General features: G+C 45.3%; 379 protein-coding genes, 2 tRNA genes, 8 pseudogenes and 1 riboswitch (2 of these 390 cut by a window edge). Of the genes and pseudogenes, 198 read left to right on the forward strand and 191 right to left on the reverse strand.

What is annotated here, in order from left to right; all coding sequences use genetic code 11:
- The 3 genes from D0A37_RS25715 to D0A37_RS25725 form a co-directional block, all read left to right on the forward strand.
- On the forward strand, positions 1 to 1,448 hold the 3' portion of the coding sequence (locus D0A37_RS25715) for an ABC transporter ATP-binding protein (RefSeq protein WP_242718744.1). Its footprint begins 586 nt before the window's first position; only the last 1,448 of its 2,034 coding nucleotides appear in the window; the start codon falls outside the window, past its left edge; it ends in the stop codon at positions 1,446 to 1,448.
- Between the two features lie 835 nt (positions 1,449 to 2,283).
- Complete coding sequence (locus tag D0A37_RS25720; RefSeq protein ID WP_242718745.1) at positions 2,284 to 5,694, forward strand: PAS domain S-box protein; 3,411 nt, start codon at positions 2,284 to 2,286, stop codon at positions 5,692 to 5,694.
- A gap of 206 nt (positions 5,695 to 5,900) precedes the next feature.
- Positions 5,901 to 7,202: a cytochrome P450 gene (locus tag D0A37_RS25725; protein ID WP_242718746.1), complete on the forward strand. Its 1,302-nt coding sequence runs from the start codon at positions 5,901 to 5,903 to the stop codon at positions 7,200 to 7,202.
- Between the two features lie 158 nt (positions 7,203 to 7,360).
- Here the strand turns inward: D0A37_RS25725 and D0A37_RS25730 are convergent, their stop codons facing one another.
- A complete protein-coding gene (locus D0A37_RS25730) occupies positions 7,361 to 7,966 on the reverse strand; it encodes a chorismate lyase (RefSeq protein WP_242718747.1) in 606 nt (201 codons plus the stop codon).
- A 234-nt stretch (positions 7,967 to 8,200) separates the two neighbouring features.
- Between D0A37_RS25730 and D0A37_RS25735 the strand changes: the two genes are divergently transcribed.
- Positions 8,201 to 9,820, forward strand: a complete 1,620-nt coding sequence (locus D0A37_RS25735; protein ID WP_242718748.1) for an NAD(P)/FAD-dependent oxidoreductase — start codon at positions 8,201 to 8,203, stop codon at positions 9,818 to 9,820.
- A gap of 76 nt (positions 9,821 to 9,896) precedes the next feature.
- On the opposite strand, the gene D0A37_RS25740 is transcribed toward D0A37_RS25735, so the two are convergent.
- Positions 9,897 to 10,448 (reverse strand): 1,2-dihydroxy-3-keto-5-methylthiopentene dioxygenase, encoded by a 552-nt coding sequence (locus tag D0A37_RS25740; RefSeq protein WP_242725763.1) that lies wholly within the window; start codon positions 10,446 to 10,448, stop codon positions 9,897 to 9,899.
- Between the two features lie 231 nt (positions 10,449 to 10,679).
- Here D0A37_RS25740 and D0A37_RS25745 point away from each other — a divergent pair, with 231 nt between their 5' ends.
- The 5 genes from D0A37_RS25745 (at position 10,680) to D0A37_RS25765 (ending at position 15,601) form a co-directional block, all read left to right on the forward strand.
- Positions 10,680 to 11,645: a M48 family metallopeptidase gene (locus D0A37_RS25745; RefSeq protein ID WP_242718749.1), complete on the forward strand. Its 966-nt coding sequence runs from the start codon at positions 10,680 to 10,682 to the stop codon at positions 11,643 to 11,645.
- Between the two features lie 224 nt (positions 11,646 to 11,869).
- Complete coding sequence (locus D0A37_RS25750) at positions 11,870 to 12,295, forward strand: DUF4359 domain-containing protein (RefSeq protein ID WP_242718750.1); 426 nt, start codon at positions 11,870 to 11,872, stop codon at positions 12,293 to 12,295.
- Between the two features lie 233 nt (positions 12,296 to 12,528).
- Positions 12,529 to 13,089: a TerD family protein gene (locus D0A37_RS25755; protein WP_242718751.1), complete on the forward strand. Its 561-nt coding sequence runs from the start codon at positions 12,529 to 12,531 to the stop codon at positions 13,087 to 13,089.
- A 229-nt stretch (positions 13,090 to 13,318) separates the two neighbouring features.
- Positions 13,319 to 13,471 (forward strand): hypothetical protein, encoded by a 153-nt coding sequence (locus D0A37_RS25760; protein WP_242718752.1) that lies wholly within the window; start codon positions 13,319 to 13,321, stop codon positions 13,469 to 13,471.
- A gap of 150 nt (positions 13,472 to 13,621) precedes the next feature.
- On the forward strand, positions 13,622 to 15,601 hold the full coding sequence (locus D0A37_RS25765) for a TerD family protein (protein WP_242718754.1): 1,980 nt from the start codon (positions 13,622 to 13,624) through the stop codon (positions 15,599 to 15,601).
- A gap of 73 nt (positions 15,602 to 15,674) precedes the next feature.
- Here D0A37_RS25765 and D0A37_RS25770 read toward each other — a convergent pair whose 3' ends face one another.
- The 9 genes from D0A37_RS25770 to hisH all read right to left on the reverse strand — a co-directional run bounded on the left by D0A37_RS25770 (position 15,675) and on the right by hisH (position 24,768).
- Entirely contained in the window at positions 15,675 to 17,003 is a 1,329-nt protein-coding gene (locus D0A37_RS25770; RefSeq protein ID WP_242718756.1) for a glycosyltransferase, read from the reverse strand.
- 47 nt (positions 17,004 to 17,050) lie between these two features.
- The gene (locus tag D0A37_RS25775; RefSeq protein WP_242718758.1) at positions 17,051 to 17,230 is read right to left on the reverse strand and encodes a hypothetical protein; all 180 of its coding nucleotides are present in this window, start codon (positions 17,228 to 17,230) and stop codon (positions 17,051 to 17,053) included.
- Complete coding sequence (locus D0A37_RS25780) at positions 17,227 to 17,574, reverse strand: hypothetical protein (RefSeq protein ID WP_242718760.1); 348 nt, start codon at positions 17,572 to 17,574, stop codon at positions 17,227 to 17,229. Before D0A37_RS25780 ends, D0A37_RS25775 begins: the two co-directional genes overlap by 4 nt.
- Before the next feature lie 44 nt (positions 17,575 to 17,618).
- Complete coding sequence (gene hpsO / locus D0A37_RS25785; protein ID WP_242718762.1) at positions 17,619 to 18,788, reverse strand: hormogonium polysaccharide biosynthesis glycosyltransferase HpsO; 1,170 nt, start codon at positions 18,786 to 18,788, stop codon at positions 17,619 to 17,621.
- 30 nt (positions 18,789 to 18,818) lie between these two features.
- Complete coding sequence (gene hpsN, locus D0A37_RS25790; protein ID WP_242718764.1) at positions 18,819 to 19,793, reverse strand: hormogonium polysaccharide biosynthesis glycosyltransferase HpsN; 975 nt, start codon at positions 19,791 to 19,793, stop codon at positions 18,819 to 18,821.
- An 18-nt stretch (positions 19,794 to 19,811) separates the two neighbouring features.
- Positions 19,812 to 21,458, reverse strand: a complete 1,647-nt coding sequence (locus D0A37_RS25795; protein WP_242718766.1) for a glycosyltransferase family 39 protein — start codon at positions 21,456 to 21,458, stop codon at positions 19,812 to 19,814.
- Positions 21,459 to 21,656: 198 nt separating this feature from the next.
- A complete protein-coding gene (gene glmM, locus D0A37_RS25800) occupies positions 21,657 to 23,117 on the reverse strand; it encodes a phosphoglucosamine mutase (RefSeq protein WP_242725766.1) in 1,461 nt (486 codons plus the stop codon).
- A 256-nt stretch (positions 23,118 to 23,373) separates the two neighbouring features.
- Complete coding sequence (gene rsmD, locus D0A37_RS25805) at positions 23,374 to 23,916, reverse strand: 16S rRNA (guanine(966)-N(2))-methyltransferase RsmD (RefSeq protein WP_242718768.1); 543 nt, start codon at positions 23,914 to 23,916, stop codon at positions 23,374 to 23,376.
- Positions 23,917 to 24,132: 216 nt separating this feature from the next.
- Positions 24,133 to 24,768 (reverse strand): imidazole glycerol phosphate synthase subunit HisH, encoded by a 636-nt coding sequence (gene hisH, locus D0A37_RS25810; RefSeq protein ID WP_242718770.1) that lies wholly within the window; start codon positions 24,766 to 24,768, stop codon positions 24,133 to 24,135.
- Positions 24,769 to 24,814: 46 nt separating this feature from the next.
- On the opposite strand from hisH, the gene D0A37_RS25815 reads away from it, so the two are divergent.
- Entirely contained in the window at positions 24,815 to 25,336 is a 522-nt protein-coding gene (locus tag D0A37_RS25815; RefSeq protein ID WP_242718772.1) for a pyroglutamyl-peptidase I family protein, read from the forward strand.
- Between the two features lie 113 nt (positions 25,337 to 25,449).
- Here D0A37_RS25815 and D0A37_RS25820 read toward each other — a convergent pair whose 3' ends face one another.
- From D0A37_RS25820 to lgt, 4 genes are all read right to left on the reverse strand, one after another.
- Positions 25,450 to 25,932 carry a flavin reductase family protein gene (locus tag D0A37_RS25820; RefSeq protein WP_242718774.1) on the reverse strand — a complete coding sequence of 161 codons (483 nt, stop codon included), beginning with the start codon at positions 25,930 to 25,932 and terminating at the stop codon, positions 25,450 to 25,452.
- A 152-nt stretch (positions 25,933 to 26,084) separates the two neighbouring features.
- The gene (locus tag D0A37_RS25825) at positions 26,085 to 26,963 is read right to left on the reverse strand and encodes a dienelactone hydrolase family protein (RefSeq protein WP_445242450.1); all 879 of its coding nucleotides are present in this window, start codon (positions 26,961 to 26,963) and stop codon (positions 26,085 to 26,087) included.
- A 107-nt stretch (positions 26,964 to 27,070) separates the two neighbouring features.
- Positions 27,071 to 27,850: a precorrin-4 C(11)-methyltransferase gene (gene cobM / locus D0A37_RS25830; RefSeq protein ID WP_242718776.1), complete on the reverse strand. Its 780-nt coding sequence runs from the start codon at positions 27,848 to 27,850 to the stop codon at positions 27,071 to 27,073.
- 120 nt (positions 27,851 to 27,970) lie between these two features.
- The gene (gene lgt / locus D0A37_RS25835; RefSeq protein WP_242718778.1) at positions 27,971 to 28,864 is read right to left on the reverse strand and encodes a prolipoprotein diacylglyceryl transferase; all 894 of its coding nucleotides are present in this window, start codon (positions 28,862 to 28,864) and stop codon (positions 27,971 to 27,973) included.
- A 339-nt stretch (positions 28,865 to 29,203) separates the two neighbouring features.
- Here lgt and rlmN point away from each other — a divergent pair, with 339 nt between their 5' ends.
- Positions 29,204 to 30,313, forward strand: coding sequence for a dual-specificity RNA methyltransferase RlmN (gene rlmN / locus D0A37_RS25840; protein WP_242718780.1), 1,110 nt, complete (start codon positions 29,204 to 29,206; stop codon positions 30,311 to 30,313).
- A gap of 330 nt (positions 30,314 to 30,643) precedes the next feature.
- Here rlmN and D0A37_RS25845 read toward each other — a convergent pair whose 3' ends face one another.
- The 3 genes from D0A37_RS25845 to D0A37_RS25855 all read right to left on the reverse strand — a co-directional run bounded on the left by D0A37_RS25845 (position 30,644) and on the right by D0A37_RS25855 (position 33,121).
- A complete protein-coding gene (locus tag D0A37_RS25845) occupies positions 30,644 to 31,753 on the reverse strand; it encodes a class I SAM-dependent methyltransferase (RefSeq protein WP_242718782.1) in 1,110 nt (369 codons plus the stop codon).
- On the reverse strand, positions 31,746 to 32,417 hold the full coding sequence (gene purN, locus D0A37_RS25850) for a phosphoribosylglycinamide formyltransferase (RefSeq protein WP_242718784.1): 672 nt from the start codon (positions 32,415 to 32,417) through the stop codon (positions 31,746 to 31,748). The genes D0A37_RS25845 and purN overlap by 8 nt, the downstream gene beginning before the upstream one ends.
- A 128-nt stretch (positions 32,418 to 32,545) precedes the next feature.
- Entirely contained in the window at positions 32,546 to 33,121 is a 576-nt protein-coding gene (locus tag D0A37_RS25855; protein WP_242718786.1) for a GNAT family N-acetyltransferase, read from the reverse strand.
- 59 nt (positions 33,122 to 33,180) lie between these two features.
- Between D0A37_RS25855 and D0A37_RS25860 the strand changes: the two genes are divergently transcribed.
- A complete protein-coding gene (locus tag D0A37_RS25860) occupies positions 33,181 to 34,071 on the forward strand; it encodes a carbohydrate ABC transporter permease (RefSeq protein WP_242718788.1) in 891 nt (296 codons plus the stop codon).
- A gap of 143 nt (positions 34,072 to 34,214) precedes the next feature.
- Here D0A37_RS25860 and D0A37_RS25865 read toward each other — a convergent pair whose 3' ends face one another.
- Positions 34,215 to 34,805: a DJ-1/PfpI family protein gene (locus tag D0A37_RS25865; protein ID WP_242718790.1), complete on the reverse strand. Its 591-nt coding sequence runs from the start codon at positions 34,803 to 34,805 to the stop codon at positions 34,215 to 34,217.
- A 77-nt stretch (positions 34,806 to 34,882) separates the two neighbouring features.
- On the opposite strand from D0A37_RS25865, the gene D0A37_RS25870 reads away from it, so the two are divergent.
- Positions 34,883 to 35,248 carry a hypothetical protein gene (locus D0A37_RS25870; RefSeq protein ID WP_242718792.1) on the forward strand — a complete coding sequence of 122 codons (366 nt, stop codon included), beginning with the start codon at positions 34,883 to 34,885 and terminating at the stop codon, positions 35,246 to 35,248.
- Positions 35,249 to 35,520: 272 nt separating this feature from the next.
- Here the strand turns inward: D0A37_RS25870 and D0A37_RS25875 are convergent, their stop codons facing one another.
- Both D0A37_RS25875 and lipA read right to left on the reverse strand, forming a co-directional pair.
- Positions 35,521 to 35,667: a photosystem I protein PsaX gene (locus D0A37_RS25875; RefSeq protein ID WP_242718794.1), complete on the reverse strand. Its 147-nt coding sequence runs from the start codon at positions 35,665 to 35,667 to the stop codon at positions 35,521 to 35,523.
- 126 nt (positions 35,668 to 35,793) lie between these two features.
- On the reverse strand, positions 35,794 to 36,750 hold the full coding sequence (lipA, locus tag D0A37_RS25880; protein ID WP_242718796.1) for a lipoyl synthase: 957 nt from the start codon (positions 36,748 to 36,750) through the stop codon (positions 35,794 to 35,796).
- Between the two features lie 198 nt (positions 36,751 to 36,948).
- Here lipA and D0A37_RS25885 point away from each other — a divergent pair, with 198 nt between their 5' ends.
- Complete coding sequence (locus D0A37_RS25885) at positions 36,949 to 37,500, forward strand: response regulator (RefSeq protein ID WP_242718798.1); 552 nt, start codon at positions 36,949 to 36,951, stop codon at positions 37,498 to 37,500.
- A gap of 286 nt (positions 37,501 to 37,786) precedes the next feature.
- Positions 37,787 to 38,878 carry a bifunctional heptose 7-phosphate kinase/heptose 1-phosphate adenyltransferase gene (locus tag D0A37_RS25890; protein WP_242718800.1) on the forward strand — a complete coding sequence of 364 codons (1,092 nt, stop codon included), beginning with the start codon at positions 37,787 to 37,789 and terminating at the stop codon, positions 38,876 to 38,878.
- A 167-nt stretch (positions 38,879 to 39,045) separates the two neighbouring features.
- Here D0A37_RS25890 and D0A37_RS25895 read toward each other — a convergent pair whose 3' ends face one another.
- Positions 39,046 to 40,803, reverse strand: a complete 1,758-nt coding sequence (locus D0A37_RS25895) for a CapA family protein (RefSeq protein WP_242718802.1) — start codon at positions 40,801 to 40,803, stop codon at positions 39,046 to 39,048.
- 1,015 nt (positions 40,804 to 41,818) lie between these two features.
- Between D0A37_RS25895 and D0A37_RS25900 the strand changes: the two genes are divergently transcribed.
- The 5 genes from D0A37_RS25900 to D0A37_RS25920 all read left to right on the forward strand — a co-directional run bounded on the left by D0A37_RS25900 (position 41,819) and on the right by D0A37_RS25920 (position 47,292).
- Positions 41,819 to 43,012, forward strand: a complete 1,194-nt coding sequence (locus D0A37_RS25900) for a HEAT repeat domain-containing protein (protein WP_242718804.1) — start codon at positions 41,819 to 41,821, stop codon at positions 43,010 to 43,012.
- A gap of 107 nt (positions 43,013 to 43,119) precedes the next feature.
- Positions 43,120 to 44,205 carry a glycosyltransferase family 4 protein gene (locus D0A37_RS25905; protein ID WP_242718806.1) on the forward strand — a complete coding sequence of 362 codons (1,086 nt, stop codon included), beginning with the start codon at positions 43,120 to 43,122 and terminating at the stop codon, positions 44,203 to 44,205.
- Between the two features lie 135 nt (positions 44,206 to 44,340).
- Positions 44,341 to 45,102, forward strand: coding sequence for a type I methionyl aminopeptidase (gene map / locus D0A37_RS25910; RefSeq protein WP_006635181.1), 762 nt, complete (start codon positions 44,341 to 44,343; stop codon positions 45,100 to 45,102).
- 312 nt (positions 45,103 to 45,414) lie between these two features.
- Positions 45,415 to 46,344, forward strand: coding sequence for a S66 peptidase family protein (locus D0A37_RS25915; RefSeq protein ID WP_242718808.1), 930 nt, complete (start codon positions 45,415 to 45,417; stop codon positions 46,342 to 46,344).
- Positions 46,345 to 46,509: 165 nt separating this feature from the next.
- A complete protein-coding gene (locus D0A37_RS25920) occupies positions 46,510 to 47,292 on the forward strand; it encodes a hypothetical protein (protein WP_242718810.1) in 783 nt (260 codons plus the stop codon).
- Positions 47,293 to 47,368: 76 nt separating this feature from the next.
- Here D0A37_RS25920 and D0A37_RS29220 read toward each other — a convergent pair whose 3' ends face one another.
- Positions 47,369 to 47,503, reverse strand: coding sequence for a hypothetical protein (locus D0A37_RS29220; protein WP_278187116.1), 135 nt, complete (start codon positions 47,501 to 47,503; stop codon positions 47,369 to 47,371).
- Positions 47,504 to 47,532: 29 nt separating this feature from the next.
- On the opposite strand from D0A37_RS29220, the gene hemE reads away from it, so the two are divergent.
- From hemE to D0A37_RS25945, 5 genes are all read left to right on the forward strand, one after another.
- Positions 47,533 to 48,597, forward strand: a complete 1,065-nt coding sequence (hemE, locus tag D0A37_RS25925; RefSeq protein WP_242718812.1) for a uroporphyrinogen decarboxylase — start codon at positions 47,533 to 47,535, stop codon at positions 48,595 to 48,597.
- A gap of 285 nt (positions 48,598 to 48,882) precedes the next feature.
- Positions 48,883 to 49,848 carry an NAD-dependent epimerase/dehydratase family protein gene (locus D0A37_RS25930; RefSeq protein WP_242718814.1) on the forward strand — a complete coding sequence of 322 codons (966 nt, stop codon included), beginning with the start codon at positions 48,883 to 48,885 and terminating at the stop codon, positions 49,846 to 49,848.
- Between the two features lie 408 nt (positions 49,849 to 50,256).
- The gene (locus D0A37_RS25935; RefSeq protein WP_242718816.1) at positions 50,257 to 51,849 is read left to right on the forward strand and encodes a B12-binding domain-containing radical SAM protein; all 1,593 of its coding nucleotides are present in this window, start codon (positions 50,257 to 50,259) and stop codon (positions 51,847 to 51,849) included.
- Between the two features lie 106 nt (positions 51,850 to 51,955).
- Positions 51,956 to 52,201, forward strand: a complete 246-nt coding sequence (locus D0A37_RS25940; RefSeq protein ID WP_242718818.1) for a type II toxin-antitoxin system Phd/YefM family antitoxin — start codon at positions 51,956 to 51,958, stop codon at positions 52,199 to 52,201.
- Positions 52,198 to 52,599, forward strand: a complete 402-nt coding sequence (locus D0A37_RS25945; protein WP_242718820.1) for a type II toxin-antitoxin system VapC family toxin — start codon at positions 52,198 to 52,200, stop codon at positions 52,597 to 52,599. The genes D0A37_RS25940 and D0A37_RS25945 overlap by 4 nt, the downstream gene beginning before the upstream one ends.
- Before the next feature lie 57 nt (positions 52,600 to 52,656).
- Here the strand turns inward: D0A37_RS25945 and D0A37_RS25950 are convergent, their stop codons facing one another.
- Positions 52,657 to 52,845 carry a hypothetical protein gene (locus tag D0A37_RS25950; protein WP_242718822.1) on the reverse strand — a complete coding sequence of 63 codons (189 nt, stop codon included), beginning with the start codon at positions 52,843 to 52,845 and terminating at the stop codon, positions 52,657 to 52,659.
- Here D0A37_RS25950 and D0A37_RS25955 point away from each other — a divergent pair.
- The 3 genes from D0A37_RS25955 to D0A37_RS25965 all read left to right on the forward strand — a co-directional run bounded on the left by D0A37_RS25955 (position 52,833) and on the right by D0A37_RS25965 (position 54,821).
- A complete protein-coding gene (locus D0A37_RS25955) occupies positions 52,833 to 53,729 on the forward strand; it encodes a M48 family metalloprotease (protein WP_242718824.1) in 897 nt (298 codons plus the stop codon). The two genes, D0A37_RS25950 and D0A37_RS25955, sit on opposite strands and share 13 nt — an antisense overlap.
- 130 nt (positions 53,730 to 53,859) lie before the next feature.
- Positions 53,860 to 54,306 carry a DUF6932 family protein gene (locus D0A37_RS25960; RefSeq protein ID WP_242718826.1) on the forward strand — a complete coding sequence of 149 codons (447 nt, stop codon included), beginning with the start codon at positions 53,860 to 53,862 and terminating at the stop codon, positions 54,304 to 54,306.
- Positions 54,303 to 54,821 (forward strand): helix-turn-helix domain-containing protein, encoded by a 519-nt coding sequence (locus D0A37_RS25965; protein WP_242718828.1) that lies wholly within the window; start codon positions 54,303 to 54,305, stop codon positions 54,819 to 54,821. Before D0A37_RS25960 ends, D0A37_RS25965 begins: the two co-directional genes overlap by 4 nt.
- Before the next feature lie 94 nt (positions 54,822 to 54,915).
- Here D0A37_RS25965 and D0A37_RS25970 read toward each other — a convergent pair whose 3' ends face one another.
- From D0A37_RS25970 to D0A37_RS25995, 6 genes are all read right to left on the reverse strand, one after another.
- Positions 54,916 to 55,440 carry a hypothetical protein gene (locus D0A37_RS25970; RefSeq protein WP_242718830.1) on the reverse strand — a complete coding sequence of 175 codons (525 nt, stop codon included), beginning with the start codon at positions 55,438 to 55,440 and terminating at the stop codon, positions 54,916 to 54,918.
- 162 nt (positions 55,441 to 55,602) lie between these two features.
- Entirely contained in the window at positions 55,603 to 56,910 is a 1,308-nt protein-coding gene (locus tag D0A37_RS25975; protein WP_242716831.1) for an NF041680 family putative transposase, read from the reverse strand.
- 200 nt (positions 56,911 to 57,110) lie between these two features.
- Positions 57,111 to 57,377 (reverse strand): hypothetical protein, encoded by a 267-nt coding sequence (locus tag D0A37_RS25980; protein WP_242718832.1) that lies wholly within the window; start codon positions 57,375 to 57,377, stop codon positions 57,111 to 57,113.
- A 37-nt stretch (positions 57,378 to 57,414) separates the two neighbouring features.
- Positions 57,415 to 59,283, reverse strand: coding sequence for an ATP-dependent zinc metalloprotease FtsH4 (gene ftsH4 / locus D0A37_RS25985; protein ID WP_242718834.1), 1,869 nt, complete (start codon positions 59,281 to 59,283; stop codon positions 57,415 to 57,417).
- Positions 59,284 to 59,509: 226 nt separating this feature from the next.
- On the reverse strand, positions 59,510 to 59,983 hold the full coding sequence (locus tag D0A37_RS25990) for a TspO/MBR family protein (protein ID WP_242718836.1): 474 nt from the start codon (positions 59,981 to 59,983) through the stop codon (positions 59,510 to 59,512).
- A 112-nt stretch (positions 59,984 to 60,095) separates the two neighbouring features.
- Entirely contained in the window at positions 60,096 to 60,941 is an 846-nt protein-coding gene (locus tag D0A37_RS25995) for a M48 family metalloprotease (RefSeq protein WP_242718838.1), read from the reverse strand.
- 320 nt (positions 60,942 to 61,261) lie between these two features.
- On the opposite strand from D0A37_RS25995, the gene D0A37_RS26000 reads away from it, so the two are divergent.
- Both D0A37_RS26000 and D0A37_RS26005 read left to right on the forward strand, forming a co-directional pair.
- Positions 61,262 to 62,626 carry a sensor histidine kinase gene (locus D0A37_RS26000; protein ID WP_242718840.1) on the forward strand — a complete coding sequence of 455 codons (1,365 nt, stop codon included), beginning with the start codon at positions 61,262 to 61,264 and terminating at the stop codon, positions 62,624 to 62,626.
- Positions 62,627 to 62,796: 170 nt separating this feature from the next.
- Entirely contained in the window at positions 62,797 to 63,375 is a 579-nt protein-coding gene (locus D0A37_RS26005; protein ID WP_242718842.1) for a hypothetical protein, read from the forward strand.
- Between the two features lie 346 nt (positions 63,376 to 63,721).
- Here D0A37_RS26005 and D0A37_RS26010 read toward each other — a convergent pair whose 3' ends face one another.
- Positions 63,722 to 64,918 carry a GNAT family N-acetyltransferase gene (locus D0A37_RS26010; protein WP_242718844.1) on the reverse strand — a complete coding sequence of 399 codons (1,197 nt, stop codon included), beginning with the start codon at positions 64,916 to 64,918 and terminating at the stop codon, positions 63,722 to 63,724.
- 275 nt (positions 64,919 to 65,193) lie between these two features.
- On the reverse strand, positions 65,194 to 66,051 hold the full coding sequence (locus D0A37_RS26015; RefSeq protein WP_242718846.1) for a RibD family protein: 858 nt from the start codon (positions 66,049 to 66,051) through the stop codon (positions 65,194 to 65,196).
- A gap of 98 nt (positions 66,052 to 66,149) precedes the next feature.
- Here D0A37_RS26015 and D0A37_RS26020 point away from each other — a divergent pair, with 98 nt between their 5' ends.
- From D0A37_RS26020 to D0A37_RS26050, 7 genes are all read left to right on the forward strand, one after another.
- Positions 66,150 to 66,305: a hypothetical protein gene (locus D0A37_RS26020; protein ID WP_242718848.1), complete on the forward strand. Its 156-nt coding sequence runs from the start codon at positions 66,150 to 66,152 to the stop codon at positions 66,303 to 66,305.
- A 32-nt stretch (positions 66,306 to 66,337) separates the two neighbouring features.
- A complete protein-coding gene (locus D0A37_RS26025) occupies positions 66,338 to 66,721 on the forward strand; it encodes a photosystem I reaction center subunit IV (protein ID WP_006635199.1) in 384 nt (127 codons plus the stop codon).
- Between the two features lie 2 nt (positions 66,722 to 66,723).
- Positions 66,724 to 67,656 (forward strand): DNA-formamidopyrimidine glycosylase, encoded by a 933-nt coding sequence (locus D0A37_RS26030; RefSeq protein WP_242718850.1) that lies wholly within the window; start codon positions 66,724 to 66,726, stop codon positions 67,654 to 67,656.
- Positions 67,657 to 67,780: 124 nt separating this feature from the next.
- Positions 67,781 to 67,939 carry a hypothetical protein gene (locus D0A37_RS26035; protein ID WP_242718852.1) on the forward strand — a complete coding sequence of 53 codons (159 nt, stop codon included), beginning with the start codon at positions 67,781 to 67,783 and terminating at the stop codon, positions 67,937 to 67,939.
- 97 nt (positions 67,940 to 68,036) lie between these two features.
- The gene (locus tag D0A37_RS26040; RefSeq protein WP_006635201.1) at positions 68,037 to 68,252 is read left to right on the forward strand and encodes an NAD(P)H-quinone oxidoreductase subunit O; all 216 of its coding nucleotides are present in this window, start codon (positions 68,037 to 68,039) and stop codon (positions 68,250 to 68,252) included.
- A gap of 116 nt (positions 68,253 to 68,368) precedes the next feature.
- Positions 68,369 to 69,322: a malate dehydrogenase gene (gene mdh / locus D0A37_RS26045; protein WP_242718854.1), complete on the forward strand. Its 954-nt coding sequence runs from the start codon at positions 68,369 to 68,371 to the stop codon at positions 69,320 to 69,322.
- 973 nt (positions 69,323 to 70,295) lie between these two features.
- Entirely contained in the window at positions 70,296 to 74,855 is a 4,560-nt protein-coding gene (locus D0A37_RS26050) for a PAS domain S-box protein (RefSeq protein ID WP_242718856.1), read from the forward strand.
- 589 nt (positions 74,856 to 75,444) lie between these two features.
- Here the strand turns inward: D0A37_RS26050 and D0A37_RS26055 are convergent.
- The gene (locus tag D0A37_RS26055) at positions 75,445 to 79,599 is read right to left on the reverse strand and encodes an EAL domain-containing protein (RefSeq protein WP_242718858.1); all 4,155 of its coding nucleotides are present in this window, start codon (positions 79,597 to 79,599) and stop codon (positions 75,445 to 75,447) included.
- A gap of 118 nt (positions 79,600 to 79,717) precedes the next feature.
- Positions 79,718 to 79,861, reverse strand: a complete 144-nt coding sequence (locus tag D0A37_RS26060; RefSeq protein WP_242718860.1) for a hypothetical protein — start codon at positions 79,859 to 79,861, stop codon at positions 79,718 to 79,720.
- Positions 79,862 to 80,171: 310 nt separating this feature from the next.
- Here D0A37_RS26060 and acnB point away from each other — a divergent pair, with 310 nt between their 5' ends.
- Entirely contained in the window at positions 80,172 to 82,787 is a 2,616-nt protein-coding gene (gene acnB, locus D0A37_RS26065; protein ID WP_242718862.1) for a bifunctional aconitate hydratase 2/2-methylisocitrate dehydratase, read from the forward strand.
- Between the two features lie 162 nt (positions 82,788 to 82,949).
- On the opposite strand, the gene D0A37_RS26070 is transcribed toward acnB, so the two are convergent.
- Together D0A37_RS26070 and D0A37_RS29225 are read right to left on the reverse strand one after the other, a co-directional pair.
- The gene (locus D0A37_RS26070; RefSeq protein ID WP_242718864.1) at positions 82,950 to 83,453 is read right to left on the reverse strand and encodes a DUF421 domain-containing protein; all 504 of its coding nucleotides are present in this window, start codon (positions 83,451 to 83,453) and stop codon (positions 82,950 to 82,952) included.
- Entirely contained in the window at positions 83,426 to 83,560 is a 135-nt protein-coding gene (locus D0A37_RS29225; protein WP_278187117.1) for a hypothetical protein, read from the reverse strand. The genes D0A37_RS26070 and D0A37_RS29225 overlap by 28 nt, the downstream gene beginning before the upstream one ends.
- 557 nt (positions 83,561 to 84,117) lie before the next feature.
- On the opposite strand from D0A37_RS29225, the gene D0A37_RS26075 reads away from it, so the two are divergent.
- Both D0A37_RS26075 and D0A37_RS26080 read left to right on the forward strand, forming a co-directional pair.
- Positions 84,118 to 84,321 carry a hypothetical protein gene (locus D0A37_RS26075; protein WP_242718866.1) on the forward strand — a complete coding sequence of 68 codons (204 nt, stop codon included), beginning with the start codon at positions 84,118 to 84,120 and terminating at the stop codon, positions 84,319 to 84,321.
- A gap of 93 nt (positions 84,322 to 84,414) precedes the next feature.
- Positions 84,415 to 84,795, forward strand: a complete 381-nt coding sequence (locus tag D0A37_RS26080; RefSeq protein WP_242718868.1) for a cupin domain-containing protein — start codon at positions 84,415 to 84,417, stop codon at positions 84,793 to 84,795.
- A 344-nt stretch (positions 84,796 to 85,139) separates the two neighbouring features.
- Here the strand turns inward: D0A37_RS26080 and D0A37_RS26085 are convergent, their stop codons facing one another.
- The 8 genes from D0A37_RS26085 to D0A37_RS26115 form a co-directional block, all read right to left on the reverse strand.
- Positions 85,140 to 85,796 carry a pentapeptide repeat-containing protein gene (locus tag D0A37_RS26085; protein ID WP_242718870.1) on the reverse strand — a complete coding sequence of 219 codons (657 nt, stop codon included), beginning with the start codon at positions 85,794 to 85,796 and terminating at the stop codon, positions 85,140 to 85,142.
- Positions 85,797 to 85,957: 161 nt separating this feature from the next.
- A complete protein-coding gene (locus D0A37_RS26090) occupies positions 85,958 to 87,607 on the reverse strand; it encodes an ABC transporter substrate-binding protein (RefSeq protein WP_242718872.1) in 1,650 nt (549 codons plus the stop codon).
- Between the two features lie 172 nt (positions 87,608 to 87,779).
- A complete protein-coding gene (locus D0A37_RS26095; protein ID WP_242718874.1) occupies positions 87,780 to 92,615 on the reverse strand; it encodes a PAS domain S-box protein in 4,836 nt (1,611 codons plus the stop codon).
- A 42-nt stretch (positions 92,616 to 92,657) separates the two neighbouring features.
- Positions 92,658 to 92,750 (reverse strand): hypothetical protein, encoded by a 93-nt coding sequence (locus tag D0A37_RS29605; protein ID WP_445242451.1) that lies wholly within the window; start codon positions 92,748 to 92,750, stop codon positions 92,658 to 92,660.
- A gap of 333 nt (positions 92,751 to 93,083) precedes the next feature.
- A complete protein-coding gene (locus tag D0A37_RS26100) occupies positions 93,084 to 94,559 on the reverse strand; it encodes an adenylate/guanylate cyclase domain-containing protein (protein ID WP_242718876.1) in 1,476 nt (491 codons plus the stop codon).
- Positions 94,560 to 94,629: 70 nt separating this feature from the next.
- Entirely contained in the window at positions 94,630 to 94,974 is a 345-nt protein-coding gene (locus D0A37_RS26105) for a slr1659 superfamily regulator (RefSeq protein WP_242718878.1), read from the reverse strand.
- Positions 94,975 to 95,020: 46 nt separating this feature from the next.
- The gene (locus tag D0A37_RS26110; RefSeq protein ID WP_242718880.1) at positions 95,021 to 95,599 is read right to left on the reverse strand and encodes a slr1658 family protein; all 579 of its coding nucleotides are present in this window, start codon (positions 95,597 to 95,599) and stop codon (positions 95,021 to 95,023) included.
- Positions 95,600 to 95,676: 77 nt separating this feature from the next.
- Entirely contained in the window at positions 95,677 to 97,650 is a 1,974-nt protein-coding gene (locus D0A37_RS26115; RefSeq protein ID WP_242718882.1) for a PP2C family protein-serine/threonine phosphatase, read from the reverse strand.
- A gap of 535 nt (positions 97,651 to 98,185) precedes the next feature.
- On the opposite strand from D0A37_RS26115, the gene D0A37_RS26120 reads away from it, so the two are divergent.
- Positions 98,186 to 98,770, forward strand: a complete 585-nt coding sequence (locus D0A37_RS26120; RefSeq protein WP_242718884.1) for a DUF8738 domain-containing protein — start codon at positions 98,186 to 98,188, stop codon at positions 98,768 to 98,770.
- Between the two features lie 48 nt (positions 98,771 to 98,818).
- On the forward strand, positions 98,819 to 98,953 hold the full coding sequence (locus tag D0A37_RS29230) for a hypothetical protein (RefSeq protein ID WP_278187118.1): 135 nt from the start codon (positions 98,819 to 98,821) through the stop codon (positions 98,951 to 98,953).
- Between the two features lie 108 nt (positions 98,954 to 99,061).
- Here the strand turns inward: D0A37_RS29230 and mnmA are convergent, their stop codons facing one another.
- Positions 99,062 to 100,150, reverse strand: a complete 1,089-nt coding sequence (gene mnmA / locus D0A37_RS26125; protein ID WP_242718886.1) for a tRNA 2-thiouridine(34) synthase MnmA — start codon at positions 100,148 to 100,150, stop codon at positions 99,062 to 99,064.
- Positions 100,151 to 100,264: 114 nt separating this feature from the next.
- Between mnmA and D0A37_RS26130 the strand changes: the two genes are divergently transcribed.
- Both D0A37_RS26130 and D0A37_RS26135 read left to right on the forward strand, forming a co-directional pair.
- Complete coding sequence (locus D0A37_RS26130) at positions 100,265 to 101,914, forward strand: NAD(P)H-hydrate dehydratase (protein WP_242718888.1); 1,650 nt, start codon at positions 100,265 to 100,267, stop codon at positions 101,912 to 101,914.
- Positions 101,915 to 102,196: 282 nt separating this feature from the next.
- Positions 102,197 to 102,727: a peptidoglycan-binding domain-containing protein gene (locus D0A37_RS26135; protein WP_242718890.1), complete on the forward strand. Its 531-nt coding sequence runs from the start codon at positions 102,197 to 102,199 to the stop codon at positions 102,725 to 102,727.
- Between the two features lie 401 nt (positions 102,728 to 103,128).
- On the opposite strand, the gene D0A37_RS26140 is transcribed toward D0A37_RS26135, so the two are convergent.
- From D0A37_RS26140 to D0A37_RS26165, 6 genes and pseudogenes are all read right to left on the reverse strand, one after another.
- Positions 103,129 to 103,602: a tellurite resistance TerB family protein gene (locus tag D0A37_RS26140; protein WP_242718892.1), complete on the reverse strand. Its 474-nt coding sequence runs from the start codon at positions 103,600 to 103,602 to the stop codon at positions 103,129 to 103,131.
- 107 nt (positions 103,603 to 103,709) lie between these two features.
- On the reverse strand, positions 103,710 to 105,611 hold the full coding sequence (locus tag D0A37_RS26145) for a M61 family metallopeptidase (protein ID WP_242718894.1): 1,902 nt from the start codon (positions 105,609 to 105,611) through the stop codon (positions 103,710 to 103,712).
- Positions 105,608 to 106,288, reverse strand: a complete 681-nt coding sequence (locus D0A37_RS26150; RefSeq protein WP_242718896.1) for a Crp/Fnr family transcriptional regulator — start codon at positions 106,286 to 106,288, stop codon at positions 105,608 to 105,610. Before D0A37_RS26150 ends, D0A37_RS26145 begins: the two co-directional genes overlap by 4 nt.
- A 564-nt stretch (positions 106,289 to 106,852) precedes the next feature.
- Entirely contained in the window at positions 106,853 to 107,737 is an 885-nt protein-coding gene (locus D0A37_RS26155; RefSeq protein WP_242718898.1) for a 3'(2'),5'-bisphosphate nucleotidase CysQ family protein, read from the reverse strand.
- Positions 107,738 to 107,847: 110 nt separating this feature from the next.
- Positions 107,848 to 109,115 (reverse strand): annotated as a pseudogene (locus D0A37_RS26160) (IS701 family transposase).
- Positions 109,116 to 109,408: 293 nt separating this feature from the next.
- Positions 109,409 to 110,258 (reverse strand): annotated as a pseudogene (locus D0A37_RS26165) (IS630 transposase-related protein).
- 114 nt (positions 110,259 to 110,372) lie between these two features.
- On the opposite strand from D0A37_RS26165, the gene D0A37_RS26170 reads away from it, so the two are divergent.
- Complete coding sequence (locus tag D0A37_RS26170) at positions 110,373 to 110,933, forward strand: glycosyltransferase family protein (RefSeq protein ID WP_242718900.1); 561 nt, start codon at positions 110,373 to 110,375, stop codon at positions 110,931 to 110,933.
- A gap of 445 nt (positions 110,934 to 111,378) precedes the next feature.
- Here the strand turns inward: D0A37_RS26170 and D0A37_RS26175 are convergent, their stop codons facing one another.
- The 3 genes and pseudogenes from D0A37_RS26175 to D0A37_RS26185 all read right to left on the reverse strand — a co-directional run bounded on the left by D0A37_RS26175 (position 111,379) and on the right by D0A37_RS26185 (position 113,412).
- Positions 111,379 to 112,023, reverse strand: a complete 645-nt coding sequence (locus D0A37_RS26175; RefSeq protein ID WP_242718902.1) for a hypothetical protein — start codon at positions 112,021 to 112,023, stop codon at positions 111,379 to 111,381.
- Positions 111,953 to 112,495 carry a transposase gene (locus tag D0A37_RS26180; RefSeq protein WP_242718904.1) on the reverse strand — a complete coding sequence of 181 codons (543 nt, stop codon included), beginning with the start codon at positions 112,493 to 112,495 and terminating at the stop codon, positions 111,953 to 111,955. The genes D0A37_RS26175 and D0A37_RS26180 overlap by 71 nt, the downstream gene beginning before the upstream one ends.
- A pseudogene (locus D0A37_RS26185) lies at positions 112,456 to 113,412 on the reverse strand (IS630 family transposase). The gene D0A37_RS26180 and the pseudogene D0A37_RS26185 overlap by 40 nt, the downstream one beginning before the upstream one ends.
- Before the next feature lie 745 nt (positions 113,413 to 114,157).
- On the opposite strand from D0A37_RS26185, the gene D0A37_RS26190 reads away from it, so the two are divergent.
- The gene (locus tag D0A37_RS26190) at positions 114,158 to 114,589 is read left to right on the forward strand and encodes a glycosyltransferase (protein WP_242725772.1); all 432 of its coding nucleotides are present in this window, start codon (positions 114,158 to 114,160) and stop codon (positions 114,587 to 114,589) included.
- A gap of 290 nt (positions 114,590 to 114,879) precedes the next feature.
- Here D0A37_RS26190 and D0A37_RS26195 read toward each other — a convergent pair whose 3' ends face one another.
- The 5 genes from D0A37_RS26195 to D0A37_RS26215 all read right to left on the reverse strand — a co-directional run bounded on the left by D0A37_RS26195 (position 114,880) and on the right by D0A37_RS26215 (position 120,100).
- Positions 114,880 to 116,805 carry an alpha-amylase family glycosyl hydrolase gene (locus D0A37_RS26195; protein WP_242718906.1) on the reverse strand — a complete coding sequence of 642 codons (1,926 nt, stop codon included), beginning with the start codon at positions 116,803 to 116,805 and terminating at the stop codon, positions 114,880 to 114,882.
- Between the two features lie 286 nt (positions 116,806 to 117,091).
- A complete protein-coding gene (locus D0A37_RS26200) occupies positions 117,092 to 117,997 on the reverse strand; it encodes an Rpn family recombination-promoting nuclease/putative transposase (RefSeq protein ID WP_242718908.1) in 906 nt (301 codons plus the stop codon).
- 193 nt (positions 117,998 to 118,190) lie between these two features.
- The gene (locus D0A37_RS26205) at positions 118,191 to 118,370 is read right to left on the reverse strand and encodes a hypothetical protein (protein ID WP_242718910.1); all 180 of its coding nucleotides are present in this window, start codon (positions 118,368 to 118,370) and stop codon (positions 118,191 to 118,193) included.
- A gap of 417 nt (positions 118,371 to 118,787) precedes the next feature.
- Positions 118,788 to 119,651, reverse strand: coding sequence for an Npun_R2479 family HD domain-containing metalloprotein (locus D0A37_RS26210; protein ID WP_242718912.1), 864 nt, complete (start codon positions 119,649 to 119,651; stop codon positions 118,788 to 118,790).
- A 263-nt stretch (positions 119,652 to 119,914) separates the two neighbouring features.
- A complete protein-coding gene (locus D0A37_RS26215; protein WP_242718914.1) occupies positions 119,915 to 120,100 on the reverse strand; it encodes a Mo-dependent nitrogenase C-terminal domain-containing protein in 186 nt (61 codons plus the stop codon).
- A gap of 430 nt (positions 120,101 to 120,530) precedes the next feature.
- On the opposite strand from D0A37_RS26215, the gene D0A37_RS26220 reads away from it, so the two are divergent.
- Positions 120,531 to 121,346, forward strand: a complete 816-nt coding sequence (locus D0A37_RS26220) for a cobyrinic acid a,c-diamide synthase (protein WP_242718916.1) — start codon at positions 120,531 to 120,533, stop codon at positions 121,344 to 121,346.
- Positions 121,347 to 121,501: 155 nt separating this feature from the next.
- Here D0A37_RS26220 and D0A37_RS26225 read toward each other — a convergent pair whose 3' ends face one another.
- Positions 121,502 to 122,545 carry an AI-2E family transporter gene (locus D0A37_RS26225; protein WP_242718918.1) on the reverse strand — a complete coding sequence of 348 codons (1,044 nt, stop codon included), beginning with the start codon at positions 122,543 to 122,545 and terminating at the stop codon, positions 121,502 to 121,504.
- Positions 122,546 to 122,582: 37 nt separating this feature from the next.
- On the opposite strand from D0A37_RS26225, the gene D0A37_RS26230 reads away from it, so the two are divergent.
- From D0A37_RS26230 to D0A37_RS26265, 8 genes are all read left to right on the forward strand, one after another.
- Positions 122,583 to 123,077, forward strand: a complete 495-nt coding sequence (locus tag D0A37_RS26230) for a hypothetical protein (protein WP_242718920.1) — start codon at positions 122,583 to 122,585, stop codon at positions 123,075 to 123,077.
- Between the two features lie 9 nt (positions 123,078 to 123,086).
- Entirely contained in the window at positions 123,087 to 124,238 is a 1,152-nt protein-coding gene (gene gshA, locus D0A37_RS26235; RefSeq protein ID WP_242718922.1) for a glutamate--cysteine ligase, read from the forward strand.
- 237 nt (positions 124,239 to 124,475) lie between these two features.
- The gene (locus D0A37_RS26240; RefSeq protein WP_242718924.1) at positions 124,476 to 124,937 is read left to right on the forward strand and encodes a tRNA (cytidine(34)-2'-O)-methyltransferase; all 462 of its coding nucleotides are present in this window, start codon (positions 124,476 to 124,478) and stop codon (positions 124,935 to 124,937) included.
- A gap of 583 nt (positions 124,938 to 125,520) precedes the next feature.
- Complete coding sequence (locus D0A37_RS26245) at positions 125,521 to 127,986, forward strand: peptidoglycan DD-metalloendopeptidase family protein (protein ID WP_242718927.1); 2,466 nt, start codon at positions 125,521 to 125,523, stop codon at positions 127,984 to 127,986.
- A 138-nt stretch (positions 127,987 to 128,124) separates the two neighbouring features.
- Positions 128,125 to 128,197, forward strand: a tRNA-Met gene (locus D0A37_RS26250).
- 127 nt (positions 128,198 to 128,324) lie between these two features.
- The gene (locus D0A37_RS26255) at positions 128,325 to 128,924 is read left to right on the forward strand and encodes a peroxiredoxin (RefSeq protein ID WP_006631731.1); all 600 of its coding nucleotides are present in this window, start codon (positions 128,325 to 128,327) and stop codon (positions 128,922 to 128,924) included.
- A gap of 112 nt (positions 128,925 to 129,036) precedes the next feature.
- Positions 129,037 to 129,576, forward strand: coding sequence for a peroxiredoxin family protein (locus D0A37_RS26260; protein WP_242718929.1), 540 nt, complete (start codon positions 129,037 to 129,039; stop codon positions 129,574 to 129,576).
- A gap of 214 nt (positions 129,577 to 129,790) precedes the next feature.
- Entirely contained in the window at positions 129,791 to 133,840 is a 4,050-nt protein-coding gene (locus tag D0A37_RS26265) for a hypothetical protein (RefSeq protein WP_242718931.1), read from the forward strand.
- Positions 133,841 to 134,074: 234 nt separating this feature from the next.
- On the opposite strand, the gene D0A37_RS26270 is transcribed toward D0A37_RS26265, so the two are convergent.
- The gene (locus D0A37_RS26270) at positions 134,075 to 136,543 is read right to left on the reverse strand and encodes an ATP-dependent Clp protease ATP-binding subunit (protein WP_242718933.1); all 2,469 of its coding nucleotides are present in this window, start codon (positions 136,541 to 136,543) and stop codon (positions 134,075 to 134,077) included.
- Between the two features lie 429 nt (positions 136,544 to 136,972).
- On the opposite strand from D0A37_RS26270, the gene D0A37_RS26275 reads away from it, so the two are divergent.
- A complete protein-coding gene (locus D0A37_RS26275) occupies positions 136,973 to 142,318 on the forward strand; it encodes a trifunctional serine/threonine-protein kinase/ATP-binding protein/sensor histidine kinase (RefSeq protein WP_242718935.1) in 5,346 nt (1,781 codons plus the stop codon).
- 134 nt (positions 142,319 to 142,452) lie between these two features.
- Here D0A37_RS26275 and D0A37_RS26280 read toward each other — a convergent pair whose 3' ends face one another.
- Together D0A37_RS26280 and D0A37_RS26285 are read right to left on the reverse strand one after the other, a co-directional pair.
- Positions 142,453 to 143,091, reverse strand: a complete 639-nt coding sequence (locus D0A37_RS26280; protein WP_242718937.1) for a HesA/MoeB/ThiF family protein — start codon at positions 143,089 to 143,091, stop codon at positions 142,453 to 142,455.
- Between the two features lie 31 nt (positions 143,092 to 143,122).
- A complete protein-coding gene (locus D0A37_RS26285; RefSeq protein WP_242718939.1) occupies positions 143,123 to 143,959 on the reverse strand; it encodes a hypothetical protein in 837 nt (278 codons plus the stop codon).
- Positions 143,960 to 144,183: 224 nt separating this feature from the next.
- On the opposite strand from D0A37_RS26285, the gene D0A37_RS26290 reads away from it, so the two are divergent.
- Both D0A37_RS26290 and D0A37_RS26295 read left to right on the forward strand, forming a co-directional pair.
- The gene (locus D0A37_RS26290; protein ID WP_242718941.1) at positions 144,184 to 144,552 is read left to right on the forward strand and encodes a hypothetical protein; all 369 of its coding nucleotides are present in this window, start codon (positions 144,184 to 144,186) and stop codon (positions 144,550 to 144,552) included.
- Positions 144,553 to 144,818: 266 nt separating this feature from the next.
- Positions 144,819 to 145,142 carry a hypothetical protein gene (locus D0A37_RS26295; protein WP_242718944.1) on the forward strand — a complete coding sequence of 108 codons (324 nt, stop codon included), beginning with the start codon at positions 144,819 to 144,821 and terminating at the stop codon, positions 145,140 to 145,142.
- A gap of 169 nt (positions 145,143 to 145,311) precedes the next feature.
- Here the strand turns inward: D0A37_RS26295 and parA are convergent, their stop codons facing one another.
- Both parA and D0A37_RS26305 read right to left on the reverse strand, forming a co-directional pair.
- Positions 145,312 to 145,896: a ParA family partition ATPase gene (gene parA / locus D0A37_RS26300; protein ID WP_242718946.1), complete on the reverse strand. Its 585-nt coding sequence runs from the start codon at positions 145,894 to 145,896 to the stop codon at positions 145,312 to 145,314.
- Between the two features lie 122 nt (positions 145,897 to 146,018).
- Positions 146,019 to 146,585, reverse strand: a complete 567-nt coding sequence (locus D0A37_RS26305; RefSeq protein WP_242718948.1) for a hypothetical protein — start codon at positions 146,583 to 146,585, stop codon at positions 146,019 to 146,021.
- A gap of 122 nt (positions 146,586 to 146,707) precedes the next feature.
- Here D0A37_RS26305 and D0A37_RS26310 point away from each other — a divergent pair, with 122 nt between their 5' ends.
- The 4 genes from D0A37_RS26310 (at position 146,708) to D0A37_RS26325 (ending at position 151,457) form a co-directional block, all read left to right on the forward strand.
- A complete protein-coding gene (locus tag D0A37_RS26310) occupies positions 146,708 to 147,721 on the forward strand; it encodes a hypothetical protein (protein WP_242718950.1) in 1,014 nt (337 codons plus the stop codon).
- Positions 147,722 to 148,364: 643 nt separating this feature from the next.
- Positions 148,365 to 149,684 (forward strand): IS4 family transposase, encoded by a 1,320-nt coding sequence (locus D0A37_RS26315; RefSeq protein WP_242725472.1) that lies wholly within the window; start codon positions 148,365 to 148,367, stop codon positions 149,682 to 149,684.
- Positions 149,685 to 149,829: 145 nt separating this feature from the next.
- The gene (locus D0A37_RS26320) at positions 149,830 to 150,930 is read left to right on the forward strand and encodes a glycosyl transferase (protein WP_242718952.1); all 1,101 of its coding nucleotides are present in this window, start codon (positions 149,830 to 149,832) and stop codon (positions 150,928 to 150,930) included.
- Between the two features lie 110 nt (positions 150,931 to 151,040).
- Entirely contained in the window at positions 151,041 to 151,457 is a 417-nt protein-coding gene (locus D0A37_RS26325; RefSeq protein WP_242718954.1) for a secondary thiamine-phosphate synthase enzyme YjbQ, read from the forward strand.
- On the opposite strand, the gene D0A37_RS26330 is transcribed toward D0A37_RS26325, so the two are convergent.
- Entirely contained in the window at positions 151,444 to 151,959 is a 516-nt protein-coding gene (locus D0A37_RS26330; protein WP_242718956.1) for a heme-binding protein, read from the reverse strand. The genes D0A37_RS26325 and D0A37_RS26330 overlap by 14 nt on opposite strands.
- A 420-nt stretch (positions 151,960 to 152,379) precedes the next feature.
- Here D0A37_RS26330 and D0A37_RS26335 point away from each other — a divergent pair, with 420 nt between their 5' ends.
- Complete coding sequence (locus tag D0A37_RS26335) at positions 152,380 to 153,582, forward strand: EAL domain-containing response regulator (RefSeq protein ID WP_242718958.1); 1,203 nt, start codon at positions 152,380 to 152,382, stop codon at positions 153,580 to 153,582.
- A 327-nt stretch (positions 153,583 to 153,909) separates the two neighbouring features.
- On the forward strand, positions 153,910 to 155,220 hold the full coding sequence (locus tag D0A37_RS26340) for an IS701 family transposase (protein WP_242716580.1): 1,311 nt from the start codon (positions 153,910 to 153,912) through the stop codon (positions 155,218 to 155,220).
- Positions 155,221 to 155,390: 170 nt separating this feature from the next.
- Here the strand turns inward: D0A37_RS26340 and D0A37_RS26345 are convergent, their stop codons facing one another.
- Positions 155,391 to 155,741, reverse strand: a complete 351-nt coding sequence (locus tag D0A37_RS26345) for a hypothetical protein (RefSeq protein ID WP_242718961.1) — start codon at positions 155,739 to 155,741, stop codon at positions 155,391 to 155,393.
- Between the two features lie 57 nt (positions 155,742 to 155,798).
- Here D0A37_RS26345 and D0A37_RS29670 point away from each other — a divergent pair, with 57 nt between their 5' ends.
- Positions 155,799 to 156,071 carry a DUF7980 family protein gene (locus D0A37_RS29670; protein ID WP_508632749.1) on the forward strand — a complete coding sequence of 91 codons (273 nt, stop codon included), beginning with the start codon at positions 155,799 to 155,801 and terminating at the stop codon, positions 156,069 to 156,071.
- A 304-nt stretch (positions 156,072 to 156,375) separates the two neighbouring features.
- Positions 156,376 to 157,170, forward strand: coding sequence for a sulfite exporter TauE/SafE family protein (locus tag D0A37_RS26350; protein ID WP_242718963.1), 795 nt, complete (start codon positions 156,376 to 156,378; stop codon positions 157,168 to 157,170).
- Between the two features lie 73 nt (positions 157,171 to 157,243).
- Here D0A37_RS26350 and cysK read toward each other — a convergent pair whose 3' ends face one another.
- Positions 157,244 to 158,224 carry a cysteine synthase A gene (gene cysK / locus D0A37_RS26355; protein WP_242718964.1) on the reverse strand — a complete coding sequence of 327 codons (981 nt, stop codon included), beginning with the start codon at positions 158,222 to 158,224 and terminating at the stop codon, positions 157,244 to 157,246.
- Positions 158,225 to 158,242: 18 nt separating this feature from the next.
- On the reverse strand, positions 158,243 to 158,680 hold the full coding sequence (locus D0A37_RS26360; RefSeq protein WP_242718966.1) for an RrF2 family transcriptional regulator: 438 nt from the start codon (positions 158,678 to 158,680) through the stop codon (positions 158,243 to 158,245).
- Between the two features lie 110 nt (positions 158,681 to 158,790).
- Between D0A37_RS26360 and D0A37_RS26365 the strand changes: the two genes are divergently transcribed.
- On the forward strand, positions 158,791 to 159,024 hold the full coding sequence (locus tag D0A37_RS26365) for a hypothetical protein (protein ID WP_242718968.1): 234 nt from the start codon (positions 158,791 to 158,793) through the stop codon (positions 159,022 to 159,024).
- A gap of 359 nt (positions 159,025 to 159,383) precedes the next feature.
- On the opposite strand, the gene D0A37_RS26370 is transcribed toward D0A37_RS26365, so the two are convergent.
- The 5 genes from D0A37_RS26370 to D0A37_RS26390 form a co-directional block, all read right to left on the reverse strand.
- Positions 159,384 to 160,703, reverse strand: coding sequence for an IS4 family transposase (locus D0A37_RS26370; RefSeq protein WP_242725472.1), 1,320 nt, complete (start codon positions 160,701 to 160,703; stop codon positions 159,384 to 159,386).
- 385 nt (positions 160,704 to 161,088) lie between these two features.
- Positions 161,089 to 161,673 carry a Crp/Fnr family transcriptional regulator gene (locus D0A37_RS26375; protein ID WP_242718970.1) on the reverse strand — a complete coding sequence of 195 codons (585 nt, stop codon included), beginning with the start codon at positions 161,671 to 161,673 and terminating at the stop codon, positions 161,089 to 161,091.
- Positions 161,674 to 161,759: 86 nt separating this feature from the next.
- Positions 161,760 to 162,491, reverse strand: a complete 732-nt coding sequence (gene cysE, locus D0A37_RS26380; RefSeq protein WP_445242563.1) for a serine O-acetyltransferase — start codon at positions 162,489 to 162,491, stop codon at positions 161,760 to 161,762.
- A 156-nt stretch (positions 162,492 to 162,647) separates the two neighbouring features.
- On the reverse strand, positions 162,648 to 164,591 hold the full coding sequence (locus D0A37_RS26385; RefSeq protein ID WP_242718975.1) for an ATP-binding protein: 1,944 nt from the start codon (positions 164,589 to 164,591) through the stop codon (positions 162,648 to 162,650).
- Positions 164,592 to 164,811: 220 nt separating this feature from the next.
- Complete coding sequence (locus D0A37_RS26390; RefSeq protein ID WP_242718977.1) at positions 164,812 to 165,843, reverse strand: sulfate/molybdate ABC transporter ATP-binding protein; 1,032 nt, start codon at positions 165,841 to 165,843, stop codon at positions 164,812 to 164,814.
- Positions 165,844 to 166,360: 517 nt separating this feature from the next.
- Between D0A37_RS26390 and gltD the strand changes: the two genes are divergently transcribed.
- Entirely contained in the window at positions 166,361 to 167,845 is a 1,485-nt protein-coding gene (gene gltD, locus D0A37_RS26395) for a glutamate synthase small subunit (protein ID WP_242718979.1), read from the forward strand.
- Between the two features lie 295 nt (positions 167,846 to 168,140).
- Here the strand turns inward: gltD and D0A37_RS26400 are convergent, their stop codons facing one another.
- The 5 genes from D0A37_RS26400 to D0A37_RS26420 form a co-directional block, all read right to left on the reverse strand.
- On the reverse strand, positions 168,141 to 168,749 hold the full coding sequence (locus D0A37_RS26400) for a transposase (protein ID WP_242718981.1): 609 nt from the start codon (positions 168,747 to 168,749) through the stop codon (positions 168,141 to 168,143).
- Positions 168,750 to 168,887: 138 nt separating this feature from the next.
- Positions 168,888 to 170,066, reverse strand: a complete 1,179-nt coding sequence (locus D0A37_RS26405) for an ISAs1 family transposase (RefSeq protein WP_242718983.1) — start codon at positions 170,064 to 170,066, stop codon at positions 168,888 to 168,890.
- 812 nt (positions 170,067 to 170,878) lie between these two features.
- Positions 170,879 to 173,440 carry a primosomal protein N' gene (gene priA / locus D0A37_RS26410; protein WP_242718985.1) on the reverse strand — a complete coding sequence of 854 codons (2,562 nt, stop codon included), beginning with the start codon at positions 173,438 to 173,440 and terminating at the stop codon, positions 170,879 to 170,881.
- A gap of 79 nt (positions 173,441 to 173,519) precedes the next feature.
- Complete coding sequence (locus D0A37_RS26415) at positions 173,520 to 174,590, reverse strand: sensor histidine kinase (RefSeq protein ID WP_242718987.1); 1,071 nt, start codon at positions 174,588 to 174,590, stop codon at positions 173,520 to 173,522.
- 184 nt (positions 174,591 to 174,774) lie between these two features.
- Positions 174,775 to 175,071 (reverse strand): hypothetical protein, encoded by a 297-nt coding sequence (locus D0A37_RS26420; RefSeq protein ID WP_242718989.1) that lies wholly within the window; start codon positions 175,069 to 175,071, stop codon positions 174,775 to 174,777.
- A gap of 126 nt (positions 175,072 to 175,197) precedes the next feature.
- Between D0A37_RS26420 and D0A37_RS26425 the strand changes: the two genes are divergently transcribed.
- Together D0A37_RS26425 and D0A37_RS26430 are read left to right on the forward strand one after the other, a co-directional pair.
- Positions 175,198 to 176,142 (forward strand): fused MFS/spermidine synthase, encoded by a 945-nt coding sequence (locus D0A37_RS26425; RefSeq protein ID WP_242718991.1) that lies wholly within the window; start codon positions 175,198 to 175,200, stop codon positions 176,140 to 176,142.
- 39 nt (positions 176,143 to 176,181) lie between these two features.
- A complete protein-coding gene (locus tag D0A37_RS26430; RefSeq protein WP_242718993.1) occupies positions 176,182 to 176,352 on the forward strand; it encodes a YqaE/Pmp3 family membrane protein in 171 nt (56 codons plus the stop codon).
- A 132-nt stretch (positions 176,353 to 176,484) separates the two neighbouring features.
- Here the strand turns inward: D0A37_RS26430 and D0A37_RS26435 are convergent, their stop codons facing one another.
- Positions 176,485 to 177,771 carry a glycosyltransferase family protein gene (locus D0A37_RS26435; protein ID WP_242718995.1) on the reverse strand — a complete coding sequence of 429 codons (1,287 nt, stop codon included), beginning with the start codon at positions 177,769 to 177,771 and terminating at the stop codon, positions 176,485 to 176,487.
- 36 nt (positions 177,772 to 177,807) lie between these two features.
- Here D0A37_RS26435 and D0A37_RS26440 point away from each other — a divergent pair, with 36 nt between their 5' ends.
- Positions 177,808 to 178,284 carry an ankyrin repeat domain-containing protein gene (locus D0A37_RS26440; protein WP_242718997.1) on the forward strand — a complete coding sequence of 159 codons (477 nt, stop codon included), beginning with the start codon at positions 177,808 to 177,810 and terminating at the stop codon, positions 178,282 to 178,284.
- 106 nt (positions 178,285 to 178,390) lie between these two features.
- Here the strand turns inward: D0A37_RS26440 and D0A37_RS26445 are convergent, their stop codons facing one another.
- The 4 genes from D0A37_RS26445 to D0A37_RS26460 all read right to left on the reverse strand — a co-directional run bounded on the left by D0A37_RS26445 (position 178,391) and on the right by D0A37_RS26460 (position 182,222).
- On the reverse strand, positions 178,391 to 179,425 hold the full coding sequence (locus D0A37_RS26445; protein WP_242718999.1) for a calcium-binding protein: 1,035 nt from the start codon (positions 179,423 to 179,425) through the stop codon (positions 178,391 to 178,393).
- A 209-nt stretch (positions 179,426 to 179,634) separates the two neighbouring features.
- Positions 179,635 to 180,537: a calcium-binding protein gene (locus D0A37_RS26450; protein ID WP_242719001.1), complete on the reverse strand. Its 903-nt coding sequence runs from the start codon at positions 180,535 to 180,537 to the stop codon at positions 179,635 to 179,637.
- A gap of 321 nt (positions 180,538 to 180,858) precedes the next feature.
- Positions 180,859 to 181,035: a hypothetical protein gene (locus D0A37_RS26455; RefSeq protein WP_242719003.1), complete on the reverse strand. Its 177-nt coding sequence runs from the start codon at positions 181,033 to 181,035 to the stop codon at positions 180,859 to 180,861.
- A gap of 194 nt (positions 181,036 to 181,229) precedes the next feature.
- Entirely contained in the window at positions 181,230 to 182,222 is a 993-nt protein-coding gene (locus D0A37_RS26460) for a calcium-binding protein (RefSeq protein ID WP_242719005.1), read from the reverse strand.
- A 74-nt stretch (positions 182,223 to 182,296) separates the two neighbouring features.
- Here D0A37_RS26460 and D0A37_RS26465 point away from each other — a divergent pair, with 74 nt between their 5' ends.
- Positions 182,297 to 182,512, forward strand: a complete 216-nt coding sequence (locus D0A37_RS26465; protein WP_242719007.1) for a hypothetical protein — start codon at positions 182,297 to 182,299, stop codon at positions 182,510 to 182,512.
- Here D0A37_RS26465 and D0A37_RS26470 read toward each other — a convergent pair.
- The 3 genes from D0A37_RS26470 to D0A37_RS26480 all read right to left on the reverse strand — a co-directional run bounded on the left by D0A37_RS26470 (position 182,505) and on the right by D0A37_RS26480 (position 185,871).
- The gene (locus tag D0A37_RS26470; protein ID WP_242719009.1) at positions 182,505 to 183,497 is read right to left on the reverse strand and encodes a calcium-binding protein; all 993 of its coding nucleotides are present in this window, start codon (positions 183,495 to 183,497) and stop codon (positions 182,505 to 182,507) included. The genes D0A37_RS26465 and D0A37_RS26470 overlap by 8 nt on opposite strands.
- Positions 183,498 to 183,703: 206 nt before the next feature.
- The gene (locus tag D0A37_RS26475) at positions 183,704 to 184,750 is read right to left on the reverse strand and encodes a calcium-binding protein (RefSeq protein ID WP_242719011.1); all 1,047 of its coding nucleotides are present in this window, start codon (positions 184,748 to 184,750) and stop codon (positions 183,704 to 183,706) included.
- A 137-nt stretch (positions 184,751 to 184,887) separates the two neighbouring features.
- A complete protein-coding gene (locus tag D0A37_RS26480) occupies positions 184,888 to 185,871 on the reverse strand; it encodes a calcium-binding protein (RefSeq protein ID WP_242719013.1) in 984 nt (327 codons plus the stop codon).
- Positions 185,872 to 186,405: 534 nt separating this feature from the next.
- Between D0A37_RS26480 and D0A37_RS26485 the strand changes: the two genes are divergently transcribed.
- Together D0A37_RS26485 and D0A37_RS26490 are read left to right on the forward strand one after the other, a co-directional pair.
- Positions 186,406 to 190,401 carry a magnesium chelatase subunit H gene (locus D0A37_RS26485; RefSeq protein WP_242719015.1) on the forward strand — a complete coding sequence of 1,332 codons (3,996 nt, stop codon included), beginning with the start codon at positions 186,406 to 186,408 and terminating at the stop codon, positions 190,399 to 190,401.
- 209 nt (positions 190,402 to 190,610) lie between these two features.
- A complete protein-coding gene (locus tag D0A37_RS26490; RefSeq protein WP_242719017.1) occupies positions 190,611 to 191,843 on the forward strand; it encodes a GmrSD restriction endonuclease domain-containing protein in 1,233 nt (410 codons plus the stop codon).
- Between the two features lie 22 nt (positions 191,844 to 191,865).
- Here D0A37_RS26490 and D0A37_RS26495 read toward each other — a convergent pair whose 3' ends face one another.
- Together D0A37_RS26495 and D0A37_RS26500 are read right to left on the reverse strand one after the other, a co-directional pair.
- Positions 191,866 to 192,429: an IS630 family transposase gene (locus D0A37_RS26495; RefSeq protein WP_242715923.1), complete on the reverse strand. Its 564-nt coding sequence runs from the start codon at positions 192,427 to 192,429 to the stop codon at positions 191,866 to 191,868.
- Positions 192,429 to 192,812: a helix-turn-helix domain-containing protein gene (locus D0A37_RS26500; RefSeq protein ID WP_242715925.1), complete on the reverse strand. Its 384-nt coding sequence runs from the start codon at positions 192,810 to 192,812 to the stop codon at positions 192,429 to 192,431. Before D0A37_RS26500 ends, D0A37_RS26495 begins: the two co-directional genes overlap by 1 nt.
- Before the next feature lie 55 nt (positions 192,813 to 192,867).
- On the opposite strand from D0A37_RS26500, the gene D0A37_RS26505 reads away from it, so the two are divergent.
- Positions 192,868 to 193,500 (forward strand): MAE_28990/MAE_18760 family HEPN-like nuclease, encoded by a 633-nt coding sequence (locus D0A37_RS26505; RefSeq protein ID WP_242719019.1) that lies wholly within the window; start codon positions 192,868 to 192,870, stop codon positions 193,498 to 193,500.
- Here D0A37_RS26505 and D0A37_RS26510 read toward each other — a convergent pair.
- Positions 193,455 to 194,597 (reverse strand): IS4 family transposase, encoded by a 1,143-nt coding sequence (locus D0A37_RS26510; protein WP_242719021.1) that lies wholly within the window; start codon positions 194,595 to 194,597, stop codon positions 193,455 to 193,457. The two genes, D0A37_RS26505 and D0A37_RS26510, sit on opposite strands and share 46 nt — an antisense overlap.
- Before the next feature lie 58 nt (positions 194,598 to 194,655).
- Between D0A37_RS26510 and D0A37_RS26515 the strand changes: the two genes are divergently transcribed.
- From D0A37_RS26515 to D0A37_RS26525, 3 genes are all read left to right on the forward strand, one after another.
- The gene (locus D0A37_RS26515; protein WP_242719023.1) at positions 194,656 to 195,273 is read left to right on the forward strand and encodes an MAE_28990/MAE_18760 family HEPN-like nuclease; all 618 of its coding nucleotides are present in this window, start codon (positions 194,656 to 194,658) and stop codon (positions 195,271 to 195,273) included.
- Positions 195,274 to 195,416: 143 nt separating this feature from the next.
- Complete coding sequence (locus D0A37_RS26520) at positions 195,417 to 195,755, forward strand: type II toxin-antitoxin system HicB family antitoxin (protein ID WP_242719025.1); 339 nt, start codon at positions 195,417 to 195,419, stop codon at positions 195,753 to 195,755.
- A gap of 13 nt (positions 195,756 to 195,768) precedes the next feature.
- Positions 195,769 to 195,975 carry a type II toxin-antitoxin system HicB family antitoxin gene (locus tag D0A37_RS26525; protein WP_242719027.1) on the forward strand — a complete coding sequence of 69 codons (207 nt, stop codon included), beginning with the start codon at positions 195,769 to 195,771 and terminating at the stop codon, positions 195,973 to 195,975.
- A 72-nt stretch (positions 195,976 to 196,047) separates the two neighbouring features.
- Here D0A37_RS26525 and D0A37_RS26530 read toward each other — a convergent pair whose 3' ends face one another.
- From D0A37_RS26530 to D0A37_RS26550, 5 genes are all read right to left on the reverse strand, one after another.
- Positions 196,048 to 196,398, reverse strand: a complete 351-nt coding sequence (locus D0A37_RS26530) for a type II toxin-antitoxin system PemK/MazF family toxin (RefSeq protein WP_242719029.1) — start codon at positions 196,396 to 196,398, stop codon at positions 196,048 to 196,050.
- Positions 196,395 to 196,649 carry a hypothetical protein gene (locus D0A37_RS26535; protein WP_242719031.1) on the reverse strand — a complete coding sequence of 85 codons (255 nt, stop codon included), beginning with the start codon at positions 196,647 to 196,649 and terminating at the stop codon, positions 196,395 to 196,397. The genes D0A37_RS26530 and D0A37_RS26535 overlap by 4 nt, the downstream gene beginning before the upstream one ends.
- Before the next feature lie 90 nt (positions 196,650 to 196,739).
- Positions 196,740 to 197,036 carry a type II toxin-antitoxin system RelE family toxin gene (locus tag D0A37_RS26540; RefSeq protein WP_242719033.1) on the reverse strand — a complete coding sequence of 99 codons (297 nt, stop codon included), beginning with the start codon at positions 197,034 to 197,036 and terminating at the stop codon, positions 196,740 to 196,742.
- Positions 197,011 to 197,241: a hypothetical protein gene (locus D0A37_RS26545; protein ID WP_242719036.1), complete on the reverse strand. Its 231-nt coding sequence runs from the start codon at positions 197,239 to 197,241 to the stop codon at positions 197,011 to 197,013. The genes D0A37_RS26540 and D0A37_RS26545 overlap by 26 nt, the downstream gene beginning before the upstream one ends.
- A 295-nt stretch (positions 197,242 to 197,536) precedes the next feature.
- Positions 197,537 to 198,748, reverse strand: a complete 1,212-nt coding sequence (locus D0A37_RS26550) for a glycosyltransferase family 2 protein (protein WP_242719038.1) — start codon at positions 198,746 to 198,748, stop codon at positions 197,537 to 197,539.
- A 123-nt stretch (positions 198,749 to 198,871) separates the two neighbouring features.
- Here D0A37_RS26550 and D0A37_RS26555 point away from each other — a divergent pair, with 123 nt between their 5' ends.
- From D0A37_RS26555 to glcD, 3 genes are all read left to right on the forward strand, one after another.
- Positions 198,872 to 199,264: a DMT family transporter gene (locus D0A37_RS26555; RefSeq protein ID WP_242719040.1), complete on the forward strand. Its 393-nt coding sequence runs from the start codon at positions 198,872 to 198,874 to the stop codon at positions 199,262 to 199,264.
- A gap of 92 nt (positions 199,265 to 199,356) precedes the next feature.
- Positions 199,357 to 200,241, forward strand: a complete 885-nt coding sequence (locus D0A37_RS26560) for a DUF6671 family protein (protein WP_242719043.1) — start codon at positions 199,357 to 199,359, stop codon at positions 200,239 to 200,241.
- 69 nt (positions 200,242 to 200,310) lie between these two features.
- Positions 200,311 to 201,786: a glycolate oxidase subunit GlcD gene (gene glcD, locus D0A37_RS26565; protein ID WP_242719045.1), complete on the forward strand. Its 1,476-nt coding sequence runs from the start codon at positions 200,311 to 200,313 to the stop codon at positions 201,784 to 201,786.
- Between the two features lie 204 nt (positions 201,787 to 201,990).
- On the opposite strand, the gene D0A37_RS26570 is transcribed toward glcD, so the two are convergent.
- Complete coding sequence (locus D0A37_RS26570) at positions 201,991 to 203,808, reverse strand: PAS domain S-box protein (RefSeq protein ID WP_242719047.1); 1,818 nt, start codon at positions 203,806 to 203,808, stop codon at positions 201,991 to 201,993.
- 549 nt (positions 203,809 to 204,357) lie between these two features.
- On the opposite strand from D0A37_RS26570, the gene purH reads away from it, so the two are divergent.
- Both purH and D0A37_RS26580 read left to right on the forward strand, forming a co-directional pair.
- Positions 204,358 to 205,905, forward strand: a complete 1,548-nt coding sequence (purH, locus tag D0A37_RS26575; protein WP_242719049.1) for a bifunctional phosphoribosylaminoimidazolecarboxamide formyltransferase/IMP cyclohydrolase — start codon at positions 204,358 to 204,360, stop codon at positions 205,903 to 205,905.
- 341 nt (positions 205,906 to 206,246) lie between these two features.
- Positions 206,247 to 207,179, forward strand: a complete 933-nt coding sequence (locus tag D0A37_RS26580; protein ID WP_242719051.1) for a 2OG-Fe(II) oxygenase — start codon at positions 206,247 to 206,249, stop codon at positions 207,177 to 207,179.
- A gap of 356 nt (positions 207,180 to 207,535) precedes the next feature.
- Here D0A37_RS26580 and D0A37_RS26585 read toward each other — a convergent pair whose 3' ends face one another.
- Positions 207,536 to 209,017, reverse strand: coding sequence for an ankyrin repeat domain-containing protein (locus D0A37_RS26585; protein ID WP_242719053.1), 1,482 nt, complete (start codon positions 209,015 to 209,017; stop codon positions 207,536 to 207,538).
- A gap of 96 nt (positions 209,018 to 209,113) precedes the next feature.
- Between D0A37_RS26585 and D0A37_RS26590 the strand changes: the two genes are divergently transcribed.
- From D0A37_RS26590 to D0A37_RS26620, 7 genes are all read left to right on the forward strand, one after another.
- Complete coding sequence (locus tag D0A37_RS26590) at positions 209,114 to 209,584, forward strand: DUF4079 domain-containing protein (protein WP_242725775.1); 471 nt, start codon at positions 209,114 to 209,116, stop codon at positions 209,582 to 209,584.
- A 152-nt stretch (positions 209,585 to 209,736) separates the two neighbouring features.
- Positions 209,737 to 210,486, forward strand: coding sequence for a DUF2321 domain-containing protein (locus D0A37_RS26595; protein ID WP_242719056.1), 750 nt, complete (start codon positions 209,737 to 209,739; stop codon positions 210,484 to 210,486).
- Entirely contained in the window at positions 210,476 to 210,934 is a 459-nt protein-coding gene (locus D0A37_RS26600; protein ID WP_242719058.1) for a DUF7689 domain-containing protein, read from the forward strand. The genes D0A37_RS26595 and D0A37_RS26600 overlap by 11 nt, the downstream gene beginning before the upstream one ends.
- Before the next feature lie 242 nt (positions 210,935 to 211,176).
- On the forward strand, positions 211,177 to 211,314 hold the full coding sequence (locus tag D0A37_RS26605; RefSeq protein ID WP_242719060.1) for a hypothetical protein: 138 nt from the start codon (positions 211,177 to 211,179) through the stop codon (positions 211,312 to 211,314).
- 18 nt (positions 211,315 to 211,332) lie between these two features.
- Positions 211,333 to 211,584, forward strand: coding sequence for a hypothetical protein (locus D0A37_RS26610; protein ID WP_242719062.1), 252 nt, complete (start codon positions 211,333 to 211,335; stop codon positions 211,582 to 211,584).
- Positions 211,585 to 211,613: 29 nt separating this feature from the next.
- Positions 211,614 to 212,087: a hypothetical protein gene (locus tag D0A37_RS26615; protein WP_242719065.1), complete on the forward strand. Its 474-nt coding sequence runs from the start codon at positions 211,614 to 211,616 to the stop codon at positions 212,085 to 212,087.
- Positions 212,088 to 212,100: 13 nt separating this feature from the next.
- Complete coding sequence (locus D0A37_RS26620; protein ID WP_242719067.1) at positions 212,101 to 212,877, forward strand: DUF1828 domain-containing protein; 777 nt, start codon at positions 212,101 to 212,103, stop codon at positions 212,875 to 212,877.
- A gap of 33 nt (positions 212,878 to 212,910) precedes the next feature.
- Here D0A37_RS26620 and D0A37_RS26625 read toward each other — a convergent pair.
- A tRNA-Cys gene (locus tag D0A37_RS26625) sits at positions 212,911 to 212,981 on the reverse strand.
- Between the two features lie 14 nt (positions 212,982 to 212,995).
- Between D0A37_RS26625 and cpdA the strand changes: the two genes are divergently transcribed.
- A complete protein-coding gene (gene cpdA, locus D0A37_RS26630) occupies positions 212,996 to 213,961 on the forward strand; it encodes a 3',5'-cyclic-AMP phosphodiesterase (protein WP_445242452.1) in 966 nt (321 codons plus the stop codon).
- Here the strand turns inward: cpdA and D0A37_RS26635 are convergent.
- Complete coding sequence (locus D0A37_RS26635) at positions 213,958 to 214,254, reverse strand: hypothetical protein (RefSeq protein WP_242719069.1); 297 nt, start codon at positions 214,252 to 214,254, stop codon at positions 213,958 to 213,960. The two genes, cpdA and D0A37_RS26635, sit on opposite strands and share 4 nt — an antisense overlap.
- A gap of 104 nt (positions 214,255 to 214,358) precedes the next feature.
- Between D0A37_RS26635 and D0A37_RS26640 the strand changes: the two genes are divergently transcribed.
- Positions 214,359 to 215,135, forward strand: coding sequence for an SDR family oxidoreductase (locus tag D0A37_RS26640; protein ID WP_242719071.1), 777 nt, complete (start codon positions 214,359 to 214,361; stop codon positions 215,133 to 215,135).
- A 144-nt stretch (positions 215,136 to 215,279) separates the two neighbouring features.
- Here the strand turns inward: D0A37_RS26640 and cofG are convergent, their stop codons facing one another.
- Positions 215,280 to 216,233, reverse strand: a complete 954-nt coding sequence (cofG, locus tag D0A37_RS26645; protein ID WP_242719073.1) for a 7,8-didemethyl-8-hydroxy-5-deazariboflavin synthase subunit CofG — start codon at positions 216,231 to 216,233, stop codon at positions 215,280 to 215,282.
- Between the two features lie 361 nt (positions 216,234 to 216,594).
- Between cofG and psbA the strand changes: the two genes are divergently transcribed.
- The 4 genes from psbA (at position 216,595) to D0A37_RS26665 (ending at position 221,412) form a co-directional block, all read left to right on the forward strand.
- Entirely contained in the window at positions 216,595 to 217,677 is a 1,083-nt protein-coding gene (gene psbA / locus D0A37_RS26650; protein ID WP_242719075.1) for a photosystem II q(b) protein, read from the forward strand.
- A 381-nt stretch (positions 217,678 to 218,058) separates the two neighbouring features.
- Positions 218,059 to 219,327, forward strand: coding sequence for a precorrin-6y C5,15-methyltransferase (decarboxylating) subunit CbiE (gene cbiE / locus D0A37_RS26655; RefSeq protein WP_242719077.1), 1,269 nt, complete (start codon positions 218,059 to 218,061; stop codon positions 219,325 to 219,327).
- Positions 219,328 to 219,391: 64 nt separating this feature from the next.
- A complete protein-coding gene (locus D0A37_RS26660; RefSeq protein ID WP_242719078.1) occupies positions 219,392 to 220,186 on the forward strand; it encodes a hypothetical protein in 795 nt (264 codons plus the stop codon).
- Positions 220,186 to 221,412 (forward strand): DNA adenine methylase, encoded by a 1,227-nt coding sequence (locus D0A37_RS26665; RefSeq protein ID WP_242719080.1) that lies wholly within the window; start codon positions 220,186 to 220,188, stop codon positions 221,410 to 221,412. The genes D0A37_RS26660 and D0A37_RS26665 overlap by 1 nt, the downstream gene beginning before the upstream one ends.
- Before the next feature lie 133 nt (positions 221,413 to 221,545).
- On the opposite strand, the gene cphA is transcribed toward D0A37_RS26665, so the two are convergent.
- Positions 221,546 to 224,266, reverse strand: coding sequence for a cyanophycin synthetase (gene cphA, locus D0A37_RS26670; protein WP_242719082.1), 2,721 nt, complete (start codon positions 224,264 to 224,266; stop codon positions 221,546 to 221,548).
- A 338-nt stretch (positions 224,267 to 224,604) separates the two neighbouring features.
- Positions 224,605 to 225,498 (reverse strand): cyanophycinase, encoded by an 894-nt coding sequence (locus D0A37_RS26675; protein WP_242719085.1) that lies wholly within the window; start codon positions 225,496 to 225,498, stop codon positions 224,605 to 224,607.
- 331 nt (positions 225,499 to 225,829) lie between these two features.
- Here D0A37_RS26675 and trmD point away from each other — a divergent pair, with 331 nt between their 5' ends.
- The 7 genes from trmD to larB all read left to right on the forward strand — a co-directional run bounded on the left by trmD (position 225,830) and on the right by larB (position 232,542).
- The gene (gene trmD, locus D0A37_RS26680; RefSeq protein WP_242719087.1) at positions 225,830 to 226,504 is read left to right on the forward strand and encodes a tRNA (guanosine(37)-N1)-methyltransferase TrmD; all 675 of its coding nucleotides are present in this window, start codon (positions 225,830 to 225,832) and stop codon (positions 226,502 to 226,504) included.
- Between the two features lie 57 nt (positions 226,505 to 226,561).
- A complete protein-coding gene (locus D0A37_RS26685; protein ID WP_242719089.1) occupies positions 226,562 to 227,974 on the forward strand; it encodes a DUF1517 domain-containing protein in 1,413 nt (470 codons plus the stop codon).
- A 241-nt stretch (positions 227,975 to 228,215) separates the two neighbouring features.
- Positions 228,216 to 228,695, forward strand: a complete 480-nt coding sequence (ispF, locus tag D0A37_RS26690; protein WP_242719091.1) for a 2-C-methyl-D-erythritol 2,4-cyclodiphosphate synthase — start codon at positions 228,216 to 228,218, stop codon at positions 228,693 to 228,695.
- A gap of 61 nt (positions 228,696 to 228,756) precedes the next feature.
- Positions 228,757 to 229,275 (forward strand): hypothetical protein, encoded by a 519-nt coding sequence (locus D0A37_RS26695; RefSeq protein ID WP_242719093.1) that lies wholly within the window; start codon positions 228,757 to 228,759, stop codon positions 229,273 to 229,275.
- Between the two features lie 7 nt (positions 229,276 to 229,282).
- Entirely contained in the window at positions 229,283 to 229,855 is a 573-nt protein-coding gene (locus D0A37_RS26700) for a PIN domain-containing protein (protein WP_242719095.1), read from the forward strand.
- Between the two features lie 28 nt (positions 229,856 to 229,883).
- Entirely contained in the window at positions 229,884 to 231,656 is a 1,773-nt protein-coding gene (locus D0A37_RS26705) for an ABC transporter substrate-binding protein (protein WP_242719097.1), read from the forward strand.
- Positions 231,657 to 231,738: 82 nt separating this feature from the next.
- Complete coding sequence (larB, locus tag D0A37_RS26710) at positions 231,739 to 232,542, forward strand: nickel pincer cofactor biosynthesis protein LarB (RefSeq protein ID WP_242719099.1); 804 nt, start codon at positions 231,739 to 231,741, stop codon at positions 232,540 to 232,542.
- 362 nt (positions 232,543 to 232,904) lie between these two features.
- Here larB and D0A37_RS26715 read toward each other — a convergent pair whose 3' ends face one another.
- Positions 232,905 to 233,525 carry a hypothetical protein gene (locus D0A37_RS26715; protein ID WP_242719101.1) on the reverse strand — a complete coding sequence of 207 codons (621 nt, stop codon included), beginning with the start codon at positions 233,523 to 233,525 and terminating at the stop codon, positions 232,905 to 232,907.
- A 325-nt stretch (positions 233,526 to 233,850) separates the two neighbouring features.
- Between D0A37_RS26715 and D0A37_RS26720 the strand changes: the two genes are divergently transcribed.
- The 3 genes from D0A37_RS26720 to D0A37_RS26730 all read left to right on the forward strand — a co-directional run bounded on the left by D0A37_RS26720 (position 233,851) and on the right by D0A37_RS26730 (position 235,553).
- A complete protein-coding gene (locus D0A37_RS26720) occupies positions 233,851 to 234,063 on the forward strand; it encodes a CAB/ELIP/HLIP family chlorophyll-binding protein (protein WP_190659021.1) in 213 nt (70 codons plus the stop codon).
- A 143-nt stretch (positions 234,064 to 234,206) separates the two neighbouring features.
- On the forward strand, positions 234,207 to 234,746 hold the full coding sequence (psbP, locus tag D0A37_RS26725) for a photosystem II reaction center PsbP (RefSeq protein ID WP_242719103.1): 540 nt from the start codon (positions 234,207 to 234,209) through the stop codon (positions 234,744 to 234,746).
- Between the two features lie 156 nt (positions 234,747 to 234,902).
- Positions 234,903 to 235,553: a Maf family protein gene (locus D0A37_RS26730; RefSeq protein ID WP_242719105.1), complete on the forward strand. Its 651-nt coding sequence runs from the start codon at positions 234,903 to 234,905 to the stop codon at positions 235,551 to 235,553.
- 161 nt (positions 235,554 to 235,714) lie between these two features.
- On the opposite strand, the gene D0A37_RS26735 is transcribed toward D0A37_RS26730, so the two are convergent.
- Complete coding sequence (locus D0A37_RS26735; RefSeq protein WP_242719107.1) at positions 235,715 to 236,629, reverse strand: calcium-binding protein; 915 nt, start codon at positions 236,627 to 236,629, stop codon at positions 235,715 to 235,717.
- Between the two features lie 302 nt (positions 236,630 to 236,931).
- Here D0A37_RS26735 and eno point away from each other — a divergent pair, with 302 nt between their 5' ends.
- Positions 236,932 to 238,212, forward strand: coding sequence for a phosphopyruvate hydratase (eno, locus tag D0A37_RS26740; RefSeq protein ID WP_242719109.1), 1,281 nt, complete (start codon positions 236,932 to 236,934; stop codon positions 238,210 to 238,212).
- Positions 238,213 to 238,362: 150 nt separating this feature from the next.
- Here the strand turns inward: eno and argC are convergent, their stop codons facing one another.
- Complete coding sequence (gene argC / locus D0A37_RS26745) at positions 238,363 to 239,421, reverse strand: N-acetyl-gamma-glutamyl-phosphate reductase (protein WP_242719111.1); 1,059 nt, start codon at positions 239,419 to 239,421, stop codon at positions 238,363 to 238,365.
- Between the two features lie 312 nt (positions 239,422 to 239,733).
- On the opposite strand from argC, the gene D0A37_RS26750 reads away from it, so the two are divergent.
- Positions 239,734 to 240,750 carry a sulfate/molybdate ABC transporter ATP-binding protein gene (locus D0A37_RS26750; RefSeq protein WP_242719113.1) on the forward strand — a complete coding sequence of 339 codons (1,017 nt, stop codon included), beginning with the start codon at positions 239,734 to 239,736 and terminating at the stop codon, positions 240,748 to 240,750.
- Between the two features lie 120 nt (positions 240,751 to 240,870).
- Here D0A37_RS26750 and D0A37_RS26755 read toward each other — a convergent pair whose 3' ends face one another.
- Together D0A37_RS26755 and hisF are read right to left on the reverse strand one after the other, a co-directional pair.
- The gene (locus D0A37_RS26755; RefSeq protein ID WP_242719115.1) at positions 240,871 to 241,212 is read right to left on the reverse strand and encodes a low temperature-induced protein; all 342 of its coding nucleotides are present in this window, start codon (positions 241,210 to 241,212) and stop codon (positions 240,871 to 240,873) included.
- A gap of 436 nt (positions 241,213 to 241,648) precedes the next feature.
- Positions 241,649 to 242,440, reverse strand: coding sequence for an imidazole glycerol phosphate synthase subunit HisF (gene hisF, locus D0A37_RS26760; RefSeq protein WP_242719117.1), 792 nt, complete (start codon positions 242,438 to 242,440; stop codon positions 241,649 to 241,651).
- A 456-nt stretch (positions 242,441 to 242,896) separates the two neighbouring features.
- Here hisF and D0A37_RS29610 point away from each other — a divergent pair, with 456 nt between their 5' ends.
- The 4 genes from D0A37_RS29610 to nadB all read left to right on the forward strand — a co-directional run bounded on the left by D0A37_RS29610 (position 242,897) and on the right by nadB (position 247,277).
- On the forward strand, positions 242,897 to 242,986 hold the full coding sequence (locus D0A37_RS29610) for a helix-turn-helix domain-containing protein (RefSeq protein WP_445242564.1): 90 nt from the start codon (positions 242,897 to 242,899) through the stop codon (positions 242,984 to 242,986).
- Positions 242,987 to 243,620: 634 nt separating this feature from the next.
- On the forward strand, positions 243,621 to 244,610 hold the full coding sequence (locus tag D0A37_RS26770) for an adenylate/guanylate cyclase domain-containing protein (protein ID WP_242719119.1): 990 nt from the start codon (positions 243,621 to 243,623) through the stop codon (positions 244,608 to 244,610).
- Positions 244,611 to 244,861: 251 nt separating this feature from the next.
- Positions 244,862 to 245,296, forward strand: a complete 435-nt coding sequence (psbU, locus tag D0A37_RS26775) for a photosystem II complex extrinsic protein PsbU (RefSeq protein ID WP_006635850.1) — start codon at positions 244,862 to 244,864, stop codon at positions 245,294 to 245,296.
- 328 nt (positions 245,297 to 245,624) lie between these two features.
- Positions 245,625 to 247,277 (forward strand): L-aspartate oxidase, encoded by a 1,653-nt coding sequence (gene nadB, locus D0A37_RS26780; protein WP_242719121.1) that lies wholly within the window; start codon positions 245,625 to 245,627, stop codon positions 247,275 to 247,277.
- Positions 247,278 to 247,298: 21 nt separating this feature from the next.
- On the opposite strand, the gene D0A37_RS26785 is transcribed toward nadB, so the two are convergent.
- The 4 genes from D0A37_RS26785 to btpA form a co-directional block, all read right to left on the reverse strand.
- Complete coding sequence (locus D0A37_RS26785; RefSeq protein ID WP_242719123.1) at positions 247,299 to 247,562, reverse strand: hypothetical protein; 264 nt, start codon at positions 247,560 to 247,562, stop codon at positions 247,299 to 247,301.
- A 584-nt stretch (positions 247,563 to 248,146) separates the two neighbouring features.
- Positions 248,147 to 250,282 carry a CHASE2 domain-containing protein gene (locus tag D0A37_RS26790; RefSeq protein WP_242719126.1) on the reverse strand — a complete coding sequence of 712 codons (2,136 nt, stop codon included), beginning with the start codon at positions 250,280 to 250,282 and terminating at the stop codon, positions 248,147 to 248,149.
- A gap of 542 nt (positions 250,283 to 250,824) precedes the next feature.
- Positions 250,825 to 251,748, reverse strand: a complete 924-nt coding sequence (locus D0A37_RS26795) for a vitamin K epoxide reductase family protein (protein WP_242719128.1) — start codon at positions 251,746 to 251,748, stop codon at positions 250,825 to 250,827.
- A gap of 149 nt (positions 251,749 to 251,897) precedes the next feature.
- Positions 251,898 to 252,785 carry a photosystem I biogenesis protein BtpA gene (gene btpA / locus D0A37_RS26800; RefSeq protein ID WP_242719130.1) on the reverse strand — a complete coding sequence of 296 codons (888 nt, stop codon included), beginning with the start codon at positions 252,783 to 252,785 and terminating at the stop codon, positions 251,898 to 251,900.
- A 401-nt stretch (positions 252,786 to 253,186) separates the two neighbouring features.
- Between btpA and D0A37_RS26805 the strand changes: the two genes are divergently transcribed.
- The gene (locus D0A37_RS26805; protein WP_242719132.1) at positions 253,187 to 254,182 is read left to right on the forward strand and encodes a GDSL-type esterase/lipase family protein; all 996 of its coding nucleotides are present in this window, start codon (positions 253,187 to 253,189) and stop codon (positions 254,180 to 254,182) included.
- A gap of 272 nt (positions 254,183 to 254,454) precedes the next feature.
- Here D0A37_RS26805 and D0A37_RS26810 read toward each other — a convergent pair whose 3' ends face one another.
- Positions 254,455 to 255,507: a Gfo/Idh/MocA family protein gene (locus D0A37_RS26810; RefSeq protein WP_006635844.1), complete on the reverse strand. Its 1,053-nt coding sequence runs from the start codon at positions 255,505 to 255,507 to the stop codon at positions 254,455 to 254,457.
- 508 nt (positions 255,508 to 256,015) lie between these two features.
- On the opposite strand from D0A37_RS26810, the gene D0A37_RS26815 reads away from it, so the two are divergent.
- Positions 256,016 to 256,651: a hypothetical protein gene (locus tag D0A37_RS26815; RefSeq protein WP_242719134.1), complete on the forward strand. Its 636-nt coding sequence runs from the start codon at positions 256,016 to 256,018 to the stop codon at positions 256,649 to 256,651.
- Positions 256,652 to 256,687: 36 nt separating this feature from the next.
- On the opposite strand, the gene D0A37_RS26820 is transcribed toward D0A37_RS26815, so the two are convergent.
- The 3 genes from D0A37_RS26820 to def all read right to left on the reverse strand — a co-directional run bounded on the left by D0A37_RS26820 (position 256,688) and on the right by def (position 258,963).
- The gene (locus D0A37_RS26820; protein WP_242719136.1) at positions 256,688 to 258,025 is read right to left on the reverse strand and encodes a PrsW family glutamic-type intramembrane protease; all 1,338 of its coding nucleotides are present in this window, start codon (positions 258,023 to 258,025) and stop codon (positions 256,688 to 256,690) included.
- A gap of 177 nt (positions 258,026 to 258,202) precedes the next feature.
- Positions 258,203 to 258,403 (reverse strand): hypothetical protein, encoded by a 201-nt coding sequence (locus D0A37_RS26825; RefSeq protein ID WP_278187210.1) that lies wholly within the window; start codon positions 258,401 to 258,403, stop codon positions 258,203 to 258,205.
- Complete coding sequence (def, locus tag D0A37_RS26830) at positions 258,403 to 258,963, reverse strand: peptide deformylase (RefSeq protein ID WP_242719140.1); 561 nt, start codon at positions 258,961 to 258,963, stop codon at positions 258,403 to 258,405. Before def ends, D0A37_RS26825 begins: the two co-directional genes overlap by 1 nt.
- 101 nt (positions 258,964 to 259,064) lie before the next feature.
- Here def and D0A37_RS26835 point away from each other — a divergent pair, with 101 nt between their 5' ends.
- Positions 259,065 to 259,577, forward strand: a complete 513-nt coding sequence (locus tag D0A37_RS26835) for a DUF1648 domain-containing protein (RefSeq protein ID WP_242719142.1) — start codon at positions 259,065 to 259,067, stop codon at positions 259,575 to 259,577.
- A 335-nt stretch (positions 259,578 to 259,912) separates the two neighbouring features.
- On the opposite strand, the gene D0A37_RS26840 is transcribed toward D0A37_RS26835, so the two are convergent.
- Complete coding sequence (locus tag D0A37_RS26840; RefSeq protein ID WP_242719144.1) at positions 259,913 to 260,368, reverse strand: pepsin/retropepsin-like aspartic protease family protein; 456 nt, start codon at positions 260,366 to 260,368, stop codon at positions 259,913 to 259,915.
- A 120-nt stretch (positions 260,369 to 260,488) separates the two neighbouring features.
- Between D0A37_RS26840 and D0A37_RS26845 the strand changes: the two genes are divergently transcribed.
- Positions 260,489 to 261,781, forward strand: coding sequence for a pentapeptide repeat-containing protein (locus D0A37_RS26845; RefSeq protein WP_242719146.1), 1,293 nt, complete (start codon positions 260,489 to 260,491; stop codon positions 261,779 to 261,781).
- A gap of 695 nt (positions 261,782 to 262,476) precedes the next feature.
- Here the strand turns inward: D0A37_RS26845 and D0A37_RS26850 are convergent.
- Positions 262,477 to 263,100, reverse strand: coding sequence for a TenA family protein (locus tag D0A37_RS26850; RefSeq protein WP_242719148.1), 624 nt, complete (start codon positions 263,098 to 263,100; stop codon positions 262,477 to 262,479).
- Between the two features lie 285 nt (positions 263,101 to 263,385).
- On the opposite strand from D0A37_RS26850, the gene D0A37_RS26855 reads away from it, so the two are divergent.
- Together D0A37_RS26855 and D0A37_RS26860 are read left to right on the forward strand one after the other, a co-directional pair.
- Complete coding sequence (locus D0A37_RS26855) at positions 263,386 to 264,348, forward strand: glycosyltransferase family 2 protein (RefSeq protein ID WP_242719150.1); 963 nt, start codon at positions 263,386 to 263,388, stop codon at positions 264,346 to 264,348.
- A gap of 84 nt (positions 264,349 to 264,432) precedes the next feature.
- The gene (locus tag D0A37_RS26860; RefSeq protein ID WP_242719152.1) at positions 264,433 to 265,032 is read left to right on the forward strand and encodes a glutathione S-transferase family protein; all 600 of its coding nucleotides are present in this window, start codon (positions 264,433 to 264,435) and stop codon (positions 265,030 to 265,032) included.
- A gap of 17 nt (positions 265,033 to 265,049) precedes the next feature.
- On the opposite strand, the gene D0A37_RS26865 is transcribed toward D0A37_RS26860, so the two are convergent.
- The 3 genes from D0A37_RS26865 to D0A37_RS29615 form a co-directional block, all read right to left on the reverse strand.
- Positions 265,050 to 268,412: a tetratricopeptide repeat protein gene (locus tag D0A37_RS26865; RefSeq protein ID WP_242719154.1), complete on the reverse strand. Its 3,363-nt coding sequence runs from the start codon at positions 268,410 to 268,412 to the stop codon at positions 265,050 to 265,052.
- On the reverse strand, positions 268,405 to 269,436 hold the full coding sequence (locus tag D0A37_RS26870) for a caspase family protein (protein WP_242719156.1): 1,032 nt from the start codon (positions 269,434 to 269,436) through the stop codon (positions 268,405 to 268,407). Before D0A37_RS26870 ends, D0A37_RS26865 begins: the two co-directional genes overlap by 8 nt.
- Before the next feature lie 549 nt (positions 269,437 to 269,985).
- The gene (locus D0A37_RS29615; RefSeq protein WP_445242565.1) at positions 269,986 to 270,054 is read right to left on the reverse strand and encodes a cation-transporting P-type ATPase; all 69 of its coding nucleotides are present in this window, start codon (positions 270,052 to 270,054) and stop codon (positions 269,986 to 269,988) included.
- A gap of 58 nt (positions 270,055 to 270,112) precedes the next feature.
- Between D0A37_RS29615 and D0A37_RS26875 the strand changes: the two genes are divergently transcribed.
- The 3 genes from D0A37_RS26875 to D0A37_RS26885 are packed head-to-tail and all read left to right on the forward strand — an operon-like array spanning position 270,113 to position 273,216.
- A complete protein-coding gene (locus tag D0A37_RS26875; protein WP_242725872.1) occupies positions 270,113 to 270,310 on the forward strand; it encodes a hypothetical protein in 198 nt (65 codons plus the stop codon).
- The gene (locus D0A37_RS26880; RefSeq protein ID WP_242719158.1) at positions 270,243 to 270,437 is read left to right on the forward strand and encodes a DUF3122 domain-containing protein; all 195 of its coding nucleotides are present in this window, start codon (positions 270,243 to 270,245) and stop codon (positions 270,435 to 270,437) included. The genes D0A37_RS26875 and D0A37_RS26880 overlap by 68 nt, the downstream gene beginning before the upstream one ends.
- Before the next feature lie 55 nt (positions 270,438 to 270,492).
- Complete coding sequence (locus D0A37_RS26885) at positions 270,493 to 273,216, forward strand: cation-translocating P-type ATPase (protein ID WP_242719160.1); 2,724 nt, start codon at positions 270,493 to 270,495, stop codon at positions 273,214 to 273,216.
- Positions 273,217 to 273,269: 53 nt separating this feature from the next.
- On the opposite strand, the gene D0A37_RS26890 is transcribed toward D0A37_RS26885, so the two are convergent.
- Entirely contained in the window at positions 273,270 to 275,285 is a 2,016-nt protein-coding gene (locus D0A37_RS26890; protein ID WP_445242453.1) for an adenylate/guanylate cyclase domain-containing protein, read from the reverse strand.
- Positions 275,286 to 275,705: 420 nt separating this feature from the next.
- Between D0A37_RS26890 and D0A37_RS26895 the strand changes: the two genes are divergently transcribed.
- The 10 genes from D0A37_RS26895 (at position 275,706) to D0A37_RS26940 (ending at position 286,387) form a co-directional block, all read left to right on the forward strand.
- The gene (locus D0A37_RS26895) at positions 275,706 to 275,918 is read left to right on the forward strand and encodes a hypothetical protein (protein WP_242719164.1); all 213 of its coding nucleotides are present in this window, start codon (positions 275,706 to 275,708) and stop codon (positions 275,916 to 275,918) included.
- A gap of 476 nt (positions 275,919 to 276,394) precedes the next feature.
- Positions 276,395 to 276,667, forward strand: a complete 273-nt coding sequence (locus tag D0A37_RS26900; RefSeq protein WP_242719166.1) for a hypothetical protein — start codon at positions 276,395 to 276,397, stop codon at positions 276,665 to 276,667.
- Between the two features lie 682 nt (positions 276,668 to 277,349).
- Entirely contained in the window at positions 277,350 to 277,667 is a 318-nt protein-coding gene (locus D0A37_RS26905; protein WP_242719168.1) for an HPF/RaiA family ribosome-associated protein, read from the forward strand.
- Between the two features lie 165 nt (positions 277,668 to 277,832).
- A complete protein-coding gene (locus tag D0A37_RS26910; RefSeq protein WP_242719170.1) occupies positions 277,833 to 278,987 on the forward strand; it encodes a baeRF7 domain-containing protein in 1,155 nt (384 codons plus the stop codon).
- A 326-nt stretch (positions 278,988 to 279,313) separates the two neighbouring features.
- A complete protein-coding gene (locus D0A37_RS26915) occupies positions 279,314 to 280,375 on the forward strand; it encodes an AI-2E family transporter (RefSeq protein WP_242719172.1) in 1,062 nt (353 codons plus the stop codon).
- A gap of 66 nt (positions 280,376 to 280,441) precedes the next feature.
- Positions 280,442 to 281,251 carry a glucose 1-dehydrogenase gene (locus D0A37_RS26920; protein ID WP_242719174.1) on the forward strand — a complete coding sequence of 270 codons (810 nt, stop codon included), beginning with the start codon at positions 280,442 to 280,444 and terminating at the stop codon, positions 281,249 to 281,251.
- Between the two features lie 308 nt (positions 281,252 to 281,559).
- Positions 281,560 to 282,513, forward strand: a complete 954-nt coding sequence (locus tag D0A37_RS26925; RefSeq protein WP_242719176.1) for a polyphosphate kinase 2 family protein — start codon at positions 281,560 to 281,562, stop codon at positions 282,511 to 282,513.
- Between the two features lie 198 nt (positions 282,514 to 282,711).
- Positions 282,712 to 282,879: a hypothetical protein gene (locus D0A37_RS26930; RefSeq protein ID WP_242719178.1), complete on the forward strand. Its 168-nt coding sequence runs from the start codon at positions 282,712 to 282,714 to the stop codon at positions 282,877 to 282,879.
- 699 nt (positions 282,880 to 283,578) lie between these two features.
- Positions 283,579 to 284,691, forward strand: coding sequence for a mechanosensitive ion channel family protein (locus D0A37_RS26935; RefSeq protein WP_242719180.1), 1,113 nt, complete (start codon positions 283,579 to 283,581; stop codon positions 284,689 to 284,691).
- Positions 284,630 to 286,387 (forward strand): mechanosensitive ion channel family protein, encoded by a 1,758-nt coding sequence (locus D0A37_RS26940; RefSeq protein WP_242719182.1) that lies wholly within the window; start codon positions 284,630 to 284,632, stop codon positions 286,385 to 286,387. The genes D0A37_RS26935 and D0A37_RS26940 overlap by 62 nt, the downstream gene beginning before the upstream one ends.
- A gap of 519 nt (positions 286,388 to 286,906) precedes the next feature.
- On the opposite strand, the gene D0A37_RS26945 is transcribed toward D0A37_RS26940, so the two are convergent.
- The gene (locus D0A37_RS26945) at positions 286,907 to 288,532 is read right to left on the reverse strand and encodes a cation:proton antiporter (RefSeq protein WP_242719184.1); all 1,626 of its coding nucleotides are present in this window, start codon (positions 288,530 to 288,532) and stop codon (positions 286,907 to 286,909) included.
- A 91-nt stretch (positions 288,533 to 288,623) separates the two neighbouring features.
- A riboswitch (Fluoride riboswitch) is annotated at positions 288,624 to 288,712 on the reverse strand.
- A 471-nt stretch (positions 288,713 to 289,183) separates the two neighbouring features.
- On the reverse strand, positions 289,184 to 290,194 hold the full coding sequence (locus D0A37_RS26950; RefSeq protein WP_242719186.1) for a Gfo/Idh/MocA family protein: 1,011 nt from the start codon (positions 290,192 to 290,194) through the stop codon (positions 289,184 to 289,186).
- 129 nt (positions 290,195 to 290,323) lie between these two features.
- On the opposite strand from D0A37_RS26950, the gene D0A37_RS26955 reads away from it, so the two are divergent.
- Together D0A37_RS26955 and D0A37_RS26960 are read left to right on the forward strand one after the other, a co-directional pair.
- Complete coding sequence (locus D0A37_RS26955; RefSeq protein ID WP_242719188.1) at positions 290,324 to 290,506, forward strand: hypothetical protein; 183 nt, start codon at positions 290,324 to 290,326, stop codon at positions 290,504 to 290,506.
- 213 nt (positions 290,507 to 290,719) lie between these two features.
- On the forward strand, positions 290,720 to 291,019 hold the full coding sequence (locus D0A37_RS26960) for a ferredoxin (RefSeq protein ID WP_106149950.1): 300 nt from the start codon (positions 290,720 to 290,722) through the stop codon (positions 291,017 to 291,019).
- A 345-nt stretch (positions 291,020 to 291,364) separates the two neighbouring features.
- On the opposite strand, the gene D0A37_RS26965 is transcribed toward D0A37_RS26960, so the two are convergent.
- The 4 genes from D0A37_RS26965 to D0A37_RS26980 all read right to left on the reverse strand — a co-directional run bounded on the left by D0A37_RS26965 (position 291,365) and on the right by D0A37_RS26980 (position 300,900).
- A complete protein-coding gene (locus tag D0A37_RS26965; RefSeq protein WP_242719190.1) occupies positions 291,365 to 293,020 on the reverse strand; it encodes a SpoIID/LytB domain-containing protein in 1,656 nt (551 codons plus the stop codon).
- 434 nt (positions 293,021 to 293,454) lie between these two features.
- On the reverse strand, positions 293,455 to 298,194 hold the full coding sequence (locus tag D0A37_RS26970; RefSeq protein WP_242719192.1) for a WD40 domain-containing protein: 4,740 nt from the start codon (positions 298,192 to 298,194) through the stop codon (positions 293,455 to 293,457).
- Positions 298,195 to 298,198: 4 nt separating this feature from the next.
- Positions 298,199 to 299,578 (reverse strand): P-loop NTPase fold protein, encoded by a 1,380-nt coding sequence (locus D0A37_RS26975; RefSeq protein WP_242719194.1) that lies wholly within the window; start codon positions 299,576 to 299,578, stop codon positions 298,199 to 298,201.
- A gap of 131 nt (positions 299,579 to 299,709) precedes the next feature.
- The gene (locus D0A37_RS26980) at positions 299,710 to 300,900 is read right to left on the reverse strand and encodes a M20 family metallopeptidase (RefSeq protein WP_242719196.1); all 1,191 of its coding nucleotides are present in this window, start codon (positions 300,898 to 300,900) and stop codon (positions 299,710 to 299,712) included.
- A gap of 301 nt (positions 300,901 to 301,201) precedes the next feature.
- Between D0A37_RS26980 and D0A37_RS26985 the strand changes: the two genes are divergently transcribed.
- Positions 301,202 to 302,680 (forward strand): glycosyltransferase family 87 protein, encoded by a 1,479-nt coding sequence (locus D0A37_RS26985; RefSeq protein ID WP_242719198.1) that lies wholly within the window; start codon positions 301,202 to 301,204, stop codon positions 302,678 to 302,680.
- 87 nt (positions 302,681 to 302,767) lie between these two features.
- Here D0A37_RS26985 and D0A37_RS26990 read toward each other — a convergent pair whose 3' ends face one another.
- The gene (locus tag D0A37_RS26990) at positions 302,768 to 302,980 is read right to left on the reverse strand and encodes a ribbon-helix-helix domain-containing protein (protein ID WP_242719200.1); all 213 of its coding nucleotides are present in this window, start codon (positions 302,978 to 302,980) and stop codon (positions 302,768 to 302,770) included.
- A 140-nt stretch (positions 302,981 to 303,120) separates the two neighbouring features.
- On the opposite strand from D0A37_RS26990, the gene D0A37_RS26995 reads away from it, so the two are divergent.
- Entirely contained in the window at positions 303,121 to 303,354 is a 234-nt protein-coding gene (locus D0A37_RS26995; RefSeq protein WP_242719202.1) for a hypothetical protein, read from the forward strand.
- A gap of 251 nt (positions 303,355 to 303,605) precedes the next feature.
- Here D0A37_RS26995 and D0A37_RS27000 read toward each other — a convergent pair whose 3' ends face one another.
- The 10 genes from D0A37_RS27000 to D0A37_RS27045 all read right to left on the reverse strand — a co-directional run bounded on the left by D0A37_RS27000 (position 303,606) and on the right by D0A37_RS27045 (position 316,937).
- Positions 303,606 to 305,192 carry a DUF262 domain-containing protein gene (locus tag D0A37_RS27000; RefSeq protein ID WP_242719204.1) on the reverse strand — a complete coding sequence of 529 codons (1,587 nt, stop codon included), beginning with the start codon at positions 305,190 to 305,192 and terminating at the stop codon, positions 303,606 to 303,608.
- A 467-nt stretch (positions 305,193 to 305,659) separates the two neighbouring features.
- Complete coding sequence (locus D0A37_RS27005) at positions 305,660 to 306,070, reverse strand: putative toxin-antitoxin system toxin component, PIN family (protein ID WP_242719206.1); 411 nt, start codon at positions 306,068 to 306,070, stop codon at positions 305,660 to 305,662.
- Positions 306,060 to 306,347 carry a hypothetical protein gene (locus D0A37_RS27010; RefSeq protein WP_242719207.1) on the reverse strand — a complete coding sequence of 96 codons (288 nt, stop codon included), beginning with the start codon at positions 306,345 to 306,347 and terminating at the stop codon, positions 306,060 to 306,062. Before D0A37_RS27010 ends, D0A37_RS27005 begins: the two co-directional genes overlap by 11 nt.
- A gap of 125 nt (positions 306,348 to 306,472) precedes the next feature.
- Positions 306,473 to 308,260 carry an aspartate--tRNA ligase gene (gene aspS / locus D0A37_RS27015; protein ID WP_242719209.1) on the reverse strand — a complete coding sequence of 596 codons (1,788 nt, stop codon included), beginning with the start codon at positions 308,258 to 308,260 and terminating at the stop codon, positions 306,473 to 306,475.
- A 163-nt stretch (positions 308,261 to 308,423) separates the two neighbouring features.
- The gene (locus tag D0A37_RS27020) at positions 308,424 to 309,029 is read right to left on the reverse strand and encodes a hypothetical protein (RefSeq protein WP_242719211.1); all 606 of its coding nucleotides are present in this window, start codon (positions 309,027 to 309,029) and stop codon (positions 308,424 to 308,426) included.
- 381 nt (positions 309,030 to 309,410) lie between these two features.
- Entirely contained in the window at positions 309,411 to 310,040 is a 630-nt protein-coding gene (locus D0A37_RS27025; protein WP_242719213.1) for a macro domain-containing protein, read from the reverse strand.
- A 993-nt stretch (positions 310,041 to 311,033) separates the two neighbouring features.
- Positions 311,034 to 312,008 carry a GGDEF domain-containing response regulator gene (locus D0A37_RS27030; protein WP_242719215.1) on the reverse strand — a complete coding sequence of 325 codons (975 nt, stop codon included), beginning with the start codon at positions 312,006 to 312,008 and terminating at the stop codon, positions 311,034 to 311,036.
- A gap of 10 nt (positions 312,009 to 312,018) precedes the next feature.
- Positions 312,019 to 315,114: a response regulator gene (locus tag D0A37_RS27035; RefSeq protein WP_242719217.1), complete on the reverse strand. Its 3,096-nt coding sequence runs from the start codon at positions 315,112 to 315,114 to the stop codon at positions 312,019 to 312,021.
- Positions 315,115 to 315,240: 126 nt separating this feature from the next.
- Positions 315,241 to 316,476, reverse strand: a complete 1,236-nt coding sequence (locus tag D0A37_RS27040; RefSeq protein WP_242719219.1) for an ATP-binding protein — start codon at positions 316,474 to 316,476, stop codon at positions 315,241 to 315,243.
- Between the two features lie 233 nt (positions 316,477 to 316,709).
- Positions 316,710 to 316,937, reverse strand: a complete 228-nt coding sequence (locus D0A37_RS27045) for a hypothetical protein (protein WP_242719221.1) — start codon at positions 316,935 to 316,937, stop codon at positions 316,710 to 316,712.
- A 569-nt stretch (positions 316,938 to 317,506) separates the two neighbouring features.
- On the opposite strand from D0A37_RS27045, the gene D0A37_RS27050 reads away from it, so the two are divergent.
- The 3 genes from D0A37_RS27050 (at position 317,507) to D0A37_RS27060 (ending at position 320,819) form a co-directional block, all read left to right on the forward strand.
- Positions 317,507 to 317,704 carry a hypothetical protein gene (locus D0A37_RS27050; RefSeq protein WP_242719223.1) on the forward strand — a complete coding sequence of 66 codons (198 nt, stop codon included), beginning with the start codon at positions 317,507 to 317,509 and terminating at the stop codon, positions 317,702 to 317,704.
- 555 nt (positions 317,705 to 318,259) lie between these two features.
- Positions 318,260 to 319,657, forward strand: coding sequence for a magnesium transporter (gene mgtE / locus D0A37_RS27055; protein WP_242719225.1), 1,398 nt, complete (start codon positions 318,260 to 318,262; stop codon positions 319,655 to 319,657).
- A 238-nt stretch (positions 319,658 to 319,895) separates the two neighbouring features.
- A complete protein-coding gene (locus D0A37_RS27060; protein ID WP_242719227.1) occupies positions 319,896 to 320,819 on the forward strand; it encodes a hypothetical protein in 924 nt (307 codons plus the stop codon).
- Between the two features lie 350 nt (positions 320,820 to 321,169).
- Here the strand turns inward: D0A37_RS27060 and fcmC are convergent, their stop codons facing one another.
- Together fcmC and fcmB are read right to left on the reverse strand one after the other, a co-directional pair.
- On the reverse strand, positions 321,170 to 321,688 hold the full coding sequence (gene fcmC, locus D0A37_RS27065; RefSeq protein ID WP_242719229.1) for a filament morphology membrane protein FcmC: 519 nt from the start codon (positions 321,686 to 321,688) through the stop codon (positions 321,170 to 321,172).
- Between the two features lie 20 nt (positions 321,689 to 321,708).
- Positions 321,709 to 322,794 carry a filament morphology actin-like protein FcmB gene (fcmB, locus tag D0A37_RS27070; RefSeq protein ID WP_242719231.1) on the reverse strand — a complete coding sequence of 362 codons (1,086 nt, stop codon included), beginning with the start codon at positions 322,792 to 322,794 and terminating at the stop codon, positions 321,709 to 321,711.
- Positions 322,795 to 323,117: 323 nt separating this feature from the next.
- Between fcmB and ftsH2 the strand changes: the two genes are divergently transcribed.
- The 4 genes from ftsH2 to D0A37_RS27090 all read left to right on the forward strand — a co-directional run bounded on the left by ftsH2 (position 323,118) and on the right by D0A37_RS27090 (position 330,445).
- The gene (gene ftsH2, locus D0A37_RS27075; RefSeq protein ID WP_006633417.1) at positions 323,118 to 325,004 is read left to right on the forward strand and encodes an ATP-dependent zinc metalloprotease FtsH2; all 1,887 of its coding nucleotides are present in this window, start codon (positions 323,118 to 323,120) and stop codon (positions 325,002 to 325,004) included.
- Between the two features lie 245 nt (positions 325,005 to 325,249).
- Positions 325,250 to 326,539 (forward strand): aminopeptidase P N-terminal domain-containing protein, encoded by a 1,290-nt coding sequence (locus D0A37_RS27080; RefSeq protein ID WP_242719233.1) that lies wholly within the window; start codon positions 325,250 to 325,252, stop codon positions 326,537 to 326,539.
- Between the two features lie 123 nt (positions 326,540 to 326,662).
- Positions 326,663 to 329,209, forward strand: a complete 2,547-nt coding sequence (locus D0A37_RS27085) for a PAS domain S-box protein (protein ID WP_242719235.1) — start codon at positions 326,663 to 326,665, stop codon at positions 329,207 to 329,209.
- A 15-nt stretch (positions 329,210 to 329,224) separates the two neighbouring features.
- Positions 329,225 to 330,445, forward strand: coding sequence for a hybrid sensor histidine kinase/response regulator (locus D0A37_RS27090; protein ID WP_242719237.1), 1,221 nt, complete (start codon positions 329,225 to 329,227; stop codon positions 330,443 to 330,445).
- Between the two features lie 24 nt (positions 330,446 to 330,469).
- On the opposite strand, the gene D0A37_RS27095 is transcribed toward D0A37_RS27090, so the two are convergent.
- The 4 genes and pseudogenes from D0A37_RS27095 to D0A37_RS29620 all read right to left on the reverse strand — a co-directional run.
- On the reverse strand, positions 330,470 to 331,051 hold the full coding sequence (locus D0A37_RS27095; protein WP_242719239.1) for a D-glycero-alpha-D-manno-heptose-1,7-bisphosphate 7-phosphatase: 582 nt from the start codon (positions 331,049 to 331,051) through the stop codon (positions 330,470 to 330,472).
- A 281-nt stretch (positions 331,052 to 331,332) separates the two neighbouring features.
- On the reverse strand, positions 331,333 to 332,457 hold the full coding sequence (locus tag D0A37_RS27100) for an ATP-binding protein (RefSeq protein ID WP_242719241.1): 1,125 nt from the start codon (positions 332,455 to 332,457) through the stop codon (positions 331,333 to 331,335).
- Complete coding sequence (locus tag D0A37_RS27105) at positions 332,454 to 333,308, reverse strand: WD40 repeat domain-containing protein (RefSeq protein ID WP_242719243.1); 855 nt, start codon at positions 333,306 to 333,308, stop codon at positions 332,454 to 332,456. The genes D0A37_RS27100 and D0A37_RS27105 overlap by 4 nt, the downstream gene beginning before the upstream one ends.
- A 99-nt stretch (positions 333,309 to 333,407) precedes the next feature.
- Positions 333,408 to 334,286, reverse strand: a pseudogene (locus D0A37_RS29620) (WD40 repeat domain-containing protein); the annotation flags it as partial.
- Between D0A37_RS29620 and D0A37_RS27110 the strand changes: the two are divergent.
- Positions 334,287 to 335,429: an IS4 family transposase gene (locus D0A37_RS27110; RefSeq protein WP_242719245.1), complete on the forward strand. Its 1,143-nt coding sequence runs from the start codon at positions 334,287 to 334,289 to the stop codon at positions 335,427 to 335,429.
- Here D0A37_RS27110 and D0A37_RS27115 read toward each other — a convergent pair.
- The 5 genes from D0A37_RS27115 to D0A37_RS27135 all read right to left on the reverse strand — a co-directional run bounded on the left by D0A37_RS27115 (position 335,426) and on the right by D0A37_RS27135 (position 343,162).
- Entirely contained in the window at positions 335,426 to 335,959 is a 534-nt protein-coding gene (locus D0A37_RS27115; RefSeq protein ID WP_242719247.1) for a hypothetical protein, read from the reverse strand. The genes D0A37_RS27110 and D0A37_RS27115 overlap by 4 nt on opposite strands.
- Before the next feature lies 1 nt (position 335,960).
- A complete protein-coding gene (locus tag D0A37_RS27120) occupies positions 335,961 to 338,336 on the reverse strand; it encodes a WD40 repeat domain-containing protein (RefSeq protein WP_242719249.1) in 2,376 nt (791 codons plus the stop codon).
- A 1-nt stretch (position 338,337) separates the two neighbouring features.
- Positions 338,338 to 340,617: a WD40 repeat domain-containing protein gene (locus D0A37_RS27125; RefSeq protein ID WP_242719251.1), complete on the reverse strand. Its 2,280-nt coding sequence runs from the start codon at positions 340,615 to 340,617 to the stop codon at positions 338,338 to 338,340.
- A 213-nt stretch (positions 340,618 to 340,830) separates the two neighbouring features.
- The gene (locus tag D0A37_RS27130) at positions 340,831 to 341,901 is read right to left on the reverse strand and encodes an IS630 family transposase (RefSeq protein ID WP_242719253.1); all 1,071 of its coding nucleotides are present in this window, start codon (positions 341,899 to 341,901) and stop codon (positions 340,831 to 340,833) included.
- 10 nt (positions 341,902 to 341,911) lie between these two features.
- On the reverse strand, positions 341,912 to 343,162 hold the full coding sequence (locus D0A37_RS27135; protein ID WP_242719255.1) for an NACHT domain-containing protein: 1,251 nt from the start codon (positions 343,160 to 343,162) through the stop codon (positions 341,912 to 341,914).
- Positions 343,163 to 343,506: 344 nt separating this feature from the next.
- Here D0A37_RS27135 and D0A37_RS27140 point away from each other — a divergent pair, with 344 nt between their 5' ends.
- The 6 genes and pseudogenes from D0A37_RS27140 (at position 343,507) to D0A37_RS27165 (ending at position 348,113) form a co-directional block, all read left to right on the forward strand.
- Positions 343,507 to 344,133, forward strand: a complete 627-nt coding sequence (locus D0A37_RS27140) for an ATP-binding protein (protein WP_242719257.1) — start codon at positions 343,507 to 343,509, stop codon at positions 344,131 to 344,133.
- Positions 344,134 to 344,338: 205 nt separating this feature from the next.
- Positions 344,339 to 344,968 (forward strand): ATP-binding protein, encoded by a 630-nt coding sequence (locus D0A37_RS27145; RefSeq protein ID WP_242719259.1) that lies wholly within the window; start codon positions 344,339 to 344,341, stop codon positions 344,966 to 344,968.
- A 54-nt stretch (positions 344,969 to 345,022) separates the two neighbouring features.
- Entirely contained in the window at positions 345,023 to 345,478 is a 456-nt protein-coding gene (locus D0A37_RS27150; protein WP_278187120.1) for a response regulator transcription factor, read from the forward strand.
- A gap of 51 nt (positions 345,479 to 345,529) precedes the next feature.
- Positions 345,530 to 346,988 (forward strand): annotated as a pseudogene (gene tnpC, locus D0A37_RS27155) (IS66 family transposase).
- Between the two features lie 56 nt (positions 346,989 to 347,044).
- Positions 347,045 to 347,272 (forward strand): winged helix-turn-helix domain-containing protein, encoded by a 228-nt coding sequence (locus D0A37_RS27160; protein ID WP_242719261.1) that lies wholly within the window; start codon positions 347,045 to 347,047, stop codon positions 347,270 to 347,272.
- Positions 347,273 to 347,330: 58 nt separating this feature from the next.
- A complete protein-coding gene (locus D0A37_RS27165) occupies positions 347,331 to 348,113 on the forward strand; it encodes a DUF4058 family protein (RefSeq protein ID WP_242719264.1) in 783 nt (260 codons plus the stop codon).
- Between the two features lie 143 nt (positions 348,114 to 348,256).
- Here the strand turns inward: D0A37_RS27165 and D0A37_RS27170 are convergent, their stop codons facing one another.
- A complete protein-coding gene (locus D0A37_RS27170) occupies positions 348,257 to 349,219 on the reverse strand; it encodes a glycosyltransferase family 9 protein (protein WP_242725781.1) in 963 nt (320 codons plus the stop codon).
- Between the two features lie 169 nt (positions 349,220 to 349,388).
- On the opposite strand from D0A37_RS27170, the gene ispD reads away from it, so the two are divergent.
- The gene (ispD, locus tag D0A37_RS27175; RefSeq protein ID WP_242719266.1) at positions 349,389 to 350,075 is read left to right on the forward strand and encodes a 2-C-methyl-D-erythritol 4-phosphate cytidylyltransferase; all 687 of its coding nucleotides are present in this window, start codon (positions 349,389 to 349,391) and stop codon (positions 350,073 to 350,075) included.
- A gap of 85 nt (positions 350,076 to 350,160) precedes the next feature.
- A complete protein-coding gene (locus D0A37_RS27180) occupies positions 350,161 to 350,490 on the forward strand; it encodes a hypothetical protein (RefSeq protein WP_242719268.1) in 330 nt (109 codons plus the stop codon).
- Between the two features lie 387 nt (positions 350,491 to 350,877).
- Here D0A37_RS27180 and D0A37_RS27185 read toward each other — a convergent pair whose 3' ends face one another.
- The gene (locus D0A37_RS27185) at positions 350,878 to 351,642 is read right to left on the reverse strand and encodes a glycosyltransferase family protein (RefSeq protein WP_242719269.1); all 765 of its coding nucleotides are present in this window, start codon (positions 351,640 to 351,642) and stop codon (positions 350,878 to 350,880) included.
- Positions 351,643 to 352,110: 468 nt separating this feature from the next.
- Positions 352,111 to 352,326, reverse strand: a complete 216-nt coding sequence (locus tag D0A37_RS27190) for a hypothetical protein (RefSeq protein WP_242719270.1) — start codon at positions 352,324 to 352,326, stop codon at positions 352,111 to 352,113.
- 1,342 nt (positions 352,327 to 353,668) lie between these two features.
- Here D0A37_RS27190 and D0A37_RS27195 point away from each other — a divergent pair.
- Complete coding sequence (locus D0A37_RS27195) at positions 353,669 to 353,932, forward strand: hypothetical protein (protein WP_242719271.1); 264 nt, start codon at positions 353,669 to 353,671, stop codon at positions 353,930 to 353,932.
- A gap of 92 nt (positions 353,933 to 354,024) precedes the next feature.
- On the opposite strand, the gene D0A37_RS27200 is transcribed toward D0A37_RS27195, so the two are convergent.
- Positions 354,025 to 354,957, reverse strand: a complete 933-nt coding sequence (locus D0A37_RS27200) for a LysR family transcriptional regulator (protein WP_242719272.1) — start codon at positions 354,955 to 354,957, stop codon at positions 354,025 to 354,027.
- Between the two features lie 261 nt (positions 354,958 to 355,218).
- Here D0A37_RS27200 and D0A37_RS27205 point away from each other — a divergent pair, with 261 nt between their 5' ends.
- The 4 genes from D0A37_RS27205 (at position 355,219) to D0A37_RS27220 (ending at position 357,599) form a co-directional block, all read left to right on the forward strand.
- Entirely contained in the window at positions 355,219 to 355,512 is a 294-nt protein-coding gene (locus tag D0A37_RS27205) for a hypothetical protein (protein WP_242719273.1), read from the forward strand.
- Between the two features lie 105 nt (positions 355,513 to 355,617).
- Positions 355,618 to 355,881, forward strand: a complete 264-nt coding sequence (locus D0A37_RS27210) for a hypothetical protein (protein WP_242719274.1) — start codon at positions 355,618 to 355,620, stop codon at positions 355,879 to 355,881.
- Positions 355,882 to 355,962: 81 nt separating this feature from the next.
- Positions 355,963 to 357,051, forward strand: coding sequence for a tetratricopeptide repeat protein (locus tag D0A37_RS27215; RefSeq protein ID WP_242719276.1), 1,089 nt, complete (start codon positions 355,963 to 355,965; stop codon positions 357,049 to 357,051).
- Positions 357,052 to 357,089: 38 nt separating this feature from the next.
- Positions 357,090 to 357,599 (forward strand): GNAT family N-acetyltransferase, encoded by a 510-nt coding sequence (locus D0A37_RS27220; RefSeq protein ID WP_242719278.1) that lies wholly within the window; start codon positions 357,090 to 357,092, stop codon positions 357,597 to 357,599.
- Between the two features lie 223 nt (positions 357,600 to 357,822).
- Here D0A37_RS27220 and D0A37_RS27225 read toward each other — a convergent pair whose 3' ends face one another.
- A complete protein-coding gene (locus D0A37_RS27225) occupies positions 357,823 to 359,397 on the reverse strand; it encodes an adenylate/guanylate cyclase domain-containing protein (protein ID WP_242719279.1) in 1,575 nt (524 codons plus the stop codon).
- A gap of 83 nt (positions 359,398 to 359,480) precedes the next feature.
- Here D0A37_RS27225 and D0A37_RS27230 point away from each other — a divergent pair, with 83 nt between their 5' ends.
- The 10 genes from D0A37_RS27230 to D0A37_RS27275 all read left to right on the forward strand — a co-directional run bounded on the left by D0A37_RS27230 (position 359,481) and on the right by D0A37_RS27275 (position 367,429).
- Positions 359,481 to 359,741, forward strand: coding sequence for a hypothetical protein (locus D0A37_RS27230; RefSeq protein ID WP_242719280.1), 261 nt, complete (start codon positions 359,481 to 359,483; stop codon positions 359,739 to 359,741).
- A gap of 186 nt (positions 359,742 to 359,927) precedes the next feature.
- Positions 359,928 to 360,758: a prepilin peptidase gene (locus D0A37_RS27235; RefSeq protein WP_242719281.1), complete on the forward strand. Its 831-nt coding sequence runs from the start codon at positions 359,928 to 359,930 to the stop codon at positions 360,756 to 360,758.
- Positions 360,759 to 360,819: 61 nt separating this feature from the next.
- A complete protein-coding gene (locus D0A37_RS27240; RefSeq protein WP_242719282.1) occupies positions 360,820 to 361,041 on the forward strand; it encodes a DUF2007 domain-containing protein in 222 nt (73 codons plus the stop codon).
- 181 nt (positions 361,042 to 361,222) lie between these two features.
- Positions 361,223 to 362,173 carry an acetyl-CoA carboxylase, carboxyltransferase subunit beta gene (accD, locus tag D0A37_RS27245; protein WP_242725784.1) on the forward strand — a complete coding sequence of 317 codons (951 nt, stop codon included), beginning with the start codon at positions 361,223 to 361,225 and terminating at the stop codon, positions 362,171 to 362,173.
- 383 nt (positions 362,174 to 362,556) lie between these two features.
- On the forward strand, positions 362,557 to 362,748 hold the full coding sequence (locus D0A37_RS27250; RefSeq protein ID WP_006633443.1) for a hypothetical protein: 192 nt from the start codon (positions 362,557 to 362,559) through the stop codon (positions 362,746 to 362,748).
- 145 nt (positions 362,749 to 362,893) lie between these two features.
- A complete protein-coding gene (psbV, locus tag D0A37_RS27255; protein WP_242719283.1) occupies positions 362,894 to 363,382 on the forward strand; it encodes a photosystem II cytochrome c-550 in 489 nt (162 codons plus the stop codon).
- Between the two features lie 154 nt (positions 363,383 to 363,536).
- The gene (gene psbV2, locus D0A37_RS27260; protein WP_242719285.1) at positions 363,537 to 364,037 is read left to right on the forward strand and encodes a photosystem II cytochrome PsbV2; all 501 of its coding nucleotides are present in this window, start codon (positions 363,537 to 363,539) and stop codon (positions 364,035 to 364,037) included.
- 125 nt (positions 364,038 to 364,162) lie between these two features.
- Positions 364,163 to 364,501 carry a cytochrome c6 PetJ gene (gene petJ, locus D0A37_RS27265; RefSeq protein WP_242719287.1) on the forward strand — a complete coding sequence of 113 codons (339 nt, stop codon included), beginning with the start codon at positions 364,163 to 364,165 and terminating at the stop codon, positions 364,499 to 364,501.
- A 409-nt stretch (positions 364,502 to 364,910) separates the two neighbouring features.
- Positions 364,911 to 365,912 (forward strand): CHAD domain-containing protein, encoded by a 1,002-nt coding sequence (locus tag D0A37_RS27270; RefSeq protein ID WP_242719289.1) that lies wholly within the window; start codon positions 364,911 to 364,913, stop codon positions 365,910 to 365,912.
- 434 nt (positions 365,913 to 366,346) lie between these two features.
- A complete protein-coding gene (locus tag D0A37_RS27275; RefSeq protein ID WP_242719291.1) occupies positions 366,347 to 367,429 on the forward strand; it encodes a hypothetical protein in 1,083 nt (360 codons plus the stop codon).
- A gap of 317 nt (positions 367,430 to 367,746) precedes the next feature.
- Here the strand turns inward: D0A37_RS27275 and D0A37_RS27280 are convergent, their stop codons facing one another.
- The 3 genes from D0A37_RS27280 to D0A37_RS27290 all read right to left on the reverse strand — a co-directional run bounded on the left by D0A37_RS27280 (position 367,747) and on the right by D0A37_RS27290 (position 370,949).
- Positions 367,747 to 368,244 carry a 2TM domain-containing protein gene (locus D0A37_RS27280; RefSeq protein ID WP_242719293.1) on the reverse strand — a complete coding sequence of 166 codons (498 nt, stop codon included), beginning with the start codon at positions 368,242 to 368,244 and terminating at the stop codon, positions 367,747 to 367,749.
- 169 nt (positions 368,245 to 368,413) lie between these two features.
- A complete protein-coding gene (gene crtA, locus D0A37_RS27285) occupies positions 368,414 to 369,250 on the reverse strand; it encodes a cyanoexosortase A (RefSeq protein WP_242719295.1) in 837 nt (278 codons plus the stop codon).
- 1,015 nt (positions 369,251 to 370,265) lie between these two features.
- On the reverse strand, positions 370,266 to 370,949 hold the full coding sequence (locus D0A37_RS27290) for a PEP-CTERM sorting domain-containing protein (protein WP_242725787.1): 684 nt from the start codon (positions 370,947 to 370,949) through the stop codon (positions 370,266 to 370,268).
- 1,515 nt (positions 370,950 to 372,464) lie between these two features.
- Here D0A37_RS27290 and D0A37_RS27295 point away from each other — a divergent pair.
- A pseudogene (locus D0A37_RS27295) lies at positions 372,465 to 372,698 on the forward strand (DUF255 domain-containing protein); the annotation flags it as partial.
- An 8-nt stretch (positions 372,699 to 372,706) separates the two neighbouring features.
- On the opposite strand, the pseudogene D0A37_RS27300 reads toward D0A37_RS27295, so the two are convergent.
- Positions 372,707 to 373,051 (reverse strand): annotated as a pseudogene (locus tag D0A37_RS27300) (2TM domain-containing protein).
- 297 nt (positions 373,052 to 373,348) lie between these two features.
- Positions 373,349 to 374,923: an outer membrane protein assembly factor BamB family protein gene (locus D0A37_RS27305; protein ID WP_242719297.1), complete on the reverse strand. Its 1,575-nt coding sequence runs from the start codon at positions 374,921 to 374,923 to the stop codon at positions 373,349 to 373,351.
- Positions 374,924 to 375,050: 127 nt separating this feature from the next.
- Between D0A37_RS27305 and D0A37_RS27310 the strand changes: the two genes are divergently transcribed.
- Entirely contained in the window at positions 375,051 to 377,138 is a 2,088-nt protein-coding gene (locus tag D0A37_RS27310) for a thioredoxin domain-containing protein (protein WP_242719299.1), read from the forward strand.
- A 283-nt stretch (positions 377,139 to 377,421) separates the two neighbouring features.
- Here D0A37_RS27310 and D0A37_RS27315 read toward each other — a convergent pair whose 3' ends face one another.
- The 4 genes from D0A37_RS27315 to D0A37_RS27330 form a co-directional block, all read right to left on the reverse strand.
- Positions 377,422 to 378,510 carry an ABC transporter ATP-binding protein gene (locus tag D0A37_RS27315; protein ID WP_242719301.1) on the reverse strand — a complete coding sequence of 363 codons (1,089 nt, stop codon included), beginning with the start codon at positions 378,508 to 378,510 and terminating at the stop codon, positions 377,422 to 377,424.
- A 227-nt stretch (positions 378,511 to 378,737) separates the two neighbouring features.
- Positions 378,738 to 379,799, reverse strand: coding sequence for an ABC transporter substrate-binding protein (locus D0A37_RS27320; RefSeq protein WP_242719303.1), 1,062 nt, complete (start codon positions 379,797 to 379,799; stop codon positions 378,738 to 378,740).
- A gap of 51 nt (positions 379,800 to 379,850) precedes the next feature.
- On the reverse strand, positions 379,851 to 380,708 hold the full coding sequence (locus tag D0A37_RS27325; protein ID WP_242719305.1) for an ABC transporter permease: 858 nt from the start codon (positions 380,706 to 380,708) through the stop codon (positions 379,851 to 379,853).
- A 114-nt stretch (positions 380,709 to 380,822) separates the two neighbouring features.
- Positions 380,823 to 381,671, reverse strand: coding sequence for an ABC transporter permease (locus tag D0A37_RS27330; RefSeq protein ID WP_242719307.1), 849 nt, complete (start codon positions 381,669 to 381,671; stop codon positions 380,823 to 380,825).
- Positions 381,672 to 381,772: 101 nt separating this feature from the next.
- On the opposite strand from D0A37_RS27330, the gene D0A37_RS27335 reads away from it, so the two are divergent.
- Positions 381,773 to 383,284, forward strand: a complete 1,512-nt coding sequence (locus tag D0A37_RS27335) for a hydroxysqualene dehydroxylase (protein ID WP_242719308.1) — start codon at positions 381,773 to 381,775, stop codon at positions 383,282 to 383,284.
- Positions 383,285 to 383,484: 200 nt separating this feature from the next.
- Here the strand turns inward: D0A37_RS27335 and D0A37_RS27340 are convergent, their stop codons facing one another.
- Positions 383,485 to 383,898, reverse strand: a complete 414-nt coding sequence (locus tag D0A37_RS27340) for a peptide chain release factor 1 (protein WP_242719310.1) — start codon at positions 383,896 to 383,898, stop codon at positions 383,485 to 383,487.
- A gap of 165 nt (positions 383,899 to 384,063) precedes the next feature.
- On the opposite strand from D0A37_RS27340, the gene D0A37_RS27345 reads away from it, so the two are divergent.
- Together D0A37_RS27345 and D0A37_RS27350 are read left to right on the forward strand one after the other, a co-directional pair.
- Complete coding sequence (locus tag D0A37_RS27345; protein ID WP_242719312.1) at positions 384,064 to 384,270, forward strand: hypothetical protein; 207 nt, start codon at positions 384,064 to 384,066, stop codon at positions 384,268 to 384,270.
- A 238-nt stretch (positions 384,271 to 384,508) separates the two neighbouring features.
- Positions 384,509 to 384,931 (forward strand): DUF6335 family protein, encoded by a 423-nt coding sequence (locus D0A37_RS27350; RefSeq protein WP_242719314.1) that lies wholly within the window; start codon positions 384,509 to 384,511, stop codon positions 384,929 to 384,931.
- 90 nt (positions 384,932 to 385,021) lie between these two features.
- Here D0A37_RS27350 and D0A37_RS27355 read toward each other — a convergent pair.
- Positions 385,022 to 385,396: pseudogene (locus D0A37_RS27355) on the reverse strand (response regulator transcription factor); the annotation flags it as partial.
- A gap of 357 nt (positions 385,397 to 385,753) precedes the next feature.
- Here D0A37_RS27355 and D0A37_RS27360 point away from each other — a divergent pair.
- Positions 385,754 to 386,455 (forward strand): DUF4079 domain-containing protein, encoded by a 702-nt coding sequence (locus tag D0A37_RS27360; protein ID WP_242719316.1) that lies wholly within the window; start codon positions 385,754 to 385,756, stop codon positions 386,453 to 386,455.
- Between the two features lie 158 nt (positions 386,456 to 386,613).
- Here D0A37_RS27360 and D0A37_RS27365 read toward each other — a convergent pair whose 3' ends face one another.
- From D0A37_RS27365 to D0A37_RS27375, 3 genes are all read right to left on the reverse strand, one after another.
- Positions 386,614 to 387,492: a carbohydrate ABC transporter permease gene (locus D0A37_RS27365; RefSeq protein WP_242719318.1), complete on the reverse strand. Its 879-nt coding sequence runs from the start codon at positions 387,490 to 387,492 to the stop codon at positions 386,614 to 386,616.
- A 279-nt stretch (positions 387,493 to 387,771) separates the two neighbouring features.
- On the reverse strand, positions 387,772 to 389,235 hold the full coding sequence (locus D0A37_RS27370) for a CIA30 family protein (protein WP_242719320.1): 1,464 nt from the start codon (positions 389,233 to 389,235) through the stop codon (positions 387,772 to 387,774).
- A 123-nt stretch (positions 389,236 to 389,358) separates the two neighbouring features.
- Positions 389,359 to 391,881, reverse strand: a complete 2,523-nt coding sequence (locus D0A37_RS27375) for an ATP-binding protein (protein WP_242719322.1) — start codon at positions 391,879 to 391,881, stop codon at positions 389,359 to 389,361.
- A gap of 485 nt (positions 391,882 to 392,366) precedes the next feature.
- Between D0A37_RS27375 and D0A37_RS27380 the strand changes: the two genes are divergently transcribed.
- Positions 392,367 to 392,756: a hypothetical protein gene (locus tag D0A37_RS27380; protein WP_242719324.1), complete on the forward strand. Its 390-nt coding sequence runs from the start codon at positions 392,367 to 392,369 to the stop codon at positions 392,754 to 392,756.
- Positions 392,757 to 392,880: 124 nt separating this feature from the next.
- Here D0A37_RS27380 and D0A37_RS27385 read toward each other — a convergent pair whose 3' ends face one another.
- Entirely contained in the window at positions 392,881 to 393,738 is an 858-nt protein-coding gene (locus D0A37_RS27385; RefSeq protein WP_242719326.1) for an Hpt domain-containing protein, read from the reverse strand.
- A 163-nt stretch (positions 393,739 to 393,901) separates the two neighbouring features.
- Entirely contained in the window at positions 393,902 to 394,828 is a 927-nt protein-coding gene (locus tag D0A37_RS27390) for a DMT family transporter (RefSeq protein ID WP_242719328.1), read from the reverse strand.
- 275 nt (positions 394,829 to 395,103) lie between these two features.
- Here D0A37_RS27390 and D0A37_RS27395 point away from each other — a divergent pair, with 275 nt between their 5' ends.
- Positions 395,104 to 395,904: an SDR family NAD(P)-dependent oxidoreductase gene (locus D0A37_RS27395; RefSeq protein ID WP_242719331.1), complete on the forward strand. Its 801-nt coding sequence runs from the start codon at positions 395,104 to 395,106 to the stop codon at positions 395,902 to 395,904.
- 96 nt (positions 395,905 to 396,000) lie between these two features.
- Here D0A37_RS27395 and D0A37_RS27400 read toward each other — a convergent pair whose 3' ends face one another.
- Positions 396,001 to 396,810: a calcium-binding protein gene (locus D0A37_RS27400; RefSeq protein ID WP_242719333.1), complete on the reverse strand. Its 810-nt coding sequence runs from the start codon at positions 396,808 to 396,810 to the stop codon at positions 396,001 to 396,003.
- A 198-nt stretch (positions 396,811 to 397,008) separates the two neighbouring features.
- On the opposite strand from D0A37_RS27400, the gene D0A37_RS27405 reads away from it, so the two are divergent.
- The gene (locus D0A37_RS27405) at positions 397,009 to 397,989 is read left to right on the forward strand and encodes an ABC transporter ATP-binding protein (RefSeq protein ID WP_242719335.1); all 981 of its coding nucleotides are present in this window, start codon (positions 397,009 to 397,011) and stop codon (positions 397,987 to 397,989) included.
- 169 nt (positions 397,990 to 398,158) lie between these two features.
- Here D0A37_RS27405 and D0A37_RS27410 read toward each other — a convergent pair whose 3' ends face one another.
- Entirely contained in the window at positions 398,159 to 398,308 is a 150-nt protein-coding gene (locus D0A37_RS27410; protein WP_242719338.1) for a hypothetical protein, read from the reverse strand.
- Positions 398,309 to 398,394: 86 nt separating this feature from the next.
- On the opposite strand from D0A37_RS27410, the gene D0A37_RS27415 reads away from it, so the two are divergent.
- The 6 genes from D0A37_RS27415 (at position 398,395) to D0A37_RS27440 (ending at position 407,341) form a co-directional block, all read left to right on the forward strand.
- Positions 398,395 to 399,183, forward strand: coding sequence for an ABC transporter permease (locus D0A37_RS27415; protein WP_242719340.1), 789 nt, complete (start codon positions 398,395 to 398,397; stop codon positions 399,181 to 399,183).
- Between the two features lie 294 nt (positions 399,184 to 399,477).
- A complete protein-coding gene (gene nirB, locus D0A37_RS27420) occupies positions 399,478 to 402,042 on the forward strand; it encodes a nitrite reductase large subunit NirB (protein WP_242719342.1) in 2,565 nt (854 codons plus the stop codon).
- A 211-nt stretch (positions 402,043 to 402,253) separates the two neighbouring features.
- Complete coding sequence (nirD, locus tag D0A37_RS27425) at positions 402,254 to 402,613, forward strand: nitrite reductase small subunit NirD (protein ID WP_242719344.1); 360 nt, start codon at positions 402,254 to 402,256, stop codon at positions 402,611 to 402,613.
- A gap of 217 nt (positions 402,614 to 402,830) precedes the next feature.
- Entirely contained in the window at positions 402,831 to 404,924 is a 2,094-nt protein-coding gene (locus D0A37_RS27430) for a HEAT repeat domain-containing protein (protein WP_242719346.1), read from the forward strand.
- 136 nt (positions 404,925 to 405,060) lie between these two features.
- On the forward strand, positions 405,061 to 406,431 hold the full coding sequence (locus tag D0A37_RS27435) for an AAA family ATPase (protein WP_242719348.1): 1,371 nt from the start codon (positions 405,061 to 405,063) through the stop codon (positions 406,429 to 406,431).
- A 4-nt stretch (positions 406,432 to 406,435) separates the two neighbouring features.
- Positions 406,436 to 407,341 (forward strand): DUF4435 domain-containing protein, encoded by a 906-nt coding sequence (locus D0A37_RS27440; protein ID WP_242719350.1) that lies wholly within the window; start codon positions 406,436 to 406,438, stop codon positions 407,339 to 407,341.
- A 217-nt stretch (positions 407,342 to 407,558) separates the two neighbouring features.
- Here D0A37_RS27440 and D0A37_RS27445 read toward each other — a convergent pair whose 3' ends face one another.
- Positions 407,559 to 409,268, reverse strand: a complete 1,710-nt coding sequence (locus tag D0A37_RS27445; protein ID WP_242719352.1) for a pentapeptide repeat-containing protein — start codon at positions 409,266 to 409,268, stop codon at positions 407,559 to 407,561.
- 427 nt (positions 409,269 to 409,695) lie between these two features.
- Complete coding sequence (locus D0A37_RS27450) at positions 409,696 to 410,112, reverse strand: hypothetical protein (protein WP_242719354.1); 417 nt, start codon at positions 410,110 to 410,112, stop codon at positions 409,696 to 409,698.
- 255 nt (positions 410,113 to 410,367) lie between these two features.
- Between D0A37_RS27450 and D0A37_RS27455 the strand changes: the two genes are divergently transcribed.
- Both D0A37_RS27455 and D0A37_RS27460 read left to right on the forward strand, forming a co-directional pair.
- Positions 410,368 to 412,137, forward strand: coding sequence for a S8 family peptidase (locus D0A37_RS27455; RefSeq protein WP_242725790.1), 1,770 nt, complete (start codon positions 410,368 to 410,370; stop codon positions 412,135 to 412,137).
- Positions 412,134 to 412,355, forward strand: a complete 222-nt coding sequence (locus D0A37_RS27460) for a hypothetical protein (protein ID WP_242719356.1) — start codon at positions 412,134 to 412,136, stop codon at positions 412,353 to 412,355. The genes D0A37_RS27455 and D0A37_RS27460 overlap by 4 nt, the downstream gene beginning before the upstream one ends.
- A 1,385-nt stretch (positions 412,356 to 413,740) precedes the next feature.
- Here D0A37_RS27460 and D0A37_RS27465 read toward each other — a convergent pair.
- Together D0A37_RS27465 and cysC are read right to left on the reverse strand one after the other, a co-directional pair.
- The gene (locus D0A37_RS27465; protein ID WP_242719358.1) at positions 413,741 to 414,058 is read right to left on the reverse strand and encodes a hypothetical protein; all 318 of its coding nucleotides are present in this window, start codon (positions 414,056 to 414,058) and stop codon (positions 413,741 to 413,743) included.
- A gap of 141 nt (positions 414,059 to 414,199) precedes the next feature.
- A complete protein-coding gene (gene cysC / locus D0A37_RS27470; RefSeq protein WP_242719360.1) occupies positions 414,200 to 414,751 on the reverse strand; it encodes an adenylyl-sulfate kinase in 552 nt (183 codons plus the stop codon).
- 342 nt (positions 414,752 to 415,093) lie between these two features.
- Between cysC and D0A37_RS27475 the strand changes: the two genes are divergently transcribed.
- The 4 genes from D0A37_RS27475 to D0A37_RS27490 all read left to right on the forward strand — a co-directional run bounded on the left by D0A37_RS27475 (position 415,094) and on the right by D0A37_RS27490 (position 419,431).
- On the forward strand, positions 415,094 to 416,077 hold the full coding sequence (locus tag D0A37_RS27475; protein WP_242719362.1) for a glycosyltransferase family 2 protein: 984 nt from the start codon (positions 415,094 to 415,096) through the stop codon (positions 416,075 to 416,077).
- Between the two features lie 130 nt (positions 416,078 to 416,207).
- On the forward strand, positions 416,208 to 416,789 hold the full coding sequence (locus tag D0A37_RS27480) for an HlyD family secretion protein (protein WP_242719364.1): 582 nt from the start codon (positions 416,208 to 416,210) through the stop codon (positions 416,787 to 416,789).
- A gap of 39 nt (positions 416,790 to 416,828) precedes the next feature.
- Positions 416,829 to 418,226 carry a sulfotransferase family protein gene (locus D0A37_RS27485; RefSeq protein ID WP_242719367.1) on the forward strand — a complete coding sequence of 466 codons (1,398 nt, stop codon included), beginning with the start codon at positions 416,829 to 416,831 and terminating at the stop codon, positions 418,224 to 418,226.
- Between the two features lie 125 nt (positions 418,227 to 418,351).
- A complete protein-coding gene (locus tag D0A37_RS27490; protein WP_242719369.1) occupies positions 418,352 to 419,431 on the forward strand; it encodes a hypothetical protein in 1,080 nt (359 codons plus the stop codon).
- A 39-nt stretch (positions 419,432 to 419,470) separates the two neighbouring features.
- Here the strand turns inward: D0A37_RS27490 and D0A37_RS27495 are convergent, their stop codons facing one another.
- From D0A37_RS27495 to D0A37_RS27515, 5 genes are all read right to left on the reverse strand, one after another.
- Positions 419,471 to 422,596 carry a tetratricopeptide repeat protein gene (locus tag D0A37_RS27495; RefSeq protein WP_242719371.1) on the reverse strand — a complete coding sequence of 1,042 codons (3,126 nt, stop codon included), beginning with the start codon at positions 422,594 to 422,596 and terminating at the stop codon, positions 419,471 to 419,473.
- 81 nt (positions 422,597 to 422,677) lie between these two features.
- Positions 422,678 to 428,524: a tetratricopeptide repeat protein gene (locus D0A37_RS27500; protein ID WP_242719373.1), complete on the reverse strand. Its 5,847-nt coding sequence runs from the start codon at positions 428,522 to 428,524 to the stop codon at positions 422,678 to 422,680.
- 183 nt (positions 428,525 to 428,707) lie between these two features.
- Positions 428,708 to 429,835, reverse strand: a complete 1,128-nt coding sequence (locus D0A37_RS27505) for a calcium-binding protein (protein WP_242719375.1) — start codon at positions 429,833 to 429,835, stop codon at positions 428,708 to 428,710.
- A gap of 585 nt (positions 429,836 to 430,420) precedes the next feature.
- On the reverse strand, positions 430,421 to 431,209 hold the full coding sequence (locus D0A37_RS27510; RefSeq protein WP_242719377.1) for an SDR family oxidoreductase: 789 nt from the start codon (positions 431,207 to 431,209) through the stop codon (positions 430,421 to 430,423).
- 222 nt (positions 431,210 to 431,431) lie between these two features.
- Entirely contained in the window at positions 431,432 to 432,337 is a 906-nt protein-coding gene (locus D0A37_RS27515; protein ID WP_242719379.1) for a nuclear transport factor 2 family protein, read from the reverse strand.
- A 218-nt stretch (positions 432,338 to 432,555) separates the two neighbouring features.
- Between D0A37_RS27515 and murG the strand changes: the two genes are divergently transcribed.
- Entirely contained in the window at positions 432,556 to 433,620 is a 1,065-nt protein-coding gene (murG, locus tag D0A37_RS27520) for an undecaprenyldiphospho-muramoylpentapeptide beta-N-acetylglucosaminyltransferase (RefSeq protein WP_242719381.1), read from the forward strand.
- 70 nt (positions 433,621 to 433,690) lie between these two features.
- Here the strand turns inward: murG and ureG are convergent, their stop codons facing one another.
- From ureG to D0A37_RS29235, 5 genes are all read right to left on the reverse strand, one after another.
- Positions 433,691 to 434,287 carry an urease accessory protein UreG gene (ureG, locus tag D0A37_RS27525; protein WP_242719383.1) on the reverse strand — a complete coding sequence of 199 codons (597 nt, stop codon included), beginning with the start codon at positions 434,285 to 434,287 and terminating at the stop codon, positions 433,691 to 433,693.
- Between the two features lie 44 nt (positions 434,288 to 434,331).
- Positions 434,332 to 435,045, reverse strand: a complete 714-nt coding sequence (locus D0A37_RS27530) for an urease accessory protein UreF (RefSeq protein ID WP_242719385.1) — start codon at positions 435,043 to 435,045, stop codon at positions 434,332 to 434,334.
- A gap of 116 nt (positions 435,046 to 435,161) precedes the next feature.
- Positions 435,162 to 435,599 carry an urease accessory protein UreE gene (gene ureE, locus D0A37_RS27535; RefSeq protein ID WP_242719387.1) on the reverse strand — a complete coding sequence of 146 codons (438 nt, stop codon included), beginning with the start codon at positions 435,597 to 435,599 and terminating at the stop codon, positions 435,162 to 435,164.
- A 429-nt stretch (positions 435,600 to 436,028) separates the two neighbouring features.
- A complete protein-coding gene (locus tag D0A37_RS27540; protein WP_242719389.1) occupies positions 436,029 to 436,520 on the reverse strand; it encodes a DUF4168 domain-containing protein in 492 nt (163 codons plus the stop codon).
- Between the two features lie 77 nt (positions 436,521 to 436,597).
- The gene (locus D0A37_RS29235; RefSeq protein ID WP_278187122.1) at positions 436,598 to 436,732 is read right to left on the reverse strand and encodes a hypothetical protein; all 135 of its coding nucleotides are present in this window, start codon (positions 436,730 to 436,732) and stop codon (positions 436,598 to 436,600) included.
- A gap of 812 nt (positions 436,733 to 437,544) precedes the next feature.
- On the opposite strand from D0A37_RS29235, the gene D0A37_RS27545 reads away from it, so the two are divergent.
- Entirely contained in the window at positions 437,545 to 437,970 is a 426-nt protein-coding gene (locus D0A37_RS27545; protein ID WP_242719391.1) for a DoxX family protein, read from the forward strand.
- The gene (locus D0A37_RS27550) at positions 437,967 to 438,482 is read left to right on the forward strand and encodes a DUF4385 domain-containing protein (RefSeq protein ID WP_242719393.1); all 516 of its coding nucleotides are present in this window, start codon (positions 437,967 to 437,969) and stop codon (positions 438,480 to 438,482) included. The genes D0A37_RS27545 and D0A37_RS27550 overlap by 4 nt, the downstream gene beginning before the upstream one ends.
- Positions 438,483 to 438,583: 101 nt before the next feature.
- Here D0A37_RS27550 and D0A37_RS27555 read toward each other — a convergent pair whose 3' ends face one another.
- Together D0A37_RS27555 and D0A37_RS27560 are read right to left on the reverse strand one after the other, a co-directional pair.
- A complete protein-coding gene (locus D0A37_RS27555; RefSeq protein WP_242719395.1) occupies positions 438,584 to 439,021 on the reverse strand; it encodes a regulatory protein RecX in 438 nt (145 codons plus the stop codon).
- Between the two features lie 120 nt (positions 439,022 to 439,141).
- Entirely contained in the window at positions 439,142 to 439,552 is a 411-nt protein-coding gene (locus tag D0A37_RS27560; protein WP_015177612.1) for an AbrB family transcriptional regulator, read from the reverse strand.
- A gap of 910 nt (positions 439,553 to 440,462) precedes the next feature.
- On the opposite strand from D0A37_RS27560, the gene D0A37_RS27565 reads away from it, so the two are divergent.
- Positions 440,463 to 440,651 (forward strand): hypothetical protein, encoded by a 189-nt coding sequence (locus D0A37_RS27565; RefSeq protein WP_242719397.1) that lies wholly within the window; start codon positions 440,463 to 440,465, stop codon positions 440,649 to 440,651.
- 524 nt (positions 440,652 to 441,175) lie between these two features.
- On the opposite strand, the gene D0A37_RS27570 is transcribed toward D0A37_RS27565, so the two are convergent.
- Together D0A37_RS27570 and D0A37_RS27575 are read right to left on the reverse strand one after the other, a co-directional pair.
- Positions 441,176 to 442,876, reverse strand: a complete 1,701-nt coding sequence (locus tag D0A37_RS27570; RefSeq protein WP_242719400.1) for a CHAT domain-containing protein — start codon at positions 442,874 to 442,876, stop codon at positions 441,176 to 441,178.
- Between the two features lie 4 nt (positions 442,877 to 442,880).
- A complete protein-coding gene (locus D0A37_RS27575) occupies positions 442,881 to 443,135 on the reverse strand; it encodes a hypothetical protein (RefSeq protein WP_242719402.1) in 255 nt (84 codons plus the stop codon).
- A gap of 1,416 nt (positions 443,136 to 444,551) precedes the next feature.
- On the opposite strand from D0A37_RS27575, the gene D0A37_RS27580 reads away from it, so the two are divergent.
- Positions 444,552 to 450,734: a cadherin-like domain-containing protein gene (locus tag D0A37_RS27580; protein ID WP_242719404.1), complete on the forward strand. Its 6,183-nt coding sequence runs from the start codon at positions 444,552 to 444,554 to the stop codon at positions 450,732 to 450,734.
- Positions 450,735 to 451,008: 274 nt separating this feature from the next.
- Here D0A37_RS27580 and D0A37_RS27585 read toward each other — a convergent pair whose 3' ends face one another.
- A complete protein-coding gene (locus tag D0A37_RS27585) occupies positions 451,009 to 451,167 on the reverse strand; it encodes a hypothetical protein (protein ID WP_242719406.1) in 159 nt (52 codons plus the stop codon).
- A gap of 301 nt (positions 451,168 to 451,468) precedes the next feature.
- Here D0A37_RS27585 and D0A37_RS27590 point away from each other — a divergent pair, with 301 nt between their 5' ends.
- From D0A37_RS27590 to D0A37_RS27615, 6 genes are all read left to right on the forward strand, one after another.
- Positions 451,469 to 452,476, forward strand: a complete 1,008-nt coding sequence (locus tag D0A37_RS27590; RefSeq protein ID WP_242719408.1) for a threo-3-hydroxy-L-aspartate ammonia-lyase — start codon at positions 451,469 to 451,471, stop codon at positions 452,474 to 452,476.
- Complete coding sequence (locus tag D0A37_RS27595) at positions 452,457 to 455,684, forward strand: ATP-binding protein (protein ID WP_242719410.1); 3,228 nt, start codon at positions 452,457 to 452,459, stop codon at positions 455,682 to 455,684. The genes D0A37_RS27590 and D0A37_RS27595 overlap by 20 nt, the downstream gene beginning before the upstream one ends.
- A 216-nt stretch (positions 455,685 to 455,900) precedes the next feature.
- Positions 455,901 to 456,329, forward strand: a complete 429-nt coding sequence (locus D0A37_RS27600) for a DUF7680 family protein (RefSeq protein WP_242719412.1) — start codon at positions 455,901 to 455,903, stop codon at positions 456,327 to 456,329.
- A gap of 163 nt (positions 456,330 to 456,492) precedes the next feature.
- Positions 456,493 to 456,876 carry a hypothetical protein gene (locus D0A37_RS27605; RefSeq protein ID WP_242719413.1) on the forward strand — a complete coding sequence of 128 codons (384 nt, stop codon included), beginning with the start codon at positions 456,493 to 456,495 and terminating at the stop codon, positions 456,874 to 456,876.
- Between the two features lie 228 nt (positions 456,877 to 457,104).
- Complete coding sequence (locus tag D0A37_RS27610; RefSeq protein ID WP_242719415.1) at positions 457,105 to 459,873, forward strand: DUF1156 domain-containing protein; 2,769 nt, start codon at positions 457,105 to 457,107, stop codon at positions 459,871 to 459,873.
- 263 nt (positions 459,874 to 460,136) lie between these two features.
- On the forward strand, positions 460,137 to 461,373 hold the start of the coding sequence (locus D0A37_RS27615; protein WP_242719417.1) for a helicase-related protein. It continues 1,937 nt past the right edge of the window; 1,237 of the gene's 3,174 nt are visible here — the first part of the coding sequence; the start codon lies at positions 460,137 to 460,139; its stop codon lies beyond the right edge, outside the window.

Genomic DNA, 461,373 nt, shown 5'->3' on the forward strand with positions numbered 1-461,373 from the left:
ACGGCCAAAAACAAGCTATGCTCGATCGCTATCCCCACGAACTCTCAGGCGGTCAAATCCAGCGCGTGATGATTGCAATGGCCATTTCTTGCAATCCAACTTTATTAATTGCTGATGAACCTACCACGGCTTTGGACGTAACCGTGCAGGCAACAATCTTAGCTTTGCTGCGGGAGTTGCGGGACTCTAGGGGCATGGCAATGATTTTTATTACCCACGATTTGGGCGTCATTGCTGAAATTGGCGATACCGTGGCGGTGATGTACCGAGGCAAGATTGTTGAGTGCGGCGCGATCGAACAAATTTTCAGCAATCCCCAACATCCTTACACAAAAGGTCTATTAGCTTGTCGCCCAACTCTCGATCGGCAACTGCGCCGCTTGCCGACAGTTTCCGATTTTATGGATGTCACCACAAATGCTAGCGGCGAATTAGTAATTGTCGAGAAAAAGGCCGATTTAGACGGCGACAACAGCGGGGGAAATCCCGCTTTTGTAACAGGAAAACCGCCTCGGCTGCCGCATATTTCCGGCCCTTTGCTAGCTGTTAATAACTTGCGCGTCGGTTTTCCGGTGCAGGGGATGTTTGGCGAAACTCAACGCTTGTTTATGGCGGTAAACGATATTTCTTTTGAGGTTTATCCGGGCGAGACTTTGGGTTTGGTGGGCGAGTCTGGCTGCGGGAAATCAACTTTGGCGAGAGCTTTGCTGCAATTAATTCCGATCGCTAGCGGTAAAGTGTTTTTTGAAGGTCAAGAAATTACGCCTCCTGCGAAAAGTAGTTCGGCATCGCAGTGGATGGCTAATTATCGGATGAAAAAAGAGTATGATCGCAAATTGCGCTGGCTGCGGCGCGATTTGCAAATTATTTTTCAAGATCCTTTTAGTTCTCTCGATCCGCGCCTAAATGTTGGGGATGCGGTGATGGAACCGATGGTGATTCACCGCTTTGGTAAGAACCAGAAAGAACAGCGCGATCGCGCGGCTTATTTGTTGGAGAGAGTGGGTTTAAATCCCGATTTTATGCGGCGCTACCCTCACGAGTTTTCGGGTGGACAGAGACAGCGAATTTGTATTGCTAGAGCTTTGGCTTTGAATCCTAAGTTTATTATTTGCGATGAGTCGGTTTCGGCCTTAGATGTGTCGGTGCAGGCGCAAGTTTTAAATTTGCTGAAGGAGTTGCAAACAGAGTTTGGACTGACTTATATTTTTATTTCTCACGATTTGAGCGTGGTCAAGTTTATGAGCGATCGCGCGATCGTCATGAACAAAGGTAAAATCGAGGAAATTGGCACGGCCGAGCGCATTTACCGCCAACCGCAGCAAGCTTACACGCGACAACTGATTGCTTCTATTCCAGCAGGGAATTTGGAGCGCATTCGGCAACAGCAACTAGGTCGCCAAGCAGCTTGGCCCCCATCGCCTGCGGATGAATCGAAACACGTTTGAGCTCTACTGTTTTAAACTGGTATCAATTACCAATTGCCCGTTACCAATTACCAATTACTAATTAGCCATTACGCGCGAACATCTCGTGCAACGAAAAACTGCTACGAAGATTTTTTTCATTTTATCTTCACAAATTAGCAGTTTATCTTTATTTTAAATTCATAATTTATGGTCTAATTCAACCTGCTTTAACTTGACTAATATTTCGCGTTTGTCAACCCACAGCCAGGGCGCTCCACGCAGTATTTTCCTACATCAAACCCAGTTATTTCTACACGAAAAATGTGGAGTATAACACGCCACTATAACGCGGTAAGCAGCTTCAGGCGCAGCCTACATAATTAGGTTCTGCACCTAGGAGTGCGAGTTTCTGCGTCCAGGACTAGCTAATATCGTTTCCGGTTGCATCGGAATAATAAAATCGAGTCAACAGTTAACACTCAACCATTCAGTTTTTCGACCCGCCCGTCAAGAGTCAACAGTCAAGAGTCAACAGTCAACAGTCAACAGTCAACAGTCAACAGTCAACAATAATTCCGGTGCAACCGGAATTGATATAAATTAGGCCAAATGTCCAATGCCTAACAGCCATATCTAATGCACTATTATAGATAGACTCTCTCTCTGAGTCGGAAAAATTATAAAATGTGCACCCCAGCTAAAAAGAGATTGCTCGCTACTGCCGTAAATACACTTAGTTATCGGGTGGTGTTGCGTAAATTTACGCATATTTTTAAATGCTAGAGCTTGCAAACTAGGAAAATATTACAATATTTAAACCTCTTTATTGTAATTTTTAAATGAGGAAAAATCTAAGTTAATATCGAGTCAAAAAATGAAACATTCACTTCAACTCGAAGCCTCAAAAAACACTAAAGTGTTTAACTTACGGCCAAGGTTTTTAATAAAAATCCGGGAAGCAGTCACTAGAATACAAAAGGCAGAAGGCAGAAAGCAGGATGAAAAAACCAGATTAGTCGCGATCGCCCCTGGCAGTTTATTCTCTATTTTGATAATTGTACTGCTTGTCTTAAACGGGTTGCTCGTAGCTGGCAGGGGTGATAATTTCTACGATAGCCCACTCGCCCTGGGATTTTTGGTAATAGCAAATATTGTCTTTTTAGCGGTATCGGCGCGCTCAAACGCCTCTGCTGTCTTAGCCCAAAACGATCGCCCATCCAGCGAACCCAACGGAAGCGATCGCTTTTTTAGCCTCTCGCTAGATTTACTGTGCGTCCTTAGTTTTGACGGTTATTTAACACTGATCAACCCAGCCGCAGAAAAAATGCTCGGCTATGCACCAAGAGAAATGATTGGCCAACTCTTCCTTGAATTCGTGCATCCAGACGATCGCGAAACTACTTTAAAAGAAGCTGAAAGTATTGCTGCGGGGAATAATACCGTTGGGTTTGAAAACCGCTGGCGCTGCCGAAACGGGTCTTACAAGTGGATAGCCTGGACTGCTACCCGTTTCTGCGAGGAAGAATTGATCTATGGTGTCGGCCGCGACATTACCGCTCAAAAACAAGCAGAAGCAGCGCTGCAAGAGAGTCAGCGTTTTGTTGAGCGAATTGCCAATACCAGTCCGAATCTTCTCTTTGTTTACGATGAAAGCGAGCAGCGAAATGTCTACAGCAACCGCGAAATCAGTGACACCCTTGGCTATACGAGGGCAGAAGTTGAAAACATGGGCAGCAATCTACTGCCCACCATCATCCACCCTGACGACTTAGCTAAATTTCCCGGATATTTTCAGCAATTAGAAAAGGCTCCCGACGGCGAAGTTATTGAGTACGAATATCGGGTACGCGATCGACAGAATTGTTGGCACTGGTTAGTCAGCCGGAATATTGTATTTAGCAGAACAGAGGAGGGAAAAATTCAGCAGCGTCTCGGTGCTGCTACGGACATTACAGAGCGCAAAATAGCAGAACAAGCTTTAGCAGAACAACTTAAACTTTCTGTATTTACAGCAGATGTGGGAATTGCTCTGACTCAAAACCAGACTTTGCTTGCAACTTTGCAATATTGCGCCGATGCAGTTGTGCGCCATTTGGATGCTGCCTTTGCTCGGATTTGGACGCTGAATGAAGAGGAGAATGTATTGGAACTGGAAGCAAGCGCGGGGATATATACTGGCATTGACGGCGCTTACACCCGCATTCCTGTCGGCGAGTTCAAGATTGGTTTAATCGCCCTGGAGCGAAAACCTCACATCACTAATTGTGTGCAAGAAGATCCCCGACTCCACGACAAAGAATGGGCCTCACGAGAAGGAATGGTGGCTTTTGCTGGATATCCGCTAATTGTTGACAATCAGTTGCTGGGAGTAATAGCGATGTTTGCTCGCCAGGAGTTGAAGGAATCAACGCTGGTTGCTTTGGCCTCGGTAGCGGATGCGATCGCCCTGGGAATTAAGCGCAAACAAACAGAAGAAGCTCTCGCCAGACAAAAGCAAACTTTGAGGGCAATTATTGACAACGCTCCGATTTGGGTGTGGATGGCAAATGCTAGTGGGCGGATGTTATTAGTTAACAAAACTTTCTGCGAAGATGTGGCTATACCTGAATCAAGATTTTTAGCTGCATCTCACTATTCCGAAGTTTTGGGCTTAGAACAATCTGCTAACTGCATGGCATCTGACGCGCAAGCGTGGAGCCAAGATATTCCCTATTATTCTGAAGAAATTTTCGAGCTTACTGAGGGTAAATATCACGAACTGGACACAATTAAAACTCAGGTCAAAGATGATTGTGGTAACGCGATCGGCTTAATAGGTCTGGGCTTGGACGTTACAAAACAAAAAGAAGCTCAAAGACAGTTGCAAAAGTCGGAAGCGCGATTCCGCAAGTTAGCGGAGAAGGAAGCACTGCTGAACCAGCTAGCTAGCAATATCCGCGAATCTCTAGATTTAGATACTATTTTAGCAACGACTGTGCAGCAGATTCGCGACTTGCTGCAAGTCGATCGCTGTGTGTTTATCTGGTATTTGCCCGACGCTTCGCCACCTGCTTGGGATGTCGTCCACGAAGCTAAAAATGATGATTTGTTCTCGCTTTTGGGTTATTTCCCTGCTGACATAACGGGTACGCTGCCGCAAAAAATCGCTAAGTTGGAAGTTTATCAAATAGATGATGTGGCAACTGTCAGCGATCCCGTAGAACAAAAATTCTTTTTGGAGCTTGGTTACAAGTCTGTCTTGGATTTACCGATTAAAAGTGCCGGGGGTTTAACTGGTGTTGTTGGCTGCATTTCTTGCAGGGAGGTACGCAAGTGGACAAAAGAGGAAGTGGAGTTAATGGAGGCAATTGGCGATCAATTGGGCATCGCCATCAGTCAATCGGAGCTCTACACTCAAAGCGTCCATTCAGCCCGGATAGCGCAAGAACAAGCTGCCAAACTAGAAGTAACTCTGTGCGAACTCCAGCAAGCTCAAACTCAACTCGTGCAGGCCGAAAAAATGTCTAGTCTCGGTCAGATGGTAGCAGGAATCGCCCACGAAATCAATAACCCGGTCACATTTATTTTCAGCAATCTTACCTACACAGAAGAATACGCCGGAAGCCTGATGAAACTGCTGCAAATGTATCGAAATGAATACCCAGAACCTTCTCCAGCTCTTCAGGAGGAAATAGAGGTGTTAGAAATGGATTTCTTGCTAGACGACTTGCCGAAAATGCTGTCTTCTATGCAGATGGGAGCAACTCGCATCCGGGATATCGTGAGGAGTTTGCGGAATTTCTCTCGCCTCGATGAATCTGACATGAAAAAGGTTAACATTCACGAAGGCATCGACAGCACATTGATGATTTTAGAACACCGTCTGAAAGTTCAGCCCGATCGCCCAGCAATTCAAGTCGTTAAAGAATACGGAAAATTGCCACTGGTGGAGTGCTACGCCGGACTGTTGAACCAGGTGTTTATGAATATTATCGCTAACGCTATTGACGTTTTACAAGAACCGCTAGAAAATCCGGGAATTATCCGCATTCATACAGAGGTAGAAGGTAGTCTCGCTGTGATTAGAATTGCTGATAACGGTGCAGGTATCACAGATCAAGTCCAGCAGCGGATATTTGACCCGTTCTATACTACAAAACCGATCGGTTCGGGGACGGGGATGGGTTTAGCGATTTCCCATTCAATTATTGTCGAAAAACATAAAGGTGAAATCAAATGTTTCTCCTCGGTGGGGAAAGGCACTGAATTTACGATCAAGATCCCGATTAAAAGCCGACATAATTAAATTAGTGTATAGGTAAAATTAGTAGGCGATTGTGTTTAAAAAAACCTATTTTGTTGTACTAACATTAAAACTGATGCACCTACAGTCTGCAAACATATAAAGTTTATTTTTCTAAAAACAACCAAAAACTCTGGTGTGCAATAAGCACCAGACAACTAAAATTGATATGATATTAAAAATCTAAAATCTAAAATCTAAAATCTAAAATGGCATTACCTCCCGGTAGTTTCGGTTTACCCCTAATTGGCGATACCCTCAACTTTTTGCAAGATTCCCAATTCGCCAAAAAACGCCACCAGCAGTACGGGCCCCTTTTCAAAACCAGCATTTTCGGACAGCCTACCGTGTTTATGCGTGGCCAAGAGGCTAGTTTGTTTGTTTTAAGCAATGACAACCGATATTTTGTTGTGACTTGGCCTCCCAGCACGAAAGCGCTTTTAGGGCCGCTTTCCTTGTCGCTGCAAACGGGTGTTCACCACCAAAATAGGCGCAAGTTGCTGTACCAAGCGTTTCAGCCGCGAGCGCTGGCTGGGTATATCGGCGCGATGGAAGATATCACTCAGCGCTATTTGGAAAAATGGGCCCAAATGGAAACCATGACTTGGTATCCCGAACTGAGAAATTATACTTTTGATGTTGCAGGTAAGTTGTTAGTAGGGATTGAAAATGGTTCGGAAACGGCGCTAGGACATTATTTTGAAACTTGGTGCAATGGTTTATTTTCGATTCCTTTAGATGTGCCGTGGAGTCAGTTTGGTAAAGCTAAAAAGTGCCGAAAGCTGCTGTTGGCAGAACTTGAAAAGATTATTCGCGATCGCCAACAAGGAACCCCAAGTGGCAATGATGCTTTGAGTTTGCTGATTTCTGCTCGCGATGACGAGGGAAATAGTTTGAGTTTGGATGAGTTAAAAGATCAAGTGCTGTTGCTGCTGTTTGCGGGACACGAAACTTTAACTTCGGCGATCGCCTCTTTTTGCCTTCTGCTAGCTCAACATCCCGATGTGATGGCAAAAGTCCGCACCGAACAGCAGCAGTTCCCCGCTACGGAACCCCTAACATTGGAACAACTCAAACAAATGACCTATTTAGAACAGGTGCTGCAAGAAGTGCTGCGTTTAGTTCCACCAGTGGGAGGTATTTTTCGGACAGTCATTAATGCTTGTGAGTTCGGCGGCTATGAAATTCCCCAGGGTTGGACTGTGCTTTCTCAGATTAATCAAACCCATCAGGATAGTCAACTTTATCATGAACCCGATCGCTTCGATCCCGATCGATTTAACTCCGATCGATCGGCTAAACCGTTCAGCTACGTGCCATTTGGTGGAGGTTTGCGAGAATGTTTGGGCAAAGAATTTGCCCGATTAGAGATGAAGTTGTTTGCCGCAAGGATTGTTCGGGAGTTTGAATGGGAGCTTTTACCGGATCAAGATTTGAATTTAATCACAGTACCGACTCCGCATCCCCGCGACGGTTTGCGAGTGAAATTTCGTCGAACAACTATCAAATAAGTAGAAGCTTCAGTTCTACACCCTCCTGATTTTCCTCTTCTTCTTGAGAACAGGCTTTCCGGCCTGTTCCACAAGAGATGAATTTTATTGTGGGGAGTAGGGGTTGGGCTTCTAGCCCGCCCTGAAAGCCTGATTGATAATGGTGCAAGATTTCAGCCTCAATCAACATCCAATTGCATCGACCCCAAATACTTAGTTAAATAAGGAGAAAAAACCTCATAAATCAGAGTCAATGGCTTCCCGTGATGCCAAAACAAATAGTGTCGCCCCCAAAAAGGGCCCGACTCTTCAAACGCTGATTCCAAAGCAGCCGAGTCACCGCAATAAATGCCCTGCACATCGCGATACAATTCTGTCCGCAGTCTCGCTAAACTGGCCCAAATTGGCAAAGATTTATTTTGTAAATATTCATCTACGTGGCTCGCTTCCCACCAAGAAGTTGCATAGGCCAGGCGCTGTCCCGAAGCAGTCCGCAGCCACACTTGGCGGCGCAGGCGCGGCCCCGGAACCGCGACAATTTGCTGGGGCGCGCCGTCTGCGTCTTCACCCACTAAAGACATATCGATCACATCAACTTCTGTGGGTTCCCCTGTCAGCAGTTGCAGGTGACGGGTGGGGGAACCGTCGCCCAGGAGCAGTATTTGCCATGCCGGTGCGAGCTTGGTGTGGGGTAAACCCTTCTGTACTGCGTCTTCGGCTCCTTGCCACAGGGGGTTGAGAGCGTGCCAGGTTCGGCTGTTTTTGGGTGTGAATGTTGCAGTCAAGGGTCTTTACAAAACTTAATTTTTTGCTTATTATAACGCTTCTTAAATTATCCGCTCAAAAATCAAAAATTGATCGACCGAGGACGATCGCCCATATGATGTCCGGTTAAATAGTTATAATACTTCTGTTCGGGATTTTTATTCTTCCTTCTTCCTTCTTCCTTCTTCTTCCTTCTTCCTTCTTCCTTCTTCCTTCTTCCTTCTTCCTTCTTCCTTCTTCCTTCCTTCCACTATATGTTAAGAATAACTGAAATAAAACTCCCCCTCGATCATCCTCAAGATGCGATCGCCAGCGCCATTCTCAAAAAGCTGCAAATTCCCCCGGAAGAATTGCTCGGCTATTCCATCTTCAAGCGCAGCTACGATGCTCGTAAAAAAGCAGAAATCCTCCTTGTCTATATTGTGGATGTAGAGACGACACAGGAAAAGCAACTTCTCCAACGCTTCAAAAAAGATCCTCATGTGATGGTGACGCCAGACACGAATTATCGCTATGTAGCCCAAGCCCCCAGCAATTTGACGATTCGCCCCATTGTGATTGGTACAGGGCCGTGCGGTATGTTTGCAGGTCTGATGCTGGCACAAATGGGGTTTCGCCCCATCCTTTTAGAACGCGGAAAAGCAGTGCGCGATCGCACAGTTGATACCTTTGGATTTTGGAAGAAAAAAACAGAATTCAACCCAGAATCTAACGCCCAGTTTGGCGAAGGTGGTGCGGGTACTTTTTCCGATGGCAAGCTCTACAGCCAAGTTAAAGATCCTCAACATTATGGACGCAAGGTGTTGACGGAACTTGTGAATGCAGGAGCTTCACCGGAAATTTTATATATTAATAAACCGCATATTGGCACGTTCAAACTGGTGGGAATTGTCCAAAGTCTACGCGCCCAAATTGAAACATTAGGCGGAGAAATTCGGTTTCAAAGTCGTGTAGAAGATATCCATATCGAAAATGGAAAAGTACAGGGACTTACCCTCGCCAGTGGAGAATATATTGCTAGTAATTATATAGTTCTGGCGGTGGGACACAGCGCCCGCGATACTTTTGAAATGTTGTTTTCGCGCGGGGTTTACATCGAGGCAAAACCTTTTTCTATTGGTTTTCGGGTCGAACATCCCCAAACTATCATCGATCGCTGTCGTTTTGGCGATCGCGCAGGCCATAAGCTTTTGGGTGCCGCCGATTACAAACTGGTTCACCATTGCCAAAACAATCGTTCTGTGTATAGTTTCTGTATGTGTCCCGGTGGTTTGGTAGTGGCGGCTGCGTCAGAACCGGGGCGACTTGTTACTAATGGGATGAGTCAATATTCTCGCAATGAACGCAATGCTAACAGCGGGATTGTGGTGGGTATCACGCCGGAGGATTATCCCGGTCATCCCTTAGCCGGAATTGAGTTTCAGCGTCGTCTAGAAGAACGGGCATTTGAGTTAGGAGGTGGCACTTACAACGCCCCTGGGCAGCTTGTGGGGGATTTTTTGGCAAATCGCCCTTCCAGGGCGCTAGGCAGTGTGCAGCCGTCTTATACGCCGGGAGTTGTGATGACTGATTTGAGCGAAAGTTTGCCAGATTATGCGATCGCAGCTATCCGCGAAGCACTTCCGGCTTTTGACAAACAGATTAAAGGATTTGCGATGGATGATGCGGTTTTGACTGGGGTGGAAACGCGCACTTCTTCACCAATTCGGATTAAACGCAAGGAAGATTATCAAAGTTTGAATACAGAAGGTCTTTATCCTGCTGGGGAAGGTGCAGGATATGCAGGTGGAATCCTGTCGGCGGGGATTGATGGCATTAAGGTGGCAGAGGCGGTTGCTTTGAGCATATTGCAATCTTCAAACCACAAAATTTGATGCGGGATTTGAGGATTTTTAGATGATTTGAAGATTGCCCTCAACCGTCAACCGTCAACTGTCAACTGTCAACTGTTCAAACAGCAGCTAAACGCGATCGAATTTCCGTATCGGTATACTCCGGCGTCCAGCCTTCTTTGGTGGTAAAATAGCGCACCGCTTTAACTTTCCGGGCTGCTGTCAAATAAAACCAGTGTTCTGTATTCGCCGGCACGTTGATAAATTCTTCCGGCTGCACAGTGAGTTCGACTTGGCTACCGTCGGGCCGCACGAAGCCGAAAATGCCCTCACCTGCTACGATATAGCGGACTTCATCATCGGCGTGGATGTGGCACTTGTTGAATTTGGACAGCAAGGTGTCGATGTTGGGAATGTCTGGGTGCAGTACGATTAAGTCGCGATCCTGATAGCCTGCACTTTCCGACAACTGTTGAAAGTAGCCGTCGAGGGCTTGCAGCACTTGCTCTTTTTGATTGTCGTCAAGAGCATCTTTAGCTAACAAATTTTGAATTTCAGCGCTGTCACCCACGGGCCAGCGGTTGAGTTGAATGTTTAAAGGCGCGAGTTCACGCGCAATCTCGCTTTGTTGAGTGTAGGTTGTACCGTTTTCGAGTCGCAGGATAGCCATTTTTGCACGTTCCAATTTTTGGGTGAGGCGATACACAGGCACTGTGAAAGATGTTTGTCGATCGCGCCTGTACCAGAATCACAATTTTAACGCTAATTTGAACAGGCTTTCCGGCCTGTTCCACAACAGTTCAATATTTGTCGCGATAATATTGATTGATAAGTCAGGCGCCAGCTAGCACCAGCAGCGATCGGCAATCCTGATATCTTAAATGTAACTTTTGCAACAACTATGCCTACTTATACGGGAATTTCTAGCGAAGCATTTCAGCATCCCCTCGATCGCCAAGCTGAGGAAGCGCTGCGAAGCGTGCCTGGATTTGACTTAATTGCCAGCAAATTTGTAGAATTTGTCTACGAACGACCGCAATTCGTTTACCTAATGGGGAATAGCATTCAAGTCGGGCCCCGCCAATATGCCAGCATTTATCATATATTTCGGGAGTGCGTGCAGGCTTTAGATGTTTTTCCAGAACCGGGTTTGTTTGTGTCTCAGAATCCCTCAGTTAACAGCTATGCCCTGGGAAAAACCCAGCCTTATGTAGTATTAAACACTGGTCTTTTAGACTTGTTGGACGAGGCGGAACTGCGGGTAGTCTTGGCTCACGAGTTGGGACACATTAAATGTGGGCATCCAACTTTAAATCAAATGGCGATGTGGGCGATGAGCGTCGCATCGACAATTGGCGAGATGACTTTCGGTTTGGGAAATATGGTCGGTAGCGGTTTAATTTTCGCTTTTTACGAGTGGCGGCGGAAGGCTGAATTGTCGGCGGATCGGGCGGCTTTGTTGGTGACGGATGACTTGAATAGTGTGATGAAGACGATGATGAAACTTGCGGGAGTTAGCAGTAAATATGCTGACCAATGCAGTTTGCAAGAATTTATCCGCCAGTCTGACAACTATCAAGAGCTCGATCGAGACAATCTCAACCAAGTGTATAAATTTTTACTTTACAACGGCGGTCAGGGCGTGATGCTGAGTCACCCTTTCCCCGTGGAACGTCTGCGATATTTGCGAGACTGGGCCAGTTCCGAGGAATACCGCCAAATTAAGCGAGGGAACTACAAGCGGGCTGTAGCTGAGGGTGCGGTTGATGTGAAGTCGCAAACGCCTAACAGTGAGACGGAGGCTTTGCGCCGTCAGATTGAAGAGTTGCAGCGGGAGATCGATCGGCAAAAATCAAAGCGAAACTAAGTTTGAATTCCTCGTCCCCAGGCTCAGCCTGGGAACCAGCTAAATGTTTTGTTGAAGATTTACCGGATTTGAGGGAGGGAGAAACGTAAAAGGAAGGTAAACCAGTCAGAGACTTACTCGCAACGGGCCTCCAATCTAAAAACTGTCCCCTCCTTTCTGAAATCTGTTTCTGGGGAGGTGTAGTTTAAATCAAGAGAAGCTTATAAATTAACGGAGCTAAAAAAATGATTATTGATAACGCAATGAATACTAACAAACCAACTTCTAATTTTTTCGGCAATGTGGGAAAAGTCACGATGGCTCTGACTCTTCTGGCGGCGGGCATGGCATTTACAAATCCTGGGAGAGACAAATACCTAACTTATGCTTCCGGCGTACTCCAAACCGAGCTGGAAAGCACTGTGTGCAAAGATTCTCGCGTTCCGAAAGCTTTGAGCGGCATTACAGATAGTTTAATCGGCAGTTGCAAGAATTTGCTGACTTCGCAGCGGAACACGATCGAAAGCTTGCTCGACAATACAACACAGCGTCAAAACTTAGGTGTGGTTAGTATTTACACCACTGAATTAGGCAAAAAAAGCTATCAAACGGTTGGAGCTTTTGGTAATTTTGTTACCCTGCCACCGAGTTCTGAAAATGCTCAAAATTAGACTCAAATTAAGTTCAATTGTTGAAACCGGGTTTTGTAGAAAGCCCGGTTTTTGCTTAGGTAATTCTCTCTGAGTAAATCTCAATAACTTCGGAGAGCGGTAGCACTTGTTTTTAATGAGGGCCGCTATTAGAGACAAAATATTAAGTTTTCTTAAAGAAGAAAAGTTATTGTCCCACTTAATATTAACATGAACGCTATAAAGTTTGATGTTTAACAAATAAGCAGATGGCAATGCAATTAAGTAAGGGTGAGAGATTTAATATCTCTAAAGAAGCGCCCGGTTTAAAAAAAATGGCGATCGCCCTCGGTTGGCAGGTGACAGAGGCAGGACAAAGCTACGAGATTGATGTCTCTGCGTTTATGCTAGGTGCTGACGGCAAAATACCTAACGATCAATATTTTATCTTTTACAATAATCTGCAATCCTTTGACAATTCGGTACTGCAATCGATTCCTGAAAAAAACAACCGAAGTCAAGAGAATAAGACCCTTTACGGCGTTATCTTAGAAAGAGTTAATCCTGAAATTGAGGAAATAACTTTTGTTGGGACTATTCACGAAGCAGATAAAATCAAGGCAAATTTTAGCAATATCAAAAATGCTTTTATCAAAATTAGCAATTTGGATACAGGGAGCGAACTTGTTCGTTATGAATTAAAAGAGAACTTTTCGCTAGAGACTGCTGTAGAATTTGGTCGCTTGTATAGAAAGAATGGAGAGTGGAGATTTCAGGCGGTAGGAGCAGGATATCAGGCAGGATTGCAGAGTTTCGTTGATAAGTATTGCAACTAAAATAGTAATAATATTGCTCCAATTCCTCACGAGTTGGCAGCGGTAACTGTCGATGATTTGCAGTTTCCGGCTGGGGAGTTGGAGGTGGAGTCAGAACCGGAATCGGAACAGTCTCGTCTGGAGCTTTTGGTAAATTTGTTACCTTGTTACCTAGTTATGAAAATGCTCGAAAGTAGGGTCAAACTAACATATTGCACCATTCTCAATAAGCTTTTTATGAACAGGCAAGATGCCTGTTCCACAAGAGATGAATTTTATTGTGGAACAGGCATCTTGCCTGTTAAGCGAGAATGGTGCAACATCTCAGGTCAAATCAAGTTCAATTGTAGAAATCGGTTTGGGAGAAAGTCAGGTTTTTAATTACGTAATTTTACTTAAGTAAATCTCAATAAATTTCAGATACAGGCAGCACATATTTTTAATCAAGCCCGCTATTAAAAGCAAAATATTAAGTTTTATTGAAAGCAAAAATTATGCGGCGACTTAATATTAACATGAACACTATAAAGTTTGATGTTTAACAAATAAGCAGATGGCAATTCAATTAAGTAAGGGTGAGAGATTTAATATCTCTAAAGAAGCGCCCAGTTTGAAAAAAATGGCGATCGCCCTCGGTTGGCAGGCGACAGACGCAGGACAAAGCTACGAGATTGATGTCTCTGCCTTTATGCTAGGTGCTGACGGCAAACTACCTAACGATAAATATTTGATCTTTTACAATAATCTACAATCCTGTGACGGTTCGGTACTGCAATCGATTTCTGACAAAAATAACCGAGGTCAAGAAAAGAAGACTATTTACGGCGTTATTTTAGAGAAAATTAATGCTGAGATTGAGGAAATAACTTTTGCGGTCACTATTCACGAAGCAGATAAAATTAAGGCAAATTTTAGCAATATCAAAAATGCTTTTATCAAAATTAGCAATGTGGATACAGGAAAGGAACTGGTTCGGTATGAATTAAAAGAGAATTTTTCGCGAGAGACTGCTGTAGAGTTTGGTCGTCTGTATAGAAAGAATGGAGAGTGGAGATTTCAGGCAGTAGGAGAAGGATATCAAGCAGGATTGCAGAGTCTGGTTGACAAGTATAAAAGCGGAAACAGCAATAATATTGCTCCCATTAGTAGGGAGTTGGCAGCGGGAACAGCAGCAGATGATTTGCAGTTGCCGGCCTGGGAGTTGGAGGTAGAGTCAGAACCGGAAGCGCAACAATCTCGTCAGACTCGAAGGGTACAGCCATCACGAATTAACAATCAAGTTAATAACTCGCGAAGTCGCAAAATACCCGCAGCTTTATTAGCAGGTTTAGGGGTTTTGGTGTTGGGGGCAGGTGCAGGGATGAGCGCCTTTATGCGATCGGGAAATGAAACGCTTAAGCAAGCGCAAATACTGGTCGTTGAAACGCAGAATGCAGAGAAAGTCACGGATGTCAATTGGCTCAGAAGTTTCGATAAACGACTTAAAGAAACGATCGCCAATTTAGAGAAAATTCCTAACTTCCCTGGCTTTGGGTATCAACAAGCTAGAGCTGACTTGCTGAAACTGCGCCCGATATTGGTTCCAGTAGCGCAAAATTTAGAGGCCGCAGAAAGTCTAGAAAAAGCTCAACAATTGGCAAGGGAAGCTGCTGTGGTTGTGCAAAAACCGCCTCATCCGATGGAAGTTTGGCATCAGTCGCAAAGTAAATGGCAACAGGCGATCGCACTTTTAGAAGTGATCGATTCACGTACACCTGTTTATAATCTAGCTCAAAATAAGTTATCCCATTACCGCGCTAATCGTGCTGTTATTAGTCAAAGAGTTGCGATCGCTCAAAAAGCTGCAAATTTTAGCAACCAAGGTTCTTTGAAAGTTCAAAAGGGCGATGTTCCGGGGGCGATCGCCAATTTTACTCAGGCTTTAGCACTGAATCCGAACATACCTCAAGCTTACCTCGGATTGGGAATTGCTACTGGCCAACAGGGAAACAAGCAGCAGGCAATTTACAATTACGATCGAGCGCTACAATTTAATCCTAACTTGGCAGAAGCTTATTTCGGTCGCGGTCAAGCATACTATGAATTGGGAAACAAGCAAAAGGCGATCGGGGATTACGAACAAGCTATTCGCGTTAATCCTAATTATGGTTTGGCTTATTTGGAACGAGGTGCTATTCGCTGTATGTTGGGAACCAAATCGCAAGCAGTAGCAGATTTTAACCAAGCTGGAGAACTTTTCTTAAAGCAGGGAGACGGAAATAATTACAAATTAGCACAAAGCTTTATTAATGATTGTCAAGAACCGATTGCAGAGGCTGCAATCTGCGATTATCGAAGGAACATAGACTCCTTCGGCCGCCCCTGCGGTCGATCAGTTAATGTTCCGATTATAATTAGAAGAAAATCCGCGACTGCTACCTCAAACTCTGAGTCTACTGAGGTTAAAAGCAGTAGCAGCGTTGAAAAAATCTCGCCTGCAAATTCTGATAGCAGCAGTACAAGAACTCGCAGCAGGCGCAGAAGCAGAAGGTAAACCGCTGTGGCATTAGTCAATATAGCAACCGCCAAGAGGGTTAGGAGGTTGTTAATGGCTGAAACGATGGATTTTATTGCTTCTTCCTTCTTCCTTCTTCCTTCTTCCTTCTTCCTTCTGCTATAGATGACAAAATCTCCTGGTAAGCATCGATGGTTTGCTGGGCGATCGCCTCCCAGTTATAATGCTTTTTGGCATACTCTTTGCCGTTCAATCCCCGCCGTTGGCGCTCTTCGGGATTCAGAAGTGCTGATTTGATTGAATTGGCGATCGCCCCTACTTCCAAAGGCCCCACCCAACCAGCCTCTGCTTGCTGTATGTCTTCCGCAATATGTATGCGATCGGAAATGGCGACAGGTACACCCGCGGCCATCGCTTCTGCTACAGCAATGCCAAAGTTTTCGTAATAAGAAGGCAATACAAATAAGTCGGCTTTTCTCAACAGTTCAACTTTTAAATCACCGCTCACAAAGCCAGTTATTGTTGTGTATTTTGCTAAGCTTGAATTGTGTATTTTACTTTTAACTTGTGTTTCATAATCAGCATCTTGGGGATTTGAACCAGCTAAAAAAAAGTGAAACTCTATGCCCGATGCCAAAATACTTTCTAATGCGGGAATTAGCAAATCAAGCCCTTTTTTAGGTTCAATTCGCGACATAAATAAGATGATTGGCACTTGAGATTCCCGCAATCTCTTAGGAAACAAACCTGCTGTCACCCCCAATGGAATCACCAAATCCCGTGGCATAGGCATCTTGCCTGTGCTGCCCAAATCCTGTGGCACAGGCATCTTGCCTGTGCAGTCCAAATCCTGTGGCACAGGCATCTTGCCTGTGCAGTCCAAATCCCGTGGCACAGGCATCTTGCCTGTGCTCCCCAAACCAAATCTTTCTGAGATTTTAGCTTCTTCTTTACTTGTGAAGTGAATTGCGGCGGCCCCTGCTAAATTAGGGCGTTCTAAAAGCGTGGCATAAATCTGTTTCAAGCGCTTTTTTTTCTCCAAGTCTGCGGGGTCAAGCATACCGCAGGGACGCATAATATATGGCAACTTGTGATATCTAGCAATTGTCGCAGCGAGGGTAGTTACTGGTGAGAAAAGAGCGTGAATGTGAGCAAGGTCAAATTGTCGCGCATTTTCATTTAACCACTGCAATAAACTCAGAGAAAATTTATATCTACGCCAGGGAGAACAGCGGAAATAAATAATCTGATAGCCGTTTTGTTTTATTGGTTCATTCAGAGGAACATCTAAGGGAAGTTGACCGATATCTCCGTTAGAATCTGTGGTGATAATGGTGACATCAATGTTTTTTGCTGCGAGGGCCGCAGAAAGTTCGAGTACCATTTGACTCGGCCCCCCATAGACGAGGGAAATGGAGGGGATAATTTGAAGAATTCGCATGGGGGATAGTTATTTAAATCAACATACCAACATCTCCCATTACAAATTTAATTATCTCGAAAAGGCTGCCCGTCTAACTGTTCAGCTTCCTCTCTCTTTGTTGCTGTAATCTGGGTATTGTGAGCCATTGTCTTGGAAAATTCATACATCTCAGTGGCTTTGGCTTCCGCCGCTTTCACAATTTCCAGGATTTCCAAGAGTTGGCTTTCATCTGGTAATTTTTTCATGGCAATACTTCTAATCTCTCAACTACGTTTTTTATCATAATTCTAGTTTCGGGAGCTATGTGTAGCAAGGCTGCTAAATAATCTCCTGCTTTTTGAACATCTTCATCGGGCACACCAGCCAGCAATACATTGCCCACCATGTGCTCTGCTTGTAAGCGAACACCTGCTACGCAGAATTGAAAATTACTGATCGAAGAAAAGTATTGCATCAGTATTTCATTTTGTGGAGAAAGAGACATGGCTCTTCTAAGTGCAAAAAGTCCCAGCGTTGCTTGGCGCTCTGTATCGTCTAGTACCTGGTAGAGTTCGCTAACCAAAGAGCGTAGGTCGGGAGGAATAGACATTTACCACAGTTTTTTTTATTTAACACTTGCATTATAGCTAAAAGTTACAACAATTCTTTGTAGAATTCCAATAACTGCTCAGCTAAAGCTTTATTTGTATAATTGCTCATCGCTCTATGATAACCCCGATCGCCCAAATCAGCCGCCAACTCCCGCCGCTCCATCAATTGCTGCAAACACTCTCGCAAAACCCCTGCATTTCCTTCTGGGAATAATAACCCCGCATCGCCTATGACATGGGGAATTTCCCCACAGTCGGAACCAATAACCGGAATGTGACAGGCCATCGCTTCAATTAAAACGTGACCAAATTGTTCTTTCCAGCCCACAGTGGTCAAAGTTTTGAATTTATAGCTGGTTTGCGAGGGCAATACCAAACAGTTCATTAAGTTAATGTAGGGGGGGATTTCTTCGTGGGAAACGCTTTCTACCCAGATTATTCGGTCGCTGATTCCCCATTCCATACATTTTTCGGCGAGGTGCGTCCGCAATTTTCCTTGCCCTACTAACAGCCACTTCCAAGAGTTTTTTTTCAACCCTGCCAAGGCTTCAGCTAAAGTTAACAATCCTTTTTCTTCGACAAATCGCCCTACAAACCCTACCACAAAATCGGTCGGTTCAATGCCGAACCCGCGCGATAAATCAGCGTCTTTACCAGTGCGACGAAATAAAGTTTCGTCTACTCCGAGTTGTGGCATTACTTTTACCGCACCTTCATAGCCCCGCTGCCGCAAAATTTTAGCTCCATCTAAGTTACCTGCAATAATTCCGTCGGTGTGCTGAAGATTGTAATTTTCTAAGACTGAAATTGGCCAATTCAATTGATAAGGCAGATTCCACCAAGTAAATAATATATTTTTTGCTTGGAGTTTGAGCAGTTTATTTAGTAAGATTAATTGAGCACAAGCGAGGGATTTTGAACCTTGCTCAACTTGGATTATCTGGGGTCTAAAGTTTTGCAAAACTTTAATTAAATCAGTGCCAAAGCTTAGCAATCCTTGATTGTTTTGACTAAAGTTGGAGACAGGAATTACTTTAAATGAACCCTTTTGATAAAATTGCGTTTCTATAATTTTATTTTGTACGCCTCCGGGTTTCCAACGCTGCGGCACTACAAGTGTTACTTCAATATCGGGTTCTAGGTTGGCTAATATCTTGAATTTTTCCCGATTAATGTCCACAATATAGGTGTGACTAGCCACGAGAATTCTCATTTATTGGGAAGGGCGAAGGGGAATAGGTAATTATTGAGCGCTAATCTTGTCTTGATGGCTGTAAATTTGTCCATCATTCCACAGAGATTGAATTAGTGTATTTATAGCACTGAGAAAACCCAAGATATAAAAAGCAAATCTAGTTATAATTTTAATGGGCGAGTGGCTTTTATAACAAGGCGGATTTCCCAAAACGTGGCAATCAAAGAGTTTGGCAAAAAATCGCAGGCATTGAAAGGCTGTTAAATTTTTCAATCCCATTAGAAAGTGATTGTGATAAAATGTGATTTGATATTCGATCGATCGCGTACTGACATCGTGACACCCGCCGCTCTCTTCCCCCAAGTGAACTAAACACGCATTGGGATCGTACCAAATTTTCATGCCCGTCGATCGCAATCTCAAACAAAAATCCGACTCCTCCCGCACCGCACTCCCTGCAAACCGCTCATCAAACCTCAGCCCGCATTCGGCAAATACCTGCCTGCGAAATGACATATTGCAGCCTCTAGCCGAGAGCACCTGCTGGGGTTTTACTGTATGTACCAAATCGATAAAATACCAGGCAATCCCGGCATCCATCGCTTCTGAGGGCAAATATTCGATCGCCAAATCGCCTCCAGAATTATCCAGTTTCATTCTGTCAAAAACTCGACCCGCCACACATCCCACATCGGGTTTTTCTAAATAGTTGTCAGCGTGAGCAGCCAAAAAACCCTCTGGCAATTGTACATCATCATCAATAAATAAAATAATCTCTCCAACTGCGCGCCGCACTGCATAATTTCGAGCAGCAGGTAAACTCGCCCAATCTACTCTAAACCAGCGAATTTGGCCAGCATTTGCCAATTCCTCTAAATAAACTTGAGTTTCCGACTCGTGGGTGCGAGTTTGATCAATTACCAGCACTTCAAAATTTGGGTAATTTTGCCGAATTGCATCAGCTAATGTCTCTCGCAGAGGTTGCTCGCGGTTGTAGGTAGGTATCACAACAGAAATCATCATTTGCAGTTGCCACTTTCATTATTTCTCCACACGCCAAAGCCAGACACCGCCGGGCTTGTAAATTCGTGTGATTTTATATTTTTGCACTTTTTCTAGTTCAAATTGCAAGGCTTCTGTAGCTCCGTAGAGAAATACATCGCTAAAACCATCAGGAATTTTAACTTGTTCGGGTTTAACTGCCAGTAAAAGCTGTACTTGTGGATTCATAAGATAGCTGACAGACAGTATTTTCCCTGTGAGGTTGTTGCCTCCGTGACTGATTACTAAAGGTTTTTGCGCTTGATTGACAATCGCGGCTACTGAGGGATTGTATTTAGTGCTAGAAGGATACTTGTTCCACCACAGTTGTGACTGTGAGCTGACGGCACAAGAAACTATTCCACTCGATATTAGCGCTATTAAACCGAGCTGCCACAGTTTTTGTTGGCGGGGATTGGTGGCGACTGCAATTTTAGCGGTGAATAGATAGGCAACAGCTATCTGGATTGCTAAAATATAGGGAACCAGATAGCGATCGGCAACGCCTCGCACTGCTATCAATACTATCGCTGTAATTCCGATCGCTGTCAATAGAAACAGCCAAACTCGTTTGGGAGTTGAGCGACAGAGCGAGTCTATTGAATGTGTGATCGCTAACAGCAATACGGCCACTACAATGAGTCGGATTAAATTGGTAGTCATATTGCTCGAACCCAATTTTATGATTCCGCCCGCCCAATGCGTGTCGATAAACATTCGGCAGGTGATGAAAATTAAAGGTTTAAGTGAAGATATGAAAGACAGGGAAAGGCGGGGCAAGCCTACTGTTGCTTCGATTTTTGGCGCGTTCTCAAGTAATACCCAAATCCAAGGAGCAAAAAGAATTATTGCTATCGCGGCAGTTACTAAATAAGTAATTAATGTCTTGCCAAAACGCCCATTCTCCTTAATAATCACATAGATGCCGTGGGCCAATATTACTAAAAAAAATAATAAACTAGAATACAGTCCTAAAGTCAGCGAGATCGCATAAATAAACCAAACAGCCTTGCTCAATTTAGATGTGGCGGGAGAATTTTGTAGGGCGATCCTCTTCGAGGGCTTCGCTAACGCCCGTAGCAGAATTGCATTCGACAGCAAGACGAGGACTGCAAACATCATGTATGGTCTTGCCTCTTGCGCGTACAAGACGTGAAAGGGTGAAACAGCAACCATTGTAACAGCCATCCATCCCACAGACGCAGAGCGAAATAATTCCCAGCACAGCCAATAAATGCTGGGAAAAACTAACAAACTAATCAAAGCTGAAAGACTTCTAACAGTCGCCACTTGCGGGCCGAACAACTGCACCCAAAACCTGGCTAAAATAAAATACAACGGCGATAGCTGGGGTTCTTCTGTAGCTAAACCTTTAACAGTATCCCACCAAGTTTTTTCGGGACTTATCTGCTGGTATTTCCGCTGCAAATCTGCGACGCTAATTGTTTGTCCTTGAAAATCTTGCTGCACCATTTCCGTCCAAGTGTAGCCAGAAATTCGCAGCGAGGTGATTGATTCGTCGAACGAGTAGACTTTGCAATCGAGATTAGTAAAGCGAAACCATATCCCCGTTATTAATATGACGACAATTAAAATTTTTAACGAAATTCGATGCAGCCGCCCATTTTGAATTGATTTGGTGTTCATACAATCAGAAATGGGGAAATGAAGAAAGAAGGATTTAGTTATTGAGGAGAGAGGGAATAACCAAGAGGGAATAAAGAATGAGAAATGGGTTTCAATAGCCCCTATATTTATCTAAAGGCTTCTTCCTTCTTCCTTCTTCCTTCTTCCTTCTTCCTTCTTCCTTCTTTCTTCTTCCTTCAGATTAATTCCCCATTTCCATCAGATAGCTATGTGTTGCTGAACGGCTAAAACTAAATTTTCAGTCCAGAAATTAGCCAATTCGGCGCTGGCAGCTTCCACCATAACTCGGATTAGCGGTTCAGTGCCAGAAGCGCGCACCAAAACCCGTCCCTGTTCGCCCATTGCTGTTGTAGCACGTTCGATCGCACTTTGCATTGCCTCGCACTCGTGCCATTTCAGGCGTTTTTCGCGATCCTCCACCCGAATATTTCGCAGCAACTGCGGATAAGTTTGGAAACTGCCACTTACCAAGTGTGCCAAAGATTGCCCGGACTGGCGCACCAGCGAAGCCAAATGCAAAGCGGTCAGCAAACCGTCGCCGCTGACACCGTAATGCGGACAAAGAATGTGTCCAGACTGTTCGCCGCCCAACATGGCACCGGTGCGCTGCATTTCAGCGTGAACGTACTGATCCCCGACGTTGGTTCTAGTTAGTTTGCCGCCCAATTCTTCCCAAGCTCGCTCGAAGCCCAGGTTAGCCATTACAGTAGAAATAATTAAATTGGATGGTAACTGTTCGGAGTCGCGCAACTGCCGGCCCCACAGATAAAGAATGTAATCGCCGTCAATCGTTCGACCTTGGTTGTCAACACACAAAACTCGATCGGCATCCCCGTCAAAAGCAAATCCCAAATCAGCATTGTGTTCCAGAACTGCCGCTTGCAAACTGTCGAGATGAGTAGAACCGCAGTTAACATTAATGCGAGATCCATCAGGAGAGTCGTGCAAACAGATCACATCCGCCCCCATTTGCGCGAACACCGCCGGCGCCAAACCTGCGGCCGCCCCCCAAGCCAAATCCAAAACTATCCGCATTCCCTCCAAATTCATCTGTTGCAGCGAATCACAGACCGAAGTGGCATAATCTTTCACCAACTCAGAGCGATGGTAGTGCTGCCCCCAACCCAAGCTAGCAATTGGAACCTTTGTCCCCCGGATTCCCGCTTCGATTTGTTCCTGTAACTGCTGCGACAGCTTCGAGCCGTTTGATCCGAAAAACTTAATGCCGTTGTCTTCTGGGGGATTGTGAGAAGCCGAAATCATCACTCCGCCGACCGACTCCGAAACGCTTGCCAGATAAGCAACGCAGGGAGTGGGGCACAATCCCAAATTCCACACTTCCAAACCGGCGGCCGTCAAACCTGCTGACAGTGCCATTGCCAGCATATCGCTGGAATTCCTGCTGTCTTGGCCCAAAATCACAGGCCCCTGGTTGGGGGAATGTTGGCGTAGAACTTGTCCAGCCCAGAAGCCCACTTGCAGGGCTAAGGGTGCATTCAGCAATTCTCCAACTTTCCCGCGAATGCCGTCTGTGCCGAAGAGTTTGCTATTTGGCAGGGAGAGGCTATTTCCCAGCAGAATCGTATCCAGTTTGGCTGGCTGTACCGAGTTAACAGCCGGAAACTCGCTGCCACGAGGGCGCGAAGGTGTCTGAACCATATTCACTCCTTTAGGAATATTCACACTCACACTTTGGGTTCATGTTACAACTGAAAGTCTTTATTTTCAGCCTAAACTCCATTTATTTCGTCGATTGCTCAAGCAACTTGCTCTAACAACCTACGCACAAAGCTTAACTTCATCGGAAAAATTTGTATTGTACCCAAGGGAAAAACTTGGAGTCCCGGGCGCGCCAACGCCATGAAACCCGGTTTATTTCTGCCTCCAAGAGTGACGCTGCTGCCGTTTTAGCCTATCAGGCACTGCGTGTGTAGAAGGTTAATGCTGTATTGCCGTATATTTTCTGGCGGCAAATTTCTAGACCGGAAATCGGTTGTGCCGATCGCTCCGGGCTGTGTTCGATCGCGATTTCGCCGAGGAGTGCTAGCATTTCTTGGCTGGCGATCGTGTTTAACACAGGTTCGTACAAGTCGCTGGCGTAGGGCGGATCGAAGTAAATGCGATCGAACTGCTGCCCCGCTAGTGCCGCCAATTTCGCCGTAGCGTTTCCCCGCAGTATTTGGAATGTTTGGGACGAGTCTGCTACTTGCTCCCAGTTTTCGCGGATAATCGCACAAGCTTTCGCCGACTGTTCGATGCCAGTGACACTCGCAGCTTGACGACACAAAGCTTCTGCACCCATCGAACCGCTGCCGGTACAAATGTCAAGCCATCTGCAATCTGCGATCGTCCCTTGCCAAATATTAAATAAAGCTTCTCTGACTCGCGAAGGTGTAGGGCGAGTTGCGAGTCCCGGCAGGGTTTTGATTTGGCGATTGCCACAGATTCTTAAACTCATTTAGGAAGAAGGAAGAAGGAAGAAGGAAGAAGGAAGTTCGGCAACGGATTCTGTAACGGATGTAACGGATGTAACGGATGTCAGGAAGAAGGAAGTTCGGCAACGGATTGTGTAACGGATGTAACGGATGTCAGGAAGAAAGAAGAGGGAAGAAGACTTTTAAAAATATCAAACCCGGTTTCGGCAATCTACCGGGTTTTTCAAGACTCATGCCACCTAAGCAGGTACTTTTTCCCTCACGAGACTGACAAAATTTGACAGCATTTGCAATCCCGTAGTCGAAGACTTTTCCGGGTGAAATTGCACAGCCATCAGATTGTCTTTAGCTATAGCCGCCGTCACATTTTGACTGCCGTGAGTCACAATTGCCGATCGCACTTCCCAATCAACTGGATCGACATAATAAGAATGCACGAAATAAACCCAAGGATCAGACGGTAAATTTTGCCACAGCGGCAAATTCTGCTGAGTAAATTCCAATTGATTCCATCCCATGTGCGGAATTGTCAAACCCGGTTCCGAGCGAAATCGGCGCACTTTTCCCGCAATAACGCCCAATCCCGGTTCTACGCCTTCTTCGGAACTTTCAAACAGAATTTGCAAACCCAAACAAATGCCTAAAAAAGGTTTTCCCGAGGCGATCGCCCTTTTTATCGGTTCTATCAAATTGCGCGATCGTAAATTCTGCATTGCCGGGTCAAACGAACCCACCCCCGGCAAAACCACCGCATCAGCCTGCTCGATTATAGCAGGAGAATCTGTAATTTTTGGCACTGCACCCACATTTTCCAAGCCTTTACAGACCGAGTGCAGATTGCCCATGTCATAGTCTACTACTGCAATGACAGACATTGACTTACTTGCCTTATATTATCAATATCAGTATTATTGCACAAATATGACAGCGAAAATCCTGCTAACCTCATTTGATACTTGGCTTCCCCATCAGCAATCCAACTCTTCGGACGACTTATTAGCCAAGATTTCCCATATCAAATCTTTGCCGGATTCCCTGACTTTTTTGAGGAAACTGCCAGTAGATTTTCAGCTAGCACCTAATTTAGCGCTCGCCCAAATCAAGCAACTCCAACCCGATACTATTATCTGCTGCGGCATGGCAGAAAGTCGGCAAAAATTAACCGTAGAATCTTGCGCTTGCTGCGATAGCGACATTCGGCAAACATCAGTTAATCTCGAACCGCTAGTCGCTGATTTAGCTGCCACAGAAATCAGTCACGAGGCCGGAAAATTTGTATGCGAAGCCCTATATTATGCGGTTTTAAAACATATTTGCGATTCTCAAATAGCCGCTAAATGTATTTTCGTCCACGTACCAATTTTAACTCCCGACAACGCTGACAGAATTGTCGCCGATTTTTTATTAGTTATGCGACGCCTAACTCTTGCAAGTAATAAATAGGTCGCTCTAATTCAACTTAAAAATGTGTTTAGTATTCAGAAACCCGGACTTTTAAAGAAACCGGGTTTCTCAGTGTTAGTTTTTTTTACTAACAACTGCCAACTGCCAAGTCTTTAGCCGCCGTAATTCCAACCCGTGCTTTCTAGCAGCAACGGATTGCCTTCTCGGTGGACGCCTGCAGCCACAACTTCTCCCACATAAACCGTGTGATCTCCGTGTTCCACAGCACCAACAACTTTGCACTCAATGTAACCCAGAGAATCCGAGATAATCGGACAACCAGTTTCCGCGCCTGGATAAAATTCTACATCCTCAAATTTATTGCCAACGCGGCGCTGCTGCTTGAAGAATTTCTGGGCTAACTCTTTTTGCCCTGCTTCTAGGAAACTCAAAGCAAAGACACCGCTGGCTTTGATCATGCCGTGGGATTTGGAGTCTTGCTTAACGCAGTTGACAACTAAGGGAGGGGTAAAGGAAGATTGCATCACCCAGCTAGCGGTGAAACCGTTGACTTCCTCCCCGTCTTTGACACCGCAGATGTACAATCCGTGAGGGATTTTCCGCAAGATGGTCTTTTTAGCTTGTTCGTCTAGCACGGGCTTACCTGTTCGATCGATAATTCTACATCGCTCAGTTTACCAATATCGGGATCGCAAACCCACCTGTCTTAAGGGCTATTCGCTAATATTGCCTTTTTCGATCCCAAACTTGACACCAGTTTTAAGTGAAAATTAACAACTCACAACTATTAGGAAACTCCATACTTTTTAAACCAATCTTGCATCCGTTTCCAAGCATCCTCAGCTTCTTTTTCCCGGTAACTGGGGCGATAGTCAGCGTTAAAACCGTGCGGCGCATCTGGATAAAGCACAATTTCGGAACCGCTGCTGCCACTTTTGAGAACTTCCCGCATTTTCTCAACTGTATCGTTGGGAATTGACTGGTCTTTGCCACCGTAAAGCCCCAATACGGGCACTTTCAAACTTGCTGCAATGTCGATCGGCTGTTTGGGAGTTAAATCCGTAGAATTGCCCACCACACGCCCGTACCAAGCCACTCCTGCTTTGACTTTAGGGTTGTAGGAAGAGTACAGCCAAACAATTCTGCCACCCCAGCAAAATCCTGTAATTCCTAACTTATTAGTATTGCCTTTTCCTGACTTTTGTGCCCACTCTACGGTAGCATCTAAATCAGACATAACTTGAGCGTCAGGAACTTTCGAGACAACTTTACTAATAATTTCTTGAACCTCAGTGAGTTTAGAAACATCACCTTGACGGGCAAACATTTCTGGGGCGAGCGCTAAATAACCTAATTTTGCAAAACGGCGGCAAATATCTTGAAGGTGGGCGTGAACTCCGAAGATTTCTTGAATTACTAAAATTACTGGAAAATTGCTGCCGGTGGCTGGCATGGCTCTGTATGCTGGAATTGAGCCGTCTTTTACAGGAATTTTTACCTCACCTGCTATTAAACCAGCAGCATCCGTATTGATAACGGCAGCGGCAATAGGATGAACTGCTAAGGCAAATCCGGCGCTTAATGCGGTGACAGTGATAAATTGTCTGCGAGTTAAATCTTTCATCGGTAATGGGGAATGGGGAATGGGGAATTGGGCATTGGGCATTGGGCATTGGGTATAGGGTATAGGGTATAGGAACTAACAAATAACCAATAACTAATGACTAATGACTAATGACTACTGACTAATGACTAATGACTAATGACTACTGACTACTGACGGAAAAGCCGATCGTGCTCTGGATGGTACAAGCGCGATCGCCCTTGTGCTGATTTTCCCAACGCCGGACTAATAACGTACATTGTCGTTCTGACCAAATTATTTTCGCGGGTAGCAACTGCCATTTTGTCAAGGGGAACTAGCACAATTTTTTCATCCGGCCAGCCCAACCGATAACAAATCGCTACAGGCAAATCCGATGGGTAATGTTCCATCAATTTAGCTTGAGCCTGTTCGACATGGCGGGCACTCAAATATAGGCACAAACTCGCTTGATGAGCCGCTAAACTCGCCAATTCTTCGCGTTCCGGTACTTCTGTTCTGCCGCTAATTCGCGTCAAAATAATTGTCTGCACAACTCCCGGAACTGTCAACTCAATTTTTAGTTTAGCTGCGGCAAGTTGAAAAGCGCTAATTCCCGGGATTACCTCAAAAGCAATTCCCTCGGAAGCCAAAGCTTGCATTTGTTCCCCGACAGCCCCGTAGAGACAGGGATCGCCGGAATGGAGACGGACTACGCTTTTTCCGTCGCGCACTCGTTCCACCATCAAAGGTACAATCTCTTCGAGGGTCTTATCCGCAGTTTGGATCACTTCAGCATCCGCGCGCACCCCCTGCAAAATTTGCTCTGGGACTAGGGAATCAGCAAATAATATGACATCGGCCGCAGCCAGTAATTTTTGAGCCTTAACAGTCAACAAATCCGGGTCTCCCGGGCCTGCACCTACAATGTATACCCCTGGGATTAGGGCTTCAATCTCTGTTAAATTCATTGCTGCTAAAAAAATTTCTAAATTTACTGTCGCTTCCGGATGCACCTATTTTGGTTGGAAGTAAGAGATGGTAGATGCACCCTGGTTTTGAACCCTAGAGACTAACCTCTCTGGGGTTTTTTATTGATCCTCTGGGGATTTCTGAGTGATCTTTGCCCGATCGCTATTGGGGGAGACAACATCGGGTAAAGGTCGATCGAGTAAATAAAGCCAAGCTAACCCACCCAAGCCTAAAACAATCCCAGTCAAGCTTACCATCTGTGCCGTCCGCAGTGGCCCGAACATCAAACTATCAGTTCGCAGCCCTTCAATCCACACTCGACCGCAACTGTAAGCTGCGATATAAACCAAAAATAAAGCACCAATTTTCAAGCGAATTTTGCCCTGCAAATCGCGGAAAAACAAAGTCAGAAGCAACCCAAATACTGTCAAATTCCACAGGGATTCGTAGAGAAATGTGGGGTGGAAGTATTCAAAATTAGCGTAGGCGGGCGGGCGGCTGTTGGGGGGAATATAAAGTTTCCAAGGCAAATCCGTAGGACTGCCAAAAGCTTCGGAGTTAAAGAAATTTCCCCAGCGTCCGATCGCCTGACCGAGAATTGCCGAGGGCGCGATTAAATCTGCCAATTGCCAAAAAGAAACTCGCTGGATTTTCGCAAAAATTAAAGCTGCGATCATGCCGCCCAAAATCGCCCCGTGAATGGCAATTCCGCCTTTCCAAATCGCAATAATATCCTCTGGCCTCTGGGCGTATTGCTGCCACTCGAAAGCCACGTAATAAATTCGAGCGCAGGGAATAGCGCCGATAACCAGCCAAATTGCCAAATCACCCAGCAATTCCGGGTTAACACGGCGTTTTTGGGCCAAGTATTGGGACAGACTGACCCCAATCAAGACGGCAGAAGCTATCAACAGCCCGTACCAGCGAATGGCTACGGGGCCAAGTTGAAAGATAATTGGACCGGGCGATGTAAATTGAAACGCTAAGGGCAGCGCAAGAATATTTAGCACCATAAAAGTTGCATTAATTGTGATGGAAAGCTGTCAAATTTGCATACCCTTTAACAAACTCCAGAGTTTATTTTAGGTGGCGGCGGTCATTTACACGCCATTTTTGGGGAATTTTGCCAAAAATTAACTTTGTTGCGGACATTGGTGTCTGGAGTGTTCTTTGTGAGTCCACAATAAGAGCCCCCTAACCCCCTTTTTTAAAGGGGGGAACCGGATTATTCTTAAAGTCTCCCTGATTAAGGGGGATTTAGGGGGATGGAGACTTCACCTTTTGGAGGATTAACGGCAGCTTTGGTAGAGAAGTTTTAAAATAGAGGGTGGCTTTAAATTTTCTGATGACCTATGTCTCCTACTTCCGTTTCTCAGGTGTACTCTTCTGGTAATTCCAAGGGTGCGAATCAGTCTCGCAAGACTGCTGCTTTGGCTGTTGAGTCGGGTAAAATTCCGCCCTTGCTGGGGGCGAGTTTGGCTGAGTTAACGGAGTGGGTGCAGCAGCAGGGACAACCGGCTTATCGCGGAAAGCAGTTGTACCAGTGGATTTATGAGAAAGGTGCGCGATCGCTCTCTGACATTTCTGTATTCTCGAAACAGTGGCGCGAGACTGTTGCTAAAATTCCGATCGGGCGATCGACCATTCATTATCGATCGGTCGCACCAGACGCCACCGTAAAGTATCTCTTAAAATTGGCAGACGGTCAAATCATTGAAACAGTAGGCATTCCCACCGATAAACGGCTGACTGTGTGCGTCTCAGCCCAAGTTGGCTGCGCGATGGGCTGCGACTTTTGCGCTACCGGAAAAGGCGGTTTCAAGCGCAATTTAGAAAAACACGAAATCGTCGATCAAGTCTTGACAGTACAGCAAGATTTCGGCCGCCGAGTCAGCCACATCGTATTTATGGGAATGGGCGAACCCCTGCTGAATTTCGATAATGTTGTAGCTGCTGTCAAGTGTTTGAATCAAGACGTAGGAATTGGACAGCGAAATATCACCATTTCCACAGTAGGAATTCGCAACCGCATCAGCCAACTAGCCGAACATCAACTGCAAGTTACCCTCGCCGTCAGCCTCCACGCTTCCAATCAAAGATTGCGCGAAGAGTTAATTCCTAGCGCCCGCCCTTATCCTTTGGGTGAGTTAATCGCAGAATGTCGGGAATATGTGCGATCGACTGGACGCAGATTGAGTTTTGAATACGTACTTTTAGCAGGTGTGAATGACTTACCGGAACACGCAGCCGAGTTAGCAAATCACTTGCGCGGTTTTCAGTGTCACGTCAATTTGATTCCTTACAATCCGATTCAGGAAGCTGAATATAAGCGACCGACTCCCAATCGAATTAACAGTTTTGTTGCGGTTTTGAAGGAAAAGAAAATTGCAGTTAGCGTGCGGTATTCTCGCGGCTTAGAAGCAGATGCCGCCTGCGGACAATTGCGGGCATCCGAGGTTTAGGATTGGATTTTTAACCCCTAAAATTTGTTGTAGGCTGCGTTAGACCTGAGATGTTGCACCATTCTCAATTAGCCTTTTGCGGGCGGGCAGGATGCCCACCCCACAAGAAAACTCCGTCTTTGTGGAACAGGCCGGAAAGCCTGTTCTTAAGAATGGTGCAAGATGTGAGTTAGACGGCGTTATTTTATCAATCATCGATAAACTACTTTGTGACGCACCATACTAACTCTTTAAACTGTTCTGCCTTTAAATTGTCTGTCAAAAAAAATCAAAGTCTTGTGGGGTGGGCGTCTCGCCCGCCCTGAATATACAATTTAAATGCGCGACAGCTTACAAGCGTTTAACAAGTATCCACCGCAACTCTAACGGCGGTGTTTGTTGCACGGGAAATAAATCGCGCCCGCTAGCCCAACTGACAAACCAAGGTGTCGGCGGCCACGCAGAATCAGGCAAATGTTTTTGTTCGTATTCAATCACCGATTCATCAGAAATAATTTCTAACGGCAAACCCTCTATTGCTGCTTGCAATTCTTGTCTGGTAATCAGATAAGACCAACACAATTCAGACATTTGTTTGGCCATCTCGTCGGGTTCGTACCCATCTACAGCTAAGAAAGCACTGAATAATATAAACCCGCCACTTAAAACGGCATCGGACATTTTGCCGAGGAACAAACGAATTTGTTCGGGGTAGCGGAAATGAGAGAGAACTTCGGTAGCAATGGCTAATTTGTACCGATAAGTTTTCATTCTCAATAAGGGGTCTAAAACGTCGCCTTGGGTGACATTTATCGGCAAGTTTTCGGCGGTTGCTGCTGCTGATAGCTTCTCGGCAAATATCGGTGTTAGTTCGATCGCATCCACGGAATGGCCTAACCTTGCTAAAGGCAAACTATTGCGCCCTGGGCCCGCACCGACATCTAAAATAGGTGCTTTTCCCGGTTCGCCTAATTCGGCGGCAGTGGCGATGACTTTGGTATCGGGATGGCTGCCGAATAAAGGTTCGGGACGAATATCCGGCCAGCTATGATATTTTTGGGCCATCGATTCGATTTGAATCTTGGTATTCAGAGTAATGCCGCCGGCTAAACCGGTTTGGGAATTGGCGGGAAAATATGAGACTATTAGATGAGCGTGGGGGGAATTTTTGAATCCTTCTGCTAAGGCGTTGGCGATTAATGTTCGTAAGTTTTCGGTTTGGGCAGCGTCGATGTTTTGTCCGAGAATGTTTAAGAAGTCTGACAGTAATTTAAGATAGTCGTCTAGCATCGATGGCAAGCAAGGCAGATAGAATTCTCCCTTGAGGCCGATGCTCCTTTTGAGCCTTTCTTTGAGAATTAATTTCAGGCGATTGGAGTCTGTCAGCGACGGGCCTATTTCGGGTGATTCGCTGACAGGCAATTCCGGGGAAGATGCAGCACTGGTGAGGTTTTTAGTCACAATATTTTCGATTAGATTCGGCAATAAGTGCGATCGCACCGAGCATAATCTTGTGCTCTTGCACCTGAATTCTCGCGTGCAGTGTTTCTGCGGTATCCTCAGGCAATACGGGCACCGCAGCCTGCATTAAAATGGGCCCGCTGTCTACTTCTAAACGGGCGATATGCACCGTACATCCGGTGATTTTAACCTTGGCAGCTAGTGCTTGCTCGACGGCGCGAATTCCTGGGAAACTCGGCAGTAAACTGGGGTGAATGTTAATAACGCGATCGGGAAAAGCATCAAACAAAACTTTGGTAACAATTCGCATCCAACCCGCCATCACGACCCATTCTACATCATATTCTTGAAAAGCTTTGACAATTTTTGTATCTAATTCTTCGCGGCTTTTGCAGTCGCGGTGATTGAGCAGAATCGAGGGAATGCCGTATTTTTCTGCTCTGGCGGCGGCTTTGGCTTCGGGGTTATTGTAAATTAATACTGGGATTTGAGCGTTGAGTTGTTGATTTTGGATGGCTTGGGCAATTACCTCGAAGTTGCTGCCGCTTCCTGATGCTAAAACTCCTAATTTTAATGGAGGATGGGCCGCAGCGAGCGCACTTTTGCCAATCTCAGGAGAAATCAGGCAGGCATGGGAATTAACAGATACTGGATTAGCGGTCATAAAGATAAAAACTATTCACTCGTCTTCTACAATACAGGTAAAGGGTAAGGTGTGCTTGGTCGCACTCTACATGGAAATATTGCCTAAGTCCTAAGTATATTTTTTTTCGCTGACCTACTGATTCACTCTTATTCTACAATATTCTCAAAAAACTCTTCCCTGAGAATCGAATAAAGTTTTAGATCCCAATATCTGTCTTTCACAAATAGGTGCTGTCGCAATACCCCTTCCAATTGCATCCCCACTTTTTCCATCACCCTAGCGGAAGCAATATTGTTAACTTCACATCGAGCCATAATTCGATTCAGCAACATCTCCCGAAAGCCGAATTCAATAACTGCATTAGCAGCCTCGCTCATGTATCCTTCGCCCCAATAGCTCCTAGAGAGTGCGTAGCCAATTTCCGCGCGGCTGTGCGTCATGCTCCATTCCACAAATCCGCAAGTCCCGATAAACTTTTTCTCGACTTTGTGGACAATTCCCCAATCTACAAGCTCTCGTCTTTTGTACATTTTTGTAAGTGACTTGAGAAAGTATTTAGTGTCTTCAATCGAGGTGTGGGTTGACCACATTGTGTATTGTGATACTTCGGGGTTTGAGGCATACTCAAACATCTCGCTCGCATCGTTTAAAGTAATTTTTCTGAGCAGGAGCCTTTCAGTTTCTATAGTGGGTAAATGAGCTAATATATCGAGAAGGTTCATTTTGATATTGACCTATATTGTGATACCATTTAAAACTAAAAGCTAAAATTTACAAGCCAATGGTTCGGATTAAATTTGGGCGTTTTAACTGGTTGGATAATGATGCGATCGCAGCTTGGACTTTCCTGGCCCCAGCTTTGCTGTTTCTGGGTACTTTTTTGATTTGGCCGATCGCCTATTTATTTTACCTCAGCTTTACCAGCGGCAGCTTTACCCAGTCGGGAGTGCGTTGGATTGGCTTGAACAACTACTCGCGTCTAGTCACAAACCCGGATTTCTGGCAAATTCTCCAAAATACGCTCTATTTTACTACTGCAACAGTCATTCCCAGTTTGGTGATTCCTTTGGGCTTAGCAGTTTTACTAAATCGCTCGTTTGCTTGGCGAGGAGCTCTCCGCACCGCTTATTTTATTCCTTCGATTACCTCTTTAGTTGCAGTTGGCTTGGGTTGGCGGTGGTTGTTTCAAACCGCAGGCCCGGTGAATAATGCCCTAAGTGCGATCGGCTTAAATCCAATTCCTTGGCTGAGTAGCACAGTTTGGGCAATGCCAGTGATAATTCTGCTCAGTGTTTGGAAACAATTAGGCTTTAATATGGTAGTATTTTTAGCAGGATTGCAAGCAATTCCGGTAAATCGTTACGAAGCCGCAGAACTGGATGGAGCTAATGCTTGGCAGCAATTTTTGTACATCACTTTACCCGGTTTGCGGCCGACTTTAGTATTTGCTACGGTCACTACTGCTATTTTTACTCTTCGGAGTTTCGAGCAAGTTTACGTTATCACCGGCGGCGGCCCTTTGAACTCTACTAATTTGCTAGTTTATTATATTTACGAGCAAGCTTTTTCGCAATTTGATTTTGGCTATGCAGCCGCAGCGGCAACTTTCCTGATGGCTATAGCTTTGATATTAGTTTATTTACAACTAAAAGTTTGGGGCGAAGATGCTTGATATCACGTCCGGTAGCATCCTTCGTGTATGGTTCCTGTATGGGCGGGGCGGGTTTACGAAATTGTTTTTTTTAGGCAATTATGGTTGGTAAAACCCGCCCATACGCGCAAATTATACCATTAACCAGGCCCAATGCCCAATTACTAATTCCCCATTTGATATTCCATGTGTTCTGCTGTTTGTTCAGCTTGTGCTGTACCCAAAAGTTTGCCAACAACGTGCAAAGACATATCAATTCCCGCAGCAATTCCCCCAGAAGTGATGATTTTGCCGTTATCTACAAATCGCTGATTTTCGATAATAGTTGTGTTGGGAGCTAATTCTTTCAATAAATCTAATACTTGATGGTGTGTAGTTGCTTCCAAACCTTCCAACAAGCCAGCTTTGGCCAAAAGCAGCGATCCCGTACAGACAGAAAGCACTAATTCTGCTGTTCGCGCACAATCTTTTATCCAGTTAATAACTGCTGAATTATCGATTAACTTTCTCGTACCTTGTCCTCCCGGTACAATTAAAATATCCGGTGGCGGACAATCGGAAATGGTGCAGTCGGGATTTACACTCAAACCATTGCGGGCGTTGACAGCACCAGGATGCTCGGCTACGGTAGAGACTGCAAAAGGTCGATGGCCCTTACTTAATTCTGATGCCACCGAAAACACTTCAAAAGGGCCTGCAAAGTCCAGTACCTCGACATCATCGAACATTAAAATAACTACGTTCCTAGTTGCCATAAGACATACTTCTGATAGAGGCAAAAATATCGGCGATTTGTTATCCTAGAACTGGTATAATTTAAATTATTAAAGCTATGCCGAAAAAATTTCGCCATCGCGCTCTGAAACTCTGTGTTTTGTGTCTGGCTTGTGCCTTAGCAATTGCTGTTGCGCCAATTTTTACACCCGCTCAATCCACAACTCAATTAGAATTTCGCATTATTCAATTAGAACGTCAAATTTCTGAACTCCGAGGACAAATCTACAGTTTGCAGAATCAAGGTTCTAGAGTTAACCGGCCTCAGTCTTCTGCCCCTTCAGGTTCTGATCGCAAAAATCCTAGAACGCTGTCGGGAGACCCGATGTTTGACAATTTAGCAACTTTGGCAATTGAAACTAAGCAAGATGTTATTAAAATTCAAGAGCGGTTGTCAAAGCTAGAAGCGTCGAGAAATCGCTAGAGAAGTCATTAGTTAGAAGAAAGAGGGAAGAAGGAAGACACGAGACGGATTTTGACACGGATACAGGGATTAATTATTGAACCCAAGTCGGGAGTCAGGAGTCAGGAGTCAGACGGAAGAGGGAAGAGGGTAGAAGTCAGTAGTCATTAGTTAGAAGAATAAAGTCATATTCTCCCCAGCTCCCAACTCCCAACTCTCCCCCTCTCCCCCTCTCCCATCCTCCGACGTTGAGGTCAAGAACAGCAGGGTCTGCTAAAAGTTAACTTGCAGAACTATTCAATGATATGGAAATAAAAGCCTGCAACCACAAAATTGATTGCTAACAGCAACAGAAACCAGCCTGCGCGAAATGTGTAAGGGAATTTGCCCGTTTTCATCACGGACTCGGATTTTAATTGGTTCTTCGCTATCTCTGGCATAGGTAAAGCTCCTAATTCATAATGTCACTCTATTCACAAATAGCAGAGAGCGTCGCACTTATGCACAATCCTCTAGAGTTATTTTTTGTAACAAGGAGTTTATACCGAGTTGAATTCAGATTAATTTCAATCGCTCTCTCCGGCGTGGTAGGAACTGCGGACGAGAGGCCCCGATCGCACGCGCTCAAACCCCATCTCCCGCGCGATCGACCCGAAACGGTCAAATTCGCTCGGCGTCCAGTATTTACGCACTGGGAGGTGATCTAGAGATGGTCTCATGTATTGACCGAGGGTGAGCCGATCGCACTTGGCATCTCGCAAATCTGTCATCGCTTCGACTATCTCGGCTTCGGTTTCCCCGTGTCCCAACATCAAACCGGATTTGGTGGGAATAGTTGGGTCATATTGCTTAACAATACGCAGAACGTCGATCGAGCGATCGTACTTGGCCCCCCTCCGCACCGGCCCTTGCAAGCGACGCACCGTCTCAATATTGTGGTTGTAACAAGCCGGTTTAGCCTCCACCACCGTGCGAATCCGATCTCGCTGCAACTCATCGAGGCCGAAATTCTCCGCCTCTGAATTCCTCCCGATTCCCCCCCAAAAATCCGGCGTCAGTACCTCCACTTCAGTATCCGGGTTTAAGAGGCGGATTTGGGTGATCGTCCTTGCAAACCAACCCGCACCTCCATCCGGCAAATCATCCCTCGCCACCGAAGTCAGCACCGCATAGCGCAAACCCAACAACTGCACAGACTCGGCCACCTTTTGCGGTTCCTCCGGGTCTAGGGGCATCGGAGAATGACCTTTATCTACTTGACAAAAAGCACAAGCGCGGGTGCAAGTCGGCCCCATCAACAAAAAAGTCGCCGTTTTTTGCGCGTAGCACTCGCCCCGGTTGGGACATCTGCCCTCCTCGCAAATCGTGTGAATTTGCCGCTGTTTAATAATTTTTTGCACTTGCGAAAGTTCGCTAGCTTTGCCAACGGGTCTACGCAACCACTCCGGCATCGCCTCGATTTCACCCCGCATTTGGGCGGCAATTACTTTGACAGTAGGAGTTTGAGGAGTTGGGAGCGACATAAAATTAAGTGGCGATCAAGTTAATTCCTTCGATCGTATCCGAAATCAAAGCCCCTGAACTTGTAGGAGTATCACCCGAAATTAGAATCGCGCCCAAGTGCAACAAAACTAAACTCGCCCAGAATTATGGGTAGAATTCTGTTAGGGATATACTGAAGGTTGCAAATCATCACTCATTCATTACTGAAGGAGTCAGTCGTGGCTGGTCAAAAAATCTTGGTAATCGATGACAGTAAAGTCATCCGCGTCCGAGTCCGAGAGATGTTGCCTCAGGGTAACTTTGAAGTTCTAGAAGCAAAAGACGGCGAAGAGGGACTCAAACTGATCCGTCAAGCCCGCCCAAATCTAATTATGTTAGATTTCCTACTGCCCAAAGTCAGCGGTTGGGAAGTGTATCAAAAAGTGCAAGCCCATCCTGAGCTTTCTAAGATACCTTTGGTGATCATGTCGGGCCGCGAAGAAGAGGTGATGGAAAAAATTCCGAAACCCTTTGAGAAGCATTTTTTTGCATTCATCGCCAAACCGTTTGAGAAGAAGCAGCTAACCGAGGCAATCAAATCGGCGATGGTACTGGCCAAAAAGAAACCAGTGCCGGAAGCCCCAGCAGCAGCCGCTGCACCCAGCTCTGGAGCGGGCGCCGCCGAAATTCAGGCGATGACTGCGAAAATGGCGAAAATGCAAGCGGAAATTGATGCACTCAAAAAACAAATGAGTCAGGTGATTACGATCATCAAGCAGAAATTGAAATAATTCTGCTGTTTTTTGAAGGCACTTATGTAGAAGGAAACTTCCACACCGTGCAACTTTCAGTTGAGTCTCAATGGCGGCGATTTTATCCGCATTTTTTTGCCCAATTGTTTGAGCGAATGCGATCGCCAATAGCCTGAAACTGGTTTCTCAAAATCCCAGTGAGAAAATCAATTAAAAGTTAAAAATAAAACAAGGGAGGAAATTAATTATTAATTTATATTAGGATTTTTAATTCCCGCTCGTTCCACACTCAATTATCAACTCCACAGTCTCATTTTTTGGGTTAATGACTAACGACTATTCCGATTTTTTGCCTCAACTGCGTGCCTCAACAGAGCAATTATTGAAAAGATTAGACTGCTTCGATCAAGCGCAGGTATTAGCGATCGGAGATTTGACCTTGGACGAGTTTCTTACCGGACAAGTAGAGCGAATTTCCCGCGAAGCACCTGTGTTGATTTTGCGCTACGAAAATACTCAGCAAGTACCCGGAGGTGGCGCAAATGCTGTCTATAATTTGGCCAAACTGGGAGGCAAAGTAAAAGTTGCTGGTTTGGTGGGAAAAGACGACCAGGGAAAGGCTTTGTGCGGTATTTTTGAGGCGGCGGGAATTGATACGGGTGGGATTTTGATCGATTTGCAGCGTCCAACTGTCACCAAAACTCGAATTTCCGGGCACGCGCGGCAGTCGGTGACTCAGCAAATTGTCAGAGTCGATCGCAAATCGGACGAGTTGCCGGATTTAGATTTGCAGTTGCAACTGTCAGACTACATCCGGCAGCAAATACCGACAGTAGATGCAGTGGTTTGTTCCGACTACGGCGACGGAGTTTTGACGAATTTGGCGATCGAATCGGCAGTGGTTCCCGGCAAAACAATTGTAGACGCTCAAACCAATTTGCAGCGATATTCCGGAGCAATGTTATTTACTCCGAACTTGCCCGAAGCCGAGCAAGCCGTCGGATATGCTATCAAAAACCCTCAAACTTTAATGCAAGCAGGACGCGATTTATTGAACTTAACTCAAGCTCAAAAAATCCTGATTACTCGCGGCGAAGAAGGGATGACTTTGTTTGAAAGAGCGAACGGCGAAGAAATCAAAAATTCACCACCTCCAACATCCATTTGTGAAAAGGGGGAATTTGCCATTCAAAGTTGGGACATTCCCCCTTTTAACAAGACTGATGTATTCGACGTAACCGGTGCTGGAGATACAGTTGTAGCAGCAATGACTTTAGCTTTGTGCGTCGGTGCATCTGGTTGGGAAGCGGCAGTTTTGGGCAATTTGGCGGCTAGTATTGTTGTGCGTCAATTCGGTACGGCAACGACGACAGCAGACGAAATGAAAGAAGCTTTGAAAACGATGATTGATCACTAATCAGTTGTAATGGGTGATTGATTATTACTTGTTCCCAGGCTCTGCCTGGTAACGCAGATCCGGAGGCTCAGCCTCCAATTTTCCCGATCGCTTTTCGAGGCCGAGGCTCTGGATATAGGTTCCCAGGCAGAGCCGGGGAACCAGTTAAAATTCCCAATTCCCAATAACTACTTACTCTTTTTCAAAATTTGTCCCTTGTCATCAATTGTCAAACCGCTATTGGGAAAATCGCTCTTTGTCAAACGGTCAATCAACCCCACAGTCCTAAAATTGTTATCAACAGCCGGAACACCTCGGCCGTCAAGTTGGACGGGGATAATCTTACCAGAAACAAAATCCCCTTGCGGAGTCATTTTCACATCCAAAATTAGAGATTGACCGAGTGCTCCTGCCGTGGACAAAGTGCGATAACCCAAAAAATTGCCCAGGGAATAAGCAATCAATTTCCCTTTATAAAGTTCCATCGCTCGGGGAACGTGCGGGCCATGTCCCAAAATCAAATCTGCTCCCGCATCAATCATCGTCCGCGAAAACAAAACCATATTTCCCCGGTTTTCTCCGTAAAAGAACTCAGTTTTATTTCTCACATTCAGAGCTCCCGTTCCTTCAGCTCCAGCATGAACTGATATCACTACAATATCAGCCTTTTCCTTAGCTTTTTTGACAACTTCTGATCCTGCTTTCAGTTCCAGCAAAGAATTGTGAACGTCGCCATAGTTGCTGAAACCGATAAATGCAAAATTCACACCCTTGACATTTTTATAAACAATTTGATCTCTTTTACCAACAGCCTTCATGCCATTGCTGTCGATGTTTTTAATCGTGTCATTAAATCCTTGCTCGTTAAAATCGTAAGAGTGATTGTTGGCAATACTCAAAATATCAAAACCAACATCTTTGAAGATTTTGGCGTAACTCGGAGGCGTCCGAAATGCAAACAGCATTCGTCCGCCACCTGCTTTGGAACTGTAGGGATAATCGGTCATCGTGCTTTCAAAATTGCCAAACAGAATATCAGCTCCTTTGAGGTACGGTTTTACGGCCGCCAATAAAAGCTCTTTTTTTGCCGGCAGTTTGTTGTAGGGATAATTTGTGCCGGGGATCATGTCACCAACTGCTTTGATGCTGACAGTTGCGGGCACAATGGCAGGTTTTTTGGCAGCCGGGGAGGGCGATTTTGGATCTGCTGGAAGGGGTTTGGTTGCGGCTGCTGGTGCTGGTGTCGAGATCACTTCTTGTACCGCAGGCTTTGACGTGAGAGGGTTATTAGTAGCGGTGGTTGAGGATTTGTAAAGTTGAGAAGCCAGAACAAAGCCGGATATCGGTACGAGAATTAGACTCAGAGCACCTACTGACAGCCCAGATTTTTTTGTTTTAGTGCCTACTAATTTTGCCTGGGGTGATGGCTTTTGCTGCCGTTGGTTTGTGGGTTTTGGAGTTGGGATTTTAGGGGGTTGGGGCGGAGATTTTTCTGGTGTTTGAGTGGGCGCAGTTGTGACATTTTGAGGTTTTTCTAGCTTGGGCAAAGTCACAGGAATGGGAGAAGCGGCTACACTAGCGGCTACTGCTGCACTCGCAGCTACTGCGGCATTCACGGCAACTAACGGACTCACGGTTTCGGAAGTCAAGCGTTTTTTTAATTCTACGGTCTGAGTCCAAGCGGGCAATTGTTGGCCGTCGCGCCGCCCGTAAACTGTCACTGAGTAAAGGTTATTTGGTTGCAGCCGCTGCAACCCTTTGACTGCGACTCGGAGACAGGCTTCTTCTGCGGGTAAATGTTCTGCTTCCAGCAGCAGGTGCAGGGTGTCATTTTCGCGGCTGGCTTTGGCCGTGACGCCGAAGCTTTGGAGTGCTTGGCTGATCAGAAAGGCGATCGCCCTGGCATCGCCTTCTTTTGCTAAATTTAAAATATCTTGTTGGCTCACAAACGCCTCTACTCTCACACTAGAAATTTAGCTCGATCTTATATCAAATTTGGCGACACAAGATTAAATAGCCAGAGATTTAACTTAAGTAAGTAGGTACAAATAAACAGAACGTGGGGAGAGGGCGCGTGCGTGAAAGGGTATACTCGCTCTCACTATAGCTTCTAACTAAATCCGACCCTTCTTTTAGAAGATAGTATGATTTTTGGCGTTTGCTTGCTGAATACAATATTGCCTAACGGTTATCTTAGTCGATCGTCTAAACAGTTCTCTAGGAATCCTTGCAGGAGTAGTAAATTTTTTATCCCACCCCAACCCTCCCCGAACCCGATCTGAGTCCATAAGAAATTCACAAATGATGCGAGGATTGCTATATCCGGCATAATTGCCCCCTTCAAATTAACATCGGTCAAATCAGCACTCTCTTTCTTACAGCATTTGTGGTAAATAAAAGGGATTTGTGAGCGTCGAGAGTGCATCCTGGAATGTACTGAAAATATGCGGTTTAGCAGCGAAGAATTAACGAAAAAACCTAGTTTCTCGTTACCAGTGCCAATGCCCCTGTCCCACTGTCGCCCAAATTCACACAAAAACGATCGACCTGCAGGCTCGGAAGCTTGTTAAACTTTTGGTCATGCCACGCTATTCGTGAGAAATCGACGGCGAGCCACAATCGTCTGCTAGCGCCCCCGCAGTGCTGCGCTGCAGGGCCTGCACTGCACACTGCACGTAGGTGAGATTAGCTGCAATCAACTTTCTGGATGCGGCTAAAGTCGCAGCCGCCGATGTAGTTGTTCGTTTTAAACTAATTAAACTAATTATTTAAAGGAGTTGCACGTCAATGACACAATTGTGCTTATGATATCTGGCTCGGTGCCCTCTCAAACCAGGGTTTTTCGTTAGTCTGGTGCTATTAGTGAGTTAGTTAAGCCCATAGCAGCTAGGATCGAGCTAACTCAAGGTTAAACTAAAGCTCGTCATGCGGCGTTGCCTCTCAAAACCCGGATTGAGTCTTATGGCGCATTACCGCTCCTCTGTATGTTTGTTAACCTGCATTGCCTGTCTGGGCGCTGCGTTCAGTCCAAGTGCGGACGGAAAGCACCAGGCTCTCAATGCTTCCTACCGGGCTGTTTCCCCAGAAATTGCTCAGGCGAACTCTCCCCCAGACGATCGCCAGGATTCCAAGCCTCCAAAACCGTCTCCAGCGCCCGATAAAAACAAATCTCAGCCGTCCAAAACGTCCAAATCTAATTCTAAGATCCCGAGATCGGTATCCAATTTGATCGTCATTTTGTCTGGTCAGCGGGGGCTCTTAATGTTGGGTTTGGCAGCAGTTGTCGTCACGGCAGCGGCAGTATTTATCATGCTCAAATTAGTTAGCAGTGACGAGGCAAATCATTCTAAGCGAAGACGGGGAAGATTTGATCGCCACAACCCAAGAAACTCTCAATTTACTAATCCCGATTCTCCTACAAACTCGCACGGAAATACACAGCAAGAGAATTCTTCTGGGCTATCAAAACCGCTGTCAGCCTTGCCCTACCCTTTGGATTTGCCAAAAGACAACAGTCTCGACAGCAGCGATCGATCTTTTCTCCGGGAATCCGGGGAATCAGAATCCGACGATGCAGCATTCGAGGGCGATGGAATTAATTCCGACACCTCACCCTTGGAAAGTCACAGCAATGGGTACAGCAACACAGGTTTCAACATTCCCGAAACAACTAATCAAGGCGATTCCCTAGCGAGTCGCAAGAAAGATATTGCCCTTTCCGAAACGGATGGTAGACCTAAAGTTGATATTATTGAAGCACTGATTGAAGATTTGCAGCACCTAAATCCGGCAAAAAGAGGCAAAGCAATTTGGGAACTAGGCCAACGGGGAGATTCCAGAGCAGTTGAGCCGTTGCTCGATTTGCTACCAAATTCCGACTCGAAGCAGTACAGTTTAGTTTTGGCAAGTCTCTCGGAAATTGGCATTCGCACGCTCAAACCCATGAATAATGCGTGGTCAATTTCGGTGCAAAATGAAAATCCCGAAGTGCGTAAAAATGCAATTCGCGACTTGACGCGGGTTTACGAATTGGTGAATCAAATCAGTTACTTGTTGCACCGTGCGACGGACGATCCCGATCCAGAAGTTCAGGAAACTGCTCGCTGGGCAATCAATCAGTTGAATCGCATCCGTCCGCGTTCTGGGATGGATTAATAAATGGAGCTATTTTCAACTTATTTGAAAATAGAGATTTGAGATGGGAGAATTTATAATTTAGATTATGGTAAAATTAGTGAAGGGTGACTAATGATTAAGGACTAATGACTAATAACACTTTAAAACTATTGTTTCTCTCAACTTCGGTCGGTCAACTAGGTTCGGGGTTGGGTGGCGGTGTCGAACTTACAGTCCTTAACATTGCTAAAGAATTGCAGAGTCGCGGTCATAAAATAGCAGTTGTAGCGCCGATAGGTTCAGTCTTAGAATCAATTCCAGTAATCGAAATAACGGGTGATTTGCAAGTAACCGCCCAAACACAAGATTACAATGATCCTATTGTGATGCCCGCAGATTCTGTGCTGGCGAATATGTGGGAATATGCTCGCCAAGTTCAGGATGAATGGGATGTCATTGTTAATTTTGCCTACGATTGGCTGCCGTTTTATTTGACACCATTTTTTAGGACTCCGATCGCACATTTGATCAGCATGGGCTCCCTTTCTGCTGCCCTCGATCGCATCGCCGGACAAACCGCCCTCCAGTTTCCTGGTACGATCGGAGTTCACACCGCTTCTCAAGCCAAAACCTTCGCCTTTGCCGATGAATGTCAGTTGTTGGGAAATGGCATAGATTTATCCCTGTACGAATTTTGCAACCAACCGCAGTCTCAATTAGCTTGGTTAGGCCGCATCGCCCCGGAGAAAGGCTTAGAAGATGCAGTAGCAGCAGCGAAAATTACAGGCATTCCCCTGAAAATTATGGGCAAAATGCAAGATGAGGATTATTGGCAAAAAATTTGTGCAGATTACCCGGATGCTCCGGTAGAATATTTAGGGTTTCTGACAACAACCCAAATGCAAGAGCAAGTCCGTCAGTGCCGAGCATTGTTGATGACGCCACGTTGGGTGGAAGCTTTCGGAAATGTCGCGATCGAGGCTTTAGCGTGCGGTGTGCCTGTGATTGCTTACGAGCGCGGGGGGCCGGCGGAAATTGTTAAAGACGGACTGACGGGCTTTTTAGTGGAGCCTGATAGCGTAAATGGCTTGGTAGGTGCGATCGCCCGCTTAGACCAAATTGACCGCAGCGCTTGCAGGCGACAAGCAGAGGTAGAATATTCTTTAGCAGCTTTGGGCGATCGTTGTGAACACTGGTTCAAATCTATCACTGCTAGTAGGGTGAGTCAGTAATAATACTGGCACATTTTTAGAAAGATTCGCTGACTGATGCACCTTACAAGTTTATTGAACAGCAATTCAAATCTATTCTAAAATTGAGTTAAATAAACTCTTAATCGACCACAAAAAAAGCAAACTGAAAAAACTATGGCAACCGAACGTTTAGTGCTTTTATCCAGTAGAGAAATCGAAAAAATGCGCCAAGCAGGTCGTTTAGCGGCCGAACTTCTGCTACATCTAGAACCGATGGTAAAACCCGGTGTTAGCACTCTGGAAATTAACGACGAAGCCGAACGCTGGACTTTGGCACACGGAGCAAAAAGCGCTCCGCTAGGCTATAAAGGATTTCCAAAATCTCTGTGTGCCAGCGTCAATGAAGTAGTCTGTCACGGCATCCCCAATGCGAAACAAATTCTTAAAGAAGGTGACATTATTAATATTGATGTAACGCCTTTAGTTGATGGTTATCATGGCGATACTTCCAAAACTTTTTTTGTGGGCCAACCTTCACCGGTAGCGAAAAAGTTAGTTGAAGTAACCGAGGAATGTTTAAGAAGAGGAATTGCGGAAGTCAAACCGGGTGCTCGTACCGGCGACATCGGTGCAGCGATTCAAGAATATGCTGAAGCACAAGGTTTTTCGGTAGTGCGAAATTTTGCGGGGCACGGGATTCACCGAGTCTTTCACACTGAACCGGAAATTTTGCATTACGGCAAGCGGGGCACAGGAAAAAAGCTCAGACAAGGCATGGTTTTTACGATCGAGCCGATGATTAATGAGGGTACTTGGGAAGTGGAAATTCTCGCCGATGGTTGGACTTCTATCACCAAGGATGGAAAGCTTTCGGCTCAATTCGAGCACACGCTAGCTGTGACTGATTCTGGGGTGGAAATTCTGACTTTACCGTAGTAATGATTAACAAACAATCTGAAAAACTCACTCCTAAATCAATAATCAACCATATCCCGTAGGGGCGGGTTTCACAGACAATATCTAACGATTATCAACAATCTAGATAAACCCGCCCCGCCACAACCGATAACCCAAATCAACCTGAAATTTCCATCGAATCCGAAAATGTAGGTTTGTATTTATGGGTGGGTGGGGGCGGGTTTTCGAGATTGTCTGTTTCAGTCAGAAATTGTCTGTAAAACCCGCCCCTACCGAATTACGATCGATTCACCAAACACGATATAACTAATAACTAATAACTAATAACTAATGACTGACATAAAATTTCTGCAACCAGGAGATTTGCTCAAAGTAATTGCCCCTAGTGGCACTTTGCGAGAATCAACCAACTTTGAAAAGGGTGTAGAAATTTGGAAATCCCGCGGCTATCGAATTGAATTAAGCTCGGGTTTTGACGATCGCTGGGGCTATTTGGCCGGTTCCGACGAAAACCGCGTCCGACAGCTCGCAGATGCCCTCAATGACCCAGATTGTCGCGGTATTCTCTGTGTTCGAGGCGGTTTCGGCAGCACTCGACTTTTGGAAAAAGGAAATGTGGGAAAGGCGGAAAATTCCCAATTTCCAACTCCCGATTCCCATCCGCCGAAATGGTTAATCGGCTTTTCAGATATTACTGCTTTGCTGTGGAATCAGGCTAAATTGGGTGTTTGGGGTGTTCACGGGCCGATGCTGACAACTTTGGCTGCGGAACCGGATTGGTCTGTCGATCGACTTTTTGACTGCATAGAAGGTCGTCCCTTACAATCTTTGCAAGGTAAAGGATGGGGCAGCGGAAAAGCCACCGGGCGGCTGTTTCCGGCGAATCTGACGGTTGCTTCTCATTTGCTCGGAACCCCGTATCAACCGGATTTGACCGGGGTTATTCTCGCATTTGAGGATGTTTCCGAGGCTCCTTACAGGGTCGATCGAATGTTGACTTTGTGGCGGATGGCGGGGGCTTTCGCTGGGGTGCGGGGCATTGCTTTGGGGCGCTTCAGTCGTTGCGAGATTGAGCCGAGTATTCCCAGTTTTAGCATGGAAGAGGTTTTGCGCGATCGGCTGGGGGACTTGAATATTCCCATTGTCTCGGATTTGCCCTTCGGCCACGAGGGGGTTAACGCTGCTTTACCCATGGGAATTAGCGCTAGTCTCGACGCTGAATCGGGATTGCTGATTTGTGGCGATAAATCGCAACTTTAGATTAGGGATCAACGTCTATAAATTTAACATGAGATTTTGCACCCGCTAAATAGCGGGGTTGGGTGAGGTTGACACGCTTGGCAGAAATTACATTTAAAATGGATTGTGTATGCAAATGTCGGCGCCAAGAAAGCAAAAAGATTTTAAATTTTTCCAGAGGTTGAGATGAAAGCACACAAGTTGTTAAACAGTATTGCTGCCGCAGTCCTAGTTACGGGATTGGCACTTACGGGGATTTCCTCAAGTGCGGTTGGCGAACAGATAGGGAATAACGATCGCATAGATGGAGTAATTCGCCGCACTTCGCCGATTTACCGTTTCCGGAATATGTGGGTTCCGGGATCTCCCACGGAAGAATTGCGCGGCCAAGAATACACATTCAGCGCAAGGGAAGGCGACAACATTGAAGTATTTTTAGACACAGATAGAAGTCGCGGTTTTACTCCCGTCCTGGTGCTATTTTACGGGAACAACAAACAAGTCGCTTTTACGCAAGAGCGTTCTTTTAATTATCAAATTCCCCGTACTGGCGATTACAAGCTTTTAGTGTTAGCAAAAGATGCGGCTAGAGGCGGAAATTATACACTGGAAGTTTCGGGAATTGATGGGGACAACAGACGAGCTCGCAATTCGCGGGACGATTGGTACACGAGGCGAGATAGCGATCTAGATGACGGTCAATATGACAGAGCACAGATTCTAGAAGATGATTTTGGCTTGCGGTCTGTTGATTGTCGCGAGAGACGTTCTATGGTCAGAGTCAGGTTTGATGAGGGAAATCAAGACTCGACTTACTGCGCTGTACCGAATAGAGCTTTTCCGGCGGGAGATTATTACTACAATTCGCGGACTAGAAATTTAGACTCCGCGAGGCGGAATGATAGTAGATTCGATGCGGGCCGAGATCAATGTCGCGTATCCGTGGGCGGAGTCTGTGTGACGAGGTAAGTAGGTCAAACTGTAGGGCGGAATCAGAAACCCGGTTTCTTCGGAGAAACCGGGTTTCTGACCCTATACACAGGATTTATACCAGTCCTTTATATACGAGTCGATCTCTGGCTATCGCCTCACTTTCTTTGGCAATGACAAAATACACATTTGTACACACAACGATTTTGTCAAAAAGGACGATCGCACAGTGGTAAGCTACCAAAGGCATTGAAATATCTAAGGTAGAGAAAAGTTAAAATGTCGGCATTAAATGAAGTTCCCTTGTTGTTGCGGGCAGCCCGCGGCGAAACCCTAGACCGCCCGCCCGTGTGGATGATGCGCCAAGCCGGTCGCTACATGAAGGCTTATCGAGATTTGCGAGAAAAGTATCCCTCGTTTCGCGAACGTTCCGAAATTCCCGAAGTGGCGATCGAAGTTTCCCTTCAGCCGTGGCGCGCGTTTCAACCCGACGGCGTAATTCTGTTTTCCGATATTGTCACACCCATGCCCGGTTTGGGTATTGACATGGACATCGCCGAAGGCAAAGGCCCGATTATCCACGCACCCATCCGCACTCAGCAGCAAATCGACAACCTGCAACCGCTGAACCCGGAAGAAAGCTTGCCGTTTATCAAAACAATCCTGAAATCCCTGCGCGAGGAAGTCGGCAACAAATCCACCGTGCTCGGATTTGTAGGTGCGCCGTGGACGCTGGCGGCCTATGCGGTTGAGGGCAAAGGTTCTAAGGATTATGCGATTATCAAAAACATGGCATTTTCCGATCCTACTTTACTGCATCAGTTGCTGTCGAAATTCGCAGATGCGATCGCCGTTTACGTGCGCTATCAAATCGACTGCGGCGCGCAAGTCGTGCAAATGTTCGACTCCTGGGCCGGCCAACTCTCCCCGCAGGACTACGACACCTTCGCTTTACCTTACCAGAAACAGGTGTTCGAGCAAGTCAAAAAGACCCATCCCGACACCCCGCTAATTCTGTTAGTAAGCGGCAGCGCCGGCATCCTCGAACGTATGGCAACATCCGGCGCGGATATCGTCAGCGTCGATTGGACGGTTGATATGGCCGACGCGCGCAAGCGTTTGGGCCCCAACATGAACGTTCAGGGAAATCTCGATCCGGGTGTGTTGTTTGGTTCTCAACCGTTTATTCGCGATCGAATTCTTGATACAATTCGCAAAGCCGGTCATCGCGGACACATCCTCAATTTGGGACACGGCGTTTTACCGGGAACTCCCGAAGATAACGTGCGTTTCTTCTTTGAAACCGCAAAGCAAGCCGACAAATTGCTTGCAGTTGCTGCTTAATTTGATTGCGAATTGGTTTTAACTGGTTCCCAGGCTCTGCCTGGTGAACCCATATCCAGAGGCTCTGCCTCGCGTAAAATGGAGGCAGAGCCTCCGGATCTGCGTTACCAGGTCAGAGCCTGGTAACGAGTAACAATTTAATTTTTGTGGAACAGGCATCTTGCCTGTTCTTGAGAATGCTGCAAGATGTAAGTTTAATTGCATCTGATATTTGTAGGGACACCGCAATGCCGTCTCCCTACAGTCGAAAAAGTGTCAAATCCTTCCCTCTTCCCCTGCGGCAAAATGAACTCCAAAAAAATTTTTGTGACGGGTGCAAGTGGCTGTATCGGTCACTACATGGCCGAAACTTTGATTCAAGAAACAAACCACGAACTTTACTTATTAGTTCGCAACCCAGAAAAATTAAAATTTGACTGGAAAGCCCGCCCCGGCATCCATATAATACAAGGCGATATGCGGGATATCGATCAACACGCCGAACTTCTGCAAACAATTAATGTCGCAATTGTAGCTGCCACTGCTTGGGGAGGAACTCAAGAAGTGTTTGACGTTAACGTCACCAAAACTCTCCGGCTAATTCAACTACTTTCGCCACAGACCTGCCAGCAAGTAATTTATTTTTCAACAGCTAGTATTCTCGGTAGAGACAACAATTTGCTGAAAGAAGCCGGGGAACTGGGGACAGATTATATTAGCTCAAAATACAACTGCATGGTGCATTTGTCAGCGTTGAAAAATTTGCCTCCAATTACGGCACTTTACCCAACATTAGTATTGGGAGGAGACGCAGAAAAACCAGTTTCTCACTTGTCATCTGGCCTGCCACTTGTCGCCAAATGGATTGGTTTGATTCGCTGGTTTAAGGCAGATGGCAGTTTTCACTTCATCCACGGCGCAGATATTGCTAAAGTAGTTAATTATTTAGTTGAACATCCGCCGGCTTCCGAGGAACCGCGACATTTTGTGCTAGGAAATCCGGCGATTACAGCTAATGAAGTGGTAGAACAAGCTTGCGAGTATTTGAATAAAAAGATATTTTTTCGGATTACTCTGTCACCTTGGCTAGCCAATTTCTTTATTTGGCTGTTCCGAATTCAGGTGGCTGCTTGGGATAGATTTTGCATCAGCTACCGCCATTTTACCTATCAAAATCTTGTGAATCCCGAAAGCATAGGAATGCCAAGTTACTGTGGCACAGTTGCCGATATGTTAAGAACTAGCGGGATTCCCGGCAAGGATTCAAATTAGGGGAGAAGGAAGAGGGAAGAAGGAAGAGGGAAGAAGGAAGAGGGAAGAAGGAAGAGGGAAGAAGGAATGTGCACCAAACGAGTAATGTAGGGTGATGCGTGCACACCAAAGGACTAATTTACTGTTTCAAATTCTTTTTTGTCTTAGTTCCATGCTTTTTAAATGCGATTATCGTCAATTAACGGTCAAATACGATAAGATATCAGCATTTGCAAACTTTAACAGGGAACTGCCAGCTAAAAATTGCGCTCATATTTGTTTGTCTTAGGGGGTGTGACCCATCGCCAGATATTCGATCGAGTGCAAGATCGTAATTTTAGCCTTAACATGAAGTCTTGAGAGTCGATCGAACTCTCAAACACGCCAGCCCGATCGCAAGTTGTTTACTGATGTGAGGTTTAACATATAATGCGAGTTCTTCTAGTTTACCCGCTGTTTCCGAAAACATTTTGGTCTTACGAGAAAATTCTAGAATTAGTTGATCGTAAAGTTCTGCTGCCACCGCTGGGTTTGGTAACAGTAGCAGCTATTTTACCCCAAGAATGGGAATTTAAGTTAGTCGATCGCAATATCAGACAAATCACCGAAGCAGAATGGGAATGGGCAGAGCTCGTTATTCTCTCCGCAATGATTGTCCAAAAAGAAGATTTGCTAGACATCATTCGCGAAGCAAAACGGCGCGGTAAATCCGTAGCTTGCGGCGGCCCCTACCCGACTTCCGTACCAGAAGAACCTCAAGCAGCGGGCATAGATTACCTGATTCTCGACGAAGGCGAAATCACCTTGCCGATGTTCGTCGAAGCAATCGGGCGCGGCGAAAAAAGCGGAATTTATCGATCGGACGGCGTAAAACCCGATGTTACTACAACTCCAGTCCCCCGCTTCGATTTGCTGGAATTAGACGCCTACGATTCGATGTCGATTCAATTTTCCCGAGGTTGTCCCTTCCAGTGTGAATTCTGCGACATCATCGTCCTCTACGGGCGCAAACCCCGCACCAAAAACCCCCAACAATTGATCGCAGAGTTAGACTATCTCTACAACTTGGGCTGGCGGCGCGGCGTGTTCATGGTAGACGACAACTTTATCGGCAACAAACGCAGCGTCAAACTGTTGCTAAAAGACTTAAAAGTCTGGCAAGAAGAACACAAATTCCCATTTACTTTCAACACAGAAGCCTCCATCGATTTAGCCCAAGACCAAGAATTGATGGAGATGATGGTTGCTTGCAATTTCAATGCAGTGTTTTTAGGGATTGAAACCCCTGATGAAGAAAGCCTGCAAATGACGAAGAAATTCCAAAATACCCGCAATTCCCTGATCGAATCAGTAGAGTTAATTGCGAAAACTGGTTTGCGAGTAATGGCCGGATTTATCATCGGATTTGACGGGGAAAAACCCGGTGCCGGTCAGCGGATTGTCCAGTTTGCCGAAGCAGCAGCAATTCCGAGCACAACCTTTGGAATGCTGCAAGCTTTGCCACACACTGCGTTGTCACACAGACTAGCAAAAGAAGGGCGGTTGCGCGACAAATCTGGCAACCTCAACCAGACTACTTTGATGAACTTTATCCCGACGCGGCCTCTCGAAGATATTGCCCGCGAATATGTCGAGGCATTCTGCGAAGTGTACGATGCTGAGAAATATTTAGACCGGACTTATCGCCATTTCTTAATGTTGGGTGCACCTACAGCAAATATACCTGCAAGAGTTCCCAGTTGGATCGATTTGCGAGCACTGCTAACTGTGGTTTGGCGGCAGGGAGTCAAGCGCAAAACTCGCTGGAAGTTTTGGCATCATTTGTTCAGCATTCTCAAGCGCAATCCTGCGGTTTGGGATCATTATTTAACAGTGTGTGCTCACAACGAGCATTTCCTGGAATACCGCCAGATTGTGCGGGATGAAATCGAAGCTCAATTAGCCGAGTTTTTGGCTAATGAGTCTCAAACTGTATATCAAGAACCTGTTGCTGTTGAGGAAAAGCAAGTGCAAGCTGTTTAGGGTTGGAGAATTAAACCGCAGATAAACGCAGGTAAACGCAGATGAATGTAAGATTGTCTGCGTTTATTTTGTTAAACTTATTTTACAGACTTAGTTTTTTAAGATCATGGAAACTGTAAATATTCATCAAGCTACAACGAATCTCTCACGACTATTGTCGCGTGTGGAACTGGGAGAAGAAATCATTATTTCCAACGAAGGCATCCCAGTCGCAAAATTGGTTCCGTTTCGTACTTCATCCAATCGACGAGCTAGTTTAGGGAAAGATCGAGGGCGATTTCTTTTGCCAGAGGACTTTAACGATCCTTTGCCAAAAGAGATTTTGACAGCATTTGAGGGAGATGAAGAGTGAAACTCTTGCTGGATACGCAGTGTTTTTTGTGGTGGTTTGCCCAACCAGATCGATTGAATGAGGATGCGATCGCACAGATTGCCGATGAAACGAACGAATTGTGGTTTTCTGTTGCTAGTGTCTGGGAAATGGGCATCAAAGTTGCGATCGGAAAGTTACCACTCCCAGAACCGATAGATACCTACATTTCGACACGCATGGTACAGTTAGATGCGCGATCGCTGGAAATTACAGCACCTCATGCCCTGCGAGCGGCTGCGTTACCATTACATCATCGAGATCCCTTCGATCGAATGCTGATTGTCCAGGCTCAGATGGAGGAGATGACGCTTGTGAGTGCTGATTCAATGTTCAAGCAATACAGCGATATTGCTATTCTTTGGGCGGCCACTTCGTGAGATTAATCTCGTTTCCAAGCTCTGCCTGGGAATGTCATATTCTGCGGATATGCTGGCTCAAGAAAGCAAGCAGATAGAGCCTCCTTCGGCATTCTCATTTTCTGACTGAAAAGGTGAAATACTACTATTGGCTGCTGCACTTATTTCGGCAGATAGAGGCGCGATCGCCCGCAAATATGAAAATCTAATTACAAGCTCAAAAATATCAAAATAGCGATCGCCCTCAACCCGCCATGCTAGGAACAAATCAGCTCAGAACAGCCGCTCTCTTAGGACTTCTAAGCGGCCTTCTCGTTTTAGGAAGTTATTATTTAATCGGCAACGAGCAAGGACTTTACATCGGTTTAGCGCTAGCCGCATTCTCAAGTTTTAGCTCTTGGTACTATTCCGACACGGCTGCGTTAATGGCTTACCGCGCTCAGCCGCTCGCCCGCAGCGAAGCTCCCGAACTCTACGATATGGTAGCCTCGCTGAGTGAAAAAGCAGAAATTCCGGTGCCGAAAATATTTCTAGTTCCCACTCAATCTCCCAACGCATTCGCCACAGGAAGAGACCCGGAACACGCGACAATAGCAGTTACTGAAGGCATCATCAAGCTGCTTTCTCGCGAAGAATTGGAAGGGGTTTTAGCGCACGAACTCACGCACATCCGCAACCGCGACACCCTCACTCAAGCAGTTGCAGGAACAATTGCCGGTGCAATTACATTTGTTGGGCGAATACTGACTTTTGGAGCGCTTTACGGCCCAGTAACGCGGGATAGCAGACAAGGCGCGAATCCGTTTGGTTTGCTGTTTTTAATCATTTTAGCGCCGCTATCAGCAACCGTAATTCAAATGGCGATTTCTCGGACGAGGGAATTTGCAGCCGACAGCGGTGCGGTGGAAATTACCAATAACCCGATCGGCTTAGCAAACGCCCTGCAAAAATTGGAGAAACTGGGTCATGAAATTCCCATGCACGGCAATCCTGCGATGTCGCCGCTGCTGATTGTGAATCCTTTTTCGACTAAAGGTTTGCAGTCACTTTTCCGCACTCACCCACCGACAGAGGATCGCATTCAACGCCTTTTGGAAATCGCGCAGCAGCAGCAAGGTACTCCAGTTATGGCCTACATAAACGGAGTTTGATCGGTCGAAAATGCAGCAACAATATTTAGAAACCCGGTTGTTTGAAGCAGCCGGGTTTCTGTTTGTTTATAACGATCGCTGTGGTAGGATGGAAAAACGAATAAGAAATTTGTGGCGCGGGTGTGAGTAAGTGATTCCAGAATTCGATGAAAACGGCAATCTACCACCGGGAGTTCATTTTTGCGAATGGGAGGAGTTTGAGGAGAGATTTGGTACGAATTTTAAAAGAGAGAATATGATCCGGGGCTTGAAACTGGCAATGACCCAGTTAAAAGCAGCAGGTGGTAGGACTATTTATATTGATGGTAGTTTTGTTACCAGCGAAGAAAGGCCTAACGATTTTGATGCTTGTTACGATCGCGAAACTGTAGACATGAATAATCTAAGAATCAATGCTCCTAGATTGTTTAATCATTACGATCGCAATGCCCAAAAAGCTAAGTATAGAGGGGAAATTTTTCCCTCAGACCAACCTGTAGGCAATTACGGCGACAATTCCTTTGATTTTTTTCAGACTGACCGAGACAAAAATAAGAAAGGAATTATAGCGATAGATTTAATGAGGTGGGAACCATGATTAAAGATGAATTACAGTATGAAGTCAGTAAAGAATGGGTGGAAAAGTTTACAAAAACTATAGCGGCTATGGAACGCGATGAAGAAGCAAAAAGAAAAGACTTTCTCAGATGGGAATCCGGTCGAAGTGTCATACAATGCCATTTGGAGCAGTTACATGAAGAAATAGCGGAATATGAAAGATTAATTAATTGTGACAAGAGCGAGCCGCTCGAAATTGTAGTTGAGAATTTTAATAAACTGTCAGAGGCTTTAATTAAAGCTCGGATGGCAGCCAAAATGAGTGAGGAAGAACTAGCTGAAATTTTGGATATTGACCCCGAACGAATCAAGGAATACGAGAAAAAAAAATATCAAAATGCTAGTTTAACGGAAATTCTTGATATTAGCTTGGCTTTGGGTTTGGAGTTTAAAACGGCTGTGATGCAGGTAGATTTTGAAGAAATAGAGGCTGTTAAAGAAACAGCGGCAAGATGGCGCAAACGAAAAAGGGAGAAGGCAAGTAAAACCGCCTAAAGATTGGAGGGTGCGATCGGGAAAACTACTGAGTTGATTGGGTTGGTTGGGTGTAAATTAGATAGGCGGGGGGCGATGTATCCACTAAAAGGATTTACCCCACGCTCCGCAATTCATCAAGCTTGTTCTTTAAGTCCGGTGATGCTAGTAGTGGTCTATAAACTTCACCTTCATAGGGCTTCCAAACATATCCAAGACTGAACGATCGCAAAACCGAAGATGCTCCCGTTGCTTGCCAAACAGCTTCAGCTAAAACCAATCCAGGAAAAACCAAGGCAGGCTCTTCAATCAATTCGCTGTATGTTCTAAACTCATCTACTTCCATACCAACTAAAGCATACCGAAACGGTGGAGCAAACCGCAAACTCTGATACAGAAATATACCTATTTCCGTCATTAAATAAGCAGTTTCTGGAGTGTCAATCCCAACCTCACTGATGCCACTTGGACAAACTCGACACCACCAATTTTCTTCTATGTCCTGAAAAATTTCTGCCCGACATTGGGAAACTCTACCGTTTGAGAGCACCCAGAAAATTTCATTGAAATATTGAGCAAATTGCTGTGCTTCAGATTGCTTTGTGCCACATTCAGCCGATAAGCTAAACACCCATGCCATTGTTGTTCTCCCGTTGAGTAAATTAAAGTATCAAACTTTCTCCCATTCGCTCTGTGTCTGGGCCAGGGGTGCTTCATATTTCTTTGGAGTTTAGACTAAGCACAAATTGACTCAGCTAACGCTGAGTGAAATTCTAGTGAATTTAGAAAGAGTTTTCTAAGGTTAAATTACGAATTTGGGAGAGTTTTGGAACCGACCTTTACCCTTTTTGACCACGGGATAGCGACATCTTTGAGCGCGCAGTTTACCGGATGACCATCCAGCCGATTTTCCTCGGGATTTGGGAGCAACAGCCGGACTCCCAATCCTAATTAAAAGTGGAAGCATTGATTGTGCAACCCTTCCAGGTGTCAATTCAGGGAGAGGCTTTTGCCAGGGTAGACGAATTTCCCTGACTAAATCTTGAGCTAACCATAATTGCCAAGTTAGCAATGGCATCAAATCACTCCATCGTTCACATTGTTCTGGAGTGCTTAGCTTCGGAATTGTCCAATGCAATGTTTGTTTCGCTAAGCGATACCAGTGTTCGATGGCAAAACGACGTAGATATAGTTGCCAAATTTCTGTAAGAGGTGGCATTTGAACACCAACCCAAACTAACCACAAAGGTTGAGTTTTTAATTGACCCGTTACAGTGTCTAAGCGTTCTACTAAAATCAGAGTCATCGGATGTTTGGGACTACCTCGGAAATGTAAGTTATCCCATGTTCTCAACCTGATTCGTCCGAGTTTCGGCTCAAGGGATTCCAGGGTTTGTTCTGGTTCCCACCAGCTTGAGGAGTCGTTAAGCTTAAACTGGTTTCCATGAATTTTTGGCCGTCCTCTACCACTATAGGCTGGGGGTGTTGACCATAAGCAACGATTGGAGCGAATACGCATTAGTTTATCAGCGGCGATCGCAGCAGTAGCTTTAACCAGAGGGGCGCACCCATACTCACTATCAAATAGGGCGATGGGTCTATTCTGAAGATATTCACAGACTTGTGCCAATTGTTCAGCGCCTTTACCGATTGGGTTGTCCCAACTGGTAATACGTTCGTGTCTTAATGGCAGCGCCCAACTCCCGCTAATCGTTGGTATCAGTGCGATCGTACTATATCCTTGACCGATACCAACAGGTATGCCGTGAGGTAAGGCTGTGGGTTGATGTTCATAGGTCCGTTCTTTGAGAGTAGGTGCATGGGGTCTCAACCATGCTGTATGATCGATCGCTAATACTGGACGTTCCACTTGTGACATCTGTTGGATATATAGTTGCATCAATTGGTCTCGGTCTGGTCTACAATCTTGCAGCGCTTCGTAGACGCTTGACCACTCACGCCGAAATAAGGGATTGAGGGCTAAATCTCCTAAACATGAGACGTGGCGAGTCGTCATTATCGCGTCTGCTAGTTCAAAGGTGGCGTCTTTGGCATTGCCGAGACATTCATAAGCTTGTTGACGAAATTCCCGTAATTGTTCAAACTTCATGGCAGGTAGATTTGAGATTTTTAGCTGAATTCTCAATCTTCTACCCTTACGCTGTCTGTTGAAACTATCGCAGACAGTTTTTTTTTGAGGTTGTCAGCCGAAGAGAACGTCAACGGTCGTCGGCATCTATGCTAGTGGTTGAGCCTCATAGCTCTTCACCAGCGACCATTGCCGTTCTTAAGTTGAAATCTAACCGTGCTTTAAGAGGTGCTTAGTCTAAACTCCAGTATTTCTCTAAAAGCATTGTAGCGCTTGGCAAAATACTGACATGGGTTGGAGGATCTTGCTGTCGTCAATCTGCCAAACAGGATCTTTTCCTGTTCCGCCCAATTTTGGGGGTTTGCGGAATGGTGGTAAGCCTTCGATAGATTGCGATCGCACAAACGCGGGTTTGTCCGTTTGCCGTTGTCTGTTTCCGTCGGCTCATCGTGGAGTGCGATCAAAAAACGCAGATGATTTGGAATCATCTGCGTTCATCTGCGGTTTAATTAAACCCTATTAACCTCAAGCCGCAACCTTATCTAAAGGCCGCACTTGACGAAGGAATTCGCGAAGTGAATCACCTTCCACCACCTCAGTTTCCAACAGTTTCTGCGTAATTGTTTCCAACAATTCTCGATTTGCTTTCAGAATATCCAAAGCTTGCTGGTGTGCAGTTTCGACAATTTCCTTCACTTCTTGGTCGATCGCCTCAGCAGTCTGAGCACTTACCGCACGGCGGGCATTTCCCATACCGTCGTTGAGGAACATTGATTGTTGACCTCGATCGTAAGCTAGAGGCCCCAAAACCTTACTCATCCCGTAAGTTGTCACCATCCGTTCAGCTAAATCAGTCGCCCTTTGCAAGTCATTTGAAGCGCCAGTAGTAATACTACCAAACACCACTTCCTCAGCCGATCGCCCGCCCAACAAAGTCGCAATTTGACCCCGCAATTCCGATTCATCTAACAAGAAACGGTCTTCAGTCGGCAACTGCAAAGTATAACCCAAAGCAGCCATACCGCGAGGGACGATCGAGATTTTGGCAACTTCGCCATTACCAGTCATCAGAGCACCCACCATCGCGTGGCCGACTTCGTGATAAGCAACGATGGTTTTCTCTTTTTCATTGAGCACGCGGCTTTTCTTTTCCAAGCCAGCTACAATTCGTTCGATCGCCTCTGCAAAGTCTTCCTGTGCTACAGTTAGGCGTTTGTTGCGCGCCGCCAACAAAGCAGCTTCATTCACCAAATTTGCCAAATCTGCGCCGGAAAAACCGGGGGTGCGAGTGGCGATCGCCTTCAAATTAATATCCGGGCCCAACTTCACTTTTTGAGCGTGAATGTTCAAAATTTCTTGGCGGCCAGATAAATCGGGGCGATCGACTAAAACTTGGCGATCGAAACGACCAGGGCGCAACAAAGCAGCATCCAAACTTTCCGGGCGGTTAGTTGCAGCCAGCACAATTACCGTAGTATTGCCCGCCGCAAAACCATCCATTTCAGTTAACAATTGATTGAGAGTTTGTTCGCGTTCATCATTCCCACCGAAGCTAGCGTTACTGCTACGAGATTTGCCGATCGCGTCCAATTCATCAATGAAAATAATACAAGGAGCCTGTTTCTTAGCCTGCTCGAATAAATCTCTAACTCTTGCAGAACCAACACCTACAAACAGTTCCACAAACTCCGAACCCGAGATGCTAAAAAACGGCACGCCCGCTTCACCAGCTACTGCTTTAGCTAACAGAGTTTTGCCAGTTCCCGGAGGCCCGACTAACAGCACGCCTTTCGGAATTCGCGCGCCAATTGCCGTAAATCTGTCAGGAGTTTTCAGGAATTCAACAACTTCGACTAATTCAGTTTTAGCCTCTTCTACTCCAGCCACATCAGCAAAAGTAATTTTCGCCGATTCGCCTTCTACATAGACCTTAGCTTTGCTTTTGCCGAGCGAGAGCGCACCCTGAGGCCCGCCACCCTGCCTGTTCATGAAAAATTGAAAAATCGCCACAAAAATCAGCGGCGGCACCACCCAGCTTAAAACACTTCCAATCCAGCCATTTTTAGAAGGGGGAGTTGCCGCAAATTCAACGCCTTTTTCTTGCAAAAGTTTAGGAAGTTCCAGGTCAAAAATCGGCGTAGTTGACAGCACTTGACCGGGTTGGGATCCTTCGCCTTTTAGTTGGTAGCGAATTTCATTTTGGCCTACCGAAGCTCGGACTACATCTTGTTCTTGAACCTGATGGACGAACAAGCTGTAAGGCACTTGGGGAATTTGAGGGCCGAACAAATTCGGTAAAAAGATGTTTGCCAGCAGGAACAAACTTGAGAGCAATAACAAGACATTGCTAATTTGTCGAAAACGAGGTGGTTGGGGCTGGTCTTTAATGGCCATTGATAGCTGTCATCCTTTGATTTAAAGCAGTTTTATTCATCTATTTTCTCATCAACTAGGCAGACAATGTTAAGCGGATTTCCTCACTTTATCGGGTGGGTTAACCCGCTAGCACGGATTTGCTATGATTAACAATGCTTTTTTTAATGAACCGCGAAGATGCTACGGACACGAAGGAAGAGAAGAGCGTTATAGTATGTAGGGTGCGCCGAAGATCACCGAATATTTATGCAGCTTCTGGGTTTAATTGAATCATTTCCCAAGTTGTATAAGTGCCGATCGCACCCCAAATCACGTAAGGCAAAAGTAACAAAGCCGCGGTTTGAGAAATCGGCAAAACAGCCAACGTCAACACAGCTCCCACAATCTCGCCAGCCCCTCCCAAAATTGTCCCTACTTTGAGACTTTTGGCTCTGAGAGTAGCAGGAATATAAGCAACTGTGACAATTTCTAAAAGCAAGTACAAAGCCATCAACAGCCATGTTTTAAGGCTCCCTGGCTCCTGTTCCCACACGAAAGTAGCGCTGCCCGCCCCGCAAGCAAAAATTACCGTCCAAATTAACGGAATAGCAGGCTCAAAAAACATCCAATCTGGTCTTTGAAGTTTAACAGCCCAGTTAATATCCCGCAGTTTAAAAGACAGAGTGCCGAAGGCGACTGAGAAAGTCACGCCGCCGATTATCATCCAAGATTCCATCATGGTTCTCAACTTTCAAATTGCTCGATCGCTCATTAAGTCGATCGTGCCAACTTAAAGCCAAACTTAGATCCGCCTTTAGTAATAACTTTTGTAAAGCCCGCTGCAATTATCCCTAACCGCCAGACAAATTCTTAGCAAACTCATCGCGTCCAGACACCAAATTAGCTGGAACGCCGTTAGGGTAATTTTGTGCGATTAAAGCTTGCAACTTTTCAACTCGGTTTTCAGGGTTGGGGTGAGAACTCAAAAATTCCGGTGGCGCTTCGCCCTTCCTAGCAGCACCGAGAATTTGCATCACCTCAACAATACCTCTAGGATCGTAACCCGCCTCCGTCATAAACCGAAAACCGAGCTGATCGCTCTCAAGTTCATCAGACCTACCGTACCGCAAACCGACAACTTGATTGACAGCTTGAGCAATTAATGCTGCCTGCTGACCACCCCCGCGCTCGTCGCTAGTAGCTACCCCAACCGCCGTTACCAAAGACCTACCCAACTGCTGTTTTGCCAAGTGTTCCGCACCGTGGCGCGCCACAACGTGACCGGCCTCGTGCCCGAGTATAGCAGCCAACTGAGCCTCGGAATTTAGCCGCCGCAGCAGCCCCGCAGTAATGAAAACTTGTCCTCCCGGTAAAGCAAAAGCATTGACAGTTTCGGCGTCTCGCAGCAGGTGGAATTCAAACGGATAACCTGCTTGTTGCGCCGCCGAACCGTTGACAACTCGTGCTCCTACTTGATCGATATACTGCTGAATACTCTGGCTGGGATAAAGCCCCCCGTGCTTGGCGGCCATTTGATCTCGCGCCTGCAATCCCAAAACTATCTCTTGGCGGGGAGAAAGTTGCACCCGCTGTCTCTCTCCTGTTACCGGATTTTGTACGTCGTTTGTAAAATAGGTTATTGCTCCAAAAAACGCCATTAATAGCCCGATCGCGGCTCGAAATAAAAATTTGTTCACAGGCTTTTACCTAAAAAGTTTAGCGAGTAGATTATCAGCCTGGCAGCTACCTCGACATCTGTCTGAAGTATTAATAATGGAATATTGTGGTAGCAATTATTGCAGGACTTCTGAACAATGCTTTTTTTAACGAACCGCGAAGGCGCGAAGGACACAAAGGAAGAGAAGAGAAGAGAAGAGCGTTATATTTGTAAATGGTTGGTTAAGTGTTAGTTAATGATTATTACTTCACAATCGCTTTAAGATTCTCTGGATATTTTCTTCCTTCGCGCCCTTCGCGTCTTCGCGGTTCGTTAGTAAAAAAAAATTACCCATTTCCAATGTTTCAAACTACCCGCCGCCGCCTCGCTATCTGGTACACAGCCGTTACTGCTGTATTGTTACTTGTATTCGCCAGTGGTTTCTATTTTTACGTCCGCAATACTTTGATCGATCGCATTGATGACACTCTTAATCATGTTGTCGAAGTAATAGAGCGAACTCTCGTTATCGAACCGCTAACTTTCCCTAACACCACAGATAAAAATAAATTTAAAGTTAATATTCAAGCTAGTTTTCGAGACAGCACCGATGCAGTAGAAGACGACCACATTGATTTAGAATGGTTCAGTCCTACGGGCGAATTGCTGTGGTCTACTTTATCGGAACCGCTGAAGATTCCAATTCACGCTAACCGTACCGGCGAAACAGTTTGGATAATTAATAATAAGTTGCAGTCCGATCAAAACTATTCCCTCAGACAAGTAACGCAGCGAGTACAAATCGGGCGCCAAGTTCTGGGATATTTGCGAGTCAGCCATCCTTGGTTTGAAGTGACAAAACCCATCCGCCAATTAATTCTTGATTTGATTTTGGGCGCGAGTTTAACTCTAATCTGCGTTGCAGCTATTGGCTGGCTGCTGTCGGGATTGGCGATGGCACCGATGCGGGAGTCTTACGGGCGTCTCAAACAGTTTACTGCTGATGCTTCTCACGAACTCCGAAATCCGATCGCCACTATTCAAACTAACGTCCAAGTAGCTTTAGCGGAACCGGATATCGAACCGCAGCAGCATCAACAGCTACAAGTTATCGAACGTCTCACCCGCCGTTTGGGGCGCTTGGTTGATGATTTGCTGTTTTTAGCCAGACAAGACAGCGGTATCGTGCAGCAGCAGTGGATTGAGGTTCCTCTCGATGCTTTGCTGATGGAGGTAATTGAAGAACAACAGGCGATCGCCACTACCCAAAATCTCTCTCTTTCTTTGGAAATTGTCGATCTGCCCAACGCTGAGGAAAACTTTACACTGTTGGGCGACTGGGATCAACTCGCCCGACTTTTTACCAATCTCGTCAGCAACGCCGTGCAGTACACGCCCTCTGGCGGTCAAATTCAAGTAGAATTGCAGCTTGCAGCTAAAAACAAAAGAAATTCGGCGATGTTAAATCCAGCGCTGCAAATAAAAGTAACAGACACCGGCATCGGAATTTCCGCAGAAGCCCTGCCGCATTTGTTCGATCGATTCTACCGCGCAGATCCCGCCCGCACCCACCGCAGCGCCGCCGGTTCCGGTTTAGGATTAGCTATCGCCAAAGCAATTGTCGAAAATCACCGCGGCCAAATCCGCATTGACAGCCAAGTCGATCGAGGTACCGCCGTTACCGTCACCCTCCCCGCACACAAATCAGAAGCATCTCGCCCCTAAAACTTTCCCTCCTCCTCTGCGCCCTCTGCGCCCTCTGCGGTTAAAAAATCTACCTCTCAAGCCTGATTCTTCTTACCTCTGGCCCAAACCCTGCTATTAAAATTCAATTCACGCATAGATTAACATGAACTTTGTTGGAAAACCTCGATCGAACTTGTGAGGAGTTATTTATGTTTCGCCACAATCTACCGTTAAAAAAAATCAGCTTGCTAGCCGCCACCTGCGGGGGTTTACTCGTTAGTCTCGCAACACTTTCCCACGCCGGCGGCCCCCCGCCCCAACAAGGAAAACCCGTTTCCCAACCCGCAGAGACTCCCGCAGAAACTCCCGCAGCCACTGAAGAACCCGTCAGTCAACCAACTCCGGCTGCAAGTCCGGACCCCAGCGGGATGCCATCTACACCCACAGACGCGCCTCCCCGCTTTCCCCTGCCCAGTGCGCGAGTTACGCCTGCCGAAGGCGGGATAGTAATTAAACTGGTGAATACCACCAATGCTGTCATCAATTATCAAATCGTAGGCGTTACCCAGCCGCGCACTCTGGGCGAACAATCGGAAATTTTGCTTCAAACCCTCCCAGTGCCAATCACCCTCACTTACCAGCGCCCAGACGGCGGATTGCTGCTGGCTCGCCCCCAAGCAACCGCGATGCCGGGAATGTTGCAAGTCAGTTTTGGCGCGACAACTGAATTGGGCACTGATACAAAATCGTTGGAAATTCAGGAAGATGGCAAGGTAATTTTGAATTAGGTTAATTGGTTGACGGTTGACGGTTGACGGTTGACTGTTGACGGTTGACTGTTGACTGTTACCATTCGTGTCAACTTAAGACTAAAATCCATAATAAATATCGTTTATAGTTGAGTTTCGAGCCCCCCTAACCCCCCTTAATAAGGGGTGGACAAGAGTATTCTTACGTCCTCTCTAACTCCCATTAATAAAGGGGGAAGAGCATTCAAAGTCCCCCTTCTTAAGGGGGATTGAGGGGGATCGAAACTTCGATACAAACGAGATATACACAGGGTTTTAGTATTATGTTGACACCAATAGGCTGTTACTAATTCCCCCTTTCCAATTCCAAATTCCCAGTCAACCGTCAATCGCCGAGTACCAAAGGAGGTAACTTAGTAAAAGGTAAATCCTCGTTGACGGCATCAATTTCTTGCTGTTCTCTTTCGTTGATTTGACCGATATAAGACTTGAGAATTTGCGCCAGACGGTTGTTATAAAATCGGTGCAAACTATAATTGGGCGTAGCTGGAAAGCCGCGCCGTTTTTTGTGCCTCCCGCCGGCACCGGGATCGAAGCTTTGGATTCCTCGATCGATCGCCCATTCGATCGGCGTATAGTAACAAGCATCGAAGTGCAAGCAGTCTATTTCCTGCAAACTGCCCCAATAACGCCCGTACAGTCGATCGCCCTTATACAAACAAAAAGACATACCAACCGGCTGTCTGTCATCTTCCTTGTCGTAGGCGGCTACAAATAAAACTCGATCGCGATAATTGTGGTGCAACTGTTCAAAAAATCGCTTAGTCAGATACTTGCTTCCCCACCAACCAAATTTGTCGCAAGTATTCTCATAAAAAGCATACATTTGAGCAAACATGGCTTGGGGAATTTCATCGCCTGTCAGCGTTTTTACCAACAAACCAGCTTGGTCAACTGCTTTGCGTTCGCGCTTGATATTGCGGCGCTGGTTAGCATTAAATGCGCCTAAATAATTGTCAAAATTTTGATAGCCTTGATTTTGCCAAATATAGCTGTGGTGCAGCCAACTGCTGAAACCGTGGCGTTCCATTCTTTCGCGCCATTCTGGATCGACATAAAGGAAATTGCAACCAGAGATATTGTGGCGATCGCAAAAATGGTCGATCGCGCTTACCATTACTCCTGTTAACTCGTCTTCATCTTCTCCCTCGGCAATCAAAAACCGATAGCCTTCAGCCGGAGTAAACGGCGTCATTCCCATCAATTTCGGATAATATTGAACACCCAAACGTTGAGCTAAATCCGCCCACTGATTGTCAAACACAAATTCGCCGTAACTGTGACTTTTGACATAAAGTGGCGCGCAAGCAATCAACTTTTTGTCTCGCCAGACTGTTAAGTGATGCGGTAGCCAACCGGTTTTACCTGTCGCACTGCCCGATACTTCGAGATTGTTCAGCCAATCCCATTCGAGAAATGGAGTTTTGAGTGGCATCGCCAAGGCATCCCAGGAGGCTTGCGGGATTTCGCCTATTTTGCTAATCCAGGCTACAGAATATTCAGGTTTTGGCTGTTTCAGCATAGGGAGATTTGAGCGTAGAGCGATCGAACTTCATTTAAGTTAATACAATTATTCGATCGCTGGGAAAGCTGAATGGCAACTGGTGTCAACAGAACCTTGAAACCTGACAAATCTCGCTTTTGTCCGAAACCCGATCCCCCTAAATCCCCCTTAAGAAGGGGGACTTTGAGGGGAAGGGGGACTTTGAGCGCCTCCGGTTCCCTGCTTCTTAAGGGGGGCTAGGGGGGATCGGAGGGCTTAATCGTCCAACCCTAGTCTCGGAGTACGTTTGAGCTTCAGTTAGTTCGATCGACTCGATAATGCAAAAATACCTCTTGTCCCACCTGTTTAACCGCCAAAAGCTCCAATTTCGGAGCTACATCCGCCAAAAAACCCTCTCCCTCAACAGGTGTCGGTGCATCCGCGCCGCCCAAAATTAACGGGCACACCGTCAGCCAAAGTTCGTCTACCAAGCCTGCAGCCAGCACAGAGGCTACCAGTTTCCCCCCGCCTAGAATCGCCAAGCGTTTGATATCGAAGTTTGCTAGCTGTTGAAACGCATCAATCCAATCAATCTCTCCACCTGCGGTTTTTGCATAGATAATTCGATCGAATTGAGATGTTGCACCATTCTCAATAAGCCTTTTATGAACAGGCAAGATGCCTGTTCCACAAGAAAATTCATCTCTTGTGGAACGGGCATCTCGGGCATCTGTTGTGGAACGGGCATCTTGCCCGTTCTTGAGAATGGTGCCAGATGTGCGATCGAACTTACTGTCTTTCGTCGGGTACGGAGACGGCATTGCCGTTTCCCTACTGTCTTGCCCTGTCAGCAGCCACCGAGGCACAGGTTGCTGGAAAAATCGCAAGTTTGGGTCAAATTGGGACGATCGCGAACATACAATTTGCACCGGTTGTGGGGGCTTCCCTTGCAGTTCCCTCTGTTTGACCAATTCCGGCGAAATCACTCTCATCGTCGTCCCATAAGCCTGTAAAGTGCCGTTGCCGAACAAAACCGCGTCACTTGCTGCTACTTGCTGTTCGAGGTGGGATTTGTCGTTGGCAGAACCGAATCTCGCGGGCGATCGGACTGCATCTGCTATTTTACCGTCGGCACTAATCGCGAGTATTACTGTGGCGTGAGGTTCAGTCATAACTTATCAGAATTTCCCAGAACATTAAACTGTAGCAATTCACAACTATTTGTAAAGTTTGTTTTCAACTCGATCGTACTGGTTTTATTTGACGGATAATGTGGGTTTATTTATTTTGCAACCGCAGCGATCGCCCTACCAAAGTATTTACTTTTCTTTACAAACAGCAGACAAAAAACGGCGTGGGAGGTAAAAAATCCGTTGCAGACTTTAAATGCGTCGCGCGATCGACTAGAGTAAAAAAAATGGCTTGATCCGTTTATTCATCGCAAAGGAAAAAAAGCTCATGGTTCAACGCGGTTCTACAGTCCGGATTCTCCGCAAAGAATCCTACTGGTATCAAGAAGTGGGCATCGTTGCTACGGTAGACAAAAGCGGCATTAAATACCCAGTTATCGTTCGCTTTAACAACGTAAATTATGCAGGCGTCAACACCAACAACTACGCCGAAAGCGAATTAGTTGAAGTGGCAGCACCCACAGCAAAAACGAAAGCAGGGACTCCAGTAGCTTCCGGCGGCAAACAAACCACGCTCGACGAGAGGACTCGGCAAACCGGCCAGGGTACCCCCACGCAGCAGCCGAAAAGTTACACGGGCAGCGAACCGGGCTCCGAAACGCCCGGCACCGTCCAAGGTTCGCCTCAAGGTCAAGGAACAGAACAACGCTAATTGTGCCAGAACTGCCAGAAGTTGAAACTATTTGCCGGGGTTTGAATCAAGCAACCCTCGATCGAGAAATTTTGGGCGGGGACGTGTTGTTAAACAGCACGATCGCCCGCTCAATCTCTGCGACCGATTTTTTGACAAAACTCAAAGGAAAGTCGATCGCCCGCTGGTACAGACGCGGCAAATACCTCCTGGCAGAACTATCTCAATTCCCAGAAGGAGAAAGAGAGAAAGGGAAAGGGGGAGAATTTAGGGCTCAAACTCCAAGCTCTTCCCCTCTTGCTTCTTCCTTCCTCCTTCCTTCAAAAGCCGGCTGGTTGGGCGTTCACCTGCGGATGACGGGACAACTGCTGTGGGTGAACCGATCCGAACCCCTGCAAAAACACGCGCGAGTGCGGCTGTTTTTTGAAGGAAACCAAGAATTGCGGTTTGTAGACCAGCGCACCTTCGGGCAAATGTGGTACGTGCCCGCAGAAACCGAGGTTTCCAGCACTGTCATCGGTCTCAAACTTTTAGGCCCCGAACCGTTTTCAGACGAGTTTACAACAGAATATTTGACCCGCAAGCTGCACCGGCGGGCGCGACCCATTAAAACAGCTTTGCTAGACCAGTCACTGATAGCTGGTTTGGGCAATATTTACGCAGACGAAACTTTGTTTTTGTCGGGAGTGATGCCCACAACTCTGTGCGCGGATTTGACCGCAGAGCAAATTGGGCGCATCCATACAGCTATTATTCAAGTTTTACAGAAGGCGATCGCATCCGGTGGCACGACTTTTAGCAATTTTCTCAACGTCCAAGGTGTCAACGGCAACTACGGTGGCGTCGCTTGGGTGTACAATCGCGCCGGTCAACCCTGTCGCACTTGCTCCACAACCATCGAACGTATAAAATTAGCAGGGCGATCGACTCATTTTTGCCCCGCGTGTCAGCAATAAGCAGAAGGAAGTTCGGCAACGGATTCTGTAACGGATGTAACGGATGTAACGGATGTCAGCAATAAGCAGAAGGAAGAAGGAAGTTCGGCAACGGATTCTGTAACGGATGTAACGGATGTAACGGATGTCAGCAATAAGCAGAAGGAAGAAGGCGGAAGAAGGAAGAGGGAAGAAGGAAGAACTGATATCTTGTACCCTTGTCAATAAGACTGTCACGGGCGGACGGGACACCCAGCCCACAAGAATATTGAACTATTGTCGAACAAGTCGGAAATCCTGTTAAGCGAGAATGGTGCCAGATGTCAGAAGAAAGAAGAAGTCCTTTCCAGCCAAATCTAGATTAAAATTTGTATAGTTTTTTAAACTAAACAAAGCAAGTTATGGCAATCAAGAAAGGCAGTATAGTTCGCGCTGTACGCGAAAAATTGGAAAACAGTCTAGAAGCCAAAGCCAGCGACCAGCGCTTTTCCTCGTATATATTTGAAACAAAGGGCGAAGTGATGGATGTTCGCGGCGACTACGCCTTCGTCAAATTTGGCAAAGTACCCACCCCCAATATTTGGCTGCGGGTAGACCAACTCGAAGATTTTAACTAACTCACCAAAACTCAACATCACTGTTCTTAATGTAGCGAAGGGTGCACACCGCGCACCTTTCCCCAATTAAGCTGATTGCTAAAATCTAAAATCTAAAATCTAAAATCTAAAATCCAATGAATTCTCCATCAAACCGCGTATCAATTATTGGTGCAGGCAAAGTCGGCAGTACGTTAGCCCAGCGAATTGCTGAGAAAAATCTGGCAGATGTAGTATTGCTAGATATTGTGGAGGGGTGGCCGCAGGGCGTTGCTTTGGATTTGATGGAAGCCAGGGGAGTGGAACGCCACGATCGCCAAATTGTCGGTACAAATGATTATACAGATACGGCAAACTCAAATATCATAGTAATTGCCGCCGGAGTGCCCCGCAAACCCGGTATCAATCGGGAAGATTTAATTAAAATCAATGCTCGAATTGTCACCGAAGCCACAAAACAGGCGATCGAGCATTCTCCCGAAGCAATCTTAATCACAGTCACAAATCCCCTAGATATCATGACTTATTTAGCTTGGGAAGCAGCGGATTTGCCAAAACACCGAGTCATAGGTATGGGGGGAGTTCTCGACTCCGCCCGCTTTCAAACTTTTATTGCTATGGAATTGGGCGTTTCAAATGCTGAAGTCAATGCAACTGTCATCGGTTCTCATGGCGATTTAATGGTTCCTTTGCCCCGCTATTCTACTGTCAACGGTATTCCCATCAATCAACTTATGGATGCTGGGGCGATCGAGCGACTCGTACAGCGGACTCGCCACGGCGGCGCAGAAATTGTAGAATTGATGAAGACTGGTAGTGCTTATTTTGCACCCGCATCTTCTGTCTGTTTGATGGTAGAATCTATTTTATTAAATCAGTCGCGACTCTTGCCTTGCTGCGTTTATTTGCACGGCGAATACGGCGTGCAAGATATCTTTTTAGGCGTGCCCTGCCGCTTGGGATATCAGGGAGTCGAACAAATAGTGGAACTCGAACTCAGCGATACTGAAAGAGCAGCCTTTATCGAGTCGGGCAAAGTGGTTGCCCAAAATATTGAGGAAGCTAGGGCGATGCTGAAAACGGCTTCTTAAGTTTGTAGCAATTCGTTGAATAGCAGCCGGCTCGCCACTTCAATATAATAATTTATATTGAGGATGACAGTGCGATCGCTCTCGGAAGTTGGCTTCGAGGATTTAAACCTCGCTTTGATAAATATTATTAATTATGCTTGTTATGCTGTATTTCAAAAGCAGAAAAATGGGTAGCAAAAAACCGAGCAATAAACACACTATTGTCCTCTCACAAATTTGGTAAGAGAGCAAAAATTGGCAAAAGCAGTTAATTTTTTTCTTCGCGACAATGGCAGCGCAATTTTTCTAAAAATTTCAGCAATAATCTTCCATGTTTTCTTTATATCGTTTCCGGTTGCATCGGAATAATAAAATCGAGTCAACAGTCAACAGTCAACAGTCAACAGTCAACAATAATTCCGGTGCAACCGGAATTGATATTACAAAACCAACAAGCAGTTGGTTTAGGGTTATCTCTCACTCGCGATAGTATGGCAGAACCACACGGTTGCACTTTAAAGGTAGAAAGCGAAATGCGAGTTTATACGAAATTTATCCTTTTGGCGGTAATAATAAAAAGGTGACAATTGCAACCGAAGGGAAGCAAAAAAAATGTCAAAATTAGTCAGGGACGCTCCTCCCGATCGCGCAATGGAACCGGGTTTCTTCCTTTTACTTTCGGAGCGTCTCTGACTTAATTACGTTAAAAAACGGGGTTTATGTGTAAGTTTTGTTATCATACTTCTCAATAATTGACAATTTATGAGGTAGCAAGTTAGGCCTTTTTTCAGTAAATGTACGGGAGCTAAGATGGTCGATTGATTTCCCAATCTCGAAAAAATACGGAAATGCAGCGTGAGTAGCTGCTAAGTGGTAGCAGAAGGAGGAGAATATGTTCTTGGCCTTTTTGAGTTACCAGACTCAACTTGCAGAGCGCTATTGAGATGCCATCAACCTTGATAACAAACCGCAAAATAACTAAAAAAAAAGCATTATGTTTCATGAATACCTGTATCACGAAGTCAGCAACCTGCGCGAGAAACTAGCTCACCTAGAAAGACAAACGCAGTCTCAAACCTGGTTCAAAAAGCTGCAAGCGCTGATGGGAGTTATTAGCAAAATTCGTGAATCCCTAGACTTAGAAACAATATTCAAAATCACAGCCACCGAAGTTCGGCAACTCCTAAATGCCGATCGAGTCGCCGTCTACCGCTTTCTTCCCGAATCCGAATGGAATGAGGGCGAAGTAGTGTCCGAAGACGTACTGCCCCAATACAGCCCATCTTTGGGAGCAAGAGTCCGCGACTACTGTTTCGGCGAACAATTTGCCGCCAACTATGCCAAAGGATACGTTCAAGCAGTCACGGACATTTACAAAGCCCGGTTGAGCCCGTGCCACCTCAAAATCCTCAAGCGATTTCAAATCCGAGCAAACTTAGTCGTACCGCTGCTGCAAGGGCAACACCTGTGGGGATTGCTGTGCATTCACTCCTGCGGTCAACCCCGCCAGTGGCAAGAAGACGAAATCGAATTTGCCAGACAAGTAGGCGACCATTTAGCAATTGCCATCCACCAAGCCGAACTACACTTGCAAACCCAGAGGCAAATAGCAGAAATCGAAGTCGCGCAGCAGAAACTCCGCGACAGCGAGCAAAAATATCACCAAATTCTCGATTCGATCGGCGATATGGTATTAGTCAAAGGCCCCAAATCCAAAATTGTTTGGGCAAATCAAGCATTCCGCCACTATTACGGAATGACTCAAGAAGAACTTCAAGACATAGTAGACGCACCTTTCGCCGATACCGACAATACTCTCCAGTACATCAAAGATGACGCCTTCGTATTTGAAACCGGACAGACTCTGCAAATTTCCGAAGAACCGGTGACGCGCTACGACGGAGAAGTGCGGCTTTTCAGCACCGTCAAAACACCGATCCGCAATCAAGACGGCCAAGTTGCAATGACTGTCGGCGTCTCCCGCGACATGACGGAACGCAAAAAAACAGAAGAAGCCGTCAAAGCCAGCGAAACCAAATATCGCAGCTTGGTAGAAACCTCCCAAGACATGATTTGGTCGGTCGATGCTTCAGGACGCTATACCTTCCTCAACCCAGCAGTTAAGTACATCTACGGTTACGAACCAGAAGAAATGATCGGTCGGCCCTTCTCCGACTTTGCGACACCAGAACAAAGCCAGAAAGATTTAGAAGTTTTCGCCCGCCTGTTTGCTGGAGAATCAGTTTTCCAATACGAAAGCACCCACATTGCCAAAGACGGCAGCATGAAACATTTGATGTTTAACGCGATCGCCCTGTACGACGAAACCGGAAACTTCCTCGGCACCACCGGTACAGCCACCGACATTACCGATCGCAAGCGAGCAGAAGCAGCCTTACAACACGCCAACGCAGAACTAGAGCGCAGAGTAGAAGCACGCACGGCAGAACTGCGACAGACTTTTGCCGCCCTCAGTGCCAGCGAAACCAAGTTTCGGACGATCGCAGCCACCATCCCGGGAGCTTTGTTCCAGTTTTGCAACCGGGACAGAGTTTGGCAAGTGGACTACGTTAGCGATCACATCTTCAATCTCATCGGCGTCACAGCAGCAGAAATGACGCGAGACTTAAATACATTCATTTCTCGCATCCACCCCGAAGACCTTGAAAGCTACATCGCCTCCGTCTCCGAAGCCGTAGAAAACCTTTCCCTGTGGCACTACGAAGGACGGTTAGTCAAGCCCGACGGCGAAATTCGCTGGTGGCAGGGTGACTCCATGCCCACCCGCAACGAGAACGGCGAAATAATATTTTGTGGCGTATTGTTCGACATTACCGATCGCAAAGTTGCCGAAACCGCCATCCGCCAAAGCCAGCGGCAGCTACAAGAAGCCCAGAGGATCGCTCACGTCGGCAATTGGGAACTCGACGTAGCCACGGGAACCGTCTCTTGGTCAGAGGAACTCTTCCGCATCTTCGGACTCGAACCGGCACAGACAGCGCCTAGCAGAGAGCAGCAAAGCTTTTGGACCCATCCAGAAGATTTGGAATTGTGGCAAACGCAATTACAGCAGGGAATTGACTTCGGCATTCCCTTGGATTTTGACTACCGCTTTTACCGTCCCGACGGTAGTCTGCGACACCTCAACGCCTTGGGTGAGGTCGAAACCGATGCGAACGGCAAGACGGTAAAACTGTTCGGTACGGTAATCGACATTACCGATAGCAAAGCCGCCGAAGCAGCACTACGGCAAGCAGCAGTCGAGTTAGAAGACAGAGTGAGCGAGCGCACGGCGGAACTTTCCCAAGCAGTCACGCAATTAGAACAAGAAATTGGCGATCGCAAACAGGCAGAAGCAGCGCTGCAAGTTTCCGAGCAAAACCTGCGAACCATATTTAACAATGTCTACGATGCTATCTTCATTCACGATTTAGAAGGCAACATTCTCGATGTCAATAATCGAATGTTAGAAATGTACGGAGTGAGCCAGGAACAAGCAACAAAATTATCAAGTAAAAATGACTATTCAAGTGACGACAATCCCATTGAACAAATGGGAAAACTTTGGGAAAGAGTATTAGCCGGCGAAACAGGTCGCGTGGAATGGAAAGCGAGGCGTCCCAACGACGGTTCAACTTTTGATGCAGAAATTGCCCTGTCCAGAATTCATCTCAACGGCAATCTCAGCGTCATTGCCAACGTCCGAGATATTAGCGATCGCAAACAGGCAGAAGCAGAACTCCAACACGCCCAACAGTTTATGGAATCAGTGCTCAACACCATACCCGTAGGAGTATTTGGCAAAGAAGCCGAAGAGTTGCGATTTGTACTGTGGAACCCGGCGGCCGAAGAGTTGCTCGGTTTCAGTGCAGCAGAAGTTATGGGCAAAAATGATTGCGACTTTTTCCCCAGAGAACAAGCCGACTTTTTCACCGCCAAAGACCGGGAAGCGCTCGCCTGCGGGCAAATTGTAGACATTCCCGAAGAACTGATTCAAACCAGAGAAGGCGATACTCGCATATTTCATACGAAGAAAACCGCAATACTCGATGCGGATGGCAAACCGCAATATCTATTAGCTGTCACCGAAGACATTACCGATCGCAAGCGGGGAGAAATTGCCTTGAGGCGATCGGAAGCCCGACTCAGACAGCAGGCCGATCGAGAAAAATTGCTCAACAACCTCACTACTCAAATCCGTAATTCCCTCGATTTCGACAGCATCATTGCTGTCGCCGTCCAAGAAATTCGCGCTTTCCTGCAGATCGATCGCTGCAATTTTGCCTGGTATCGCGACGACGGAGAGGAGCCTTTCTGGGAAATTATTAAAGAATCTCGCCTTCGGGAACTTCCCGATTTAACAGGTAGCTATCAAGCTTCCGACTTCGGTCCTGTGGGAGAAAAAGTATTGCAGATGGAAATGCTGCGGGTGGATGATGTCGAAACAGTCGCAGATCCTGTTTGGAAACAAATCGTTCGATCGATGGGCTACCAATCTGTATTAATCATTCCCATGCAGGCACTTTCTGGGGTAATAAGTGCAGTTAGCTGCTGCTCCTGCAGTTCTGTGCGGCCTTGGAGCGACAGCGAAGTTGAATTGTTGCAAGCGATTACAGTTCAATTGGCGATCGCACTCAACCAAGCCGATCTTTACGCCCAAACTCGCAATAAAGCTCGCGAATTAGAGGAAACTTTGCAGCAATTAACCAGCGCTCAATCCCAGTTAGTTCAAAACGAAAAAATGTCATCTCTCGGTCAACTCGTGGCAGGAGTAGCCCACGAAATCAACAACCCAGTTAACTTTATTTATGGTAATCTCACCCACGCCAACGACTATACCCAAGACTTGTTACACCTAATCGAACTTTACCAAAACCACTATCCCGATCCAGTCCCGGAAATTCAAGAGGAAGTAGACAATATTGAACTTGAATTTCTGATGGAAGACCTACCAAAGTTGCTTTCTTCAATGAAAGTCGGTGCAGACAGAATTCAACAAATTGTTGCTTCTCTCCGCACATTTTCCCGCATGGACGAAGCGGAAATGAAAGCAGTCAACATCCACGACGGCATAGATAGCACCTTGATGATTTTGCAGCACCGGCTCAAAGCCAAACACAATCATCCAGAAATTGAGGTGATTAAAGAATACGGTCAACTGCCCTTAGTAGAATGTTATGCCGGACAGTTAAATCAAGTATTTATGAACATCTTGAGCAATGCTTTGGATGCTTTGGAAGAACGGGATCTGCGCCGTTGTGCTGAGGAAATGCGGGAACAGCCGAGCCACATCCGCATCCGCACTGAAATATCCCCAGCGGGCAAGGTAATCATTCGGATTGCTGACAACGGGCCGGGAATACCGGAGAGTGTCGGCACTCGGCTTTTTGACCCGTTTTTTACCACTAAACCTGTGGGTAAAGGCACTGGGATGGGCTTGTCAATTAGCTATCAAATTGTTACCGACAGACATAACGGGTCGCTCAAATGCACTTCTTCGCCGGGACAGGGTACAGAATTGGCGATCGAGATTCCCCTCAAAGCTAAATGTTAATGGGGAATTGGTAAGTTGTAATTGGCAATTGGCAATTGGCAATTGCGAAAGCGTTACTGTGCGTCAGTTTGGTAATTTTCAACCATACCAAATCCGATAGCCTCGCCCTGATAAAACCCAGTCCACAGCGATGCCGAAGGGTCAACAATCACCGAGGGTGCAACCGGATTTGATAGAATTCATCTGCGTAAATCTGTGTTTATCTGCCCTCATCTGCGGTTAAAAAAAGAGAATTTCTCGGGCCGCCGATGACAATGGATTAACGTGGATTCACGCAGATGAAAAGAAGAGAGATATGAATAATTCCGATGCTAACAGATTTGATATCATCACCTACAATCTAATTTTGATGCACCATTTATTCCCTGGTGCATCGAAATTAGATTGTGAGTTTCTAGCAAAAATGTCTTCACAGGGTGACGCATCATTTACCAATCTGTCTCTCATATCGTTTCCGGTTACATCGGAATAATAAAATCGAGCCAACAGTTAACACTCAACCATTCAGTTTTTCGACCCGCCCGTCAACAGTTAACAGTCAACAGTCAACAGTCAACAATAATTCCGGTGCAACCGGAATTGATATCACTCAGTCCATAATTGCTCTATTACCGAGATTGATCAGCATTTCTGTCACTGCGGAACTGTCCAAAGGTTTAGAAAACCAATATCCCTGAGCTAATTCGCAGTCTAGTTCTCGAAGCTGTGCTAACTGTTCGCCTGTCTCTACACCTTCGGCGATCGCATTCAATCCCAAATTGTGAGCCAAAGTTACGATCGCCCGCACAATCTGCAAAGGCTGACCCCCGTCGTCACCATTTTCAACAGCCCCCAAGCGGCTCACAAAAGATCGATCGATCTTCAGCGTATCCAGCGGAAAACGGTGCAAGTAACTCAAAGACGAATAGCCAGTACCGAAATCGTCGATCGACAATCGAATATTTCTACTTTTTAATTGGGCTAGCACAATATTGGCTTTCTTCACATTTTCCACAATCGCGCTTTCAGTAATCTCCAACTTTAAACAGCTTGGATCGCAGCCAGTTTCTGCTAAAATGTCATCGATTTCCTCGATTAAATTCGGCATACCTAACTGTTTAGGAGAGAGATTAACACTCATTGTTAATTGCGAAGGGTCAATAATTGGTGATTTAAAATTCGGAAGTGGTAACTGGGAACTTGTACTGAATGTAGCCGCAGTATTGGTAATTGGGAATTGGGAACTCGTACTGAGCGTAGCCGAAGTATTGGTAATAGCGGAGTGGAAATCGGTAATCGGGAATTGGTAACTGGGAATTGGTAATTTTTTAGCGATTCTTTCTTCCCTGTGACCAATACTGGGGCTACGCTCAGTAAAAGTTCCATGTTCCTCATTCCCTGTATCTGTTACATCACTTAAATCCCCTACATTGCCCGTTACCATCTTCCCTGTTGTTACCCGGAGCGAAATCGAAGCGCCTTCTTCCTTATAGTTACACTGAGCGACTTGCCCAGAGTGAAGCCGAAGCGAGTCGAAGGGTCTTGTTTCGACTTCCATCGGGCTTCTTCCCTGTTGCTCGGTTAACATTTCTTGCCAAATACGCAATTGCTGACAAGCTTCCCGCAGCACCCAGGCTCCCAGAGACACGATCAAACCTGTTTCTTCAGCTACAGGGATAAAAGTAGACGGCGGAACTAGACCCCGAAGCGGGTGGTGCCAGCGCACCAAAGCCTCAAAACCTTCGATCGCACCGCTGGCGATCGAAATAATCGGTTGGTAGTGCAAAATAAAGTGCGAACATTGATCTTTTGTCTGCCCTAATTCCTCCTTGCCCAAAATAGCCAACCGCAGGTCAGTTTCTAACTGCAACAGCGACATAGTATGGTCGTGCATCGCCAAATTAAACACTTCGTGCCGGGCCTTACCCAAAGCTTTAGCGCGGTACATAGCGATGTCAGCATCGCGTAGGAATTCTTCCGGGTGAGTGTACGGATTCGAGTCGCCGCTGTCGGTGGCTTCGCCTCGACTGAAAACAATGCCAATGCTAGCGGTGGTAAATACTTCGTGCCCTTCAAGATGAAACGGCTTCGTCAGTTCTTTTTGTATCTTTTTAGCTGCGAGGGTGGCGTCGCTGAGGCTCTGAATGTGGTCTAGCAGGATGGTGAATTCGTCTCCCCCCAACCGGGCGACGGTATCAGAAACCCGGACACAGGTTTGCAGTCGCTCCGCGAGGGCGATTAGCAGTTTGTCTCCTAAAACGTGTCCTAAAGAATCATTAACTACTTTGAAGCGGTCTAAATCTAGGAAAAGTAAACCAAATTTGTAATCGGGGGACTGATTGGATCGGCGGATGGCTTGTCCTAGCCTGTCGATGAACAAAACGCGGTTGGGCAAACCCGTCAGCGCATCGTGAAAAGCGCCGTGCAGCAGTTCCCGTTCTACTCGCTTGCGCTCGGTGACATCTCGGATAATAATCTGGGCAGCCATAGAGCCTTGATAAGTAGCGGGGATGCCGGCCATTTCAACGTCTATTATTTGTCCGTCGAGTCGCATCAGTTTTTGTTCGGCAAGGTCGATCGGCTGATTTTCTGTCTCGACTAGCCGAATGCGCTCTGTGGCTATTTCCACATAGTTTGGATGGACGAAATGCAATACTGGAAAGCCGATGAGCGCTTCGGGAGAGCTCGCACCGAGGAGTTTCGCGCCGGCAGCATTGATGTAGGCGATTTTCCCTTGACTGTGAACTGCGATCGCTTCGGGAGAGAGTTCTACTAAACGGCGATAGCGTTCTTCACTTTCTTTGAGAGATACTATCAACTCGCAGCGCTCTTTTTCAGCCTGCTGGCGTTCGACTTCCATTTGGTGAACCGCCAGAATTTTGCCAATACTTTGAGCCATCAATTCTATAATTTCTATTTCCTCGTACTGAAATTTCTTTTTCTTTATTTCTCGCGAACTAAAACTCAAGGTTCCGTAAGTTTTGTTATTAACAAATATCGGCGTTCCAATGTAAGATTCCGAGGGGCATTTTTGATAAGCTGGATGTTCGCGCATCTCAGGATCTGCTCCTATATGAGAATACGCAACTGTTTTGTTAAGTTGAATGACGGCAGCGCAGTAAGTATCGCTGAGGTTCAATTCACAGCCTCGCAGTAAGTATTCTAAATCTGTTTTCGCTGCTCGGACAATAAAAGTCTCCCTGTTAACTTCAGCCATGATCCCCATAGAAAGTCCAAACATCAAACAGCCTGCTGTTAGATAATCCTCAACCAGTTCTTCAAAGTTTTGATAATGATAAGTTGTAATCCGGTGCAAGTGTTTGAGATTAGCGCTAAAAGCTGCTAAAGCTTGAGAATTTAAAAATAATTCTTCTTCCGAGCGCTGGCGATCCGTAATGTCTGTTTGTACTCCAATAAAGTGGGTTAAGTGTCGCCGCGAGTTGTACACTGGAGCGATCGACAGTTCGTGCCAAAAAGGCGTGCCGTCTTTCCGAAAGTTGCGTAATATAACTTGAGATTCTCTGCCTTCTTCAATCGCAACTCGCAATTGTTTGGCAGCGGGAGTGTGAGTGTCTGTCCCCTGCAAAAATCGGCAATTTTTCCCCATTAACTCGTCTCTGCGATAACCGGTGATCCGCTCAAAACTGGGATTGACATAAATAATCGGATTATCTGCAACTGTCGCGTCGGTGATGGCAATGCCGTTGCTGCAACTTTCGATCGCCCGTTCCATCATTTGTAAGCGCTCTTGCGATAGAATGCGCTCGATCGCCGCAGCTAACAAGTTGGCGATCGCTTCTACAAAATAAACGTCATCTTGACTGAAAACCCGCCTTTGGCTGGTATGAACCCCCAAAATGCCCCAGGCCTGCGAGGAGGAACTGTTCGTTGGTTCTGCTTGTCCCCAGTTGCTCCCCAGTCCTCGATTGCCGGGAATGATCACAGTGACGCCGCTGACAGCCCGGTGGTTGTGCAGCAGCGGCAACTCGCTAAAGCGCGTTTCCACCCGCAAATCTTCGACGATTGTCGGTTCACCCACTAGCAATGTGTAACCGGCTTGCGATCGGGCAGAAGCGGCCACAGTAGCGCTGCCGACGAGCCCCGGCTGCCAGCCAACCCCCGCTCGCAGCAGAAAAGCATGACCCGAGGGCAACAGTTCTAACAACTGGCAATAATCAACGTCCAGGGTTTGAGCAATTAAAACCGCAGCTTTGTCCATCAGTGCAGACAAATCTGTTTCGGCCAGGGCCTGCTGCCCCAAGTAAGCGACGGCCGCTTGCTGGCGGGCCCGCGAGTGGATTGACGTGAGCAATTCCTGCTCCTTCGCGGCCGCTCGTTTCCGACCGGTAATGTCGCTGAACACCGACAGAACAGCTTTTCCTGACAGCAATGTCAAATACCCCATCGATACACTTGCCCAAAACAGCGTGCCATCCACTTTTTTGAGGCGGACTTCTGTCTCGCGGAGGTGTCCGTTGCGGGCGAGCTGCACCAGCAGTTCCTGGCGGTCTGCGGGGTTGTGGTAGAGCATTTCGGCTTTTTGGCGCTCGATCGACTTGAATGCTGTGAACCCGAAGGCCTGACGGCATAAATCGTTGCTATAAAGAATTGTGCCGTCCGCCAGACTGCTGACGATCAAGGGCATCGGCATCGAGTTGGCGATCGTCAGCAGTAATTCTTTGGTTCCTTGCGGCTCTTTGTACAAGTCTGGCTGGGAGACCCAGCCGTGACACTCTTGAGAGTTTTCAGGGATAAAACTTTCCATTTTTTAATCGATCCATTAGCAGGACAACTTTTTTAAACTTGTGGTAAATGACGATTTCAGATGCAGAGCATTGGTAACAACTGAAGACTTAATTTCATTTGTCAATCAGTAAGATTACTCAAAAAAACTGCTTTTCTAGGAGTAGAAAATTCGCGATTTGGCAGTGGGTGGCCATAAATATGCTGCTCGGCATGATTCCTCGATCGCGCCAATCTGAGTTTTGTACCCACAATCCGAGTAAATTCTGAGCACAATTGCTCATTGACAAATGCTTCCCTAGCTTTAGTTGTCAGGGATGGATGCAGAGGACGATCGACAGTAGCCCACAACACATTAATCTTAACCACAACAATGCAACTGACGGCCTCTACACTACTCGACTGGAGTTGGAGAGGGAGCACTCCGAGTCGAGATCACATCTGCCTTTGGTATGACAACTTACTGTTTTTAAAGTTGCGTTAAGTTTTTATAAGAGCGAGGTACTTTACCCAATATGCAGCGGAAGCTCCTAATCTAAAAAGTAAAGTCACCTGCTGGCCAACCACCGAATACTATCCGAGGAGAGAGGAGAAATGCTTGAATCTTACCGCCGTACCGCTGCTGAACGGGCCGCTTTGGGAATTCCACCGCTGCCGCTAAACGCCCAGCAAACGTCGGAACTGTGTGAACTGCTGAAAAATCCGCCGACTGGAGAAGAAGAAACCTTAATAGAATTATTGCGCGATCGCGTCCCGCCCGGAGTAGACAGCGCCGCCTACGTCAAAGCTGGTTTTTTAACTGGCATTGCTAAAGGCGAAATCCACAGCCCCCTAATTGCTCCCAAATGGGCAGTTTACCTGCTGGGGACAATGATGGGCGGTTACAACGTCCAATCTTTAATCGATTTGCTCAATCCTACTGCCGAAATCGCCATTCCCGCCACCGCCGCCCGGGCACTGAGCAAAACGTTGTTAGTATTCGACGCTTTCCACGACGTTATAGCTTTGTCTGATACCAATCCCTACGCCAAACAAGTAGTCGATTCTTGGGCGGATGCCGAGTGGTTTACGGGTCGTCCTGTGTTGCCAGAAGCGATTACCGTTACAGTGTTCAAAGTTCCTGGAGAAACGAATACTGACGACTTGTCGCCAGCACCTCATGCTACCACGCGGCCGGACATTCCCCTGCACGCTTTGGCGATGCTGGAAAGTAAGATGCCTGGGGCTTTGCAAACCATTGCACAATTGAAGCAAAAAGGCCATCCCGTAGCCTATGTTGGTGATGTTGTCGGTACCGGTTCGTCGCGGAAATCGGCGATTAATTCGGTGCTGTGGCACATTGGCAATGATATTCCGTTTGTGCCAAACAAGCGCAGTGGCGGTTATATTTTAGGAAGTGCGATCGCCCCGATTTTCTTCAATACCGCTGAAGATTCCGGCGCTTTGCCGATCGAATGTGATGTCTCCAAAATGGAAACAGGAATGGTAATTACCATCCATCCCTACAAAGGCGAAATCACCAACGAAGCCGGAGAAATCATCTCCACCTTTACCCTCAAACCCGACACAATTCTAGACGAAGTTCGCGCCGGTGGCCGAATTCCGCTCTTAATTGGACGCACTTTAACCGACAAAACCCGCGTAGCTTTAGGACTAGAACCCAGCACTATTTTTACCCGCCCTACAATCCCAGTAGATACGGGCAAAGGCTTCACTTTAGCACAGAAAATGGTAGGCAAAGCTTGCGGTTTGTCCGGGGTTCGTCCCGGTACATCTTGCGAACCAGTAATGACAACAGTCGGCTCGCAAGATACCACCGGGCCGATGACTCGGGACGAATTGAAAGAACTTGCTTGTTTGGGATTTAGCGCGGATTTGGTAATTCAAAGTTTCTGCCATACCGCCGCTTATCCGAAGCCAGTTGATGTCAAAACTCACCATGAATTGCCCGATTTCATGGCAGAGCGCGCCGGCATAGCTTTGCGGCCCGGAGACGGCATTATTCACTCTTGGCTGAACCGAATGTTATTGCCAGATACAGTGGGAACTGGCGGCGATTCTCACACTCGTTTTCCTTTGGGAATTTCCTTTCCTGCGGGTTCGGGATTGGTGGCATTTGCTGCGGCCTTGGGCGTCATGCCTTTGGATATGCCGGAATCGGTATTAGTGCGGTTTAAAGGTGAATTGCAGCCGGGAGTAACGCTGCGGGATGTTGTGAATGCAATTCCCTATGTGGCAATTCAAAAAGGTTTGCTTACAGTCTCGAAACAGAACAAGAAGAACGTCTTTTCTGGGCGGATTATGGAGATTGAAGGTTTGCCCGATTTGAAGGTCGAGCAGGCTTTTGAATTGACAGATGCGACGGCCGAGCGTTCTTGCGCCGGATGCACGATTAAATTGAGTGTGGAGACTGTTTCCGAGTACATTAGTTCCAATGTCGCGCTGCTGAAAAACATGGTAGCGCGGGGCTATCAAGATGCGCGGACGATGATGCGCCGGGTGGCTAAGATGGAGGAATGGCTGGCAAATCCGGTACTGCTGGAGGCTGATGCTGATGCGGAATATGTCGAAATCATCGAAATCGATCTGAACGACATTAAAGAGCCAATTGTGGCTGCTCCTAATGACCCGGATAATGTTAAGTTGTTGAGTGAGGTTGCGGGCGATCGGGTTGACGAAGTATTTGTCGGTTCTTGCATGACAAATATTGGTCACTACCGCGCCACTGCAAAGGTGTTGGAAGGTGCAGGAGAAGTGAAAACTCGCCTGTGGATTTGTCCGCCAACTCGCATGGACGAACAGCAACTCAAAGAAGAAGGTTATTATAGCATTTTTGGAGCTGCGGGAGCGCGTACAGAAATGCCCGGTTGCAGTCTTTGTATGGGAAATCAAGCGCGGGTTAAAGATGCGACAACGGTATTTTCAACTTCTACTCGCAACTTTAACAACCGCATGGGCAAAGATGCACAAGTTTATCTCGGTTCTGCCGAATTAGCTGCTGTTTGTTCGCTGTTAGGTCGCATTCCTACAGTCCAAGAATACAATGACATTGTGTCGAAAAGAATCGATCCTTTCGCTGGCGATTTGTATCGGTATTTGAATTTCGATCAAATTGCTGGCTTTGAGGATGAAGGGCGAGTGATTGCTTTGGAAGATATGCCTCGAATTGAGGATATTTTGGGAATTCCAGATGGTGTGTTGAGCAAGTAAAAAAAAGGCGGGCAATAGCCCGCCTTTTTTTTATAAGCCTTTTGTTTATAAAATTAGTAAGATCAGAGTCCGTCCATCGATCGTAATTCCTGTAAATACTATCTTTAACTGTCAAGGGCAAGCTCACCAATAATTCGAGCATCCATTGAATTTACAGATCGACTAAGCTACATCTTTGAGAGCCGATCGCGAATTGTCCGCAGATTTTTTGACAACGCTCATGCTGCCGTCGGTTTCTAGCACGACTGCTTCGATTTCTTCGATCGACGCGCTGCCCGTCCCCCTAATCGCCGCCCGAATTTCTGATTCACTCACGCGCTGCTGCCGCATCGCCACAGGCAGAAATTGACCTTGGCTCAGCAGCATAGTAGGTTCGGCTTTGATGAGATTTTTAACCCACTTTACCCGCACGGCAAGCCACGTGACGATGAATTGCAGCCCGATGAGTAAGCCTAGTCCGAAAATGCCCTCGACGAGCGAAACGTCTTTTGACATGATGACAGTCGCCAGCGTCGAACCGAGCGCGATGGTAACGATGAAATCGAAGGCATTCCACTTCGACAGAGTTCGCTTGCCAGAGACGAGCAGCAAAAAAATCAGTACGACGTAAGCGCAAACGCCGCCGCTTAAAATCTTAATCAATTCATACCAATTGTCAAAAAACATATTTTTATTTCGCCGTCGTGATTTTCCGCGCTTTGCTGCTGCACCAGTGCTAGATGCTTCGTCTGCTTGATGTCGCCCTCGCGGGTTCTGTTAGTTTCCCTTGTCATTGTAGCAGAAGGGCGGAGGTAAAGTTGTAGGGGGCATTCGACTTTCGTTTTGGGGTGATTATTGAGGTTTTGCCATCGAATGCACCTTGTTAATGCAGTCCTGGATACAAAGAAACCGGGTTTCTGACCTCCACGTGCGTAAGTCGCGATCGACTAAAATATAAATGAATAAAAGGCAGATAATTCTGACAGACCAAATAAAAGAAACCGAACTCCCGCAAGCTAGATTTGCTTCATCTCCCCAAGCATCCCCAGCTACCTCCTAACAGGGTAAAGAAAGCGAATCTTGTCAAGCTAATTCTGTTTTACCCTCAGAAAGTTGTATGCCTTGGCTAGTTCTGGAAATTGAGAAAATCCCCAAAGAATACAGGCAGAATTTACTTGAGATCATTTTGGGTTTGACTTTTTGCTAGACAGAAGCTAGGAAGCCGTGTTACCTAAAAGCGCTGATTATGAGGTGCGTCGCGAGTTAATTCGTGCGGACTAAATGGCTGGTATCTCACGGCTTGACCAACTCAAAATAGGGATTAGGTACCTTCCTATTTTCCACAGAAACAATGCTACTGGTGGCACAGTTGTGGGCGCAAGCACGACGGAGAGGAAGACCAACTGCTGACCCCAAGGCACTTGATGCAGATGTGATTTTGGCAGCTCAGCCCATTTTGGTCGCAAATGAAGGGCATGAGGTAATAATTGCTACAACGAATGTGGGGCATTGGTCGCAATTTGTTGATGCTCGCGAATGGCGAATAATTCAGTAATCTTTAAATCGATCGCACTTACGTACTTACCCCATCCTTGCTATACTTTCAACTACAGATATTTTTACGGACACCGTTGGTGAGATAAACAGGATGGTGGAAACAGTGGACACAAGCGAAAAAATTGACGATCGCACACAAACCCGTTACTGGGGTCAAGTGACAGTCATAGACGCGGGCGATCGTTATAAGATCAATCGCATTGAAGTCAAGCCGGGGCATCACATCAGCACCCAAATGCACTATCACCGCAGCGAGCACTGGGTTGTCGTCTCCGGTACCGCTAAAGTTATCTGCGACGACAAAGAGACGATTCTCATGCAGAAACAGTCAACCTACGTTCCCATGAATACTGCTCACCGCGTAGAAAATCCAGGCGTTATTCCCCTGGTGATGATTGAAATCCAAAATGGTGAATACCTTGGCGATGATGACATTATCCGCTTCGCCCAAGATTCTCACGAGGAAGATTGAGCCTAGATCAAAATATGAAGCCATCCCAAAGGCCAGGGAAAAGTTTTGCACACCGAACCATGACCCAAAGCCTCCAGGATACAAGCCCCCGGATTCATTCCTTCGCAGACTCAGGACGGAGAAATAAAAAACCTGTATCCGATGAAACTTGCCCCCCGAATTTATCCGTGGGGTCAATGCTTCAATTCATTAATCTAAAATCTAAAATCGATTGACCGAAAGCAGCGACCGGAAACAAGATAAATCCTACAATTAAAAGTGTAGGGGCAATTTCAGAATTGCCCCTACCTTGTTATATTAAGTTTGTTAAGCACCAGAATTTGATATAGCAATTGGCGATCGTCCTACGGCAAAGAAGCGTTTTTCAAATCTACATTTGCCATATTGGCATTCTTTAAATTAGCACCTGTCAAGTCCGAACCGTTCAAATTTGCACCGTTCAAATTTGCATTGGTCAAATTTGCATCCCGCAAGTTGACTCCCTGTACGTCTATTCCCGCCAAACTGCCGCCTCTGAGGCTGACATTAGCTAAATTCGCTACAGACTGGCGAGCATTTTTCAGGTTCGCACCCACCAAATTGGCACTTTCTAAATTTGCACCGATTAAATTAGCGCTGGTGAGGTTGGTATTTTTCAAACTGGCAATCACTAAACCCGCCAAACTCAGATTAGCGCGGCTCAAATCAGCACCCTCCAAATTGGCGCCGTGCATTTTAGCCCCAATTAAACTCGCACCTTGCAATTTAGCTTGTTTCAGATTTGCTTCGTTCAGTTTGGCTTCGTCCAAATTTGCACCGTTCAAATTTGCACCTCTGAGATTCGCACCGCTCAAATCTGCACCGCTCAGATTCATACCAGCAAGCTGCGCTCCTGTCAAGTCACATTGGCTACATTTTTTAGTTTCTAATAATTGCTTGACGTGGGATACGTTTTCTGCCTTTACTCCAGAGGCAAAACCCATCGCAATTAGCAGCCCTGTTGTTAAAATCCCAAGTTTCATATACCCAGCCTCAGCAATATCTCTGTTTTAATAATATCCCACATTATTAAATAGGTTAGGGTGATCAGTCTCTTTGATAAACTGTGACAATCATCACCCTATTGTGTACAAAATATGCAATAATTATTGACGTTTCAACTCCTGGAAATTCTTGTAAAGAATTATTGCTTTTTCAGGAACCAAAAAGGAAAAGATTGCGTCGGTTCGAGACGGACGCCGGTGATGCTGTTCTGAGCAAAAGTATAGTCCTTATCCTGCCAAAGAGGGATGAAAGGTACATCTTGAGCCAGTATGTCTTGAATTTCGCCAAATAGGGCTTTGCGGGTTTGAGGGTTTGTTTCTTTGCGCTCCTTGTCGATCAGTTGATTTACCCGATCGCTATAATAAAACGAACCCTGACCTTGACTAGCACCCTTTTCACAGCCCGCAGCGGCAGAACCCGTGGCACAATCCAAAAACGGCTGAATGTAATTGTCGGCATCGAAAAAGTCCGCGTACCAATCCACTAAAACCGCAGGATAAATACCTTTCTCTATGTTTTGAAACAAAGTCGGAGATTCAACGCTGTTAATTTCTACCTGCATTATCCCGTCCATTTTGAGTTTAGCTTGCGCCTCGATCGTACTCGCCACTAAAGCTCGTTTTGTGGAAGCTGAAGGATACCAAAGTTGCAGAACAAAAGGATTTGTGGCTGAGTATCCCGCTTTCGTCAAAAGTTCCTTAGCCTTTGCACTGTTGGCATCGCCGTACAGTTCTTTAAAAACCGGTTTTTGAACGTCGAAGGTTGTGGGAATCAGACTGTAAAGCGGTTGTGCTTGTCCCCGCAGTACCCGCTCATTAATCAGGGGGCGATCTATCGCAGCAGCGATCGCCTGTCTCACTTCTAACTTATCCAGCGGTTTAGACTTGGTATTCAGCGTCATGTAACTAACCGTACTGCTTTCCCCCGCGATTTCCTGCCATTTCCCTTGTTTTGCTCCCTCGCCCAAGCTTTGAACTTGGTCTGCATCCAGAGACAAATAAGCCACATCAACTGCACCAGTCCGAAAACTATTGAACAAATTTGAGGAACTAGAAAGCAGCAAAAGGTCAATTCCTTGATTAACTGGTTTTTCGCCCCAATACTTATCAAACACGTCAAACTTGAGAGAATCGCTGCCGTACTTCGCCAACTTGTAGCGTCCCGTTCCCACAAACGTATCGGGTTTAAATTTACCCTCCCCAATCTCGTAGGCTTTTGGAGAAACTGCACAACTACCAGCAAATGTCAGCAGAGAAGGAAAAGCAGCAAAAGGCTTTTTGAGTTGAAAAGTTAATTCGTATTCACCCGTCGCTTTCACAGATTCTACGGCATCGCCCAACAAAAAAGCCGGACGACCGCCATTTTTGATAAACCGCTGCAAGGAAAACTCCATTGCTGCGGCATTAAACGGGGTGTCGTCGTGAAAAATAACGCCTTGACGCAAGGGGATTGTATATGTCAATCCATCTTGGCTAACTTTAGGCATTGCTGTAGCTAAATGGGGGACTAATTCAGTAGTTCCCGACTTGTAACTATAGAGAGTGTCGCCCAAATTTTGCAGCAATTGCCCTGATATAATTTCGTAAGCGTCCGCAGGATCGATCGTCCGCAATTTCAAGGTTGTGCCAATAGTAACGCGGTTATTAGCATTTTCGCCGGTCGCAGTGACCGATCGACGTGTTCCTTGGCCACAACTTGCAGTTAACAAGCAGCACAGACAGAACAGAGCTATAGCTTTAATCACTGAAGGTTTTATAAATATTTTATGCTGCTGCTTGTTGATTCTCATCGTCTTTTTTTGACACTCCAATTTACTGATTATATTATCAGGACTTACGCACTGTTAGACTAGAAACCGGATTTATTGGTAGATTCTCCTGTAATACAAATATCCTTGCCTCACTAGAGCAACTTGAAAGCTTGAGGATGTTCGATCGCCTTGAACTCGATCGCATCAATTCTTAGAGCTTGCTGGGCGATGACTGTTCTTGCTTGCTAAGAAGTGCCGCGATCGTCTTAATTAATTGATCCGGTTCGATCGGCTTTGCCAGATGTCGTTGAAATCCAGCTTGCAAAGCTTGCTTTTGATTAAACTCCCCCGCATAGGCAGTCAGGGCGATCGCCGGAATCAGCCCCCCCCGTTCTGGTGGCAGGGCTCGCACTTGCCGCAAAAGCATATAGCCATCCATTCCCGGCATTCCAATGTCGCTCAACAGGAGATCTGGCTGGAAATTAGTCAGCGCTGTGAGGGCTTCTTGAGGGACCGCAACAGTCACTACCTCTGCACCTGCATCTTCTAGCAAAAAGGAAATCAACTCTCGCATATCCGGCTCATCATCTACAACCAGTATCCGCATCCCCGATAACGGTTCATCCGCAGTCGATCGTTCGGAAAGTCCTGCAAGAGACTTTTCTTGTCCCTTTACCTTCCCGGATAGGGGCAGTCTTACAGTAAAGGTTGCCCCTAGCCCTTCACCGGGGCTATCTGCCCCAACTGTGCCGCCGTGGAGTTCCACTAGATGGCGCACGATCGCCAGCCCCAATCCCAAGCCACCAAAATTGCGGGTTGTGGCGCCATCTTTTTGCCGGAAGTAGTCAAACACGTAGGGTAAAAACTCCCGTGCGATGCCAATCCCTGTATCAGCCACCGTAATTTGAGCCTGATTACCAACACGAGTCAAATTCACCTCAACGCGCCCCCCGGCTGAGGTGAATTTGACCGCATTAGAAACAAGATTCCAAACAATTTGCTGCAAACGGCCCGAATCCCCCAAAATTTGTCCAATCTGAGGATCTAACGCAGTCCGAATATCAATGGATTTGGCAACAGCAGCCAAATTGACTGTTTCGATCGCCGATTCCACTGTTAAAGCTAAATCGACTGGACGAATATTAAGACTGAGCTTGCCTTGAAGAATTTTCGAGACATCGAGCAAATCTTCAATCAGTTCACTTTGCAGCTTGGCGTTGCGTTCGATCGTCGCTAACGCCTGTGCAGTTTTTGCCGCATCCAGCTTGCCCGTTTGCAGCAGCTTTGACCAGCCCAGGATGGGATTGAGGGGCGATCGCAATTCATGGGATAGTACCGCTAAAAACTCATCCTTGATGCGATTTGCCTGTATTAGCTGTTCCGCTTGCTGCTGGAGTGAATCGTTCAGGCTTGCCCGTTCCAGAGCGATCGCGATCTGGTCACAGGTAGATCCCAGCAGCTCGATTTCTGCAGGCGTGAAGTGCGTCCGAGTCAGACTGGCAAATGAGAGCGTTCCTAATAACCGTCCTTGAGAGACTAACGGTTGACCCGCGTAAGCCGTGATGCCCATTTCACAGACGGCTTTAGCATTCGGATTAGTGGAAAGTTGGGCTTGATTCAAGACAAGTTGCTGCTGCGTTTGGGCAACCACTCCACAGAGATATTCCCCTAATTCGATCCAGGCGATCGCCTGCGCCCTTTCTTCTGAGATGCCATGGTAGTGTCTCAAATGCAGCATCGGGTGGTTGTCTTTTTCTTCCACCATGAAGTTGTAGTAACAATGCAGATCGAGTTGCACTGAAAGTTTGCGGAATAGCGTGTCCATCAAAGCCAAAGGCTGTTCTGTCTTCAACAGATCGCGGGTAGTTTCATAGAGCAATTGCAGTCGCTCACTTGCTTGCCGTTGTGCGGTCTTGTCCTGTATGATTTTGACAAATCCCTGCGGACAATCCGCATCATTAAGCAGGGGCATCATCAATCCACTTGCCCAAAAGCGATTCCCATCTTTGCGGACGTGCCAGCGTTCGTTTTTAGCTCGTCCTTGCGTTAGAGCCGTTTGCCTTTCGTACTCGGCTTGTCCTTGTTCGTTATCTTCGGGTGTGAACATCATGCGACTCAGGCAACCGATTGCTTCTGTCTCGGTATAGCCCAACAGGCGTTCTGCCCCTGAGTTCCAACTAGCGATCGCCCCGTTAAGGTCGAGGGTGAAGATCGCATAATCTTTGGCGCTTTCAAAGATCAGACGGAGGCGGGATTCACTCTGGCGCAGGGCTTCCTCAGCTTGTTTGTGGTCTTCAATATCAACACAGGAGCCGATGTAGCCCAAGAACTGACCTTCCAATCCGTAGCGAGGAACAGCTTCATCCATCACCCAACGGTATATGCCATCAAAGCGTTTCAAACGATATTCCATCTTGAACGGTTGACGGGCATCAAAGGCAGTCACATAGGTGCCTAAACATCGATCGAGGTCGTCGGGGTGGACTCCTTGTGCCCAACCATTGTCGCTTTCTTGTTCGATCGTCCGTCCCGTAAAGTTTAGCCACGGGAGGTTGAAGTAATAACAGAGTTTATCGGTGCCAGCCATCCAAATCAGCACAGGGGCGGCATCTGCCATCAGCCGGAACCGTGCCTCACTCTCCCGTAGTGTGGCTTCGGCTTGTTTGCGATCGGTGATATCGTTGACCAGTGTTACAAACCCTTCAACTTTTCCTTGGCTATTGAAGCGGGGAACATAGGTTGCATTGATATAACGGGTTACACCATCTTTGTAGGGAATTTGGCTTTCAAAGGTCACTTCCTCTCCTGCCAAGACTTGCTCAACATAAGGACGAATTGCTTCATACGCCGTTTCGCCTAAAACCTCTCGGAGGTGCTTGCCGTAGATTTCTTTTGCCGGAGCTCCAAACCATTCTTCATATGCTCGATTGTGGAAGCGGTAGCGTTGGTCTGAGTCTACAAAGGAGATCAAGGCAGGCACGGCATTGGTAACTAAACGAAGTTCTGCTTCTCGTTGTTGCAATACCTCCTCAGCAACTTTTCGATCGGTAACATTTCGGAAATAAATGGTAATCCCGTTCGCGGCAGGGTAGGTGCGAACGTCATACCACCGATCGTGGTCGGGATAAAACGCCGTGACTGACAAAGCCACGCGCTCCTTTGCTACGCGCCGATAAACCCGCTCAAATTCGCTGCCATCAAGTCCGGGGAATTCTTCCCAGAAATTCTTCCCAATCACATCGCTCGGAGTGCGGTCTAGCAGAATTTCCGCTGACCGATTCATGTAAGTGAAACGCCAATTCTCATCAAGGGAGAAGAATCCATCATCAATGCTCTCAAGAATGTTGCGACTCTGCTCTTCGCTTTGACGCAACGCTTCTTCGGCTTGTTTGCGATCGCTGATATCGATCAATACGCCCCGCGTCGAAATAATGATGCCCTCAGCGTTGTAGGCGCAATCGCCCTTTGCCAAAATCCAACGAACGGTGCCATCTGCCCACAGCGTCCGATATTCTATGTCAGTATGCGCTTGATTCGCTTTTAGCTCACTGAGGACGGTGTGAACGAATGGGCGATCGTCGTGATGCACGGCTTCTAAAAACACCTGCACCGACATTGCCTTATCCACGGATAAACCAAACATCGTTTTGGCTCTATCCGTAAAACTCAGCGTGTCTGTTTCTATATCCCAATACCACAAACCCAAATTGCCGCCTTCGGAAGCCAATCGGAGTTGTTCTTCGCTCTCACGCAACGCCTGGAACGATCGATCGCGCTCGAAGGCGATGCTGGCAACTTGGGTGCCGAACTCGGCGAGTTTATATTCCCAATCCGTCGGCCTCCGCGCCTCGCTAAAGCAAAGCATCAGCGACCCCATAGCTAGATTGTCCTGTCTGAGTACGGGCTGAGAATGACAGGCTAGAATGCCATGAGCCACGCATAAATTTCGCCATGCTTGCGACCCGCGATCGTCGTTGGCAATGTCGGCGCAGGTCACGGGCTGACCGCTATACACTGCTTCGCCACAGGTTCCAATGCACAAATCGTTAATCGGAGCATCTTGGAGTCCTTCACCAAAAGACGCTGGAAAGTCTGGAGTAATGGATCTGTTAAACGTCAGCCGCTGAGCATCCGCTAGCCGGAAGGCCGCGCGGGTATCCGGATTCAGCCTGGATACTGAGTCACACACGGCGGCCAGACAGTCGTCGAGTGGCTGTCCGAATGCGATCGACTCCAGCAGTCGTTTCTGCTCGATTAGGATGAGTTCTGCCTGTTTGCGATCGGTAATGTCAGCAAGCAAAACGGTCAGTCCACTGGGGGAAGGGTAAATGCGATGGTCATGCCAAGCCTTCCAAGGTGAGTACAGATAATCAAACTGGAGCGACGTTTGTTCGCGCATTGCCCGATGAAATTGCACGTAAGCATCGGTGTCAACGGCAGCGGGAAATAGCTCCCAAACGTTCTGACCTAGAATCGCTGACCGCGACATTCCAACCATTTCACAGTAGCGATCGTTGGCATAGGTGTAGCGCCAATCGCGATCGAGGATGTAAAAGCCATCGTTGATGCTAGAAAGTACCGCTTCTAGCTGTTCTTTTGCCACAGTCGCCGCAGTTTGTGCTACTTGGCCCCGAACCTGGGCTTTTTGTTCTAGGAACCTTGCTTCCTGTAAAGTTTGCAAGGCTGCTTTTGCGTTTTTTCTAGCAGTGCGCCACGATCGATTGAGTGAAGCGCTCAATCCTGCGGCGATCGAAAACATACCGATCCGAAGAATTGTCTCTACATTAGCGATCTGTAAGGAATAGAACGGGTCAATAAAAAAATAGTTGATTGCCACCGTGGATAAAATTGTTGCCAGCAACCCAGCCCCAAAACTGCCATACCAGGAACTCACCATCACCGCGATGAAAAACAGGGGCGTCGTGGTTGGGTAAAGCCACGGTAAAAGCAATCGCGTTAGCCCCAGTGCCAGTGCCACGGAGAGGGTGGCCACAGCATAGGGAAGTAGTCTAACTCTTAAAATACTGTTGATTCCCTCAAAACTCACCCTTTGTACTCCTTATCCGAAAAATATCTTGCTCGCTGCGCCTTACTCATCCCGCAAGATGTAAATTTGCGTGAGTTCCAAGCCAGAAGGCGTAGAGTGTCCATTTTTCCAACGATTAATCGTGGGAAAGGTCATCTCTAATTCATCCGCCAAATTTTTCTGAGACAGGTTCAGCGCTGACCGCCGTTCTCGCACCAAATTACCGATCGCTGGTTTTTGAGCCCTAAGCCGTTCTATTTTGAGAAGCCTCTGAAGTAACAGGCATAAAGCTATTTATATTTTACACCTTTGACAGATTCCAGAGGCCAGTCATCTCTCTCAAGATATATAGCAATCCTTACAGGAGTGGTAAATTTTTTACCCCACCCCAACCCTCCCCGAACCGGCTCTAAGAAAGTAAGAAATTCACCAATGATGGGAGGATTGCGATATGAAGTCAATCTTAAATCTAAAATAGACGAAGTTGCTTTAAATTCCTTTGAGGAGCGATCGCCAATCCCGACAGCGTTTCAAGTAAATGCGAGCTACCTGATCGCTAGGATTTGTTCGCAAACACTCTTCAAATAATTTTCCTGCTTCTCGGAAGTCCTTGCGATCGCACAGTAACATAGCTTCATTATATACAGACAAATTTGCTAGCTTTGCCGACAAAATTTCCGGCGAATCTGCATCAAATACCTCATATACTACGACATATTGAGATTTTCCTTTTACCTGTACTTTATCCACAATTCTAATAGCATAATCGTTCGGGTTTCGCAACCGATCCAAAGTCTGCTGAGAAATTAACAGAGGTACGCCGTAATCTTTGGTCAATCCTTCAATGCGAGATGCTAAATTAACAGCATCGCTAATCACCGTGCTGTCCATTCGGCTTTTACCCCCGACTGTCCCCAGCATCAAAGAACCCGAATTGATGCCAATGCCAATTTGAATCGGGATGTAGCCGACACGTTGACGGTATTCGTTATAATGGTTCAGGATATTTAGCATTGCAATACCCGCTTTCACTGCATCATCTGCAAAGTCACTAAACAAAGCCATAATTGCATCGCCGATGTATTTGTCAATAAACCCGTTATTGCGAGTAATGGCAGGCTCCATCCGCGAAAGATAAGCATTGATAAATTTAAAATTTTGTTGGGGAGTCATAGTTTCGGAAAGCGTCGTGAAATCGCGAATATCCGAAAATAGTACCGACATATCCTGCTGCACTTGGTCGCCTAAATGGACATCTATAATACTTTCATATCCCAACAAATTTAGAAATTGGTGAGGCACAAATCTACCGTAGGCATCAGTCAACTCTGATTCGGCATCCAGGGATTTTTCTAAATTTTGATTAAGGTCAAATAGTTTCTTAATAAATAAATGGCGATCGGCTTCCGCTTCTTTGCGTTCCGTGACATCTTGAAAAACTGCGATCGCAAAAGCAATTCTGCCACTCTCGTCAAAAATTGGCGTTCCCCAAATCTCAAGGGGAATTTTCTTGTGGGGTTGATGAATTTCTAGATCCTCAGCCGTGGCATTTTCGCCCCTCAAAGCTCGGACGATCGGCAAATTCTCGAAAGGGTAAATAGTCTCAGTTCCCGCAATATAAATTTGATAACTTTCTGACAATTCCTCAACTGAATTTAAGGGCAAAACTCCTTGACCGAGTAACTGCTCTCCGGCGTGATTTACGTAATAAGGCTTGCCTTGAAAATCTAGCACCAGCACACCTATGGGAATCGCTTCGAGAAATTGAGCCAGCTTGATTTCGCCTTCCCGCACCGCCTCGAATGCGCGAGATCGCAACTCAGTTTCAACCGTATCGGAATGTTGAGCAGTAGTTTCCAGCAAGATTTCCAGATCCGCTTTTTCCTCCTTCAAGTCTTCCACTTGCTGGCGCAATCTTTCTATCTCTAAAAGTAGCTGTTCTCTAGATGGTTGTTCTTCCAGCATAACCCGAGAATTTGCGCCTCGACTAACAAAAAATTGCTCTACAGCTCGCACCCTAAAATTAATCGTGTTTCTAGAGAAATTCCAAGTGCAAACCAGGCATCAGGCGCTGGAAATTCTTCAAAGATTTACCGTGCCAAGCTATGCTTTGAGAGCCTTGTACCGCTATTTGCACCCTGGCTTTTTTGCGTACCTCGATAATAAACTTCGATAGCATATTGATGCCAGAACTGTTCAAAAATTCTAACTGCTGCAAATTGAGGGTAATTTTCGTCGGTTCCACGTCGCCAACCTGGGTCAGCAACTGCGCTATCGGCGCGTACTCTGCAGGCCCGCTCAGCCTTAGAGATCCTATAAAACTCACGGTTGCCGTTGCTGGATCGTAACAGATTTGGTAATCTTCGGTATTAATTTCCATAGCCACAAAAAAAAGTCCCTTCGATATTATCGATCGCCAGCGTTGCTTATACTGTTAATTGCACCATAGTTGTGACGGCAATTACTTCCGGGTCTTTGTGCAGGGTCTGGAATTTCCAGCCAAGTTTGGCGGTATAATCGGTGAGCATGGTCAACAAACCCAATCCAGAATTGGTACAGCTTTCGTCAGCAGCATTTTTTTCCAACCGCTCAATGTAAAGTTCGCTGGGTTCGGAGCTCAGCAACTGTTGAATGTAAGCCTGAAACTTGTCCACATCTTGGGGAGAGATGCTGTTAGCAACTGAGAAAATCACACTGTCGCTCTCTAATTGCAGTTTAATATCGATCGGGTACTCCGATGTTTCATCATTAAACTTCATGGCATTTTCCAATAACTCATTTGCAATGTAGCTAACAGCGCTTTTTATTTCAGCTTGTCTTTCAATTGTCGAGGGTTCATCTTGGTTGCCCGGAAAAAAAGTCGTCAGGTAGTCAGCCAGAAAATCCGCCGACAAACCGTTGTTCCGCCACCGCTGCTTGAGAGGAACCGAACTCGGAGAAAATCCAATTATTAAGTATTCTTGGCTAGCGGGCTGCTCTATGAAATGGCCGAAAATCTGAGTCATATCGATGTGAGACCTAAAGTTTGAGATGAGGGACATCACTGAATATATTTTAAACTTTAGAAGGGATATCCAAGTAGTTATTTTTGTTTGAGTACCAGTAATGTGATGTCATCAAAAACTTTTTGTTGGCCGATGTGCGATCGCACGTCCTTAATTACGGCGTGCCTGATTTCGGTAGCCGAACGCTGCCAATTAATCTCTATTACCTCAATTAACCTATCTAAACCATAAAGCAGTTGATCCATATTTTGAGCTTCCGTAATCCCATCAGTGTAAAGCACCACCACATCTCCTGAATGCAAGTGCACAATTTTCTCAGCAACAAATTCAGCAATATCTGCATCCAGCCCGATCGGGAAACCCAAATCGATCGTATCAAAGCGCTCGACAGAACCGTTACACCGCACGACAATCATTTCTTCGTGCTGGCCGCTCAACTTCAGCATTCCTTGCTGATAGTCTAGCAAGGCAAGGCTAGCGTTTTTGTCGCATTTCATCCGCTGCACATTATCGTAAATTACACTGTTAATAGCACTTAAAAATCTTACTGGGTCTGGTTCATTGTAGGCGAGCAAAGTTCGCACGGCCGTTTGAACCATAATCATTAAAACACCGCTCTCCAATCCGTGTCCCGTCACATCGCCAATGCCTATTTTTACTCTACCTTTGTGTTGGAGTACGTCGTAATAGTCGCCGCCTACTTCCTCAGCAGATTCCATAAATCCCGCAATATCTAAGCCGATAACTTCCTTGAGTTCTCGGTCTTTCGGCAGCAGCATCTGCTGAATCTTGCGAGTAACGTCTAGTTCGGCGCTCATTCGGATATTTTCAGCTTTTAGGCGATCGTTGAGAACAGTAATTTCTTGATTTGCAGCAACTAAGGCATCGGCAATCTTGTTAAACGCACCCACAACTTGCCCCAGTTCATCTCTGTTATCCAAAATAATTTTCTGGTCAAAATTGCCACTTGCCATCTTTTTTGACGTTTCGTCAAGAACAAATACAGTTTGCATAACTGCCCTGTAAAAAGACACAAATAGATAAATAACGAGAGCTAATATTATTAACACTAAAATAAAAATTAAGTATTTCCTATTAACAAAAGCAGCAATCCGCTGCTGAAGAAGAAAATCTAACTCATTTACCGTTTTATCCCCGAGTTGAAAACTTGCCTTTAAAGCCAAATTGCTTCCCGTGATGTAGGTGTAATATTTTAGTGATACACTTTGATATATTGTTTTATCTAGTTGCTTAGTTAGCTGCTTAACCAGAGAGTTAAATTTTATTAAATCCTGTGTTAATGCCGAGCGCAGATTCCCCTGAGGATTATTGCTAAATGCAACCTCCATATTAATTGCTAAATCATCATTGATTTCTCTCAATCGGCTGGAAAGAGTAATCAGTTGCGCTCTTTCCTCTGGTGTGGCATCGGGGCGAAGGCTAATTTTTTGAGAAATAAGCCTAATATTTGACAAAATTTTTTCCATTTCTGGAAGCTGACGCAAAGTAGCATTTATTAAATAATATGTATCCAAATCAGGGTCTGAAATCAGATTGGAAGTATCGCCAACGCGAGCGCTCAGTCTATCAATGTCTGTAGCTAAACGTTGATAGACAAAATCGTAAGTTTCTAAACTCCACTGGCTGCGGCGAAGTTTAAAGTTTTGCCAATCTTGATAAATTTTATGAAACTTTTCACTGGTCATTAATATGTTTCCGACCTTGCTCTCTGCATTTGCTAGGGATTGAAAGTTATTGTCAATCTTGGCTTCTAAATCGTTTCGGGATTGTGAATTGCTTAAATTAGGATTTAAACTCTGATAATTTAACAGTTGAAGTTTCGGTATGTATTCCCTCAAATGGCGCAGGGGTCGCAGGTATTCATTACCGTAGATTTCTTTTTGAGTAAAATCAACCCGGCTGTTAATTTCGGAAATTAACAGGTACATGACCAAGGTTAACGGTATTGCAAAGAGGAAACCTATCAGGAGAAATTTCTGAGGATAACTCAGCCGATTCATTAAATGGATTGCCAGCGATTTCCTGTTCATAATTGATAGATGTCAACAAAATTGTACTCAGAAAGTAGCCTTTGCTACTAAAGTAGTTGCGGGGACGCTCGCTCTAGAAAACCACAATGCTAATACAATTAATCAGCGATAGCTGATTTTATTTCTAATGCGTTTTCGTCCTGTGGCAACAAATTTTGCGGCATCCCTGTGATATTATTGGCTCAGCTCGCTTCCCACAGTCTAAAACACTTTTAGCAGTTTTGGAACGAAGAATAGTAATTTGTACTGGGGTTATGGGGCAGGATTAGAGGCTTTTAAGAATATTTACTTAAGCATAAATTTTTCTTAATACCCTGAGACAAAAAGTAAAAATTAAGTAATAACTGGGTAGTGCAAGTTTCCTGAAACACAACTGCAGGCAGCTAGTAGGAAATACTTGCGCCACACCAGCAACCAGGAGTCAAGTCGGTTCTGCACAAAGGAACCAATAGCACCAGCAATAGTGTCTAAATAAGTATCTGCAGTTGAGTGTTCAGGAGCGATCGCGCATTGTGTAAAGTGAGGCAGAGGGCGTATGATGAAAAAAATCTCCAAAAATAAATCTCAAAAGAATAAAAACCGAGACCAAAAGCAGCCCAATCCTGTAATCTTAGCTTTGGTGCTGACAGGAATTCTGGTATGGGAAATGTATCCGGCGCTAAGACACACCGCTGCGGCTAACGCGGGCGCTCTCAAAGATTCCCTTGCCCAGTTGGAAAAGCAACAGCAGCAAACCGCGCAGCAATTTTCCTCAGCAGCGGTGCCCCAAAAAATCAGCTATTCGGTATTGGCACTCAATACTCTAGTTTCCGAACCGGGCAATTTGGCCGAGACTACGCGCGAAAATCCCCCCAACAAATTGCCCGCAACCGTAGCAGCAGCAGTTCGCCGAGAGTTGTCGGACTCCACTGGCATTGCTGCTGACAAGTTGAAAGTAACTGAATCGAGCAGACAAAGTTGGCCGAATACTTGTTTAGGGCTTGCGAAAGCGGATGAAATGTGCGGTCAAATGATTGTTGAAGGTTGGCGGGTTGTGGTTTCTGATGGTAGGCAAACTTGGGTTTACCGCACTAATGCTAGGGGAAATATCTTGCGTTTGGAAAAAAAGTTAGCTCGGTAAATTTGAGCCTGTGAAATCAAAAATAAACTTCCTATTGGAACAGGCAAGATGCCTGTTCCACAAAGAGTTAGTTTTTTTTGTGAGTGGGGATCACAAACAGGCAAGATGCCTGTTCCACAAAGAGTGAGTTTTTTTGTGAGTGGGGATCACAAACAGGCAAGATGCCTGTTCCACAAAGAGTGAGTTTTTTTGTGGGTGGGGATCACAAACAGGCAAGATGCCTGTTCCACAAAGAGTGAGTTTTTTTGTGGCTGGTTTCTTGTGGGGTGGGCTTCTAGCCCGCCCCTTGCTTTAATTTGGGAGTTGGTTTCTTTCGATGATTCCCCCGCCCAACAGCACGTCTCCGTCATACCAAACGGCCGCTTGTCCGGGGGTAATGCTCAACTGCGGTTCATCAAAAATTAACTTAACTCTTGTACAGTAGGCGTTTTCTTCTCCCGCAGTTTCCAGGGGAATTACAGTCGCGGGGACGGGCTGCGATCGATATCGAATCTGTACCTGAGCCCGAATCGGAGCCGTCGGCGCAGCCACAGAAACCCAATTCACTTTCTGGACTGTACACTCAGATTCTACTGCCAACTGTCGATCGCCCACAATTACCCGATTGCCAGGAGCATCAAGTTCAATTACGTACAGCGGTTCCGGTGCAGCAATACCGAGTCCCTTCCGCTGGCCGATGGTGTAGTGGTGCACGCCGTCATGCTGTCCGAGCACCCGCCCTGACTTGTCCACAATGTCACCCTTTTGCGGCGCAATGTACTTATCCAGAAAAGCCCGCATCGAACCGTTACTTTCCACCAAGCACAAATCCTGACTTTCCGGCTTATCAGCAGTTTTCAAGCCAAATTCCGCCGCAATTCTGCGAGTTTCTGTCTTGGTAATTTCCCCCAAAGGAAATTCCGTACCCGCCAACAAATCCTGTGTTAAATCATACAAAAAATAAGACTGATCTTTCGCAGGGTCGATCGCCCGCAGCAACTGATAGCGACCCGTAGCAGCATCGTAAGTAATCCGAGCGTAGTGCCCTGTAGCGATTTTTTCAATTCCGAGTTCTTCGCGAGCATACTTAAGCATTGGCCCGAACTTCACAGTTTTATTGCACTGGGAACAAGGCAAAGGCGTAACTCCTGCACTGTAACCCTCCACCAAATAATCGACAATACTTGCCTGAAAGACCTCGCGGCTGTCAACAATGTGGTGGGGAACGCCCAAATCTTCGCAAATTTTAGCTGCATCGACCATTCCCTCAGAGCAGCACTGACCTTTGCCCTTCATCAACCACAGCGTTAAACCCACCACTTCATATCCCTGATGGTGTAAAATTGCGGCTGCTGCGGAACTATCGACCCCGCCGGAGAGGCCTACAACAATCTTGTTCATGGTTGGAGAGAAATTGCTATTTTACTGTTACTTTGTTCGATCGAGCTAATTTATTATACCACAAGTATACTACAACCCGCCACTGCTGCTGTTAGCTGAAATTTTAGCACTAATATGACTATTCAAAAATTTGTTGTCACCGCCGACCAAATGCGGCAAATAGAAACGAGAATCTTTGCTGCTGGAATGCCAGTCGCAGCTTTAATGGAAAAAGTCGCGGGACTGATTGCTAGACGCATTCAGCAGCTTTTGAACGGGGAAGGAAGTTCGGCAACGAGTAGTCTACAGGATTTAACGGATAGAAGGAAAAGGCAAGAAGGAAAAAATCTTGTTAATTCTCAATTGCCAATTATCGGCGTATTGGTTGGGCCCGGACACAACGGCGGCGATGCTTTGGTTGTTGCCCGCGAATTGCACTTTCAAGGGTTCCAAGTAGTTATTTACTGCCCGTTTTCTCAACTAAAAGAACTAACAAAAAATCACGCTGATTATGCGCGTTGTTTAAATATTCCCTTTGTTGACAAAATTGAACCGCTGAAAAACTGTGATTTGCTCGTAGATGGTTTATTTGGATTTGGATTAGAACGAGAAATTATTAACGCCCCAGCCGCCGCCATTGACGAAATAAATAACTTAAATATACCAATTTTAAGTATAGATATTCCATCGGGAATTCATACAGATACAGGAGAAGTTTTGGGGACGGCTATCCGGGCAAAACATACATTATGTTTGGGTTTGTGGAAAATGGCATTTCTGCAAGACAGAGCCTTAGAATATATCGGCAGTTCCGAATTAATTGATTTTGATATTCCGGCAGCAGATATTGCAGAAATATTAGGCGAAACGCCAGCAATACAACGCATTACAACAGCCTCGGCAACTCAGCATTTGCCGTTACCCCGATCGCCAATTTCGCACAAATACACCAACGGTCACTTACTAATTATTGCAGGTTCCCGCCGCTACAGCGGAGCCGCAATTTTGGCAGCCTTGGGAGCAAGAGCCAGCGGCATCGGAATGCTCTCAATTGCCGTTCCTGAGTCGATTAAACCGATGTTGAGCAGTCAGTTGCCAGAAGCATTAGTGATAGGATGTCCCGAAACCCACGCCGGTGCAATTAGCCAGTTGCCAGTAGCAATTGATTTGAGTTCTTATGATGCGATCGCCGCAGGGCCAGGTCTGACATTGGAAGCGGCAATAGCTGTAGAATCTGTACTGGAGAGCGATCGACCTCTGGTGTTAGATGCTGACGGTTTAAATATCCTCGCTCAACTCGGCACAGTCCCGATTTTGTCCGAACGCTCAGCAGTGACAATTATCACGCCTCACCCGGGGGAATTCAAGCGTTTATTTCCCGCATTAGACGAAACCGGCGATGATCGAATTGCGGCAACTCAAGCAGCAGCTCAGCTTTGCGGTGCAACGGTATTGCTCAAAGGAGCCAAAGTTTGCATAAGTTGGAAGGATGAAGGCGATTCGCTACGGGATAGCTACGCTTCACGTACCATCACCTACCTCAATCCCGAAAGCACCCCAGCCCTCGCCAGAGGCGGCAGCGGCGACGTTCTCACCGGCTTGTTAGGGGGACTATTAGCAACAGCGATCGCCCGCAAATCCCCCCCCCAATCAGTTGCAGCAACAGCAGTTTGGTGGCACGCTCAAGCCGGAATCATGGCTGCCAAAGAACGCACGGAATTAGGAGTAGATGCCTTCACTTTGACACAGTATTTAATTCCCACATTGCGAGAATTTGCTGAGTAAACAATCAACGGTAGTTGGTAGGGTGCGTACCCCGCATCTTTGTATTTTGTAGGAGTATTTTGTAGGGTGTACACCGCGCACCTTACCGCTTGGTTTGTAGTGACAACGAAAGTCATCATAAAAATATTACAACTTGCATTCCTGACGGCAAACCCACGGGTAACTCAAACGAGTGACACTCACATGAGTGAGACTCGAAAAAGTGACTGTGCACTCACAAATCCCACCAGTTATACCTGAAATATCAAAGAACAAAACTTAAATCTTGAGAGGAACCACATTATGTACACCGAAGAAAGAAGCTTGAACAATGAAACTATGGCTCTTGTCGCCGATACTACTCCTCAATCAACTCTGGCATTTGCTGCAACCACTGGAGTAAACAAGCCCACGTTACAAATCGGTTCCACAGGTCAAGCTGTCACGGAACTACAACAGCTTCTATATCATTGGGCATATTATTTCGGCCCGATGGACGGTATCTTCGGCGTCCAAGTTCAAAACGCGGTCAAAGGCTATCAACACCGCGTCTTTTTAAAAGAAGATGGGATTGTCGGCCCTGTCACTTGGGAAGCACTATACTCTGGTGCACCTGTGAATATGCCGATCGTCATGAAGGGCAGTTCTGGTAATGCTGTTAAAATTGTTCAGAATGTCTTGAAAATCAATGGATACTATTTTGGTTCGATTGACGGATTATTCGGGACGATGACAGATGTAGCAGTGCGACAATTGCAACTTAGCAAGGCTTTACCCCAAGATGGAATTGTCGGCTACAGAACTTGGCACGCCCTCAGCAAGTTAGCGCACTAATGACGGGTTGAATTCACTTTCAGTGATCGCCAAAAATCGGTATATCAATTAGGGATTTAGGCTTTGCCTAAGTCCCTAATTATCGTTAAGGGGAATGCTGTGCGCGGGAAGGGCGATCGCAAATTATATTACCGTTCCCGGCGATGAAAAATATTCTTAACTTTGCCGTTTTTTTTTGTTAGTATATCGTAGGAAATAGAGAGTCACAATCCGGTTTATTTCCCTTCTGATTTAGTTGTAAATAGTTGCACTCAGAAAATTATTATTCTTATTCCGATACTTACCTAACAAGACTTAGGGATGGGGGGCTTATTCCCGGTTTCTACGAAAGATTCCAGGTTTAGGAACGAGAAATCTAGGAATCAACCGGGTTTTTAAGCCAAGCGCGCGCAAGTCCCGAACTAGCCTTTGATGAACTTTTCTAATTTGTGAGCCATCTTCTCTACAATTCCCTCCGAACTATCTCCCGCCGATGCTTCAGCTTCAATACGCTTGACCGCATCCTCTGGAAGATTGAGCAACTGCACTAATTTTTGATAAGCTGCTGCTTCTTCTGCGTTAATTTTTGGTTCGTCGGGAGTGCGAGAACTAGATGAAATCACTTCATAGCCCAGGTGCAGGACTAATTCCCTTTCATCTTGAGTTTCTAGTTGACCGATCAACTCGTCAAGGGGGATATTTTGCATGATATAATCCCGCAGTTCTTGTTGCATTTGTTGTCCGTCGGTATCTGGGGCAAACAAACCGCAAAAGCGATCGAGCATTAAATTAACTTCTTCTGTCGCGAGTTGGCCGTCAGCCCAGGCCATAGAAGTAACAATCCTCAGCAGATTCATCTGGCGGGGCGTAATTGATGGAGGAGGTGGGGTTTGCATAATCAAAATTGGTTATGGGGAATGGGGAATTGGGAATGGGGAATTGGGAATTGGTAATTGAGCCTGATTCCTTCTTGTCTTTTATTTCCCCTTCCCCTTCATTTATGTCACAATTTCGATAGAGGAACTCCCAGCCATTCAGTAAAGTTTTGTTTCTGAGTAGCAGTGGGCTTTTCCACCGGCACGATCGAGTAGCGGCCAGGGCGGGGCGGCGCGAGAGTAACACGACAAGTCCGCAGTTCATCTTGGTGAAAAACTGTCACCTCTATTGTGTCCCCCGGCTCATAATCTTTAAGCCTCTCACCCGCTTGTTCTGAATTTACCCGAAAACCTTCGATCGCCAGCAACTCGTCCCCAGCATCAATTCCTGCCAATTGTGCCGGAGATCCTATTTCGACAAATTTAACCATTTCCCGCCCGTTTTCCGCTCCCAACGTCCAACCAGTGCGAGGCGTTTGCTCACTTTCATCTACCCAAATTTGCAGCCCGAAAGGTTCCAGATATTGGTTGTAAGGCAACTCTTCTGTGCCGTCTATATAGCGTGCGAAAAAATCGCTCAAATCGATGCCGGCGACTGACTCGATCGCACTTTGCAACTCTTCGGGAGTAAAGCCTATTTCTGCGGTCAGCGAAGGAGAATTTAACTGTCCATTTGATGTCAGATGCGCCGGCTTGGCCTCTGTTTCCGACTTCAGTTCAAAATCGTCGTTTTTACTGGAATTAGCATTGCCAAACTGCTGCCACATCAAACGCATCACATCGTCGAGCGATCGCTCGTTGCCGTGTCTGGCTCGAATCAACAAATCGAGTACAAACGAAACAACTTCCCCCTTCAAATAATAGGAAATCTGCGAATTATCGCTGTTAGCATCCCGGCGATAAAGTTTAATCCAAGCATCCCAGCTCGACTCACTGACAGGCTGCACACTCCGCCCCGGAGTCGTCTGCAAGCGAGTGATCTCCTTAGCTAGATTTTGAAAGAAACCCTTCACGCCGTAGATACCAGCTCGAAAAGGAATCACCAAATCGTAATAACTGGTAGTGCCTTCGGAGAACCACAAAGAAGGAGTATAATTTTCTTGTTCGTAGTCAAATACTTCCAGAGCTTTCGGTCGAATGCGCTTGACATTCCAGAGGTGAAAAAACTCGTGAGCCACCAACTGAATAAAGCGTTCATACTTTTCCTTAGCCCGAAAACTAAAACGCGGATAGTTGAGAGTGCAGCACTCCTTGTGTTCCAAACCGCCAAAACCTGAGCCGGACAAATGCAGGAAAAACACATAGCGTTCATAAGGCAAACCGCCAAACATTTTTGCCTCGACTTCGATAACTTTTTGGATGTCTCGAATCGCCCGCTCGGGTTCTAAGTTGCCTTTTCCCCACACAACTAACTGGTGGGTTTTTCCCATCACTTCAAACTCGTACACTTCGTGATAGCCAATCTCAAAAGGACTGTCTACGAGAGTGTCAAAATCCGCAGCAGCGAAAGTAAGATTTTGGCCAGAAACAGGCGGCAAAGTAGTAACGGCGCGCCATTCCGGTTGCGGGGGTACAACGGTTACGGTGTAGCAATTACGCTCAAAACCCGGCAAGAAAAAGCATAAAGCTGCCGGATTGAAATAACCGTGAGTCGAGTCTAAATGATTGGTTCGCACTGTCAGTTCGTTGGCAAAAATGCGGTAGCGAACCGTGATATCTGACACCGAATCGGTATCGATTTGCCAGTGATTTTTGCTTTTTTTGCGCCAAGGTAAAGCTTGATCGCCCGCCTGTGAGCTAAAATCTTGCAGGTGGCGGGCGTACTCTCGAACCAAATAAGAACCGGGAGTCCAGACAGGCATTTTTAAATCCAGAACCGGCTCCGACCAACCTTGCACGCGCAAAGTTACTTCAAAGAGGTGGGATTCAGGATTGGGCATCGCCACCGAATATTGAATTGTCGGTGCTGTTAGTTGCCCCTCACTGTTGCCGGTCGCGGACGAAGTATCCAAACAAGTAACATCAGTCATTGACTTGCCAAATTAATCAAGTGCTTGAGATTGATCAAATGGATAGTTTGGCGGTCTGGATCGATTTTGATCCAACCTTTACTATCGAGTTTTTCCATAATTTTGCTGGTTTCATCTAGGGTGATATCTGTGACATCAGCTAAGTCTTCATAAGGAATATTGAAGATATCTTTGCCCTCAGCAGTTTTCTGACCGTAGTTTTCTGCCAGCTCGACTAAAGTATTTGCTAGTTTAACCGCTGGCTGGCGGTTGCGGAGTTGATAGCGGTGATTGGTTTGGCGCAGCCGCCGCACCATCAGTTGCAGCATCCGGTGGTGCAATTGCGGGTCTTTAAACAGGGTTTGGATAAATCGCTGAGCTGTTACACTCAGCAGCCGCACCGGCGATAGAGCAAGTACGTCATTCGATCGGGGAGATTCGTCCAGAATTGCCATTTCGCCGAAGAACGCACCCCGTCCTAAAATAGCCATTGATACAGCTCGATCGTTTGACAAGCGCCGGACTTTTACCCAGCCAGACACGACAAAGTAAATCGCGTTGCCCCAAGAATCCTCCATCACCACAGCTCGGCCCGGGGGATACTCATGCTTGACGGCATTTGATAGCAGTCCTCCCAAGGTTTCTGGGTTAGCACCCTTAAATAGAGGGAATAGCTCACTGAAAGCTTCTGTCTTCATCAAAAAAATGGGTAGAAACTCCGTCCTTCTAGGACGGCTTTATATTGTCTTTTTTTGATTACTACCGCCTTGGGACTGGTTGGCTCGGTGTGCTTTTGTGTTGCACTTTCAGCGGGACAATTACCGCCTCAAACTTCCCAGCCCTGTACGCATAGTGTTTTGCTCTTTCGAGCCTCCCTTTCGGGGTGATGTTAGCCTCGCCAAGGTTTAGTGAGCTTGTTGGGCTGAAAGCACTGCCCCAGTGACCTTAGAGCTGTTTAACCTTCAGCGACAGAGCGGAAAACTGGCTTCGCATTCTCCGGTGTCGTGACTCAAAAAACGTAGTCAGTTAAGACTTAGGCCCGTCAGAATGGCTTGTCAGATTACTCTTCCAAGCCTCACGCCTTTAGGCTGAGGTTCCTGACGCAAACTCGCGGAGGTGGGAAATATGATTAGGCGAGACCCAACAGCTAGGGAACGATCGATGTTTGGGAACACAAAGAATCTGTTGCTCCTTTAATTGATGATAAGGGTGCACAGGCCCGGTTCACGTAAAATTGGTAGATTCTTTAATCTTAAACGGGTTTACAAGCCTGCCACTGCCTGTTGAACTTTGCCTAACAGAGGTTCTATGTAGCCCGGCCAGCCGATCGCGATTGACTGCGTGTGGGCCAGAGTCTCCGGCTCGATCGCATCTTTAGTCCACCTCAGCGGTTGACCTTGCAAGTCGCAACAAACCAATCCGGCTGCTTTTGCTAAAGCCAAAGGACCGGCGGTATCCCACACTTTAACTCTGCCGTTGAGATACAGGTACAAACCAGCTCGACCGAAGATAACTTCCATCACTTTTAAGCCAAAGCTGCCCAGCGAGTAAAATTCGGCTCCGGGGATGCTTTGGGCGATCGCCTGGGCGTAGTTTTTCTGGTCTTTGTCTCCGAGAATAATTTTACAATTTTCCGCTGTCGGGGCCGGGGGTTTGCACAGCGCGATCGGCTGCGGGGCTTGGGTTCCGACTGTTTGGAACAATCCCCAATCTTTGCCACCAAAATACATTTGGTCAAAAGCCGGGGCGTAGATCCAGCCGGCCACCGGTTTCCCCTCAAGCAGCAGCCCCACCATCGAGGCGTAGTGGAGTTTTCCCCGAATAAATTCTTCAGTCCCGTCAATGGGATCGATGCACCAGAGGCGCTGGTAATTAGCCCCGTAAGCTGCTCTGGAGGCGGCGTTTTCCTCGGTGATCCTGCCATCTTCAGGAAACAAAGCGCTAAATGCTGCCGATAGTTGTCGGTCTAGGTATTGATCGATACTCGTCACGTAGTCGTTGGGCCCTTTCTCGGAAACTTCAAAAGGTTCGGCTGCTAGCTTGTAAGCTTCTTGACCGCACTCGCGCAGGGTGTAGCGAATTTTTTGATCTTGCTCTGGAGAAATATACATGAGGTTAAACATAAATTCTTTAGCTAACTTCAGCATAAAAGCTTAAGTCCTTGGAATCGATCGGCGCGTTTCACTGTTTTTGATTCGTACAGGATTTGCGCCCGGGTGTCCATAAACCCGGTTTCCTAACGGGACTTAAACAAATTTCAAGCCCAAATAAAGCCCAAACTAGCTTTATAAGCAGAGAATACGTCCAAATTTTTGTTCAGCCATCTGACAAACCGAAAAGATATTGCGGTCCGAAAGGCTTCCAGCGCTTCTGTAAAGGTATTTAAAGGTTTATTTGCCCATTTACGTCTTAATCCTCCGGTTAAGGTATGCCAGAGAATAAAAGTGTATGCACAAAACACCAAAATTAAATGCCTCATTAAACTGCGTTTATCTCTGACTTGATATTCTTTTAGCCCTAACCATCATGAGAGCTTCCCGATAGAAAACTTCCACCCAATTTCTTTGGGAATAGGTCTTTACTACCCACTCCCCAGTTGCTGTTGATAACTCAACATTACTCATCAAATAATCAATTTCACTGGCTTCATCGCTAGTAGCTGCATTCATGACGATGGCTACTACTCTCTTGCCAGTATACTTTGATAACTCGATTTCTCTTGTCGCTACCCATACCGTTCTGGGCTTTTCTAGTTGGAGTTGAATTTTACTGAAAGCCTCTTTCGGTAAAGTTTTTGCTAAATTATCTACTCGAATTTCCTCTTTTCCATCCCCCTTTTTTTGAATTATTACTTTACGGTTCTTGGCAATCCCTCCGATATATTTTAATTTTCTTTTCTCTACTTCTTGTAAAAAACTTGCGTTATTGCCATACCCAGCATCAATCAGCACTATCCCTGGTCGATATCCTCTGGCTAAACTTTGGTCTATTAAATCTATGGCTATTTCGGGTTTCTTTTTAAATTCTGGGTCGGCGTTTCCTTTGGGTAATGAGTCGGCTTTTTGATACAATTCTATATCTAAGGGTAAACTTTTGATGCCATCATATAGATGGGTAGTAACTGCTACTACACCATTCTCTGTTTTCCCAATTTCTCCAATGTATTGCCGTCCCACGACCTCTGTAAAATTACCACTTTTTCTATGCCCTGAATCATCTACAATCAGACTAAATCCTTGATTAATCTTAGTTTGGCGACACTGATTCATTACCTCCTCTTCGGCGTTGGTTCAGTTCACGGAATGACCAAGGTGCTGCGGTTAAAAAATGGTGTAATTTGTGGTAAGTCACTCCGACGGCGTTTGTCGCCATCTGCTTCATGTTTTTTCGCTCACTTTCGCCCAATAATCCGCCTAAATAGTTCCTAAACTCCCGTTTTTGGGCAATATGACCAAAGATATCGTCAAATCTTTGACACCATCGGTCAAAGCAGGGGGGCATGGCGGCGGGGGTGGTCTCTTTCATCGCTCATTTTTGAACGTTATATGCTTACAGAGCAAGCATTATAACTTATTTAGCTCGTGTTTTTTGTTTAAGTCCCGCTAACCATGAGGGCCGTTGCTATACAAGCCCCAGACAGGATTGGTGGAACTCACAAAAATTTAGACATGAGGGAGAACCCCCCAGATTCATCTGTAGAGTCAAATCTAAAATCTAAAATCTAAAATCTAAAATTGCTCGATCAGACCAGCACGTTCAACAGTAGAGGATAAAATCTTCTGAGGTTAGATATAGTCATTTCAAATAAAAAAGAGACACTATTGATCGCAGTAGGCACAGATGAGTTCATCTAAAGATGTGCCAGGAGGAGCATACATTCTGGCTCGCTTTAAGGCACTAAAATCGTGTTCAATATCGTTCAGGTAGGCGAGAATATTTTGGGAGAAAAAGAACTTGATGCTCCGTTTCCTCTACCAGTTCTCGAATGGCTGTTTTTCGATGAATCGGTGCATTATCCATGATTAAGATAGATGGCTGGGTCAGAGAGGGTAATAAATATAAAGATAACCACCCTTCAAAACCTTCTGCATTGAGGCTGCCCGTAAAAACCATTGGGGCAATTAAGTCCTTTTTTCCTTTCCTTCTTCCGGCTACTAGATTTTCTCTTTTCCCCCGTTTTCCTGACTTTTCACCCCAGATTTTTTTGCCTTTTTTTGACCAGCCTAATGCACAATCTTGAAACTCTTCAAATCCTGACTCATCAATAAAAACCAGACTTTGACATCCCGATACTTTAATTAATTCTCGGAGATATCTGTAGTATTTCATTCTTTCTTCTCGGTTTCTTTCCTGATAACGAAGTTGTTTTTTTTTTCGAGTAGTTTTTATTTCTTTAAGAGCATAAGATATGGCACTTGGTCTGACCCCAAACTTCTTGGCTCTGTCGATTAATCTGGCATCTGGGTTCTCTTTTACATCGTTTTCTAAGGCTTTCCAATCTAGCTTTCTCTTACGTCTTTTTACCTTGGTGGCTCTAAGGTCTGTCCGACCCAGCCACCGATATATCGTTGCCACAACTACCTGAAAAAGTCCGGTTGCTTGAGCGATACGACCGCCATTTTCTACATAATCCACTACTCTTTTTCTCAAATCAATACTGTAAGACATTTTCCTAGCGGGTTCACTATTTTTATTAATTTTACCTCATTTTTAAATAGTCTCATACTTATTTGAAATGACTATAATTTGTGGCAGCACCTGCAGAATTCTAAGGAGAATATTTTGAAATACCATTTGGCATTAGGTCGCAAAATAGACCTAGATGGAATTGACCGCGATGCACAACTCGGCAAATGCCCTCGCCACGTCCTGCGAGCCCTCAGAGACCGCTTAAATGCCACCGTTCATGCCCCAGATGGCGAAGCGATATCGTTGAGCGACAAGCTGCGATCAAAAATTTTTTCTAAGCCCGAACATTGGGCCGCCGCGCGTAAATTGTCCAAGCAAGTCAGCAGCGACGACGTGATATTTTGTAACGGCGGTGACATTGGCGTTCCAGTGGCGGCGATGTGTGGCCAATTGCCCAAGCGCCCGAAAATTGTTGTACATTTCCACAATGTCGATCGGCCGCGCGGCCGCCTCGCGCTGAAACTATTTGGTTTAGCGGACAAAATTGATGTGTTCATGGCCTGCGCCACCCCTCAAACTGACTTCCTCCGCAGCTATTTAGCTATACCTGAATCCCGCATTTTAGTGCTTCTAGACCAGACAGACACTAAGTTTTTTACACCGGGTCCCGTTTCTGCCGAGAAAAAGCGGCAAACGGTTGTTATTGGAGTTTAGACTAAGCACAAATTGACTCAGGGTTAGCTGAGTAGAAATTGTGGTGAATTTAGAGAGATATTCCCAGGTTAACTAATGGATTTTGGTGATTTTTGGAACCGACCTTTACCCTTTTTGACCACAGGATAGCGACATCTTTTAGTGCGAGCTTTTCCTGGTTGCCATCCATCTGAATTTCCTCGGCGTTTGGGAGCAACAGTGGGAGTCCCAATCCCGATCAAAAGTGAAAGCATTGATTGTGCAACCCTTCCAGGGGTCAATTCAGAGAGAGACTTTTGCCAGGGTAGACGAGTTTCTTTCACTAAATCTTTAGCTAACCATAGTTGCCAGGTCACTAATGGCATCAAATCGCTCCATCGTTGACATTTGGAGTTTAGACTAAGCACAAATTGACTCAGGGTTAGCTGAGTAGAAATTGTGGTGAATTTAGAGAGATATTCCCAGGTTAACTAATGGATTTTGGTGATTTTTGGAGCCGACCTTTACCCTTTTTGACCACAGGATAGCGACATCTTTTAGTGCGAGCTTTTCCTGGTTGCCATCCATCTGAATTTCCTCGGCGTTTGGGAGCAACAGTGGGAGTCCCAATCCCGATCAAAAGTGGAAGCATTGATTGTGCAACCCTTCCAGGGGTCAATTCAGAGAGAGACTTTTGCCAGGGTAGACGAGTTTCTTTCACTAAATCTTTAGCTAACCATAGTTGCCAGGTCACTAATGGCATCAAATCGCTCCATCGTTGACATTGTTCGGGAGTGCTCAGCTTCGGCACAGTCCAATGCAAGGTTTGTTTGGCTAAGCGATACCAGTGTTCGAGGGCAAAACGACGTAGATATAGTTGCCAAATTTCTGCCAGAGATGGCATTTGGATGCCGACCCAAACTAACCACAAAGGTTGAGTTTTTAATTGACCCGTTACAGCTTCTAAGCGTTCTACTAAAATCAGAGTCATCGGATGTTTGGGACTGCCTCGAAAATGCAAGTTATCCCATTTTCTCAATCTGATTCGTCCGAGTTTCGGTTCAAGAGATAAAGAGTGTTTGTTCTGGTTCCCACCAGCTTTGAGCGTCGTTAAGCTTAAACTGCTTTCCATGAGTTCTGGGTCTTCCTCTACCACTATAAGATAGAGGTGCTGACCACAAGCAACGATTAGAACGAATACGCATTAGTTTATCAGCGGCAATCGCAGCGGTTGCTTTTATCAAAGGAGCACACCCATACTCGCTATCAAATAGGGCTATGGGTCGATTCTGAAGATATTCACACACTTGTGCCAATTGTTCAGCGCCTTTAGCCATCGGATTTTCCCAACTGGTAATACGTTCGTGTCTTAAGGGTAATGCCCAACTGCCGATGGTCGAAGGTATCCACGCGATCGTACTATACCCCTGACCGATACCAACAGGTATGCCGTGAGGCAAGGCTGTCGGTTGATGTTCATAAGTACGCTCTTTGAGAGTAGGTGCATGAGGCCTCAACCATGCCGTATGATCGATCGCTAATACTGGACGTTCTATAGCGTTTCTCAGAAAGATGAGGTACAATAACAGCAGTGAGTAAACCAATTCCCAAGATCGGATAATGTAACTTGATTGAACGCAAACTCTATCGCTTTTGCTAATTCTCGATAATTAGTCGTCTTGATAGAACGGAGAATGTTTTTGAGTTTTGACCCTAAATGTTCAATTGGTGAGAAGTCGGGCGAATAGGGCGACAAGTATATTAATTTTGCCCCTTTCTTTTTGATGGCTTTTTCTATTTCTTCTCCGGTATGAATAGTACAATTATCCATCACTACACAAACCGCTTTCCAGAGTTTTGGTACTAGCTTTCGGATAATAAAAGCCTCAAATGTAATTGTATCAGTTGTACCTGTTAAATTGATGGATGTTAGGATTTCGTTGACCGATATAGCTCCAATTATTGAGACATTTCTGCCCCGTTTATTCGGTTTTGGCCCCTGGGCTCTTGAACCTTTTAGCCTCCCTTGCATATAACCTAACCATTGCCAAGTTTACTCCACATTCATCAATGAATATTAAGTCTTTCAAACAAATTTGTCGAATTTTTTGCCAGAACTAATATCGCAGGTTCTGAACTCTTTCACTGCCTTTGTCTGACGGGAAAAGAGTTTTTTTTTAAGGTCATATTTAAGAGTTTTGCCATTCTTCCCATCGTTGCTACGCTGATGGTAAAACCAATTTTTTGGTAGAGTAAATAACGGAGTTCTTCGAGAGTCGCATCATTATTTTCTTCAATCAATTTCGCGCTTGATCAGCAGTTGCTCTGCATTCAGTTTTAATTTGACTCCGCATCGCTCAGTTCGAGGAGCAATATTTTGGGTCTCACGATACTGTTTAATTATTTTTTGGACAAAACTTAGGGCTACACAAAAACGGTTGGCTATTGCTCTTTGTGACAGCGGTTCATTATGGTACACGTCCATAATTTTTTGTCTAAAATCAATCGAATAAGTTTTCATTTTTACTAATGTGTGATACTTGCTAAAATTATTGATAGTTGTCATTCGAGTGACTGCTATGGGGTGAGGGACTACTGCTCGAAGAGCCTTCCATTTAATTAGAGCTGCATAACATTTTAGGTTTCTATATTTTTCACTCCGTTCAAGTCTGTTATATCATACCTCATCTTTCTGAGAAATGCTATACTTGTGACATCTGTTGGATGTACAGTTGCATCAATTTTTCTTGATCGGGTCTACAATCTTGTAGTGCTTCATAGGCGCTCGACCACTCACGCCGAAACAAGGGATTGAGAGCCAAATCTCCTCGCGCATGAGACGTGGCGCGTCGTCATTACCGCGTCTGCTAGTTCAAAGGTGGCATCTTTTGCCTTGCCAAGGCATTCATAAGCTTGTTGACGAAATTCGTATAATTGTTCAAACAGAGATTGCAGGTAGATTTGAGATTTTTTGCTGAATTCTCAATTTTCTACCCTTACGCTGTCTGTTGAAACTATCGCAGACAGTTTTTTTCTCTTGTTGCAAGTCTCCGAGAACGTCAACGGTCGCTGGCATCTATCTTAGGGTTGAGTCTGATAGCTTGTCGCCAGCGACCAGGGCCGTTTTTGAGAACTGTTCGCTAGTCTCACAGCGATCGCGCTTTTTGACCTGCTTAGTCTAAACTCCAATTGTTAGCGTCGGATTAGAAAAGCGCGACTACCGACTCTTAGCAGCAGCAACTGCTGACTTAGATGTTGACGTAAAAATTAGCGGTTTTTCTAAAGATGCCAAGGCTTTATCGAAAGCTTTCCCCGATACTCTGCCAGAAAATATGTCCCGCAAATTCTACGAATGGCCAGATTTACTGCAGCTTTACCGCGATGCAGACGTAATTGCAGTTTGTTTGGTGGACAATAAATATGCTGCTGGAGTGCAGGCTTTACTGGAAGCAATGGCTTGCAAGCGCCCGGTCGTCATGACTCGGACTCAAGGTATGGTGGATTATTTAGCCGCCCCGGATATTGCCAAAGTGGTAAATGTGGGAGATGCAGCAGGTTTGCGCGAGGCGATCGTCCATTTGCTAAAAAATCCTCAAGAAGCTGAATCTCAAGCGCAGCGGGGCTACGAAATGGTTGTGAACCAGCACAGCAGCGAACGTTATGTCGATGTTTTAGCCCAGAAGTTGCGATCGCTTTAATAAAACTGTAGGGTGCGCCGAGGCGCACCCTAACTCATGCCCGGAGGATGCACAATGCACACCTTACTGCTATAGATAAAAAGCCCAACTATTTATTACCTAAGTCATATTTAAAAAGTAATGAATTATGAGTTGCAGTTACTAATTAAATTTCACACCAGTGACGTACATAATAAATTAACCGGGTTTTAAAAAGATAATCCAAAGCCTTAAGAAGGAAGTATTTTCGTTCATCAAACCCGGTTTATGTGCCTAAAACGGTTTCACTCAAAACTCACAAATCAAAACTATTAAGACTCCCGTCCACTCGCCCACTTATCCCGCCATTTCACAGTCCCTTCCGAAACTAAAACCCAGCGGCGACAAACCAGATTTTCTCGCAGCGGCGACTGTCCTTCCCGTAGCAGCACATACTTATAAGAAATCAACTTCCCCGCACTTTCATTAAAAGGAATTTCCCCAAACCAAGTATTAGTATTGATATACTCCAACGGGTAGCCCTTACTAATATCCCAATTCCCTAATTCAGGACAATCTCCAATCACCACAATTCTTTCCCCAGGCTGAGTTTGAACGCTGTTAAGCTGCGCCCGCACAATAGTTGTCGCCTTAACTCGCTCTCCGACGCGACTAAAAATCATTACTTCCCGGGAACCCAACTCCAAATTGTACAGCTTCCCATCTTTAACTTCAAACTTGCGGCGCGATAAAACCTCCGTATGCTCTCCATCAGGCAGCTCAGTATCAACCTCTTCAAGAGTAACAGAATTGCCACGATTCATCGCTACAAACACCACAGACTCGCGATAGCGGCGCACGTAACAATAAACATCAGGAGTTAGATATTTTTGCCACTGACTCCCCATCGAAATAGCTGGATTCAGCCGCCGCAATCCAGACAACAACCGCACAGCTCGGTAAATCGGCGAATCAGTATCCCACTTTTCCATCATCGGGCGGTTGTAGGGGTCATTTCCCCCATCTGTATCATCGTGGAGATACTGTTCGGTGCCGTAATAAATGCAGGGAATGCCGCGAGTCGTCATAATTAAAGCTATCGCCAACAGCAGCATTTCTGGATCGGGATTCAACGACTGAAACCTCGGCATATCGTGGTTGTCAATAAAAGTAATTAACTCCGTCGCCCCGTAGTAGTGGTAATCCAGATCCAGTACATCTTGGACTAAGCTAAATCCCGCTTCAGCACCCTTTCCCAATACTTCTCGAATTGCCACGCACAGACCAAAATCTAAAATAGTCATCCCTGACTCGTTGACAAATTCCACAGAACGCTCGTTTCTAGGGTCGCTGTAAATCCATTCGCCAAAAATGAAAACATCAGGTCTGTGTGTTAAAATGTCAGCATTAAATTCCTGCCAAAACCAAATAGGCATATGCTTGACTGTATCAACCCGCAAAGCATCAACACCTCTGTCGAGCCATTGTTTAATTGCTGACTTAATGTAATTGCGGTATGCAATATTGTTTTCATTAAAAGTTGCTAAACCAGACAGTTCGCAGTTTTGGACTTGCCATTCATCTTCCCAGTTTTTGACTTCGCCGTAGTGGTGATACCAGTTATCTTTATCGTCGTTAAAGTCAGCTATTTTTACGCCGTCGTCGTAGAGTTCCCCTTTTTTGCCACTAAAATCTGGGTTGCTGTGATTGCAGACAATATCGAGCACGAGTTTCATGTTTCGCTGGTGCAACTCGTCTACTAATTTGTCAAATACGGTATCTTTAGTTTCTTGTGTTTGGTTGATAGAAGGATTGTCGCCTTTGGCAATAAAGCGGGGATTTAGTCGCTTGAAATCTTTAATCCAGTAGCCGTGAATTGCTGCTTGTTCGACAAATAATGCTTCTACTTGCTCGAACAGTGGAGTCAGCCAAACTGCGGTAACACCCATCTCTTTTAAGTAGTCGAGTTTGTCGATAACTCCCTGCAAGTCGCCGCCCCAGTATTTGCCCCAATCTTTGCCTTCTGGATCGTAAAGTTCTGGGTTTGGGCCTTCGTTATTTGCGGGGTCGCCGTCGTAAAAGCGATCGACTACAACGAAATAAATGGTTTCTTGGCGGAATTCAATGTCTCTGGTGTAGAGGAATTCTAAATCGATCTCGCTTTCTGACTTAACTTCTTCTACTAGAGACTCAATTTTTTCTTCTGGTTCGCTAACTTCGTATTGAGAGGAAGTTTGATTGGGAGTGACTGATGTCATGAGATGTATTTTTTTTATTGTAAGATTGGTCAGTTATTCGGAGCTAGAGTCGGAGATAGCTTTCCCCTCTGACTGACTTTTAGAGCATCATACGGAATTTACTCGTTTAATGAAATCTGCCTTTAGACAGAGGGCAGACTCATCCTTAAGCATTAGATGGATGAGAATTAATATTTAGCATAATTCTCAATCAAAGAGGCAGAGCCTCACAAACCCGCGCTACCAGGCTCAGCCTGGTAGCGAGAACAGGTAGAGTAATTGTGCGATCGCACTTTTTCCCTTCCTTTCATTCCTCCCGCAAGTTTTGGATATCTTCAACGCTCAAACCAGTAGTTTGACTAATGGTTTGATTGTCAAGGACATTGAGAAGTTGCTTAGCAATTTCTAGAGCTTTTTCTCTCATTCCTAGCGCGAGTCCTTCTTCTCTGCCTTCTTCTCTACCTTCTGCGATGCCTTGTTCTCTGCCTTGTGCAATCCCTTTTTCAATTCCCTTGAGCAAGACACCCTGCTGATCGAGAATAAACATTTCGCGTTCTTCTAAATCTGCCAACTCCTCTGGATTCAAATTAGTTTCATTGGCAATCGCAAAGGCTTGCTGTATTTCCGATACTGTTTCCATTGTTGAAGGCACTATTTCCAAGCTGGGAGCATTTTTCATAAAATAAATCCACTTGTCAGTCAAAGTTTCTAACTCATCCAATTGTTTATCGAATTTTGGCAATTCGATAAATATCAGTTCAATCTCTGGATCGAGATAATCAAATAAACGCTTTTTCTCCTTGAACACAAAATGAGAAATTACTTCCGGGTCATTGTCAAACATTTCAAAATCAGTAATTGTCAAAGCAATTACTGGTTTTAACTTAAAATAACCTTGACCGCGAATCAGTTGAGTGGAGTAAGTTTTCGCAGCATTGTAAACCACCCGTTTCGCAAAAGATGCTACATTTAAAACTTGCATTTCGATAATTACAGTTGCGCCTCCTGCAAGCCTGGCTTTGACATCCAGGTACGAGTCTTTGAGATACGGAACTCTTGATGCTAAATACGGGTCGATAATTTCTAGATCGGCGATGGTGGGGTTGCCATCATAAATCATGGCATTGAGAAAGCTGATTAAAATGGGTTTGCTTTCGTTGGAGCCGAATATTTTTTTGAAGGCAAAATCGGTTTTGGGGTTAATGAATGTCATGGCCAATATCTTTTAAAATGACTTACCTATTATTTTAACCCAGTGGGAAAATCGGTTAGGCCTGTTGGAATTAAGAGCTATATCGCGTGTTCCGCAACTCTCCGGGGTGGGCGAGTTGCAAAAACTGGATATCGGATGATCTATCCAAGCTTGAGCCGGGGAATCCATCAGCCATTAGCCTTTGCTCTATCTTCTATTCTTTCAAATCGACTTGTTGAATCTCTTCTAGCGTCATATCCAAGCCTTTCGCAATTTGCTCATCGGTCAAGCCTACTGCTTGCAAGCGTTGGATAGCCTCCATTTTCGCCTGCCGCTTTCCCCGCAAAAAATCAGGCGACTCTTCCTGTGACGCGCAGATTTTCAGTGAGGCCATTAAACTGAAGTTCCCCCATACAAATGTACTAACAGTCCTAAAACTCTTACTCCACAAAGGATACAAATGTTGATCTGAAAATTTGTACCCATTTATAAGCAATAGCTGACGCAGGCGATCGCGCTCAATTGTTGTAGAGTCAATATAATTGCGGATCACAAACAGATATCAATCATCTACATGGGTACACAATTTTTTACTCAACAATTGAAACCTTTGGGCTGAGAGGCTTTTGAGCCTGTGTAAGTATATTTGCCGGGGGAAGTTCAGATTTAAATAAGCCCCGGTAAAAAAACAGAATACCCAGAATCACGACTTCTTTAAGTGCTACGGCGCTCTAAAAAAAGAGCATTTTACGTTTAATTAGAGTGACCTACTTATCCCAAAAAATAACGTCGCCCAACATCCACCCCAACCCTAGCTAACTACAGCCACCGCCGACTCTGGAACCTGAGAATGCTCCACCCGAAAAACATTCGCGCTCAAATTAGCAACAACTTGTTTCCCCTGCTGCGTCAGTTCCAAATAGCCGATCGCATCCTTCACATACCGATAAACCACATTCCAATAAAACTTCGGATAACCATCCCGCAACTCCCCCGGATTCTGATAGCCCAAAACCCGATTCTGCCCAGTCTCCTCAAACTCATAAAACAGCGCAGTAATCTTTTGCAAATATCGTGGATCACTCAACTGGCCGATTAAATCGGCAGCCCGAACCAAACCCGGATAATTAGCAGTATCTTGATAATCTTCATCCACAGGAACTGGGAAACGAGTCAGCTCAATATTACGCTTAACCAGCTCAGCATCAATCAGTTTGTGACCGCCAAAACGCTCGTCAATAAACATTTTTGCGCGATCGACATGATAAGGCGTCAAACTAGCATCCGTCGCCCCCGGAGGTAGGTTCACGTGCAAATCCTCTATCCCGGTTGCATACTGTCGCAAATCACTTCGATCTTGCCGACAAACCCCCTTCACATACCCGATATCGTGACACAGCAAAGCAATGTGGAAATGCAGCCAATGTTCACATAAAACACCACCCTCGCGGATGTGCTTGCCGCGCAGAATCTCCTGTCCCACCAATGTCACTAAAATAGTGTGTTCCACATTGTGATAAAGAGCATCGCTATTAGCAATATTTTCCAAAGCCATAGTCCCTACCCAAGCAATAATCTCAGCATAGTCAGATTTGAACCCGCCGTAGGTGTGGCGGTAGCCTTCAATCAGCCGATTAACGAAAGCGTTAATCAGCAGTTCAGTTGCGTTAAACATATTCACTTCCCTGAGCAAAAGTAGCTTGTTAAATTTTTTTTATAGTTATTGTTTTTGCTGCTACCGTTTGATGTTATTTTTGACTTAACCGCGACGATGGATGCCCGCTCCTATGTACAGGCATCCACTGGTATTATGAACGATTATGGCTTTAATTAGCTATCAAACAACTAGCAGGTTCGCGCACCCCGTACACAATTCATATCAACGGGCGATCGAGGTATGACACCCCTCAATCAGCAGTACGGCGTTACATCTTCCCCCTATACGTCAGCCAAATACGAAAGCAATCGACAACGCAACCCCACTAATTCCTCATACACAGAATTCAGCTTGCACATAGGCGGTAGGTAGAAAAGATGGTGTCCCCATAGCTGGATATCTCTCTCAAAATAACACCGTGGGGGTATAATTTGGCACAACCACCGAGCTACTAGCGGATCTCCCACGGCAATGTTATCAACTTACTGTCGCACGGGTTCGACGAGGCGGGCGATCGCGAAAAGTTAAGTCTTGGCACTGATTTTCCGGGAAAATACTTGTAGTCAAGTTCATGATTTATCTCAGTAATCATTACTAACAAAAACTTATGAATCAGCCGACTTAATCCTCAACGAAACCCGCTGTTGCTCCGGTGACGTGAATAAGTTTTATCCGTGACACTCGCCGCCCCCAAATGTGATGCGAAGAGCTAGCATTTGTGATTTAAAATTAGCAAAACTGTGAGACAGATCACCCCCGCTGTTCCCTACAGAATCTATATTTAGATAGATGGCAATAAAATAAGACAGAATAACTGGCAACCCTCCGTCGCAACTCCCCCCTCCCATCATCTGCGATCTACTACTCTGTCTACTTACTAATATAAGGTTTCAGGCAATGATTAAACAAAAACATAAATATGCCGACCTTGCTCAACTCCCCCACACAGATACCGTGCTCCAAAAACTCCCTGCAGAAGTTAAAGATTGGGCCCAAAGCTTGCCGTGGAACCAGCGGCGCTATGTCTTGTCCCTCTGCTACATATTGTGCGCCTCTACTCCCGACTTGCAAGCAGAATTCTTAGATGACTATACAGCCGACGGTTTAGTCTCAAAAATGTTTGAAGATGTAGATACTCTACACCGAGTCAAAGAGTATTTAATCAGATTCCGAGTCAAAAAACAATTAAACGAATCAGATTTAAGAAGCTACATCAAACAATTTTATATCCACTCAGCTCAACAATCGCGCCGAGAAACCGACCAATATTTAGAATCTGCACTCCGCTTCGTTTTGAGTACAGAAGAACGCAATAATGTTTTTAACTACATTTTGGGCTTTGAATTTATTAAAATTGTGTTTCAAATGAGCTGGTTGCAACACGAAAGATTAGCGAGACTGCAAAAAAATCAGTCGCAGTTTATTGAAACCTATATCAAGCCGATTCAACACGCACACAGAATTAATGGCATAATTCTACCGAAAGATGAGAGAATCTTTTTTGCCAGACGCACCTATTACGTTCAACTGCCTAACATTTCTTACAGAAAGCTCATTGAGTTAGTCATGGCAACTTTTACTACAGAAATGGTAAGTAATTGCGGATTTTCTATCAGTCGCCACTCTCAAGCTCTGCACTTTGACTGCGATTACATTTATGATCCAGAACCAGAAGAAGAAAGATTTCCTACTGACTTGCAATTTATTCATTGATTTTACGCAGTAAGCTGTACCATATATTGCTTTTTTCTCTTTACTTTTATTTTCTAGTTGGGCAGATAATAGTTTTTGAAGCCTGGGACTTATAGTCGCAAGTTAAGACCGACTTTTTCAACCGGATTGGATATAAAATAGGAGGGCTGTATTAATTAACCTTCGGCTTGCATTTCTTCAATGTCAAACCAGCTAACTATCACTCCCGCTAGCGGGATCGCCAGAAATATACCTAAAAGTCCTGCTGCTCTCGCTCCCACTAATAGTGCAAAAAATACCACTACCGGATTGAGGTTAAGGGAATTTTGCATCAGTCTCGGATGAATAAAGTTGTCTTGAATTTGCTGCAAAACAATGCAAGCTGCCAATACTTTTAAAGATAGCCACACATTTTGAGACAATACAATAAAACAAACTAAGCTAATCCCCAGCGTCGCTCCGATCCCTGGAACTAAATCAAACAATCCGATAATAAAGGCTAAAATCAAGGGAAATTTAACATCTAATAGCAGAAAAATTAAAAAACTTGCTGTTGTCAAAAATAACATTAACAGGATTTGTGCCTGAAAAAATCCTAAAAAGTTTTTCTCTATTGTTACACTTAAACGCCTGTGCAGGTGTCGGGGTATAAATTTGAGAACCAACACCCACAGCCTCTCTCCATCAAGTAACATGAAAGAAGCCACGACCATAATTAATATTAAATTCAATAAATTGGTTAAAAATACTTGTAAAAAAGCAATACTCGATACAACTCCAGCCAAAGCTTGATTTCGCAGTTGTTCCTCAATAACTCGCAGGTTAACTTGCAGGTTTCTCGCGCGCAGGAATGCTTCGATGCGCTCCGACAGAGGCGCCAGAGCATTCAAAAATTCAGTCATGCTGTCAATTAATTGCTGTCCTTGAGATAAAAGAGTGACGCCTACGGTGACGGTGAGACCGCCAAAAACTAAAATGGTGAGCAAGACAACGAAGGCGACAGCTAAACTTCGCGGTAAAAATCTCTGGAGAGTTCGCACCGGATAGTTGAGCAAAAAAGCCACGAGTGCAGCAATCGTAAAAACCGCAACTGCTGTTTCAAAGTAAGCTAAAAGTTGCAGTCCAGCCCAACCGGAAGCAAATAAAAGCAAAAACCGGACTAAGGCTAAATTGCTTAGCATATTCCAAAAAGTGGGAGGGGTTCTTTCTTGCTCTTTCACAGGGATTTTTAGGGGTTAATATTATAGCTCAAAAATATTGCAGAGCCCTCTTTTAGAATCGCACCCAATATCTATCTGCGGCTATCCCCCTCAAGGCAGAAAACAGATGTCGAGGGAAGAAGGAAGAAGGAAGAAGGAAGAGGGAAGAAGGAAGAGGAAAGAAGAAAAACGGGAGAATGAAGAAGCTAGAAGAAAGAAAGGCAGAAGGCAGCAGCCAGTGCTTTCTCACTTCGGCATGAGGCAGGGAGGGGTGAGTTCTCTTCACCATAAGTTCGATCGCCACGAATGCCCAATGAAACAAACCCGCGATCGAACAAACAGCCTTTTTGACTCTAAAACCCCCCCGGAAACTCTTTGCGATGGCATTATTTGTCCTGGCAGGCTCCCAACTAGGAAACAAACGCTCAAACTTGCTGGCGCCGAAAAACCCGGTTTCAGTACCCGTGGCGAAAAATTTCAACTCTGCTCCGTGGAAGATAGTATGAACAGGTCAATTTTTGGGATACTAGAAAGTAGCACTCAACTTAGCTGAGGAATAAACGTGCTGCTATCAAAAGGCTTTGAAGTAGAAATGTATACCGGCACTCCCGAAGGTGAGGTTGTCGGTCTCTCCGATCGCATAGTTGCCGATCTAGAGGGATTTGTCCGGGAGCCTGATAGCCGCAATGTGGAGTACACAACCGCCCCGCTGTGCAGCTACGATCGCCTGTTGTGCGCCTTAGTCAAGCCCCGAGTCCGGCTGCGCGAGTATTTAAAACAATTGGGCGACTATACCTTGCTGCCAGGAAGTACCCTGTCTCTGGGAGGGAGCGATCGATTTTACAGATCCGATCCCAACAACCCCTACCACACCTACATCGAGCAAACCTACGGCACCAAAGTCGTCACCGCCAGCATTCACATCAACATCGGCATCTCCCAACCAGAAATGCTGATGCGCGCCATCCGCCTCGCCCGCGTCGAAGCACCGCTATACCTTGCCTTGAGCGCCTCTTCCCCCTTCCTCGACGGCGAAGTAACGGGCTATCATTCCACTCGGTGGGGTTTGTTTCCCAAAACTCCCGCCATCGTCCCCCTGTTTGAAAGTCACAAGCATTACATTCAGTGGACTGAAGAACAGCTAGAACTCGGTACTATGCAAAACGTCCGCCATTTGTGGTCTGCAGTGCGACCCAATGGCGATCGCCGCCCCTACTGTCTCAACCGCCTCGAACTGAGAATTTGCGACCTCGAAGTCAATCCTCTGGCTTTGTTAGCCATCACTGCCTTACTAGAAGCTCGCATTTGGCAGATGATGGAAGACCCCAGCTTAGACCCCTTAGAACTCAGCACCTTGCCTGCGGCCACCCGCAACCAAGACTTAGTTGCTCTCACAGATGCCAACGAAATTGCTGCATCCCGGCAAAGTTTGGATGCCGAACTCACGCACTGGCAAGACGGCAGAACTATTTTGGCACGAGATTGGATTGAGGAAATTTACCGCGAAGTGTGGCCTTTCGCCAAAAAACGTGGTTTTAGTTGCTTTCTCTCCCCACTCAAAAAGATTCTTCGGGAAGGCAACACGGCCCAGCAGTGGTTGAAGCTACACGAGGGCGGTTCGGACACCCGCAGTATTATCCTGCAAGGGATTCAGGGGATGGCTCACCAAGAATGGGAGCTTGAAGACAACTTGTGCGCCCAGTTAGTTGCCTGAAGTTCCCGCCGTTATGATAACGGGGGCTTTCACTAGCCCCCTGGCTATGCGTACTCAGCAAATACAAATAGCTTGAACCTGCCGGGAAAAAGTTGCAGAGCGACTCCCAAAAACAAATCAGAATATTTAATCAATGGAGTTCGACAAAGGTTATAAATAAAAGCTATAAGGTATATCTACCTTTGGGTCATTTTAGAAATTTCCCAAGAGCTGTATTTTACGGTTTTAATTAGCTTCATGCCCCAACTTGTCTTAATTCACCCGCAAATCCCCCCGAATACTGGCAATATCGCCCGCACTTGCGCTGCTACAGGCACCGAACTGCATTTAGTCGGCCCGCTGGGGTTTGAAATTAGCGATCGCTACCTAAAACGCGCCGGCTTAGATTACTGGCCCTACGTCACTCTCCACTGCCACGAAGACATAGCGGCTTTTCTGGTCTATCGGGAGCAGCGCGGGGGACGATCGATCGGATTCAGCACTGGCGGGCGATGCAATTACGCCGAATTCCAATTTCAGCCCAGCGACTGGCTGATGTTTGGCTCGGAAACTGTAGGCATTCCCAAATTCGTCTTGGATGCCTGCGACGCCACAGTTTTTATTCCGATGAGCCAGCCGGGAGTCAGGAGTTTGAACCTCTCCGTCAGCGCCGCTGTGGGTTTATTTGAGGCTAAACGACAGTTGGGGGAGCTGGGATAAATCATTATCAACACATAAATATATAGATATTTAATAGCTGCCGGAGGCTGCCAAATCTTCTTTTAAATATAAGAAATTTGTATCAAAGCGGGGAAAATCTAGATAGCCGACATTAATATATTTTATTCCTTCAAAAACAGATTGTTATCAGCAACACCAAATTACTCGCAAGAGGATTCAGCAACAAACAATAAAGAATATTAGCGATTTAGGGCGTTAGCGAACACCAGCTTGGCTCTGAACACTATATCTAGTAAATATACGGTTGTAGCCTGTCCGGAAATTAGCATAAAGTCGGATAATAGGTAAGAGTTCAGAGCCTTACGGGAACGAAGATTTTATGTATTCGTTCCAACTATTGCGGTGTAAGGCTTTTGGGGTTAATTGAAGCAGGTTTGACCGAGAATTTCAAAATTTCTGACGGTTTGAGCTTGTCTAAATTTAAAAAGCAAGGTAATCTGGCCTAAGCATGATAGCTGTCAACAATCAGAATATTTTTGCTTGTTGATTTAAATTCAGCGTCATGCGATCCCCTTGAGTGTTTCCAAGGACAGTTAGCGCTTCTCAGTAGGAGGTCGTTTTTTTGAAACGAACATATCCCCAAATTAAGCCTGTTCAGGCTAGTGAAATCGACAGAGACGGTTCTGCGGAACCATCCAAACAGACAACGCTCAGCACAGGCAGGGTTCGCTCTCTCGCCACGATCGGGCTGGCAATATCGGTAGGTGCTTCTGGCATCCTGCTACCGAGAAATGGAGACAGCGCTCGGGCGTCTGAACTCGCACCGACATCCGAATCCACCGCTGAAGTACAGCCAGTATCGGCCAATGGGCCCGCTACATCCGCACAAGTTGACGGTTCCAGGGTCCAACAGCCCGGATCACCTTCTGAGCCGGTGGCGGTTAAGGTACAGGAGGGGCAAAGCCTTTGGGAGCTTTCTCGGGATTATGAAGTTGAACCGTTGGTACTAGCAACTGCCAACGACATCGAACCCGATACCATACTCCAAGTGGGCCAAGAGCTCAGAATTCCGACTGCGACGGAAGCCACACCACAACAGAACGCCGGCCATAGCACATCGGCTTCGCTAGAGCGCGCAGCGACGGTCAATCCGGAACAAGAGTTAAATCTGACTGGCTCCGAGCCATGGGATAGTGCAGCGATGACAGCGCTGCCATCAACCGCAGCGACCCCGCTGGTCACGACGGTACCGGAAGAAAGTTCGATCGACATCCCGAATGCAGACGGGGCGATCGACAGTTTAAAAAAACAGGAAAACCGCACCACAGAATCGCGTCGAACAATGTTCGGCTCGGAGGGGGGAGAAAATTTATCTACACCCGCGGCATCTTTGCCGGAGTCAGCACCGACGCTGGCCTCCCCTGGATATGCAACTGGCACAACTATTCCTGACCTCGGTGCCACACCTGTAATTCCCAATGCCGGGGTCGGTCAAGAAGCATCGCCCGATCAAGCACTCGAGTCAATTGAACAGTCTTTGGCAACACCCAGTTTGCCCTCGGCTGTGCAAGTCCCCCCTGCGGGAAGTACCGCCACGCCGGCTGAGGTTCTCTACAGCGTGCGTCCGGGAGATACGGTAGATGCGATCGCCAAAGGTCACGGCGTATCGCCTACAGAGCTGATCTCCGTCAACAAGCTCGGCAACCCCAACTTGCTGAATGTCAATCAACGGCTCAAAATTCCCCAAGTTGGGTTTAAAAATCAAGGGGTGCAGGCGGCAGCCTCTTATTCTGCCTCCAACTCTACATCTGGCTGGGGGGCGAGTTCGGTTCCGGCATCTTTGAACCCCAGCTCGTCTACCTCGGAAATAGCCGGTGCTGGCGTTGCAGCACCCGCACCCACAGTGCCTGTTGTGTCTCCCCTGGAGAACCTGGAAGGTCTGAACAATATTTCAGCGCCGATGGTTCCCCAAATTAACAGCATTCCGCTGACTCAAGTTTCCCAAACCATTAGCAATCCACGGAAGCTGGATCTGCAAGGCGAACCAACATTTACAGGTGCAGTTGACACCAGTGCCCTGTCTGAGCAAGCCAGTGCAACTGCTACGGGAGAATACCTGCAGCCGATCAGCTTCGTGCCAAATACTAGCGCTCAGGGTTCAAAGGTCGCTCCAACTAGCGCTTTACCAGAGTCGAATTCGGAAGATATTCCCACTGCAGAAGCTCTCAACCCTTATTCCGAACGCTTGAGGGCAGAAGTTGTCAGGCTGCGAGAGGAATATCGTGCCTCGCGCAATTCGATCGGCGCCAATGCGGTTTCCCTGGCTCCAACTGAGGGGCCCTCGGTCAACCCGTCTGAGGAAATGCCAAGTGTCAATCCATATCTCTACACCCCCGACTATCCTGAGGCGGTGCAGAATGAAATCAGCAGACCGCCATCAAGAGCCTGGTCTGAGCAGGTTCAGAAGCAGCAGCAAGAGCGTTTAGACCCCTCTCGCGCAGCGGAACTTGAACCGATAAACCTGACGCCGACCTCTCCTCAGCAGCAGCAGCCTATGGTAGCAACTGCTCCTTTGGGATCTGAGGGTTACGACCCCCTGAGCAACCCGTCTTTGGGACGCATGGTTTCTCCGGAACTGCCTCCGCTGTCGAACCCTGATACTTATCTGCCTAACGGCAAACAACAGTCGGCTAACGGGTTTATTTGGCCGTCGAAGGGCGTTCTTACTTCCGGCTACGGTTGGCGGTGGGGACGGATGCACAAAGGAATTGATATTGCAGGGCCGATCGGCACGCCAATTGTGGCAGCATCAGACGGGGTGGTTACCTATGCTCAGTGGAACGACGGCGGCTACGGGTATTTGGTGGAAATTACCCATCCTGACGGCACTGAGACTGTCTATGCCCACAACAGCCGAATTTTGGTGCAAAAGGGTCAGAGAGTCGCTCAAGGGGAACAGATTTCAGAAATGGGCAGCACTGGCTTCAGTACCGGGCCGCACTTGCACTTTGAAATTCATCCCGCCGGACAGGGTGCTATCAACCCAATGGCTGTTCTGCCCGACGATGCGTCCAGCGCTTCTCGGTAACGACTGGTCAGAAGTTATGGGTTTTGAATGATTACCAAAACTCATAACTTTTACTGGAAGTCATTAGAAATAGTGTTGCTTGAAAACAAGACATAGCTAGTCCTACCGTGCTACGATAGTAAATCGTGAAGTAGATTGGGCTCAGTGGCGCAGTGGTTAGCGCAGGGGACTCATAAGCCCAAGGTCGCAGGTTCAAATCCCGCCTGAGCCATTATTTAATAAAAAAAACTGCGCTCTCAAATTTGAGAGCGTCTTTTTTTTGATTGATGGAGAAGATACTTGTAGTCGTTATGAGTATGATATATTTGTAACAGTTCGTAAAAAAGGAAACAAAATCTATGACCAGTGAATGCCTCCGGGTTGGTCAAGCTGCACCCGATTTCGCAGCAACAGCCGTAGTGGATCAGGAATTCAAGACAGTTAAACTGTCAGACTATAAAGGCAAAAAGTATGTAGTCCTGTTCTTCTACCCCTTGGACTTCACCTTTGTGTGCCCGACTGAGATTACAGCATTTAGCGATCGCTTCGAGGACTTCAAGAAAATCGATACCGAAATCCTCGGCGTATCCGTGGACAGCGAATTCTCTCACCTCGCTTGGATACAAACAGACCGCAAATTAGGCGGTGTCGGCGACCTCAACTATCCCTTAGTTGCTGACCTCAAAAAAACAATTAGTTCAGACTACAACGTCCTCGACCCAGAAGCAGGCGTTGCCCTCAGAGGTCTGTTCATCATCGACAAAGAAGGCATCATCCAACACTCTACTATCAACAATCTTGCCTTCGGCCGCAACGTGGACGAAACTCTCCGTACTCTGCAAGCTATCCAACACGTCCAGTCTCACCCCGATGAAGTTTGTCCCGCCGGCTGGCAGCCCGGTGACAAAACTATGACTCCCGATCCGGTCAAGTCTAAGGTATTCTTTGCTGCGGTTTAAGCACATTATATTTGTAGGGAAACGGCGCTGCCGTGTCCCTACCCGCAGAGGCATTTATTTAACCGGATTTTTAATTACCAATTAGCAATTAGCAATTACCCAATTAGGAAATATGCTGACTTCTACTAATTTTAGCGGCTTGTTAAATGAGCGGTTTTTCCAAAATTTATTGCCTGTTCCGGCGACTAATGTTCTGAACCTGGGACAGATGACACCAGATTTTGAATTGCCGGATATTAATAATGGCAAATTGGTGCGGCTGTCGAATTATCGGGGCGATAAGCCGGTAATTCTGGCTTTTACGCGGATTTTTACTGAAAAGCAATATTGCCCTTTTTGTTTTCCTCACATTAAAGCTTTGAATGAAAACTGGGAAAAATTTGCCGATCGCAATATAGAATTATTGATGGTTGCCAGTACCGACGATCGCCAAAGCCAAATTGTGGTTAGAGATTTAGGCTTGAAAATGCCTCTGCTTTCTGATCCAGGCTGTAAAGTGTTTCGGGCTTATCAAGTCGGTCAGGCTTTAGGTGCTCCTTTGCCTGCTCAGTTTGTTTTGGGTGCAGATGGAAAACTCCTCTTCAAACATTTGTTTTCTTTCATAGACCACAATGCTAGTGTGGACACTTTGTTGAAATATGTCGATCGGTAAGGACACCGCTACGGTGCCCTAATTTGAAGTTTTTCACCGCTGATGTACGCTGGTTTAGGCCCATCAGCGGGATTTTTTTATCGGTTGGCACTGGCTGCAACAGATATTTAGTCATAAATACTTATTGTGCCAATTTCAATGGCGGAATGTTGCTATGTTCGCTCGACATTAATCTAGGCTATAGCTTGAAGGTACTTAGTACAAGTTTAAGCCAATGTCGTCTCCCAAAGATCGATCGAGCAAAATTGAATTGAGCGTCTTAGCGTCGCATCCTGAGTTGTTGACAGGTTTAGATGCGTGGCTGCGACTAGGTTTACTTTCGCCCGCTGAGGTTGAGGAATTGTGCCGACAGTATTTAGTCTGCCCACTCAGAGAGCCCGCTGTAGACCTTTCTGAAATTGAGAACCCGCGAGCTCCTATTGCCGAGCCAAAAGTACCTGCCTTATCAACGCAAAAAGCCTTACCTAACAGCAGAGAAAGCGTTGCTAGGCCCACAGAAACTACTCAAACCCCTAATTTTATCGCTCAAATTTTGCACTCGCTAATGGCCGAAATTAGCGTGGTGTGGCTGTTGTTTTTAGGAGTGTTCATGGTAGTTGTCTCCTCAGGAGTCTTAGCTGCCAGTCAGTGGGAAAAATTTCCGGCCGCCGGACAATATGGAGTTTTATTAGCTTATACTTTAACTTTTTGGGCGATTAGCAGTTGGGCAAACAGACAGCATAATTTGCACTTAACTGCTCAAACTTTGCAAGAAGTGACGCTGTTGCTAGTGCCGATCAATTTTTGGGCAATGGATACTTTTGGATTGTGGCGGTATCCTTGGGATTGGGCGGTAGCAATCGCAGCAGCACTCCTTTTGACTTGGATAACTGCCCGGATTATAAAAGATCAATATCAAAGCTTTTCAGGAAAAAACATCACTCGTTCGATCGCCCTAAATCACTTGGGATTGAGTTATTTGCACTGGGGGTGGGCATTGGCAGGCTTTTCCCTGGCTGCGGTTTATTTGGGTACAGTCGGAACTGCTGCTGCTAGAGTTTATCAAGTTCAGCAACAACGATTGCAATCTATCCAACGTGGGGAAAATACTGAAACATTCCCCGCTGCTTTCAGTTTGAGCAGAGATTTTCTGACTTACAAAAAAGCGGCTTTAGTAGCTTATTCGTTAGGAATTTTACTGGGTCGAGCGATATTTGTCAAGGATGTAAATATCGCTGAAATGGGTTTAGCTTTGGCGATTTGTGGCGTGCTTTTAGCATGGCTGGATTGGCAGCAACCCGTCGCATCTGGGACTATTGAAAACAATATATCCGACCAGCCCAATCCCAGCAATTTTTTTAACGGGCAATTAGCGGGAATTGGTTTTTTGGGTTTGGGATGGCTGGTTTGTTTTCGCGACATTCCGCTACAGGCGATCGCAGTTAGCGGATTGGCTGTTTGGTTTTTTTACAACCGTTTAGTGCGGTTTTGGCAAGAGTTTGATTTGCTAATGCTGGAGGCGGTGGGACTTCAGAGTATTTGGCTGTTTTGGCGAGTGCTTCCTTTAGGGATTAAAACACAAGTTGTGGCATTTTTAACTCAGTTTACCAACTCTCAGGAAACTCCTTGGGCTTTTTGGGGTGTTCTGCTGTTGCCTTATTTAATTTTAATGGTAAGTGTGGCGCAGTGGCTCTACCGCAAGCGAAAGTTTCAACTTGCCAGTTTTGGTAAAAACCTTGCTTTCGGTTTGGGCAGTTTTTTAACTGTTATTAGTTTTTTCAATCCGTTTTGGCGATCGCTCAATTTATTAGTCTCTACTTTAATTTTAGGTTGGAGCACTTGGAAATACGTCATTTCCGATAATTTGCGGCGAGTTTCGAGGTCTGCTTCGGCGGCTGAACAACAGGGAAATCCGGCAATTTTGATTCCCATAACTCACATTATGGGTTTAGGGGCGATCGCTTCGGCAATTGACTTATTTTTTCCCAACCAGCCACCCAATATTTGGTCGGCAGTATTATTGATTTTTATGGTAGCTGAGTGGGTATTTTTTGTCTGGATGAAAGCGGCTAATTCGCGAGAAAATTCGGCATTTTTTCGCTGGCATCCTGCATGGTTCCAAAGTTCTTGGTATCTGGGCTTAGTATTAGCAGGATTCAGCTTTATATTGTTGCAAAATTATGTGAGTGCCGGTACTACCACTCATCGCCCTCAGTGGAGTTTGCTCTGGCTGGCGACTCCTTTGGCTTTGACTGCTGTTGCTAAATATACTGAGAGTCCTCACAAACAAGTTGCCAGTACCTTTAGTACAATCTCCCTAATATTTGCCCAATTTCTAATTTTTATTTTTCCGGGATATCGGTTAATTGGTTTGGGCTTGGCAGCCGGATTAATGTTGGTTAATACTTACTATTTAGTCGAGTTACCAGCGGCTGCAATTGGAGTGGGATTTGGCTTGAGTTTCGTAGCTGCGGCGATCGATCAATTAGGTTTTGTGTCGGGTTGGGATTGGGGAATTGCCGGGGCGATCGCACTTTTGTGTTTGTGGTTGCTTCGCAGCATGATTGTTCGTTTTTCCAGCCGTGTACCTGATCCTCCTCAATTAGCTGAAATTTACGATCGAGCTTTAGATGGGTGGGCAATCTTACTCGCAGGCTTACTGTTAACAACTCTTACTTTTTATTCCTATGAACTCTACGCAGGCAGTACCTTGAGTTACCCGCCCTCTACTGAAGTTTTGGCTGCTATTTTGGTGATAATGGCTGCGATTATTTTCCGAAGTTTACGCCAACTTTCCCCTCTGGCAATTTATGCCTTGGCTTGGAGTTTGGAGTTATTGACAGCAGTGGGTTTGAGTTTTGTCGATCGCACTACGATTAATTTGGCAGTTGCTAATATCGCTCTCGGATTGTTTACTCAATTATTGGGTGATGTGTTGCGGCGCCGCCACCCCGATCCAACAATTTTACCTAGCATTCATTTGATACCTTTGGTTTATGGGGTGTTGGGTTTAACTTTCCGATCGCACACTTTTGCGAATTGGACTGGTTTAACTGTGTTGGGTGCGTCTTTAATTGCGATCGGCATTGGTAGGCGGGAGCCAGAATTCAAACCTTTGGTTTATTTGGGATTAATTGGCGTATCCGTTGCTGCTTACGAATCGCTACTCTATCAACTTTTTCAAACACCAGGAGGAGCTTTTGGCGACGGCTTAATTGTCCTCGCCACTCTCGGCACAACTTTAACATATATCTATCGCATTTTATCTCCTTGGCTCAGCAATTATTTACATTTAACTAATGCAGAGTTAAAAATATTTGCTCACCTGCACTGGGTTTTCAGCAGTTTGCTGCTGATGTGGGCTTCTGCCTATGATATTAAATCTGGCCTAAGTTTAGGATTAGTCACTGGTGCTTTATTAGTTCAATACCCTTTATTGCAAGGGCGAAATAATCTCGATCGCCAATGGGCAGAAATTTGGATTTACTTGGGCTGGCTAGAAGCCTTTGGCATCCGGCTTTACTGGATCAATACGCCTTTAGTTAAGTATATTTCCGGGCCGCTGGGGCCTTGGAAAGTTGCCCTCGCTTCTCTATTAGCTTATTTCATTTACATTTTGCCTTGGGACAACTGGGGTTGGTCAAAAAAACCTTGGCAGGTAATTGCTTCGCTGATTCCAATAGTTACTATTTTGGAAAGTCCGGCTAGGTTTTATCCGATTAGCTTGCTGATAGCTGCCACCTTCTATGTTTTCCTAGCTTGGGAAAGGCAGGAAGTCCGTTTTACCTATGTGAGTGTGGCAATAATTGACTGGATAATGCTGCGGTGGTTTGGGGAAATGGGATTTACTCAGCCAGAGTTTTATGTTACTCCTTTAGGGCTTTCTTTACTTTATATTACTCAGTTTGATCGCACTCTCAAATTACCAGCACAAAAACCGCTGCGCCACAATCTGCGAATGCTCGCAACTGCGCTGATTTGCGGGATACCTCTTTTGACTCAGCAAAGCCACGGTTTAGTTGCCGCAGCTTTTAGTTTAGTGGCGATTGCAGCGGGTTTGGCGTTGCGAGTTCGGGCGTTTTTGTTTGTGGGAACGGCTGTATTTTTAATCAATGTTTTCTATCAGTTGGTGGTTCTAATCTTCGATTATCCGCTGATTAAATGGGCGATTGGTTTAGCTTGTGGGATTGTATTTATCTGGATTGCTGCTACTTTTGAAACGCGGCGCGATCGCATTTCTGCTTTTGTGCAGCATTGGGTTGGGCAATTGCAATCCTGGGATTAGATTCAGCGATAAGGATCGCGAATTAAATAACTTACAATTTTAATTGTTATTGTGGGATGGGCGTCCCGCCCGTCCAAAAAAGACGGGCGGGACGCCCATCCCACAAACTTGTGGAAGTTATTTAATTCTCATTCCTAAGTTGCTTTTTTTTAACCAGTATTATTTAATTAAAAACCCGGTTTCTCAGAGAAACCGGGTTTTTAATTAACAGTATTTATCCGTCTGTAGAGTGCATTAATGGCTCAATGCGAATTCGGGCAATTTCGGCTCAGATGAACCATCGGGGACTACCTTAACCTGACCGTTTTCATCCACATCAACGATCGCTTTTTGGCCTTCTTTGAGCTTCCCAGAGAGCATTTCCTCAGCCAGTACATCTTCTAACAACCGCATGATTGCGCGGCGTAAAGGTCGAGCACCGTAGCTGGGATTGTAGCCTTCTGTAACTAACAAGTCCTTGAACCGATCCGTCACCGACAAAGTAATACCCTGTTCGGTTAAGCGGCTGAAGACTTGCTGCAACATGATGTCCGCAATCTGCTTGACTTCTTCCCTGTTCAACTGGCGGAAGACGATAATCTCATCCAAGCGGTTGATAAATTCGGGACGGAAAAACTGTTTCAGTTCTTCGTTTACCAAGCTGCGAACCCGGTTGTACTGACCGTCGGCTGCACTTTCAGCAAACTCGAAACCGAGACCGCCGCCGCCTTTTTCAATCACTCGCGAACCAATGTTTGAGGTCATGATCAGCAGTGTATTTTTAAAGTCTACTGTCCGACCTTTAGCATCGGTCAAGCGCCCGTCTTCCAAGATTTGCAGCATCATGTTGAAGACATCCGGGTGAGCTTTTTCGATTTCGTCGAACAAGATGACTGTGTAAGGACGGCGCCGGACTGCTTCTGTTAGTTGGCCACCTTCGTCGTAGCCGACGTAACCCGGAGGCGAACCGATGAGTTTAGAAACCGTGTGGCGTTCCATGAATTCGGACATATCTAACCGAATCATGGCTTCTTCGGAACCGAAGAAATAAGTTGCCAGGGCTTTTGTAAGTTCGGTTTTGCCGACGCCTGTGGGGCCGGAAAAGATGAAACTGGCGATCGGGCGATTGGGATTTTTCAAGCCTACCCGTGCGCGACGGATAGCCCGAGAAACTGCGCTGACAGCTTCTTCTTGACCAATCAAGCGCTGGTGCAAAGTATCTTCCATGTGCAGCAGCAATTCCGATTCCGATTCTGTCAGCTTGCTGACCGGTACTCCCGTCCAATTAGCCACGATGTGGGCGATGTCTTCTTCGGTGACGATGGGAGAAATTCTGATCTGGCTTTTGTTGATAGTAGCTGCGGCGATTTCGGCTTCGATTTCTAATTCGCGATCGCGCAATTTGCCAGCTTTATCAAAGTCTTGCTCGCGTACCGCAGCATCTTTTTCTTTGCTAACAGCCGGAAGTTGTTTTTTGAGTTCTTTAACTTCGGGCGGGGTTTGCGAGTTCAAGACGTGGACGCGGGAACCTGCTTCGTCAATTAAGTCGATCGCCTTGTCTGGCAAAAACCGATCGTTAATGTACCTGTCTGACAGTGTAGCCGCTGCTTCTATAGCTGCATCGGAAATTGTCAGTCTGTGGTGCTGTTCGTAGGCCGATCGCAACCCGTACAATATTTCTATTGTTTCAGCCACGCTCGGTTCACCGACTTTGATCGGTTGGAAGCGGCGTTCTAAGGCTGCGTCGCGCTCGATGTGCTTACGATATTCGTCCAAGGTAGTGGCGCCGACACACTGCAATTCGCCTCTAGCAAGGGCGGGTTTGAGCATATTGGAGGCGTCCATGCTGCCTTGAATTGCGCCTGCACCAACTAAGGTGTGAATTTCATCGATTACCAGAATGATGTTGCCGGCAGCACGAATTTCGGCCATGATTTTCGTCAGGCGTTCTTCAAATTCGCCGCGGAACTTTGTACCAGCAATCAGCGAACCCATATCGAGGCTGATTACTTGTTTGTCTTCTAAAATTTCCGGGACGTTTCTATTAACAATCCGCTGGGCTAGGCCTTCGGCGAGGGCGGTTTTGCCGACTCCTGGTTCGCCTACTAACACTGGATTGTTCTTCGTGCGGCGACCTAGCACTTGGATCACGCGCTCAATTTCATTTTCGCGACCCACTACGGGATCGAGTTTGCCGGCTGCGGCTAACTTGGTCAGGTTTGTGCCAAATTCTTCTAAAGTCGGGATTTTGCGATCGCCGCTATCTCCCCTACCTCCGGGTACTGCCGCGACTTCTCCCACGGCACGAATTACCTGCGTGCGGACTCTCTGGCGATCGATCCCCAAGTTTTGCAGCACCTTCGCCGCCACCCCTTCATCGTCCTGAATCAGCCCCAGCAGGATATGCTCGGTGCCGATGTAATTGTGGCCTAACTGCCGCGCTTCGTTAAGCGCCGTCTCAAAAATGCGCTTGACGCGGGGCGTAAAAGGAATTTCCGGCGGGAGGAACCCAGAACCTCTACCGATGATATTTTCGATTTCATTGCGTGCCTCTTTCAAGTTGAGGCCCATATCCAGTAATACTTTTGCAGCGATGCCAGTGCCTTCGCCGACGAGTCCCAGAAGAATTTGCTCGGTGCCTACAAAATTGTGACCGAGGCGCCGCGCTTCCTCTTGGGCTAGCATGATTGCTTTAATGGCTTGTTCTGTAAAGCGTTCAAACATATTTTTTCTATCCTACTGTCTTGGCGAGGGCTGTATCGCTGCTGGTGAGGAGCGATTTGGAACACTACACAAATTATAGATGTAAATTTTTGTGTATTTCGTTCTCTAACAATGTATCTTGCTAAGGGAGGAGGGACAGTGGGGAGAGCCGAATAGTAGGGGTGTGGTTGCCGTCCGCTGTCGATCGGATATTAATTGAGAATAATAGTAGCAAAATGGCTTGATTGCATGAATACTATCATTTTATGTACAAATTGTATTCTTGTTCGAGCAAATAAAGCTTGATTTTTGTTGGCTTAAGTAGATGGTTGAATTAAGCATATAACAGTTGCCCTGTCAAGACTTTTGACGGTTGAGGGTGGTCGTGCCGTCAGTCAACAGCGAACAGCGACTCGAATCAGATATATTTTCAACTCTCAGGAGAACTCCATGCAATTTCTCTCGCAATACCAAATCCACTCCACTCTCCACGAAGGTATCGAAACAATTATTTATCGAGGACAAATCCCCAGCCACCAGGATACAACCGTACTCAAAATCCTGAAAGCTGAATATCCCACCCTGGATGCAATTACCCGGATCAAGCACGAGTATCGCATTCGCCAACATTTAGACCATCCGGGCCTCGTTAAAGTCATTAGCCTAGAAACCTTTGACAACCGTCTCGGCTTGCTTTTAGAAGACTTTGAGGGCGAATCTCTCGATCGCCTCATGTCCAGACAAAAGCTCGAAGTCATCACTTGTTTGAGGTTTGGCATCCAACTCATAAAAACTTTAGAATATCTACACCTTCAAAAAATTATTCACAAAGATATTAAGCCTAGCAATATCATCATCAACAGCCAAACAGGAATTATTAAACTAACAGATTTCGGGATTGCTTCGCGATTAACCAAAGAAAATCCCCAAATTAATAATATTAACTCGCTAGTCGGTACTTTTGCTTATATGTCTCCCGAACAAACCGGGAGAATGAACCGCACCCTAGACTACCGAACCGACTTTTATTCTCTCGGTATTACCTTATATGAAATGCTGACAGGTCAATTACCATTTATGAGTAACGACCCGTTAGAGATAGTTTACAGTCACATAGCATCTCAAGCAATTGTCCCCCATCAAATTAATTCAGAGATTCCACCAGCCATCTCACAAATTGTGATGAAACTGATGGCCAAAAATGCCGAACAGAGATATCAAAGTGCGGGCGGATTGCTGGCAGATTTAGAAATTTGTTTAAATCACTTAGAAACTACGGGCCAGATAGTCGATTTTACGCCCGGAAACTTAGATATATTGAGTCAGTTGTTGATTCCTCAAAAATTGTACGGTCGGGAAACACAAGTCAGTCAACTATTAGCAGCCTTTGAACGTGTAGCTAATCCTTGCGAGGAAATTTCTTCTCCTTCCCAAATTGAACTGATCTTAGTTTCTGGTTATGCAGGTATAGGCAAATCGGCCGTAGTCAGCGAAATCCAAAAACCCATCACCAGACAGCGGGGTTATTTTATTTCAGGTAAATTTGACCAATTCAAGCGGAATATACCTTACGCATCTTTAATTCAAGCTTTTCAATCTTTGATCCAGCAATTACTTGCCGAAAATAGCAAAAAAATACAAGATTGGCAACATCAACTTTTAGCCGCACTAGGCAATGCCGGACAAGTAATTATTGACGTGATTCCCGAACTAGAATTGGTAATTGGCAAACAGCCTGCTGTTCCCGAACTTGCCCCAACAGAAGCACAAAACCGCTTTAACAGGCTATTCAAAGAATTTATCCACGTATTCGCACAAAAAGAGCATCCATTAGTCATATTTCTCGATGACTTGCAGTGGTCCGATTCAGCGACCTTGAAATTAATGGAATTGCTGGCAACTGACCCAGACAGCAAATATTTACTATTAATTGGAGCCTATCGAGATCGTGAAGTTAGCTCTACACATCCTTTAATGCAAACAGTAGAGTACCTTGAACAAACGGGGACTCTTATCAACAAATTTGTGCTGCAACCTCTTTCTTTAGCCCAGGTAACAGAGTTAATTTCTGAGACGTTGAATGACTCAGAAAGAATTCACCCCTTAGCGGAGTTAATTTGGAATAAAACTGGTGGTAATCCTTTTTTCGTGACGCAATTGCTCAACACTCTTTATCAAGAACAACTTTTGAAATTTGACTTTAGCCGGCTGCTGTCTACCGGGATAAAAGGGCAGTGGCAGTGGAACATTGAGGAGATTCAAGCTATTGGTATTACAGATAAGAGTGTAGTTGAACTGGTAGCCAGTCGGATTCAAAAACTGCCAGAGATTACACGAGAAGTTTTGAAATTAGCCGCTTGTGTTGGGGACAATTTCACTTTAGATGTTCTCTCTACTGTCAACGCAAAATCTCCATCAGTCACTGCGACGGAACTCTGGGATGCTTTGCAAGCGGGGTTAATACTTCCATTGAATGAGAGTTACCTTATTCCTTTATTTTTAGATCGAGAATCAGCCGTTAATTTAAATTTCAATTCTTCGCGAGTTGGCTATAAATTTTTGCACGATCGCGTCCAGCAAGCTGCATATTCGCTGATTCCTGATGATGAAAAGAAAGCCACTCATCTTAGCATCGGTAAATTGCTACTTGAAAATACGCCACCCGATAAAGTAGAAGAGAGGATTTTTGATATTATTAACCAGTTAAATGTAGGAATTGATTGTCTCACCCAGCAATCAGAAAAAGATGAATTAGCAGAATTAAATTTAATTGCTGGGCATAAGGCAAAAGCAGCTAACGCTTACGAACCCGCTGTTAAGTATTTGAATGTGGGAATTTCCTTATTAGCACCTGATAGCTGGGTTGCCAACTATAACATGACGCTGCGGCTGTATGTAGAGACGCTGGAAGCGGAATATTTAAACACCAACTTTGAGCAAGCAGAAGTTTTGGCAGAAGTGGTTTTGCGATCGGCTAAAGACCAGCTTGACATAGTGAAAGTGTATCAGCTAAAAATCCTATTTTATCAGGCTCAAAGCCAGATGCTAAAAGCTGTTGAAACAGGTCTAGAAGTGCTGGAAATGCTGGGAATAAACCTATTAGATCAGCAAACCATTGCAGTGCCAAAATTGCCGCGAATTGAGGAATTAGAAAACCTGCCAGTTATGACAGATCCTTATCAACTGGCAGCTATGGAAATCCTGACAGCCCTCTATCCTCCTGCTTATATTGCCAAACCAGAAATTGTGTCCTCCCTAGTCTTGACTATGGTCAATCTTTGTATTGATCGCGGTCATTCAGCATTAGCTACTTTTCCCTATACTCTTTATGGAACGATTCTATGCGGCGTCGAAGGCGACATCGAAGCTGGCTACTACGCTGGACTAATCGCTTTAAAGCTGTTAGAACAATTTAATGCTACCCAACAGAAAGCTAAAGTTTATGTAATGTTTAATGGTCATATAAGAATCTGGAAAGAGTCTACTAAGAATACACTGGCGGCCTTTCTAGAAGGAAGGAGTTTTGGTTTGGAAAGTGGTGACTTAGAATGGGCAATTTATAATTCTAAGCACTATATTGCCAATTTATTTTTGGTGGGAGAACCCCTAGATTTTGTCAAAGAAAAACAAACCATTTATATGGAGTTTTTGATAAAAAATAAACACGAATTTGCCATAGGTTATGCTAAAATTTGGCAAATAATTGCTTCAAGCTTAAGAAGCAAAACAGCAGAGCAAGTACGATTAGTTAGTGGCAGGTTGGATGAACCTGCTGTGATGTCGCGTTGGCAGAAAGAAAATAATCGAATGTCGCTGTTTGCAGCTTATGTTGCTAAATTGATGCTGCTTTATTTATTTAAAGATTATGCTCCGGCTGTTGCCCGCGGTAAATTAGCGGCAGAATACGCAGATGGGGCGATCGGCTTAATCACTGTTGGGGTACACAATTTCTACTATTCGCTGGCCCTCCTGGCTCACTATCCTCACAGTGACAATCAAGAAGCATCCCTAGCTATTGTTAACTCTAATCAGCAACTTATGAAAAAGTGGGCCTACCATGCACCCATGAATTATCAGCATAAATACGAGTTAGTCGAAGCAGAAAAAGCGCGAGTTATCAACGATAAACTTGCCGCAATGGATTATTATGACTTAGCTATTAAAGGAGCTGCTGCTAACGGTTACATCCACGAAGAAGCATTAGCTTATGAATTAGCGGGAGAGTTTTATCAATCTTTGGATAAAGAGATAAGTGCTCGAGCTTATCTGACCAAAGCTTATTATGCTTACATCCGCTGGGGAGCTACAGCCAAAGTTAAAGACTTAGAAGCCCGTTATCATTATTTAGTTGAGCGCCATCAAGACGCAATACATAAAAATGTTATCAGCACTGCCCAAACTACTATGAACAATAGTTTGGTGCTGGATTTTTCAACAGTTCTCAAAGCATCACAAGCTGTTTCGAGCGAAATTATTCTCAGCCGCTTGCTAGAGAAACTCGTACAGCTTGTAAAGGAAAACGCAGGCGCTCAAAAAGTATTATTTCTTGCCAAGACTGGTAATCAATTATTCATAGAAGCTGGACTTACAGGTCAGTTTAATGATGTAACCGTGTTACAATCTATCCCGATTGCCGAATCCGATCTCCTCCCAATTTCATTGATTAACTATGTAGAAAGAACCCAAAAATACTTGGTTTTAGATGATGCTACCCGAGCCGATCAATTCCAATTCGACCCTTATATTGCGACCAATCAACCCCTATCTATCCTAGTATTGCCAATTATCCATCAAGGCAACCTGACGGGAATTTTTTATTTAGAAAATAATTTAACAAAAGGTGCTTTTACTAGCGACAGGCTAGAAATTTTGGGAATCCTGTCTGCACAAGCAGCTATTTCTCTAGAAAATGCTCGTTTTTATAGTGTTCTGGAAACGCGAGTAGCCCAAAGAACTGAGAATTTGCATACTGCATTGGAAGAACTTCGCCACACTCAATTGCAGCTAATTCAAAGTGAAAAAATGTCCAGTTTAGGGCAAGTGGTCGGGGGGATTGCTCACGAAATTAATAACCCGATTAACTTTATTTATGGAAATTTATATTACACCAACGAATACGCGGAAAACTTACTAAATCTACTACGTTTATACCAAAAAAATTACCCAAATCCCGTGCCAGAAATAGTAAATGAAACAGAGGAAATAGATTTAGAGTTTTTAATAAATGATTTCACTAAAATGATAGATTCCATGAGAGTGGGGGCGGCGAGAGTTCGCGATATTGTGCTGTCGCTGCGAAACTTTTCTCGGCTAGATGAATCAGATAGAAAATGGGTTAATATCCACGAAGGTATGGACAGCACGTTGATGATTTTGGATCACAAATTACTTAATATTCAAGTGTTCAAGGAGTACGGCAATTTGCCTTTAGTGAACTGCTATCCGGGAGAAATTAATCAGGTATTTATGAATGTACTGACCAATGCGATTGATGCTTTTTGTCGCGAAAGAGGGAGTGAAGTTGACTCGAAACAGAGTCCGACAATTCAGATTTGCACTGAAGTCGCGGAAGGAAATCAAGTAGCGATTCGCATTGTTGATAATGGTGTGGGGATGAATTCGGAGGTGCTGGGTAAAATATTCGATCCGTTTTTTACTACTAAACCCGTAGGTAAGGGGACTGGTTTGGGATTGTCTATCAGTTATCAAATTGTGGTAGAACAGCATGGAGGAAAGTTAATTTGCAAGTCGGAACCTGGAGAGGGAAGCGAGGTTAGTATTTTGCTTCCGTATTGATGAATTAGAACCATCGTGAAAGCAACTGTTCAATTACTTTCACAAAGCCGATCGCACATTTGGCTTGACGATTAACCTCAGTTTGCAAAAAATGCAAATCGCCAGTTAATACATTAGGTAACTAACTTCATAGTTTACAGTATAAGCGGCTTAATTGCAAAGTCGCCCAACGTTACCGTAAAACTCTGCTGCTGTTTAGCGGCGGCAAAATTAATAATAACTTCACAAGCAACAGCTACTGTTAGCATCACCAAGTTTCTCGCTAGCGGATAATCGCAAATGTCATCATTTGCAGGTGAAGGAACGCGATAGTGCTGATTCCAAATTACCTCCGCATAATCAGCAGCTAAACCAACGTGGAGACAGGGTATTGATGTGCTAGCACACCAATCTTTCACCGCTTGCCGCCCTACGCTATTATCAAAAGTATCTACTATTAGTCCGCTGTTGGCAAGTAGTTGAGCTGCATTCGTCGCTGTTAGTTCTTTTGACTGTGGATCAACTTTAACCCCCAAAGCACGGTACAGGTTATTAGCGAGAATTTTTGCTTTGAATGCGCCGACATCTGAGCGATAATAAGGTTGAGTGGATAAGTTGCGCTCCTCAATGCGATCGCGCTCGATAACCTTTAAATTTTCAAACCCAGAACGCGCCAAATTTTCCGTAACATTCGCACCCAAAGCGCCAGCGCCGCATACGGTTACGGGCAACTTTTTCAACTGCGCCATAGTTGCGGGAGTGCGGTAAAGTTGCTCGTGAAAAAAGATAGACATAATGGCTAATTGCTAATGGCTAAATCCTGACTTATCTAGCTTCAATTACTCCCACTAATGATTGTAAATCAAAGTTTCTGTCTAGTCCGCTAAGACAGATGCCAGCGCTGACAACTGTGAGGTCATTTTTGGCGATCGCACTCGTATGGCGATCGCCATTTCCCGCCGTCCACTCGATCAGCCAATAATCATCGCGATCGCGAAACTCCCGCAACTCGCCGCCACCCATTTGTAACGCCTCCCGCAAGCGATTTTCATCCCGCCTTTGCTGAAACTTTTCACTAAACTCCTCCGTCTGCTGTGCCACCAACTCGTAGACAGTACGCATCTTTGGTGTCATCCCCTTAAAGCGGATTTCTTGAGGAGAAATCACCTTGTTTAAACCTTTTCTCAATTCCTCAGATGGCAGCGGATCGGCACGGCGATCGATATCCTCAAACCACCAAGATTGACCATCCCACCTAGCAATAATTGGCTCAAAACTAGCGCCGTCATTTACTAAATGCACAGGTAGAGGTTTAGCAACACCAAAGCGCTGTTTAGCATCGGATTCATTAACAGGATAAGCCAACCAAGTTTGACCCTGCAAAGCGCCAACCAATTGCAAGCGAATTGGCACCAGCAGTTGCAAATACTCTGTCAGTTGTGGCAAACTTGGTTCTTCCACCACCTCAGCAATCTTTTCATTAACTGGCTGAAAAATACCCCAACCTTCAAAGTTTCGGGGCTTTGGTTTGAAAGTACAAACCATTCCAGCTACCCTTGTCCGCACCCGCCCCCCGCGCGTACAAGGCGCGAGAAACTTAGTGTCGCACAAGTGTGTTTCCTGTGCAGCCAGTTGGCTTATGAGATTGCGGATATCTGCCACTGCGTTTACCTCCCGACTCCCTTAAAAAATTTCGTAAATCAAATGTTGATGTAAGTAATCCGGCATAAATAAAGTAAACAACCGAAAAACTGAAATTTTTGCCCCAAAAGGCTTTGAGAATTTTGGATTGTAACTTTATAAAAGTTCACATTCTTAGTAAAAGTTATATACTATAATAAAGATTAACACACTAAAAATATTAACTTTCAAGGAACAAGTGCATAATGTTGGTAAAATCTTTCCATCGCGGCATCCTAGCAGCAGCCCTATCGCTTCCAATCATTTCATTTAGTATCCAGAGTGCCCTAGCTGAATCTATTTCCTTTACTCTTATTAACAGAACCAGCCGCAATCTACTAGAGTTTTATGCTGGCTATCCTTCTGAACGGGAATGGGCGGACGATATTTTGGGAAGAGATGTACTCGCGCCCGGAGAATCGGCGACCATTACGATCGGGAATGCTCACGAAGACTGTCGCTACGACTTTCTAGGTGTGCTCGGTCCCAGTGATGACGGAAGCGTTGGTCGCGGAGAATTAATACAGACTAACGTCGAGGTTTGCGATGGCGGCACTTACGAATACACCGACTAAACGAAAACCACTATTAAGATGGGGGCATCATTGTCGCTTTAAGAGAAATTGCTAAGCGATTGCAACCCATCCACGCAGGTTTCTATAAAGAAACCTGTTTTTGTCACAGGAAATAATATACTGACCAAATTTCAATAAATTGAAAAATCAAACGATTGCATTCAGGAAATTTTTGTGTTAGGCTAGAGTTTAAAATCCTAGAAGTTACGACCAATCATCTCAATACAATGGAAAAACAGATTATGACTACTCCGAAATTTTAAAAAGTGGCATTTGCGATCGCAGGTGCAACTCTGAGCTTAGGGTCTATTCTCGCTAACCCAACTAAAGCAGAGGAATACAAATTTACAATTGAAAATAAAACAGACGTAGCTATTAGCCAAGTGTTGGTATCTGAAGACGGGGAGAGGTGGGTGTTCTTTCGTATCGAAAGTAACATTGCTCCTCATGGTGACGGAGAGATAATTTGGGGTGAAAATAGCAATCACACAGCTTGCAGCCAGTGGATAAAAGTAGGGTTTGAGGATGGCACTATGTCAGATGTGGAGAAATTTGACTTTTGTGCCAATCCTGCTTTAGTCATTGAGTAAGGGTTAAGCTGTTAGGTGGCTTAAAAATCTAGTTTATCTGAAAGCTGAGGTGATGTAACTTCAGCTTTTTGTATTAATTTATTTATTGAAAATAATTATTTAAGCCTACAATCAATTCAAAGTTTTAGGATGTTGGAGTCCCCCTCTAATTTCTGGATAGGGCTTATTATTAAAGCTCTAAATTGAGCAATTCTTCTACTAGCAATTTGATTTCAGTGGCAGCTAGTCCTTTAGGCTCTGTTTCCAATACAGTACAGCCAATGCCTGCGGATTCTGCAAAGGCAACTCGCTGACAAATGGCTGATTTTAAAACTGGAATTTTATAGCCAGAAAGGGCTTCTACTACATCCTTAGCAATGGATGTATTGACTATTTTACGATTAATTAAAAATACTGACTTCAGCCAATTTTTATAGACAGAAGCTTCTTGGATCAGGCTAATAACTTTCTCTGTTGCCCAAACATCGTAAGCAGAAGGTTGAACGGGGATAAGTACCAGATTGGAGGCCATAATTGCAGAACGCGCTAGGTCTGAGACTCTGGGCGGCCCGTCAATGATCACATGATTATAACTTTTCGCGATCGCGGGTAAATCGCGGTGGATGGTAGGGCGATCTAAACCGACAACGGAGAAGGGTATTTCGCTGGTTCTAACGGCTGCCCAATGTACTTCATAAACCTGGAATACGCTGTAAGATAGCGAGCTTTCCGCGAACCCTCCAAAAACGAGATGCGAGCGTGCACAATGCCTCAATAGTCACGCACCATAGCTCTATCTTCACCTCTGGCTCACATACTTGCCGGAGAAATCATGAAAACTTAAAAAATGTACTTTTTGGGAGCGTTTGCCTTTTTAACTATTACAAGTTGCTACTTTTAAAGCCATCGTGAAAGCAACTGTTCAATTACTTCCACAAAGCCGATCGCAATTTGGATCAATGGCCAACCCACAAAACAAATTAACACCGCCCAGCGAGTTTGAATATCCAAACCTTGGCGAACCGCCACAATTACAGCTAGCAAACTCCAGACAACTAATATGCGCTCTATTCCTTCTCCCAGCAAGGGAATTAAGGTTAAGAAACTCAGAACTTGGGGGGCGTAGGCAAATCCGATTGGAACCAGCAACTCCCCATAAGTTACGTGACCCGGTTTCAGCCACTCCCCGATTTTAAAGATAGTGAAAGTCCAAAAATAATAACCCCCCGCGACTGCCAAACCCTCTATGAAAAGTCCTACAAATAATACTGATAGCTCAGTTCGGTTAATTAACAAGATGACAGAACTGCCCAACACGCGGGACAGCGCAGCTAAAATTACAATTGTTAAAGCTATTCGCTTAGTTCTGCCAGTGTAGGGAGTTTTTTCGTAAAAATTGCCGTTCAAAGAAAGTGCGTTCCAAAGCGTTGCGCCCAAACCTGCAATTGAATCTTCTCCCTTCACGTTGAACTCCTGCTCCTCAAGATAGTTGACAACTTTTACAAAATAAGCTCTAATACAGCAGAATCACCGAACTATTTCTACGTATTTAGCTAATTAATTGGCATTCTACCAGATTTTATTAAATGCTAAGATTGATTTTACGGATACTTGCATGGCTGCGCGGGCGAAGTTTAAATTTGTTGCTCATCGCAGGTGTAATCCTAATAATTTGGGGCATTCTTTCGCCGGTGGGGACTGTTATATGGTGGCTGAATCAAAGTGCCGAAACTTTTGGTATCAAGAAAAATCCCCCGGAGATATTGCCCTCTAAGAATGCCAATCTAGAAGCGCGTAAGTCTTCGCCACTCAATTGTTATATCATCTTTTTACCTGGAGTTGGCGATTTTTCGGGGGATGAATTAACCCCTGGTGAAGAGTTGTTTCTCAACCGTTTAGTTAAAAGTCACCCGCAGTGCGTAGCAGTGGGCGATGTTTTTCCATATTCAGCTTCTAACAAAAGTTTAGGAGGAGAGCGCTGGCTAGCTCCTTTTTGGCGGTTTGCAGAACAGGCAAACAGCGGGCCGATTGCAGGGAATATATTCATTAAAATTCGCAATCTTTGGAGGTTTGCAATTTCTCTAGATTATCGCTACGGCTTTGCATACAATCAGGGAATTGCTAATGCAATTATCGAGCGTATGAATGCTAAATCTCCCATTACAGTTAATCCTCAACAACCTTTGAAAGTTATTTTAATTGGCACTAGCGGCGGCGCACAAGTTGCTTTGGGTGCTACTCGCTATCTTAAAGAATGGCTGAAGGCAGAAATTACGGTTGTTTCGGTTGGGGGCGTGTTTTCGGGAGAAAATGGTTTTGCAGAAGCCGATCGCATTTTCCACTTTCGTGGCACTCGCGATTCAATTGAGGATATTGGCGGCATCGTTTTTCCGAGTCGCTGGTACTGGTACGCGACTTCTCCTTTCAATCAAGCTCGTTTGCAAGGCCGCTATGCAGCAGCTTTGAGCGGCCCTCACAAGCACGACGGCGATGAGGGATATTTTGGGGAAAATCTGGCGACGGAGGGTCAAAAGTATGTAGATATAACCCTGGACAAAATTAATCAATTGCCTGTTTGGTCTGAGGGCGCGTCCGATTGACGAGTTCTTGCATATTCGATGCCTGTACAATTATAATTAAGTTAGGAGGAAAAAATTTAGTTTTAATTTATTCATAAACAGAGGAGTGGCATTCATCATTAAAAACTAATTTTATTATAGTCAATCGATCGGATATCATATCAATCGGTAACATCAGCTAGTCAGCCTTTAAATTTATCTAAAATAATAATAAAAATCTTCTGGGCAGTTGCTCTGAGCCAGGTGAGGAACATACAACTTAAATACACAACCGCTTAGTCATTAGTCGTTCATTGGTAACAACTTAGAAGGGAGTAAATTTTGTCAATACTCCTTTGTATAGAAAGATAATTGAATAATAATGATAATCAAACAAGGGGGTAAAGGTGGGATAGTCTGAATACGGCGGACTATCCCACCGACAGCGATTATCATTATTAATAAGTGGTGTACTCGACTGGCGTTGGGGGCCGGCGCTGGTAGTTGGGGGCCGGCGCTGGTAGTTGCGGGCAAGCGCTGGTAGTTGCGGGCCCGCATGATAGTTGCGGGCGTTGGTATTATCAAACGATAGAATTGACAAAAAATTGAGCAATTGTGTAGGTCAGTAAATATGGCTAAGAGTCAAAAAACCAACCGTGACCATGCCAAAAAAACCACCAGACCGATGGTGGAAGACGAGGTGATTGCCTCGCAACTATCGGCATTACTTACACCAGCCATCACCTCACAAGAAAATTACTACCGTCAACTGGGTTTACGAGGGAGAATTCTTAACCTACCGTTGATGGTAGCAGCGGTATTAACTTTACTGTGGCGAGACGTGGCGGGAGTGACAGAACTCACAAGAATGCTGGCAAGAGAAGGTTTTTTGTGGTGCCGACCCACAACTGTCACTCAACAAGCAATGTCTCAAAGATTTTTAAGTTTTCCAGCTCAACTATTTGAGGGAGTCTTCAAAAATTTATTACCGAGTTTAAGAACATCTTGGCACCAGAGAAATCAACGACCCCTACCAGAAAGCATTCAATTTACCTTGCGGAAATTTTCACGAGTTTGGATAGTAGATAGCTCGACCCTCGAAGCATTATTTTGCAAGCTCAAAAGCCTGGAAGATTTGCCCAAAGGGCAGTTGGCCGGGAAAATGGCAACAGTTATAGATTTAATGACCAGGCTGCCTGTCGAAATTTGGTTTCTGGAAAATCCCAAAGCTTCTGATGTGAAGTTAGAAGAAAATATTCTGCAATTGGTTGAAGGCCAAACATTACTTTTACTGGATAGGGGTTTCTATCATTTTAGCTTTTGGCTCAAATTAATCGAACGAGAGATTCACCTAATTACTCGGTTAAAAAAAGGAGCCTCAATTAAAATCGAGCAAGTATTCACCCAGAGTTACGACCTCCGAGATAGTCTAATCCGTTTGGGTTCAGGAACCACAAAAACGCCATATATCACCTTACGTTTGATTGAGGTTCGTTCGGGTAACACCTGGCATTCTTATTTAACAAGTGTACTTGACCCTAAGATATTACCTCCCTACGTTGTGGCAGATTTATATCGCAGGCGGTGGCGAATTGAAGAAGCCTTTAATACCGTTAAAAGACTCTTGGGCTTAAGTTATTTGTGGACGGGTTCTCTCAACGGTATTCAGTTACAAATTTGGGCCACTTGGCTATTTTATGCTGTCTTGGTCGATTTAGGTGATACTGTTGCTGACCAACTCTGTTTGCCAATAGATGCCATCTCGTTAGAAATGATTTACCGCGGTCTTTACCATTTTTACGTCGCCCATCAACAAGGTAAGGCAACGGACCCGATTTCATATTTCACTTCCAGAGAAAATCAAGATTTAGGTATTGTTAAACGACAACGAAAACCAAATATTAAGTTAATTGTCGCGCCTTTTCCAGAACGACAGCGAGACCCTGAGCAATTTTTCTTTAAGGCTGCTATGGAAATCCCCTTGACAACTGCCATGCAGCCTTAACTTGTTACCAATGTTAGTCGTTAGTTATTAATTGTGTCATTGTTGGTTGTGCGTCGCTTGAAGCTTGGCATTCTTGCCTTCGAGTCTCTACCTCCAATTCGCAATTCCCGATGCCCGATACCCAATTCCCTATTCCCTATTATCAATGTCTCGACCAACATTATATATTGCCATCACGAATCACGGATTCGGCCACGCTGTCCGAGTTGCGTCCGTAGCTGCAAAAATTCAAGAATTAAATCCAGATATTTTACTAATTATCACAACAACAGCACCTCGCTGGCTGCTAGAATCTTACATTGGTGGCGACTTTATCCACCGTCCCCGCGCTTTTGATGTGGGTGTCGTGCAAGCTGACAGTTTGAATATGGATAAAGACGCTACGCTGGAAAAATTGCGGGAAATTCGGAAAAAGCAAAATTCCCTAATAGCGAGCGAAGTTAATTTTATCAAGCAAAATCGGGTGGGTTTGGTGCTGGCAGATATTCCTCCTTTGGCAACGCGAATGGCGGCATCGGCTGGGGTTCCTTGCTGGATGATGAGCAATTTTGGGTGGGATTTTATCTATCGCGATTGGGGCGGGGAATTTGTAGAAATCGCAGATTGGATTGGTGAATGTTTCGGAATGTGCGATCGGCTTTTTCGTCTTCCATTACACGAACCGATGGCAGCTTTTCCAAATATTCAAGATGTGGGCTTGACTGGCGGCACTCCTCGCTACAGTAACGAAAAAATTCGGGAAGTATTCGGCATCGAAACACCGCTGGAAAAAACTGTATTGTTGACTTTCGGCGGATTGGGTTTAGAGGAAATTCCTTATCAAAATTTACAGCAATTTAGCGACTGGCAATTCATTACTTTTGATGCGGGTTCTCCCGATTTGCCGAATTTGATTAATGTCAAGAATCAGGAGTTTGCACAATCTTTCCCGATTTTACCGCGTCCGGTTGATATTATGCCTGTCTGCGGGCGCTTAGTTTCTAAGCCGGGATACAGCACTTTTGCGGAAGCTTTGCGCTTGGAAATACCTATTGTTTCTATAATGAGAGAAGGTTTTGCAGAAGCTGCGGTGTTGCTGGAAGGGATTCAAAATTATGCGGAACATCAAATTGTGACGGCGACGGAGTTTTTTGAGGGGGATTGGGAGTTTTTGCGACAACCGCTGCATCCGCCCCATTTGTCGAGTAAATTGGAGAAAAATGGTACGGAGGCGATCGCCCAAGCTGTTGTAGACTATTTTTCATAAGTGCGATTAGAAATCGCTCTTACACAAACAAAGTCTACCTCCACCGACAGAAGACTTTTGCATCAGTCTCATTCAAAATCTAAAATCTAAAATCTAAAATCTAAAATCGAATGAATCACTATCAACAGATACTCAAGATTCAAACTACAGGGAAATCGTTGGGCAAAATCACTCCTAAGATAGAAGATGTGGTGGCGAATTCAGGTATTAAAACGGGACTTTGTAGTTTATTTTTGCGCCATACTTCTGCTAGTTTGGTGATTCAAGAAAATGCTGACCCGGATGTACTTAAGGATTTGGCTAACTTTTTAGCTAAACTGGTACCGGAGGGCGATCGCTACATTCACGATGCGGAAGGCCCAGACGATATGCCGGCGCATATTCGCACTGCGCTGACTCATACTTCTGAACAAATCCCGATCGATCGCGGCAGGTTGCTGTTAGGAACGTGGCAGGGAATTTACCTGTGGGAACACCGCCAGCGGGGTCACATTCGCGAATTAGTTGTTCACGTCAGCGGCACTTGATCGGAATTTGTACCTCGCTGATTTTAGTTGCTTCCGGCGTCATCGGGGAATTGTAAAAAAAACGGCGCGGCGGGCCGACTATTTCGTATTCAGGATGTTCTTGAAGCCAATCTTTGAGTTTCTGGAGGTTATTTTCGTAGCTTTCCCAAGTGTAGGCCCCGCGCACACCGATGCTGACAACCATCATCGGCGAAGTATCTGTGACTTCTACAGCGGAGTTAACGCTGCTGGGGGCGATATTTGGTTCGGGATAGAGGAACGAAACTTTTGCTTGGGAAACCGCATCCATAGGCCCGGAATTTTCTGTGTAACGCGCTTCTACTGGCGTTGTCATCGCAATTTGGTTGTTGCTGATGTGTTGAAATAAGGGATTGAAGGCGATGCCAGTTGCTTGTCGCAAATCGCCCGCGTGGGTGTAGGTGACAGCGCGGTAGTGAGGATATTGCTTAACTTCTATGACCCCAATCTGTGCGGGTTCAGGGAATCCAGTAGGTAATACCATTTGACATTTAAAAGTTGAGATTTTACATTGAAGAATGGGGAAGACTGACTCCGCAAGGCTTTGGAACTTGCTTGCAGTTGCATGATTTTTGGCAACTGGTATAAATAGGCTGAGATTGTTTGCAGACAATCGTTCAGGTGGCACAATTAGTTTAGCAGTTATTTAAGGCGCTGCTAACTGTCGATCGCCTAGAATTAGTTTAGAGATTATTAATTAACCTCGTAATAATACGGACGGCACTGAGTAAGCAGAGAAACATTAATCTAGTTGTGCTTGAAAAATTAGCGTTTTTCAGGCGTTTGCTATTTGTGTCGGAAAATATTCGGCTGTTGGGCCGCTCGAGCTGTGCGTTCTCAGTTATTGTCGCGCTTATCGCGTTCAGTAACGTCCATCAATTATACCGCTTTCAGGGAATGACGTATGAAAAAGATTCTAGTGATTGAGGACGAGCAAGTAATTCGGGAAAATATTCTCAAACTCCTCAAAGCTGAAGGTTTCGACGTGACGGGTGCAGAAAATGGAGCAAAAGGTTTATATGCGGCGGTGTCAAATGTTCCCGACGTGATTATTTGCGACGTGATGATGCCAGAACTTGACGGATATGGGGTGTTGGTGGCCTTGCGATCGAATCCTGTTACTGCTACAGTACCTTTTGTTTTTCTGACCGGTAAAGCCGATCGCTCTGAAATGCGGCAAGGTATGGAATTGGGAGCAGATGATTACCTGACTAAACCTTTTAGTAAAGCTGAACTTGTGGGCGCGATATCGAGCCGCTTGAAAAAACAAGAAGCTGTCGCCGAACAGTACAATACTTTGCGATCGCAAGGCAGCGAATTTATCCAAAATACTGCCGACAAATTAGAGCAGATAAAAACCAGTTTGTGCAACGCACTGGAACGAGAAGAATTCCAAGTTTACTATCAGCCGCAAGTCAATGTCCAGACAGGTAAAATTATGAGCGCAGAAGCTTTAGTGCGCTGGCTGCATCCAGAAAAAGGGCTGATTTCGCCCGCAGAATTTATTCCCCATGCCGAAGCAACTGGCTTCATTGTACAGTTAGGCGAGTGGGTGTTGCAGACAGCTTGCCAGCAAATGCAAGTTTGGCAAAATGCTGGCTTTCCGCTCCGAATAGCTGTGAATCTGTCGCCGCGCCAATTTCACCAACCGGATCTCAGCAGCAGAGTTGCCCAAATTTTAGCAGAAACTGGTTTGGAAGCGAGCAGTTTGGAATTAGAGCTGACAGAAAGTTTGATGGTAGAAGATGCCGAAAGTGCGATCGCGACTTTGCAACACTTGAAAAATTTGGGAGTTTGTATATCTCTTGACGATTTCGGAACTGGGTATTCTTCTTTAAGCTATTTGACGCAATACCCCTTCGATACTTTAAAAATAGACCGCTGTTTTATCAGCAATATCACCGATGGTTGCACCAATGCAGCGATTGTGAAAGCTATTATTGACATGGCGCACAGTCTCTGTCTTGAGGTAGTTGCTGAAGGAGTTGAAACCGAAGCCGAAAAAGATTTTCTCTGGCGCTATAAGTGCGATATAATGCAAGGATATTTGTTCAGTCCTCCTTTGTCTGCAGCAGATTTTGAACAGTTGTTGCTGGCAGAAAAATAAAATATCTATTAAGTTAATATTGAGCAGATAACTAAGTGCGATCGGGGTGGAATATGGTTTTAGAATCCAGCAGTAACGTTGACTCAATCAAATCAAGCAATAAAAAAAATAAGGATTTTTACTTAGCTGTTCAACTAGCTATAGTGATAGTGGTTCTAGCTATTTTGTCCAATTTTTTTATCATTGTCAACGCTGGAGAATCGGGCGTGCTGATGGAGTTGGGTAAAGTGCAAGAACAGGTACTCGGAGAAGGAATTAACTTAACCCTCTTTTGTCACTCTCGTGGTAGTATAAGCAGTAACACACCCCAAAAGCATTGCCAATCCTATGGTAGAGCCTCGTCAACCAGTACCCACAGTCAAATTTATAGATGAATACTGTCAAATTTACCAAAACATATTTCCAGAAGTTAGGAGCTTTGAAGCTTTTAAGTACTTACATGTCGGTATGATATCGGACATAAAACGCAAAACCCTACCATCAATAGCGAAAGTTATAGGGCTAGATAATCATCAAGCATTACACCATTTTTTAACACAATCACCTTGGGATGTAAAAGAATTAAGTCAGCAACGATTAGAATTAATATTATATGTACTTCAAGGGCGTCCAATAGTACTAATAATTGATGAGACAGGAGATAAAAAAAAGGGGAATGCGACTGATTATGTAAAACGGCAGTACATTGGAAATTTAGGTAAAACAGATAATGGTATCGTTGCAGTTACAGCGTATGGTGTTTTATCTGGTCTGACTTTTCCTCTATTATTTGAAGTTTATAAACCGAGAGAAAGACTGCAACCAGGAGATGAATATCTAACTAAACCTGAAATTGCCGCGAAAATGCTCAAACAATTGCGTGCGATGGGATTTAAATTTAATCTTGTCCTAGCAGATAGTTTATACGGAGAGAGTAGTAAAAATTTTATTCAAATACTAGAGGGATTGAATCTAAATTTTATTGTGGCAATTCGCTCTAACCACAAAGCCTGGGGAGTTACAGACGCGAAAGTCAAATATTCAAAGTGGCAAAGATTCAAACGTGTCTTCTCAGATTTAAGCTCGGAATACAGATATATAAGAGAGATTTTTTGTGGTGATAATCCGGAAATTAAATATTGGCAAATCACAACTGATAAAGAGGAGCTGCCCAAAAACACTACTTGGTATGTAATGAGTAAATTTCCCAACATTACACCCCGAGAAGTAGGTAATTTTTATGGTTTAAGAACTTGGGTAGAATATGGTTTGAAGCAAAGTAAAAACGAATTAGGATGGGCAGATTTTCGCCTAACTAATTACCCACAAATAGAAAAATGGTGGGAAATTATTTTTAGCGCTTATTTGATGGTTAGTCTCCACTCTGAACAACTGCTAAAATTACCACCACAATCTGAATCTAATTTTTCATCACATCCTTGGTGGGATCAAGGAAATGGGTGGAAGAATATTCTTAACAACCTCCGTTTAATACTTCAACCATTTGTACTATTTAACTTTATTAAACCTTGGCTACGAGTTTTTACTATTCCTAAGTTATCCGAGGGCTTTTTTCAACTTCAAATGCTTGTCAATAATTTAACTCGTTCAATTTTTCAAAACCTCAATATCCCTTATTTCCAGTTTTCCTCTGCGTAGAGTGACCAAAGAGGGTTAATAGTCCCCACAGTTTATACTGTAAAAAATTTGACCGTCAGGGTGCAAAAACAGGAAAGTTCCCCTGAAGCTTCTTCAAAAGATTGGCAAGATGTTTTCCCGGATGTAGCGCTCAACTGGCACATTATCCCAGAAGAAGCCAATCCTATTTTTCAACACATAGGAGACGACTTCTTTGTCGTCGATCGCATTATAGATCCGGCTGTTGGACGTTGAATGCCCAACCGAGTGCGGACTTTTTCTAGGATCGGACTTAAGGTTTTAGCATCATTGACATTACCTTCAAAAACTTCGACAGCAATCGGGCATCCGGCAGCGTTTTCTAGCCCAATATTTTTGAGCATGGCTAACACCGCAGCCACATGGCGGTGGGGTAAGGAACGTTCAATTTCAAAGGCGGATTCTAAACGAGCGATCGCACTGCCACCTTTGAGTAGAATTCGCCGTCCTTCGATGACATCATGCGGCAATTTTGAGAGGTTAGCTAGAGTGCGCTTGCACACTTTTCCCTCCTTTCGATAAGATTTGGGTATATCTGTAGTTGGGTTTCCCCAGATTTACTGTTTCCTTGCACAATTGTCGGCTACTGGCTTTCCAATATTGGGGGAATTCTGTTGATGCAGCTAGGAACTTTAGATGTTTGGGCCGACAAACCCAACGAAAAAAACCTTAAAAAAGAGTTATTGAGGGGTTTAGTTTCCTCAACCGCCTTCACTCTGGTCATTGTGGCATTGATTCATTTTAATGTTCTCGATACTCTAGATTTATTTTCCGGCAAGGAGTCGGTTAATCTCAGCTCTGTTTTACCTGTGACCCTCGTTACTTCAAGGTAGAAAGCCGAATATAAGCACCATAAATGAATCGACAATTTTTAATCAATTACACAGGTAGATATAAGAAAATTAGGGAGCTTTTACACTACAAGTTGTGTAATACTGGTGATTTACATTTACTGATTTTTACTAATAATTTGTTAGCTAAACCCGCAGTAAATATTAGGCGTTGAATAGCAACATTCCTGGCGAAAAATATTGAAATGAGAGTAAGATTTAGCCTGTGTAGCTGTGTAGCAGGAGTCACCAAAATTATCTATTTCTTAGTGGGCAGCGCTTAATCAAACAGTCTTTGGGCATAACCGTGAACTACTTATTACTATCCTTCCTTAGCTTTTTTATAGGCATTATTGTCGGTTTGACCGGAGTTGGGGGAGCGTCGCTTATCACCCCAATGTTAATTTTTGTATTCCAGATTCCGGCATCAATGGCTATTAGTTCGGATGTCGTAGCTGCTACACTGATGAAAGTTGTTGGCGGCTTCAAACACTGGCAGCAAAAAACCCTCGACTTGCAAGTAGTTAAGTTGCTGGCTTTGGGTAGCGTACCCGGTTCGCTGACTGGCGTGTGGATTTTACACTGCATCAAATCCAGCGGAAATCAGAACTTAGACAGCATATTGCTGCGTTTTCTCGGAGTAGCGATCGCCCTAATCGTCGCTTTATCGCTGACCCAATTAGTGGTCAAAACATTTTTCCCTAGTTTTAAATTGCCTTCGGCCCCTGAATGGGACTTAAATACTAATTATGGTCGTTTTTGTACTGTGGGTGCAGCAGCCATTTTAGGCTGCATAGTGGGAATCACTAGCGTGTCTTCCGGTTCGATGTTTGCACTGTTGCTGATTGCTTTTTTCCGCTTGGATACTTCTAAATTGGTGGGTACTGATATTTCCCACGCGGCAATTTTGTTGATGTTTACATCTCTGGGACACCTCAGCCTCGGAACAGTAAACTGGAGTTTAGTTTTGCCAATTTGGTTGGGTTCGGTGCCTGGAGTTTTGGTAGGGGCTAAATTCTGCCAAATTATGCCTCAACGCCCGCTAAAGTTTGTTATTTACGGAATGTTGGCGATGGCTAGTTGGAAGTTGTATCAAATCTGAAAATTAGGGGTAGTGCCAAGAAGACCTACCCCTAATTTGCAAGGGCAACCACGGGGATTGCCCCTACTACGTATTAATAATTGCTGACTAATGCTTCGAGTTCGCTGACTGAAGGCAATTCTAAATCTTTGAACAAGACTGTACTGAGGTAGCGTTCGCCATAAGAAGGCTGCACAAAAACTATCAATTTTCCAGCATTTTCCGGACGCTTGCCGACTTGAATTGCGGCACACAAAGCGGCGCCAGCAGAAATTCCTGACAACAATCCTTCTTCTCTGGCTAGTCGGCGACTGTAGGCGATCGCATCTTCGTCGCTAACTGCGATCACCTCATCAATTAACTCGGGTTTCAACACTTCGGGGATGAATCCTGCACCAATCCCTTGAATTTTGTGAGCACCAGATTTACCTCCAGAAAGCACGGGGCTGGTGGCGGGTTCAACTGCAATTACCCTAAAACTAGACTTTCGCGGTTTAATTACCTCACCAACTCCAGTAATCGTACCGCCAGTGCCAACTCCAGCCACTAAAAAATCTACTTTACCCTCTGTATCTTCCCAAATTTCCTCAGCCGTTGTTTCCCGGTGAATTTTGGGATTAGCGGGGTTGCGAAACTGTTGCAGCATGAAAGCATCGGGGGTTTCTTCTACAATTTCTTCCGCACGGGCGATCGCGCTTAACATCCCTTCATGTCCGGGCGTCAATTCCAACTGAGCTCCGTAAGCTTTCAGCATCGATCGGCGTTCCGTGCTCATCGTATCCGGCATCGTTAAAATCAGACTGTAGCCTTTCGCCGCCGCGATCATTGCCAAAGCTATTCCAGTATTGCCTGAAGTCGGTTCAACTAAAATAGTTTTCCCGGGTTGAATTAACCCCGCATCTTCTGCCGCCTGAATCATGCTCGCCCCGATTCGATCTTTCACCGAAGCAGCCGGATTCATCCCTTCCAATTTTGCCACAATTTGAGCAACTACTCCTTCCGATTGGGGAATTTTGTTGAGCTGAACTAAAGGAGTTCTGCCAATTAGTCCTGTAACATCCTTAGCAATTCTCATGGCTTAATTTCTCTCCATTTAAATGTAGTACATGGGATGTGCTTGTTTGCGAACATCCCGCTGTTCGCACAAATCTTGTAATGTGTATTTCCCCAAAACAGCCCAAGATGCCTGTTGAGCTTCCTGCCAGATTTCTAGGACTGCAGTTTTTTCTATTGTTAGAGATTCCGAAACTTTTTGGATCTGGCCGTTGCCGTCGCCTTCGAGTGTCGAAAACACCTCTAGCAAAGTAATTTGCCAAGGATCTTTCGCCAGCAAATAACCGCCTTTAGCACCCCGCAGACTCTGGACAATACTTGCACGCCGCAGCACGGCAAGAATTTGGTCGAGATAGCGTTCTGGTATCTCTTGAGAAGCAGTAAGTTCGTTCACTGTTAGGGGCGAATCCTTCGGGTGGTGACTCGCCAATTCCAAGAGCGCTAACAGGGCGTATTCTACTCTAGAAGATAGTTCCACATTCCCCACTCGCGCTCGAATTTAAATTGTACATTATATAATAGTACATAATTCCGGTAGGTGTACAGGTGTTAATATATTTTTATTACAAAAACGGTTGGAGAAATCCCGTGAGCAACGTAAATGTAGGTTTAAGCTGTCGGCACTGTCGGTATTACGAGCAGCACGGGCACAGGGGCGGAAACTGCCTGATGCTCGGCGTGGGGGTGCAGGGTGGGTGGAAAGCTTGCTCCTTCTTGGTTCCACCCTTTGCACCGTCTTGGGAACACCCAGAAGCGGGCAGAACCCGAAAGTCTCAAATGTTGCAGGGAGCGAGTATTGTAGAGGCAATACCCCCCCCTTAAAGTAACTGCTAAGTAGGTAGGCGGATATATGCTGTCTCATCGTTAAGTTTATCCAGACTCACCTACTTAACCGCAGTCAACAGGTGCGAGATATCGCATCTGTTGGCAGTGAGAAGAAAGAAATCAACACAAATAAAAAAGCAAGTGCAATCGTCGCCCTTGCTTTGCTTTGGAACTCATTGACGAGTCGATGAAAAAATTTAATTAACGCACATTCGATACAAATTATTTGTTGTCTAGAGAACTCTGAATTTGCTAGAATATCGCATTGTCACCGAAGATTTTTTTTTGGCACCGCCTTCCTATCACCTACATCGGCGCTCGTAAACTATTAACAGTTAATAACCATTGGTAACAAGTTAAGGCTGCATGGCAGTTGTCAAGGGGATTTCCATAGCAGCCTTAAAGAAAAATTGCTCAGGGTCTCGCTGTCGTTCTGGAAAAGGCGCGACAATTAACTTAATATTTGGTTTTCGTTGTCGTTTAACAATACCTAAATCTTGATTTTCTCTGGAAGTGAAATATGAAATCGGGTCCGTTGCCTTACCTTGTTGATGGGCGACGTAAAAATGGTAAAGACCGCGGTAAATCATTTCTAACGAGATGGCATCTATTGGCAAACAGAGTTGGTCAGCAACAGTATCACCTAAATCGACCAAGACAGCATAAAATAGCCAAGTGGCCCAAATTTGTAACTGAATACCGTTGAGAGAACCCGTCCACAAATAACTTAAGCCCAAGAGTCTTTTAACGGTATTAAAGGCTTCTTCAATTCGCCACCGCCTGCGATATAAATCTGCCACAACGTAGGGAGGTAATATCTTAGGGTCAAGTACACTTGTTAAATAAGAATGCCAGGTGTTACCCGAACGAACCTCAATCAAACGTAAGGTGATATATGGCGTTTTTGTGGTTCCTGAACCCAAACGGATTAGACTATCTCGGAGGTCGTAACTCTGGGTGAATACTTGCTCGATTTTAATTGAGGCTCCTTTTTTTAACCGAGTAATTAGGTGAATCTCTCGTTCGATTAATTTGAGCCAAAAGCTAAAATGATAGAAACCCCTATCCAGTAAAAGTAATGTTTGGCCTTCAACCAATTGCAGAATATTTTCTTCTAACTTCACATCAGAAGCTTTGGGATTTTCCAGAAACCAAATTTCGACAGGCAGCCTGGTCATTAAATCTATAACTGTTGCCATTTTCCCGGCCAACTGCCCTTTGGGCAAATCTTCCAGGCTTTTGAGCTTGCAAAATAATGCTTCGAGGGTCGAGCTATCTACTATCCAAACTCGTGAAAATTTCCGCAAGGTAAATTGAATGCTTTCTGGTAGGGGTCGTTGATTTCTCTGGTGCCAAGATGTTCTTAAACTCGGTAATAAATTTTTGAAGACTCCCTCAAATAGTTGAGCTGGAAAACTTAAAAATCTTTGAGACATTGCTTGTTGAGTGACAGTTGTGGGTCGGCACCACAAAAAACCTTCTCTTGCCAGCATTCTTGTGAGTTCTGTCACTCCCGCCACGTCTCGCCACAGTAAAGTTAATACCGCTGCTACCATCAACGGTAGGTTAAGAATTCTCCCTCGTAAACCCAGTTGACGGTAGTAATTTTCTTGTGAGGTGATGGCTGGTGTAAGTAATGCCGATAGTTGCGAGGCAATCACCTCGTCTTCCACCATCGGTCTGGTGGTTTTTTTGGCATGGTCACGGTTGGTTTTTTGACTCTTAGCCATATTTACTGACCTACACAATTGCTCAATTTTTTGTCAATTCTATCGTTTGATAATACCAACGCCCGCAACTATCATGCGGGCCCGCAACTACCAGCGCTTGCCCGCAACTACCAGCGCCGGCCCCCAACTACCAGCGCCGGCCCCCAACGCCAGTCGAGTACACCACTTATTAATAATGATAATCGCTGTCGGTGGGATAGTCCGCCGTATTCAGACTATCCCACCTTTACCCCCTTGTTTGATTATCATTATTATTCAATTATCTTTCTATACAAAGGAGTATTGACAAAATTTACTCCCTTCTAAGTTGTTACCAATGGTTAATAACCTTTTATATTTCGTAGTGCCACACCTCGGAAGGTTGTAGAATAATTCGGTGGAGTGGCAGACGATCGATCAAGCCTTGCTGCTCAAAATGACCGAGGGTGCGAGTGACAGTTACGCGACTTGTACCGATGATTTCTGCAATGTCCTGATGCGTTAAAATCATATCGATTAGATGTCCTCGCTCTACCTCAGAACCAAACCTCTTAGCCAGCCAAGTTAATAGTTGATAGAGCATAAAATCCACTCTCTTGTAGCCTCGAATTAGCATAAAGTCTTCAGCCTGCTGAATATGATTGAGCAAAATATCTCTATTTAGCCAGCGTTCGCCCGATAGTAAAATTGCTTCGACTTTAGTGAGGCATTCAATTTGAAAAGGATCGCATTTTGATATCGGTTTGCCGATCGTATCACCAGGCCCCCACAATCCCAAGGTGATAATTGTGCCATCTTCAAGCCACGTTACAGTTCGCACTACTCCAGTTTCAATTCGCCACAGAGCATTGCTTCTGTTGGGCAAGTGCGAGCGGCGAGAAAATATATGTCTGCTCGTTTCATCAAAAGTTTTAGTGGAAAGAGAAGCAATAGTCATAGCGAGTTACTGAAGGAATCAAATTTATTTCGTACAGGGCAGCACGATAGTGTTGCGGGGAAAAATCTATAGAAATTAAAGCTTTACTAGATTCCTGCACCGTCTAAAAACTGTGTAATGAATAAATCAGAAGACAGGAATAATTCATGTTTTTCGACCTCTGCTTGCTCTGATTGAGTTGTTTTGAGCGGAGATTGTTGAGATCTCAAAAAAGCAACCTGCTCTTCTAAATCCTTAATTCTATCGAACAAAGCTCGAATCGCTTGAGCTTCCAAATCCGGTAGACCTTGAGAATTTTGACCATCTTCCACCTGCTTTTTGCGAGAGATAATGCGGCCGGGAATTCCCACAACAGTGCAATCGCTAGGGACATCTCGCAGCACTACCGAACCCGCACCAATCCGAACATTATTACCAATTTGAATATTGCCTAAAACTTTAGCACCGGCTCCTACCACTACATTTTCTCCGAGCGTTGGATGCCGTTTTCCTATTTCTTTACCCGTGCCACCAATGGTCGCTCCTTGATAAATTACAGCATAATCTCCAACGATCGCAGTTTCGCCAATCACCACCCCCATGCCGTGGTCAATAAACACCCCCCTACCAATTTTTGCTCCTGGGTGGATCTCAATACCTGTTAAAAACCGACTCAGTTGGGAAATAAAACGCGGTACAAACGGAAGGCCAGCGGAATAAAGCCAGTGTGCTATCCGGTGCAAAAAAAGTGCTTGCAGTCCGGGATAGCAAAATAATACTTCCAGCCAGTTGCGCGCCGCCGGGTCGCGTTCGTAAATAATTTGCAAGTCACTGAACATATTTAGTCTCGCCGTGTTTGGGTTATACAGTATCGGCAGTGCCGACGGTTTAAGCTGCATAAAGCAGTATTGATTGCGGCATTCTTACATATAATACTATAATCCGACCGAATTACAGTAGTTAATGAGAAAAAATTTTTTCTTCCCCAGCCCTTTCTAAGCTGCCTCGGATATTTTCCGCGAAACAAACGGTACAGCTTGTCTGACTTCTTGCCGCAGCGGAATCTCGATCGAGAATTCCGTCCCCAATCCCGGTGTCGAATCGCAGCGCAGCGCACCCTTGTGCTTTTCTACGATAATTTTATAGCTGATTGACAGTCCCAATCCTGTCCCTTTTCCTACTGGTTTCGTCGTAAAGAATGGGTCAAACAGCCGTTTTTTGACATTTTCTGCCATACCGGGGCCGTTGTCAGATATCCGCACAATTATTTTGTCAGGCATTAAATATTCTGTGGTTATGGCGATCGCGATCGGATTGGCTTTCGCTATTTTGGGCCCGCGATCGAGGTTGTAACTCTCAAGGGCGTCGATCGCATTAGCCAGAATATTCATAAACACCTGATTTAATTGTCCGGCATAGCACTCTACTAAAGGTAAATTGCTGTAGTTTTTAACAATCTCGATCGGCGGGCGATCGCCTGTAGCTTTCAGGCGGCTTTGCAGAATTAGCAGAGTGCTGTCAATGCCTTCATGGATGTTAACAGGTTTCATTTCGCTTTCATCTAAGCGAGAGAAATTCCGCAAAGATTGGACGATTTGAACAATGCGATCTGCTCCTATTTTCATTGAGGACAGCAGTTGTGGCAAATCTTTCCTGAGAAACTCAAAGTCAACCTTTTCTAAATACTCTAAAATTTCCGCCGGAGGGTATAAATAGTGTTTTTGGTAGAGTTTTACCAACTCCAACAAATCGCTAGTATATGCGCTGGCGTGGTGGATATTGCCGTAAATAAAACTAATAGGATTGTTCACTTCGTGGGCGACACCAGCGACTAATAAACCCAAACTAGACATTTTTTCCTGCTGAATTAGTTGACTTTGAGTTTGCTGCAACTCTTGCAAAGCTTGTTCTAGCCGTTGAGATTTAGCCGTGCGTTCTGCTGCTATTTTTTCAATGAGAGCGGTATAATTCCACAAGCTCATTAAATAAAGTGTCGCCGCCAAAGTTAAGATTGTCCCAAAAATTAAAACAGTCAAAGAACGCCAAAATCTTAGAGGATTAATGTACTCTGGCGTTAGCCGCAGTTGCAGCAACCACCTGCGATTTTCAATATTGAGAATGCGGGTGCAACTGCTGCCATCCGGGCAGTAAGCTCTTTCCCCAATTTGGAGTTGATTTTTAATGTTTTCGTCGGTGACGATCCTTTTAGTCTTTGCTTCGTAAAAAGCGAGAAATCTTTCTGCTTCAGGAGCCATAGCATCTTGAAGATACACATTAACAAAGTTGAGTTGAGTTTCCTGTAAAGCAGACTTAACAATAGCATCAATGAGCAAAATTCCGAAAGCAAAACCTTTCAACTTTTCTGGATTTCTAGCAGGTAATTTTTGCGGCAATTCTGCGGTATCGCCAGCAGAGATTTGACTAAAAATTGGCAGAAAGACGAAGACGCTTGGTTGATTTTGTGAAGACCATTTTTGGCGGTCAGTCGCGATAATTTCTTGTCTTTGGGCTGCTTTTTCTAACGCTAGCTGATGGGCATTCAGATCTAAACCTAAATCTATTTCATCAGTCAGGAATTGCGGAGAGTCAGAAACACGGGGCAGCCAAGCGATCGCCTTCAGGCTTGGATGGCGGTAGAGGGCAGAACCCAAAAATGTCTCCATTTCTGGTTTTTTAACGCCGTCAAATACGCTATAAAATGTTCCTGCTGCCCGAATTATTTCTAAATTCCCGCTAACATCTCTCTGAATGTCTGTAGCTATTTTGTCCAGCCGGTCTTGCAGTTCGGCTTGCATGGATTTGTATTCCCAATTGTACGCGACTGAAGAGGCGATCGCAGACAGTCCCAATCCTGCACAAAGTGTTAATCCTGCCTGGAGGTAACGGCGATAACTAAGTAAAGTGCTAGTTGCTAAATTCTTGAATTTGTTAGCAGTCATATTCTTCACCTATCTTTTTTCTAGTTCTCGTTCCCAGCCTCTGCCTGGGATTTCTCGTTTTTCTCGTTCTCAGGCTCTGCCTGGGAATGAATTTCAGGAGGCTCTACCTCCGGTTTGGAGCCACGAGACAGCATTACCAGGCACGAGCCTGGTAACGATGTGGGAGCAGTGTTTTGTAGAAGCGTCCGGATAGTATTTTGAGTAAGATGCAGTCGCTGATTTAAATTGAATAAGCAGGGAAAGTCATCGCGTGTTTGGGCTTGACGTAAACGTGCTGATCGCGCGTTAACTGTAGAGAATCGAAGCGCTCGCGACTCACGTAAGCTGTTACTACCTGCTGCGATTCTAACACTAACTCGGTTTGTATTTCCCGCCCTAAATGAATGATGCGACTGACTTTTGCTAATGAAAAACCAGACTCCGGCTTAGTTTTAATTTCCACGTCGTGGGGGCGCAAAAACACTACGTCCGAATGAGCGGCGCCATTATGGCGAGCCGTTGTGGCGTTGCTGGCGAACAAACCCGCAGCATTCGACAGCACATTTACAGGCCCAATAAAACTCATCACAAAAGCTGTTGCCGGTTTGTCGTAAATTTCAGCAGGAGTGCCAACTTGTTCAACTCTACCTTTGTTCATCACCACAATTTCATCGGCTACTTCCATAGCTTCTTCTTGGTCGTGAGTCACAAAAACTGTGGTGATGTTAACTTCTTTGTGAAGGTTGTGCAGCCACGATCGCAATTCTTTGCGGACTTTAGCATCTAATGCTCCAAAAGGTTCGTCTAACAGCAGCACTTTTGGTTGAACTGCTAGAGCTCTGGCCAAAGCAACCCGCTGCCGCTGGCCCCCAGAAAGTTGGGAAGGATAGCGATCGCCCAAACCTGTCAACTGCACTAACTCCAAAAGTTCATCAACCCGCCTCCTAATAGAGCCTTTAGGAACTTTGCGAATTTCCATAGCAAAAGCAATATTTTTCCGAATAGTCATGTGTTTGAACAAAGCGTAGTGCTGAAACACAAAACCGATATGCCGTTCCTGCACCGACTGATGAGTAGCATCCTCCCCGATCAGGTAAATGTGACCGCTGTCGGGCGGTTCGAGTCCCGCAATCATCCTCAGCAGAGTCGATTTCCCGGAACCGGAAGGCCCTAACAGCGCGACTAAAGATCCCCTTTTAATTTGCAAATTCACGTTGTCAATTGCGTGGAAGGAGCCGAAGTGTTTCGATACGTTCTGAACTGTAATGCTCATGAGTTTATTTACCTATTTTAGGAGTTAAGGAAGGAAACTCCGCTTAGCTGACCGAGTTACAGTAGTATATCCTGAAAAAAATATTTTGCAACACCTGTAACTTTTTGTATTGTATTTCTAGCCCTCCTGATGGGGACTGGGCTTCAAAGTTGACGCTTGCGGGCCCGAAGAGTTAACCCGCAAGCGTTTCCAGATGTGGGATTATCGGTGGCGTGCGATCGTCCGAAAATAAGCAATGCTGAAAATACGCAGAAACCGGGTTTGATGGACGAAAATACTGCATCAAAACCTTTAAAACCTTTAATCCCCCTAAAAAACCCGGTTTCTTTGCTGTCAATCTATATTTTACGGCTGCCGACAATTCCCCCACTCCCGGTGATATTGAAGATTTCAGGTAGGAATTGCTCACTCTGAGCTGCGATCGCACACAATTTAGATCACAATAGTTAGTTCAGAAGCCAGCCAGCTTCAGCTTTGAGAAACTGACAGAATAGTAAATTCTAACCAGAACACCACTATGGGAAAACCAACAGGCTTTATTGAATTCTTGCGCGAATTGCCCTCCGAACTCTCACCAGTCGAGAGAGTCCACAACTGGGACGAATTTCACCTGCCAATGGATGAGGACAAACTCCGCACCCAAGGCTCGCGCTGCATGGATTGCGGCATTCCGTTTTGCCACACGGGCACAATTATTAGCGGCATGGCAAGCGGCTGCCCGATATACAACCTCATCCCCGAATGGAACGACCTCGTATATCGCGGACTCTGGAAAGAAGCCCTAGACAGACTCCATAAAACCAACAACTTCCCCGAATTCACCGGCCGCGTCTGTCCCGCACCCTGCGAAGGCGCTTGCGTGCTCGGCATCACCAACCCGCCGGTGACGATTAAAAATATCGAAGCCGCAATTATCGATAAAGGCTGGGATGAAGGCTGGGTTACTGCCGAACCGCCAGCCAAACGCACCGGCAAAAAAATCGCCGTCATCGGTTCCGGGCCCGCCGGTTTGTCCGCCGCCGCCCAACTCAACAAAGCCGGTCATTGGGTAACAGTATACGAAAGAGCCGATCGACCAGGCGGCCTGCTAATGTATGGCATCCCCAACATGAAGCTAGACAAAGAACAAGTCGTGATGCGCCGCCTGAAAGTCCTCGAAGACGAAGGCGTGACATTCGTCTGCAACACCGAAGTCGGCAAAGACTTACCAGCCGAACAACTGCTAAAAGAATACGACTCAGTTGTGCTCTGTACCGGCGCCACCAAACCCCGCGACTTGGGCATCGAAGGCCGGGAATTAAAAGGCATCCACTTCGCAATGGACTTTTTAACTGCCAACACCAAAGCAGTTTTAGACAAGAGCACAAACGATAACTTCATCTCCGCCGAAGGCAAAGATATCGTGATCATCGGCGGCGGCGACACCGGCACCGACTGCGTGGGCACCTCCATCCGCCACGGCTGCAAAAGCCTGGTACAGCTTGAAATCCTGCCCAAACCGCCCTCCGAACGCGCCGCCAACAATCCCTGGCCGGAATGGCCAAAAGTCTACCGCCTCGACTACGGCCAAGAAGAAGCCGCAGCCAAATTCGGCGACGACCCCCGCGGCTATCTCACCACGGCGACAAAGTTCGAGGGCGACGAAAACGGCAATGTCAAAGCCGTGCACACCGTTGAGGTGGAGTGGGCGAAAAACGAGAAAGGGCAGTTTATTCCGAATCACATCCCGGGCACGGAAAAAGTGTTGCCGGCACAGCTTGTATTGCTAGCGATGGGCTTCCTGGGCCCGGAACAGCCGTTGCTGGATGCGCTGGGATTGGAACGGGACGCGCGCAGCAATGTGAAAGCCGAGCACGAAAAATATACAACCAGCATTCCCGGAGTTTTCGCGGCTGGTGACTGTCGCCGGGGACAAAGTTTGGTGGTTTGGGCGATTAATGAAGGGCGCGGCGTGGCCCGGGAGTGCGACCTTTATCTGATGGGGAGCACTGATTTGCCTTAGTCGCCCAAGCGGGGGCGGGTTTATTAGATTGTTGGTTTCTAACATAAATGGTTGGTAAAATCCGCCCCTACGATCGGCTGTAGGGGCGGGTTTTACCAACAATATTTGATGAATACAAACAATCTCTAAAAACCCGCTCCCACCCAACCAATAACCCAGATTAACCTGATGTTCGATCGCATAAAAAAAATGTAGATTCGGATTTACCGCCCAAGCGGGGCGGGTTTATTATATTGTTTTTTTTTAGGCATAGAGGGTTGGTGAAACCCGCCCCTACAAATCGATCGACATAATATTACAGGACAATCGACTGTATATAAGATTTGCCATTCCATTGGACTGTCAGCGGAGTAGATTCATTAATTTTGACTGAATTATGAGGATACAATTCATCTTTTCCCCACAACAAAGGATTATTAACAATATATTCACGAATGGCAACTAATGATTCTTCATTGCGGATGATATGTTCGTAATAACCCCGCTGCCACACCGATATGCCTGTCAAATATCGCATTTGGTTAATTCGCCGGCCCGAAGATGTTTTTAAACCCCGCACAATTTCCGACAAAGGATGAATTTTTGATTTTCTCAGCCCCAATTTATCAAATTCTGTATAATTTGTTTCTGGGCTGCATTTCAAAAAAATAATTCCGTGTACGTGATTTGGCATCACAATAAAATTGTCTACGGCTACGTTTTGGTAACGTTTGGGAAGAAGGCTCCAATTGAATAAAACAGTTTTACCATAGGGACTCAATTGCATTTTATCATTAATAACTTCGCCGAATAAACATTCGCGCTGCCAACTGCAAATAGTGATAAAATACGCACCGGGAGTCCTATAATCATATCCTGGCAGGCGAATTGAGCGGCGGTGGTGTTTGTTGCGATCGTATTTCATAATTTTGTTCCCATAAAACATTTGTTCCTGGGGCGGGGGCGGGTTTATTATATTGTTAGTTTCCGGCATAGATGGTTGGTGAAACCCGCCCCTACGATGGGCCTGTAGGCAGGGTGGATTTATTGTCGAAAAATTAAATCAAGGAAGTGGACTATTTACTGGCGCGAGCGCGAAGTATTTAACTGGTTTGTCACGGGTCAAAAAACCGAAAAGCAACTCGCTAATATTTTCAATTTGGTTAGCCATTAATCTTAAAGCTTGGGGGAGAGTATTCGTACCACTCATCCTCGCTAGAGACACTAAAAATTGCCTGACCATTGCCCAATTAGCGGGTGCATTGCCGCCGCGATGAATACAGTTATCCTCATTTAACGTCACATCTTTAACCCAATGCAGTTGATTCTCAATTAACCAGTGTCCTCGAATTGCGTCGGAAAATTGACGGGCTGACCAATCCAAACTACTTAAATAATAGTGTGATTCGTTAAAATCTACCAATCGGCGACGACTTTTTTTGCCTTGCCATCGCAGGCCTGTTCTGACGATCGCAATTATGTATTTGGCACCCGCCCACAGAGGTAATAATTGAGCCGGTATGGGGTAAATTGTGGTACTGCGAGTTGTGGTACGTCCATGTAACTGTTCTGAGGCTTGAAGGGAGTCGCTCGCATTTGTCGATTTGACTAATTCTTGGGCGGCCTTAAACAAACTTGATTGATTTTTTTTGATGGTAACTATGTAGTCATTACCACCATCAATAATTAAGGCCAGCGTTTTTTTTTGACAATGCAGCGCATCCGCTGTAATTACTATCTGACAACCAGAGAGTTCTCTAATGAGTTCTTCCACAATTTCAATTTCACTCCTGTGTTGATTTTCCATGACTTTATGTCGGACAACCCAGCCGCGATCGTGACTGTAGACAGAAACCATGCTCACAAAGTTTTGGTAAGAGCTATTTCCACCTACCGAGGTGCTTTTAATGCTTTTACCATCAATTGCCATCAATTCTCCTGGGGCGATCGGTAAGTTCTGTTGCGCCCATCTATTAAAAAGGACGGCAATTATCTCAAAATCTAATGAGTGAATTATGTTTCTAAAAGTCGAGTGGGATGGGAAGCGAATATCTGATGGAAGGTCGAACAGTTTTATGAGAGTTGCGCGATGATTTTTGGTAAAATCCACCAAGGGTTTATACCCCCAATATCCCGTACAACTGCCCAATAAAATTATCGTCAGTATCAGCCATAAAGGATGTCTGATTCCTCGTGGCTTTCGGTGGTCTGGTACTGCAATAATAGCTTCAATTAAATTCATTATGCTATGCACAGAGTAAGGATAGTCTGAGTTCGCGGGTCGCTTCCGATCGCCCGTTCTATTATATAATCATCCGGTCACAATTAATCCACCCTGCCTACGATGGGCCTGTAGGGGCGGGTTTTATAGATAATATTTGAGGCTGACAAACAATCTATAAAAACCCGCCCCCACCCAACCCATAACCCAATTTAACCTGATTTTCGCTCGCATTCAAAAAAATCTAGATTCGGATTTGTCGCCCAAGCGGGGGCGGGTTTATTATATTGTTGGTTTCCGGCATAGATGGTTGGTGAAACCCGCCCCTACGATGGGCCTGTAGAGGCGGGTTTTATAGATAATATTTGAGGCTGACAAACAATCTATAAAAACCCGCCCCCACCCAACCCATAACCCAATTTAACCTGATTTTCGCTCGCATTCAAAAAAATCTACATTCGGATTTGTCGCCCAAGCGGGGGCGGGTTTATTATATTGTTGGTTTCCGGCATAGATGGTTGGTGAAACCCGCCCGTACGATGGGCCTGTAGGGGCGGGTTTTACCAACAATATTTGAGGCTCACACACCATCTATATAAACCCGCCCCCACCCAACCCATAACCCAATTTAACTTGATTTTCGCTCGCATTCAAAAAAATCTACATTCGGATTTGTCGCCCAAGCGGGGGCGGGTTTATTATATTGTTGGTTTCCGGCATAGATGGTTGGTAAAACCCGCCCCTACGATGGGCCTGTAGGGGCGGGTTTTACCAACAATATTTGAGGCTGACAAACAATCTATATAAACCCGCCCCCACCCAACCAATAACCCTCAACCAAAATTCAACGGATCGACATCAATAGTTAAACTAACAGAACGCGGGGTGCGATCGCGCAATCCGATCAAATCCGACAAATCCACCGACTCATCCAAAGGCAACTTCAGCAAAATCTGCCACCGATAGCGATTTGCGACCCGCATAATCGCCGCAGGTGCAGGCCCCAACAACTCACATCCCGGTACAGACAATCGCTCAATATACTCCTGACAAACAGACGCTAATTGTACCGCCGTCACCGCAACTTCCGCCGCATCTACACTGCTTAACCGCAACAAAACCAGCCGCCCCGAAGGAGGATAATTCAGCGCCGCTCTTTCTGCTAATTCTGTTTCCACAAAATCTGCATATTCGTGCCGCCTAACTGCTTGAATAACCCGATGTTCGGGAGTGTAAGTTTGAATAATTACCCGCCCCGGATCGTCACCTCTGCCTGCACGGCCCGCGACTTGAGTTAATGTTTGAAAAGCTCGTTCGCTTGCCCGATAATCGGATAAGTTCAGCAACCCATCAGCAGACACAACTCCCACCAAGGTGACTCCAGCTAAATCTAACCCTTTCGTCAGCATTTGCGTACCCAACAAAATGTCAGCTTCCCCATTAGCAAATTGCGTTAACAATCTGCGGTGATCGCCCTTATTTCTAGTCGTATCGCTGTCAAACCGAATTGCCCGCAATTCGGGAAATAATCTCGTTAATTCCTGTTCGACTCGCTGAGTGCCACTACCAAAATTTTTGAAGTAAGGAGAACTGCATTCCGGGCAGTTTTGGGGGTGTCGTTCGGTGTGGTTGCAGTAGTGACAGCGCAATATTTCTGCGGTTCCTTCACCGACGTGGTGATAAGACAGAGAAACATCGCAGTTCGGGCATTCCATCACATAGCCGCAACTCCGACAAGAGACAAAGGTACTGTGTCCTCTTCTGTGAATAAACAGGATACCTTGCTGTTGTCTTGCTCGCAATTGTTCCAGGGCATTTTGTAGAGAAGCACTGAAAATTGAGCGATTCCCTTGTCGCAATTCTTGGCGCATATCGACTATTTCCACAGGCGGCATCGGGCGCGAATAAATGCGATCGGGCAATGATAAATAATGGATATTTGGTAACGAGTAATAATCTCGGCGCGTCCCGACAAAAGTCTCTAAAGCTGGCGTTGCGGAACCTAAAATTAAGGGACAATTTTCTAATTCGGCGCGCCATTTGGCAACGGTGCGGGCGTGGTAGCAGGGGGCTCGATCGTCTTGTTTGAAGCTGCTGTCGTGTTCTTCATCGAGGATAATTAAGCCGAGGTGAGGTAAAGGCGCAAAAATGGCCGATCGCGTGCCGATGACAATTTGCGGGGTTCCAGTCAGCATCTGACGCCATGTATCGTAACGTTCGCCCTCGGATAGGGCGCTGTGGTACACGCAAATTTGCTCGCCAAAACGGGCGCGGAATCTGTCTGTAAGTTGCGGTGTCAAACCGATTTCGGGAACGAGTACGAGGGCGGATTTGCCGCTGGCTAAGATGGGGGCGATCGCCTGCAAATACACTTCGGTTTTCCCGGAACCTGTAACGCCGTGCAGCAGCACTTGACGGAATCCCGAAAAAGAGTTAATAAACGCTAAGGCTTCAGCCTGAAAATGAGTTAAAGTTTTGGGTGCATCGGGCAATTGAGAAATTCCGCGATCGCCCCTGAGCACTTCCCTTTGATCGATAACAACACAGCCTTTTTCTTCTATTTTTTTGACAACCGAAGGACTCGCGCTGCAAATCCTCAGTAAATCATTCAGCCACATTTCACCGCCACCGCGCCTCAAAACTTCCAATACTTCTTGTTGCCGCTTGGTTAAATCTGTGACAAATGCACTAGCAATTAATGTCACTGCAGGTTTGAGTTGTGGTTTGGGAGGATGGGGAGGTTCTAAATAACTTTCTACCCAACCCCGTTTCAATAAATCTTTCAATCCCCGATAGCTTCCCTTGACTTGCCCCTGGAGATATTTCCAAGTGTAATCGCCGTTTTTTTGAGCTTGCAGCAATTGTAAAATTTGATTTGCTGCGGGATTGAGAAATGTTTCGGCATTCGGAGAAATAGCGTCCTTAATTAAGCGAATTCGGCGCACGGCACGCCTTAACAAACCGGGCGGCAGCGAGGCTCTAATTACTTGAATTAAAGGTGTGCAATAATAGGTGGCAGTACGATCGAGCAATTCCGAGTAAGTAGGCGGGAAAAAGCCCGTACAGACAACATCTTCGACATCTTTAACCCGCGCCGGATCTAAGTCTGGTGGCAGTTGAGAAATGAACCGAATCGCGATCCCGCCTAACAGTTGACTGTCAAAGGGTACACTCAAAATATCCCCTGGTTGCACGGTAAGTTCCGCAGGCAAGCGATAGGTAAATAACTTATTTTCCTCCCCAGGGGAGTCCCCCGCCACCCTGAAAGGAGGGTTCACCAATACCTCGATCCACTCTGCCCGCACGGTGGGGCGCTGTGGCGGTTCGCTGCTGCCGTAGGATGCCCCGGGCTCTGCCGCTATAGGGGTTGACAAACCAAAAGTGACAGTAGACATAGGGTTGCACATCAAACTAGGAGGAGCCGCGGTCAAAGGGAGTTTTCATTATCCCTCAGTTTAGCTCGATCGATCGATCTTAGCTGCCGGAATTGGCGATCGGAATCTCGATCACCAATTCCGTCCCTTCTCCAATTGCGGAGATGCACTCCAACCTCCCGCCGTGTTTGTCCACAACAATCTGATAGCTAATTGACAATCCCAAACCCGTCCCGTGACCAACTGTTTTGGTGGTGAAAAACGGATTAAAAATTTTCGCTTTTACAGCTTCATTCATTCCCCGACCATTATCTTTGATGCTAATTCTTGCCCAATTTTCCGAAATAATAGAAGTAGTAATTACCATCTCGATCGGATTGGCTTCTATCTCGTCCAGTGAAGACTTTTGCTCTCGCTCCCGCAGGGCATCAACAGCATTACTAATGATGTTCATAAACACCTGATTTAATTGCCCAGCATAACACTCTACCTTTGGTAAAGCTCCATAATTTTTAATAAATTTAATAGCCGACTGACCTGGTTTTTCTTTAGTTAGATGCTGCAAGATTAACAAGGTGCTGTCAATTCCTTCGTGAATGTTAACTGGTTTCTTTTCACCTTCATCTACCCGCGCAAAGTTGCGTAAAGTCAACACAATTTCGCGGATGCGCTCGGAGCCAACTTTCATGGACGAAAGAGTTTTCAACAAATCTTCGCGCAGAAAGTCGAGGTCAATTTTTTCCAGAAAAGCTTCTATCTCCGCATCTGTTTCGGGATACCGATCCTGGTACATTGCGAGCAATTTTAAAATGTCGCCTGCGTAGTCATTGACATAGGTAATATTGCCGTAGATGAAGTTAACGGGATTGTTGATTTCGTGGGCAATACCAGCTACCAAAATGCCCAAAGCCGACATTTTTTCGGCTTCGATCAATTTTATATGCGTTGTTTGCTGGTTTTCCAGAGCTTTTTCTAGTGTAGACATTCTTGCTTTTAAATTTTTTTCGGAATCTCTAAATTCCTCAGTGACTATTTTTAGCAAAGATTCTTTTTTTTGATTAATGGCTTCTAATTGGCTGCGTTCGGTTTCCGAATTTTCGAGTTTTTCCCGCAGGATGCGATTTTCTTTTTCCAGCTCTTTGATTTTTTTTTTCCAGTCTGTTGGTTCCATGAGTCCTTATTTTAAACCTAAAAATAGTGTGAAAACAGTTTTATTATAAAATTGGCTGCTACCCTTTAGTTACTTATTAAATGGTCGTACATCGCCTCTGTAATAGGGTCGGGAAGATTCAAGATTTCCTTTATTTGAGTGGATTTAAAAATCTTATCTAAGATATCTTCAAAATGTCAAGTTATTAATAACAACTCTGGTTAAAACCGATCGCTACTTTTATTCTACGCACTCGCATTTGCGGCGTTTTCATCGGATTGTGGATAAATAAGCTGGACGATCGCAAACTTATAAAGGCTGGCCCAGGGCGAAAAATTGCCCGATTCAGACAATCTTTGTACAAAACCCATCGGCAATGCAAAGCGAAAATATTGAATGTGAGTGCGATCGACTCCGGGGCGACGGGAAAAGTGCGATCGGGCGATCGCCCACAAGCAATCTCAACTAACAAGCCAATTCCTCTCTCCCAAAACGCAATCACACTATACCATTGCTGAGAAATCTCACTGCAATGTGTCGATCGTACTCACACACCCGCACCATTTTGTGCTAATAACTACTACTTGTGACAACATCGACACAGCAGTTTATATTTGGAGAGTAATTGATGTCAGGTAGCGAAGTTCGTGCAGACTTTTGGATGAGCGAGTACATTACCCCTTGGGATATTTACGTTCACGGCATCATCGCGGTGCTCGCTTACAAGAAAACAGCCTATCAAGAAATGTACGTAGTTCAGACCGGTACTTACGGCAAAGGCTTAGTTTTGGACGGCAAATGGCAATCTTGTACAGGCGATGAGTTTCTGTACCACGAACCCCTGGTACACCCAGCCATGATTTGTCACGGTTCACCCAAAAAAGTCCTCGTTCTTGGCGGCGGAGAAGGAGCTACAATTAGAGAAGTGCTGCGCTGGAAAACAGTTGAAAAAGTCGTGATGATCGACATTGACGGCGAAGTAGTAGAAGCTTGCCGCGAACACCTGCCGGAAATGCACCAAAATGCCTTTGACGACCCCCGCTGCGAAGTAGTAATCGGCGATGCTTTGGACTATTTAGATAAAACTGACAATGATTGGGATATTGTCATTTCTGACTTGTCCGATCCCATTGAAGAAGGCCCATCTTTCCAGTTGTTTACCAAGGAGTATTTTGAGAAAGTTCGCAGCGTAATGTCACCTAACGGATATTTCGTAGTACAAGCCGGGCCAGTTTCTCCTGCCGAAATGAAAATGCACGCTCGCATTGTAAATACCCTTAAATCTGTTTTTTCCAATGTTCAATCCTGCACCAGCTTTATTTCTACTTATGGAGCTCCTTGGGGTTTTGCCGTAGCTTCTAATCAAGAAATAAATACGCGACCCGATCCCGAAGCTACTGACAAATTACTCGCCGAGAAAACAACTGGCGGGTTGCGGATGTTCGACGGAATTACACTGTTGGGGTTGATGCAAGTTCCCGGTCACTTGCGGCAGGTAATCGCCGCTGAAACCGAAGTTTACACTATGGCAGCACCGCCTAAGTTTTTCGGGAAAGGTTCGGTTGGTCAGTGAAGTTAAATTGAAAGAGAAAACTTGTTGGGAGTAACTGAGATGAACAATTTAATTCGCATAGTCGCTGCAATTTTTCTTCCCCCCCTGGGTGTATTTTTGACTGTCGGGATCGGTACTGATTTTTGGATCAACCTGGTTCTCACGTTTTTGGGCTTTATTCCCGGCATCATTCACGCTGTTTGGGTGATTGCTAAGCACGATCGCGGTTAACTTGAAAGCAAATCGAGTTGTGGGATAATAAGCAGGCAAGAGAAAATAAACTTTCTTTTGCCTGTTTTTACCAATTAATCTGGATTAAATCTGCGTTCATCCGCGTTCCTCTGCGGTTAAAAATAAAAAAATCTAATTCTTATGACAATTAGATTGCACCTCAATTTCTTCACAAACCAATTCAGCAATTTTTTTCGCCGCCCCTGATTTTCCTCGAACCGCACGCAAACGATCGCCCATTTGTACTAATTTATCAGGATTGCTCAAATAGTTGATCGCCAACCCGGCCACAGCATCGGGTTCCAGCTTCCCAATTAACTCCGGCACAATCTCCTCCTGTGCCCAAATATTTGGCCAAGCATAAAGCTTTCCCTTTCCCAATTGCCAGATTAGCCAATTAATCGCAGTCGCAAAAGCTGAACCGACTAACGGCAAATTTGCCAGCAATCCCGGCAATCCGTCCCAAGCTTTCATCGCATCCAATTGCTGCGTCGGAATCAAAACAATCATCGGTACTGCTAACGAGCCCAATTCCGCAGTATTCGCTCCCACAGTAGTTAAACACAGGCTGCATTCTGATAGCAAATCGTAGGCGGGTGTCTCAGTCCAAAGTTCTATTTGCAAACCATTTGCTGTCTGCAAAAACGGCGATTCTGTTAAATGAAGTTCGGCGCTAGCGTTTTCAAATAAATGCAGGCAAGGATTTTGTTCAGGATCTGCAAAACGTGCTAGAGTTTGCACATCTATGGTAGGAGCAACGGGAATTACAAAGCGAGTTTCAGGGCGGATGCGGTGGATGGATTGGGCGATCGACAAACATAACGGTACACCTAAAGCTAATTTGGCGGCTTTAGAACCGGGCAACAATCCAATTAATTCTATTTTTGTACGAGGCAGAGCCTCTGGATATGCGTTTCCAGGCAGAGCCTGGGAACGAGCAACTTCGGCGATCAAATCTCCGACAACTGTAAATTTATTAGCATATTTTTGGGGGATTTTAGCAAAAACTTCTGGTTTCATCGCCGCAAATTTATCAATCCAGCGATACCACCGCGCGTCCCATTCAGCATAAATAACAGTGCGATATTTTAGCCTTTTGCCCATAACAACCGTAAAAAATTGATCGCCACCTAAAAATAAAACAACTCCTGTTTCGTGCCAATCCCAATTTTCAGCAGTTTTGCCCGACAATAAGAATGGAAAAAAATGCTCCGGTGCTTGCACTCTGTCAACTTCTGGGTAGGAAGATGCGATTTGCGCTTCTTTCCCCGTGGCGTGCGGACAGGGGGACAGCACCACAGAGATTCGCGCTTGAGTGCCCGCGTTTCCCAATTGCTCGCGCAAAGCTTGCACGGCGGGACGCACCCAAGTTGCCAATTCTCCGGGGCCGTTGGAGAGGATTAAAATATCTACTGCCATAGGATTTAAGATTTGAAAGGATGCAACGGAGATTTTATGACAGATTTAATTAATGCCGTCAAGACGGGTGATGTTGCGGCTGTAGAAAGTGCGATCGAACAGCGTGTAGATATCAATGTCAAGGATGAGGAAGGTGCGACGGCTTTGACGACTGCGGCTGAGGCTGGCAATTCGGCGATCGTCAAAAAATTGCTGGGGGCTGGTGCGGATGTCAACAGTCACGACAATGACGGGTGGACGCCGTTAATGAGTGCGGCTGCTGCCGGACATACCGAGATTGTACAGCTTTTGCTGGAGGCGGGGGCAGATGTGAATGCTAAAACTAATTTTGGTTTGACGGCTTTGATGAGTGCTGCAGGTAGCGGGCGCACTCAAGTTGTGGAATTTTTAATCGATAAAGGAGCTGATATCAAAGCGTATGATAATAATACTTGGACTGCGTTAATTTGGGCGTCTTCGGAGGGCCACAAAGATGCGGTTGAGGTTTTGAAGCGAGCGCGCGATCGGCATTAAAGACTTAGAAACCGGGTTTATTCGAGAAACCCGGTTTCTGGATGGTACAATTAATTATCGTACTCCCCAGCAGCGATCAAGCAAATCCTGAATAGCTGCGAGATTTCTACCCAATTAAAGAAATTGACCAACTATATTCTGAAGGTAATAAATTCAACTTTAGATTTCCGCCACCTTCAATAACGGCGATCGTATCACCATAACTAAGTTGGTCGCCTCCATTTGGTGTAAAGAACGGCAAGCCGTTTGTTTGGATTGCTAAATCTCGATTATTGTTGATGGGAAACACAATGTATTTATCGAATAATGATGTAGAGCCGAGCTGGATCGTATCCTGACCTTGGGTAAAGTTTTGAATTGTAGCAAAACCCGGTCCAACGTAGAAAGATTTATATCCAACCACAGACACTCTACTGCTATATACAGGCTGCGCTAACACGAATGTATCGGCGCCGGGTCCGCCAATCAGAGTATCGAATTCGTTGCTGCCGTCACTTCCAGACACTCCGGCGCCAAAGCCTGCAGAGCTTGTTACTCCAACTAATTGGACATTCCCCACTCCTATACCAGTGAGGGTGTCATTGCCGGAAGTTCCGATAAAAGTCGCAGAGCGGCTAGGCTCGTTTTTTCCGAAATTGAAGTAGTGTTCCCGACCAGTTGTCAAAGCTCCAGAGTAGACAAAAGGTCCAATATCACGGTTTCTATTTAAGTATACTGTTTCATAGAAAGAAGTACCATTACTGAAGCGGCCGAATTGAATGAAGTGCTGGTAGCCACTTTTAAAGTTATTCTCAATAAACGACCGCGAATCTCGGTTAGTTGCTACATAAAATGCTTCGTCATAATTTGGCGATACGCGCGATCGACCTTCTTCGTAACCGTATTGGATAAAGTGGTCTAGGCCCGTCGCAAAAGGTGCATTTGGGTTGTTGGGGGTGCGGACTAAGGCAGCGATATCTGGGTTGCCAGCGAGGTAAGTAGCTTCGTCAAAATACCGCGATATTTTTGTGAGGCCGGCGGCTTGACCGAACTTTTCAAAGTGTTCTCTTCCAGATTTGATAACTCCTGCATCAATAGCAGGTTTCACCCAAGGATATTGCGAAAGGTAGTATGGCTCGTCAAAAATTTCATAATTAGTCATAAGTTTTGCTCCAAGCTTAGTCTGCTTACTTATCGGTTAAACTTGACCCACTATTACTAACTCTACTAACTAAGTATGTCAAGTTAATTATTGTTAAGCCGGTTTTATTATTTTTATGGCAAACACAACAGTGCGATCGCTCTTTTTGCGAATGTGCGATCGTACCCACCGACAACAGCCAAAGGTAAATCCTGAATAGCTTCGAGATTTCACCCAAGTGCAAGTCTAAAACGATCCTCTAGAAATATTGATAATTGATTCAATCTGAGATTGCCGCCGCCTTCAATAACAGCGATTGTGTCAAACGGAGGGGTTATGGTAACTCCATTTTCAACGAAGGAATAACCCCTGGTTTGGATAGCTAAATCTCGATTATTGTTGATCGGAAACATCAATATGTTTTCTAAGGGCCGACTTATCTGGATGGTATCCTGACCTTGAGTAAAGTTCCGAATTGTAGCAAAACCCGGCCCGACGTAGAACTGGTAGGGTGCGAACGGATCCCCCAACTTGGAGTTTCGGACAACATCCGCAAGTACGAATGTATCGCGACTACTACCGCCAATAAGAGTATCGAATTCATTGATTCCAGAGCTTTCATACCATGGGATGTTTCCAGGTAATAAACCTACTTTAACTCCTATTAATTCGACATACGCCACCCCGGAACCACTGAGGATGTCATTGCCGGAAGTTCCGAAAAAAGTCGCACTGCTTCCGAATTGAATGAAATGCTGGTAGCCACTTTTAAAAGTTCCATTCTGAATAAACGGCAGCAAATATCGGTGACTTTCTAGATAAAACGCTTCGTCATAATCAGGTGATACTTGACTGCGACCCTGTTCATAACCGTATTGGATAAAGTGGTCTAGTCCTGTAGCAAAAGGCGCATTTGGGTTGTTGGGGCTGCGGATAAAGGGTTTGAGGTCTGGATTTCCTTCCACGTAAGTATCTTCGTCAAAGTAACGCGATACTTTGGTCAGGCCGACGGCTCGACCGAAATTTTCAAAGTGTTCTCGGCCAGATTTTATAATTCCTGCATCAATAGCAGGTTTCACCCAAGGATATTGCGCCAGGTAGTATTGTTCGTCAAAAATGTCATAATTAGTCATAAGTTTTGCTCCAAGCTTAGTCTGCTTACTTGTCGGTTAAACTTTACCCACTATTACTAATTCTACTAACTCAGTATGTCAAGTTACAGCACTTTTTAGGTAAATGAAGCACAAAAAATTGGTTGTTGTAGGGGTGGTGCTAACAGTGCGCGCCCTTCTGGGTTTTCGAGGTGTACTTGAGCAAGATGGAACCTGCTGTAATTATTGTCAAGCCTGTTTTATTATTTTTAGGGCAAACACAACAGTGTGATCGCCATTTTTGCGAATGTGCGATCGTACTCCCCAGCAGACAAAGGTGAATCCATACCAGCGTCAAGATTTCTATCCCATGAAAGATGTAAAAGTACCTGATTCTGGTAGTAAATTTAAACTGAGATTTCCGCCGCCTTCAATAACAGCGATCGTGTCAAAGTAGCGGGTTTCAACCACTCCATTTTTAACAACAGACAAGCCATTCGCTTGGATAGCTAAATCTCGATTATTGTTAATGGGAAACACTAAGAATTGCTTTCAGAAAGTCCCTGCAAGCTGGATGCTATCCTGACATTGGGTAAAGTTCAGTATGGTGCATTATTAACGCAGCTACCATGTTAACCGAGAAAGAATTAAGCGAGGTTGCGGTTTTCAAATAATACCTAGAAAGTGCCGTCCCCCTTTGGCTGAATTGTAGACCCAACTAAAAAATTTCCCCCTCACTGAAATAATAAGTAGAAAGTGCCGTCCCCCTTTGGCTGAATTGTAGACCCAACTAAATTTTTTCCCCCCTCAATAGTAGCAAGTCTGTAAATTCTATAGATTACGATTGAGAGATCGTTCCCCTCCTCAATTGTTCTGTAGCTAGCGGGATCGCCTGCCAACTGGATCTTGTCATTTTCTTTATCAAAGTTCCGAATTATAGCTGTACCGCCCAAACCCTCATAAAGCATACGCGGTGTGGGATTACTGGAGGTAGCAGGAACTCCCAGTACGAATGTATCTCTCCCAGGGCCACCGATGAGGACATCAGATGCCTCATTTCCAACGCTTTCATACTGCCGATTGCCTTGGGGATCAATACCTACTTCCCCTCCAATCAGTTCGGTATTCCCCACACCAACGCCTGTGAGGATGTCATTGCCGGAAGTTCCGACAAAAGTAGCAGACCGGTTTGGCTCGTTTTTCCCGAAATTGAAGTAGTGTTCCCGGCCGCTTTTTAAGGCTCCCGAGTTGACAAATGGCACAATGTCGGGGTTTTCTTTTAAGTATTCCGGTTCAAAAAATGAAGTCCCGAAACGACCTTCTTTGGCCCCGAATTGAACGAAATGCTGGTATCCTGATTTGAAAGCTGCATTGGGCCCTATTAACGATCGCAACTCTGAGTTATTTGCCAAATAAAACTCTTCGTTGTATTCAGGTGACACGCGGGTGCGGCCTTCTTCGTAGCCCAACTGAATAAAGTGATCGATGCCAGACGCAAAAGGCGCGTTTGGATTGTTTGGGGTGCGAAGCAGGGGAGCAATCTCTGGATTTTGAGCTAGATAGGTTTCTTCGTCAAAATACCGCGATACTTTGGTCAGGCCGCCGGCTTGACCGAAATTTTCAAAGTGTTCTCTTCCAGATTTGATAACTCCTGCATCAATAGCCGGTTTCACCCAAGGATATTGCGCCAGGTAGTATGGCTCGTCAAAAATTGCGTAGTTAGCCATGTTTTTATACTACGGATTTAATGATTTTGATATTTAGAAATCAGGTTTCTGAAGCGTACAATTAATTAATAAAGTTGTCAACTTTCTGTCATGGTACTGTTCGATACTGGCACGAGGAACACGGTTCTCGGTATTTGACAGCCAAAGCAAAAGCTGAGCCAGCAGAAGAACAACTCGATCGCTATCGACAGCAATTTGGCAACTGCTATAATCTGAGTTCAGTAGGGTGCGTTATTAACGCACCTACCATGTTAACCGAGAAAGAGATAACCGAGGTTCCGGTTATTTAAGGAATAGGTAGAAAGTGCCGTCTTCCTTTGGCTGAGTTGTAGTAGACCAAGATAAATTTTCTCCCTCAATAATACCAATTGTTTCATATCTTGGGCTGAGGATTATGAGCTCGTTAACATCCGAAAGTGTGGTGTAGATATCGGGACTTCCTGCCAACTGGATTTTGTCCAAGTCTTCATCAAAGTTCCGAATTCTAACTATACCGGGGGCAGCCGCATAGAGTTGACGGGATGTGGGATTACCGGAGGTAGCAGGAACTCCGAGTACGAATGTATCGCTCCCCGGGCCGCCGATCAGGACATCAGATTCATAAAATCCAAAGCTTTCATACTGCAGATTGCTTTGGGGATCGATACCTACTTCCACTCCAATCAGTTCGGTATTCCCCACACCAACGCCTGTGAGGATGTCATCGCCCGAAGTTCCGACAAAAGTAGCGGATCGGTTTGGCTCGTTTTTTCCGAAATTGAAGTAGTGTTCCCGACCGGTTTTCAAGGCTCCCGAGTTGACAAATGGCACAATGTCGGGGTTTTCTTTTAAGTATTCCGGTTCAAAAAATGAAGTCCCGAAACGACCTTCTTTGGCCCCGAATTGAACGAAATGCTGGTATCCTGATTTGAAAGCTGCATTGGGCCCTATTAACGATCGCAACTCTGAGTTATTTGCCAAATAAAACTCTTCGTTGTATTCAGGTGACACGCGGGTGCGGCCTTCTTCGTATCCCAACTGAATAAAGTGATCGATGCCAGACGCAAAAGGCGCGTTTGGATTGTTTGGGGTGCGAAGCAGGGGAGCAATCTCTGGATTTTGAGCTAGATAGGTTTCTTCGTCAAAATACCGCGATACTTTGGTCAGGCCGCCGGCTTGACCGAAATTTTCAAAGTGTTCTCTTCCAGATTGGATAACTCCTGCATCAATAGCCGGTTTCACCCAAGGATATTGCGCCAGGTAGTATGGCTCGTCAAAAATGTCATAATTAGCCATAATTATTTCTCCAAGCTTAGTCTGCTTACTTGTCGGTTAAACTTGATCCACTATAAATAACTCTACGAACTCACTATGTCAAGTTAATTATTGTTAAGCCTGTTTTATTATTTTTATGGCAAACACAAAAGTGCGATCGCACTTTTTTTGAATGTGCGATCGCTGCAACCAAATTAAAAATCCACTCATGAATAGCTTCGGGATTTCTAGCCCACAAAAGTGTTAGTATTAGTCGGTATAAACAATGGCTTCAAAGTTAGATTTCCCCCACCTTCAATTACAGCGATCGTATCACCATAACTAAGTTGGTCGCCTCCATTTGGTGTAAAGAACGGCAAGCCGTTGGTTTGGATTGCTAAATCTCGATTATTGTTGATGGGAAACACAATGTATTTATCGAATGATGTAGAGCCGAGCTGGATCGTATCCTGACCTTGGGTAAAGTTTTGAATTGTAGCAAAACCTGGTCCCTGGTAAAACTGTACGCTGACAGGCGCCGGTCTGCTACCCCCTATACCTGGGACGGTAACGGCCAACACGAAGTTATCGCGACCGCTACCGCCAATGAGAGTATCGAATTCATCGCTGCCGTTACTTTGATACCGCCTCTTGCCGTTAGTCTCTACATCTAATGGAACTCCAATTATGTCAACATTTCCCATCCCGAAACCGGTGACGATATCATTGCCGGAAGTTCCGAAAAAAGTCGCATAGGGACGAACGGACTCCAATTGCCCGAATTTTCGGTAGTGTTCTCCGCCCGTTTTAAAATCTCCCACCTTAACTGCTGCTGCTACAGCCGGGTTTTGTAGCAAGTATTGTGCTTCAAAAAAGGTGTTCGCATAAAGACCTTCTTTCGATCCGAATTTGACAAAGTGCTCAAATCCTGATTTAAAAGTTCCGTTCTCTACAAACGGAGCCAGTACGGGATATCTTTTTAAGTAAAATGCTTCGTCGTAGTCAAGCGAGACTCGCGTGCGGCATTCTTCGTAGCCAAACTGGATAAAGTGGTCTAAACCAGAAGCAAAAGGCGCATTTGGATTACTTGAGTTGCGGATTGAAGGAACAATATCTGGATTTTGAGCTAGATAGGTTTGTTCGTCAAAGTAACGCGATACTGCGGTGAGGCCACCAGCTTGACCAAATTTTTCAAAGTGTTCTCTTCCAGATTTGATGATTCCTGCATCAATGGCTGGTTTCAGCCACGGATATTGCGAAAGGTAGTATTGTTCGTCGAAGATATCGTAATTCATAGTTTGCTGTTTAAAGTAAAGTGCGATCGTACTTTTTCATAGCACAATCGCCCACAAAAACTCAAACGCCATCAATCATCAGCATTAGCTAATGGCTGATGACTGATGACTGATGACTAATGACCAATGACTAATCACTATCCAATCAAGAAAGTACCGTTACCGTTAGATTCTTGGAAACTCAAATTCAAACTTGCTCCTCCTTCAATCACGCCCAGCACATCTCCAAAACGCTGGATTGACAAATTGTTGCCAACCGGAGTCAGGCTGTAGCCGTTTAAAGAAGTTCCTTGCAGTTGGATAAAATCGCTTTCGATGTCGAAGTTGCGAATCGTAGCTTGACCGTTACCCAAATACAGCGGTGTCGGGCTAAAATTCCCGGAGGTAGGAGGAACTCCGAGTACGAATGTATTGGTTCCGGGAGCACCAATCAAGACATCGAATTCATTGGTGCCAAAGCTTTCATACTGGAGGTTGCCTTGGGGATCTATACCTACTTCCACTCCCACAAGTTCGACATCGCCCACGCCCACACCAGTTAAAACATCGTTGGTACGGGTGCCGACAAAAGTCGCGTCGCGGGCCGGCTCAAATTGTCCGAAATTGAAAAAGTGTTCCCGACCTGTTTTCAAGTTTCCAGAGTTGACAAACGGCACTATGTCGGGGTTTTCTTTTAAGTATTCCGGTTCAAAAAATGAAGTCCCAAACCGACCTTCTTTGGCCCCGAATCGAACGAAATGCTGGTAGCCTGATTTGAAAGTTCCGTTCTGAATAAACGGTTGAAGTTCAGAGTTGTTTGCTAAATAAAAGGTTTCGTTGTATTCGGGTGATACTTGGGTGCGGCGCTGTCCTTCATCGTAACCGAACTGGATATAGTGATCGAGGCCGGTCGCAAAAGGCGCGTTTGGGTTGACTGTGCGGACGAAAGGTGCGAGATCTGGATTCCCAGCAAGGTAAGCATTTTCGTCAAAATAACGCGATACATTAGTTAGACCGCCTTCTCGCCCGAATTTTTCAAAGTGTTCTCTCCCAGATGAGATGACTCCTGCGTCAATGGCTGGTTTGATCCAAGGATATGAGGCGAGGTAGAATTCTTCGTCGAAAATTTCGTAGTTAGCCATGTTTCCCCCTAAAGTTTTGATGAGTTTGAGATTCTATAGCAATTAGCTATCCATGAACTCGATCGCCAATCAGGAATTTAGACAAAACAGACGTTATGAAATGGTTTTAAATTCCTGGTAAAATGTCAATCGTGATGACGCAGCAATTATCCGAAGGCTACATTCTGCTGTCAGAAATTATGCCTTTTTCTCCTCAGTTAATTGCTCGATCGCAAGTTTGATCAGTTCTACAAAACTTGAAACTTTTTTCAGGATTTCTTTCTCAATCGTTGGTTAATTTTTAATTATTTTTATCCAATTCATTAATCCTGAACACATAAGACACCTTATGTCAAGTTAATTTTTGTAAATAAAATTTGGAGTATTTGCTCAACGAATTTATAAAAAAATGTAACGAAAAGTTGACCTAAATTTGTCGAATTGTGTCATGTGCATGCTCAAATCGCCTAATGGCAAGCGTTTTCTGGTAAAAATGCTTATGGGATAAAAAAATTCCCGATTCGCGAAAACAGCATCTTAAAGGAGCCTAACCGGATGTTCACTCACGTCAAGCCCACCATTCGCCACGTTGTGCCGGAAAACTTGCAGGGGCGATCGCTCATGAAGGTGGTCTATGTCGTACTGGAACCGCAGTATCAAAGCGCCCTGTCGGCAGCGGTTCGATCGATAAACCAGAAAAATCCGAATCTGGCAATAGAAATCAGTGGCTACCTGATCGAGGAACTCCGCAGCCCGGAAAATTACGAAGCCTTCAAGCGGGATGTGGCGGATGCCAATGTATTTATTGCTTCTCTAATTTTCATCGAAGATTTGGCCGAAAAAGTTGTAGCCGCGGTGGAACCGCTGCGCGACAGCTTGGATGTCGCCGTCGTCTTCCCGTCGATGCCAGGGGTAATGCGGCTCAATAAAATGGGCAGTTTCTCGATGGCCCAGTTGGGACAAAGCAAAAGTGCGATCGGCGAATTCATGAAAAAACGGAAGGAAAAATCCGGGAGTTCCTTCCAAGACGGAATGCTGAAACTGCTGCAAACTTTGCCGAAGGTGCTGAAATATTTGCCCATCGACAAAGCCCAAGATGCGCGCAACTTCATGCTGAGTTTCCAGTATTGGCTGGGGGGTTCCCAAGAAAACTTGGAAAACTTCCTGCTGATGCTGTCACATAAATATGTCTTCAAAGGCCAGTCACAGCCAACTTTCCAAGAACCGGTTGTCTACCCAGACATGGGAATTTGGCATCCTTTGGCATCGTCGATGTTTGAAGATGTAAAAGCATATCTGACCTGGTTTAATGCCCGTACAGATATTTCTGCCGATCTCAAAGATCCCCTCGCACCCTGCATTGGTTTAGTGTTGCAACGCACTCACTTAGTCACAGGAGATGACGCGCACTATGTAGCAATGGTGCAGGAATTGGAGGCAATGGGCGCGCGGGTTGTGCCGATTTTTGCCGGCGGTTTGGACTTCTCTAAACCTGTTGAGAATTTTTTCTTGGAAGTCGGGGCAAAAGGTGTTACACCTCTGCCGATTGTTGATGCGGTGGTTTCCCTGACTGGTTTTGCTTTGGTGGGCGGCCCGGCGAAACAAGATCACCCGAAGGCGATCGAATCTTTGAAAAAATTAAATTGCCCTTACATGGTGGCTTTGCCGCTGGTTTTCCAAACGACAGAAGAATGGGAAAATAGCGATTTAGGCTTGCACCCGATTCAAGTTGCGTTGCAAGTTGCCATTCCTGAGTTGGATGGTGCGATCGAACCGATTATTGTGTCGGGACGCGATGGTGCAACTGGAAAGGCGATCGCCCTGCAAGATAGAATCGAAGCAATTTCCCAGCGCGCCATGAAATGGGCAATGCTGCGCCGCAAACCAAAATTAGATAAGAAAGTTGCGATCACAGTTTTCAGTTTTCCTCCCGATAAAGGCAACGTCGGAACAGCCGCTTACTTGGACGTTTTTGGCTCGATTTACGAAGTATTGAAAGCCTTAAAAGGTAACGGTTACGACTTGCCAGAATTGCCGGAGTCCGCCGAAAAACTGATGCAAGAAGTTATTCATGACGCAACAGCCCAATACCAAAGTCCCGAATTAAATATTGCTTACCGGATGTCGGTAGCTGAATACGAAGAATTCACTCCTTACTCGGAACGCTTGCAAGAAAATTGGGGGCCGCCTCCGGGACATTTGAACAGCGACGGACAAAATTTGCTGATTTTTGGCAAACATTTTGGCAATGTGTTTATCGGAGTGCAACCTACTTTTGGATACGAAGGCGATCCGATGCGGTTGTTATTCTCTCGTTCCGCTAGCCCCCACCACGGTTTTGCTGCTTACTATACATATTTGGAGCGCATTTGGGGTGCGGATGCGGTGCTGCACTTTGGCACTCACGGTTCCCTGGAATTCATGCCCGGTAAGCAGATGGGGATGTCTGTCGATTGTTATCCTGACAGTTTGATCGGCAAAATTCCTAACCTCTATTATTACGCTGCTAATAATCCTAGTGAGGCAACAATTGCTAAGCGCCGCAGTTATGCTGAAACAATCAGTTATCTGACTCCTCCGGCTGAAAATGCTGGGTTGTACAAAGGTTTGCAGGAACTCAGCGAGTTAATTGCTTCTTATCAAACTTTGAAAGAGACTGGGCGCGGTGTGCCGATTGTGGATGCGATCGTCGAAAAATGCCGTTTGGTGAATTTGGATAAGGATATCGCCTTACCTCCCGAACAAGAACGCGGGGTTGCGGCGGACATGACTGCGGAGGAACGGGACAATTTAGTTGGCTTGGTTTACCGCAAGTTGATGGAGATTGAGTCGCGGTTGTTACCTTGCGGTTTGCACGTCATCGGTAAGCCGCCGACTGCTGAAGAGGCGATCGCAACTTTGGTTAACATTGCCAATTTAGACCGGGAAGAAGACGGATTAATCAGTTTGTCGCGGATTATTGCTCAAAGTCTCGATCGCAATATTGACGAGATCTACACCAACAACGACAAAGGCATTTTAGCAGATGTTGAATTGTTGCAAAACATCACCTTAGCCTGTCGGGAGGCTGTTGGCGCTTTGGTGAGGGAACAAACCGATGCTGAGGGTAGAGTTTCCCTGGTTTCTAAGTTGAATTTCTTCAACATGGGCAAGAAAACACCCTGGATTGAAGCTTTGCACGCAGCCGGTTATAAAAAGGTCGATCCAGAACTGATTAAACCGCTGTTTGAGTATCTGGAATTCTGCTTGCAGCAAGTTTGTGCCGATAACGAATTGGGCGCATTATTGCGCGCGTTAGAGGGCGAATACATTATCCCCGGGCCAGGGGGCGATCCGATTCGCAACCCGGATGTTTTGCCGACTGGCAAGAATATGCACGCTTTGGACCCGCAGTCAATCCCTACAACGGGGGCGGTTAAGTCTGCAAAGATTGTAGTCGATCGGCTGTTAGAAAGACAGCGCGTTGATAACGGCGGAAATTACCCAGAAACGATCGCCGTTGTGTTGTGGGGAACCGACAATATCAAGACTTACGGCGAATCCCTCGCCCAAGTAATGTGGATGGTGGGAGTGAAGCCAGTTCCCGATGCTTTGGGCCGGGTAAACAAACTCGAATTGCTGTCTTTAGAAGAGTTGGGACGCCCTCGGATTGACGTAGTAATTAACTGTTCTGGTGTATTCCGCGACTTGTTCATCAACCAAATGAATTTGTTAGATAAAGCCGTGAAAATGGCAGCGGAAGCCGACGAACCGTTAGAGATGAACTTCGTCCGCAAACACGCCCTGAAGCAAGCGGAAGAAATGGGAATTAATCTGCGACAAGCAGCCACCCGCGTATTTTCCAATGCCTCTGGTTCCTATTCATCTAACGTCAACTTGGCGGTAGAAAACAGCACTTGGGAAAGCGAAGCCGAGTTGCAGGAAATGTACTTAACTCGCAAATCCTTCGCCTTTTCTTCCGACAATCCCGGAACAATGGAACAAGATCGGCAGATTTTTGAATCATCCTTGAAAACTGCGGAAGTCACTTTCCAAAACTTGGATTCTGCGGAGATTTCCCTAACCGACGTGTCGCACTATTTCGACTCCGATCCGACTAAATTGATCGGCAGTTTGCGCGCAGATGGGAAGAAACCAGCATCCTTTGTTGCGGATACAACAACAGCCAACGCGCAGGTGCGGACGCTATCAGAAACCGTGCGTTTAGATTCGCGGACTAAGCTGCTGAATCCGAAGTGGTACGAAGGGATGTTGTCGCACGGCTATGAAGGCGTGCGGGAGATTTCTAAGCGTCTGGTGAATACGACTGGATGGAGTGCGACTGCGGGCGCGGTGGATAATTGGGTGTATGAGGATGTCAACACTACGTTTATCCAAGATGAGGAGATGCAGAAGCGTTTGCTGAATCTGAATCCTCATTCTTTCCGCAAGATTGTCAGCACTTTGCTTGAGGTGAATGGCCGGGGTTATTGGGAGACTTCGGAGAACAATTTGGATCGTTTGCGTGAGTTGTATCAGGAGGTGGAAGACCGGATTGAGGGGGTAGAATAACTACCCTCTTATAAATTAAGAGGCTCAAATTAGCCTCTTAATTTATAGTAGTTTGAAACCCTATATTTTCCCTTGGCAGATCGCCTAATCGCTGTAAAAACGTTATTCTACGATCGCTATTTAAAAACAGCCCAAAGTGTTGTTATAATGAGTTACTACCTACCTCTACCTTTACCATATTTATTTACATTTTTTAGGAAGTTAAAAATATGACCAGGACTTACCAACACAATCAAGAAAAAGAAATCAATCAATTATTCTCTCCATCGGAAAAAACTATGTGGAACAAGCAAAAGAAGGATAAATCTAATGACAAGAATATGTCTGATGAGGAAATAAATACTAAATATGAATCAGGGTATAGCAGAATTTTAATGGAGTTTAATCGGGAAAAGCTACCACTTTTTGTGGATGCACTGAAAAAACCCGATTATATGGATTTACGTCCCTTTTTTCAACGCCGTCCTCGATGGAAAGCTGAACAACAATCTCTTTTAATTGAATCATTCATTATTAATTTGCCAGTTCCGCCAGTGATTTTGTATGAAAAAAAATATAACTCCTATGAAGTCATAGACGGTCAACAAAGAATTAGCGCTCTTAGGGATTTTTATGAGGATCGGCTTATTTTAACGGGATTACAACTTTGGCCAGAATTAAATGGTCGCAAATATAGTAATTTACCAACAGAAATTCAAGCAGGAATAGATCGTCGTACTTTATCCTCGATCGTGGTTATTACAGAATCAGCTAAAACACTTGAAGACGCAATGTATTTAAAGAGACTTACCTTTGAGCGTCTGAATACAGGTGGAGTTGAATTGAGTAATCAAGAGATTCGCAACTGTTTATATCACGGTCAATTTAATGATAGTCTGATTGAATTAGCCGATCATCCCATTTTTAAAAGTGCTTGGGGTATTCCTGACTCCGATCGGAATGAGCGTGAAAAAAATAATCTTTATAAGAAAATGGAAGATGTGGAGTTAATATTACGTTTTTTTGCCCTGCGCCATTACGAAAACTTTAAAGGTAACTTAGAAAATTTTTTGGATTTATATATGATTAAAAGTTTAGATTTTTCTCAAGAAGATACTGCGTTTTTAAAGAGTATTTTTCAGGATACTATAAACCTCGCTTATGATATTTATGGAGAAAATTTATTTAGACCTTATATACTTGACAAATCTAAAAATTGGAAGTGGGCTGATGAACCATATAAAGCATATTATGATGCTGTGATGGTTGCTTTCAGTAAAAATTTACCTAATGCTCAAATTTTGAAGCAGAATAAAAATCAGGTGATTGATGCTACTAAACAATTACTGAAAGCAGATAAATCTGAGTTATTTAGAGGGAAAGGTAAAAACACAAAAAATGATATACAAAGGCGATTAAATTCATTTGAGCAAATGTTGTCTCAGGTAATTATGTCCGAGTAAGTATCTACAGCACTTCCGGATGTTATGAGGTACAGTAGCAGCAATTAGTAAACCAGTTTTTGAGATGTTTCGGATTAATTAAGTCAAGAGCCACAGCAATTATCGTGTCAACCATTTTAGTGCTGGTTGGTGAAAACTGTCGCAATAAAGATTTAAGTTGCGACCACCATAATTCAATCGGATTAAAATCAGGAGAGTATGGGGATAAACATAAAATAGAAGCACCCACCACGGCAATCATCGATGTAATTGAATCTACTTTATGCGCTGGTAAGTTATCCATCACTACTACGGCTCCGGGCCACAATTGTGGCACTAAACATTTCTCGATAAACACCTCAAATGCTTTGCTATCCATCGAGTTGTCCAGGGTCATTAATGCCACTACTTTCGTGAGGCTAATTGCACCAATTACTGTGACTTTCTTGCCTCGATAAAAAGGTTTGACCGCATAGGCTCTAGTTCCTCGTTGCGAACGTGCATGAGTTCTGGTTAAACCTAGCAATACTCCAGTCTCATCTAAAAATACTAGATTTTTTGGCTCGATATCCTTGACTTTTTCCCAATAGTCTAACCTTAACTTCATCACTCTTTCTGTGCCTGCTTGGCTACTCCTGACTGTTTTTTTTTACGATTTAATCCCAACTTCTGTAAGGCGCTACACATGGCTGTTCTGCCTACCCAATTTCCTGTCTTTTGGGCGAACAACTCACACAATTCTACCAAAGTTGCATCGGGATGTGTGACCACTATTTCTCTTAACTCTTGTGACGCATTATTCAAATGACTGAATCTGGGTTTACCCCTCGGTTTAGGCTGTAAATTCCCCTCTATTTTTTGTTGCTTGACAAGTTTTTGAACTAAGCTTTTACTGCAGGCAAATATTTCTGCTGTTTTTCTGATCGACAGCTTCTGCTCGACATGGGCTGCTACTATTTTGGATCGCAAATCTACTGAGTATGCTTTCATTGGTATATTATTTTTAGTCGATTCTATTGTACCTCATAACATCCGGAAGTGCTGTATGTTGATTGAAACAATTGAAATCTCACTAGAACAATTAAGACAAAAAACAGAAACTATTCGTTTTATATTGAAGCAAAACCAGTCGCTAAGGGATATTTTATTTACAAATGATGAAGAGGTTAGAAAAAAAGCTGCCGAATTAAAACTAAATTTATCAAAAAATTCAATTTCTCTAACAGAATGGGAGATTGATGAACATTGTGCAGTTGTTAGTCAACTTTATGCAATTTATGAAAATTTTGTTAAAAAAATAATTAGTAAGTGGCTAGAGGCTTTACCACAATTAGTTACTAAATACGAGCGGCTAGACGAAGTAATCCGCAATAATCATAGGAGTGGTGTAGGTAAGTTAATTTCAAATTTTGGAAATAATAGATACGAAGATTTGAGCTTGGAGCAAATTATTCAAGGCTTATTTTATGGAGTTAAGAAGAACAGTAAAAGTAAATATGAATTAATACCAGAGTCTTTTTTAATAAATTTTCAAAATAATTTACGACAGAAAGAATTGCAAAATTTATTGACTGCTATTGGTCTTAATGATTTTAAGTCTTGTGTTGGTATCTGGGGGGGTGATAAAGAGGTCTACGAGATAGACTGTATAAGGGTTGCAGCCCGCATACCTTGTTGATAAAAGCGGCGTTTAGAAGGAGTTAACTTCATTAACTGTTCCACCTCCAAAGAATATTGTTCTAGATAATTAACCCACTTTTTTCCATCTAATCCAACACCAAATGTACTCCGTCTGCGATATTTTTTCTTTGGTTCTGTGCGACGAGATACATATTCTTGTACCTGCTTTTTCTTCAGTTCATTACCTTGAAATATTGCTGAACTGTACGCAAGTGTCATGAGCAGAATCATGTTAATAAGTCGGTTCCCTTTGAGGCTTGTTCCTTCAAGATCGTAGCCTCCTGTTTTACAGTCTCGGAACATTTCTTCAATGCCCATCCGCTGCTTATAAGCATTGAGCGCTGCTCGCAATGAGCCTAAGTCCGTGAGAATAAACCAGGCTTCTTTAACTTGATATTTCCCATAGTTCCTTTTCCACTTACAAGCAAGCTCAAATCCGGTAGTAGGTAGAGTTTTCCTCACTTTTTTCCCTTGAACATACAAAGAAGTTCCGGGTACTATTCCTAATTCATCCAACCGTTGCCAAACTAAATGTTCTGTTTCGATACAAAGATTCTTTTTCAGTCTTAAGCAAAAAGACACACCCTTTTCCTTAAGCCAGTTTCCCAAATCAACAGAACAAAATTCACGGTCTCCTAAAACGATGACTTTATATTCTGAAAATAATGGTAAAACTTGCTCTAAATTGGTAGTTTGTGACTCGAAGTTACTATTTCCTAATTTGGGCAACAACGACCAGTATAATGGAATTGCTCTTCGCTCCCAGATCAGGCTAACCATAAAGAGATTAATGCACCCCCATTGACTGCGGTCGATTGCAATTGATAAACGAGTACCAATGCGGCAATAAGTGGTCAACCAATAAGTAATTAAGGGGAACCAAATTAATGAGATAGTTAAGTTTGGTAAATCCAGAAATCTTTGTAGTTTTCTACGCCGACTTTCCGTTGTAATTGGGTAAGGAAATACCCGTGCCAGTCGTTCTAATCTCACTTGTTTTTCTGATTGCATCACAGATAGCAAAGTTGTCATTACAAGAAACTGAGCTTTGGTCAGTTGTTTTTTTAAATGAGTCTGGTAAAATGTTGGTATCATTATTTTTTGGATAGGCAAGCGTGTAACAATTATGCTGCCTATCTTTTTTTAGCACACATTGGCTCAATCCTCACCACCTCTGGGTTTCAGGCTGGTTGTCACCCCCCCAGGTGTTGGTATAAATGATTCTCAGTCTAGCTGGATGTGGCTTGAAGAGCACCAAAATATTAAAGAATATATTGATAATATACTGGGCGGCTCAAATACACTTAAAAAAGAACTAGACCAATTTATCGAATATCGCAATGCAAGTGCTCATAATTTAGTTCGAGAGAGTGAATTTTTAGGTTATGATTCCCTATTAAACTTATGTTATTTTGTCGATGCTATATGTCAGGCCTTAGCGGACTTATTAATTTATCATTTTTTGAGGAAAAAAACTCATATAAATCAAGCCAAAAAAATTGGTGAAATTAAAAATTATCTTCCAAACAAAAAAGTTATAATGGCATCCGTTAACAGGGTTACTTTATCCAGCGAAGATAAAATTTTTATTGTCAACCAAAAGTCATCTTATTGCAAAGCAGCTATAATTCGAGAATTAAGAAATGAAAAGGGAGAGTCAAAACAAACTCTTAGAATAAGGAATCAGCAAGAGATAACTTTAGAGGTTGACATGATAAATGCCATAAAACCTCCTAAAAAAAATCAATCACTTTATATAATTGCCAAGTAATTAATTCAAAAAGCTGCGGTTGAACTATGATTGCTTAACTGTTAACATAAACATGATTGGCGAGCACCAAAATTAACAATGGTATTAACATAAAATCGAAGAGCTACAATTTTTACTTATTGAAATAGGAAAAGTTAACAGCCATGATGACTTACAAAGGTTACAGTGCTAGCATTGAAGTAGATTTAGAAGCGGAAATTCTTTTCGGGCGAGTTCTCGATATTAATGACGTAGTGACTTTTAAAGCACAAACTATTGAAGAAGCTCGCCAAGAATTCCAAAATTCCATAGATGATTATCTAGAGTTTTGCAAAGAATTGGGACAGGAACCTGATAAATCATTTTCAGGTAAACTTCCCTTCCGCACTACTCCCGAACATCACCGCAAAATATTTATTGCTGCTAAAAAAACGGGCAAAAGTATTAACAATTGGATGGAGGAGGTTTTAATTAAAGCAGCAGATCAAGCAATTAACACTTAATTAACCTAGGATAATGAAGTACGAAGTAATCATTTACTGGAGTGAGGAAGACCGGGTATTTATTGCAGAAGTACCTGAATTGCCGGGATGTGCGGCGGATGGCGAAACTTATCAAGAAGCATTGCAAAATCTAGAGATTATTATGCAGGAGTGGATAGAAACGGCTAACGCACTGGGTCGTCCTATTCCTCAACCGAAAGGTCGCTTGATGTTTGCGTAGTTGAAATAGAATCACAGCCCATCGCCCTGATCTTCCCAAAGTGCGATCGCCCTTATCTTCCCCAAAGTGCAATTAAACTTGACCAGGCAAATCCAACGCAATTAATAAAGCTTGATTCAGCAGAAGTATTGCTTCATTACTAAGCATTCCTCGTAAACTCAATAAACGAGATTTAGATAATACCCGTACTTGATCTGCCATAGCGATAGAATCGTTGGTTAATCCACCGTCGGGAGCTTTAATTAATACCTGAGTGGGATAAACTCGTTTACCAGTTTGATAAGTAGTGCAGGGAATAGCCAAAACTACAGGGCTATATGTATTGATTGTAGCTCGACTAACGATGATAACAGGACGGGTTCCTCCTTGTTCAGAACCCTCAACAGGTTCAAGTCTAGCATCATAGACTTCTCCCCGGTTCATACAGGAGATTCTCCCAATTGCAACGCTTCCCAACTCGCTACCGCAAACTCAGCCTCCATCTGTAGCACTTGAGCTTGATACTCTGGATCTTGTACCATTTCAATCAGTGCTGCATCAATTTCTGATCGTTTACCCTGAGTTTGGGTTGTTACCCGATCGCGAACCAATGCTGACAATACTTCTAAAAGCTGCTGTTGCTCGTCAGGAGTGAGATTTTGAGCCTGACTCAATACCTCGCTATAAGTAGACATAGGCTTTATGTTGAGATTTTGGGGCTGATTGTCATTATAGCAATTTAGGATCGAAGGAAGTGCGATCGCCCTTATTTTCCCAAAGTGCCCCTAATACACTTCACGACGATGAGCAATAACAGTCACAACCACACGCTTTTGCTCATCATCAATGTCATAAACAACCCGATAATCTCCAACGCGATAGCGATAGTATCCAGCTAATTCGCCTTTTAGTTGCTTAATATTTGGATGACTGCGAGGGTCAGTTTTCAACATCTCAAAACATCTATCTAGCTTGCGTTGTAAAGAAGCTGATGCTTCTTCAAAAAACTCCTGAGCATCAAAGCTAAGAACGACTGAATAAAACTTTAGACTTTCATCAGTATTTTCGTTTGAGTTGCTCAACTGAAGTCACCTTACCTGCTGCTACATCTTTTTGGGCTTTATTAAATACTTCAATAAAACCGGGAATTTTTAATAATTCCACCGTAGCTTCATTGCTTTCACGTTCTGATAAATAAGCTAAGAAATCAGCCACAACGATCAGCCGTTCAGGAGATAAGCGATCTATGGATTGCTTAAGATTCTGGCGAAGTTCTTGAGTTTTCATAGTTCATAGCTATTGAAAATTATTAGAGCTGGCTGTTTGATTATACCAGATAGTCTGAAATTTGGCTCCTGCGGCCCTGATTTTCCCTGCATTGCGATCGCCCCGATATTGCCTGCATTGCGATCGCCCTGAACTTACCCTGCATGGAAATTTAGTTTTGAGCAAGGTTGGCAGTAACTTTGATCTTAAGCCCAGGCGCATCTAAATCTTACAGTCAAGTTTGATGAAATTCTTGTGGGGAGTAGGGGTTGGGCGTCCCGCCCGAAAAATACAACGCAAGATGCCCGACAGCTTATCACCTACGCTTCAAGCTCAGCACGCTGAGAAAAAAGCTCGACAAAACCATCTGCAAACCAACAGTCAGGCAAGTGAGCGAGGGAATAACCAAACGCAGAGTTTTAGAAGGATCAAGAGAACCGAAAGCAGTTTGCTTCCAGATAGTTAATGACAAGAACGAGCCAACTATTCCGATTAAAATCAGCGTGACTCCGACAATCAATCCTGTCTCTAGGGTGACATAGCGAAATATTTTGTTTAGTTTGGGGTCTTCGGGCAGCAGTTTTTCACTGATGGCAAAAACTTTGGTGAAAAAAGCGAAAGTTACTGCTTGAAAACCGATGATAATTGCGATCGCACCATAAAGCAGCGTGTGTACATCAAAGCTGATACTCCCAATCTTTTGAGTACCGGGTAACAGCCAAACTACGATAATTAGACCCCAAATCATCAGCGCAGTACCCGGATACAAAAACAGCCACCGAGGACTGTAAAGCAGCAAAAAGCGGAGATGCCGCCAGCCATCTCGCCAAGTTCGCAAGTGCGGCGGGCGCGAGCGTCCATCGGGAGAAAGTACGGTTGGGACTTCAGCTATCCGCAATGTGTACAGAGATGCTTTGACGACCATTTCGCTAGCAAATTCCATCCCCGTTGTTTGCAAGTCGAGTTTCAAAATTGAGTCTCTCCTAAAACCCCGTAATCCGCAGTGAAAGTCGCCGACTGGACTCGCGAAAAATAACTGCCCAACCCATGTCAGCACCGGATTTCCTAAATATTTGTGCAGCGGCGGCATGGCCCCAGGTTTAATGCCCCCTTGAAACCGGTTTCCCATTACTAAGTCGAAACCTTCTCGCAATTTGTTGACAAAAGCACCGAGGTTAGAAAAATTGTAGCTGTCGTCAGCATCGCCCATGATAATATAAACTCCGCGCGCTGCGATGATGCCTCCCATGAGGGCGCTGCCGTAGCCTTTGGTTGCTACGGGCACGACTCTCGCTCCCATTCTGGTAGCGATAGCTTGAGAACCGTCAGTGCTGCCGTTGTCTGCTATGATGACCTCGCCGGCAATATCAAGTTCGCGCAGGAACTTCTGCGCCTTCTCGATGCAGATTTCTAAAGTTTCTGCTTCGTTCAGGCAAGGCATGAGTATCGATAGTTCTAGAGTGTATTCTCCGCTTGGATTGGTCTGCTCTGCCATATATTTGTTCGACTCTCGATCGCGATCGACCATACTTGATTTTCCCGTATCTCTGCTTAAAATATTAGTGGTGACTAAAACCTCACAAAACTTAATTAAAGGTTTTTAGGTTTTTGGAAACGGCAATTTTTGATTGTACTATAGGTTACTAAACTTATGAATAGAAGCGTTTTTATGTTATTGCTTGCTGCAATCTTGTGCGGCGTCGCAGGTCAATTCAGTCTGAAGGCAGGAGCTAAAATCTTAGGACCCATTGGCGCTGCTAATTTAATGGAAAAAATTCTAGCAATGGCTACCCAGCCGTTAATTGTAGGTGGTCTTTCTTTGTATGCAATTTCTTCCATCGGCTTTATTATAGTGTTGTCGCGGGCAAACCTTAGCATAGTCTCACCTTTATTGTCAATTAGTTACCTGTTTACTGTTTTAGGTGGCAAACTTATATTTCACGAGCCTTTGCCACCGCTGCGGTTGGTAGGCGTGGCGCTAATTATGACAGGAGTAATTTTTGTACTCAGAGGTCAAGTTGGGGGAGTGACTGGGGGCAACTAGCGATCGCTTTTAAGATTGACGCTTGAGTGCTTAATTGATAACTTAGGTCAAAGGGTGTATTTGAGCCTTGTGTTAGGAAATAATGTTGCTGTATGTCTAATATTCCTGAGCCTGTGAATCCCAATCAATTATTGAGCGATCGCACCGCAGTTCTTGCTACCATGCACGAAAAAGAACGGGTGATGGCTCCGGTTTTGGAACGAGAATTGGGCGTAAATATCCTAGTACCTGCGGCGCTTGACACGGACTGTCTCGGCACGTTCACCAGAGAAGTTAAACGCTTAGGAACACAAATAGAAGCGGCTCGCCAGAAAGCACAAAAAGCTCTAGAAATTGCGGGCGAAACTCTTGCCTTTGCCAGCGAAGGTACTTTCGGCCCTCACCCCATGATGCCGTATCTGCCAGCTAACAGAGAAATAGTAATTTTATTAGATCGAGCCAACAATCTAGAACTCATCGGCGACTCTTTCTCGGTTGAAACTAACTACAGTCACGAGTTAGTTTCCAGTATAGAAGAAGCAGATGATTTTGCTAAAAAAGCTGGATTTCCCGAACACGCACTGGTGGTTATAGTTGGCGACGCTGCACTTGGTAACGGCGAAATTGTCAAGGGCATTAGGACAGAAAAACAACTTTTTGACGCTGTGACAGCAGGCTTTAAAAAATCGTCAACCGGCCGAGTTCACATTGAAACAGATATGCGGGCGATGTACAATCCAACTCGGATGAAAAACATCGAAAATGCAACTCTGGATTTAGTTAAAAAATTTAAGCAATTCTGCCCGGAGTGCGGTTGGCCGGGATTCGATATTGCTGAGACGAAAATCGGATTGCCCTGCGGACTTTGCTATTTTCCGACTCAGCTAGTGCGATCGGCAATCTATAAATGCAAAAAGTGCGGTTATACTAAAGAAAAACTATTTCCAGACGGTCGAGAGACTGCCGATCCTTCCCTGTGTCAATATTGCAACCCTTAAAAAAATAATTGCACAAAAATAGTAAAACTTGCCACAATATTATTGATAGTTCCCTAATTAAATTCACTAATGATAGCCATAGAAACAGAACGCAACTGGAAACCCGTTATTACAGAATTCGAGGCTGTAGTAGGCAAAAATGGGGTGGTACAGCGCCGCGAAGAATTGATTGTCTATGAGTGCGACGGACTCGCCAGCTACCGCCAGCGCCCCGCCGTGGTGGTATTGCCTCGAACTACCGAGGAAGTGGCGCAATTGGTCAAAATATGCGATCGCAACTCAATTCCCTGGGTTGCTAGAGGCGCAGGAACCGGCCTTTCCGGCGGCGCTTTGCCTGTAGAAAACTGCGTCCTGATTGTCACGGCGCTGATGCGAAAAATCCTGAAAGTAGACTTAGAAAATCAGCAAGTAGTCGTGCAACCGGGAGTAATTAATAACTGGGTAACGCAAGCAGTTAGCGGTGCCGGTTTCTACTACGCGCCCGATCCTTCTAGTCAAATTGTTTGTTCGATTGGCGGCAACGTTGCGGAAAATTCTGGCGGGGTTCACTGCCTCAAATACGGAGTCACAACGAATCACGTTTTAGGATTAAAATTGGTACTTCCCGACGGTTCTATTGTTGATGTCGGTGGCGAAATTCCCGAAACGCCCGGTTACGATTTAACTGGTGTATTTGTCGGTTCCGAAGGCACTTTAGGAATCGCCACAGAAGTTACTCTGCGAATACTCAAAGCGCCGGAATCGATTTGCGTTCTCCTAGCGGATTTTTCCAGTATAGAAGCAGCGGGCGAATCGGTTTCCGATATTATCAGCGCTGGCATTATTCCCGGCGGCATGGAAATTATGGACAACATCAGCATCAATGCTGTGGAAGATGTGGTGGCAACTGGATGTTATCCCCGCGATGCGGCGGCAATTCTCCTCATAGAAATCGACGGTTTAGAAGTGGAAGTTGCCACAAACAAACAGCGGATAGCTGATATTTGCAAGCATAACGGAGCACGAAATATCACTACCGCAACCGACCCGGAAACCCGCCTAAAAATTTGGAAAGGGCGGAAAGCTGCTTTTGCGGCGGCAGGTCATCTCAGCCCTGATTATTACGTGCAAGACGGGGTAATTCCGCGAACGCAAATGGCTTATGTTTTGAAAGAAATTGAGGGTTTGAGCGAGAAATACGGTTATCGAATTGCCAATGTATTTCACGCGGGAGACGGGAATTTACACCCGCTGATTCTGTACGATAACTCGGTAAAAGGTGCGCTGGAAAAGGTGGAAGAATTGGGCGGAGAAATTCTCAGGCTTTGCGTGAAAGTTGGGGGGAGTCTTTCGGGGGAACACGGCATCGGCGCTGATAAGAAGTGTTTTATGCCGGATATGTTTTCGGAGGTAGATTTGGAGACGATGCAGTGGGTGCGTCAGGTGTTTAATCCGAAAGGTTTGGCGAATCCTGGGAAGATGTTTCCGACGCCGAAGACTTGCGGGGAAGCGGCGAGGGCTAAGGTTGAAACTTTTAAGAAGTTGGATGGTGTGGAGGTTTTTTAATTCGCTATTTATGCGGGTAATGTGAATCGAAAAGCACCCTAAAATTGTTTCTACAATGGGGAGGCAGAGCCTCGAATTATGCGTTACCAGCCAGAGTCGTGGGACGAGAAAAAACGATTTTTCTCGTTTTTTAGGAGTGCGAGCGTCCCGCTCGCTTGTTTGCCTATATCTCAAGTTGGTAAGGTGCAGATTGCACATTCCGCGCTAAGGTGCGATCGGAATTTTGATAGTAAATTCCGTGCCCTTGCCCAATTCCGAAGTACAATAGAGTTCGCCCTTGTGTCTTTCTACAATAATTTGGTAGCTAATTGACAAACCCATTCCCGTGCCTTTACCAATGGGTTTGGTAGTAAAAAATGTATCGAATATCCGCTGCTTGACTTCCTCCGTTATTCCCGGCCCGTTGTCGGCAATTTTAATTTCTACCAAATTGCCCACCACTTCCGTACCAATCCTAATCTGGCTAGGATTTGGTAGCATTTCTTGACAATTTGGCTTATTCTTGGCATCTTCTAAAGCATCGATCGCATTGCTGAGAATATTCATAAAAACTTGATTGATTGGCCCCGCAAAACACTCCACCGGCGGCAATTCTCCGTATTGTTTTACAATTTGAATTGGCGGCTTTTCTCCGTTTCCCTTCAAACGGTGATTGAGAATTAACAGCGTGCTGTCAATACCTTCGTGCAGGTTAACGGCTTTCATCTCTGAATCGTCGTGCCGCGAAAAGTTCCGCAGCGACTGCACAATCTGGCAAATCCGCTCGACACCAACGCTCATTGAAGACAGTATTTTAGGTAAATCTTCAGCTAAAAAATCGAGTTCATTTTCTTCTCTTTCCTGCTGAATTTCCGCGACGGGATCAGGATAATGCTTTTGGTAAAGTTCGAGGTGGTGAAACAAGTCTTGAGTATAATTTGTGAGATGAGTGAGATTGCCGTAAATGAAGCTGACTGGGTTGTTAATTTCGTGAGCGACGCCGGCAAGTAGCAATCCCAAACTAGACATTTTTTCGCTTTGAACTAATTGGGAATTAGTGGCTTTGAGTTGGTTAAGTGTAACTGCTAGTTGAGCGGCTTGTTCTCTGCTTTGTGCTTCGGAATTGTGCAAGGCTTCTTCAGCTTGTTTGCGCTCAGTGATGTCTCTTTGTACGCCAATAAAATGAGTTAATTTGCCTAGTCGATCGCGCACAGGAGATATTGAGAAACAATTCCAGAAAGCGGTTCCGTCTTTGCGGTAATTCTTTAATATTACCTTGCATTCGCTTTCTGTTTGCAAGGCTTGGCGAATTATTTCTACTGCCGCCGGATCGGTATCGCTTCCGTGCAAAAATCGACCGTTTTTCCCGATAATTTCCTGCCGCCGATAACCGGTCATGCTTTCAAATGCGGCATTGCAATAAATAATTGGATGTTCTGGGTCAGTGGCGTCCGAAATCGTAACTCCGGTGCTAGTAGCTGCTATAGCTCGATCGTACAACCAAAGCATTTCTTCTGCGCGCTTGCGATCGGTAATGTCCCGCAGCGTAGCTAAATAAGCCATTTCTCCATCCCATTCCGTTTCCACCACCCGCATTTCTACTACAGCATTTGCTTTTTGCTTGCGAATAGCTTCAACTTCTGTTTGCACGACGCGAGTTCCTGGTGCTTCTGTTTTTCCAACTTGGGGAATAATATCCGTCGCCATCTCCAGGTCGCAAGCTGAAACTTCTACTACTAAATTGCCAAAAAATGCTTGACCTAAAAGTTCCTCTGCCTTGCAGTTAAACAGTGCTTCTGCTGACTGGTTGGCAAAACAGACAAGTCCTCGCTTGTTAACGATTGCGATGCCGTCACCATTTTTTTCGATCACATTCCGAAACCGAGATTCGCTAGCTTTCAAATCCTGCTTTAGCTGTTCCATTGCTCGCTCCATCTGGTGCAGTTCGCACAGACTAAGACTATAAGCTTCTGAAATGCTGGCATCTGTCAAATTCTCGGCTCTTGTTTTTGGAATCTCTTGGTAGTCTGTTCTCTTGAACATACTTTGAGGACTTGCTTTATGATTCCTGCTAATATTACTGAGCTTATTTTCTGGATCGGCTTCTTGGAAAAACATATTACTACCCTACCAAATTATTTTTTAGATGAATGTGTTGCATCGCCCAATGTTCCCGTAAATTTACGGGGATAGCAATTTACACCAGATGCTAGCACATTACTTTTAGAATTCATCATAAAACCTCGTTAAAATTCCTGAGTAATCGCGCTATAATTATCTATTAACTTTTATTAAGTAATTTCAACAACATTGACACTTACGTAGCGACATGAACTGTGCAAGCTGGATATGGCTGCAATCCCCCTTCCACTCACAAAATAATCAGTTCCACGCGAAACTTCTAAATATTTAGAAGCCACGGCTCAGTATAAAATATTATATAATTTTAAAAAAAAATATACTTAAAAATGAGCGGACTCATCCTTAAGCCATCAAAAATAATCATAATTAGCAATTCCCAAATCATCTCCCTGTAGGCAGATGTGAGATAGAATATAACCTATCTATTTTTGCGATCGCAATTTCAAACCAATGGCACGTCTAGCACTTCTGAGCACATCCAATAAAACCGGGCTAATCGACTTAGCGCGCAGTCTAGTAGAAGAATTTGAATTTGACATAATTAGTAGTGGCGGGACAGCAACGGCTCTCAAAGAAGCAGGCATCCCAGTGACCAAAGTTGCGGAATATACTGGTTCTCCCGAAATTTTGGGAGGGCGCGTCAAAACACTTCACCCACGAATCCACGGAGGTATTTTAGCACGCCGCGATGTACCGGAAGACCTCGCAGATTTAACCGCCAATCAAATTCGAGCGATCGATCTAGTTGTAGTCAATTTGTATCCATTTGAAGAGACAATTTCTAAGCCAGGAGTTACTCTAGCAGACGCAATTGAGCAGATAGATATCGGCGGGCCAGCAATGTTGAGAGCTTCCGCCAAAAACCACGCTCATTTGACAGTTTTGTGCGATCCAGAACAGTACAATACTTATTTAAAAGAACTGCGGGAAAATGGCGGCCAAGCATCCTTAGAGTTTCGGCAAAAATGTGCGCTAGAAACATTCAAACATACAGCAAACTACGATCGCGCGATCGCAAATTATCTCAGCAGCAGCCAATCCGCTGAAGAATCTTCGCTACCAGACGAGTTTAATTTATCAGGAAAAGAGTTGCAAACTCTCCGCTACGGCGAAAATCCCCATCAAGCCGCCACCTGGTATCAAAGCGGAAGTACACCCACAGGCTGGACGACTAGCACCATCCTGCAAGGCAAAGAATTAAGCTACAATAATTTAGTAGATTTAGAAGCAGCAAGGCGGCTAATCGTAGAATTCCCCGACACGCCCGCCGCCGCTATTCTGAAGCATACAAATCCTTGCGGCACAGCCTTGGGAACAACTATTTCTGAAGCTTATCAAAAAGCCTTCGACACCGATTCAGTCTCAGCTTTCGGTGGAATTGTCGCCCTCAACCGCCCGATTGATGCTGCTACCGCAACGGCGTTAACTAAAACATTTTTAGAATGTATCGTCGCGCCAGGATGCGAACCAGAAGCAGAAGAAATTATCAAGAAAAAGGCGAAAGTTCGAGTATTAATTTTGCCAGATTTGACTCAAGGGCCGCCACAAACTGTTAAAGTTATTGCAGGCGGTTTGCTGGTGCAAGACTCAGATAATATAGTAGAAGAAACTAGCAAATGGCGGATTGTTACCGAGAAACAGCCGACTGCTGAAGAGTTGGAAGAATTGCTGTTTTCTTGGAAAGTAGCGAAACACGTCAAATCAAATGCGATCGTTGTGACGCGCGATCGCACTACAATCGGTGTCGGCGCCGGACAAATGAATCGCGTCGGCTCAGTTAAACTAGCATTAGAACAAGCAGGAGACAAGAGCAAAGGAGCGATTTTGGCCAGCGACGGTTTCTTCCCCTTCGATGATTCCGTAAAAACGGCGGCTGAGGCTGGAATAATTGCGATCGTCCAACCCGGCGGAAGTATGCGCGATCAAGATTCCATTCAAGCCGCCAACCAACTCGGAATCACAATGGTTTTCACTGATATCCGCCACTTCTTGCATTAGTTTTTGTTAGGAATTATGCCTAGCAATTCTCGATTGTGTACCATATTGTAGGGATACAATAGTGTTCGCGGGTGTCAACTTAAGTCGAAAAGCTTTCATAAATCTCGTTTCTCCCCGAGTCTAGATCCCCCTAAATCCCCCTTAAGAAGGGGGACTTTGAGAAGAATCCTGTCTCGTCTTAAGACGGGAAACTTTGACACTCTTGTCTCCCCCTTAACAAGGGGAACTTTTACACTCTTGTCCCCCCCTTTTTAAGGGGGGTTAGGGGGGATCTGGAAGGCTATGACACCAATCAACACTGTTATGTCCTACCAAATTCCCAGTTGCGTCCTTCAAAAATTATGACTTACACTCAACCGCAAATTAAACCCCAAGACATAAAAGTCAAAATCCTGCTCACTGGCGGACATCAGTGCACCGTCACGCTCAAATCTGATACACCATTATTGCACAGCCTGATCAAAACATTAGTCGATCGCACTCAACAAACACCCGGTTTTTCCACCTTATTTCAAATCCCTATAGACGGAGGTCGTTCCGCCCTTTCTTTTCCCGGCGAAAACCTAGTCGGATTAGTCACCGAACCCCCACTTTACTTGCAGGAAATGCAACCGCAGCAGCCTGCAACTCCCGTAGAAATTCCCGCCGCAGAAATTCCCGCCCCTGCGCCGCCTGTAAATGACGATTTAATATCTCGCTACGCCCAAATAGACAACTTTTTGACCCCCGCAGAAAAGAATAAACTCATCCAATATGTCTTAGCAAAAGAATCAGAATTTGTGAGTACCAGCACCTCAACCAATGCCGAAGATTACCGCCGTTCGATGGTACTCCACTCGTTCCCCGAATTTTCGGAACTGATGGTTAATCGCATCAAAGCAATTCTCCCCGACGTGCTCAAAAGTTTAAATATTCCGTCATTTCCCCTGGGTGATATAGAAGCTCAGCTAACCATGCACAATGACAACAACTTTTATAAACTTCACAACGACAGTGGCTCGCCAGATACCGCCAGCCGATTTTTTACTTACGTTTACTATTTCTATCGAGAACCCAAGGCTTTTTCTGGCGGCGAATTGCAAATTTACGACAGTAAAATCGAGAACAATTTTTATGTTGCGGACAAGACATTCAGAACCGTTGAGCCTCGGAATAACAGCATCGTATTTTTTCTAAGTCGCTATATGCACGAAGTTTTGCGAGTTAGCTGTCCCTCAAAAGCTTTTGCTGATAGCCGCTTTACTATTAACGGCTGGGTACGCAAAGCAAATTGAGGTTAATATCGATTCCGGTTGCACTCCTCATGCTTGTTAACTGTTGACTGTTGACTGTTGACTGCTGACTGTGAGTCCAAAAAATGAAAATTGCGCGAATTATTTGTTGGCAGCTTGATTCGACTTTACGCCCGACGAGGAAGTGCGGATTTGATATCATTCCGGCGCAGCCAGAATTGATATAATTCATCGTCTTGGACGCACTAATCACCTAATTTTGTCATTCTGAGTAAAGCGAAAAATCTCAAATTATTGCCACACCGTTACAATGCGTAAGTTTCGATATGTGAGGTTTTTCACTTCCCAAAGCCTACGCTCAGAATGACAGAATTACCTTACTAAAAACAATTTAATTCTTACTCCAGTGCTCCAGCACTTTTGAGCAATTTTACCACACTGGAAGAACCCTTAAATTCAGCCAGCATTAAAGCTGTATAATTTCCCGGATTTTTGTGGTTTAGTTCTGCACCAGCATCAATTAAAATTGTTACTGCCTCAGCATAACCCCGATGTGCGGCCCACATTAAAGCGGTTGCGCCGGAATCATCTAGCAAGTTGACATCCGCACCTTTTTCCACTAATAATTGGACGATCGCAATATGACCGCGATCGCACGCCTTCATTAAAGCCGTTTTCCCCAAATCCGCCGGGACATTGGGATCAGCACCGCAGTCAAGCAAAACCTTCACCGTCTCGGTATGTCCGTGAAAAGCAGCCAGCGTCAAAGCCGTCTCCCCAAAGTTTTTAGCATTCAGAAACTCAGCCGGATTTGAGTTTACTTTTTGCAGCAAAGCCGATACGATCGCACTATGGCCGTGAACAGCCGCCACCAGTAAAGGCGTATCGCCCAAGCGATTTCTCGAACCGACGCTAGCACCTCGGTTTAAGAGCAATTCCACCACATCTTCGCAGCCTTCAACCACGGCAAAATTTAAAGCAGTTTCATCATCTTTATCCTTAGCGTTGATATCCGCGCCAGCATCGAGTAAGATATGAGCGATCGCCGCATTTCCCCCAGCAGCAGCGGCCATCAAAGCCGTGCCCCCATCTGCATTTTTCACATTCGCATTAGCACCCGCACCAAGCAAAGTTTGCACCACATCAGTATTGCCGGCATCCGCAGCCAAAGTTAAAGCAGTTTCACCCTCTTTGTCGGGAATTTCGACATCAGCACCAGCAGCCAACAGCGCCTCGACAACAGCCAAATTTCCCGCCGTCGCAGCCAGCATCAAAGCTGTTTTGCTCTCTAGATTTTTAACATTAGCATCCGCCCCACAATTGAGCAAAATTCGCACAATTTCAGCGTTACCTTGACGGACAGCTAAAAACAGCATAGAATTGTCAGCAACAGCACCCGCATCCACTAAAGCTTTTACAACAGCTAGATGACCGGATAAAGCAGCTATTTTCAGAGCAGAATCTCCATCTTTATCTTGGATATTTACATCAGCATTAGCATCAAGTAACATCTGCACAACATTGATATCACCCTTGAGACAAGCCGCCATCAAAGCTGTACTTCCATCATCATTTTTAGCATTAACATCAGCACCTGCCGCCAGCAACAGCCGCACAGAGTCAGCCTGTTTGTGAGCCGCCGCCAGCATCAAAGCCGTTAGCCCAAAACGCCTGCTCACCTGGTTGACATTAGCGTCATTGTTTAGTAGACTACGCACGATTTCTGTATAGCCCTTTTGGGCAGCAAACATCAAAGCCGTCGTTCCCTCAGAGTCTTTGGCGTTAGCGTTAACATTCTTAGCGAGTAAAGCTTGGACGTGAATAATGTTGCCAGTCTTGGCGGCTTGAATCAATACAGCGTCTTGTTTAGTGGCAGGCATAATAGTCTCTCATACCGTATATTTTTACCATCACATGAGACGGCCTGACTGGTATGCTAAGTTTTATGAAGTATGTTTGCTAATCCTCAGAACACTATGAATCTCGAAATTCCTCAGTCCGTGAAATTTTGGAGCCAATTCATCCACCCAATTTTAATGTGGGTACTGCTGGCTATCTCATTTTATGCTTTGTATCTGGGCATTCAAATCCGACGTACCAGAAGTGCAGAAGGCGAAGTCAAAAAAGAGTTACTTAAGGGCAAATTCAACGTCAAGCACCACCAGATGGGTTCTTTGCTGTTAGCCTTGATGGTTACGGTGGCAATCATCGGGATGGCCGTCACCTACATCAACAACGGCAAGCTATTTGTCGGGCCGCACTTGCTAGCAGGGTTGGGAATGATGGCCCTAATTGCGATCGCAGCCTCGCTGACTCCTTTGATGCAAAAAGGCAATGATTTGGCGAGAAACACTCACATCTTTCTGAATATTGTGCTGTTGGGGCTGTTTGGCTGGCAAGCGGTATCAGGCGTGGAAATCCTGCAAAGAATTATCAGCAAAATGTGAGGATTTGGGTAAGATTGCTAATTTAGGACTTACGCACAGACTCTACTTGTAGGGTGCGCCACGCGCACCTTACCCTTTGTGTTTGAAGGAATTTATAAGTTAGCCAATTAGCCTCAAGTTAACTTTCTCTTAGCAAAGACAAGAAAACTAATATGCCTTCTTTAAAAATACATCGCCAATATCAATCCGGCATCGAAAAAATTATCGCCTTGGACAACTCAGTGTTTGAGGCTATTTTGACTGCGTTGAGAAAAACAGTTTCTGCGTTGCCTATTGATGATTTAGTCAGAAACGTAGAGTCAGAGGTAGAAAACACGAACCATGATGATTTAGTCAATATACTAGAGAGTATTATTCCTATATACGCCTTAAAGAAAACTTATGCTTGGACGGTGGAAGAACTAGCAGATGAGCTGATTGCGGCTGTGGATGAATTTGAAGAACTTTCTAACTTGTCAACAGAAGAAAAAAAGCGATTTTGTCAAAAGCTTAATGACTTGTTGATACCAAATAGCTTTTTAGAATCTGCATCAAAAACCAAAAATATTTTAAAAGTATATTTGTTGCCGTCAGGAATTCCTGCTGATGACTTCCCCATTAAAAGCAAGGTAGAACTCGAAGCAGAGTTTAAGAAGTTCGCCGAAGAATGGCGCCTCGAAACGGGGATGCTATCATTAGTTACGCAGAAATCAATGCACCAGGCTTATCAGAGAATTATCGGCATGGGACAGCCAGTTATCCCCTTAATTTTGCGTGACCTCGAACAAAAGCCAGACCATTGGTTTTGGGCGTTGAGGGCAATTACTGGCGACAATCCGGTAAAACCCGAACAGCGCGGCCGAATGAAGCAAATGGCCCAAGCCTGGATACAATGGGGAAAAGAACACGGTTATGAGTGGTAAGCTAGAGTACCGAAAAATATTGAGATTTCCTAACTTAGAGCTTACTGAATATCAAGTAACAAGTGAAGAAACAGTAGATTATAATTGCTTTGCTTTTGCTGCTGGAGAAGAGGAATGCAGATGGGACCCGGTAGACCCAGATGGGTACTGGCCGGATGGTGTTTCAAGAGAGCTAACACTGGATGCTTTTATCAAAGCTTATCAAACTATTGGATATGAAACTTGCGAGAATTGTGACCTTGAACCGGGGTTTCAAAAAATAGCAATATATACCTATAACGGCCAGCCACAGCACGCAGCCAGACAAGAAGAGGATGGTAAGTGGAAAAGCAAGCTAGGGGATTGGGAAGATATCGAACATGAATTAGAAGGGTTAGAAAATCCTAATTATTATGGGGTTGTTCAACAAATATTAAAGCGAGCGACAATCCCGATCAATATTTTTTAGACTGCCATTAAACTTTTGAAGAGTACAGTCTGGGACGCACACACTCTATTTGTTACCCTTAGCTACTTTTTATGCTTTAATAACACAGCTTTACTTTGTATCCTATAATAGAATAAAGTTAAATTTCCCGAAAACTTTATAAGATAAATTAGGGAGTTCTTTTTTATAAAAAGAAAGAAACCTATGCTGGAAAACCCGAGCAAATACTTTGTCTCCATAACAAAAGGCCATATTACAAAAACTTGATTAACTGCGTTTGTGTAATATGGCCGATCGCACCTTGGGAAAAGTTTCGCTTTAATCCTACTCCTTCTCGTCAGCAGCTAGAAGCATTAGCAACAGTGGTAGAAGTTGAAGCGGAACGGTTACAGGAAATGTAACCGCCTCCTGGGGTGGGGATGAAACTGGAGCAGAGTCGGTTGTGTGGGGCTTATTATCCTAATCCCCTTTGTTATAAGATAGAGTGGCAGTTTAAAACAGCGACGGGGTGCGATCGGCATCAGTTGCGCTTGCTGTCGGATTGTCCCAACTGTGGGGCAAGGTTTGACGTTCCGGCTTTGTGGGTGGATAGGTGGTGTCAAAGGTGTTTTATATTCTTTCCAGAATTGGTAAATTGGCAAAGACCTATGGAAAATCAACTTGAAAACTAAAGTTTTAAATTGTTTAATGCTGTAATGTAGTGGCTAAATATTCAGACCTAGAAATTAATAATCTCATAGCTGAATCCAAGCCTTTACCTTTAGATTGGCGCTCCCAGATTCGGATGAGAGAGGCAGGTGTTAGCAAAATGGGTGCTTTTGATATTGAGGGTGTTAATAACAATAAATTCCGCCTAATCTTACGTCAAAGCCGTCTGAATTTATTAGACTTTTCTATAATTATTGGAGTTTACCCTCCAGGTTCTAATAAACTTTTCCACTTAAGGCGGTATGATGGAAAAAGCCACGAACACACTAATCCGATAGAAAAGCAAAAATTTTATGACTTCCACATACATAAGGCAACAGAGAGGTATCAAAACTATGGAACTTGTGAAGAGGACAAATATGCTGAACCTACTGATAGGTTTTCTAATTTCGGAGAAGCTCTTGACTGTTTATTAAATGATTGTGGCTTTGAGTTACCTGATGATTCTCAACTTAGCCTCTTTTAAATAGGTGAAGAAAATGACTGCTGACGCTATCGAGAGGGAGTTTAAACAAAAAGTATGTGAAGAGTTGCGCCTTGCTGAAGAGGGGAAGGATAGATTTCGCGTATTTACGCCCTTCCGATTTGATGACGGCGACCATTTAGCTATTGTTTTAAAAAAAGAAAAAAATCAATGGTTGCTATCTGATGAAGGTCATACATATATGCACCTAACATATAGATTTAGTGAGTCTGATTTAGAAAACGGTACGCGCAGAGAAATCATTACAAATTCGCTGTCTGAATTTCAGGTAGAAGATAGATATGGAGAATTTATAATAAAAATCGAACAGGGGGAGTATGGAGAGGCTTTATACAGATTTGCTCAAGCCTTATTAAGAATTTCTGATATTAGTTACTTGTCAAGAGAAAGAGTTAAGTCAACTTTTTATGAAGATTTCCGAGCATTGATAGCCGAGAATGTTCCTGAAGACAGATATGTATTTGACTGGCACGATACGCAATATGACCCAGAAGGTGTTTATGAAGTGAATTGTCATATTAATAAGATGGCAAATCCTTTGTATATTTATGCACTACAAAATGACAATCAGGTGCGTGATGCAACTATTTCTCTACTTCAATTTGAGAAATGGGGAAACTCTTTTTATCCAATTGCCATTTTTCAGGATGCGGACAAAGTAAGCAAAAAAGTTTTAAAGAAGTTTTCTAAAGTATGTGAAAAACAATTTCCTAGCTTACAAGAAAATCGCCGGGAAATTGTTCACTATCTTCGGGAAACTTTCTCGCGTTAAATATTTTTTTGGTGGTTCTTTACAAATTAAAAAAGGCGGCACCCAGATTTGAACTGGGGGTGGAGGTTTTGCAGACCTCTGCCTTACCACTTGGCTATGCCGCCGTCACGTCTGAAATTTGACGTTTTCTTATAGTACACCAAATCTCGAAAATTTTAACATACCTGTCAAAAATTTCGTAAAGCGCAGCTATCCCGAACCCGCCTGCGGGCCGGTTGCGGTAGGGAATCGCCCTTTTTTCCCATATCCCCAAAACCCATCCGAGGCTATTCTAGAACTACATCGATCGCCCGCAACACCAGCCATGACACCAGTTTCTCCCCTACTCGTCGCCCAAATCACCGACACTCACTTGTTTGCAGAGATCGATCGAGAATGGAAAGGCCTCTCAACAACCCGCACCCTCCAAGCAGTTCTCGATCGCTTGCAACAGATACAGCCGCCGCCCGACTTACTCCTACTCACAGGCGACTTGTCCCAAGACGAAACACCCGAATCCTACCAGCGCCTCGTCTCCCTCATCGCCCCCCTCGGAATACCCGCCTACTGGATACCTGGGAACCACGACAACATCCCTGTCATGTCAGAAATCTTAAATCAGCCGCCTCTTTCCCCAGAAAAATCATGGATGTTAGGAAACTGGCAATTTCTATTACTTTCGAGTGTGGCAGCGGGATGCGACGGCGGGCGGCTTTCCCCAGAAAGCTTGCATTGGCTCGACTCTCAACTGCAACAAACCGGCGATCGACCTGTTATCATTGCCTTGCACCATCATCCTTTGCCGATCAACTCTGAAATCATGGATGGAATGATGCTGCACAATGCCGATGAATTTTTCGCAATTGTCGATCGATACCCTCAAATCAAAATTGTCCTCTGCGGCCACATTCACCAAGAATTTCAACAACAGCGGGGCTCAGTTTCCTACTTGGGCACGCCCAGTACCTGCATCCAACTTTTACCCAAAAGCCATCCGATTATAGTTGACGAAATCCCGCCGGGATTTAGATTGCTTGAATTGGCGATCGACGGTACTTGGAACACCAGAGTTGAGCGAGTTGCCGCACAATCGCCACCCGATTAATATTTTTCGGTTTGCCTAAAATAATTATTATCAAATTTACATTCTGTTGTCAATATATCAACAGATAGATTATTTTTAGCAGCCCCATCTATTATGATATTTATAGACCATAGATTGCAGACATAGCTAGAGCGATCGGCAACGAACAAAAATATATCTAGCAACTTTACAAAACAAGCAAAACTAAATATATGTCTGAAGTCAATGGCGTGATGATTGGGTTCTGCAGCCGTAAGAACTGTGTTAACTGCAAAAAGTAAAAAGCAAGATATCTTTTTACTTTTTGCTTTCATGTTTTAGATAACTACAATCTATCTAGAGTTAGGACTAAAGCTCTCTCTCTAGTCCTATTTTTAGGATATGCGATAGTATATAATGTAATTTTACATAAAAAATTATGAAACTCTCACAAAAAGTTGCCGTTATTACTGGCGGAGGGTCGGGGATTGGTCGTGCAGCAGCAATTTTAATGGCCAAGGAAGGCGCAAAAGTTGCTATTATCAATCGCACTTTAGAAACCGCGCAAGAAACCGTCCGCCAGTTGGTCGATGAAGGAGGCTGCGGGCTAGCTGTTGCAGCAGATGTGGCGGATTCTCAGCAAATGCAACAGGCATTTCAAACCATTTTTGATGAATATCAAAGAATTGATATTGTGTTGGCAAATGCAGGTATTAACGGTGTATGGTCGCCGATAGAAGAGATAGAACCCGAAGAGTGGGACAAGACAATTAATACCAACCTCAGAGGAACATTCTTGGCTGTTAAGTATGCTGTTCCTTATCTGAAAAAACAAGGAGGTTCCATCGTCATTACATCATCGATTAATGGCACCAGAAGTTTCAAGAAAGTTGGCGCCACAGCTTACGCTTCCAGCAAAGCGGCCCAAGTAGCTTTAGCGAAAATGCTGGCGCTAGAACTTGCCCCCAGCCAAATCAGAGTCAATGTTATCTGTCCGGGCGCGGTCGAGACTGACATTGATGAAAGCACGGTTAAGCGCAATCTTGATGACATTCCACTCGAGCCTGATTCCCTTCAAGACCTGATTCCTTTGACGGATAATACCCCCGGTTCTAGCGAAGAAATCGCCCAATTAGTTTTATTTCTGGTATCAGATGCGTCCAGCTTTATCACAGGTACTGAAGTGTGGATTGATGGGGGCGGTTCTTTGATTTAAAATCTCTATAGCAGCAATTTAAAGAATGTTGCTACCAATTACCCATTACCCATAATTAATGACTGAATATCAAGCAATTTGGTCACAAGCCCCCGGATTTATCAGTAGGCTCCATTCTTCAATCTAAAATCTAAAATCTAAAATTTAAAATCGATTGACTCTCCATTGTTTGACAGCACTTTGCAATGTCTGCGGCAGCCACTTATCATACTGAGGATAAACAGGCAAACGCTTTACAAGTTGCCATCCCGAGGCTGCTAAAATTTCTGTTAAAGTTTGGTGTTGCAGGTGAGGATAATCGGGATTAACTTCATCGCGCGGCCCAATTCCTCCTAAATCTCTAGCACCTGCTTCTAAACAAGCCAGCAATATGTCTGGCTGTGCAACTAAATTTGGCGGAATTTGCAGCCTGATTTCAGATGGTAAAATGCTGCGGGCGATCGCAATTACTTCGGGCATTTTTGTAGCATCAAAAACTTCACCGTCCCAACTTTGCTGATTTCCCGGACTGTGTGGCTGGAGGATAACTTCTTGAATGTGATTGTAACGCGAATGAATGCGGGCGATCGCCTCTAATGTCTCCACCCAATCTGCCTCACTTTCCCCAATTCCCAGCAGCAAACCAGTTGTAAACGGAATCTTCAATTCCCCGGCCCATTCTAACTGTTGCAGCCGCAGCGCCGGCACTTTACTCGGTGCGTGTCGGTGAACCGTTTGTAACAAATGCGGGGCAAGCTGTTCTAGCATCAGCCCCATCGATACATTCACCTCTTTTAACTGTGCCATCTCCTCAAAGCTGAGCGGCCCCACATTAGTATGCGGCAAAAATCCCAAAGCAAGCGCCAGTTCGCACAAATCGTAAATCCGCTGCAACCAAGCTTTTCGCCGTTGACTGTGAGGATGTACCTCGCCGCTGAGGATGAGAATTTCAATTACACCTTGAGTTTGCAGGAACTTGAGCTGTTTTTCCGCTTCTGGTAGCGTCAGCCAAGGACTTTGCAGGGGTTCTGCCCGAAAATTGCAATACGTGCAGCGGTTAAAACACTCGTAAGTAGGAACCAGAGTATAAGCAGGGCTGTAGGTGACGGTGCGGGACATTCCTTGGGATTTTTATCGATCGGACTTGTGCAACAACATATATATGTCAATGGGAGTTTTGCGGTTGGCGATCGCAACCCTTCATCTATCTTAACCCTGACACAAGTCCGGAATCTCGTTGTCCAGGTAGATTATGAGTATTCTTCATTGGTGGGCGATCGTCCACCAATTCCGCATTCAGCTTCTCAAATCCTTATACACCAAGCCTTTGGTCTTTTAAAAAGCATAATTTATGACACCTATAAGAAAAACTGTTATTAAAAGGTCTTTACAAACTGAAATAAAAGCTTTATGTTTATTTACATGGCGGAACACAAAGCCGTCACGAACATTGAAAACAAAATAAAGCAATCATAAACAAATGACAACAACCTTACAGCAGCGCGAAAGCGCCAATGTCTGGGAACGCTTTTGTGAGTGGGTAACAAGCACAGACAACCGGATTTACATCGGTTGGTTCGGCGTCTTGATGATTCCCACCTTGCTCAGCGCCACCATCTGCTACATCATCGCCTTCATCGCTGCCCCTCCAGTGGACATCGACGGCATCCGTGAACCAGTAGCAGGTTCCTTAATGTACGGTAACAACATCATCACAGGTGCTGTTGTTCCTTCATCCAACGCCATCGGCCTTCACTTCTACCCAATCTGGGAAGCAGCTTCCCTCGATGAGTGGTTGTACAACGGCGGCCCCTACCAATTGGTAGTATTTCACTTCCTCATCGGCATCTTCTGCTACATGGGTCGTGAATGGGAACTGTCCTACCGCTTAGGTATGCGTCCTTGGATCTGCGTCGCTTACTCTGCACCAGTTGCAGCAGCAACCGCAGTATTCTTGATCTACCCAATTGGTCAAGGTTCCTTCTCTGACGGTATGCCTTTGGGTATCTCCGGTACATTCAACTTCATGATCGTGTTCCAAGCAGAGCACAACATCCTGATGCACCCGTTCCACATGTTGGGAGTTGCTGGTGTCTTCGGTGGTTCTTTGTTCTCCGCAATGCACGGTTCTCTCGTTACTTCCTCTTTGGTTCGTGAAACAACCGAAACCGAATCGCAAAACTACGGTTACAAATTCGGTCAAGAAGAAGAAACCTACAACATCGTTGCAGCCCACGGCTACTTCGGTCGTTTGATTTTCCAATACGCTTCATTCAACAACAGCCGTTCTTTGCACTTCTTGTTAGGTGCATGGCCAGTTGTCGGTATCTGGTTTACCGCTTTGGGTATTTCCACGATGGCCTTCAACTTGAACGGTTTCAACTTCAACCAATCGATTATCGACTCTCAAGGTCGCGTTATCAATACTTGGGCTGATGTGATTAACCGCGCTAACTTGGGTATGGAAGTAATGCACGAGCGCAATGCTCACAACTTCCCGCTTGACTTGGCTGCTAGTGAAGTCACCCCAGTAGCAATGGTTGCTCCTTCTATCAATGGCTAAGTTTTAGTTTTTGATTAACAAAAAGCGCTCCTAGAAATAGGGGCGCTTTTTGTTTGGGGAAAAATTTTAGAGACTTTATTCTGATATCTCGTCGGGTAAAATAACCGTTATAACTGACATCTTGTACCATTATTAATAAGGGTTTCACTGACGGGCAGGATGCCCACCCCACAAGAAGAAATATACTCTTTGTGGCACAGGCAAGATGCCTATTATTGAGAATTGTGCCAAATGTCAGTTAGAAATTTTGTAGTCAATAATTCAGTACCACAGAGTTTTATGAGGAATGAATTCCTCACTCTAAATCAATTTTAGTCGGGTTGTTCGAGCGGAAATAATATAATTAACAACTAATAATTAATAACTAATAACTAATAACTAATGACTATTGAGTTTGAGCATTCCGATGCAGCCGGAAATGAGATTAGCAGTAAGGATTCAATGCACAAATGGCTTTCGGTGGTGGGGATTGGCGAAGATGGACTTTCGGGGCTGGGCCCGATCGCCCGACAACTACTCGATCGATCTCAAGTCGTTGTCGGCGGTGCCCGTCACCTCGCAATGCTACCAACCGACGACACCCGCGAACAATTGGTTTGGGCTTCGCCGATACAAGCAACAGTCGATCAAATCATCCGCCGCCGGGGACAGTCTGTCTGCGTGCTAGCCAGCGGCGATCCGATGTGTCACGGAATTGGGGTAACGCTGTCGCGCCAGATTCCCATTTCCGAAATGACTGTGATTCCCGCAGCATCGGCTTTTAGTCTTGCTTGCGCCCGTTTGGGCTGGCCACTAGCCCAAATTGAGACTTTCAGTTTGACAAATCGCCCGATCGCATCGATCGCCCTTGCTTTGTCGCCGGGGGCGCGCTTGCTGGTGTTGAGCGCGGACAGACACACGCCGGGAAAGGTGGCACAATTGTTGACGCAGCGGGGGTTTGCCAGCAGTTTGATGACCGTGTTTGAGCGGATGGGAGGGAACTCGGAACGGCGGATCGAGGGGGTAGCAGCAGCCTGGAATGCAGCGGATTTGGCGGATTTGAACACGATCGCGATCGCAGTTGCAGCCGATCGAGAAACTCTTATCCTCCCCCGAACTGCGGGTTTGCCGGATGCTGCTTATCGCCACGACGGACAACTTACCAAGCGGGAGGTTAGAGCCGTTACTCTGTCAACGTTAGCTCCGATTCCGGGTGAGTTGCTGTGGGATGTGGGCGCGGGGTGCGGCTCGATCGCGATCGAATGGATGCGGAGTCATCCTCGGTGCAGGGCGATCGCGATCGAACGCCATCCGACTAGATTGCAATACATCGCTGAAAATGCCTCGACTTTCGGCGTTCCCGAACTCGAAATCGTTGCGGGAGAAGCGCCGGAAGCCCTGACAAATTTGCCTCAACCGAATGCTATTTTCATCGGCGGCGGTGTCACTGCAGAAGCTGTGTTGGAAACTTGCTGGAATGCTTTAGGTGAAGGCGGCCGATTAGTTGTTAATGCGGTGACAGTTGAGAGCGAGTTTAAAGTTTTGCAATGGCACGATCGTTATGGTGGAGAACTAATTAGAATTGGGATTCAGCGAGTAGGGGCGATCGGCTCTTTTCTCGGCTGGAAACCGCTGGCACCGATTATGCAGTGGGCGGCAGTTAAAAGGTAAAAAAGGTGAGAAAAGTAGTATAATATCCAACATAAAGATATTATCCAATAATTGCAAAGTAATCGTGACTGAAGAGAACCTATACCTCAAAAGATTCCTAGACCCGATAAAACTTTGCAGACGCTACAAGCCCAAATTCGGGCTAGGCAATAGAGAGGAAGGATTGGATCTGGCACGGTTCTTATTAATCTACGGAGCTGATCCTTTTTACTCATGGATTGGTCTTGATTCAGATTTGATGTACGCTGCTCACAAAGCCGCTGGTGGCATGACCTCGGTTTATCGACAAATTGGGAAAGGTTGTGAAAATTTATTCAGACAAATAATAATCGATCGAGCAGGATACGAAGACCCCAAATATGCCATGTGGTCTTACGTTGCGAAGACCAAAAACGACAAGGACAAAACTTTGTCGTTGGATGCTCGGCTAGAACTGAGCGAAATTCAAAATCTTGAGGTTAGAGAAAGAGTTATTCAGTGGATAGCGGACTACAGCAGTTCTCTTAATGTTCCTGCCCCAGCAAAGGGAGCCGTATTTGAAGTTCGGCAGGGATACAAAAGTAAAGACAGCAAGAGACAAAATGGTGACATAGATAATATTGCTGTTGCTTGGGCAAACGGCTACCTGCCAGTCTTTGCAATTTTTTCTTCTCAGATTGATGTCGATTTAGTACTACGCTATCGAAACAGCCGTGGAGGAATGCTGATTGGCACAACATCGGGCAGCAATCAAATTTCGCTGTTTGTTTTTTCCCAGCAAATTTTAGGCTATGATTTGGCAGATTTTTTTCGCCGAAACTCTGAGGCAATCAAAAGCGAGATTTACACCACATTGGCAGTTTTACTAAGTGCAGACTGATGTCATCTACTATTCAACAAAGATCTGACTATACTTTCAAAGCTAATCGCAATCTTGGGCGGCATGGGTGGCTTCGACTTACTCCGGCCTATGGCGTGAAACTTGTGGAAAAGCTTTTGGCTTTTGTTGAGAGAGAGTCAATTATTCTTGACCCTTTCTCTGGTACAGCTACAACAGGACTTGTTGCTGCTCAACAAGGAAACCAAGCATTCGCGTTTGATATCAACCCGTTTCTTATTTGGCTTGGGAACGCTAAATACAGAAACTATGATAAAGACTGCTTAATAGATGTTTTTAAAAAGGTACAACTAGCTTTAGAGGAATATAGAAGTTTAATATCTCAAGACAATTGGACACCACCAATATTTAACATTGAACGTTGGTGGTCTAGTTACACGCTAAAACTTCTTGCCTCATTGCGAATCGCTTTAGTAAACCAATTCGGAGAACCTGAAGATAATGAGAGTTATGATATCGTTTGGATTGCGTTCTGTCGTTTAATAATTGAAACTTCATCAGCAGCTTTTAATCATATTTCCATGTCATTTAATGCCACAGTCATTTATCATAAAAGTGAAGGCATAGAAGAGCTTTTTTTTGAAATTATAAAATTTATATCGAAGTCTGCTGAGAATACTATTATTGGTACTGCTAAGGTGTTGAAAGTAGATGCTCGTAACATAGCTGGTTTAGGTAATATCAAAGTCGATAAAGTAATAACTTCCCCACCTTACCCAAATCGGATCAGCTATATTCGTGAACTTCGTCCATATATGTACTGGACAAAGTTTTTAAACGAAGCAAAAGAAGCAGGTGAGATGGATTGGTTAGCCATTGGTGGAACATGGGGCATTGCAACTAGCCGTCTCAACTCCTGGCAAATACAGGAAAAAAGCCTACCGGAGCAAATATTCTCAACTGTAGAAAAGATAAGAATGTCGGGTGGGAAAAATGCACCTCTTTTGGCAACTTACGTCCTAAAATACTTTCATGATATGCACTTACATTTGAGTTCTCTTAGATCTATTTTGGCAGACGATGCGGAACTACACTACATTGTTGGCAATTCAACATTTTTTGGCAACATGGTTGCTACAGAGGCGTTACTTTCTGAATCTATGCGCCTTCTTGGATACTCAAATATTCACTCTGAAATTATTAGGAAACGGAACTCTAACAAAGCATTGTATGAATATTGTATTTCCGCAACTTGGTCAGTACGTTGATGTAAGTTGATAAATTTGTCTATCGTTTGTTCAATGGTCAAAAAACTCCGAAAAAATAGTATTAATTTAAACAAAAATAGGTTGGGTTTAACAGAAGTAAACCCAACCTATTAATTAAATGAGACTTAATAGTTTAGCCTTGATTCACCACAGTCGGTTTTAAACTTTCCTGTGACTTCGATCGATCTAAAGCATTTTGAACTTCCACAGATTCCTTAATCGGTTTCCGGGCTTCAATTAAAGTCAAAGCTTTGTTGACACTTTCAGGTAAAATCACTACCAAACTGCCGGCCGGCGCCTCATCTAAAGCTTTGTTAACAGCCGTTGTTTCGTCGAGAATCAACTCGTATTCAACTTTAGATTTGTCTACGGTTCCTGCAGAAATCGCCTCTGAAATTCCCTGGCAAATTAACTTTGCCACCGTACCGGGTTCTCGCCCGCGCCTCTCAAGATCTTCCTTGACAATAATGCGATCGAACATTTCGGCCGAAAGTTTGCCCAGCGTGACAAAATCTTCATCTCGTCGGTCTCCGGGGGCACCTACTACCCCTATCCGCCGTCCCGGCCAATTCAGCACGAAACTGCCCAAAGCTTTGTAACTGTGGGGGTTGTGGGCGTAGTCCAGCAAAGCGTGATAGTTGCCCAAATTAAACAAATTCATCCTTCCGGGAGTTTGACCGACGGATGCTTGGAAGCTTGACAAAGCCGATCGAATATCTTCTATTTTCACTCCTTGGGCAAAAGCCGCCAAACAAGCTGCTAAAGCATTGGCAATCATAAACGGCGCGCGCCCGCCCATCGTCAGCGGCACGTTCACAGCCTGCTCAATTCTCAGCGTCCAATCGCCTTTCAATATCGACAAATACCCATTTTCGTAAATCGCTGCCAGCCCGCCAGCAGCGGTATGTTTGGCAACCAGTTCGTTGTCCGGGTTCATCGAAAAATATGCAATTTGAGCCTTGACACGCTGCGCCATTTGTGATACGAGCGGGTCGTCGGCATTCAAAACTGCATAGCCTTTTGGCATTACCGACTCGACGAGAACGCTCTTGAGTTTGGCAAGTTGTTCCACGGTGTCGATGTCGCCAATTCCCAAGTGATCTGCCGCGACGTTCAAGACGACGCCGACATCGCACTGATCGAAGCCGAGGCCCGATCGCAAAATTCCGCCTCTAGCCGTTTCCAGCACCGCCACTTCCACAGTCGGGTCAGACAAAATCAATTGAGCACTCTGCGGCCCGGTATTGTCTCCGGTTTCTACCAAATAATCGCCGATGTAAGTGCCGTCGGTAGTCGTGTAGCCAGTAATCTGACCGGTCTGCTTGACAATATGGGCAAGCAGGCGAGTCGTTGTAGTTTTGCCGTTGGTTCCCGTTACCGCTAAAATCGGCACCCGGCTGGGTTGAGGCGAGGGGAAGAGCATATCGAAGACCGCGCCGGCGACGTTGCGGGGTAAACCTTGACTCGGGGCGACGTGCATTCTGAAACCCGGTGCTGCGTTGACTTCGACGATGACGCCGTTGACATCGCGCAGGGGTTGGGAGATGTCGGGAGTTACTACGTCAATGCCGGCGATGTCCAAACCGATAATTTTGGCGACTCTAGAAAACAGCCAGACGTTTTCTGGGTGGATTTCGTCGGTGCGATCGACTGCAATGCCACCGGTACTCAAGTTTGCTGTGGCGCGCAAAAATACTCTTTCGCCGGCGGGCACTACCGAGTCCATCGCGTATCCTTGTTTCTGCAGCAAATCCAGGCACAATTTGTCGATCGTGATCCGGGTGAGCACGTTGTCGTGTCCGTCTCCTCGCTGCGGGTCGCGGTTTACTTCTTCAATAAGCTGTTCTACTGTAAACTTGCCGTTGCCCACGACGTTAGCCGGGACTCGTTCTGCGACTGCTATGACTTGCCCGTTGACTACCAATACTCGGTGGTCACGGCCGACGTAATAGCGCTCGACAATGACGCTTTTTGTTTTTGATGCCGCGCTGGCTAAGTCATAGGCTTCTTCTGCTGTTTCCCAGGAATTGATGTCGATCGTAATGCCGCGGCCGTGGTTGCCGTCTAGGGGTTTGAGGACGATCGGATAACCCCCGACATCTTCGATCGCCCCTTGCAGTTCATCCAAATAATTAATCACCGTCCCTCTGGGAACCGGTACGCCGGCGCTGGCTAGGATATTTTTGGTACCTTCCTTATCGCAGGCGAGTTCTACCCCCAAAACTCCCGTGCGGTTGCTCAGAGTTGCCTGAATCCGCTTTTGGTGAACCCCATAGCCGAGTTGAATCATAAACCGGGCGCTCAATGGTATCCAAGGAATACCACGCGCTTCTGCTTCCTTAATCAGTGTTTCCGTGCTCGGCCCCAGGGCCGCCGACGCAGCAAACTCTCTCAAGTCTCTCAAATCTTGAACTAATTCTGCTGTTGGATAATAACCAGTAGCGGCAATGCTCTGGCACATCCGCACGCCTGCCCGGGCTGCATAGCGACCGGCTTGTTCGTTTTGATACTCGATTACTACTTGGTAAATGCCTGGGGTCGCAGTTTCGCGGGTACGGCCGAACCCGACCGGCATTCCTGCCATTTCCTGAAGTTCTAGGGCGACGTGTTCGATTACGTGTCCCATCATTGTGCCTTCTTTGACCCGTTGCAGGAATCCTCCCTGATGGCCTGGAGAACAGTGATGGTCGTTCAAACTCGGAAGTGCGGCGATCAACCCTTCGTAGAAGCCAGGTATTTCCGATGTGGTTTTATCTGCCCACTCCTCTAAATCCAGACGCATCAGGACGAGTTTCTGGCGTCGGATGCTCCAGTAGTTGGGGCCGCGTAAGGTCTGAATTTTAAGTATTTTCATGGTAGTTAGAGGGGTATGGGGCGCGAACTCTTATAGATAATTGGAGCATTTATTCAATTTCGATCTAGATTGCTCGATCGACTGTTCGCTGCGAACAGTTTGGGAGTGAATTTCCAGTTATGGGCTACTCCCTTGAAAATTCATGCCCGTGCGATCGGCTAGAAACCTGTACAGGTCAATGGTACGCAAAAACTCGAAGCCCGAAGCTAGAATTTTCTGTCGTTCGGCCTCCTGGCGTCAGCCCGTGGCTGCTTCGGAATCTATTCTATTGTTGTATCCATGATTCGGCCGGAATGCCGCCTAATTTCTGCCGAATCAATGACAAGAGATGTTCTACGTTAGTTGGCTGTGCGGCATTCGGGGGGCCAGCCAGACTCGGAACACGCTCCCGATGGCATTGGTTTGCCTAGGGGCATATTGTAGCAATCTCCGTGACACAGAACGTGCAAGCGCATATTGAACAGACTTAGGGGTTCTGTCGCTCCTACCATAGACTCATTGGTATAAAAATTTTCCCTAGAATCAACAATAGTCACAGTGCCTTTACCAAGAATTTTCATAGTATCGTCTCCCTCAAACAAGGCGCAGGTGTCTTCGTCAATACCAATAGCGATGCGATCGGGATGGCAAGCCACAGCCGACAGCAAGCGAGCCATGCGGTTGCGGTTGTGAAAATGCTGGTCTACGATGATCTCAGGAATAATGTTAAGTCCGTTTGCCATGTCTACTAAAGAGCGGTTCGGTGACGCACCACTTCCGCCGCCTGCAATCATGTGATATCCCATCACCGCAGCACCCGCGCTGGTACCGGCGAGGGTAATCTTGCCTTCGATAGTTTCTTTGCGAATTTTCTCCATCAGCGGGGTGTCCGCCAGCAGGCCACAGAGCCTCAGTTGGTCGCCCCCTGTGATGAATACGCCCGTACAATCTTCTAAATAATCTTTCCAGACGGGGTTTTCGGCTTGTTCGCGTTCGCGGATGTCCACTACTTTGACGGCGCTAACGCCCATTTCGTCAAATATGGTGCGGTAGCGGTTGCTAATTCCTTCGGGATCTCGCGAAGCGCACGGAACGATCGCCAGCCGAGCGTTTGCACCCCCAGCACGGCAAAAAAAGGTATTCAAAATCTCTCGCCCGTGAACTTTGTCTTCGGCTCCCCCGATGACCATAATCGAGGTTTTGGTGCGCTGGGGAACATTGTGTTCAAGGGCTTGAGATGTCAACTGCTGCATGGTGTGTCTTCCTCTGTTGGATGTGAAATTCAATTTTGCCGTGACTGTGGCTAGAATGGGGCTTTTTAAGAATAAATATTTGTTGGTGCTAGCGAGGTGCGATCGCCGATCGCGCGATCCGGTAGTTATTTGAGGGCGAGTTTACTTGCAGTCGCTGTCATGAAAAACAGATTATTTTTGTAAAAAACGCGCGCGCCGACAAAGGAAGAGAATTTAACTTGCAAAAATTTTCAGAAATTATAAGAAATTATAAAGAATAAAGCAATTACTGAAAACTGAACTCCCTCTAAAGGTCAAACTAGAGGTGATGTATTAATAAATTCCAATTATTGTGCGCTTTGACGTTGTTACTCTATTTCCAGATTTTTTCCGGGCTCCCTTGGAGTCGGGACTGATGGGCAAAGCCTTAGCTAAAAAGATTGCTGAGGTAAATTTTGTCAATCCCCGCGATTTTACCACAGACAAACACCAGCGAGTCGATGATGAGCCTTACGGGGGCGGAGTGGGGATGCTGATGAAACCGGAACCGATTTTTGCTGCGGTGGAGTCGCTGCCGATTTTGCCGCGGCGGGAGGTGATTTTGCTCACTCCCCAGGGGGAACCGATGCAGCAGGCGATGTTTCGGGAGTTGGCGGCCGATCGCGATCAGTTGGTGTTGATTTGCGGTCATTATGAAGGTGTGGACGATCGAGTGCTGCATTTGGTCACTCGCGAGGTGTCTTTGGGGGATTTTGTACTCACGGGGGGCGAAATTCCGGCTTTGGCTTTGATTAATGGGGTTTTGCGATTGCTGCGGGGAACTGTGGCGAAGGAAGATTCCCTAAAGTTTGAGAGTTTTGAAGACGGACTTTTGGATTATCCGCAGTACACTCGACCGGCGGATTTTCGGGGATTGAAGGTGCCCGACGTGTTGCTGTCTGGTAATCACGCAGAAATTGCTCGCTGGCGCAGGGAACAGCAAATTGAAAGAACGCGCCAAAGGCGACCGGATTTGCTAGCGGATTAGTTAACTCTTGACTATTAACAGTCTTGGTTGAGCATCCTATTTTTTGGCGACTAAATTATGCTAAAGAATCAACTTTTGTGCTGTACGGCGATCGCCTTTTTGCTCGCCACTGAAGTTACTGTCAATTTAAGTCCTGGCAGCGGTGGCAAATGGTTACATATTAACCGCGAAGCTTTTGCCCGAAGCAGTGGCGGAAGTAGCGGCGGGCGATCTTCTTCTTCTAGTTCTAGTTCTAGTTCCAGTTCCAGCCGCCCTAGCAGTACCTCGCCTAGCCGTTCTAGTTCTTCTAGTTCTTCTAGCAACAGCTCGTCTGGCACTTCTTCAAGTCCTTCTACTCCTTCTAGAAATAGCTCGTCTGGCACTTCTTCTAGTTCCATTCCCAGCCGTCCCAGTACCAGTGGAAACACTGGGGGAAGAGTTCGCAGCGGCTCTTTTGAAAAGCCTGCTTCACCTGCACCTGTCGTCGCACCTAACGCTGCAATTCCCCAACAACATGGAAATAACCGAACTGTAATTATTCAGCGGCGCACTTATAATTCCGCTCCGAGTTATGCAGTTCCTTACAATCCCGGTAACAGTCAGCCAAATACTGGTTATAATCCAGAGCCAGCAGTTAATCCAACGCCAATAACCACTGATAATTCGGGCGACGGTGAACTCGTAGCACCATCTTCAGACAATCCCGGTAACAGTCAGCCAAATACTGATTATTATCCTCAACAGCCCGCAATTAATCCAACACCAATTTCCACGGAAAATACCTCTGACAACGCTCCCAGTTCGCCATCATCTGAGGATTGGAAATTGTTTTGGTTTTGGCTGTTTTTTTCTGCAGGGGGTGTAGCGTTAATCGCTTACTGTATCTACTATTATCTGCCCCCGTCTGGAGATGCCAATAAAAAACCTATTTTTGCGGTCAGCAAGTTGCAAGTTGCAATGTTAGTTGGCTCTTGCCCAGGAGTGCCAAGTCAGCTAACTGAATTGACTTTAAATTCTGATTTAGAAAGTGCAACAGACAGAGCAGAATTTTTGCTAGAATCTGTTTTAATTGTTTTGCGTACACGCGACAAGTGGACTCACGTTTGCGCGAGTTCCCAGATATTTGCGACTCGGGAGGAAGCGGCGCCAATATTCAATCAACTCTCGATTCAAGAACGCAGCAAGTTAAGTGTAGAAACTCTGAGTTTGGTTAACGGCGACATCCGCTGCAGACAGTCTGTCACTGCGGGCGATCGAGGGCAGGGAGAGTATATTGTAGTGACGTTTTTGATAGGAACCGAGGATTCCAAACCGCTATTTGGAGACATTCGCGAGGTTGGGAAATTTAAAACAGCGTTAGAGAAATCGGCGGCGACTCCTGCGGAGAAATTGCTGATTTTTGAGTTGATTTGGAGTCCGCAGGAGGAAACGGATAGTTTGACTGGCGATGAGTTGTTGAGCTCCTATCCGGATTTGATTCAGGTTGGTTGATGGTTGCTAGCCCAGGGCGCTAGTTTGAAGTAAAATAATCTTGGACGCATGGGTATCTAGAAAGCGGGTTTGATGGTGCGTCTACTTCGTTCCACACCTTACCCAGGGTAAAAAACTCGGTTTGTTTGTTCCGAGTCGGTAAGTTTTAGTAAAAAGCTCGATCGCCCAAAAAACTCAATTATCCTCACACAAAATATGAAATAATTGTCTACTGTCTGCTTTTCTCAAAAATCTACTTTACATGAACATCCGCATCGGCAACGGCTACGACATTCACTGCTTAGTTCCAGAACGCCCCCTAATCCTCGGCGGCGTGCACATTCCCCACGAATTGGGCTTATTAGGACACAGCGACGCCGACGTACTTACCCACGCTATCATGGATGCGATGCTTGGAGCTCTCAGCTTAGGAGATATCGGGCTGTATTTCCCGCCAACTGACCCGAAATGGAAAGGTGCTGATAGTCTCGTATTGCTCGCACAAGTCAATCAGTTAATATTAGATAAAGGCTGGGAAATCGGCAATATTGATTCGGTGGTGGTGGCCGAACGTCCAAAGCTGAAACCGCATATTGAGCAAATGCGCGATCGGCTTTCTACTGTCCTACAATTAAGACCTGACCAAATCGGCATCAAAGCTACTACCAACGAAAAGTTAGGGCCCGTGGGGAGAGAAGAAGGAATTGCAGCCTATGCTGTAGTTTTAGTCTCCAAAATTTAAAAAGTGGTTTGATAGTAGAAGTGGAATTGACTTAAACTTATACGCTAGGAAGGCTGAAACCATGCAAACTGAAACCTTGGAAGTAGAATTACCCATAGAGGCGGATATTATCGCGTTGGATAAGGACGATCGCATAGTCGCGCTAATCGAGGTCAAAATTAATCAAGCTAAAGAAAAGGCAGCCAAACAGAAGATTATCAATAGGGCGCTCAAACAAATAAAACATTTCCTCTCAATACTCTCAGAAAAAAAGGTGGTAATTCCTTATGCTATGATTGTCAATCTCAAAGAGATAATGGTTTTTAAATGGGACGGCACTGTTTTGTCTGACGCTGTTTTATCGTTAAAAACGGCTGACATCCTTCACTATTATGACTCAAAATTAGGCGATCAGCGCATATTTGAGCCATACCTAACTAGGCTGATTGAAGCATGGTTGCGTGACTTAGCTTATAATTGGAAGTCGGAGAGCCCGCCAGCATCGGAACAGATAGCAGCAATCGGTTTGCTGCCGTTGCTAGCAGGTGGAACAACAAAGTCAAGGGTAGAAATTGGTGGCGATTTTATATATAGAAACTAACTTTTTAATGAGTATTGCTACAGGGCGCGATCCTGATGCCAATAAGTTGTTACTGAGTGTACCAACATCAGTCCGCATTGCCATACCTGCTATTTGCTGCATGGAAGCTCTCTCGGCTTTAGAAGACGAGATCAAGCGTCGCAACCATTTTGCAAATGAACTGACAAATCAAATTAGCCAGCTCAAGCGCGATCTTACTTCGCCTTATGCTAAGTCTCTTTTATTCCATTTAGAAGAGTCTTTGAATAAAAATGAAGGATTGCTCAATAATATTAAAGTACGTCTTTTTGATGCTCTTGAATTATTGGCTGAAAATGTGGAGATGATGGAACTAACAGCAGATACACTGCGAGAAAGCTTGAATACAGTTTTTATTAAAGAAGACCCTACCGACAATTTGATTCTCCACTGCATCTTGAATCACGCACAGTTACACGCTAAGGAAGACAAGGTATTTTTGAGCAATAATACAAAAGACTTTCGTGTACCGGAAGTTCAAGATGTTTTGCGAGAAGCCGGGATTACAAAGTATTTCGCTGTCACTAAAAACTTTCTAGGTTGGCTACAATCTCAGTCATAGTTGCACGCAGGTGGTAAACTAAAAAATTATGAAAATTTCTATTATGCTACATTCAAGACTGCGCTGGCTGGCGATTTTACTGGTGGCAATTGCCACGATAACTTTGTCTGCGTGCACTCCAGCCCGATCGAACTTAGTAGACAGACTCATCGTTCCCACCCCCAGCGGCCCGAGCACCTTTAACTACCCGCTAAATCAATCTGCATACAGCGTTTTTGGCTATATGTACGAGGGATTGATCAACGAAAATGGCTTGACATCGGAGTTAGAACCCGGTTTAGCCGAGTCGTGGGAAGTTTCTAAAGATGGCAAAAAGATTGTCTTCACCCTGCGAGAGGGGTTGAAATGGTCGGACGGCGAACCGATGACTACTGATGACATTATCTTCAGCTATGAAAAGATTTATTTCAATGACAAAATTCCTAGCGGTTTGAAAGATACTCTGAGAGTTGGCATGAGTCGCGAATTCCCAAAAGTTAAAAAAATTGACAGCCGCCGCGTTGAATTTTCCGTTGCAGAACCCTTTGCTCCCTTTATTAGATATGCTGGGGGAATCCCAATTTTACCAGCTCATATTTTACAGGAATCTGTCGAAGATACAGATGCAGACGGCAAGCCTAAATTCCTGACTACTTGGGGCACGGATACTGACCCTAAAAAAATTGTGGGGAATGGTCAATATCGAATGCTGAGCTACACTCCCAATCAGCGCGTGGTTTTGGAAAGAAATCCGTATTTTTGGCGCAAAGATGCTGAGGGAAATGTCCAGCCTTACATCCAGCAAATTGTTTGGCAAATTATCGAAAATACTGATAATCAACTGCTGAATTTTCGATCGGGCGAGTTGGATACTCTGAACGTGGAGCCGGAAGTGTTTCCGCTGCTGAAACGTGAGGAAAAACGCGGTCAATATACGGTATTCAATGGCGGCCCGGATACTGGCAGCGTGTTTATGTGTTTCAATCTGAATAAGGGGCGCAATGCTCAAAATCAGCCGTTTGTAGACCCGGTTAAGTCTCGCTGGTTCGCGAGTAAAGAATTTCGTCAGGCGATCGCCTACGGCATCAACCGCGAGGCGATGACTAACAATATCTATCGCGGACTTGGCGCGCCTCTGCATTCTCCAATTCCAGCCCAAAGTCCGTTCTACTTATCTCCAGAACAGGGATTGAAAACTTACAGTTATGATCTGGAAAAAGCCAAAGAGTTACTGTTAAGTGCTGGTTTCAAGTATAATAGTAACGGCGAATTGGTGGATGCTGAAGGCAACAAAGTGCGATTTACTTTGTTGATGGCTGCGGGTAAAAAAGTTCGGGAACAAATGGGAACCCAAATTAAGCAAGATTTGGACAAACTGGGGATGCAAATTGATACGCAGTTCCTGAGTTTTAACACTTATGTGGAAAAGCTGCGTTTGACGCGCAATTGGGATACTTACCTCGGCGGTTTTACGGGAGGTACTGAACCGCACAGCGGCTACAATATTTGGTCTGTTAACGGCACGCTGCACAGTTTCAACCAGGGCCCGCAAGCCGGAGAACCGCCGATTAAGGGTTGGAAAGTTGAGGACTGGGAGCAGAAAATCGATGACCTTTACGTGAAAGCTTCTCAGGAGCTTGATGAGGCGAAGCGCAAGGAACTTTATGCTGAAACGCAGCGGATTATAGCGGAACAAGTGCCTTTTGTTTATATGGTAAATCCGCTGACTTTCGAGGCGGTGCGCGATCGCGTTTCGGGAATTCGCTACAGTGCCCTCGGCGGAGCTTTCTGGAATTTGTACGAACTGAAAATTACAGAATAGTCAGTTGTTATTGGTTATTTGTTACTAATGACAACTGACAACTAACCACTGACAACTAACAACTAACCACTGACTAATATTTATGGAACCTGAAATTTTACAGAAGTTACTCGAATCAGTTGCCGCAGGCGATGTGAGCCCGATCGCAGCTTTGGATAAATTAAAGCATTTTGACTTTGAACAAGTCGGCGATTTTGCCAAAATTGACCACCACCGTACTCTGAGAACTGGTTTTCCTGAAGTAATTTGGGGCCCGGGGAAAACGCCAGACCAAATTATTAAGATTATCGAAGCAATGCGCGGGCGAAATTCTGCGGTGATGGCGACGCGAATTGAACCGGAAGTTTTCGAGCAATTGCAACAAAAAATACCAGATTTGTGCTACTACCAAAAGGCTCGAATTTGTGCAATTTCTCCTAATTCCCCAACTCCGCAGCATCCTGGTACTGTGACTATTATCAGTGCGGGAACGGCGGATTTGCCTGTAGCGGAAGAGGCGGCAATTACTGCGGAACTTTGCGGTTTTCAGGTGCGACGTTTGTGGGATGTCGGAGTTGCCGGCATTCACCGCTTGCTGAGCAACCGGCACGTTATTGCCGATGCTGATGTGTTGATTGCGGTGGCCGGTATGGAAGGTGCTTTGGCCAGTGTGGTTGCGGGTTTGGCAGATTGTCCGGTGATTGCTGTGCCGACAAGTGTGGGTTACGGCGCGAGTTTTGGCGGGATTGCTCCTCTTTTAACTATGCTCAATTCTTGTGCGGCTGGTGTGGGTGTGGTGAATATTGATAATGGGTTTGGGGCGGCGATTTTGGCTTGTCAAATTCTGAGAACTGCTGGCAGAGTGGGGAAAATGAAAGAGGGGGAGAATGGGAGAGAGGGGGAATAGTTAGAAACCCCCTCGATTAGATAAGACTAAGGCTAACTGTCACAGGACGATCGACTTTTGTGCATCTTGCACCATTCTCAAGAACAGGCAAGATGCCTGTTCCACAAAGAGTGAGTTTTCTTGTGGGGTGGGCATCCTGCCCGCCCGTAAAAAACCTAATTGAAAATGGTGCAACATCTCAGGTGCGTCAGACTTCGTTATTGAAAGATTATTGAAGATTTCCGGTAGTAAAGCACCTTACTATATATGCCCGTTGCGTCCAGGACAGCCAGACTCGGCGGTTGAAACCGCGTCTACACTTGCTTCTCGTCCCAGCAAAGGAGGACTAAAGAATACAGGAGGTATTATTGCCGGATTTGATATTACTTGCTGCCCAGCCAAATCGGATAAGCAGAAGAATCCTCAGCTTTCAACTTTTGCGCCTGATAACTCTTGCTAGTCCAACTAGCAACTGTTTCCAGGCTTTCTGTCAAACAACTTTCGCTGCCAAACGCTTCAAATCCCAAAGTCCACCAGGCGCTGCCGTTAATGTTCAACTGAGTAAGTTCCACGGTGCAACCTTGGGGAATTGGGGCTTCCACAGGCACAGACATCACAGGCATCAGGGAACCAGGGGCCGAAACTTGATAAAGACGCTGCGCTCGCTTTTTCTTGACTCCCACCCACTTTCCTGTCGCCACAATATCCGCCGGTATCGGCGCCATGGTGTCGGCACAAACCCACTTCAGCCACTTCTCGGCTTTGCCTTCCCAGCGATTGGCGAACTGCATCGTCCCTAACTCTGCCTGACGCCACTTTACCTCCAAGGTTTTCCCACGCAGCTTCACTCCCAAGTAGTCGCAGTTAGGTACTAGCAAATATATGTCTTCCCGCTCTTCGGGAGGCGAAAGATACGCGCCGAGACTCTCGCTTCCAAACCATTGATTGAGCGATTTTGGCAGTGCACCGCTATAAAACCACCGCATTTCCAGACTGGCCCGCATAAATTTTTCCTCCGTTCCACAATTTTCGTCAAACCCAGACTGGATTTGCCATACACCATCGACTTTTGTGCCTCTCCACTCTATCCTCCCCCCTCCGGGGCCCAGAGTCTACCCACAGTCCTACCATTTTAGATTTTAGATTTTAGATTTTAGAATTGGGAAAGACTGACTAGATAAGGGTTTAGAGCTTGCCTACAGTTGCATTTTTTTTTAAACTGGTGTCAAATGGGGGTATTTAAAAAAAATTTCTCACAATCCTTTACATTTCTTCACAAGTCTGTTACATTTATTTACAGTACACTAAAAACCATTTAGGAAAAAAAACATGAGTAACAGAGGCTTAATGCTGGACGACCAAGGCAAAATGAACAATTTTGCGATCGAGCCGCAAGTATACGTCGATGACGAACCCCGCACCGGCTTTACCCCCTACGCCGAACGCTTAAACGGCCGCCTTGCCATGATTGGCTTTGTTTCTCTCTTGGCTTTAGAAGTTTCGACCAAGCACGGGCTGATTAGCTGGTTGACTCACCTGTAATGATTTTGTTAACAATTAAACTATATGGCTATGGCTCGCGGGCGTTACACAAACGGCGAGCCATAGCTTAACTATTTTGAGGGGCAAGGTTTGGTGAGACAATTAAAATTAAATATTTTTGTTTTACCCTACCCATAAAAAGAATGCTCAAACGAATTGCAGCAATACTTCTGGTTGTTCTAAGCCTCACCTTGACCGGTTGTGTGTCTAAAGTCACTGGACTCAAAAGCTTCGTTGATACTGGCGATGGCTATCAATTTCTCTATCCTAACGGCTGGCTGCCGGTCGCGGTTTCTAACGGGCCCGATGTGGTTTTCCGCGATTTGATTCAGCAAACCGAGAACGTCAGCGTGGTCATCAGTCAAGTCGCAAAGGACAAGACTCTGGCGGATTTGGGAACGCCGACGGAGGTGGGATACAAGCTCAGCAAAAGTGCGATCGCCCCGAGTGATTCCGGCCGTGAAGCGGAATTAGTCAATGCAGAAGCTCGTGAATCGCGAGCGAAAAATTATTACATTTTAGAATATGCCGTTAAGTTACCAAACCAAGAACGCCACAACTTAGCGAGTGTAGCCGTCAGCCGCGGCAAACTTTTTACGCTTAACGTCTCCACTACCGAAGAACGCTGGCCCAAGGTAAAAGAAGCTTTTGAGAAAGTTGTTAAATCTTTCTCTGTTTATTAGGTTAACAAGTAGTTGAGAATGGGGAAGAGGGCGCAGGGCGTTGGGGATGGGGAATAGTTGAGTTTACTTTTCTTCCTTCTTACCTCTTCCTTCTTCCTTCTTCCTTCTTCCTTCTTCCTTCTTCCTTCTTCCTTCTTCCTTCTTCCTTCTTAACTTATGAAAAATCCAACTTTTGTATTAGCTTCAGCTTCTCCAGCGCGCCGTCGCCTCCTAGAAAATGCCGGTATTCAAGCTGTGATTTGCCCCAGCGACTTTGATGAAGCGCAAATACAAATGAGGGATGCCACTAATTTAGTGCAGGTTTTAGCAGAAGGAAAAGCTGAGGCTGTAGCTAAGTTTTTACTCGCTAATTCTCACCCGCAAATCCCTAATCCCAAATCCTGTTTGGTGTTGGGATGCGATTCAATTTTGGTCATAGATGGCGAAATTCACGGCAAACCCAAGGATGCGGAAGAAGCAATCTCGCGCTGGCAGAAAATGCGCGGTAAGGTGGGCGAACTGTATACAGGTCATGCTTTAATTGATACTAAATTCGAGGACTTGGGTGAGGCCAGGTCGCGATCGCTCATTCGCTGTCAAGTGACAAAAGTTCATTTTGCGGAAGTTACCTCGCGCCAAATAGCGGCTTACGTCGCTACCGGAGAACCCCTCGCCTGTGCAGGCTGTTTTGCACTGGAAGGTAAAGGCGGATTTTTTGTGGAACAAATCGAAGGATGTCACACAAATGTGATTGGTTTGAGCTTACCTCTGCTGCGGCAAATGCTCAGCGAAATGGGATACGATGTGGTCGATTTCTGGCAATCTTAAATATTGTTGAATTTATGTCAGGAATCGGGAGGCCGAGCCTCGCTTATATGCCTACCCAGGCAGAGCCTGGGAACGAGGATTGAGAGCCTTGTTGTTGTCTGATGGGCGTTTCGTTTCGCCCCTCCGTGCTATGCAAATTAGCCTGGCCCACCAGTTGGTAATTATCCTAGAGCGATCGCCCCATCGGATATAGATATAAACTGAAGTTGATCCGGGGAAACATCCTTCACCAAACCTAAGATATTGCCACTGCTAGCTTCCCGAATCACCGTCGCCTTAGTATTTAAAATTCTAAACTCCAGAGTTCGAGGCTGTCCCGGAGGAAAAGGGCCGCTGCTATCGTAATCTCTGGCATCACCAATTGTCAAAAACCTTTCGCTCAAAACAATATCATTTCGCGTCAATCCAGACGCCAATCCAATTACATCACCTTCAGCCGGATTGTAATCGAGAATAAAATCGGCAGGCACTTCCTCTACATCAAAATTGCCGTCAGGAGGCGGTTGAAGCGAACCAATCTCCCCCGAAGTTGCTCCCGCTTCTGTGCGGAGGACAAACAAATCTGCGCCTTCACTTCCCCAAAGTCTATCAATTCCAGCATCACCGATTAGAGTATCGTTTCCACTCTCTCCTACTAAATCATCATTTCCTTTACCGCCGCGAATAAAGTCATTAGCCGTGCCTCCATAAACGTAGTCATTACCTTGATCTCCGCTGACAAAATCGCTGCCACATTCTCCATAAAGAATGTCAAAATCTTGGCCACCGCGAATAGTATCGCTGCCACAACCTCCGATTAAAGTATCTGTGCCACTGTTACCGTTCATCAGTTCCGCACCACCGGAACCTCTGACAAAATCGTTACCATCTAAAGCCCGCAAACCTCCGGGAGTATTCCGCAGAATTCCATTTGCTAATTGAAATGCGTCGTCATTGGGAGTTAAGTCAAAAAAGTTGAGGTCGCTGCCTGGATTTGGCAATGGCCCTGTGAGTAATTTGATGTCCGGGGGATCAGCAATAATTGGGTCGGAATTTTCAGCTAATGCTCTAATTTCTCCGAGATTTGTTTCTAACATCTTACGTTTCTCCTTTTTTGATTGACTTTGGTGACATTCTGATTTTAACAAAGGTTGCAATTAAGAAATATGCGAGAATCTGGGGTTAAAACAATCCAATTACTGTCACACTTGCCGGAGGTGTTTATTCAACAAGCCTAGGTTATTGACACCAATCTGCGGGCCAAAATCCGCAAATATTTTGAACTGTATACCAATAATTCTGGGGATCGCGTACTCTATTACCCGTCAGCAGTCAGCGTGGGAAAACCCAGAGACTGCTAATTGTCATGAAACCTTGAGTTAAGTTCGGAATAATTAATATGCTAGACACTGCGATCGAATCTATTCAAGCCAGAGAAATCCTCGACTCCCGCGGCCGCCCCACCATTGAAGCTGAAGTTTACCTAGCCAACGGCGTTGTGGGGCTCGCCCAAGTCCCCAGCGGCGCCTCTACAGGCTCTTTTGAAGCCCACGAACTCCGCGATGATGACAAAACCCGTTACGGCGGCAAAGGAGTCCTAAAAGCCGTTGCTAACGTCGAACACAAAATTGCCCCCGCTTTGGCTAATCTCGATGCGATCGACCAAGCGCTGGTAGACAAAACCATGATTGACTTGGACGGTTCCCCAAACAAATCCAACCTCGGCGCAAATGCCATTCTCGGAGTCTCCTTAGCCACAGCAAAGGCTGCCGCCGAGACTTTAGGACTTCCCCTTTACCGCTACTTGGGCGGGCCCTTAGCTAACGTTTTACCCGTGCCTTTGATGAACGTGATCAACGGGGGATCTCACGCTAACAATAATGTGGACATTCAAGAATTTATGATTGTCCCTGTGGGTGCGCCATCTTTTAAAGAAGCTTTACGCTGGGGTGCAGAGGTATTTGAATCCCTGAGTAAAGTCTTAAAAGCTGAGGGTTTGCTGACTGGTGTGGGTGATGAAGGCGGTTTTGCGCCTAATCTTAAATCCAATCAAGCAGCTTTGGATTTGTTGATTGCAGCTATTGAAAAAGCCGGTTACAAACCAGGTGAACAAGTTGCTTTGGCTTTGGATGTGGCTGCTAGCGAATTTTACAAAGATGGGCAGTACACTTACGACGGTGTGGCTCATTCGCCTGCTGAATTAATCGATTATTTGGATGGTTTGGCCGGACAATATCCGATTGTTTCCATTGAAGATGGTTTGCATGAAGACGATTGGGACAGTTGGGTAGCGCTGACGCAGAAAATGGGCAGCAAAGTTCAATTGGTTGGTGACGATTTGTTTGTTACTAATCGCACGCGGCTGCAAAAAGGGATTGATTTGAAAGCTAGCAATTCGATTTTGATTAAGCTGAATCAAATTGGTTCTTTGACGGAGACTTTGGATACGATCGACCTGGGCAAACGGAACAGCTATCGAGCTGTCATCAGCCACCGTTCCGGTGAAACTGAAGATACCACAATTGCCGATTTAGCGGTAGCGACTCGCGCCGGCCAAATCAAGACTGGCTCTCTGTGTCGCAGCGAACGGGTGGCTAAATACAACCGTTTGTTACGGATTGAGGATGAATTGGGCGATCGGGCAATTTATGCAGGCTCGATCGGTTACGGGCCAAAATAACACTTGGTAATGGGTAATTGGTAATCGGTAATTGGTAATCGGTAATTGGGAATGGGTAATTGGGAATGGGTAATCTGTTAGTTTTTAATTTTCATCACCCATGCCCAATGCCCAATGCCCAATGCCCAATGCCCAATGCCCAATTACCAATTAAGGATAGAAAGCCAATTGCGGCAAACCCAAAGTTTCTTCCCAACCCATCATCAAGTTCATGCACTGGATGCCTTGACCGGCTTGTCCCTTAATTAAATTGTCGAGCGCCGACAGCACAATCACTCTGTCAGTACGCGGATCAACTTCCACACCGATAAAACAAAGATTGGTCCCGCAAGCCCATTTTGTTTGCGGATAAACCCCAGCCGGTAACACTTTTACCCAAGGACAATTGCGGTAAAAAGCGGTGAAAATCGTAATTAAATCTTCCCGCACCAAACCCGGATCGCGCAAAGTTGCGTAAACAGTCGCCAGAAGTCCCCGCACCATCGGAATCAGGTGGGGAGTAAACTGAACTTTAATATCGTGTCCCGCTAAATCGCTGCAAATTTGCTCGATTTCTGGCGTGTGGCGGTGGCGGCCAACGCCGTAAGCGCCCAGAGAACCCTCTGCTTCAGCCAACAAGAGATTAACTTCCGCTTTGCGGCCCCCTCCAGAAGCACCGGATTTAGCGTCGATAATTGCTGTTTCTGGCACGATGAGACCTTGTTTGAGCAAAGGTGCCAGGGCTAATAAACTAGCAGTGACGTAGCAGCCGGCACAGCCTACTAACTGAGCGTCTTTAATTCGATCGCGATACAATTCTGGCAAACCGTAAACAGCCGTTGCAGCCACTTCAGAGTCCGATCGATCCCCGCCGTACCAAGCTTTGTAAGTTTCCTGATTTTCAAATCTGTAGTCAGCCGACAAATCCAAGACTTTGCAGCCTTTTTCTATCAGCGTCGGTGCCATTTTGCAAGCTAAACCGTTCGGCAGCGACAGAAACACAACTTCACATTTTGCCGCTATTTGGTCTAGGTCGATCGCCTCGACTGTCAAATCAATGCAGTTAGTCAGATGCGGATAAAGGCTGGAAAAAGGTTTTCCCGCACTGCTATCCCCGCCCAAATAGACTACTTCAGCCCCTGGGTGATCTGCCAGCAGTCGCACAAGTTGCACGCCGCCGTACCCTGAAGCGCCGATAATTCCTACAGGCACACGTCCAACATCTCCCATTTTCCTTTATCCCCTCAGCCGTTGAAGTCAAAAACGCTTGAACTTTTGCTGCATTGTAGTACCAAATGCCAACTTTGGTAGCAAAGAATTGTGTTGTTTTGTTGTGGAAGTGCATTTTTGTTAATTTTCCGGTGTTTGACCGATCGCCAAAACCCTAAAATTAACAAACGGATGTGCGATCGTGCTATAAAAAAACTTACCTTAACCCATCCACAAACCGGAGATTAACATTTTTCCCTCTTGCCTCTTGCCTCCTCTCTCCTGTCTCCTGCCTCGAACCTCGAACCTCTTCCCTCTTTCTTCTTCCTTCCTATGGGCATAGTTGTAGAAAACGTATCAAAACAGTTTGGCAGTTTCCAGGCACTCGATCGAGTCAGCTTAGAAATTGAATCCGGTTCCCTAGTCGCATTGCTGGGCCCGTCTGGTTCCGGCAAATCCACCCTGCTGCGACTGATTGCCGGTTTAGAAATGCCCGACTCCGGCAAAATCTGGCTGACAGGGCAAGATGCCACCAATACTAGCGTCCAAGACCGCAATATTGGGTTTGTGTTTCAGCACTACGCGCTATTCAAGCACATGACAGTGCGAAAAAACATCGCTTTCGGCATGGAAATTCAGAAAACACCGCCCGCGAAAGTCAAATCCCGGGTAGAAGAATTGTTGAATTTAGTGCAATTAGGAGGATTGGGCGATAGATACCCGTCGCAACTTTCAGGAGGCCAGCGACAGCGGGTGGCCCTCGCCAGAGCCCTGGCTGTGGAACCGAAAGTGTTACTGCTAGACGAACCTTTTGGAGCTCTCGATGCCAAAGTTCGCAAAGATTTGCGTGCTTGGTTGCGGCGACTTCATGACGAAGTTCACGTTACCACAGTCTTTGTGACGCACGATCAAGAAGAAGCAATGGAAGTTGCCGATCACATTACAGTAATGAATAAAGGTAAAATCGAACAAGTAGGAACACCCGCAGAAATTTACGACCATCCAGCGAGTGCTTTCGTCATGAGTTTTATCGGCCCAGTCAATGTATTGCCCAGCAGTTCGAGGATGTTTCAAGACAACGGCTTTGACTCAGCCAACCCGGAGATTTTTTTGCGCCCTCACGACGTAGTAATTGAAACTACAGAAAATAGTGCAACAGTGCCTGCCAGAATCAGTCGCTTGATTCATTTGGGATGGGAAGTTCAGGTAGAATTAACCTTAGATGACGGTCAAGTAGTAAACGCTCATGTGACGAGAGAAAGATTCGATAGCTTGCTCTTGCAGCCCCAGCAAAGAGTGTTCGTAAAGCCGAAAGATGCCAAGTCCTTTCCGCTTTTTTATTCAATCTGATACCAATTCTGAAAACTACAGCTAAATTTAGATTGGATACGACATTTAAAGGGACACGGCCTCGTGCCGTGTCCCTAATCTTTTATACTAACAACTGTCCGCTGACTACTGCGCGCTGAGTTAGTCTTTAATTTTGCTGACAGCTTTTTTGACTTGTTGCTCAAAGGATGTAGTGCTTGTGTTGGAAGGATTCTTCATTTTTTCAATGTCAGCGTCTCCCTGAACTTCGTTGGGCCCTTTGCTCGCCTTTTCTTGAGTTTCTTCCAAGGACATCGGTTTTTTCAGAGTAATTTCTTGAGATTCTTTTTCAATACCCAAAAGTTGGTCTTCACCTTTGGTGGGGCTGCTGGTAATGGCAAAAGCCGGGAAAGCATTAGACACAAACATCAAGGCACAAAAACAAACAGCTATTAAAGTGCGAACTAAACGCTTGGCAGGGAAGTTAAAGCTGATAAAAGACATACAAAATTTCTCCGTTTTTAGAATTTTTGATCGCTAAGATTGTTAACAGGCTGAAGCTCACTCATATTCTGCACAATCTTTAACTCAAGTTTGAGACAAGCAACCCTTGCTTTCTTTCAAAGTGAGCTAATATATAATATTTAGCTGAAAAAGCTGGTATTTGAAATCCTTCTCAGGGAATATTTCTCGATGACTGGCGTCCGTAGCCCCAAGACATTTATGTAGAAGGCACTTGTGTAGAATCAAAAAAATTCTCTATAAGTGCCTTCGGATGCGCCTCACATAGCGGTATTAATGTCAATAACTGGTTTGATCATCGTGGGGTGGGGGCCAGTTTATTTAGCCTATGGGCAATGTGAGAGGGCGCTTGAGTGAACCTGCAGAGCGGTTTGTTGAAAATGTTGCAAGATATGAGATGCGCCCGACTATCCACTGACTAATGACTAATAATTAATGGCTGCTGCTGTCGCACAGGAACTTGACATTTTGCTAGATAAGTTTTAATTTCTCCTACACTGAGTTGCCCGTAATGCAGCAGGGAAGCCAGCAGTGCAGCTTCTGCTTTGCCCTGTGTCACGGCTTCGTAGATGTGGTGGCAGTTACCGGCGCCGCCGGAAGCAATGACGGGAATTTCGACAATTTCGGCAATACTTCGAGTTAATTCCAAATCGTAGCCGGCTTGAGTGCCGTCCGAGTCCATGCTTGTCACCAGAATTTCGCCGGCGCCGCGCTGTTCGGCTTCCTTTGCCCAGGCGATCGCATCTTTGCCGGTATTTTCTCGCCCTCCGCGCACGTAAACGTCCCAACCAGGATTATCTGCGTCTTGCCGCTTGCGGGCGTCGATCGCCAGTACAATACACTGATTACCAAATCGATCGCTGGCTTTGTCAATTAAACTCGGATCGCGCACCGCCGCCGAATTAATGCTGACCTTATCAGCGCCAGCCCTCAATAAACTTTTAATGGTGTCTAAGGATTGGATGCCGCCGCCCACCGTCAAAGGGATAAATACTCGATCGGCCGTTCGGTACACCACATCGATCATAATATTCCGGTCTTCGTGAGTCGCCGTAATGTCCAGAAACACCAACTCGTCAGCACCGGCATCGTTATAAACCTGAGCCATTTCTACCGGATCGCCAGCATCCCGAAGGTTGACAAAATTGACACCTTTGACCACGCGACCGGCTTTCACATCCAAACAAGGCAAAATTCTTTTCGACAACATAAAATTCTCGTGTTTCCAATTTATTGACCGCCGCAGCGAAGAAAAGGCTTTGTTGATATCTTCAAAAACCAGAAGTTAAGCAACAAATCTTAAAGATACCTTGTGTTTAACAATTCTCGGTCGGAGCCGGAGAGCCATTTTTGAGTTTATTTATGCCCCGTTAGCATAAATAAAACTTGGCTCGCAGTGGGAGCCGTGACATTAGGTAGAATATTGGGTAGAGAGTTATATTTCCGGCAAAAAGCAGCAAATTTAACTTCCTCGCGGGTAGTTCCGCGCTCTATCAGCTTCGGATGAGCGTCGGGATCAAAGCATGGTTGTTGACGACACTCCCCTGACCAATGGGCGACGGCGACAGCGCCAGAGAAGGGGAGAGGGAATGAAACAGCCAATTACTTAGTGAAACAACCATTTACCCTCAATAACCAGTGGTGGTAAACCATAGTTATGCTGACCATGAACTACACTTACCGAATCTATCCAGATGCGATTCAGCAGACTGAAATGCTCGCATGGCTTGAGACGTGCCGAGGCGTTTACAACTAGGCTTGGCGCGAACTCAAAGACTGGATTGCTTCGCGCTTGTGCCGGGTGGATAGATGCTCCTTGGATAAGGAATAAATCATTCCTGCTGCGGAGCCGTTTCCGTCCTATCATCGTCCGTAAGGGACGGGAGGTTAGAGAGCATCGTTGTCGCGAGTGTAATTATTGGACTCATCGAGATCATGCAGCAGCAGAGATGCTGTTGCATCGTGGAGTAGAAAATATAGTAGCCCAGGGACTCTGGGGAACGGAAACCGCCTGTCAAGTCGGTCTGTCGAGGGTCTATGACCTAGATAAATGGCGTGGGGCAGGAATATCCAAGAGTTCACGAGGGTGCGCCCGCGCTGTACTCGTAGAGTCAGCGTCGGGAGGATGTCACCTCCCTGGATACATCTTTGGGGTGAAAAATATGACAATTTCGCTTATGATCGAACCATAACTACCTTTGCGGACGATCGAATTGTGGTTCGGCAATCCTATATGGTTTGGTGCATCGACGATCGACTAAACAATTTTAGATTTGAGAACAGGCGATTTGAGGTTTTTTAGCAGCAATCTCAGTTATAAGCCGCGCGGTAAAGTTAAAATTTAAAGTTTAAAATCTCAAATCGGTTGACTTGATGTCGTTTTTAGGGCTGTGGTGACTTTGCAAGCCAATCCACATTTGGTACTTCGTACAGAAAAAAGCGGCAATCGCTACTTGCCGCTCTCCGGCAGCAATTGCTGGACAGTAGGGCGGAGCGATGACAACAATTTTGTACTGACCGATCGCTGGATTTCCCGTAATCACGCGATGTTACAGCAAATGGAGACAGGAGAGTTCTACCTAATCGACTTGGGCAGCCGCAACGGTTCCTTTGTCAACGGGCGGCGGGTCAGTATTCCTGTCACTCTCAGAAATGGCGATCGGATTATTTTCGGTCAAACCGAATTGGACTTCTACAACCCAACCGCGGGCCAGCAGCTCGATCCAATACACGAGACAGACTCGGATGATTTTACGGCGACTTTGACGGTACGCAGCCTGATTAGCGTCATGGTAATGGACATCCGAGACTTTACTGTTTTGACTAGGCAGCTAGACGAAACCCTGCTGTCAGAAGTCATCGGCAATTGGTTCCGCAAAGCAGGACAGATTATTCGCGAACACGGCAGTTGGGTGGACAAATACATCGGCGATGCGATCATGGCCGTCTGGTTTCACAAAACCAGCGGTGTCAGCAGCGAGGAAATGATGCGGATTTGCCAAGCTTTGAGCGAACTGCACAAGGCAACAGACGAACTCAGCAGCCGTTACCCCCTGCCTTTTCCTTTGCGAGTTGGGGCGGGAATCAATACCGGTTATGCAATGGTGGGAAATTCGGGCAGCAGCGACCGATCGGACTATACCGCCTTGGGAGATACTGTAAACGCAGCATTTCGCCTGGAGTCTTGCACCAAGCAACTTGGCAAGGATATCGCTGTGGGAGAAACGACTTACAAATACCTGACGCAATTGGGGGCTGAGGGCGCTTTCGAGCCGCACACCGTGGCTTTGAAGGGTTACGAAACTCCCAGCCTGACTTACGCTGGTACTTATGCTGACTTGAACGCTTTTCTCGAAAAAAAAGGAAATAGTTCTCAATAGCTAGAAAATGGGCTGCGGGGCAAAATTAACCCTTTAAAATTCCAGTCCGAGTTTTTAATTGAGAAGGCATTTTATAAACTTGCCTGCGATGCCTCAATTTCGACAGATATCATGTATCGTCCGGGCTGTCAATACCTCAATGTAAATTTTCTAACAGCCCTCTACCTATTGCGGATTTATCTGAAAAACTGCATAAGCAAAATGGTAGTCTCTACATAAATGCTGTGTATGAAATTGGGAGACAAAACTTCATGAAACGATTGGGTCGTCTATTGGCAGTATTGGGCTTAGTGCTGGGCTGCTTTGCATGGGCTGGAGACCAAAGCGCGATCGCGGCGTCATTAAGCCGTATCGTCTTGCCATCATCCTCGCTCCTAGCTGTTGAAGCTCCGGCTAGAACCAATCGCGCCGATGAGAAGCTTGCCACAGAATACGGCAAAAAACTTGATTTGAACAACAGCGCCGTCCGGGACTTTCGGGAATTTCGAGGGTTGTATCCCACTTTAGCTCGACTAATTATTAAGAATGCTCCTTACGAAAATGTTGAGGACGTACTCAATATTTCAGACTTGACGGATGCTCAGAAAAAAGTGCTGCAAGCTAACATGGACAAATTCACCGTAACTGATGTTGAATCAGTCTTTATTGAAGGAGACAACAGGTTGAATAATGGTCTCTACGACTAGGTAGCAGCGAGTCTCATTTGAAGGCAGAAGTCATTGGGCAGAAGGCAAACGGCCGAAAGAAAAGATTTTTTTCTACAGGCTGATGACTTCTGCCTTTAATTTCTTAATACTTATTTTCAACCATCAGGCGACAAAAGCAGACCCAAATTCGCTAGATTGAAATAAGCGGGTTCCCCTGATTCATCTAAAATCTAAAACCTAAAATCTAAAATCTAAAATCTAAAATCCCTTGAGTGACATTAGTTCCAGTCCCCAGATTCATCTGTAGACTCAATTCTAAAATCTAAAATCTAAAATCTAAAATCTAAAATTGACTGGCGGCAGACTTATGACTGACAAATTTGACGTATTGGTAATAGGTGCTGGCGCGGCGGGTTTGTACACAGCACTTTGCCTGCCAGAGCATTTGCACGTGGGCTTAATCAATAAAAATACCCTGCCTGTTTCTGCAAGCGATTGGGCTCAAGGAGGGATTGCCGCGGCGATCGCCCCTGAAGATTCCGCAGCGCTGCACGTTCAGGATACACTGGCTGCAGGAGCCGGTCTTTGCGATTTGGATGCGGTGAAATTTTTAGTCGAGGAAGCTTCAGCCTGCATTGACTCCCTCGTGAAAATGGGCGTTGCATTCGATCGCACCGGCCCAGATTTAGCCCTCACCCTAGAAGCCGCCCACTCCCGCCGCCGAGTTCTCCACGCCGCCGACACTACGGGCAAAGCCGTGATCAGTACGCTGACAGCAAAAGTATTGAGCCGCAAAAACATTCAACTCGTATCTCCTGCCTTTGCTTTGAGTCTGTGGCTAGACGAAACCGGGCGCTGCCAGGGGATTAGCTCGATTTGTGGCTCACAAGTCAAGTGGCTGCAGGCCAAAGCCGTTGTCCTGGCGACAGGCGGCGGCGGACAGGTTTTTGCTCAAACGACCAATCCGTCGGTAAGTACCGGGGACGGGGTGGCAATTGCGTGGCGCGCCGGGGCGCTGCTGCGAGATTTAGAATTTGTGCAGTTTCACCCGACGGCGCTGAGCACAGCGGGCGCGCCTCGGTTTCTCATTAGCGAAGCGGTGCGGGGAGAAGGAGCTCATTTGGTTGACAGTAAGGGATATCGCTTTGCTTTTGACTCTCACCCCAGCGGGGAACTCGCCCCTCGGGATGTTGTCAGCCGCGCTATTTTCCGCCACCTGCAAAAGACGGGGGAACCTCATGTTTGGCTGGATTTGCGCCCGATTGCGGTCGATCGACTGCGCTACAGGTTTCCCAATATTATTCAAGTGTGCGCTGATTGGGGAATTGATATTTTTTCCGAACCGGTGCCGGTGACGCCTGCGGCCCATTACTGGATGGGAGGAATTGTCGCTGACAAGTTTAACCAAACTTCGATTCCGGGTTTGTACGCAGTGGGAGAAACTGCGAGCACGGGGGTACACGGCGCTAATCGGTTGGCGAGCAATTCGCTGCTGGAATGTCTGGTTTTTGGGGCGCAGATGGGACTTTTGCAGCTAGAAGGTGGAACGCCCGAGGCATTCGCCGATCAGTTCGAGGCGGGGGAAGTCTTGGAAAAATCGATTTCTGAAAAGGACATTGAGGCGATCGAAAAGTTGCGGGTGGAATTGCCTAATTTGGTGTGGCAGAGTGCGGGAATTTGCCGGGGACAACGCGATTTGGAAAGTGCGATCGTCCAACTTGAGATTTGGCGGCAAGAATTTGCTTCGTTGCCTTTGAGTCAAACGCTTGATAATTTACGGCCCGGACAAAGTATTGATTTTTTCCCTACTGAGGCGGAAAATACCTCGATTTTGCGAAATTGGGGAGAAGTTGGGAATTTATTAGATATCGGCTATTTAATTGTCAAAAGTGCTGCGTTTCGCACCGAAAGTCGCGGCGGTCATTACCGAGTGGACTATCCCCTCACCGATCCGGATTGGTGCAGCCATACTTTAATTAACCAATCGAATTGGTACAAATCTCCGCGAATAGAAGATTGAAAATTTATTGAAAATTTGGGGTCAGCGCGTTCCCGTACCGTCACTTTCGGGGTTCCCGTTCGGGGGTGGTTCGTATTCTTTTGGGTAATTTGGAAAGCTAGAGGTTTGTGCAACTGTCAAAACTTTGGAGGTCGATGGCCTCGGGCTCTGGGCCGTGCTACGGGCTTTTGTGTAATTGCTAGTTGAGTTGCTGGCAAGTCGAGCCGCATTTGCGGTGCCGACTATATTCACTTGCAGGCAGGCCGCCAGGGTTGCCGTTGTTGTGAGCTGAATCAAAGTACGCATAGTATTCACAGCCTTATTCAAATCATCGCAATAGATCCACGTCTGTACCACCTATTATATCTATCAATTTGCGTATTTCCACGGATATCTTTACATTTACTTTAATTAACTTTCATAAGTTTACATAATTTTTTTTACATTAAGGTTTTTTTGAGATGGGAATTTGGTTTCAGGTTGTGATTTATTTTAATATTCTGTAACATTTAGATAAGACGGCAAGTTGCTCTCATAAGTTTTATATTTTGTTAATTCTGTCTAAGGGCAGATGACAGAGGAGACGATTTTAAAGTACGGGATTTTAGATTTGAGATTTCACTTTTTTGGACATTTTTTTGAAGGGTTTCAAAAAGCTTAGAGAGCTTACACTGTAAGCATCGAGCTATTTTTTTAAGTGAGCTGCACAAAGGACGCCTGAAATCATATCTCCCTCACGGCCCCATTAGGGTCTGAGGTCTAAAAATTGCTCAACTTTTGTCTGAAATAATTGAGATTTTAGATAAAAAAATTGAATAATTACAAATGACTTATCAATATCGGGCTGGGGACTTTACCTACAGTTGCATTCTGTTTTTAACTGTTCTTAATCAATAAAAATTATATTGATTTTTCCCGCATTCCTTAGCACGATACATCGCAACATCGGCATTCTTAACTAACATCTCTGCCTTTTGACCGTCAATGGGATATAAACTAATGCCAATACTTGTAGTTACAGAAATTGTATGTTCTTCTAAAATAAAAGGCTGCTTGATGGCGTCGCAAATTTTTTCCGCTACTTTCGCAGCTTCCTCGCGACCTGGAATTGCCGGCAAAATGACTGTGAACTCGTCACCACCCAACCGCGAGATTGTATCGCTGCCACGCAAGCCTTTTTTGAGCCGACTGGCAACTGTTTTTAATAGTAAATCGCCCACATTGTGTCCGAGAGTGTCGTTGATTGACTTAAATCCATCTAAATCTAAAAACAGTAAAGCTACCAATTCCTGATTTGTGGAGGCTATTTCTAGAGAGCGATGCAAGCATTCGTAGAACATTTGGCGGTTGGGCAAGCCGGTAAGAGCATCGTGATAAGCTTGGTGGCTGAGTTCCGCATTTTCTTGTTGTAGAGCCTCTTCTCGGCGCTTGCGCTCGGTAATATCTCTGATTGCTCCGACTAAAAATAGGTTGCCTGCAGCATCTTTATGTAGGGATCTTTTAGTCGAAATTAGATGCGTAATTCCGTGAGCGTCAGTAAAATATTCTTCGTTTTCTCGCGGCTGGTGAGTTTGCAATACTAATTCGTCTTGCTGCCAAAATATCTCGGCTTCGGCTGGGGGAAATAAATCGTAATCTGTTCGGCAAGTTAAAATTTCTAAAGGATAGCCAATAAACCGACAATATGCCTGATTTAAAACTAGGCAGCGGTGATTTCGATCTTTGACAAAAATGGGGTCGGGAATTGTATCGATTAGCGATTGTAAAAATTCTTTAGACCGTTTTAATTCTTCTTGCAAGTGAGCGAGATAACCTACAACTGCGACACCAGAGCCCACAAGACTGAGGATTGGAGGAATTAACGGTAGCCACCAACCTGCTAAAAATGCTAAGTATAAAGTGGCACTCAGGCCTAGACAGATACTTAATAAACAGTAAGCCGATCGACCAAGCGATCGCAAATTCCAACTCACATTTGCTCCCGCCCAAGACCAGACTAAAATCCACAGCAACTCCGCAGCCTCTGGCCACACATTGATACCCCCGCGCCCGTCGAGGGCCACACTCAAAATTTGGCTCAAGAAATGAGCCTGAAGCTCGACTCCCGGTATTTGCTGGGGAGGACCAAACCAACCGGAACTGTAAGCATTTTGGTAAAAGTCTTTGAGGCTGGGGGCATTTGAGCCGATCAAGACAACGCGCGATCGTACAAAATCAGGGGGTACTGTGCCAGAGAGCACATCGCTCATCGATGCAGTGCGAAAACTGCCTCGCGGGCCGCGCAGGTTGGTCAAAATTTGATAGCCACGGCTGTCGGCTCGAACGTAAGCACCGTCATTCGGTTGAAAAGGCCGAAAAACCCCCTTGCCTAACTGCAAGTATTTAGGATTGGCTTTTGCTGATTCAGGGGAAATTCCTTCGCTTTTGAGGTAAAGCAAAGCCAGTCTGAGTGCAAAACTTTTATGAGTTTTGCCGTCTGCGGGCCAAGCGTAGAGCAAAGTTCGGCGCACTTTTGAGTCAGCGTCGATGACAACGTTGTTGAAACCGATGCGATCGAGCTTGTCAAGTACCGGAGGTGGCCGAACTCCGAACCTGGTTTCGTCTGGCATCAATTCAATGCCGATTAAGTTGGGAATATTTTTAAAAGTGTTGAGCAATTCGGCGTTACCCGGTTGAGTTGGCAAATCTCGGTAAACGTCCAGGCCGATCGCCCGCGGCTTGCCAGCGTGCAATTTTTGCAGCAATTGGGCCAAGATAGCATCCGAAATTGGGTAGCCGTATTTTTGCAAGTCAGCTTCGTTAATTTCTACAATGACGATGCGCGAGTCCGTTGGTTCGGCCGGCCGCCAGCGCATAAAGTGGTCGAAAGCAGCCCATTCCCACACCTGAAAAAATCCGAACCAGCGCATTACAATGACCGTAGTAGCAACGGCACTCGCAGTAATCAATACTCCGCGTTCTTGATCGACCCATTTTTTGATAGTTTTTAGCATATGGTGGGGATTTTTGCCTCGCCGTTTGAGCATCTAAACTACTACTACGTATAGGTTTTACATCTCCGGGGCGAGTCGATTCTAGATTTTAGAGGTTAGATTTTAGATTTTAGATTATCCAATTTTTTGGTTTTTCGGTGCGGGCGAGTCGATTTTAGATGTTAGATGTTAGATTTTAGATTATCCAATTTTTTGGTTTTTCGGTGCGGGCGAGTCGATTTTAGATTTTAGATTATCCAATTTTTTGGTTTTTCGGTGCGATCGGGCTGCAAAAGCAGAAACCGGGTTTCGCAACCAAAATATCTCATTTCAACAATAACTCTGGAAGCAGAAACCCGGTTTCTGGCGTTTTTTTGTAAAAGTTCTAGTATTTATTCGCCGCTCTAAATACTAGAGACGCACCAATTGTTTTAAAGTTTTTCGTTCTAACTAATTTTTCCTATTTTTTTATTGATTATAGATGCGAGATTTTAGATTAATTTCGCAGCACGAGCCAACGATAAAGTAAGGTAAAAAGCCGGATATTTCCAGCCAATCAATCTAAAATCTGTCATCTATAATCTCAAACTTTTCTGTCAGTTTTGAAAGTTGCGCGGGCCAGTGTAACCCGATAAATCAGCGAGTTTATTCAAAGATTGCGTCCCCGCATAAAACTGACCATTAATCTCCCAAGTCGGGAAACCTTTAACATTTGCAGCAGCAGCTTGGCAAATTTCAGCACGGGAATTTTGACCCCGGGGATCGCATTCAAAATAATCAATTATTTTGGCTGCTTCTTTGCCGAACAGTATTTTTTGGTCGTGGCAGTGGGGACACCAGTAAGCGCCGTACTCTTTAGCGCCAATTTGTCGGAGGTGGCGGGCCAAAGCAATTTGTGCCGGGCCGGAGGTTGTAGTGACGGCAGGAGGTACAATTCCGGGAGTAGAGACAGTAGGGCCAGGTGAGTTGACGCTGTTATAAAGTCCCAAGGCACCGATCGAACTCACCATGGCCACCAAAATGCCTGTAAACACCAACTGTCCGATATCTTCCCACTCGCGCCCGACTAGCACCAGCACAAACAGCGACAGTGAAAATAAGGCAGAAGTGATGCAGTAAATGCACAGTTCCTGAACTTCAAAAGCCATCAAATACATCAAATAGCTGCTGAAAATTACCATCGCAGCGGTGATGATAAATAGGACTGGCCAAGTTTTGTTTTCTAGTTGAGAGTGCAGTCCTTTATTGGTGTTGGGATTGACGCCTTTGGGAGCCAATGCCAGGATTGCTATGCTCAGGTAAGCCAGACAGCCTAACAAACTTAAAGGCACGGAGCCAAAGACTGTAGCGTAGGGACTGTTGAGAACTTTGTCGCAGCCGCTGGTGGGACAAATGACTGAGCCTGTCGTGAATTTAGCGATCGTGAGATAGGCCGTTTCTACGACGCCTATGGCTGCGATCGCTGCCATCAGAGTCCTAGACCAGCGATGAATCCAAGGGGTTGAACGTCGGCGAATCATTTTTTGATTTGGTAATTTGGGAATTTGGAATTGTTGACTGTTGACTGTTGACTGTTAACTGTTAACTAATGACTGTTAATTGTTCACTAATGACTGATGACTGATAACTGATGACTACTGACTACTGCCAACAGTCAACAATTCCCATTTTACGTTTTACTTGTGAGTTTGCCCGGTTCCGGTTTGGGCCCTCTTGAGCCATTAGCGTCTCTGTTTTCCTGTTCGCGCTCTTTCTGTGACAAGCTGCGGCGGGCGGCTTCTACAAACTGACTGACGCGGATCGGATCGATGGGCTGCTCGATGCGGCCGTTTCGCTTCAGGGAACTCGATACGATTACGCCGTCAGCGGCCTGCATGAGGGTGGAAATGTTTTCCCACGAGGCGCCGCTGCCGATGAAAACTGGAATTCCCGCTGCTGCTGCACTCGCGAGTTCTAAGTCTTCGAGATTGGGAGGGCTGCCAGTTGTCCAGCCGGAAAGGATCACGGCGTCGGCTAAAGCGCGTCCGATCGTCTCTTGGACGGCTGTGGTCAAGTTGGGGCTGCCTAGGGGTCGCCCGTGCTTGACTAACACGTCTGCTAATATTTTGACATCGCTGCCCAATTCCCGGCGGTAGCGCAGTAGCTGGTGAGCTTGGCCTTCAATTAAGCCTTGGTCTGTAGCCATGATGCCGTTGAGGACGTTGACGCGGATGAATTGAGCTCCTGTGCAGGAGGCGATGGCGATCGCGCTGTGGGCGTCGTTTCGCAGCACGTTAACGCCGATCGGCAGCGTCACGAGATTTGTTAGCCTCTCAACTACCAGAGTCATGGCACTTACCACCGCCGGATCTACGCTGTCTTTAGCAAAAGGAGCGTCGAAAAAGTTCTCGACTATGATACCGTTTGCGCCACCAGAAGCCAGCGCTGTAGCCTCTTGCTCGGCTCTTCCGATAATAGCTTTGAGGTTTCCGCCCCAGCGGGGAGAAGTTGGCAAAGGCTGTAAATGTACGACACCGATTATGGGATTCGGCGTTTTGAATATTTGTTTTAAGTCCACGGATTTTCCTGAAACCACCAAGTTCACTGACGGCTGACGGCGGATTTTGACGGTATATTCTAGAATTCTATATCCACGGGGGCGATTCGGTTGACTTAATCGGGTCGCCAAGTTGCTCAAACCCCGCAGCCATAACAGTTTAGATTTTAGATTTTAGATTTTACAAGGACGACCTACTTACTTCACTGCAAGAGGGATACTTGCTTCCAGACAGGAGTCCTCGAAAGCAAAAAAAGTTTAGATTTTAGGGAGATTTCCCAGATTTATCTGTGGAGTCAATGCTTTAATCTTTAATCTAAAATCTACTGACTACAATCGGGGTTGAGAGCTTGACTGCTGTTGCATTCTTTTTTATACCTTGGTGTCGGCAGGGGTTTATCCTTCTCTATCGAGGTTAAGTGGTGAAAGTTGTTCTCATAATTTTGGCTGTCACCGCAGGATTGGGGGTGGCAATCGAAGTGCTGCTGCGGGTGCTGCTGGGTTTTGGTAATCCCTTGATTTACATTGCCGATGCCGAGTGCGGCTATTTGTTGGCGCCCAACCAGAAGGTGCGTCGCTTGGGCAACCGGATTGAGATTAACGAGTATTCGATGCGTAGCGGAGCGATCGCCCCTACACCCCCTCCAGAAACTCTGCGTGTCTTGCTGTTGGGAGATTCTGTCGCCAACGGCGGTTGGTGGACACATCAGACAAATACGATCTCGGAAATTATGGCTCGGAATTTGAGACTGCAAGTACAGAATCTGGCGAGCACTACACAATTAGGTTCACAAGTCAACTATTCAATTTTTGAAGTTCTCAACGCCTCAGCCAATTCTTGGGGGCCGAGGAATCAACTTGCTTACGCCCAGCGGTTCGGTGTTTTTGGGGCAAAGGCTTTGGTTTTGCTGCTCAATACGGACGATTTGTTTGCATCGGCTCCTTGTGATCTGGTTGTGGGGCGCGATCGATCTTACCCGGATCACAAACCCCGATCGGCTACGCTAGAGTTATTGAGCCGCTACCTGCTACCTGCAGTGCCGACTCGCCAATTGGCAGCACCCGGAGCCACCAGCAGCGATGTAGTAGCCTGCAACTTAGAAGCTATTCGCCAAATCCAGAAAATAGCTGTATCGGCCAACGTCGAGTTTTTGCTAGCCGTCACGCCGAAGCGGGGCGAACTCGGCGGCCCGGGCCCTCGCGACTGGGAAGTCAAGGCTAGAGCGCGTCTCGCCGAACTCGTAGAAACAGAGAAAATTACTTACATAGATTTTCTTCCCATTTTCAATTGTGTGGCAGAATTTCCAACTTTGTATCGAGACAGCATTCACCTAAGTCCTCAAGGAAATCAGCTAGTTAGCCAAACCATCAGTCGTCAAATAGTCGCTCTTTTTGGCATAAATCCTGACTTCACCTAAAGACGGATACTTGCCCACGACTTTTGTTGTGGAGAGCAAAAAAGTTTAAACCTTAGTTCCAGATCCCAGATTTATCTGCGGAGTCAATCTAAGATCTAAAATCGTTCGACTGAGCGCAACTCGACGCTCGCACTCGCCGAACTTCTCACGCCGAATTGTCCAATCTCAAATCGACGGACATCGAATCCGGTTGCATGGGAACAGTTACCCTCTTCAACGAACAACAAACCCAAACTGTAAAAGCACCCGGAAACGACATGATTTGTCTGGATTTAGCTAACTTGCAAAGTAGACTCTAGCTCTTTTGGATACCAAGCTTGACCGTCGAGAGCCATTTGCTCGATCAAACTCGCAAGCCGCAGAGCTTTGAGAGCTTGTTCTCCTCCCACAGAAGGCTGATTTCCACCCCGCACGCAATTAATAAAATGCTCCAATTCTGCGTGGAGCGGTTCAATATTGCTGGTGTAAACTTTCTCGATCAACCCATCTTGACGGTAAAGCACCTGACCGTAATCCGTCACGTAATTGGCGGTTGTTTGTCGGTGAATCAAGATTTCGTTGTTGAGAAAATCTGCCTCTGTCAGAGAATTCTTGCAGTGAGCCACGATTGAACGGAGTTTGCGGTGCGTCACCTTACTGGCAGTCAGGGTGGCGACAATGCCGTTAGCAAAGTTCAACGTCGCTGTCACGTAGTCTAAATAACCTGAATCTGAGGCCCTGCTGCCGCTGGCCGTCAGCTTCACCACTTGGGAATCTGCCAATTCCAAAAGCAAGTCGATGTCGTGGATCATTAAATCCAAAACTACCGATACGTCGTTAGCCCGCTGGGAATAGGGACTCATCCGGTGAGCTTCCAATGCCAGTAACTCTTCAGTTTTCAGCACTTTGCCGAGTTCCTGAAAAGCTGGATTGAAGCGCTCGATGTGACCCACTTGTAAAATCCGGTGGGCCTCAGCAGCCGCGTTGACCAAAGATTCGGCTTCGGCAATGCTAGCCGCGATCGGCTTTTCAATTAAAACGTGAACACCCGCTTGGAGACAAGACATCCCCACAGGGTGGTGCAGGCGAGTTGGAACGGCGACGCAAACTGCATCTACGTGGGCGAGCAAATCTCGGTAGTCTTCAAAGAAGCGAACCCGGTATTTGCTTGCTACATCTATTCCCCGCTCTACATTTATGTCTGCAACACCCACGAGTTCGATATCTTTTAGCAAGCTCAGAACTCGCGTGTGGTGCTGGCCCATATTGCCAACCCCAATCACCCCAATGCGGAGGGGTTCGGGTTGACTTCGCTGGGCGAAAACGTTTGCGTATCCCAATGACATCCTATCTAGCACTCCTGGATTCTCCTCCACCACCACAGGAATCAAGCCCCTTGGCTTCCCTAAGCTACTCACAGCCATCCAGATAGTACCACAGTCAAACTATTTGTGAAGAATTTCTAAGTTCAGTTGGGATTATCGCCTCAGCCAATTAAGCAGAAGCGACTCCTACACAAGGGTAGAATACCGCGATAAAATGTATGCAAATTGCCTATTGACAAAATTAATTAAATATGCAGTAGCATCTGGACGATCGTCCGTAGCATCGCCACAACACAAACCCGTCGGAATATTTGGCGATGACGATAAAACATTTTTCTAGTTTGTGTTCAAAAGTAATAGTGAAAGTCATAATTATACAAATACAACAGATGACGCATCCGTATTAGTTCGGTTATTTACATTCGGCAATCTTTGACTTCAAAAAAATTTACTTTAAGAATGGGGATAATTACGGGCGATCGCTCAGTCAAAATAAACTAGACTTACGTCAAGCTTAATAAAAAAAACAATGAGTCAAAAACTAATGCCTAGATTAGGAAGTGCGATCGCTAGCACAATTTTAAGTTTGTTTTCAGCCGTGTCATTGGTAGGAGTAGACACAGCACAAGCCGCCTTCCTTACCTACAATTTCCAAGCCGAGGGTGGTGGAGGTAGCGGCTTTTTTAAGGTGGATAACTCCTCGCTTACAGGAATAGACTTTGAAGGAATTGCAGTATCCGAGGGAAGATTAGACACTTATCTAACTATTTCTAAAGATTACTACAATTTGGCCGGGGCTATAGCTTTATTTGATCAAGGGGAGTTTCTCGGACTGCAAGCAAGCGGTGGCGAAAGCTCGATTAGCATTATACCCGACGAGTCAGGAGCGCCTTACGCCCAGTATGAGACCTCAGCATCTTGGAGGATGGAAAACAACGGGTCGTTCTCTCTTTTTTCGGGGGAGAAGTACGTAACAACAATTATTTTCAGCACCGGTGAAGGGATTGTAGACAGAAGTACTCCACCAGTCAACTATGCCCCTGTTTCTTACACCCTAGTGGATACCGCAGCCGAACCAGTTCCGGAACCTCTCACCGCTGGGGCGGCAGCTTTAGCATTGGCTGGTTTAAGCTGGTTAAAACACAAGAAAAAAATGGCAGTTTGAGGTGCGATCGCACCTCAACAATTAAGCACTCAGAAGTCACTTTTCCAAGAATATTCGAGTTGCAAAATTTTGCTCTCGATTCGGAGACAGAGCTCTGGCTTTCAAAATCGCCGCTACCAAAAAAGCATAGGACAAAACTCCCACCAAGGCCAGCAAAAGTACGCTGACGGCTCCCGACGCATTCCACAAAGCGTGAAGTGCGGAAGCGCTGAAATAACCTACGCCCAAAATTTGCCAGCGCTTCCTAGGTTTGAGGGCGCTCAAACCGATAAAATATCCCAAATAGCCACTGTAAGCCATGTGTCCGGCGGCGGAGCCCAAAATTCGGGGAATTAGCAACTGCAATCCTACTAATTGTCCGGCTTCGGGTCCTGCTTGAAGGGTGACATTTTGGATAATATTGGGAACGTGCTGTCCCATAGTTTCTAACAGTGTAAAGCCGACTGCTGAGGCACTTCCTAACAGAATTCCGTCTAAAGGTTCCCAAACGCCTACTCGATCGCGCCACGGATTTTTCAGCCAATTTCCCAGCAGCATCGCTCCCAAAACGGGCAGGGCTTTCAGCAATTCTTCCATCAGACCCGCCCCGAAAAACATTCTGGCCAAAAAAGGCAAAAAACTGATTGTTTCGCCTTCAGTGGGCAGCCGGCCGGGCAAAATTTCTCTAAATACTAATATAAATCCAATTAATAAGGGGCTGATCACAATCAGGACTGTAGCTAACGCCGAACCAAGCAATACCCACCAAGGCTTGTGTTTGCCACACAGTTGATAGATAAAATAGTAAGCCGCACCGGCGAGGTAAGCTGACAGCAGCAAGTTGAATGCTGCGGAATTTCCCACGGCGACAAACATCGACACGACAACAATAACTGTGGCAATACCTGGATATAAGTAAGCTTTTTGGCTTAATTGTTTACCCGTTGAGGCGATCGGGAATAATTGAGTTAAAGTGAGAGCGTCTTTTTCGCTACCGCCAAAATTGCCCGTTTGTGGTGCAGGGAATCCGGGTTGATTGTGGTAAGGGTTTAGGGGAGATTCAAATATAAATTCAGGGCCGTCAAGGCCGAGACTGATGCGATCGCCTGTTTCTAAAGTTTGGCAGCCAGAGAGCTTTTTTCCGTTGATATAAGTTCCGTTAGCGCTGTTGAGGTCGCAAATTTCCCATCTCGTCAAAGTACCCTGAGTTAGGGGACGGATCATGGCGTGGCGACGGGAAACCATGCCGTGACCGATCGACTCTAAAGCTATTTGACAATTGCGATCGCGTCCGATGACTAATTCCCCATCTTCACAAAGTTGGTACTTGGATGCTGGCGTTCCCGCAGCATCTTTAGCTAGCACTTGTCGCAGAAATCCGATTTCATTAGTCATGAGTTATGAGTCATTAGTCATTAGTCATTAGTCATTGGTCATGAGCTCGCGAGCTGTTAGCTGATGTTATTTTTGAGCAGTCTTTATTCCACAGTTATTGGTTGTTAGCTGCTGACTAATTACTAATTACTAATTACTAATAACTGCTGACTAATGACTAATGACTAATAACTCTGCTTATAGATTTGCCCTGGCATCCTGAACGGCTGCATAGAAAAATAGGCCCGTTAGCGGTACGCTCAGGGCAAGGATGATGCCCGTGACTAAATTGCCAAGTTGAGCTTCTCCCGAGGACAGCTCAAAAATTGAGCCGACTGCCGCGATCGCAGTGATGCACGAAAGAGCTAAGAGTAAACCACTTTTCGGAGTTCCTGCCATCATACTGATTTTACTGCCTTTGGCGAAAATTTATGCTTGACTAATGCTTCATTCAGTGCCAGCTTGTTTTCTACTCTGTCTACAAACAGCACTCCGTTGAGGTGATCCATTTCGTGCTGAATTGCCCTCGACAGTAACTCTGTTGCTATCAGGGTTTGTGGGCGGCCGTATTCGTCGCGGTAGGAGACTTCAATGACTTCTGGGCGTTTGACTTCTAAATAAACTCCCGGAATGCTCAAACACCCTTCTTGCAAGATGCAGATATCGCCGCTGCTACTTTTGATGGTGGGGTTGATCAAAACCATTGGGGGTGTGGCGGGGTTTTCCGGGTCACAATCGAGTACGATTACTTGTTTGTTGACTCCGACTTGGGGGGCGGCCAAACCGATGCCATCGGCACTGTACATGGTTTGCAGCATTTCTCGGACTAGCTGCCGAATTTCTGCATCGACGCTTTTGACGCGCTTGGCTGGCTGCCGCAGGACGCGATCGCCTAATGTGTGTATTGTTAGGGGGGGTTTTTCTAACTTTTTCTTTTCAATCAAGACCTGAGCCGTCATAGAACCTCGCGGGATGTTTGGAAACCCCCAACAAAAGCTGTTGGAGGATGAAATTGGAACCAATACTATTATTTTCAATATTAATCTAATTTTAAGTAGCCATGACTGGAAACGCACCAAACCAACGCCCGGTTATTTCTCTGGGGCTTTCGCCTGTTGTAGTGGTGGTAGAGCTTTTAGGTGCGATCGCGATTTTGCTGGCTGTTTTGCTCATCGTCAAGTTTTGGGCGGTTTTGCCCGATCGAATTCCGATTCATTTCGGCTTAGGGGGGCTGGCGGATGCTTGGGGCGACAAGCTGACGATTTGGATCATGCCGGCGGTTGCTGCCATTATTTTTGCGGTTTTCACTGCGTTTTCGCGCTATCCGCATACTTTTAATTATCCGGTACGGATTACTTCTGAGAACGCTCACCGACAATATCTGTTGGCGCGAGGCCTTTTGGCTGGGCTGAAGGCGGAGATTTGCTGGCTGTTGGCGTTTGTGGTGCGGCAGCAAATTCTTGTGGCTTTGGGCAATGCTCAAAGGTTTAGTGTGGAGTTAGTTTTGGGGATAATTGTTTTGATATTGGGGACGGTTGGCGTGTATTTGATCAAGGCTTATTCTGCTCGCTAGATGTAGGGCAAAAAACTTACATATACCGAAAAATAAAGTTTTTTGGTAGGAGTTTTTATCCGCAGCTAATATTAAGCTTATCCGCCTTTAAATTGCATGGTCAAATAAATTTTCACTCTTGTGGGGTGGGCATCCTGGTCGGCCTCAAAATACAATTTAAATGCACAACAGCTTATCCTGCATAAACAAATAAAATTTGTTGGTATTGAGGACTAAAATCATCTAAGTTTTATCAGGAGTTTAGTCGTCACTACAAACATTTTGATGGCGGGTAATTGACGGGACATGATAGGAATCACAGGCGAGAGGTTTGTGCTATGCTAAACGCCGATCGACTAACCCATCAGATATGTTTGCTGATTGTTCATCGGCAATACTCGCAACCGTCGATTTTTTAAATCTGGTTCTAAGCCTAGTTCTTCCATTGGAATCACGCCCAACAACACAGCGGAAACGCCTTCGGGTAACTCTAAACAATCAAATCTCCCTTCTCTCCCCTCTACAATAATTTGAGCGCCTGCAAAAATTCGACCTTTTTTTATGCCCGCTGATGTTTCTACATCTCTTTCTCCTACTTGTTTTAAACCGAGTTGGCTAATAATAGGAGCGGGCAAGGAAAGCAGAGTTGCTCCGGTATCGAAAACAACATTATCGAGGGTAACAGAGCGAACTTCCTCCGCACCAATGAATCCCTGTTCTGCCATAACTAGATCGATGCGATTCGTGACGGTGATTGTAGTGATTACTTGACCCATTTGTTTTTCTGGCAGATTGGGGAGTACCAGGGTCATAATATGTTACCTCTTTGAGTATAATTAGTGGATGTTTCTATTGTAATGCTATCTAGAATCCTGCGAAAGTTAGTTAAAATCGTTTTAATGACCGGCTAAAATTAGAATTTGCCTCAACGCATGACACCAGACAACAACTCTTCTCAACCCAATCGCCCTGAATCTAACGTGACTGTAGAAAGTCTCAACGGTGCAAACCCTAATGTGCCACCAGAATCAGGGATAATCCTCGCTACTGCTGAACCGGAAAAACCGGCGTCGTCACCTCCAACTCGCAAAATTGTATTGCCGCAGCAGCCGGAACAAACGACTCCTGAGAAGTCGGGGTCAGTGCTGACGCTGGGGTTGATCGCAGGGATGATTTTTGGGCTGGCCAATGACAACATTTGGCTGGGCTTAATTGGCGCCGTCGGTGCGATCGCCATATCGCTGCGGCTGATGTGGCCGAGTTGGGGCAAAATCTGGGCGCAGGTAATTCCGCCGACTTGGCGCACGCTGATCGTCGCCTGCTTCGGGCTTTTAGCTGGGATTGTTGGCTTGCTGATGCTCAGCGGTACTAATACTGAACCGGGAAGCCGCAACATCCAAATCAACTGGGAGGCAATCGGGGCTCTCGGCGAGTTGATCGGCGCTTTGGGCCAAATTTTAATCGCAATTTTAGGCGTTTATGTGGCTTGGCGGCAGTATGTGATATCCAAAGATTTGACGATTCAGCAAAATCGAATTACGCAGCAGCAAACGATCGATGCTTATTTTCAAGGGGTTTCGGACTTAGCCCTTGACGAACAAGGGTTTTTGGAAGACTGGCCACAGGAAAGGGCGATCGCAGAAGGGCGCACCGCTGCGATTATGAGCAGTGTAGATGCTGAAGGTAAAGCTAAAATTCTACGGTTTTTGTCGCAGTCGAGATTGGTTACTCCGCTGAAGCGCGATCGGCTTTTAGGCCGCCCCATCCTTGACGGCGACGGCGGCTACGCTGAAGATAGAGATCACGGTATCCGCGTTATCGATCTCAATGTCATGTTAGCGGGTGCTGACCTGGCTGGCACCGATTTGCGATGGACGGATTTGAGCGAAGCCAACCTCGTCCGCGCCAATCTCAGCAAGTGCGATTTAGTGAAAGCCAACCTCTCGCGCGCTGTCTTGTACGACGCCAATCTCACTCGCGCCGACATGAGAGCGGCCGCATTATTCTACGGCTCGGCAGAAAGTGCATCCCCCCGCAGCCGTACCGAATTTCCCAACTATCAAACAGGCGAACATACTGGCGCTGTAGTTGAACGCGCTGATTTTACCGCTGTCAAGCGACTGTCGGACGAGCAACGCTATTACTGCTGCGCTTGGTGTGGCTCGAAGTCGAGAGAGACTATTCCCGGTGGCTGCGAAGGGATTCCCAATAAACTCGGACGTTAGAATTAGCAGTACGGCTGTACTTACGTATATATTTGGCGATCGCTCGGCAGCGGACTACACTTTAATTTTAAATCTACAGTCTTGCGCTGTTTTAGCAATGACAAATAGTGATTTAGGGTTAGAAGTAATTCCGCGCCTAGAGCGCTCCAAAAGCCGGGACGGGTTAATTTTTGTCGCTGCTAGGTGCTTTCTGATGGGACGGTAAATGGTACATAGAAATTGCTAATTTAGGCTACAGCTATGCAGATGATGACCAGCAGCCTTCTATGGCGTTTTATCCGGTGTTTCCTTTGCTAATTCGCGGCTTCACAACTCTTGGAATGCAAGTGGAATTAGCAGGGCTAATAATTAATAGTTGGATTTTTTGGGTGGTTGCAAACTCTTAGTAAAGTTGCCATGATTTAGGGCGGTGGCTATTTATTGGATATGTGAAAAAGGTTGAGCATTACAATCGGCTATTTCGGTTTTTGCTCTTAAGCGCTACTGATAAATTCCGTTGATATGCAATCGTTTCACCCCTACGCTTACGGCATTGTGTAGCTTTCAATGGCACTCGGTTTAGTGTTGAGTAATCAGCCTTGTTGGGGATATGCTGTTATGAGATTATTTGCTACATTCCTGCTGTACATGGCTGTTAAATTTGCTGCGTGTAGGTAGCTTAAGATAGTTTTCCATATTTTTTGCACAAACTTAATTTACTCTATTTCCCAAGCTGCCTGAAAAAAGTCTCTTTCGCATAGCATAGCGTAGCGATAGGTTGCTTCTACTTCTGGCGTAGCCTCTGCGTAGCGATCGACCAAATTTTCCAGCCGTTTTGCTAAAATCTCAAAATCCGGGCTGCTATAGGTGGAAATCCAGTCGCTAAATGCGTGTTCCGGTATATCAGGTTTAGCTAGCTGCTGTCCCAAAAAAGCATACAACCGCAAGCAAGGAGTCATCGCGGCTGCTGTCAAACCTACACCACTTCCCCAGGCTGTCGCTAATAAAAAATCTGTGTAGCGGCGGGTAGCGATTCCTGGTTTAGCCTCTTGCAAGTTTACCCCCCATTTGGCTGCATATCCTTGATGCAAACGAAGTTCTTCTAAAACGCCACTACCGAGATTGTGAAGAATTTCAAACCCCTCCCAGTCGGGTGCTTTTGCGGCAGCGATACTGTAAGCGCGAGCGAATGCTCCCAGAAAAAATGCGTCTTGTGCAATGTAATATGCAAAACTATTTGAGGGCAGGCTGCCGTCAGCAATGCCTCTGACAAAGGGATGTTGCAGACAAGCTTCGCTTAAGTCTTGATTTGCTTGCCAAAGATAATTTGAGTTTGTCATGCAATTTTGAATCGATGGGTTATGATTGTAATTTTTATAGTCTGACTCAACATCTATGATAACAGATGTTTTAGCTTAGCGTGTGTCAGTCTTATGGTATCTTTTATTTTTCGTATTTAAGAAAATAGATAAGTGTTGGTACGCGGCTATTTTCTGGGCGGCTGTTGTCTGGCTAAAAGAGCGAAATTACGTGCTGAACCTCTCTCGTGAAGCAGCTAAGGGGTTTGGGGAAAAAGAAACTTTTGATTTAACGGTTGAAAAGCCAATTTTTAAACAGAAACTGCAATGAAAGATACACCTAAGTATTCCTTGGTAATTCCTATCTATAACGAAGAAGAAAATCTCGCTGAATTGTATCGGCGAATTAGTGCCGTGATGGATCGACTGGACGGCCCAGTAGAATTAATTTTAATCAATGATGGCAGTCGCGATCGCTCTCTCGAACTTTTGCGAGAATTGCACGAAAAAGACGCGCGAATTTGTTACCTCAGTTTGGCACGCAATTTCGGTCATCAAATAGCTGTAACTGCTGGTTTAAACTTTTCAAGAGGTCAAGTTGTAGTTATCATGGACGGCGATTTGCAAGACCCGCCAGAGCTAATTATAGATATGGTAGAACAGTGGCGGCAGGGCTATCAAGTTGTTTACGCTCAGCGCACTCAACGCCGTCAAGAAGGTTGGTTTAAGCGGTTGCCCGCTTATATGTATTATCGCATTTTGCGGAATCTTGCTGATGTTGATATTCCCATAGATACGGGAGATTTTTGTTTGATGGATAGGTGCGTGGTGGACGTACTCAATGCGATGCCTGAACGCAACCGCTACATTCGGGGACTGCGCGCTTGGATTGGTTTTAAACAAACGGCGGTTAAGTTTGAACGCGATCCGCGTTTTGCTGGCGATGTTAAGTATACGTTCAGTAAATCTTTTGCTTTGGCGATGAACGGTTTAGTGTCTTTTTCAAAGGTTCCTCTGCAACTGTCGATTTATTTGGGTTTGTTTTCGGCTTTCGTGTCTGTTTTGATGGCTTTTTTGGTTTTGTATTGGCGTCTTTTCTCTGCGGGTTCGGCCTTAACTGGTTTGACAATTGTGATTATGGCGGTTTTCTTTTTGGGTGCGGTGCAGTTGGTTAGTATTGGGATTTTGGGCCAGTATATAGGGCGTATTTACGAGGAGGTGAAGGGCCGACCGCTTTATACGCTGGCAGAAGTGGCTGGTTTTGGCGATCGACACCGATCGCCAAAATAATTTTAGCAAACAACTGTTAACTCATCGTGCCTAAATTATCTAATTTATGAGATAATTTAAGCTCCTAAAATCTTCTCAAGACTCATGTTTAAACTTTACGAGTATTCCCCCTCGGGCAATTGCTATAAAGTTCGCTTGCTCTTAACTCAACTTAATATTCCCTTCGATCGCACAGAAATTAATATTCTCCAAGGAAAAAGCCGCACACCTGAATTTTTGGTCAAAAATCCCAATGGCCGCATTCCGGTGTTAGAAATCGCACCGGGTAAATTTCTCTTTGAATCGAATGCGATTATGTTTTATTTGAGCGAAGAAACTGAGTTTTTCCCCACGGATAAATTTGAACGCGCTCAAGTCATGCAGTGGTTGTTTTTTGAACAGTACAGCCACGAACCTTTTATTGCTACTTCTCGTTTTTGGTATTTGACGGGGAAAGCTGAAGAATATCAGGAAGCACTCCAACAAAAACAAGCACCGGGTTATGCTGCTTTGGGGCTGATGGAACAGCATTTAGCAAACCATGCTTTTTTTGTAGGCGATCGCTATACAATTGCTGACATCGGTTTATTTGCTTATACTCACGTTGCTGACGAAGGCGGATTTGATTTAACCAGATTTCCAGCTATTCAAAGTTGGATCGATCGCGTAAAAAGTCAACCTCGATATATAAAAATTACACAATGAAATTAAAATGAGGCTAATTACATCAAAGCTCGAAATCGTTCATCATCTCGGATACTGTCAAAATCTGGGTTGTGTTTTGCTTCCCTTCGGCTTCGACGAGGTGCAATATCAATCGCTTTTTGTAGATTATCGATAGCCTGTTCTATCTCACCTTGTAGTGCGTAGCAGCAGGCTTTACCGTAATAGCCACTCTCATCCTTAGGATCTTGCTTAATCGCTTGTTCACACTCAGCAATGGCTTCGGTGTATCGACCAGCTCTTGCCAAAATTATGCCACGATTAGCCCTGTATAATACTTCTTTAGGCTCTAAGTTAATTGCTTCATCAATGGCTGTAATAGCTTTCTCAAAATTCTTGAGAAGACTTAATGCTAGTGCTTGAATGTTCAGTGCTTGATGATTCTTAGAATCTATCTCAACAGCTCGATCGCCAGCAGCAAGGGCTTCCTCATATCGCTGTATATCAAGGAGAGCAATCCCTTGATATACCCAAGCATCAACAGATTTAGGAGCGAGGTTTAGTCCTTTTTGATAACTTTCGAGCGCTTCCTCATATCTCTCTAGATTATTGAGTGTCTTCGCTCGATTTACCCAAGCATCAACAGATTTAGGAGCGAGGTCTAGCGCTTTTTTGTAACTTTCGAGCGCTTCCTCATATCGCTCTAGATTATTGAGTATATTCCCTTGAATTACCCAATTGTTAATAGATTTCTGGTCAAGGTCTAGCGCTTTTTTGTGACTTTCCAGCGCTTCCTCATGTCGCCCTAGCTTATAGAGTGAAACCCCTCGATTTACCCAACCATCAACAGATGTAGGATCGAGGTCTAGCGCTTTTTGATAACTTTCGAGCGCTTCCTCATATCTCTCTAGATTATAGAGTGTCTTCCCTCGAGTTACCCAAGAATCAACATATTCAGGATCGAGGTCTAGCGCTTTTTGATAACTTTCGAGCGCTTCCTCATATCTCTCTAGATTGCGTAGTGCAGCCCCTCGATTTTTCCAAGCATCAACATATTCAGGATCGAGGCCAATCGCTTTTTCCAAACTTTCCAGCGCTTCCTCGTGTCGCTCTAGATTGCCTAGAGCAACACCCTGCCCAACAAAAGTGGATGCATTACCTTGATCTAACTCCAGTGCTTTCTGATAGCAATCCAGTGCATCCTTGTAAAGTTCTACACTTCCGAGTAAGTCACCAAGACTTGAAAAAAGAGTATGCTTCAGTTTCCGATGGCAGTGAGTTAATTTTTCACACTGGCTTTTCGCTTGCAACAGTGAATCAGTTCTTTCTCTGAATGTATTGCAACGTAAAGACTTATAGATCAGTCCTGCACACTTGCCTAGACTATCCTTGAGATCGCCAACATATCCCAACAGGGATTGAAGAGATACCTCAATTTGTTTTGAAAATTCCTCAGTTGCTTGTTCCGAAGGAGGATTCTCACCTTCAAATTTAATCTTGTATTTTGTTGGCGGTGTATATATAAAATTCCAGCCAAAGCTGAGAGCTCTTGCCGAATCTTTAAAAAATTTGTCTGTCGCTTTGGGAAGCAGATTCAGGTTCTCTTCACTTATCTCTGCACAAATGAAAGCAAAGGGAGCCATAAATACATCTGGTACTTGCAGATAAACTGCGGTAAAGACCTGTTCAATATATTTTTGGAGTCCTTCCTTTCCCTTGCCAAAAAGATTGTAATAGAGAAACTCTGCCATCAGTTCTCGCCACTCCTCATCCTCATACTGATCGGGTAAAAAGTTTTCAGGAGTAACAAGTTCATCCGCTTGTTGCTGGAAGTAATCGGCTAGTAAAGCATGAGTTTTCCGAAACTGAGTTTGATCCTCCTGGAAATATGACTGCCGAAAGACATCCCGCGCCACATCATCTAAGCGGTAGTGCCCTTTGGTAAACTCAACAAAATCTAAGTTTTTCAACCATTCAAAGTAACCCTCTGCATTATCGGCATCTTCTTGTAAGTCTAAGTCAACGCTTCCAAGCAAATACCGAATCATCGCCCGATCGAACCATCGACAACAAGCTACCACATACAAAACTTCCTGATGCCGGGGCTCTATCCCCTGCAAAAGTAATTTAGCGATCGCTTGGTTTCCTTGGGAAAAATCAGGTTTTTTACCTTGCTCTAGTTGCTTCCGTACCCAATCTAGATAATAGGGTAATCCCTGTGTTGCTTTGTAGATTTTGGCGCGTATACCGCCATTTTCAATGCCAATTTGCTTGAGATATTCCTCTGTATCCTTCTTGCTAAACTTATTAAGTGGCACCTCAAGGAGCAACTTCCGATCCTGGTTGAGCTTGCGCCAACCCTCGTCTGCTTGCAGCGATCGTCGCCCTACAACCACGAGCCTTACTGGTGCACAAGACAACGCAGTATCTTCGACCAAATACTGCCATAGCCATTGATTCAGGTAAGACTGTGCTTTTTCATAGGTATCCAAAATCAGCACGAGCGATCGTCCTCTGCTTTGGGCAATTTGCATCAGACTTTCAGCAAATGCCTGCGTCAGTTTGGAAACAGGCTGTAACATAAGAGCCTGTAGCTCAGGCTGGTCTTTGGTCGCAGGGTGATTCCGCACTCGCTGCTCGATCGATTCTTGCAAGCTGTCTGCATCCTCTCCAATCGCCGCTAATGCAGAAAAACCTACCCCTGGAAAATTAAAAGATGTCGGCTTACTTGAGGTGGATGTCAAACCTATTAGGTTTAGCCATATGAAGCGTTGAAACCAGCTTCTAATCTTCTTTGCTTCTTCGCTGCTAGTTGTTTCACCATCAATTGACTCATGACTCAACTTGTATAGAGTTGACTCAAACTGCTGCTCCTTTTGTTTGAATGAATCAGCGATCGTTTCACCTCCAAAACGCTCAACAGCCTGCTCATGTAGCTTTCGCATCAATTTTAGGGGAGTTTCGATATCAGGCGTTTTCGCAAAACAAATCTCCAAAAAATCAACTTTGCTTGCATGGACATCCTTTAACCGCCCCAGTAACGTTGTTTTACCAACTCCGCCTGTTCCGCAAATATTGAATAGCAAGGGTTGTCCATCAGATTCGTTGAGTGCTAAGGCAAAGCGTTCTAACAGTTTTTTCGCCTCATCTCGTTCAATGTAATGTCTATCTGGCACTGGCGATCGCATCGGAGATTGACGATTCATCTCGGACTGAGCTGACTGCTGAGTCTCTTTCTTTGCTAATTGTGCCTTCGCTAAACGATCCTCTAGATCAGCGACCTCCTTGTGTTTGGCCTCCAATTCGATCTCTAAGTCTGAGGGTATATTGAGGACGGTGTAACCTGCTTTTTTTATCTCTAATTTTTCAAGCACATTTTTGGCTCTAGCCAATAGTGTCTCGACATGAGCACAATCATCCATTCGATTTCCCATCCCTCAATCTTGCTTCCAATTCGGCCACCTCTTGCCGTTTTTCTTCTAGTTCAATCTCCAGATGACCAGGCCTTTGCAGCATCCCATAGCCAGCAGCCTGTTTTTCTAGAATAGCCAGCGATCGCTTCGCCATCGCCAAGGCAGGGGTCATCACCTCTTGATTTGTCATCACCCTAGGCAACTCTGGACTCTGGGTTTGGCTGGGCAGTCCCTTGCCACCGCGCAACATTGCCACTGGGAAATCCTCCGTCGCTGCATCAAAAAACGGGGTTTGTTCTGCGTGACAGAGGTTACGGGCACTCTCTGAAACCGTTTTTCCCAAGTGAGTCATGACGTTGGAAATTTTGACGAGGCGATCGCCCGGTTGATTTGCCGCTCCCTTCAGCGCCTCAATCAGATGATAGGTATAGAGACTGAGGATGCCATCTGGACGCACCCAAGAACTTTGATTTCCTCGTGATGAGGTGAACACCGCCCGGCCTTCCCCCTGCTTCAGGGCATCAATCACCCCTTTCGGCAACGCTGTAGGCAAAAAGTCTGCTGGCAGATTATTCTTAGCGGTAGCCATCCCCTCCGCATGACAACTATCAATGATGACCCAGAGACGTTTAGCCTTGATCTTGCGTAACTTCTCACTCAAGGTTTCGGCTGAAAGGGCTGTTTGTGGAATGGCTTGCCCATCAAAATCATGTTGGAGTAAGTAGTAAGCATTACTGGCGAGGTCAAACATACCATGCCCAGAATAGTAAATGACGATCGTGGCATCTGGGTCTGCCTCTGCAGATCCTTTTAACCAGTCCAGATCATCCAAAATGGCACTGCGAGTCGCACCCTGGTTCTGTAACAACCGGACATGATCGGGCGTATTGGGATATGCACAAAAATTTGCGTCAGTGAGCAAATCTTTGAGCGCTTGAGCATCCTTGGCTGTTTCTGGAAGCGATCCCCTGGGGTCAGCAGTATTACCAACACCAATCAACAGCGCGTAACCGTGGGTAAATAGAGCGGACATCTAAAAAAAACTCCAGCAAAAAACAACAATCCCTCAACCTGGATTAATAATATATAGTTCCTAAACCAGCATAAACTAAAAAACACAATCAAGCTACTTCCAAAATAAATACTAGACTAAGCGGTTAGTTTTAGTGCTTACTCGTTATCGCTACCTTTCTCCCAGTTTCGCTCGATAGCCGGGCACCATTGGCAACTTTCAAATTGTACAAACTACTGGTCTTATTCACGTATAGATGCGTAGAGATTGACAAATATTTCACCACCGTGTCGGTATCTTTTACAAGCCAGTCGCGCCGTTTTTGTACTTTAATATAGCGCCTATTTCCCCCTGAACTAATTAACAAAATTCAGGAGTAAAAACAAGATTTTGTTCGGTTCCGTAGATGATAAAAATGTTTTTCTACTGCCAATAAGTCTCTCCTTTTCCATAAACAGCTTCAGCGACAAGGGTATTGGCAAAGCGCAACTGTGCGTTCCACAAACAAGCTTTGTAGAAATCCGGCTGAGTGTCCCAAAATATGGCATCTGCCGCCTCTTGAAGGAAAATCTATAGCACCGCAGCAAAAATCAGAACCAAGATAATCGGACTCTTGAACTGATTAAGCAACAGTATCAATGCGCTCGATTTACAGCACTTTCCGAGGCTATGAGGTACAATTAAGAATTCCGGCTTTATGGGCGTAGTTGGATTTAGCTTGACACTGCCGGCAACCAGAGCGGCTGCGATCGATTTAGACCGGGTTTTTGTAGGTTTAGGACGCGGAGTTTGCTACTGTGACGTAAATCGAAGAATATCCAGCGCAAATGCTCTACCCATCCCGGCAAAACCTGCGAGATCACAACGGAAATTCCTGGCAGACGATCGCCCTTAAGCGTATTCATCCCGGTGGTAGTGCGATTGTCTCCACTGTTTGGAGTTTACCGAGCGAGTGCTTCAGCAGACATACTCTAAATCTGAGAAAGGTTTCGCCTGAAAAACCCTCCCAAAGACAGTTTTAAATTATCTCGAACAGAGGTTAATATAAGGCGGTTAAATTTATTCAAGCATCTAATCATGACATCTTCTACTATTGACAATCTCACTGAACAGCAATGGCATCAGCAATCTGCTGCCGATGCTGCGAAATATCTGAGGACAGATTTAGAAGGGGGATTGTCAGAAGCAGAGGTGTCTGAACGTCAGAAACTTTATGGTTTCAATGAAATCAAAGGGAAAGCAGGGAAAAGCCCCATCATGCGTTTCCTGATGGAATTCAACCAACCCTTGATTTATATTTTGTTAGTTGCTGGCATCGTCACCCTGCTGCTAAAGGACTGGGTGGATGCGGGGGTGATTCTGGGCGTGATGTTGATTAACGCCGTGATTGGCTTTATCCAAGAATCGAAAGCCGAAAATGCGATCGCCGCCCTAGCCAAATCTGTCACCACTGAAGCCACCATGATTCGAGGCGGGCAAAAGGTGCGGCTGAACTCCCGCGAACTGGTTCCTGGCGATTTGGTGGTACTGGCATCCGGTGACAAAGTGCCTGCTGACGTGCGGTTAGTTAATGTGCGCGACTTGCAGGTGAGTGAATCTGCATTGACAGGGGAATCCGTTCCCGTCCAAAAAGCAACCGAGCCCCTAGCCACGGAAACGGTTTTAGCCGATCGCACCAACATGGCTTATGCCGGAAGCTTGGTGACATTTGGGCAAGCCAAAGGAATTGTGGTAGCGATCGCCAACCAGACGGAAACTGGGCGAATTTCGCAACTGATGGATCAAAGCACGGGGCTGGAAACACCACTTACTCGCAAGATTGAGCAATTTAGTAAGAGTCTGCTGTACGTCATTCTAGGGTTGTCAGCATTCATGTTTGCTGTGGTGATGGGCAAAGGAGGAACCTGGACAGACGGGTTTAAGACCGCAGTTGCCCTAGCCGTGAGTGCCATTCCCGAAGGACTCCCAGCCGTGGTGACAGTGACGCTAGCACTGGGGGTGGAACGGATGGCCAAGCAACACGCGATTATCCGCAAACTGCCCGCCGTTGAAACTCTCGGTAGTACGACGGTAATCTGTTCGGATAAAACAGGCACTCTCACCGAAAATCAGATGACCGTCCAAGCTATCTATGCCGGGGGGAGTTCCTACACTGTTAGTGGGGTGGGCTACCTAGAGTCAGGCTCGATTTTACAAAACGATCGCCCCGTAGAGGTAAGTCAATTCCCCATCTTGCAGGAATGCTTGCAGTGTGGCTTATTGTGCAATGACTCTCATCTTCAAGAACAAGATGGGCAGTTATCTGTAGCCGGCGATCCCACCGAGGGGGCACTGATTGTCTCGGCGCAAAAGGCAGGGTTGACACTGCAAGAATTAGAGCAGGAACAACCGCGACTAGATACAATTCCTTTTGAGTCGCAGTTTCAATATATGGCAACCTTGCATCAGTCAAGAGAACTAGCCGATCGCCACACGATTTATGTTAAAGGTTCGGCAGAGTCTATTCTCAAGCAATGCCATCACCAAATTGATGCAGATGGTCAAAACATCGACTTAAATCGAGAGGAAATTGAGCAAGTTGTCGATCGCATGGCATCCCAAGGTTTACGGGTTCTAGCATTTGCTAAGAAAGAAATCTCAGCCCAAAAGCAGGGGATCGATCGCGAAGATATTGACGAAGATCTAGTCTTTCTGGGACTCCAAGGCATGATAGACCCACCCAGAGCCGAAGCGATCGCCGCCGTGCGGACTTGTCAGTCTGTGGGAATTCAAGTCAAGATGATCACGGGCGATCATGCCCTAACTGCCGCCGCGATCGCCCGTAAAATGGGACTCAGCCAAGAAGAAAATGCCTTGGCGTTCACTGGGAAGCAACTGGCAGAAATGGACGATCAAGAACTGGCCAATGCCGTTGAAGCTAGTAATGTGTTTGCGCGGGTTGCTCCTGAACAGAAACTGCGACTGGTGGAAGCTTTGCAGTCCAAGGGCGAAATTGTTGCCATGACCGGAGATGGGGTCAATGATGCCCCTGCACTGAAGCAGGCGGATATTGGCATAGCGATGGGGATTACAGGCACGGAAGTTGCCAAAGAAGCAGCAGATATGGTGTTGACCGATGATAACTTTGCCTCCATTGAAGCCGCCATAGAAGAAGGACGCACCGTTTATGGCAACCTGCTGAAAACCATTGGGTTTATCCTACCCGTCAATGGTGGAGAAGCGCTGACCATATTGGTGGGAATCTTGGCGGGTACAACCCTGCCAATTTTGCCGGTGCAGATTCTCTGGGTGAATATGGTGAGTTCCGTCGCCCTAAGTGCCACTCTCGCGTTTGAGCCCAAATCGGCTGAGACTATGCAGCGATCGCCCCGCCGTCCCAATGAACCCCTATTAACGAAAAAATTGCTGTGGCGCATCCTAATTATTTCCATCTTCAATCTCATTGCTGTACTTGGAATTTTTGAATGGGCTTCGGAAGCCACCGGTAATATCAATTTGGCTCGGACAATGGCAGTCCATACCCTCGTTTCAGCAGAAACTTTTTACTTATTGAGTATTAGCCAATGTATTCCATCTCTGTTTGGGTATTTAAAAGATCGCACTCAAGAAATTGCTTTTATTCCTGCGATAGGTGTGGCTTGTGTGTTTATATTTCAAGTTTTCTTTAGCCAGTTGACTTTCATAAACCCGCTATTTGCTACCCAACCGCTTAGTTTTATCCAAGCTCTCATTTGTATCGGTGCAGGGATTCCAGTCATTGTGCCTGCTCTGTTTTTAAAGCGCTTTGCTCCTCTTGCTTAAAGTGATAGCGATCGCGTAGCACTCTCCTTACCTTAGTAGGAGTCGCAATGATGTTAGATATATCGAGTGCTAGTGGCTAATATTTCTCCCCGCCGACCCAAAAGCCAATAGGTCATCATTTCTCCTCTTCCCTTGACATCGATCGTCCCCCTTGGCTCTAGTAAGTATTTATTCTGTAATTTGAGATAAGTCGCATTGGTGACTTGAATGTATCCCGGTTTGCCGTGGGATTCCATCCTTGAGGCGATATTCACCGCATCACCCCAGAGGTCATAGATAAATTTCTTAATCCCAATGACTCCGGCAATTACAGGACCCGTATTAATCCCGATCCGAATTTGTAGAGATTCCCCAAAAATATTCTCCACGTCTTCCATATAGGCTCGCATATCCAACGCCATGTTGGCGATCGCTTCGCAATGATCCGGTCGAGAAGCGGGTAAACCACCAACTACCATGTAAGCATCCCCAATGGTTTTAATTTTCTCTAAGCCATACTTTTCAGTGAGTTGATCGAAGGCAGAGAAAATTTGGTTTAAACCTGCTACCAATTGCATCGGCTCTATCCGGGCCGAGATAGTGGTAAACCCTACGATATCTGCAAACAAAATCGTGGCTTCTTCAAAATGTTCAGCCGGGGATTCATTCGTCCGCATGAGGCGATCGGCGATTTCTGCCGGTAAGATATTCAAAAGTAATTGTTCTGACTTTTCTTTTTCTTGGCGCAGTTCCCCAGTTCTTTGCTCCACTCTAGCTTCCAATTCTTCATTTGCCAAATGGATGGCATCTAGAGAATCTTTCAGTTGTCTGGTCATGCCGTTAAAAACATTGGCTAATTTGCCCAGTTCAACGATGGAACTAACCTCCACTTGTTGGTTGAGATTGCCCTGCGCGATCGCTTCCGAAGCAGTGGTGATCCGCTCCACAGGATGGATAATCCGGCGAGCGGTCAGGATACCCAACAAAATTGCCAAAATCAAAGTTGCTAAACAGAGCAGGATTGTAGTCTGAGTATTGGCATTAATCTGATTCATAAAGTCTGCTTCTGGAATAGTCACCACCACCAACCAGTCAATACCTTTACTATCTCGAAAAGGATCGACTTGGACGAAATAATTTTTACCATCGACGGTAAATTTCAGTTGATGAGATGCTTGGATATTTTGAAAATCATGAAACTGCTCTAGCAAAGCTTGACTCGCTTTTTGGGTGAGGGCATTGCTACTATTGACAACCTTGAGTCGTTCAATTCGTTGCTCTGGCAGTTGGACAACCTTGTCTGGGTAATATTGAAAGGGCTTTTCCCCTGTAGAGGTGGCAATCATTTCTCCAGACCGTTCCAGAATAAAACCTTGCCCAGTTTTACCTATTTTGAGTTTACTTAAAAAATCCCCAAACATTACCAGATTTAAGCTGGTCATCCACACTCCTTGGAGATTTCCACTCTGGGTATATATGGGTTTGCCAGCCGCAATGTATAGGTATTTACCTGTAATGTGAGGATACAATTTTGCCCAAACAGCTTGCTTTTCCTGGACTGGAATTTTATAGTAGGGGCGGTTGCGAGGGTCAAAGTTAGGGTTCCCGGCGTTGATAATTTCCCGGCGTTCCCCCTCTGGACTTGTGGTATAGGTAGTCAAAGTGTAGTTATTTTCTACCTCCGAAGTACGGATGACGATCGTGCCATCATCCTGCCGCTCACCAGCAAAAAACCCCTGATTGGGGGTAACAAAAGCTGCGGCAGCAACAAGGGGAAAGGCAGGGAGTTGTCCCCATAGAAACTTCTCTACGTCTCTCCCATTATTAAGATCGATGCGCTTTTGGCTCAGGGCTGCATCATAGTTTTCAAAGGATTGAAAGGGAATAGCAACCAGATAAGTTAGATTTTCTTTGATGCGATCGCTAATATCATTCCGCAACAGAGTAGCTACATCATTTACTGCTTTTTGACCGTTTCTATAGGAAAGATAACCAACAACAGCCACTGCTCCAACTGTTTGGACAACAAATGGAACAATTAGCATTATTTGTAGGGGAATTTTTCTGAAAAGTCCAGGTGATAAGGGCATCCTTGATTTACCAAGCATAGTGACTTCTCCCGACATTGATACCTAGCATAAGTTAATAGGAATTTAATTTGCATACGCCTACACCATACACCTCATACCCCACAACCCTTTCGACAATTTCAATAGGCAATTTATTGCTCTTGTGTCACTCTGATGGGAGTATAATAGCCGAAAACGACCTAAACTCAGTTGCTGTCTGTGGATGAATCCCGCCCATCTCGACCCACCATCAATTTTATTGATGAATATTGTGACTCTTGGGGCAGGGCTGTTTCATTCGACCTAGGGGCAATCCCCCCGTGGTTGCCCCCATGTCTGAAACGCCTGTGAAATCGTCTGTGGGGGGGTAGGCATTCTTGGCACTACAAGAGTCAAAATCGCGATTTTCGTGAGAATGAAACCGCCCTGCCCCAAGGGCGGGTGCTTTGTTTTTTGCTGGCGTTGTGTGCGATCGCCCTATGTGGTTATTTGACAGCAACCCCGGCCAGATTTTTTGTGCGTCAGGATGCTGATAGCGATCGAGCAGAAAGAGCGGGTACACAATCAATTCAAGCTGTGGAAACAGAAATTACTGCACTGCCAACAGAGGTTCAAGCCTTCTTCACGAAAAGGTTTAGACCTGTGAATTGCTGACCTTTGATTTGAGCATGAGGTCGATCGCTCTCGATGCGATACTACAGAAACAATGATGTCTGTCCAATTATAGATAACCTTTGAATCTAAACTATTCCAACCGAGAGATGATATTTAAAATTTTGAATTTTACTATAAAAATACCATCTAGCAACTCAAATAAAAAACCTTTAAAAGGATGGGTAAAACAAGCTGAATAAATTCATGAGAGGGAATCCAGAAAAAACTTGATCCAGGATAAATCCCATATTTAACTGTTCAATAATGTTGACAGCTTTTCTAGGGTTCAATGGCTAATTTTCTAGGAATTTGAGCCACTGTGGATAATTAAATCAATGTCATCTCCACTCCTGACTTGCATTTAATTCGAGTTTTTTATGATCCTTGCCCTCTAAAGCTTGTAGTATCCTTCCCCAAAAGGCCCGCAGTATTGAATGTTAGCCTGGTTCTATTTATTACATTGACACGAGAAACTCATGGAAAGCACATTGTTCGATCGCACATTCCGCGACAGCGAAGGCCAAATTGTTATAGCTCAGATGCCCAATCTACCACTGAGTGTCGGGATTGTAGCTACTTTATTAACGCTCATTGTTACAACAGGTCAAATTAATTTAGGGTTGCAGCTAGTAGCCTTTGGCGCTTTGTTTACTTGGGCTTGGGAAGAATTATTTCAAGGCGTTAATTACTTTCGTAGAGCATTAGGCCTGATTGTGCTGGTCGGTCTGATTGCATCTAAAATTTTATAAGAAAGTAAACATAAATCAAATCACTAAGCTAGATATAGCAATCCTCGCATTATTTGTGAATTTATTACTCCCTCCCCGCGAGTTCGGGAATAATGGGGGTGGGGTAAAAAATTGACAATTCCTGCAAGGATTGCTATACCATTTCTGACTAAAATAATGAGGTAGGGTTCGTAAGTGGTAGGGCATTGTCAATCAATAACTGCTAATTTATCACTTGCACACCCCACTTTTTTTGAGAAGCGCCATATATATTTTTATTCTGTAGGTTGGGTTTCGTTCCGCGACCCAATTTACTACTAAATAATTTTGCAGAATTATTGGAAGCATCCAAAATATCACAAAAGGAAACTCGTAATTCGTAATTCGTAATTCACTTCGTAATTCGTAAGCGGTGGTGCAAGCAGCCTGATGGGAATGCAGACAGTGAGAATAGAAAAATTTGACAAACCTATGCAGAAAGGGTGATTTTAATTGTGCGATCGCTTGCTATACCTTAAGCACATTAAGCTTGTAAGTATCTACCTTTTAGTAGGCTACTTCGGTCACGGAAACCTAGATGATCGTAATGGTAGCGATTTGCCGAGCTAGGGTTGATTAAACAGATCGGCAGGATGCTGTATGCAGGAAAAAGGGCGCTAATCGCACCACTCCCATAAGACAGCTATTAGAAGAGGATTGACACATGAAAGTTCAGCTCAACACTGATACCAACATCGGCGGCAACGAGGCGCTGTCTCAACAGGTCGAAGCCATAATTAACGACACCTTAGATCGCTTCAGTCAGCATATTACACGGGTGGAAGTCCACCTTAGCGATGAGAACAGCAACGAGAAGTCTGGTGCTAATGATAAACGCTGTTTGATCGAAGTTCGTCTTGCTAACCATCAGCCAATTGCAGTCAGCGATCAGGGCCAGATATTGGAGCAGTCCATCAGGGGTGCTGCCGAGAAAATGAAAAAGTTGCTAGACACTACTCTCGGAAAGTTGCGCGCTCGCTAAGCGACTAATCTTGACCACATCTCTGAGGCTAACTCTGACCGTCAGGGAAGTTACTCTCGGAAATTTCTCAGCACAAATCAGAAAACAGCAGATGTCTCAGAAAAGACATTCAGCTTGTCCTACCGCTGAGAAAAGCTTGAAAGAAAAATCGAACAGAGGTACACAATGAATTTATTAGCCATTGATGAATTAACCAATTTAGCCACAGAATCAAACTCAACCTGTATTTCGATCTACACGCCAATGGAGCGTTTAGGAGCCGAAACCCAACAAAATCCAATTCGGTTCAAGAATATGGTGCGGCAAGCCGAAGAACAATTGCTGGCGATGGGAATGAGTGAACAGGATGCCAAAGAGTTGCTGCAACCGGTTCATGAGCTAGATACCTATGAATTCTGGCAGCATCAAAGCGATGGATTAGCAATTCTGCTATCTCCCAATCAGTTCCGCTACTACTGCTTGCCGATCGCATTCCCAGAATTAACCGTAGTCACCGAGCGCTTTCATCTCAAACCATTGCTGCAACTGTTGTCTGGAGATGGGCAGTTTTATATTCTGGCACTAAGCCAAAATCAAGTTCGATTGTTTCAGGGAACTCGTTATCACGTCAACGAGGTTGATTTGACTGATGTACCTACCAGCATTGCAGAAGCATTGCAGTATGACGATCCAGAAAAAAGCCTGCAGTTTCATACGGCCAGCTCACAAGGCAGCAGTGGTGGCGATGGTTCTGCCATATTTCATGGACACGGAGGCGGTAACGATGACCAGAAAAATCGACTGCTGCGTTACTTCCGCCAAGTTAGCAACGGGCTAGAATCCTTCTTAAAAAACGAAAAAGCGCCGCTAATTTTGGCAGGAGTTGATTATCTATTGCCAATTTATCAGCAGGCCAACACCTACCCTCACCTACTGCCCGACGGTATCACAGGCAATCCAGAAATGTTGAAACCAGAGGAACTGCATACCCAAGCGTGGCAGATTGTACAGCCTTATTTTGAGCAAGCAAAAGAAGCAACGATCGCCCGCTACCAGGAGCTACAAGCCACCGAAAAAACTGCTAGCACGATCGAACAGGTTGTGCCTGCTGCCTATTTTCAGCGCGTTGAAGCGTTGTTTGTTCCCGTTGGTGAGCAAGTTTGGGGGGTGTTCGATCCAGAGGCGAATTCGGTTCAGATTCACCCTCAACATCAGGCAGGAGACGAAGATTTGCTGGATTTAGCCGCACTGCATACCCTGACCAATGGTGGTAATGTTTACGCCGTAGAGCCGGGAAATGTTCCTCAAGACAAGGCGATCGCCGCCGTTTTTCGCTACTGATGTCATAGCCTCTGGTTGTTGCAAAGACTGTCTTTAATCCTGGCTGGCGATCGGCTGGGTGACAGATTCTCTGTCTACAACTGTTCCTGCTCACGCTTAGGCGCAAACCCCTTTCCCCTCGCTAACTTCTCCCACCATACAATCAGCAGGAAGCCTTTTTTGCGGATGTCCTTGCGTCATGACCACCGCTCTTTGGGCCGGGAGAAGTGTCTCTGAGAAAAACTCCCCCTACAGGCTCTACAATTCATCTCTTTAGGTAGAGGGCATGGGTGTGTCTTTTATTTAATACTGCGGGTGAGGAACGGTGGAGACGTGGACAGGCTGTAATGGACAATCCAAAAATTAACACCAATCGGATGTGGGAACACCTGAACAATGCTCAACTCATTCGCTACCTGCTACTCTTTGTGCTGGGTTGGGCGATCGTGCAGGTGTTGGCATATTTTGAAACGGTTCTGATTGTTTTTATTTTTGCAGCTATTCTCGCCTTTCTGCTGAACTACCCAGTCAAATTTGTATCTCGTTTCATCCCTCGTTGGCTAGCGGTAGTGCTGGTGTTTTTACTGGCCTTGTTGATTCTAGGTGCGTTAATGGCAACGTTAGGATTAGCTACCATTTCCCAAGCACAGCAGTTATTAGAACAGGCTCCTCAATTTTTAGACTCGGCGATCGCACTGTTGGAAACACTTCAATCATTTCTGGAAAAGCGCAATATTACGGTCGATTTCAGCACCTTTGAGACACAACTGCGCGAACAAGCCCTGGGCATCATTGGCAGGGGTTTTTCCACAGTGCAAAATCTGTTCTTCAATTTGCTAGATGTGATTGTGATTGCGGTGGTTAGCTTCTTTATGCTGCTAGATGGTAGACGACTATGGAATCTGATCGTGAGGCTCTTTCCACCCGGCTTACGCGAGGATTTGACCAGGGCAATTCAAAAGAATTTTCTGGGTTTCTTTTGGGGTCGGTTGCTGTTATCAATCTTTTTCGGCATCTCTACCTTTGTGGTGTTTGTTTTGCTGGATATTCCCTATGCACTGGTCATGGCTGCAGTCGCAGGCGCATTTGACTTGATTCCCGGTATTGGCGCAACGATTGGGATTAGCCTAATCTGCCTGATTATTCTGCCTCAAGGAATTCTGCTGAGTTTGAAAGTTTTAGTGGGTTGCATTGTTTTACAGCAGGTTGAAGAAAACTTACTCATGCCGCGTATTATGCAAGGCTCCATTAATATAAATCCAGTCATTATGTTCTTTGCGCTATTAGTGGGGGCGCGAGTCGCTGGATTGGTCGGAGTTTTTCTGTCGATCCCGATCGCGGGGGTGATGATCGGCCTCCTGGATATTGATGAAATGCGTGGGGAAACGACAGAACAACCTTCTGGTTGATATTGAAGCTAGTTGGCTTGAGGTTTCGGTTAAGATATTTTGTTTTAAAACTCTGGGAGATTAATTATGAAAGGTTTAAAGGGAAAAAACGCACTAATTACTGGAGCGAGTTCAGGCATTGGGCAGGCGATCGCCATTCGTCTCGCTCAAGAAGGTTGCAACATTGCCGTTAACTATCGCAAAAGTTTAGAAGAGGCAGAAGATACTGAAGAAATAGCTCTGCAAAAAGCCTGTGGACAAGCCTCGGAATGCGGGGTTGAAACGCTATTAGTTCAGGGAGATGTCTCAAAAGAAGACGACATCCTTCGTATGGTGAATAGTGTCATTGATAAATTTGGTAGTCTGGATATCCTGATTAATAATGCTGGGATTCAAACAGAAAGCGCATCCCATGAAGTGCCAACCGATGAATTCGATCGCGTGATGGCAGTCAATTTGCGAGGTGCATATCTCTGTGCGCGGGAAACTATTAAGCATCTGTTAGAGCAGCAGCGCCCTGGGGTGATTATCAATATTTCGAGCGTGCATGAAATCATTCCCCGCCCGATGTATATCAGCTATTCCATCAGCAAAGGCGGCATGGGAAATCTGACTAAAACCCTAGCGTTGGAATACGCAAACCGAGGCATCCGCGTCAATGCTATTGCGCCCGGTGCGACGATTACACCGATTAATGAAAGCTGGACGGACGATCCAGAACAAAAGGCAGTAGTGGAAAGCCATATCCCAATGGGGCGGGCAGGCACATCGGAGGAAATGGCGGCATCTGTTGCCTTTCTCGTATCAGATGAAGCGGCTTACATTACGGGACAAACGCTCTATATTGATGGTGGATTGACCCTCTATGGTGACTTTCGCGAAGCTTGGTCTGCCTAAATTAACTTGGAGAAACTATTTGGAGGAAATAGGCGATCGCTGTCATTTTACCTAAAAAAGGACTTGTTTGGGCGATCGCTTTCTTTACTCACGGGACACTAGACTAAACCGCACTAAGGTGTCATGCAGATATGATTGAACGTGGCAGCTAGGAAGGCATTGCGGAGGAGTTAGACGGCAAAGATTTCAAGTAGTGATATATTGTAACCTCTCACTTGAGAAGAATTAAAGCAGGTATTCTACTTCATAAACTTGGAATACGTTAGAGCTGGTTTGGGTTTGCCGTTGTAATTTGGAAAGTTAAAAGTATGACCGATAAACATAGCCAAAACGATACATCATTGAATCCTTTTCCGCTCAAAAATCTTGACGATTTGATCCGTCCTTTTATTGTTCCACCAAAGCAGCAAATTATTGTGCCATCAGAGCGAGGAATTTCTCTAACAAAAGACTATGACCCAGCTTACAAAGCCAATCATCTAAAGAAGTCGAAAGCTAAAAGTCAATTAAAGAAAGGTATTAAAGCTTTAGCAGAATATCAAGATATTCTGTATGCCCAAAAAACCCATGCTGTACTAATCATCTTTCAAGCAATGGATGCGGCGGGTAAAGACAGTACGATCAAACACGTAATGTCAGGAATCAATCCCCAAGGATGTCAAGTGCATAGCTTCCAAGCGCCATCGACAGAAGAGTTAAATCATGACTATTTATGGCGTTGTTCCAAAGCCCTACCAGAACGAGGACGGATTGGAATTTTCAATCGCTCTTATTATGAAGAAATCTTGGTAACACGAGTTCATCCAGAAATCCTAGAACAGCGACCAATTCCACCTAGTTTAATCGACCCGAATATTTGGGAGCGGCGCTTTGAAGAAATCAACAACTTCGAGAAGCAATTAGTCAATAACGGGACGATTATCCTCAAGTTTTTTCTCAATGTGTCTAAGGAAGAGCAGCGAAAACGTTTTTTAGAACGGATCAATCGTCCTGAAAAAAACTGGAAATTTTCTGTTAATGATGCTAAAGATCGTACTTTTTGGGATGAGTACATGACGGTCTATGAAGATATGTTTAATCACACCAGTACGGACTATGCTCCTTGGTACATTATCCCAGCCGATCGCAAATGGTTCACTCGTCTGGTAGTAGCTGGCATCATTTACACTCAGTTGAAGAAACTGAACCTTGAGTATCCCAGTGTCAGCGAAGAAAAGCGTCAAGAACTTTTGCAAGCAAAGCTAATTCTTGAGAGCGAGTAATTAAGGTAACGATGAAATCGGGTTAGCCATAATCTCTCACTTGAGAACGATTAAAGCAGGTAAATTTAGACGAAAAGAAAAATATAAACAGCTCTTTTATCAATCCATAACTTCGCTTTTAGGAGATTTAGCATTAACAGTCTCTTATTTTTACCTGTTACTTTAGTGTGAGGAATTTGCCAGCAGCTTTCTACTTTCGTGGCTGGTGGATTGGAGGACGGTGCAGAAATTACCTACAGCCGAAAGCCCAATTATATTAACATTAAGCAGGTTTTTTGGGCGGTTAGCGAGGGCGAGAGCAAGATTTACTCTATTGCTGGCGATCGCCCCAGAAGACGCACTTTGTTGCTCGTGTGCGTGCGTTGATCTGGGTATGCGATCGCATGATACACAAGTTGCAGCATAAATTACCAAGGAGTGTCAATGCACATTAGTTCGCAAAACCATCGCCACTTGTGAGGAACTAAAAGATATGAGCGGGAAGTTGGGTTGATAAGAATTATCGCAAGGCGATCGTAAAGTTGTATTCCGATCGCGGCCTTGAGAAAGTTTTCTCATACAACCTTTCTTTACAACGGCGCTGTTTACGAGTTTGACAGGTAAAATAGTATAATTAGAAGATACCTTAAAAGGATGCGATCGCATTATCAATGAGGAGTTTTCGGATACACCCGAAAAATTCCTCTACCTGATCGGCTCAATTGACGAAGCCGTAAAAGCAGAAAAGATCCGCTTTAAAAAGGGGGAAGAATTAATTTTCCTTTTTAAGGGGGACTCTGGGGGATCTAAATTCCGAAACCTGGAAAAAAAATCATGATTTCTATGCAATCAGAAAGGCCGTCAGGAATGCACTTTAAAGTTATCTTCCCCACCAAAATCCTAATCAAACCAACTGCGTTCAAAGTAATGGCGGAAGCAGAAAATGGAAGATAGTAGCATTCTACCTTGGCTGGGTTGTTGCCTTTTGGGTATTTGTGTAAGGGCTAACAATGCACCCAATGCTACAAGCATGGCGCGAGATTCCGACTTTGAACTAACTCGAAACTTGAATAATTAAACTTTGCTATGACAGAAACAATTAATCCGCTTTATCAAGCCTCAGACCTGGCTTTAAATAATGGCGATGGCTTAGGGGCAATAAGCTCTATTTTGGTAGCAGGAGTGGTGACAGCATTAGCGGGGATTGCGCTATTTTCAATCTTAAACTTACCGTTAAGTTGGTTCGCTCCACAATTATTAAGCCAAACTTATATTCGGGTAGTGGTTGGCTCAAAAAACATACTTTTGGTGTTATCAACACTTTCAGCAATGGAAGTAATGTTACTTCTAATACCTCAAGGTAAATCGCTTAGTTTAATCGAGCTTAGCCTGAGTATTGGCATCACTATACTTAGCGGCTGGATGCTGTCAAGACTATTTAGAGAATTTTTTAACACCACAATTTTAGGAGTAACTTTTGACTCAAACCCCAAAGTTAAAGGCGAGTCAATCTTCTTAATTCGGTATTTTGGAGACTTTGCGATCGGTGTAACGTTAATTTTAGTTTTTTGTATTAGCCATAACATCAACGTTGTCGGCATAGTTGCCAGTTTGGGGATTGGAGGTATTGCCATTGCCTTTGCCGCTCAAAAGACTTTAGAGCAATTTTTGGGGGGGATTGTCTTAACCCTCGATCGTCCGTTTACTGTTGGTGACTATATCGGCTTATCGGATGGGCCTACGGGTAAGCAAGGTACTTTTGGTAGAGTAGAAAGTATCGGCTTAAGATCAACCAAAATTCGCACTTCTGGTAAAGGCACGCTCACAATTATTCCGAATAATGCGCTTACCCAAGCTACCATTGAAAATTTTTCAGGTGCAAAGAAAGTCATGTCTGTAATGATACTTGAGTTTCTTAAATCAATATCTGCCGATGAGCAAGCATTGATCCGCCAAATTGTGATGGACTGTACTATGGATATTTTTGGTTTAGATTGGCGTAGTACAGAGGTTTCTTTTAGTGAAAATCAGGCTCAAGTTTCCTTTTTTATCCTGGGTTCTAATGAGTTATCCATGGAACTAAGACGACAATTGCTGGATTTGGCAACCCAAAAAATTACCAAGCAACTTCAAAAACATGATATTTCTTTTATCCTTAACCAACCAACGATTTATGTGGATGCGCCAATTTCTATCTAAACAAGTAATTAGACGAGCAATTAAACTGACTAGCTTATTTTTAGTGGTTTGTTTGTTGGTGTTTACTCCCATGAGTTTTGCTCAAAATCCTGCTCAAAATTTTAGTCAGGGTTTTGTTAATGGTAGTGCTCCGGTGGTTGTTGATGGGATTCCCCTTTTTAAGTTGCAAGCTTTGGAGCGATTTACAGCAAAGGAGCGCACCCAATTTGCTAATAATATTCTCAGGGAGGCGATCGCTACTGATCAACCCATAACTTTTGATGTGCGGAATGATGATAGTACCAGCGCTACTTCTATTTCCTTAAATGATAACTACCTTCTCACCGTTACAGCCAATGATGTTCTGCCAGGGTTTTCTAGAACTCAACAAGCTAATCAATGGCGGGCTATTCTAGAAACAGCGATCGCCAAAGCTAAAAAAGAACGCACTCCCCAATATCTTTGGCAGAGAAGTCTATGGATTTTGAGCGTAATCGCAGCGCTGATCGTAGTGCGGCTTTTTTTGGGACTAGCAACCCGAATATTTAAGTTTCAAACTGGAATTTTCAGCAAGATTTTTTTTAGTTTTAGCTGGGGTGCGATCGCCATAGTCAGTTCCGACTGGTTTCCCATCTTACGCAGTCTACGCTATCAGTTTATTTCCCCATTCTCTCAGCCCCAGTGGCTGCTATTTTTTGGAGCAGTAGGAGGTTCCTTTGTATTTAGCCACTACGCTACAGATTTAGTAAAATTAGCGCTTAAAAAACTAGCTCCCCACACCTTAGAAACTATCTATATAGAAATTGTTCAACCGAGCGATCGCCTTTTGGAATTTGCAGTTCTCAGTATTTGTATCAGTTGGTCGGTGAGCTTATTAGAACCATTAGTACCAGTCGTTTATAATCTCCTAAAGCCGATTATCAATCTATTTTTAATTGGAAGCTTATATTGGTTATCAGTAAAACTAAGTAGCCGCTACCTGCGTACCTACGGATTCAAGTTGGGCAGCAAATTTAGCCCTAGTAGTGATGATGCCATTCTAGTGTTTGAGACCATTATTCATATCTTGATCTTTATTGGAGCTTTAGTTGCTTTTGCCAGCAGCCTCAACTTTGACTTGATTGGATTGGTGGCAAGTTTGGGGTTGGTGGGTTTAGCCGTCGCCTTTGCTGCTCAAAAAATTCTCGAACAACTGATTGCGACTTTAGTTTTATATCTTGATCGTCCTTTTGTTACTGGTGACTACATCCGCTTACCAGGTGGAGAATTAGGGAAAGTAGAAAGTATTGGTTTGCGATCAACCAAAATCCGTTCCCTTGGCACTGGCACAATTATTGTGATGCCCAATTCCATCCTTGTAAGTGTAGAAATTGAAAACGTTACTCTTGCCAAAAAAATCATGGTGTTATTTTATATGGACTTTGCTAGTGTTTTAGGGGAACGAGAATATGCGCTAGTGCAACAAGTGATCATGGAAAAAACCGCTTACCTATCAGGGATTGATACTAACAGCACCAATATCTCTCAGGCTGATGGAACAGGAAAAAGATTAAGGGTGAGTTTTGCAATTTTAGGTTCTCAAGATAATGCGATTGAAGTGCGTAAACGTCTACTAGAGTTGGCAAGGGCTAAAATTGCCAAATCGCTCTCAATCCATGGGATTGTCTTTACGATGGAAGACCCTACAGTTTATGTGCAGTCCCCGATTACAATCTGATTCTTGTTTGGGAGTGTTCAACTTAAAGCAATTGTTTGGAGGGGTGGTCAATCTCAAGAAATCCCCAATTATGAAGTAGTTCCTGGCGGCGTTTCAAATAACTCCTGAGCATCATACACTTGCTGACTAAATTGCTGAAAATCTTGCTCACAGAGTTTCAAGGGGAGCATCTCAATGAAAGCAGCCAAGCCCAAAATTGGAGTTAGGAGTCAGGAGTCAGGAGCCAGGAGAAAAGAGGAAGAAGGAAGAAGGAAGGAGCCAGAAGAAGTGTTTTTACAACCATAGTTTTTACAAATATGAGATGCTCCCGTTTCAAGGCCTCGATCGCTGAAACGTAACCAGACGCATCAAACAGAGCGCGATCGCGAATTTTAGGCAACCACGTGAGTTGGGGCAAGGCGATAAACTGCTAAAATTGATGAAGATGTTTTATCAAAAACCATCCTTTTTTATAAATTTGGACGGGATACAATAGGTAAGTTAAGTAAATCCTTCTTGCTGCTTGCTTCTTTCTTCCTTCTACTTATGACTACATTCCACCAAGATGACAGGAATAGGACTGGTTTCTAAGACGGCTTGAGAAACAGAACCTATTAGCACTTCTTCCCAAGGTTGATGCCCTCGTTTTCCGATCGCAATATATGCCACTTGCCGAGCTTGTGCCACGTGGATAATCTCCTGTGGAACTGTACCCGAAAGACTCAGGAACTCATAGCGAATATCTGATAATATTCGTTGTGCTTGTTGTTGTAATTGTAAGTTTGTGCTTTGCTCTCCCAGATTATCTACATACAAAACAATCACATCTCCATCACTGCGCCGAGCTAAGTCTGCGGCTTTAGTTAAAACATCTGCTGTTACGGGGGAAGCGTCTACTGCGGCGAGAAAAACTGGACGACCGGAAATAGCTACTTTTGTAGGGTCAACTTCGCCTTTTTCTAATAGTTTGGGAGCACAAGTGGGAATTGCCCAAGCACCCAAGGGAGCTGTTACTAAAATTGAGAGAGCTGCGATCGCCAAAATCGTCTCGCCACCAGCAATGCCCTGAGCTAGGGGAATCGCCCCAATCGCCGCCTGTACCGTTGCTTTAGCGGAATTTCCTGGTAGCAAAAACAGCCGTTCTTTCCCAGTCCAATTACTACCTACAGTGGAAAGATACCAACCGAGCGATCGCCCAATCAGAGTCCCAATCGCCAACACCAACAAACCAACCAGCAAGGTATTGCCTAATACATTAAGTTGAATACTAGCTCCCAGTAGCACAAACAAAATAATTTCCGCGATCGTCCACAAATTATCAAAGCCACCCCGCAATCTTCGTGCTAAAGGTGCATCCAACTCAATCAGGAAAAACCCCGCCGCCATGACAGCCAAATAGCCAGAGAAAACCGGAATATGTTCGGCTGATACTACCAGCCCAAGGGCAAAGCCAGCAGCGACTAGAGAGTCATGAACCGCAGTTTGAGTCCAGTTTTGCTTGACTAATAGTGACACCAAAATTCGAGCAGTCACCCATCCCAACAGCACCCCCAAGGTAATTTGGATGAAGATTTGAAATGGCAGCAATTGCAGAGGGCTGAGGGTGATTCCTCCCACTAAGGTAATGGCTGTAGCTTTCCCTTGGGATAGAAATGCTAGCAGTAGGCTAAACACCAGCAAAAGCAATACATCTGACAAGGCACTCCCCGTCAGAATCGCATCGGGAATTCCTTTTTTTACTCCCCAACCTAAACTTTTTAACCGCAGCATTCCGGGAACAATCACTGCTGGAGATTCCGCACCAATGATGCAGCCTAGCAGTAGCCCCGTCAAAAAATCAAACTGAAGTAGCCACATCGCAGCGACAGCAATGGCGACGGCCTCGCAAGCGGCAGGCAGAAAGCCTAATCGCAGCGCCACGGTTCCCTGTTGGGATAGCTTTTCGCGATCGAGTCCTAACCCCGCTTTCATCAAAATCACCATCACAGCAATGGTGCGAAGAGAATTCGCTGCGCCCAAAACCTCTGGGCTAATGACATTCCCCAGTTGCGGGCCTAATAAAATGCCCACCAGCACCATACCTACGAGTGCTGGAGCTTTCAGCCGTCGAGCAATCTGCCCGACAAAAAAGCCCATTAATAAAATCCAGATCATACTTTCTAACATCACGCCACCTTGAAGCTGAATGGATGAACGTGACTTGTAGGGGAAAGATCGATCGAGGCATCCGCACTATCCTACCCTTCCGCCACAAGTCGGAACAGTAGGAGCCATCAGCCTTTTAAACGTTATGAAGATTATTAATAACGAAGGGCGGTTTCGGCGAGCTCCATCGCCATCATTACTTTTATACCACTATTGAAGCTGATAAGCTGTTCGGCATTTAAAAGACGATAGTATGGTGCGTCAGTACAGAAGTGTTTCCCGCATAAGCGCGTAAGTGTTCACTCCTGACGCACCCTACAAGCCTCGTTAGTTGTTTAAATGCTCCACAGCTTATTCCATTTCCGTGCCTCCCGGAATGCCTACCCTTGTTCATGGACTTCGACGGTTTGAACCTATCTTTTTGGGATGGAAACTAGCTCATATCCTGGAAGGAATATAGCATTCCTTCCAGGAGTCTTACAAAGATGTAGGGGTAATGCCTTTCTTTGCCTACCCGGCTTCATGGGGGCAACCACGGGGGGTTTGCCCCTACAAGAATTACACAAATGATTTAGGATTAGGATTGTTATAGGTAATTGAGAAAGGTGCAATATCTCCGTTCTATTGAATTTTTTTCCCAAATCAAATAACCTTCTGTTTCATAGCTTTTTATCAATTTATAAGGGCGATAGTTTGCCTAGTTTCGCTCGATCGCCTCGCAGCATCTGCAACCTTCAAAGCGTACAAACTACTGGAAGTATTCACGTACAAAGGCGTACCGTTTGACAAATATTCCAACACCATATCGGTGTCTTTGGCAAACAAGCCGCGTCGCGTTCCTACTTTGAGGTTGCGCCGATTTTCTCCCTGAATTAATTGACCGGATTCTGGAGTAAAAACCAGGGTTCCTGCTTCTCCGTAGATGGTAAAAATGTTTTCCGACTGCCAAAAAGTCTCTCCTTTTCCATAAACAGCTTCAGCGACAACGCCATTGGCAAAGCGCAACTGTGCATTGCACAAACAAGCTTTGTAGAAATCCGGCTGACTGTCCCAAAATTGAGCTTGACAGTTAACGCTTGTCACTTCTCCGAACAAATCGGTAAATCGGTGCAGTCGCGAAATTGCGCCAACTAAGGGAAAGCCAAAGAGGGAATGTTGATAAGTCCACCGCTGCGGGGCTGGATGTTGAGGAGTAATAGTAATGTAGCGGGCGTAAAAAACTTTACCCACTAATGGCAAAGATTCTTTGATTGAGGAGTGCAAACCGCCTAACAGTTCGATGTGTTCGATGTGGAGGAGTTTTTGCTTTTGGGCGGCAAGTTCGATCGCCCTTTCTGCTTCAGATACGTCTAAAGATAGAGGATATTCCACCACAACGTGCTTGTCATTTTCTAACGCCGCCAGGACGATCGCCCCGTGATCCCGATTCACCGTACAGACAATCACCAAATCTAAATCGTCTCTTTCTACCAGCTTGCGCCAGGAAACCGCAGCTTCTGCCCCGAACCCTTGACAAAATTCTGCGGTTTTTTCCGGGGTGTGGCCCGCAACCGCTACCAAGTGCGATCGCCCATCAGCTTGAATTGTCTCGGCCCTCAACTTAGCGGCAAAACCAGTACCCACAATTCCCACGCGAATTGGAGAATTAACGGAAGAACCAAAGCGAGTATCAATATTAGTCATGGGATTTGAGATTTAAGATTTTAGATAGTTACAGACTTGCGCTGCAGGGGTTTAGGGTTCTATCGCCCCGATTTTAAGCTGTGGTTGTGGTGCGATTTATTCGATCGAGCCTTCAACACCCAAGTCTTGATGCCATCTAACTATACATTTCACCGCCTGCTGGGACTTGCCTTGCAGCAAGTCTTGCTGAAACTCGATCGACACACCGCATACCAACAACCCGGTTTTTGTGCTGTAGGGCTCAAAACAGGATTTTTCTTGGAAACCGGATTATTTAGCGCAAGTCTTGCGGCAACAGTATCACAAGGCTGAATCCAAGATAGGTATAAGTAATCAAGATGAAATTAGAAAAAGTTATAACTAATCCCATTCAAATGTTTTGTAAATAAGTGTGTCAACCTCCCTTCTATCCCCTACTATCATAGAGGGAACGAACCTAAGACCTAACCTCAAAGCTAATAGAGCCTTGAAGTTTGCATTAGGAAAAATTATCAATCTTGTTGAATTTTTGAGAGGATTTAGTGCATGGCAACTTACAAAGTTACCCTCATCAGCGAAGCCGAAGGAATTAACCAGACCATTGACGTTGATGACGATACTTACATTCTTGATGCTGCTGAAGAAGCAGGACTCGACCTCCCCTACTCTTGCCGCGCTGGAGCTTGCTCCACCTGCGCCGGCAAAATCACCAAAGGCGAAATTGACCAATCCGACCAATCTTTCTTGGACGATGACCAAATCGAGGCCGGATTTGTCCTCACCTGCGTCGCCTATCCCAAGTCTGACTGTACGATCGAAACTCACCAAGAAGAATCGCTCTACTAAGAAAGGACGCTCTGCGTGATACCCTAAGAAACCCGGTTTCTCGTTTCCAGAATTAAGCTGAAATACGGCAATTATGTTAAGAAACCGGGTTTCTGTGTCTAACATTGCAACAAAGCCGCCAGCAGTCTGTCACTCCCAGCTATGAATTCCTAGCTGTTTGAGCAGATAGCTGACCAAATAATTTTAGATTTTAGATGGCAGATTTTAGATTAACTGTGAAACCAATCTAGAATCCAAAGTCTAAAATCTAAAAGTTTTACGGCTGATATTTAGTCCGCAAAGGCGGACTTTGTTTGTGTAGTGGCGATGATTTAAATCGCCGACTCTTAGGCCGACTTCGATCGACTATTCGCGCCAAAATGTAATGTTATCGCTGAGCGGCACAACTTGAGCGCCGGGAAAATAAAAGCTCAGAATTTGAGATCCATTCCAGCCCAAATTAGCCAAATTGTAAGAACCAGTCTGACTCATTCCCACCCCGTGTCCGAAGCCGCCTCCGACAAAAGCATAACCGTTGAGAGTTTTGTCGGGATTGTAAATTGGTTCTAGGTAAAAAAGCGTGCTAATCGGCGGGTAAAAAGCATTGCGAATCTCGTCTTTGTCGATATCGATGGGGCCCAAGTCAGTTTGAACCTTCATTTTCAAAACTCGACCTGCGGCCGACCTTTCCACCACTTCTACTTGAGTGACAGTTTTAAGATTAGCCAGCGGGTGCTGTTTCTTCTGAAGATACTGTTTGAGAAATCCACCAATCGCGGTCAAAGAAGCTGGTTCGCGCCACCGAAAAGTGTCTTCTTTTTCCTCATTAAACCCTGTTTCCAAACTCAGAAAGCGGCGGAAGTTGTTTTCGTCAGACAAACTCTGCTTGGACAAATCCCAAATATTATTAGGGGAATCGACGATCGATCGCAAATATGGACGTTCCGCGCCCTCCCACACATCGTTAAAAGTCGCTGTCACGCCGCCGCTAGACGCGGAATAAAGCGCGTCTACTAGCTGATTTTCGTAAGCTAGCACCAAACCGCTCGTTTGGGCGATCGCCTTATCACTTTGCGGGTAAACCTCGGTTAAACCGTGATAAACTTGGCAGTTAACATCAGCGCACAACTCATAATTATCTACAGCAAACCGGCGCAAATTTCTCAGGGCGTAGGTTCTCGCCAAAATAGTTTGAGCCACAATCGCAGCGTAAGGCGAAAAAGCCCCAATTTCGTGAGGAACCACACCCCGCAAATAAGTTTCGGTCAGCACTTTATTCACCAAAGTATAAGTGCCGTAAGAATTTTTTTGCAGGTGCAAACTGCCGCCATAACGGCGAGTTTGTTGAATAGCTTTTTCGGGTTCAATAGCTGTCGCCTCTTGGGTAGTTTGTTCCAATACCTCAATCACATTTTTCCCCGCCGTCACATCCAACTCATTGCGGTTGAAGCGAAAGCCGTTTAAAACCCAAAATGCCTGGGGTACTTGTTTAAAAACTTTGGAATCCAAAAAAGCTGTTGTGTTCCCTTGAGCTTGCAAACTTTGCAACAGCCAGCGCCGCACCAAAGGAGAGTTATAAACATCTCTTTTCGCCCAAACTTGCCAGCGCAAAGGTTGAGCAATTTCTACTTCAATTCCCTGGGCGCGCCACTGATTGGCGCTGTCTTCCGCACTCTCGAAACTGCGGTGGGAACTTAGTACCACTCGTTCTTCTACTGTCGGCGTTTCCAGTGGTTTCGGGGCTATTTCTAACTTGACGCTAGCAGCCGTTTTGGTTTCTATGCCTTGAGGAGTTTTGTAACGCAAAGTTAAGCTGTCGCCCGGTAATGCTTTCAGCGTCAGTTTGTCGGTTGCTTTTGTGCCAAACCGCTGCACCACGCCGATTTTGATCGGTCTATTTTGGGCAGTTTGGGCGTATCCCGCAGCGGTGAAAATGGGCAACAGGCACAATGCGGTGAAAACAGTGCTAGAAACGCAGCTAAACCATTTGTAATTGGGAGTTGGAGGTGCTTGAGCGAACACGGTTATCTGTCTCGCGATAGTTGAAAATGGGGATTTTTGATTGTACGTTAGCACATTTGGCCGCTGCTAGACGCGGATTCCGGAAGATTAGGTGGTTTGGTTCGTTAAACCGATAGTCCGACAGGGGTTGAAACCCCTGCCTCAAAGCAAAAGTCCTCTAAAAGAGGACTGAATAATTCATTAGTCCTCTTTTAGAGGACTTTCGCTATTAGACAGGGAATTCATTCCCTGGCGGACTGCCGGGTGGGCGGGAGGAATGGCGGACAAAAAGCTTAAGTTGACACGCCTTGGGCACTGGCGGTTTCCTGGCTGTGGGTAATATTAATTCCGATGCTACCGGATTTGAGATGAAACGCAGTAATCGCAAAAGTTGCGATCGCTTTACATTCTGTTACACGGTCAGGTTTATTTGCACCTACCGACTGATTGGCTAATCATTTTTTCTGAGCACTAATATCATCGCAAACGTGTTTCTCGCTTTCATCAGCATTATTCTGCAAATAGTCGTGCAGCCAGTCGCAGCCTTGCACCAGCATTTCATCTAAACTTTTAATTCGCCACAACCGGGCTGTATAGTCATCTGATGCCGTAGTAATGTATTTGCCGTCGGGACTGAAACTGACACTCGATACCGAATCTTGATGTCCTTTAAATTCTTGTATCAGCTTGCCTGTTAAATCCCACAACCTTGCTGTATAGTCCCCTGATGCCGTAGCGATGTATTTGCCGTCAGGACTAAAACTGACACTCCATACTACATTTTGATGTCCTTTAAATTCTCGTATCAGCTTGCCTGTTAAATCGTACAACCTTGCTGTTTTGTCCCCTGATATAGCAATGTATTTGCCGTCGGGACTAAAACTGACACTCGATACCGAATCTTGATGTCCTTTAAATTCTTGTATCAGCTTGCCTGTTAAATCGTACAACCTTGCTGTTTTGTCCCCTGATGCCGTAGCGATGTATTTGCCGTCATGACTAAAACTGACACTCAAGACCAAATTTTGATGTCCTTTAAATTCTTGGATCAGGTTGCCTGTTAAATCCCACAACCGGGCTGTTTTGTCAAATGATGCCGTAGCGATGTATTTGCCGTCAGGACTAAAACTGATACTGGTTACCGAATCTTGATGTCCTTTAAATTCTCGTATCAGCTTGCCTGTTAAATCCCACAACCGGGCTGTTTTGTCCGATGATGCCGTAGCGATGTATTTGCCGTCGGGACTAAAACTGACACTGGTTACCGAATCTTGATGTCCTTTAAATTCTCGTATCAGCTTGCCTGTTAAATCGTACAACCTTGCTGTTTTGTCCCCTGATATAGCAATGTATTTGCCGTCGGGACTAAAACTGACACTCGATACCAAATCTTGATGTCCTTTAAATTCTTGTATCAGCTTGCCTGTTAAATCCCACAACCGGGCTGTATAGTCCCCTGATGCCGTAGCGATGTATTTGCCGTCGTGACTAAAACTGACACTCAATACCAAATTTTGATGTCCTTTAAATTCTTGGATCAGGTTGCCTGTTAAATCCCACAACCGGGCTGTTTTGTCCAATGATGCCGTAGCGATGTATTTGCCGTCGTGACTAAAACTGACACTTGTTACCGAACTTTGATGTCCTTTAAATTCTTCTATCAACTTACCTGTTAAATCCCACAACCTTGCTGTTTTGTCCCCTGATGCCGTAGCGATGTATTTGCCGTCGGGACTAAAACTGACACTCCTTACCGAACTTTGATGTCCTTTAAATTGTTGTATCAACTTGCCTTTGACATCCCACAACCGGGCTGTTTTGTCTGCTGATGCCGTAGCGATGTATTTGCCGTCAGGACTAAAACTGACACTCGATACCCAACGTTGATGTCCTTTAAATTCTTGTATCAACTTGCCTGTTACATCCCACAACCGGGCTGTATAGTCATCTGATGCCGTAGCGATGTATTTGCCGTCGGGACTAAAACTGACACTCGATACCGAATCTTGATGTCCTTTAAATTCTTGTATCAACTTGCCTGTTACATCCCACAACCTTGCTGTTTTGTCCCCTGATGCCGTAGCGATGTATTTGCCGTCGGGACTAAAACTGACACTCGATACCCAACGTTGATGTCCTTTAAATTCTTGTATCAACTTGCCTGTTACATCCCACAACCGGGCTGTTTTGTCCCATGATGCCGTAGCGATGTATTTGCCGTCGGGACTAAAACTGACACTCCATACCAAACGTTGATGTCCTTTAAACCGATTTTGTTCTCGGATGTTGTCGAGAATCTGGTTGAGGGCAATCTGGGGAGTAAATATCGGGTAATCTGCAAGGGAACGAACGTCCTTGACTGTAGCTTTGAGTTCTTTTCCAGTCTTCACGGCAGAGATTAAAGCATCTATTTGGTTATTGTGCAACTCAAACATTCTCAAAGCATCACTTGCAGCGCGCTCTAATTTTGTCAATTTCTGTGCCTTGTCCACTTGCTGCCACGCTACTCCCATTACAGTTGCAGCTAAAACTAGGCTAATACTCAATACCGCTGTACCAATACCAATTCGTCTCTGGGCTTTTCGCTGTGATTCTACAGACAAAAGTTCTGCTTTTTGTCTTGCCTCTGCTAATATCTGATTTTCAGCTTCAGTTTGCTTGAGTTTTTGGCGTAATTCTAGTAATTCCGCACCGCGCTGTTTGCGGATAAAAGGCACTAAATAATCGTGGACAAGTTGGTAGCGTTCTATGGGAGTTGCAGGCACTTCTAACACCAATCCCGATTTAACCACAATCTCTAAAACTAACTCTAATTTTTCTGACTTACTTCCTAAATCTGCTGCTAACTCAGCCAGAGTTTTCTGAGGACGAGTGTTGTTTTCATCCGTCAGCAAGTACAAGACAAGTTCGGCAATATCTTTATTTTCCTGGCCGCAGTCGGCGATAACTTCTGCTAAAAATTCCTCAACCAGTTTGAGCTTTGCCTGACTGCCAAGTTGCTGATATTCACTCAGTTGAGTAATCTGCCTTTTTTCTAGTTGCATTCCCGCGATTTGAAGTTCGATCGGCCGTACTTCTCCCACTTCACCTGCTAAATCTGCTACCAGTGCGTTTACCACATCTTCCGACAAGTCAAGTTGAGAGCGTTTGGTTAAGGTTTGGACAACAACTTTAGCATCGGCAATCGAAAAGTTACCCAAGTAATAGCAGATATTTTTATTGAGAATGTCGTTATCAATCATCGATAAGTTGGTCGTGCGATTCCATTCTAACAAGTAGAAGAGATAATCTTCCCGCAGCGACAGGATAATTTTGAGGTCGCTAATCTGATTTAAACATTCAGCCAGAAAATCATATAACTCTCGCCTACCACTTGGATCTCGATAAGCAAAGAAAAATTCCTCAAACTGGTCAAAGATTAATACAGTTAATAAATTACGGTCTTGATTCAGTCGCAACTGTTCTAAAATAGCTGTCGGAGTGTCGATCGCCCCTGACAAATTCACAGCTTTTAATTCTTCAATTCCTGCTTTTAAACACTCACCGCAATCCCTCACCCAATCATGATAGGATTGCAATAAAATAGGCAATACGTCCCGCGCTTCAAAAGTTGTCAGTTGCAGTGCTGGAACTAACCATGCCTGAATTATCGAACTTTTTCCTACGCCAGATTGTCCGTGAACGATCGTCAGCTTGCAAGCAGGTGTACGTATCCGTTTACTTATCTCTTTAATATCGCGCGATCGCCCGGAAGCTGCTTCTATTTCCTCAACAATTTCAGCTTTTGACTTACCGGATTTTAAACCGAGATCAATTATTTGTTGCGGCGACTGCAAGCGGCTGGCACCGATAAAAGCTTGCAATCCATATTTGCTTTTAACTGCTTGTTGTTCGAGTTTAAGGTAAAATGCTTTTAAATATTCGCCTTGCTCAAAATAGAGAGTTCTCAACTCTTCTAAAATCCTCAAATAAAGCGGCACGTCCTCTTGAGGCTGTGTAATTTCTTTAGCTACTTCTAAGTTTTTAACTGCCTTCGACTGTTGAGTGAGATTTCGCTGCGCTTTGGCCAAAAGTAACCGATACAAACCATTCTTTTGTTGGGATACTCTTGGTTGTGCCAAAATAGCCAATGCTGATTGAGCCGATTGGCAAGCTTTTCCGCACTCCAAACTTTGCAGCGCCACCTCAGCCAAAAAGCCGTAATCTTCAGCTACTTGACTCGGAGTGCCGTAATGTTCGTGCATTTCTAAGGCTTTTTTAGCTAAAATTTCCAACTCTTCCCAAGCTTGTAAAAGTCGCAGCACTTCGCAGAGTTTGCTAATACATTTCGCAGCTAAATCATGTCGCTGCACTAGCTCAAAACTCTCCAGAGATTGCTGTAAATACTTTCTAGCTTCTTGCCAATAATTTAGATTTCCTGCCCGGTGCAATTCAGCTTTGCGGTTGTAAGCTTGAGCAATTTTCTGGCAGACAATTCCTTGTCTTTCTAACTGGTGATTTTGCTGCCAAAATGTCAAACTTTGTTTATAATGTTCGAGTGCTAAATCTATTTGATTTTTCTGAACTTCAACTAAACCCTGAATAAATTGCCAACTAGCTTGCAAATCCGGGCCTAATGCTGCATTTAGCAGGTCATTCTCCAACGACTCAATTTCACAGTCATCTAATTTGAAATTCTCAACATTAGCAAAAGCTTGACTTGCTTGTTGTTGCAACAAATTCATCAAATCATCGGGCGGCATAGTAAACTGAATTGGAGAGGGAGCCCAAGACTTCAAATCATTTGCCGATCGACTAAATTTAGACAGTACGGAATCCGTAACCCATAATATTAAGGGAAAAGCAAAATCTTGCTTGAATTGATCTCGCGCTCTATTAGCCCCAGCTAGCAGGTCATCAACAGCAACCACCGATTCGATACCTAAAACTATTAAAGCTTTCGGCGGTTGCTCTTGGACGGCATTGAGAATGGTTTGATAAAGTGTTTTGGTGGCAGGTTCGAGGGCTAATTCTTGATATTCAACAGTAGAGCGATCGCGCAGCTTTTCCAGCATTGCAGAACGCAAGCTAGCATAATTGCAGCGCACTAGAGTTAAAGAAAACTTTCCTTGAAAGCGGGCGATCGTCCTTACTAAAGTAGAGAGGGATCGCTCATTTTCTGCTGCAATATCTTCGGCTAGATTTGAGTTTACCATAATCTCACGAATTTTGCTGCTGCCACAGCTTAAATTTGTCAGTTTCCATCAACAGCGGATTCAACGCAAACCAATTTCCTTGAATGTCTACATATTCAAAAACCCACAGATTTCTCAGCAAATCTTGGTATTCTTTATCTCCCTTAATGCTTTGTTCTTTCACCACCTTAAAAAGTAAGTCCCACTCATCATTATCAATGCCACGAATCAGACTGTCGCGGGAATTACGAATCACAGATTGCAACACATTTTGGGAAATGGGAGGGTCATCTTGCTGCAAGCAACCAAACAGCATTCCCATCAAGTTTCGCAAATGACCTCCGCTGACGCGACACAATCTATCTAAAGTTTCAGGACTGTCAAAAACTTGGGTAATTAATGTGATATATTTCTCTGGCACAACATCGGGAAATGCCCGCGACATCACCATGCGCCGCAGCAAATTCATCCCCTCAACACATTCGCTACCGTCTCTATTCTTTACTGGTACCATCGGCAAAACTTTCGGTTCAACTCCGCCCCCCAAGCGATTTTTTAATATTTCACTTTCATTAGAAAAAATCAATTCCAACGGCAGCGTATAAACTAAATGGCAATTCAGTTTTCGCAACTGATCGCCCCGGTCAATAAAGATATATTCTGGCAACGGTCGCCCGGCTGCATTGGGTCGAGAAACTATCCGGTCTAAGTTATCAACAATCACCACCAATCCTTTTTTACCCCGCTGCTTTAGCTGATTAATTGCTACATCAATAATTTCTTGATTAATCAGTTCTAACATTTTATTGGCTTGCGGTTCCATGTACTGTCTCAGTTTAGATCGCAAGTCGGGATCGCTTTTGATTTTGGCAGTAATTTTGGCAATGCCTAAAGGCAGAGAAACTTCCAGATTCCCGTCTGTATTGCCCTTATATTTGCTGCCAAAAAGTTCTCCTTCTGCTTCTAGGGTGACAGGAGTCTGTAAAAAATTCCAACTGTTTTTTAAGAAGTCTTTAAAACCCTGGGGCTGCAAGGAAATGTTGCCCTCTTCCAAACTTTGACTGACTCGCCGCGCGATCGCTAACATGATATCTGTCAAATCGAGATCCATTTCATCGAGGTCTTGTGTTGACTCGAAGTAAACTACATGAAACCCCTGATCTGTCAACTCTTTTTGTAGTCGCGATAATTCAGTAGACTTGCCGCAACCAATATGTCCGGTAAATAATTGGCAAGTCGGTTTATCTCGTGCCAGACGGGTAATTGTTCGTTTGAGTATGTCAATAATTTTCCCGCCGCGCACCTCAGCAAAATCAATGTAGTAGCGAATATCTTCTGAATTTCCAAACTTGAGGGAGTGACTGGGATTGCAGGCGTCGCAGAATCGATCGAAATCTAGGTTCATAAAATTTTCTAAATTAGTTTTTGTAGTTATTGTAGGGTGGGTCAGGGCTGAATGCTTTGACCAGAGACTAAACATTTTTTCCGCTAAGCACCCTACGGTTAGTTAGCTGACCACCCATACGTCGAAGACTATTAGTGTGAACCTGGATGCTGTTTCCAATATTGGTAGGCGGCATAGGCTAAGGTGACAGCGCCGGTGACGATCGCCGCTTCATCAACCTCAAATTGCGGGTGATGGAGGGGATAGTTCGGTTTGTCAGTCAGTCCCACTCCTAAGCGAAACATGGTTCCCGGTGCGTGTTCTAAGTACATCGAAAAATCTTCCGCGCCGAGGGATGGTTCTGGTAAAATCTGGACGCGCGATCGACCTAAAGCTTCTAAAGCCGCAGTTTCGACTAATTGCGTGAGTTTTGGGTCGTTTTGGACTCCCGGCACGCCGCGCTTGTAAGTGAGTTCGTACTTAGCGCCGTAAGTCCCGCAAACGCTAGAAACAATTTGTTCGATCCAAGCCGGCAGGTTTTCGTGGGTTTCCGGATGGAGCGATCGCACGGTTCCCAATAATTTTACTCGATCGGCAATTACGTTCGGCGCTCGTCCGCCGTTAATTTGCCCGATCGTCAAAACCAGTGGCCTCAAAGGATTTTGCGTGCGGCTAATTGCCTGCTGCAAAGTGGTAATTATCTGAGAAGCAATCCAAATTGCGTCGATCGCCTCGTGGGGACGCGCACCGTGGCCGGATTCGCCCATCACAATCAATTCTATGTCATCTGCCGCCGCCGTGAGTGCCCCGTGGCGGATACCGATGCAACCGCCGGGAATCGTCGGGAAAACGTGCACTCCGAGGATGCCGTCAACATCTTGCATCGCGCCGTCTTTAATCATCCATTGAGCACCTTGGGCAATCTCTTCCGCCGGCTGAAACAAGAAGCGGACGTGACCGGGCAATTTTTCTTCTAGCTGAGACAATATCATTGCTGCGCCCAAACCGACGGTGGTGTGGATGTCGTGGCCGCAGGCGTGCATGACTCCCTCGTTGCGGGAGGCAAATTCTAAGTTTGTGCGTTCTTGAATCGGCAAAGCGTCCATATCGGTGCGAATTGCCAGCCACCGGGACTCGTTGCTATTGCCTTTGAGTTCGCCGAGGACTCCTGTTTTGCCGATTCCTTCGATCGCGTGAACTCCGCTGGATGCGAGAACTCCGGCTACGTAGGCGGCGGTTTGATATTCTTGGCCGCTGAGTTCGGGGTGGGAGTGGATGTGGCGGCGAATTTCGATTAAGCGGGGTGCTAGGGTGGCGGCTAATTCTTTGATGCGGGGAAGCATGAATTTAGTTGGGGAGTGCGGTACAAGTTGTAGTCAACTAGGGTAACGCATATGTTTGGGGGTGAACAGGGTTACAAGGCACAAAAGTGCGATCGGGCTTTTAGATCGCAATCCTATTTTGTTTGTGAATAAGATTTTTTTTCTCACCACAGAGGGCGCAGAGGACGCAGAGAAAAGAGAGAAAAGAGAGTTAGGCAGAAACCCGGAAAAAACGTCTAGATTCTCGGTTCACCGGCTGACTTTTAGTTGATAATCTCTGGTTGTGATATCATCAAAAAGTAATTTTTTAAAATTATTTCCTATGATTAGCTTTGGATTCTGGAATGTAATAATTATAATTGCCGTCGCTTTGTTTCTAAAATTTAATTGGCGATTAGATAGCGAAAAAACAGCATGGCAAGATTCTTTATTTTTAAAAGATCCTTCGATCCAAAGGTTGACTCAGTTTTTTAGTCAACCTATCGTTAACTTTATTTTGCAAGCAGTTATTGTATTAGTTCTCACCCGATTTCTCAGTTATACCGGTTGGTTGGTTTACAATCTGACTACTCGACCCGATCCGCCTTACTGGGATTTTAAGTGGTTTTATGTAGCGAGTAGATTAGCCCATCAGCATTTGAGTCCCTTTAATGTAGAAGTATTTAACCGCGGTTTCTGTAGCATCACAAAAGTGTGTGGGTTTATTCCATCTTTTGTTTATCCACCTAATATCATTCCTCCGCTGTGGTTTTTGGGCTATTTCCCGATGAAGACTGCATTCACCATCTGGACTTGGCTGCATCTTATTGCCACAGGTTTTGTTTTATGGGGAGCGAATATCTTGTTGGAGTCGCACTCACGAGCTTTTAGGACTATTTGTAGTATATCAGTTGCATTCCTCTACGGTTTTGTCTTCGATCTTCAAGTTGGCAATGTGGCCACTTTTATTGCCCTTCTGCTGTTATGGATGTTTATTTATGCTAGGGAAAATCACGATATAATTGCAGGAGTTTTATTAGGTATTGCCCTTTTTAAACCCACTTTAGTTATATTGTTTATTCCTTATTTTTTAATCAAAAGACGGTTTCAGCTAGTTTTTATATCTATAGTCACGGTAACTTTTTTGGCAGTTATAGGTCTAGCTGTAACGGGCAATTCCTTAACAGGATTTATACAGGATGCGACTCGTGGATTTCCACTCTGGCTCAACGATCCATCGAATAATGCTTATATTTCTATGAGTCGCCTTGATTTAAGGGTTATGGGGCCGAGATTTTTCCCCGATAGTCCCTTCGTGGCGAAGCTATTTTCTGACTTGATTATTCTGGTGCTAGTTGGTTTAGTGAGTTGGTATTTTTACAAAAAACAATCTCGCAATGCTTGGTCAAAAAAACTTGACTTATCTGAAATGGTGCTAATTTCTACTTTGAGCATTGCTATCAACTATTCTCAGCCCACCAGTTCTGTGATGTTAGCACCGGCGGTGGTTTTTTTGCTGAATGATTTATGCTTTCAGATTAAAAACTGTTCCTTCTCTAGGCAAAGAATGTCGGTTTGGTTATTGGGAGTTGGCTGTGTCATGGTGCAAACCGCAGTGATTCATGGCGGGCTGTTGGTGTTTCTAGGAAAGCGGTGGAACTGGAAGGGGGGGGAATTGCCTTATTTGTTTAAAGTAACTATTTTTTCACTACCGAGTTATGCGATTTTAGGCCTTACGTTAAGTGTTTTAGTCTTAGCAATTACCTCTCTTCGTCAAAAACAGGTTGCTGAATTTGACCCTTTGGATCAGGTTTCTGGTTAGAGGAAAAACAAAACCTCACTGCAACACAAAATAAACGGCCAGACAGGTTGGCAGTTGAGAATGACCCATTAGCGTAGAGATCAAAGGTTAATTGCTGCTGGGTTCATCTTCTGTAGTCTTTTTAGCCAAGTAAGCATCTACAGCTTGAGAGACAATCCGACTGACGAGATTGCTGACTGTCCGGTCTTCTTTCTTGGCCCAATCTTCCAAGACGTTGTAGGCGTTTGGAGGAACGTAGCTGGTGACTCGTTTTAGGTTTTTTGCTGGCAAATTAGGCAACTGGGAATTTACTTCATACATCGATCGTACTTTCTTTGTACGCCTCTTGCATAGTGACACACGGTGTGATACCGTGTAAATAGTCAAACACAAAACCCCCACCGGTCAGACTCGCAATCGTTCGGTGGGGGCTTGAACTCCCATATTTAGGAGGAAACTCTATGATATCACCGCCAAAATCAGTTCCCGAACTGCTCCGGGAAGAAATTCCTGACGTACCTCAAGGTAAGCAACCGATTCGTTTGCTGTTGTGTGGCGTTCCCAAAGCGGTAGACAGTATCGTTAATCTGTTGCACGTTTTAGGTTTTGCAGAAGTTGGGGAATGGAGCCCGCCTCTACCATCGCCGATAGCGGGTGAGGTAATTCGGATTTTAACCCGTTACTGGAAAGAGTAATCTTTGAGGGCGATCGCACGAATTGAAAAAGTGCGATCGACCTTTCTGTCTCATTGAAGAGCGATCGCCAATCCGGTTTTCTGGCGTGATCGAGCTGACCCTTCTAATAGGACTAGACATTTCTCTATCTAGGTTTAAAGCCATTTTGGATTCACTTTTGGTCTGAGTCCCGTTAGACCATAACAAGCAAGGCAGATTGCACTTATAAAAAGATGTATCAGCAGACAGCTAGACTGCAAGAACTTTATCAACTAAACAATTTTGCACAGTTCATTTGCTTTTTTAAGTAGCAATTCAGCTCTGGAGGCCAGAAAGCTATCATAGTCATCGGTGAACGTATTGACAGGGCATAAATGTGTTACTATTATACCCTGAAAAGTTTGAGCTTCAGCAGGCATCTTAGTACGGTATTTGCTAGGTGGTTGATTTCTGATTTTATTGTTGTCAGTTCGGGAAAGTAATGCAAAGTTTGCCAAACAATTGATTTGCTCATCTTTATACTTTCTCAGACTTTCCAAGTAAGCTTTGGGAAAAATATGATGAAATTCCTTTCGATTACCTTGGGATAAAACCTTTTGCAAAGATATCTTCGTACCTTGAATAAAGTTTAATGGGTTTCCTTGTGCTAAAAGGATAATAAATGTATTTGTTGCAACTGTAGACATTCGGAACGAGTTTTTAAGAAAGAAGGTAGTATCTAAGGATATGTCAAAGTCTCCAAGTTTATGAGGTTTGCCTGCCTTAAGATTTTGTACTTCTGCCAAATCTACAGCGGTACTCTTAGCTCCTCCTCTCGCATATCTTTGAGAAAAACATGAACGCCAAAACCATTTATTGATAGTTTTGTATTGCTCATCAGGTATAGGAGGTGGTTGTTTTTGTGGTGAAGCGAAGAAGGAGGCTAAAACGGGTAATATGTTTTCCATTGGTAAAAGCTTAAGAGTGAAAACATTTAGCTCACCCTTCAAAAAGTCAATAGCCCTGAATATGCCGGTCCGAATTTCATCGAATTTTTCTCGTACTGTACTACCAGGAAGTTCCATAAAATCTTCTGGATCGGCACTATTCATTGCTACCGCAGAGCAGCATTTGAGAAGCAAATCAGAGCCTACCTCTTTGAAGCCGAATGGTTCCAGTTCTTCAGTAACTTCTCTAAACTTCTCTTGTAAGTCAAAATCTTCACTCCAGTTCCAGACCGACAAAAGCTGAAAAGTATCTAATTCGACCCCTTGCCGATTGATCCTCTCAAAAACGGTTGCAACATATTTCCGTTCTTCATTTTCAAATCGTTCTACAGGAATTCGGGCTTGGGTAAATTTGTCCACTAGCTTGTCTATCTTTTGTGCTAAACTCTCATCTAAGTTTCTAGTAACTTTCCTATACTTAGGAGCATCGAAAACATACTTTAGCGGGAAAAATTTTGTACGATCATAATTGGTAAAATCTTCCAAATATTGAAAGGGAACAGATTCTTCGCTATTTATTTCAAAAAATAGATTAGTCCAATTAGTATTTTCTCGCTTTTCAGGAATAAGAGAAGTCTGAAATATACCAAAAATAGAAGTTATTCTCTGTTGCCCATCAAGTACATAATCTATGGGATATTCAGGATCGTTATCAAGAAGTTTATAAGGACCGAGATTTCTTTCAGTCCGTAAAGGATTTCTAGTTCTCCAAAGTAATAAAGAACCAAAAGGAAAACCTTGATAAATACTGTCGATGAAGTAGGAAACTCTACTGGGTTCCCAAACAAAACCCCGTTGAAAAGAGGGAATTCTAATTCTTCCCCTTTCGACATCATTAATTAAGTCTTTAATAAAGTAGTAAGTGTCAGGCATAGAAAGTTAATTTGAAGCTACCTTTATAATTATAGCAGAGGAGGGCTTAAACAAAAAATCAGTCCTAATCATTATACAATCGATGGTAATTGACGCTTTCACATCAACAAACAAGCTATAAAGGAAACAACTTCCATTTATGGCGTATAAAGCCTGTTTGGGATTGGTTTGGGTTGAAAATTTGTTTAAGTCCCGATAAGTAAGCCTACCTAAAAAAACCAATTATCCAGATTCCCGAGTTCTTTAAAAAGTCGGGAATCTACAAATAGTTAAATTGTCAAGGTGTTTCATAATTATGACTTGGGCGTATAGGTCGATCGCACTTGCAACTCCTTCATCTGCTTCTCATCCACATCAGACGGCGCATTCGCCAATAAACAGCACACTTGCTGCATCTTCGGAAACGCAATGATATCTATGATAATTATAGTGTTTTTAGTCTAAAGACGTGCCATGTAATTATGGCATTAACTAAATCTCTCAATAAACATATCGGGAGTAACAATTTCGACTCCTTGAAAAGGAGTTAATACCAATAAATCCAAATCACCCGTAACAATTACATTGGCATTACCACTAACAGCCAAGTCTAAAAACTTATTATCTTTTTCATCTCGACAAACAGTGATGTTTTCTGTAATAGAAACTAATTGGGATGAACTGATAAATTTCAGTAAAAATACTTGCCGATCTTCCAAAGAAAGATACTTGTTAAACTTTTTACGATTTAAAACTTGCTCTAATTCATTTAAAGTCGTTTCAGAATATAAAATTATTCCTTTTGTTTCGGCCAACTCAATCGCCCGAAATGGGACTGAGGTTTTAAACAGTAAAGCACTGATTAAAACATTCGTATCAATGACACATCTATTCGTCATTATTATCTGCTAAAATGTCTTGTAAAATTTCAGGCGTTAAGCCTCGCTGCATGGCTCGATCGGAAATTTCTGCCATAACCTGCGTTAAAGTTTTATTGTGTAAATTTTCTCTAAAAAACAATTGAATAATCAAACTTAACTCTTGCTGAGTCTTAGGACTAGCTTCTTCAAACGCTGTCTTAATATTTTCATCAACTTGAATCGTAATTATTGCCATAGCGGTTAAAAAAAGTGTTAATACGAAAACATTTTTTTTCAACTCTATTTTATCACACATCTTGCACCATTCTCAAGAACAGGCAAGATGCCTGTTCCACAACAAACAGATGAATTTTATTGTGCGGTGGGCACGAGAGCTCGCCCTGAAAGGATTATTGAGAATGGTCAAGGTGTTTTATACGCTTATGACTTGGGCGTATAAGTCGATCGCACTTGCAACTCCTTCAACTGCTTCTCATCCACCCCAGCAGGCGCATTCGTCAGCAAACAACCAGCCTGCTGCGTCTTCGGAAACGCAATCACATCGCGAATCGATTCCTCGCCCGCCAACAGCATCACCAAGCGATCCAAACCGTAAGCAATGCCTCCGTGGGGCGGAGTTCCATACTCAAACGCATCCAACAAAAAGCCAAACTTATTGTAAGCTTCCTCACTCGATAAGCCGATCGCCTCAAACACCTTTTCCTGCACTTCCCGCTGATAAATCCGCAGAGAACCGCCGCCGATTTCTGTACCGTTTAACACCAAATCGTAAGCTTGAGCTCTCGCAGTTTTCAAATCGTTAATATCGTCAGGATGCGGCGCAGTAAACGGGTGATGCAATGCTTCCAAACGCTTCTCGTCAGCGTTCCATTCAAACATCGGGAAATCTGTCACCCACAGCAGATTCATCTTGTCTTTGTCAATCAATCCCAATTCGTTACCGACAAACAAACGCAATCTATCCAAAGTCTTATTGACAGTTGTCACGTCGGCTGCTGCAAATAACAACAAATGACCTGGTTGCGCGCCCGTGCGATCGAGCAATTCCTGTTTTTGTGCTTCCGTCAAATTATCCTTAATTGCGCCGATCGTATCAATTTCGCCGTTATCCCGCACCCGAATGTAAGCTAATCCCTTCGCACCGGCTTCGCTGGCTTCCCTAAACAAATCGCCGCCCGGTTTAATCCGCACATTAGAAATCGCATCATTCCCGCCCGGAATCGGCAAAACTTTCACAATTCCGCCCGCAGCAACCGCCCCGGAAAATACCTTAAATCCCGAATCTTTCATCAAATCGGAAACATCGACTAATTCCAAACCGAAACGAGTGTCTGGTTTGTCGCTACCATAGCGATCCATTGCTTCCGCGTAAGTCAAGCGCGGAAAAGGACGAGGCAATTCTACGCCTTTGACACTTTGGAAAATCTGGGAGACTAAACCTTCGTTTAATTCGAGAATTTCTTCTAAAGACATGAAACTCATTTCCATGTCTAATTGTGTGAATTCCGGCTGTCTGTCAGCGCGCAAATCTTCATCGCGGAAACAGCGGGCAATTTGATAATATCTGTCCAAACCCGAAACCATTAACAATTGTTTGAACAACTGCGGCGACTGCGGCAAAGCGTACCAATCGCCCAAATTGACGCGACTGGGCACTAAATAATCTCTCGCACCTTCAGGAGTCGATCGCGTTAAAATCGGTGTTTCAACTTCAATAAAACCTCCCACATCTTCCAGGTGGCGGCGCATAGCTTTCACAACTTGGTGGCGAAGCTGCAAATTGCGACTCATACGATCGCGCCGCAAGTCCAAATAGCGATATTTCAGCCGCAAATCTTCCCGCACGCTTTCATTTTCCGCCGTCGCCACCTGAAACGGTAACTGTTTGCGAACCGCATTCAACAACTCAATTTCGTCAGCGTAAATTTCCACCTCACCCGTAGGCAATTTCGGGTTGAGGGAATCTTCGGGGCGGTTGGTGACTCGCCCAGTAATTTTAAGCACGTATTCGCTGCGTAAAGCCTCAGCCCCGTGATAGGAATCGGGGGTGCGTTCAGGATCGCTGACAATTTGCACAATACCCGATCGATCGCGCACATCCAGAAAAATCACCCCGCCATGATCGCGGCGGCGATCCACCCAGCCGTAAAGGGTGACAGTCTCTCCGATGTGTTCGCTTCGCAGTTCGCCGCAGTAGTAACTTCTCATAATTCGGGGTTGTGGACTAAAAATAAAGCTTTTTAATTATGCAGTATGCCTGAAACTTCTGCTGAATGCAAATGCACGCACGATCGCCATTAGCTTTGGAATTAATTCCAAAGCTAGCTAGCCTAACAACCCGCTGGGAGTTCCCAACCCCCGGCTGGCCCTTCTAGGAATCTCCGCGATCGCTGTGAGACTTGTCAAAAAACGCCGTCAGCGTGTTCCATGCAGACTTAGCCGCATCCGTCAAGCGAGTGCCGATCGACTCAATTTGCCTCACAATAACGTGCCAATTCTTTTCAGCTTCGGTGTGAATGTGGTCAACAGCTTGTTCGATGCGATCGCGTTCGATCAATTTATTTTGTTCCACCGCTTCTCGCGCTTGTCGCACAGCTTTCAAATAAGCTTCGCGACTGACTTCGCCGGCATCTTGCACCTGCGCTTGCGCCCGCGTTTTAATCGCATCCACCACCAGCCAATTTTTCTCAGATTCTTTTTTAATCAGCCTGACTGCTGCTGTGACTCTTTCGTGGGCGAGATCCTTATTTTCTTCGATCGCCGCCGAGGCCTTATTCACAGCTTTTAAATAAGCTTCGCGAGTGAGTTCGCCCGCTGCTTGCACTTCGGCCGTGGCGCGTTTTTTAATTGCTTCAAACAGCGCCGCAGTTTCTGCGATCGCCTCATCAGTCGCGTCGGGCATCTCTTGTTTGACGATCGCCGTCGTTTCGAGAGTTGCCTCTAAAACTGGTTCCTCGGTTACTTTTGGATCTGTCATATCAATCTTCTCCTGTGCTAGTAAACATTTTCAAAAAATCTCACAGTCCCTGGATGCAGACTTTGTAGGTGTAGCGCCAGAAGGAATTGTGGTCTTTTATACAGACTTTGTAGGTGTAGCGCCAGAAAGAATTCTGGCATTTAATAAGAACTAGGCAATTCTTGTTCCAGCTTTATCCACTTTTGTATCCGCGCTTACCTAGTTGTAATAACCTCAGTTCTATTACATTATATCTACCAAAGTTGCTCTCGTGTGTAGGATACCGCCAACTTGTAGGTACGGTTTAGCGCACTTAAATTTGTGATAAGTCTCTATACCTAAAAAAACACACACTAATAAACTTGGTTTCTCAACACAAGAAAACGAGCAAACTTAATAGTTTCAATTTTCCAACTGCAAATCTTCGCTTTCGTCCGTATATAACAAGTGGTGACATCTTTGAGCGTGCAGTAAAGATTGAGGAAATTCGTACTGAGATAAGAGGACTTCTTCGAGCGCAACTTTCATTTGATTGGCGCAGATATGTGGCGGTACTTTGCCCATTCCCGTACCCATACCGGGAATAGCGATAGTTTCAATGATATGTTTGACTGGCGTTCCATCTGGTACTGAGCCAAATTTTACGAGATTCAAAATAGCGCGGGTTGCTAGATAAACATTTACTGTTTCTCTTAAAACTGTGGGAACGCGCATAATTGGTGCAGCGATTAAATAGGGAATTTCAGCATGATCTGTGTCTAAAACTTCTGCCATTCCTACTAATAGTTCACCGTGATGTCGATCCTGAATTAGTTGTTGCAGCCGTTCAAGAACCTGCCCTCCAAAAAATTCCGAAATTTCTAAACCTAAGCCGTCGTCCATGAAACCAAAACTATTTCCCGGACTAACAATAGCATCGCATTTCACATCAAAGATTGAACCGCGGTGTATCTTGACATTTTCCATATTGCCGCAAGTGCTTTCCCACGCTCTAACTAAACTATCGTCTAAGGTAGCCAGCACAATTTGCATAAATACTCTCTCTTAATTTTAATTGCGAATAGCTAGACCGATCGCCAATTTAATCCTACAATACTTTACATAAGGCTGCTGAATCTAAAACTCATCTCAATTTCAACTAGCAAATGTCCAAGAGCTGTATGCAGCAATCCCCCAATCTCCGCCACCCGATCGCAATTAGTTTAGATACGGTTGCCACCGCTTTAAATCGGTATTATATCACCTTCGGGTTTGGCAACCATTTCGCTGCGCTTTCCCCTAGGGAATTTTTTCTATTAACATCATCGGTTGCTGGGCTATGGGATTTTTGACCACCCTAATTTTTGAACAGGTGGCGACTGTTCCCTCGGAAGTAAAGTTAATGATGGTAGCAACGGGCTTTTTAGGAGCTTAGACTACTTTTTCAACTTACGGTTTAGATACCAATATTTGGTGGCACTTTCTGATAGAATTGTCTGTTTTTACCCACCGAAGAGCACCCTTCTCAAGAAGTCTTGGACGGGTAGACTATAAAAGCGAACCCCACAAGAAAACTCACTCTTTGTGGCACAGGCCGGAAAACCTGTTCTTGATAATGGTGCAACATCTCTGTTTTTAGAGGACTGGCAATGCCTTACTCGGAGTAATCGCAGTTCATTTAGGTATAATTTTAGCGTAATGGGGCAAATAGATAAAATCGGTTTGTGCAAATAATACCAGTTTAAAAAAAGAATGCAACTGTAGGCAAACTCTCCACCCATACAGCATCAGTCAGTCGATTTTATTTCAGGATTGTGGACAATACCTACGACATCTTTTTATCACACCCTTAACCTAATACACGCACAGCTTTTAACGGGGTTGCTACCCTGTCAGATGTAACTGTGATGATGTGTACTGCATCGTGTGTTCCGGCTGAGGGGCTAAAGTCTGCAAGCTGTTTCCCTATCTTGTTTTCAGTTTACTCTTTCTCGGTTGAACTCACGTTTAATAAATAATGCTTAGGGCGCTCCGATATCGTTGTTATCAAAAGAACGGTTGAGGATTTAAACAGCGTTTAGTGCGTTTATGCTCGTACATTAGTTTGTCAGCCTTTGCCAGCAATTCTTCTAATAAAACTTCATTATTTAAATCCCCACACTCCACACCCAGACTTATTGATATATAAGCTCGCTCGGAGTGTTGATTAAAGCGATCTATATTTTCTTGCAGCCTCCCCTGAAAATTAGTAGATGAATCACCCGACAAGTTAGGAATAAATAAAGCAAATTCATCTCCTCCCAGTCGAGCCACAATATCCGCCTCACGAAAGGTTTGCTTCAATATTTGAGCTGCGTCAACGATTACTCTGTCTCCCATTTCGTGGCCTAAAGTGTCGTTAATTTTTTTCAAACCATCTAAGTCAGCGAACAAAATAAAATAGGAGGTTTGCGTGCGTCGAGCAATTTTTAATTGTTGATTGGCTAGTAAAAAGAAGCCGCGTCGGTTATATAATCCAGTTAATTCATCGGTCACGGATAGCTGCCTTACTTCTGCTTCTGCCCTCAGACGTTCTTGGATTTCGTGTTCTAAACGTTGATTTTGTTCGATCAGTTGTTGGCGTTGCTGTTGGATGAGTAATTGATTTTTTACTCGCATCAGCACTTCCTGCTCTTGAAAGGGTTTGGTAATATAGTCTACGCCACCCAGTTCAAATGCTCGTACCTTGTTTTCCAGTCGTTCGATCGCACTGATAAAAATAACCGGGATCTGAGCACTCGCTTCCAATGCTTTTAACTGTTGGCAGACTTCGTACCCATTCATCTCCGGCATATTGATGTCAAGTAAAATCAGACTCGGTGGGTCGCGCTGAACACCTTGGAGTGCCATTCTGCCGTTGAGCGCTTTACGCACAATATAGCCCTGTGACTCTAGAATTTTGGCTAACAAGCGCAGATTGTCTGGGGTATCATCCACGATGAGAATATTCGTTTCGGCCGCAAGTTTGAATAGAGTTGTCATGGTCTTGTTCCTAAATCTGGGTGAGAGTTGCGATCGCTTCAAGTTGAAAGTTATCCACCAGAGATGTCATCGCCTTGATGAAATCTTGTTTCTCCTTGGGGATTTGAGCGATAAGTTCATAAAGCTTATTATCACTAAGATCGAGTGCTGCTTCATGAACTTCTGCAATCCACTGGGTGGGCATGGTTTTCAAGTCTTGAGTAAATATCTTTGGTGGCGAAGCTAATGAGTCTGGCGGAACTTTTTCGGCGTAGCAGTAGCGGACGCCCAAGTGATGAGCTATTTTGTCGAAAAGTGTGTCTTCAGTAAACGGCTTGGCAATGTAGTCATCGCAACCGACTTGCAGGCTGGCGATACGATCGTCTTCAAAAGCATAAGCAGTGAGGGCAATGATGCGTGTCATTTGTCTTTTGTTATGTGACATTTGCCGTGAGTTATCTGCTGATGACCCATGACTAATGACTAATAACTCTTGTGATCGAATCTCTCTCGTCGCTTCATAACCATCCATGACAGGCATTTGAATGTCCATCAAAATCAGGTCAGGGTGCCATGTTTGCCAACGAGCGATCGCCTCTACTCCATTTTCCACCGCACACACATCAAACCCAACTGACTCCAGCAGTGTCACCAGCAGTTGCCGATTTTCTGGAACGTCTTCTACTACTAGAATTCGGTAGATAGGTTGTCCAGGTTCGATCCCGATAATCCGATCGCTAATTTCAGGTTCCTCTACATCAAGGGACTCTGGTAGTTCCAAAACGACTTGGCAGGTAAAAGTCGAGCCTTGATCCAGGGTGCTTCGCACTGTGATATCGCCTCCCATCAGACGCGCAAACTCACGACTGATAGACAGTCCTAAACCTGTTCCTCGATCGTGACGACCGCGATTGGTTTGCCGGAAAGCGTCAAAAATTGATTCTAAATCTGAGGAAGAAATGCCCGATCCGGTATCCTCAACTTCGAGACATAGGGTAATAGTTTGTTTAATATCGGGTGGATTAGTGGCGCGATCGCTATTTGTACCAGATGGCATATCATCTGAGGAAAAAGCTCGTCCGCGCAGCACGATCGTTCCTATTGTTGTAAATTTGATCGCGTTCCCCAACAGATTAATCAAGATTTGGCGAAGTTTTGCTTGATCGCCACAGACATAACGGGGGACAGTAGCATCCCACTCGCTGCTCAGATGTAACCCTTTCTCAGGCGCTTTGATGCTGAACATCTCATTAATAGAACCCAGCAGTCGATGCAGATTAAAACAGCTTCGACTCAGTACCAATTGCCCTGCTTCAATCCTAGACATTTGCAAAACATCGTCGATCAATGTCAGCAAGTGTTCTCCACTACGGGTAATGATCCCTAAATGCTCTTGAAATTCTTCTGGGATATAGGGGCTGCGGTTCATAAGCTGGGTAAATCCCAGAATGGCGTTGAGTGGCGTTCTGAGCTCGTGGCTCATGTTGGCAAGGAACTGGCTTTTGGCACGGTTGGCTATTGCTGCCCTTTCGGCCTCGTGTTCTAGGGCAGCTTGCGAAAATTCTAACACCGCCAGCATGAGGATATGTCTCATTTCGGCGGCACCTTCTAACTCTGCAATCTGCCACGGTTCAGACATCTCCCGCACTGTCTCTTTCCACAGTTCAAAGGATTTGCGGGGACACAGGTGCATTTTTCCAACTTCGTCGATCAACACAGCATCCTGTGGATTACCAGCCCAGTTTATGGTTTGAATTTGTTCGGGTCGGAACCACAGGATGTGGTAGGACTTTTGTATGGCGTAGCATAGCAAGATTGAGATTGCTAAAACACCACTAGCCAGATCCTTAAATTGCTTGGCTGGGGGATACAATTGAGACAAAGAAGCTGTTGCAAACACTCGTTCTTTTTTCTGTTGCACCAACCAATTTACAAGTTCGCAAACCTCAGCTTCAGAGGGTGTTTGACCCACCAATGTCAGACGACCATCGAGCAGAATTGCAGCTCCCTGAGCATGAACTAAATCTAGCAGTTGAGAAGCATTTTTGGTCAATACCTGTTCAATAAAATTAGACTCTCGCCGGAATGCCTGCTGAAGTTCATCCTGAATAGTTTTCGCTTGCGATCGGTAAACGTTCAATTCTCGCTCTTGCTGATGCACCAGTTCGATCGAGGCAAATTGTCCTAAAAATTCACAGGTTTTGCGAGTGTCGTAATCTACCAATCGCGGGCTGTAATGGTGACAGGCAATTAATCCCCAGAGGCGCCGATCGTCAATTAACGAAATCGTCAGTGTCCCAGCAACTCCCATATTCTGCAAATATTCAATGTGGTAGGGAGATACTCCCCTTAACACACAAGCACTTAGATCCTGGGGTGTATCGCTTAGGGGATGGTTAGGGGGAATTAGGCGCGCTGGGGTGTAATTGATATTGGGAATTTGGCGCACCCAATTGCGGTAAAACAATTTGCGGGCGGGTACGGGAATATCGATCGCCGGGTAATGCAATCCCAGGTAGCTTTCTAGATAGCTTTCTTTCTCTTCAGCAATCACCACCCCATGCTCATCGGCTTCAAAGCGATAGACCATCACGCGATCGAACCCGGTCATGGCTTTCACTTCTCTAGCAATGGTTTGAGCTAAATCCGAAAGATCGATCGCACTGCGAAGGTTGAGGATCACTGTTTGCAGATGATGATAAAAATCGATTGCCTGATTATTGTCAATAGTCAATTGGGGTTCTAGCTCCAGAATCCACTCATCTGATAGCTGATGCACTGTGCTTCTAAATGTTTGAAATTTCCCGTCTTTTATAGGTATTTTTATATCAAAAGCCTTATTAATGTTTATTTGTTCCTGACTTATATGCCTGACAATTTCTTGTACTTGATCGTGACCAAATAACTTTGGCAATGACTGACCTAGCAATTCTTCTGCTGCCATGCCAAAAAACTGTTCTACATTTTCACTAGCTTGTAAAATCTTGAGGCTATTTCGTTGCACAAATAAAACGATTCCGTGTGGCTGAATATGGCCAGGAGCATACACTGATTCTTCACTGCATTCCTCCAAACTTGTTAAATCGAAAGGAGTAATTGGGGAAATCTTGGGTATTTTATGACGCATTTTAAAACAGTAATTATCAATAAAAATTAAGAGGTTTTTGTTTACAAATTGCCAAGAATTAAATTTAATTCTTGTTGGCTGTTCCTAATTTGCTCGTCCTAATCAAACGTTTAACTGCACCACAGCTTATAAATTCACTGGACGGATTTTACTTGGGAAATTACCTTGAATTAGATTAAGGATTTTCTCAAATTGATACTGGTTGGCGAGTTCCGTCAGATAAATACCGAATTGAGCGAGGTCTGAGGAAAGTTGATCTACCAGTTCAACGATCGCAACATCATCCCCACATAAAGCAGCATCTTCCAACAGAACCAGCCATACTTCTGGTAATGTCGCCAGAAGCGTTGGATCTAGGGAATCTGAAACCCCAGAGGTAACAGAACAGAAGTAAGAAGGCAAACAATTTGTTCCCCGTCCCCCGTTCTCTGTTTCCTCCTCCTGATATACATACTCTAACCCCAGGTATTGAGCCATCTTGAGAAATAGCGTCTGTTCCCGGAAGGGCTTGCTGATGTAGTCGTTGCAGCCAGCAGCGGAGGCGAGGGCGCGATCGCTCTGGGAAGCCTGGGCCGTAAGTGCAATAATGATACTGTTGTGTCCGTCTTCCAATACCCGAATTTGCTTCGTAGCCTCGTATCCATCTAACACGGGCATCCGAATGTCCATCCAGGTTAGGTCGGGTTGCCATTCTTGCCAAATCTGCACCGCTTCCTGTCCGTTGGTAGCTTCTTTTACCTCTAATCCTAATTGTGTCAGTAATCTGACCATTAGCAAGCGATTGTCTGCTTGATCGTCAACCACCAAAATGCGATGATCCAGTTGACTGGGAGCCAGCCCAATCACGAGGCGATTATTCTCTTCGGGTGTAACATTAACTCCACGGGTTGGGCTGACGGGAAGGGTAAAGGTGAAGGTACTGCCCTGTCCCAGAGCGCTGCTGACAGAAATTTCTCCGCCCATGAGTTCCAACAATTTGCGGCTGATGGTTAGACCTAGCCCAGTACCATCGGTCGATCGCTTCCCAGCTTGGGCTTGCACAAACGCATCGAAAATCGTATTGAGTTCGAGCGATGCAATCCCTACACCTGTGTCAGCGACTACACACTGGAGAATCGGCTCACTTGTGGTTACTGCCCCTGTACCGGAAGCCTTAATGCTGAGGTGCAAAGTAATGCTTCCCCGATCGGTAAATTTGATGGCATTACTCAGCAGATTGAGCAAAACCTGGCGCAGTTTTTGAGCATCGGCAAGAATAAATGGGGGAACTTCTGGCGCAATATCGAAACAAAGGTCAAGTCCTTTAGAACTTGCTAGAAATCCTTGACCCCCTTGAACCAGTGAAATATTGTGAGTTAACATAGGTTGACGCAAGTCACCAGCAGCTTACAAAGGGATTTTGCGACGCAGTTGCGGATTAAAATCTAGGTTTTGCGCTGCCTCATTCCCTGCCAGTGGCACAACCGATCACACTTTAAATGATGGATCGACTAATGCGATGCCTGATAACCGTAGAAATCCTTTACATAAGCATTAGCATCGGCTTCCCAAAGGGCCTTTGGTGTACCGCCATTGGCTTCCCAGCGATTCCCCATTTACCGAAGTGTCAGCATCCGAATTGATAATTCTTCGCTCAGTTGTGATTGAATCGCATTGGGTTCCTGCTGAATTAACTCCTCGATGTGAATTTGTCCGTTGAGGGTTAGCTGTTGCCACGTAAGTAAAACAGCAAGAGAAGCCAGCACACCAAGCAGAAGAGGTAGCAATCTTTTAAGTGGTGTTTTGCCTAAAGTTATAATTACTTTGCGTCGAGGGATTACCATAAATTAAGCGAGAGATGAATAGATATGTCTTCAATTTATTGGGCGAGAGTTGGGTAATTTAATCATGCAACCGAGCAAAGATTTGAGCATGACAATCGGTTAGCGCTAGGACAATCTCTAAACTTTATCCGCCCTAAATAGAACTGTTAAATTGCACCGATAAAGAATGTTGTTTTTTAAGCCCTAGCTATCTAACTAAATTTACAGAGGGCGATGAGCCACATCTGTTCAGATTGTAAAGAGGTATTGTTTGCCAAAATTGGCGACCAAACCAGTAGATTTGATGTTGGCGAACTTGATGGAGCATTTGATTCGAGCAGCAGTGGCAGTGAGTCATAAAGACCTATTTTTTAACTAAGGGGTATTTCCCTCTTGTTGCAAAGTGCTTTAAGCTCGGTTGAAGCACCAATAACATGACCCTAGAGAAAATAATAAAGATGGGGTAAAGAATACAACTGCTTAAGGAAAAAATACAAGTTTAAACATTTTGTAATAATATTAATAGCGCCAAGAATGTTGAGCCCACAATACGCACATTGTTACACACCTTGTAATGTCACCTCTGTTTTTTGAGAATTCTACACTATTCAGAGGCAATTCATGAAGGTATCACGGGCCGACAGTCGGGTGTAAAAGATGCGGTATCCGCAACAATCGATGCCTTCGCCAGCGAGGGGATGCTGTTAGTCCCAGAAGCGCTGAGACAGGGTGTAACTCAAAGCCAATATTCTCTTATACAGCAGCAGCCTTTAACCTGCATTTCCTAGGGCATGATCTTGCCAGCAAGTTACACTGAATGAAAAGAAACAGTCAATAATTTTATTCGCAATCAAAGTTCGACGAACTTGTTGGAAAAAGCGATCGGGCGCAATTCTCCTTTCCTACCCATGAGTGTCGCGGATCAAGATAAAGGTATTGGCGTTGCTTAATCAGGGTATGAATCAACTTTTCCCTTGATGTTACAAAACTCACCCTTCGAGGGCTTATAGCAATTCCGAAATTTTCCATTCATACCCTGATTAAGCAACACCAAGGTATTTAACCCCCAATCGGCTAAGGTGCTTGGCGCCCACCCGATGGATAGGGGTAATACTAAAGCCGCGTTAAAAACCCCTTGGTCCGACTCGACGAGTGAAATGGCTCAAGAGTCAAACTTTCGTCCTCGCTGAGAGCGACTAAGAAACAAAGGGGTATTTAAGCCGGATTTCATATAAGCTGCGGATATTGTCAGGGCAAGTGTGATGACCACTGCAACCAGTGGCGTCAATAGGCTCTAAACTGGATTCAGGAAGGCGCGCAGCACAGGTTTAGGAGGGTCATCAGTGACAGAAAAAAATTATCCATCGTCTTCTCTACCCACCTACGCGCGAAAAGAACTCCGGGAATTAGTTCGATCGCAGTTAAGGGCCCTGTTGGAAGAAGGAGACTTTAAAGGAGCAAAAGCGATTTTGCACCCGGTGCAGGAAGCAGACATAGCTGAAGCTATCGAAGGCCTGCCAGAAACCATGCAAGTAATAGCTTTTCGCTTGCTTTCCAAAGACGAAGCGATCGCAGTTTACGAATATCTCGACTCCAGCGTTCAGCAGTCCCTCTGCGAAAAATTCAAACGCCAAGAAGTCATTGATATTGTAGACAAAATGTCCCCGGACGATCGAGCTAGACTGTTTGACGAACTGCCGGCAATATTAGTCCGTCGCCTGTTGGGGGAATTGAGCCCAACGGAACGCGAAGCTACGGCTCAACTTTTGGGTTACGAAGCCAGTACCGCCGGTCGGATCATGACCCCGGAATACATTTCTCTGAAAGAAAGCTTTACCGTCGCCCAGGCTTTAGACCGAATTCGCTCTTTAGCTAGAACTACCGAAACAATTTATTCTCTTTACGTCACCGACGCCGGACGCAGCTTGACCGGTATTTTGTCCCTGCGGGATTTAGTCACTTCCCCCCTCGACAAAACTGTGGGCGAAATTATGACCCGCGACGTAGTTTCTGTTCAAACAGGAACGGATCAAGAAGAAGTAGCTAGGCTGATCCAGCGTTACGATTTTTTAGCTGTGCCCGTTGTAGACCGCGAACAGCGGCTGGTCGGCATCATTACAGTTGACGACGCGATCGACATCTTAGAACAAGAAGCAGCCAAAGATATTTATACCTTGGGCGGCGTCCAGTCCGGCGGCGACAATTATTTTCAGACCGATTTAATCACCGTTGCCCGGAAAAGAGTCGTGTGGCTGTTTGTTCTGCTTTTAACTAATACTGTCACCGGCGCAATTATTAGAGCTCAAGAAGATATTTTGAACCAAGTAGTCGCCTTAGCAGCCTTTATTCCCCTGCTGACTGGCACTGGAGGCAATGTCGGAGCTCAGTCCTCAACAGTTGTAATTCGCGGTTTGAACACTGACGAAATTACAGCAATGGGCCCGTTTCAAGTAATTGTTCGCGAGGGGATGGCGGGAGCGCTGCTAGGAGCTATATTGGGGACTGTAGCGACGGGCTGGGCTTATACTCTGCAAGGGAGTTTAGCAGTGGCACTCGCGGTGGGAGTGAGTTTGTTTGCGATCGCAATTTTAGCTTCTCTTGCCGGTTCAGCTCTGCCGTTTCTATTTCGTTCTTTGGGTTTAGACCCCGCTTTAATGTCTGCTCCTTTTATTACCACCGCAGTTGATGTCCTTGGGGTCTTGATTTATTTCACTTTAGCTCGACAAATTTTGCAGCTTTAATATATTTAATTACATGGCTGTCAATAAAAAACTTAATGGGTTTTTCACCATTACTCAATTCTGCGCCTGCGTGCAATTCCCTACCGGATAGCTGCGCTCGCGTACTTTATTGTTATCCGCATACTTGTACCAGTTGCAAAAAAATAATGCAACTATAGGCCCGCGCTCGCAACTGGGAGCTTCATCACTCATTCCACATCTAAAATCTAAAATCTAAAATCTAAAATGGTATTAGCCTATGTCATCATCCAATTCACCAACCAAAATCCAAAATCCCAAGTCCAGCAATTTGTTAGAAACTGCTGAATTGGTTTTTCTTGCTGCCTCTGCTGTGGGATTGGCTGCTAGTTTGGTTTGGGGGCAGAGCGTTTATGCTCAAGTGCCTGTAGTGATTTCGTTGGTGTTGAATTTTGTGAACCGGCAGAAGCTGCACAGGCAAGTTAAAACAAGTACGGCGGCCACGTTCGATCGCGTAAATCAACAAGCAGCTACTACCGATCTGGCGATCGAGCAATTGCAACTTGCTGTAAATACTTTAGACGAAGCTGTTGCTCAAACATCTCGCGAAAATCTCAATGTTGGGCCGGGAGAAAATGTACACTCTCTCATTTCAGCAATTGAGAACCTGCGCCAGCGACTAATAATTTTAGAAAAAACTATTAAAATGATTCAAAGCGAGATCGAACTTACCGGCCGCCAATTCAAACAGCGACCTGAGTTGCAACAAGTCGAAACTTTGACAACAATAATTCTGGACTTGCAGCAGTTTATCAACGAACTGCCGCAGTGGGGCAGTTTGCAGCAGCGGCAACTAACAGAACTTCAGCAAAAAGTAGACAATGCTTTGGCGGAGCTATCAGAAGAAATTGCTGGAATTCCCAACCGCGTGCAAGAGGCGCTAGCTAGTCGGGGTGCGGAAATTAGTCCACAGTTGGGTTCTGGTTTGAATGGCGGGCAAAAGAATGGTTATCGACCTAAAACCCCGAATGAGAAAATTCGCCAGAAATATCCCAGAGCTTATGTCAAGTGGAGTCAGGATGAAGACGAAAATTTGAAGAAAGAATATGCTAGCGGTCAACAAATTGACGAATTAGCTCAGAGATTTCAGCGACAGCCTAGTGCCATTCGTTTGCGCTTACAAAAATTAGGATTAATCGAATAATATCAATTCCGGTTGCACTCCTTATGATGTTAACTGTTGACTGTTGACTGTTGACTGTTGACTGTGAATCGAACAACTGAAAATTGCGCCGAGATAGGTGGGGACTTGTAAAAATCATTCATGAATTGCCCTATAATTTATCATTCCGATGCAGCCGGAAACCATATAAGGGGAAGGGTATAGACAAAAATGAGTAAATCTAAAATCTAAAATCTAAAGTCCGCAATAACAAAGCGATCGCTCTTTTGAAAAAAAAGGGCGATCGCTTTATTTCTGTATTCAGTACCGGCTGCCAACAGCGGGCCACTAACATCACATCTCAAGGCTTTTTAGCCTATGTCTACCTCATTTTAGAAATCTTGGGGTAACAAAGAACTTAAACGCTCCAACAAAGGATCGGAATTCCGAGGAGGAGCAAGTTCAGCATCAGACACTACATTATCATCCGCCACAGACTCAGACTCAATCGTGCCAGGCTCTACTACTTTTGAAACTTGGGCAAAAGAAACTTGAGCAAACTTACTGTTAACACTCCCCTGCAACTGATCCAACTGCGCGCTGAGTTGACTAAGGTGATGTTCCAGTCCCTCCAAACGGCTTAATTCCTCTGCCGAAACATTGTGCTCAAACTCAGCAAATTTGACCACAAGTTCAGCAATACGCTGTTCCAACCGCTGAAAGCTCTGTGTAGAGCTCGTAGACTCAGATACAGACAAAAACTGCCACAAAGCCTGCTTGCAGAGATTGCTGAAAGTCTGATACTTCGTGAAAGCCAACTCTTTTTCAATAGCGGCCAGCAAAGTTTGATCGGCAGCATCTTCCGTAAATGCCACCGAGAAATTCGCCTTATTTTTTGCCCACAGTGCCATAGGGTTCAAGCCTTAATGCGTTACTTTATCGTGGCTAGCTGAGCCTCAGCATAAATAAACTGTCCCAAAGCATTAGCTTTCCGGGAAGGCTGAGCCAAGTGAGCCTTAAGATTGGCGTCTTTCAGCAAAGGTTGCAACACCTCCCAGAAAAACTCGCCGCCACCGCCAGTCAGAACCACATCCGTCACCCGTTCCGGCAGCCACTGCACCAAACGTTCGGACAGTTCGTTAGCGAAAGCCTCCCGCAAATCCTTAATAATCGGATCTAAATTAGTCGGCTTAGTCGCTCCTCTGGGGCGGTAAAAACGCTGGCCCTCGGGTTTATTCACTGCTTCCAGTAAAGACAGAGATTGAGGGTCTGCACCCGGAATCTTTGAGGCAACTTGTTCGTAGAACTTGTTCATTGCGAAGGAATCGCTCTTAGAAGCCGCGCGGGCGAACCGGAAACGATCGACCATTAACAAATCGGTAGTTTGGTGTCCGATATCAACAACAGCCACCGACAGTTCCGGCAACTCCGGCGTAAACTCCTTGTTATCTTGAGCCTCGCACCAAATCAGGCTGCCGAACCCTTCCGGCATCACCCAAACGTGACTGATGTTAATATCCACCCGCTCGCCCCGGTACACCACAACGTGGGGAGAGCGCAGTTGGCTGATAATCTCTTCCTTTTCCTTCTCAAACTGATCCTGCGAATAAAACGGCAAACCCAGCACAACTGCTATTTCGCCCTTCATCTGGAAATATCCAGCACAGGAAAAGACCTTAACCAAAGCATCTACTACTTTCGACTGATCAGCGCCACCGAGATTAGCGCCAAAATCTGCCGCCAATTGACCTATAGCGTAACCCCTGCCCTGGTACTCCAGCCACATATCCAACAGAGGGTCTGTTGCTTTGGACTCAAAGCTGCCACCCCGCACCTTTTCCACGGGCATAGCAGCCACGTTAGCCGGGATGAAAACAACGCTACTCGGGTTGCGACTCACGCAAGCTTTAGTTGCCGTCCGACCCAAATCAGCACTAATAATCGATTTGTTGTTAGAAGCGACTTTAGTCTGCTGGGTCAGCATAGCCGAATTAGGAACAAGCTGTCTAGTTGTCATTGAAATGTGTTACCTCACTGAGCCTCACCATTATCATGCCTTATCCCTTGACACTGCCACGCTTAAAGACAGTGGGTGAAAGCGGCGATTCTTTTAACTCTACCTAGATCGGTATCGAAATCAGCACCAAACATTATATTCGGGACGATCGCCCTTACCCTAACTAACCTAACTTTTTCTGGAGCGATCGTGGTCGAAGGTCTGTTGCCTGAGAGTGCATTGTTAAGTTAAATTTAGTTAAGATTCTGAGTGTAAACTTTTGTCGCACTTCTCCGACACCGCGATCTTACCCGATCTGTCCCCAATTCAAGGCATCCGCATTTATGAAAATTTCTTGGCGAACTATACTACTTTGGACTTTACCCGCCTTAGTCATCGGCTTTTTCTTGTGGCAGGGGGCCTTTGCCCCATCCCCCGCAGAAATGAGCAAGAACACCGCCAGCACCCGCCTGAGCTACGGTCGATTCTTAGATTACTTAAACGCCGGTCGAGTGACCAGCGTTGACCTTTACGACGGAGGTCGGACGGCTATTGTCCTAGCAGTCGATCCCGAACTGGACAATCACGAGCAGCGGTGGCGGGTAGACTTGCCCTCAAATGCCCCGGAACTGGTTTCTAGGCTCAGAGACTCCAAAATCAGCTTCGACACTCACCCACTACGCAACGACGGCGCTGTCTGGGGACTTTTAGGCAATCTAGTATTTCCCCTCTTGTTAGTAGGAGGCCTGTTTTTCCTCTTCCGCCGCGGTGGCAACGTTCCCGGCGGCCCGGGCCAAGCCATGAATTTTGGCAAATCCAAAGCTCGCTTTCAAATGGAAGCTAAAACAGGCGTACTGTTCGACGACGTAGCAGGCGTTGAGGAAGCCAAAGAAGAACTACAAGAAGTAGTGACATTCCTCAAAAAACCCGAACGCTTCACCGCAGTCGGGGCGAAGATTCCCAAAGGTGTGCTGCTAGTTGGCCCTCCCGGAACCGGTAAAACCCTGCTGGCAAAAGCGATCGCAGGCGAAGCCGGCGTGCCTTTCTTCAGCATCTCCGGTTCGGAATTTGTCGAAATGTTCGTCGGTGTCGGCGCTTCCCGCGTCCGCGACTTGTTCAAGAAAGCTAAAGAAAATGCTCCTTGCATCATCTTTATCGATGAAATCGATGCAGTGGGTCGCCAGCGCGGCGCCGGTATCGGCGGCGGTAACGACGAACGGGAACAAACCCTGAACCAGTTGCTGACCGAAATGGACGGTTTTGAGGGCAATACTGGCATTATCATCATTGCTGCCACGAACCGCCCCGACGTGCTCGACTCAGCGCTGCTGCGTCCGGGACGTTTTGACCGCCAAGTTAGCGTAGATACGCCGGATATTAAAGGCCGCTTGGAAATTTTGGAAGTTCACGCGCGCAACAAGAAGCTGTCTGCAGAGATTTCTTTGGACGCCATCGCCCGCCGCACTCCTGGTTTTACCGGGGCTGATTTGGCTAACTTGCTCAACGAAGCGGCTATTTTAACCGCCCGCCGCCGCAAAGAAGCGATTACGATGCTCGAAGTTGACGATGCAGTCGATCGCGTGGTAGCAGGTATGGAAGGCACTCCTTTGGTGGACAGCAAGAGCAAGCGCTTGATTGCTTACCACGAAATTGGCCACGCGATCGTCGGTACAATCATTCAAGCCCACGATCCAGTTCAAAAAGTTACCTTAGTACCTCGCGGACAGGCCCGCGGCTTGACTTGGTTCATGCCCAGCGAAGACCAAGGTTTGATTTCTCGATCGCAAATTTTAGCCCGGATTAGCGGTGCTTTAGGTGGTCGCGCAGCCGAAGAAGTAGTTTTTGGTGATGCTGAAGTAACCACCGGTGCGGGTAACGACTTGCAACAAGTAAGCGGTATGGCGCGCCAAATGGTGACTCGCTATGGGATGTCTACCTTGGGCCCGATCGCCTTGGAAGCTCAGCAAAGCGAAATTTTCCTCGGCCGCGACTACACAGCGCGATCGGAATATTCCGAAGAAATAGCCTCTCGGATTGACGGACAAGTTCGATCTATTGTCGATCATTGCTACGACGACGCCCGCCGAATTATTCGCGAAAATCGCACCGTAATCGATCGCTTAGTCGATTTGTTGATCGAAAAAGAAACCATCGACGGCGAAGAGTTGCGCCTAATCGTCTCTGAATACACTTTTGTTCCTGAGAAAGAACAATACGTTCCTCAGCTTTAAAAAGTCAGGGCGAATAAAATTCGCTTCTACACAAACAAAGTCCGCCTACGCGGACTGAAGAAATTCAACCCGCGCAGGCGGGTTTTGTCTGTGTAGCAGCGGTTTCAACCGCCGAGTCTAAAGAAACCCGCTAAATTTGCTAGATGTATGATTAAGAATTCCTCGATTTTTTTGATGGTAATTTTGACATTTATTTTTAGCAGAATTTTTAGGGACTCAATCTACAATCTACAATCTAAAATCGAATGACCAACCCCAACGAATATCGGCAAAGACGCGAACAATTAATGGCAAAAATTGGCAGCGGGACGGCGATATTTCGCAGCGCGCCCGCTGCCGTCATGCACAACGATGTAGAATATGCCTACCGACAAGATAGCGATTTTTTCTACTTGACCGGTTTCAACGAAGCTGCGGCGGTAGCAGTGCTCGCGCCACACCATGAAGAACACAAATTTGTGTTGTTTGTGCAGCCAAAAGACTTGGAAAAAGAAACTTGGCACGGTTATCGCGCCGGAGTAGAAGGCGCTAAGGAATTGTACGGCGCGGATGAAGCTTTCCCGATTAATGAACTGGCCGAAAAACTGCCGAAATATTTAGAAAAAGCCGATCGCATATACTATCACTTCGGGCGCGATCGTAGTTTCGACCAAACAGTCCTCAATCACTGGCAGCGCTTGATGGCAACCTACCCAAAACGCGGCACCGGCCCGACAGCAATCGAAGATTCCAACATCATTTTACACCCGATGCGGCTGGTGAAAAGCGAAACTGAATTAGCATTAATGCGAAAAGCCGCTAATATCTCAGTTGCAGCCCACAACCGCGCCCAAGAATTCGCCAAACCGGGCAGGTACGAATATGAAATTCAAGCTGAAATAGAACATACTTTTGGCTTAAATGGCTGCACTCCGGCTTACCCTTCAATTGTTGCATCCGGTTACAACTCCTGCGTCCTCCACTACATCGAAAACAACCGGCAAATGCAGGAAAACGATTTGTTGCTAATAGATGCCGGTTGTGCTTGCGGGTACTACAACGCCGATATTACTCGCACATTTCCTGTTAGCGGCAAATTTACAACTGAACAACAGATAATTTATGACTTAGTTTTGCAAGCACAATTGCAGGCAATTAGTCAAGTATATCCGGGAAATCCTTACAGCAAAATTCACGAAACGGCAGTGCGCGTTTTGGTGGAAGGTTTAATGGATTTAAAACTTTTGGTGGGGGACATTGAGGAGATAATTAAAGAAGAGAAATACAAGCCATTTTATATGCACCGCACTGGTCATTGGCTGGGATTGGATGTGCACGATGTCGGCGTTTATCAGTACGGCGAAAATCCGCAAGTTTTGCAGCCAGGACAAGTGCTGACGGTGGAACCGGGGATTTATATTTCTCCTTATATTAAACCCGTGGAAGGACAGCCGGAGGTTCCTGAAAAATGGCGCGGTATTGGCGTGAGAATTGAAGATGATGTGTTGGTGACAGTTGACAGCCATGAAGTCTTGACGGCGGGAGTTCCTAAATGAAGGAAGGAGGCTTTCGGCCCCAGTCTAGAAAGATGGACTAATTAAGTTGGCAGTGTAGGCTTGAGCTTTGTTAGTATTGACTTGAAACAGCTCAAGTCCGCAACTGCAAAACCTAGAGCAATTATGTGTATTGATCTTACAGGGATCGATCGACCTTTTGAAACCTGCGAAGCATTAGTAGCAGAGCAAAAAGCAAAAATTCGGCAACTCGAAGAGGATTTGCAGCAGCAGAGAGAATTGTGCCAGAAATTAGAAGCACAACTCCAAGCAGTCGAGAATGCTGGCTTTTCGGGTTCCGTAACTGAATTGGATATCACCGAGGACGATCGCATTCGGTTAATCGCCTCTCTGGAAAAAAGCCAGGAAATGTACCGAACTCTCCTCAAACATTATCCGAATGGCTCGGTGTTTTTGTTCGATCGCGATTTGCGCTATACTCTGGTTGACGGCCAAGGTTTAGCACTAGCTGGTTGGTCTAAAGAACAGTTGGAAGGCAAAACATTGTGGGAAGTATCGCCACCTGAAGATTTGCCGGTTTTTGAGACTAAATATCGCGCTGCTTTGGCAGGAAAAGAGAATACTTGTGAATATAAATACGGCGATCGCATTTATTCCACAACAATTGTTCCGGTCAAAAACGACCGGGAAGAAATTATTGCCGGCCTGGTCGTTACTCAAGATATTACCGAAAAAAAACAAACCGAAATAGCACTGCAAGAAATCAAAAATCAGCTAGAAATAAAATATCAAAACCGCACTGAAGAGCTAAGAATAGCTAATCAACAATTGCGGGAAGAAATCATGTATCGCTGGCGCACCGAAGAATTTTTGCGGGAAAGCCAGGAACAGCTAGAACTGTTTTTTTCTCAATCTTTAGATGGCTTTTTCTTTGTGATGCTGGACGAACCAGTGCACTGGGACGATACAGTTGACAAAGAAAAAGTCTTGGATTACGTGTTTGCTAACGGCAGAGTAACGAAGGCAAATGATGCTTTGATAGCTCAATACGGAGGTATTAGGGAAGAGTTTATTGGTCGGACGCTTTACTCTTTCTTATCGCACAACTGGACGGGCGGCAGAGAGATAATCCGGTCATTTTTCGATGCTGGCAGAATTCACATCGAAAATGAAAATCGCAAGTTTGACGGGGTTCCAGTGTGGGTGGAAGGCGACTATATTTGCATTTACGATTCCCACGGCAGAATCGTCGGGTATTTTGGCGTGCAGCGCGATATTAGCGCTCGCAAAAAAACAGAAGCAGCCCTGAAAGAAAGCGAAGAAAGATTCCGACAGCTAGCAGAAAACATTGAAAGCGTGTTTTGGATGGTAAACGTTCAACCCCAGGAAATTATTTATATCAGTCCGGGTTACGAAAAGATTTGGGGCAGAAGCAGCGCTGATGTGTATGCTAAGGGGCGCTTTTTTGCAGATTCCCTCCATCCAGAAGATCGCGAGCGGGTTATTGCTAATTTAACTAGACAAATTGAGTCGGAAGACGAGATAGAATACCGAATTGTCAGGCCGGACGGCCAAATTCGCTGGATTCGCGATCGGGCTTTTCCGATTAAAAATCAAGCTGGTCAAGTTTACCGCATTGTTGGCATTGCAGAAGATATAAGTGAAGGCAAACAGGCAGAAAAAACCATCCGCGAAAGTGAAGAACGCTTCCGCCAGTTAGCAGAAAATATCCAAGATTCCGTCTGGCTAATGTCTGCGGAATTCACCGATTTATTGTATCTGAGTCCAGCTTACGAACAAATCTGGGGGCGCAGTCGCGAAGAACTCTATGCTGATCCCTTAAAAATGATGGAGTGGGTGCATCCAGAAGATAAACATTTGTTGGAAGAGGCCATGGGGCGAGTGTTGCAGGGCGAGTCCACCAATACCGAATATCGGGTTTTTCTGCCAGACGGCACAATTCGCTGGGTGTGCGATCGAGCTTTTCCCATTTACGACGAATCGGGCAACATTTACCGCATCGCAGGTATTGCCGAAGATATCAGCGATCGCAAATTTACCGAAGCCCGCATCCAAGCAGCACTCCGTGAAAAAGAAGTATTGATCAAAGAAATTCACCACCGAGTCAAAAATAATATGCAGGTAATTTCCAGCCTGCTGCAACTTCAGGCTCAATATATTGAAGACGAAGCGACGCTAACTTTATTTGAAGAAAGCCAGACTCGCATCCATTCAATGGCTTTGATTCATGAGCAACTCTATCAATCAGAACATCTCGATCGCATCGATATCCCCCCCTACGTCGAGAACTTGGTTGCTAATTTATATCAATCGTTTGGGTGCGGCAACACTGCCATCCAATTCAATCTCAACGTTGACCCCATTTATTTAAACATAGAAACAGCAATTCCTTGTGGCTTAATTATTAACGAACTGGTTTCCAATTCCCTAAAATATGCTTTTACCCAAAGCTTAATAGGTGAAATTAACATTGAACTCAATGAAATTAATTTTCAGCAATTTCGATTAATTATTAAAGATAATGGTAGTGGCTTCCCGCCTGGTTTTGACGTAGAAAATACTGAAACATTAGGCTTGCGATTAGTAAGGATGTTGGCTTACCAATTAGAGGGGACTATTGCCATTGACAGTCAGCATGGAACCTGTTACACTCTGATTTTCCAAGAGTTGAATTATCGGCAGCGTATTTAACCTATTTAACGAAAAATGAACCCTCTACAAATTTTGGTGGTAGAAGACGAAGTTATTGTAGCCCAAGACATAGCAGGTCGATTAAAAAAACTCGGATATGTAGTAACAGCTACAGTTTCTTCAGGAGAAGAAGCAATTCAAAAAGCTATAGAAAAGCCGCCAGATTTAGTATTGATGGACATCGTGCTTAAAGGTGACATGGACGGCGTAACAGCGGCAGAAAAAATCAGAACCCATAGGAATGTGCCGACTGTATTTTTAACAGCTTATGCCGATGATAAAACGCTGCAAAGAGCGAAACTTACAGACCCATTCGGTTATATTATCAAACCATTTCAACAAAATGATTTGCGGGTGGCGATCGAGATTGCCATGCACAGACACGAAATCGAAACCAAGATGCGAGAATCTCTCAAAGCCGCGGAAGCAGCCAGAGAGGCGGTGGAAGAAAAATCGCACCGCCAAAACCAGTATATTTCAATGGCCGCTCACGAATTGCGGAACCCGCTCAACGCGATTTTAATTTCTGCGGAACTTCTGGAGCTCGATCGAACTCGCAGCACTGACGAATCCCAAGTTAGAACCCTGCGGCTGGTGCACTCAGCTACCCAAAAGATGAACCAGCTAATCGACGATATGCTGTTCATGGGTCGAGCAGAATCAGGCCAACTCAAATGCAATCCATTACCGATAAATTTAGTCGAATTTTGTCAAGACTTGCTGGCTCAATTGCAGTTAGGAAATGAAGCCAAGCACAAACTAATATTAAGCCCGTCAGATGTTACCAGCGCGATTTTAGATCAACAATTGCTGCACGGCATTCTCTCCAACTTAATCGTCAACGCCATCAAATATTCTCCCAACGGCGGGCAAGTCACCTTGGAATTGGAATGCCCTCCAGTAAGCGAAGGAGACAAAGAAGCTATTTTCGGCTTGTGTCCTCAGTGTTTGTTTCCCAATTCCCAATTTACAAATATTAACTCTCCCTTACTAATTCTGCGTATCCGAGACGAAGGTATCGGTATCCCCGAAACCGAACTAGGGAAAATATTTGAAATGTTTTACCGCTGCAAGAATACGGGAAAGATTAAAGGTAACGGTTTGGGATTAACAATTGTTAAAAAAGCTGTGGAATTGCAAGGAGGGGCGATCGCCTGCGAAAGCAAAATGGGCATCGGTACAACCTTCACAGTCGCGCTTCCTTACGTCGCACTTTCCTGCAAGACTCAACGATAAACAACTTAAACACCCCTACAAACACTAATCAATGTGTTGCAAAATCCACTCCACCGCCACGGCTAAATTTGCTGCAATAAAATCCGGTTTAGTATGGTGCTGATACTCCCCACTCAACACGCTTTCTCCGTAACCAGTCTGCACCAAAATACCAGTACAGCCGGCATTGTGAGCCATATCAACATCAGTCGCTTTATCCCCGACCATAAAACTATTTCGCAAATCTAGATCCTGTTCCCAAGCAGCCGCTACCAACATCCCTGTATTTGGTTTTCGCCACGTTGTATATCGCGTGAATTCTGGGTTGGTTCCGCCTTCGGCTGCGCTTAAATAAGGACAGTAATAAAGAGCATCTAACTTGGCTCCCGCTTCATTTTCTAATAGCTGACAGAGGCGTTTGTGCAAAGCTTCTACGTGGCTAACCGGATAATAACCCCTCGCCGGGCCCGATTGATTGGAAACCAAACAGCAAAATATTTGTTTGTCATTTAAACGACGTACAGCTTCGGCTACTCCGGGGATTAAATGCAAATCTTCTACTTTGTGGATGTAGCCCGCTTCGATATTGAGAACGCCATCTCTGTCAAGAAATACTGCTCGTTTCATTGTTGTATTGTTGCTTGAAAATTGGGTTTAGGGTGAGGATGCGGCAGTGTTCGTTGGTGTTAACTTAAGCTTAAAAACCTTTGTATCTATCGTTTATAGTCGAGTCTAGATCCCCCTAAATCCCCCTTAAGAAGGGGGACTTTGAGTGTTCCAGTCCTCCTCTTTTTCCGCTTGGGACTTTGGCTACTCTTGTCCCCCCCTTATTAAGGGGGTTAGGGGGGATCGGGAAGACTGGACAAGGAAGACTATAGGCTGGTACAGCGAAAATTTAGGTACGATCATCATTCTAAAATAGATTGTTTGCCTAACCATTCGCGGAAACTATTATGATACAAACTATAGCAAATTTCTCCTCCAATTTCTTGTTTATGTAAGAACTCGATCCAATTGTCTAACGCTTTTTCAACATCGTATTCATCCTGATCAATTATATTGGATATCGCACTTACAGATAAACCTGTTGTGGATTTTACCAAAACATTCAGCACAGACAATTCGATCGCCGATAAGCCATCACCTCTCATCCGCAGCCAGTGGTTTTGATAATACGCTGCTAAACGGGGAGGAAGTTCAGAGAGAAGTGAGGACTCCCCCAGATTAGCATCGGGGCGTGAATTCTCGTTAATGGCAGGTAACATCTCACTCAGATACATGAAATTGTCTTCGCTGACAGTTGCGAGTTGTTGGCCCAATTCCGGTGCCGTTAAATCCGGTGCGGTGGATAGGTATTGCTGAATGTAGTTCAGGGCATCCTCGCGATTTTGGGCGGGATAATCTCTTAAATCGAGAGTTTGAGAGGGCGTTTCAATTAACAAACCGGATTTCTCTCTCAAAAACGGGCGGCGGGCGAGGATAAAATAAGTACGATCGCCCAAATATCTCGGCAGATAAAACAGATTTGTGCTGGGAGGCTGACTCGTGCGGGCGATCGCGTCTACAGAATCAATGACTATTATCAACTTTTGGCGAGCGTCTAATTTATCGCTAATTTGCTGAAGCAACAAAGACAGAAACCAACTCCCATCATGGGATTCGAGATTTTGAAGTTGAGATTTGAGCTTGAGAATTTCCGATGTTTCCCCATTGGCGGCAAGGTATTTGTCAATCAGTTGATTGCAGACAGAAGCGAGAAAATCTTCAGCTCGATTTTTGCCCTCAACTGCAGCGTTGTAATAGATACTGCGAGGATGGGCGGTGACATATTGGGCGAGGATGGAACTTTTGCCGCAGCCGGGAGTGCCGACAATTGTGAAATAACCGCGGCTGTGGGAGTTGAGAAAGTTGGAAATGGCATAAAAAAGAAATTCGCGCCCGACAAAATTATCGGTTTTTTCTCGCAGGAGTTGCTGAAATTCTTTTGGGTAAGCAGCGGTAGAGATGGGAGTTGAGAGAGGTGAGGAATTCATGTTAGTGCCTCCACCCCTTCTAGCCGCAGGAAATATACGCGACCGGATTCTTCGCCTACCACAATTGTGACTCCATCGGGTGCAATAGCGCAAGAGGCGATCGAACTTTCACCCCTGAAACTGGCAATGACATTTCTACTGGACAAATCCCAGACTTTGAGGGTTTTGTCATCTGAACCAGAAATCGCCCATTTGCCGTCGGGGGTGATGGCTACTGCTTTTACCGATTTGCTGTGATCTTTGAGAGTAAACTCTTCCTTTCCAGTTGTTAAATCCCAGACTTTTAGGGTGTTGTCGCACGAACCAGAAATGGCCAGCTTCCCATTAGAAGTGATGGCAACTGAATTTACCGAGTCTCTGTGAACATTTAAAGTAAACAGTTCCTTTCTAGCGGTTAAATTCCAGACTTTGATGCTGGTGTCATCTGAACCAGAAATCGCCAGCTTGCCGTCAGCAGTGATAGCAACTGCATTTACCGAGTAGCTGTGGAGAGTAAACTCTTCCTTTCCAGTTGTTAAATCCCAGACTTTGATGGCCTTGTCCCACGAACCGGAAACCGCCCTCTTCCCATCAGCAGTGAGGGCTACTGCATTGACCGATTCGCTATGACCTTGGAGAGTAAACTCTTCTTTTCCAGTTGTTAAATCCCAGACTTTGACAGTCTTGTCGAAAGAACCCGAAATCGCCCGCTTACCATCAGCAGTGACGGCTACCGAATTTACCAAGTAGCTATGACCAGTGAGAGTAAATTCTTCTTTTCCAGTGGTTAAATCCCAGACTTTGAGGGTTTTGTCTGCTGAACCAGAAATCGCGCGCTTGCCATCAGCAGTGACGGCTACCGAATTTACCAAGTAGCTGTGACCTTTGAGAGTAAACTGTTCGTTTCCAGTGGTTAAATCCCAGACTTTGAGGGTTTTGTCCGATGAACCAGAAATTGCCCGCTTGCCATCAGCAGTGACGGCTACTGCATTTACTGAGTAGCTGTGACCTTCGAGAGTAAACTGTTCCTTTCGAGTTGTTAAATCCCAGACTCTGAGGGAGTTGTCAAATGAACCAGAAATTGCCCGCTTGCCATCAGCAGTGACGGCTACTGTATATAGTGAGTCGCTGTGACCTTCGAAAGTAAACAGTTGCTTTCCAGTGGTTAAATCCCAGACTCTGAGGGTTTTGTCTCTTGAACCAGAAATCGCCTGTTTCCCATCCTCCGTGACGGCAACTGCATTTACTGAGTAGCTGTGACCTTTGAGAGTAAACTCCTCCTTTCGAGTTGTTAAATCCCAGACTTTGATGGTGTTGTCCCACGAACCAGAAATTGCCCGCTTGCCATCCTCCGTGACAGCGACTGCATTTACTGAGTAGCTGTGACCTTTGAGAGTAAACAGTTGCTTTCCAGTGGTTAAATCCCAGACTTTGATGGTGTTGTCGAAAGAACCAGAAATTGCCCTTTTGCCATCCTCCGTGACGGCGACTGCATATACTGAGTTACTGTGACCTTCGAGGGTAAATTCTTCCTTTGCAGTGGTTAAATCCCAGACTTTGAGGGTGTTGTCTGTTGAACCAGAAATGGCCCGCTTGCTATCCTCCGTGACGGCGACTGCATATACTGAATTACTGTGACCTTCGAGGGTAAATTCTTCCTTTCCAGTGGTTAAATCCCAGACTTTGAGGGTCTTGTCTCTTGAACCAGAAATTGCCCTTTTGCCATCCTCCGTGACGGCGCTGGGGGGGTAACAACACGCCCCAAACCCAGACGTGGTAAAGATTGGCCTGTGTTGTGGTAAAAAAAGATAGGCAGCAGAATTGTTACACGCTTGCCTATCCCAAAAAATATGTTACCAACATTTTACCAGACTCACTTACAAAAACAACTGACGCAAGCCCAGTTTATTTTACTCACAATCTTATTGAACCTGATACAATCCGAGAAACAAGTGAGGTTAGAGAGACTGGTACGAGTATTTCCTTACCCAATTACTACCGAAAGTCGCCGTCGCAAATTACAAAGATTTCTCGATTTACCTCAATTAACGCTCGCACTAATCTGGTTCCCATTAATCACTTATTGGTTAACAACTTATTGTCCTATCGGACAAAGGTTATCGATTGCGATCGACCGCAGTCAGTGGGGGTGTATTAATCTGTTCACGCTCGCATTGATTTGGCAGAAGAGGGCTATCCCATTATACTGGTGTTTATTACCCAAATTAGGAAACAGTAACTTAGAAGAACAAACCCTCGCTCTCCAACAAGTCTTACCCTTACTTAAAGAATATAAAGTCATCGTTTTAGGAGACCGTGAATTTTGCTCGGTAGACTTGGGAAACTGGCTCAAGACAATGGGTGTATCTTTTTGCTTGAGACTGAAAAAAAATCATTGCCTGGAAACAGAAAATTTAATCTGGCAACGTTTAGACCAATTAGGAATAATACCAGGAACTTCGTTATACTTTCAAGGAATAAGAGTCAGAAAAACCCGACCAGTAGCCGGATTTGATATCGCCTGTAAATGGAAACGTAACTATCAGGGAATAAAAGTCAAAGATGCTTGGTTTATTCTGACAGATTTAGGCTCATTGCCCGTCGCGATTGCAGCTTACAAAAAGCGGATGGGGATAGAAGAAATGTTCCGAGATTATAAGACAGGAGGCTACAATATAGAAGGAACTGGTTTAAAGGGAGAGCGGCTTATTAAAATAATTTTATTAATGGCTATCGCCTACAGTTCGGCAATATTTCAGGGTAAGGAAATTCAGAAAAAGCAGCTACAAAAATATATATCTCGTTCTAAAGAACCCAGAAAAAAATACCGAAGACGGAGTACATTTGGCATTGGTCAAGATGGGGAACAGTGGGTAAATTATCTCGCTCAACATTCCGAACTCGTTCAAGAGTTAATGAAATTAACCCGCAATAAACGTCGCTTTTACCAACAGGGTATACGGGCTGCAACCTTGATTAGGTCTAGTTCCTAGACCTCTTTGTCACCCTCCCAGGTGACGGCGACTGCATATACTGAGTTGCTGTGACCTTCGAGGGTGCGTAGCAATCCCCTGCGAGGGGGAGTTAAACAAGCTGTCAAAGGACGCAACCAAGGTGGTGCTTTCCACTGCTTCGCTACCTCCAGCATTGCCTGAATCTGAGGCATTTCAAAGTCCTGTAGGCGCCCTAACAATTGTTCCGCCAGTTTGGTTTTATCTCGCTCCAAAATATCGGCTGACATCCACAGTACCCTTTGAATCAAGTTCAAGGCTTTTGCTGTTTCTGAGTTGTATTTTAGGTTAGTGACTGCTTCAGAAGCGCTAACCAAATCGAAATCATCAATCAGTGCCTGCACCCCAAATTCAGGATGCTGAATCTTTGCCATCAGAAAGTTAAAATCAGTCAGTTTTTGAGAATACTTTTCTAAATTCCCTGACTTAACATAATTTGGCAGTAAACTGCCCAGATAAGCACGTTGATAGAAAAGTGGTTTGGCAGCTAACTTGTCAGTAAACTCTCCCATCTCACCCCATCCCCTCTTCTAAATACTCAGTAATCCCTTCTAGTCGCAGGAAATATACGCGGCCCGATGCGTCGCCGGCCACAATTGTCAGTCCATCGGGTGCAATAGCGCAACAGATTATCGCACTTTCACCCGTAAAACTGGCAATGAGATTTCCAGTGGTTAAATCCCAGACTTTGATGGTCTTGTCCGAGGAACCAGAAATCGCCCGTTTACCATCAGGAGTGACAGCTACTGCTTTTACCAAATCGCTGTGACCAGTGAGAGTAAACTCTTCCTTTCGAGTTGTTAAATCCCAAACTTTGATAGTGTTGTCATGTGAACAAGAAATTGCCCGCTTCCCATCAGTAGTGAGGGCTACTGCATTTACAAAGTTGCTGTGACCAGTGAGAGTAAACTCTTCCTTTTTAGTGATTAAATCCCAGACTTTGATGGTGTAGTCCGATGAACCAGAAATTGCCAGCTTGCCATCAGCAGTGACAGCGACTGCATTTACAAAGTTGCTGTGACCATTAAGAGTAAACTGTTCCTTTCCAGTTGTCAAATCCCAGACTTTTAGGGTGTTATCCGATGAACCAGAAACTGCCCTTTTGCCATCAGCAGTGACGGCTACTCCATTGACTGAGGAGCTGTGACCTTTGAGAGTAAACAGTTCCTTTCCAGTTGTTAAATCCCAGACTTTTAGGGTGTTGTCTTTTGAACCAGAAATCGCCCGCTTCCCATCCGCAGTGACGGCTACCGCATTTACAAAGTAGTTATGGCTTTCATAAGTAAACAGTTTCTTTCCAGTTGTTAACTCCCAGACTTTTAGGGTGTTGTCTTTTGAACCAGAAATAGCCCGCTTCCCATCCGCAGGAATAGCGGCTGCATTTACCGAGTAGTTATGGTCATGAGAAGTAAGCTCTTCCTTTTCAGTTGTTAAATCCCAGACTTTGAGCGTGCTGTCCGAGCAACCAGAAATCGCCCGCTTACCATCAGCAGTGACGGCTACCGAGTTTACCGAGTAGTGATGGTCATGAGAAGTAAACTCTTCCTTTCCAGTTGTTAAATCCCAAACTTTGAGAGTGTTGTCTTTTGAACCAGAAATCGCCCGTTTCCCATCAGCAGTGACGGCTACCGAATTTACCGAGTAACTGTGACTATTGAGAGTAAACTCTTCCTTCCCCGTTGTTAAATCCCAGACCTTGAGCGTCCTGTCTCTTGAACCAGAAATCGCTCGCTTGCCATCAGCAGTAACGGCTACCGCATTGACCGAAGAGCTGTGACCTTTGAGAGTAAATTCTTCCTTTTTATTTGTTAAATCCCAAACTTTAAGAGTGTTGTCCGATGAACCAGAAATCACCCGATTCCCATCAGTAGTGACAGCGACGGCCCATACCGAATTACTGTGGCCTTTGAGAGTAAACTCTTCCTTCCGAGTTGTTAAATCCCAAACTTTGACCGTTTTATCCTCTGAACCAGAAATTGCTCGTTTGCCATCAAGAGTGACAGCGACGGCCCATACGGAGTTACTGTGACCTTTGAGAGTAAACTCTTCCTTTCCAGTTACTAAATTCCAGACTTTGAGGGTGTTGTCCGATGAACCAGAAATTACTCGTTTACCATCAGCAGTGACAGCAACTGCATTTACCCAGTAAGTGTGACCTTTGAGAGTAAACTCTTCCTTTCCAGTTGTTAAATCCCAAATTTTTATGGTATTGTCCCAAGAACCAGAAATCACCCGCTTGCCATCCTCCGTGACAGCAACTGCATTTACATTTACTGAGTAGCCATGACCTTGGAGTGTAAAAAGTTCCTTTCCAGTTGTTAAATTCCAGACTTTTATGGTCTTATCTACTGAACCAGAAATCACCTGTTTGCCATCAGTAGTGACGGCAACTGCATTTACAAAATTTGTGTGGCCTTCAAGTGTACGTAGTAATCCTCCTCGGGGGGGAATGAGACAAGGGATTAAAGGACGCAACCAAGGTGCTGCTTTCCACTTTTTTGCTACCTGCAGCATTGCTTGAATCTCTGGCATTTCAAAGTACAGTAGGCGGCCTAACAATTGTTGTGCTAGTTTAGCTTTATTTAGTTCTAAAATATCCGCTGACATCCACAGCACCGATTGAATCAAGTTCAGAGATTTCGCTCTTTCTAGGTTGTAATCGGAGTGAGTTACTGCTTCTGGCTCCTCTACTAAATTAAAATCATCAATAAGCGCCTGCACCCCAAACTCAGGATGCTGAATCTTTGCCATCAGGAAGTTAAAATCAGTCAGTTTTTGATAATACTTTTCTAAATTACCTGACTTGACATAATTTGGCAGTAAGCTGCCCAGATAAGCACGTTGATATGAAAGTGGTTTAGCCGCTAACTTGTCAGCAAATTCTCCCATCTCACGCCATCCCCTTTTCTAAATACTCAGTAATCCCTTCTAGCCGCAGGAAATATACGCGGCCGGATTCTTCGCCTACCACAATTGTGATTTGATCTGGTGCAATAGCGCAAGAGGCGATCGAACTTTCACCCGTGAAACTAGCAATGATATTTCCATTCGACAAATCCCAGACTTTGAGGGTGTTGTCCGACGAACCAGAAATCGCCCGCTTGCCATCAGCAGTGACGGCTACTATATTTACTGAGTTGCTGTGACCTTTGAGAGTAAACTGTTCTTTTCCAGTTGTTAAATCCCAGACTTTAAGAGTTTTGTCTCTTGAACCAGAAATTGCCCGCTTGCCATCAGCAGTAGTAGCGACTGCTATTACCGACTTGCTGTGACCCGTGAGGGTAAAAAGTTGCCTTGGAGCTATTGGATTTCTCCAAATAAAAGCTAACAATTCCCTCCTTATTTCTAAATCCCAGACTTTGATGGTGTTGTCCGACGAACCAGAAATGGCCCGCTTCCCATCAGTGGTGACGGCGACTGCATATACCGAGTCCCTGTGACCTTTGAGCGTAAACAGTTCCTCTCGATTTACTAAATCCCAAACTTTGAGGGTGTCGTCCCGTGAACCAGAAATGGCCCGCTTCCCATCAGTGGTGACGGCGACTGCATATACCGAGTCCCTGTGACCTTGAAGCGTAAACAGTTCATCTTCAGTTTCTAAATCCCAAACTTTGAGGGTGTGGTTCCGTGAACTAGAAATCGCCCGCTTGCCATCAGTGGTGACGGCGACTGCACTTACTGATTCCCTGTGACCAGTGAGAGTAAACTGTTCATTTCCAGTTGTTAAATCCCAAACTTTGAGGGTGTTGTCCGACGAACCGGAAATCGCCCACTTCCCATCAGCAGTTACGGCTATTGCTTTTACCAAGTAGCTGCGATCTTTGATGCTAAACAGTTTATCTCCAGTTGTTAAATCCCAGACTTTGAGGCTGTTGTCCGACGAACCAGAAATCGCCCGCTTGCCATCAGCAGTTACGGCTACTGCATTTATCGAGTCCATGTGACCTGTAAGCGTAAACAGTTCCTTTCCAGTTGTTAAATCCCAAACTTTGAGGAGGTTGTCCGACGAACCGGAAATCGCCCGCTTGCCATCAGCAGTGACGGCTATTGCTTTTACCCTGTGACTTTTGATGGTAAACAGTTCCTTTCCAGTGGTTAGATCCCAGACTTTGAGGGTGTTGTCCGACGAACCAGAAATCGCCCGCTTCCCATCAGCAGTGACGGCGACTGCTTTTACCCAGTCGCTGTGACCTTTAAGAGTAAACAGTTCCTTTCCAGTGGTTAAATCCCAGACTTTTAGGGTGTTGTCCGACGAACCGGAAATCGCCCGCTTGTCATCAGCAGTGACGGCTACTACTTTTATCGAGTCGCTGTGACCTGTAAGCGTAAACAGTTGATTTCCAGTGGTTAAATCCCAGACTTTTAGGGTGTTATCCGACGAACCAGAAATCGCCATTTTGCCATCAGCAGTGACGGCTACTGCTGTTACCCAGCTACTATGATCTTCAAGAGTAAACAGTTGATTTCCAGTGGTTAGATCCCAGACTTTTAGGGTGTTGTCCGACGAACCAGAAATCGCCCGCTTCCCATCAGCAGTGACGGCTACTGCATATACTGAGTTGCTGTGACCTTTGAGAGTAAACTGTTCATTTCCAGTTGTTAAATCCCAAACTTTGAGGGTGTTGTCTCCTGAGCCAGAAATTGCTCGCTTGCCATCAGCAGTGACAGCGACTGCATTTACCGAGTTTCTGTGACCTTTGAGGGTGCGTAGTAGTCCCCTGCGAGGGGGAGTTAAACAGGGTGTCAAAGGACGCAACCAAGGTTCTGCTTTCCACTGCTTGGCTACTTCCAGCATGACCTGAATCTCGGGCATTTCAAAGTACAGTAAGCGCCCTAACAATTGTTCCGCCAGTTTGCTCCGATCTCGCTCCAAAATATCGGCTGACATCCACAGTACCCTTTGAATCAAGTTCAAGGCTTTTGCTGTTTCTGAGTTGTATTCTGAGTGAGTTACTGCTTCTGAATCGTCAAGCAAATTGAAATCATCAATAAGTGCCTGCACCCCAAATTCAGGATGCTGAATCTTTGCCATCAGAAAGTCAAAATCTGTCAGTTTTTGATAATACTTTTCTAAATTACCTGACTTGACATGATTTGGCAGTAAGCTGCCCAGATAAGCACGTTGATAGAAAAGTGGTTTGGCCGCTAACTTGTCAGCAAATTCTCCCATCTCACGCCATCCCTTGTTCTAAATACTCAGTAATCCGTTGATTTACTTGCTTAAAAATTCTCCGCTTTGAATCCATCTCCCGTTTGGTTTTCAGAAAGTCAAGGAAACTAGCATGATAGATGGTGTAGCAGATTTCTCCGTCTACATTCTGCTTTTTCAAATACTCAACCCACTTATAGCAATCCTAAATGATTTTCTATATCTAGAGCAATCCTAAATGATTTTCTGTGTGTAAGTATATTGACGTATTTTGGGGAAATCAAATTTATGTTCGTTAGTAAAAAACTCAAACAGAAACTTGACAATCTTAAAAGACCTACATAAATACCAATACTTTCTTAAAAAGTTTTTAGCTTGTAACCAAATATCTTCAACGGGGTTCTGTTGGGGAGCATTGGGAGCAAATAAAATACAAGTAATTGACCAATTAGCAGGTTCTTTGGCAGCATTAAGTTCTAATAAAAAGTCTCTAAATTCTCCATATTTATGATAACTAGCTCCATCCCAAATCAAGATAATTTTGCGATTTTTATATTTATCTTGTAAGTATTTTATGAATTTAACTGTTGATTTTCCATCACCAGATGGATGGCTCTGAACATGGAATTCTTTGCTTTGATAATTGAGTGCGCCAAAATAAGTTTGTCTATCTTTTTCATTGGTAATTGGGACTTCAATTCGGATTTGGGATTGACCCCAAACATAACCAGTCAGATCACCATGAAGTAGATGACATTCATCTAAAAACAATACTATTATTTCCCCAGACTCTATACCAGCCTTGTTTTTAAATAAAATATCGTTAATTTCTTCCGTCTTTTTTTTTACCAGTTCTTTATCAAATTTAGGATTAATTTTTTGAGTTTTTTTCCAACTAATTTTCGCCCGGTCAAAAAGTTCATAGTAACTCTGTTTTGATTTATATATCACACCAAATTCTTGTTCTAAATAAGTAACTAGCTCATCTAAATTCCAATATTCTTTATTTCTTAACCACTCGATTACTTCAGTATTTTGTAGAGCTGTTAAATACCCTTTTGACCCTTTATGTCCTAGTTTGATTCCGGCGATGCCTTTGGTTTTAAATTGTTTTTTCCAATAACCAATAAAAAAATTACTTACACCTAAAATTTTGCTGATCTCATGGTAGATATTACCTGAGAGCGCCATCCTTACAGCTATTGCTCGTTTTAGTTCTCTGGCATCTATATCGCTTTTAATGAAAGATTCTAAACAATCTATTTCTTTTTGCCTATCTTTTTGTTGCAGGTGTAAGTTATTCATTTTTTTATGGTCACGATCGAGTATTGCATATAATTGTATCACAATCATGATAATGATTTAGGATTGCTATATCTTCTAAAACCTTTCCCACATCGCATTCATCCACCTTGGCAATTCCAGCAATCATCTCGCAGGGAATCGGCGTGCCAATCTCTAGTAAAATATACAAGACATTCTCCATCAATTGCCCTGGCTTAGCTTCCATCCCCATCTTTACCCAATGGCTTTGATAATACTCTAGCAACCCGTCTGGCAATTGCTTTAAACTCAAGTCATTGTAAACGCCTTTAGCAATTGCCGGCAAAACATACCGCAAATACATAAAATTATTTTCGCTCTTGTTTGCCACTTGTTCGACAAAAGTTTTATCGGGAATGTTGCGGGTTTTAATCCAGTTCCTCAGTCCATTTTTATGGTCAGAATCGGTATTTATAACAAAGCGAATATATTCTTTGATATCATCCTGATTGAAATTAGCATACTGGCTATCTCTTAAATCTAACTCTTCTTCGGGAACATCTACTAACAATCGCTTTTTATCGAGGCTATAGGGTCGCCGAGTCAGCAGAAAATATACGTTAGTGGGCAGATTCTTCGGTAAATGTAAAAGATTTCCTCCCGGTTCTTGTTCGACTTCATCCAGTGCATCAACTGCAATTACCAAACGTTCAGTACCAGTGAGTTTTGCCGCCGCCTTTGCCAGTAAAGTTGGTAAATCGGCGTCTTCTGAATTTGGCAATTGATAGCGGTCAATTAATTGCCGGCGAATGCTCTTCAAAAACAATTCTGGTCTGTTGCGACGTTCGACGAGAATATTGAAATAGCAGGGAGATTTATGTTCCCAGACGTATTTGGCAACGATCGAGCTTTTGCCCATTCCCGCATCCCCGATGATTGTAAAATAACCGTGAGGGTTGTCGGTGATAAATTGCTGAAACGTCTCAAAAACAAATTGGCGTCCGCAAAACCTCCGAATTTTTTCTTCTATTAACGATAGAAATTCTTCAGGGTAGGGGGCAACTACTGGGTCTGGTTTTGGATAATACTTCTGTTTTAATTTTATAAACAATATATCCAATTTGCCGGCACCGTTTTGGTCAAGAAGTTGAGGAAAAGTATTTCCAAATTTCTTGTAAATCACTCCCAGCCGCTGTTTTACAGTAGCTTCTGATATTCTTAATTCTAGTGAAAGCTCTACCTGATTGCGGGGTGCTCTTTCAGGAGAGAAGAGTGCTGCTAATAATGTTTCTTTTTGTTCCATCGATAATCCATGTGTCCCAGATTCCCCTCTAAGGAATTCTTGCCAATCCATCTAGGTTAACCCCTCATTTAACTTTATTACAACTTACGCATCATGCACTTAAATCATCCTGAGCCTTGCCAATGAGCTCTTAGACGGCTGGGATGCTTGCCAGTCCTGAGCCTTGCGAAGGATAGGGACTCTGCATGACAGTAGTTTAATTATACCTTGAGTATACTTTGATTATACCGACCTCTAATAGACCTAACTTTATACCTCTGGTCAACTTCACTCAATTAAAGTGATGCGATGATTTGATCAGAAGCACAAAAGCAATTTTTGATAAACATTGGAGGTCACTAGAAATGAATCTTAACTTATTCGGCAACTCACACCCAGACGAAGATTATAGCAAAATGGATGAAATCCCATCACTTGGGATAGGTATAAAAATTATTAGCCAAATTGCCGATGAGCTTAGTTATACCCACACTTCTGACCGTCGAAACTGTCTGTTAATTGTAAAATATTTTCAGCCTGTACTACCTCACCCTAGCACTCAAGCTGATTGTTTTAAGCGAGCGACCGATACTTTAAACATTTTCAACTGGCTGAAAGAGCAAAAAACTAGCCAATTCGATCGAATTTCTAACCAGCCACTGCAAAAAATTACTCTGCAACTTAATAGTGATATTGCCACAGTCACTCAAGTTTTATGGTGGGTGGAACAGTTAGAGAATCTACCACTTCCCGAAGAAGTTTTGCAGCTTTGTAAACTTGCGACGGTCGAGGGGTTTATTAATGCTATTCACCACCACAAAAATCTGCCATCAAACACTCCTATTGATCTGGCGATCGCAGTTTTTAACGAACGCATAGAAATTCAAATTTGGGATTGGGGAAAGCCTCTTAATTTCCCAAGCAAAGTTAAAAGTCAACAATCGCCAGCAAAAGAGCCGTTCGGTTTAAAAGAGCTGGAATTTATGTTTTAGCAAAGATGACTCTATCTGCAAATCATTCTTTAATTAGTTCTGCCTGACTAGGGCCGATAGGTTTTAATCTACTGCCCGATTTGCTCTAAAAATCATGGGCGATCGCAAATTAAAACTCACCTTGTGTACCCTACCTTCTCCCTTTTTGCTTCAGTAGGATATCTGTACAAACAAAAAACCTCAATATTTAGCAGAGAAAACCGTTATGAACTCTAACTTAGAAAATTCGCACCGTGACGAAGATTTTAGCGAAATCGAGGAAATAGGCAAGATAGGTATAAAACTTATTGGCAAAATTGCCGATGAGCTAAGTTATACCCGCACGTCTGCCGGTCGAAACTGTCTGTTAATTGTAAAATATTTTCAGCCCGGTCTAGTAGCACCCCAACCTAGCACTGAAGCTAGTATTTTTAAGCGTGCGATCGACGTTTTACACAGCTTTAACTGGCTTCAAGAGCAACGAAATCCCCCATCCGAGTCAAGTTATAACCAGCCACTTCACAAATTTAAGCTTCAAGTAAATAGCGATCTCCAGGCCGTTACTCAAGTTTTATGGTGGGTCGAGCAGTTAGAGCTTCTACCCATTCCCGAACCAGTTTTGCAGCTTTGTAAACTTGCTGCGATCGAGGGTTTTGCCCATGCTGTTCGCCACGCCCACACAAATCGGTCATTGGAAACTCCGAAAATAGAACTGGCGATCGCAGTATTTAACAAACGCCTAGAGATCGAAATATGGGATTGGGGCAAGCCTTTTGACCTCAAGACCAAGCTGAAAGAAGAATTGCCGGAAAAAACTCTGTTTAGTTGGAACGACCTGGCCTTTACTCTTCACTAAAGCTGTTCGGAAATTGCTAGGTTTCCCTTGACAACAGAAAGGAAGTTTTTTGTGATGATTACTGATACTACTCCCAAGATTCTCGTTGTGGATGATGACCCCTCCATCCGCACTCTAGTTCATCGTTTTTTAACTCAGAAATATCAAGTAGATTCGGCAGCCGATGGCGAGACGGCTTTAGAATTGTTTGATAAATTCAAGCCACTGCTAGTAGTTCTCGATTGGAATTTACCAGATACTACAGGTTATCACCTCTGCCAGGAAATGCAGCGCCGTACTAATGTTTTTGTGGTAATGCTAAGCAGCCGCACAGACGAAGCTGATAAACTTAAAGTCCTGTCCGCCGGTGCTGATGACTATATCTGCAAACCCTTTGGTTTGGCCGTGTTGGCAATTCGTATAGAAGTTGTGTTGAGACGCATGAGGCCTGTGACTCCATCACGTATTGTAGTCGATCAATTCGCGATCGATTCAGCGCGTCGGGAAGCAACACTCAACGATCGCATGTAAGGATTCAGGTAAAAAATAGTTCATTGAGAGCGAAAAATATGGTGTAGTCAGATGAGCGAAAAGCCAGAGTTATCAGCAGCACTAAAATTAGAAATAGTTGACCAGTTGAGCCGTGAGGAGCTGGTCAAAATTGTGCTAACCCAACAGAAGCTGATTGAAAAATTACAACAAGAGCTCGAAAAGCTCAAAGAGAGACAGCCCAGCAATAGCAAAACATCATCGAAACCCCCATCAAGCGATCTCATACAGAAATCAGAGCTCGCCAAAGTTGATAACTTAAAAGAGTCAGACCCAGAGCCCAAGCGTAAACCAGGAGGACAGCCAGGACATATCGGCAAAACCCGAAAAGGATTTGGACGAGTGGATAGATATCAAATCAGCACTCCTGACTCTTGTGAGCATTGTGGTAGCAGAGAATTAAGTGAGGCGATTGGTTATAGCAAGCAGCAAGTAGCGTGTTTAGCAGCCTTACCAATTGAAGTAGTGGAATATCAACGAGTCAAATGTCAATGCCTAGAATGTGGAGCAATGGTGATGGGTTCACCAGCATCCGGGATAGTTCCAGGACAAGACTTAAGCATCGACCTACAAGCATTATTGGTATGGCTAGGTAATTATGGGCACATATCCTACGAAAAGCAACAAGAGTTCCTGCGCGAACTAGGTGGAATCGAAATAGGGATAGGGACATTACAAGCGACAAATGCGCGGGTAGCCGATGCTGTAAAGTCTGCCGTTGAAGCCTTATGGAAATGGGCACCATTACAAGCCAACGTCCATGTCGATGAAACCCCTTGGTGTGTCAAGGGAGTCAAAGAATGGTTGTGGACAGCTACGGGTCAAGATTTTTGCCTGTTTCATGCTGCGGATACTCGGAGTAGAGCCGAATTAGAGACGATGCTGGGCCAGGAATTTGCGCTCAGTGTTGAGCTCTGATGATTTTAGCGTCTACAACGGTGTGATTGTGGGAGCGCAACAAAAATGTTTAGCCCATCTACGGCGACATTTTAAGAAAGTTCTGCTTCTTAGTTACGGTAACAATACAGTCGTCGCCTCTGCGTTCTTGGAATTAATTGATGAGGCATTTCGACAACATCGAAAATGGCGGGAACACCCTCAAGAGCTTGATTATCAGACTTGGGCGAGGGACTTTAAGACCAGGTTGGCAGAATTGTTAAATACTTGGCAAGGTCATGTTGGTCATGCTGCTGGACTGTTATTGCGCTCGTTGCGTGAGAAAGCACATCAATGGTGGTACTTTTTAGACCATCCTTCCATTCCTCCTGATAATAATTTGGCAGAACGTTCTCTCCGATTAGCAGTGACGAAGCGTAAGGTATCTGGGGGCTCCCGGTCAATGTCTCGGTTTGAACAAACTGCTGATTTGTTATCTGTGATTCAGACTTGTCGGTTTCAGGGTAAAAGCGCAATGGCTTTTTTCCGTGATGCTATATTTGCCCATTCTTGTAACTTTTTCATGCCTTCTCTTATTCCCCAATCAAAGACCTGAATCCTTACGATCGCATTATCAAGTTAACAGCCTTGGAATTTAAGATATTGTATTTTTTGGCAAGTCATTCTGGTCAATCTTGGAGTCGCCAACAGCTAATCGAAAAAATTTGGGGTTGGAACTGCAACGACACAGGAGAAGAGAACGTTGTTAGCGTACATATCGGTCAGATTCGCAAGAAAATGATTCAAGCTGATGCTACTGGGTCGCAGTTTATTAAAACTATTTGGGGTTACGGTTACAGGTTCGATCCGCCCTCGTGCACTGCAATGGCAATTTCCTAAGCTCAGCAGTTTCGATATTGTATAATTGAATTAAATTGATCATCGTTGAGGTACTAAAATGCCTTCTCCATTTCCAGGGATGAATCCTTATTTAGAAAATCCAGAATTTTGGCCCGAAGTACACCACCGTTTGATCGTTGCGATCGCCGATGACATAGAGCAAAATCTCAGTCAGCAATATCGAGTGGCGATCGAAAAACGCACTTATATGAGCGGTGGGGAAGACTCTGTGGATATAGCGATTCCCGATGTATCTGTAGTCGCTGCAAGGACAACAACCCAGACACAATCAGCAGTGATGACTTTACCACCCCGCCCCGAATTTGTAACAGTAACGCTGCCAATTTCTGAAGAATGCAGGGAAGGTTATTTAGAAATTAGAGAGGTAACAACTGGCAGGGTGGTGACAGTCATTGAAATTTTGTCTCCCGCTAACAAACGTGCCGGCGAAGGAAGAACTGCTTACCTTAACAAGCGGCAGAAAGTTTTAGGAACTCTCACGCATTTGGTAGAGATAGATTTGCTCAGAAGCGGAAAATATCTGCCGTTTGCCAGCGAAATTCCGCAGACAGATTACCGAATCTCGATCGGCAGAGCAAATCAGCGACCACAAGCGCAATTATATGCTTTTAATGTGAGAGATGAAATTCCTGTATTTAGGATACCTTTGCAGTCAGGAGATGGAGAACCGGAGTTGAATTTACAGAGTTTGTTAATGGGGGTTTACGATCGCGCCAGATTTGATTTAACATTGGACTACGATCGGGAACCCGTACCCCGTTTCAAGGAAGAAGATAGAGTTTGGGCTGATGAATTGCTGCGAGGAATAGGCAGGCGGTAAATTACAGGGCTTTGCGGGTGACTAATATCATGTCTGGGAAATTACCGTAATAAATAATGTTTGTAGTGAGAACCTTAGTCCTTTTTGGCCGGGGAACCAGCTAAAAAAGAGAGGACTAAAGTCCTTACTACGAACTTTTGTTTTTAGCCGCCCCAAACTTTCTTCAAAACATCTTGAGGAGAGATGTCCGCCATCTTGCCAGTAGGAGATTTAATGCCCAAAAATCGATCGCTCTTTGGCAGCAATTTCGCCGGTTCAGTCGGGCCGAACAAAGCTATTGTATAAGTTTGAACCGCCACAGCTAAGTGCATCGGCGCACTGTCAGTACATATCATCAAATTAGCAGCAGCAATAGTGGCAGCCAACTTGCCGACATCATCCGGCGAGATAACTTTTACATTCGGACATAACTCGACTAACTTTGTCACGAAGTCTGCATCTTCGGGCCCTTTCACAACAACAACGGGCAAATTCGGCTGCCGCTGCTGACAATCTTCAATTATTTGCTTCCAGTTGTCTGTAGGGTAAATTTTGTCAATACCTTTAGACACAGCTAATTGACTGGAACCGCCGTGAATTAGAATGTAGCCGCTTTCTTTTACGCCCAACCGCTGCTGTTCGGCTTCCGCCCACTGAATGTCCTGTTTAGGTACATTAATTGCGATCGCCGGACAAGGATTTGTAATGTTAAATCCTTGCAGCAAATCGTGGTACATTGAAGCCGCGTACTGTTCAGTTTTCAGCGGTACGGCAGCCGTGAGAAATCGAGCGCCATTGGTTCCCGAATAGCCAACTCTCTGCGGAATGCCGGTCAGCCACAGCAGCAGCCCTACAGTCCACCGCTGGCCTAGGGAAATAACTGCTTCGTATTCGCGATCGCGAATTACGCCCAGTAAATTGCCCAAATCTGCCATAGCGTTGCGGTCTTTGAAATTGTACGTCAAGACTTCTTTGACGGACTTGCAGACTCGGTAAGCGCCCTTCGCCCTCGGTTCCACGATGACATCAATTTGCGCCTCTGGATAAGACTGCTTGAGGTCATCGAGGGTGGGGAAAAATAAAATTTGGTCGCCAATCCCGCCAGGGACAAGTGCTAGTATTCGCATCATAAACGATCGGCTATTATCTATCGAGGTAGCTCTCAGCGATCGGTCTTCAGCTATCAGCTTATAGTATTTCTAGACTTTAAAAGCTACTGGCTGACAGCTAAACAACTGACCCAAAAGTACAGGACGCTCTTAATATATACCTAGTTGGGTGAAGAAGGGTTACTTAATGCACTTATTAATTCCTGCAGCAGGTTCGGGGCGACGGATGGGGAGTCAGCGGAACAAACTGCTGCTGACTTTGCTGGGAAAACCTTTGCTGAGTTGGACTTTGGCTGCGGCTGAAGCTTCGCAGCACATTAGCTGGATTGGCATCATGGGTCAGCCAGACGATTTTCCTGATTTTAAAGCAATTCTGAGCGATTTATCTTTGGTTAAGCCCGTGGAACTGATTCAAGGAGGCGCCACCAGGCAAGAGTCAGTTTACAACGGTTTGCAGGCTTTGCCGCCGAATGCCGATCGAGTGTTGATTCACGACGGAGCCCGATGTTTGGCAACTCCTGAATTGTTCGATCGATCTGCAGAGGCCCTCTTGAGCTGTCCAGCCTTGATTGTCGCCATCCCGGTCAAGGATACGATTAAGGTCGTAGATGAGCGTCGGATCGTGCGAGACACCCCAGACAGAAGCAATTTATGGGCTGCTCAGACTCCCCAAGGATTTGAAGTGAAATTGTTAAAGCAGTGTCACCAAGAAGGGCGACAAAAAGGTTGGGAAGTTACAGACGATGCGGCTTTGTTTGAAAAATGCGGTTTACCAGTGCAAATTGTGGAGGGAGAAGAGACGAATTTGAAAGTCACAACGCCCGTAGATTTAGCACTAGCTGAATTTATTTTGCGGCAAAGATACGGGGAATAATTTTGAATTGTGTAATGGGGAAGGCGACTCAGCTATGTTGTCGTCATTAGGATAAAGTCTGTAATACAAGTGGAGGAGGAAAAGAATGCAATATAGCGGTAAATGGCGGAGCACAGAGATGGAACTGTGGGATAGTGATTACTTGGACATGGAGGTTGAAGCGTATATCGAGATTGAGCCTACGGGTTCAGGAGAATTTCAATTCGGTTTAGTATCAGGTCAAATTGACGGCGAAGTCGTAAAAGATGAAAAGGATCAGCGATTTGAGTTTACATGGGACGGTAATGATGAGAACGATCCTGCATTTGGTAGCGGTTGGCTCAAATTAAAGGATAAAAATTCGGTAGATGGTCGAGTCAAATTCCACCAAGGCGATAGTTCTAGTCTGGTGGCTAAGCGCATTAGTAGTAAATAAGCGACACACTTAATGCTTTAAAAGTGACTTTTTGAGCGATTTACTTACTTGTTCCCAGGAAGAGCCTGGTAACGCAAATCCGAAGGCTCTGCCTCCAATTTTCCTCTCGCGAGGCAGAGACTCTAGAAATGGGTTCTCAGGCTCTTCCTGGGAACCAGTTAAAATTTCTTTGTTAGAAATCTCCTGAGAGTCCCTGGCAAGGTGTTGCTGATCAAGTCTGAATCCCACTAAAAACCGACCTGAACCATGCTTGATTCGAGTTTGGACAAATGTTATAGGTAGACCTTTTTCCATCAAAGATGAGGATTTAGCGACTACCTATAGCGTGATTTTAGGTTTTGTCCAAACTCTAAATGCTTCAGCGCTGTAGTGAACACGAGAAACTTATCACCATCCAAACCTCTGGTAGACCTCCTCCAACCAGTTGATGATACGTGGATGATTTAAAATACTATTGAGCATGGCATTACCCGAAAGATAGAACGAGGTGCAGGTTGTTCGGAAAAACCTTCCCGAAAACAACTGTTGATATTTCCCAATAATGCGACTTCTAGAGTTGATAAAATCTTGACTTATTTTTCCTGGTGACAAGTGATGAATATGGAAATCCACCACATATGCAGAATATCCACGCATGGCAGCCATAAAACATAAATCAAACCCATATAAATGAAATCCATCTAGGTCCCTAGATGTCCCCAAATTAGCATCTTTGCGTACTAGGATAAAGTTCTCATCCAAGGATTGAACCTTCACGGGAAATCCCCCAGTGTTATTATCGCCATGGGGGTCTGTAAGCCTTAGCGAGAGACCTCCGAGGGATTTTCCCCCTGCATTTCCTAACAGTGCCCACTGCGGATCAAGTTTATTCAATTCAGCAATACAATTTTCCAATTGGGCAAGGTTGTGATTGACCAATACAATATCCTGATGGCAAATGATGATATACCGACCTTTTGCCATCCTCAGAAACTCGTTAATCCCAGAATAGGCATCGGCTGCATTTGTGATGCTATTATCGATATACAAATACTCAGTAATATCGGAAGCAAAACCCGCTTGGACAAAGGACTCTAACATTTGCTGATAGAGAGCTTTATCCGTTAATAACGTGCAAATTGAATACCTTGGCAAAACTGTTTCGTTTACCAAGGTTCTAAGATCCGTTGCTTTAATATGATGATGCATTTTTACAAGACACCTTGTAGTTGAAAACAGCAAAATTCAGATATGCACGGAAAGAGACTATTTGCAAAAGAGTAGATGCTCCCTCACCTTGTTGAGAGAGAAGAGCCCACACTAGCTCCCCTTAAGCAGGAGATTTCAGTGAAGTCTAGCTTAGATTATATCATAAAAAATCGGTATTATACCAAATCCGGGTTACTTACCCCCTTTATGATGGCGAAAAAAAACTTCACTCGCTTGTGTGCTTTTAAAAAACCCAACTAGGGAGGATTTTTTGAAGAAAGCTGTCGCCAATTTCCAGAAAGGAGCTGGTTCAACCATTAGTAAACAAGTGAATATAGTCGCGCTCGCCAGCCTCAGGCTCGTGGATAGTCATGTGAAATAAATTCACCGCCCAACCAGCGGTTAGCCTTCACAAGGCAAGCAGTTTTGTGATCACCAATAATAATTGGTCAGATTTTTGAGGGGTTGTGTCATAGTTGCTGATAAAATTTGACCACGTTCTCCGAGAACTGCTTTCAAGTCTTGTATTTTGTCAAAACTTTTATTGACTAATGGTTCATCAGCCACAGACCAAAGCCTTTCCGATGGCTGAATTTCGGGAGAGTAAGGTGGTAAATACTCTCCATAAATTCCTGATGGTAGAATCACTGCGTCACTCCTATGCCAGCCAGCTCGTTCCATGACTAACAGGATTTTTTTCGAGGTGCCACCTCCTGTTTGTAAGGCAAAGTTTTCTCATACTAAATTCAACCATTCTATATTAACTCTCGGCTTGGGATAAACCATTCGGTTTGACCAGTGGGAGGATTGACAAATCAGTGAAAATACACCCATTCGTAGCGATGCAAACCAACTGCCGATGGTCTTTCTCGGGGGCTCATACTTTACGGATGATTGGTGGCATTCTACTCTATGTTCGTCGAATGACCAGACCTCTATTTGATGTGAAGGAAACTCTTTTTGTACATCCTTCACTGGATTGGACAGTTTTTTGAAAGAGTTCCTGCTCAATTAGCTCTCCATCTTTATGCCAATGGGGAGGTCTTGGAGGTGAGTAACCGGACTTTTTTAGGTATTCCCAACCCCTCTGTTTCCAGACTTGTTGTCTCCCGGTTTTTTGGGCAATCCATAATGCAACTTTGGACCCGATCGCCTCTACCTTGATCGGGCGATCCTCCTTTCAAACTTAAATGCAGTTCTTCTAATTGAAGAGTGTTGAGTAAGGCATGGCTGGGGCGCTTTTTCGGGGGGAGTTTTTTCCGCAGGAGCGCTATCTTTCCTTGTTAGTTATAGCCCTTACCTATTTGTTTAGCATAGTCATAATTAATGCCGATTACTTTGGCTGCCTCTTTAATAGTCCAGCCGAGCGAAATTAACCACAGTAATTACCAACGACGACCTTCTACTGGGTGAGTTGCTTCTCGATAACGATTTTTAAGTTCAAAAGATCTAAAGTAGGGTTCTAGATGTGCCACTATGCGTCATCTTTTTGTTTGAACCATGAACTGATATTGATGAGCGTAGTTGATGAACGCCGCCCGCTGTTGTATCGATCGCCCGCTGTTGTATCGATCGCACCGTCCACCCCTTCGGTTCATCAACACCGGACGAAGAGGGTTAACCAGACCCAGATTCCATCAGTCATTACATCACTGGTGAGCGTGCTGGTGGTAGCTGGATTCTGTTCGCCATCATAAACGGGGTAACTAACCCGGATTTGGTATTAGATTGGACTTTGGACAAACGAAATTGCCCAGCTACCCAAATAGCTGAGTCCAAAAGCAAGTCATCAAGCTCAAGTCAGCAATTTTTACTCGTTTCCAGGCTCTCTGTGCCCGTTGGTGACAGCTTAAGCTGAAGTTCCCCGAGGCCGGGAACTTCAGGCTTGCCTCCAGCTCCATGGTGTCAGGTAATCGGGTCTGTAAGGTGTGAAAGAGGAGCAACATGGGAAAACGACGTACAATCAACCCAGATCATATTCCCGATCGGAATGTACCAGCTCGCCTCAACTGAAGCGGTATTACTGGATGTGGCTGATGCCGTGGCTGATGAATTAGAACTCTCTACTGAGCAGATTTCTTTAGAAATGTTATTTCGCGGATTCTCTCACTTTAACCATGCCTATTCTTGCGGCAAGGCGTCCGATCATATCGCCTATTTTACTGCCAGGGAGAACCAGGATTGGAGGATTGTCAAATATGAGCATAAATCCAGGAGCCGACAACCGTTAAATATGTCTACCTATCCCATTTGACATTGGTGACAAATTAGGAAGTTGTCACCAATGGGCTCTGCCTGGGAACCAGTTAAAGCACAAATAACAATAACCAATAACCAATTGACCACTTAAGAAGGATTAATCGCAAACTCGCCTTCACAATCAACCTCTGCGGCACTTTTAACTAAATCCAAAAACGCAAAGACGGCCGGAATTAACAACCCATCCCTCAAAACAGCCACCCCAATTACCCTTTCAAAATCCGCAGGCAAACTGCAAACTTTCACCGAAGTAGGTATCGGTTCCGCCGCCAAACGGGGGAGAATTGCTGTACCCAAACCTTGCATCACCATACTGACAATAGTTGAATCTTCGCTGAGTTCGTAAGCGATATTTAAGGGAAACCCCGAAGTTGTCAAATATTTTCGCAGTGGTACAGAACAAGCATTTTCGGCCGGCTGCAAAATCAACGGATAAGCCGCTAATTCTTCCCAGGTAATCTTAGCACTTGACAATTTCGCACTTGGCGGCAGCAACACAACATCTTGATCCCGCAAAATTTCCCTCGTTTCAAATTCATCGGAGATGGGAAGAGAGACAAAGCCGATGTCTGCTTTGCCCGATCGCAAAGCCTCTTCCACAGCTTGGGTATAATAAACTTCGGTAATGCTAACCGTAATTTTGGGAAAGCAACTGCGAAATTTAGCAATAATACCCGGTAGGATATGAGTTGCGACACTCCGAAAAGTAACTATCCGTACCTGGCCTCCCTGCAAACCTTTTTCTAAATGGGCTTCTTTGATCATCATTTCTAAGGCGCAGGCTATTTGACGCCCGTGACTCACTACCCTTTCCCCCACTGGCGTCAGTTGAGCACCGTGTCGCCCTCGGTGGAACAATTGCACTCCCAATTCTGTTTCTAAAGAGGCGATGGCGTGGCTGACGGCGGACTGGGACAGTTCCAATTGCAAAGCCGCCTCGCTAAAGTTTTCACAGTCTGCTACAGCTATCAAAGCTTGAATTTGAGAGAGTTTCATCCGCCGCGTATTGATTTCGTTCATAGCGTTTGTGCCAGTAGTACCCAAATTGTCACAAGGGCTTCGATATATCGATTTTATTCATACAACCTATGCAAGCAATGCTTTGATTGTGAATTGCCCCAGAGTTAAGGTTAATTTATCAGGTAACAGATAGACTTTTACAGAACTTGCACGACAACAATATTGTGCTGTAATTGCGATGAAGATATTGCAGTTAAAAGGGATCTTTTGTAATTTTATTGTTGCAATTTTTGTATGAGTTATCACTTGAAGGTGTTGGCTATGTCTACTTACAAAAATCGGATATATCCCCGAATAATGAGGTTTTTTTCGATTGCCGATCGAGCTAAACCATCCGAAAAACCGAAAGGGCAATCTCTCTTTTTAGCTATAAATCAAATTGGGCAGTTTTTGCTCTACCTCATTCCTGGTGAGGACGAACTGAGAATTGGGCAGACGTGCGATCGCTATGGTAACACTTGGTGGCACGGTTGCGATCGCGCGACTGGTCGTTCTACCTGCGTGGCGACGGATGATGAAATGCGCGCTTGGATCGATCGGCGTTATTGCCAATAGTAGTGTGTGCGTTGCGTGGAAATGAAGTGAAATACAGTTTTCGATTAGCAATTACCCATTAGCAATTACCCATTACCAATTATCCATTACCAAGTAGGAGATGCTATGCTTCAAATATCTTCCGAATGTGCAGCGCCAGCTCGCATTATTGTGATGGAAAACGAGGTATATAGATTGCCTCAAACTCATCGAGAAATTAAAGTTGTGTCAGGAATTGCTTGGATCACGCTTGACCAACAGGACATCATCTTGGAAAGCCCTGAAAAAGCATCGCTTCCACCCAGCAAAAACTTTGCTCTCATCTCCCCTCTCAATAATATGCCACTGATTCTGGCCGTCTGGGAAGACAAAAACCCAGTCAGAACCTAGGGATTGAGAAAAAATTCGGCAGGAACACCCCAAAAAGCTCTATCTTAATAGTTATCACTTAGCTATTGGAGGACTCGATCGGTGCACAGCCGCTCTTACCACTTCAGCTATCTCGCAGCTATAAGTATTGTCTTATCGCCCGCACTCAGCTTGCTGGCAATTTCAGACGCTCTAGCTTATGCCCCAATTATCAATGCGAGGCGCACCCAAGCGAGCGATTCCCTACGGGATAACTTCGCTTCACTGGCTCAGGCAACAGACCCCAAAACGCAAGCAGACGAACTCTTTGAAACAGGAGTAACACAGCACCGCGAGGGTTTGTTTCGAGAAGCAATCGAGAGTTTTGAGCAAGTTTTGGCAATTCGCAAGCAACTCGGCGACCAAGCCGGAATCGGAGAAACCCTCAACAATATGGGGGAAGTCTATGGCGAAATGGGTTTGAGGCCCAAAGCTTTGGAAGTTCTGCAGCAAGCTTTAGTCATTCACCGAGAAATCAGCGGAGGGCGTCGTATTGCGCGCACTCTCAATCTCATCGGTTTCGTTAACCGGATTGGGGACAATTTTTCCGAAGCGATGAAACTGCACCAAGAAGCTTTGGAACTTGCCAAAACTAACGACGACCAAGTTGAAATTGGAGAATCGCTCCACAACATCGCGGCCGTGTACACAGAACAGGTAGATTACGCCAAGGCGATCGAATTTTACCAGCAAGCGCGGACAATTCGCACGGCCGTCGGCGATCAGCGCGATTTAGGCCGTACCCTCAATAACATGGGCGGCGTCTACTACAACATCGGCGACTTTAATAGAGCGATGGAATTTTACCACCAAGCTTTAGCAATTCGCCGGGAAATCGGAGACCGGGCTGGCGTCGGCCGCCTCCTCAACAACATGGCACTTACCTCTCGCAAACTCGGCAAAGATACTCAAGCGCTGATCTATTTTCAGCAAGCAATACCGATGTTAGAAGCAATCGGCGACAAGACAAGTATCGGACGCTTGCTCAACAATATGGGCGCAATTCATGAAAGTCTCGGTCAATATCCTCAAGCTCTTGAATCCTACGAGGGAGCTTTAAAAATTGCCCGCGATGGCGGTGATAAAGTCGGAGAAACTACAGCGATGGAGGGCATTAAGCGATTGTCTTCCGGTCAGCTTGTACCGCAATAATGACTGTTAGTTGCTATAACAATCAATCAATATAAGCTATGGATATCCGTACCGAAAAGCCAGAAGATGTGGAAGCTGTTCGCAACATTAATATTCTGGCATTCGGGCGAGAAAATGAGGCTAAGTTAGTCGATCGATTGCGGGGAATTGCATCTACATTTTCCTTCCTTGCGGTACAAGCCGATCGCATTGTCGGACACATTTTCTTCAGTTTGGTTGCGGTTGAAGGAAAATGTTCTAGCAATTTGTCGATTCTGGGGTTGGCACCAGTCGCAGTTCTACCAAACTATCAGCGCCAAGGTATAGGAACGCTGCTGATCCAGCACGGTTTAAAAGAGTGCGGGCGATCGGGAGTTCAGGCAGTGGTTGTGCTTGGTCATCCAGATTTTTATTCGCGTTTTGGGTTTATTCCTGCTAGCAGAAAGAGCTTGAAATGTGAATATGATGTGTCCGATGAGGCTTTTATGGTGTTGGAATTAGAAAATGGAGCTTTGCAGGATTGCAGCGGAACGGTGAAGTATCGATCGGAGTTTAGTCTATGCGAGTGATATTAATTCCGCCCTTCATCAGAATTATTCATCTCTCTGATCTCCCTCTGCGTTCTCTGCGTTCTCTGCGGTTAAATCATTCCGATGCAACCGGAACTGATCTGAGGAAGAAGTATCGTAAAAAATTATAAAAATAACATTTAGGAGTCAGAGTGGAAAGCGGTTGTGCTGTACTTGCCTTTGTGAACATAAAACCTGTCCAACTATTGCCCAGCAAAGTTATTTAAACGCCCCCTTTTCCCTTCTCCCCTTTTGCAGCTTGCAAAGCAAAAATCGGAGTCAGAGCAGATTTCCCCTTCAGAGAAACAGCTCCCAAAGCCTCGCAAATGAAGCTTAGCCCGATCGACTCATAAACCCTTTCACCAATCAAAATTTGGTTTTCCCCCGCCTTGCTCATCAACCGAGCCGCCGTATTCACCGTATCACCGAGGATATTAAACTCCCTGCGCCCTCGCGGTTCCCCAACCTCAGCAGCAAACACCGGCCCACGGGACAGCCCAATTTGACAGCTTACTTTTACTTCTTCACCCCCGATAGTTACCAGAGGCAAACCTGCAATCATATCTCGGATCGCAATCGCCGCACTAGCCGCGCGGCTGGCGTCATCCCTGTGAGCGTCGGGCACGCCAAAATAAATCAGCATATCCGAACCGTCTAAGTGCGCCGTTACTTTTTGCAACACGCCCCCTTTAGCTGACACTACAGCATCGATCGACGCAAACACCCGAGAAAAACCCACTACCAGATTGACTTCTTCCGGGGGCGAAGCTTTGTCCACAGACTCCGGTAAACCAATCAAGTTGACAAACATCACCGTCGGTTCAGGAAAATCCGGCGGTATTTTGCGCTGATCAGCATTTTCAACCAGCAGTCTCAGGATAGCTTTGGGAATATAACTAGCAAGGGGTTCAAGCCGCTTCACAGCTTCCCCGATTTCGCTTACCAAACCCGAAACGCTGCGATCGAGCAATACCGAACTCGGCATCCGCCGCCCAGTCAAAGTGATATCATACTCTCCGAGTTGATCGTCCGTGAAATCGTCCGCCACCAAAAAATAACCCTGTTTCCCGGGTTCAAAACGAAATTGCTCTCCCAAAGACTCTCTAGCAGCTTCAGTCACACACACCCGCCCCACAGTTCCAGAACCCTCAGCTTGCTTGGCTTGCTGGACTGAATGCCCCAGCAGTACGTGGGCCATCCGCAGCGGCGTACCGATGTCAGCACTAATATAGCGGCCGCAGTGGATGCCAACCCGCATCCTCAAAGACAAAACACCCCGCGCCGTTTCAATATTGGCAAATTCAGCCATCGCCCGCTGCATCCGCAAACCCGCCCGCACAGCCCTAGCTGTATCCTCTTGATGAGCCCCTGACAGAAACTGCACCAGCATCGCATCTCCGGTAAACTCCAGCAAATCCCCGCCCGATTTGCTGACAATTTCAATCATCAAGGCAAAATAGTCGTTAATCACGCCCAGCAGGCTTTCAGCTCCCTTGCGCCCCTGGGTCGCATTCGCTTCCAACAGCGAGGTAAACCCGGCCAAATCCGTGAACAGCAAGGTGCCTGTTTGCCACTGGTAGCGCACCTCGCCCGGGTTGGGCGGAGATTCAGACACGGGCCGGGGCACGTAGTCGTGGAGGATGTAACGGAGAGTACGCAGGTGCTCGAAAACCCCCATTAGCGTTGCGGGGGACGGATCTACCCACGCAGCAGCGTATAGTTGGGCGGAAAGGAGCGATCGCAGCCGCAATTCGATCGCAGCCAAGGGAGGATTGTAAGTTAATCTATTAATTTCCACCTAGTATATTCTTAAAAAATAAGGTCAGTTCCATCTAGAGGCAACACCAATAGCTAGACCTATACCATTATGATAAGTTTCCAGTGACCCGATACCAGCCGCACCCAGAACCCTGGATAGAAACTTCCGAAAGTCACAGCTTGCTAGCTCCCGATTTGATCCGAGTTGCTCGATCGGCCTATGGTATGTATCTGAAAGTGCATTCCGAGCAGATCCAGCGTCCGATCGGTGTAGTTGTCAGTGTAGGAAGCGATCGAGGGCAGCTAATTTTTGCTTCGCAGCCGATTTTGTTGCCCGGTGAACGTTTTGTTACTTTTGACGAAATTGAATCTCAAATGTATTAATTGGTAATTGGTAATTGGTAACTAATATGTCCGCTCCAACCCTCGCAATAAAATAGGTCTGTAGCGCTCACTCAAGTTTTCAGAATTTTATGAAAACTTGCATTCCTGACTATTAACACCTTTTATTATTGCTAATTGACCGAACCCGATCTAACAACAGTCAACAGTCAACAGTCAACAAACTTAATGGAAATAATTTTTAATTTTATTGTTTATGTCATTCTATTTGCTTTGGGTTCGGCTATTGGCAGCTTTCTAAATGTGGTAGTCTATCGGTTGCCTGCGGGTTTGTCGGTGATCCACCCTCCTTCTCGCTGTCCCAAGTGTTTAAATCAGCTCAGAACTTACGAAAATATACCCGTTTTCGGTTGGCTGTGGCTGCGGGGACGCTGCAATCACTGCCGCAGTCGGATTTCCGTCCGCTATCCGCTGGTGGAAGCAGCTACGGGTTTGCTGTTTTTGCTCATCTTCTGGCGGTTTGGCGTAACAGTGCAAACTCTGGGTTTTTGGGCTTTGTTTAGCTGGTTGTTGGCTTTGTCTTTGATTGATTGCGATACAATGACTTTGCCTAATTCTTTAACTCGATCGGGTTTGGTGCTCGGATTGGTTTTCCAGGTGGCAAAAGGTTGGTGGCCGACTTTTAGTTTGATCGACTCGATACAGTATCTGGTACTCGATGGGATCGCGGGAGCAGTTGTCGGGTTGTGGCTGTTTGACGCCATCGGACTCGCCGGGACGATCGGACTGGGGCAGAATGCGATGGGGGCCGGAGATACCAAATTGGCCGCCTTGATGGGAGCTTGGCTGGGCTGGAAATACTTGCTGCTAGCGGGATTCATCGCCTGTTTCGCCGGGGCTTTTGCCGGTGGCGGGGCGATCGCCCTCGGCTTGCTCGATCGGCGTCAACCGATGCCTTTCGGCCCGTTTCTGGCTCTCGGTGCAGCAATTACTGCTCTGTGGGGGGAAGCGATCTTATCTACTTACTTCGAGTTGTTTTTCCCGAATTTTAGTTTCTGATCTGCCCGTAGTCAGGCGCGATCGAACATAATATTGTCTCAAAAATTGGTAAAATTGTTCCGTGTCTTGGATTACACTTACAACTACTAGCTTTCGTTGGGAAGCGGAATTAATGCAGCAGCTCCTAGCTGCTCATGAAATCCCGGCCCGGATTGTAGACTTGGGCATAGCATCTTATTTGGGGGCTGGAAGTGCTACAGCCCTGCAAGTTCTTCCAGAACACCAGCGAACTGCATCGCTCCTCATCAGTCCCGTTGAAGATGAGTCTGAATCTGGTGATTAGTCATTAGTCAAGTCTGTTGTTTATTGTCAGTTGTGATGGGTTATTGGTTATTAGTTATTAGTTATTGGTAGCAGCTAACAACTCACAAATAACAACAGTCAACAGTCAACAGTCAACAGTCAACAGTCAACAGTCAACAGTCAACAGTCAACAGTCAACAGTTAACAAATACCAAGTTTTAATGTCTCTATTTGATTGGTTTGCAAATCGACGAAAATCAGTACCGAACTCCCAAGAACGGCCGGAACGAGAAATTGCGGACGGACTTTGGAATAAATGCGAAGCTTGCGGTGCTCTCAGTTATACCAAAGACCTGCGAGCAAATCAAATGGTTTGCTTGGAATGCGGGCATCATATCAGAGTTTACAGTGACGATCGCATCGAGCAGTTGATCGATCCCAATACCTGGGTACCCATTAACGAAGGACTGCACGCCACAGATCCCCTGAAATTTCGCGATCGCAAAAAATATAGCGATCGACTCCGAGAATTTCAAGAAAAAACAGGCCACCTAGACGCCGTAGAAACAGGCATCGGCAAACTCGAAAATTTGCCAGTCGCCCTCGGAGTCATGGAATTTCAGTTCATCGGCGGCAGCATGGGCTCAGTTGTCGGAGAAAAGCTAACTCGTCTCATCGAACACGCCACGCGGGAACGTTTGTCCGTGATCATTGTCTGCGCTTCCGGTGGTGCAAGAATGCAAGAAGGAATGCTCAGCTTGATGCAAATGGCTAAAATTTCCGGGGCTCTGGAACGCCACCGGGAAGCGAGACTGCTTTACATCCCGATTTTGACCCACCCGACCACGGGCGGCGTCACCGCGAGTTTTGCCATGCTGGGAGACATTATAATTGCAGAGCCAAAAGCTACTGTGGCCTTTACGGGCGGCCGGGTAATCGAGCAAACTCTGCGCGAAAAGCTGCCGGAAAATTATCAAACTTCCGAATACTCCTTCGCCCACGGTTTTGTAGACTTGATTGTACCCCGGACTCAATTAAAGAAAACTCTTGGTCAGCTCATCAGCCTCCACCAGCCCCAGCCTTTCTTGGCCGGCTCGGAATTCCCCGCCCTAGAAGCCAGCGATAACCACGCTTTGCCCACGCAGACTCACGCTTTCAAACTTTCTCCCTAAGCTGCTGCGCCGGAGGATTGTCTGTTGGTGAGTGCTGGGCACAGAGGAAATTGCTGAGGAATTGCGAAAAACCCGGCTTCTACCAACAATATTGAGTTTGGTAACGAGACGTTCACGCAGACACCGGGTTTTGAGCCCCGCCCGCGCAATTCCTATTGGTAATAACGACGCAGCAGTGGGATGATATTGATCGGAAGTTGATTGGCCCTGAAATTTGGCTGGGCAAAAATGCCTAGTCGCAGTTAGCGGTTAGTTAGCTTGCGATAGATCAAACAAAATCTCAGAACAAACTAACAGAACAAGCTAACAGCGCTTTCTAAAATTGTCCGGCTTTCAGTTAATAGCCGTCAACTCAATTTTGACCTGTCAGCGACCTAAAAATTATGGGTTTTGCAGACCTGTCCATCGCAGAAATAGCAGAGGACTTCAACGTCCCTGTTGAAGACGTGATCCGCTTGTGCGATGAGTTGGAAATTGCCTACAAGCACCCTCAAACCCGTTTGGCTTTGGAGGATGTTAAGGCAATTATGTCCACTCTCGAAAAAAGGCGCGACTCAAAACTTCTTGCAGATTAGCTCGCAAAATTCCTCTACCTTTAAAGGTATAGCTGCACAAACTTTCGCCAGTTGTTGCAGAATCAGGGAATTTTGAACACACATCTGTTTGCCAGGTACGATCTCTTAGCGTTCAATAATTTGCCGGATTTTTTTAAGGAGAACCATGCTTAAAAGATATTTCATTGCTCTGACCGCTGTATTCTTGAGCTTTCAGTTATTTGTCAGCAGTGCGATGGCTGTCGAACTGAGTCCTGAACTTCGCACTGTGACTTTGAATGACAAGGGTGCTCCGGTAGTGCTGAGCCTCAAACAAGTTCAGCAAGGCAAACGCCTCTTCAATTCGGCTTGCGCTCAATGTCACGCTGCGGGCATGACAAAAACTGACCCGAACGTGAATTTGAGCCCGGAAACTCTGGCTTTGGCCAGCCCGCCCCGGAATAATATTGAGTCGCTGGTGGACTTTATGAAAAATCCCACCACTTATGACGGGTTTGAGGAAATTTCGGAACTGCATCCGAGCATGAAGAGTGCGGATATTTTCGCTGAGATGAGAAATCTCTCGGATGACGATTTGTACGCGATTGCCGGTCACATTCTGTTGCAGCCAAAAATTGTCTCCAAGCAGTGGGCTGGTGGCAAAGGCGCTCGCTAATCGATTTTAGATTTTAGATTTTAGATTTTGGATTTTGGATTGGGAGAGGGCTGAAGTTCGGCAAGAATTGCTGGCTCGTCGTTTTTCGCTCTAAAATCTGAAATCTAAAATTTACCTCCTGCTCATTGATTATCGCAAAAGGTTGTAGTCCCTCATGCTGCGTCGTGGTGCTTTTGTTTGCTTTCTGTTGGGGATGTTAATTATTTTGCCACTCGTGCTGTTGGCTCCTCAACCTGTTTTGGCTGCTGCCGATTCTTACGTCAATAGGTATTTACAAGCCAGCGAACCTGTGGCTCTGGAGTTGGACTCTGAGGGACATACTCGCTTGTTTTCGGCTCAGGATTTGTCTGCAGGCAAGGTATTGTTCGAGCAAAGTTGCCTTAATTGTCACGTCGGAGGAGCTAATTTGCCCGATCCGACGATATCTCTGTCTTTGGCTGACCTCAAAGGGGCAACGCCTCCCCGCAACAACATCAATAGTCTGGTGGCGTATCTGAGAGAACCGATGACTTATGACGGTACTGAGGAGACTTTTTGGTGCCGCCAAGTGCCGGAAAGCTGGATGCCACAGGCTGAGATTGAAAATTTAGCGGCTTTTGTGATCCGGGCTGCTCAGAAAGCTCCGGGCTGGGGCGTGGAGAATTTTAAGAGTTGAACGGCCACTGCCAAAAAGTGGTAAATTACTCGGAAGAAGGCGATACGAATGCGCGATCGCGCCTGTTTTAACAGGTAAAATATCTAAAGAATCACCCTTTGCGTGTCCATTAGAGGAGAACTGCGTTGAAAAGACTCTTATCGATCGCCCTGTTAGCGATCGCAATTTTTACCGTCGGCTTTGGCCGCCCTGCTTTGGCAGGAGATGCCGCTAACGGAGCTAAAATCTTTAGCTCGAACTGTGCTGCTTGTCACATCGGTGGCGGCAACGTGGTTATGGCCATGAAAACCTTGAAAAAGGAAGCTCTTGAGAAGTACAGTATGAATTCTCTGGAAGCTATTAGCACTCAGGTAGCTAAGGGCAAAAATGCTATGCCTGCTTTCGGCGCCAAGTTGAAGCCCCAACAAATTGAGGATGTAGCAACCTACGTGCTCTCCCAATCTGAGAAAGACTGGAAAGGCTAAACTGCCTCTTTGAAGTCGGGCAACCTGGGCGGGTTTGATTTAATTTAAAACTTGTCCTCCCGATCGCACCCTCTCTCACCCTTTGGCGAATAAATATCGGTTTGCAGCGATCTTAACCTATTGGGGAAAGCGCGCCAGAAATCCGATTTTTATCAGCTCAAGGGTGAGGGAGGGTAATTTTATTTTAGATTTTAGATTTTAGATTTTAGATTCAAGATTGAAGATTTTAGATTGAAGATTTTAGATTGCTAAATGCTGACTTTGCATAAACTGTCAAGCACCTTATATTAAGATTTATGTATGGAAGCGAGTCATAAATTGGGGTTGTGTGCTAGGATGTAAACCCTTTACTACCAAAGCCTTGAAATCCAAATTAAAGTCGATCGGGGATCGGGAATCTACACCTGTTATGAACGTAAAAACATCAGCCAAAGTTAAAACTCTCGGAGACGCTGCATCTGGGGCGATTGAGAAATATTTCCGCAAAAGTGTAGCGCACGAGGCTGAAGTTATCAAAGACAAAGACGCGGAAGAACTTCATCAAATGCGCGTGGGATTGAGACGTTTGCGATCGGCTGTGACTGGTTTTGCTCCGGTTTTAAACTTGCCAAAAGAGGCTTCTGAAAGCAAAATTGGTAAGGTGGGGCGGATTCTGGGAACGCTCAGAGATTTGGATGTGATGCTCGAAAGTCTCCAAAACCGCTATTACCCGCATTTGCCGGCTGAGGAACAGGAAGTTTTGGATGAGGCTTTGGTGAATTTGCTCAAACAGCGCCACCGGGCTTTGAAAGGGGTGAGGGCGATTTTAGAGCACAAAAGCTACGAATCGCTGAAGGAGTCGATCGAGGATTGGCTGGAAAAACCGAAGTTTCAGGCGATCGAACATTTGCCAATTACTGAGGTTTTGCCAGATTTACTCTTACCTCAAGTTAGTGAGTTTTTCCTGCATCCGGCTTGGCTGTTGGGCACGGAATATGAGGATGGCCAAGTTAAAGTTGCTGATGATTTGAATGCTGAGGCTGTCGAAGAGAAGTTAGCAGCCGAGGGAACTATTCTGCACGATTTGCGGAAGCAAGCTAAGCGAGTTCGTTATTTGATGAATCTGTTTGGGGATTTTTACAGCGAGAGTTACGAAGTTTATGTCGAAGATGTGAAAGCTATTCAGGAATGTTTGGGCGATATTCAAGACAGTGAAGTTTTAGGGGAGTTTCTAACAGATTTTGTCGATCGCGATCTGAAAAAAGAGTTGCCGAAATTGGCTGGTTTGTTGGCCGAAAATCGCTACGCAGCTTGGCAAAAATGGCAGATTTTGCAGCGCAGGTATTTGAGTTCCGAAATTCGGCAAGGTTTGCGATCGGTATTAATTCATCCTGTAGTTGCAGATGCTGCTAACGTCGAAGCGTCGCATTAATTTTAGTGAGTTTGCAGTTGCGCCCAAGCGCAACTGCAAGCAACCGATAAGTAGCTCGTTCTAATTAGGGCTTACTGAAAAAGTCTACAGAGCGAATAAGCTCGCGCCACACAGCTTGAAAAATAATAGGTTCATCGCTTATTTCTCCAATTTACCCAGCAACTTCCCAAGAAAGTGCCAGGGTTTTGAACCTCACTTATGGTATAATCTGCCATTCTTCGCTCAAAAAAAGATTAAAACCCTTCTCAGACCTGCCTTCTGCTTTTATTCGGCAAGCCATAATGAAACGTAAGACGCTCTAGAGGAGCGTATCGCTACCCCCTGCTCTTAAAATTTGGATTGCCTATGTTAAAATTCTTTGGTGACAGGGAGAGTCCCCCCCCTGTCAAGATTTCCGTTTAAAGTAAAAAAAATTTTTAGTCATAGAAAAAACAATGAACGGCGAACTTAACAAACCTCTGGAAATATGGATCAATGAAGATTTACTACTTCCTGGTGTACGCTCAGCCCCACTGCTAATGCACCTCAGTCCGCCGGACACTCATCCACAGTTACAGTTTTGGAATTGGCTCAGGGATAAATTGCCGGAGCTAGTCAAGATTCACCGATTTACAAACTTGGCAGATGCAGGCAAAATTGTGGTAACTCCACATTTTATTTCAAGTTATTATGGCCTTAAGAAGGAAGCTCAATTACATAAATTTCGGCGCCAAGTATTAGGTTCAAAACGGACTCTCGTCACCTTTGCAAACTGTTTGGAGTGTCAGCCTTATCCAGGAGAAATATTGTTTGCCTCGGCAACTTACCGTGATAAAAAAGAAAACTCAATACCCGCGCCCCCATGGATTTATGACCTGGGAGAGAAGGTAAATATACCAAAACCATCAATTCCTACTGTCGGTTTTGTGGGAAATGTTGAATATCCATCCCGACTAAATTCGCTGATATTACGTTATATTAAATTTTCTGATTCTATGGTTAACTGGATGGCATGCAACCTTTTTGTTAATCGTAATTTGAATTTGGGTCTGCGAAGGTTGATTGCACGATTAGTCAGAAAAAAAATAATTAATGAAGTGCGAAAAGCGAAAAATCTACAAACATCTTTGATAGAAAGAAAGGGAGATTTTTTTAGTCTTCCATTGGAAGAAAGAAAGCGCCAAAGAGCCGAGTATATCGAAAATATCGAGAAGAATGCTTATATCTTGGCGATGAGGGGAGACGATAATGGCTGTTACCATCTCGGGGAGGTGATGTCAGCAGGGAGAATTCCGGTTTTCATTGATACCAATAAATCGTTACCGGAGTTGAGAGGGATGAAATGGGAAGATTTTTGCGTTATCGTTCCTTTTTCGGAAGTGCATCGGATTGGAGATTATATCCAAGCTTTTCACGATAAACTTTCGGATGAAGATTTTGCTGAGGTTTGCCGCAAATCTCGCGCTGCTTTTGATCAGCTACTCCCTCACAATTTTGTTGTCAGGATTTTGGAAATAATTGCCAAAAGTACCAACTAATGAGGTAGAAAAATGGCTAGAGAATGGCGGCTAAGAATATAGGAGTTAATTTAAATGTCGGAGAAAAATACAGTAGTTATTAATCATTTGTCGGATTTCTCTCCGATCTAATATCGTTTCCCGTTGCATCGCCATAATAAAATCGAGTCAACAGTTAACACTCAACCATTCAGTTTTTCGACCCGCCCGTCAACAGTCAACAGTCAACAATAATTCCGGTGCAACCGGAATTGATATAAGTGTTAGAGTTTCCGAGTTATTTGTATTAGCGGTAGTTGATGAGAAGAAAAAGCGCTCGCTTTTTTCTTAATAGAAAATCACGACTGCAACCACTTCATCAACTTATTCGTCGCAGTACCAATAGACTCTCCCACTTGTTTCTTCAACCGCCAGCGCCCAAAGGCTTTTTCGTACTCTTCCCCTTCAGTTTGATAAACATTCCAAGCATTCAGCGACAATCCCAAGCCCCAGGTTAGTAAAATGAAAAGCGACCAAGAAAGCTCGTGCGCTCCTGCTAAATTAAACAAAACTAAGAAACTATTGATAATGCCGTACTTTGTTACATTTTTCTGCAATTTAGCGCGACGGTAAGAGTTAAAAACCTGTTTTTCTTGAAATTCTCCTCTAGTGGCTAACCATTGCTGTTCCGCCGCCACAATATCCTGTTCGGAAATGCCCAATTCCGCTGCTATCTCGAAAAGCTGCACTCTGGATAATTCCCCTTCATCCTGTCGCCGCGCGATCGCAAGCTGTAAAATACCCTGAGCATCCTCTGAACCGTAAATGTGATTTATTTGACTTTCATTTGTCGCCATAACAAGTTTCCTATAATTCCTGACATCCTTTCTATGATAGATATAGGCGCACTTAAACAGCAGGTAGTGACATTGGCGGATTTCAACACCCGGACATTGGAGTGAGCGAGACTCCTCACTATGGTAGTGGAAATCGAAGCACGGATATATTACCTCAAATTGCAACTAATTAATTTCCCGACATTTGACTAAGTTTGCTATCTCGTTTCAACATAAATTGATAAAATATCCCAAACAAAATCACCGCAATCATTCCCACGACTAAAGAACCTTCACCCTCATGCCAATATTTAAACAAATCTAGGCGATTAGATGCAACTAACAAGGCCATTCCCGCCACTCGAAAAACATTAATAATAAAACCAAAAATGACAGCAACACCTATTACCAACGCCTTATTTTGTTTAGTAGGAAACATCACCAAACAAACTACAGCTAAACCTAATAAGTAATTCATTGCCTCTATACCAGAACAACCCCCATTTACCAACACCCTTCCTGTCGGTAAAGCCACATAATTACCGTCACGTGTTACATCAAAACCGACATACCACAAAGAATAATAAGCAAATTTAGCAGTAAGCGAGGTAATAAAATCCACTAAAGGTAACGTAATGACACTGGGGATGCCATGAAAAAATAGTATTACCAATTCACGCCAATATAGTTTTAAGTTGTGAAAACCTACCGCAAGTAAGCTCAAACCTAAACCAGACAAAAAAGGTGCAACTCTTAAAAAAGGATCGAATTTACTTGAAACCCCAGCACTTTGAAATAAGATAAAAGCTATTAATAGCGTCCCGGCTACTTTCGACAATAGGTCACTTTTTATCTCACTCTGTTTGAGAATATCCTGGTTGTCCCAAAGCAGGGAACCCACAGCGAACCAAAAAACTATACTCATCCAAAAATGAGCAATATCGTCCAGTTTCCACAGGAGTGTCATATTCAGAGTTACTAAAGCTGTGGCGATAATGAGGAGCCAAAAAAGTTTTCTCTTGAACATTGTAGATAATAGTTATTAGTTGATTGATGAGAGCCATACTTCGGACAGTTTTTGATTGCCAACCGTAGAATAAGGGTTTACCGTCGATTCGGCAATCGAAGTACCAACGAAAAATCCAGGGTTTCCGACTACGAACTAAAAACAGTCCAGACTATTGTTAGATCATATCATAAAAATAGTAGGAGATGTGGAAAACTCATTAGCTTGAACCCCTCTTACGGAAAGGACTCGGAGGATTTTAAGGGTCGTAAATCTTTGAGATGAGGTTAGTAGACACTCGGGAATTTGATGGGTGGTGAAACTCAGAGGCAACCCATAGCTCAGCATTAGGACACCTAGTAAAAAGACTGCTACTCGAAATGATTGCTTGGGTGTCTAGCACTTGCTTACTCAGCCGCTGTAAGCAAAGACTAAAAAGAAAGTGAATAAACAATAATTAAAATAAGTAGCCTCAATGAGGCTGGCATTTCTTGAGAGTAGACGCAATTGGCACCGCGCACGGTGTGACACTGAGGTTTTAGTAAATACGGCTGAGCGAGTTAGAGTGCCAGCAATGATCAATGGTGATTATCTCCTTTTAAAAAATTTCAGTGTCTTTAATCGGAAATTATTAAGAAACAGCCTTACGATAGTTCTTAAATGCGCTGTCTAGGGGCGACTTGACGTTCAATACCACTACCCTGGGGTGCTGTAATTACGCCACCCATCTCGCGAGGATTGGCCCTTGAACTGTGCCGCATCAATTCGGCTCAGTCCGTTGCGGAGATTGCTCGCCCTCTAAGATGTTTCAATGCCTAGTTGATAGACTTGATTCCCTGGACTCAATTATAGATCTTAATAACAGCCGTAGCGCTGCAAATGTGTTTGAAATCGGCTTCCAAGTCAGGGGTTTTCACGGTGACGCGCTATTAGATAATAAGAAACCTGGTTTCTTGGTGAAACCAGGTTTTTAGCTCGAACATAAAATAATCAGTTTGGCATCAAGCCAGGACCGAAAACCAGTTCAAACGATCGCCTATTCAGCTTTTTGAGCCCGAGCGCGTTGCTTTTTGAACATAGTACCAAACCCAACAGCGGCTCCAGCAGCAAGCATTGTTAAAGGTTCAGGAGTAGCTTCAGTGTTGGCAGCACTAATGGTGCTGACGAAACTATCGCTATACTCAGCTTTACGACCAATACCCTGGACGTGCAACCCTAATCTTAAAGTACCAGCATTCAACGCGGAAACTACATTATTATAATTTCCCGTAAAACTCAACCCCAAAATCTCACCACCGTGAACACCGCTAGACGCAGCACCTGTTTTCGTAGCTGAAAAATCAGTAGACCAAGCACTAAGGTTCCCACTTTGTGCCATATTAGCAGTTCCACTATCTTCAAAATTAACTAGACCAGTATTACCAACATCAACGCCAAAGGCGCTCAATAAATTGCTATTAGAACCTGTGTCAAAGTAAACTGCACCAATAAACATGTCGGCTAGGGATGTATTATTTGCAATGTTGAAGATAACGTTATTTGAGCCACCATCTTTGACATCAAAGCTAAACTGGTCAGCATAAGTATCTCCATACGTATTATCCCCACCACCTATATTACCAAAGCTGAAGGCAGAGGCAGGTGCTGCGGATACTGCACTAAGAGCGGCGACACCGGCAACAGCTAAAATAGATTTGACTAAGTTTAATTGGAATTTCATGGTTGACACCGTTATTTTTAAGTTGACTGGAAGCAGGTTTTTTCCCTTCACATATTCAATGTAAACGGAAGCACAGGTTAATGCAAGTGGTTTTGATAAAGATTCGATGAAGATTCAGATTACGCTTATTAGATTTAGCCAAAATGCCTAAATTCATGACTTCTAGCTAGCGATTTGCTATGGCTTACATCAAAAAATAGGGGTGCTGCCATCCGGATTTTAGTCCTGACTTTTCTATCTTTCAAAAAGCTATAACTCAGATTCCTAAACTGGGGTGCGACACAGCAGAATTACTGATAAAACTATTTTAAAGCTCTAAATTATGCCTTTAAAATTTTTGTTATCCGTTAATGTACGTAGAAAAGTTTAAGTGAGAGCTTGATTGCTGGGTAAAAACAAGTAAAAACCGATGGTGACAGTTGAAGCTGCGGAATGTGGGCTATAGCTCAGGACAAAATCTGGGCTCATATTCGGTGCGTCGATTCTCGCTTTCGGATTCAGCAACCAGCGCCATTTACACTTATATGTTGCACCATTACCCAGAATCGGCTCTGGGGCCCGTTCCACAAAGAATGAGTTTGCTTGTGGGGAGTAGGGGTTGGGCAGGAGATCCCGCCCAAAACAGCCTTATTGATTATGGTGCAACATTTCCGTTTAGAGAGGAATGGTTTGGGTGGTCGTTATTATCTGTGACGCCGGAAATTTGACCGACTAAAGGGACGACTCGACCTTCTGGGACATAGTTTTCGGAACGCCTCTACCGTCAGGGCTGTTTCATTCTCAGGAAAACCAGCCTTTTGCACGGGTCGTGCCAAGAATGCCGACCCATCCCATCCAGAATTTGTTAGGCATTTGGTGGGATTGGGTCAGCCACGGGGGGCTGCCCCTACAAGAGAATGAAACAGCCCTGCGTCTACCGTAGAAGCAGGGCTGGGGGTTATCTAAAAATGTTGGGACTAATAATTCTATTTCTGGGTCTGCTTTCGCTAAAAATTGGTTAATATTATTTTTCCGAAAAAGCTCGATTCCAAGATTTAACGGGTGATAAGCAAGTAGAAAGAGTTTACGCAGTAAGGGTTTGAGTAGCTTGTTATCAAAAAAATCTGTGCGTGCGACGATCGCTACTTTTGAGGCTTTCTACAGGGCCGAATGAGGAGCGTTGGCGATCGCTACCATCAAAATTGTCAATAGACTTGTGATAATTGCTACTCTCTTGAGGGAGGTTCAAGATCCTAAACCCTCTACATATCAAGGTTTCAGTGGCGTTGTCACCCCGTCAATTGCCAGATTCAGTTTGGCACTGTTTGAGGACAGCAGGAGGAACCGCCGCAGTCAGCAAAAATTTTCCCAGCCGTTGATTGAAGGTTCTCCGAGATGTATCGACTCATTTGACATCTAAATTATCAGTGATCGTATGAAAACAGGATGCTCAGCAACAACTCAGCTAAAACATCTCGCCCTAAACTGCTAGAGAACTGACAAGCTTACCCTGCAAAAGTTCAAGGGGATTTGATTATGGTCAACCGTCTTGCTCAATCCCAAACCCTTTATCTGCGAAAACAGGCCGAAAATCCGATCGACTGGTGGGCCTGGTGCGACGAAGCCTGAGAAAGAGCCTGGAGGGAAAATAAACCGATTTTTCTGTCAATTCGCTACTCTAGCTGCCACTGGTGTAGGGTGATGGAAGTTGAAGCATTTTGCGATCGCGCGATCGTCCAATACATGAATTCGCACTTTATACCGATAAAAAGCGCTTTTCACTGTCCCACCTGTTTCTTCAACCGCCCCCGCCCAAACGCTTGTTCGTAATCTTCCCCTTCAGTTTGATAAACGTTCCAAGCATCCAGAGACAATCCCAAGCCCCAGTTTAGTAAAAGGAAAAGCTACCAATCAAGCTCGTGCGACCCTGCTAGATTAAACAAAACTAGAAAACTATTGATAATGCCGTACTTTGTCACATTTTTCTGCAATTTGCGACGACGGTAAGAGTTAAAAACCTGTTTTTCTTGAAATTCTCCTCTAGTTGCTAACCTTTGTTGTTCCGCCGCCACAATATCCTGTTCGGAAATGCCCAATTCCGCTGCAATCTCCAAAAGCTGCACTCTGGATAATGCCCCTTCATCCTGTCGCCACGCGATCGCAAGCTGTAAAATACCTTGAGCATCCTCTCAACCGTAAACTTGACTTATGTGAGTTTCATGAGTTGCCATAACGAGTTTCCGATAATTTCCGAAATTATTTCTCTCATATATATAACCGAAGTTAAACCGCAGGTAGGAATAGGTGGCGGATTTCAACACCCTTTTAAGAACAGGCCAGATGCCTGTTCCACAATAAGTAGACTCTGTTGTGGAACAGGCATCTTGCCTGTTCCCGATAGAGGTACAAAATACCAATAACTAACCCAAAGTATACATCCAGCCATCCCTCCCGCAAATCCTCACAATTCCGTCCCAAACTACAGGCGTCGCCTCAAATGACAAACCCGGCTTAAATCTCCCCGATTCTATTACTTTCAAACGGTAAAACTCCCCTTTAGCATTTTTCAACGCATTCTGATCCCCCGACTTGGCTCGTTCCCAATTCAAATTGAACAAATAAACACCGTTGTATCCCGCACTGATCAGTTTATTGCCATCGGTAAAAATCGGAGTGGAAATTGAAGAACCAATCGCTTTTTTAAATACTATTACCGGAGTATCGTAAGACTGGTTACGCCAAGGCACAGCAATTTTTTTACCTGTAATCATATCTTGGGAACCGATGTACAAATTGCCGTCGAGCGCATTTGTGGCAAACAGCGCCGGAAACTCCCCTGAGTTGTACTCGTCATTCAACGCCACCGAGCCAATTATTCCGCCTTCCCAGCTAGAAACTCGGCGATTTCCGGTAGGCAAAAACCATTCGACGCTGGCATTCGGTTCCTTGTTGGGATTCAGCTTCAGCACTCCGCCGTTGCCCTGAATGTATTGTTTTTCAATGGCACAAAACAGTTTACCTGATTTAGAAATTACAGCACTTCCATCCAAATCTGAACCAGTATAGAAATCCCAAACTATCTTTTTACTTGCAATGCTAATACCGTAAATATGACCTGAACCAGCAGCTATAAAGATTCGATCTTTGAGCCGCGATGGCGATGATTCCGCTACCAAGTTGCCGCCGTGCTTCCTGATATCGGCTGCTGCATAAAGCTGTACTTCCGACAAGATACTTGGCTGCTTGATACCTTGTTTGATTTTTGCATTGCTTGTGGAACTATCGAGAAAATAGCCGATCGCATTTTCCCCCGCATTGAACAAAACTCCACCGCCGATGTCCAAAGCGCTGCTGTCATTATCCCGGCTGTAGCTGGGCGTTTTCCTGATGTCCAATTTCCAAAGTTCCTTGCCAGTTCTAAAAGATATTGCCCTAAAACTCGGCACTACTTTTTTGCCACCCCCGCCACTGCGACTGCCTTGCAAAATCACAATTCTGTTTTCAGCATTCGCTTTTTCATCGATATAAATCGTTGATGATCCTTTGATCACATCATCAAATTTATAGCGCCAAACTTCTTTATTGGTAGCAATATCTATTTTTCGCAAATTGTGGTCATAAGCACCTATAATTAAATAAGTTTTTCCCCCGTCTCTGGTAATTGTCGGCTGTCCTGTCCAACCGGCACCGCTCCAAACTACAGACCGCCTTCCCAGAAAAGTCCGGCCGCCGCCTAGTTGAAATTTGTCGATTAACTTCAAGCTTTTCGGAACACCTCTGCCGTAGAAACGGCGCTTGTCATTACCTAAAAATGTTGGGACTAATAATTCTATTTCTGGGTCTGCTTTAGCCAGGAAATTGTTAAGATTAGTTTCTACTAAAGCTTGTTCCGAGGATGCAGTTTGGCTGAGTTTGATAACAGCAGGAGGAACAGCAGAACTCACCAAAAATTGTCCGAGCTGTTGATTGAAGGTTCTCCGAGATGATAAGCTCATATTAGATCGAGATAATCAGTCATAATATTAAAACATAATGATCAACAACAACTAAACTAAAACATCTCGCGCTAAACTGCTAGAGGACTGACAAGCTTACCCAGCACGAGTAAAAGTATATTTGATTATGGTCAACCGTCTTGCTCAATCCCAAAGCCTTTACCTGCGGAAACACGCCGAAAATCCGATCGACTGGTGGCCTTGGTGCGACGAAGCTTTGGAAGCGGCCCGGAGCGAAAATAAACCGATTTTCCTGTCAATTGGCTACTCTAGCTGCCATTGGTGCACGGTGATGGAAGGGGAAGCATTTTCCGATCGCGCGATCGCCGAATACATGAATTCGCATTTTATACCCGTAAAAGTCGATCGCGAAGAACGCCCGGATATTGACAGCATTTATATGCAAACCTTGCAAATGATGACCGGTCAAGGCGGTTGGCCGCTCAACGTTTTTCTCACTCCCGACGAGCGAGTTCCCTTCTACGGAGGCACTTATTTCCCCGTAGAACCGCGCTACGGACGGCCGGGATTTTTAGAGGTTTTGCAAGCAATTCGCCGCTTTTACGACACAGAAAAAGGCAAAGTAGAAACCTTCAAAGCAGAGATTTTAGGCAACCTCCAACAGACGGCAGCGCTGTCAGGAGTAACCGCCGAATTAAATCGCGAAATTTTTCAAAAAGGCTTAGAACTCAACACCGGAATTGTTGCCGGCCACAACCCCGGGCCCAGTTTTCCGATGATACCTTATGCTGAGCTCGCACTGCGCGGAACGCGATTTAATTTTGAATCAAAATACGACAGCAAACAAGTCTGCACTCAGCGCGGATTAGACTTAGCATTGGGCGGCATTTACGACCACGTAGCAGGCGGATTTCACCGCTACACGGTTGATGCGACTTGGACTGTGCCACACTTTGAAAAAATGCTATACGACAACGGTCAAATTGTTGAGTATTTAGCGAATTTGTGGAGCGCGGGAGTACAAGAACCGGCTTTTGAATCTGCGATTGCGGGGACAGTAGAATGGTTGAAGCGAGAAATGATGGCGCCAACAGGCTATTTTTATGCTGCACAGGATGCTGACAGCTTTAACACTTCTGAAGAACTTGAACCGGAAGAAGGAGCATTTTATGTCTGGACTTATGCCGAACTGGAACAACTATTAACGGCTGAGGAATTGGCGGGAATTAAAGCACAGTTTACTGTTAGTCGCAGCGGCAATTTTGAAGGCAAGAATGTATTGCAGCGGCGCCATCCGGGAAAACTGAACGACACGGTAGAAACGGCTTTGGCTAAACTCTTTACTGTGCGTTACGGTGGCAATCCCGATACTGTAAAAACCTTTCCGCCAGCCCGCAACAATCAAGAAGCTAAAAACGACAGTTGGCCGGGTAGAATTCCCGCCGTTACTGACACGAAAATGATTGCTGCTTGGAATAGCTTAATGATTTCTGGTTTAGCCCGCGCGGCAGCGGTTTTTGGAAATTGGGAATATCTGGAATTAGCTGTGACTACTGCTAATTTTATTTTAGATAATCAGTGGACGGATGGGCGATTTCAGCGGTTGAATTATGACGGACAATCTGCTGTAACCGCGCAGTCGGAAGATTATGCTTTGTTTGTGAAAGCATTGTTGGATTTGCATCAAGCGAGTTTGACTTTAGGCAACGGGGAAGAGGCAAAACAGTTGCCGAGTTCTCAGTTTTGGTTGGAGAAAGCTGTGCAGGTGCAAGAAGAGTTTGATGAGTTTTTGTGGAGCGTGGAATTGGGAGGATATTACAATACTGCTAAGGATGCTAGCGGAGATTTGTTGGTGCGGGAACGCAGCTATATAGACAATGCAACCCCGGCGGCGAATGGAATTGCGATCGCCTCTTTAATTCGTCTCGCACTGTTGGGGCAAAATTTGGAATATCTCGATCGCGCGGAGCAAGGTTTGCAAGCATTCAGCAGTGTTGTACAAGATGCTCCGCAAGCTTGTCCGAGTCTACTTTCGGCGATCGATTGGTATCAGCATTCTACCCTGATTCGCACGACTACCGATCAAATTTCTGGCTTGGTTTCCCAGTATTATCCGACTGCTGTCTGTCAGATTGAGGCTGATTTGCCTGAAGGTGTTATCGGGTTAGTTTGCGAGTGTTTGACTTGCAAGGAACCGGCGAAAAGTCAAGAGCGGCTGTTGGAGGAAATTTTGCAAAGTCAAACGCGAGTTTAGCACCAATACTGTCTATATTATTGAACCGCGAAGACACCAAGGACGCGAAGAAAGAAGGAGGAAGCTGGAGGAAGAAGTAGATTATCTTCTACCGGGAAGGAAGTACATCTTCAATCGGCTCCTCAATCTTCTAAAATCTCAACTAAGTTTTCCATTGTCACATTGCTTGAACTTAGCTTTACTGGTTAGACGGTGCTTGGCGACCGTAGCGATAGTTAGACTTTGGATACTACCTAATCTTACTCTGTCGGCAGAATATCAGTAGTTGCAGCCCGCTTGAGTGTCAAAAAATACAGATACTTTCCGGCGGCACGGCAACTCGAACGCTGTCGCCGACTTGGTATCGCTGCAAGTCATCTCTGTGCAAGTTTTGTCGGCGAAGGGCGATCGAACTTTTAGCAGTCAACCGCACCGTATAGCGCGTGTCAGTGCCAATATAAATAGCTTCTTCTACTATTCCCGGCCAGCTATTTTCAGCATCATAATTAGCCGGGAAAATAGCAGCTTTTTCTGGTCGCAACACCAGGGTGACAACTTTCCCAGCGGGCATATCTTCGGCTGTCGCAACTAACACGGGCAACTGCTGGTCAACCAACACGATTATTTGACCGTTTTGCTTTTCTACTACTTGCCCGCTTAAAAAATTGCTGTCGCCAATAAAATCAGCAACAAACCGCGTTTTAGGATATTCATAAATATCAACTGGCGTCCCCACTTGTTGCAGTTTTCCTCCATCCATCACTGCAATTCTGTCCGACATTGTTAGTGCTTCTTCTTGATCGTGAGTCACATAAATAAACGTAATTCCCAATTTGCGCTGCATTTTTTTTAATTCTAACTGCATCTCTTTACGCAATTTTAAATCCAGCGCTCCTAGGGGTTCATCCAACAGCAAAACAGACGGCTGTTTGACTAAGGCTCTTGCTAGCGCTACTCGCTGCTGCTGTCCCCCTGACAGTTGGCGGGGATAGCGTTTTTCTACATCGGTTAACTGTACTAATGCTAAGGCTTCAACAACGCGATCGCGAATTGTTTTCTGAGGCAAATTCTCCATTTCCAACCCAAAAGCGGCATTTTGTGCTACTGTCATGTGCGGAAATAAAGCATAATTTTGAAATACCGTATTCACTGGGCGGTGAAACGGTGGGCGATTTTGCATCGGTTGACCGTGAATGTAAATTTCGCCCGCTGTGGGAATTTCAAAACCCGCAATCATTCGCAAAGTTGTAGTTTTGCCACAGCCAGAAGGGCCGAGCAAAGAAAAGAATTCTCGATCGTAAATTTGCAGGTTGATGTTGTCTACAGCTAAGAAATCTTGACTGCGGACACTTTTAAATACTTTGGAAACGTCTAAAACTTCGACAGCGTGCATTGTGTTAGTATGTATGAGTGATAAGTAATAAAAATCTTAGTTCGAGTCCGGTTAAACTGATATCTTGCACCATTCTCAATTACTTGTTTAGGAACGGGCAAGATGGCCGTTCCACAAAACTTAATTTTCTTGTGGAACGGGCATCTTGCCCGTTCTTGACGATGGTGCAACTCCAATACAAGCTAAAAATTTAAGTAAACCAGCCCCGGCAGAAACCTGTTTTCTATCTATTTTCCAGCCCCTGCTTTAACTTCCGTCCAAGCTCGATCGTACAATGCAGTTGCTTTCCCGACATCCTGCAATAATTTCATTTTGTCAAACACCTCAGCAGGCGGGTAAATTTGAGGATTTTTCAAATCGTTCGGGTCGATTAAACCTAGATCGATGGCTGCTTTGTTGGGCGATCCGAAGTGGGTAAAATTAGCAATTTTAGCGCCTACTTCTGGCTGCAAAATAAAGTTAATAAATTTCTCCGCTAACTCTTTCTGGGGCGCACCTTTGGGAATTGCCATGTTGTCAGAGAAGATAATTGTTCCTTCTTTGGGGATAGCGTAGCGGAGATTGGGATTTTCTTTCATAACTTGGAAAACATCGCCGCTCCATTCCATTGTCAGATTTACTTCTCCTTGATCGAGGAGATTTTGACCAGTATCCGGGACAAAAGCGGCAATGATATTGTTACTTTTAATCAGCAAATCGCGGGCTTTGTTAATTTCTTCGGGATTGGTTGTATTGGGGTCAAATCCTAAATACATTAAAACTCCTGCAAATGTGTACCGGGCATCGTCTTGCCACGCGACTTTTCCGGTATATTTCGGGTCGAACATCGCCCCCCAACTGTTAAGTTCTCCCTGAGTTGTTTTCACGTTGTAGCCAATTCCCATTGTTCCCCACAGGTAGGGCAGGGAATATTTATTTCCCTGGTCAAATGCTTGATTGATAAACTTAGGTTGTAGGTTCTTTTGGTTGGGAATATTGTTTAGATTCAGCGGCTCAATTATATTTTCTGCGATCATGATTTTCACCATGTAATCGGCGGGAAATATTAAGTCGTAACCGGGGTTTCCCTGTTTGAGTTTGGCGTAGAGTGCGTCGCTGTTCTCAAAAGTGTCGTATTGAATTTTAACATTGTTCTCTTTCTCGAATTGGGCGATCGCTTCTGGGGCGATATAACTTGCATAATTGTAAATGCTGAGGACTTGCTGCTGGTTGCCACCTGTGGGGCTACAGCCGAAAGCCACCGTTGCACTCATCACAAACAAAATTAGGAAAGTCAGCAGGCGTTTCATAGGTTGTGTTAGTTGCAGACGACAATAATTATGACACAGAAAGCATTTTTTTTAACTTTTCTGAACTTTTAACGATGATAAAACCAGCAATAAGGAAGCCAACAACATCAAAGTTGAAATGGCATTAATCGCTGGCGTTACTGCAAACTTTATCATGCCGTAAACAAATAACGGCAGCGTCACGGAACCGACGCCGGTGGTAAAGAATGTCACGACAAAATCGTCTAGCGACAGAGTAAAAGCCAGCAGTGCCGCGCTGAAAATAGCGGGTAGAATTAGAGGGAGAGTGATGCGCCAAAAAGTCCGCCATTCGTTAGCGCCTAAGTCAAAAGCTGCTTGTTCTAATATCGGATCGAGTTCCGCCAAACGCGCCCTGACAGTAATAGTCACAAAGGAAATATTAAAGACAACATGACCGATAATTACGGTAGGTAAGCCGAGATTGAGGCGAATTCCCGTGAGATTTTCTACGATCCGAAATACTAGGGTAAAGAAAACTAGCAGCGAAATGCCGATCGTAATTTCGGGCATGATAATCGGCAAAAACAGTAAAGCTTCTACTGCTTTGCGCCCGGGGAAATGAAAGCGTTCCAGCGCTAGCGCGAGCGTTGTACCAAAAACGGTTGCCAGCACAGTCGAAATAGCTGCAATTAGCAAGCTGTTGTTGAGGGCTGTCAAGATTCCGGCGCTGCTACTCGTAGCCATCGTCGCCCCTGCATTGCTAAACAAACTGCGGTACCAATCGAGGGTAAAGCCGCGCCAAACGGCATTGAATCTGGAGGCGTTAAAGGAGTAAATAATTAAGATCAGAATTGGCAGGTAGAGGAAGGCAAATGCTAGTGCAGCTTGTACCCAAAGCCACTTTTTGCCGATCGCCCGCACGAGTAAATCTAGTTTTGTTTTAGTCATTAGTCAGTAGTCATTAGTCAGTAGTCAGGAGTCAGTAGTCATTAGTCAGTAGTCATTAATCCTTAGCGCAGCTTCACCTAAACGCAGGGTGCAACGATTCGTGTATACCTTACCTTATTGAGTTTCGTCAGACACGCGGAAGTAAATTAACACAGGAATCAATATGATTACCGTCAACAGCATAGAAAGTGCTGAGCCAAAAGGCCAATCACGGGCTTTCATAAACTGATTTTGAATCAAATTTCCCACCATAACTGTTTTAGAACCACCTAATATATCCGGTGTGATGAAAGCGCCGACAGCGGGTACAAAAACTAAAATAGATCCTGCAACAATGCCGCGACTTGTTAAGGGTAAAAACACGCGCCACAAAGTGCGGATGTCATTTGCCCCTAAATCGTGAGCGGCTTCTACCAATGAAAAATTGAAGCGTTCTATGCTAGAATATAAAGGCAGAACCATGAAAGGTAAATAGCCGTAAATAAGACCGATCGCCACAGCGAAAGGCGTAAAAAGCAAGTTTAACGGTTCGCTAATAATTTGCAGGCTTTGCAGGGCTGTGTTAACTACTCCTTCGCTCCGCAGGAGTATGATCCAGGCGTAGGTTCTTACTAAAAAATTCGTCCAAAATGGAATAATTACCAGCAAAAGCAAAGCATTTCGCCAGCGGGGAGAACGGGTGGCGATGAAAAATGCCAGGGGATAGCCAACTAACAAGCAAGCCGCTGTTGTCAGAAAAGCCAGCCAGAGCGATCGCCCAATTACTCCTAAGAAAAGTCCGCTGAACAAACGCTGGTAGTTGCTAAGAGTAAATATCCAAGTAACACCGCCGTAAGTACCGCGTTCTAAGAAACTGTACAAAAGTACAATTAGCACTGGCAAAATGAAGAAAACCATCAGCCATGCGGTAGCGGGAAATAAGAGCAGCAACAGGTTAGTTTGCTGGCGGTTTTTGACACTCATTATTTACTCAAGCGAAATTTAGCACATAATTCAACACATTTTATATCAAATCCGCATTTTATGAATTATGTCATCATTAATAAATTATCAAGAGGTACGCAATGTCAGCAGAATCGTCAACCCCAAAAATAGTCGTCGTCGGTGCAGGATGGGCCGGTTTAGGCGCTACCTATCACCTAGCGCAGCAAGGCTATGATGTCACCCTTCTAGAAGCAGGCCCTTATCCGGGTGGCTTAGTTGCAGGGTGGAAAACCGCCGGCGGGCGTTCCGTAGAAGCAGGCATTCATGGCTTCTGGTATCCCTACAAAAATATCTTTTCCTTAGTCAAGGAATTAGGACTCCATCCCTTCACCCCTTGGACTCGTTCTTGTCAGTATTCACCCGCCGGATTGGAAGTAGAATCGCCGATTTTTCAGGACGAACCGATCCTTCCCACACCGTTAGGAACTTTTCTTTATACCAAATTTAAAAGGCTGCCATTAGTCGATCGCCTTTCAGCCTTGCCCTTACTCTACGCCGTCCTAGATTTCGACAATTCCGACGAAGCTTGGCGCAGGTACGATCGCGTCACAGCCCGCGAACTATTCAAACAGTTTGGCGTTTCTGCAAGACTGTACCGCGATGCTTTTGAACCGATGTTATTAGTAGGTTTATTTGCACCAGGAGAACAGTGTTCTGCTGCCGCAGCTTTGGGAATGCTCTATTATTTCATCTTAGCGCACCAACCGGATTTTGATGTAGTTTGGTGTCGCGGAACAGTCGGAGAAAAAATATTTCGTCCCTGGGTCGAACGCCTGGAAAAAATCGGTGCAAAAGTATTGACCAAGCAGCGAGTTACTGACTTAGTAGTTGACAGCCACAACCGAGCAACAGGCGTTGTTTGCGGCGAAGAAACCTTCGATGCAGATGCTGTTATTTTTGCCGTTGGCGTCACGGGAATGCAAAAAATTATCAGCAGCAGCCCTGCTTTGCAAAGTCGCCAAGAGTTTCGAGAGGCGATGAATTTGGGTGCAGTTGACGTGTTAGCTGTTCGCCTGTGGTTTGACAGGAAAATTGACATTCCCCTGCCTTCTAATGCCTGTTTTGGATTTAGTTCAACTACAGGTTGGACGTTTTTTGATTTGAATGCTTTACACGACGAATTTCGAGACGAACCGGGAACAGTTGTCGAAGCTGACTTTTATCACGCCAATCAATTAATTCCCCTGAAAGATGAGGAAATAGTTTCCTTAGTTCAGCGGGATTTAGCCACTTGCATCCCCGCTTTTCGGGAGGCAAAAGTAATTGACAGCAGCGCGATTCGGCTGTCGCGGGCGGTGACGCATTTTGCCCCGGGCAGTTATCAATATTTGTTGCCGGCCATAACAAGTTATGATAATGTATTCATGAGCGGCGATTGGGTTGTTACTCGTCACGGTTCTTGGTCGCAGGAAAAGGCTTATGTTACTGGTTTGGAGGCTGCCAATTTGGTAATTTCGCGTTTCGGACTTGGGAACAAAGCAGCAATTATTCCCGTGGAAGCTGACGAACCGCACATTCAAATCGGAAGAAAGATTAATCAGTTTACTCGCAGTTTGAGTAAAACATTTATTCCCGATTTTTGGCTGCCATAAGAAGCAAGAAAGAAGAAGGAAGAAGGAATTTCTGGTTTTAAGTGGTAAGGTGTGCATTGCACACCTACCTATAGACTAATAACCAATGACCAATGACGACTGATTTTATATTCAAAAAAGAATGCAACTTTAGACAAGCTCGAAACCTGGAGATTCATCATTCATAGCCCATCTAAAATCTAAAATCTAAAATGGTATGACTATCGCCAATAAGGTCGGCCTTTCCAAAAAACTCCCACCGTAACTCCGATTAGTGCAGCTTCCGATAAACTTGCTAATAAAGGAGGTATGGGTAGGAATGACTTTAACACCAAACCCAAGAGTACGCACAAAACTAAAACCCACAAACTAATTCGGTTGAGCAAAAATTGTTGTTGCCAATACTCTAAAAAGTACACTGCTAAAGCTCCCATGCCCACTGCAGCAGCGAAAGGTATCAATGTCCCGAGGGAGGAGCCGTAAAGAAGCGTCACGACGTTGCGGATTGGCCGCGATTGCGTGAAACCCCAGGCTAAAAATAACTCCAATCCAAGCACGATGCAGTTGACGAGGGCGGCAATTTGCAGCATTTCTCGCCAAGGTAAAAGCTTTAAGCGCCGAAGAAAATTACTCACGATCGGCAGATTAGGTAGGTTGCTTTGATTTTATAACAGTTTTGCCCTGGCGATCGACCTTTGAGGCCAGTTTGTAAAGTAAAATAAACATAGAGGGCAGTCTCTTGACAAATTAACCCAGAGCATCTGCCTGCTAGTTGTTGGAACCGTGAAAGGAAAAAAGTTATGGTGGAGAACACTGTCGATTGTGCTGTGGCTTGCGTCAATGGCTGCGTTCTGGGCGACAAGTGCCCGAAGCGGGAATACGCAGAAGCAACGTCTAACTTTATTGAAAATACTTCTCTGGATAAAATCCTAGAAATAGCAGAGGAAGCGGTGAGAAGGAAACGGACGGAACCCCCCAAATGGATAATCCCTGATTTTCCCGAATAGCATTAGCCTCCGAATTAAAAAGCGATCGCCCTTTTGAAAATGGCGATCGCTTTTTGTATTCCCAATGAAATAGCTAATCCGAATCAATATATTTCCTGGGATAGAAGCTAAAAGCTTAAATAGTAATTACAATACCACTTAATTATAGCCAGCGGCAATTACTAAAAACAATTCAGTTAAAGCCAAATTCGGACATTTTTAATTTAATTGAGTTCAAAAACAAACAGGAGCAAGTATCGTGGCACAGCAAAAGAAAAGCAACGCAAAAACAACAACAGAACGCGATAATTTGGGCGATTTGCCTCAAGAAATTACCGAATCTTACGGTACCGGCATCATCGATCAACCGGGATTGAGCCAAGACGACATAACAACCCTGCAGGACAGCAGTTCGGACTACTCTTCCACCAGTGCCCAAATCGGCGGCGAGGATGGCGATCCGGCTGCGGAACAAGAAAGTGCCACTGGCGAGCAATCGGTGGGCGGAACCGCGCCTACTCCCGACCTGGATATGGTTGACGAACTGGGAGCCGCTGCGGGCATAGAAATGCCCGATGGCGCTATTTTGCACACAACAGATATGCTTGAACATCGAGATGAAAGTCGCTGGGAATTAGACCCTAGTTCTGCGGAAGATTATCAGGAACGACCGGATTTCTAGGTCTATTTTTAACCCAAAAATAGGTAGTATAATAGGAGCGGGTTGACCATTATCCATACTTCATCTGCCAAGTATTTGTAAATCCGCCCCTCATCGCTTTTGCTCTCGAAGCACATATCCAACTCCCCGAACAGTATGCAGCAGGCGTTTTGAGTTACTTGCTTATAACTTAATCCGCAACGCACGAATATACACTTCAATAATATTTGACTCGCCCATAAAATCGTAACCCCATACTTTTTCGGGAATTCGGTCGCCGGTAATTACTTGACGGGGATTTTACAGCCTAAATTCTAACAAATCCAACTATTTGGCGGTGAGTTCAATTAGTTGATTGCCTCCCTAAACTTCAGGGGTTAAACCGTTCCAAATTAAGTCTTCAAATTATAACTTATCCGGCTCATTTAGTTGAGTTCGGCGCAGAAGTGATTTCACTCCCGCTAGGAGTTCTTCAATACTGAAAGGCTAGTAACATATAGGCTCAAAGTGATGCAGGGAATTAGTCGCTAACCAACACTGACATTACCGCCAGCAGTTTTCATTTCCCTGAGAACAAGGTAATTGTAATTGCTGCATTGCGTAATTGAGAAACCTGTAGCTCACCCAACTGACAACTGCTATATCTTCTTATTGCTCAACATCTCCCGTGAATTACCCCTCATAAAGCGTGTTTGTAGTCAGGACTTTAGCCCTCTATATGGGGGTTAATAATCACTATTAGTCCTGACTACAAACTTAGTGTGCTTAGATCACCGGGTATGATATTATGTATCGCAAAAACCGGGTTGATGAAGCCAACCCTCCTCAACAAAAAGCTGATCTATGGAATTTAAAGATTTTCTGGCTTTGCTGCATCCTATTTTAGCTGTAGCGATTGTTTTTCCTATGCTTGGTGTTGTTCTCAATATGGCGTGGCAAACTATGCAGCGTCGGAAGCAAATTGCGATCGACACCAAGAGCAAAATTCCACCTGTAGTCGGTCCAGAACACGTCAAAGCCGGTCGAATTCTGTCAGGTTCTGTGGTAGGAGTGACGTTGTTGGGTCTAGCCTACCCGATTTTTGAGCATATTTTGAGCAAGGATGTTTGGAGCAAAAACTCGTTTCAGGTCATTTTCATTGTGCTGATGTTTGTTGCAACTGTCGCCTCTTTCGTCATGCTATATCGAGCTACACCCGCTTTATGGCGCGGCATATTTGCGACCCTCACAGGTACTGGTTTGGTGATTCTTGGCAGTCAAGATGGCGTTTATCGACGAACCAATGAATGGTATTGGTCTCACTACTACATTGGCATCACCGCTGCGCTAATTATGGTTTTCTCCCTTGCCATCATTGAAGACATTTACAAAGACCGCTCAAATCGCTGGCGCACTATCCATGTCATCTTGAGCTCGATCGCGGTTCTGCTCTTTTTTGGACAGGGAATGACCGGAACCAGGGATTTATTAGAAATTCCTCTGAACTGGCAGAAACCCTATATTTATACCTGTGATTTCACCAATAAGACCTGCCCAAAGCCGTGAGCGATCGCATTACTTCGATATTCAAGTCTAAAATTAGTATAAATTACAGCAATAAACCGGGTTTCTGAATGTAACAAAGTTCTGGTAATCACAGGAATGAGAACGCGAAACCGAGTTTATGATACCCGGATTGCGTCCGTCATAATCTGTCACCAATCTTAATCATTGCGAGCCAAACCCTGAAGACTAACTTGCAAAATCGACAAACCCAAAATCAGCAAAAACAAAACCAGCCCGATCGTACAAGCATAGCCAATTTCCAAATCCTTAAAAGCCCGCTCGTAAAGATAATAAACAACAGTCTTAGAACTATTGCGAGGCCCGCCCTGAGTCATAATATAAACTTCTTCAAAAACCTTAGTAGCAGAAATCGCCGAAATTACCGCTACCAAAACTAGATACGGCTTCATCAGCGGCACAGTAATATCCCAGTGCTTTCCCAAACCATCAGAACCATCAATAGCAGCCGCCTCATAAAGTTCTGCCGGAATAGCTTGCAGCCCTGCCAAGTAAATCACCATGTAATAACCCAATCCTTTCCAGATAGTAACTGCCATAACGCTAAAGATTGCTAACTTCGGATTAGCCAACCAAGAAACAGGAGGTAAACCCAACAATTCCCCCAACTGATTCAGCAGTCCAGTCTCAGCAAACAGCCACTTCCAAGCAATCCCGGCGACAACCATTGAAATCACCGCCGGTGTGTAGTATGCTGCTCGAAACCAGTTCATCCCCTTAAGTTTTTGGTTGCACAAAATCGCCATTCCCAACGGTAGAACAACCAATACAGGCACAACGCAGGTGAGATACAGCAGCGTATTCGTCAAAGTTTGCCAAAATGTGCGATCGCCCCACAACCTCTCAAAATTCTTCAAACCCACCCACTGCGGCATTTGAGTTAAATCATATTCGTAATTAGTAAAACTCAAATAAAAAGCTTGCACCGCCGGCCACAAAACAGTCAAACTTAAAATAAATAAAGCCGGAAGTAAAAACAAATAAGGAGTCAGGTTTCGTCGGAAAAAACTCACAGACATAAATTAGTTATTAGTTATTGGTTATTGTTTTACTCATCATACCAAATCTAGTTGCATCGGAATGATTAAACCGCGAAGAGCGCGAAGGAAGAATTGTATCTTTTTCTTTCTCTTCCTTCGCGTCCTTTGCCTCTTCGCGGTTCATTTAATCTTAGTCAATATTGGTTATCACATAGCATTTATCAAAGAAGTGAGGTATGCTGGCAGGCGAGATACTTTTTCTCAATTACCCCTTACTAATCACCCAGCCTACCTCATTTTACTAAGAAGTGCTATATGTTATTTAACTCCCGCAAACAAACCCTGCCAGTCTCCGGGAGAACTGGCATTTTCCCCCTCTTTCACCTCAAAAGTAACGTTGCAAGCTTGCGGTTGTTCCAAAGCCTCCACGCACAATTCTGCAATATCTTCCCGACTGACTTTGCCCCTAATATTGTCTCCTTGCTCAAATATTAAAGCTTTGCCTCCCGGTTCTTCAGTCAAAGCGCAGGGTCTGACAATAGTATAAGGTATGCCGCTCGATCGCACACAATCTTCGCCTTTCAACTTCCAAGTCAAAATCCCTCCCAACATATCATTCATTCTGACGGCCGGCGGTTCTTCTTCCAAGTTAATTCCCGGGCGGCCCGGGCGGGTAACTCCTGCCGAACTCACCATCACAAATCGCGGCAAAGTCTGTCCCCCATAAGCTTTAATAGATTCTAACTCCAGTTGAAAAATACCCGGTGTAAATTTCGGGTTGAGCGCGCCGTCATATTCAAACTTGCTCAACATTAACTGAAAAGAAAAAATACTGCTGCCATCAAATTTAGAGCCATCCTTAACAGTTTTCGCGCGGAATACTGGAATTAACTCATCAAAAGGAACGGTGATAGTAATCCAGGTATTGTAAACAGTATCAAACGAATAGCAATAGCCAATTCCATCCCATTTAGCTTCGTTGCGGACAATCAATTTGTAGCGCTTACCGTCTCCTTTGACGCGCAGGTGGAAGCCGCTAAATCCTGTGAGATTGAGCGGAGTATCGAAGTTGCGGGTACGCACCGAAGCAAAGCCGCCCGAGTTGGCAGTAGAAACATTGCCTGTGAATATAGCTGTATTGTCTGTGAGTACGATCGAACTTTCGCTAGTGCCGCCCATCACGATGTCGTCCAGGGCCCCCCAAGTTTCTTTTAAATCTTGGCTGGGTTTTGTGAAGTCAAAAATTGTTTTGTCGCCTGGTTGAATTAGCTGGCGGCGAACAGCTTGGACTAAATTATTAAGGCCTTTGTATTCTACAATTTCGGGAACATCCACAACTTCCGGCATATAAAATTTGATGCCTTGATAGTATTTTTCCCTGGTTGGCGTGTCTCCTTCTACTGGTTGAACTTTGGTGCCGGTGCAGCATATCACTGCTTCCACACCCTCGGTTACTAGCGGTGTTAGCGTCTCTGGCAGAGTGATATCTCCTTCGACTAATTCTACATTTTGGCCGAGGATTTCTGTTGCTCTTTTAGTATCTCTGACGAGGCAGCGTACTTTATATCCCCGCTGTTGTAGCCGCTTGACAACTCGCTTCCCGACGCCGCCGGTGGCACCGGCTACCAGTATCAGTTTGGGTTGGTCTTTTTTAGTTTTGCTGCTGCTTCCAAACAGTTGTTGCAGCCAGCTAATGCTGCCAATGAAGGGAATGACGCCGAAATAAGCCAAGGTTTTGAGAAACCGGCCGGCATCCCATTGGGCGGTTTTTTTTTCAGTCATATTAGCTTCCTCTGAATTGCCTCAAATCTACTTAGCTGCTTTTGTATTTTAATCGAATTTTCGATTTGTGAATTTGGGCGATTTCCTAGCCTACCCTTCGGGAACCCCTGCGCGGACTTTTTTTCACTTGACAATGGGTGTGGGATGAGTTTGGCTCAAGGGAATCTCAATAATCAACTCGGTTCCCTCTCCGGGGGCAGAAATGCAAGTCAATTTGCCACCGTGTTGTTCTACAACAATTTCGTGGCTAATCGCCAAACCTATGCCCGCACCTTTGCCCACCTGTTTTGTGGTAAAAAACGGCTCAAAAATTTTTTGGCGAACTATTTGTGTCATGCCCCAACCGTTGTCCTTGATCCGAACGGCTACGGCTTTTTCTCCGGGACAAATTTCAGTCACGAGCCGAATTTGTCCGCACTTGACTGACTCTTCTTCGCCGGCGCAGTGCGACGATAAATTATTGTTGACAAAGCCATCTTCGAGAGCATCAATTGCATTTGTCAGTACATTCATAAATACTTGGTTGATTTGAACTGCGTAACACTCAACCAAAGGCAGAGAGCCATATTCTTTGATGAGATGAATTGCTGGGCGATCGGGCTTCGGTTTTAGTCGGTTGCTCAAAATCAGCAAAGCACTGTCCAATCCGTCATGAAGGTCAACTGGTTTAATCTCGGCTTCATCAATTCTTGAAAAGTTTCGCAGCGACTGAACTATCTCGCGGATGCGGTTAGCTCCTACTTTCATTGAACCCACCAACTTCGGTAAGTCTTCCACTATAAACTCTAATTCTACGGCTTCTATTTCTGCCTGAATTTCTGGGGAAGGCGATGGATAGTGCTGCTCGTAAAGCTGCAATAAATTGATGAGTTTTTGAGTGTATTCGTTGGCATAGCTAAGATTTCCGTAGATGAAGTTAATCGGGTTAGTGACTTCATAAGCTACAGCCGCCACCAACTGTCCTAAACTTGACATTCTTTCGCTTTGCACCAATTGAGTTTGCGCCCGCTGAAGCTCGGACATTGCTGTTTTTAAATTAGCTGTTTTTTCGCGTTCTCTGGCGACTGAGGCTTCTAGTGCTGTATTTAATTTTTCGAGTTTTTCGGCTTGGCGCAGCACTATATTAATCATTGCTTTTTTCAGTTCCAATGCAGCGTCTATTTCGCATTGTTTCCAAGGCAACGATTTGCACCTAACATTTTCTTGCCACAGCTCGAAGGATTTCCGAGGAGACAGTCGCTGGGTGCCATTTTCATCTGTTTCAACTCGTTTATTGGGGTTGCCTCCCCAATTCACGGTCTTAATTACTTCCGGGCGAAACCACAAAACGTATATTTTATGAGTCGGCGATATTGGTATAGCCAAACACCCGCTGGCCGTGTCTTTAAGTTCCTCAGCTTCTGGATAGTATTTGGTCAGTGAGTCTGTATAAAAAATTTCTTTACTTAAATGCTTTTGCACCCACTGAGTTAAGTATTTGAGGGATTCTCCTTGAGGTGTTTGCCCGACTCGATAGCAATTGTCTCCAAATACTATGGCGGCTCCCTGGGCGTTGACTGCTTCTAGCAAATTATGCTGACATTTAACTAACACTTGTGACAAGTTTTCGGAGGTGGAAATGTCTTCAAAAATCTTGGTTTGAATAGATTTTAAGTGTAGTTGGTAGTCGTAGTCTTCGTTGCCTTCTTTTGATTGCAGTTCTAATGACATTACTTGCCCGATAAATTCGCAGGCGGCGCGCAATTCATAGTTGAGGTATTTTGGTGTATAGTGGTGGCAAGCAATCAATCCCCACAGTTTTTTGTCTTTGATTAACGAGATTGACATCGAAGCTGCAACGCCCATATTTTGCAGGTATTCTATGTGAATGGGAGAAACGCTTCTTAACACGCTGAAACTTAGGTCTTGGGGCTGGGTGCTAACAGCAGTGTTTCCTGAAACAAGGGGGACTGGTTGATAATTAATATCTGGGATTAACCTCAGCCAATTTAACGCATACAGTTGTCGGGCTTGTGTGGGGATATCTGAGCTGGGGTAGTTTAATCCTAAGAAGGGACTCAGCTTTTCTGCTTTGTCTTCAGCGATCACAGCGCCGTTGCCTTCGTAGTCAAATTGATAGAGCATAACTCGATCAAAACCAGAGATTTTTCTGACTTCTTCTACAGTTGTTTGAGATAATTCCTTGAGATTTTGGGCGTTTTGAATTTTGCTGACAGTGGCTCTCACTGAATGATAAAAGCTAAAAACAGAAATATTTTCTTGGCTGGTGGCTAATTCTAACTCCACCATCAAAACTTCTTCGACGCGGTGAAGGATGCAGTCAAACTCTAAAGATTTACCTGCTTTTTTGACAGAAAGTTTAATGGGATTAACGGTTTTTAAGTTTTCATTCTGCAAACAGGCCTTGAGTTTTTTTAGTTGAACTCGATTGAATAATAAGCTCAAATCTTGACCGATCGCACTTTCGGCATCGATTCCTAACAAATCTTGGGTATTTTCGCTGACTTGCACTATTTCTAGTTGAGGTTCTCGTACAACAAGTAGCACTCCGTGTGGCTGAATATGTCCCGGTATGTGAATGGGTTCTCTGTCGCAGTTTGTCAAGTCAACTTCTTCGAGTGCGGGAATTGTGATTTGTCGATCCATTTTCTTTGTCTTCCGCTGTAAACGAGAGGGTTCTATTGATTTGAGATTTGAGAGCAAATTGGCTTTTCTATAATAATCTCATATTGTTCGATCGCATCACGCCTCGATCCCTTGATGGACACGGAGAATCAATCATCCGATAATCAGCGAATCAAAAATGATTTAGTCAAAAATCAGCGTGCCGTATTTATGGCTGTGAGACCAGCCTCAGCCTTCTAGAAATTTTACCGAATTGGCTCTTCTATACTAGGGCTCCCCGATGTTAATTATCATAGCAATTCTTGCCATTCTTCAAGTAGGTTTAATAATTTTCCCAAACTTTAATATGTGTGGTAAAATTTGGCCTGCTGGCAAAGGAGGAGAGAAATGCGTCTCCAGAGCGGCCTAATTACTGAAATATTAAGTTAAAGTAAGGGTGACAAGATCTGAAAGTCAAGTCACGCTAAGCTCTTTAAGTATATCCAACAGGCCCGACAATTAGACTGATGATCGACTTCAATACAGTTACCGAGTTTTCTTGTACCCACTGCATAGCTATCTGTGCCTTTTTAGTTCCGGCAAACTTGCTGACTACTTTGCAGACAGTGATTTTGACAGCACTAAACCGACCTCGAATACAAATTTGGGCGTCTGTGGTTGTCGCCAGCCTTTGGGCTACAGCAATGATATTTCACGTTTTTAGCTGGTTCGCGATCGGGGTAGTAATGCCTCCGACATACATCTTGTTAGTGATGGGAATCACTTGTCTGACAATCAATGTCTGGGCGATCGGTCATCCTGCAAGCATGATGAAATTAATTCGAGTTGCAGTATCAGTTGTTAGGGGAGCTCTCCAGAGGAAGAAAGATTTAGTGATCTTGGAGAGAAGGATGTAATGATCTAGGAACTAAAAAATAATTTGGTCGGGGGTAATGTCAAAGATGTCAGGGAGAATATTGGTTTCAGAAGAAAGTTTTCCCTGGTTGCAAATCTGGGATCAGAGTCCCGATTTTCTACGGCTTATTCCGGTTCCCGATCGCGACAATCTTCTGTTTCCGGGCCGCGAGGATGGATCGTGCAGTTGAGCAGGTAGCCACCATCACTTCTGCCGTAATAGTAGCGACATCCGATGCAAATTGCCGGAGGTTCGATCGCACTTTGGTAAACCGGATAATCCGCAGTGGCCAGCAGCGAAAAGTCCCGCTGCGTCTGAACATTCCCGATAATAGCGCCCGAGAGTTCGACACCTTGGCGGATGTTTTCGATCCGGGTGTAAGGCGGTAGGTAAATGTCAATACAAAGGCGTAGACCCTGGCTATCCTGCTCGTGGCGGGTAATAGTGCCTCCGAGCAAACCGACGCGCGAAGCAATAGCCGAGGAAAATTCGCTCAGGGAGGTGCAGTAACCGGAGAAAACGTGAATATGTTCGTCCGTAGTAGCCCTCACAGTCAGGCGAGTGGGAATTCGCAATCTCAGGTAAGCGTCAAGTTCGTCAAAAATCGGTTCGGCCAGGGAGAGCATTTGGTTTGCGTCTTCGTGGTTGAGCCCAAAACCCTTAGAAACCTTGGACACCAGGGCTGCTAAAATATCAAAAACTTCGGTTAAAAGCGATTGCAGCCTGCTATCAATGGCGATCGGACATTCTCTGAGCAGCTTTAAATAATCCTCCAAACGATGAGCAATGCGCTGAATGCTGCTAAATCCGAGCATAGCTGCTCCCCCTTTAATCGAGTGCGAGGCTCGGATGAGCTGGTGTATTCTTTGGGGAGCTGGCGCGGTATTTTGCAGATCTTGCAAGCCTTGTTCGATAACTTGGATCTGTTCTGTGGCTTCTTCGAGAAAGTAGCCGATGATCCGCTGTAGTTGTTCTGGCAGCATAATTTTATTCTCCTAAAGGCAGCCGAGTATTGTTAGTCATTACTCAGACCTTTGATAGTTTTGAATCGATATTTCACGGATGAGTTATTGGGATTTTTAAGCCCTAATTTGTTTTATTCTGACTCACGGCCACTGTAGTGGCAATGTCGAAAACTGTTAACTCTTAACTGTTGACAGTGATTTTTTTTGCTCCGAAGGTAGCGGTTGCTACCCCCAACAGCAGCACCGCAGCACCTGTGAGTACCGCCGGCGCGGGCACTTCCCCAAACAGCAAATAACCGAACCAACTCGCCCCAACCGGTTCAAACAAGATGGCAAGAGTTACCAGAGTTGGGGAAATCTGCACTACGGCCCAGTTCAAAATGGTGTGGCCGACTAACTGAGGCAAAGCGGCCGTTAGCAAAATATAAAAATATACAATGTCTGGGTAATTAGTATAAGTAGTGCCGAAGGCGAAGGGGAGAGGTAGCAGGACGATCGCAGCTACAGTATAGGCGATCGCGATATAGCCACCAATTCCCAGTCCCCGCCGCTGAGCTTCCCGACCCAGCAGCAAATACAAGCTGACAGCCCAGGAACCAGCCAGAGCCAGGAAATCGCCCAGCAGTTGGCTGCTGCCAGCATCGGCTGCGCCCGCACTTCCAAGGGCGATCGCCATTCCCCCAGCAAGAGCTATAGTAATGCCAGCGATCGACATTTTGCTGAGTTTTTCCCCGAACCAGAAGCGCGACAAAAGCGCTACCCACACAGGATTAGTGGTGACAAGAGCAGTCGAGGCGGCGATCGAAGTATAAGAAAGTGAGGTAATCCACAGCGCAAAATGCAGGGCGAGACACAAACCCGCAGCAGCAGCATAGCGCCGAGATCCCGGTTGCAGGGCGTTCCACTGAATTTTCCGCCAAGCAGGAAGCAGAATTAAAGCAGATAAAGTCAGGCGAGAAGCCGCAAGTACCAGACTGAAACCAAAGCCGCCCGCGCCTGCTTTCAAGTTAGCCAGCCGAATTAAGATGGAGGAAGTTGAGACGGCTAAAACCCCGATAATTAACACTAGAGCGATCGACCAATTCGGCGGTTGTTTCGGAAGATTCATTTTTTAGGCATTGGGCATTGGGCATTGGGAAAATTTACAAAGCAATTGTCGCACAAATTATGAATAATTTCTATTCTCTTCTTCTCCTCTCCTCTTCTCTCTTCCTTCGCGTCCTCCGCGCCTTCGCGGTTCGTTAAAAAAAGCCCGATCGCGAAACACAAAAAAATCCTATACTCAATACTTCTAAATGTAGAGCGCGCCTAAAATTACCTGACCTCTGTTATAGTTTCAATATCGCAAAAAACAATTTACCAACTTACAATTTATAACTATCTATGGCTCCTACAGTTTTGATTACAGGCGCTTCTCAAGGAAGCGGCAAAGCAACAGCAATTTTATTTGCAAGTAAAGGTTACAATGTAGTGATGGTAGCTCGCCAGCCAGAGAGATTGGCAGCAGCAGCGGTTCAAGTGCAGCGAGAAGGCACTTCCGCTGTAGCTATTCCGGGGGATGTCGGCGACATTCAACAAGTGCGCGCGATCGTCCAAAAAGCCCTAGATACCTGCGGCAACATCGATGTTTTGGTTAACAATGCTGGCATTTGTCTCGCGGGGGCGATCGAGCAAACTACCTCCGAAGACTGGCAGCAATTAATGAATACCAATTTTTGGGGCTGCGTTAACACAATTCAAGAAATTTTGCCACATTTTCTGGAACGGAAAACAGGGACAATAGTCAATGTGGGTTCTATTGGTGGCAAAATGCCTTTGCCTCAAATGACTGCTTATTGTGCCAGCAAATATGCCGTAACCGGTTTAACAGAAACTTTGCGATTGGAATTAGCCTCTCAAGGTATTCACGTTTGCGCCGTGCATCCGGGCTTGATTAATAGCGATTTTTTAGAAAGAGCTCAATTTCGCGATCGAGACGAACCCGCAGTCGAATTGCGCCGCCAGCAAATGAGCAAAATGCTGAAATCTGAGTGGGCAACTCAGCCAGAAGATATTGCTAAAGCTATCTGGGATGCTGTGAAAAATCAGCGTGCAGAAGTTACCGTCGGTCCTGCTTTTTTGGCCTCAGAAGCTTATCGTTTGTTCCCCGGTTTGATGCAGTGGGCAATGGCAAAGGGCAACTGAAGAACAGGCAAGATGCCTGTTCCACAAAAACTGAGTTTTTTTTGTGGAACGGGCCGGAGAGCCCGTTCTTGAGATATAATTAATCAATTAGCTGCTTCAAAGCAAAGAATTAGCACTAATAAAACGACCGTTTAAATCGGCTGGGGTCACATTTAACACAGTACCCAACAAAGCATTAGTAACACCGAATCTAATATTAGTAGCTTCTACGCGACCGTTGCCATCGGGATCTAGACTTCGCTGCGAGATGTCGCCCTTAGCTAACAAACTCGTTCCCCCCGTTATAGTTGTAGGATCGAGCAGCAGCAGTCTCGGATCGTTCAAGCTATAACTTACCTCTTCCAAGGAGATATTGCTGTTGGTAAAGTCCACACTAATTCCAATCGAATCGCTAGAGTTATCAAAATCCACAATTACCGCGTCAGGAACTTCAATTCCCACTAATCTGCTTCCCCCTTGATCGACTCTCAAAACAAATACATCGCTACCTGCACCACCTTGGTAAATATCCACTTCTCTGTCGCCAATTAAAGTATCATTACCGTCACCGCCCACTAACAAATCAACACCTCGTCCACCTCGCACCAAATCATTTCCCGCACCCCCATCAAGGAAATCGCTATTTCTATCTCCTGTCAAGAAATCGTCGCCAGTTTCTCCCAAAACATCGTCATCCTCTTTGCCGGCGTAAATAGAATCATTCCCGACACCGCCTAAGAGACTGTCTTCACCATCGTTGCCGAAAATCCCTTCTGCATCTGACGAGCCCCTGACAGTATCATTGCCGCCCAGCATCCAAAGTCCCCCAGCAAAACTAGCAAGTTGTCCTGGTGCAAGTGTAATATTTTCAGAAGAATTGTCTCCTAACAAACGAGATGTGCCTGAATTATCTGGCGTGAGTACCATATTTGTAAACTTTGTGCGATGTGATTATGGATATTTTGCAATATTCTACAGCTTAGTAGGGTGCGCCCGAACACAGTTACTTTCTCACTGGCGATCGAGGAATCGGTGGCGCACCCTACTACACAGCTCGATCGCTCTATCTTGGCACAAGCCTGATGGAAATACCCTAGATTAAAATAAAAGTTAAAATTTGAGCCGATGCCAATTATCTTAGTTGAAGACTTGAGCAAAGTTTATCCGGTAGCGATTAAAGAACCGGGACTTAAAGGAACAGTGCGGCACTTTTTCAGCCGGACATACCGCAATGTCAAAGCCGTTGAGGGCGTTTCTTTCAGTATTGAACCGGGGGAAGTGGTGGGGTTTCTCGGTGCTAACGGTGCGGGCAAAACTACTACGCTGAAAATGCTGACTGGTTTGATTTATCCATCGGCTGGTACTGTGAGAGTGTGCGATCGTACTCCTTTCCGTCGCGAAGCAGATTTTCTGCAAAGAATCACCTTAGTCATGGGGCAGAAACAGCAGTTAATTTGGGATTTACCAGTGCTTGATTCTCTGCGAATCAATGCCGCTGTCTACGGCATTCCCGATACAGATTATCGGCGGCGAATCGGAGAATTGACAGAAATGCTGTCACTAGAAGGCAAGTTAAATCAGGCGGTGCGAAAGCTGTCTTTAGGCGAACGCATGAAAGCTGAATTGATGGCGGCGCTAATGCACCAGCCAGAGGTATTATTTTTAGATGAACCGACTTTAGGTTTGGATATAAACGCACAGTTTAGCGTCAGGCAATTTCTGCGAGAATATAACGAGCGCTATCAAGCAACAGTGCTGTTGACGAGCCACTACATGGCTGACATTACTGCTTTGTGCAAGCGCGTTTTGTTAATCCATGAAGGTCAATTAGTTTATGATGGCAGTTTGGACGGATTGCTCGACAGGTTTGCACCTTATCGGGAAGTTCAGGTAAAATTAGCTCAGCCGCTGGCAAAAGATAGTGCTTTTGCTTACGGCGAGGTAGAATCTATTGAGGGAAATTCTGTACGGTTTTTAGTCAAAAGGGAGGAGCTGACGGTGAGTGTGGCGAAGATTTTGGCGCAGTTGGAAGTGATAGATTTGACAGTTACCGATCCGCCAATTGAAGAGGTAATCGGTCGCGTTTTTCGCACGGGAAAAGTGTAATATTTTTGGATCAGCTCATTCTCTCTAACAGGCAAGATGCCTGTTCCACTAGAATTATAAAGTAGAACCGGCAAGATGCCTGTTCCACTAGAGATTCAAGGTTTTTGTGGAACGGGCTTCTAGCCCGTTGCTAACACCTAAAAATTGAACAGGCAAGATGCCTGTTCCACTAGAGATTCAAGGTTTTTGTGGAACGGGCATCTTGCCCGTTGCTAACACCTAAAAATTGAACAGGCAAGATGCCTGTTCCACGAGAGTTTCCATGTTTTGTGGAACGGGCATCTTGCCCGTTGCTAACACCTAAAAACTGAACAGGCAAGATGCCTGTTCCACGAGAGTTTCCATGTTTTGTGGAACGGGCATCTTGCCCGTTGCTAACACCTAAAAATTAAATCTAAAAGTGATATGACAAAATCCATCAAAATTGCTAAAACTTTGCTAGTTACCTACTACGCTTATATGCTCGAATACCGGGCGGAATTGTTTTTGTGGGCGCTGTCGGGAGCTTTGCCGTTTATCTTGATGGGTGTCTGGATGCAGGCGGCCGAGACTGGTCAATTTGGGCTGAAGTCGATCGACTTTGCCCGTTATTTTTTAGCGGCTTTCATTGTCAGGCAAACAAATGTAGTGTGGGTGATTTGGGAGTTTGAAAAGGAAGTAGTGCAAGGCAGGCTCTCCAATAGATTGTTGCAGCCTCTCGATCCCGTATGGCATCACTTCGCATCTCACGTTTCCGAAAGGTTTGCGAGGCTGCCGTTTGTATGCGGATTAGTGCTGCTGTTTTTTGCACTTTACCCGCAGGCTTTTTGGCTGCCGAGTTTGGGGCGGTTTTTGCTGTTTTTGTTGGTTGTCGTCTTGGCTTTTTGCTTGCGGTTCTTGATCCAGTATACCTTTGCGCTGTTTGCTTTTTGGCTGGAAAGGGCAAGTGCGATCGAACAATTCTGGTTTTTAATTTACCTATTTTTATCGGGACTTGTCGCACCGCTAGAAGTGTTTCCCGCACCTGTGCGCGAAGTAGTTTTGTGGACACCGTTTCCTTATTTGATTCATTTTCCCGCTTCAATCTTGATAGGATTGCCCGTAGATGTAGGTCGCGGTTTGTTGGTGATGCTGGGTTGGGCTGCGGTATTTTTTGTGTGGAATCGCTGGCTTTGGCGGCAGGGCTTGAAGCAGTATTCGGGCATGGGCGCTTAAATAATAATTAAAAATTAGAAAACTGTAAGGTGCGTCACAGTAAAAATATTAATCGTTTTGTCAAAAACACTTAGCTGACGCACCTTACTTAACTGTGAAGTAAATCTAAAATCTAAACTCTAAAATCGACTGAGGCACTACTTAAGCCGATCGCACACATCATGCAAAAATGCAATCGGGACTATTCGACAATTGCATAAACATCCATTTTTTGTATATATAAGTACAAAAATTTACAATAAAGTCTTATATTAATAAACCCAACGACTGATAAACGGGATAAAAGAGATTCTAATGACAGCCAAAAAAAACCTCATTGTAATCGGCAATGGCATGGTAGGTCACAAGTTCCTAGAGTTAATGGTCAGCTCGGATGCTGCCAAACACTGGAATTTAATTACTTTTTGTGAAGAACCGCGCGTTGCTTACGATCGCGTAAACCTCAGCGGATTTTTCTCTGGCAAAACAGCGGGAGATTTATCTTTAGTTGCACCGGGATTTTATCACGAAAACGGCATCCAAATTTACATCGGCGACAAAGCAGTCGCCATTAACCGGGAACAAAAAATAGTCTCTTCAGCCAACGGTTTAGAAGTTCCCTACGACAAAATTGTTCTCGCGACCGGTTCTTATCCATTTGTGCCATCAATTACAGGCAAAGACGCTACAGGAACTTTTGTTTACCGGACAATTGACGACCTGGAAGCGATGTTAGATTACGCTAAAAATTGCAAAACAGGTGTAGTAATTGGCGGCGGTTTGTTAGGTTTAGAGTGCGCTAATGCTCTGCAAAATATGGGCTTAAAAACTCACGTTGTTGAGTTTGCATCGCGGCTGATGCCCGTGCAAGTTGACGAAATTGGCGGTGCCATTCTCCGCAGCAAAATAGAAGAGTTGGGGGTTTCGGTTCATACCAGCAAATCTACAACAGAAATTGTTAGCGAAGATGGCAAAGTTACTAAAATGCTGTTTGCTGACGGTTCGGAATTGGCAACAGATATGATTGTCTTTTCTGCTGGCATTCGCCCCCGCGACGAAATTGCCAGAAGTTGCGGTATAGAAGTAGGAGAACGCGGTGGCATCATCATAAATGATAGCTGCCAAACCTCCGATCCTGACATTTATGCGATCGGAGAATGCGCGCTTTATCAAAGTCGCATCTACGGCTTAGTTGCGCCTGGGTATACAATGGCAAGCGTAGCAGCAGATATTTTGATCCGTGTAGCGGATGACGGGCAAGATGCCCGTCCCACAAGCACTTTTACAGGTGCGGATATGTCCACTAAACTCAAATTATTAGGGGTGGATGTCGCTAGTTTTGGAGATCCTTTTCCCAAGTCGGCCGATGCTAAAGAAATTGTTGTTGCTGACACCTTCCAAGGCATTTACAAAAAATTAGTTTTAAATCAAGACGGCAGCCGGATTTTAGGCGGAATTCTGGTGGGAGATGCTTCGGCTTACGGCACTTTGCTGCAATTCATGCAAAATGAAATTGCTCTGCCGCCTCATCCCGAAGATTTGTTAATGCCACCGCGAGAAGGGGGAGTACCGGCAGGCTTTGGAGTAGACAGTTTGCCGGATTCGGCTCAAATTTGTTCTTGCAATAATGTTACCAAAGGGCAGATTTGTGAAGCGATTCGCGATCGCAATTTAACCGATGTTGCCAGCGTCAAGAAATGTACTCAAGCTGGGACGGGCTGCGGCGGCTGCGTGCCTTTGGTGACGGATATCTTCAAGGCGGAGATGAAGAAAGCTGGGTTTTCAGTCAAAAATAATCTTTGCGAACATTTTGAATATTCTCGTCAAGAATTGTACCATTTAGTGCGTTCTCAAGAGATTAAAACCTTTGAGGAGTTGATTGAAAGACACGGCAAAGGTAAGGGTTGCGAAATTTGCAAGCCTGCTGTTAGTTCGATGCTGGCTTCTACTTGGAATGACCATATTTTAGAGAAGCCTCACGTCGGTTTGCAAGATACGAACGATTACTTTTTGGCAAACATTCAGCGCGATGGTACTTATTCGGTGGTGCCGCGAATACCGGGGGGAGAAATCACGCCGGATAAGTTGATTGTTTTAGGGGAAGTTGCCAGGGATTTTGGGCTTTATACTAAGATTACTGGCGGGCAACGGATTGATTTGTTTGGAGCTCGCGTGGATCAATTGCCGCATATTTGGCGTCGGTTGATTGATGCGGGATTTGAGTCGGGACACGCTTACGGTAAGGCTCTGCGTACTGTAAAATCTTGTGTTGGTAGCACTTGGTGCCGCTTTGGGGTGCAGGATTCAACGAGTTTGGCGATCGAGGTTGAATTGCGGTATCGTGGTTTGCGATCGCCCCACAAGCTCAAATCTGCTGTCTCTGGTTGCACTCGCGAATGCGCGGAAGCTCAAAGTAAGGATTTTGGGATAATTGCGACAGAGAATGGTTGGAATTTGTACGTGTGCGGCAACGGGGGAATTAAGCCCCAGCACGCGGTTTTGCTGGCGACGGATATCGATAAGGAAACGCTGATTAAGTATATCGATCGATTCTTGGTTTTCTACATCCGCACCGCCGACAGATTAGAACGCACTGCTACTTGGTTGAATAAGCTTGAGGGCGGGATTGAATACTTGAAACAGGTGATAATTGAGGATTCTCTGGGCATTTGTGCTGAATTAGAAGCGCAGATGGAACATTTAGTGAATACTTATCAATGTGAGTGGAAAACGACGATTGAAGACCCACAAAAGGTGCAGCGGTTCCAGCATTTTGTGAATTCCGATTTGCCCGATCCGAGTATTGTTCGTGTTGCAGAACGGGGACAAACGCGGCCGGCTAACGAACATGAAAAGGCTCTGGTTGGAGTTTCGGAATAACCCCTCCCCAGCCCTCCCCTTGAATCAGGGGAGGGAGCAAGATTTAATCTCGTTTAATCTCATTCCCAGGCTCTGCCTGGGAATGAAGTCCCGGAGGCTCGGCCTCCTCGAACCGTGAGCCAGAGCCTCCTTCGGCGAGGCAGAGCCTCGAAACCTACGTTCCCAGCCGGAGACTGGGAACGAGATTGAAGTAAATTAACAGGAAAAGAAGATGGTTCAATCATTACAAGTTTCCGATACAGTAACAACTTGGGTAGATGTGTGTTCTCTCGATGCGATCGCTCCTTATACTGGAGTTTGCGCTTTAGTTAAAGGCGAACAAGTGGCGATTTTCCGAGTGGGAAACGGGGATGAAGTTTATGCGCTTAGCAATTACGACCCGTTTAGCAAAGCTTTTGTTTTGTCGCGGGGAATTGTGGGCGATCGCAACGGCACTCTCAAAGTTGCTTCTCCCATTTACAAACAAAACTTTAGTCTGACTACGGGGCAATGTCTGGATGATGAAACGGTAAAAATTCCGACTTTTACGGTTCGGGTTGCTGCCGATCGCGTCCAAGTAGCTGTTAGCTAGATTCAGCGGCTTAATTGTTCGATCGCCCTCCGCCACCACCTAACATTCCTGTGGGTGCTGGCGGATTTTGCATGGGGGCCCTCCCGACTCAGTATTTTTCGTATAAAATAGAGTCGATTGGTTCCATACTCCCGGCTCGCTCAAAAAAATCTCCACTAATATCGGAGCTGAGGCGAGGATTGTCAATACAAACAAACTTCAGGGGCAGGGTATCGGTATGTTGTTAAAAAAACTTGTTTCCGAAAATAATCCCCAGACTGTAGCAGAGTTAATTTATACCCAACTCACAATCGGTCAACTGACTTGGGGCGATCTCAACATACAAGTTTTCGGTCAGCACTGGCGGGACGAATCTTTGCACGAAGTCCTCAGAGAAATTGCAGCCAAGCTCGACAAAGAAACAGCGAGCGAAATTATAGAATATCTCACAGCTCAAAACGGTCAACAAGAAAAATTTATTAATTTGTTTTTAGCAGCGCAATGCCTGTTAAAAGTTAAAAATAATGTTAATAAAAAAACCGAAAAAAAACTGTTAAATGCTTTAAAGAAGTTATCGCAATACGGCACGGGTTTCCTGATTCTTTATCAAAGCGCTCAAGAATTGCAGGAAACTTATCAAATTCGCAATCGATCGATCGCGGCGATCGCCCAAACTTGGAAAAACGACCCGCAAACCCTGCCTTGGCTGAAAATACTCGCTCACTCCAGTGACTGTGGCGAAGTCCGAGCCACAGCAGTTGAAGCAATAGCCCGTGGTTGGCCAGACCAGCCAGAAATTTACCTGATGCTCAAAAACCTCGCCCACTCCGATGGAAGCTGGGCAGTGCGATCGACCTGTGTCCGAGAAATGGCTTCTGGTTGGCCCGACACGAACGATACCTTGCCGCTGCTGGCTGCCCTGGCTCAGTTAGATCAAAGTCCCGCAGTCCGCACGGTAGCACTCGAACAGTTGGCCTCTAATTGGCCCACTCGCACAGATACCTTGCTGGTGCTGAGAACCGCCGCCGAATCCGACGAAAATTTGGGAGTACGAGTCGCAGCGTGGCAAGAAATAGCCAGAGGTTGGCACAGCCTTTTAGGCACGGTCTCCCTGCTCAAAAACCTTGCCCAGACAGGAAGTTCTATCCTGCGAACAGTAGCGGTGCGGGAGTTGGCAGCGGGCTGGCCTGCTGCAGCCGACGTTTGCCTGCTGCTGAAAACCCTAGCTGAATCCGACAGCAGTAAAGAAGTGCGGACAGCAGCCTTAGAAGAATTGGCCTCGCGCTGGCCCGGCGAGCCCGACATTTACCCGCTGCTGAAAACTAAAGCCGAGTCCGACGCGAGTTCGAGCGTCCGGCGTGCAGCAGTGCAAGCAATTGCCTCTGGCTGGCCCGGGAACCCCGAAACTCTGACTTTTTTGAAAAATATAGCATTGGGCGATAGCGACGCCGACCTGCGCGAAATAGCCCTAAAACAGATAGCCGCAGGTTGGCCCGACCACCCAGAAACCCTGCCCCTGCTGCAAAAAATAGCTGATTCCGAGGATTACTGGACTGTGCGGCAAGTAGTAGTGGAAGCTGTCGTGGCACTGGGGTCAGCCAGTCTCGAAGTCTTTGCTTGGTTGCAAAATCTCGCCGAGTCAGACAGACACCTCAACGTCCGAGAAACTGCCGTGGAACAGATCGCAAAACGCTGGTCTCACCGCGGCGAGACGCTGCCTTTCCTCAAAAGCCGGGTAGAGTGTGAGCATGATTCTCACCTGCTGAGCGTGCTGGTACGGGCGATCGTGCGGCGCTGGCCCGACCACCCGGAAACCTTGCCTTGGCTGAAAATTGAGCTCGATTCTGGGGAAGCGCTGGTGCGGCAAGCGGCGGTGCTTGAACTTGCTTACAACTGGCCAGACAATCCTGAAACTTGGATGCTGCTGGAGGCTAAAGCAGAGGGCGATGAGAGTCCCGCTGTCAGGCAAATGGCTTTGCAAAAGTTAGCGCGCGGGTGGACAAATCAGTCTCAAACTTTCGAGTGGCTGAAAATTAGAGCTCAAAAAGATGAAGATTCGCAGGTGCGGGCGATCGCCCTGGTAGAGTTAATGCGGGGATGGAAAGACGAGCCGGGAATGTTTGAATTTTTGCGCGATCGAGCTTTGAGCGATGTTGACAATCAAAACGGTTCTTTTCCTTACAATCCGCGATTTACAGCACTCGAAGCGATTATCGAACATTATCCCGAAAATCCGGGAGTTGTGCCTTTGTTGCGATCGCTTGCAGTTTCCGACGCCGACGAGCAAATCCGGGCCTTAGCGAGTCGTCGGCTCAGGAGCCAAGACTGGTAAACAGAAACAATTGCGGTTTCCTACGCTATAATCGCGTACTAGACCGCAGTTGCAGTGTAATAAACAGTTATGCAGATGTTGTGTTTCTAATTGTTGACTATGATGGATAAAAGTTCAAAAGCTGGACAACTTAACTATGCAACTAGGTGAACACCCCAACTCCAGCCAGTTAAAGTCATTTGCAATTAACGGCTTATTTGGCTTTAAGGATGTGGCGATACCTTTTGATAAAGAAGCAGTAATTCTGATTGCAGAAAATGGTTCGGGGAAAACTACCATTCTCAATACACTTTACTATTCAATCTCCTGTAAATTTGATAAATTAAGTACCGTGGAGTTTGAGTCAGTAGTTCTTGAGTTTACCTCGGGCGCTAGTGTTGAAATTAAGAAAAGTGACTTAAATTCGTGGTATGATCCTGAGATTTTGGGTCTTGATAAGCTTAGAGGCTCTTTACCTAATCGAGAAATAAATTGGTGGCTGAGAGAGAGCAGGAAAAGTTCATCCTCTGAATTCGCTCGGAGACGTATACTTGAATTAATAGATACAGGTAGAATTCCATCTAAAGCCTGGAGCAGCTTGGTGGAAGAATGGGATTTAATTAGAGGTGAGGAAAAAATAGAGCAAAAAAGTAAAATTGATACAATTAGAGCCACTATTCAAGAAAACTTGAACGAGTCAGTTTTATATTTTCCAACCTATAGAAGAATCGAAGAAGATTTAAAAAATTTAGGATACGAAGATGATAGGTTTGAACGGTTAAGCCGTGGGGAAGGAGAAGGCAAGCTGATCCAATTTGGAATGAATGATGTAATTGAGAGATTTGAGGAAATTAAAACAACAATTAAAAACTCAGCACTCAATTTATTTTCAAAATTGACTGGTGAAATTTTAACTCAGTTTATAGAGGGTATTGAGATTACCCAAGAAATGAGAGACAGCATTCAACCCGACACTCTGAATATAGTTTTAAGCCGTGTTGGTGAAAATAATATATCAAAGTCTGATAGAAATAAAATTGAGAAATTGGTGAGTTCAGGAGAGATAAACTCTGATGAGCAATATAGTCAATTAGTCTATTTTTTATCAAAATTGGTTGGTTTATATGAGCAGCAAAAAGAGAAGGATAATTCTATAAATCAGTTTGCTACAATATGTAATGAGTATTTGAACAAAAAACGCATTGTTTATGATGAGGCAAATGTAGAGATATCAATAATTCAAACTCGAAATAATAACCCGATTGATATTAAAAACCTTTCGTCGGGTGAAAAGCAAATTATATCTTTGTTTTCCAGAATTTATTTAGAGTCTTCCGAAGAATTTATTTTGCTGTTTGATGAACCAGAGTTATCGCTTTCTATAGAGTGGCAAAAGCTTTTACTTCCCGATATTTTGAAGTCAGGTAAATGTAAATTACTCTTAGCTGCTACTCATTCTCCATTCATCTTCGATAACGAACTAGATTTAAATGCTAACGATCTAGATACATTTGTGATAGAGAAATAAATAAATGTCTGTAACAACTTTAAGGGAATCCCGAGATAAGGCGGTAGTTGTATTTGTTGAATTTACCAGATTATACAAACAAGATCCATCGGCGCTATATTGCTTTTTTGAAGGAGAAGACAGTAAATACTATGGAGTCAGGATCAAAAATATTATAAGACCTGAAAAGGCTTTTTATTTGGATTGTCGTGGCAAAGATGGAGTTTTAGGAATCCACAAAATGCTTTCATCCAGAAAGTATTATGCGAATGTTAGAGCAGCTTATTTTATAGATAGAGACTTTGATAAATCGATTAGGGAGAGAGGCTTAAACGAAATATATGAAACTCCCTGCTACTCGATAGAAAACTTCTACACCTCAGTTCAGTGTTTTTCTGAGGTTTTGAGAAGCGAATTTAAGCTGATCGAGTCGGATGAAAATTTTGAAAGATGTGTTTCTTTGTATATAAAATTGCAAGAGGAGTTCCATAATGCTGTTGAATTGCTAAATACTTGGATTGCGTGCCAAAGAGATAAGTCTAGTCCACTCAATATCTCAAAGAGAAGTGTGTTGGATTTTGTAAAGATTGACTTGAACCAAATCACAAAAAAGTATGTAATTGATGATTTGTATAGGATGTTTCCGGGTGCAATTGCCATCTCTCAAGAAGAACTAGATGCAAGGCTAACCGAGTTACGAAGTAGTACCAGGCAAAAAAGCTTCAGAGGTAAATTTGAGATTGAATTTCTGCGGAAAATTCTCGAAAAGCTTAAGCATGAAGCTAACACAGCTAACTACCTTTATTTCACTCGAAAAGTCAAGGTTGTTCTATCTTTATCAGAAAGCAACATTATTTCTGACTTATCTCAATATGCTGATACGCCAGATTGTCTTGATAGCTACCTTAAGTCTTTTATATCTCCATCGTAGTCTATTCATTCCCACAAAAGGGCGATCGCAAACCGCACCGCTTCCCCCATTACCGAACAGCCAACGCGATCCGACGCCGTTTTCTCCCACGCGAGCAACTGTTCCCAAAACACCGGGTATTGCTTGACAGTAATGCACGATCGCTTGCAGTTTCCGACGCCGAAGAGCCAGTGCGGGTATTAGCCGCTCTGCGGCTTCAAGGGTTAACAATTAACTGTTAATCATCGATTAAAAGGGCGATCGCATACCGCACCGCTTCCCCCATCATCGAACAACGAACGCGATCGGACGCCGTTTTCTCCCACCTGAGCAACTGTTCCCGAAAAGCCGGGTCTTGCTTGGCCCGCTGCACGATCGCCTGACTGATGACTTTCTTTTGAATCTGCTCTGTTGGGATACCTTGCTGCTTCAAATAATCCAACAGCCGCTGCACGCTTTCAGAGAATTTATCCGGCGTCTGAGACATCAAAATAAACGAAATTTGGCGCACCATTCGCTGGTAGATTTCCTGTCTTCTGAGCAATACTTCCTTTTGGCTCAGCTCCGCCGACTCCACACTCTTAGTAGCAACAGCCAAGTCCAGCAAACTCAAAATTTCAGCGTCCTTGGCTAAAACCTTTTCCAACATATCTGGATAAAGCTCCAAAATGCGATCGCCCAAAATCTTGCCGTTCACCAAACGGTTCGCACTCAGCCTCAGTAAACTTTGTTCTCCCGCAGACTCAAAAAATTGAACGTTCAACTTAAGTTCGCGGCTCTCCAACTCCACTCGACGCATCGTAAAAACCAAAGCCTCCCAATTAGGAGATTGGGCAAAACACACCTTCACAATAGAACTGTCCTCTTGATGCTGCCGCCCCAATTCCCCAGACTCAAAATCGCGATCGACCGGCAAGCGATTTGCCGCAACTTTCGCAATATAATCAAACTGAGTAAAAACATAGCTGCAGTCAACTCTCGACAGATCGACATCTTGAACTTGCCAATTTTGAATGCAGCAGCCCGTAAGCTGGGCCCCCTCCACATTCGTCCGAATCAAACGGCACTCAATCAAACAAGCTTCTCTTAAATCCGCCTCACCCAACATCGCATCCATCAAATAAGCGCCACTCAAATCAGCTTTCCGCAAATCTGCACTTCGCAAATTAGCTTCGCTCAAATCCGCCCGCAGCAAATACACTCCTTGCAGGTTAGCTCGCAGCAAAAGCGCCTTCTTGAAACTCGCTTTCAATAAATAAGAACCCGCCAGATTAGCTCGACTCAAATCAGCGTTATCCAGCATCGCCTCAGTCAAATCCGCCCCCGCCAGCACAGCTCGGTGCAAGTCAGCGCCCGTCAGATTTGCCGATCGCATTTGAGCGCCATTCAAGTCAGATTCAATCAAATTTACACCGATTAAAATTGCCGATCGCAAATTCGCTTCCACCAAATGCGCTTCCCGCAAATTAGCGCCCGTTAAATTAGCACCAACCAGACTAGCCCGGTTGAGATTGGCCTCCATCAATTCCGCCGCCATCAACTTCGCGCCGTCGAGTTTAGCCCCGGCAAAATTAATTTGGTCAGATTTAACTCCTTGAAGATTAGCACCGCCCAAATCCGCTTCGGGGAACGCGGCCCAATTGAGTTCTGCTGCTTCCAAACAAGCAAGGCGCAAATCGGCTTTAGCAAGATTTGCCCCGCTCAAATTTGCCCCGCTCAGATTCGCCCCAGCCAGCCCCGCACTGCGGAGATCCGCGCGCCGCAAACAAGCCCCTATCAACTTGGCATTGCTCAAAAAAGACCAGCTCAAATTAGCACCGGTCAAGTTAGCACCAGTGAGGTCTATTTCTCGCAGGTTAACACCGCTTAAACTAGCGCCGCTGAGGTCAATGTGACCAAAGTTGCGCTCTCCCTGTTGATAGCGCTGTAAAAATTCTTGTGTTTGCATTCCGCTGATTGGGGGGGCTGGCAATTTAGCTGTTTTAGGACGCGCTGGTCAATAACTTTAACTGTAAGGTACGCACGGAGCACGAGCGGGCTAGGCATGGGGACACTACTCCTACTACTTACTGCAAGAACTCATGTCCTCCGGGTGATCTGTGGGTACTTTACCCTATAGATGGCAGTTCAAAGGATTTGTTGCGTAAGTTCTATTTCTACTACCAGTTTTACAGACTTTTGTAACTTAAAGCAGCAGAGTTAACATCTTATACGCTGGGAGCATCTCATCTTTGTAAAAACACTTCTTCTGGCTCTTTCCTTCTTCCTGTTTCCTCCTCCCTCCTGCTTCCTGTCTCCTGCCTCAAAACTCCAATTTTGGGCTTGGTTGCTTTCATTGAGATGCTCCCTATACGCTGCCCCGCCGGAGAGTGTTTTTACCTAAAGCGCTGCAATTCTTGCTGCAAGTATTTTCCCCATTTAGTCGCTAGAGGAATTTCTGTAAAAGCAACCTGCACCGCCGCAGCATCTTTCAAAAAAAATTCGAGGACGATTGGACTTCCCGAATTCGGCGGTGACTCTAAATCAACTGCCTGAGAGTTGACTAACAACCGCAGCGACTCCACGTCTTTTAAAGAAAAAGTTTGCAAATTTATCGGCCCGCTGCGAGTAGGTTTTCCCCACGTTAAACGGTCTTCTTGCTGACCGAGTACAGCATAAATATCGTACTTGGCTTTAGCGAATTGTTCGGCCCACACGCGATACGCTTCCAGCTTTTGATACTCGTTCCATCCAGCCCAAGCTAGAGAAATAAAAATTGCCAGCAGCGGCAGCCACATTAAACCTCTTTCCATGCAATACCCTTGTTGAAAATACTCGCTTGTTCTGTTTCACATCTTCTCTAATGATACAATTAATTGAACTCCTAAAACTTGCTCTGCAATTTCAACTAGAAATTAGAGCAATTTTTGATCGAGCAACAGCCACAGCCGAAAAATACCAAACGCCCGCGTGCGAGATATCCACAAGCCACAGCAAGGAAAACTGGCGCAGGCGGTGAAAATTGGGTTATTGTGGTGAACACGCCTTCCCTAAACGGACGATCGGCAATGAAAAAGTTTTTCCTTCTGTGCTTATTTTTAATCGGGCTCGGCTGGGCGATTTCTAATTTCCCAGGACTTGCTACTCAAGGCACTTACGACTCGATTGTGCTTGATTTCCGCGAAGATTTGGGTGCTGCTGAGATTGCGAAAGAAGTAAATGCGATCGCCCAACAGTACCAAGTCGCACCGCAACTCAACAGCGAATTCTCAGCGGCAGACAATGTATATGTAGTTAAGGGCGATCGCACTTTGCTAAAAGCCCTGAGAAAATCAAATTTGGCTAAAGATACCGAATACATTGAACCCAACTACGTCTACAGCGCTTTCGAGATTCCCAACGACCCCATGTATACCAAGCAGTGGAATCTCCGCAGTATCAACGTAGAATCTGCCTGGAACGAAACCAAAGGCAGCGGCACAACAGTAGCGATAATTGACACGGGTATTACTGCAGTCGCGGACTTAAAAGAAACCAAATTTGTACCGGGCTACGACTTTGTAAACGATCGCGCCGAAGCCTATGACGACAGCGGCCACGGTACTCACGTCGCCGGTACAGTCGCCCAATCAACTAACAACAATTACGGCGTTGCGGGCATCGCCTACGAAGCAGCTTTAATGCCGCTAAAAGTGTTAAGCAGCAGCGGTGGCGGCACGGTTTCTGACATCGCCGAAGCGATTAAATTTGCTGCTGACAACGGCGCAGATGTCATCAACATGAGTCTCGGCGGTGGCGGTGAAAGTCAGTTAATGTCCGAGGCGATCGACTACGCCCACTCTAAAGGCGTTGTCATCATCGCAGCCGCCGGCAACTCCGGCGACAGTTCCGCTTCCTATCCCGCCCGCTATCCCCACGTCATCGGCGTTTCCGCCCTCGGCCCCGACGACGAAAAAGCCACTTATTCCAATTTCGGCGCAGGGGTTGATATTGCAGCCCCCGGCGGTTCTGAAATGGGCAAGATCCTGCAAAGTACGATCGACCCGGAAACAGGCGCCGAAGTCTTTGAAGGCTACCAAGGCACTAGCATGGCTTCTCCCCACGTTGCAGCCGTTGCAGCCCTTGTCAAGGCTTCCGGCATCACAGAACCAGACGAAATTCGCAGCGTACTCTTGCAGTCCTCGCGAACTGTCACTGAAGATCCGTTAAACCATTTTGGTTCAGGACACCTAGACGCAGCCGCAGCAGTTCAGCTAGCCCAGCGCGGACAAATCAACTTCCGCGATTTCTTCCGCTGGCTGCGCGATAACGGCTATCTCAACCCCCGCTTTTGGATTGACGGCGGTGCAGTCGCCCTGTTGCCTAAAATTGCAATGGTGCTCGGTTCTTACCTGCTGGCTTTCTTTTTGCGGAATTATTTTCCGTTCCAGTGGACTTGGGGCTTTTCCGGTGGCTTGATGGCTGGTAGTTCTGGGTTCTTCTTCCTCCGCAACTTGTTTGTATTTGACTTGCCGCAGTGGCCGATGCGGGTGATGGGCAGTTCTATTCCCGAACTCGGCGGCGCAATTAATGGCAGCAGTATGCTGAATCCCTTTTTTGCTAGCGTTTTGATTCCTGGGATTTTGATTGCTTTGCTGTTGGGACATCAACAGTGGAAGTGGATCGCGATCGCAATTTCGATCGGTTTTGCTAGCAGTTTAGCGGTGAATGCTGTCCTGTCGCCCGCAGTCTGGGGATTGGGCACAGGTTTGGTATCACAAACATTCTTGATTGTCAATGCTTTACTGTGTTTTGGATTGGCACGTTTAGCAATTAAAACAGAGGTGCGATCGGCATGAGTATTACTGTCAAAGGTGTAATTGAACGCAAAGGATTGGGTCCTGGTACTTGGGCTTTGGTCGGCGAAGATGGCGAAACTTACGAACTTAAGGATGCTCCTTCTGATTTGAAAAAAGCTGGTTTGAAAGTCAGTGTTAAAGGTGAAGTGCGTAAGGATGTGATGACTTTTGCTATGATCGGCCCGGTTCTTGAGGTGCAGTCTTTCGATGCGATTTAGCCTAATAGGTTAATGCAGCTTTTGAGCTAAAAAAAACCCCGGCCTTAATTGGCTGGGGTTTATTAATCAGGGTGCATCTTTATTTACTTTCCAGTGGCTAGCACGATGTTCGGGATCAATTTGATTTTTAACCGCAGATGCACGCAGATTAACGCGGATAATTCTTGATTTATTGAAATTTTGCTGTTTTGGCTGCAAGACGAAAAAAAAACCCGGCCAAAATTGGTCGGGAGTTAATTAATCAGGGTGCATCTACTAATTTAGTCTCCGGTTCGAGGTGCACCTGTTCCGGACAGTTTGGGAAAATTTGCGAAAATTTGTGGTTTTGGCTGAAATACAAAAAAAAACCCGGCCAAAATTGGTCGGGAGTTAATTAATCAGGGTGCATCTACTAATTTAGTCTCCGGTTCGAGGTGTACCTGTTCCGGACAGTTTGGGAAAATTTGCGAAAATTTGTGGTTTTGGCTGAAATACAAAAAAAAACCCCAAACCAAAATTGGTCGGGAGTTAATTAATCAGGGTGCATCTACTAATTTAGTCTCCGGTTCGAGGTGTACCTGTTCCGCACAGTTTGGGAAAATTTGCGAAAATTTGTGGTTTTGGTTGCAATACGAAAAAAAAAACCCAAACCAAAATTGGTCGGGAGTTAATTAATCAGGGTGCATCTACCAATTAAGCTTCCTAAGAATTCGAGCGCAATCCGGACAACCTCAAACTTTCTTCAGCATCGCCCTCGATACCGCAAAAAAAAACCCCAAACCAAAATTGGTCGGGAGTTATTTAATCAGGGTGCATCTACCAATTAAGCTTCCTGAGAATTCGAGGCGCAATCCGGACAACCTCAAACTTTCTTCCACATCACCCTCGATACCGCAAAAAAAAACCCGGCCAAAATTGGTCGGGAGTTAATTAATCAGGGTGCATCTACTAATTTAATCTCCCGCCTCAAAACACCTCTTTCAGGACACTTTGGCAGAATTTAGGAGAATTTGTGGTGAGGGCGTGCGATCGCAAAAAAAAACCCCGAACCAAAATTGGTCGGGAGTTAATTAATCAGGGTGCATCTACTAATTTAATCTCCCGCCTCAAAACACCTCTTTCAGGACACTTTGGCAGAATTTAGGAGAATTTGTGGCGAGGGCGTGCGATCGCAAAAAAAAAACCCCGAACCAAAATTGGTCGGGAGTTAATTAATCAGGGTGCATCTACCAATTAACCTTCCTGAGAATTTGAGCGCAATCCGGACAGTCGGATCGAATTTTTCAACACGGCGATCGCTTGAGAATAGGCAAATTCTGAATTACAGAGTGGGAGGGCGATCGCATTTCCCAGGAATTGACCAAGCGGAGTCAGCTCCGGGATTGAGTAGGGCTATAGAGTGTCTATTAGTGCCGTTTCTTTTGATTGGAAGGCGCTTTGACAGGCTCTTGTCTGTTTAAGTAGTATAAAAGCGCGATCGAGCCCCCTATTAAGATACCTACTACTACTAGACTAATAGCTATTACTTTGGCGCCTCCCGATAAAAATACGTAAATCAACCCAAAATAAGGAACCCCTAACAAAATAGCAGTAGCTAGAGTTTTTAAGGAGGTCAAATTAATTTCTATTTCAAGATGCTTGTAGGGTTGTCCTTGAAATTTGTAGTGGTCTTTAGATTTATTTAGGGGTTCTGGAGGGGGGATGAAAGGTTTTTGAGATGACATAATGTTTTATTGATGTTGGCTGACTAATTGTTTGAGTGAAATAGCTGTCAAACCTGCGGATGTTGGGGAAAGCGATCGCTCACCCCAACAGATAGATAATCTAACTTCAACCCAAGAGCCAAAAAATCAACAGATGAACGTTTAAAGTTGAGCAGAAGATAGAGCAGTGCTCGCCCAAAAAACTTCTAATTTATCCATCACTTTAGCTACACTCTCCGCTACCGTTTCCCGATCCGTGAGGCATTCTACTGGCGGGTGCAAGGGTGGTTCGTAAGGATCGTCAATGCCAGTAAAACCTCGAATCTCACCGGCACGAGCTCTCTTGTAAAGTCCCTTCACATCTCGCTCTTCGCAAACTTCGAGGGGAGCTTTCACATAAACTTCAATAAAGTTACCGATTTCTCGGCCCACTTCCTCTCTGACATCGCGGTAGGGAGAGATGACTGAAACTAAAACAATTACACCGTTTCTAGACAAAAGATTAGCGACAAAGCCAATGCGGCGGATATTTTCATCGCGATCGGCTCTGCTATAACCTAAATCTCTGGTGAGACTTTTGCGGACGATATCGCCATCTAAAACTTCTACTTTGTATCCCTGTCGCCGTAAAATTTTGGCTAGTTCAGTAGCAATCGTACTTTTGCCTGCTCCGCTTAAACCCGTGAACCACACGGTAATGCCATCCTGTTGCATATATAATTCCTCCCTTAAAAGGTAATGTGTTCAGTACCCGTTAACTGTCGATAAAATCGTGTATTTGTTGCTGGGGAACGGGTGGCTCTTGATAGTTATTCTTTCCGGGGTTGGCTGTCCGATCCGGGTTAAATTTGGCAAGGATGTGGGTTTGGAGTTGTTGGGGAGGAAAAGAGAGGCGCGATCGCTATTTTCATAGTTAACGAAAAAATTAGGCAGGCGATCGCACTTCTTAATTTGAAAATATCTATCCTTTGTCTGGCTGCTTCCGGAACAAATGCCCAAGTTGCTGTATTAGCTGACAATACTTGACGATACTTAAGGTCAACAAACAGCGATTTCATGTCAACTGCCACTCGGAAACCACAGGTGAGCGCGATCGTTCCCGCCTACAACAGTGCCTGTTACATCGGGCAAGCAGTCGAGAGTATCCTGAATCAAACTTATCCTGACTGCGAAATAATTGTGGTAGATGATGGCTCGACAGATGACACCCGCAGTGTTTTACAGCCTTACTGCTCGCGCATTCGCTATATTTATCAGGAAAATCAGGGAGTAGCGGCAGCTCGCAATCGCGGCATTCAGGAAGCTAGGGGCGAGTTAATTGCGTTTCTCGATCACGATGATTTTTTCCTACCTGATAAATTAGCAGCACAAGTAGCTTCCTTTGAAGCTCAACCGCAACTGGGAATCGTACATAGCGGCTGGCGTCGAGTCGATTGGCGGGGTGAACCTTTAGGCGATGTAGAACCTTGGCAAAAAGCACCGAACTTAGATTTAGAAGACTGGGTGCGATGGAAGCCAATTCTCCTAAGTGCGATGATGGTTCGTCGAGAATGGTTGGAGCGAGTTGGCGGTTTAGACACTCGATTTCAACAGGTGTGCGATCTCGACCTCGCCCTGCGTTTAACGCTCATGGGTTGTCAAAGTACCTGGTTGCATCAAATAACCGTATGCTATCGGGAACACGATCGCAATGAATCGCGAAAAACCCCTCTACAAGCTCAGGAATCATGGACTGTACTGGATAACTTTTTTGCTCTTCCACAAATACCCCAACCAATACGCCAGCTAGAGAGTCATTACCGTTATTACACTCTTGTTTGGAGTGCGTGGCGACTGTATCACACTGGGTATATTTCGGAAATGGTTCCCTACCTAGAGAAATCTCTCAGCTATACGCCATATTCACTCACAAAAACTGTCTCGGATTGGCTCAAAAGTTTTATGAGATATACTTCAGAATGTGGCGGCGAACTAGATGTCTTTTCTTTGAGCAATTCGCGACAGTGGCAACAGTTGATGAATTATCTACTCAAATTTTGAGCTAAAGCTAAATCCCGTCAGAGGGAAAGCAATAAAGTATCAATATTTCGCCACTAACAAATTTTCCTAAAATTTACTCCGGATACAGGACAGTTAACCAGTAGAGATTAATAAAGATTCCTAAAGAGAGATGCACCAAAAATCAGAAAACTTTGAAAATCTGTTGCAGGAAACTCAGGAGGAACTGGCGCAGGCTAATTTTCAACTGCATCGAAATCATTGTTACTTTCAGCAGTACCAGGCTCAGGCACGTCAGGCTTTCACCTTATTGCAAACATCCCAGGCTCAACTGCACCGAACACTAGCTTTATTACAAACATCCCAGGCGCAACTGCAACAGGCGCAAAAAGAGCGGGAGCAGTACCAGTCTCAGCTACACCTGATGCAGTGGGAACTGGAGCGATCGCAATTTCAGCTAGCGATCGTCAGCCAAACAGGTGAACCGAGCCTGGTGCAATACAAACTGCTAGTATGGGATGCCTGGTACGCCTATCGAAAAGGCGATCTAGCTAGGATGAGTCAGTGCTTGCACCAAGCAGTGAAATGCACGCCTTTCTCAAAAACAAAAACTGTCTCACATTGGTTAAATAGTTTTGCTCAACTTTCTTTGAATAAAGGTGAGAGTATCGATATTCAGTGTCTCAGCAATACATCGGAATGGAAGCAGGTTATTGACCGCATAGTTGGTTCTCCTAAAATGACGGCTAATTGAGATATTTTTTATTTTCTAGAAACTAAGAGAGGTTAAATCATGATGAACATTCTTCCGGAAAATCATCCATTGGCTACTATTGTGTGTGGATTTGAGAGAGGTGGAACAACTTTACTCTCTGAGATATTAAGGCAGCATCCTCAGCTTGACAGCGGATTTGAAGGCGGATTTTTACTAGCAGACGAAGCCTCTAATTTTGGTTCCATAGAACCTTACTATACTAATCTTAAAACTGGTTGGGGACTAGGAGACAGTCAACTCAATCACATTTGTGCTGCCAATACTTGGTCTGATGTGTACCAGAGACTAATTGAGCAATCTCCTATTATTAAAAACAAAAATACTTTAGTTTTTGATAAAACGCCAAAGTATATGCAAGTATTATCTAATGTTCTCAGTAAAGTTCCCAATATCCCCTGTATAGTTCTGGTGAGAGATCCGAGAGCAATATTATACTCTTGGTTTAAAAGAGCTGGTTTGAAAAAAGAAGTCTGGCTGGAAAAAACGTTGTCAATTCAGTGTCAAAGATACTTATCCTACGCTTCGGGGTGGAAGACAGCGTTAGAAAATGGATTTGGCGATCGATTATTATTAGTAAATTATGAAAATCTTTGTTCAAATACCTTGTCGGAATGTCAAAGGATTTTTGATTTTATTGGTTTAGATTTTCACAGCGACTATTTGTCGTTTAAATACCATAAAAAATATGGTAATGTCTATGGAGGTGGAGTTTCATTAGAATATTTGACTGAATACCAACAACATTTCTCAGATGATGTTTGCCAGCAAATTTTGAAAGCAACTGAAGAATTTAGCAATTTTTGGTGGCACCCTGACAATCTCTCGGTCAATTTGCCAGAAAATCCTGTCGAAGAAGTCTCTAAAAAACCAGTAATAACTATTCCAGAAGATGCTTCAATTAAAATTGTTGATGCGATTAATTTTCAAGAAAATTTTTCCGAAAAGTTATGGGGAGTTTCCATTGATTTACCAAAGCGCAATACCTATGTAGATTCAAGTCATGCGATCGTTGGAGGCTGGGCGATTGGCAAGCCGTCTCGGATTTCTGAGATTGAGTTAATCTGCGACGACAAAGTAATCCAAAGGATTCCTGTTAATGGGGTACGACCAGACGTAGCTCAGGCGTTCCCTCAAGTGCCTAATGCTGAAAATAGCGGCTTTACAGCGACAGTAAAACTAATTGGAATGCCCTCTGAAGCTGAACTCCTTCTCCAAGCTATTTTTGAGGATGAAAGTTGCGTTCCCCTGGGAGTAGTGCGATTTCTACAAAAACCCCTCAATCCTGGTTATGAATCTGTGCTGTCTGAAACAAAAAAGGAATTACAGCAGTTTCAGCCTCAGGTTCAGGAACTCGCAGTCGATGTAGAGCGATCGCAAGCTCAACTCGACCAAATAGAGGCAGATATGAAAGTCTAGGCATTCCCTCGTCCGGAAGATAGTTAAGTAGTTGGATATAAATAAAGGGAAAGAGTCAGAAACATGGTTTCTTGAAGGAACCATGTTTCAAGATTTGTCGATCGTTTCGGAGAGGATCGGATTTTTTGAAAGGAACCCAATACTTTTTAATTAGCGCTTTGGCACTTACACTTGGAGCTGTGCCGGCCACTCTCGCTGAGTTTACCACACGTGGCATAGATGCTAGAACCTCTGGCATTTTCAAAATCGCAGATTCTTCTGATAATGGCTATACATACGGTTACGCTCCTTCAATTATCAAGCACAACGGGATTTATCACGCTTTTTATTGTTCCAGCCCGGAGCCCAGAGAAGGAATTGATGCTATACGCTATGTCTTTTCTAAAGATGGGGTTAACTGGTCTGCTCCGAAAGTTGTCCTGAAAGCTAAGCCTAGGATTGATGATAAAACTAGAAAATTGACCAATCGAGCTGCGTGCGACCCTAGTTTAGTTTACTATAAAGATTACTACTATCTTTTCTATTCTAACCAGCATCAAACAGGTTTAGAGTTAGGCGATCGCACCGGAACTCAGACTACTATTTCCGTAGCTCGCGCTCGCAATATCATCGGCCCTTACTTCACCTATACCGAAAGAGGCACATGGGAAGAGAATCCGCCCGATGTAAAAATGATTATTGTGCCGCAAGTTAAACGCAGCGGAAACCGACACAATTACGGAGCTGGCCAACAGACGGTAGTCGTTAAAAATGGGCAGTTATATATGTGGTACACTGACGACTCGCTTCACCCTAACGAAGGGCCGCGCATATATTTCTTGAAGTCAAATGACCCTGTAAATTGGACTGGGAAGCCTGTACCGATAAATCTCGCCAGAACTGCTTCAGTTGATATCAAATACGATGCTAGAAGGGGTAGATTTGTCCTCGTGCAAATACTCCGCAGTCACCAAGCAAGTCCTTCGTTAGCTACTGCTTACTCTACAGACGGAATTAACTGGACGGGTTTTCGGACTCTTTACCGCGATCGCAAATTCCCTGCTTTCACTCACAATGTGGGAATGAGTAGCGATCGACTTGGGCATCTAATAGATGGAGAAAATCCCCTTGTTGCTTTTGGGGCTCCCTACGATCTGAGTACAAAAGATATATGGGGGGTGTGGGATTTGTTTGGAGTAAGAGTGAATCTAGGTTCTCCTCTCTGAAATATTGCACCCCCCAATGACAGATTTGATTAGAGCTAATCAACAGGACTTGATTTGGTACTTTAACAGCACTGTACCCAAGATAACGCGACTTCCATCTTCAAGAACAGCTTCTAAAGTTAGTTCAGCCTCATCAGGCAACCCGATTACTTTCAAGATTGCTGAAAACCCGCTTTTTTCACCCCAGGGTGCTTGTGGAAAAATCTGGGCTACATCGGAGCGATTTCCATCTATAGCGATCGCCTCAATGACTTGTCCGTCGCAGATTAACTCCACGGCAACAGCCGGAGAAGTCTTGCCTACAATCCAGCCGGCAACAATAATCGAACTACTATTTATCTGGGTTTCTGGAGCTGGGGAGTCTATTGAAAAAGCCCACAATTCACAAGGATTTTCCAAGCTAGAAACCGCTAGGATATCAACTATAGTTACAATCCTTAAACTATAGTTTTCTTGTTCCCTGCTGAAATTGGGGTTGTAGCAAGGATCTTGCTCGATTAAATGTCCCCACTTTTGCTGCATTTTTTCAGTTTCTTGCTGGAATCTCCGTTGTTTTTCTGGAGTATCTTCTTGCCCGCGACTCTTCGACTCATAGTGATATAAAATTACATGAGGCAGATAAATATTGCGGTAGCCATGAGTCACCATGTTTAGGCATAAATCAACATCATTAAAAGCTACAGAAAGCAGTTCTTCAAATCCTCCGACCTTTTCAAACACCTCTCGCCGACACATCAAACACGCTGCTGTCACGGCTGAGTAGTTGTTCACGGAGGCAAGCTGAGAAACATATCCCTGATGGCTAGCAGGAAAATGTTTGTGACTGTGACCTGCTACACCGCCAACTCCCATCACCACTCCTGCGTGCTGAACTGTATTGTCAGGATACAGCAATAAAGCACCTACAGCACCAATTGTCGGTCTTTGAGCTTGCTCAACCATTGCCTCAAGCCAATCAGAGGTGATGACTTCTGTATCGTTATTCAAAAACAGGAGGTAGTCACCTTTTGCTTTAGTTACTGCATAGTTGTTGATGCGAGAATAATTGAAAGGTATGTTATACTCATAACACTTAAACCGATTGGGCTCTAAGCATTTCCAAGCGGCAATAATTGCTGCTGTTTCTGGTTCATCACTGCCATTATCTATGACGATTACTTCGTAATTGGGATAGGTACTTTTTTCAAAAATAGACTTCAAACAACGATCCAAAATATTCCCTAAATTTCTCGTCGGGATAATGATGCTGATAAGTTTGTATTCTGGAATTTGATAGCGGATGATATAAACCCCTGGAGACTCTGGCGGACTAACAATTTTACTGCATTTTTCACCGCGGCGTTCTACTGCCTCTGTTAATGCTTTTGTAGCTGCTTGTTCGGCGTAAGATTTAGCTCCATGATTGCCAGCAGTAGACTCGGAGTGGATTCTCCAGTGATAAAGAACTTTGGGGATGTGGAAAATTTTGTCAGTTTTTTCTGTGACTCTGAGGACTAAATCGTAATCTTGGCTGCCTTCGTATCCGAGTCGGAAACCACCTACTTGCTTGACTAGGGAATGGCGATAAACACCTAAGTGACAAGTGTACATTCGGGAGAGAAAGGAATCAGGACACCAATCTGGTTTAAAAAATGGATCGGTACGCTTACCTTGTTCATTCAATTTATCTTCATCGGAATAAATCATATCAGCTTCAGGATGCTGATTCAGGAAAAAAGCCATTTCGTAAAGAGCTTCCGGTGCTAAGATATCATCATGATCTAACAACGCAATAAATTCTCCGGTTGCCACTTCCAAAGCTGAGTTTGACGAAGCGGATATATGCCCGTTTTTACTCCTAAATACTACTTTGATTCTTTCATCCTTAGCAGCATAGTTCGCCAGAACTTCTTTGATGTAGGGTTTTGTGGAAGTGTCATCTGCAATACACAGTTCCCAGTGCGGATAAACTTGAGCTAAAACCGACTCGATCGCCTCTTGCAAAAGTTCTTTAGGAGTGTTATACACTGGCATGATGATACTAATCCGAGGCTGATACTTAAACACCTTGACTTGTTCAGCCATCTGCCGGAAGTCTTCAGGCTTCGGTGAATTTTCCTGGAGCCACAATTCATAGATATCTGAACTACAGGGGATTCCTTGAAAGGTTCCCTCGAAATTATTTCTTTTCTGCAATAACTTGGCTAGCTGAAAAGATGCCTCGATCTCATCTGGTTTAATGTGAAGTGCCATCTGATAAAAAATAATTGCCTCTTGATACTCACGCCTTCTGACTAGGGCATTGGCTAACTGGCAATATAATTGAGGAGCGTCTGGCTTAATTTCTAAAAGTTTGTGATATAGTTCGACATCATCTGGGTTCTGCTCAATGGTTTTATAGTATAAGCTAACAGCTTCTTTTGAATACAATCGACTTTGTTGTTGCAGAGCATCAGCCAACTTTTCATGCACCAAAGGCAGATCCGAATTTAACTCGATCGCCCTTCGATAAGCTCCGATCGCCTCCTCCCACCTCTGCAACTCCATCAAAGCCTCGCCCAAATTATAGTAAGACCAATGGAAGTCTGGATTTAGCTCGATCGCCCTTCCATACGCCACCGCCGCCTCTTCCCACTTCTCCTGCTTAATCAGCACATCCCCTAAATTATTGTGCGACCAAGAAAAGTCTGGGTTAAATTCGATCGCCAGACGATATGCAGCAACCGCCTCCTCTAACCTTCCTTGTCCTTGGCAAATATCCCCCAAATTGTGGTGAACTTCCCACAAATCCGGCTGAATTTCAATAGCTTTTCGATAAACTGTTACCGCTTCATCGAACTGCTTTGTTTGAACAAGAGCCTCCCCTAAATTTTGGTAAATCTCCGCAGCTTGATAATCAATCTCTAAAGCTTTGCGATAAGAGGCGATCGCCTTCTCCCACTCCCCCTTTTTAGCCAAAGCTTTCCCTAAACTGTAGAGAGGTTTAGCAGCATTGAGGTTAGTAATCATAACACTGCGGTTAAAATGGTCTTTTCGCTGTTTTTCCTCTGCCTCAGATGCCGATAATTCGCTTTTTAAAATAATCGCTTTGGGATTCGGTTCGTCATAACTATAAATTTCTACAGTAGATGAATTAGAGGACTGGTTATTGAGGGGAAATGGAATAATATTAGATTGGTTACTCATACCCTGTACCTGTTGTAATTTGAGACGGTTAAAGCAGTTGAGTTTATTTTTCATCTACCTAGAGAGGTATCCGGAAAATTACTAAACTTTTGCTAGTTCAATGGCGCGATTGTATGCCTCGATCGCCTCATCAATCTCGCCTTTTTCTTGCAAAGCATCCCCTAACTTTTGGTGAACCTCCCAGATGTCCGGTTTCAATTCAATAGTTTTTTCATAACATCCGATCGCCTCATCCAACTGACCCCAACTATCCAAAGCATCCCCCAAACTTTGATAAGCTTGAACCAAATTGGGATTTAACTCGATCGCTCTCCGATAACAGGCGATCGCATCTTCGCGCCGATCGAGACTGGCCCAAGCTTTCCCCAAACCGTAATGAGGTGAATCGAAATTCGGGTTCAGATCGATCGCTTTTCGGTAAGCCGCGATCGCCTCCTCACACTGCCCCATAACGCTGAGCACCTCCCCTAAATTGTGATAAGCATCCGCATAACTCGGCTGCAACTGAATCGCCCGTCGGTAACATGAAATAGCTCGCTCCAACTGACCCAGTTCTAACAAAGTATTGCCCAGAGTAAAGTGTTCCTCAGGCTTTGCCCAATTGATATCGAGAGTCAGAGCTTCATACCAACATTCTGCCCCTGCTTGCGGCTGACCGGCCTGCAAAAATACCCTCGCTAAATTTCGGTAAGCCGAGGCTAAAGTCGGTTTAATTTTAATTGCTTGTTGGTAACAAGCAATTGACTTTTCCCAGTGTTTCTGCTGAGCGTAAAGGCTGCCTAAATTGGCATGAATTTCAGCAAAATTCGGCTCGATTTCCAGGGCTTGAACGTACCAATACCTCGCTGCCTCTGCTTTGCCCATAGCTTGGGTAGCATTCCCCGCAATCTTGTAGGCAAATGCTGCATCCGGTTGGATTTCAATAGCTCGCTTGCACTCTGCGATCGCCTCTTCAAATTTCCCCTGGGCGTAATAAGCTTCGGCCTGTTTGATGTATGTTTCTGCACTGACAGAAGGGACGATCGCCACAGGTTTGCCATTGTTACTACTACCGCTATCAAATGCAGATAATGTTAAACTTTCGGCAGATTTTGAATGACCGTTGTTCAGATTGTTTGCTGGTGCCGCAGAAGCGATCGCATCCCCAACTTCCACAGCGGCAGCAGGTTCGTGAGTGTTTCGATCGCCCTTTACCCGCGTCGCAGAAGCAACAGTATCACTTGCTAGATGGTTGGCTACCCAACCACTGTTGTTAAGTGCCGCGGCTTTCTCCAAACAGACAGCAGCTTCATGTACTTTTCCTTGCTTTTTTAACGCTATCGCCAGATTTTGATAAGCCGCCTTTAAATTCGGATTTAACTCGATCGCGCGGCGGTAACACGCGATTGCATAAGTAATTTGACCTTGCTTAAACAAAAGGTTGCCCAATTTAAAATGCTGATCTGGCGATACCTTCTCCGGTTCCAAAGAATAAGCTTCGTACCAGCACTCGTTCGCCTCTTCCAGTTTGCCCTGCTGCGTCCACACCCTAGCCAAATTCCGGTAAGCTGGTGCTAAATTCGGTTGGATAGCAATCGCTCTTTGGTAGCAAGTAATTGCCGGTGATGGCTGTTTAGCTATAGCATACAAAGTGCCAAGATTTACGTAAACATCTGCATCGTTAGACTTAATTTTGATGGCTTTTTTATAGCACTCGATCGCATCTTCTGTATTTCCTTGCACTTGCAAAATTTTGGCCCACAGTTTGTAAGCAGCCAGCGCATCCGGTTTAATTTCAATAGCTCGCTTGCACTCAGCAATAGCCCGCTCCAACTGTTTTTGAGCGCAATAAGATTCTGCCCGCTGAATGCAGTCATCAGCGGTTTCTGGTTCCCGAAAATCTGCCGTAAAACCGCTATCAACAACTGTCACCGGCGACAAAACCTCAGCCGAGTTTTGAGCAGCAGGTGCAGAATGTTCCGAAACGGCGATCGTATTTAAATGTTGCGGTACAGCAGGAATTGTTGTCGGCTGCTGCAACTGTATACGAGGTTTTTCAGCGGAGATTGTGGAATCGAGTTGCAAGGAATTAGCGGCAACATTTGCCGGCAAAGTAGATGTTTGGGGATTCTGAGGTAACTCCGATTTCGGATTCAAACTTACAACTACTGTCTTGAACAAATCCCCAAAAATGTTAGCCGGACGTTCCATTATCTTTCGATAAGTAGCAACTTCCTCCTGCACCTTTTTTTGAGCTTTGAGAGCATTTCCTAACTGTTGGTAAGCTTCGTTTGAATTGGGGTTTAACTCGATAGCATGGCAGTAGCAGCGTATAGCCTGCGTTACCTGATTCTGCCTCAAAAAGTTATCGCCCAGATGAATGTGTTCTTCAGGAGTTGCCTTGGCAGGTTCCAGAGAATACGCTTTAAACCAGCACTCATCAGCCTCCGATAGCTGCCCCATTTGTGACCACACCCGAGCTAAATTTCGGTAAGTTGATGCTAAATTCGGTTGAAGGGCGATCGCTTTTTGGTAAAATGCGATCGCAGATTGCCACTGCTGTTCCTGAGCGTAAAGCGTACCCAAATTAGTATAAGCTTCAGCAAAATCAGGGTCTAGTTCAATCGCCTTAGCGTAGCAATTTTTCGCCTCCTCTATCTTGCCTTGAGCTTGCCTAGCATTCCCCCAAATTTTATAAGCCCTCGCATCTGGTTTAACTTGGAGAACTCGCTGGCAAGCCGCCGCCGCCTGCTCGAATTTCCTTTGACTATAAAAGGCTTCTGCACCTTGAATGTAGACTTCTATATCGTCAGCTTTGAAGGCTAAAGCACCGTGGCTACTATTAGTTATTGGCTCTTTTATCTGAGCAGGATTGGCTTTTTGATAACAAATTAAAGCCCGCTCCCAATTTTTTTCTTGGGTGTACAGACTAGCAAGATTAGTATAAACTTCGGTAAAATCAGGCTGAATTTCCAGAGCTTTCACGTACCAATCCTTTGCCTTGGTTAAGTTACCTTGTACTTGACTGATCTTGCCCAAGGTTTTGTAAGCTGGTGCAAAATCAGGTTTCTGCTTCAGGGCTTGCTCGCAAGCAGCTATAGCATCGCTTAACTTGCCTTGTTCTAAATAAAATTCGGCCCTTTTTTGGAAATAATCTGCTGATTCTTGATTCATGATTGGTGTAGGTTTCTTAGGGTTTTCAAGAGATATTAAATTTGGGGTATTTTTTTTTGAAGTAAATAGATTAGTTTCTTCCAGCATTTTTTGGAGAGACTTCAAATTAACTAAAATATCTTCAGTCAATGGGTTTTGATACATTAACTGTCGAATCGGGTAACAATTAAAGCTTTCTCCTATTACATAATAATGTGGAAGATTTAGCTGCTGAGAAATCGCCCAATAGTATTGCCTGATATAATTGGGAGAGACTAGCTCAATTACTTTTGTTCCTGCACCACAAAAGATAATATTTGTCAAACCGCTGCCGTGAGGCGCTACGATAGCTTTGGCACGAGAAAATAAGGCTATTTGCTCCTCCAAAGTCATAGATTCTAGTAGCACGGAGACAAAGCCAAATCCGCTTAAAAATTCGATTACCTGTTCTTCATTGATGACTCGGCGATAGCTGGATTTGCTGCGGCTGACATAGATGCGTTCTGGATAAATATATTTCAGTGCGTCTTGCTCGCTTAGCTGTGTACTTTTAGGGAGAAAGATGTTCGCACTACAGAGTTTCTGAAATTTTTTATTTAAAAAAGCTCGCCTCAAAAACTCAAGCGCCCGCGGCGACAGCCAGCCCAAATATCCGGGAAAAGAGGGAACAATTAATTGTTTGGCTTGAATATAAGGATGGCGATCGCTCTCTATAATTTTATATTCAGGAATTCCTAATGCTTTCAGGGTTTCTCGCTGAAAAGGTTGCTGGCCGCTATTAACCAAAAACCGATCTATCTCTTCCAGATTTATCCCCCAACGCTGCAAAACTTCAATCCGGGGCAAAATATCCACCATCCAGTGAAAATAGACATTGCCCGAAAGTCCAGCCAATACCGCCACCGTACCGTCTATCTTTTCTAAAGGTGGCAATTCTTCGGGTTTTAAATTCAGAAACCTGTGCTGAGTAGAATGTTGATTTTCGCATCCCGGCAACTCTCCCGGATATTCGCGGGAAAGTTCGGGTAAAAGCCGATCGCCAGAATCGATAATAGCAATAGCATTGCAAATCATCCAAGAATTTTTCTGCGGTACAACCCAAGCCCGCCCATTTGGGAGTGAAGTCACAAACGTTTCCGGCGACTCAACAGCAGTCTCTACCTGCTGAGTACAAGAATATACGCCATTACCTAAATGCACAGGCTCAAATTGTCTGAAAATCCGCTTGAGACACGGCTGACAATCTAAGCCCTGACAGTTCGATTTTTGCTTTTTATTCCCGTTAACAATGGAGGGATGTTTCATGCTTCCCAAGTCAGAGTCAGAATCGGACTCCGACAGGGAATTCATTCCCTGTCTCATAGCTGAAGTCCTCTGAAGAGGACTAAAACACCACTCTTTAGTCCACTTTAGTGGACTTTCGCTATTAGCCAGGGGTTGAAACCCCTGGCGGGCTGAGGGAGAAGGAATCAGCTTCTGTTTAAGAGGACTAAAACGCCGCTCTTTAGTCGTCTTTAGTGGACTTGCGTTATTAGCCAGAGGTTTCAACCCTTGGCGGGCTACGGGAGAATGAATCAACTCCTGCTGTTTTTTCAATACAGCCTGCAACTGTTCGGAAACATCCGAGCGATCGCCCGCCATTACCAGCACCATGTGGTAAACTACAATCGCTGCCGAAAATCGTTTTTGCTGACTCAAGCAATCAGCCAGCCGCAAGTAAATATCCGCATTCTTAGGTTGAATTTGTAACGCTTTTTGATAATAGCTTTCCGCTTGTTCGTACCCGCCGTACTCGAATAAGGCGTTTCCCAAATGGATGTAAGTTTCTGCTAAATCGAGGAGCAATGATGAAGGATGAAGCAGATTGTTAGCAAGACTAGAAATGGCGCACCCAGAGCCGTCTTTTCCTTGAAGTTGCTTCAGAAATCGGACACAGGCTATTTGAGCTCGATCGAGTTCATTAAGTTCTGCTACGGAAGTCAACCGCATCTCTACTTGGTGGCAAAAACCATCAACAAACTGGCTTTGCCCAGCAATCGCCTTTTGCCAACATAGCATTGCCTCAGGTAATTTGCCTTGTGCCATCAAAGAAAAAGCGCGATCGCTGTATGCCGAAACCAAATCGGGCTCTTTGCTAATTACTAACTCAAAACATTCTATTGCAAAAGTATGCAGCCCCAATCTTTGGAATGCTTTCCCCAAATTGTGACGAGCCCTGACTAATTCTGGCTGCAACTCGATCGCGCGGCGGCAAAGGGCGATCGCATCTTCTGGCTTCCCCAGTTGTAACTGAGCAATACCTAAATTATTGTACAGAGTAGCATCATCGGGGGCCACAGCTATTCCCGCTTGAAAAACCACAATTGCTTCGTCAACTTTGCCCTCCTGCATCAGAATGCAGCCCCAATTGTTGTAGGCATTTATCGCGTAGGATAAAAGAGCTGGTTGAGAGCTTTTTTTCCAACAAGATATCGCTTGCTGGTAACTGTAAATCGCTGCTTCTATCCTGAGTTGCTGGTGAACGGCAACGCCGATATTGTAGTGAGCTTTAACGTCATCTGGATTGACAGCCAGTGCCTGCCTGTAGCTGCCAATCGCCCCTGTCAAATCTCCTTGCTGTTGCAAAACTCTACCCAAATTGTGCTGCAATTCGGGGCGGTTTTTTTCGAGTTCCAGCGCCTGCTGGTAGTGAAAAGCAGCATCTTCTATTTTTCCCGCCCGCTCGCACAGCAAACCCATTTTGGCAAAAGCTTCTACTAAATTGGAATTTTGTTCTGTCCCTTGGGTACTGAGCATACTTAAATTAGTAATTTTAAAAGGTAAATTGCAGCCACTAGCCGTAAATAACATCAGACCCTCAAGTGATTAACAAGCTTTCTGACTTGTGAAGTCGGTCGCTAATTCTTTTGGTGAGCTTTTCGCCAGTCGCTAATTCTTAAATTCTATTAATGATAGATACACCCTACATCGGGATAAACTTTAAATTATTTCAAAGTTATTCGACCCAAGATTCAGGTTGTTACCTACTTGAGCCACGATCGATATTTGACCGTTTTGATTGCGGTAGTAGAGCGAACCGTCAACCGGGTTGTAGATCAGATTAGCCGTGCCTGCAGCCCCTGGATCGTTGGGATTGAAATTGGGGTCGGTAATAAATTGGTTGCCACTTAGATTGCCCGGTACTAAAGCATTAAACACAGCTTTGTCAAGCTGAATTTTATCTTCTGTAGGATTAAAGTCGGTAAGAGTATCCATATTATCTATGCCGAGGAACTCGAAGCGGAATGTATCCGCCCCCGCACCACCTGTGAGGGTGTCATTTCCTCTGTCGCCAGAAACAAGGTCGTTACCAGCATCACCCATAACGATGTCATTGCCTTTACCGCCGTACAACATATCGTTGCCATCGCCGCCTCTGACAGTATCATTTCCTAAGTTGCCACTTACGAAGTCGTTGCCAGCGCCGCCAAATAGCCAGTCATCGTCTTTACCGCCGAAGATAGAGTCGTTGTCCTCGCCACCGACGACGACATCATCGCCCTTGCCTCCAAAAAGGGTATCGTTGCCTTTACCGCCGTCGAGGAAGTCATTGCCCCGATCGCCAGAAAGGATGTCATCGCCCTCGTCGCCATAAAGAACGTCATCGCATTTACCGCCGAACACCGTATCGTTGCCAGCGCCTGCTCTAACATAATCATTTCCCTGGTTGCCTTCGATATAGTCGTTGCCGTCGCCGCCGTCGAGGATGTCGTTGCCGCGATCGCCGTAAAGGACATCATTGCCAGCATTGCCCTCAACGATGTCATGGCTTTTACCGCCCATGACAGTATCATCGCCTTCGCCCCCAGAGAGCGTATCTTCTCCCTGGTTGCCTTGGATGACATCATTGCCACCGCCTCCACCAACTAGATCGTTACCTTCTAGAGCAGCCAATTCTTCATCTTGGTTACTGCCATAGGCAATGTCGTCCACAGCAGTGAGGGTTAGTTGCGGGATACCGGGTCTAGTGGTGGGCCTGGGTTCACCACTGGAGCCTATGATAATCAAACCATCACAGTCATCTGAGCCTGTACTGGGTGGTGGACTAGGAATTACGATTTGAGACATGGTAAATCCTTTGTTGAGGATAGTGATTTATGTGCAATATCTGCACCCTAGCGAGATGACCAACCAGCTAAAGAAAGCAATCAATGAAGCTTTTAAGCAAATAAACCTAGAAATCGCAACTGATTGACAGGCCGATCGATGATCGGTCAAGTTGTTGCCTGTCTGTTGGAGCGCCCTGTTAACCCAACTATTAAGACAGCGTTCTGTTCAACGCTTAAGGGTTGAGTGGGATTTGTTACATCGGACATAGCCTGTCATCTCGAATGGGAGAATATCTATCGAGAGCCTTTATCTCTCTTGTGAGATTTACTAGCTACAATCCTGATGTCCGGAATGGTTATATGTGAAATTACTCAAAAAATACAAATTATTTATTTATTTATTTTTTTATTTAAAAAAATACTGAGACCACCAAAAACTATTTAACTATCCAGAACTATTGGCTGCACAATTTATAGCAACTCCTGGTTATAAATCCCTGTTAACTCTCGGTGGGAACTTTTCCTAAACAAACGTAGTCTGAGCATATATAAACTCAGAAATAAAGGGGTTATTTAAGTCGGATTTGGTTTCACGACTGACTGCTCACAATTCTTTTCGATGAACCTGAGTTGCACTAGCTTGGTCTGTCGGAACTAGCAAGACTTCACTAATATTGACATGAGGCGATCGCGTCGCGCAAAAATACACCACATCGGCTACATCGTCCGCAGTCAGCGGTGTTAATCCTTGATAGACATTTTTTGCCTTTTCTGCATCACCGTGAAACCGGACATTGCTAAATTCTGTTTCCACCAAACCAGGTTCTATTTCCGTCACCCGCACTGGTGTTCCCAAAAGGTCTTGTTTCAACCCTTCGGAAATAGCTCTCACTGCTGCTTTGGAAGCGCAATAAACATTACCTTTCGGATAAGCTTGGCGACCTGCTATTGAGCCGATATTCACTACGTGACCGCGGCCTCGGCTTACCATTCCCGGCACGATCGCGCGAGTCATGTAAAGCAAGCCTTTAACATTGGTATCAATCATTTCTTCCCAATCTTGGAAGTTGCCTTCGTGCAGTTTGTCTAAACCACGGCTCAATCCCGCATTGTTAATCAGAATATCGATGTTTTTCCAAGCCTCGGGAAGCGCAGCGATCGCCGATTCGACTTGCGGGCGATCGCGCACGTCCAATTCTAGTAAATAAATCTCGTTCGCCGACGCGATGGATTTTGTTTCTACAAGTTCGTTTGCAAGTCGCTCCAGCTTTTCCAGACGGCGGGCTGCCAAAATTAGTTTGGCTCCACCTTTGGCGAATATCTTGGCACAGGCTGCTCCGATACCGCTACTCGCACCTGTAATGAAAACAAGTTGGTTTTGGAGAGAAATCATTTTTAATAAGAAGGAAGATGTATTAACCTTTCTAGGGCGCAGAGGCCGCAGAGAGAGGGCGGAAAAAGAAAAAACTTAGTTTTTAGTTGTAGAGAATCAAGTGTGGTTAATTAACCATAATTCTTGTAGGGGTCGATTTAGCTCGTTCTCTCATTTGTATTAGAGATTTTACTTAAACCGCCACTACAGAAATTACCCAAATAACCCATAACACCTATTTTATTACTTAACAACCCGCAATCGTACACTAACCGTTGCAATTCCACCTTGTCGCATCAGAACTGCGGAAACCCACCGATTTTCGGGCGTAGCCGGAGCTTTACCTACTTTAAAAAGTCCCCCGGAATTTAGCAATTCCAGCTCGACTTCTGAGGGATTAAAAAATGTTTTTTCGGTAATGGGTTCCTCCAAAACAGTCCCTATTAAAATATCATCTCCGATCGGCTCTCGCACAATGGCATCAAAATGGTACTCTTCGCCCACCTTAACTTGATCCGGAAAATTCACTTGAATTGTGGGAGGATTTTGGCCAGAACTAAGCTGAGTTTGTTCTGCTAAAATCTCTTGACTAACTATTTTTTCACCTTCAAAGCGCTGCTGGGAACGGATGGTAGCTTTGAGAGTGAATTCTCTGCCATCCTTTTTTTGAGTGCCGGCAATTGTAGTTATGGTTTCTGCAAGAATCGCGCTACCTTCGGTTTTCCAAGATTGGATCTCGGTGCGGTAATTTAAACTCGGATATCGCTCCCAGAGTTGGGCGAGGCCTTTTTCCATGCTTTGGCTGTTTAAGCCGTCAGAATGAGTGAAATTCGGGCTGTAAAATGCCATGACTGCTTTGACATCGCGTCGGTTGGCCGCTGCGTCAATTTCTGTTAGCAGTTTTGTAAGTGGGGCCGGCGCATTTGCAGGGGTTTGGGCGATCGTTTGGGGAGTCGCCGCGATCGCACCGATCGCTCTTGCCGCACTAGGATGCAGCACGCCAGCACTTAGCACTGTTAAACATAACAACATTTGAGCGATCGACTGCCCGCCGTTAAAGCCAAAAACGATCGCCCGATCGGGTTTTTTGTCCCGACGGCTGGAAAAATCCTGAGATGCACTTGGCACTAAATTCAAAAAATTACGCATTAGATGATAATTTGGTTATTTGTCAGGAGTCGTGGCGCGGGCAACTGTTCGCCGGCAACGAAAACTGACAATGGAAGGATAGACACGGCACAATCTAATTTTAGATGGCTGATTGAAAATTGGCTGAAACTGCCGGAATAATAAGCATAATAATCTAAAACCTCAAATATAAAATTGATCGACCTGTGGAACTTGTACTTGTAAAAGAAACAAAGACCTTGACAAAAGCCCCCCTCCGGTTGTTGGTTGCAGCTAGCGGCACTGGTGGACATTTATTTCCCGCGATCGCCACCGCTGGCCAGTTGAACGACTGTCAGATCGAATGGCTAGGAGTCCCAGACCGCATGGAAACGCAATTAGTTTCATCCCTTTACCCCCTCCACACGATCGCCGTTGAAGGCTTTCAGCAGGGATTTGGGCTCGGTACACTGCGAATTTTGGGCGGACTCGCCGGCTCGATCCTTCAGGTGCGGAAGTTGCTCAAAGCGGGAAATTTTCAGGGAGTCTTTACTACCGGCGGTTACATCGCTGCACCGGCAATTCTGGCGGCCCGTTCTTTGGGTTTGCCGGTGATTCTCCACGAATCTAATGCAATTCCCGGGAAGGTGACACGCTGGTTTAGTCCTTTGTGCACTGCTGTGGCGATCGGATTTGAAGCAGCAGCCCAGCATTTACCCCGCGCGAAAACCGTGGTTGCTGGTACACCGGTGCGATCGCAATTCCTCGCCCGCCAACCTCTAAATTTGCCAATTCCTGACAATGTACCTGTAATTTTAGTTATGGGCGGCTCTCAAGGCGCTGTCGCAGTCAATAAGTTAGTGCGCGAGTGTGCTCCTGCGTGGTTTGATGCCGGTGCTTGGGTAGTGCACCTCACCGGAAATAATGACCCGGATGCTGAGAGTTTGAAACACGAGCAATATTTGTCAATGCCATTTTACGACAATGTGGCGAGTTTGTTGCAGCGAGCAAATTTAGCAATTAGTCGATCGGGCGCCAGTGCTCTGACAGAATTAGCAGTGACGGGAGTACCTTCTATTTTAATTCCTTTTCCTCACGCCGCTGACGACCACCAAAGATTTAATGCGGAAGTATTTGCTAAAGCCGGCGCCGCCGTGGTATTCCGTCAAAGCGAACTGACAGCAGATGTGTTGCAAAGCAAGGTGTTGTATTTGTTAAGAGATTCCGAATATTTGGAAAAAATGTCTAAAGCTGCTACTCAATTAGCAGTGAGAGACAGTACGGAACGTTTGGCTAATTTGGTCAAAGAATTGGTGGTGAGGTGATAGTTTTTAGGAGTTTTAACCGCAGATGAAGGCAGATAAACGCAGATGAACGCAGATGAAGACTGATGTTTTACACGATATGGGAGTGGATGAATTTAACTACTGATTCTAATCCTTCTGTGGTCTTCAAGTTAGTAAAAACAAAAGGTTTCTCGCCTCGCATTTTTTTAGCGTCTCGTTCCATCACGCCTAAATCTGCTCCTACATAAGGTGCGAGGTCTGTTTTATTAATTACTAATAAATCTGATTTAGTAATTCCTGGCCCGCCTTTGCGCGGAATTTTATCACCCGCAGCGACATCGATTACGTAAATTGTTAAATCTACTAACTCCGGGCTAAAAGTTGCCGCCAAGTTATCGCCGCCGCTTTCTACAAACACTAAATCTAAATCAGTGAATTTTTGTTCTAACTCTTCTATAGCTACTAAGTTAATGGAAGCATCTTCGCGGATGGCTGTGTGGGGACAGCCTCCCGTTTCTACGCCCAAAATGCGATCGCTCTCTAAAGCTTGACTCCGAACCAAAAACTGGGCATCTTCCTGAGTATAGATATCATTAGTAACAACCGCAATCTGGTATTGCTGCCGCAGCGCCTTGCACAAAGCATCAAGTAAAGCAGTTTTCCCTGAACCAACCGGCCCAGCAATTCCTACACGAAAAGCACCCATATCGATTTTAGATTTTAGATTTTAGATTTTATATGGTCTGATTTTCAACTCCGAAACAACCGAGTGTACTGAGTTTCGTGCGCCATGCTAGCCAGTCCTAATCCCCAACTGCAACTAGCAATATCATCATCTTCTAATTTTAAAACTTCTTGCGCCGTACAGCTAATTTGAGACTGCAAATCTAACAGCAACTGCTGACCGGCTGTTTGACCGAGAGGAATCAGTTTCACGCCCGCACTCGCCAGATTGGCAGCCCAACTGTACAAATATCCTAACACGGCGGCTTCCTCTTCAATCTGCCAGTTGGCGGCGGCAATGCCAAAGCCGATCGCAAAATTGCACGGATTGCCGCCAAATTCCACCAAATCTTTTACAGATATCGTTAATTTAGAAGGTACGGGCGATTCCCTGCGGGATAGCTTCGCTTCACGCAAATCCAGCAGCAACCTGATCAAAGTCCGCCCCATTTGCCAACTTTGCAAGCGCAACTCTTCTGTTTCCTTAGTAGCAGTCGCCCAAGCATTCCAGTAATTCAAATCCGTCAAATCCCCTATCTGTGCCGCCCTCAAAGCCCTTACCAGCACAGCGGCTTCTACTCGCACAGCCCCGAATTGCAGCGAATTTTCTAACCAATTCCTCAAAGTAATCTCGCTGTCGATCGCACCGGTTTCTACCAGACTTTCGATTCCCTCAGAATAACTATAAGCTCCCACAGGTGCAAAAGCTAGCTGCAACAAACATAAAAGTTGATTGTTCACTGTTGACTGTTGACTGTTAACTTCTTCCTTCTTGAATGACCGAAACCAATTTCGTCATAAGGCGTTGGATTCATCGGTAGCAGTAAATCTAAAATCTAAAATCTAAAATCTAAAATCTAATGGCTGTGCCCGTAAGCGCCCATTTCCGGCTGAAACGGTACAATTTCCTCTGTTACTTCCAAACCCATTTTTTCTAGCATTCCCTGCAACACAGAGTCGGGAGAAAGCCTTAAATAATTATCGGCAATTTCTAAAGCTACGTGACGGTTTCCTAAATGATAAGCCGCCCGCATCAGTAGCAGCGCAGTTGAGGCCCGCGCTGTCAGCACCGATTCGGGTTTTGCACTTACCAGTACCAAACAGCTACCGTCTTCCGACTGCAATAAATCCCGATCGCGCAGTACAGTACCTCTGGGCAAATTCAGGTGCAGCTTTTCCCCCGTCTCTGTCTGGAATCGGTGACGGCTGCGAGTGCGATCGTCCGCTGTCATCGGTAAAGTAAAGCTGACAACAGCATCGGGATTTGCAGGTAAATGTTTGGTGAAAGTTAGCATTTTTATATTCTATTCCTCAGAGCAATTCACTTGACATCTAGTTTTTGAGGAATATCTTTTTTATAGCCGAAGGAATAAGGAAGACCCAAATTGCAATCTTCCGCTCATGTTTCACGAATTAAAAACGTTTTAATCGTCTTGGCGATCGCTATATCTCATGGCAATTTACAGCAGGTTGAAAAATATTCATCTCTCTGAACAGCTCCCGTTCTGGCTTTGATACCACATTTTTGTTATTTTGTCAAGCACTTTGTCGCAGACGATCGCCCTTTTTTCTAAAATTTTTGCCTATCGTCTAGTAACTCGAACAATTGAAATCTCCAATAATTCTTGTGGGGAGTAGGGGTTAGGCCTCGTACCTGCCCTTAACCAGCTTTTATGGAGAAGTCTAATAGAACGGGAGAGGCAGAAAGACTCACACCCTCAAGCTTATTGATTGCCGGCTTGTTGCAGTCGCAGCAGCTCGGCTTGAATTCGCTGTTTGACTGCCGGGTCTGCTTGCTGGAGCAAAGTGAGCTGGTTGAAGCGACCAACTGTCAAACCATTGGTTTCGATAACTTTTTTAGCTTGTTGGCAGTAATTCACCGCGATGCCGCGAACACCTCCAGACAACCTATTAATTTCCTGAGTTTCGTTGCACACTACTCTGGGAACCGAACCCCCAGCCATTCCTTTAATTTCGTTATAAGCTTCCACGCGTCTAGGTTCTATTGCCAACACAGCACGAGCGTAGCTAGTAATTTCCTCGCTGCTAATTTCTTGAGCTTGGGCTGCTGCTCCGAAAACGAGGTTTGGGGATTGTGTGTATAAACCGGGAACCCATCCACTAGCCAAAGCTGCGGTGGAAATGATGCCTGCAAACAACGATTGTCGCAGTATCCGGTTGAGGCTTAATTTAGAGGTGTTAAGTGAGGTGTTCATGGTCGTCGGTGATTGCTTGCGTGTAGATAAAAATGACACAGCGCTTGGAGGCTCAATCTGTGTGAATCATGTGGCGGCTAAAAAGTTCCTGCAGTTGGTGACAATTTTGAATTCCAGCAGGATGCTTTGAGATTTGCTAGGGCGATCGACTTTTGAGCTAATTCGATCATTTCATCTATTCTAACATCTGTGGGAAGTTGACAAAATTCCAACTTTAGATGGTAACTTTAATTACAGAGTGTTCTCGAATTGCCTCTGCAAATAATTCTCAAAGCGCAAACATTAAATAATTCTAAAAGTTCTTGACAAATTACTCGCATTATTTAGTCTAGGCCCGAGCGATGCTATTCCGAATGCGTATGCCTTCGGTGAAGGGTGGGGAATCGCCCGCAAGGCAAGGTCAATCGATTTGAGATTTTAGATTTGAGATTAAAGAATTGAAGCATTGACCCCAGGGATAAATTCGGGGGGCAAGTTTCATCGGATACAGGTTTTTTATTTCTCCGTCCTGAGTCTGCGAAGGAATGAATCCGGGGGCTTGTATCCTGGATGCTTTCGGTCAAAGTTAGCAGTAATCGCACTCATCAATTCCCGCGAGGACTTATTTAATGTTAAGCTGTGGTGCATTTGTCGATCGAGAAAATCCCCCACTGGTTTGACCGCTAACGGAGCCAGAGCCGGAACAAAAATTATGTTTTACTACCCGAAGATAGAGACAGCAACAGGGAAATAGACCTTAAAATCTTGTTATCAAAATGCGCGCTATCTGTTTTTGGCAGTCAACGCGCAGGCCTTCGATTCCAGTTCTCGCTTCCTCCAGTTTGCGGCTGTGAAAACTTGTCTGGGAGTTACCCAGAAACCTGCTTTTTCTACCCAATAAAATTTTTACAGCCACCAGCAAGAGCAGACAAACCCGGAAAGCTGAAATACTTGGGTCTGAGTTTTCTTGTCATCTCGATCGCCAATAGCGATTTTTTGCAAGCATTATCCCAGCAATTTAACAATTATTAATTACCCATTGCCCATGAAAAGTCAAAAAGAAATTTGGCGAGTTATTCTCGCAGTAGCTCTCTGTATTGTAGGCGTGCTGCACTTTGCAGTACCCGCACCTTTTATCAGAATCGTGCCGCCCCAGCTTCCTTACCCCGGAGCCTTGGTTTATATCAGCGGTTTTTTCGAGATTTTGGGAGGAATTGGGCTGTTAGTTCCTCCTGTGAGTAGGGCGGCGGCGTGGGGATTAATTGCCTTGTTTATTGCCGTGTTTCCAGCTAATATCAATCAAGCCGTCAACAACATTCCGATAGAAGGGATTCCCCACAACCAATTACTCTATTGGCTCAGGCTGCCTTTTCAAGCTGTCTTCATTGCTTGGGCCTGGGTTTATACCCAACCAGACGAAGGTAAACCCCGGGCTTCTATAGTTCCAGATAGAACAGAAAATGCCCAATGAAGCAGTTCGACTACTCTTTGGATTTTAAGAAGATCGACTTTCGACAGCACCCGGAACTTTATCGGGTAGGGAAAGGAGAACAGGGAGTGCTGTTGGTGGAACCCTACAAAGGAGAAATTCTGCCTTTCTGGAGATTTAAGACTCCTGAAATTGCCAGGGAATCCAGCAGCAAAATTTACTCCTTGTTTTTAGAGTATCTCGATCGCGAAGATTTTGTGGGAGCTGACATGGCCCGCAAGTTCTTGCAGATGGGGTATACTCGATCGCGTCGTTACGCCAACCACAAAAGCGGTCGAAAATACCAGCAAAACCCTCAGAAACTGAAGTCTGTTGCAGAGCAAAGCGCAGCTCGAAAAGATATTTTGCCGCTAGAAGCAGATCCGGTGAAAGCAGAATCTGCCGCCATTTTTAAAGAAAAATGGATGCTGGCCAAAATCAACGAGAAATATCTCGAGCTTTTAGCCAGACACCGGCAGATGTACGAATCTTATTTAGTCAACGCTGAGGATTGACATACATTTACAAAAACTCAGAACTTACACTTTAGCCCCGTCGGCAGCAGTGCAGTTGTGCTTGCCTATCTCGGTCACACCTATTTGCGTGGCCCTACTATTTACTCGTCATCTTCTTCTGTTTGCCACTGTCGCCAAATTTCAAAGGCATTAAAGCCCCTGTATTGCAGGTAATTCAAGACTTTACCCTTGGTTTTCGGATCTACTTTACCCCAAGTATCGATCTTGTATTTCCGCATGACTTTGGCTTTTAATTCGGCCAGTTTTTCTGCTTCGGAGTCCTGATTTTCGGCAATTTCTTCTTCCCAGACTTGCTCGAATAAATCGTTGGCAATTCCTTTTTGCAGGCACTTGCGCTTGATGGCAGACTTCCCGTATTTGCCTGCTGCAGAGGCGATCGAGTTTGCCACCAAGCGAGTGTCGGACTGATAGCCGCGGTCTTGAATTTGCGCGATCGCCTCCAATATTTCCTCATTGCCAAAACCTTTCTCTTGCCCCTTTTTGCGAAGTTCAGAGGCACTGTAGTCTTTGCGGGACAAGAGAAAATAGAAATAGTCAAGACAGCTCATCAGTTCAATCGAAGGGTGGCGCGCAAATACTCGTCTAGCGAATGCCAAATCCAGTCGCCTTGCTATCGGCTGACTGCATCGCGATCGCCTCTATTCTTCTGTATCCTCCTCTTCATCATCCAATTCCACATCAGGTCTGTCCACATCGATCTGAATCAAGCGAATGTGCTTGTATCCGAGCTTAATTTCAAACTCGTCGCCCGGCTTTAATCCCATTTCTTGGGTATAATTTGCGCCGATCACGATCGAGCCATTCTTGTGAACGCTAGCTCGATAACTCGCTTCTCGCCCGCGTCCGTCTGCTTTAGACTTCTCTAGCTCAATGCCCTTAGCAGCTAACACTGCATCGTAAAACTCAGCCAGATTAATCCGGGTTTCTCCACTTTTGCTGACCGTGAAGTAGCCGCAAAGCTTCGCAAGTTCTCTGCGCGGCAAATCACTGCCTTTGATTTTTTGAAGCAGACCTTTTCCTGTTAAGGGTGCTGTAGCTGTTTCTGCCATTGACCGTACCTCGCTTATTGGACTTTACTTATATCAATTACAACACATTAGATTAACTTTGTTTCACTGTCAATACTAAGAATTCTGAATATTAAGATTCTGGATAAATTTCTGCTGCCTCAAGACCGGGGGTGCAACTAAGGATACTCGAAGGGTGATCAATTTTCTGCTCGCCGTCCAAATGCTTGCATAAGCCTCGGAGCGATCGCGCGGGAAATTATTGTCGCAAATTAAATGCTTTACTTTTTTACACTAAAGTCTGTTCCCTGCATTCACCAATCCCTGATCGAGTCTGTGGTCAAGGTAAAAACAACACAGCCATGAATCGAAATACCTAGAGCGTGGCCGCTGCAAATCTGCCGAAAGCATTTACCGGCCGGGGTTAACTTTTACCTCAACAAGGGGAGACAGCACTTGTTCTGGATGCGCCTGCCAGCTACTTGCAAAACCAGTTTACAAAAAGAATCCAACTGTAGGCAAGCTCCAAACCCTTATGGAATAAGTCATTCCCAATTATTCAATCTAAAATCTAAAATCTAAAATCTAAAATCGTATAAACCCTATTTTTCGGGCTGGAAATCCCCTCAAAACCCCAAATACCAACGAGCAATCTTCTATTAAGGTGTTGGGCATATAACTTGCACAGAACGCCGTCTGGGGAAGGCAATCGGGTAAAAATTGAAGGAAATTTCACCTGTTCGTTGAACGGGTTTAAGCTAAAACCCGACTCAATGGGCGCGACGGCAGAAACATCGGACAGCAACTAGGAGGGGAATAGTTTTGATCGGGCGAGATTGCTTCGCGACTCTTAACACTTCGCTACGAATCAGTAGATGTCTAGGGGGAACTCGGAAAAATCTTCCTCCTCCGGCCCCAAGGCAGAGAATGTGAGGTTATTTCCACAGGGGAATTGAAAAAGAGCGAGTTAAATGCAGCACAGCTTAAATGTTTGATGCACTACAAATTAGCAGCGGTTCCCGACAACGAGTTTCGATGGAAATGTATTGGTTTCCACTCGTGGCCTGTCAACTGCCAGACTCTCAAAATTTATGCACCAACTGAGGGGCCGCGTCAAACTCACAGCCGCTTCCATAATTAATTATTGTGGAATATACCAACCGCACTGACGGTGAGGACGTTCTTAATTGTTCCAACTCTGGCTTTTATTGTCTTGTGCCGAATGACGAATGCTCCTGCTGCCGAATCAGCCCGCCCAAAAACGCATACAAGCCACCGACTCCTGTCGTGGAGAGATCAAAATTTTAGACTCTTGTTCAAGCTTCCAGATTCATCTGTGGAGTAAATCTAAAATCTCAAATCGTTCGACTCAGGACTCAAGCCGAAGTCTAAAATCTACAATCGACTGCCGAATTCTATATTAAGCAGTCCCGGACTTACTCTCTCGACGAGAAACCCGGTTTCTTCCTAGATGCTTGGTTGCGCTGCTGCTTATTTTCGGTAAAAACCGGCTTGATGAAAATAAGTCCGAGATTCGATCGAGCAGCATACTTTTGATCACTTTTCCACCGGCAGCCGATAGCGAATGGCCAGCAAAAACCCCACCCAGTTTGGGCCTAGGCCAAGAGGGTCTAAATTCAGGATTGCAGTAGTGGGCTATCGCTTTTAGTGGCGTTGTTGCAGGTAATTTTGCGACAGGGGAGTCCGTACCGCCGGCAGTAACTCTTCTGGTTTCGTGCCTCGCTGGTGCGAGTACCGCCACCCAAAAAAGCCAGCACTCAAAGCAACGGGCAACAAGCAAAGCATCACGAGCACAGATGTGTTCAATCCCGGTTTTTTTAACGGTTTTTGAGTCGGTGCAGCGGCGCGAGTTGCTTGGATCGCCGAACACTCAGAACTAGAAATAGAGGATGGCGAAGCCGTCGGTGAGTTCGGTGAATTAGCAGCCTCGGGTCGATCGTTCTGGTGAACCCAATCCCTACGATTTTTTAATTGGTCGGGAAAGTATTCCCAGACTTCGCCGTCAGAATTGTCTGACTCATGCGATCGATTGACTGGGATTGGGGGGTGTTGGGCGATCGCCGAAACCGAAGACGGAGCCTTCCATTCTGTACCCGCCAGCGCCGGTTGCGTTCCCGACGCGATTATGTGCACCATAGAACCGGATGTCGCACTGTGGGCTGGGGCGCCGGTCAAATAGCCGTCAAAGTCCGGGTGCTGGTAGAGAATCGGCAACGCCCAGTATAGCTGGTGAGAACCGTAGGCAGAAATTAGCCCAGCTCTTGCCCGGCTCAGGCTGAGATCGACTGGATAGCCTTGATTGAGGTTGCGGTAAAACAACCGGGTCAGAGTTAGGGCTACATCGTCGGGGATGCTTTCTGCCATTGCTAGCACTGCTGGAATGCCCCGCTTCACTAGAGCTTCGGTTAAGTTCCGTTCCGGGCTGTCGTCCGCGAGGTCTGAGGGGTCGCCGTAGGCGCCGCGGCAGGAGTTGAACACGGCCATCTGAATACCGTTGTTAACAAGCAATCCAGCTAAGTCGTCGCCACTGAGGGTTTCGGTTAAGCCGGTGCGGCTGCTGACTAGGTAGAGTTCGCCACCTCGGGAACCTAAGTTGCTGTGGCCTGCGTAGTGTAGGACTTGGTAGTGTCCTTGTTCTAGGGCTTGGGTAAGTTGTTCTCGATCGGGCTGTTCGAGAATAGTCAGTTGAATTTCCGGGGAATGGGGGCTGTTTTTGAGAGGATTAGCGGTGCGGTTTTGGAGTTCTTGTTGCAGGTGGAGCACTTCTCGCTTGAGCTGCAAGCTGTCTCGATCGCTTGGAGAGGCGATCGCCATTAAAATTTTTAGTGGCCCGCTACTAGGCAGTATCCGGGTTTGTTTGAACAAACTTGTACCTGGTTGGTAGCGAGAAAACACGACATCCGTGCCGGTTGCCAAAGGGCGATCGCCGGCGTGCAGAACTTCCCAGGGCAGCCGCGGCAAGCGCCGGCCTTTGAGTCCGAGTCGCAGTTGCAGCACTTCTCGGCGGTGCTGGGCAATGCCTTGAGCGCAAGTCCAGCTATCGCGCAAGTTTCCTTGAAACAGCCCACTGTATAATTGTTGCCCCAGGGCTACTAAATTCGGCGCTGGGTTGTTTCCCGAACGCGAGAGGCCGCGACCAGCAAAATTGGTTCCCTGTACTGCTTTTCCCTGGAGCAAGCCCACCAGTGGGTCGTTCATCAGTTGAGCAGACAGTGCAAGCCATTCGTCGATCGGCCAGCGGACTTGTTGTTCGGCTAAGGGTACACCGGGTGCAACCCTTTCTGTCCGCACTAGATATTCGTCGTCGCCAACAGGGGTGACTGAGAGTTGAAATTCCTGGCTCACGGATTTAGCGCCCTCCCGCCTTAATTCTGAATTTGCCTGCGTTTTTGTGGCTAGCAATAGCACTCGGCAACATATTTTTTACTCTTTTAATCAAAGTTTCTGAATTGGCTTCCCCCGATCGGGCGATCGCTAGGGTCATATATATTTGTTCAAACACTTTGACGATATAAAAGTTGTACTTTAATAACAGTTTATTAGTTTTGATTGCCCTGTGGCTCGATGAAAGCCGAATTTTCTCCAATCTTGCTATCTTTGACATTTTGCACCTCTACCGCAGACCCCTTTAGATTCGTCGTGAACTTGAGTTTCTCATTGCTGAGTAAAGTTAAATTGGAGGCACTTTACCAGGCGGATCTCTAGTTCTTATTAAAATTACTTCGGCTATCGCCAACCGCTTTCAGGGTAATATCGCAGGCAAAGTTGAGTATTTCTTTTTTTTTTGCGATCGGTCGATCGGTCTTTACCGCTTATCCTGTACCACCAACCCCCCATGTGTAATCTTGATTTTGTGTCAATTAATTAATTGGTCAGCCCTGGGTTCTCATCCGTAAGCCCTCCGCCCTCATCCTTAAGACCTCAGTGGCGATCGGTAATTGATAGTTGACCATCGATAGTTGCTAATAAGTTATTGCTAATTTACCGCTTTTATGATATAGAAAACTTTTAATTTAACTCTCTTAATCTAGTTAAAGTTAAGCAGCAAAAATAAACGTAAGCAGCCAAGAACCCTCAACAATACAACGGCAATCAAATTATTCCGGTACTCTCAAGCAACCATCATTTTGGGCATCTAGAGGATTACGCCTCATCAGGCCGGTTTCTCGGAGAATTATTCGATTTGGTAGCGAAGCCTCTACAAAGCAACTGGGTTTGGCAGCCTCGCCGTGGGTCATTCTCGCTCAAAATGCCGATCGAGCTTGCAACTGTCACCAAAAACGAATTCTGTCTTTTACCATTTTTTGATAAATTTTGCAATATGTCTTGAGATAGATATTTTTTGAGATAACTGTTAGTATTGATCCCCAAAAAAAATCTCTGTTGGCGAAGTTTCCTCGCATGGAGAGAAAATGGTGCAACAACTAAAAATTAGAACAAATATTTGCCCCGGCTAATTATCTAAATTTCTAATTACTCATCGGGAACTAAAATTAGAAGCGTGCAGTCGTTTAGTCAAGAGATTCAAATCCTAAGTCAGGGAAGGATTTGTCAAAGCTGGGAGTGTTACAAAACTTCAATACACCCAGCGGAGATCGGAAAAAAAGCAAGGGTAAAATTGGGGGGATACGGGTTTTGGGTAGTTATTTAGGAGTTGTCAGTGGCGAGTTTAAATTCAGCCAATTCACTGTAGAAATTACGTAGAAGATCTACAATCAGAGGCCATTCGGCGCCGCTTACTGTAGAAATTACCGAGAACATCTTAAAGGCTCGGAGCTTCGGCGCAGCACTTACAGTGTAGGTTGCAGATCAATTAATTTTGATACGCAATTGCGGAATATAAAACTCGCAACAGAATGAAAAAAACCTTGCAGTTGAAGTGGCATCTATAATAGTAAAGAGAAGGAGACGAGATCCTATAACAGGCGAAAGCATGAAGCTAAAAAATTTTCTTCTGCAGCCTCCTGTTTGCTGATAAATTGAGTCTAAGAAGCTTACCATTATTTGGGAAAGATCAACAATGAATGAAGAAGAAATGCCAGTAGGAAATGTATCGGGAACACTTTTTCCCAGGCCAGAGGAAACAGAAATTTCTGAGGTGACAGATCCCAAGTTGTTTACTACACCGATCCCCCCTGAGGACGGGGAAGCAGATCCCGGGTTTTCAACCACCAATCTAGATGATCCGTCTGTGGATTTAGGCCAAAACAGCCCTAAACTTTCCGATGAGGACTTAGCCGATTTAATTAACCTAACACTCGCCGAAAACAGCGAGGGCATTGCCGACCAATTTCCGGATCTGTCTAACGGTGTGGGCGATGATGACGATGACGATGACGATGACGATGATGACGATGACGATGACGATGATGACGATGACGATGACAGCGACAGCGACAGCGACAACATTTTCCAGACCTTGGGAGGTACGGAAATGGAAGAGGATGGTTTAGATGATGGCAGCGGCATCGATCGCCGCCGAACCGTCGTCGGTACCGATGACGATGACCTAATTGTCGCCACTGGCGATAACGAGGAGATATACGGCAAAAGAGGCAAGGATCAAATCAAAGGAAACCGTGACAAAAACAATAAAATCTACGGTGGTAAAGATGACGACGATTGCGAGGGCGGCGATGGCGACGATGAAATAAGAGGCGATCGGGGCAACGACAACGTTAAGGGCGGCAAAGGCGACGACAAGGTTAATGGCGGTAAAGATAACGACAGCCTTTTTGGCGGTACCGGCAACGACACCTGCGAAGGCGATGACGGCGATGACTCTGCCCACGGCAACGAAGGAGAAGATGACGTTGACGGCGGCGCCGGCAACGATAGCATCTACGGTGGCAAAGACAACGACGATTGCGAGGGCGGCGAAGGCAACGATAACGTCCGGGGCGATCGGGGCAACGATACCGTAAATGGCGGCGAAGGCAATGATACCGTTAACGGCGGCAAAGATAACGATATCGTGGGCGGCGATGCCGGCAGCGACGTTTGCAGCGGCGACGACGGCGACGACAGCGTTAGCGGCGGCATCGGCAACGATACCGTGGGCGGCGATGCCGGCAGCGACGTTTGCAGTGGCGACGACGGCGACGACAGCGTTAGCGGCGGCACCGGTAACGATACCGTGATGGGTGGCGACGGCAGCGACGTTTGCAGTGGCGACGACGGCGACGACAGCGTTAGTGGCGGCATCGGCGACGATACCGTGATGGGCGGCGACGGCAGCGACCTTTGCAGTGGCGACGACGGCGACGACAGCGTGATGGGCGGTGCCGGCGACGACAGTGTGATGGGCGGTGGCGGCAACGATACCCTCGTCACTGGCGACGGCAATGACATGGCAGACGGCGGCGACGGCGACGACAGCGTTAGCGGCGGCGGCGACGGCGAGGATACGTTGATGGGCGGCGACGGCAACGATACGCTGATGGGCGGTACTGGCAACCATACCTGTATCGGCGGTGCTGGAAATGACGTTTTTGCCATGAGTAACGAGTCTGACGCAGGAAGTGCAGTCATCACTGACTACGAAGACGGCCAAGACAAGTTTATGCTGGCTGGCGACTTGAACTTTAACAGCTTGAGCTTTGTACAAGTCGAGGCCAATACCGAAATTCGGGTCAATAACAGGACGCTGGTGCGATTGTCGAATGTCAACGCAACGCAGATCGATGCTGGCGACTTTTTAGGAGTTGATCCTCAAACTCAAACTCCAAATCAAACTCCAACTCAAACTCCAACTCCAACTGCGAACCCGATTTTTAACCCTCCGCGAGTCGGAGCTAATAAGAACGGCGTTGCTGGTTCCAGCGGCGGCGAGCAAAAAATTAATCGTGAGTCGTTGGAGTATGTCGATGACCAGCAAGGTCCTGGCGGCATAGTCTACACGGTAACCGAGCTGCCCGATCCTACAACCGGCCAACTATTCTTTAAGGGAGCCCCCGTACAACCCGGTTCGACCTTCACTCAAGCAGACATTAACGAAGGCTTTGTAAGTTTCAAAGCGACAGTAGGTTATAAGGGTGAGGCTGGTTTTGGTTTTAAAGTTACCAACGGCAGAAGAGAGTTCCTCGGCCAGCGTTTTAGCTTGATAGTCGAGCAAAATGTCTTTAACTTTGCTGGCACTCAACAAGCTCAAGTTATTGTCGGTTCTGCGACGCTGGATAACGACATCGAAGGCGGCGATGGTGACGATAACATTACAGCCGGCAAAGGCAAAGATAAAATCATCGGCGGCAAAGGCAAGGACACAATTAAAGGCGGCGATGGCGATGACGATATCGACAGCGGCGATGACGATGATGATATCGAAGTTAGCCTAGGCAAAAACAAAATAAAAGCAGGCAAAGGCAACGACAAAGTTAAAGGCGGCGGTGGCGATGACGATATCGACGGCGGCGATGAGGATGACGATATCGACGGTGGCATGGGCGATGACACAGTAATAGGCGGTGCTGGGAATGACCTATTAACCGGAAATGAGGGCAATGACACGATCGAAGGCGGCCTAGGAACCAATACTCTAATTGGGGGTGGTGGAAACGATCGCTTTCTTTACCGCACTTCCCGCCAAGATATTACAACAGTTGCAGAAGCTGACTTTATTACTGACTTTAATGTCACTGAGGATGTTTTAGAGTTTTCTAACGCAGCTTTTAGTCTCAACGCTTCTATCTTGACCAAAGTGGATATTACTGCTAATTCTACTTTTGGGGCGATCGGTGGCGCTAATTTCCTCGACTTCACCACGGATATCACTGTTAACAGCATCGCGAGTTTGCAAGCGCGGTTTGCACAGTTGGGCGGCAACCCAGACGTGCCTGTTTTCTGTCAGTTTATAGATGCCGAGACCGGCCGTTTGGTGGTGGTATATGGTTTTGGGGCGCGCTTGGACATTGTGGCCAGTTTCTCGGCGAGCATTCGCCTGGATGTCGGTAACTTTGTCTTCACGGGCGAGCCACTAAGTATTCCTGTCGGTACTGCTGGTGCTGACAATGTGGATTTCACCACTTCTCCGGCCGCAGTTAATTACGATGGTTTAGCAGGCGATGACAACATTGTCGGCAGCAATTATAACGATAGCCTCAAGGGTGGCGACGGCAACGATATCATCACCGGCGGCCTCGGTTTGGATATCATAAGCGGCGGCAGTGGTGCGGATCTCTTTGTTTACAGGGGAACTAAAGAAGGTGGCGATAAAATTGCCGACTTTACCTTTGGAACTGACAAATTCCAGTTTACCGCGAGCGCTTTCGGCAATTTGACTACGACTAACTTTGACGGTGTTAGCGGGGTTTCTCCTGACATTACTGGCAAAGAATTCGTGATTTTCACTGGCGGAAGTTATGCCTCTTTGGAAGCTGCACAAGCTACAGCCCTGGGGAATTCTACAACTGCTGGTTTCTTCGCATTTACGAATGCCTCGAACGAAACGGTGTTGTATTTTGACTCGAACGGTACCGTAGCCGGTGGTTCTACCTTGATTGCGAATCTGGGTACTGCTGCTAGCAATCTGGGAACGGCGGACTTTGTATTTACAGGTACGATCGCCTCTTCTGATACTGGTACTACTACTACCAACTCAGGCAGCATTGTTGATTTAACTGCTGCTGGGAACACTTTCCCGAGCGACTTTAACAATTTCGGTTCAGGTGCTGGCGGCTACAACTTCACCACTCCTGTCTTATTTACCGGAGATGCTAATGTTAACAGCGTCACTGGTACTGAGTTTGCTGACATCTTCAGCGGCGGTTCTGGTGCAGATGTTGTGACTGGCGGTGCTGGTGCGGATCTGTTTGTTTTCAAAGCAACAGCCGAAGGCGGTGATACAATTACCGACTTTACCTCTGGAAGTGACAAATTCGAGTTTAGCGCGAGCGAATTCGGTAATTTGACTACGACTAACTTTGACGGTGTGACGGGTTCAAATCCTGACATTACTGGCCAAGAGTTAGTGATTTTCAGCGGCGGCAGTTATGCCTCTTTAGAAGATGCACAAGCTACAGCCCTGGGCAATTCTACAACTGCTGGTTTCTTCGCCTTTACGAATGCGTCGAACGAAACAGTGTTGTATTTTGACTCGAACGGTACCGAAGCGGCTGGTTCTACCTTGATTGCGAATCTGGGTACTGCTGCTAGCAATCTGGGAACGGCGGACTTTGTATTCACAGGTACCATCGCCTCTTCTGAGACTGACACTCCTGATACTGGTACTACTACCAACTCAGGCAGCGTTGCCGATTTAACTGCTGCTGGGAACACTTTCCCAACCGACTTTAACAATTTCGGTTCAGGTGCTGGCGGCTACAACTTCACCACTCCTGTCTTATTTACCGGAGATGCTAATGTTAACAGCGTCACTGGTACTGAGTTTGCTGACATCTTCAGCGGCGGTTCTGGTGCAGATGTTGTGACTGGCGGTGCTGGTGCGGATCTGTTTGTTTTCAAAGCAACAGCCGAAGGCGGTGATACAATTACCGACTTTACCTCTGGAAGTGACAAATTCGAGTTTAGCGCGAGCGAATTCGGCAATTTGACTACGACTAACTTTGACGGTGTGACGGGTTCAAATCCTGACATTACTGGCCAAGAGTTAGTGATTTTCAGCGGCGGCAGTTATGCCTCTTTAGAAGATGCACAAGCTACAGCCCTGGGCAATTCTACAACTGCTGGTTTCTTCGCCTTTACGAATGCGTCGAACGAAACAGTGTTGTATTTTGACTCGAACGGTACCGCAGCGGCTGGTTCTACCTTGATTGCGAATCTGGGTACGGCTGCTACCAATCTGGGAACGGCGGACTTTGTATTCACAGGTACGATCGCCTCTTCTGAGACTGACACTCCTGATACTGGTACTACTACCAACTCAGGCAGCGTTGCTGATTTAACTGCTGCTGGGAATACTTTCCCAACCGACTTTAACAATTTCGGTTCAGGTGCTGGCGGTTACAACTTCACCACTCCTGTCTTATTTACCGGAGATGCTAATGCTAACAGCGTCACTGGTACTGAGTTTGCTGACATCTTCAGCGGCGGTTCTGGTGCAGATGTTGTGACTGGCGGTGCTGGTGCGGATCTGTTTGTTTTCAAAGCAACAGCCGAAGGCGGTGATACAATTACCGACTTTACCTCTGGAAGTGACAAATTCGAGTTTAGCGCGAGCGAATTCGGCAATTTGACTACGACTAACTTTGACGGTGTGACGGGTTCAAATCCTGACATTACTGGCCAAGAGTTAGTGATTTTCAGCGGCGGCAGTTATGCCTCTTTAGAAGATGCACAAGCTACAGCCCTGGGCAATTCTACAACTGCTGGTTTCTTCGCCTTTACGAATGCGTCGAACGAAACAGTGTTGTATTTTGACTCGAACGGTACCGAAGCGGCTGGTTCTACCTTGATTGCGAATCTGGGTACTGCTGCTAGCAATCTGGGAACGGCGGACTTTGTATTCACAGGTACCATCGCCTCTTCTGATACTGACACTCCTGATACTGGTACTACTACCAACTCAGGTAGCGTTGCTGATTTAACTGCTGCTGGGAATACTTTCCCAACCGACTTTAACAATTTCGGTTCAGGTGCTGGCGGTTACAACTTCACCTCTCCTGTCTTATTTACCGGAGATGCGACTGATAACAGCGTCACTGGTACTGAGTTTGCTGACATCTTCAGCGGCGGTTCTGGTGCCGACATTTTCGACGGCGGTTTGGGTAACGACAGCATTTCCGGCGACGATGGTAATGACAGCCTCTTCGGCGGTGGCGGTAGCGATACTCTCAACGGTGGCATCGGGAATGACACTTTAATCGGTGGTGTCGGAACCAATGCTCTCAACGGCGGTGATGGTTTGGATGTGTTTGTGTTCAGCGGAACTACTGCTGACGGCGGGGACTTCATTACCAATTACAGCATTACTGATGATGTAATTAACCTCGACAGCACTGGGTTTGCAGCCTTTACAACCGGATCTGGGCCTTTGGGTTCGAGTTTCTACGCTTACAGCAGCACAGTGTCTGATGTAACTGTGTTTGAAGCAACTTTAACCGGGCCGTCCATCATGGCTATCTACGACGGTTTGTCTACTAAACTGTATTACGATAGCAACGGTTCTACGGTTGGTGGTAACAGTTTGTTTGCCACTGTCGATGTGAATTTGGGACCGACCGGTAATACTGAATTGTTCTTGTTCTAAACGGCAAGAATCCTAATCGGGATATCGGGGGTACGGTTAGGGACACGGCAAGCCGTGTTCCTACAATAAATAGGTAAGGACACAGTAATACTGTGTCCTTTTTTTTGGTAATTGTTAAACACTTTAGTTGCTATTTTTTGGGTAGGGGAACGGCAATGCCGTTTCCTCTTTTGCGGTTGTCGATGGTTGGAGTCGATCGCACTCGCGAGGGCAATTTCACCATCCAATCCGGTTGATTTTACCCGTTATATCGATTCCGGTTGTATCGGAATGATTAAACCGCAGAGGGCACAGAGGGTACAGAGAAAGGGAAGAGAGAGATGAATAATTCCGATGCCAACGGATTTGATATTACCTGAGATATTGCACCATTCTCGCTTAACAGGCAAGATGCCTGTTCCACAAGAAAATTCACTCTTTGTGGAACAGGCATCTTGCCTGTTCCTAAAAAGCTTATTGAGAATGGTGCAACATTTCAGATATTACCCAAAATCAAGACAGGGCACGGCGCCGTTTCCCTACAATTAATCGGCGGTGGTTAAATTTGTATTCATTAATCGGAAACGCTCCTTTACTTTTTGATAGTAAATTGTCATAACTTTGATTTTAGTCAACAGCTTTTTTAACAATTAAGCGCAACAGCTTATGATAATAATTTATAGTTTAATGGTACGAGTGAAGCGGGCAATGCCCACCCTACAAATAGAGTTCTCGATCGCCCAAATCTAAAATCTATGAGTGCCGACTTCTGTGCCCAAAATTCCTTGTCAGTAAGTTTCGCGGATGTAGAGGCGGCGGCAAATCGCTTGCAGGGCAAAACTTTCAAGACGCCGGTGCTGACTTCGGAAACTTTCAACAAACAGACGAATTCTCAGGTATTTTTCAAGTGCGAGAACTTTCAGCGCACGGGTTCATTTAAATTTCGGGGTGCTTGCAATGCTTTGATGCAGCTATCTGAAGCGGAAAAACAGCGGGGAGTGCTGACTTTTTCTTCGGGAAATCACGCGCAGGCGATCGCCCTTGCCGCCCAGTTGTTACAGATTCCTGCTACTGTTGTCATGCCTGCAGATGCGCCCAAAGTCAAGCAAGAAGCGACTCGCGGCTACGGTGCAGAGATTATTTTGTACGATCGCACTCAAGTTTCCCGCGAAGAGTTAGCGGCTAAAATTGGCGCAGAACGGCACTTGACAATTATTCCTCCTTATGACCATGCGTGGGTGATTGCGGGACAAGGTACGGCGGCGCTGGAATTAATCGCAGAAGTTGGGGAGTTAGATTTGCTGCTGGTTTGCTGCGGTGGCGGGGGTTTGCTGTCGGGATGCGCGATCGCGACAAAAACTTTGTCTCCGCAGTGTAAAGTAATAGGAGTAGAACCCGAGCAAGCAGATGATGCGGCGCGATCGTTCCGCACGAAAACGCTGCACACAGTGACTAACCCGGATACGATTGCTGATGGTGCGCGCACACCATCTTTGGGGAAATTAACCTTTCCTTTGGTGCTGCATTATGTGGACGATATGGCAACAGTTTCCGAAGACGCAATTCGCCAGACAATGTTTTTTATGTGGGAACGCATGAAGATAGTTGTGGAACCGACGGGAGTGTTAGCGGCGGCGGCTTTGTTGTCAGGTGTTGTGCAGGCTGAAAATGCGCGGATTGGCGTGATTGTTAGCGGCGGAAATGTGGATTTTAATCATTTACCCAACACCAAAGGATCGTTAGATGCTGCCATTAATCTTTGATACCTGCGTGCCCAGAGATGAGATTTTATCGGGAGACTTGTCTCTAGATTTATTTGCAGCAAAATTGCGGCTGGTAGTCGAAGGAACTGCACCTCAAGTTTATCAAGATGCTAATAAATTTTTTGCCAATACCTTCGCAACTGATGGCATTAAAACCCTAATTCGGGAAGTTTTCAGCCGCTTGATGAAGCAAAGCGCTGGGGCTGGGGTGGTTCGTTTGGAAACGAGTTTTGGGGGCGGCAAAACTCACGATGAAATTGCACTCTGGCATATCTGCAAGCAAGGGCGAGAAATTGTCGGATTGGAACGCTTTACAGATATTAGCCTGATTCCCGATCGCCCTTTACAAGTTGCAGCGATCGACGGTCGGGATTTAGACCCAGAACAAGGAGTTTATCACTCGGACAGCGGCTTGACAACCTATACTCTTTGGGGCGAAATTGCTTACCAAATTGGCGGGATTGCAGGCTATCAGTTACTGCAAGGCAGCGATAAAAGCGGTGTCAGCCCCGGTACTTCGGTGTTAGAACGGTTGACGGGGGGACAGCCGACTGTGATTATTTTAGATGAAATTGCGCGGTATTTGCGATCGGCAAAAGCGAAACAAATTGGCAGAAGCGATTTAGCCAAACAAGTGGTAGCTTTTCTATTTTCCCTGATGGATTTGGCGGCAGCCTGCGATAATTTAGTATTGGTTTATTCCCTCGCCTCGACAGCAGATACTTTTGCGGAAGAAACGGCAGAATTGCAAGAAACGATGCGCGCTTCCGCAAGACAAGAAAGGGTGTTGAGTCCTTCTACAGATATCGAAATTTACAACATCGTTAAACAGCGCGTGTTTGCCAGAGTTAGCGAGGAAGCGGCGCAAAAAGCGGCATCGGAATATTTGGTGGCTTATCGCAATTGCCGCGTTAATTTGCCCGATGGGTGCAAAGATGCGTCATACTCAGAAGCGATCGCCCAAAGTTATCCGTTTCACCCGGAATTGTTCAATCTTTTAACTAAAAAAATTGCTTCTATTCCCGAATTCCAGAAGACGCGGGGGGCTTTGCGATTGTTCGCGCAAGTCGTGCGGCATTTGTGGGAAAATCGCGATGGTTGGGTGCCGATGATTCACACGCATCATATTCCGGTGGGGATGGATGGCGAAATTACTAACGATCTGACTTCTCGGTTGCAGCGATCGCCCTTGCGGAATGCGATCGGCGCTGATATCTACAATCCCGATGGTAGGCCGGCTTACGCACAATTGCAAGATGGGGAATGGATAGCAGCGGGAAAACCGCCGTTTTCTACTTGGGTAAGCAGAACAATATTTTTGCATTCTTTGACTCAGGGAAATTCTTCGGGAATTCGGCTGGCGGAGTTGAATTTGTCGCTGCTGACTCCGGGGGTTGACAGCGGTTTTGTCGATCGCGCTTTAGAAAGATTAACTAAGGTAGCCTGGTATTTAGACTCCGATCCGGTAACATCTTTAGCGAGGTTTAAAGAAGAACCTTCGATTAATAAAATCATTACCGAAGAGAAAGAACAAGTCGGGGTAGTATTGGCCAAAGAAGATTTGCGAACTCGCCGGGATAGCATTTTTGCCACCAGATTATTTACCTTAGTTTCTAATATCGAAAGTCCCGGAGATGTAGACGACAACCCGGATGAGGTGGCGTTGTGCGCGATCGACTTTGACGAAGCGATGGTGAATGCTTCTACCGACGCAGCCCCGGAATTAATCGAGAGAATTTTCAACAATAGCGGCGAATCGGGGAAGTTTCGCACCTACCGGAATCGGTTGTTATTTTTGGTGGCAAATCGGCTAGAATTAGAAACGGCGATCGACAATGCCAGAGAATATAAAGCTATTCAAAATATTCTCAAAAGTCAGAACCGACTGGCAGATTTATCGGGAAGCCAGCAGAAGCAATTGAAGGAACGGCAAGGCGCGAAAGATATAGCTGTGAGAGTATCTTTGACTAATGCTTACCGCCATTTATTTTATCCCTCAAATGACCAAGTAAAAGCACCGAAAGGATTGATGCACTACACTCTTACGGCGCAGGATGCGAGTATGGTGAAAGGCAAAAACCACCAGCAAGATGTAATTCTCAAAGCCCTCAAAGATTGCGGCAAGATTCGCGCCGAAGAAGCTAAACCTTTCGCCCCGGCTTTTATCCTGCAAAAAGTTTGGCCTGCGGGGTTGGATAGTTGGACAACGAAGGCGCTGCGCGATGCTTTTGCTAAGGATTTGAGTTTGAATATTCTCCTTGATGCGGAAGTTTCGATGCTGCGGGAGACGATTCGCGAAGGTTTGAAAATGGGCAATTGGGATATGAAAGTCGGGGAGAGACTGTTTATCAAAACTGATGATAGCGTGTTGGCGCTGCCGGAGACGATCGAATTTAGCGATCGCGCCTCCCTCTACAGACGCGGCATTCTCGAACCTCCAGCGCCCAAAGAAGTGGAACTCAGCGCTCAATTGATGCCCAGTACAGAAGCGGCAAAGCCCGTGCGCGTCAGGTGGAAAGCGAAAGGAGCACTGACGGTTAGTTTGTATCAAGATAATATTTTAGTGCCGGGAAATTTCCGCCCTTCCGATGAGTGTGAAATCACCATTGTTAATAACACTATTTTTCGTGTCGTGGCCGATTACGGTAACGGTGATACAGCAGAAAAAGCAACCAATGTCAATCTAAATCCTCAAGTTTCTAGCGTTCGAGATAGTGGCAATTCTGCTTATGTTGTGGAAACGCTACAGCCGAGTTTGTGGGAGGCGAAACCGCCGATTATCGAAATTGACGGCACGATTAATGCGGTATTTGCGGGATTGGGCGATCGCATTAGCGACTACAAAGTGCAAGGCATCGAAGTGCTAGAATTGTCTGTGAGTCAAGTAATAGATTATCGCAAATTGGGAACAGCAATTGCCCTATTGCAGCGGTGGCAACCGCAAATCGACCAAACCGCAACCATTCAAACCGGCGACCAATTTGTGCGGCTGGAATATCAAGGGGCGTTGCGGGGATTTCAGAGCTTTTTCTCGACTCTCAACAGTTTGTTGAACAGTCCCGACGCGCAAGCTGATGTTAGTTTGAAAATCACCTTAGAATTCAAGCCAGCTTTGTCGGCAAATGCCTCGGATATTAGCAGTATAAAACAAACGCTCGATCGCAATCCAGTAGAACGTTTAAATTTAATGGCAAGAGTAGTATATTAAAATGTAGGGGCGGGTTTTACTGAGAAATCTCGCTTTTACCCCAGTCTAGATCCCCCTAAATCCCCCTTAAGAAGGGGGACTTTGAGAAGACTCCTGTCCCCCCCTTCTTAAGGGGGGCTAGGGGGGATCGAACCCTAATCGTTAGACAGCAAACCGGTACTACGTTTAACGTGTTTGTTGACACCAATCCTCATAAACCCGCCCCGCCCATAGACCATGCAAGAATTTCAGTTACGAGTTTTGCCTTTAGATCATAACAATTTTGCATTAGAACTCTACCAATGTGCTTACAAAAAAGCCGGAGAGAAAAAACGTCCTGCTGCTAAAAAATTGGGGCGACTCAAAGGAAATGCCCTGGTTTTGGCGAGACAGACAATTTATGCAACTCTCAAAGCGAATAATTACGACCCTAAAAGTTTATCTCAGCAGCGACAAACTCCTTATATTTTATCAGAAGAATCTGGCGTAAGTTTGGCGATTTTATTTCAATCGCTGCAACCGCTATCGAAAACTGAACGAATTGCGAATATTGCCGAGGGGATTATGGCGATGAGTAATGAAGAGGCACATTATTGGTTTGGTAAAATTGCCAATGGCAATCGTTCAAATGCTTTGAAAGCTTTGCGAATTTTATTGGGAGATTAATTCGATTTGACTAAAATCCTTGAGAAATCTCGTTTTTACGCTAAGTCTAGATCCCCCTAAATCCCCCTTAAGAAGGGGGACTTTGACTGCTTCCGGTTCCCCCCTTCTTAAGGGGGCTAGGGGGGATCTAGAGCCAAATGTGACAATTGCGCGAGGAATGTGTATGCAAATAGCTGATTTGTCAAACGAAACTTTAGCCAAGATTAAAACAGTGCGGTGGGATCGAATTATTGAGAAGCATGAAGGGCCGGAGACATGGGAGTCTGAGTTTAGATACGGCGAACCGGAATTTATCGAAATTGAGGGGCGGTGGGTGTTATTGCCAGTTGAAGCATCTCGTCACCAAAATATCACGATTTTGCGGACAATTTGGAGTGCGGATGGTAACTCGCTGACTCTGTTTCTTAAGGATACAACTTTTGACGATGATATGTTTGTATCGGGATATATGGCTGTGTGCGATCGCCCAAAAGGACAAGAGTTTTTCTTAGCAGTATTGTACCACGAATGGTTTATCATTGAAAAGACGGAGGTATTTGAAGATTGAGCGAGAAGTTTTTGGGATAATACCAATGCAAATTGCAGTTTGCAATCCCTTTAGAGGCGGGCTAGAAGCAACAACCCGGAGATCCCCCCTAGCCCCCCTTAAGAAGGGGGGGACTGGAAGCGTTCAAAGTCCCCCTTCTTAAGGGGGATTTAGTTAGGGGGATCTAGAATTGTGGCACATAACAAATAACCAATAACAAATAACCAACAACCACCAACCAACAAAATCATGCGCCCCCAACTCTTCATCGAGAAAATCATGCCGGTGAATCTGCTAAACCAGCAGGTTTATTACGAACACGGCGGCAATCCCTTTAAAGGATTGCATCGCTGGTATTCGCGCAAACCATTATCGTTTTCTCGCGCTTCGGTGTTGGGGTCGATTTTACCCGCAGATATCTCTTTAGAAGAGTTTGAATATTTGCTGGGATTGGAACCGGGGAAGGAAATTAAACTCTACAAAACTCCCCCGTCTTCGGTGCGAATTAAAAAGGTTCACGACTATTGCGAGAAGGTGTGGGGGAATCGCACGCCGACGATTTTAGATGCGTTTGCGGGTGGGGGAAGCATTCCGTTTGAGGCGGCGCGGTACGGGTTGAATGTGTTGGCGTCGGATCTCAATCCCGTGGCGGTGGTGACGATGAAGGCGGCTATGGAATATCCGCTGAAGTTTGGCCCGGATTTGCAGGAGGATATTGATAAATGGGTGAAATGGGTGGGGGATGAAGCTGAGAAAAGATTAGCTGAGTTTTTCCCTTCTTTACCGGGGGAAACTGTGCAGAATTATTTGTGGGCGCATACGGTGGTTTGTCCGAGTTGTCAGTCGGTTGTGCCTTTGAGTCCGAATTGGTGGTTGTACAAGCGCCCGGAACAGCGAAATTTACACAAGTGGTGTGCGGTGAAACCGATTCCTAACTTGAAACAGAAGCGGGTTGATTTTGAGTTGGTGAAGGGGAAGAAAGGCAAGGAATCGACGATTAAAACGGATGCGGGGGAGTACGATCCGAGTGATACAGTTACTCTAAGTCGAGGTGTTGGTAAATGTCCGAATTGTAGTAGTGTGATTGAAGATGAAATTATCAAGGCTCAAGCTCAATCTGGACTTTTAGATCATCAATTGTATGCAGTCGCTTATAAAAAAGGGAAAGGAAGTTTAGAATTTAGAATTCCCGAAACATTGGATTTAAAAGGATGGGAGTTAAGCCAAGAGTATTTAAAGAACAATTACTATGAGTTGCAAATAAAAAATTTCATCCCCATTGAACATATTATTAACGATCACGGTCAAATTCTTAACTATTGTCAGCAATGGTTTCAACTATTTAATCCTCGTCAGTTGCTAACACTTGTTACTTATATAGAAATTATCAACGAAGCTAAGGCGCTGCTCAAGGCTGAGTACGAATTGGAGAAACTAGAGGCGATTGCAACTTATTTAGCTTTAGTATTAGATAGATGTGCTGATGCAAATTGTAGGCTAGTTATTTATAACGCGGCTAGAGCTTGTATTCAAAAAGCTTCTACACAACACTCATTAAATTTAATGTGGAATTATCCAGAAGTAAATGGGGCTACAGAACTCTGGAGTGCTTGTCAAGAAGAAAGTGCTAGAGACTATACACCACTTTGTACTTTATTCGGCACAAAACCCCACTCAACAGGCTTACCCGGTATCGAACAATACGACCCGAAAAGCATCCAAATTAATGCCGCATCCGCCGATAGCCTCTACCACATTCCCGACAAATGCGTCGATGCTATTGTCACCGATCCGCCTTATTATGGAACCGTTCCTTATGCAGATTTAGCAGACTTTTTTTATGTCTTCCAAAAACGAACTTTAGGCGATATTTTTCCCGAACTATTTGTTAATGAAATTTGCGATAGAGACAGAGAAGCGGTGGCCAATCCGTCGCGCTTCCGCAACATGGGCACATCCCCCGACGAACTCGCCAAACAAGACTACGAAGCAAAAATGGCGCTAGCTTTTAGCGAATATTACCGAGTTTTGCGCGATGACGGCGTGATGACAGTCCAATTCAACCACAAAGAATCGGGGGCGTGGGACGTGCTCACAAAATCTCTCATCGATGCCGGTTTCGAGATTACCGCATCTTGGGCTGTCAGTACCGAAAGCCCGCAAAACTTGCACCAAGCCCAGAAAAACTCGGTTTCCAGTACAGTGCTCCTCGTCTGTCGCAAACGTGATCCTAACGCCGCCCAAGCTTGGTGGGACGATTTGCGCCCGGAAGTCGCCAACCTCGTAGAACTTCGCGCCCCGGAATTTGAAGCCAACGACATCAAAGGAATCGACCTTTATTTAAGCGCCTTTGGCCCGGCTTTAAATGTGTTCAGCCGTTCCTATCCCATCCTCAACAGCAGCGGCGAAGAAGTGCGCCCGGAAGTTGCTTTTGCTGAAGCCAGAAAAGCGATTGCAAACTACCGATTCCGCAAACTTGCACAAACCGATACCGCCGGATTTGACGCCCTGACTCAATGGTATTTCCTCGCGTGGGATGCCTTTGGCGCTGTCGAGTTCCCCTTCGATGAAGCGCGACAACTCGCCCTCGCCGTCGGCGGTTTCGATGTCGTTGATTTAGCAAAAAAATACAAACTGATTGACTCGGTTAGCGGCACTTGCAAATTTTTGACACCAAAACAGCGGCTGAAAAAATCAGCTTTTTCGGCCAATCCGCAAGATTTTTCGATGACATATTTAGTGGATGGATTGCACGCGATTATCGCTTTGTATCAAGAGGATGGAGATATTCAAATCGTGCGCGAGTTTATGAAAAAAACCGCTTTGACGGATCACGATAATTTCATGCGGGCGATAGAGGTGGCGCTGAAAGTTATTCCCCGGATTGGGGATGAGAAGAAACGCATCCCGGAGGAGAAGGCTTTGTTGGATTTGTGGTTGGCGATGGATGAGATTAAGGCGAAGGTTGTTTATCAACAGATGGATATTCCGTTTGAAGGGCAGTTGAGTTTGTTTTAAGGGATTTACGCGCGGGTGGTCAGGTTTTTTTGAGGACACGGCAGTGCCGTTTCCATACAATTAATCGGGCAATTGTTACGTTTATAATCCAGGAATATTGATTGTTTTGCGGTAGGGAAACGGCACTGCCGTGTCCTCTGCTGCCCTGGATCAATGATTGTTTTGAAGTAGGGAAACGGCACTGCCGTATCCTCCGTTGCCGTGTTATAAAGGGTTATAACAAATAACCAATAACAAACAACCAATAACCAATAACCCATAACATGAATTTACAAAATTATCCCTGGCGGATTAGCTATTCTAGCAACGAAAATAACCCGATCGCCGATTTCTACATTCCCGCGCTAGAATGTGCTCTACAGTACGATCGTAAATCCGGCTTTTTCAACAGCGCCATCCTCAGTAAAGTAGCGCAGGGATTGGGCGCGATGCTGCACAATCAAGGGCGGATGCGCTTAATCATGGGCTGTCAATTCAGCCCGCAAGATTTGCAAGCCATCCAACAAGGTTACGCCCTGCGAGATGCAGTTACTATCCGCCTCGATACCGATTTACAGCCGCCCAAAACCTTCGCCCAACTCAAACATTTTGAAATCCTCAGTTGGCTGATTCAAAACAGTTATCTCGATATTAAAATTGCCGTTCCCCTCAAATCTAATGGCTTACCAGTAGATACTGAAAGTTTACTCGATCGGCAGCATATTTTTCATGAAAAAGTCGGCATTTTTACCGACAGCAAGGGCGCACAATTAGCTTTTAGCGGTTCCAATAACGAATCTCTCAGCGGTTGGGAAAGTAACGTTGAATCTTTCCACGTTTATTGTGCTTGGGAAGGCGGCAGAGATGCGGAACGAGTTTTTGAAGAGATTTTTCGGTTTGAACAGTTGTGGAACAATTTATCGCCGAATGTGCGCGTTTTTGAAGTGCCGGAAGCGGTGAAAAATAAGTTGCTCAGCTATGCGCCTAGCAGTAAACCTGTGTGGAATCGGGAGGAAGGTTCGGCAACGGATTTTGTAACGGATGTAACGGATGAGGAAGGTTCGGCAACGGATTTTGTAACGGATGTAGCGGATGTAACGGATGTTAGGAGTCGGGATTTAGGAGGAGTAGTTGGGGATTTTGAGTTATCTCAAGATTATGCTAAATTTGAACCGCTTCTCAATTTGTACGCTTCGCCAAGTTGTCTCGATTATTGTTTGAAATCTATTCCGATCGCACCTTGGCCACATCAGATTAAGATATTGCGTAGAGTGGCGGCAAATTTCCCGAAAAGTTTCTTAATTGCGGATGAGGTTGGATTGGGGAAAACTATCGAAACTGGGTTGATTCTGCGTTACTTGCTTGTCAGTAAAAAAGTCAAACGTGTGTTAATTTTAGCACCCGCCAGCATTCAGCCGCAATGGCACGAAGAGTTGCGCGAAAAATTCAATTTGCACTTTTGGAGTTACAACAAAGGTGAATTAAAGAATCCGTATGGGGAGAAAAGTCAGTCAGGCGAAG

The sequence above is a fragment of the Microcoleus vaginatus HSN003 genome, assembly GCF_022701255.1.
Taxonomy (GTDB): Bacteria; Cyanobacteriota; Cyanobacteriia; order Cyanobacteriales; family Microcoleaceae; genus Microcoleus; species Microcoleus vaginatus_B.

What these genes read in the sequence shown, in the direction of transcription:
- D0A37_RS26595 (WP_242719056.1), top strand. Translation starts at nt 209,737, where the DNA reads ATGCCTTCTTTAAAAATACATCGCCAATATCAATCCGGCATCGAAAAA.
- D0A37_RS25890 (WP_242718800.1), top strand. Translation starts at nt 37,787, where the DNA reads ATGACTAACGACTATTCCGATTTTTTGCCTCAACTGCGTGCCTCAACA.
- D0A37_RS27545 (WP_242719391.1), top strand. Translation starts at nt 437,545, where the DNA reads ATGAAAAGTCAAAAAGAAATTTGGCGAGTTATTCTCGCAGTAGCTCTC.
- D0A37_RS27125 (WP_242719251.1), bottom strand. Translation starts at nt 340,617, where the DNA reads ATGGGAGAATTTGCTGACAAGTTAGCGGCCAAACCACTTTTCTATCAA.
- D0A37_RS26275 (WP_242718935.1), top strand. Translation starts at nt 136,973, where the DNA reads ATGCAATTTCTCTCGCAATACCAAATCCACTCCACTCTCCACGAAGGT.
- D0A37_RS26405 (WP_242718983.1), bottom strand. Translation starts at nt 170,066, where the DNA reads ATGAATTTAATTGAAGCTATTATTGCAGTACCAGACCACCGAAAGCCA.
- D0A37_RS26675 (WP_242719085.1), bottom strand. Translation starts at nt 225,498, where the DNA reads ATGCAGCAGTTGACATCTCAAGCCCTTGAACACAATGTTCCCCAGCGC.
- D0A37_RS25900 (WP_242718804.1), top strand. Translation starts at nt 41,819, where the DNA reads ATGGCGCATTACCGCTCCTCTGTATGTTTGTTAACCTGCATTGCCTGT.
- D0A37_RS26500 (WP_242715925.1), bottom strand. Translation starts at nt 192,812, where the DNA reads ATGAAAGCATACTCAGTAGATTTGCGATCCAAAATAGTAGCAGCCCAT.
- D0A37_RS27020 (WP_242719211.1), bottom strand. Translation starts at nt 309,029, where the DNA reads ATGACAGATCCAAAAGTAACCGAGGAACCAGTTTTAGAGGCAACTCTC.
- ftsH2 (WP_006633417.1), top strand. Translation starts at nt 323,118, where the DNA reads ATGAAAATTTCTTGGCGAACTATACTACTTTGGACTTTACCCGCCTTA.
- D0A37_RS25990 (WP_242718836.1), bottom strand. Translation starts at nt 59,983, where the DNA reads ATGATGGAATCTTGGATGATAATCGGCGGCGTGACTTTCTCAGTCGCC.
- D0A37_RS26015 (WP_242718846.1), bottom strand. Translation starts at nt 66,051, where the DNA reads ATGACTGAACCTCACGCCACAGTAATACTCGCGATTAGTGCCGACGGT.
- D0A37_RS25915 (WP_242718808.1), top strand. Translation starts at nt 45,415, where the DNA reads ATGACTGACATAAAATTTCTGCAACCAGGAGATTTGCTCAAAGTAATT.
- D0A37_RS27395 (WP_242719331.1), top strand. Translation starts at nt 395,104, where the DNA reads ATGGCTCCTACAGTTTTGATTACAGGCGCTTCTCAAGGAAGCGGCAAA.
- D0A37_RS27095 (WP_242719239.1), bottom strand. Translation starts at nt 331,051, where the DNA reads ATGAAACGAGCAGTATTTCTTGACAGAGATGGCGTTCTCAATATCGAA.
- psbU (WP_006635850.1), top strand. Translation starts at nt 244,862, where the DNA reads ATGAAACGATTGGGTCGTCTATTGGCAGTATTGGGCTTAGTGCTGGGC.
- D0A37_RS25940 (WP_242718818.1), top strand. Translation starts at nt 51,956, where the DNA reads ATGGAAACTGTAAATATTCATCAAGCTACAACGAATCTCTCACGACTA.
- ureG (WP_242719383.1), bottom strand. Translation starts at nt 434,287, where the DNA reads ATGGGTGCTTTTCGTGTAGGAATTGCTGGGCCGGTTGGTTCAGGGAAA.
- D0A37_RS27330 (WP_242719307.1), bottom strand. Translation starts at nt 381,671, where the DNA reads ATGAGTGTCAAAAACCGCCAGCAAACTAACCTGTTGCTGCTCTTATTT.
- D0A37_RS27480 (WP_242719364.1), top strand. Translation starts at nt 416,208, where the DNA reads ATGCACCAAAAATCAGAAAACTTTGAAAATCTGTTGCAGGAAACTCAG.
- D0A37_RS26520 (WP_242719025.1), top strand. Translation starts at nt 195,417, where the DNA reads ATGATGACTTACAAAGGTTACAGTGCTAGCATTGAAGTAGATTTAGAA.
- D0A37_RS25865 (WP_242718790.1), bottom strand. Translation starts at nt 34,805, where the DNA reads ATGGCAACTAGGAACGTAGTTATTTTAATGTTCGATGATGTCGAGGTA.
- rlmN (WP_242718780.1), top strand. Translation starts at nt 29,204, where the DNA reads ATGTCTCCTACTTCCGTTTCTCAGGTGTACTCTTCTGGTAATTCCAAG.
- D0A37_RS26970 (WP_242719192.1), bottom strand. Translation starts at nt 298,194, where the DNA reads ATGGTAAACTCAAATCTAGCCGAAGATATTGCAGCAGAAAATGAGCGA.
- D0A37_RS26035 (WP_242718852.1), top strand. Translation starts at nt 67,781, where the DNA reads ATGTCAGCAATAAGCAGAAGGAAGAAGGCGGAAGAAGGAAGAGGGAAG.
- D0A37_RS27045 (WP_242719221.1), bottom strand. Translation starts at nt 316,937, where the DNA reads ATGGTAATCCCTCGACGCAAAGTAATTATAACTTTAGGCAAAACACCA.
- D0A37_RS26425 (WP_242718991.1), top strand. Translation starts at nt 175,198, where the DNA reads ATGTCAGGTAGCGAAGTTCGTGCAGACTTTTGGATGAGCGAGTACATT.
- D0A37_RS26610 (WP_242719062.1), top strand. Translation starts at nt 211,333, where the DNA reads ATGAAACTGGAGCAGAGTCGGTTGTGTGGGGCTTATTATCCTAATCCC.
- D0A37_RS27005 (WP_242719206.1), bottom strand. Translation starts at nt 306,070, where the DNA reads ATGACGAATAGATGTGTCATTGATACGAATGTTTTAATCAGTGCTTTA.
- D0A37_RS27100 (WP_242719241.1), bottom strand. Translation starts at nt 332,457, where the DNA reads ATGAATTCCTCACCTCTCTCAACTCCCATCTCTACCGCTGCTTACCCA.
- D0A37_RS26900 (WP_242719166.1), top strand. Translation starts at nt 276,395, where the DNA reads ATGGAAAGCACATTGTTCGATCGCACATTCCGCGACAGCGAAGGCCAA.
- D0A37_RS26270 (WP_242718933.1), bottom strand. Translation starts at nt 136,543, where the DNA reads ATGTTTGAACGCTTTACAGAACAAGCCATTAAAGCAATCATGCTAGCC.
- D0A37_RS26325 (WP_242718954.1), top strand. Translation starts at nt 151,041, where the DNA reads ATGAATCACTATCAACAGATACTCAAGATTCAAACTACAGGGAAATCG.
- psbA (WP_242719075.1), top strand. Translation starts at nt 216,595, where the DNA reads ATGACAACAACCTTACAGCAGCGCGAAAGCGCCAATGTCTGGGAACGC.
- D0A37_RS26820 (WP_242719136.1), bottom strand. Translation starts at nt 258,025, where the DNA reads ATGACTAATGAAATCGGATTTCTGCGACAAGTGCTAGCTAAAGATGCT.
- D0A37_RS26320 (WP_242718952.1), top strand. Translation starts at nt 149,830, where the DNA reads ATGTCTCGACCAACATTATATATTGCCATCACGAATCACGGATTCGGC.
- D0A37_RS26580 (WP_242719051.1), top strand. Translation starts at nt 206,247, where the DNA reads ATGACTTACACTCAACCGCAAATTAAACCCCAAGACATAAAAGTCAAA.
- D0A37_RS25825 (WP_445242450.1), bottom strand. Translation starts at nt 26,963, where the DNA reads ATGCCCAATGCCCAATTCCCCATTCCCCATTCCCCATTACCGATGAAA.
- purH (WP_242719049.1), top strand. Translation starts at nt 204,358, where the DNA reads ATGGCACGTCTAGCACTTCTGAGCACATCCAATAAAACCGGGCTAATC.
- D0A37_RS26485 (WP_242719015.1), top strand. Translation starts at nt 186,406, where the DNA reads ATGTTCACTCACGTCAAGCCCACCATTCGCCACGTTGTGCCGGAAAAC.
- D0A37_RS26055 (WP_242718858.1), bottom strand. Translation starts at nt 79,599, where the DNA reads ATGGAAAGTTTTATCCCTGAAAACTCTCAAGAGTGTCACGGCTGGGTC.
- D0A37_RS26385 (WP_242718975.1), bottom strand. Translation starts at nt 164,591, where the DNA reads ATGACTGCTAACAAATTCAAGAATTTAGCAACTAGCACTTTACTTAGT.
- D0A37_RS27150 (WP_278187120.1), top strand. Translation starts at nt 345,023, where the DNA reads ATGATTACTGATACTACTCCCAAGATTCTCGTTGTGGATGATGACCCC.
- D0A37_RS27320 (WP_242719303.1), bottom strand. Translation starts at nt 379,799, where the DNA reads ATGAAACGCCTGCTGACTTTCCTAATTTTGTTTGTGATGAGTGCAACG.
- D0A37_RS26790 (WP_242719126.1), bottom strand. Translation starts at nt 250,282, where the DNA reads ATGCTCAAACGGCGAGGCAAAAATCCCCACCATATGCTAAAAACTATC.
- cbiE (WP_242719077.1), top strand. Translation starts at nt 218,059, where the DNA reads ATGACTATTGAGTTTGAGCATTCCGATGCAGCCGGAAATGAGATTAGC.
- gltD (WP_242718979.1), top strand. Translation starts at nt 166,361, where the DNA reads ATGGGAAAACCAACAGGCTTTATTGAATTCTTGCGCGAATTGCCCTCC.
- D0A37_RS26145 (WP_242718894.1), bottom strand. Translation starts at nt 105,611, where the DNA reads ATGACTGATGTTACTTGTTTGGATACTTCGTCCGCGACCGGCAACAGT.
- D0A37_RS27485 (WP_242719367.1), top strand. Translation starts at nt 416,829, where the DNA reads ATGATGAACATTCTTCCGGAAAATCATCCATTGGCTACTATTGTGTGT.
- D0A37_RS26090 (WP_242718872.1), bottom strand. Translation starts at nt 87,607, where the DNA reads ATGAGAATCAACAAGCAGCAGCATAAAATATTTATAAAACCTTCAGTG.
- D0A37_RS25795 (WP_242718766.1), bottom strand. Translation starts at nt 21,458, where the DNA reads ATGAACACCAAATCAATTCAAAATGGGCGGCTGCATCGAATTTCGTTA.
- D0A37_RS26570 (WP_242719047.1), bottom strand. Translation starts at nt 203,808, where the DNA reads ATGTTCAAGAGAACAGACTACCAAGAGATTCCAAAAACAAGAGCCGAG.
- D0A37_RS26865 (WP_242719154.1), bottom strand. Translation starts at nt 268,412, where the DNA reads ATGGATGATTGTGCTCATGTCGAGACACTATTGGCTAGAGCCAAAAAT.
- D0A37_RS27385 (WP_242719326.1), bottom strand. Translation starts at nt 393,738, where the DNA reads ATGCTGCCAGAACAACTACAGCGGATCATCGGCTACTTTCTCGAAGAA.
- D0A37_RS26840 (WP_242719144.1), bottom strand. Translation starts at nt 260,368, where the DNA reads ATGACCCTGGTACTCCCCAATCTGCCAGAAAAACAAATGGGTCAAGTA.
- D0A37_RS25740 (WP_242725763.1), bottom strand. Translation starts at nt 10,448, where the DNA reads ATGGCTATCCTGCGACTCGAAAACGGTACAACCTACACTCAACAAAGC.
- D0A37_RS25965 (WP_242718828.1), top strand. Translation starts at nt 54,303, where the DNA reads ATGATTAAAGATGAATTACAGTATGAAGTCAGTAAAGAATGGGTGGAA.
- argC (WP_242719111.1), bottom strand. Translation starts at nt 239,421, where the DNA reads ATGGGAGATGTTGGACGTGTGCCTGTAGGAATTATCGGCGCTTCAGGG.
- D0A37_RS26135 (WP_242718890.1), top strand. Translation starts at nt 102,197, where the DNA reads ATGTACACCGAAGAAAGAAGCTTGAACAATGAAACTATGGCTCTTGTC.
- D0A37_RS26950 (WP_242719186.1), bottom strand. Translation starts at nt 290,194, where the DNA reads ATGACTAATATTGATACTCGCTTTGGTTCTTCCGTTAATTCTCCAATT.
- D0A37_RS25755 (WP_242718751.1), top strand. Translation starts at nt 12,529, where the DNA reads ATGCAATTAAGTAAGGGTGAGAGATTTAATATCTCTAAAGAAGCGCCC.
- mdh (WP_242718854.1), top strand. Translation starts at nt 68,369, where the DNA reads ATGAATTCTCCATCAAACCGCGTATCAATTATTGGTGCAGGCAAAGTC.
- D0A37_RS27145 (WP_242719259.1), top strand. Translation starts at nt 344,339, where the DNA reads ATGAACTCTAACTTAGAAAATTCGCACCGTGACGAAGATTTTAGCGAA.
- D0A37_RS25920 (WP_242718810.1), top strand. Translation starts at nt 46,510, where the DNA reads ATGAAAGCACACAAGTTGTTAAACAGTATTGCTGCCGCAGTCCTAGTT.
- D0A37_RS26905 (WP_242719168.1), top strand. Translation starts at nt 277,350, where the DNA reads ATGAAAGTTCAGCTCAACACTGATACCAACATCGGCGGCAACGAGGCG.
- D0A37_RS26535 (WP_242719031.1), bottom strand. Translation starts at nt 196,649, where the DNA reads ATGTCTACTTATAGCGAGGTATTGAGTCAGGCTCAAAATCTCACTCCT.
- D0A37_RS27310 (WP_242719299.1), top strand. Translation starts at nt 375,051, where the DNA reads ATGGTCAACCGTCTTGCTCAATCCCAAAGCCTTTACCTGCGGAAACAC.
- ureE (WP_242719387.1), bottom strand. Translation starts at nt 435,599, where the DNA reads ATGCTAACTTTCACCAAACATTTACCTGCAAATCCCGATGCTGTTGTC.
- D0A37_RS26210 (WP_242718912.1), bottom strand. Translation starts at nt 119,651, where the DNA reads ATGTTTAACGCAACTGAACTGCTGATTAACGCTTTCGTTAATCGGCTG.
- D0A37_RS26715 (WP_242719101.1), bottom strand. Translation starts at nt 233,525, where the DNA reads ATGCGGGCCAGTCTGGAAATGCGGTGGTTTTATAGCGGTGCACTGCCA.
- D0A37_RS27605 (WP_242719413.1), top strand. Translation starts at nt 456,493, where the DNA reads ATGCAAATAGCTGATTTGTCAAACGAAACTTTAGCCAAGATTAAAACA.
- D0A37_RS26995 (WP_242719202.1), top strand. Translation starts at nt 303,121, where the DNA reads ATGATATCACCGCCAAAATCAGTTCCCGAACTGCTCCGGGAAGAAATT.
- D0A37_RS25815 (WP_242718772.1), top strand. Translation starts at nt 24,815, where the DNA reads ATGACAGCGAAAATCCTGCTAACCTCATTTGATACTTGGCTTCCCCAT.
- crtA (WP_242719295.1), bottom strand. Translation starts at nt 369,250, where the DNA reads ATGTTCAAGAGAAAACTTTTTTGGCTCCTCATTATCGCCACAGCTTTA.
- hpsO (WP_242718762.1), bottom strand. Translation starts at nt 18,788, where the DNA reads ATGAGAATTCTCGTGGCTAGTCACACCTATATTGTGGACATTAATCGG.
- D0A37_RS26195 (WP_242718906.1), bottom strand. Translation starts at nt 116,805, where the DNA reads ATGACATCAGTCACTCCCAATCAAACTTCCTCTCAATACGAAGTTAGC.
- D0A37_RS26795 (WP_242719128.1), bottom strand. Translation starts at nt 251,748, where the DNA reads ATGATTCGCCGACGTTCAACCCCTTGGATTCATCGCTGGTCTAGGACT.
- D0A37_RS27335 (WP_242719308.1), top strand. Translation starts at nt 381,773, where the DNA reads ATGTCAGCAGAATCGTCAACCCCAAAAATAGTCGTCGTCGGTGCAGGA.
- D0A37_RS27590 (WP_242719408.1), top strand. Translation starts at nt 451,469, where the DNA reads ATGAGTGCCGACTTCTGTGCCCAAAATTCCTTGTCAGTAAGTTTCGCG.
- D0A37_RS26220 (WP_242718916.1), top strand. Translation starts at nt 120,531, where the DNA reads ATGATTAAACAAAAACATAAATATGCCGACCTTGCTCAACTCCCCCAC.
- D0A37_RS27460 (WP_242719356.1), top strand. Translation starts at nt 412,134, where the DNA reads ATGAGTATTACTGTCAAAGGTGTAATTGAACGCAAAGGATTGGGTCCT.
- D0A37_RS26490 (WP_242719017.1), top strand. Translation starts at nt 190,611, where the DNA reads ATGACCAGGACTTACCAACACAATCAAGAAAAAGAAATCAATCAATTA.
- D0A37_RS26340 (WP_242716580.1), top strand. Translation starts at nt 153,910, where the DNA reads ATGGTAGAGCCTCGTCAACCAGTACCCACAGTCAAATTTATAGATGAA.
- D0A37_RS25760 (WP_242718752.1), top strand. Translation starts at nt 13,319, where the DNA reads ATGCCTGTTCCACAAGAGATGAATTTTATTGTGGAACAGGCATCTTGC.
- D0A37_RS26815 (WP_242719134.1), top strand. Translation starts at nt 256,016, where the DNA reads ATGAGTCAAAAACTAATGCCTAGATTAGGAAGTGCGATCGCTAGCACA.
- D0A37_RS27455 (WP_242725790.1), top strand. Translation starts at nt 410,368, where the DNA reads ATGAAAAAGTTTTTCCTTCTGTGCTTATTTTTAATCGGGCTCGGCTGG.
- D0A37_RS25775 (WP_242718758.1), bottom strand. Translation starts at nt 17,230, where the DNA reads ATGAAAAAATTACCAGATGAAAGCCAACTCTTGGAAATCCTGGAAATT.
- hisF (WP_242719117.1), bottom strand. Translation starts at nt 242,440, where the DNA reads ATGTTGTCGAAAAGAATTTTGCCTTGTTTGGATGTGAAAGCCGGTCGC.
- D0A37_RS27505 (WP_242719375.1), bottom strand. Translation starts at nt 429,835, where the DNA reads ATGTCTCAAATCGTAATTCCTAGTCCACCACCCAGTACAGGCTCAGAT.
- D0A37_RS29230 (WP_278187118.1), top strand. Translation starts at nt 98,819, where the DNA reads ATGCCTGTTCCACAAAGAGTTAGTTTTTTTTGTGAGTGGGGATCACAA.
- D0A37_RS26955 (WP_242719188.1), top strand. Translation starts at nt 290,324, where the DNA reads ATGCCATCTAACTATACATTTCACCGCCTGCTGGGACTTGCCTTGCAG.
- D0A37_RS26200 (WP_242718908.1), bottom strand. Translation starts at nt 117,997, where the DNA reads ATGACATTCATTAACCCCAAAACCGATTTTGCCTTCAAAAAAATATTC.
- D0A37_RS26525 (WP_242719027.1), top strand. Translation starts at nt 195,769, where the DNA reads ATGAAGTACGAAGTAATCATTTACTGGAGTGAGGAAGACCGGGTATTT.
- D0A37_RS26445 (WP_242718999.1), bottom strand. Translation starts at nt 179,425, where the DNA reads ATGACTAATTATGAAATTTTTGACGAGCCATACTACCTTTCGCAATAT.
- D0A37_RS26920 (WP_242719174.1), top strand. Translation starts at nt 280,442, where the DNA reads ATGAAAGGTTTAAAGGGAAAAAACGCACTAATTACTGGAGCGAGTTCA.
- D0A37_RS27220 (WP_242719278.1), top strand. Translation starts at nt 357,090, where the DNA reads ATGGATATCCGTACCGAAAAGCCAGAAGATGTGGAAGCTGTTCGCAAC.
- D0A37_RS25870 (WP_242718792.1), top strand. Translation starts at nt 34,883, where the DNA reads ATGCCGAAAAAATTTCGCCATCGCGCTCTGAAACTCTGTGTTTTGTGT.
- D0A37_RS26120 (WP_242718884.1), top strand. Translation starts at nt 98,186, where the DNA reads ATGATGAAAAAAATCTCCAAAAATAAATCTCAAAAGAATAAAAACCGA.
- D0A37_RS26585 (WP_242719053.1), bottom strand. Translation starts at nt 209,017, where the DNA reads ATGCCTGCCACTAAACAAGACGCTGTATTGATTCAAGCCGCCAAGACT.
- D0A37_RS26000 (WP_242718840.1), top strand. Translation starts at nt 61,262, where the DNA reads ATGTTTCAAACTACCCGCCGCCGCCTCGCTATCTGGTACACAGCCGTT.
- D0A37_RS26435 (WP_242718995.1), bottom strand. Translation starts at nt 177,771, where the DNA reads ATGGCAGTAGATATTTTAATCCTCTCCAACGGCCCCGGAGAATTGGCA.
- lipA (WP_242718796.1), bottom strand. Translation starts at nt 36,750, where the DNA reads ATGTCGCTCCCAACTCCTCAAACTCCTACTGTCAAAGTAATTGCCGCC.
- D0A37_RS27275 (WP_242719291.1), top strand. Translation starts at nt 366,347, where the DNA reads ATGAACGGCGAACTTAACAAACCTCTGGAAATATGGATCAATGAAGAT.
- D0A37_RS26875 (WP_242725872.1), top strand. Translation starts at nt 270,113, where the DNA reads ATGGGCGTAGTTGGATTTAGCTTGACACTGCCGGCAACCAGAGCGGCT.
- lgt (WP_242718778.1), bottom strand. Translation starts at nt 28,864, where the DNA reads ATGGTGCTAAATATTCTTGCGCTGCCCTTAGCGTTTCAATTTACATCG.
- D0A37_RS26665 (WP_242719080.1), top strand. Translation starts at nt 220,186, where the DNA reads ATGTCATCTACTATTCAACAAAGATCTGACTATACTTTCAAAGCTAAT.
- D0A37_RS26620 (WP_242719067.1), top strand. Translation starts at nt 212,101, where the DNA reads ATGACTGCTGACGCTATCGAGAGGGAGTTTAAACAAAAAGTATGTGAA.
- D0A37_RS27195 (WP_242719271.1), top strand. Translation starts at nt 353,669, where the DNA reads ATGTACCAGCTCGCCTCAACTGAAGCGGTATTACTGGATGTGGCTGAT.
- D0A37_RS25905 (WP_242718806.1), top strand. Translation starts at nt 43,120, where the DNA reads ATGACTAATAACACTTTAAAACTATTGTTTCTCTCAACTTCGGTCGGT.
- D0A37_RS26850 (WP_242719148.1), bottom strand. Translation starts at nt 263,100, where the DNA reads ATGACAAACTCAAATTATCTTTGGCAAGCAAATCAAGACTTAAGCGAA.
- D0A37_RS27560 (WP_015177612.1), bottom strand. Translation starts at nt 439,552, where the DNA reads ATGGCAGAAACAGCTACAGCACCCTTAACAGGAAAAGGTCTGCTTCAA.
- D0A37_RS26265 (WP_242718931.1), top strand. Translation starts at nt 129,791, where the DNA reads ATGTCGTCTCCCAAAGATCGATCGAGCAAAATTGAATTGAGCGTCTTA.
- D0A37_RS26005 (WP_242718842.1), top strand. Translation starts at nt 62,797, where the DNA reads ATGTTTCGCCACAATCTACCGTTAAAAAAAATCAGCTTGCTAGCCGCC.
- D0A37_RS27280 (WP_242719293.1), bottom strand. Translation starts at nt 368,244, where the DNA reads ATGGCGACAAATGAAAGTCAAATAAATCACATTTACGGTTCAGAGGAT.
- D0A37_RS26315 (WP_242725472.1), top strand. Translation starts at nt 148,365, where the DNA reads ATGGTGGAAGACGAGGTGATTGCCTCGCAACTATCGGCATTACTTACA.
- D0A37_RS26530 (WP_242719029.1), bottom strand. Translation starts at nt 196,398, where the DNA reads ATGAACCGGGGAGAAGTCTATGATGCTAGACTTGAACCTGTTGAGGGT.
- D0A37_RS26290 (WP_242718941.1), top strand. Translation starts at nt 144,184, where the DNA reads ATGTTGGTAAAATCTTTCCATCGCGGCATCCTAGCAGCAGCCCTATCG.
- D0A37_RS27210 (WP_242719274.1), top strand. Translation starts at nt 355,618, where the DNA reads ATGCTTCAAATATCTTCCGAATGTGCAGCGCCAGCTCGCATTATTGTG.
- nirD (WP_242719344.1), top strand. Translation starts at nt 402,254, where the DNA reads ATGGTTCAATCATTACAAGTTTCCGATACAGTAACAACTTGGGTAGAT.
- D0A37_RS27080 (WP_242719233.1), top strand. Translation starts at nt 325,250, where the DNA reads ATGACCAACCCCAACGAATATCGGCAAAGACGCGAACAATTAATGGCA.
- mnmA (WP_242718886.1), bottom strand. Translation starts at nt 100,150, where the DNA reads ATGAACAAGATTGTTGTAGGCCTCTCCGGCGGGGTCGATAGTTCCGCA.
- D0A37_RS25980 (WP_242718832.1), bottom strand. Translation starts at nt 57,377, where the DNA reads ATGATTCCAAATCATCTGCGTTTTTTGATCGCACTCCACGATGAGCCG.
- D0A37_RS27030 (WP_242719215.1), bottom strand. Translation starts at nt 312,008, where the DNA reads ATGACAACTCTATTCAAACTTGCGGCCGAAACGAATATTCTCATCGTG.
- D0A37_RS26370 (WP_242725472.1), bottom strand. Translation starts at nt 160,703, where the DNA reads ATGGTGGAAGACGAGGTGATTGCCTCGCAACTATCGGCATTACTTACA.
- D0A37_RS26845 (WP_242719146.1), top strand. Translation starts at nt 260,489, where the DNA reads ATGACACCAGACAACAACTCTTCTCAACCCAATCGCCCTGAATCTAAC.
- D0A37_RS27440 (WP_242719350.1), top strand. Translation starts at nt 406,436, where the DNA reads ATGTCTGTAACAACTTTAAGGGAATCCCGAGATAAGGCGGTAGTTGTA.
- D0A37_RS26390 (WP_242718977.1), bottom strand. Translation starts at nt 165,843, where the DNA reads ATGAGCATTACAGTTCAGAACGTATCGAAACACTTCGGCTCCTTCCAC.
- D0A37_RS26940 (WP_242719182.1), top strand. Translation starts at nt 284,630, where the DNA reads ATGATATTTCTTTTATCCTTAACCAACCAACGATTTATGTGGATGCGC.
- D0A37_RS26635 (WP_242719069.1), bottom strand. Translation starts at nt 214,254, where the DNA reads ATGAAAGCAAAAAGTAAAAAGATATCTTGCTTTTTACTTTTTGCAGTT.
- psbP (WP_242719103.1), top strand. Translation starts at nt 234,207, where the DNA reads ATGCTCAAACGAATTGCAGCAATACTTCTGGTTGTTCTAAGCCTCACC.
- D0A37_RS27450 (WP_242719354.1), bottom strand. Translation starts at nt 410,112, where the DNA reads ATGGAAAGAGGTTTAATGTGGCTGCCGCTGCTGGCAATTTTTATTTCT.
- D0A37_RS27445 (WP_242719352.1), bottom strand. Translation starts at nt 409,268, where the DNA reads ATGCAAACACAAGAATTTTTACAGCGCTATCAACAGGGAGAGCGCAAC.
- D0A37_RS26510 (WP_242719021.1), bottom strand. Translation starts at nt 194,597, where the DNA reads ATGATACCAACATTTTACCAGACTCATTTAAAAAAACAACTGACCAAA.
- D0A37_RS26080 (WP_242718868.1), top strand. Translation starts at nt 84,415, where the DNA reads ATGGTGGAAACAGTGGACACAAGCGAAAAAATTGACGATCGCACACAA.
- D0A37_RS26450 (WP_242719001.1), bottom strand. Translation starts at nt 180,537, where the DNA reads ATGACTAATTATGACATTTTTGACGAACAATACTACCTGGCGCAATAT.
- D0A37_RS26885 (WP_242719160.1), top strand. Translation starts at nt 270,493, where the DNA reads ATGACATCTTCTACTATTGACAATCTCACTGAACAGCAATGGCATCAG.
- D0A37_RS25735 (WP_242718748.1), top strand. Translation starts at nt 8,201, where the DNA reads ATGTTAAGAATAACTGAAATAAAACTCCCCCTCGATCATCCTCAAGAT.
- D0A37_RS27430 (WP_242719346.1), top strand. Translation starts at nt 402,831, where the DNA reads ATGTTGTTAAAAAAACTTGTTTCCGAAAATAATCCCCAGACTGTAGCA.
- priA (WP_242718985.1), bottom strand. Translation starts at nt 173,440, where the DNA reads ATGTCTACTGTCACTTTTGGTTTGTCAACCCCTATAGCGGCAGAGCCC.
- D0A37_RS26100 (WP_242718876.1), bottom strand. Translation starts at nt 94,559, where the DNA reads ATGCTGGAAGAACAACCATCTAGAGAACAGCTACTTTTAGAGATAGAA.
- D0A37_RS26985 (WP_242719198.1), top strand. Translation starts at nt 301,202, where the DNA reads ATGATTAGCTTTGGATTCTGGAATGTAATAATTATAATTGCCGTCGCT.
- D0A37_RS26375 (WP_242718970.1), bottom strand. Translation starts at nt 161,673, where the DNA reads ATGACTATTGCTTCTCTTTCCACTAAAACTTTTGATGAAACGAGCAGA.
- D0A37_RS27580 (WP_242719404.1), top strand. Translation starts at nt 444,552, where the DNA reads ATGAATGAAGAAGAAATGCCAGTAGGAAATGTATCGGGAACACTTTTT.
- D0A37_RS26945 (WP_242719184.1), bottom strand. Translation starts at nt 288,532, where the DNA reads ATGTTAGAAAGTATGATCTGGATTTTATTAATGGGCTTTTTTGTCGGG.
- D0A37_RS27305 (WP_242719297.1), bottom strand. Translation starts at nt 374,923, where the DNA reads ATGAGCTTATCATCTCGGAGAACCTTCAATCAACAGCTCGGACAATTT.
- D0A37_RS27345 (WP_242719312.1), top strand. Translation starts at nt 384,064, where the DNA reads ATGGTGGAGAACACTGTCGATTGTGCTGTGGCTTGCGTCAATGGCTGC.
- D0A37_RS27205 (WP_242719273.1), top strand. Translation starts at nt 355,219, where the DNA reads ATGTCTACTTACAAAAATCGGATATATCCCCGAATAATGAGGTTTTTT.
- ftsH4 (WP_242718834.1), bottom strand. Translation starts at nt 59,283, where the DNA reads ATGGCCATTAAAGACCAGCCCCAACCACCTCGTTTTCGACAAATTAGC.
- D0A37_RS27375 (WP_242719322.1), bottom strand. Translation starts at nt 391,881, where the DNA reads ATGGATCGACAAATCACAATTCCCGCACTCGAAGAAGTTGACTTGACA.
- D0A37_RS26590 (WP_242725775.1), top strand. Translation starts at nt 209,114, where the DNA reads ATGAATCTCGAAATTCCTCAGTCCGTGAAATTTTGGAGCCAATTCATC.
- D0A37_RS27500 (WP_242719373.1), bottom strand. Translation starts at nt 428,524, where the DNA reads ATGCTCAGTACCCAAGGGACAGAACAAAATTCCAATTTAGTAGAAGCT.
- D0A37_RS26735 (WP_242719107.1), bottom strand. Translation starts at nt 236,629, where the DNA reads ATGTTAGAAACAAATCTCGGAGAAATTAGAGCATTAGCTGAAAATTCC.
- D0A37_RS26755 (WP_242719115.1), bottom strand. Translation starts at nt 241,212, where the DNA reads ATGTCTTTTATCAGCTTTAACTTCCCTGCCAAGCGTTTAGTTCGCACT.
- D0A37_RS27600 (WP_242719412.1), top strand. Translation starts at nt 455,901, where the DNA reads ATGCAAGAATTTCAGTTACGAGTTTTGCCTTTAGATCATAACAATTTT.
- D0A37_RS27170 (WP_242725781.1), bottom strand. Translation starts at nt 349,219, where the DNA reads ATGCGAATACTAGCACTTGTCCCTGGCGGGATTGGCGACCAAATTTTA.
- D0A37_RS26335 (WP_242718958.1), top strand. Translation starts at nt 152,380, where the DNA reads ATGAAAAAGATTCTAGTGATTGAGGACGAGCAAGTAATTCGGGAAAAT.
- D0A37_RS27415 (WP_242719340.1), top strand. Translation starts at nt 398,395, where the DNA reads ATGACAAAATCCATCAAAATTGCTAAAACTTTGCTAGTTACCTACTAC.
- D0A37_RS27235 (WP_242719281.1), top strand. Translation starts at nt 359,928, where the DNA reads ATGGAAATAATTTTTAATTTTATTGTTTATGTCATTCTATTTGCTTTG.
- D0A37_RS26415 (WP_242718987.1), bottom strand. Translation starts at nt 174,590, where the DNA reads ATGGAACCAACAGACTGGAAAAAAAAAATCAAAGAGCTGGAAAAAGAA.
- D0A37_RS27090 (WP_242719237.1), top strand. Translation starts at nt 329,225, where the DNA reads ATGAACCCTCTACAAATTTTGGTGGTAGAAGACGAAGTTATTGTAGCC.
- D0A37_RS26990 (WP_242719200.1), bottom strand. Translation starts at nt 302,980, where the DNA reads ATGTATGAAGTAAATTCCCAGTTGCCTAATTTGCCAGCAAAAAACCTA.
- D0A37_RS25860 (WP_242718788.1), top strand. Translation starts at nt 33,181, where the DNA reads ATGGTTCGGATTAAATTTGGGCGTTTTAACTGGTTGGATAATGATGCG.
- D0A37_RS26430 (WP_242718993.1), top strand. Translation starts at nt 176,182, where the DNA reads ATGAACAATTTAATTCGCATAGTCGCTGCAATTTTTCTTCCCCCCCTG.
- D0A37_RS26150 (WP_242718896.1), bottom strand. Translation starts at nt 106,288, where the DNA reads ATGAAGACAGAAGCTTTCAGTGAGCTATTCCCTCTATTTAAGGGTGCT.
- D0A37_RS26255 (WP_006631731.1), top strand. Translation starts at nt 128,325, where the DNA reads ATGACCAGTGAATGCCTCCGGGTTGGTCAAGCTGCACCCGATTTCGCA.
- D0A37_RS25750 (WP_242718750.1), top strand. Translation starts at nt 11,870, where the DNA reads ATGATTATTGATAACGCAATGAATACTAACAAACCAACTTCTAATTTT.
- D0A37_RS26470 (WP_242719009.1), bottom strand. Translation starts at nt 183,497, where the DNA reads ATGGCTAATTATGACATTTTTGACGAGCCATACTACCTGGCGCAATAT.
- D0A37_RS26880 (WP_242719158.1), top strand. Translation starts at nt 270,243, where the DNA reads ATGCTCTACCCATCCCGGCAAAACCTGCGAGATCACAACGGAAATTCC.
- def (WP_242719140.1), bottom strand. Translation starts at nt 258,963, where the DNA reads ATGACGGCTCAGGTCTTGATTGAAAAGAAAAAGTTAGAAAAACCCCCC.
- D0A37_RS26475 (WP_242719011.1), bottom strand. Translation starts at nt 184,750, where the DNA reads ATGAATTACGATATCTTCGACGAACAATACTACCTTTCGCAATATCCG.
- cobM (WP_242718776.1), bottom strand. Translation starts at nt 27,850, where the DNA reads ATGAATTTAACAGAGATTGAAGCCCTAATCCCAGGGGTATACATTGTA.
- D0A37_RS26070 (WP_242718864.1), bottom strand. Translation starts at nt 83,453, where the DNA reads ATGTTTTTTGACAATTGGTATGAATTGATTAAGATTTTAAGCGGCGGC.
- D0A37_RS27585 (WP_242719406.1), bottom strand. Translation starts at nt 451,167, where the DNA reads ATGCCTGTTCCACAAAGAGTGAATTTTCTTGTGGAACAGGCATCTTGC.
- D0A37_RS27315 (WP_242719301.1), bottom strand. Translation starts at nt 378,510, where the DNA reads ATGCACGCTGTCGAAGTTTTAGACGTTTCCAAAGTATTTAAAAGTGTC.
- D0A37_RS27085 (WP_242719235.1), top strand. Translation starts at nt 326,663, where the DNA reads ATGTGTATTGATCTTACAGGGATCGATCGACCTTTTGAAACCTGCGAA.
- D0A37_RS26640 (WP_242719071.1), top strand. Translation starts at nt 214,359, where the DNA reads ATGAAACTCTCACAAAAAGTTGCCGTTATTACTGGCGGAGGGTCGGGG.
- D0A37_RS27400 (WP_242719333.1), bottom strand. Translation starts at nt 396,810, where the DNA reads ATGGTACTCACGCCAGATAATTCAGGCACATCTCGTTTGTTAGGAGAC.
- D0A37_RS27250 (WP_006633443.1), top strand. Translation starts at nt 362,557, where the DNA reads ATGGGTTTTGCAGACCTGTCCATCGCAGAAATAGCAGAGGACTTCAAC.
- D0A37_RS26700 (WP_242719095.1), top strand. Translation starts at nt 229,283, where the DNA reads ATGAGTATTGCTACAGGGCGCGATCCTGATGCCAATAAGTTGTTACTG.
- D0A37_RS27025 (WP_242719213.1), bottom strand. Translation starts at nt 310,040, where the DNA reads ATGCAAATTGTGCTGGCTACCTTAGACGATAGTTTAGTTAGAGCGTGG.
- D0A37_RS26075 (WP_242718866.1), top strand. Translation starts at nt 84,118, where the DNA reads ATGCTACTGGTGGCACAGTTGTGGGCGCAAGCACGACGGAGAGGAAGA.
- D0A37_RS27115 (WP_242719247.1), bottom strand. Translation starts at nt 335,959, where the DNA reads ATGGGAGAGTTTACTGACAAGTTAGCTGCCAAACCACTTTTCTATCAA.
- D0A37_RS27010 (WP_242719207.1), bottom strand. Translation starts at nt 306,347, where the DNA reads ATGTGTGATAAAATAGAGTTGAAAAAAAATGTTTTCGTATTAACACTT.
- D0A37_RS27595 (WP_242719410.1), top strand. Translation starts at nt 452,457, where the DNA reads ATGCTGCCATTAATCTTTGATACCTGCGTGCCCAGAGATGAGATTTTA.
- D0A37_RS26890 (WP_445242453.1), bottom strand. Translation starts at nt 275,285, where the DNA reads ATGCCCTTATCACCTGGACTTTTCAGAAAAATTCCCCTACAAATAATG.
- D0A37_RS25780 (WP_242718760.1), bottom strand. Translation starts at nt 17,574, where the DNA reads ATGTCTATTCCTCCCGACCTACGCTCTTTGGTTAGCGAACTCTACCAG.
- D0A37_RS27495 (WP_242719371.1), bottom strand. Translation starts at nt 422,596, where the DNA reads ATGAGTAACCAATCTAATATTATTCCATTTCCCCTCAATAACCAGTCC.
- D0A37_RS27575 (WP_242719402.1), bottom strand. Translation starts at nt 443,135, where the DNA reads ATGTCAAAGATAGCAAGATTGGAGAAAATTCGGCTTTCATCGAGCCAC.
- D0A37_RS25855 (WP_242718786.1), bottom strand. Translation starts at nt 33,121, where the DNA reads ATGAACCTTCTCGATATATTAGCTCATTTACCCACTATAGAAACTGAA.
- D0A37_RS26935 (WP_242719180.1), top strand. Translation starts at nt 283,579, where the DNA reads ATGACAGAAACAATTAATCCGCTTTATCAAGCCTCAGACCTGGCTTTA.
- D0A37_RS26140 (WP_242718892.1), bottom strand. Translation starts at nt 103,602, where the DNA reads ATGCAAACCCCACCTCCTCCATCAATTACGCCCCGCCAGATGAATCTG.
- D0A37_RS25725 (WP_242718746.1), top strand. Translation starts at nt 5,901, where the DNA reads ATGGCATTACCTCCCGGTAGTTTCGGTTTACCCCTAATTGGCGATACC.
- D0A37_RS26115 (WP_242718882.1), bottom strand. Translation starts at nt 97,650, where the DNA reads ATGAACAGGAAATCGCTGGCAATCCATTTAATGAATCGGCTGAGTTAT.
- D0A37_RS26980 (WP_242719196.1), bottom strand. Translation starts at nt 300,900, where the DNA reads ATGCTTCCCCGCATCAAAGAATTAGCCGCCACCCTAGCACCCCGCTTA.
- ispD (WP_242719266.1), top strand. Translation starts at nt 349,389, where the DNA reads ATGCACTTATTAATTCCTGCAGCAGGTTCGGGGCGACGGATGGGGAGT.
- nirB (WP_242719342.1), top strand. Translation starts at nt 399,478, where the DNA reads ATGACAGCCAAAAAAAACCTCATTGTAATCGGCAATGGCATGGTAGGT.
- D0A37_RS27550 (WP_242719393.1), top strand. Translation starts at nt 437,967, where the DNA reads ATGAAGCAGTTCGACTACTCTTTGGATTTTAAGAAGATCGACTTTCGA.
- D0A37_RS26330 (WP_242718956.1), bottom strand. Translation starts at nt 151,959, where the DNA reads ATGGTATTACCTACTGGATTCCCTGAACCCGCACAGATTGGGGTCATA.
- D0A37_RS27290 (WP_242725787.1), bottom strand. Translation starts at nt 370,949, where the DNA reads ATGAAATTCCAATTAAACTTAGTCAAATCTATTTTAGCTGTTGCCGGT.
- D0A37_RS26155 (WP_242718898.1), bottom strand. Translation starts at nt 107,737, where the DNA reads ATGCTGAAGTTAGCTAAAGAATTTATGTTTAACCTCATGTATATTTCT.
- D0A37_RS26860 (WP_242719152.1), top strand. Translation starts at nt 264,433, where the DNA reads ATGTTTAAACTTTACGAGTATTCCCCCTCGGGCAATTGCTATAAAGTT.
- D0A37_RS27465 (WP_242719358.1), bottom strand. Translation starts at nt 414,058, where the DNA reads ATGTCATCTCAAAAACCTTTCATCCCCCCTCCAGAACCCCTAAATAAA.
- hpsN (WP_242718764.1), bottom strand. Translation starts at nt 19,793, where the DNA reads ATGATGATTTCTGTTGTGATACCTACCTACAACCGCGAGCAACCTCTG.
- D0A37_RS27000 (WP_242719204.1), bottom strand. Translation starts at nt 305,192, where the DNA reads ATGCCTGACACTTACTACTTTATTAAAGACTTAATTAATGATGTCGAA.
- map (WP_006635181.1), top strand. Translation starts at nt 44,341, where the DNA reads ATGGCAACCGAACGTTTAGTGCTTTTATCCAGTAGAGAAATCGAAAAA.
- D0A37_RS25975 (WP_242716831.1), bottom strand. Translation starts at nt 56,910, where the DNA reads ATGAAGTTTGAACAATTACGGGAATTTCGTCAACAAGCTTATGAATGT.
- aspS (WP_242719209.1), bottom strand. Translation starts at nt 308,260, where the DNA reads ATGAGAAGTTACTACTGCGGCGAACTGCGAAGCGAACACATCGGAGAG.
- D0A37_RS26720 (WP_190659021.1), top strand. Translation starts at nt 233,851, where the DNA reads ATGAGTAACAGAGGCTTAATGCTGGACGACCAAGGCAAAATGAACAAT.
- ispF (WP_242719091.1), top strand. Translation starts at nt 228,216, where the DNA reads ATGAACATCCGCATCGGCAACGGCTACGACATTCACTGCTTAGTTCCA.
- D0A37_RS26240 (WP_242718924.1), top strand. Translation starts at nt 124,476, where the DNA reads ATGCCCCAACTTGTCTTAATTCACCCGCAAATCCCCCCGAATACTGGC.
- cysK (WP_242718964.1), bottom strand. Translation starts at nt 158,224, where the DNA reads ATGAGAATTGCTAAGGATGTTACAGGACTAATTGGCAGAACTCCTTTA.
- D0A37_RS26695 (WP_242719093.1), top strand. Translation starts at nt 228,757, where the DNA reads ATGCAAACTGAAACCTTGGAAGTAGAATTACCCATAGAGGCGGATATT.
- D0A37_RS27270 (WP_242719289.1), top strand. Translation starts at nt 364,911, where the DNA reads ATGAACGTAAAAACATCAGCCAAAGTTAAAACTCTCGGAGACGCTGCA.
- D0A37_RS27610 (WP_242719415.1), top strand. Translation starts at nt 457,105, where the DNA reads ATGCGCCCCCAACTCTTCATCGAGAAAATCATGCCGGTGAATCTGCTA.
- D0A37_RS27435 (WP_242719348.1), top strand. Translation starts at nt 405,061, where the DNA reads ATGCAACTAGGTGAACACCCCAACTCCAGCCAGTTAAAGTCATTTGCA.
- D0A37_RS26110 (WP_242718880.1), bottom strand. Translation starts at nt 95,599, where the DNA reads ATGACTCAGATTTTCGGCCATTTCATAGAGCAGCCCGCTAGCCAAGAA.
- D0A37_RS26495 (WP_242715923.1), bottom strand. Translation starts at nt 192,429, where the DNA reads ATGAAGTTAAGGTTAGACTATTGGGAAAAAGTCAAGGATATCGAGCCA.
- D0A37_RS27365 (WP_242719318.1), bottom strand. Translation starts at nt 387,492, where the DNA reads ATGTCTGTGAGTTTTTTCCGACGAAACCTGACTCCTTATTTGTTTTTA.
- D0A37_RS26870 (WP_242719156.1), bottom strand. Translation starts at nt 269,436, where the DNA reads ATGTCCGCTCTATTTACCCACGGTTACGCGCTGTTGATTGGTGTTGGT.
- D0A37_RS27165 (WP_242719264.1), top strand. Translation starts at nt 347,331, where the DNA reads ATGCCTTCTCCATTTCCAGGGATGAATCCTTATTTAGAAAATCCAGAA.
- D0A37_RS27180 (WP_242719268.1), top strand. Translation starts at nt 350,161, where the DNA reads ATGCAATATAGCGGTAAATGGCGGAGCACAGAGATGGAACTGTGGGAT.
- D0A37_RS26855 (WP_242719150.1), top strand. Translation starts at nt 263,386, where the DNA reads ATGAAAGATACACCTAAGTATTCCTTGGTAATTCCTATCTATAACGAA.
- D0A37_RS27510 (WP_242719377.1), bottom strand. Translation starts at nt 431,209, where the DNA reads ATGATTTCTCTCCAAAACCAACTTGTTTTCATTACAGGTGCGAGTAGC.
- psbV2 (WP_242719285.1), top strand. Translation starts at nt 363,537, where the DNA reads ATGCTGCGTCGTGGTGCTTTTGTTTGCTTTCTGTTGGGGATGTTAATT.
- cphA (WP_242719082.1), bottom strand. Translation starts at nt 224,266, where the DNA reads ATGAAAATACTTAAAATTCAGACCTTACGCGGCCCCAACTACTGGAGC.
- D0A37_RS27380 (WP_242719324.1), top strand. Translation starts at nt 392,367, where the DNA reads ATGATCGACTTCAATACAGTTACCGAGTTTTCTTGTACCCACTGCATA.
- D0A37_RS26040 (WP_006635201.1), top strand. Translation starts at nt 68,037, where the DNA reads ATGGCAATCAAGAAAGGCAGTATAGTTCGCGCTGTACGCGAAAAATTG.
- D0A37_RS26910 (WP_242719170.1), top strand. Translation starts at nt 277,833, where the DNA reads ATGAATTTATTAGCCATTGATGAATTAACCAATTTAGCCACAGAATCA.
- D0A37_RS26130 (WP_242718888.1), top strand. Translation starts at nt 100,265, where the DNA reads ATGACTATTCAAAAATTTGTTGTCACCGCCGACCAAATGCGGCAAATA.
- D0A37_RS26550 (WP_242719038.1), bottom strand. Translation starts at nt 198,748, where the DNA reads ATGGTCGATCGCGATCGAGAGTCGAACAAATATATGGCAGAGCAGACC.
- D0A37_RS27540 (WP_242719389.1), bottom strand. Translation starts at nt 436,520, where the DNA reads ATGAACACCTCACTTAACACCTCTAAATTAAGCCTCAACCGGATACTG.
- D0A37_RS26960 (WP_106149950.1), top strand. Translation starts at nt 290,720, where the DNA reads ATGGCAACTTACAAAGTTACCCTCATCAGCGAAGCCGAAGGAATTAAC.
- D0A37_RS25875 (WP_242718794.1), bottom strand. Translation starts at nt 35,667, where the DNA reads ATGCCAGAGATAGCGAAGAACCAATTAAAATCCGAGTCCGTGATGAAA.
- D0A37_RS27040 (WP_242719219.1), bottom strand. Translation starts at nt 316,476, where the DNA reads ATGTTAACTCACAATATTTCACTGGTTCAAGGGGGTCAAGGATTTCTA.
- D0A37_RS26205 (WP_242718910.1), bottom strand. Translation starts at nt 118,370, where the DNA reads ATGGCCTCACTGAAAATCTGCGCGTCACAGGAAGAGTCGCCTGATTTT.
- D0A37_RS26440 (WP_242718997.1), top strand. Translation starts at nt 177,808, where the DNA reads ATGACAGATTTAATTAATGCCGTCAAGACGGGTGATGTTGCGGCTGTA.
- D0A37_RS26750 (WP_242719113.1), top strand. Translation starts at nt 239,734, where the DNA reads ATGGGCATAGTTGTAGAAAACGTATCAAAACAGTTTGGCAGTTTCCAG.
- D0A37_RS26175 (WP_242718902.1), bottom strand. Translation starts at nt 112,023, where the DNA reads ATGGAAAGCAGTTTAAGCTTAACGACGCTCAAAGCTGGTGGGAACCAG.
- D0A37_RS25930 (WP_242718814.1), top strand. Translation starts at nt 48,883, where the DNA reads ATGAACTCCAAAAAAATTTTTGTGACGGGTGCAAGTGGCTGTATCGGT.
- D0A37_RS26600 (WP_242719058.1), top strand. Translation starts at nt 210,476, where the DNA reads ATGAGTGGTAAGCTAGAGTACCGAAAAATATTGAGATTTCCTAACTTA.
- D0A37_RS27475 (WP_242719362.1), top strand. Translation starts at nt 415,094, where the DNA reads ATGTCAACTGCCACTCGGAAACCACAGGTGAGCGCGATCGTTCCCGCC.
- D0A37_RS26560 (WP_242719043.1), top strand. Translation starts at nt 199,357, where the DNA reads ATGTCTAATATTCCTGAGCCTGTGAATCCCAATCAATTATTGAGCGAT.
- D0A37_RS27515 (WP_242719379.1), bottom strand. Translation starts at nt 432,337, where the DNA reads ATGCGTAATTTTTTGAATTTAGTGCCAAGTGCATCTCAGGATTTTTCC.
- acnB (WP_242718862.1), top strand. Translation starts at nt 80,172, where the DNA reads ATGCTTGAATCTTACCGCCGTACCGCTGCTGAACGGGCCGCTTTGGGA.
- D0A37_RS26105 (WP_242718878.1), bottom strand. Translation starts at nt 94,974, where the DNA reads ATGGAAATTAATACCGAAGATTACCAAATCTGTTACGATCCAGCAACG.
- cysE (WP_445242563.1), bottom strand. Translation starts at nt 162,491, where the DNA reads ATGTTCAGTGACTTGCAAATTATTTACGAACGCGACCCGGCGGCGCGC.
- D0A37_RS27120 (WP_242719249.1), bottom strand. Translation starts at nt 338,336, where the DNA reads ATGGGAGAATTTGCTGACAAGTTAGCGGCTAAACCACTTTCATATCAA.
- D0A37_RS26050 (WP_242718856.1), top strand. Translation starts at nt 70,296, where the DNA reads ATGTTTCATGAATACCTGTATCACGAAGTCAGCAACCTGCGCGAGAAA.
- D0A37_RS27130 (WP_242719253.1), bottom strand. Translation starts at nt 341,901, where the DNA reads ATGAATAACTTACACCTGCAACAAAAAGATAGGCAAAAAGAAATAGAT.
- D0A37_RS27360 (WP_242719316.1), top strand. Translation starts at nt 385,754, where the DNA reads ATGGAATTTAAAGATTTTCTGGCTTTGCTGCATCCTATTTTAGCTGTA.
- D0A37_RS26025 (WP_006635199.1), top strand. Translation starts at nt 66,338, where the DNA reads ATGGTTCAACGCGGTTCTACAGTCCGGATTCTCCGCAAAGAATCCTAC.
- D0A37_RS26480 (WP_242719013.1), bottom strand. Translation starts at nt 185,871, where the DNA reads ATGGCTAACTACGAAATTTTCGACGAAGAATTCTACCTCGCCTCATAT.
- D0A37_RS27135 (WP_242719255.1), bottom strand. Translation starts at nt 343,162, where the DNA reads ATGGAACAAAAAGAAACATTATTAGCAGCACTCTTCTCTCCTGAAAGA.
- accD (WP_242725784.1), top strand. Translation starts at nt 361,223, where the DNA reads ATGTCTCTATTTGATTGGTTTGCAAATCGACGAAAATCAGTACCGAAC.
- D0A37_RS26010 (WP_242718844.1), bottom strand. Translation starts at nt 64,918, where the DNA reads ATGCTGAAACAGCCAAAACCTGAATATTCTGTAGCCTGGATTAGCAAA.
- D0A37_RS26975 (WP_242719194.1), bottom strand. Translation starts at nt 299,578, where the DNA reads ATGAACCTAGATTTCGATCGATTCTGCGACGCCTGCAATCCCAGTCAC.
- glmM (WP_242725766.1), bottom strand. Translation starts at nt 23,117, where the DNA reads ATGGTTCAGACACCTTCGCGCCCTCGTGGCAGCGAGTTTCCGGCTGTT.
- hemE (WP_242718812.1), top strand. Translation starts at nt 47,533, where the DNA reads ATGTCGGCATTAAATGAAGTTCCCTTGTTGTTGCGGGCAGCCCGCGGC.
- D0A37_RS26730 (WP_242719105.1), top strand. Translation starts at nt 234,903, where the DNA reads ATGAAAAATCCAACTTTTGTATTAGCTTCAGCTTCTCCAGCGCGCCGT.
- cofG (WP_242719073.1), bottom strand. Translation starts at nt 216,233, where the DNA reads ATGTCCCGCACCGTCACCTACAGCCCTGCTTATACTCTGGTTCCTACT.
- larB (WP_242719099.1), top strand. Translation starts at nt 231,739, where the DNA reads ATGGAACCTGAAATTTTACAGAAGTTACTCGAATCAGTTGCCGCAGGC.
- purN (WP_242718784.1), bottom strand. Translation starts at nt 32,417, where the DNA reads ATGACCGCTAATCCAGTATCTGTTAATTCCCATGCCTGCCTGATTTCT.
- D0A37_RS25970 (WP_242718830.1), bottom strand. Translation starts at nt 55,440, where the DNA reads ATGGCATGGGTGTTTAGCTTATCGGCTGAATGTGGCACAAAGCAATCT.
- D0A37_RS25745 (WP_242718749.1), top strand. Translation starts at nt 10,680, where the DNA reads ATGCCTACTTATACGGGAATTTCTAGCGAAGCATTTCAGCATCCCCTC.
- D0A37_RS26545 (WP_242719036.1), bottom strand. Translation starts at nt 197,241, where the DNA reads ATGAAAACTCAAGAACTTCGCCAGAATCTTAAGCAATCCATAGATCGC.
- D0A37_RS26685 (WP_242719089.1), top strand. Translation starts at nt 226,562, where the DNA reads ATGCTAAAGAATCAACTTTTGTGCTGTACGGCGATCGCCTTTTTGCTC.
- D0A37_RS27110 (WP_242719245.1), top strand. Translation starts at nt 334,287, where the DNA reads ATGTTACCAACATTTTACCAGACTCACTTACAAAAACAACTGACGCAA.
- D0A37_RS26705 (WP_242719097.1), top strand. Translation starts at nt 229,884, where the DNA reads ATGAAAATTTCTATTATGCTACATTCAAGACTGCGCTGGCTGGCGATT.
- D0A37_RS27035 (WP_242719217.1), bottom strand. Translation starts at nt 315,114, where the DNA reads ATGCGTCATAAAATACCCAAGATTTCCCCAATTACTCCTTTCGATTTA.
- D0A37_RS26400 (WP_242718981.1), bottom strand. Translation starts at nt 168,749, where the DNA reads ATGAAATACGATCGCAACAAACACCACCGCCGCTCAATTCGCCTGCCA.
- D0A37_RS26555 (WP_242719040.1), top strand. Translation starts at nt 198,872, where the DNA reads ATGAATAGAAGCGTTTTTATGTTATTGCTTGCTGCAATCTTGTGCGGC.
- psbV (WP_242719283.1), top strand. Translation starts at nt 362,894, where the DNA reads ATGCTTAAAAGATATTTCATTGCTCTGACCGCTGTATTCTTGAGCTTT.
- D0A37_RS27390 (WP_242719328.1), bottom strand. Translation starts at nt 394,828, where the DNA reads ATGAATCTTCCGAAACAACCGCCGAATTGGTCGATCGCTCTAGTGTTA.
- D0A37_RS29610 (WP_445242564.1), top strand. Translation starts at nt 242,897, where the DNA reads ATGAACTACACTTACCGAATCTATCCAGATGCGATTCAGCAGACTGAA.
- D0A37_RS26085 (WP_242718870.1), bottom strand. Translation starts at nt 85,796, where the DNA reads ATGAAACTTGGGATTTTAACAACAGGGCTGCTAATTGCGATGGGTTTT.
- D0A37_RS26280 (WP_242718937.1), bottom strand. Translation starts at nt 143,091, where the DNA reads ATGTCTATCTTTTTTCACGAGCAACTTTACCGCACTCCCGCAACTATG.
- D0A37_RS26505 (WP_242719019.1), top strand. Translation starts at nt 192,868, where the DNA reads ATGTTGATTGAAACAATTGAAATCTCACTAGAACAATTAAGACAAAAA.
- D0A37_RS25935 (WP_242718816.1), top strand. Translation starts at nt 50,257, where the DNA reads ATGCGAGTTCTTCTAGTTTACCCGCTGTTTCCGAAAACATTTTGGTCT.
- rsmD (WP_242718768.1), bottom strand. Translation starts at nt 23,916, where the DNA reads ATGAGTTTAAGAATCTGTGGCAATCGCCAAATCAAAACCCTGCCGGGA.
- D0A37_RS26825 (WP_278187210.1), bottom strand. Translation starts at nt 258,403, where the DNA reads ATGGCAGGAACTCCGAAAAGTGGTTTACTCTTAGCTCTTTCGTGCATC.
- D0A37_RS29605 (WP_445242451.1), bottom strand. Translation starts at nt 92,750, where the DNA reads ATGACCTTTCCCACGATTAATCGTTGGAAAAATGGACACTCTACGCCT.
- fcmB (WP_242719231.1), bottom strand. Translation starts at nt 322,794, where the DNA reads ATGACAACTAGACAGCTTGTTCCTAATTCGGCTATGCTGACCCAGCAG.
- D0A37_RS26310 (WP_242718950.1), top strand. Translation starts at nt 146,708, where the DNA reads ATGCTAAGATTGATTTTACGGATACTTGCATGGCTGCGCGGGCGAAGT.
- D0A37_RS29225 (WP_278187117.1), bottom strand. Translation starts at nt 83,560, where the DNA reads ATGACAAGGGAAACTAACAGAACCCGCGAGGGCGACATCAAGCAGACG.
- D0A37_RS26785 (WP_242719123.1), bottom strand. Translation starts at nt 247,562, where the DNA reads ATGCGTACTTTGATTCAGCTCACAACAACGGCAACCCTGGCGGCCTGC.
- D0A37_RS27200 (WP_242719272.1), bottom strand. Translation starts at nt 354,957, where the DNA reads ATGAACGAAATCAATACGCGGCGGATGAAACTCTCTCAAATTCAAGCT.
- cysC (WP_242719360.1), bottom strand. Translation starts at nt 414,751, where the DNA reads ATGCAACAGGATGGCATTACCGTGTGGTTCACGGGTTTAAGCGGAGCA.
- D0A37_RS26835 (WP_242719142.1), top strand. Translation starts at nt 259,065, where the DNA reads ATGACTGGAAACGCACCAAACCAACGCCCGGTTATTTCTCTGGGGCTT.
- D0A37_RS26925 (WP_242719176.1), top strand. Translation starts at nt 281,560, where the DNA reads ATGACCGATAAACATAGCCAAAACGATACATCATTGAATCCTTTTCCG.
- D0A37_RS25770 (WP_242718756.1), bottom strand. Translation starts at nt 17,003, where the DNA reads ATGCGAATTCTTCAAATTATCCCCTCCATTTCCCTCGTCTATGGGGGG.
- D0A37_RS25720 (WP_242718745.1), top strand. Translation starts at nt 2,284, where the DNA reads ATGAAACATTCACTTCAACTCGAAGCCTCAAAAAACACTAAAGTGTTT.
- D0A37_RS27325 (WP_242719305.1), bottom strand. Translation starts at nt 380,708, where the DNA reads ATGACTAAAACAAAACTAGATTTACTCGTGCGGGCGATCGGCAAAAAG.
- glcD (WP_242719045.1), top strand. Translation starts at nt 200,311, where the DNA reads ATGATAGCCATAGAAACAGAACGCAACTGGAAACCCGTTATTACAGAA.
- D0A37_RS26915 (WP_242719172.1), top strand. Translation starts at nt 279,314, where the DNA reads ATGGACAATCCAAAAATTAACACCAATCGGATGTGGGAACACCTGAAC.
- D0A37_RS29220 (WP_278187116.1), bottom strand. Translation starts at nt 47,503, where the DNA reads ATGCCTTTGGTAGCTTACCACTGTGCGATCGTCCTTTTTGACAAAATC.
- D0A37_RS25765 (WP_242718754.1), top strand. Translation starts at nt 13,622, where the DNA reads ATGGCAATTCAATTAAGTAAGGGTGAGAGATTTAATATCTCTAAAGAA.
- D0A37_RS26460 (WP_242719005.1), bottom strand. Translation starts at nt 182,222, where the DNA reads ATGGCTAACTACGCAATTTTTGACGAGCCATACTACCTGGCGCAATAT.
- D0A37_RS26260 (WP_242718929.1), top strand. Translation starts at nt 129,037, where the DNA reads ATGCTGACTTCTACTAATTTTAGCGGCTTGTTAAATGAGCGGTTTTTC.
- D0A37_RS27370 (WP_242719320.1), bottom strand. Translation starts at nt 389,235, where the DNA reads ATGACTGAAAAAAAAACCGCCCAATGGGATGCCGGCCGGTTTCTCAAA.
- D0A37_RS27140 (WP_242719257.1), top strand. Translation starts at nt 343,507, where the DNA reads ATGAATCTTAACTTATTCGGCAACTCACACCCAGACGAAGATTATAGC.
- hisH (WP_242718770.1), bottom strand. Translation starts at nt 24,768, where the DNA reads ATGTCTGTCATTGCAGTAGTAGACTATGACATGGGCAATCTGCACTCG.
- nadB (WP_242719121.1), top strand. Translation starts at nt 245,625, where the DNA reads ATGACTGACAAATTTGACGTATTGGTAATAGGTGCTGGCGCGGCGGGT.
- D0A37_RS25955 (WP_242718824.1), top strand. Translation starts at nt 52,833, where the DNA reads ATGCTAGGAACAAATCAGCTCAGAACAGCCGCTCTCTTAGGACTTCTA.
- fcmC (WP_242719229.1), bottom strand. Translation starts at nt 321,688, where the DNA reads ATGGCACTGTGGGCAAAAAATAAGGCGAATTTCTCGGTGGCATTTACG.
- D0A37_RS26020 (WP_242718848.1), top strand. Translation starts at nt 66,150, where the DNA reads ATGTGGGTTTATTTATTTTGCAACCGCAGCGATCGCCCTACCAAAGTA.
- D0A37_RS27405 (WP_242719335.1), top strand. Translation starts at nt 397,009, where the DNA reads ATGCCAATTATCTTAGTTGAAGACTTGAGCAAAGTTTATCCGGTAGCG.
- D0A37_RS26060 (WP_242718860.1), bottom strand. Translation starts at nt 79,861, where the DNA reads ATGAGCAATTGTGCTCAGAATTTACTCGGATTGTGGGTACAAAACTCA.
- D0A37_RS26810 (WP_006635844.1), bottom strand. Translation starts at nt 255,507, where the DNA reads ATGTCATTGGGATACGCAAACGTTTTCGCCCAGCGAAGTCAACCCGAA.
- D0A37_RS27060 (WP_242719227.1), top strand. Translation starts at nt 319,896, where the DNA reads ATGTCATCATCCAATTCACCAACCAAAATCCAAAATCCCAAGTCCAGC.
- eno (WP_242719109.1), top strand. Translation starts at nt 236,932, where the DNA reads ATGCTAGACACTGCGATCGAATCTATTCAAGCCAGAGAAATCCTCGAC.